Consider the following 461373-nt stretch of genomic DNA (forward strand, 5'->3'; position numbering starts at 1 on the left):
TTTTTCAGTATCTTCACAATTCGCAGGTGCTGTGGCGACCGTGGAATTTCTGCTGTATTTCGATCACTTTGCAAGAAAAGATTTTGGTGAAAATTATATTCAAACACATGCCGAAATGATTGAAAATGAGCTTCAACACGTTGTATACGCTATCAATCAGCCGGCTGCAGCCCGCGGTTACCAGTCCGTTTTCTGGAATATTTCCTTGTACGACAGACCTTACTTCGATTCAATGTTCGGAACATTCTTTTTTCCTGATGGAAGCAAGCCTGATTATTTCTTTTTGGACAGACTTCAGCAATTTTTCATGCAATGGTTCAATAAAGAACGTTGCAAAGCAGTACTCACATTCCCTGTAATTACGGCAGCAATGCTCACTAGGGACAAAAAAGTCTATGATGAGGCCTTTGCAGATTTCTGTTCAAAAGAGTTGAGCGAAGGAAATTCATTCTTCATTTATCAGTCCGAAAACGCTGATTCTCTGGCAAGTTGTTGCAGACTGAGAAACGAAATATCAGACAATACATTCAGCTATTCTTTGGGGGCAGGAGGAGTATCTACAGGAAGCATCAATGTAATCACCATCAATATGAATCGTCTTTATCAGAAAGAAATTCCGTTAGAGACAATGATTGATAATATTCATAAATATCAAGTGGCTTTCAGAAGTCTTATTCAGGATTATAAGAATGCGGGAATGCTTCCGGTATACGATGCGGGTTTCATTTCTCTTGACAAACAGTTCCTTACCATTGGGATCAACGGAATGGTGGAAGCTGCAGAATTTCTGGGCATTGAAATTTCAGATAATGAGCGCTACAAAAACTTCATCAATGAAAATCTTAAACTGATTTTTACGAAAAATAAAGAAGCCAAAGAAAAATATGGATATATGTTCAATACAGAATTTGTTCCTGCCGAAAACCTGGGTGTAAAAAATGCCAAATGGGATAAAGAAGACTGGCTGTACGTTCCGAGAGACTGCTACAATTCTTACTTCTATATTGTTGAAGATGAAAGCCAAAACCTAATCGATAAATTCTTCCTTCACGGAAACGAGTATATACAGTATCTTGACGGAGGCTCTGCTTATCATTGCAATCTTGAAGAATATCCTACCCAGGAAGGTTTTAAAAAACTATTGAATGTGGCTGCGTATACAGGATGTAATTATTTCTGCTTCAATATAAAAGTGACGGTTTGCAATAGTTGCGGTTATATCAACAAAAAAACGATGGATCACTGTACAGAATGTCAGTCTGATGATATTGATTACGCTACACGTGTGATCGGTTATCTGAAAAAAGTCACCAACTTCTCTAAAGATCGCCAGAAAGAAGAAAAAAGAAGATATTACGGGAATGCTGAAGTATGATAGCTATGATATTGTTCTGCAGGAAATTCCTGATGAGGTTTCACTATGTCTTACCATTACAGGCTGTCAATTAGCGTGTGAAGGTTGCCATTCAGAACATCTGTGGAATCCTGAAAACGGAACAGAGCTTACTCATGATATTTTTCGGAATTTAATCACGAAATATAAAAAAACGATTACCTGTGTTCTTTTTATGGGAGGGGAATGGGTAGATTCTGAACTCATTGCTCTGATTTCCATGACAAAAAGAGAAAAGCTAAAAGTCGGTCTTTATACCGGATTGAACGAAAAACAAATGAAAAGGAAACATCCGATTTTACTGGAAAATCTGGATTACTTAAAAACAGGGAAGTGGATCGCAGACTTGGGAGGACTTAACAGCATAAGCACCAATCAGGTATTGAAAGATCTCACCACGGGAAGGATTTTGAATGGCTATTTCCTTAACAATAAATAAATCGAAAAAGTACTGTTTTACAGTACTTTTTTATGGATCTAGATTGGATTTTAGATCTATGATGTAAATCATGTTTGTATTAAATATTTGATTTTCAGTTGAATATGGTGTGTATTCTTCAAAAATTATTTTGAATGAATTAAAATAAGATATTTTTGTCTTATTTTAATATCTGATTACTGTATCTTTGTTACAGAGATTAATTCTGCATGCAACTAAGTGAATGACCATTAAAAACTTATACAGATGTTCAGCATTTTCACAAAGATCAATAAAAAAGCATTTATTAATGCCATCATTGCCACATTAGTGGTCATTGCCGTTACGGTAATAGGATCGGTAAATCTACAGAATTTTGATGCCGCTTTGATCATTTATTTCTTCGGAACGATCAGCATGACTTTCGGAGTTGTCTATCATCATTCGGTATGGAAACAGCGTCCGGCAACACAGAAATACTGGAAGCGTACCTGGGAATTTATTTTCAGTAAAGATTACCCGGTTTATGTAAAAGAAGTGATCCGTTTATCTGTTCGTAACATCATTTTTCAGAAATTCATCGTTCCAAGAGGTAAAACGCGTTGGTTAGGACATTTCCTTTTAGCTACAGGATGTCTCATCTCATTTATGGTCACATTCGGACTTACATTTGGATGGCTGCACTTCACCTTAAAACCAGGAACCATAGATCAGTATGAAACCCATATGATGGGCTTTACTGTGATGACATTTCCTCTCGATACTGCCATAGCCGTTTTCTTTTTCCATATTCTGGTTTGGACCTCGATCATGGTTATCGTGGGTTGTCTCATTATGATGCACAGAAGATTCGTGGATGAAGGTCTTATCGCTACCCAATGGTTTGAAAGAGACTGGCTTCCTTTGATCTTATTGGTAGCTGTTTCTGTGACAGGATTGGGAATTTGGTTTGATTATACCTATCTCGAAGGAAAAATGAGTCAGTTTATGGCTATTACCCATGCCATTACGGTAGCTATGTTCCTTATGTGGATCCCTTTTGGAAAGTTCTTTCACATCTTTCAGCGACCAGCACAAGTGGGAGCAAATATCTATAAAATTGAAGGAAAACGAAGGGGAATGCAGGTTTGTCCGCATACAGGCGACGAATACACCACAAAAATGCATATTGATGACCTGAAGGAAATCACAAAAAAAATGGGCTTTGATTTAGTACGCGAAGATGGCAAAAGCTATTTGGATTACAGCCCCGAAGGAAAAAGAGCAATGCTAGCCAAAGCGCACCTTAAAGCAAGACAAGAATCAGGAAAATATTTTGGTTAAAATAGAATAAAATGGCAAAATTACCCGTATCAGCTGACGAGATCATCAATATATTTGGCCCACATCAACACTATCCTAACAAAGGAACTGTACGATCAAATCCACAAAATCCCGATGCATTGATAAAAACGCATTGTTGTTTTTGCGGTTTGCAGTGTGGAATTCAACTAAAAGTAAAAGACAAAAAAGTTGTTGGCTTTGAACCCTGGAATGATTTTCCGTTCAATGAAGGAAGACTTTGTCCGAAAGGAGTTCAGCGATATATGCAGGACAATCACCCCGATCGTTTGCTTTCACCTTACAAAAGAGTGGATGGAAAAGGTTTTGTTCCGATCGAATGGGATGAAGCGTATGACGTAGTGGTGAAAGAGATTAGAAGAATCCAGGAACAATACGGAAAAAATTCTTTTGCTATGCTTTCCGGGGTATCCCTTACCAACGAGAAAAGCTATATGATAGGGAAATTTGCCCGTGTCGCTCTGAAAACTGCCAACCTTGACTATAATGGCCGCCTTTGTATGGTGAGTGCCGGAGCAGGAAATAAAAAAGCTTTTGGGATGGATAGATCTTCCAACAGTTGGGCTGATCTGGCTCATGCAGAAGTAATCATCATTACTGGAGCCAATGTAAGCGAATGTTTTCCTGTTTTAACACATAAAATCTGGGAAGCCCGCGATAACGGAGCAAAATTAATAGTGATAGATCCGCGTCAGATCCCGATTGCAAGAACTGCAGATATCCATTTGCCAATTAAACCGGGAACAGATTCAGCACTTACCAATACTATGCTGAAAGTTTTAATTGATAACAATTGGCTCGACCATGATTTTATCAATAATCACACTTCAGGATTTGAAGAAGCTGCCGAAGCCGTGAAAGACTGTACTCTGGAATGGGGAGAAGAAGTAACCGGTGTTCCTGCAGAACTGATCTACAAAGCTGCAGAAATGTGGGGAAAAGCTAAAACCAGTTTTTTGATGCATGCCCGTGGGATAGAACATCACTCTAAAGGTGTTCAGAATGTTTCCAGCTGTATCAATCTGGTGTTGGCAACCGGAAGGATCGGGAAACCGTATTGCGGTTACGGAACGATTACAGGACAGGGAAATGGGCAGGGCGGAAGAGAGCATGGTCATAAATGTGATCAGCTTCCCGGAAACAGAGACATTGAAAATCCAGAACACAGAAGATTTGTTGCTGATATTTGGGGCATCAAAGAAGAAGATATGCCGGGAAAAGGCCTGAGTGCTTATGAGATCATTGAAGCCATCAATCGTGGAGAGATCAAAGGTTTATTATCGATATGTTTCAATCCATTGGTTTCCTTACCGAATAACAATAACGTTCGTGCAGCACTGGAAAAACTGGAATTCTATGCAGGAATCGATTTCTTTTTATCAGAAACCTTACGTCACGCCAATATAATTCTTGCAGGCTCCTTGCAGGAAGAAGAAGAAGGAACCACTACATCGGCAGAAGGAAGAGTGATTAGAATTAGAGCTGTGGTAGCTCCTCCGGGAAAAGCTAAGCGTGACAGCGAAATCATTATGGAACTGGCACGAAGATTAGGTGAAGCCGATAAATTCAGCTATAAAAACAGCGAAGAAACCTTCAATGAACTTAGAAGAGCTTCCAAAGGCAGTGCGGCAGACTATTACGGAATCACGTATGGAAGAATAGAAAGAAATCTGGGGATTTTCTGGCCTTGCCCTAGTGAAGAACATCCCGGAACTCCAAGACTTTGGGAAGATAGACAATTCAATACAAATGATAAAAAAGCACATTTTAATCCGACTCCATACAAAAAACCAATGGAGGAGCCGGATGAAGAATATCCGATTGTATTGACAACAGGAAGAGTAGTAAGTCAGTATTTAAGTGGTTCACAGACAAGAAGAATTGGAAAGCTGGTAGATATTTATCCAGAACCATTACTTGAGATCCATCCTAAATTGGCTGCACAATATGGCATTCAGGAAAATGACCTGATCAAAGTGTCTACCCGAAGAGGAAGTGCCTTGTTCCCTGCAAATGTGGTGGAAACAATCAGGGAAGATACTGTTTTCATCCCCTATCACTGGGGCGGTGTGAATTCTGTCAATCAGTTGACCATTGATGCTTTAGATCCTGTTTCAAAGATACCGGAATTTAAAGTTTGTGCCTGCAAATTGGAGAAAACAGGGCGTAAAAAAGGAGAAAATTCAAAAGAATTGGCTAACCAAAGTAGAGATATTCAATATTAAATTTTAAAAAGATTATGGCGGAACAGTTTGAAAAATTTAATGATATGGAATTCTTCGTTGATATGCAGCGCTGCATCGGCTGTCACTCGTGTGAGATGGCTTGTGCAGAATGTGAGACTAACGGAGAAACCTCGATGATTCATATTCATTATGTAGACAGGGCAGAAACTGTTCAGACCACCGTGCAGGTGTGTATGCATTGTGAAGATCCCATTTGTGCGAATGTATGTCCCGCAGATGCTATTACAAAAGATGAATATGGTATTGTGCATACCGCAGATACATCAAAATGTATCGGATGTGCGAATTGTGTTATTGGTTGTCCGTTCGGAGTTCCGCAGATTCCGGATCAAAGTGCGATGCTAATGATGAAGTGCAATATGTGCTACGACAGGACCAGTACGGGTCTTAAACCTATGTGTGCAACAGTTTGTCCCAGTGGGGCCTTAACCTTTGATACCAGAGAGAATGTAGCGAAGAAAAGACCGAACAGCACACCTGTGAACCGCTTTATTTTCGGGAAAGAAGTCGTAAATACAAAAGTAAATATAATGATGCCGAAAGGCAGCGAAGAATTAAAAGTTTTTTAATCATACTAACATGTCAGAAAATCATAAAAAAATCCCCGCCTGGAAAGCCGATTTTCCTATTAAAAAACGTGAGGCAGCATATGTTTCCAGAAAAGAATTCATCAAACTGATCACTTTTTTCTCAGGCACTTTGGCATTTGCCAATGTAGCCGTTCCATTGTTTAATTTTTTCAGAAAAGAGAAAGAAATAAAACCCTATTTTATAGGATTAACGACCGATCTACAGGTGGGAGGAATGAGAACGTTCTATATCAATGAAGATCATCGTAATCCCTATATGCTTATCCGTCTCGCAGAAGATACATGGAAAGTTTTTGAACAAAAATGTACCCATTTGTCATGTTCTGTGCTATACAATCATAATGAACAGCTGATCGAATGCCCTTGTCACCACGGGTTTTTCAATCCGGATGACGGATCTGTTATTCAGGGACCGCCACCGAGACCGCTTCCGCAGTTAAAGGTCGTGATCAAAGAGGATAAAATATATGTGACGGATTTTGAAAAAGAAACCGAAGAAAGCCACGGATAAGTTCAACACAAAAAATTACCGAGATGTCAGTACGAAAGAAACCTATTAAAAAAGTAACATTCAGAATCAATGAAATGCTTGTTGCCATTATCAGCGTCTATATTCTGCTGGTAAGTCTGCAAATGTGGCTTTTGTTTGGAACGATCAACAAGGCTTTGGATAAAGAAAACCTGGACTTTGCAGCCTATTCGGCAATTGGATCAGTGGTTATATTTCTGTGTACACTTTTCTTTTTGAGATATGTACCGGATATTCCTACAGGACAGATTAAAAAATCAGAAGAGGAGAATGACAATGCCTATTGATTTGCTTGATTCTTTTGGCAGAAAACACGATTACTTGAGGCTTTCCATTACGGACAACTGTAATTTCAGATGTCTATACTGTATGCCCGATGAACCGTTCAAAAGTACATCATCCGTAGAACTGATGAGCAGCCGCGAAATTTTCGAAATTGCAAGGGTTTTTGTTCATCATTATGGGATTAACAAGATCAGAATCACAGGGGGAGAACCTTTGGTAAGACATGATTTTGAAAATATCATCCGACAGATTTCCAAGTTAAATGTCAATACAGGAGTTACAACCAATGGGGTTTTGCTTCATAAGTATTTTGATGCGCTGGAAGAATGTAACGTTAAAAATCTCAATATCAGTATTGATTCTCTGGATCGCGAAAAGTTTAAATACATTACCAAAAGAGACCTGTTTCAACCCGTTTGGGACAATATCAAACAAAGCATCAGAAGAGGGTTTAATGTAAAACTGAATATGGTGGTAATGCGGGGTTTCAATGATGATGAGATCCCGGAATTCATTGCCTTATCCCATCATTATCCGATAGAGTTGAGGTTTATAGAATTTATGCCATTCACCGGAAATTCTTGGGAAAAAGCAAAAGTGATTCCGGTCGCGGAAATGCTTGATTTGGTTTCACAGCACTTTACGTTTGAAAAAATAACGGATCAGAAAAATGATACATCCAGAAAATATCGGATTAGTGAAGAAAGCAAAGGAGTTTTCGGACTGATCTCTACCATGAGCAATGCTTTCTGTGCTGGCTGTAACCGAATCAGGATCACTTCAGATGGGAAAATGAAAAACTGTCTTTTCGGAGCGGATGAATTTGATTTGCTGAAGGCTTTCAGAAACGAAGAAGACCTTCTGGAACTGATTCAATTAGGCATCACCAGAAAGCATAAAGAGAAAGGTGGACAGTTTTCTGAAATGGGAAGTGTAAAAAATCAATCAATTGTTAATCGGAGTATGATAAAAATCGGCGGGTAGTTTTATATTTGGAAAAAAATAAAAACAAAAATTAATAATAACTAAAAAACTGTAATCATTTTAAACACTAATAAATCAAACCGTGAGAAAATTTTTAAAATTCATTTGGGTGGTAGCGATGACCTACCCAATGTTGCAATGCAGTAAACCTGAAGCAGCAAAACCTGAAGTGCAAAGTATGGCTCATATTTCAGAAAACATTTCGGAAAAAGAAAATCATAAGCACGATGATGATGACTGGATCTATGTAAACAAAGAGATAACCGTAATGGGAGATGTCGTTAAGCCCTTGACACTCACTGTAGATTCTTTGAAAAAAATGAATGTAAAGGAAATTAAAGATTTTGATATTGTCTGTCAGTCAGGGATATCCAAAAGTCATATAGAATCTACTAAAGGTGTTCTGCTTACAGAAATTGTGGAAAAGGCAAAAATTGCACAGAAGGATCACACAGACAGGAATTTCTACATTGTTGCAAGAGCTTCAGATGATTACAAAGCTACCTTTTCATGGGCAGAATTGTTCAATAACCCTACTGGAGATAAAGTGTATGTAGTATTTGAACAGAACGGAAACCCCCTGAAAGAAAAAGGCGAAATGATCCTCGTGAGTCTGTCTGATACCAAAACGGGTCCTCGTCACGTAAAATGGCTGAAAAGCATAGAAGTAACAAGAGTGCAATAGCAAGGCATGATCAGAATGAATCAATACATAAGTGTTTCTGAAGCCAGAGAAATCATAGAGAACCATATTTTCCCGACAGAGAATATGATATTGCCTCTGTTGGAAGCTTTGGGTTTTTATACGGCAGAACCTATCATGGCGACCTTAGATGTGCCGTCTTTCGATAATTCTGCGATGGATGGGTATGGATTTCGTTTTGATGATCTGAAAGATTCTACCAAATTAAAAGTTACCAATACAATTCCTGCAGGAATTTCAACAAATGACCCTATTTTAGGTAAAGGAGAAGCTGTACGGATCTTTACCGGGGCAAAGGTTCCGGAAAGTATAGATACTGTGGTGATGCAGGAAAAAGTAGTCCGCAACGGAGATTATATCCAATGTAATACAGATGAAATTAAAAAAGGGGACCATATCCGTCTCAAAGCTTCACAAACCGAGAAAGGAACTGTGATTGTGGAAAAGAACACATTTATCAATCATTCAGTGATCGGATTTCTGGCAGGATTTGGAATAGAAAAAGTTAAGGTTTATAAACGGTTAAAGATCGGTCTTGTTTTTACCGGCAATGAACTGGTGGAAGTTGGGAAAACTTTATCCGATGGAGAAATTTACAATTCCAATACATACACTTTACAGGCTGCTTTAGCGGAGATCAATCATCAATTTTCCTTCATAAAACATGCCGAAGACAGACAAGAAACAACTTTTTCTGCGATTAAAGAAGCCTTTGAAAATGCAGATATTGTACTGATTACAGGCGGAATTTCCGTGGGAGATTATGATTATGTAAAACCTGCTCTGGAAAAACTGGGTGTTACGGAATTGTTTTATAAAGTAAGACAAAAGCCAGGAAAACCTTTATTCTTCGGGAAATTTAACGAAAAATTTGTTTTTGCGTTACCGGGAAATCCAGCATCTGTATTTTCCTGTTACCATCAGTATGTAAAACCGTTTGTATTGGGATGTTTCGGAAGAAAGAACCTTAATGAAAGTCAGGATGTGGCGGTTTCAGAATCTTTCGTAATGAAAAGAAGCAGTGAGCAGACACAGTTTTTAAAAGCTTGGTATTCCCAGGGAAAAGTGCACATCCTCAATGGTCAGGAATCATACAAAATGAATTCTGTGGCACAGGCAAACTGTCTGGTTGAATTTCCTGAAAATATAACCGAAATAAATCCTGGTGAAAAAATAAAGATCTGGAGGATTTGAAAATGATCAGAAATGAAAGCAGTTGTTTTAGCGGGTGGTAAAAGTTCCCGAATGGGACAGGATAAAGCCCTCATGAAGATGAGTGGAAAAACGATGATACAACATGTTGTGGATAATTTGGCGAAAGTATTCGATGAGGTTTTTATTTCCGGAAACCGTTCAGGTGATCCTGTTCCAATGAATGTGATTAAAGATCGATATGAGCAAAAAGGTCCTATGGAAGGAATTCGGTCTGCTTTAGAGCACTGTCAGGAAGATATTTTCGTATGTAGCTGCGATATGCCTTTTGTTTCTACGGAATTGATGAAAGATATTCTTCAAAGAAGAGCAGAAAATAAGATCAGTATCGCGGAATGTGAAGGTAAAGTATATCCGGTTTTAGGCATTTATCCTTATGTGGTTCTTGATGTTTTAGCAAATTCAATTAAGAATGACCGCCTGAGAATGACCCGATTTCTGGAACAGCAAGATGCTCATTATATTCAGTATGATGAATCCTTTAGACCACAGTTTTTGAATATCAATACACCGGAAAGCTTTTGGGAGGCAGAACGTATGATAAATAAATTAGAATTACTTAAAATCAGGACAGATGAAACTTAAAATATTTGGCAAACTCACAGACATCTTTAAAGTAGAAGAATACGATCTTCCATTGCACAATACAGCCAGTGTTGCTGAACTCAGATCGCAATTGTTCGAAAAATTTCCTGAATTGGGGAAAACCACTTTTTTAGTCGTTGTGAATGGAGTGAAAGCAGAAAACCAGCACTTGATTTCAGGTGAAGCAGAAATTGCATTATTACCTCCCTACTCAGGAGGTTAAAAAAATACATTACCATGAATATAAACAGATATAGCAGACAGATTATACTTCCGAATTTTGGCGTTGAAGCACAGGAAAAGCTTGCCCGTTCATCAGTTTTAGTGGTTGGAGCAGGCGGATTGGGATGCCCTGTTCTCCAGATTTTGGTCTCTTCAGGAGTCGGAGTGATAGGAATAGCAGATTCTGATAAAGTAGATCTGCACAATCTTCACCGTCAGTTTTTATATGACGAGCAAGATGTGGGAACTCCAAAAGTCGTTGCAGCCCTCGAACATTTGAATACCATGAATTCTGAAACCGAAATAGTCGCTTTTCAGGAGCTGGTCACCACACAAAATGTTCTTTCATTGATCCATAATTTTGATGTGATCGTAGATTGTACCGATAATTTTATGACAAGATACTTATTGAATGATGCCTGTTTTCTTTTGAAAAAACCTTTGGTGTATGCTTCTATCTTCAGATATGAAGGTCAAGTGGCGGTTTTCAATGTTGAAAAAGTAAATTCGGTGACACAATACCGGGATCTTTTTCCGATACCGCCAAATCCTAATGAAGTTCCGAACTGTAATGAAGCAGGAGTTTTGCCGTCCCATTCATCCGTTATTGGTACTTTTCAGGCTAATGAAGTCATCAAATTGCTGATCGGCTCAGATGAGGTTTTGGTACATGAGTTACTGATCTTTAATACCAAAAATTACCAGTCGCTGAAAATGACTTTTACTGAAAATAAAGAAAGATCAGGACCGAAAACCATAGAGGAATTCAAAAATTTCAATTATGATGTATTCTGTAATATCCATAAAGGTGATGACATCAGCTCGCATTCAGCTTTAGAAGAATTTCTGAATCAGAAAAACAGTGTTCTTATTGATGTAAGAGAAACTGAAGAACAACCGAGATTGAAAGCTTTAAACGCTCTGGAAATTCCATTGGCATCACTTGAACAACATTTACAATCATTAAAATCCTATCAAAACATCTGTTTCATTTGCGCCTCAGGAATCCGAAGCAAAAAAGCGGTGGAGATCACAAAAACTTATTTTCCGGAAAAAGAGATCAGGCATTTCCCGACCGGAGCAAAATCAGTTTATCATGAAAAAAATTAAGAATATATTTATAGAAGGTCCTATTGATCCTGCATTCGTTGCCGAAAGTATTGCTAAACACACGGTAAAAACAAGTATTGGTGGTCATAGCATATTCCTGGGTCAGGTTCGGGAAGACAAAATCAACGATAAGAAAGTTGAATCTATAGAATTCACAGCTTATCAGGAGATGGCATTGGAAAAAGCCCATGAAATCCGTGAAGAGATCATAACCAAATACGGACTTACCTGCGCTCACATCTATCATTCATTGGGAAACATCAAAGTGGGGGAGATCTGTCTTTTTGTGTTTACTTCAGCTCCACATCGTAAGGAAGCCATCAATGCATGTGACGAAATGGTGGACAGGATCAAAAAGGAAGTTCCGTTGTGGGGGAAAGAAATTTTGGAGGATAAATCTCACTCCTGGAAAGAAAATAAACAATAAAGTATGGTTAATATCACACATAAAACAAATACACTCAGGAAAGCTATTGCAGAAGCCGTTGTCAGCGTCAGTTCACAGGAGACGATCGATGCTATTGTGAATCAAAAAGTTCCGAAAGGAAATGTTTTTGAAATGTCCAAAACAGCAGGCTTATTCGCAGCCAAAAAAACGAGTGATGTTATTCCGGACTGTCATCCGCTTCCTATAGAATATACCTCTATTCAGTTTGAGATCATGGATTTGGATATTCATATCACTTCAGAAATTCATACGATCTATAAAACCGGGGTAGAAGTGGAGGCGATGCATTCCGCTTCAATCGTTGCCCTTACCATGTATGATATGCTGAAACCGATCGATAAAAACATTGAGATCAAAAACATCAGGCTGCTTGAGAAAAAAGGCGGAAAATCCGATATCAAAGATTCCGGTGAAGGGATCACAGCATCTGTAATTGTGTGTTCGGACAGTATTTTTGAAGGTAAAAAAGAAGATAAAGCAGGAAAAGCCATTATTTCATCCCTTGAGAAAAATAAGGTAAACATTAATGATTATGTGGTTATTCCTGATGAAATTGCTGAGATCCAGAGCAAGATCAGGCTGTATGCAGAAGACGGAATCTCGTTGGTAATGATTACAGGCGGAACCGGGCTTTCGAAACGAGATGTCACTCCCGAAGCTGTTCGTCCGTTGTTGGACAGAGAAATTCCCGGAGTTGCCGAAGCGATCAGAAATTATGGTCAGCAAAGAACTCCTTATTCGATGTTATCGAGAAGTCTTGCCGGGATGATCGGTGATACTCTGGTGATCGCACTTCCAGGCTCAACAAAAGGAGCCGAAGAGTCGATGGATTCTATATTCCCGGGGATTCTGCACATCTATAAAATACTGAACGGCGGAAAGCATTAAAGATTGCTGATAAAAATCAGTATATTAAAAGATAAAAAACTCTTTTAATTGAAGTTGAAATCTTACCTTTGTTCTATAAAAGACAAAAAGGTATTAATATTCTATTAAAACTAAAATGGATAAAAATCAATTAAAAGCAGGACATCCCGTTCACACTTATCTGGTGGAAGAGGAGCTGATCGATACATTACTGGAAGAATTGCTTCAAACAGATCCGAAGGAAGAATTTCAGAAATTTTATAACCTTTTCAACCACTTGTCAACCGTTGAGAGGAGATTTGAGCGAAAAGAAAATCAACTGTTTCCTTTTCTGGAGCAAAAAAGGTGGACCGGACCTTCCAGAAATATGTGGTCTTTCCATGATACGATCCGGGATATTTTCAGGATCATCAGAAAAAATATTGAAGAAAAAGATCTGGATTCCGCAAAACAAAACATAGAATATGCGGGTCAGAACTTAAGAAATCTGATGCAGGTGGAAAAAATGGTTCTCTTCCCGAATGCAATGGAGATCCTTACCGATGAAGAATGGATAAAAATGAGAGAAGGCGAAGATGAAATCGGCTGGATGCTGAGTCAGCCACCCGCAAAATATCCGGAAGAAGAGCAGTATGTACATCCTTCCGAAGATAAAACCATAAGAACCGATGTAAGTTTTGATGAAAATGCATCACACTTTGATGAAGGATATATGACAGTGGAACAGGTGAATCTTTTATTCAGAACATTGCCGCTGGATCTTACCTATGTGGATGAAAACGACAGAGTGATTTTCTATAACCGTGGAGACATTCGTGTTTTCCCGAGAAGTGCAGGAATTATCGGAAGAGAAGTGCGTTTTTGCCATCCTCCGAAAAGTGTGGATACCGTTCTGAAAATATTGGAAGCTTTCAGAAAAGGAGAGCAAAATGAAGCATCGTTCTGGTTCAATTATCGTGACAAGTTAATCTATGTACGATATTTTGCCGTAAGAGACGCACAGAAGAACTATCGAGGGGTTATCGAAATGTCTCAGGATATTTCGGAGATCAAAAAGATCGAGGGAGAAAGAAGACTTTTGGAATGGGAGTGATGATTATCATGAAAAATAAAATACCAAAAACTCTTTTATATAAATTCGAATATATATCTTTGTAATATAAAAATAACAAATGTTTTCTAAAACCTGTGAATACGCCATTCGTGCACTGATCTTCATCGCGCAGAAGTCCAAGGACGGAAGCAGAGTAGGGATCAAAGATATTTCATCAGGAATAGATTCCCCGGAGTATTTCATTGCCAAAATACTACAGGAACTCAGCAGAAAAGGTTTTGTACAATCTGCAAAAGGACCCAACGGTGGTTTTTATATGGATGAAAATAACCTCGAGCAATCTATAGCAGATATTGTAAGAGAGATAGACGGAGACAAACTTTTTTCAGGTTGTGGTTTAGGACTCAGAGAATGCTCGGAAGATCATCCTTGTCCTATCCATAATGATTTCAAACATATCCGTAAAGAAATAAGAGATATGCTGGAAAACTCCAAGATCAGAATGTTTGTCAAGAACTTAGATTTGAAACTGACTTTTTTAAAAAAATAAAATATTTATCAGAATCAATTAAAATCGAGTTTTAAGCAGTGACAAATAAAACACTAAAAGGTATTTATATCTTGTTAAATTGAATAAAATTATTTTAAGCCAAAAACGTAAACCAATCAAAATGAAAAAATCCATCTTCATCACTGCCGTTTTGTCTGCGTTCATCAGTATGAATTCATGCAAACAAAATCCATCCGCTGCCACAGATAAAACAGCGGATGCCGAAAAAATAGCTACAGACGGTTCATCAGAAGAACAAAAACTGGTTGCTCCGCCTTATGTACCTGCTCCTGTAGGAGAGAGAGCTGCCAAAAAAGTCATTGTAAGACTGGAAATTATTGAAAAAGTCGGTGAATTGGCAGATGGAACGCAATATAACTTCTGGACATTCAACGGAACAGTTCCCGGTAGTTTTATCCGCGCAAGAGTAGGAGATGAGATCGAGCTTCACCTTAAAAACAATGAAAACAGCAATTTTCCTCATAACATAGACCTTCATGCCGTGAACGGTCCCGGAGGAGGAGCAGAAGCCACATTTGTAGCACCAGGAACAGAGAAAGTATTCAATTTTAAAGCCTTGAATCCCGGACTGTATGTCTATCATTGTGCAACAGCACCTGTAGGAATGCATATCGCCAACGGAATGTACGGTTTGATCCTTATCGAACCGGAAGGAGGTTTACCGAAAGTAGACAAGGAGTTTTACATCATGCAAGGAGATTTCTACACCAAAGGAAAATTCGGGGATAAAGGATTACAGGAATTTGATATGGACAAAGCCATTGCAGAACATCCTGAATATGTAGTGTTCAACGGACATACAGGTGCTTTGCTAGGTAAAGGGGAACTTCAGGCTAAAGTTGGAGAAACAGTTCGTTTTTATGTAGGAAACGGAGGACCCAACCTTACCTCTTCTTTCCACGTTATCGGTGAGATCTTTGACAAAGTATACATAGAAGGAGGAAGCAAGATCAATGAAGATGTACAAACTACTTTGATTCCACCGGGAGGAGCTACAATCGTAGAATTTAAAGCAACCGTTCCGGGAGAATATGTGATCGTAGACCATGCCATTTTCAGAGCATTCAATAAAGGAGCTTTGGGAAAAATAAAAGTGACGGGTCCTGAAAATCCGGCCATTTATAAGAAAAATTAAATTAAAGTAAATATATAGTTGAAAGGGTGTTATTACTTAGGTCTCATTGGGGATTATAAAAAGGGAAATCATGAAAGGTGTATTAGTAATATTTTTTATAATTGTTATCAGTCAGGTTTCCTGTTCCGGTCACCGCGATGTTTCTGATACGAAGCCCCACGTTCAACACCATCCGAACAAAGTCTCCAGCTCAAAAAAAATGGTAAAAATAGATGGGGGAACGTATAAAGCCTTTATTGGTAAAGATTCAGGGAGAATCGTAAAAGTTAAAACATTTTATCTTGACGAAAGTCCTGTTACCAATGGAGAATATCTCGAATTCCTGAAGAAAAATCCCCAATGGGCCAAAAGTAAGATCCTAAGACTATATGCAGATACAACCTATCTGAAAAACTGGAAGAGCGATTTTGAAATTCCTGAAAACTTAGGTCCGGAAACGCCTGTCACCAATGTTTCCTGGTATGCCGCAAAAGCGTATGCCGAAAGTGTAGGGAAAAGACTTCCGACAATAGATGAATGGGAATATGTAGCACTTGCGGACAGAGATTCCAAAGATGCTTCCCAAAAGCCGGAGTTTACAGAATTTATATTGAAATCCTATCAGAAAAAAGATAAAAGCAAACAGCCTGTAAAGCATTCACAACCTAATTATTACGGTGTTTATGATATGTACGGAATGGTGTGGGAATGGACCTATGATTTCAATTCGGTGATGATGAGCGGGGAATCCAGAAAAGATAATACCACCAATGAATCTCTATTCTGTGCAGGCGCGGCAGTTACATCAGCGGATCTCAGAAATTATGCGGCATTTGTCCGGTATGCACTCAGAGGAAGCTTGAAAGCCGATTACTGTCTCAACAACCTTGGATTTAGATGTGCGAAAGATTAATTAAAGTTTAAATAAAATGAAAAGTCTATTATATTTTTTGTTGGCACTGGTTTTATTCTCCTGCAGCAAAAAAAACGAACCTTTGAAACCTGATTCCATATACAATCTGGCTTCTGAATGGGAAAAACAGGACGGAAGTAAAATAACCTTCTCCGACTTCCAGGGAAAAGTAATTGTTACCACCATGATCTTTACCTCATGCAAAACGGCTTGCCCCAGACTGGCTGATGAAATGAGAAACATTTCTAAAATGGTAGGAAAAGTAGACAGTGATGACATCCAATATGTTTTGATCTCTATCGATCCTGAAACAGACACGCCGGAAGTTATGAAAGCCTATATGGAAATCAATAAATTTAAGGATGATGAATGGACTTTCATCCGAAGTACAGAAGCAGAAACAAGGGAATTGGCTAATATCATGGCTGTGAAGTATAAAGAAATTTCACCGATAGAATTTTCTCACTCCAATATCATCAGTGTCTATTCTAAAGAAGGAATACTCGCTTTCCAGAAAGAGGGCTTAGGAAATGATAATGAAGCCCTTGTAAAAGAAATCAAAAAACAATTAGAATTATAATCCGAAAAGTATTTAACAATGAAAAAATTATTATTAGCAGCATTACTGTTATCACTTAGCATCACCGCTTGTTCAGACAAAAAAGAAACAGTAGCAACAGATACAACAAACGCTACAGAATCCAATATAATGCTTGATGAACCTAAACCGGCAGACTCTTCAGAGATTACATCCACAGCTGCAGCAAGCGGTCCTGAAGCTGAAATTGCAGAAGGAAAATCATTGGTGGAAGGTACAGACTGCCTTGGTTGTCATAAGCTAGACTCAAAGTTAGTAGGTCCTGCTTATCAGGAAGTGGCTGCTAAATATACAGAAGCAGATATTGATCAGCTTGCACAGAAAATCATTGACGGAGGTAAAGGCGTTTGGGGAGATATTCCTATGACACCACATGCCGGAATGAGTAAAGAAAATGCACAGAAAATGGTAAAATATATTCTTTCATTAAAAAAATCATAAGAATATAAATCCTTAAAAAAAACAAAAAATTTTAAAACAATAAAAGATAAAAAAGTATTAAATTATGAATATAAAGACAGATTTTATAGGCGAAATAGTGGCGGAAGATTTTAGAACTGCTGCAATATTCAAAAAGTACGGAATCGATTTCTGCTGCAAAGGAGGCAGAACCATCGAAGAAGCCTGCGAAAACAGAAAGATCGATACAGAACCCATCTACGAAGAAATAGAAAACCTTTCAAAAAGAGATGACAATTCTATTGATTTCAACAGTTGGCCATTAGATTTACTCGCAGATTATGTAGAGAAGACACATCACCGCTACGTGGAAGAGAAAACACCTGTTCTTCAGGCATTTTTAGACAAGCTTTGTAAGGTACATGGTGGAAGTCATCCCGAACTGTTTGAGATCAGAGAGCTGTTTGATGCTTCTGCACAGGATCTGGGAGCACACATGAAGAAAGAAGAACTTATGCTTTTCCCATTCATTAAAAACATGGTTAAAGCACAGATTGACGGAAGTGCAATTCCACAGCCGCCATTCGGAACAGTGGAAAATCCGGTGAACATGATGAAGCATGAACACACCGTAGAAGGGGAAAGACTGAGAAAGATTGCAGAACTTACTGATGAATACACTCCTCCGGCTGATGCCTGCAACACATATAGAGTAACTTTCTCAATGCTTCAGGATTTTGAAAATGATCTTCACAAGCACATTCATCTGGAAAATAACATCCTTTTCCCGAAAGCAATTAAACTGGAAAAAGAATTTCAGTAAAGTACAACATTAAAAATTGAGTATATGACACCTAAAAAATTATGGATCTGGCTCACGGCGGTCATTCTGGGTTCCTTTGCGGTACTTATTTTCTATGGCGTGGAGATCTACAGAAAGATTCCGCCGGTTCCCGACAAAATTGTAACTACAGATGGTACCATTATAGCAACCGGACAGGACATCAAAGACGGACAAAATGTTTGGCAATCTATCGGGGGACAGACCGTTGGAAGTATATGGGGACACGGAGCATACATCGCGCCTGACTGGAGTGCCGACTATCTTCACCGCGAATCACTTCTTCTTCTGGAAGAACTGGCTAAAAAAGATGGAAAAGTTTATAAAGATTTATCCGACGATGAACAGGCGAAATACAAGGTTCTTCTGAAAAAAGAAATCCGCAAAAATACGTTGGACGAAGCCACAAACACCATTGTGATCAGTCCGGAACGTGCTAAAGTACAGGCAGAACTGGCTAAGTATTATGCAAAAATATTCATGGATGATCCGGAAATGGCAAAGCTGAGAGATCAATACGCTATTCCGAAAAATACAGTTAAGACTCCCGAAAGAATGGCAAAAATGAATGCCTTCTTCTCATGGGCAGCGTGGGTTTGTATCACAGATCGTCCCGGCGATGAGGTTTCATATACCAATAACTGGCCTCATGATGAGATGATCGGTAATATTCCGCCGCCTTCATTGCACTTATGGTCAGGTTTCAGTGTCCTGATGCTGTTGGGTTGTGTAGGTTTACTCGTATTTTATCATGCCCGTCATAAAGAAGAAGAACTCAGCGAGAAACTTCCGTTGGAAGATCCTTTAAGAAATATGAAGCCAACTCCTTCCATGAGGGCTACGTTAAAATATATCTGGGTTGTTGCTCTTCTGATCCTGGTTCAGATGCTTGCAGGGGTAGTTACCGCACATTACGGGGTAGAAGGAAGTGCTTTCTATGGATTTCCGCTGGATGAGATCCTGCCACAATCCATTTCCCGAAGCTGGCATGTTCAGCTGGCTATTTTCTGGATTGCAACCTCATGGTTGGCAACAGGATTATATATTGCACCTGCCGTTTCAGGATACGAACCAAAATATCAGGTACTTGGGGTGAATGTTTTATTCGGGGCATTGCTGATCGTGGTTTTAGGTTCATTGGCAGGACAATGGTTCGGAGTAATGCAGAAATTAGGGTATGTTGATAATTTCCTTTGGGGACATTCCGGATACGAATATGTAGAATTGGGTAGAGTATGGCAGATTTTACTATTGGTTGGGCTTATTTTGTGGTTGGTATTGATGATCAGAGCCTTATTACCTGCCTTGAAGAAAAAAGATGCCAACAGACATTTACTACTTTTATTCACGCTTTCTGCAGTAGCGATCGCATTGTTCTATGGAGCAGGATTAATGTACGGAAGACAAACACACATGGCAATTGCCGAATATTGGAGATGGTGGGTCGTACACCTTTGGGTAGAAGGTTTCTTTGAAGTATTTGCAACCGTTGTAGCAGCATTCTTATTTACAAGATTGGGATTATTAGGATTAAAATCCGCTACCAATGCCGTATTGTTCTCTACCATTATTTTCCTTGCAGGGGGTATCTTAGGAACATTCCACCACTTGTATTTCAGTGCTACACCTACCGCAGTATTGGCTTTAGGAGCTACATTCAGTGCATTGGAAATTGTTCCGTTGGTATTGATTGGGTTTGAAGCATGGCAGAATTATAAGATCAGTAAATCCACAAAATGGATCAGAGCTTACAAATGGCCGATCTACTGCTTCATTGCTATGTGTTTCTGGAATTTCTTAGGAGCAGGGATCTTTGGATTTGCGATTAATCCGCCGATTGCGCTATACTATATTCAGGGCTTGAATACAACAGCTGTACATGGTCATGCTGCATTATTCGGAGTGTACGGAATTTTAGGAATCGGATTGATGATGTTTGTATTGCGTGGATTGTATCCGGACAGGCACTGGAATGATAAACTCATTGGATGGGCATTCTGGCTTACCAACATCGGCTTATTGGTCATGGTTACCATCAGTTTACTTCCTATTGGCATCATGCAGTCTGTTGCATCTATTAAAGAAGGATATTGGTATGCCCGTTCCGCAGAATTCATGCAAACCGATATGATGCATACCTTACGCTGGCTGCGCGTTCCCGGGGATGTGTTGCTTGCTGTGGGAGAACTGTTGATCGTCATTTTCATTATCGGACTTAAAACAGGATGGTCATTAAAAGAAAAGAGATAATATAATCAACTTGAGCTGCTGCTGAAAGGCGGCAGTTCTTTTTAAAATTTGAAGATATGAAAAGGAATGAAAATTTAGTACCACTATCAAGAGATCATCATTTCGGATTGTTGTGCAGCTGGAAGATCCGTGAAGGGGTAAGAAAGAATATTATTTACGACAGGATCAAAAAATATATCAACTATTTTTGGCAGGAAAGCCTGAGCAAACATTTTGAAATAGAGGATACCGTATTGCCGGAACCGGAAAATGAAAGCCTTCAGTTTCAGATGCAGAAAGAACATTCTGAAATAAGAAAGCTGATTAATACTGTGAATCAATCTCAGAATCCCAGACTTTTAGAAGATTTTGCAGATGCTTTGAGCGGGCATATACGTTTTGAAGAACGAATGTATTTTCCACATCTGGAAAACCATTTATCAGATGATGAAATGACGGAAATAGGAAACAAACTGAGCCTTATCCATCAGAAAGAGCAGGACAACTATCCGGATCAGTTCTGGAAATGATTTTTATCATTAATTTTAAACAGTATGACAACTTATAAACAGGCAGGAATAGGCGAGTACCTCTATTTGGCAATGGGGATCTGCAACGGCCATAAAGTGGTGATGGGAGTAGGGTATACCTACGAATATGCTGATAAAAAGGCAAAAGAGTTTGAATTGGCAAGCAAACGATTGGTAAAATATGTTGACATTTCTCTGATAAAAACAGGAGAAAAAGAAAAATGCAGGACCCTGAAAAAACTGGATTAATCTTCATTTTTCACGAAATGTTATTTGAATAATTCAACTTATACCCTTATCTTTGAAAAGAGATAAGAAAGTCTTATTATAAATATTTCTTTTCGTGCTACTTATGGACAGATTGATTCGATTCGGACATTTATTTTTTACCATTTTCACTTTGTTACTTTTTTTTGGCTGTAAAAAAGAATCTGGCCATCAGAAAAATAGCGCACAAAATTCATTTGTTTTTGTTGCAGCAGCGGCTAACCTCAGAGATGTTCTGGAAGAATTAAAAAAACTTTATATAACGGAAAATCCCGGTAAAAAAATAGAACTTACCTTCGGATCTTCAGGATTATTGACTCAGCAGATCGTCAATGGAGCACCCTTTAATCTCTTTCTCTCCGCAGATTCCTCTTTCATAGAGAAAATTAAAAACGAAAACAGGAATTTCGGTAAAGCCGAAATATATGCATTAGGAAAAGTAGCGATGTGGAGCTCGGCATTTGATCTTTCAGAAGGTTTGCAAACATCATTGAACCCCGAAATAAAAAAAATCGCAATTGCTGATCCTGAATTGGCTCCATATGGGAAAAATACCGTTCAGGCTTTGAAAAATACAGGAATCTATCCAAAGATCGAACACAAAATAGTCTGGGCGGAAAACATTGGTCAGGCTGCACAATTTGCCGCTACAGGGAATGCTGATCTCGCTTTTATAGCCCTTTCTACAGCTATGAGCAAAGAAATGAAAGCTAAAGGGAATTATTATCTCTTGTCGGAGAACGAAGCAGCTTCAATCCCACAAAGCGGCATCCTGCTGAAAGGAAAAAAACAGACAGAAGCCAAGCAGTTCTTTGATTTTATAAGAAGCCGAAAAACAGCACAGATCTGGCAAAAATACGGATACCAAACTGAAATACGACACTAAATGCTAGATCAGGAATTTATCTACACATTATTCCTAACAGGAAAATTAGCATTGGTGACCACTTTGATACTGATCATCATAGGCATTCCTGTGGCATATTGGCTCACCTATTCCCGTTTCAAGCTGAAATTTGTTCTGGAAACTCTTATTTGTATGCCAATGGTACTGCCTCCTACCGTAATGGGATATTATCTTTTGGTGGCTTTCAGTCCGGAAAATGCGTTCGGGAAATATCTTCAGGAATGTTTCGATGTCCGGTTGGCTTTTTCGTTCAATGGAATTGTTGTGTCGAGTATTATTGCTAACCTTCCGTTTATGATCCAGCCTTTACAGAATGGATTTTCAGCGTTGCCTGATGAACTTAGACAAGCTTCCTACACGATGGGAAAATCAAAATTGGTTACCCTTTTCCGCGTGCTTATCCCCAATATAAAGACTTCCGTTATTACAGCTATTGCGCTCACTTTTGCGCATTGTATAGGGGAATTCGGGATTGTGATCATGGTGGGAGGAAGTATTCCGAAGGAAACAAGAATTGCCTCAGTGGCTATTTACGATCAGGTTCAGGCACTTAATTTTGAAGCAGCCAATAAGTATGCATTTGTCCTTTTCATACTGTCTTTTTTAATCTTGCTTCTGATTTACAGTATTAACCGCAAAATTAACTTTACAACTTTCCGATGATTGAGATCCACCTAAAACATCAGATTTTTACCTCTTCGGGAAGTAAAATGTTAGAGGTTAATGAACAGCTGGAAACAGGTGGGATTATACACGTTTCCGGAGATTCGGGGATTGGAAAGACTGTGTTTTTTAAGATCATGGCAGGATTGCTTACTCCGAATTTTGGGGTGATTAACATCAACAACGAAACGGTATTGGATACTGAAAACCGGATTTTTCTTCCTCCGCAAAAACGTAATACAGCATTGATGTTTCAGAATTATGCTTTGTTTCCGAATATGACGGTAAGACAGAATATTACTTTTGCACAGAAGGAAAAAAACACTGAAAAAATCGATCGTTTACTGGAAAAATTTAACCTTAAAAACTTTGAAAATGTTTTCCCATCAAAACTTTCAGGAGGGCAACAGCAGAGGATTGCATTGGCAAGAGCTTTGGTTCAGGATGCTGAGATCATTCTCCTTGATGAACCGCTTTCCGCAGTGGATCCTTTAATGAGAAAAATAATGATGACGGAGATCGTTGAACATCAAAATAATGGAGCGACGGTTTTTATGACCAATCATAGCGAAGAGGAACTCAGTGCTTTTCCGTGTAGAAAATTGATGATTAAATGAAAATAATGTAGTAATGAAAAACTTTAATTTCTGGCTGAAGCTTTGCCTGTTCAATTTCTTCATAGTATCGGTGGTCGGTGTTATGATGAGGTATAATCTCGCATTTTCACTTCCGGGATTTTCTCATAAATTCATGCAGGAATCGCATTCTCATTTTGCATTTTACGGATGGGTTTCGGCAGCGATTTATCTTTTTGTTACGAAATACCTGACTGAAAGTGATGCTGGAATTGCCGTTTCAAAGTATCAGTTTTTGCAGATTTTTAATCAGATCGGTTCATACGGAATGCTGATTACTTTTCTTTATGGAGGGTATTTCTGGCTTTCCATCGTGTTTTCTTCAGTAGCTTTATTTACCGGTTTTGCTTATTATCTATTTTTACTGATTGATCTTAGGAAAAATAAGAATCCTGAAACCATTTGGCTGAAGTCAGGAGCATTCTTTGCTACATTGTCGGCGATCGGAATTTTCGGGTTGGGATATTTTTCGGCAAGGAAAGACGAGTTCGATGTGCTGTTCAGAGCTTCTACCTATTTTTATCTTCATTTTCAGTATAACGGATTTTTCCTGTTTTCCTCCATAGGTTTGTTTTTGATCTCCCTGAAAAAATACGGCGTTCAAATTCAGGAAAAACTGAATAAAACCATTTTCCGCTTATTGGCTGTTGGATGTTTTTTCGGATATGGACTTTCCATTTTATGGATAGATATGCCGGAGCTCCTTCACATCTTTTTCGGTGTGATTTCTATCCTTCAGATTATAGGAGCAATTAAACTTTGGAGATGGTTCGAGCAAACCAAACTATTCAAAAAACAGCATGTCATACAAAAATGGCTTCTTGTGGTTGTAGGCTTTGCATTTTTAGGAAAATTCATTCTTCAGATCTTATCGGCAATTCCTGAACTGGGAATTTACGCTTTCAGCAATATCAATATCGTGATCGGGTATTTGCACTTAGTTTTACTGATGGGAGTGAGTCTTTTCCTGATCTGGAAAATGCTGCATCTGGAAAATATCAAGATCAACAAATTCCTTCAGACCAGTATTGTGATCATGATCTTCGGGATCATATGTAATGAGGTTATTTTGGGACTTTCGGGATTCTTTTCCATCGTTTACATTCCATTTTTAAGTGCAAAATACTGGCTGCTTTTTGCTTCGGTGGTCATTATGATCTCGATCGGGATGTTTATCAGAGCTTTAAGAATAAAGAATTACATCAATAAAGAATTTAAAAATATCAATCTAAACCAATTTAATAAATAATGAACAAAAAACCAGTACACAATTTTCATATTCCTGTAATGGGACTGGCTTATACCATAGACAGTCCGATCCGTGTTGCCCCAGTTTGGAATTTCTTCCGTAGTGTCTATTATCGATGATGAGATCGTGGAAAGAATGAGAGATTTTTACAGTAAGAAATTCAATTTTGATATTCTGCCATTTCCATAAAATCGGAAGATCACAGAGCGAGAAGAATCACGGCATATCTGGATATGATGGATGATATTGTTACGAAAAAATGTAAAGATTTTAAAGAAGAAATTACCAAAAACACAGAAAGCTTAAAACAGTTTATCGGAATGTTGCCGAGTACTTCCGATTTCAAAAAAGGATTACAGAACATTCTCGATAAGAAAAACGATCTCGCAGCAGACATTAAAAAATTCATTGATGAAAACCTTTTTCCGGGCGAAATTGATGTCAACATCATGACCAAAGTAGATAAGGACAACTTCGTGAAGGATGTACAGCTTCCTACGATTTATAATGATGCCCATGCTTCTCTGCGTGGTTTTGCGAAGAGTAAACTGTCCTCATCTGTAGTGTTTTCAGCAGGGATGAATCCCAGATTATACAGCTATCTGGAGGAATTTGAACACTTTTTTCCTAATGAAAACGGAGAACTGAAAAAGAAGATCATCATCAAGGTAAGTGATTTCCGTTCAGCGATGATCCAGGGAAATTTTCTTGCAAAAAAAGGACTTTGGGTTTCGGAATACAGAATAGAATCCGGTTTGAATTGTGGTGGTCATGCTTTTGCTACGGACGGACTTTTGATGGGTCCAATCATGGAGGAATTCAAACAAAAAAAGAGTGAACTCCAGTCTTCGGCATATTCTTTATGGAGCGAAGCATTGAAACAAAAGGGTAAAACGGCTCCTTCCGAGCCTTTAGACATTAAAATTTCTGTACAAGGCGGTGTAGGAACTTCTGAAGAACACGAATTTCTTCTCTCAAATTATAATGCAGACAGTGTAGGATGGGGTTCTCCGTTTTTGTTGGTTCCGGAAGCTACTTCTCTCGATCAGGAAACAAGAGATCTTCTGGTGAAAGGAAAAGAAGAAGACTTCTATCTGAGCAACATATCACCATTGGGAGTTCCGTTCAATACAATCAAAGGAACAAGCAATGAGATCATCAAGGGAAAAAATATAGCAAAAAGTAAGTTCGGGAGTTCATGTCCTAAAAAACTTTTGGCTTTAAGCAAAGAATTTGATCCGAAAGGAACCTGTACCGCTTCAAAAAAATATCAGGATATCAAAATGGATGAGCTGGAAAATAACAGAGCAAATCTTACAGATAAACAATACGAAAAAAGCAGAAAAAATATCACCGATAAATCCTGCCTTTGTGTAGGTCTTGTCAATTCCGCTTATCTGGAACACGGATTGCCGATAAAAGGTGAGAAACAAGGAGTTGTTATTTGCCCAGGACCTAATCTTAGCTTTTTCGACAGAGAACTTTCACTTTCGGAAATGGTTCGCCATATTTACGGATACGGAAATGTTTTGCCGGATGAACGCCGTCCAAATGTCTTTATCAACGAATTGAAACTGTATGTGGATCATCTTAAAAACGAAATAGCCGATTTTTCTGAAGAGATCACCAAATCTCAGGTGAAAAAATGGGAGAGCTTCAAAGCTAATTTACTGAAAGGAATTGCTTATTATGAAGATCTTTTTGCCCATACAAACTATTTCAGATCAAAAGTAGACCGTATTTTTTCTGAACTGAAATCATACAGATCAAAAATTGATCAGATCCAGATTCCGCAGTTATAAGCTGTAGAATTTAAAATACTCCTGGCTCATTCATCAGCTTCATTACACTTCCAAGATCTTTCAGATCTTTGATCTTATATTGGAACATGATCATCACTTTTTCCTTTACAGCAACAGCAAGGTGATGAATGGGACAGGGATTTTCCCCATTACATAAGGATAACCCTAAAAGACATGAGGTAAGAACTTCCTTACCTTCAAAATTTTCATAGATGTCTTTGATTGTCAGATTCTCAAATTGTTCATCATCGAGATAAAAACCACCACCTTTTCCTTTTCCTGAAGAAATCAGTTTTTTTCTGGTCATATGCTGTAAAATTTTGGAAGTGAAAGGGGTAGGGGTGCCTATTTTTTCCGAAATATCTGCGATCCCAATCTTCCGCCTTTCAATGGCAAGTATAATACATGCTTTTATTGCATACTGACATGTATTCGAAAATATCAACATTTATTCTTATTAATGATTAAACTACTAACTTGGTTGTAAAAATACAAAAACCTCGCCGAAACCATAGATTTTAGGAGATTCATATTTGGTATAAAGTTGAAGTGAAGCTTAAAAAAATGAAAGCCACTAAAATTCTAATGACTTTCATCGATCAAGACAAATTATTTCAGTTTGAAATTAGGCGCAATTTTCAGAGCAAGCCACGTCCACGTTTGCAGATCTTTTGGTTCTGAAACATTTTTAAGGACTTTCATACTGTCACTTGCAAACATAAAGGAATGACCTAGGTTTACCGTGATCACTTTCCAGAATTTTTGGATGAGAACCAGATCCAGTTCGCTTCCTAAATAAGATGAATATTTTTTTTCCAGATTATTCTCACCCAGTTTTCCGTTTGTAGTGAAAATGTGCAGGTTACCCGTAATTATGGAGTTAGAATTAAACTTAAAAGTAGATTTAAGATAATAATCATTCAACCCGAAACCGTTAAAATGGCTTGTTCCAAAATAAAAATAATCCATAAACCCATTATGCAGGTGATTGGTTCCATACAAAGGGCTGAACGATCTGTTTTCTCCGGAATAAGTATCATAACTCCTACCGGAAAGCCATTCCGTCCCGGCAACAATATTAATCTTTGGATGAATCAGAAAATCTGAATTGATTGAAAACTGATAAGCAGACTTGGTCTGAGCGCTTGTGTTTTTACCCGTTTGATAATATGCTGAACCGAAAAAACCGATGTTTTCGAAATATTTTTTCGCATTGATTCCCATTGTCAACATATCATAATGGGTACCTGATGGATTTTGCAAAATATTATTCAGAGCGATGGCTGAGAATAGGAATTTGTTGTTTCCGGTAAATTGATAATGCAAAACCTGAAGTGATTTTGTGATTTCTCCACCCTCCGAAATGCTGTAAATCTCTTTTTCGGACAAATCATTGGTATCATTATCATCATTGTTGTAGGTGATTGCAGCTTCGATTTTAGAATTCGGACTTAGGGTATAAATACCTTTCAAAGTTTCAAAACTTCGTCCCTGCATCATCCAATCCAATGTCCCAAGTAAACGTTCGTTGTCGTAGGAAAGAATCTGTTTCCCTAGTTTCAAAGAAAATTGGCCTGAAAACTGATATTTTGCCCAGGCTTCATGAATGGTGAAGTTCTGATTTTTTCCTGTATTGGAAGCTGTTTCTCCCCATGTTCTTACATCCTGTGCACTGAGGTAAACTTCCAGGTTTTTATAATAATAATCTATTCCGACTCGAGCACGGGAAAGAACAGTTGTCTCTGCAGATTTCCCTTTTGGAATGAGGGTTCTTGCTCCATTATCCAGTTCTGCTCGTGTTCGCAGATCAATGTTCATTTTCAGACTATCCATTTGTGCATTGGCCAATCCGAAAGCGAGGCTTAAAATGCCTAAAGTAATTTTGTTCTTAAACATTTCATTAAGGTTCAGCGGTTATTTTATAAGTTTGATGACAAGCAACACAGTTGTTGAGAAGTTCATTCATTTTCACCTGAATTTCCTGTCTGTCGTATTTTTGCTTGGCCATTTTTGACATTACATCAAAAAGTTCATGGGTATGAAAGCCCATTTGTTTGAACTCATAGGGTAAAGATCTTACCAATCCCTGAGGAATGGTATTTATCTTACAGGCTCCGGATTGCTGACCAACACCGGCGACCATATTGGGATCGTTTTTAGCAATTCCGTCATTGATCTTTTGTACACTTTCCAAGAAACCCCGCATTTCTGCCATCACATATTCACGGTTTTCTTTGGTCATTTTTATCTCGGATCTGCTGTCTTTTTTAATGATCACTTTTTCGCCCTGATAAAAGAATTTATAGACCAGAACAACATTCAGAATGATGGATATCATCATCATCATCATCATCAGTAACATGAGGTTTTTTTTCATTTTTTTTAAGTTTTTATTATTAACAAGGTCTTTCACATCCAGATTTGGTATAAAAATGCCAGTTGACAGCTGTAGCCATTACGCAACCCACTACCAAAAACCAGAAAAAGAGCCTTGAATCACCTGTCATCATTCTGGATTGTGTGATCAAAACATTGAACACAAAAGGTCCGAAAGCGGCCACTGCTGCAGTCCAGCCTATAACTCCGGCTGCTTTTCTCGGAGAATCTGAGAAAATGACTGGGAATTGCTTGAACGTTGCTGCATTTCCAATTCCTGTGAAGAAAAAGATGGCTAAAACGATAAATAGGAAATCCTCGAACTGATCGGGAGAAGTAGGTGTTAAATATCCTCCGAGAATCAATCTGCAAATCAGGATGATCAATGCTATTCCGGTAACCTGTGTAAGTAATGCACCTCCGATCTTATCAGCAACTTTTCCAAAGATCACTCTGGATGCTGAACCAATAAGCGGTCCGTAAAATGCAAACTGTAGCGGATCAAGGTTTTTGTCTAAAGGAACATACAGGTTTTTGATCATCATAGGGAAGGATGCCGAAAATCCTGCAAAAATCCCGAAGGTCATGATATAGGTCATTGTACAGTACAGGGTATGTTTATCCTTGAAGATGTCCAATTGCTCTTTGAAAGATGCCTTTACCGGAATACTTTTTAATGAGAACCATGCCCAGATTCCAATGATAAATAGTGGAATAACATAGATGAACGCAATATTTTCCAAGTAGATGGTTTTACCTGTTTCCACAATGATCTCGCCACCTCCCATGAATGAAAAGATACTTAAACTGATCACAAGTGGTGAAAGCAACTGTACCAGGCTTACTCCAAAATTACCGATTCCAGCCTGAATACCGAGTGCGGTTCCGGCTTCTTTTTTCGGGAAAAATAAGGATGTTGAAGGCATAAAAGATGAAAAGTCTCCACCACCGATTCCCAACAAGAATCCAATCACCATAAAATAAGTAAAGGATGTCTCAGGATTCATAACGGCAAATCCAAGCATGACCACAGGAATGATCTTGATGAGTGAACTGACAGAAACTACCTTTCTGGTACCATAGATAGGAATTAGAAATGTATTGACAATTCTTAGAAGCCCTCCCGCTAATCCGGGCATTGCTCCCATCCAGAATAGCTGGTCATCTGTGAACTGAAAGCCAATGTGAGGAAGTTTGATAACGATGACGCTGTATAAAAACCAGGTCGCGAAAGATAAGGTGAGAGCCGCAGTTGTAATGGTCAATGTTTTCCATGCTGTTTTTTTGCCGCTGCGTTTCCAGAATTCTTCGTTGGAAGAGTCATAGTTGGTGAGCCAATGTGAATCATTCATCTTTTTAGTTGTTTATTTTTGGGTTTAATGTTAATCTTTGTTGCAATTGACATGTTCAATTCTATCCTTAATGTGTGGTGCTTCTTTATGTGTCATTTTTTTGATTATTGTATTCATCCAGAAAAGAGATATGGCTGAAACCAGGAACACGAAAATCCATGAGCTGGTCCATAATCCTGAAAAATCTAGGAGATAACCAAATAAGATAGGTCCAATGAAGCCTCCTAAACCACCGATAAGCCCTACCATTCCACCAACAACACCCACTTCATTCGGAAAGTATTCAGGGATATGTTTGTAGACGGCCGCTTTACCGATTCCCCACATAATGCCAATAAGAATGACAAGAATGGAGAAAACCCATATATGTGCTTCAAATTTGATGAGGGTAACGCCCTGTGCTAAAAGTTGTTTTTTCTGTACTTTTTCATTGTGTTTTACCAAAACTTCCTGCCATGAAAATGATTTGGGTAATACAGAGGTTTGCTGAGGTATTTCAGGTTTTGAACTGATGCTGAATTCTCCGTTATCAAGAATAATCTTATCTTTTTCAATGGATTGAACTGTTCCTGTTTTTTTTGCAGTGATTCCTTTTCCCGGTGTCAAAATCTCCATTTTAGGAAGCATCAATAATCCGCTTAAGACCAGAGAAGAATAGAGTACCCAGTACATGACTTTTCTGGCCCCGAATTTATCTGAGAGATAGCCTCCAAATGCACGGATCACACCGCTCGGTAAACTGAATGCGGAAGTAAGAAGTCCTGCTAAAACCAATGAAGTTTGGTAAACACTTACATAATAAGGCAATAACCATTGTGAGAAAGCAACAAACAGGCCGAATACCAGAAAATAATACAGACCGAATCGCCAAACCCTGATTTTGCTTAAAGGATTAAGAAGCTGTTTTACTGATTTGTTCTGAACTGCTGCTTTTTTATTTTCAACAAAAAACAGGAATATAAATCCGATGATCGTTAACGTAATTCCGTAGATGATGGGAAGCATTCTCCATCCGTTTTCCGGATCATCAGCAGATAGATAATTGAGCAGAGTAGGAGCAAAAAATGTAGTAAGAGCAGCTCCTGCATTTCCCATTCCGAATATTCCCAATGCACGTCCCTGCCATTCTTTCGGGTACCAAGCAGAAGTGAAGGCAATACCTACGGCAAATGCTGTGCCCACCATTCCGAATAGGACACTTAATAACAAATAGATCCAATAAGAATCTGCAAAATATAATAAAAATAAAGGTATGCTGCAAAGTAAAAGTAAAGTTGAGAATACAGGTTTTCCTCCATATTTATCTGTTAAAATCCCTAAGGGAAGTCTCATGATAGAGCCTGAAAGAATAGGGATTCCCAAAAGCCAGCCTGTTTCTACCACAGACCAGTTGAAAATATTGTTGTCAACAAGATAAGTAACTAAAACACCGTTTAAAGTCCAACAGGCAAAACAGATCGTAAATGCCAAAGTATTCAGAAACAGAATTCTGTGGGCGGAAGATAAATTTGCGTTCATTGTTTCGGTTTTTTTTAATAATCTAGTTTACTTGCACAAAGATATTATAAATAAGACATTTTTGTCTTATTATAGATTTTTTTTCTATTTTTGTGTCATAAATCATGTTATTCTATACATAAAGCGATCAATGGAGTATATGATTCGAGGTTGTATTATCATCATTTCAAGTAATTAAAATATTCATTATGAGGAGTATTACGCGGATGGAAATTATCCTATATGTTCAGAAGCAGAAAAAAAGTACACATTTTTACTCAGCCTTATTCCGGCAGATCCCGGCACCTAACGTCCCCAATAGGAAGAATGTTTTATTTGGAGATCACTACAGACTTAGATTCATACAAAATAATATCAATGAAGATGAATAAATACTACGCGGGCATCTTTCTTTTCATGGTTTTCATCTACGCATTCTACAATAGAGAAATTTATACTGAAAAGGCAGATTACGGTGATTTTAAGCTTTCAGAAAAAGCCTTGAACGGTGAGAGACTGTGGCTGGAAAATAATTGTAATGCTTGTCATCAACTGTATGGTCTGGGGGGATATTTAGGCCCGGATCTTACTAATGTTACGTCCAGGCCTGATAAAAGTGATGAATATCTAAAGGTAATGATGATCAGCGGGATCAAATCCATGCCCAAATTCGATTTTTCGCCTGATCAGCAGGACCAGATCCTACAATTTTTAAAAGAAGTTGATAGAACGGGGTATTATCCAACACAGAATGCTGTGATCAATTATGGCGGATGGGTAGACTATCCACAAAAAGTAAAAAATGAAAAATAACGCTTATCCTTTCTATTATATACTGATCGGGCTGCTGAGCCTGGTACTGTGTCTTTTTGTTGGTTTTTTATCTGGTGTACAGTATGCGGTTCCGGATTTTGCTAAAACCATATTTCCATTTACTGTTCTTCGGCCGTTACATACTCTTTTTGCCCTTTCATGGATCTTTATGACAGCTATTGGCGGGATCATGTGGTATATCCAGAATGATAAGACAAGCTCAGGGATTATGAAGTGGCAATTTTGGGTCTTTACATTTACGGGTATATTGATAGCGGCTTGTTATATATTCAAGAAATTTGAAGGAAAAGAATACCTTGAATTTCCTCATGGTTTCTATGTACCTATTCTTTTAGGATGGATCTTGTTCGGAATTTATTATTTTCGTGTGATGTGGCGTACTTTTTCCCGTTGGCCTGTATATTACTGGATGTGGGGAACGGGAATCGTATTGATGATTTTTCATTTTACAGAAGCTCACCTCTGGATCTTGCCTTACTTCAGAGAACACTATACTCAAAACCTTACGATGCAGTGGAAAGCAGGCGGTGCCTATGTAGGGGCATGGAATATGTTGGTATACGGTACCTCTATGTATGTAATGGAAAGAAACAGTGGAAAGTCAGGTTACAGCCATTCAAAAACGGGATTCTTTTTTTTCTTCCTCGGTCTTATTAATGTGATGTTCAATTGGGCACATCACATTTATCCCGTTCCGAATGCAGAATGGATCCGTTATTTAGCATATATCATCAGTATGACGGAATGGATCATCCTGCTAAGAATCATCTATCTTTGGAAAAAAGATATTCCGGCACAAAGTAAGAAACAGTTTTCAGTATCTTACCGTATGCTGATGTTATCAGAGTTATGGATCTTTCTGAACCTGTTTTTAGCATTGTTGATTTCCATTCCTGCCATTAATCTTTTTACACATGGAACACACATTACGGTGGCTCATTCTATGGGAACTATCATCGGGATTAATACCACTATTCTGTTGTCTTCTGTAAGTTTTATCCTGGAAATTGTAAAAGGAATGAGACCAAAAGTTAAAAAGACTATTTTTCTGGGAAGCCGGATCTTTAATGCTTCATTCTTAGGATTTTGGCTTATATTGCTGGTGATGGGAGTTAAACGTTCAAAATGGATTTACTTTTCAGAGCAGATCTCTTTTGGTATGTTTCAGGATTCTATGCAAGTTTTACATATTATATTTGGCTTATTTGGAACTGGCTTAATCATAGGGATTTGTATTATAATCTATCCAATGATCGGCCACATCATTGTCATACTAGCTAGAAAACTGTATGGCAAACAATTTGAAAATAAATACATTAAATAGACATTTATTAAAATTAGTCAGGTGTGTATTTAGATTAAGTTTAGTTTTATTTTGTTCAGATTTCTTTTGAATGGAAAAAATTATATATTGGATCATTATAACAGCTGTTATTGGGGAAACAGTTCTAGTAATCGCGTGTGGAATAATTTCGCAAAATATTACTGATTGAGATTGTCCTCCTCATTTGAAAATAGCTGTTTCAATCCTCTTTCTTGCTTTAGATTTTGTTTTAGAAAACTTTAGAAATCATACTAATTTTTTCTTATATTATTAGAGGTAGGTTTAAATCGTGAAGAAAGGAGTTTCCTACGGATATAATGCTATTTTATACAGGCCTCTAAAAAAATACTGTAAAAGCTGCTATGAGCGATTTTGTCCAAAATTTTGAATCAACATAATCATATATTAAATACAGGCGGATAATTGAGACGAGATGATTACGTGGCGGAAAAAACAACAAAGAATTGATCTTCAAATGTCGGTTCTTTGACCCTAAAGAGTTCATCTTCAAACACTTTTATCGATGATTTGGTTCTTTTGAGCCAAATTAAACAAGGGATTGACTTAAAGCATATAGTAGACAAGCATTATCAATAAAAATATAATTGATTAACATCCAATATATCCTTAAAATAAAAAGCTATAAACGTTAAAAGAATTTTTGGAACCATATTGACAGTTCTTGGCATCGTTGGTTTAATATACTCGAGGTATGAGCTCATCAATAAAAGCCAGGCTACACTACTTTGGGTGTCGTTGGTTTTCTTGGCTTAATTTTCTTTTCTGGGAGCATTGGTCTAGTGAAAAATACCAAAGATGAAGCGTAAGGATAATAAGGGAATGAGTAGACTACGATGATGAAAGCCTGTTGGAAATCGCTGCCGGAATACTATCTTCTATATCGATGTTTCCGCAACTGATAAAAGTTATCGAGGATAAGAATGCCGAAAGCTGTCTCGGGTGATGATTCTTGTTCTGATATATAGACTTTCATTATGGTATGATACGGATTGCTAAACGATTAGACGGATCATTTTCACAAAGGCATTGGCCATACCGGTGAAATTTAGCCTTTTTATTTGCTGTTTCCTGTATAATGATAATTCCAAATAAATTGGAAGCCGAAATGAAAGGCTGTCGAAAGCATAGTTTTACTCAAATTTTTGTAATTTCGCCAGGAAATCGAACCATAGGAAAAGATTTTCATCCATTCATTCGATTATTGTTATTAGTTGATCGACAAGATAGGCATCTTGTCGATTTTGAGTTTGCAATATACCCAAATGAGTGGTTGAACCTTGCAGTCTTATTTATCCACTAATGTAATCCTTCTCCGGGTTAGGTTTTGGGAATAGATATTTCGTTCCCTCGTCATTTGGTTGATCAATTCGTTCTTTTCCTATACGCCTAACGATAAAACATCGTCGAAAGCCGTAAAATAAATGCAATTGCTTCCGCCCTCTTTGTTTAATTGTTCCGGGGAAATCTCCAGTATTTTCTTTTCAATTCTTCCTAATCTTTCATTGTACAAAAGTAAGTATAAATTTAGATTTGTACAATAAATTTGAACTGGTTGGAAAAAAGGTCAATCAGTTGAAAGCAAGTGTTGCCGTGTATAGAGGCACTTGGTGGCGGTTGGGATAAGAGTCTACCGGCTTTATTAGATGTTACTTCTCACTAATACTTTATAGTTATTTTAAATTAAGGAGCTTATCGAAAGATAACTCCTTTTTTTATTAAGAGAAGTCTAGATAAATACTGAAAATAATTAAAGATATCTTTTTTTAGTAATTTCGGATGCTACATCTTTTGCCTTGGCAATCCAATCTCATGTTCCTGTGGATATGGCTTGCGCCACGTCATACTGACATCCTCATGCAAATTACGTTGGGCTTCCAATGACTTCTCTTTATCCATTGAATATCTTGAATCCGGAATAAAAGGCATTTTGGCCATTTTATGAATGGTAACAGTAGGAAAATGAAAATCGACCTCTACGGTTCCCAATAGAAGATAACAGCCACCGCCCTGAAAAGGGTATTCTTCAAGGCAATTTGGAAAATGAGCGGTATCAAAATATTGTCCTTCAGCATCAATCCAGGTTCCGAAGTACATTGTACCTTTCTTGGTAGGAACATGCTTCCTTGAAATCAGATAGGCCAGCATTTTAACCTGATGTTTATGAAACTTCAATAAATCTTTTACCAAAACAGAACCTCTGTATCGGGTTTGTAATAAATCAAAAGGGCTGAAAGAAACAGGAAATCCTAATATTTCTATTTCATCAAAAGCATCTTCAAATGGATTTCTTTCTATGGTGGGAAGTTGATAATCTTTCTGAGGTTCGTCCAGTAAAGTCAAATGCCTGAAAGCAACTTTATTATTTCCAAGAAGAAATCTTGATTCAATGAGCAGCTCATGCTTCTGTTTTCCGGTAAAGCGGAATGCTCCGATAAAGATTAGAATCTGCAATGTTTCGATGCCGATAGGAATCCTTTTAACAAAGTTTTCAAGAGAGGTATACTCTCCATTCTGGGTTCTTTCTTCAGGGACCAGTTGTGCTAACCTTGTTTCCAGTCTTTCAATATGCATCAATCCCAAATAAACGTCCGAACCATAGACTGTTGTCTGATAATTACTTAAATTGACGCAGGGATTATGAATTGCAGCTCCCGACATCCTGGCCTCATGAATGTAGACTTCGGTTCTGTAGAAACCTCCACCGTTATTGATAGCGGAAACCATAAATTCGATGGGATAGTAGACTTTGAGGTATAAGCTCTGATAGCTTTCAACGGCATAGGAAGCAGAATGGGCTTTACAGAATGAATAGCCTGCAAAGGATTCTATCTGGCGGTATACTTCCATAGACAATTGTTCAGGATGTCCCAGCTTTTTACAGGACTCAAAGAAATTATCTTTTACTTTCTGTAATGCAGATAAAGAACGGCCTTTGCCGCTCATGGCTCTTCTGAGTACATCACCATCAGGGGCGGATAATCCTCCGAAGTGCAGGGCAATCTTAATAACATCCTCCTGATATACCATAATACCGTAAGTTTCTCCCAGTTCTTTTTCAAAAACCTCATGGAAGTATTCAAACTTTGTGGGATTGTTATGCCTGAAAATATATTCCCGCATCATTCCGCTTTGAGCCACGCCGGGTCTAATAATGGAAGAGGCAGCTACCAGTACTTTATAGTTGTCGCATTTCAGTCTTCGGAGTAATCCTCTCATGGCTGGAGATTCAATATAAAAACAGCCGATGGTTTTTCCGGAACTTAAGAATTCATTGCATCGGGCTTCGTCTTTTGAGATAGATGTATCCCGGATATCGATATCAATGCCTCTTTTTTTCTTCACCAGCTTTACCGTGTCGTTAATGGTACCTAAGCCTCTCTGTGAGAGAATATCAAATTTTTCAAGGCCAATCTCTTCAGCAGTGTACATATCGAACTGTACAATCGGAAAACCTTTGGGAGGCATTTCGAGTGCTGAATAATTGGTGATAGGTTCTTCTGATATCAGAATCCCACAGGAATGCATGCTTCTCTGATTAGGAAACTTTTCTAAAAGCTTTCCGTAGTAATGAACCTGTCTGGATACTGAATTATTATCATGTTCCTGGATGGGTTTTGTTGCCAGCGTATCGAGTTCTTCCTTCGGAAGCCCAAATACTTTTCCTACTTCCCGAAAAATAGAACGGTATTTAAATTCAACATTGGTTCCACAGAAGGCAACATGGTCTTTTCCGTATTTATCAAAAATATATTCAAGGATAATATCCCTGGTCTGCCAGCTCCAGTCAATGTCAAAATCAGGAGGCGTTTTACGGTTGAGGTTTAAAAACCTCTCAAAATACAGATCCAGTTCCAGGGGACATATGTCAGTAATTCCGATGCAGAAACTGACTATTGAATTGGCACCGCTGCCTCTTCCTACGTGCATAAACCCCATTCGGTTACTGTATTGGATAATATCCCAGGTGATCAGAAAATAGGCACAGAAATTAAGCTGGTCAATGACTCCTAACTCTTTATCCACCCTTTCTTTTGCCTGTAGATTATCATCGGAATATCTCTTAGAAAGTCCCTGATATGCTAATTTTTTTAAAAGCTTAGAATCATTTTCTTTGCTGTCTGTGAAATGCTTTTTGTTTTTAGGTGTTGAAAAATCAAAATCAAAATGACAGTTATTGACAATATACTTTGTGTTCTCAATAATCTGTGGCTCATGGTAAAATTGAGCGAGAAGCTCTTTTTTATCAGTAAACATTTCGTTGTCTTTACAGTAATCAGCTTCTGTAAGCTTGCTGATCAATGTATTGTGATCAATAGCTCTTATTATTTTATGAAGCTCATATTCTTCAGGGGTGGTAAAGGTAACCGGATGAAGAATAACCATTTTATGAATGAACTGTTTTAATTCCGGTTTAATCAAAAGATTTAACTGGTTCTGTCTGATGCCTATAAATTCATGATCTGCTAATTTTTCAGGAATATTCTCTATTGGGTAAATAACAAAAGTATCTGTAAAATTAGGATTTGCTCTAGGAATTTCAGTGCCTTCACAGTTATAAGCTGTTAAAAGCCTGTTGATCTCTCCGATACTTCTCTGATTTTTTGCCAGGCAAATATAATACAGTTCATTCTGAACCCGGATTTCAACTCCGACGATCGGTTTGATATGGTGATCCTGACAAAGTTTGTAGAAATCATAGATCCCCGTAATGGTATTGATATCCGTAAGAGCCAGGGTTTTAATATTAAAACGTACAGCCTGCTCAACCAATTCTTTAATAGAAATGGTTCCATACCTTAGGCTGTGATAAGAATGACAATTCAGAAACATCTTTTAATTATTTTAATAAACCTGAGGCTCTTCCTACACTTGAAGTTCCAAACCTGTTCTTGATTTTATCCATTGTCTGATACAGTGATATCAACTCTTCCGTATCTTCAAAGAGATCCATTTGATGGCATCCGTGAACCAGTCCGGTAAACTTTACTCCAACTAACCTGATTCTCATACGTCTGGTATATACTTTTTTAAAAAGTTCTAAAACATACCTGAGCAGGGTATGGTCAGCTGAGGTGTAAGGAATTCTGCATTGTTTGGTTTCCGTATCAAAATTCGCATAGCGGAGTTTTACCACCACTACTGATACCAGCCATTTCTCTGCGCGGAGCTGATAACAGAGCTTTTCAACCATTCCTGAGAGTATACTTTGAATACCTTGAATATCGATGCTATCCTGGGCAAAAGTATCTTCTGTAGAAATAGATTTTCTTTCCGAATAAGGAACCACAGGATTTTCGTCAATTCCGTGTGCTTTTTTCCAGAGTTCATTTCCGTTTTTACCAATCAGCTGCTGAAGAACGTCAACAGGCATTTCTGAAAGGGTCTGTATGGTTCTGATGCCCAGCCTTGACAGTAGCTGAAAGGTAACATCGCCGACCATAGGGATCTTCTTTACCGAAAGTGGGTTCAAGAATGATTGAATGTCAGGCTGTTTCACTTCAAACCTTCCGGTTGGCTTTGATTCTCCGGTTCCGATTTTGGATACGGTCTTATTAGTGGATAGAGCAAAACTTATCGGTAATCCTGTATTTTTCTGTACGCTTTCAGCAATTTCATGGGTCCATTTATAGCATCCGAAAAACTGATCCATTCCAGAAAGATCAAGATAAAACTCATCGATACTTGCCTTTTCCACAACAGGAACTTTTTCCTGAATAATTTCAGTCACCATATGGGACATATTGGAATACATTTCCATATCCCCCTTAATTACTTTTGCTTCGGGACATAGCCGTAAAGCCATTTTAATCGGCATGGCACTTCTGACTCCGAAAAAACGGGTTTCATAAGAGCAGGACACCACTACACCACGGTCTCCACCTCCTATGATCACGGGTTTTTTCTCCAACTCAGAGTTTTTCAGCCTTTCACAGGAAACAAAGAATGTATCCAGATCCATATGTACAATTGCTCTTTCCATGTGATAAAATTAGTCACGTTTTGAAACAAATTTTGTATTTTTGTTGTCTAAAATTGTAACAATGTCGAAATTCTCTGATAACATCGTGTTTTTGAGAGGAAAGAAAAATATGACTCAGCAAGAACTGGCAGATCTATTAATTCTTACCCGATCCAGATATGTCGCCTATGAATATGGCAGAACAGAACCTCCTATTGAAATATTGCTTAGAATTTCAAAATTCTATAACATCAGCATCGATCTATTGTTGACTGTAGATGTCAGAAAATTTTCCATCGATGAACTCATGGAGCTTCCTGAGAACAGGATCATTCTGCCTATAAAGGTTGATCCAGATGGAAACAATCAGATTGAGATTATCCCCCAAAAAGCTTCTATGGGCTACCTGAATGGCTATGGAGATCCGGAATACATAGAAGGTCTGGAGACCATATCATTACCTTTTTTAAAAGGGGGTAAGTTCAGGGCATTTCCAGCTGACGGAGATTCAATGCCCCCCTATAAAAACGGAACCTATATTGTAGGAAAATATGTTGAAAATCTTTCGGACTTGAAAACGGACAGAACGTATGTTTTTATTACCACCAATGATGGTATCAGTTACAAAAGATTTCAGTTTCATGAAGCAGATGGTATATGGGTAAAGGCTGACAATCAATTTTATGAGCCTTATAAAATTCCATTAGCTGAAATTAAAGAAATCTGGGAATTTGCCTGTAGTATTAACACCAAAGAATATGAGCCTGATGAATTTGCAGAACACCATATTCAAAACTTTATCACGGAAATTAAAACCGATATCAAACAGATCAAAGAAAAAATGGGAGATAAGAATTGAATTTATTTTGAGTACACGGCATAATCAAAAAACTTCCCCGAAGGGAAGCTCAAAAAACACAAATGATGAAAAAAATCCCATAATGTGGGATACTGCTAATATAAATATTTTTAATTTAAAGTTAAATAATCCCGTTAAGTTTACCTTATGCTCAGGAAAGAAGCTGATGTGCTTAAAAATAAAATTTAATAGTCTACTACACTTAAACATGATGTTTAGAAATCATTTTTTTCCATTTTGTAACTGTATTTCGGCTTAATCCAAAATGGTATGCCAATTGGCTGTTACTATATTTGTATTTCTTCTGATAATCAAGAATCTTTTGAATTGAAACGAGATCATAAGAACGAAGTCTCTGATTAAATTTTTCTATTTCTTTATCCTTCTTCTCAAAAATTATATTGTTGAGTTCTATAATATCTATTTGGGATAAATCAGCTTTATTAAGCAGGGAAATACATTTTTCCTTTTTTTCTGGAAACTTAGTCTTGATTATATCAGTATAAATCTGTTTATAATTTGGAGTAGTTTTTTTTGAAATCATAATTTGGATTTTATTTTTCATTACTGGATTTATATTTATTAATCCATTTAAATAAAGTTGTTTTGGGAATTCTATACCTTTCAATTACGTGATTTCTTGTTATTTCTCCAGCCTCTATCTGCTCAATAATAAAATCTATTATTTCTTTGGTATAAATATTTTTCCGGAATTTTGGAAGGGAAGATTTTGTTGTTAATGTTTTTACTTTCCCTTTAGATGAGGGAGAATACAGAATCAAATGCTGGGAGTATATTCTAAAAAAATCATATTCCAAAAGCTTGCTCCACTGCAAAAGGATTTCGCAGTCCAAACTTTGGGCTTCGTACATTTTTTCAATTTCTCCTACCGAAAATTTGAAAAAGTTACAGATACGAGATATATCTATCTCATTTTCTATAACTTTTTCTTTAATCATTTTCCCTATGTATATCTTTTTAAAATTCATTATTTACAGTTATTTATTAACTAATAAAACATGCCTGACATCAACATTTCAATTAATTTTAATTGTGAGCATATCTAAATTTTCCCGTTTCTATCAAATAAATCTATCCTATGCTCTCATTTTACCTTTCATTCTAATTAAAATATGTTTGATTGAAACGATTTCATTAATCCACACTCTATTTCCAGGGCTAATGCAAATAATGAATGAATTTTAGGTCTGTTTACATATTATTTATGATTAATTTGTGTTTTTAAGATTCCAAAGGAAAATTGTAATGATTAAGATTATTTTAAAAATGTTTTCTTACAGTTATACTGGAAACAGTGGCTGTAGACAATGTACTTGAGTTATCTGCTCTCATTCTGTATTGGACCTGAATTTGGTCCCCGGCGGTTAAGTTACCCATCCAATACAATGGCATATCTCCTTGTGCACCTCCTGCCCCTGTTCCATAATATGAAATAGCCAATACTGTAGAGGTTGTACTGTTAAAAATCCGGGCCCCAAATGCCTTAGAGTTACCATTAGTACTTGATAATCGTAAAGAGACATCTCCAAAAAATGAGTACAGGCCCGTTGCTGGCACTGTAAATGTTCCACCACTATGAATATTTCCTATGTCCACACTTTCTGTTGTAAAATTCATTGTAGTCCAGGCTGAATAGTTAGGCATTGTATAGGTTGCAGCGACCACTGCCGGTTTTCCGGCAAATAAAACCTTGGTCAGATTATTATTGTTTATTTCTGTATGAACATCGGCGGTCTCTCCAATGCTTTCCCATTGGGTACCTGTCCAAATATAAAATGTATCCTGGAATACATTATTGGGAGAGGTACCACTGTTCAAAAGATTATATACCAAAGTGCCTTGTTCCGGCGAGTTTGTTGAGGATGTTACAGAAATTGTAGTGATATCATCAGTTCCCAGTAATTGGACTCTTGGAATTAGTAATCCTTTATTGGTACTATATACATCCAGTATTGTACTGGTATCAGGATTGTTTAATCCTATGCCTACCTGAGACTTTATCGATATGCTGCAAGAAATAAACAGCAGGTATAATATATAGATAATTTGTTTTTTCATAATTACTGATATTTATAAATGTTGATTGTTCCGGATTCAATTCTATAGTTATTGGCGGTATAGATATATTTAAAAGTCATAAGATCATTTAAAATTAAGTTCTGGGTGCTGATTATGGTAGTGTACATCCTGTTGTTGATTAAGTTATCCCTTCCAAATGCACTGACAAGTGAAGTAGTCCCTTTTAATATATCATGAGTAGTAGTTCCTCCATTATTTCCTATATTTGACATTTCGGTAATAAACTCAAGCATATATATTCCTGTAGAAGAGATTTTATACTGGCTTGTGCTACTGTTCCATCCGGCATACTTATCGACAAGAATTTCCGAAGGAGTAAGGGTAAGAGTGGTGAAAGCACCTCCTCCAGCTGATCCTATAGGGACAGTGGCTTTTTGACCAACAGCAGCACTGAATATTAACAAAGGAATATTTGCAGCCGCAATAATATCATCAGTTGATGCTGTATTTGCCTGATGGTGATATTTATTATCACTTCCCCAATAGGTTATTCCTTTGATGATATCGCTGGCAGTGTTTGAATTTGTATTATAAAACATTACCCCTGTTGCCGGAGAGGCAATAGGGCTTGCTGCATCAGCATTATCTGTCACGGATAAGCTTGGAACCCTTAGGGCTTTATTATTTGAATCGAGTTTTAAAATGGCTGATTGTGAAACATTGGCTGATCCTATCACCATCTGGGCATTATTCATAATGGCCATTAATCCCAGAAATAAGATGAGAAGTTTTGATTTCATAAGATTGATTTAATTATTTGATATTTTGGAAATGGAAACATTAGGGTTGGTAATCTGATATGCGGCATTAGAAGACTGTACGCTGAATGTTATGAGGTCATTGGCTACCAGTTTTACACTGCAGGTACTTGATACACCTCCGAATTGATATCGTTTATCTGTTCCGTAGCTGCATATATTGCCTCCGTTTTTTTGTACATAAACCATTGCCCCTCCATTCGTGTCTCCGGAGACATTTCTTAGATCCACATTAAAGGAAATTACATAGCCACCAGCACTTTGAATTCTGTATCCAGTATAAGCAGGGCCTCCTTGTGCCCCTGCTGGAGAATCCTTGTATAAAGTATTAAAGGTGAGATTTGTGATTGTGCCGGCAGCAATACTACCTGAAGCAGCTATATTACTTGCCGCAAAAACAGGGGTTATAAATGGAATTTTTGCAACTTCAGTTTTTACCTCCTGTTTCGACCACATTTTTTCCCATACCGTTCCATTATAGGCATAAAGACCTTTGGTAACAGAAGTATTCCCTGTTCCGGCTGCAGCTGTGTTGTAAACAATAAATCCTGTTTTAGGATTGGCAACTGTTGTTATGTCTAGAGTAGAAGTGAGTGCAACGAGTGGAAGTTGAATCCCTTTATTGGCAGCAGTTATATCCAGAGCAGCGGATGGGTCCGGGTTTGTAGTCCCAATGCCAACTCCTCCTTGCTGTGCGCTAATACTGAGGCTATTAATAGCCAAGATTAAAATAAGTTTTTTTTTCATAATCCTATTTTTATAAAAGATTGATTTTGTTACATAATGTGCCATTCACATATAAAAATTAAGCCCCTTTCTTTCTCATCACCTGTGTAGTGTAATAGTGGCATATTTGAGGGAAACCAGAAGGGGCTTAAATATTATAATTAAATCACTTTTTTTGGGAAATTTTATAAATTGTATGTTATTAATATGTTTTCATTATTTCTAAAAAATTGGCGGGCAAAAGCTGTAGAGCAACGCGCCCGCCACAGTAAAAACTTATAAATAATATTTATTAAGTGAATGAAGCGTGTTGGTAAGTGTGTATGTATTTAGCTAATACTGTCCCAAATAAGCTTATAGTTTTTTTTCATCCAAATAAGATTTGGAATGGAGACATTCATTTCAGTTTGAGAAGACTCTATCGGCCAGAGTCGGGGATTTAATAATAAAAATTTTTCCATTTTTTTAGGTTGTTGTGTTAATTTCATGTGTGTTTACATAAAGTAGTCCTGTTTAGACTTTTTTTTATGATATATATCTGCATATTAGTTTATTAATAAATGAACAATTGTTGTAATTGAATTATGTTGGTTGTTTGTGATAATGTATAATTTTTAACAAAAAACATTCTTAATCCAGTTAAAATATTAATACGCAAAAAGTTAATTTTGTTTGCCTAGTAAAATATTTATTATATATTTGTAAGTGAAAGGTAGTCTAAACAGGACTACCTTTTGATTTATATTAGCTGGAAATTAACCTAATATTTCTAGCAATGACTTTTAAATTTTTCATTTCTGATCGTGGATTGGCAAAAGAATCTATTCATTTAAAAATTGAAAATCAATCGGGTCAGCCGCTCTTCAATTTCAAAACTCCGCTGAGAATCTGCCAGGAAGATTGGGACAGTAAAAAACAACGTCCCAATAATATTTACCTGAAGTGCTATAAAAAAATTAATACTAAGCTGGATGCTCTGAAAATACGGTTAGCAGAGTGTATTGAAGAAGATCAGTCTAAGGGAAAACTTTCTTCACAAAGATATCTGTTCAAAGAAATAAAAAATCTCTGCAGTAAAGAGAAAGAGGATTATCCAAAAGATTCACTGCTTTGTTTTATCAATATGTATATTTCCTCAAAACAAGAATACATTTGCCAGTCAACTTATAAAAGATATAAAGTATTTTTTAACTTTATTGAGAGGTTTGAAGGTTTTACAGCTAAGAGACTGTACGTAAATAGTATGGATGGAGATTTTATCAGAAGATTTATTTCTTTTGGAAAGGAAGAGGCTTACAGTGAGAACACTATATACAGAACTATTCATTTTATTAAAACAATTCTAAACTTCGCTGAAAGAAAGGGTATAAGAACTGCTGTCAGGGAATTGGATATAAGACGGGAGAGGCAAAACAGAATCGTCATAAATCTTACTGAAAAGGAAGTGATGAAAATAGACAAGGTTAAAGTCCCAAGGGAGCTGCAGGCTGCCAAAGACTGGCTTCTTATAAGTTGCTATACCGGTCAGAGAGTCTCAGATTTTATGAAATTTAATTCAGATCAAATGAAGAAAGTGAATGACCGGGTGTGTATTTCTTTCATCCAGCAAAAAACAAAAAAAGAGATCCTGCTGCCCATACATCCAGTTGTTTTAGAAATTATTAAACGGTATAAAAATAATTTCCCCCCAAAACTTTCCGCTACGAAATACAATAACCATATTAAACAAATTGGCCGGATTGCTCAGCTCAATGAGTCTGTAAATGCGGTAAAACGTGTAGGGCACAGGGTAAAAAAATTAATAGTTGAAAAATGGGAAGCACTCACCAGTCATATTGGGCGGAGAAGTTTTGCAACCAACTTTTATGGGAAAATTCCCACTCCTTTACTAATGCAGGCAACCGGACATACTACAGAGCAGATGTTTATGAAATATATTAATCCTGTTGATGAAAGCCATACTATCAGTTTGGGTAACTATTTTGACAAAACATATAAGGAAAGTTATTTTGGAGGCATGGCCGCCAGTTAACTCAATAATTGGAGGAAGCAATCTTCTTTAATTTAATATTTACAGCAATCTAATCAACGTTTTACTTGCAGACGGTTTAACATGTCTTATTGATTACTGATTTTTCAATATTATCATTTCTGGTTCACAGGTGTATATAAATTGAGAAGAATAAAACTATAACCCCACATGAAGTTTCATGCTGGGGACTGACAGGCTATCTTATTTTTTTAACCACTCTTAAGCCTTTTTCAAAACCTTCTTTTTCTTATCTATTCACGAGGCTTTCATTGTCATATAATTAGATTCTGGTAATAAATTTTAACATTAAAAAAACAAAATCTTTTCGTTACTACGAAAAACTAGTGATTTTATATGATTTCTGTTGTTCAATTTTATATCACCAACAATCATAAAAATCACAGTTATGAATATCGAAAGAACAGAATTTATAGCCTGGATGGAGAGAATCATGGAAAGATTTGACCTACTGAAAGAGCAAATGATTAAGAACCAGTCCAGATTTATAGAAATAGACGGGGAACAGCTTCTGGATAACCAGGATGTTTTACAGCTTTTAAAAATAAGTTCCCGATCATTACAGCGGTACCGGACTGATAAAAAGCTGCCTTATTATACCATCAGCGGAAAGCTGTACTATAAGCTTTCGGATGTCCATCAATTGATCAGAGAATGTTTGAACTCTTGATAGTAACAAGACATCCACAGCCAAATTATTCATCACCATTCCAATCTTCAGGATTTTCTTAATTGAGCCCATACCTTGGTTCCATTAAATGAAATACAATGGAAAATGAATTGATAACCCCTCAGGAATCCAATGAACTCAAACCGGCAACAGATACACTCCTTGTTCTGAACATTCATACCAATCAGATTGAGATGGTTAAAGGAATTGATAAAGAAGGTAATCTTCAAAAAGTTCCTCCACAAGAAAAAAAGGATAATGAGCCGCTGATCAGAGTAGATAAGCACGGTGATCTATTCTCTAACTTCTTTTCCAATTTTTATCGGCAGCTTAAAAATCCCACGCATTTCAACTTTTTTAAAGTTTCAGAATATGATGCTGTTAATACCGCTAAGGATCTTCAAAAATATGTTGATCAGGCATCACCTGAAGAAAAAGAAAAGCTGAAAGACTATGAAGTTTTACCTCAACACAACAACAATCCAAAAAATAAAAATACAATGGACAACAACACCGACAATCAGGAGTACCGTTTTCAGCCGGAACAGATCGACTGGAAAACGATGGAAAAATTCGGACTTAATCAGGAGAAGCTTGAAAAAATGAATGCCATGGATGCATTACTCAGAGGTTTTAAAACCAATACACTAATTCCCATCACTATTAATCTGGGAACGGCGGTCAGTAAGATGGATGTCCGATTATCTCTTCAAACAGGAGATACAGGACAGGTTGCCGTTCATCTGCATGGAATCCGAAAAGAGCCCAGTCTCAATAATAAATTTCTGGGTCATCAGTTCAGTGATGAAGACAAAAAGAACCTTAGAGAAACCGGGAATATGGGCAGGGTAGTAGATTTGGTCAATCCTAAAACAGATGAAATTATTCCATCTGTCATCAGCCGTGACCGTTTAACCAATGAACTGGTTGCCCATCGGGCAGAGTATATGAAAATTCCTGATGAAATCAAAGGAATACAGCTTGATGAACATCAGAAACAAACCCTACTGGAAGGAAGACCATTGTATCTTGAAGGCATGACCTCTAAAAAAGGTGAACTTTTCGATGCCACCGTACAATTCAATGCGGATAAGCGGTATGTGGAATTTCTGTTCAATAATAATCAGACACCGCAACAAAGACAACAACACAATCAACAGCAAACTCAATCTACGGATCAAGAAGCACCCAAAGTATTCAGGGGAAAAGAACTGGATGATTCACAGTATGAAAAATTCAAAGCTGGGCAAACCGTGTACGTTGACGGTCTTACCGATGCTAAAGGTAAAGCCTATCAAGGTTATATTACCTTCAACAAAGAGACTTCCAAAACCGACTTTTCATTCACTCATCCTAATAAACTTAAAGAAGAGGCAAAGCCTACAGAAGATCATAAGACCCAAACTGCGGTTAACACCCAAGGTAAAACCAATGAAGCTACTAAAAATGTGAAGGAGCCTTTAGAATCAAAACAGCAGCACCCTGCCAATAAACAGCAGGAAGACCAGCAAAAAAAGGTTAGAAAGCCAAGAGGATCCAAACTATAATAACTATCTAAATCCATCATATGAAAGCAATCATCGCAGAAAAACCGAGTGTCGCAAGAGAAATCGCACAATTATTAGGAGCCCATGAAAAAAAAGATAATTATCTATCCGGTAACGGATACTGTGTCACTTGGGCATTGGGACATCTGATCGCATTAGGAATGCCGGAAGATTATGGTATAAGAGGCTTTAACAAAGCCTCTTTGCCTATCTTTCCCAACCCTTTTATTCTAACTCCCAAAAAACTAAAGAAACCCAACGGCTATGAGCCTGATCCTTCCGCTTTAAAACAACTCAACACCATACAACAAGTCATCAAGCAATGTAGCAGTATTATTGTCGCCACAGATGCAGGAAGGGAAGGAGAGCTGATCTTCCGTTATATCTATCATTACCTACAATGCAACAAACCTTTTGAAAGACTCTGGATCAGTTCCCTGACAGAAAAAGCAATACAGGATGGTTTTAAAAATCTTCAGCCAGGCGATGCCTTTGACGGTTTGTATCAAGCAGCTAAAGCCAGAAGTGAAGCGGACTGGCTGGTAGGAATCAATGCGACTCAGGCATTAACCATCGCAGGAAACCAAGATGTTTATTCATTAGGCAGAGTACAAACACCAACCCTTGCTATAATCTGTCAAAGATTCCTACAAAATCAAAACTTCACCAAGCAAAAGTACTTTCAAATCCAGCTGAGCCACAGAAAAGAATATACAGATTTTACCAGCCTTTCGTTATTACATTGGGAAGAAAAAAAGCAGGCAGAACAAATCCAAAAATCCATAGAGCGGGAGGGTAGAGCTATTGTAGAAGATGTATCTGTTAAAACAGTACAGGAGCAATCTCCATTACTTTTCGACCTCACGGAATTACAGAAAGAAGCCAACAGGAAACTGGGGCTTTCTGCTGATGAGGTTTTACAAACAGCCCAAAGCCTCTATGAGAAACAGTTCATCACTTACCCCAGAACCGGCAGCAAGTATATTCCTGAAGATGTATGGAGTGATATTCCTGAGCTGGTCAGAATACTGAATCAGACCGAACCCTTCAAAGCAGCCATAACCCATCTAAAATTTGGAAACTTCAACAAGAGAATAGTCAATGATCTAAAAGTTACCGATCATCACGGATTACTCATAACCACTAAAACACCTTCTGCACTTTGCACTACGGAAAAAGCCATTTACGAGATGATTGCTTACCGATTATTGGAATCCCTATCCCACACCTGTACAAAGCAAGTCACCCAAATCCAGATAAAAGTCCATCATTATGAATTCCAGATCAAAGGCTCTACAATCCTAGAGAAAGGCTGGAGAGCCATCAAAGGAATTCTATCTGACAATGAAAACTCCGATAATAAAAATGAAGTCCTTACTGAACTTCCGGAATTCAAAACCGGAGATGAGCTCAAAATCTCAAAAACAGAACTACTAGAAAAAACTACGCAACCTCCCAAACTTTTCACAGAAGCTGACCTTTTATCAGCGATGGAAAATGCGGGTAGATCTATTGAAAATAAAGAAGAACAAAAAGCCCTCTCCAATATCGGCATCGGAACCCCGGCTACCAGAGCTTCTATTATTGAAACGCTGCTCAGCAGAAACTATATTTTCAGGAAAAGCAAAACTCTACATCCCACCGATAAAGGCTTACAGGTTTTCAACCTTGTCAAAGACAAAAAAATAGCCAATGTCCAAATGACCGCAGAGTGGGAAATAGCATTGGATAGAATTGAAAAAGGTGAACTCAATAAAACTCAATTCATCAATGACATCCAACACTATACAACTGAAATCACCAACGAACTCTTATCACTCCATATTCCCCAAGAAAACACCCCACAATTGAAATGCCCTAAATGTCAACAGCATCATCTTATTATCAAAGATAAAATCGTAAAATGTCCCGATGAGAAGTGCAACTGGATTTTCTTCAGAACTATATGCGGAATACAACTCAGTAGTAAAGATCTTACTTTACTATTAACTCAAAACAAAACATCATTAATCAAAAATATGAAGAGTAAAAACGGTAAAAATTTTGATGCATTTATAATTTTAAAAGGAGATTTTGGAACTTCATTTCTGTTTCTTAAGTAAAAAGAATCATTTCAGAATTCAAAAAGACAACTCCACCAAATAAAGACCTCCTATTCCATAGGAGGTATAAAAACTTATTAAAATATACTTTTTTAGCAAAAATATAATACGACATATTTTGTCGTTTTGCCGATATATCTTTGTCTTATTCAAGAATGTTAATAAATTTCCTTTGAGCGAAACTTTTAAAATCTTTAATTTTGCAGGCATTAAAAACATAACCATGAACAATAATTATACTATACAGTTTGTGTATTTCTAATATACACGATTATAAATCACTATTCATTAACGTTAATTACAATTTAAGCATGAAAAAACTCTACATGGGTGCATTATTCTTATGTACTATGGGGATATTTGCTCAGGAGGTACTCTGGCAGAAAGACATAAAGTCCAATTCACAGGATTTTTTAAGCCAGGTTACTACTACCATTGATGGGCAATACCTTATTACAGGAAGCAGTATCCAAACGGATAAACTCCAACAAAACAGCAAGCAAAACAATGGTTATGACTTTCGCCTGATAAAATTGAATCAGCAGGGAGAACAGGTTTTCGAGAAATATTTATCAGGAAATAATCACGACTATTTATCTTCAACTGTCACTACCCAGGACGGTGGTTTTGTGATTTCTGGGACGTCATATTCACAAAAAGGACTTGATAAAAAAGAAAATTCTAAGGGAGGCTCAGACATTTGGCTCATTCGGATCAATGAATTTGGTGATGAATTGTGGCAGAAAACATTAGGTACCTCTTCGAATGAAGAAGCTAAAGCAGTTATCCAGACTATAGATCAGGGATTCTTTGTTGCGGGGAATGTACAAAATTCCTCTAAAGGTTATGGTTTTAAGGACGTCTGGATTGTAAGACTCGACAAAGATGGGAAAATATTATCTGAACAAACATTGGGAGGACGCGGACTTGATGAAGTTGAAAAGATGATCCCAACGAAAGACGGCGGGGCATTGATGGGAATTTACTCCAGAAGTGGAGTTGTAAGTGGAGATAAGACGGGTAAACAGACGGAAAACTTTGGTGAGGGCGACTACTGGATTGTGAAACTAGACAAGAACGGAAAAGTAGAATGGGAGAAAAACTTTGGAGGAAAAGATGATGATCATATCAGAACGTTAGCCTTGACATCAAATGGCTTTATCATTGGTGGTGAATCCAGATCAGAAAGGTCAGGAAACAAAACTGTCGGATTAGAAGAGGGTACAGACTTATGGTTGATTTCTTTAAATGAAAAAGGTGATGAGCAGTGGCAGAAATCTTACAATTTCAAAAATAGAGACATTCTGATGAGTATGAGTGTTCTTCATTCAACAGATGATAAATCTTCTAAGGGAATCTTACTAGGTGGCTATACTCAGGCTGAGGGAAGAATAGAAACTGATGATGAAACCTTCTGGATGCTGTATCTTGATCAGAATGGAAATGAGCAGTGGAGAAAACACGTGGGTGGAGAATCCAGAAAGAAGGAAGAAAGACTTTCAGATTTAAAGCTCAACAGAGATGGTTCTATTATTCTGGCAGGAACCAGTGCAGAAGAGCTGGGTAAAGAAAACTGGAAGATTGTAAAATTAGGAGACAAGCAAGTAACTGAGCTTCTTCCTCAATATGATATCAAGATTTATCCAAACCCTGTATCTGATTATGCTTATGTAGAAATCGGTTTCGATTTTAAGAATGCAGATATTTGGTTGTATGATATGAGTGGAAGACAGCTTCAAAATATAAAAACTAAGAACAGAGTGACAAAAATCAATACCCAGGCTTTGGTTCAGGGAGCATATTTGGTGACTATAAAAACTGATACGAATAAAACGGCGAATGCAAAGTTAATTAAGAAATAAGAATGAAAAAGATATTTTTACTAATGGCATTGCCATTGATATCCAATGTTTCGATATGGGCACAAACATTACAACTACCCAAAAATATACAATCTCCTAATGCTGCTTCTCTAGGAAAGTATGGTGATATCCCAATGGATCTCTCCTCTGGGAGAGCTAATGTGAACATACCTTTATATTCCCTAAATGAAAATGGTATTCCATTAGATATAAGTGTAAGCTATGATACAGGTGGGGTGAGAGTAGGGGATACTCCGGGATGGGTTGGACAAAACTGGACATTCAATGCAGGCGGTGTGATTGCGAGAGTGGTTAAAGGAACTTCATTTGACGAAAAATACACCAATGATGTTCCCATGGGTTCCAGCCAGTGGGGAATAGCAAGCGGTTATTATTACTATACTCCAGCACTTAACGGGAGCCAGTGGAATAGTGTTAGTAATATGACAACGGTCATAAAAAATGGAGGGGCAACCAATGCTGATTTTCCAGCAGCAGATCTGGAACCTGATATTTTTATTTTCAATTTCATGGGACATGTTGGGAAGTTCTTTTTAGGCTCTGATGGAGTATGGAAAGTATCATCCAAAGATAATATGAAGGTGGAGATCAATATGAATGATAAGATTACCCCAATGAACTTTCCTGCTACCAATAATTTCAATCAAAGGCCATTTTTAAAGGTTCTTGGTAAAATTACAATGATTGATGATCAGGGCAATAAATATATATTTGGAGGTATACAGGATAATATAGAATATACCATTCCCGATTTTTATAATCAACTGGTTAATCCGGTTATTGCAAATGCCTGGTATCTGTCAGAAGTGTATGATAAAGAAGGAACAAAGATTTATTCCTTTGAATATGAAAGAGGTGACTATATGGCATCTTTTTATAATACGAATTCGTTTAGCGGATATAGTAAACAGTTTGATGGTAATATATTCGTCCCGGGGGTGGGGTGTAGTGGTGGAAGCAGCATAAGCAATCAGGTCGTTGCTGCTGGACAACTTATCATTCCTACCTATTTGAAATCCATTACGACAAAATCTTCAACAACGATCAATTTTGCATCATCAGTTACCAATTCATTGAAATACAGATATAATAATGGAGATCCTACTCTGGATAATGCTTTCTCTAATGTCTTAAGCTATCTGGCTGGTTTTGCTTTACCGGGAGATCATGAAAATGCGATGTTCTATTATATCAAAAGATTACAGAATGGAGTTACCCCAAATCCCAACGTAACATCAGGACACTTTGACTCGTATATCAATGCATTGAAATGGAGGAAATTAGATGGTTTTGTAGCAAGAGACAGCCAAAATAATGTCTTAAAACAGGTTTCTTTCAGTTATAATAATATTCCCACTGAGAGATTGAAGCTGGAAAAACTGACTGTTGACAATCAATTTAATCATAGCTTTGAATACAATAACTTTAATCAGCTTCCAGGTCTGCTTTCGACTAATGTAGACCATTTCGGATATTACAAGTCTACTCCTTTTTCTCTGGATTATAATTCGCCAACAATTCATGAACCTTCAAGGGAAACAGATCCTGCAAAAGTATATTTTGGAACATTATCAAAAATTACGTATCCTTTGAAAGGCTATACCATGTTTGAATATGAGCCTCATACGTATTCCAAGTATCTTGATTCAAACAGCAGTCTGGTTTCTGGAAGTGGAATTATCGGAGGGGTAAGGATAAAGAAAATGTCTGATTTTAGTGATTCACAAAATAAGATTGTAAAAGAGTACAGTTACACCGTTGATGCGAATTCCTCAATATCTTCTGGAATACTTCTTCAAAAAAATGTATATTACGTAAAGAATTTTCTTATCCCTACTGAAAATGGTATTCCTTACTATCAAACCCAGTTCAGTATAGGATCTGTAGTACAGCTTTCCAACTTGATGGGACCCCAGATTGAGTATTCAACAGTGGTTGAAAAAACAGAGAATAATGGATATACAGTTAATAATTTTACTAATTATTCAGACTTTCCAAATTTACCCAATAGTGGAAAACTAGGCCAGAATAATTCCATTTTTGATCCCCATACGGAGTTTGGCTATAAAAGAGGTCTTCCGAAAGAGAAGAAGTATTATAACTCAGCTAATAGTCTTTTAAAAGAAGAAATTTTCACTTATAGTGAAACCTCTCCTCAAGCAGCAAGAGGCCTAAGTGGTAAATTTTTTCTTGCTTGTCCAGGATCTAATGGGCAGACTCTGGAATATGTTATTGCCGGAACCGCTTATGAATTATATTATTCTGACTTTAACCTGACTTCAAAAAAGACCAGGACTTATGGAAGTGGAGGGCAGTTTTTTGAGAAATCCGAAAGCAATAATTTTATAGATTATGGAAACTTTGGAGATAATTTCCTGAAGAGTAAATCATATGTAGATACTAATGGAAAATCAATATCGGATAATTATCTATATTCTTTTGATAAAAATGGTACTGATCCATATACTGCCATGGTCAGTCGACGAGAATACCCTGTTGTGGAAGCCAGTAAACTTGCCAACCAGGAGCTGTTAAACAAAACGAAGACAGACTACGCACTTGTATCTACTGTAGCTGCCAATGGAACTGCTGTGGCTTCCCGAATATTTCCTCAAAAAGTATCGGAAGCTAAGGGCAATAATGCACTTGACGAAAAGTTGATCGTTGATAAATATGATACTGACGGACATATTTTAAAGGCACACCTACCAACTGGAAACTATACCTACTATTATTATGGTTACGATAATAAATATCCGATATTGAAGATAGAAGGTGTTGAAATTACAGATGAAAGTACTGTTTTAGGATATTTGGCAACACTTAAGCCTCTGCTTAATGTAATTTCACCTGATTATACCCAAATACTTCAGCAACAAGCAAATATCATCAACGCTCTGCCTAATCATCTTTGTACGCTGTACACTTATAAGAATGAGTTTGGGGTTAGCAGTATTATGAATTCATCAGGTGTGATTGAATATTATAACTATGATAATATTGGACGATTGATGAATGTAAAGGATCAGAATGGAAAACTTGTAAAGAGTTATACTTATGAAATTAAAAACTGATAATCTGATGAAATCAACATATAAAATTGTATTATTGATACTTGTCTTTAGTACCTCAATAATCAAAGCTCAATTTTCGAATTATTCTAAATCTTACAATTGGAATCTGCTTACCACCTACTCCAATGGTGGTGGTGGTGGGGTAACATTGAGTATCACCAATAATGTGCTTAGTCTTAGTTTCAGTGCTGGCTTTACGGAAACCACTTTAAAACAAGGTAAAATAGCACCAACTGATTATGCGGGAACGCTTCCCAATACAGAAATTCCTATTCCGGCAGGAAATTTTTTTGCTGGTAAAGGGTACCGGTTTTTCATTGTGGATAATCAACTGGCCATTTATCATACCAGTCCTGTTTCTTTAACAGGGTTTTCGGGAACTATATCTGTGAATTTAACGACTCCGGTTTCCATCCCTACAGATATTTCAACATATCTTTCTAACTGGACTTCACAGAATAAGGTAATGTCGGTAAGTTATCTTACAGACCTGGGAGATTCCGGGAAGAAAAAGACTTCCATTGTGTACTATGATGGTTTGGGAAGGGAGTTGCAGAGCGTTGCCAAGGAAGCAACACCTTTAGGGAAGGATTTGGTGACTCTTTTTGAATATGATAACTTTGGTAGGAAATCGAAAGATTTTTTACCTGTTCCGACTGCACAAAATAATGGTCTTTTGGTTGATGCTGCGGTGTTGTCAGGTTTAGCATCATCTTTTTATAATGGTGAGCCTGCATTCTCAGAAAAAGTCTTTGAAGCCTCTCCGTTAAACAGAGTTTTGATGCAGTCAGCACCTGGAACAGTTTGGCAGAAAAACAGTGGACATGAAATAAAATTTACTGATGATGTAAATTTGACATCTGACGAAGTAAAAAAATATAATGTTGAACTGACATTTACTCAGGATATTTATAATCCTAAATTATTATTCAGTTCCAATTATAACGCAGGAAACTTAATAAAAAAAGTGACCAAGGATGAAAATTGGACCCCTACAAGTGGAAACAACAATACATCAGAAGAATTCATTAATAATGAGGGAAAAACTATCTTACAAAGAAAATATGTAGATGGAAAGAAAGCTGACACCTATTATGTTTACGATATTTATGGAAACCTTACTTATGTGATACCTCCTCTAGCTTCAGATGAAGTTAAAAGCTTGGCCACCGGTTTATTTCCTGATGTAACTCTTGATAATTTGTGTTATCAATACAAATATGATAAGAAGAACAGATTGGTAGAAAAAAGGGTTCCAGGGAAAGGATGGGAATATATGATCTATAATAAGGCCGATCAATTGGTGATGAGCCAGGATGCGAATCTTAAAGCTCAGGGTAAATGGCTTGTAACCAAATATGATCAGTTTGGAAGAGTTGCATTTACAGCTATAACCAATAATACGGGTACAAGACAATCTCTACAGACCACTATCACAGGATCTGCTTATACCTTTGAGATAAGAAGTGCCAACTCCTTTACCGTAAGTGCAATGCCAATTTATTATACAAATAGGGCGCTTCCGGGAAGTCTGGCACAGGTATTAAGCATTAATTATTATGATTCCTATCCTGCAGGATATACTTTTAATCCTGCTTTTCCAACGGATATTTTAGGAGAGCCTACACTAAATGCTATTCCTAGCGCAGAAGGGTTAAGTACAAAAAGTCTACCTGTCCTTAGCTTAGTAAAGAATATTGATGACGATAGCTGGTCGAAAGATTATACCTATTATGATAAAAAAGGAAGAGTAATTGGAAATCATTCTATCAATCATCTGGGGGGGTATACCCATATTGAATCCAAACTTGATTTTGCAGGGGTTACGAAGCAGACTGTAACAAAGCATAAACGATTAGATACTGATACTGAAAGAGTCATCACAGAAATGTTTGAATATGATAACCAAAACAGGTTATTGGTACAAAAACATCAGGTAGATAGCAACCCAACAGAGATTTTAGCCCAAAATACCTATAACGAAATTTCTCAGATTACCAATAAAAAAGTAGGTGGGACGGATCTTGCGAATCCATTACAATCTGTAGATTTCCAATACAATGTTAGAGGGTGGCTGACCAAGATCAATGATCCATCGGCTTTGAATGGGAAACTATTTGGGTATGAGGTCAGATATAACAATCCTGTGTATACCAACTTGTCTTCGGGAAGATATAATGGAAATATTACAGAAGTAGATTGGAGAAACGCTTCAGAGGGTGCTCTGAAAAGGTACTCTTATACTTATGATCCTCTTAACAGGCTGAAAGATGCCATCTATTCAGAACCAGGAGCTACTAACCCTTATAATAATAATTTCAATGAAAATCTGACTTATGATTTAAATGGAAATATTATGACCTTGAAAAGGAATGCTTATCCTGTATCAGGAACTACAGCAACACAGGTAGATGATCTTGAGTATAAATACACAGGAAATCGTCTGAATCAGGTGGTAGAAAACTCACCCAATCCATCAGGATATGAAGGCGGAAACAATATTATTGGCTATGACCTCAATGGAAATATGACCGATATGAAGGATAAGGGAATCCAATCCATTGTTTATAATCATATGAATCTGGCTGCTTCAATTAGTATGCAGTTTACTAATCCTGTTGGAAATATAAGCACAACCAATATAAGTCATTTGTATCGTGCTGATGGAGTGAAACTTCGTAAAACATATAGTCAGCAAGCTCATATGGGGCTACCAACAATTCGCATGACGGATTATTTGGATGGGTTTCAATATTCATATGAAGATGATGGTGGGATCTGCATCACATGTAAAACAGAAACAGCCTATGAAGAGCAGGCTTATTCAACATTTAAACCTGTATTTCCTCCTAGTGCAGCTTGGAAGTTAGATTTTGTAGATACTTCGGAAGGGTTTTACAGTTTTGCAGAAAACCGTTATATTTACAGTTATAAGGATCATTTAGGGAATGTAAGAGTAAGTTTTGGAAAGAATAATGCCGGGGTAGTTCAGACAATGGATGTTAATAATTATTATCCATTTGGGTTAAACCATATTGGAGGATCAAATTATTCAAACTTTGGAAGCTATTATAACTATAAGTTTGGAGGAAAGGAAATGCAGGAAACAGGCTGGCATGATTTCGGGGCGAGAATGTATCTGTCTGACCTTGGTAGATGGGGTGTAGTTGATCCACTTGCTGAAGTTTCGAGAAAATGGACACCATATCATTACGCCTATAATAATCCTATACACTTTATTGATCCAGATGGAATGTTATCTGTTAGTTCTTTACAAGAAATGTGGGATAATACTTCAGGTTCCAGTACTTGGACAAACAATGGAAATGGTACTTTTGAAGGTGGTGAGGACGACCCTAAAAAGAAAAATGCAAGAAAGGCAGGATCTATACCCGCGGGTATGACTGAAGAGGACGCACTTAAGGAAATTATCACTATTGATGGAAAGAAGTATCATAAAAATACTACTAATGTTGGAAGTGTAGCTTTAAATTGGTTGAATGGGTTAGCAGGAGGTGATGATGATTATTTTGTAGAACATAAAGAATATAATCCAGTACTAGATAATGAACTTAAAACCGGAGCAGAAGTAGGATCATACTTTATTGGCGGAGTAGGTGGAAAAGCAGGAACAAGAATTTTGACTGAAAAATTATTCGTACATAATTTAAAAAAAATAGGCTTTAAAGAATTACAAGTTGTAGTAAAAGGTTATTCTACTGAAATGAACGTTTTTTTCAAATCTGGAGGGAAAGAAATGGTTAGTAAAAAAGCTTTACAAGCCTACAAAGAATTGGCCACGAGGATAATTAATGGGACTGGAGGAGCTCCCGCTGGTAAAGCTACTGAAACAGCTCTTAAAGTTCAAGTTCAAAGACTAGAAATGATTAATAAAGCCTTAAAATAATATGGAAGATAAAGAAGAAAAGCGATTGATTTTATTTAGAGATCATTTTGAACATGAAGGGGTAGATAATTTTACAACCGCCAATAATTTTCAAATACAAGAATTTGAAAATAACAATAAGGTATTAATACCTTCAGATCTCAAGCAATATTTTATGTTAATAAATGGTAGTAATGGTAGTCCATTAGATAATTTATATGAATTTTATAGTATTGAAAGGATCAATACTGTATTTAATGAATTTAAAGATTGGGACGGAATACCAGAATATCATAGATTGGATTTTCAAAAACTTAAGAATGTCTTTATTTTTGGAAATTATGAATTCAATCTTTACTCTTTTGGAATAGAACTATTTGATACTTTACCTTCGACAAATCGCATTTTTACTTTTTGTGGAGAAGAATATAAAGTAGTTGCTAATAGTTTTGAAGATTTTACAGATATTTATCTTAACAATCAAGAAGAGATTTTCATATAAATATTATTCTGCATTTTGTTGTGCAAATTAGTAAAAATAAACCCCTCGCTTCAGAGGGGTTTATTTTTTTATAACTATTTATTTGTTTAAAAGTTTGAAATATTATCAACATTAAGTTGCTACCTTTTTTAGGACACGATTCTTATACCCTTTGCCTTTAATAATATGAAAAAGATCTGAAAAATTACAGTTTAGAGTTTAAGGTGTTACATCTTAAAAAAGGTGGTAGGTATGACGGATAAGATATGAATTTACCAAAGAAAGGTTTTCAATAGTCTCTTACATCTTACGATTGCAGCTTTCTTAAAGCTTTGATCAGCTTCTCTTTCTCCCCACTTCCCGTCGTAGAAAATCTTACTAAAGGAATCTTATACTTATCTAAAATCTCATTCTTCATACGATCTCTTTCGGCTTGTCGACTTTCCAGTTTATGGTATTCATATCCATCCACTTCTATGGCTAATACAGGATTTTTTCCCAACTTGTTATAAATCAGAAAATCAAGATGTGTGGCATGATGTCTAGCATATTTTTCTTCTTCAGGATTTAATCTGGAAAAATCCAATAGTAAATTTCTTAATGGATAATGGATAATAACACCAAATTTTGAAAATTGATCGTTGGACAATACTTCCCTGATTAACGCATACATTAGATTCTCACTGTCGAAAACAGATTTCTTTTTTTGTTCCGATAAAAGCGCTCTTCTTTTTTCTTCATATCCTTTGTACAGATAATCAAAAATTGAATGTATCTCACTGTTAATGGTCTTGAAATTGTTGTAATCAATATAACGGATCAGATCTGAGATGTTATTGTCATTTTCATTTTCATTCACCAATAAAATCAGCTGATCTTTAGCTCTGGAAATGGCTACATTCAGGCGGTTCGGGTTGTCGGTGAATTGTGAGATTTCATTATCTACTGTAGAGAGAATGATTACATCATTTTCTCTTCCCTGAAATTTATCTACCGTATCGGCTTTGATATCTGTTCCCTGAAAGGTTCTTTGCAGTGCTAAGGTTTGACTACGGTATGGTGTAACAATTCCCAAATTCACACACTCCAGCTTTTGCTGTGGAATGATTTCCTGGATAATTACATCAATCTGTCGCTGATTCTCTCTTTGCCGGGCATGATTGCCTTCAGTTGTTTTGTAGACTAATAAAGGCTCTCTTTCTGTCTGTCCTTCCGAAAGAATGATCAACTGATCGTTATAAAACTTACGGTTACAAAAATCAATGATTTTAGGGTGACAGCGATAATGTTCCTTTAACAGTGTTTTAGGTACCTTCGGAAATATTTCTGTCACGGAAGAAAGCAGGCTATGACTGGAATAACGATAAGGTTCCGGTATATCATAGTTCTTAAAGATCTGATCGGTATTTTCTGCTGTTTCAGAATCCACGACATTGGGAAGCTGTTTTAAATCTCCCACAATGACGGCCTGTTTTGCGCAGGATAATGCGAGTACACCCGTTGCAAGATCCACCTGCGAAGATTCATCAACAATCACATAATCGTAGACCACATTTTCAGCAAGGCTTCTTCTTAATGAGTAGGTCGTACTCATAATGATAGGGTAATCTTTAATAAATCCCTCTGATTTAAAACGAAGATCCCATTCGGTATATTCTGAGCGTTTTTCTCCTTTATATTTTTGGTAGAGTTTGTTTTTAAACAGCTGCATCGATCCTTCCGTATATTCTTTCATTTTATCATGGAAGGAAAAATGCTGTAACGTATTTTGCAGCTCCTGCTTTCTGAGACTAAGCTCTGAAATTTTTACCTCATAGTATTTTGACTGGACAATTCTGATCATTTCTTCATACGATAAGGTATAAAAAATCTTATCTCTCACCCCGTACAGAAAAGGGAATATCAGTTTGCGCCACCAGTAAAATCTCTTACCTGCTTTCTCATAGTCTTCCAATGTTATCCATAAAGAAAGCAACTGATCGGAGCTGACATTCTTTTTAAAACAGATTTCAGTTGCCAAAGCGATATCATCCGTAAAATGCTGATGCTCTGTTTGTATTTTATCTATTTCCAGGGCAAGCAAAGCTAATTCATTCTTTACTTCCAACTTTTCTGCAAGTTCAATAAAAAGAAAGGAAGTAGACTGTATAAGAGATTGTTCCTGTTCTTCCTTTAATCTAAAATCTGATAGATCAGGTATTTCAGTCTGAGCATCGATAAATTCTTTTTTATTCTGACTGCTTCCTAACAATGCCGCTATAAAAGAAACCCCATTGCTCTCCAATTTCTCAAAAACATTTTTCGTCGCCGAATTATTGCTTGAAACAACAGCCACACTCTGATTATTCATTACTGCATTGGCAATGATATTAAGAATAGTCTGGGTCTTACCTGTGCCGGGAGGACCTTCTATAACACTTAGTGGATTTGAAAACGCATTGTTAACTCCAGCTTTCTGACTCAGATTAAAACCAAAAGGAAAGATTTCAATAGGACAGGTGTGGTAATTCTTTTCGGGTTCTTTTCCATTAAGAAAATTGTACAGAATAGAAGTCTCAGGAATAAAACGAATACTCCCATAGCTATTGGCAAGAATATTATTACCTTCTTCTGTCTTCAAACCAACACTTTCTGCAATCGCCTTTAGATAAGAAAAAATATTTCCTGCGCTCTCACTTTGAATAGCAGATTTCACTATTTTAATTCTTTGTTGAGGATAAGAATAGGCTTTACCACTGCTTTTATACACCACGACACACTTATTGCCCTCAAAAGAATAAGAGTCTATTTCATCAGTTTTGTCTTTACCATCAATGTAGATTGCTTCTCTTCTAAAGGTATGTGGTGTGCTATTTTGCATTGTTATTAATTGCTTACAAATATAGCAACTTGCCTCTAAAATTTATATAAGAGAGTGAGTTATGAGTATGTCAATCCTTAAAGTGACGCTAGCCATACTTTATATAGGTTTTATACCACGTTTATATAGTTTCCAAAATTCGGAATTTAAAAATGTGATATTTAAATGTAATGATAGGTATCGCTTGACAGCCTTGGAAATACTTCTATTTGTTAGCATTTTCTTTATTACTTTCCAAATATTGATTGGCAGTCTCGCTTGTATTTTGCTTCAATTTCCTCTATTATTTCAATTGCGATGCCTTTAATGTCTGGATACATGGTTATATGGCTAATATTATACTGCTCTTTTAATTCTTTTTTTATTTGATATCGACAGGAACGTGGGATGAAAATTTTAACAATATCATTATGTAAAATTTCATATTCATCTATAGCCTTATAATCTCTACCAAAAAGCATAAATACACCTTCCTGACTGATTATTCGTGCGTCTTGATTGTCAGTTTTGACACAAATAGGGAAGGTAAGATTGTGTAAAGTGTCTAAATCAATCGAATAAATTTTTAATATGTCATCTTTTAGATTTTTGAATAGGTTTGTATTATCATTGATTAGCTTAGGATTAACAATATGAATTGAAGACCCTTCTTCTGAGTAACCACTAGATTCATAAAAACTTTCAATTTCATCCTCAGAATTCCAGTCTTCAAATTCGCTTGCATTTGAGACACTGAAATATAACGCAATTTTCGGATTTTTCGTGAAATCTAAAAGTCTTGTGGGTATATCATAATGTTGCATAATGTAAAGAAAATCAATAAGATTGTAATCTTTGCTTTTGTCTGGGAATTTGTTTTGATAATGGTTCATAAACTTGTCAATTGCTGCCAAATCTGATTTCATTACGGCTTCCGATTTCCGATATTGTCTACCATTAATTTCTCTGCCACTATAGTGAATCCCAATTTCCCGTTTTTCTCTAAAAAGTGAAGGTTCTAAAGAATACGATGATTTACTCATTCCTCTGTACCAGTTATTGACTTGGTGTGAATTATATTTGGAAACCATTTCCGTATATTCAGTAATGTTTTTTGCTACTTCTAAGATCATATTTATTTTGTTATTTTTATATTAGTTAAAAAATGAAAGAAAGTTGTTCTGATTTTATTTTGTAACTGCTATATTTTAATTGTGTTTATTTTACGCAAATATATAAAAAGAAAACTTGTCATGTAATTTTTGTGTTTAATTTACGCAAAATAACACGATGCTGTATTTTGTATAGAATTAGCAATCAATATCTGTAGTTGAAATTGTATTAGATTTAGGCATTAAATTATCTGCTAAAAGTGCTCAAATAAATTAATAATCATCTATATTTAGCAGATTAAAAGTTAACAAAATAAGAAAATCAACATTTTAAAAACTAATAATCATTGAAAAGTCTTAAAAATCGTGAGATAGCAATTGATCGAATTAATCATGCTCGCGAAAATAAAAGTAAATATTTAGATTTAAGCTTTCTTAATCTAAGTGAATTACCGGTGGCAATTTCAGATCTACATTGGCTGATAGAGCTAAATTTAAGTTATAATTTCTTTTCTGAAATGCCTAGAGATGTTGCAAAGTTAAAAAATTTGCAAATTTTGAATTTGTCAAATAATTATATATATAATATTGAGTTTGATCCGGATATAATTTATCAGCTTGAAGTTTTAAATATCTCAAAAAATTTCCTTTATGATTTACCAGACAGTCTAAATTATTTATCCTGTAATCAAATCTTTTTCAATGATAATCCTTTTTTAAACAACCTTCCAATTTCTCTCGAAGGTTATAATTTACAATATATTCAAGAATATTTAAACCAAGTAAAATATAGAGAAAAGCAGAGATTTTATGAAACTAAATTAATATTTGTTGGAAGAGGAGAGGTTGGTAAAACAACTTTAATGAAAGTAATAAAAGATCCCACACTAGCAATAGAATTGGGTAGCGAAGCTGTTACACATGGTATTACTATTGATAAAATGGAATTAGACGTTTTTTTTCCTGCACATCCTCCTCATTACAACAGTTATCACCAAATTGAAGATGTTTTTGAAGTTTTTTCAAAAGATGAAATTGAAGATTATGAAATTGATTTTGATGAAAGGATTGGTTCCAAATTTTACAGGTCTTTTTCTGAATCATTCAGCTTTTTAGAGGATGAGGCAAAAATGGAAATTATGATGCAAAACTCACTTGATAGCTCTTTCGAAATAAAAAAAGAGATTAGAGTCAATTTGTGGGATTTTGGTGGTCAAGAAATATATCATAGTACTCATCAGTTTTTTTTAACTAAAAGATCAATATACATATTTGTCTGGGAACCACGTAAAGATACATTTGAAGAGGATTTTGATTATTGGCTTAATATTGTAAACTTATTAGGTAACGGTAGTCCTATACTAATTGTAATGAATAAATCTGATGTGAGGTTTATCAGTATTGATGAAAAGAGATATAAAGAAACGTTCCCAAATATTGTTGGATTTTACCAAGTATCTTGTCTTACAAAGGAAGGTTTAAATACTTTCTTAATCAATTTAAATGATACTGTAAGAAGATTAGATCATATAGGTGAAGAATTACCTACGAGCTGGATTCAAATTAGGAAAAAATTAGGAGAAATCGATAAAGATTATATTTCAATCTCTGATTTTAAAAATTTATGTAAGGAAATCATTTATGATATTACAAGAACTCATTTGGAATTAATAAGTGATTATCTACATGATATTGGTGAAATAATCCATTTTAAAAATCTACCGCTTTTACGTAATATAATAATAATAAATCCACAATGGGCAACAAAAGCAGTATATTCATTGATTGACACAATAACCATTCAGAAAAATTATGGTGTATTTTCCTATTCTGATCTTGAGATTTATTTAGATTTGGAAAATTATCCTGTAGAGACTCATATACAACTGCTTGAGTTAATGGACAGATTTGAAATTTGTTTTAAGACGGTTGGGTCTTCAGATAAATATGTAATACCTGAACTTCTTAAAGATGAAGTACCAAATAATAATGCCACAGAGGAGCTGCTATCGCAAGAAAATATATTTAAGTTCCGTTATAAGTTTAATTTTTTACCCAACGGTATTCTTGGTCGGCTTATTTGTAAGCTTTTTTATTTACTTAATTCCGATAATTATTGGAAAAGTGGTGCTATTTTTAATTATAATTCATCTAGTGCGTTAGTTATTTCGGACAAATTTTCTAAAACAATAAACATCACTATAGCTGGCTCAGATAATAGAGATTTATATGGTTTAATAAAAAATGAACTCTTGCAAATTTTTCAGCTTTTTAAAATGCAGGATAGTAAGGACTATGATGAAGAATTTGCATGTAATTGTTCGTTATGTATTAATGAACAGAATCCTAATTACTTTCCCAATCCAGTATTAAAGAAGTTTATTGATACTGGGCGTTCTACAATTGATTGCTTTAAATCTGCATTAACAGTTGATATTAATGATCTACTTTTCAAATATCGTTCAACAAATGCAAGAAAAGATTTAATTTATGACATTATAGCAGCGATATCAAAGTTACAGGGTTTAAGTAAAATTATTGATAGACATGAGGATTCAAGAAACAGTTTTATTAGTAGTGAGTTATCAAGTATGGGGATTGTAAGTAAAGATCAATCGAGATATGGATTGTCTGCGACTGGTAAAACCACAGGTGAAATTGATATCAAAATAGAGTCAAATAATGGAAATGTTTTAACATTTTATGAAGGTATGAATTTAGAATATTTGAATAAAACCACAATAAAAAGTCATATTGCGAAACTTATTAATAACTATGATGTATTAGGAATTCCAGATAAGTTTTTAGGCTGTTATTGCACGGTTACAGATTTTACCAAATTAATAAATGACTATTTTGAATTAATAAAAAACTTACAAGTGGAAGAGATTGAATTAATAGACACAATAGATGTTACTAAAAATTTCACAGAACAATCTGAAATCAAAGTTTATAAGTCATATTACTTTAAGTCACAAAGAAAACTCTCATTAACACATTTTCTAATTCACATTCAATAAAATTTAAATTTTGAGTTGAAATTTTATTAATATAAATATTAGATTCTGGCAACAATTATATGGATGTTTTATCTCGAAAAATTAGATGAATAGTGTCCAAAATTCGTTAGCGAATGCAATTACTTGTTTCATAAAATCTACAGCAATTAAGTTAAATGAATTTTTTTTATTATTTTATCTAATTTATAAATTAAGTACACGAATCAGGTCTGTAAATATAGATAATCGGTATATTTGCAGACTGTCAAAATTTCTTTGTTAGACGAAATTTTGACATTTTAATCTGATTTTTTTATGCTACAAAATAACCCAATACTAAAAGCTTTAATTGACCGCCTTTGGAATAACTTCTGGAGTGGCGGTATCAGTAACCCTTTGACTGCCATTGAACAAATTACATATTTGATTTTTATGAAACAAATGGATGATTTGGAGGCTAAACGTGAACATGATGCAAAGTCTAAAGGAGAGGCTTATACCTCAAAGTTTGATGGTGTGTTTAAAGTGCCAGGAAGTGACGAAGAAATCAGCAAGCAGGACTTGCGTTGGACAACATTTTCAAAAAGAATGTCAGGCGAAGCACTTTTAAATCATGTACAAACCAAAGTATTTCCTTTTCTTAAGGAATTTGAAGGAGGATCTAAGTTTACCAAAGCTATGGCAACTGCTGTTTTTATTATGCCGAAGCCGTCTTTATTAGAAGAAGCCATTAAAATAATTGAAAAGATCTTTATTGAAATTGAAAAAGATGCCAATGAAGGTGGTCACGCCTTTCAAGATATACAAGGTGATGTGTATGAGATGTTATTGGGTGAAATTGCCAGTGCAGGTAAAAATGGACAATTTAGGACTCCACGTCATATTATTAAATTGATGATTGACTTAGTGCAACCTCAATTGGAGCAGCGAATTGTTGATCCTGCTTGTGGAACTGCTGGTTTCTTATTGGGAGCATATCAGTATATTTTGACTGATTTAGTTAAAAAAGATAATCCTGAAGCCTTGCAACCAGATGAAGATGGTTTTATGCGTGCCACGGTTTCAGCTACTTTAAATGAAAATTTAAAGCATATTGTTGAAGAATCGTTGTATGGCTATGATATTGATACTACTATGGTACGATTAGGATTGATGAACCTCATGATGCACGGTATTAACCAACCTAATATTGATTACAAAGATACATTAAGTAAATCCTATAATGAAGATTCGCTATATGATTTAGTACTTGCTAATCCACCTTTTACTGGTAATATTGACAAAGGTGATATTAATGAAAGTTTAAAACTAGGAACTACCAAAACCGAATTACTTTTTATCGAACGTATCTATACCATGCTAAAAATGGGAGGTAGTGCGGCAATTGTCATTCCTCAAGGTGTATTATTTGGTAGCGGAAAAGCTTTTGTGGAATGTCGTAAAATAATGGTGGAAAAAAGCGAATTGAAAGCTGTAATAAGTATGCCAAGTGGGGTGTTTAAACCTTATGCAGGAGTCAGTACTGCTATTTTAATTTTTACCAAGGGAGGCGAAACTAATAATGTATGGTTTTACAACATGAAAAATGATGGGTATACTCTTGATGATAAGCGTAATAAAATTGAAAAGAGTGATTTACTTGACATTGTTCAGAAATATCATAAACGTAATTCTTTACCAAGTACACATAATCAAAGAACAGTAAATTGTTTCAACATTTCAAAACAAGAACTTGTTGATAATAACTATGATTTAAGTTTTAATAAATATCAAGTACAAGTTTATGAAGAAGTTAAATTTGAAGAACCAAAAGTAATATTTAAAAAATTAGAAAATATTGAAGCAGATATTATTGAAGGAATTAATGAATTAAAAGAGCTATTTTAATGGAATTTGTAAAATTAGGTTCTGTTTGTAAATTGAGAAATGGTTATGCCTTTAAAAGTAAAAATTTTACTGAAAGTGGTGTCCCGATTATTCGTATTTCAAATATTAATGATAATGTAGTAACACCACAAAATTCAGTAAGAACTATTTATGAAAAACAATTTGATAATTTTAAAATAAGTAATGGAGATATTCTGATTGCAATGTCAGGAGCAACAACTGGTAAATATGGAATTTATAAATCTGACGAAATTGCATATCAAAATCAGCGAGTAGGATGTTTTAAGATATTAGATAAAAATAGATTAGATCAAGATTATCTATTTCATGTTTTAAATACCATTAATCCAATTATTAAAGCAATAGCAAATGGTGGTGCACAAATTAATATTTCTTCTATTTCAATTGAAGGAATAGAAATCTTTTTACCTTCGTTGAGTGACCAAATCCAAATTGCAAAAATTTTAACACAGGCAGACAAGCTAATCCAAAAGCGGAAAGAAAGTATAAAGCTTTTAGATGAGTTTTTGAAGAGTACTTTTTTGGAGATGTTTGGAGATCCTCTAAAGAATGAAAAGAAGTGGAAATATTTATCTGGTGAAAAATATTTAAGTAAACTTACTGTAGGGGTTGTTATTAAACCCGCATCTCATTATGTAGAAGAAGGAATTATAGCATTACGGTCATTAAATATTAAACCAAATAGAATTGATTTATCCAACCTTGTTTATTTTTCTAAAATAGCAAATGAAACTTTATTATCAAAATCAATCTTAAATGAAGGTGATGTAGTTTTTGTGAGAACTGGTATGACAGGAACAGCAGCGATTATTCCTAAAGAATTGGATGGTTGCAATTGCATTGATTTAATTATAACAAGACCCAAAGAAGATTTAATTAATTCTAAATATTTAGTTTTCTTTTTCAATTCTGATATTGGTAAACGAATAGTTCTATCCAATGAAGTGGGTGGAATTCAAAAACACTTTAATGTTAATGCATTAAAAAAAATAAACATACCTATTCCTCCTATTGAACTCCAAAATCTATTTGCTACAATAGTTGAAAAAGTTGAGAGTTTAAAAAAGAGTTATGAGTCTAGTTTACTAGAATTAGAGAATATGTATGGGGTTTTGAGTCAAAAAGCTTTTAAAGGCGAAATAAATTTAAATAAAATAAATTTAGAATTATCTAAGACCGAATTAAAAACATCTATTGCAGGTTCTTTAGAACCACATATTGAAACAGAAAACCTTCCGGTTTTTCCTGAAAAAGAGAAACACATAAAAGATATGTCACTCGATGAATATTATGGAATTCCCAAAGAAATAGTAGCAAAATATGGAAGTATAGAAGACCACGATCAGGACCAGGAATTTTTACTTAAAAAGATTTTTTATAACAGACCAGTAGATTTATCAAGACTTGAAGAAATTTATAATAAAATCTATTCTCATCATGGTCAATATTTTGAATTTGAAGATTGGAAAAAATTTATTTTTGAAGAAATTTCAAAACCTAAATCATTTTTAAAACAAAAATATAATTCAGAAACAAATCAATTAGAAATAGTAATTAATGAAATTAAAAAGGCTTAAATTAAATTCCCAATTTAGAAGCCTACAGGCAGGCTTTGAAATAGACTTTCTAAATGATTACAATTTAGATAAGTTATGGGATTTTTTACCTTACTGTTTGGTAGGTAGAAATGGTTCAGGAAAATCAAATATACTTGAAGTCTTAGCAGAAATTTTTTATCATATTGAATGTATCTATTTGGATTTTAAACCCGAGGGTTTTAGTGGAGAAGGAAAATTTAAAAATGTACATACTGAAGGTTTTTTTGCTGAAAGTTGTAATCCTGATGCTTTTGAGTTGGAATATTATTATTACATCAAAGGAGATTTTTCTAGAAAGCATTTTAGCTCTTCTTTTAATATTGGCTATGATGCACATATTAAAATTGACAAAAAAAGTAATGAATCTCCAAAAGTATATTGGTTAAATAGAGCAGAATGTGTTAAAAGCGGAAATATATTATTAGAAAGAAAAGAAGTCAAAGATTTTTTACCCGACTTTATTGTTGCTTATTCGTCAGGTGAAAATCAATTAATAAATCTTCCCTTTTTTAAAATGCGATTTATACAATATGATGAATATTTGTACAGGTTGATCAAAGATTTAGACTACATTAAACCTGAGAGTAGATTTGTATATTTGGATGACTACTACAATCAAGCTGTCCTGTTATCTATTTATTTATTACGTGAAAAAGAATCACTGCTTCCCTTTAAGAATGAATTAGGACTTGACGATATTAAATCTTTTAGATTGATAATAAAAAAGGATGAATTTGAAAAAGTTCATAAAGATGTTTTCCAAACAATTCCGGTAGAAGAAAGGAAAAATAAAAACAACATTACCCGTGAACTGACATCTTTGATAAGTAAATCGATTGAACGATTAAAAGCTTGCAGTACAACCTCATATTACAACTATGATACAAAAGAGTTGATTTTAGATTATTTTGTGGATAAACAATGTAGACAAGCCTTCAAATTTCATTTTGCAGATGATGCTTTCGAGTTGTTTAGAACTTTCCAAGTTTTACTTAACTTGAATAACTATAAAACTACAAAAAAAATAAAACAAAAAGTTTATCATTCTAAAAATATTTACATCAATCAAGATGTAATTCCTTTACCGTATGATGAGGAAAGAATTTTTAGATTTAAGGATGTTATTCTAAAGAAAGATAATGTTGATGAGGTAATTTATACAAAATCTTTATCAGATGGTGAATATCAATTTATCCATTGCATAGGTTTATGTTTGTTGTTTAGGGATACTAACTCTTTGTTTTTGTTAGATGAACCAGAAACCCATTTTAATCCTGATTGGCGCTCCAATTTTGTTTCAACGTTAAGAGATTGTCTCAAACAAGATCAAACAAGCTCATTAGATAATAGGAGAGATCTACTTATCACATCTCACTCACCGTTTATCATATCAGATTGCCAACCAGAAAATGTTATTATTTTTAGAAAAAAAAATAGCAAGGTAGAACATCAAACGGCGAAAGACAAAGGGATAAGAACTTTTGGAACTTCAGCTAATATTATAACGGAAGAGATTTTTGGTAAAAAAGAGTCTATCTCTAAACTTTCATTAGAAATTATTGAAAAGATTAAAAACATGCCTTTAAATAGTCCTGAAAATATATTAGCTGCTAAAGAAGAAGCAAGAATATTGGGAGAATCTGTAGAAAAAGTATTGTTATTTAGAGAGCTGATTATCAGAGAAAATGAACTTAATAAGCAAAATGATAAATAGTTATAAATACTTGATTAGTTGTCATGTTATGTTACATGACTTTGTTATTCAGTTTTTTGACAGAATTGAACATGAAACAGGTCCATTTGATAATGTTTTTTTTGATCCCGATTTTTATGATATTGTAAGAAGGCACCCAAAAATAGTGAAGCAACCACTAATTGATATTTATAGTATTTTAAGAAGACTCAATCAAGTCACAAGAACTACTATTTGTCATCAAATAAAAGACAGTAATAACATAGAGTTAATATGCTCTGGTGGCTATTCACCAGTTTTATTAGACAGCAATGTTAAAGGTTTAAAGAAATTATTAAGAGATTTTTTCTTGAATTTATATGATCAAGTATTAGACGGAAATGCTTTTCGTGAAAAATTTAATACAACACTTTTAGAACATTTCAATAAATTTAGAAAGATTAATAAAAATACAACTCTTTGCCCAACCTGTGGAATTGGAGAATTAAAAATGGAAGAAAGTAAAACGCGTGACCAATATGACCATTTTTTACCAAAATCGTTATATCCATTTTCCTCAGTTAATTTTGAAAATTTAATTCTCTGTTGTAAAGAATGTAACTCATTTGATGTTAAGGGTGATAAAGATACTATAGCAATATCAACAGGCCATTTATTTTATCCTTTTGATTTAAATCATCAAAAAATATCTGTATCATTCGACATAATTACTGATAACACAAAACCTGAACAGATAGTTTGGGACATAAATTATTTCAGTCCTGATGGTAAGGTTGACGAAATACAATCTTGGCGAAATATTTATGATATTGATATTAGATATTCTGATTTTGCAAAGGGGAGAGTAGAAAAATGGTATCGCTTTTATTGGGAATATATCAATGATTCTGATATGGCTCATATGCCCGAAGAAGATAGAAAAATTGCATGTCTAAAAGCTTTAGAACTAGATGAAAAATTAAATCTTTCATTTATTAGAAAGCCAGTTTTAGATGGTTTTTTAAGAGATTCTGTTTTAGCAAGAGCACAAATTGAAGCTAATGTATATGTTTGAAAAATGAAGGTGATGCCAACATCACTAATACCTATTAAGCAATCTGTGAAAAATAACTGAATTTTAAGATAAAGTCTCAAAAAATACTCATCAGAAAACATAAGAACTTCTTCCACAAATTTCAAATCAACATTAAAAAGAAACATGATTCACAATAAAATCACTTATGTACATAGTTAGGATTTTATTTTTTATTATAAATTATTTTCTATGCGAAAATATTTTATTAGCTCTAAAGGTGAAACATTTAAACCTCTCGCTAAATCTAAAAAAGTTGTGAAGGCAAAATTTCTTTTACCATTTTCTACATCACTCACCGTTGATTTTGTAAGATTATTACTATTAGTGACGACATCATCTTGACTTAGGCCTTTACTTTTTCTAAGGTCTTTTATGTGAATTCCAAATCTAACCAATTCTTCATCTTTTGCTCCCATAAAGATATTTTTACAAAAAGCGGGATTTTTTAAAAAATAAATGTTATAAGATCTTATAATAAATAAGAGTTTTTTATTATATTTGTAAAATAGGTTACAGAAAATGTAACTTTGCGATACTTCAAAGAATAATAGAAGCTATTGCTTAGAGTCTCAAATTCGAAAACTGGTAATTTTTAACATACGAGATGATAAGCAGGAAGCTCACGACCTAGGCGTGGGCTCTCTTATCTGTATGTAAGGTATACCAGTACCCCGAATTGGATAATGTAGAGTCCCATGCCGTTTTTTTTCAATGCAGTCGCTTTATCTCTACACAAAAAATCTAAGCCCGCTTCCTAAACATAGTATCAGACTACACGATACAATAGGAGGGTACAACCTATTGCGGCTTTAAAAAGCTTACACGGGAACACAGATTTCATTCATATTAAATTCTTTCCGGTGCCTTGCGGTCACCGCTTACAGAACCTCACCAGTCCTTTTTCATACCAAAGGGCATCAGGGAAGTCTTTAACTACAAAATGAATTAAAAAACTACTCAACTTAAAATCAGAAGAAAGAAAAAGCCCCTTCCCATAGAGTTTGCAGACCAACGGGAAAGAGCGGAGTTCAGTAATTAATCTTTAAAAATTAAAAACCTTTACAAATCTATGAAAAATTCCTATTACAATATAGGAGGCATTTTCTTTGGGCTCATGTTTACTGCTGTAAGCATCCATACAAAAGCCCAAACACGCACCATTTCCGGTACCGTAACCTCATCAGGTAAACCTCTTTCAGGAGTTATAATCTCACAAGAGGGTAGTGATCAGGTAACGATGACCGGCAACAACGGAACCTATACCTTACAGGTTTCAGCAGAAAATACCATCCTATTGTTCAGACACCCTGATTATGCAGAAGAAAAATTAACACTCACTAATCAGACTGTCGTTAATATCAGCTTAGAACAAAAAGTAAAGGGAATCGAAGAAGTTATTCTCAACGCTGGCTACTATAAGGTTAAAGACAAAGAAAGAACCGGTAGTATCGCCAAAGTTTCAGCAAAAGATATCGAAAATCAACCTGTTTTGAATGTGCTCTCTGCGGCTCAGGGAAGGGTAGCGGGAGTGAATATTGTACAGAACTCGGGAATGCCGGGAGGAGGCTATGATATTCAGATAAGAGGAAAGAACAGTCTGAGGGCTTTGGGGAATAATCCGCTGTATGTAGTGGATGGGGTTCCGGTAGGAGGAGAAATGGCTTCCCAGTTTTCAGGAGCGGTACTGCCCGCCAGCAGTATCAATCCGCTGAATAGTATTAATCCTGCGGATATTGAGAGTATTGAGATTCTGAAAGATGCGGATGCGACCTCGATCTATGGATCTAGGGGAGCGAATGGAGTCGTGCTGGTCACTACCAAGAAAGGGAAGAATGGGAAAGCTGGCGCAGGTGCAGTTGCAGGAGGAGCAGGGAATCTGGGATTAAATGTAGGAACTTCCTATGCGGTGAGTTCTGTGATCAGTAACCTCAACATGATGAAGACCGGGGACTATCTCAGGATGAGAAGGCAGGCCTATCAGAATGACGGGATTTCTGTATATCCGGCTAATGCGTATGATGTTAACGGAGTATGGGATCAGGCAAAGTATACCGATTGGAGGAAAGAGCTCATCGGAAATACCGCAGATGCTTTTACCGCGAATGTTTCCTTAAACGGAGGCAATGACAGAACAAGTTTTCTGGTAGGCTATGGGCACAATGAGCAGTCTACCGTGTTTTCAAAAGGGTTTAAGTATAAGGCGGATAATCTGGCTGCCAATATCAGCCACACCTCTGAAGACAAGCGTTTTCAGCTCAGTGTCTCCAGCAGGTTTTCTCTTCAGAAAAATAATGTATTGAGTGAGGATATCACCAGACAGGCTTTCCTGATGGTACCCAATGCTCCGGCTTTGTATCTGCCCGACGGAAGCCTCAACTGGGAGAACAATACCTTCAACAATCCGGCAGGGCTGTATAACAGTTCCTATTCCTATGAGAACAAGCAGTTTTTAACCAATATAAATGTACAGTATGAACTGCTGGAACATTGGTTTTTGAAGTTCAGTGGAGGGCTTAATTACCAGTCTTTTGATGAAAGGTCATTAAAGCCCAATACCATGTATAATCCTTCATCCTATCAGGGGCAGTCCAGTGCGAGCTCGCAGTCGTATAAGAGTAATCAGGACCGTTTTTCCTTTATTTTGGAACCTCAGCTCAGCTGGCAGATGAAGAAGGGCAGACATGCTTTGGATGTGCTGGTAGGGACGACCTTTCAGCGGGATACAGGCAATCAGGGTTCTATGATCGGGATTGGATTTGAAAGTAATGCCTTCATAGAGAACATAGGAGCGGCAAGGACCAGGATTATTACCGATCAGATTAAAACGGAGTACCGCTATGCTGCTTTCTTTGGAAGGGTGAATTACCAATATGCCGGAAGGTATATCCTGAATATGACGGGAAGAAGGGATGGAAGCAGCCGCTTTGGTCCCAGCAATAAGTTTGCGAATTTCGGGGCCGTGGGAGCGGCATGGATATTCTCTCAGGAAGGATTTTTGAAAAATAAGAAATGGCTGAGCTTTGGGAAACTTCGTAGCAGCTACGGAACTACCGGAAGTGATAATATTGGAGACTATGGGTATCTGGATACCTATGATCTCTCGGAATACCTCTATAACAATACAGCAGGGCTCAATCCTTCAAGACTGTATAACCCGGATTACAGCTGGGAGAAGACCACCAAACTGGAAGCGGCTTTGGAACTGGGATTTCTGAAAAACAGGATTAACCTGACTACAGCGTGGTACAGGAACCGTTCTTCGAGTCAGCTGGTGGGATATCAGCTTCCTTCCATAACAGGCTTTCCAAGTGTACTGGCCAATCTGGATGCCGTCGTGGAGAACTCAGGATGGGAGCTGGAACTCTCCGGGAGACCTGTTTCAGGTGGAGCTTTTCAGTGGGAATCCAACGTTAATATAAGTTTTCCAAAGAACAAGCTGGTTTCTTTTCCGGGTCTTGCAGGGTCTACCTATGCCAATACCTATGTTATAGGACAGCCCATCACATCGGTAAAGGTATATCAGTATGAAGGAATTGATCCGGCTACGGGATTATACCGGTTCAAAGACTTTAATGGCGATGGCAGGATCACAGCGCCTGACGACAGGCAGGCTGTGGAGAATATCGGAGTTAGGTATTTTGGAGGCTGGAACAATACCCTTCGCTTTAAGAACTGGAACCTGTCGTTTCTCTTTCAGTTTGTGAAACAGAGAAACTGGAATTATAATAATATCATGCCTATACCGGGAACCATGAATAACCAGCCTCAGGAGGTATTGGATGTATGGTCTGCTGAGAATCCCGGGGGAAGCTATATGCCGTATTCTTCAGGCAGTAATGGGATCAAGAATCAGCTCCATGTGTTTTTTATGAACAGTACGGCAGCGGTGTCCGATGCTTCTTTTATCCGGCTTAAGAACCTGGAGCTGGGCTATCAGGCTCCGGTAAAGGGCACATTCAAAAGTGTGAAAGTTTATTTTCAGGGACAGAACCTGCTGACCTTTACCAGATACTTCGGGCCTGATCCTGAGTTCAGGAACATTGGCTTCCTGCCGCCTTTAAAAACTTATTCCATGGGAGTGCTGATCACCCTGTAAATCTAAATGCTAAAAAAAATAATAATGAAAAATTCAAAAATTAATATAAATCAATATCGTAAGGCGATGGTGTTCTGGAGGAATACGGGAATGATTCTGCTGTTTTGTATCCTTGCTTTCTCCTGTGAAAAGATGCTGGAAGTGGAAACGCCTTCCAATCAGATCGGAAAAGATAAGGTCTTTGCAGACGTTCAGACCGCTAATGCATCGCTGGCAGGACTATATGCGGGTTTAAGGGATAATTCTCCGCTGTCAGGGGAGTCACTGGGACCTTTTCTGGGTGTCTATACCGATGATCTGGACTCTTATGCCTTAACCGATACCGATGGCGTACTGGCGCTGTATCACAATCAGCAGACCGATACCAATTCTACCGTGTATTCGGTATGGTCAACCGCGTACCAGCACATCTATGCCGCCAATGCCATTATAGAAGGAGTCAGAGCATCAGCTCTGCCGGGTAATGAAAAGAACAGAATAGAAGGGGAAGCCCTTCTGGTCCGAAGCATACTTCTGTTTTATCTTCAGCAGGTCTTTGGACCCGTTCCTTATCCGGTAACAACGGATTATAAGGTTAACCAGTCTTTGTCAAGGATAGAATCCGGGGAGGTGCTGTCAAGGCTGGAAACGGATCTTTCTTACTGTGCGGGGTTGCTCCCGGATCAGTACCGGGACGCGGAAAGGGTATATCCCAACCGGAAAACAGCAGAGCTGATGCTGGCCAAAGTGTATATGGTAAGGCAGAAGTGGGCAGAGGCAGAGCATGTGCTTAAGACCATTTTGGGGAGTCCGCTGTACAGTTTTCAGAATGACTTGTCAAAGGTGTTTCAGAAGGATTCAAAGCATATTATATGGCAGTTAAAGCCCGCGAATCCCGGTGATCCTGTGAAAGAAGCGATGGTATACTACTTTTCAGGAGCGGCGCCTACAGGATACGCGTTATCTGAAAGCCTTGTGAATTCATTTGAAGCAGGAGACCTTAGAAAACAGCTGTGGATGGCTGCGGTAACCGTGGGAGGGAATACGTGGTACAGAGCGGATAAGTATAAAAATATCACCATCAATGATACTGAAGATTCTATCGTCTTCCGTCTGGAAGAAGTATATTTACTGCTGGCAGAAGCGCTTGCTCAGCAGAATAAGATTGGGGAAGCATTGCAGTATATCAATCCGGTGAGACAGCGGGCAGGAATGAGTGCTTTAACATTAGTTCCAAAAGAGGTTTTGCTGAGTGAAATCCTCTTGGAAAATAGAAGGGAGTTCTTTACCGAAATGGGGCACCGCTTTCTGGACTTAAAACGCAATAACAGGCTCGCTGATCTGCAGGCGGTAAAGCCCAATTGGAAACCTTTTCATAGTGTATGGCCCATTCCGCAGAAAGATATCCTCCTTAATCCTAACCTTAATCCGCAGAATAATGGCTATTAACATCAATAAACTGATTATTCTATTGCTTATTCTGCTGGGAATGGTTTGTTATGGACAGGCCTTTAGGGACTCATTGAAAGATGAAAGTTCTCAATATTACAACATTGCCGTTAATAAAGTGTCGGATGACAGCAAATGGATCGTAGCCACAAAAGTGTACAGGAATAATTATGATACCGCAGTGGTACTGGCTGCAGGAAGATCAGGAGTAAAATCACTGGTTGGAACACTGACCAACAAATACCAGTACTCTTTTGTAAAAGGCAATCAGCTGCTGGCATTGGGGCAGGGGAAAGCTTTGTTATGGAATCTTGCTACAGGAATGCAGAAAGAAGTGAAAACAGGCCGGGAGGGCAGTGATTCAGGAAGTATTATACAGAGCGGGATCATAGAGAAAGGACAGAAGTATTTTGTGCAGACCAGCGATAGTATTCTTCATATTTATAATAGAAAATCTGAACTGTTGGAAAGAGTAGAGCGGGTGCAGTATTTCAGGGTAGGCAGTTCAGGAACTGCATTGTATATTGTGAAAAAAGAAGGCCGGGAAAACCAGCTCGTCAGGTATTCCGGTGATAAAGTGCAAAAAGTATATTCTACATCCGGTATGATACGGAGCATTGAGGAAACACCTTCAGGAAAATTGATGATTCTTAAGGAAGAAGTGTCAAGTGGCGGTAATGCTGGTACAGAAAGTAAGTCTCAGAAAATTGTTTTTGTGGATACAGCGAACTTAGAGCTGCTGTATCCGGATATCGGAGAAATAAAGCAGGAGGAATACCTGCGGTTTACGGAAATACAGAAAGGAAAAGCGGTTATGATTACGGGAATGACGCATATTGCGGCAGAAAAAGGAACGGTGGATATCTGGTATGGAAATGACGGGAATCTGGAGGCTAAGCAGGAAGGTTCTTTTGTAAAAAGATATTGGATATGGAAAAAAGAAGAAAGGGAGGTGATCAGGGTTCCCTCTGACCGTTTTTCAACGGTAGCAAGCCTGAATAACCCGGATTACTTTCTGATGTTTAACAGGGATGAACTTCAGAATTATTCCACCCTGTTTCCTCTGATTCATGGCTGGCTTTATAATATGAAAAGGAATACGTATGAAGATCTGGGCATCATGCAGGCGGAGGTTTCAGTATCAGATCAAGGAAATCATTTTGTGTATAAAAATAAGCAAGGAATATGGATCTTGTTGGATACAGATACCTTAAATAGGATGGTTCTTGAAAAAGAGGACCTGACAAAAGCGTATTTCAGCAAAGATGGCAAAACGATCTACTTTGAAAGCAGCAGTGATCTTTGGAGATATGAAATCAATAAAGGGAAGTTTACGGCACTTACTATCGATAAGGAAAATGAAGTAAGGGTGGTCACTAAAGATGAAACGGATTTATATCCTGAAACAGGTTATAATTTCAGAAGAAGCATACTGGATGTAAATGCTCCGGTGCTCTTGTCAGTAACCCGGAAAGGAACCATAGAGAAGACTTTTTTGAAATGGTATAAGGGTCGTGTAGAAACACTCATGGCTTCTTCTGATTCTAATATTACATGGTATAAGGCGGATGGAATGTTAAATAAAGCCATATATGTGGAAGAAAGCCTTCATAAGCCGCCGGGAATTGTTTATAAAGAGATCGGACACCCAAAAGGGGATGTTATCTTTCAGAGTAATCCACAGGATAAAACATCTGCTTTGATTAGTATGGAGATTATTAGTTTTAAAAATAAAGAGGAGATATCTTTAAAAGGGCTTCTGTATTATCCGATTGGATACACAGAAGGGAAAAAATATCCGATGGTGGTACATATCTATGAGGTGCAAAGCAGAAATCCTAACCAGTATTTGTCACCACTCAATAATTTTCCGGTAGGGTTTTCTATTAAGAAGCTTCTGGAAGATGGATATTTTGTGTATCTGCCGGATATTGTAAACGGAGCATCCGGGGTAGGACTCTCAGCACTCGACTGTGTGGAAAGTTCTCTGGATGCTTTAGAGGGGCATCAGGGGGTTGATCTTATGAATGTGGGGCTGATAGGCCATTCTTTCGGCGGCTACAGGACGAACTTTATAGCAGGTCATTCCCACCGTTTTAAGACCTATATTTCAGGAGCTGGAGCCAGTGATCTGACCAGAATGTATTTTTCCTATAATGAAACATCATCGACTCCTTTTTACTGGCAGTTTGAAGAGGGACAGTATGATATGGATGCTTCTTTTGCAGAAAATAAGAAGCTGTATATGGATAATAATCCGATTAATAATGTACATCTAGTGAGTGCCCCGATGCTTTTATGGACCGGGATGGAGGATAAAAGGATTGTATGGGATCAGACGATGGAATTGTATATAGGATTGAAAAGAAATAAAAAGGATGTCGTGGCATTGCTGTATCCGGGAGAAGGACATGTTTTTACAACTGGTTCCAAAGCAGAGAAAGATTTGGAAATTAGGATACGGGATTGGTGGGATTATTTTCTGAAAGGGAAGAAGGAGATTCCATGGATAGAGAAACAAATGAAAAAAGATATACAGTTTTAAGAATTACTAAGTGGTAAATAAAACTAAAAGCTTCAGAATATTCTGAAGCTTTTAACATGATAAGTTCTGTTACGTGATTATATTAATTCTAATGCAGATACTGTAAAACATCTTTTTTTTCTAAAGTGAATGTTTGATGAGATTCATTCTCTATGGTAATAGACTGATTTTGGTCAAGGAGTTCCTTTATTTTACAAAAGGTGTCGCCTGAGGCCTTTGTAACATCAGTGTTGTTGATTTTAATAATTTTATCCGTTAGTTTTATCTCTGATAATTGAGGAACTTCCAGTTTGTTAACAATAACAATGCTGTTGTCAACAGGAGCTAATGCGATTCCGAAACTTTGATATCGCGGCTTTTTTCCTTCATTGGCAAGAAGAATTTTTTTGCTGATAAAATCAAGGTCTACCAAGTAGTTTTCAATAAATTTTGTACCAATGAGATTAGGAGAATCTGAACTGCTGTCAATAATTTGAGGACCAAGTTGGGTATTATTAAGCTCGACTTCCATTAGATCAACCTGTCTTTGCCCTTTTACAATACTATTTAAGGATTGTGATAAGAGTCCTTCAAAAGTTAGAAAGTCTTTATCTTTTATTTTATCATACACCTTTTGATTCACTGTAAAGCCCATTCCTGAGCCGGTATCAAAAATGAATTCTATATTTTGATTTCTTATTTTAGCATTAAGTTTGGGAACACCCGTGAAGCTTTCTTCAGAAAAAGAGATTGCTGCAACAGTACCAGATTGTTCCTGAGGTTTATCAAAGACTGTAATAGTCTTTGCCTTAAAGTCTATTCGCCAAACCTTATCCTTCATCATATTGGCACCAAAAATTCCACTGATCTTTTTGCATGCCCTGCCGCTCATCCAGCTGATGTCAGCAAATGAAAAATTGATGTTTTTCATTTTCAGATCTGCTATTTGGATATAATCTGTTGAGAAAACCTCCATCTTAGACTTTGCGTTATTTGCATCTACGCCTTCGAAAACAGTTGTACTTTTTTTTTCATTCAGCTGGTTTTTTAGCTCTGCTGAAATGATGGTAAAAGCTCCCGAATCAAAAATAAAGCTATGTCTATTATTTTTAATACTTACATCAACAACAATTTTTCCATCGATAAGCTCAAAAGGTATGGTCGTAGCGTTAAAAAAGAAAGGGGTTAGTGTTAATAGTAATATAAATAAATGTGATTTAATATTTTTCATTTTCTTATTTATCGGGGTGTCAGGCAAATATAATTAAAAAAATAAATAAAGGCTGCCATATGGGGCAGCCTTATTGTTCATAAGCCTTGGTAAATTACCAGGTCCACTTGATACCTACTGAACCTGTAACAGTCGTAGCACCAGTTTGTGGATTGGTTGTAGTACTTACATTGGTTGAAAGTTCTTTCTTTTTCTTTCCTCTTGCAGCAAAAGCTGAAGGAGGCGTTGTATCCTGCATCTCAACAGGTATTTGTCCTAAGAATCCGATTGCCAGGCTGAATCCTGTTACTCTGATATCGACTAATTCTACTTCTTTTAAATACAACAGTTGTTCATCAGACATTTCAAAGCTTTCTGAAATGAATTCAACCGGATTGCTTGCTACATATTCAGCAATTTTTAAGAGTTAATGTACTCAATTCTTTTTGTTTTGCTTGTACTCCTTCAGGAGTAAATGGGAATTTGTTCATAATGATTGGTTAGGTTAATTGGTTAAACTTAGTAAAGACTGGAAGAGCTCTTATCGTGTTTTCTTACTGAAACAAAGATAGTTTCGTATAGCGACAGAACTCGTCGTGTTAAAAATTAAAAGAAAAAAAATTAGCTTTTTTAAATAAAGGCTGCCATGCAGACAGCCTATTGTATCAACTGTAAGATTACCAAGACCATTTGATGCCTACTGAACCTGTTACAGTCGTAGCACCGGTTTGTGGATTGGTTGTAGTACTTACATTGGTTGAAAGTTCTTTCTTTTTCTTTCCTCTTGCAGCGAAAGCTGATGGAGGTGTTGTATCCTGCATTTCAACAGGAATCTGTCCTAAGAATCCAATAGCAAGGCTGAATCCTGTTACTCTGATATCGACCAGTTCAAGTTCTTTTAAATATACCTGCTGCTCGTCAGACATCTCAAAGTTTTCAGAAATGAATTCAACAGGATTGCTTGCTGCATATTCAGCAATTTTTAATCTCTCTTCAAGAGTTAATGTACTCAGTTCTTTTTGTTTTGCTTGTACTCCTTCAGGAGTAAATGGGAATTTGTTCATAATGATTTGGTTAGGTTAATTGGTTAATAATTTAAGTAAAGTTTGGAAGAGCTCTTATCCTTTTTCTTACTGATACAAAGATAGTTTCGTGTAGCGACAGAACTCGTCGTGTTAAAAATTAAATGAAGAAAATTTCATCTTTTTTAAAAAAACTACCAACACGGCAGTACCGTAAAGTGGAAAGTGGAGAAAGGACATAGCGTAGATCATCGGTTGGGATTAGCAGCTATTCATTAAAAAAATTACCATACAATTCAGAAATAAAACCGCTGTTAAATGAAATGTGGCTGAATTATATTGTGATTCAGGCTTCTCAAAGTAATCGTAAATGATAAAAAGGATGCCTGTGGCATCCTCTTTTGTTAATTGATAGGGTTTACGGTAAAATTTCAAACAAATCTCCGAAGCACTGTGAGCCGCTCATTCTTTTTAAGTTGTGAGGGCCTGTGGCATCTGTGTACGTGCAGAGTACTCCTGTGTTAACTGTTTCACAGTTTTTAACGGCTACACAGGTAGGTTCTCCGAAATTGCCTACTTTGTATCCAATAGTAATCACTTTGGATGAACTTTCGATGGTTGATGCTAATGCACCTCCTGTGCCCATAATCACCAGGGCGGCAGGAATAAGAAACTTTTTCATAATAATTGAAGTTTTTGGTTAATGATTGCTTACTCTTTGTTCAGGTTTTCAGCTTCCCCTGCTGTAAAATATTTTACATTAGATGTTCGGTATCGGTAGCGGATCAGTTTTCTGCCGGCTATAGCATAGAGGTACTGATCGGTGACCATAATCTGAGAAACGGGTTTGTTATCAATACGATCTAAATAAAAGCTTCCGGTATATTCCTGTTTGTCCGTCCTATAGATGTCAACGATCGTAGAGCTTTTCCACCGGTCTTTGCTTTCGTGTTTTCCCATGAGATGGGATTGATTAAAAAGGAAAGGACCATTAGCCGCTAAGGCAGCGTTAACCTTTTGAGGGCGGGATTTTAATTTTGTACTGCCATCCGCCAGAGTAACGGGCTCAACCTGCGCCCTTGAAATGGTATCAATGGTTTTGAATTTCTTGAGCCGAAGCTGGTCATTCATTACCAGGAATTGATTTCTGTAGGCATACATGTAGGTGATACGTTGGCTTTTTAAGTCAGTAACCAATTGGCCGTCCGCATCAAATATTCCGTCAATCTGCTTTTCCAGCAACTGGTCATGTAAGGTAAATTTCGGATGACTATTTAGAGAAAGCAATCCTAATTCATATTCTCCAGTCTTACTGCTGCGTATTCTTACTGCGAAGGTTGAAGAATCAATAACGGCAAGCTGATTAAAGTACACTTCGTTATAGCTGATGGTCCGGGCTGCCGGTTCTGTTAGTTTTCCTTTATAAATAACAGGAACACTTCCGTCATAGAGATAATAATCTGAATCTTTTACCCTTAATTGCAGGTTAGTGTAGGTGTGATCTGTCTGATCGGGATAGATATGCATGGTTTGTAATGCGTTAAAAAGATTATCCGTGGATGTCAGAGCCAAAGGGGTTGATTTGTTTCCCAGAAATACATTGAGTGTGTTATTTCCGGCAAAGTAATAATGTTCATTGTCAAGCTTTAATACTTTATCTTCAATCAGCGGATGGATAAGAAAACGACGGGTAAAATTATTTTCCTTTTTTATGGTGTATTCTGAACTGATATAAAGCAGAATGACTACAAAAGAGCTTGTCAGGATAGTCGCGCATAGTATTATATAAGCTTTATATCTGTTTTTTTGCTGGTTATGATAGATACAGATCAACGCAATAACTGCCAGGAGTACACATACAAGATTGAAAAAAAGATGCTCATCCCAGTCCATTTTTTCCAGAATACCCCCGCATGAACACGGAACAGACTCACTATAATGCAGGATCATATAGATATAAGCGGTGAAACTGGTCATTATCCCCAAAGAAAAGAATAAACCTGCAGGTCTTAAACGTGGAATCAGCAGCAGAATAACGATCAGTAATTCAATACTTATTACAGCGTAAGATAGCACTCCGGCATAAGCTGTCAGAATAGGAGACTGGGCAATCTGAACCTGATAATTTTCAAAATCAAGAATCTTGCTTACCGATGCGTACATAAACAGCAGTACAAAAAAGTAAGCAGTTAATGTCGGTAGTTGTTCAACGAGCTTTCTCATGGTATTTTATTAGCATTGGTATAAAAGAATCCATACAACTTTTTGTCCGCAATATTCCGGCATTGTTGATTTCTCAGCAATAATGATTGTTGTGGTGAAAGTCCCCTTGTTTTTCCATAGCCCGCTGACCGGACACTTTTGTCCTGATCTTATTGTCAGGATTGGAATTGATGTATCATTCATTTCAATGGTTATTGGTTTGTAGGTTTCCAATGGTCGCGATCTTTAGGAGGATCGCTTTCCATATATTGTGTGCTGTCTGATTTTGCAGAAAGACTATTAATATTGAGATTATTCTCCTGAGGACCTTCGGCTGATACAGATTGATCCGGATGACAGGCATGCAGGATTATAGTGATGATAATTCCTGATGAAATGTAAATTAAGGTTTTCATAATCTGGGATTTAAAAATTAGTGATCCCGGCCGGTTTTTATTAGAATTCTGAGAACGAATTTAGAACATCGACGGACTGAAAAAAATGATGTTTGGACTTGATTTATAAATTATTGAGGTATGTTTTGTAAATTAAATCAAAATATAATATTGATTTAATGTTTTGGAAATCAATTTGTTGTGTTTTATTTTGATGATTGTTAAATTCCCTTTCTGTTGAAATAATTTTATTCCTGTTTCAATTTGTGTACTTTTGAATAATAATCATTGTATTTCAAAAATTTGTGATGAAAACTTTTTCTGTTTTGAAAAAAGCAATATTTTTTTTTGTATTTATTAGCATTTTAACGGATGGTCAGAAGTTTTCAGACTACAGGGCACGTTATGATAACTTTGATGAAAATGATGCCCGTGCACTGGAATTTGTTAATCCCTATATTAAAGAAGCTGGAAAAACAAATAACTACAAAGAATTATCACAGGCTTACAGGGATGCAGTCTACTTTAGCAAAGACAGAAAACTTGTTTACGCCGATAGTACGATATGGGCTGCATTATTGTCAAAGGATTCTCAAACAATCGGAAATGCCTATCTCACTAAGGGCAGTATATATTATTTCACGTTACGTAAATATCAGAAAGCCTTAGATGAATATCTAAAGGCCTGGAAATATCTAAAAAATTCTGATAATTCTTATCTCTACTACAAAAATCTCTATCATATAGGAGTGGTTAAAAGCTATCTGGGATATTACGAGGAAGCCCTTAATATCTTCTTACAATGCAGCAGATATTATAATAAACCCCATACTTCGGAAACACTTTCCAATCTTCGATATAACAGAAAGAAGGGCTACCTGAACAGCCTTAATCAGATGGGCATTTGTCTTGTCCTGCTTGGCAGGTATCAGGAAGCAGCAGTGCTTACAGAACAGGGTCTGGAGCAATCATCAAATGATAAAGATTTTGATCTGGAAAGGAGTTATTTTTATAAACTTAAAGCAGTGCTGGGTTATCTTAATAATAAGGATAAAGAGGCGTTGTCGGATTTTGATACTGCTATAGGAGCTATTGAAAAGATAAATGACTTTACGAATGCCTCAGTTATTTACTTTTTGAAAGGTAAAATTCTGTTAAGAAATAAAAAAGACGATGAAGGAATAGGTTTCCTTAAAAAAGTGGATTCTGTATTTCAGCAAAATAATTTTGTTTTACCAGCGACCAGAGAAACATATGAGCTGCTTATTGATTATTACAGAAATAAGAAAGATCATAAACAAGAACTTTACTATACTAGACAATTATTAAAATTTGATAAAATATTATCTGCAGATTTTAAGTATCTCTCAACCAGGATTCATAAAGAATATGATACACAAGATCTGATGGAGTCAAAGAAAAAATTGGAAAATACCTCGTACTACGTTTATACCATAGCACTGCTTTCGTTCATCAGTGTTTTAGTGTTTTCTGTAGCAGGTTATTACAGAACAAGGAAAAAAAATAAAAAGGAAAAGGAGTATGTTCAACCAGATGAGGATGATCCTAAGCAGAGCAGTAGTGTCAAGACTTCCAGACTGCCTGAACATTTGGTGGAAGACATTCTAAGTAAGCTGCAGCAAATGGAAGAGAAAAATTTTTATCTTGAAAAGGGACTGACACAAAACCAGCTGGCCAAGAAACTGAAGACCAATACAGCATATTTATCTGCCATTATCAATGAGCATAAAGGCTGCAATTTTAATGCTTATATTAACCGCTTAAGAATTATATATGCAAAAGAAAGGCTTATTAACGATTCTCTATGGCGAAAATATGCGGTCGATGACCTGTCTAAAGAATGTGGTTTTTCCAACAGATCAAAATTTTCTAAATTGTTTCATGAAATGACTTCAATGAGCCCTGTTGAGTTTATCCAGAATATCGAGAATAGCAAAAATAATGATGGTACTGTTTAGGATTGATGAAAAGATGATTTGATTAATTTTTGTACTTTTTAAATAAAAATATGGAAATACAGCTGTTTTTTAAAAAGTGCAAAGAATTACAAAGAGAACTGGACAAAAAATTAGAGATGATTGATTCTACTCATAGTGAAGATAGGATAGGAGCCTGCGAAAAATCTTTGATGGAAATTGATACAGCCATAAGACTCATCAAATCAATGGTAGCCAGACTTGAATTTTCATCCGTAGCAGATGAAATTTATTTTTTTAAAGAACTCAAGCCGCTTTTTATTTCGCGTTTTATTTATTATTCAAATTTATTAGCTATTGAGGCGGCGAAACCGAATGCAGGACAATTAAGTTTAAAAGAATATTATAATTGTGAATTGCAATTGCTTAAAGATTTTTATCAGCAGCATATTGACTTTTATGAATATTACAGACGGAAAGCCGCATTTCTGGACCAGAAGTATTTTGTCAGGAATCAATTTGATCTCAAAACAAAACTTCAATCTGGGCTGTATAATTATGATGAAAAGTTTGCCACATCTCACGATCACCTAGTTGCCCAGATTCTTGCCAACGATCTTTTAGAGAAATATCTTTTACAATCGATCAGCCAAACAGAAGGATACATTTTTGAAAAAGTCACTGACAGGTCTCCCCTGAACTGGTCGGCTTCAAAGTCAGGATTGGTTGAACTTCTCTACGCACTTCATCAAACCTGCTGTTTCAACGGCGGAAATATTGAATTCAGTGAGGTAATACGTTTTACCGAAAAATCACTGAATGTTAATTTAGGGAACTTTTATAAGACCCTCCATGAAATTAAAAGCAGAAAAATTAACAGGACTAAGTTTCTTCAGCTTTTAAACGACAATCTTAATCAGTTTTTTGCAGATTGTGATCAATGAAGTGAACTTATGTCTTTTTTGCGGATAATCTTTCGGTAGTTATGACAGTCTACCGAAAGAATTTCCCAGTAAAGTGTAAACTTTGCTTTACTCTTAAAATAAATATCATGAACATTGACAGAACAGAATTTATGGCATGGATGGAGCGTATTATGACCCGATTTGATATTCTTGGCGAAAAATTAAGTCGAAAGCAAAATGATTTAAACAGTATTGACGGAGAACAGTTACTGGACAATCAGGATGTTTTGCAATTACTTAAGATCAGTGCCAGATCGTTGCAACGTTACCGCTCAGACAAAAGGCTGCCATATTATACAATAAGCGGAAAGTTGTATTATAAACTTTCTGATGTTCATCAGCTGATAAGAGATAGTTTTCGCCGGATTGAATGAAGAATATCGCAGATAAGCATCTTACAGTTATGAAATAAATAAGCCAATTAACTTTATTGGTTTAGATGGAGAGGTGTTAAGTCCGGGTTTGAAAGATAATTGGGATGGTGAATATACCCTTGTGACTGCCAAAAAATGATGTTGATATAGAGTTATGTTGTCGGGGAAAAAAGAAACGAGGATATGAACACAAAATTATTCATGCTATAATTTAAATTGATGTCTTATACATTTACATCCTGAGCAATGAAATAAAACCGGTAAGGCAATGGTATTCAATCCAATAAAGCAATCTCTATATGAAAACATTGATTCTGATTCTCAACTACGATTCTTGTAGATCAAGAAGTATAATCAAAAGTTATCCTGGATTATTCGAAGCTGTTAAGGAAAGTAAAAATTAGATCTAGCCCCTTGGCCCGAAATCTAGGGTGCTGTTAGCAAGTATAGACTTTCAATCACGACCAACCAGTATTTTTTAGTTACTTCACGTTGACTTTCATTTTTTAAATTATCAACATGAATCGAAATTGTGGTCTTATCCTTATCTTTAGTTGGAATAAACCTGACCTGCAAATGGGCACTTTCTTCAAAATCTTTATGCTTCCATGTAGTTCGGATGTGTGAATATTCTTTAAAAGTCGAAAAGTTCTGATCAACCCCCTCAGCCCAGTAGCCTAAGCCCCTGTCTGAAAAAAAGGTTTCCCAAAGTGTTTCCACGTTCGTTGGCATAGTTTTTCTGATTCCAAACTGCCAGCCGGCATCTTTCGTTAGTCCAATGTTTTTTGCCATGTTTAATTTTCTTAGTGTAATAAAGTTCGTATTCGAACTTAATGATTTTTTTCAATTGAAGCAAAAGTTCTTACCGGAAATATCCCGACACCTTTAAATTTTGGTGGAGCGGCGGTGAAGGAAAAAACTCTTAGCCGGCAATTTATGTAAATTACAAAGATGTTAGACAATCAAAATCCCTGTACCCAGTAGCTCTGTGTGAACTGGTCTTGTTCTGTTAGCCTTGTCATCTATATCCCAGCCAGTCTGTATTAGCACAGTCTTATTTCTGACTTCTCTATTTTTAAGATGATCTTCCATGATTTTCCAAATACCTGTAATGGTATATGGATATAACATTTCCTTATCCTCGAAGTTTTTCTTACTTGGATTTGATGATAAAGAGATAATTCAGGATGCACACAGTAGCAGGATTGCCGGAATTGATGGTGTGGATTACGTTTCGCCGGGGACTATACAGAGAGATCCGCCAATTAAGAGACCCTTTAAGATCAAACATCTAAATCACTCTTAGTTAAATTGTAAGTTTTGGCTACAACAAAGCTATTTTTGGCTACATTTTGCGATATAAGAACCTCGAACTTTGCTTCATAAAATAATATTAGAAATGAAAGTATTTGTTACAGGCGCTACAGGTTTCGTAGGAACAGCTGTAGTACAAGAATTATTAGGAGCTGGTCACAAGGTTCTTGGGCTTGCAAGGTCGGAAGAATCTGCAAAGAAGTTAATTAAAGCAGGAGCAGAGGTCCACCACGGTGACCTTACTGATTTTGAACGTCTGAAATCTGGGGCTAATGCAGCTGATGCAGTTATACACTTAGGATTTGTACATGATTTTGGGCGGTTTGAGGAAATGTGTGAATTGGATAGGGATGTAATCGGCGCCATAGGAGATGCTCTGGTTGGTACGGACAAGCCCTTTCTCATCACTTCCGGCACTGCACTTTTTTCAAAAGATGGCATCACAACTGAGAAAGACCGCAACGTCCATCACCCACATCCGAGGATTGCAACTGAAAATGCCGCGGACGATCAGGTTGCAAAAGGTGTGCGTGTCGCCGTGATTAGATTATCGCCATCTGTGCATGGTGAAGGAGATCAGATCGGCTTTGTTCCGCTATTTATCAAAATAGCAAAGGAAAAAGGTGTCTCTTCGGTTATTGGTGATGGAAATAACCGCTGGCCAGCTGTGCATCGACTGGATGCGGCAGGGCTCTACCGATTGGCGCTGGAAAAACCATTTGAAAATGGAACCAGATATCATGCAGTATCCGAAGAAGGAATTGAGCTCAAGACAGTAGCCGCTGAAATTGCGGATCGTTTAAATATTCCTTTTACCTCGCTGAATTCTCAGGAAGCTGGGCAGCATTTTTCCTGGTTTACGCATTTTGCAGAGCTGGATAACCCCACTTCAAGTGAATGGACAAGGAATGCGCTGGGATGGAATCCTGTACATCCAACTTTATTGGAAGATTTAAAAGGTTCGTATTATTTTTCGGAACTCCGATAATCTGTATTTTTGTTTTATCTATTTTAATATAAAAGCACATAATTCCATGTCCGATAAGCCTGTTCGAATTAAGACCATTTCAGACTTCCACAAACTACGTGGTCTGCCGGGACCGAAGCACCCGCTTATTAGTGTGATCAATTTTGAAGATATGACCGAGCCTACAAAAGTCGGAAAACAGAGCCTTCTGTTTGATTTTTATATGATCTCGCTAAAACGTGATATGGAGCACAAGTACAGGTATGGGCAGAATGATTATGATTTTGATGAAGGAGTGATGTTTTTCATGGCCCCACATCAGATTTTAAGTGTGATACGTGAAGAACAAGGAAGAAATCCTTCCGGATGGATGCTAATGATCCATCCGGACTTTCTCTGGAATACGGCACTTTCCACTTCCATCAAAAGATATGAATTTTTTGATTATTCTGTTAATGAAGCGCTGTTCCTATCAGAAGATGAGGAACTGAAAATGAAGCAGATCATTGAAAATATCAAACAGGAATATCAGAGCAATATAGACCAGTTCAGCCAACACATTATTATTTCTCAATTGGAAACTCTATTTAATTATTCCCAACGTTTTTATCAGCGCCAGTTTATAACACGTAAGAAAGTCATTCATCAGTTTTTGGAGAGGTTGGAAAATTTTCTTTCGGATTATTTTGAAGGAAAAAATATAATAGAGCATGGCTTGCCTACGGTGCAGCTGCTTTCCGAAAAGCTAAATATATCACCCCAATACATGCGTGCAATGCTCAAATCGTTGACCGGACAAACCACGCAGCAAATCATCCATGAAAAGTTAATCGAAAAAGCCAAAGAGAGACTTTCCACAACTGAACTTACCATAAGCGAGATCGCCTATGAACTGGGCTTTGAACACCCACAGTCATTCAATAAACTGTTTAAAGCGAAAACTAATATTTCACCGTTAGAGTTCAGGAATTCATTCAATTAAGGAAGTGGTAGCGACTTCATCAAATAGTGTGCTGAATAAATTACGGCTGATATAATGGACAATATCATTGGCCCATTACATCATTAAATAGCGTAAAAATATAAAAGGGGCCCAAGCCGGAATTGAACAGGTTTTTATGTTGATGGCGATGGGTGTTGTGCGGTTTACTTAGACAGTGAAGAAGCCAGACCAAGCGTGGAGACATAACAACTTCAAACTTTTCAGAGTAAGATGAAAGGTTTGAAGATATGGAGATGCTAATGAACTTAGAATTACTTAAATTACACTACCTGTAGCTGTTAAATCGTATATGTATCCTTAATTAAGTATGATGTTTACAAATTATTGCGCTAGGAAAGCATTGATTTTGTGTTTGAAATTTGTTATAAAGTAGAAGATGTTTATTAAAATTAAAGTACTTAGATTTCTGCATATGTATTATTTATTTAGTGACAGCCTGTTCTTTATAAGTATATACGTTATAGGGAAAGAGATTTTTCGCTAGTACTTTTGAAACTAAACTGCTAATTAGTAATGGTAGCAGCAAAACATATCCACTGGGAACAAGACTTGAAATAATAAATATTGCTGTAAAAGGTGCATGGATTGCAGCAGAAAGCATTGCCGCCGCACCAAAAAGTGCAAAATTAATAGTCACAAGTTGAGTTCCGAGATAATGGTTACAAAGCTGAGCAAACAAAACACCTAATATTGCACCTGTTACGATACTAGGCGCAAAGACACCACCGTCACCACCAGCTCCTAATGTAAGTGAGGCTGCAAGGGGTTTTAACAGAACGAGCAGGATCAGCGGAAAGAAGTATAATAGATCAATAGATTTATCTAAACTATTTCTTAAAATTTCTTCAAGACCATGATAACTGTCACCATAGAGTGCTGGCAAGAAAAATATAAAAACTCCTACCGTTATTGCTCCAATATTAACTCGGATAAAGTTGTTTTTTATCTCTGCAAAATAAGATTTTGCATAGATAACAATCTTAGTGAAATAAAGTGCCAAAACTCCTCCTATCAATCCTAAAATAATCACAAAAGGAATTGCCTGCCACCGCCATTCTTTTACTGCAAAAGTAAAGAGGGGAGTGGAATCAAAATAATAAACAATAATTGATGCAATGAACATCGAAGTTAATGCACTAAGTAGTAAAGTCCTGCTGTATCTTCGTGCAATGACCTCAAATGCGAAAAACAAACCGCCCAACGAACTTCCAAATAGCAGTGTTACGCCAGCAATAGCCCCTGCACATATCAATTCGGTTTTGTAAGCTCCTGCAGGTTGTAATCTCTTATAAGCTTGGTTGCCTACTGTAGCGGTTGCAACAACGGTTGAGACTTCAACTCCCGTTGATCCACCAAAAGCAACAGTTAAGAAGCCATTAATGTAGTGTGAAGGAATTTTAAAAAAGGGCAGGTGATCTTTCCTTGTTTCCAATGTAGTATAGATTTCCTTTATTCCCTTATTCTTTCTGCTTTGAAAAGCATATTTTCTCAGGAAATATATCAACGTAATACCAATACTTGGTGCGATAATATAAAATCCCGGATCAAAGCCGGAAATTTTTTCAGATAATTTTTCCTGTACATAAGCAGTACTATGCTTTAAGCTATAAGCCAGTACACAACAAATTATACTGACCAAAATTGAACAAGCAATCAATTTTAGATAACTATATCGAACTACTTTTTTTCTGTATATCGAAGTGCTTTCCATAATAATAAACATTAAACAACTGCAAAGGTAAGTGATATTCTTTTGAGTTTTTCTTACCTCTATATAATTTGAGGTAGAAATAGCTCTCTTAAATACGCAGTATCAGGTTTTAGTAAAATATTTTACTGTTAATCAATTTTAATACATGATCACTTTCCATTTTCTTAATAGTTCTAATCACGGTTTCAATTCGTAAACCTGTAATGGATGCCATTTGTTTTCTGGTTAAATAAACCTCAAATGAATATTTTTCTTTGTTATTGCTGTAGCTTTTAAAGTAGTCAAGAATTCCCAAAAGCCTCACCTCTGGTCTTAATGATAAATTATGCTGCATCATGACAAATTTTTGGTACAATCGTTTGGATATAAACTTGTTGATGTCTAAAGATACATTCGGATGATCAGCAAGTAATTTAAAGAAGTTGTCTTTTGGAATGGTAATGATTTCACAAGGATTTAAGGTTATCGCGTTGACAGGATATTTCTCGGTGATAAAAAGAAGTAACTCACAAACGCTCTGTCCTGAAAACAAAATACTTTGAATAATCTCTTTCCCGTCTTCATCGTAATGATTTAATTTCACTCTTCCCTCTGTTATTTGATAGTAGCGTTTTGGAGTATCACCTTCTTGAAATATTGTTTCATGGGCTTTAAACTGGGATGTTTCTGCACCGTATAACGGCAAAAGATTTTGATCGATAATCATAATAATATTGAGTTAGAATTAAAGTTAATAGAATATCAAAAATTAAATGTTCCTGATTATACCAGATCTTTTAATAATTAGTATCTAAAGATAATATAAAAACCAGCAACCAAAAATTTCTTGATTGTATTGGTTACCTAAATTTTTAAATACATATAGGTAAAATTGTTCCTTTGACAGATTGACATTTTGTACTCATAATTCGTATGTATGATTTAGGTCATACACTTGAAGTGTCCTTTACCATTACCTTTGGATGCTAGTTAATTGCGCACTCATTAGTGATATATGCCGCTTTTTAAATTCTGCAATTTAATTAGTACAAGTTTAATACCCCTAATAATTTTTTCAATATGCTGGTTGATGAAGATTTACTTTTTCATTATGGAGGACAATTAGTGAAATTCACCAAAAATGATTTGATATTTAGAGAATCGGAAATACCCAAATTTTATTATCAGATAAAATATGGCAATGTGAAAATCAACAATTATCATCAGGAAGGAAAAGAATTTATCCATAGTTTACCTTCGACCGGGCACTGTCTTGGAGAAACTTTTATATTTTCCGAAAGACCTTATCCCGTCAATGCAGTAGCAATGAATGATGTAGCAGTTATTAAAGTTGGAATAGCCAGATTTTTTGATCTGATTCACAGTGATAGAAGCATATTATTTAAACTTTATCAATATACCTCTGAAAGAATGCACTACCGTTATGTGATGTTAAATAATTTATCATCCACAAACACCTTCAGTAAAATAATCTGTGTGATGGACTGTTTGAAGCAATATCATAATGTGACAGAACAATACGCTTATCAAATTCCCTACACCCGTCTTGAAATTGCGTCGCTAACAGGGCTAAGAATAGAAACTGTGATAAGAGTATTAAAAAAGATGGAACGTGAAAATATTGTAAAAAATATTGGTGGAAAAATATTTTATTAATACTTTCAATCATACCTATTTATCCTATTGTTGGTTAGCCTGTTATTTTACCATTCGATGTGCTCCTGTGACAATTGCTCCGCCTTGTTTAGTATATTCTTTAAGTAACTTATTGATATATCTGACCGGGTGAAATTGTGCCTGACTTTAATTTCAATGGTCTTTTAATAGCTTAGTTGGTCTTGCTGTGCTAGGCACACCGCTGGCAGACCTGCGGCACTAAACGTTAACTTAAAAAAAGTGGAAATTATTCATGGTTTTTACTTTAAGTTTTCGAAACTAAATTGTCGAATCTTTCACCGTTTTATCAGGTGTTTTTTCAGTAGTTACTATGTTTTTCGAATCTTCTGTGGATACTATTTGCGGGCTCCATTTTGCATGTTTTGAAGGTTTAAGTTGATGCCCCATTTTTTTAGCGTAAACCTTAGTAAATTCTGCACCAAAGAAAATAATCTGACAGGTATAATTAATCCACAACAACAGTAAAATAACAGTCCCGGCGGTACCAAATGCAGAGCTGGGATTGAACGTTTCAAAATAAAAAGTGAGGATATACTTTCCAAGTGTAAACAGTGCTGCAGTTACTGCAGCTCCAACCCACACTGATTTCCATTGTAACTCAACATCCGGCAGAATTTTGAACATGGCCGCGAAAAGAAATAATGTAACAAGAAAGCCTACAACAATATTAATAATATTAACCATAACCAGGGTTTCCAACCCGAAACGATGGATAACCCAATCGTTAGCAAGACCGATGAAAGAACTTAGTAGCAAGGTAATGAGCATAAGAAATGCAATGACAATAATCATCCCCAAAGAATTCGCACGGTCGAGAAGATATTTTTCCCAGGCCTTTTTAGGAGTTGCCACGATATCCCACAGTTTATTGAGGGATTTTTGAAATTGGAAGAAAAGTGAAGTTGCCCCAAAAACAAGCGTAACGATTCCAATGATTTTCATAACAATGTTCTTTTTATCCACCATGCCGGCTACGACCATCTCTTCAAGGCTCTTACCAACATCTTTCCCCATCATGCTCCCGATAAGTTTAGTGATTTCTCCTCGTACCGCTTCTTCACCAAAGAATATACCCGTGAACCATATAACTATAATTAAAAGCCCAGGAATCGAAAAAATTGCGGTATAGGCTAAGCTGGCTGCCTCGGTCCCCAGATCCCGTGCACTCCAATCCTTGTATGTGCCTTTAAGTATTTCCCAAAAATTTTTAATTGTTTTCATGATGTATAGTATTAACGGTAAAAATCAGGTCTATAACTTTTACTTAATATTGTGAAACTCACTGGGTCAAAACTTTATTACTTGGATATCACTTCTCATTCTTAAATTGGTCTGTGAAAATTAGCATAGAGTTTCTTAGATTTGAAACAGATTATTAATCTTTCTTTTTATAACGTTCATGTTATCGAACTGATAGTAAGAAATGCGCAGCTGTCTCAACTTTTCCGCAATTATCTTTCAACTTTCGCTACAAAGATCACCGCTTTTCAATGGATTATCGTATGCTTCAATGGCATGCTTTTCACCAAAAACTATATTCTCCAAGGTTCCTTAATCACTATTACTTGTCGGTATGGAATTTTTAATATCGATCTAAGTTCGGTGCAGACTACCAGCCAATGATAATGATTCCTCATCAGGATTTCTACCTCTTTTAGTAATGAGATTAATAATTTTCATTCTTCATTATTTTTGACTGAGAGATAATTTTATCATATTCTCCCTTCAGATCAGCATAGCTTTTACCAAACTTTTCCTTCGGTGCTTTCAAAACCTTTAATTCTGTCATTGGTAGTATGAAGTAATTTATTAAGTGCTGAAATTGCTTTATTTATTTTCCATACTGATTATTTTTTGAATGATTAAACAATAAATATGCCTATAACATTTGTTTTGTGGTATGTTAAGGCTTTATTTTTTATAAAATTCGCAAACAAATAATATATTAATCCATTATATTTGGGATTTAATTATTTGAACAGCAGCTTATTAATTATTGTCATTAACGTCAGTTATCGAAATGGTGAACTAATGTACATACTGATGGGGAATTATGCCTGTGTATCTTTTTTGACAACAGTAATTTCCCCAGTATATTCAATATAAACACTTCTGATAACATTTAGATCATCAGTTAAAGCAGATTTCCTGATCCCCTGCATTATATCTTCTTTGCAGATCTGAGCTCTGGACATACCAGCATGTAAAAATTTACCATCATTAAAAACCATTATTTTCTCTCCATCTACAAGTTTGTTAAAAGAAGAATTTTTACTTTTCAGCCAACTTACAAACCTATGAAGAAGTACGATTGCCAGACAAGTAACAATGACAGGGATGAAAGGGGAGGCTCCCACCACAGCCCGGCTTAAAATAGCACCTAACAGGATTACAATGATATTATCCAAAGGAGAGCCTATACCAAAAGATCTGCGACCGGAAATACGGATCAGTATCAATGCCGATATGAATACCGTTACACCACGGATTCCCATTTGAAAACTATCCAGCGAAGTATCTATATCCCAAATTTGTTTCAGAATATCCATGACTAAGTTTTTAATGTTGATAACAAAAATGATACCGGGCAAAAGCTGTTGAATGCATAAAATTTAAATGATTAAAGAGATTATAAAACCAAAATAAGCTTTCCAGTTAAGAAAAAGCTTCTACGAATTTCAAGTAAGATGTAATTTTAACAGACCAAAATTACCCTTATTATTGATAAAGGAAATCAAAAAAGCTTTCTGATTAATGGAGGTGAAACTCCACAGACAACATTTGCCTCCAATATTCTTTCATAAAAATCATCTACATTCTGTTTCTTTTGAATATGGATACATCCTGCGTTATGATAATCTTGCTTTTCCAAGAATGTAGAATAGTTCTCTTTTCTGCGGGCTATTAAACTTGATACCATAATGACTTCAATACGGACATCTCTTTGTAAAGACAGTTACCCAAAAGCTTTGGCTAGCAGTTGGTATGATGTTAACTTACATTTTGCTTCATCAGTAGTAATTTTATCATTACCACTAATAATAATTAATCTGCCTTTTGAAATCATACTTAATTATTCATTAATTGTTTTGATATGATTATCTTTTTTGAGCTTTACTGTATCCGATATTTCTTTTATTGTTTGGATTGTATCGGACGCTTTGTCATTCACCGTTTCTTTTTTTATTATCCTGGTTAATATATTGTGTTTCAGATTTTGTACATGCTAATACTGTTGTACATAGTAGGAAAAGGTATTGTGTTACATATTTCATAATAATTATTTTGATGATCAAACTTAGCGGTCAAAAAACGAAAGTTTTATGATGAGAATCACAACTGTTATAGATTATTGTAATGTTTGTTTTTCGATAATTATTGATGACCCTTAAAACGATCTACTAATATATCACACAAAATAAATATTAAACTACTTTGCTATATCCCAACGTGAAGGCACAATTTTGATAGTCAATGATGTTTCTCTTTAATATTATCTGAAATTTAAAATGCTTTTCATTTTTAAGATTTGGCCAGATAGATTGATTCACCAAGAATATTCGAAAGTATTTCCGTAAAGAATCTTTACATTAATTGGGAGTGGTGGTAGTAAGACTGATGTCCAATTATTTCTTTAGACAACAGATAATAGACTGGCTATTTGTATACCATAGCGTCAATCGTCTTTACTATTGTGTGCAATCAACGATGTGATTTAGAAAGTGCAGTCTTACTATATTTGACTTTATACTCAAAAATAATGTTTACATAAGATTTACATTTACCTACAAAGATGTAGCTAATTATAGAAAATGTTAATTCATGTAGTAGATTCTAAAAAGGCTTCATTGTATATTAAGCTGTCTTTTGATACAGCTTTCAATCAATATAAATTAGTACTTTGTCAATTTCCTCTTGTTTATACTGCATTTATACTGCATTTGATTTTAAAATGCTGAAAATCAAAATAAAACAAAATGCGGTATAAATGCAGTGCGTATATTTTCTTGTAAGATAAGTATGTTTGTGATACAATTTTCTTTAAAATCAATTGGACTTGAAACGTTTTAAATCAAATTGAAAAATGAAAATTAGCTTCACATAACCGCATAAAATTTGTCTTACAATGAGAAAAATAATTACGCTGTCGGGTAAAACTTATCTCTATGTATTAAGTATAAAAGAGGTAAGAAGGAATACAGAATATGCAACAGGATAGATGACTGGAAACATACTCAAATTGTACCCGAACTTACTGCATGAGCCCCTCAATTTATTTCAATAATAGCAGTTCCCGAAGGTTCTATTACACGCTTGGTGAATAAAGGTATAATTCATAACAATTATGGATTATACCGTTTTTTAACCGACAAATTAACACTATTAAACACATTTTATATTTATTAATTAAAACATTTATTATGAAGAATTTTTTATTGCCCACAGCTTTATTCTTTTCGTCCATGGCTTTTTCCCAAGTAGGAATAAATACTACAACACCAAAATCTACATTGGATGTGAGCGCAAAAAGAAATGCCTCGGGAATTGCAGACAATACGCAGGTATATGGACTAATACCGCCTCGCATTACAAGAGCAGAGCTAACGGATAATACAGCCGTTTATAATGCAGATCAGAGGGGAGCTTTAATTTATGTCGGTGATGTAACAGGGGGAGATACCAACCCGCCTAGAAGTAATGTGAATACTGTCGGTTACTATTATTTTGACGGTACACTTTGGCAAAAAATATCAGCGCTGTATACAGCAACCAATGGTGTAACGATGTCTGGTAATAATTTGAAGTTGGGAGGAAGTCTTACGGAGCCAACCAATATATCGGGGGTTACCGGTGTGAATAAACTTACTATCACGGGAGCTGGTGTTGATGCTATTAATTTTGACAGCAATACTTTAAGCATTGATGCATCTAATGATAGAGTTGGGATCGGAACAAATAGCCCTTCTGAAAAATTGGATGTTGCAGGTAACATTTCACTTAATACCAATCAGACAGGGACGGCTTCATCATTAAAGTTTTATGAAGATACGGCAAACGGAGCTAATTCCATATCAATACAGTCGCCTTCCAGTCTTCCTGCAAATAGAACACTGACACTTCCATCAAATGCACCTGCCAACGGATATGTCCTTACAACCAATGCTTCTGGAGTAACACAATGGGGAGCTATGAACCCAGCCTCAGCAACCTTAGCTTCGATATCACTATCTAACGAAGCATTAGGAGCTACCAACATTACGAACGGTGGGGTTGACGGCGGAAATGTAAACCAAAGATTTTTCCAAAAATTTGATACTACAGTTACCGACCCAAATGGGCGCTTTAATCTGAGCAACGGGACGTATACAGTTGCACAATCCGGTATTTATTTAATTTCTGCTTACATCATGCCCAATTCTACTCCGGGCAGAAATCTCTCAGGTTTTTTCTATCCCGTAAACCTTGAAATAAGAAAAAATGCAGGTGGAAATGCCTCTGGGGGCACTATTATTATGGATAATGCCACCATAAGATGGGCAACACCTCTACAGACAGCATTACGTTATTCTGTGCTTGTTACCGGAATGGTTTCCTTAAATGCAGGAGATACCCTTAACGCTGTGGTTTATCTTTCCGGAACAAATGCCGCCGCCAGTGCAAGTGGTGGGATTTCATATCCTACTAGCTTTGGTTATGCAAACGTTGCTGAATTTAAAGCATTGTTTAGTGTTACGGCATTATAAGAAAAATCTTATATAGTACTTCACTAGGATTCATAATAGGGCTGCTTATGTTACTCATTATTAAACTTCAATCTTGTCATCAGTTATTTTAAAATGCAATATAGTATACCATATAAGGAGTGAAAATTTGACAACAAATGCAGAAAAAAATACAGAGCGACAGCGGGTTCTTTTTATATTTTTTGCAGAGGGTCAGATGGTGTGTAGCGAACTGATTAGCCAATAAAATAAAAATGAAAATGGTCTGTTCGTCATACTAAGCTTTTGAGTTTTAAATTATAAAATTAAATTGTAAGAAGTTTCATTTTATAGAGAATTACTTGATGAAAATGAGCTTTGTAATTCCTGTTTAATTTGACTTAAATGAATAATCATAGGCAAAGGTTTTGTCTAGCTCTGGTCAAGGTTGCAAATTTGCCAAATGGCGTCAACTAAATACAGTTGATGCCATTATTTTGGGATGGTAAAATAGATTTTCGATTCCTATCATTTGAGGCTTATTTAACCAGAAAATAAGTGACATCCATTACAGTTTACGAATTGAACCCGGAATCAGAACTAGTAAGAAAAATGGTGGCAATTCAATCACAATCTAATAATCTTCACATCGGATAAAGACACCTTAACTTATTTGAACCAAAGAGCTTGAAATATGTTTGAGTTTTGATATTGATGTATTTTATATTTTGTAATAAATTGAGTTTATGATTGAAAAAAAAGAAAGTATAGTAGAGTATGATTTAGGCCATATTGTTTAAATAGTGCCTCATATTATATTTGCTTCATATGAGTACTGATAAATCAATAGGTAACTATAACAATTTTCGGAGGGAATATCGTCTGATAAATATTTATTAGTTAGGCGCAATCCACTTTATGATTTTCTCCCAATCCTAATTTAGAGAGACAGATGACTGAACTTCCCATTAATATTCAAAAATATTTTAGTAACCCAAAAACTTAAACAAATGAAACACCAAATCAATCAAGAAAATCTTTCTACTGATTTTCTCATTCAGAACAATGATTTTAAAAATGTAATTTCAATTTTTAAAGCTGTAAGTAAATCCCTTCCTAACAAAACAGCTATAATATCTGAAACCGAAAGTATCTCTTATGGTGCGTTGGACAGACGTTCTGACCTTTTAGCTTCCTACTTGCAAACTTTGGAACTGAAGGCAGGAACCTCTGTGGCGGTATGCATGCCACAATCTGTAGACCGGATTATATCCTTTTTGGCTGTACTTAAAATTGGCGCCGCCTATATTCCTTTGGATGGACAGCTGCCCGAAAGCCGAATGAAAATGATGCTTGATAATGCTCAAACAGAACTGATTATTACGGGTAGTACTTATATCGATAAGTTTGCTGGAATGGATCTTAAACTCCTCACAATGGATAACCGTGTGTATGAAGCCTTGGAGTACAATAAACAGTTGATACAACCTGATCAGATAGATCCTATGCAGACGGCATATATTATCTATACTTCAGGTAGTACCGGAGTGCCAAAAGGCGTTGAAATCCATCATGAAGCATTTTACACTTTTGTACATTCGTTTACCAATCTTTGGGGATTTTCCGCGAAAGATAGAACGCTTCAGTTTAGTTCAACCGGCTTTGATGTTTCGATCATCGATATGTGGATTCCTTTATTTAGCGGAGCCACTATATTTTTATATCCTGATAATAAAATAATAGGAAAACCATTATTGGATTTTATTGTCGATCATAATATAGATGTTGTTCCTTACCTTCCTCCGGCTGTATTGAGCACTCTTCCGACAGATGTTCCTATTGGCAGCCTTCATACATTATCAATAGCCGGAGAAGTTCCTTCTGAGCAGACCATTAAGAACTGGTGTAAACGTGTACGTCTTATTAATGTATATGGACCAACAGAAACAACCGTAAGTGTTGTGAGCCATCAGTTTAAAGATGATGATACAAATCCCCATATAATTGGTAAGCCACTGGATAGTGCAGATATACATATCCTTAATAAGGATCTTGAGTATGTAAATAGTGGGATCACAGGTGAAATTTATATTGGCGGTAAGCAAGTGGCTAAAGGGTATATAAATAAACCTAATGAGACAGCAGAAGTCTTTATTGAAGCTCCGGTATGGATGAAATCAAAATATGGATCTGATTATCGACTTTATAAATCAGGGGACCGCGGATTTTGGCGGCAAGACGGTAATATAGAGTTTGTCGGAAGGCTTGACGATCAGGTGAAATTAAGGGGATTCAGAATTGAATTGAAAGAAATTGAACATCATATAGCACAGCTGACACAAGTTGCTAATGTAGCAGTAAAAGTTCATCGTCCACAGACGGGATTACCAATACTTATTGCATTTTTAGAATTGTACGATAATGACAAAGAACGGATTTCACTGGAAGACATCCGCGCGAGGTTAAAACAGAGTTTACCTACCTATATGCTTCCTGAAAAAGTTATTTTATACGATAAACTTCCTTTGACATTGACAGGAAAAATAGACAAAAGCAAGTTGCATATCCCATTACAGAAGACTGAGAGAAAAGCAAAAGCAAAAGTTGAGGCAGAGGATCTTAAACAAGAATTGACTGAAATATGGATGGACTTGCTGAATCTTGAGCACATAGATGAAAACGACAACTTTTTTGATCTTGGGGGACATTCTTTAATGTTAGCTCAACTGCATGAGCGCTTGCCTTTAAATGTGCAGAAAAAAGTTTCGCTTCCAGAATTATATCGTTATCCTACAATCAATCTTTTTGTAACCGAAGCAGAAAACAGATTGTATCAAAATGAAGCCAGTCAACAGCAGAAAGCCCGATTTGTAGAGGAGCAGCTATTAAAAGATGCGGAACTACCTTTTGATTTTGAAATAACAGTACAACCTGACCCACAGATTTTAGCTAATCCCCGTCATATTTTTCTTACAGGAGTTACAGGTTTTGTTGGTTCACACTTATTGGAAGAGCTTATTCCAAAAAATCCTGAAGCCCTGATCTATTGTCTTGTGCGTGCCGAAAATGAAGAGTTAGCTTTAGAACGCATTAAAAGTACATTTTTAAAATTCAAATTGGTTTGGCATATTGAATATGAAAATAGAATAAAGATTATTTTAGGAGATCTGACCGAGCCTAAGTTAGGGACTGACGAAAATACATATGAAAAACTACTAAAAGATATTGAGGTTATTTATCATATGGCAAGCGATGTAAGTTATGTAAAACCATATGAATATATTAAAAAGCCTAATGTTGATGGAATGGCAAATATACTTCATCTTGCTGTTAATGATAAAACTAAATTTTTGATCATTTCTTCTTCAATGGGTGTGTATAGCTGGGGAAGAAGCTTTACAGGGAAAACCTGGATGACAGAAGATGAGCCTATTGAACAGAATCTGCCTGCGGTTTGTCGTGATATGGGGTATATCCGAAGTAAATGGGTAATGGAAAGTATGGCCTCAAAAGCGCGTGAAAAAGGGCTGCCATTGATCAATTTCCGTTTAGGTTTTGTTGTATGTCATGGAAAAACTGGCGCAACACCTTTAAATCAATGGTGGAGTTCTCTGATGCGCTCATGTATTGAGCTGAAAGCATTTCCATTGGTCATGGGTCTAAAAGATGAAGTAGTAACAGTTGATTACGTTTGTAAAGCGATGGCACATATCAGCCGAAAACCGGAAGCTCTAGGGCTAAATTTCAATCTGAATCCACTACCGGAGCATGATTTATCTCTTACCGATTTTTGCGTTCGAATTAGTGATTATTGTGGATTGGAAATGCGAGGTTTGGATTTCCGAAATTGGTTTGAGCAATGGAGGAGAAATCAGGAACTGCCAATTTACTCTTTGCTTTATTTGTTTACCGATGATGTGCATGAAGGTAAATCCCTTGTTGAGGCCTATGAAAATACTTATTATTTTAAAAGCAGCAATACAGAACACTTTCTAAAAGACACAGATATCAGGCCTGCGGTTTTTAATAAAAATGTAATTGAAGCCTATCTAAGGTTTATGAAAATGATTTAATGTTTTCAATAAAAGATGGCTATTACTGATTTTCTGTAATAGCCACTTTATAAGTGGTAAAAAATATGAAAATAAATTCAAAGCTAGTAGTAATATTGCTTTTATAAAGTCTTGATACAGTTAATAGTATTTAGTAATAGGTACTAAAAAGCGAAACTATGAACATCAAATATTTTTTGGGAAAAGCAGCTTTTTGTCTGCTTCTTTTCTTAGGAGTGTTGAGCAGTGGCAGATCTGCAACATGGGAAGTCGATAGTCTGCGGAAGGAAATACATAATAAATGGCTTAACAAAGGTGATTTTAACAGCATCATTTTAGCAGAAAAAAAACTGATTATTAAATGTAAAAAACTAGGCTATATACCAGGTGAAATAAAAGGGTATATCAATATTGCCCATGCACTCAGCGGTATAAATAGGAACAAAGAAAGTTTACAATTTCTGGATATCGCCCGAAAAAAGCTCACGAACTATAATGACGCGGGACTTGAGGCTCAGATGAATCATGTGTATGGAGTAAACTATTTTTCCCTCGGGCTACATAAAAGAGCATTGCAAAGGTTTAATAAAGCTTTGGAAGCAGCCAAAAGAATTTCGCATGAAAAAGAAAAGCAGAGAATACAATACTCTGTTTATGATTGGAAACGTTCTTGTTTTGGTTTTTTAGGGTTGGTAGACTCAGTTTACAGTAATGAACGAAAATGTATGAAGTCACCAATGCCGATGCTTTATATAACTATTGCAAATAGACATTTCAAAAACAATAATATCGATTCTGCAGAGTATTATATCAATAAGGCTAACCATTTGTTATTGATAAAAAAAATTCCTGTGGAGGGAAAAGCTAATGTGCTAAGAGCTTATGGAAGGCTTAATATAGAAAAAAAAGAATACAATAAATCGTTGCAGTATTTATTGGAATCATTAGCTATTACGCATGGGGCAGGACTCCGAAAAAGGACTTTAGAAACGTATAAGCTTTTGGCAATAGTGTACAAACGTCTCAACAATCTGCAAAAAGAAAATGAATATCTGGCAAAATATTCTCGGTTAAATGACAGCTTGCGGGAAGGTGAAAAGGTAGCTTTAAATACATCTGTAGAAGATATATTGGCAAGTCAGGAAGAAGATTTTACAGCCAGCAGTAAGAATTTCTATTATGGTTTCGCAAGTATTATTTTAGTGAGCACAGTCATTATTTTGATCATTGATAATGTTCATAAAGTAAGATATAAAAAGCAAGATAAAATGCTAAATGACAAAAAACATGAAACTGACATTCTCAGAAGAAAACTTGAAAACCTTTATGAGGAAGTCGTTCAGCTTGCTATAAAATCAGACCCGTCTTTTATCCATAAATTTAGGGAAGCTTATTCAGACTTTTATGATAATTTGACAAAAGAAAATCCTGCTCTTACCGCGAATGATATTCTGTTTTGTGCTTATATAAAATTAAATTTTTCCAATAAAGAGATCGCGGAGTATGCGCATCTGTCTATAAGAACTGTAGAATCAAAAAAATACCGTTTAAAGAAAAAACTGGGTATTTCTTCTGAATCGGATTTTAATAAATGGATCACAAAATATTGATATTCCTATTTAATAAAATTTACAATCTATTACTGTAATCAATTGTATAATTGTCAAGAGTGGTACAAAGGCATGTGTTACCTTCCGTATCAACAAATTACATTTTCTGACAATGTTGTACCTCATTGTATCATTACTAATTGTCTTATCTTATTTCAAGGAATACAATCAGATATTGCGGATCAATAAAATCACAAAATATTTTTAATTCTCTCAACAACTAAATAAAAATCTTTCTCAAATGAAAAAAATATAATAATTCTTTATTTATTAACGGCATCTCCTGCGTTTGTGCAAGTTGGCTTAATGAAGTAAATCCCTCTGCCATGCTGGAGGTTAGATCAAAGGGCAATACAAATACAACTAAGTAATTCTAACGGAACAGAACTCCTGATAATTCTTGATAATGGAATGTTGGTGTTAATGTGGTGGCTCCTACAACAAAACTATATACTAATGGCAGTGTACGTTACGAGAATCTCCCTGTTATTTCAGCAAATTTATCTCCTCTTGTAGTAAAACCAGACGGAACTTTAGGGATGTATTTGCCGGAGACTACCATTTACGGTTTCCCGTAGAGTTATTACTACAGCCTCACCGTATATTTACAAAGTTTTATTAAGAGACAAGTACAGAATGTTTTTTATCCCTAGCTATGCTGGGGATTTTTTATATTTGTATTACTTGAATTATGCAAGTTTCTACTGATTTAACAGAAGGACCTCCTGCGGGAGGTTTTTTCAATAATGATCCAAAGAAAAAGAAAACCTCTCAATAGGAGAGGTTGCATGATTAAGTAGTCGGCTTTCATAACAGACTTTAATCAAATATAATAAAATTTCTTGCAAAACATAAAAAAATGAAGGTTTTTGGTGAAAAAAATGAGCCCATCCGCAAAAAAGGGTTTATTAAACCAGTATTTTACAAAAGCACTTCTTAACCTCCTTTTGCTCTGGGAGTTTCTTTATGAGCTGAGTCATAAATCAATTGAAAGAGAGTTATTAAATTTGTACTGTTAATAAATAAATTTTAACATAAGTTTTTATACCTCCTGCTGTCCGGGAGGTTTTTATTTATTTAATAAATCCATACCGTAAATTTGATCGTATATTAAAATACAACTCATTAGTTGAGTTTTCATGGTTATTAGTTTTATCCTCGGAGAGATCCGGGGATTTTTTGTTGAGATGAAACTTCTTGCAATTTAGGATATTTGTAAGCTAATTTTTTATTTCATACCACAAAAGCGTTATTTTCATTAAATAGTGAAGATTTTGGTATGTGCCTTGTTAGTGTTAATGCAGATTTTGAAACAAAAGACATAAGACACCACATCATTTATCTATACTTAATCACACACTTTAAACTTCATTTTTTAATGGAGTTTTTTTATTTTTGTGAGTATTGTGGATTATTTATGAACTAATAAATCTGTAGTTGACTCTCATTTTTAAAGGTATATATTTAAGTGTTCAATTACTTCAATATCGGATGAAGATATATTCAACCTCCTAATGTCCCAAAAGGTTTTTTTATTTTATTACTTTTGGTGGATTACTTTTTAATACGTCAAGTTCCGTAGTATAAAGGGTTTTGCTTTGTTGAACTAAAATTGATGTGGATATGTTCTAAATAATCAAGATATCCACGTCAGTGAAAGGAATGAAATTAGGAGGAATTGTCTGGTAAGAAATCCATCCTCCTAAGCATAAATGATTGGTGAGTTTGAAGGCAAAAAGCAGCATTTTGAGATATGTACTTTTTGACCTACCATATTAAAAATAGCATTAATCCAGGTTAATATAACAAGTATGTGCCTAACTCATGTCGAATCTTGATTTGGAACTCCATGATTTTTGCCTTTATGCTGACGTAATTAATAAACACAATCCTACATAGATTAATAAAAAAAGACTAACTAGTTCTTTTTATGATCACCGTCATAATAGAGATTAATTTATTTCACGACATTTGGAATAATAAAACTATCCATGAAATAAGGAAACCATAAAAATTGTTAAACTAAAAATTACAAAATATTATGATAGACTTATTTTCACTAAAAGGCAAGAGGAAGGACATTGTTATCATGTACTTTAAAAAAAAGATGTACAGGCTCATTGATAAAGGCAGGTGGATTACTGTTATGATCTATAAATGGTATAAAACAATGACCATATCCTGTCTGATATCCGATAACCTGGTTTCTTTAATTATTGTCAGAACAAGAATTACTCCTTTTTACGAAAAATATACAGTACTGTAGATTTTTTTATTACTGAATCATTTTTACTCTGAGACCACCGGAAAACGCTGATTAGTGTTTTTCTGACTTACTGCTTACCCGAGACATAAAATTACCTTATCAAACCACCTAAATCTTTTAATATGAAAACAAAAAAAAATTCTTTTACAGGAAAGCTTTTTATGTTGTTGATGGCTTTTCTTATTTCATTTTCAATGAGAGCACAGGTAGGGATAAATACAACTACTCCTCATCCCAGCTCTATTTTAGATCTCAATTCCACAACCCGAGGGCTGCTAGCTCCACGTCTGACAACAGCCCAGCGGATCGCTATTGCTTCACCTGCTGATGGACTCATCGTGTACGATACTAATTTCAAACAGCTTTACTATTATACTTCCAATACGGCAGCATGGTTCCCCGTAGGAAGTAATGTTTCTGAAAGACTTAATTTTAAGCGAATAAAGTCTACAGATGTTTTAGCTACAGTGCTGGCAACAGAACTAAATGCAGGAGGTGGAACAAGGTACCTTTTAAATGCAGATACATTGTATGAAATCAATGGACAGGTAGTGTTTGACAGACCCATAGAAATTAATAATGCTTATATACATGGGCTTGATACCAATAATGATATTATTGTCAGAGCCAACGGAAATATTTTTGAAGGATCAACAGGTGGGAGTATAAAGAGTGTTACTCTAAGTGCACCATCAGGAAATGTTTTTAATATTTCAGGTACAACTGCCCAGAACCTTATCTTCAGGGATAGTGTAGTCGCAAACTCAAGCAGTGTGGGAACCATTTCTGGGCTTGGACTGGTGTTTCTCAGTATTATCCAATTTACCGGAAACACCAATGGTATTACCTACAATAATATTGGGCAGCTCCTGCTCAGTAATATGGGATGGGCAGCTAATAATTCCGGCACCTACGAAAAGCTTACGGGAACCTTTACATCGGTTGAAAAACAGGGCGGGTTCAGCCAGGTCAATGGCTCAGCCATCGGTTTTGATGTTTCAACAAGCGGGCTTACCATTACAGGAGATGCGGTGATGGAATCCGTTGTATTTACAGGAACCAATACAGCTGGATATGTCAAGCCTTATACTACTGGGACGTATTCAGGATACAATTTTAATAACAGTTGGACCGTCAGGGCAGCAGGTCTTCCAACTGAAGCAGACACCAATGCTGTTGGTGACTTTTCAGTTGATTATCCAGTAGGAACCGGTATTGGGGTAAGTTTTAACAGCTCCAATCCAAGTAATATTGTAAAAATTGGCACTTCAACATCTGTTTCCACCTCATCAAACCTGTTCAGATTTACTACGGATGGGGTTCCTAACAGGTTGAAGTATGTGGGTAAAAAGAAAAGAATTTTTCAGGTCACGGGTTCTGTATCGTTCCAGGTACCTGCAGCCGGTACTTATATCATTTATATTGCAAAAAACGGAACAGCCATCAGTCAGTATAAAGTATATGGACGTGGAGCTGCTTTAAATGATATTGTGGTATTGCCCATTAATGGCACAACTGAACTATCCACGAATGATTACGTTGAAATATTTGCACAACGTTATACAGGTTTAACAGGCGATATTGTAGTTCCTAATATGGCTGTAACCATTAAATAACAGTTATGTTTTGTTGAAAAGCCTGATATTTAAAGATCAATCTGAAAAAATTAATTATAGTTTATGAAGCGCTTGTAGAAACTACAGTGGGTTTAAAAAATCGCCTCAAAATGCTATCAGATGATTGGGACAATTTAAAAGGCTTAGAATCAAATTTAGGAGAAGATTTCTTTACGAAACAGGATGATGAAAAGATTCAATTGCTGGAAAATTGTTTCGTTACTTTATTAACACATTTCAACTATCAAAGTAAAGATAAAAGCGCTATTCGCATATCCCGTGATAAGTAAATGCCAATAATAGAAGTAGCCCTTCCAAATGGAAGACTGAAATATTATGACTTACGGTTTGATTCTTCCGGAAGTGATCATATTCGCGCCATGTGGGCTTATTATATCGCACTTTTAGAGACTTCCTATGCTAAAGATGGGAGTCACCCGCTTTTGTTAAAAAGATTTTCATGAGTTCTTAAGAGAGCTGTCTTTGCAGCAAGAAGCACAAAGTATTGTCTTTGCCTCGTTTCAAAACTCTCAAGCAGATTTTAAAGCTGTAACAAGGGGATTGAACTTTCATGAGATAGAAGGCAATGGAAGGTTCATAGCTAAAATTGATAGTTCCAAAGTGGTAGATTAAAATAATCAAATATGAATTTTGAAATTTAACGACTCAAGCTCAGCTATTTTGTTCAAATCTTCTATAAAAGTGTTCGGAAAATGCACCTCGGCGGTCACTCGGACGGACAAGACATTTTTTTTATGTTTTGTCCGTCTTTTTTTTGTTTGCAAACTATTGTTAAAGATATAGGGTAGTGCAAAATTTAATTTGGTGTCCGAAACGCATTTTCTTCAAACTCAAGTTTTTCCGCTAAAATAGACTGTTTTGTTTCTGTATTTCCTTCTGAGTATAGCTTTGATGGATTCGGTATCACTTCTAAAACTTTTTCAACCCAATGTTTTATTTCCAGGTCTTTTCTTGGCATCTTCTGATTTTGCAATTCCATTTCTAAGCTATCAGGCTCCATCGATCTTTGGGTGAACTCATTCTCAATATGAGAAAGCCACGATATTCCAATTTTTTCAAAAGTGTAGAAAATTCTTTTTGAGCTTTTATTGATTTCTAATAAACAGCTACTGCTAGAATAAGGGAAATTAGAAAGTATCTATCCATTTGTAAAGATCTGTATCAGAAGAGATTCCAAATGATTTCCTCAGCCTGCTTTTCCTTGACTGAACTGTACGTATTGAAATATGATTGTATTCCGCAATATCTTTTGTAGTGAAATTCAGCTTGAGAAGAGCACATAGTTTAAACTCTTCTGATGTAATTTCCGGATTTACATGCATGAGGTTTTCATATAATCCGGGAAATGATTGTTTTATTTTTGGTATGAACGCGATGTCATCATTCATAGCCATTTTTACAAGGTTTTCTAAATCTATATCGTCTTTCTTATCCAGCCTCGTACGTATATTAGCAATTATATTCTGGCTACGAAGGACTTTTCTGTACAGCTCCAAAACAGTAAAATGTTTTAGCAGAATAAAATATCCGAAAATTGCAAACCATATAAATACTTGTAAAAAAGTAAAAAGTCTCTGATTTCTTGAAAATTCTAAATTTCCGGCATTTTTAATCCTGAATATTCTAAAATCATAATAATGGCTTATGAGAAATAAAACAAACGCCGTAGCAAAAACAGCTATAATATACTTTAATTTTTTCTTTGTGTTAAAAATAAATAAGGAAGTCATGAGCAGCAAAAAATAATATAATGACAAGCCATTTTCAAAACCTGAAGTGGATGAAAAGAAGAAAACCAATAGCATAGCAAGCTCTATAACAATAAAGCATATCATGATATTTTGCCGGGCCTTAGTAAAAAAGAACAGAATAAGAAAAATACTGCCTAGCACAAACAATAACAAAAAATAGCCCTCAAAACCAAACAGCAAATCTCTGAATCCGCTTACAAGTAAAACTATTCCTATAGAAAATGCGAATAAATTTAATATTTGGGCATCCAGACGTTCAAATCTGTCAGCAGTGGGATCAATATGCAGATTCTGTATATAATTCCAAATTTTACGTAACATTGGTCATAAATATTTGTTAAAAGATACTACTTATTTGTAGTTGAAAATTATTTCTGTAAAATTAATTTTCCATAAAAATGTAAGCTAAAATATACCAAGTGATTAAGTAATGTTAAATCTTTATAGCGGCCTGTACATAATACTGAAATTAGTTGGTCAGAAATTGTAGTTTTAAATGCTCTGAATGTTTTTTACTACAAAAAGGTAAACTATATCATCTGCCATTTTTAATACCATAATAAAAGTCATAGTCATATTTTTGTAGACACTTCACACAATTTCATTTATACTTTATCCTCAACGGATTTTTTAGACTATTGGTTTTCTGTTTTTTTATCTGCATCAGGTTTTGAAAATGGTTTGTCATTGTGTTGTTTTTTTGGTTCTCAGAACTTCATACAAGGTTAATGGTAATTGTAATATTATCAGATTTCCATTTGCGTAGCACAGGAATTTCTGGTTTTTAATGCTGTTAATTAAATGATCTATTATTGTTTATTGTAATGTATTGAAAATTAGAAAATTAAGTGTGTTTTGTTCTTTTGGTGGTATCTATGCCGTATATTTTACCGTGTTGATAAGGTATCTGTAGCGTATGGTATTTCTTTATTTAAGCTTAAAATAAGATCAATTTTACAGCTCAATTCCAATGAGGTGAAAATGTATTTTAAGAATAAGAGTTACAATATGACAAAGGCATCAGGTATGCTTCTTTTGCTTTGCTCTTTTTGTAAGATATATGCTCAATTATATATTGGAAAAAGTTGTGATCTCTATATTAAAGACAGTATTATTATTTCTTTGTTAGAGAGAAAAGATAGTCTGGTTTCATTATATATTAAAGCCAACACTAAAGTGCATAACCTGCAGCAAATGTCCAATATCAAGATTGTTGTACTTTCTTCTTCTTACTTACCAAAAACACAGCAGAGTTCTTTTAGTAATACTATAAAAAAAGCTAAAGATAAAAAAGAACAAAAAAGAGTTTTAAAATTGATTTCTGAACAGAAAATCTCCAGAGCTGAAAATGGTAAGTCTACTATCATTTTTTATGGAAAATCAGAAGATATTGCTATTATTATAACCAACATGTTGAAAGAAAAACAAGGAATATTACATAGAAAGCATAAGATATTTATCCTGTACGAAAAACAGTTTTGTCCAGAGCAATCTCTTAAAACCGATGTGTACGAAAGGGCTTTTCTGGCAGGACTACAAATTCGGTCTCCTCCCTCTTTCAAAATCATTTTATAGCAAAATAACAGGAACACAAATTCAAAATATAGTACTATGGAAAAGAGTACTCATAAGACTCTTTTCCGTTTTCCAAATTATCAAACAAAATGAAAAATAAATTTTATACAATTCTTGCCTTAGCGTTTGGCACATTAGCTTTCGCTCAAGTAGGCATCAATACGCAAAATCCACAAGGGATATTCAATATCGATGGTGGTAAAAACAATGCTGTAACAGGAACTCCAACGGCCGCACAATTAGCCAATGATTTTATTGTAACCAATTCAGGATCTACAGGTATTGGTGCAATTCCCGACGCATCTGCTATTCTGGAGCTTAATGTAAGTCAGCTTGCATCGGGCAGCCAAAAAGGGTTTTTAGGTCCACGAGTAGCTTTAACAGTATATAATGATGCGTCTACAATACCTAATCCTGCAGTTGGCTTATTGGTTTACAATCTGGGAACTCAGTCTACTTTTACCTTTAAGGGATATGTTTATTGGGACGGAACCCAATGGAGACCTTTGGATGGGCGCTCGTTACAGTCGGGAACGATAAGCGGTTTGAGATGTACTGACGTAACACTAAGCCCGCTTACCTATACCGCCGGAACTCCTTATCAGGGTACCATGTCGATTCCTTATTCAGGAGGCAATGCAGGAATATATGGTCCACAAACAATAGGACCTGTAAATGGTCTTACGGCAACACTTCCTCAGGGTAATTTTGCGCAAGGATCAGGTACTTTAAATTATACTGTTTCCGGAATACCAACAGTATCCAGCCCCAATACAACAACATTTCCCATTTCGATAGGAGGGCAGAGCTGTAGTGCAACAGTAGGTGTTGGGAAAGTGCTTGCACCTGGAGAGTATCAGTTCTTTACTTATACATTACCGGCGACGTATATAGGATTGCTGAGCACACAGGTTGGCGGTACTTATGATGCTATTTTAGGAGGAAAGTTAAAATTGGACCTTGATTTTAATGCAAGTTCCAATCAGGGTTCAGGAGCCGTTACCTACAATCCACGTTTGGTAAATGCCTCCAGTTCTAATATTAAAGTATGGTATTCGGCATTATCGAGCGTAGACCGCTTCCGCCGCTCGAACGTTTTATTAGCGCCTGGAGGTTATATGGAAACGGATAATGGAATTTATCTTAACTGGGGAGACAATATGAATAGCAGTTCTACTCCTGTAACAGCTACAAACTCCAGTGATAATTCTCAGGAGATAGAAACGGTAGATGTAATTGTTGACGGAATCTGGTATAGAGTAATCGTTTTTGTTTCTGTAGATAATTTAAATGATACTGATCCCAGCAATAATATCCGACGTGTCTTTATGACAGCACAAAGAATGTCATCCTATTGATATGAAATGATAAAATAGAACGGATGAGCTCACCTTAAATTCATTGTATCCGGCAGATGAATTCCGTCTGTCGGTTTATAAATACCCTTCAATTACAAGATTCTAAAAACACGGACTAATGAATTTTAAAGAGATTCCAATAGGGACATTGATTGAAAAAGAAGTTGCAGAAAGCGGGATAGAACTATCCCGTATCTGTAGCTTTATGAAATGTACTGAACAGGAAATAAAAGGAATGTACAAATCTTCAAGTATAGAAACAGAAAACCTGTTGAAATGGAGTAAATTATTAGAATATGATTTTTTCAGGCTGTATTCTCAGCATTTGATATTGTATGCCCCATCCATAGCAGGTAAAAGCATAGAAAATAGACAGAATAAAAAGCCAGGCCTACCTCAGTTTCGTAAAAATATTTACACAAGGGAAATCATTGATTTTATTCTGAGACAGATAGAATCAGGAGAAATGTCAAAGGTTGCGGTAATAGAGTATTATAAAATTCCTAAAACAACTTTGTATAAATGGATATATAAGTATAAAAGCGAAATAAATTTAAATAAAACATTTTATGGAAAAAATAGTTCCCGATTATAAAAGAATTTATAATGACATCATCGTAAAAGAGTTTCCGGAAAAAAGAGATTCCTGTCAACGATTATTAGAGAAAGAAAGTTTATCCGTTATGGATATTATGGAACTTAATGAAAAAATTTTTGGGATTCCGGATAAGGAAACTTTTGCTGCCAGTCAGAAGCATCGTTCATTTATGAAAAAGGATATACTTAAAATGCTTGATTATCAGAAAAAAAATAAACTTAATAACACTCAACTCGCCATTCACTTTAAATTAAGCCCAAACACAGTAACCAAATGGAAAAAGAGTTTTTTAATATAAAATGTTTTATAACAAACAGATTGGTTAACAAATAGGTACTAAAGATTAAATAAGGAGTCCTTTTATGGTAATGATGGTCGGAAGAAAAATCTTCCGACTTTTCTATTTTTTGACGTGTTTAATCGAATTTAAAATCACTGATTGTTAATTAAATTAATTGATGTTTGTCTTGTATACTTGCAGTTTATAATCAATTATTTATACCGCTTTAAGATGGCAAATTCTTTATATAATACACTCAATAATGAAAAAAGTCTTGGTAATGTCATATAATGTTATTAGCTTTATAATGAATTCCGAATGACAATATTATTACACCTCACTAAATTTATTAATCATGAAAAAGCAAATCTTTATCGTTGCGTTGTCTCTGGGAGCAACCGCCTTAGGAACCCACCGGGTTATGGCACAACATTCAGAGCAGGTGAGTACATCAGTCAATATTATTTTATCAGATGTTATTGCAATGGATATTGGCTCTGCTGCTTCAGAAGGCGCTGTAGATTTTAATTATGGGAACACAAAAGATTATAATTCATCAAAAAATGTGACCGTTCCCAATAGTTTAGTCATTATTTCCTCTAAAAATTTTGATGTAAAAGTAAAATCTGAAGGTGCACACTTTGTAAGTGGCGCAAATGTCATTCCTGTAGATATATTACAGGTAAAAGCAATACCAGGGGGAAGTATGGTGGGAACCCTGAATGAGGTCACTTTATCTCCAAATGATCAGGTGCTGGTAAGTAATGCAAGTTTAGGTACCAGGCAGTCTTTAAATATTGCTTACTCTATTTCTGCTGAAAATGCCTCCAAGGTACTTTTAGGAAAACCACAGGGAACTTATACACAAAAAATAACTTATACTGCCACTGCATTGTAAATCAATACCAATTTTAAATAGAAAAGCCCTCGATACTACAAAAGTATCGAGGGCTTTCTCATTTATCATATGAATAAACCTTGTAGTGATTTTACTACATGAACTTCCTTTTTCCACTACAAAGAAACTTTTAGTACCACTATAAATTTGCAGTATACAAAAGATAACAATTAAGTAAAAAATAACAATAAAATATTACCATCATGAAAAAGCAAATCGTAATCACAGCCTTAACTTTTGGAGCAATGATACTGGGAACTAATAATGTTCAAGCTCAGAATACAACCGCAACTACAACCGTAAACATCACCCTGAATGATGTGATCTCTATCGACGCAGGAAGTACAGCCATTGGTAATACGGTAGATTTTAACTATGTTACTGCAGCAGACTATAACTCTGATCAGACAATTACTAAAGCCAACTCTTTAAAAGTTACTTCCACAAAGAATTTTAATGTTAAAGTAAAAGCAGGAGGGGCTAATTTTATGAATGGAACGAATTTAATCCCTGTCAATGTTCTGACAATCAAAGCCGCTACAGCTGCCGGAACCATGGGCGGAACAAAAAATACTGTAGTTTTATCTGCAACGGATCAGAATTTAGTTACCAACGCTCCTCTTGGAAGTGCCTTAACATTGAATCTGGATTACACTATTCCAGCGGCAAAATCATCATCTTCTGATATTTTAGGTAAGCCGGCCGGAACTTATACTCAAACAGTAACTTATACCGCGACGGCTTTATAATAAAAAAACACATCAATATATATGCCCTCAGCACTTTCCAGGTACTGAGGGTTTTCTATTTATCATGTGAATAAACTTTGTAGTGATTTTACTACACGAACTTCCTTTTTCCACTACAAAGAAAATTTTAGCACCACTATAAATTTGCAGTATACAAAAGATAATAATTAAATAAAAATAACAATAAAATATTACTGCCATGACAAAACTAATTACAATCACAGCCTTAACTTTTGGAGCAATCATATTTGGAACTAATAATGTTCAAGCTCAAAATACAACCGCAACTACAACCGTAAACATCACCCTGAACGATGTGATCTCTATCGATGCAGGAAGTACAGCCATTGGTAATACGGTAGATTTTAACTATGTTACTGCAGCAGACTATAACTCTGATCAGACAATTACTAAAGCGAACTCTTTAAAAGTTACTTCCACAAAGAACTTTAACGTTAAAGTAAAAGCAGGAGGCGCTAATTTTATGAATGGAACCAACTTAATTCCTGTCAATGTTCTGACGATCAAAGCCGCTACAGCAGCCGGAACAATGGGTGGAACAAAAAATACTGTAGTTTTATCTGCAACGGATCAGAATTTAGTTACCAACGCTCCTCTTGGAAGTGCCTTAACATTGAACCTGGACTATACTATTCCAGCGGCAAAATCATCATCTTCTGATATTTTAGGTAAGCCGGCCGGAACTTATACGCAGACAGTAACGTATACTGCAACAGCTTTATAAATTAATTTTTCATATTAATATTTTGTGATTTGGTGTTTCGAAGGCTTCCTCAGGGGGCCTTTGATTTTGTATGTATTGAACCGAGATAGCTAAAATTCAAAATCCGGTAATTTATATTACGACAGCTTTATAATAGAAATAGCAGTAATTTATATATGCCCTCAACATTTTCTAAGTTTTGAGGGCTTTTTCATTTATCATATGAATAAACCTTGTAGTGATTTTACTACACGAACTTCCTTTTTCCACTACAAAGAAAATTTTAGCACCACTATAAATTTGCAGTATACAAAAGATAACAATTAAATAAAAATAACAATAAAATATTACTGCCATGACAAAACTAATTACAATCACAGCCTTAACTTTTGGAGCAATCCTATTTGGAACTAATAATGTTCAAGCTCAAAATACAACCGCAACTACAACCGTAAACATCACCCTGAACGATGTGATCTCTATCGATGCAGGAAGTACAGCCATTGGTAATACGGTAGATTTTAACTATGTTACTGCAGCAGACTACAACTCTGATCAGACAATTACTAAAGCGAACTCTTTAAAAGTTACTTCCACAAAGAACTTTAACGTTAAAGTAAAAGCAGGAGGCGCTAATTTTATGAATGGAACCAACTTAATTCCTGTCAATGTTCTGACGATCAAAGCCGCTACAGCAGCCGGAACAATGGGTGGAACAAAAAATACTGTAGTTTTATCTGCAACGGATCAGAATTTAGTTACCAACGCTCCTCTTGGAAGTGCCTTAACATTGAACCTGGACTATACTATTCCAGCGGCAAAATCATCATCTTCTGATATTTTAGGTAAGCCGGCCGGAACTTATACGCAAACAGTAACTTATACCGCGACGGCTTTATAATAAAAAAGAAACTTTTATCATCGCTGTAGATTTTTCGTGTTCATAAAGAACAATTAAATTAAAATAACAATAAAGTATTACTGCCATGACAAGACTAATCACAATCACAGCCATAACTTTGGGAGCAATCCTATTTGGAACTAACAATGTGCAAGCTCAAAATACAACCGCAACCACAGCTGTAAACATTACCCTGAATGATGTCATCTCTATCGATGCAGGAAGTACAGCAATTGGTGGTATAGTTTCCTTTAACTATGTTACTGCAGCAGACTATAACTCTGATCAGACAATTACCAAAGCGAACTCTTTAAAAGTTACTTCCACAAAGAACTTTAATGTAAAGGTAAAAGCAGGGGGACCGAATTTCGTCAATGGTTCAAACTCAATCCCAGTGGATGTTTTGACAATCAAAGCTGCAGAAGCTTCCGGAAGTATGGGCGGAACAAAAAACGACGTGGTTTTATCCCCAGGAGAAAGAACTTTAGTATCCAATGCTCCTCTCGGAAGTGCCTTAACACTGAATCTGGACTACACCATCCCGGCAGCAAAATCATCATCTTCAGATATTTTAGGTAAACCGGCCGGAACTTATATACAAACAGTAACGTATACCGCGACTGCTTTATAATAAAAATTTTAGTTTAAAAGGTTCCTTTTGCTATGTTTTCAGTAGTTTTGGGAATCTTTTATTATTAAACTATTTACGCCATGCACAAATTCATTCCCCTTTTCATTTTCTTTATCCTTACAGGATCTTCTTCACTTCTGGCACAAAGTATTTCTATGTCGCCTACACGTTTGTTTTTTACCGGCAATCCGGGAGAAAAAGTAACAAAGACAGTCACGCTTCAGAACAGCTCGGATAAGGATTATGTCTTTAATCTCAACTCTAAAGACTGGTTCAGAGAAGAAGACGGAAATAAGGTTTATCTTGAAGCAGGCAGTTCAAAAACGTCTAATGCTTCCTGGGTATCTACCTTAGAAAACACTGTAACAGTTCCTGCGAAAAGTACAAAGGAGATTGCAGTAACCATGCAGATTCCTGCAAACGCATCACAATCTGCCGTTACGAACAGTATGTTGTTTTTTACTCAGCTTCCTCAGCAGGCAGATAAGGCACGTGTTCAGAACGGTATTGGTATTATCACCTTATTTGAGGTGGGACTTCACATCTTTTATACTCCACCGGGAAACCATGTAAAAAGTCTGGATATTACCAATATTGCAGAAGTGAGCAATGAGAATGCAGCGAACAGAAAAGTCGCAGTAAGCATTCACAATGATGGAAACACCATTAATGATGCTACCGTTGAGTTTGAACTCACCAACACAGACAGTGGCAAAGAAATAAAATTACCCGCAATTTCAATCTCCATGCTTCCGGATACCAATCAGGTCGTTCAGTTTTCTTTACCGGAGAACATTTCAGGGAACTTTCTTGGCGTGGTTATCGTCAAAATGGCAGAATCCAATGATTTACGTGTAGGAGAAAAAAACTTTAAATTTTAATAGTAAGTCTTGAAACCACAGAATGGAATATCAACCTCAGTACTAAGAAGAACAATCTTATTTTTTATATTTGTTCTTCTGCACTTTTCGTGGGCCTTTGCGCAGGAAAAAAAGGATATTCAAATCCATTTTGAAAACGACAGTTTAGCTGTTGAAAAAGGTTCTACCTTTACTAATTTCCTGGTCATTGAGAATAAAAGTTCTGAAGAGATTATTATTCAGAATATTATTCCTCAGGAAAACTATCCGGGGTTGCTTTTCTATCCCAAAAATGACTTTACCTTAGGCGCTGGTCAGTCTAAAAATCTTCCTGTGAAACTGATTGCCAACGTGGATTTTATGAAACTTAGATCCAATAAGATCCAATTCCAGGTTTCGTACGCCACTCCAACGGTCACCAGAACTGAAAGCGCCTCGTTCTTCGTTGCTAAGGGCGAGAACAAAAACATCGCAGTTTATACCACCAGCTACGAAAATTTCATTAACCCTGCTTTACCTCAATCCTCAATTCTGCTGACTGTAGAAAATCAGGGGTATAGTAAACGCACCGTTAAAATTGATCTGCAATCCATTCCTGATGGTTTGGAAATTTTGCCAAAACAACAGACTGTATCCCTGGAAGGTTTGGAAAAACAAACGGTTGAGATTAAAATTGCAGTCAGAAAACAGAATACACTTTATCCGGAATTTAATATTAATGCAATTGTCACAGACCTTCTTGATAATAAAATCGTGGGAAGCAACACGCTCTATTTAGTCATTTTATCACATAACAGACAGATTGCCCGTGGAAATGAAGCGGTGAGCGGAAGTAACTTTGCGGAAATGAGCTATAATGAAAACAGTTCAGGTTTCAATTATCTCCAGTTGAGGGGAAACACAGCATTTCGTGTTACTGATAATGTAAAATCGCGCTTCAATATCGGTGCAGATTACTATGTTGAAGACGGCCGTTATAATCTGTATGATACCTGGCTGGAACTGGAGAGAAAAAATACGGTATTACGCTTGGGAAATGTTAACAGCAGCGATTACGACTACCCGGTTTTCGGAAGAGGCGGGAAGGTTTCTACCAGATTTGGTAAAAATAATCAGATTGAAGTTCTTGCGCTGGAAAATAATTATAATCTGTATGGCACTTTTTTCCAGCAAACAGAAGGATCTACCATGGTAGGTACAAAATATGCTTTTGGGAATGCTAAATCTTTTAATGGGAAAGTGTCTTATATATTCGACCATGATCCGCGCTTTAACGTAGATACGCAGGTAGCGAATGCGGTCACATCATTGTTAGTCAGCGATAAACACACCATCCGAACGGAGGTGGGAGTCAGCCAGGAAAAAGGTCTTTTGAACAACGATGAAAATGCAGGAGCTTTACTGGGAGCCAATTACGAAGGGAAAATAGGGAAGTGGGATATACAATCTGTCAATTCCTTTGCGACCAAAAGTTATGCAGGGATCAAAAGGGGATCCTTTTTCTCAAATCAGAGGATCGGCCGCCAATTTTCTGCTGCTCATCGCGCTTTTATACAATATCAGAACTCGCAGATAGAGCCTGAGTTCCTGAGTTTCCAGAGCGAGCCAATCCAACCTGGGAACACCGCTAATTTGCGTTATTATTTCAACAGTACAGAAGCTTTGGGACTAGGATATCAGTTTTCTTTAAAGAAATGGAATTTTCTACTGTCTCCAAAGGTTGAAAAGCAAAAAACAGCTAATTTTTACACATCACAGGAACTTTTTTCCTATAGGTTGGAAGCCAACATCAGTACTACTTTAGGTGCTCACGGATTGAACCTTACGGCGGAATATTCTTATTCAAAAGAGAATGATAAACCAGACTGGTTCAACAGTTTGAAAACAACCTTGTCTTACAGATATAAGTCATTCTCCCTCAACGGAACGGCCCAATGGAACGCAACAAGTGTCTTTGATTTAAATTCTTATTATAATGTAAACCGTAATTTCGCCAACTACAATGTATACGCCTCTTATAATTTCCAGATGTTTAATCATAATCTGACCGGATCTTTTTCAGCGGGAACCTTTTATTCGCAACTGTATCAAAATTTAAACAGTAATATCACCGGTAATCTGGAATATAAGATTTCGCCTTCCTGGTCCACCACAGGTTATTTTAATCTTTCCGGGTATAAATCTACGGCTGAATATGCAAGCAGCGGCAGTTATTACCAGTTCAGAGCGGGGATTAAAAAATATTTTACCACCGCTACGGCTCTTGGAAATCATAAAGTGGCTTTCCAGTTCTTTGAAGATAAAAATTTCAATGGACTTCTGGAATCCGGCGAATCGGTACTTGCTAATGAAATTGTAAAACTGGACAATTATGTAGCGATGACGGATAAGAATGGAAAAGTAGTCTTTCAGAATGTGCCAGAAGGTACTTACACACTGAAAGTGAACGAAAATGCAGGTGCCCGGTTGATGATGGATCCTTCCATTATGGTCCATAACAATATTAACCGCAAAGTGGGCCTGGTAAAAAACATCAGGGTAAGCGGGAAATTAACAGAGATCAGGCAGGCCTACGATGTTTTGGAAACGGATGTAACCGGAATAGTGGTGTATGCAAAAGGTGAAGATGGTGCAATCTATACTGCTGTGGTTAACCAAAGAAATGAGTTTGAATTTTTCCTGAAAGATGGAAAATACAACCTCTATATTGAAAATGACAAATACAGCTATACACAACCTACCCAAACGATTCTGGTGACAAAAGAAGGGTACTCAAAAACCGTGGTTTTTGAATATAAGAAGAAAGACACCACCATTAAGGTGAAAAAGTTTTAAATTTAAAAGTATGAAAAAGATGAGGGCTTTTCTAATAGGAATTTTTATTGTTTTCTGCGGGTCTGCAGCCTCGAAAGCTCAGGATGTGTACCTGTCGGTTCCTGAAAGTAATATTTTTAACAGGACCGAATTTACCTCAGTACCTACAAGGGTAATGACGAACGCCAACAGAACCAACTGGGATTATGCCTTTTTGGGATTACTCCCAACCGCACCTACATTTACCTCTGTTTCAGGACCAGCTTTTACTCACTCTTCTTCTTCACTTACTTTACCTTCTTCCACGCTTCTGTGGCAGTTGGAAAGTATGGGAGGCCAGCTGCCCTATACCGGAATTTCAGGCTATTTGCCAGGTTTTCAGTCGTTCAGTACAAGCGCTGTAAAATGGTTTGAACCGCCATCGATCAGTCTCGCGGGAGGATTCAACCGGGGAAACATCAATTTTACATTTAAAATTCCTGCCTCACAATTTACAGCCAATGCTTTCCGTGCCGGGAATTACTCCATGGATATCACTCAGAATTATAATGACTTCACACCCCGTAATTTTAAAACAATTTTAATTATTCCTTCATCTATACGATGGGTTGCAAACTCTTTAACAAAATACATAGAAATTTCTTCTTTGAATGACTATCGGAATACAAGCACTCGGGTGTGGGATTTGGGAAATACGGAAATCGCGAATACGGTTGATTTTAATTTTGGGGCGAAAGCTGCTTCCGCAAACATTCAGTTTACTTCTTCTAAAGGGGTTCCGGGAACCAGAAATATTGCCAGCATTAAATTGGGGAGTAACGGATCTGCACTTACCACCAAAGCTTTATCTGCCGATTTTCAGAATTTTTCCGCGGCTAATTTCAGTGTTGCAGCGGGAAACCGAAACAGCTTCATTCCCCAGCTTTATGTGTCTGCGGAAGATTTTAAAAACTTCTTTTTTGAAGCCGGAACCTACACGTTTGAATTGAACTTCAATGCCAGCAGTACAGATAACTCCATTAACAGCCTGCAAAATACGGCTGTTCAGTTGAAGGTGCTTCCCCTGTCGGAGATCACCATTCCCAGTTCCGGGCGCAATGTCAACTTCAATTTTAATACTGCTGCCCATTACACGGATGGTCAGTCACAAATGATTCCCAACCAGATTATGTTGTCTAATAATGAAAATTTTGAGCTCTATGTAAAATCGGACGAAAATTATTTCAAGAAAGGCGGTTTACAGACCAACATTAATTCCAATATATTACAAATTGGTGTGGATGGAAGTTCTGTAAGTGTACCTTTATCCAAAACTCCTCAAAAAATACTCTTTAACGGAGCTCCGGTTCTGGACCGCGGACTAAATGTAAGATACACCATTTCGCCTGCGGGTGCCCAAAGTTTGGTAGGAAAGGAAAATACCACTTACTCTGTCAATGTGTATTATAGTTTTACGGCAATTTAACCCTACTTTCTGAAATAGTTTTCTTATAGATCCGTTTAATTGCGATAATTCATTCTGAACGTATTTTGTCCGGGCATTTTACAGCTGTACTTCCGTGATAGCAATTGACCGAAACCACAAAACTTTCCAAAAGATTTCCTGAAGTATCTCCATAGATGCGTCTTCTTTTTTGATGAGTTTCCTTCATCAGCCCTATATTTTTAGTACCTGTGGATGTATTTTGGTAGTCTGGCTATCAATGATTGCCACTTCAGTCTGCCATTTTTATCCTGTATCATTCAGCTTTTTGTGATCAGTAATCTGTTGATACTGTTCTATATTTCACCTTTTCTCTATTTTCGATACTACCGGTAAACAGTCTGCCAGAGTCAAAATTCTCATGGAATCTGACACAGTCTTTTTTGTGAGATAAAACAGGACCTGTATTATTTCAGGTAAATCCCATTTGATTTTTTTTTCACTAATATGATATTTTTTATAACTTGCCAGCTCCTGGAAGAAAGGTCTGAACTATATGTTTTTATTCGTATTTAAACAATATAACTCTTTCTGCCTTCTTTCAAAAAACAATTCAAACAGCTTCTAACCGTGATACTGAATTTATGAATGATTTTATCAACGAACTACAATTAAAAATCGAAAGACTTGAAAACGAAATTAATTTCAAGAACGGACTGATTTCGATATTGTCTCATGACTCAAAAGAACTGTTTGGAACCTTTCTTTGGCTTATCGAAGAGCTGGAGCAAAAGACTATAAGTGAGGAAGATTTTTTTAAGTTATTGCCGCAGATAAAACGTGATGCCCGGAAGAATCTGCAAACGATTCAGGACAGCATTACCTGGCTAAAAACACAATACGGGGAATTTAAGATTAAACCCGTTACAATCATGGTGATGGACCTCTTTCACTATTTAGAAGAAAAATACACTGTTAAATTAAAAGAAAAAAACGTTAAATTTTATTTTAAAGGAGATCACAATGCATTTCTTACAAGCGATCGCCTGTTGCTCGAATATGTTTTGGATAAAATTTTTAACAACGCGGTAAAATACTCCTTGCCGGGTCAGGATATTTATTTTCAGGCCGTTACAGAAGGTGATCAGGTTGTACTTTCTGTAATTGATTCCGGAACCGGAATAAATGAAAAGTATTTATCGGGGATCTACAATTATGATAATCCCATATTTCTGGGAACTGCAGGCGAGAAAGGAGTTGGATTAAGTTTGAAAATTGTAAAAAAATTTATATCCTTGCTGCATGGAAACATCCAGATCATTTCCGCTGAAAATAAAGGTACTACGGTTTCTCTTTTTTTACGTAAATTTATAGAATGATGGGTTCAAAAGTAAACATTCGCATTGTTGTAGCAGACGATCATGGTATCGTCCGGATGGGTTTGATACAAACAATCAAACGATTCAGACCCGATGCCATAATTTCAGAAGTAGAGGATTATAAATCACTGTACAAATTGATTCTGAAAGAAGAATTCGATCTGGCCATCATGGACGTTAATATGCCCAATGGCACTGTTCAGGAAGCAATAGATTACATAAAATTACATCAACCTGAATTAAAAATTCTAATATTTTCTTCACAGGATGAAGAGCTGTATGGAATGCGTTATCTGAAAATGGGAGCTGGCGGCTATCTAAGTAAGCTAAGCTCCACTGAAGTCATTGAAACTGCTTTGGCGGCTATGCTCAGTAAAGGACGGTATGTCAGTGATAATATAAAGGAAGCTATTTTTTTAGAATCCTTAAATGGCACGACGAAAAAATCTCCCTTTGAAGCGCTCTCAGACCGCGAATTGCAAATTGCCAATAAGCTTGCGGAAGGTCTTCCCCTCAAAGAAATTTCTAATCAGCTGAATCTCCATTCATCGACGATCAGCACTTACAAAAACAGGTTATTTGAAAAACTGAAAATACGATCCCTACCCGAATTGGTGGACATTCTCAGGCTGTATAATCAGTAAAAATGCTATCACAGAAACTTTAGACTAAATAGTTGCAGACGGGCCACTTTTTGCTCCGGTTCGTAAGTTTTGGAACCTTAGAAGACATCTCTAAGGTCTGTGCTTTGAGTCATATATCGGTATATCATATCATTCTGTCTTTCAGGTTGATTTTTAATATGCTGTTTCATTTTCTTCCCTTGTCCCTGTTAACACAATTAAATAATAATACAACAATGTTGCTGTTGCATTAAGAATAGTATATTTTATCTTATTTTCTGATATCCTGAATGATTTTAAAGAAGATCTTTTTCATTTACAATTTTTTCCGGCCAGGCAAAGCCTGCTCCTCCGTGCAGATATCTTTCCGTTTCGAGGTAAAAAGTATTCACTCCCTGTAGTCCCACTCCTGCATAATAAACGAATTGGTCTACGTGTTCCTGATATTCTCCAAACTCACGGTATTCGCTGTGTAAAGTCATGAAACCTGCCATTTCTTCGTTGTGAATACGAAAAGTTTCTGAACAGGCTTCTGCCAATGAAAGATTGTATTGTTGCTGTAAAACAAAAACTAGATTAAAAACCTCAGTTCCTTTCGCCATTTCTTTAGGCAGAGAATGAATATCGTTCTGCCATGCCACAGTTAAGGTCATATGAGATATCATTTTCTGAAAAACAATGTGTTCAAATATATGTTCAGGTAAAACGAGACCTGACTCTATCTCACCAAAAATCAGATACGGCCGCATAAGAACTGAATATTCGCGGATGGTTTTGAAAAGATGGAGTGATGGTGGCCGTTCAGCCTTCTTGTAAGGATATTCGAGCTCAATTCCATACCGGAACGATTGATAAAAATAATGTATGAAACGTTCTACCCATATCGCAGGCATTAATGCACGGAATTCGTCCCTTATTAATGCTATGTGTTGATAAAGTGCATTTTCTTCGGGTTTTGGCTGCTCTCCTCTGAGAATTGCTGTACATCGATTTCTCATTTGTTCCATTTCCTTGGGAGATGAGTGTTCTACCTGATCGTCGAGCGCAACATATTGCAGCATGAATCTATTGCAAGGGATACTTTGCTCATAAGTGAGGTCTGGCCACATACGTGCAGTACACATATGTAACCTCATTTTCTTGTATTTTTCACGTTGTTTTTCTGTCAGGAAAGTATAGTCGTTATCAATCCATCCTTCCATATCTTTTCCCATTTGTTCAGCATGCGGGCTGATAAGGTCCGGCCATGGATAATAGCCGCGTGGTAGGTAATCTTTTGAATGATATTCTTCGGTTTTCATTTTATTAAAGTTTAAGGTTGTTCTGGATTTACTTTTTTACAGCTTGTTTATATCTGATTTAATTTGTTTTTCATCTCTTCTGCATCCGGAAATTCCATGGCATTATAACGGGCTAATTTGGTAGAAATATTTTTCCAGCCGCTTAATACCATACTCATATAATGCACCCAGTTGACTACGGCATCCTGCCATTCTCCAAAATCCGGAAGAGAAGCCTGTAAGGTGATAAACTCTTTCAGGTCTTCATTATGGAGACGCAGATCCTCCAGACAGGCTTCTTTCAAAGACATTTGGCGTTCGTGCTGTATCACTTTCACAATATTGTAATAAATACTCTCTGTGGCTTCATCTTTCATTACAGACTGTACTTCATTGAAAAACGTTACCAGATGGCACGCTAATGCCTGTAGACGACGAATAACCGGATGGGCATGAATTTCAGGAGGCAGAATGACTCCGGTTTCAACTTCTGTAAGCTGCAGAAAAGGATACAGGCATATAGAATCTTCTCTCAGGGCAATACACTCGGTGATTGTTGGGAATGTTTTATTTTTTTTATACTGCACCTCTGTTTTTAATCCATTAAAGTACCTGCTGATCATTTGTGTGAACCGGGAAATTGATTCCTGTGGAATGAACTGCTGCAGTTCCTGCCTTAATGAGCCCAGCATTGAACCTAAGGGAATTGGAGACTGTGCCGCACTGAGTTCACCATTCAGAATTGCAATTGATTGCAAATGCACATAATCGATGTCATCAGGTTCACTTTCCTCATATAGATCATCATTGTACAAAGTCCAGAGCATAAGCCTGCAAATAGGTTTAAATCGTTCGGCTGATGCGGTAGGAAACCACTGCGCTGCAATGTGGGCCGTTTTTGTTTTTTTGTATTTCCTGCGGACATCAGGATTTTTTTCATAGAGCCAGAGATATTCTCCGTCGATCCATTGATGCTCTGTTATTTCCTGCAATTGATCTGCATAAGGATTTTTTAAAGTGGGAAACGGGTATCTGAACTTTCTGTGAAGCAGTTCAAGCGTGTTAAAATTTTCATTACTCATGATTATATGTTTTTAATGGTTTATTTTTTAGTTTATCATTTTTTAACTCAATAGAGGATATCATAAAAAATGATAAGCTTTGCCCAAAAAATGATATACAGTAAAACTAGCTGTATATCAAAAAGATACAATCATAAATAATGAAATGAAGTTACAAATTAATTATAATTAAACTGTAATTTTATTTAAAAAATTACTGAGAGATCATTTAATTAGTGTGGGAATCAATTCCATTAGAGGTAAATAAACTGGTAACAGATCCTCTTGTTGGAAAGTAGCCAATTTCAGATGATAGTGGATTTTAACCCGGAAGTTTATATTTTTGTAATGCTATGCACAATCAGCTGAACCAACTTATTTCAAAAAATGTAAAACTCTCAGATTCAGAAAGAGAGCTTTGTTATCGGTATTTCGAACCTGTATTGTATCCAAAAAACAGAATAATTGAGGAAGAAGAAAAAATACCAAAGTACCTGTATTTTGTGGTTTCAGGTTTTGTGCGGCTGTTCCATTACAATGATAAAGGAGATGAGATAACCACACATATCAACTGTCCTCCTGGCTTCATTACATCATATACCAACTTTGTCAATCAGAATAAATCTGAAGAAAATCTCGAGTGTATTACCGAATGTGAGCTTTTACGCATCACAAAAGCTGATCTCGACCTGCTTATCCGGCAGAGTCCTGCATTTAAAGATTTCAGTTTTTTGGTATTTCAGCAATCGTTGTCCTATAATGAAAAACGGGCAAAGGATCTTGCAACATTGACCGCTGAAAAGCGTTATTTAAAGCTGATAACGGAAAATCCTGAAATTCTCCACAATGTCCCGATGCAGTATATCGCTTCTTTTTTAGGGATGAATCCTAAAAGTTTGAGCCGTATCCGCAAGCAGATTATTAGGTAACATTTGTGAAGTGATTTTGAATGAGCATGAGTGAATTTTGCATTATCATTTAAAATCAAAAGATATGACAGGCAAAAACTTAGTATTGGTATCAGGTGCGAATGGTCATCTGGGTAATAATCTGGTAAGATTACTAATAAAAGAAGGGTTTCATGTAAGGGCATCCGTTCGCAGTATCCAAAATAAAGAATGTTTCAAGGATCTGAACTGCGAAGTAGTTCAGGCTGACATTACGGACAAAGGTTCCTTTGTTAAGGCTCTTCAAGGGGTTCATACATTTTATGCTGTAGGTGCATCATTTAAATTGTGGGCTAAAAATCCAAAAAAGGAAATCTACGATGTCAATATGAACGGAACCCGAAATACGATTGAAGCTGCTGCTGAAGCGGGCGTGAAAAGAATCGTTTATGTAAGTTCCATTGCAGCTTTGGATTACACCCATCTTCCTGCTAAAGAAAGTAATGGGTATAATCCTGACCGCCGGGATATGTATTATAATTCGAAAAACGATGGTGAGAAACTGGCTTTTCAACTCGCTGAAGAATTAGGAATAGAACTGGTGTCCGTAATGCCGGGAGCAATGATAGGTGGCGAAGCATTTCTTCCTTTGAATGTGTCCTATGGTGTACTGAAGTTAATTTTAAATAAACAAATACCAATGGATACCCAAATAACCCTTAATTGGGTAGATGTAAAAGATGTTGCCGAAGGATGTTACCTTGCTGCTCAAAAAGGTCGCTCAGGAGAACGATATATCTTAGCTAATGAAAAATGTATGACTATTACCAACACTATCAGATTGGCTCAAAAGCTTTATCCTGAACTGAAAATCAAAGTGCCGGGTTCTGTTCCTAAATTTGTCCTCTATACCATTGCCGGATTAATGGAACTGTCAGCTAAAATTAGTGGAAAACCTCCTGTATTAACTACAAAGGATATTGCCATGTTTTCAGGGCTACAACAGAATTTTGATATTTCCAAAGCCAGAAATGAATTGGGTTTTAATCCGAAAAATCCCGAACAGGCCGTAAGAGAAGCTTTGTCCTATCTGATGAAGCATAAAAATTTGCTGTAATCACCAGTTCCGATGACAGAAATTCAATCTATTTAAAAAAATGTTGGGAAAAGAGTAACTTGTATTGTTAACTTAGATGGAGGAGGTATTTTTTGAATACTTTTCCATCTTTTTTATTTTTAATGTATTTTTAATGTGAATGTATTTTCTTCAAATTCAAGTTTTTTGGCCAAAATCGACCGTTTTGTAATGGTGAAAGTTCAATGCAATCCGGCTGCATGAAAAATGGTTAATCCTTAGTTTATTTTATATGATCAGCATCATAAGATAAATACTATTATTCTTCTACATTTGTAATAATAAGATAAAAGAAAATAAGAAATAAGAACAGCAAACCTAAACTAAAATTATCATCAGTTGTTAGGAACTTATTTTCATCAAATGGCAGAAAGGAGCATATTATTACCTTTTGAAAGATGTATTCAACGACCGAAATAATAGATTATTGTTACCATTAAAAAACGATTATCACGGTTCTATGGCTAATAATATTGTGGTATTGCCAGTTAATGCATAACTGCATTATTCCCCTATGATTATGTCGAATATTCCCCACAGCGTTACAAAGGGAGATACTGTATTCCCAATATAACTATACTGTAACGCTTACATGCGAATACCAATATTTTCTATACCTCAAACTTTACCTTATTGCTACCAGCCTTAATTCATACGGGTCGGGGAAAATAAATTAGATAGCTATTCGGAGTTGAAAATTACGAAATAATGTTCAGCAACTATGATTTTTATTCCTTCAGAGATAAAAAATCAATCTGAGTTGTTTAAAACTTGCACTTAAAAGACTGCCGGTTTTATTGAGATATTCATTCGTAACTATAACCAAAAAATTGAATAATATGATTATCGATGAAAATCTTTTGCTCGAAAACGGAGCAGTTTACGAAAATTATCCCGCAAAGGAAACTATTTATGAAATGGGAGGTATTCCCCATTATTATTTCCAGATTGTTACGGGAACAGTAGAATTAAATAATTATCATGAAGATGGTAAGGAATTTACCCTGAACATTATTTTTGAAGGTCAAAGCTTCGGAGAGTCTCTGCTTTTTGGAGATAAGAATTACCCGATGAATGCCGTTGCCCGAACCGATTGCAAAATTATCAGATTACCAAAATCCAACTTTTTGAATATATTGAGTGAAAATATGGAGTTGGTTTTTACCATGTTTCGTTATCTTTCCGACCGGCTTTTTTATAAATATGTAATACTGTTTAGTAATTCAGCCACAGACCCGGTACCAAAAATAAAATCTTTACTGGATTATTACAAGGAAAATTCATTAAAGCAAAAATCTTATCCTTATCAGGTCCCGCTTACCAGACAGCAGATTGCCAATTTAACGGGTTTACGTGTTGAAACCGTAATACGGACCATTAAAAAGATGGCTGCGGATAAACTTCTTAAACTTGATGGACGACGGATTTTGTACTGATCATTTAGAACAGTATTCTCAGCAGTTATACTACAGATGTCCTATATAACAACTACTGGTTGTTAAATACAACTATAAATAGCGGTAAAACAACTCAAAGTATTCATTAATATAAGATATCCGGGTGGTGCACTGATTATCTTTGTATCGTTAAATGAAATAAAAAACTTATCAATTATGGATACGAAGATATTAGGCAATAAAATAGCGATGGCCCGAAAAGAAAAAAATATGTCTCAGGCCCAGCTTGCCCAGCTCATCTATATTAGTCCGCAAGCCGTTGGAAAATGGGAAAGGGGAGAATCTGTTCCGGATATCCTAACCATCAACCAGCTTGCTGATATTTTAGATGTTGATCTCAACTATTTTTCAGAAAATTACCCATCTCAAAATGAAAGAGCAGGTCTTAAGAGTATTGGCCCAATAGAAAACTCAGCACCGTTTGATCAGGCTGATATACCAGAGCAGCTTAACACATTCAAAGGCAGCAATCTTTCACAAACAGACTTTGCAGGCGTTACTGCACATCATACCAAATTTGTAGCCAATTCACTGTCTGGATCGGATTTTTCCGGGGCTGATCTTACCGGAAGCCTATTCAAAACCAGCGATGTGCGTGATTCCAATTTTGAAGAAACGAACCTGACAGACTGCAGCTTCTCCACACTTGATCTATCAGGATCAGATTTTAATAAGGCTATTCTTATCCGGACTGAATTCAATAGAATTGGTCTGGGGAAAGTTAAATTTACTGATTTAACAATGAAAGATGTAAAACTGAGAATGATTGATCTTAAAGACACAGTGTTCCAGAAATGTACTTTTGATGGTGTACATTTTAAATATTGTGATATACGGGAAATGTCTCTGGAGGATCTTACTTTCATTGGGGTAAGATTTGACAGGGTTTCATTGGAAGGCGTTACTTTTAAGGATTCAATATTAAATAATGTATCTTTCATTCCTTCTTTTTCTCTCACCAATAAGTATTATCGTGCTATTAAAACGATCCACTTTGACAATGTAAAGATGGATAAACTAACATTTGCTTCCCTCAAAGGCCTGGGAGCTGATTTGTCTGAAGTCACCATTATTTAAATAATCCATTGCCATATTCAACAGAAAACAGGACATCTCATATTGATGATGTCCTGTTTTCTGTTTTATTTTTGAAAGTTTCTGTGAGAAAACTATAATTTTATTTAAAAATTTTTTCACAGAGCATTGGTAGAAATATTCATTTAAATTCTGGAAATGTAATTTTTAAACTACAGAAACAAGATATAATATTACAAGACCGGCAATTTGTTTTTACACGGAGCAAATAAATTTTTCAGCTCTCGTGTCTTAAATTTGTACCATCATTAAAATAAAGTAGTTCAATCCTTAAAAAATAAAAGAATTATTTAAGTCAGTAATGATGAAATACAAATGAAAGAACAATAAAAATATATTTAAACTCTCTAAAGTACTCCCCAAAAGCTATATGTAGAACAATACATTTATCTCAGGTTGTAAAGCCTCTATAAAATTTTTATTCTTTTTGTTTATCCTTAAGCAAAAAGCCGTTTTTTTCTATTCCAATTTTAAGTAAAGTGATATTTTTTTATTTGTGCTATGAATGCACAAGTTGATATAAGATCATATTTACTTGCTGGCCTCATATCTATTCACTTCAAAAAAAGTTTAAACACTAATATAAAAGCAATGAGAAAAAATTTAACAACTTTATTAACGGTAGCCTTGTTAACAGCTTCTTCTGATATTTTTGCACAGACCACAGGTGTAGGGGTGAATACTACAACACCTAATTCCACATTGGATGTTAATGGAAAACTAGGGGTTGCTGATATTGACGGACTTCAGGCGCCGAGGCTTACCCGAGCACAGCTTTCTGCCAAAGGGGATTCTCTTTATGGAGCTGATCAAAAAGGAGCATTGATATATATAACAGATATCTCAACAGGTAATAATACCGGACCTAGAACGAATATCGACAGTATCGGGTATTATTATTTTGATGGTACAGTATGGCAAAAACTGATCTATAATAATATTTATAATGCAGATGGTACACTTACCAATACCAGAACGGTTTACCAGAATGGAAAAGATCTGAAATTTGAGAATCAACAGACTACAACCATTAATAACAGTTCCGGTCTTGGGATTATACAGGATTCAGGAACAGGAACAAGATCTTCAATGGGTTTTTCCAATGGTGGCAATTACTCATTATTTATTTATTGTGATACTGACTCGGCAGCACAGATTTCTGCTACAGGCAACAGTACGGTACTTTCTATTGGGACCGGTTATACAAATACTCCCTCAGGTATTGATTTTGTGACAGCTCCGGTGGCGGGAGATCGAGGAACAGTACAGTCAACCATAGAACCGGATGGGAATTTTTTTATTCATCAGAAATTGGGCATAGGATATAATAGCGGTATCACATTCGGATCGGAAAGATTAAAAGTAAATGGAAGCATTGCTACAACAACAGCTACTTATCCGGATTATGTATTTGATCAGTATTTTAACGGGATTTCAAATATGAATTCAAATTATAAATTTTCAACTATTTATGATACAGAAAAGTTTATTCAGGATAATAAGCATTTGCCCGGGGTAACTTCTATTAAAGAGTTAGAGAAAACGAAAGATGGATATTCTTTTGATATTACCCGATTATCAACCCAAACTCTGGAAAAAGTAGAAGAACTGTATTTACATGTCATAGAACAGCAAAAACAAATTGACTCTCAAAGAGAACAAATTAATGAGCTACTTACCTTGACTCAAAAATTACAGAAGAAAATTAAATCAAAAAAGCATTACTAAAATTGTAATAATAACTTTACGATTCTGATAGATTATAGAGTATAAAAAAGCGGAATATTTATTCCGTTTTTTTATACTCTCAATACGTACTTCAGCCCATCTTTTTGATAATGGGGACGTTTATTTATGTTTGTGGATCTGGTTTCTATCGCCCAGCCTTACAAGATCCACAGCATTTTTAATATTGAGCTTTTTATAAATTCTTGCTTTATAAGTACTCACAGTGGAAAGGTGAAGGTTGAGTTCATTCGATATTTCAATATTCCCATAACCTTTCACCAGGAGATCAAATATTTCCTTTTCTCTTTCAGATAATGTTTCAAGTGGATTGATGGGAGTATCTTTTTTAGCAGATGAAACAAGCTTTTTTACAATATCCGGTGAGTAATAAGTTCCGGTTTCAAAGATTTGGTGAACTGCTTCCAGGATGTTATTTTCATCTGATAATTTATTAATGTATCCATCAGCTCCTTCAATGATGTATCGTACGGCAACATCATTGTCATACACCGAAAAAACAAGGATTTTAAGATTGGGCTGTATTGTTTTTATTTCACCAATCATACTCAAATATTTGCTTTCCGGCATATTGATATCTAAAATCAGCAGGTCAAACGACTCAGCATATAATTTTTCTGTGAGCTCGATATAGGATTTTGCACAGGAAATTTTTACATCTTTGTAGTGGGATTCCAAAATCAGGGTAGTACCTAATCTTACTACTAAGTGATCATCTGCAATAATAATTTTTCTATTCATCTTTTTGTTTTTTATTTTAATTGATATTGTCGTTTATATATAACGATCATATTCATCAGCCTCGTGAAGCTTTTGAGCTGTAATGGATACTATATTTTCAGTGTAAGCAATAAAATTATAAATGGAATCTTTTTCAATATTTCCAAAAAATACAGAAGCACTATTGTCTTTAAGATTAAGATAATTATACGTTATAGAATTGTATCCATCACAGCGTACTAAACCGTTTTCTGTACTCAGCCATATAAATCCATATTTACCTTTAATAATATCTTTTACCCTATTCTGTGGAAGTCCATTATCTGTGTCATACCATACAGAAACTGTTTGCTGGCTATAGCAAAGCAGTATCCAGAATAATAGCAGCAATATAACTGCTTTATGATATATTAAGGATAGTTGATACATTTGTGTTTATTCGATTCAGTTATTATAAATGTAGTGAAAATAAATCATTGTTAAAAGAATTAAATGTCGTTTATAAACTACATAAGATTAGATTAAAAATTACAATATTAGTAATCTATTTTTACAGTAATTATTTTATGCTTCGTATAGATTATCAGACATTTGTGTCAATAATTTTAATGCTTACTAATAATTAAAAGTTAAATCAATTCTCAAATTTTTTAAATGAAATTTCTATTAATATTTCACATTTATGAGATGTTTTAACGCTTATTTTTAAATAAATAGCATGTTTTACTTGATTAAATTATGAATGATGTCGCTTTACCTTAAAGAATAAAAATAGGCAATAAGTGAATGAATGTAAATAGAAAGCTAAGTCTGATTAAAATTATAAAAATTACATTTTTGATAGCAATGCTTTTTTGGGAGTTCAACCGGTACTTTTTTACAAGCTGGCAGAATGAATGGAATAGCAATATTCTGCATCTGAAATCAGAAATATATACAGAGAAAATAAATAAGAATAGACAATTTTAATCATTGAAGGGTAATGAAAATAGATAATAAGAAAAGAGTAGACCGTTATATGCTTGTTCAGTTAATTATATTGTCGCTGCTTTTTTTGAACATTGGTATTCTCATGTATTTGAAATACATTTTTGCTATAGAATTTTTTTCCTTAACAGCTTTATTGGTGCTTGTATATGGACTGTTAAAAAACCGGTTTATATTCGAATATGAGCATTCCGGAAAGATAATTTCCATCAAAAGCTATCAATGGCCTTCAAACAGAGGAAAAAGTTTGGTTTTAGAAACGGCGCAAAAGAAAATTGTAAGAATAGAAATAAAGGAACAGACTTTTAGAAAATATTTAATCCTTCTTTTTTTGAATTCTTCAGGAAGAATATTAAGAAAAAATATTGATATTACGTTTTGTAGTGAGAATGAAATCAATCAGCTTTTAAAAGATATATCCAACAATTTAATGAAGAATAGATCAGGAACTTACTTTTTATAAAATGTTGGTTTTTGAGTACAGATTCAGCAGAAAATGAGATTACGGAAATGTATTCTGAGAAATCATTAGATGTGAGTTTACTCCTAGAATGTTCAAAATGATTGAAATATGATTTTTTCGTTTCTATTCCTATCATTTAATATGATATGCTCCGCATTACCAGTTAAAATAAAAATGGAGTACAATTTAAACTGACCCGGTTCAGGAAAGTTTATATACCAAAGAAACCATAGACTATATACTGGAACTTTTAGAAGATAAACAGAAAACTTCGTAGAAATCACGAATCACTACGGAATTCCCAAGTCAACATTGAATAAATGGATAAGCAAATACAGACAATAAATACAGGCCCTGATTATAAAAAGATTTACCATGATTTCATAAAGTCCAAATGCCCTGATAAATGGGAAAATGTAAAGCGATATCTGTCAAAAGAATCCATGTCTTTATCAGATGTTTTGAAAGTTAATAACATTATTTTTGTTGACAGGATATCCGAAAACCAAAAATTCAAATCCTATAATAAAGAGACTATTTTTGAAATGCTTACTTATCAAAAAAAACATAAACTAAATAATAGTCAGCTAGCCAGGCATTTTAGATTAAGCCGAAATACTGTCACAAGATGGAAACGTATGTTCATAATATAATCTGCCAGATTGATCACCTAAAGTAATTAGAGCATATAGCTTCGTTTTTTTTCTGAGTTTTTTTAAGAGTATATCTGCGGAGATACTCTTTTTTATTAATTTTCCACAGCATGAAAAAGTTAATAGCTTTTTGATATTAATGATAGAATATTGTAGGGTAATTACTGCATTCTTAAAAACCGGAAACAGAAAAACTTAGAGTGAAAATTTCACTCTAAGTTTTTGCATTTGAATATAAACTTAAAAAACTGTTTTAGTTTTCTTAAAACAGAAGGTATAACCTTGTATTGATGTGTAAGCTTTACGCCAATTTATTTCTTCGCCTGCAGGGACAGGTTATCCAGATAAACAGCCTGATGCACTCCATTCAGCAGAACTTTCAATCCTAAATGTGAATCTTTCTTCAAAGAAACCGTAAATGCTTTTTTCTCTCCTGTTATTTTGGAAGGTTTGGTAATTGCCGTATAGGTTTTTACATCAGAAGGATTATCTACTGAGAAAAGTTCTAATGTTGTTTCTCCTCCGTTATCGGAAAGGTCAAGAGACAGCGTATAGGTTCCGGCTTTAATTTCGGGAGTTATCAGATACATATTTTCTCCCGGATTGCTCATGGAGTAGAATATAATTCTTTTGTCACTTGCATAAAGCATTGCTTTCCCGGATTGAGCAGTCCAGCATTTATGAATATCTTTCCAGGTATCAAAACTTTCTGCAAGAGAGGCCACCGGCTTACACTGTGCTTTAGCTGTTAGAAAGCCTCCTGTCATAACTATTCCCGTAAGTACAAATTTTTTCATGTATTATTTTTATTTATAATGAGTAAAAATAACAAAAAAATGGCTGTACTGGATGCCATTGTTTTATGATTTAAATTAGTTTTAAGATTATTTAGAAAATTGAAAAGAGAATCTTAACTTATACTGAGGTAAAATATTAAAAAGAAATGAAAAAAAATACTATTTTTAATGGTCTCAGTAACAGGCATGATACTGACAAAAGCACAAACCATCGAATCCGGCAGCCGAAGCACCTTAGGATATATTAAAAGTGATGGAACGATTGAGAACAGCAGTCATTCCACCGTAGGTTATATCAGGAATGACGGTACTATTGAAGACCGAAGCCGTTCTACAATTGGCTATATCAGAAACGACGGAACCATTGAAAATAAAAACCGTTCCACAGTAGGTTATGTAAAGGAAGACGGAACAGTAGAAAATAGCAGCCGCTCTACTTTGGGATATATTAAAGAGGATGGAACCGTTGAAAATGCCAGCCGCAGTACAATAGGCTACGCTTATGGTATAAAAAAAGAATGGGTTGCAGTGGTTTATTTCTTTTTTAAACTGTAGAAAAAACGTGAGCTAAGGGCATGCTTTTACTATTTTATCATAAAAATTGTTTCTTTATCTATGATCAGCCCTTATTGGCTTGCAAATTGATACAACAAACTTTATTGAATTTTTGATGACTAATGGCTAGAACGACTGTAACTCTGATTTTCCTTTTAAGTGGTTTTTTCTTTTTAAATGCACAGGAAAAGAAAGATTCGCTGTATTACAAAATAGAAGAATTTTCAGATAAGAGAAAAGTTACCAAATTCATTCACCGCTTTATATTTCGTAGAGAGCCGGATTCCACTTCCGTGAAGTCCAATACTGAAAAGCTTTTACAAAATACTTATAACAAAAAAATTATCAGAAATGTGAGGATAGAAACCATTGACCCTTTTGGATATGGCTCTAATGACAGTAAGGAAATAGGTAAATGGTATGATTGGATAAAGGATCACCTTCATTCCAGTACCAGAAGATCAACAATCAATAATTTTTTGCTTTTTGAAGAAGGAGAAGAATATAACGCCCAAAAGCTCTATGAATCAGAGCGTTTGCTTAGAACAATGCCTTTTATCAACAGAGTTAATATCAGTGTTTCCGACAGCACTTCGAGTAAAGATTCTATAGATGTTGTCGTAAAGGTATTGGATTCCTGGAGTCTGAAGCCGAGAATCAGTTATTCCGGAAGCAAAATTGGTTTGGGGGTTACGGAAGAAAATGTATTGGGACTGGGACATACACTGGACTTTCTTTACAGAAATGATTCCAAAGAAAAGCAGGACTATCTTTTAGGCAGCTATACTACCCATAATCTTTTTGGTACCTATATCAATGCCCAGATTCTTGGAGAACGGGACTTTTCGAAAAATGAAAGAATTAATTTCAGCCTCAGAAGAGACTTTTTCTCCCCTTTGACGAAATGGGCGGGAGGTTTTACATTTGAATATTTTATGCGGAAAGTTTTACTTCCGATAAATACGGATACCACTTTTCCGGAAGTTCAGATCAAAGTGTACAGTCAGGATTTATGGGGAGGTTATCAGATTCCGGTTTCATCGGATCCCAAAGAGAAGGTTTCCAGTAATATTGCCATCATAGGAAGATTTCAGAACTATAAGTACAAAGACAGCCCGGGAATCGATCAGTATCAATATTTCAGTTCTTACAACAGTTTCCTGATGTCTGTAGGGTTTATTCAGAGAAACTTTTCGGTTCAGAAAAATATTTTCCAGTATGATTTGCCGGAGGATATTGCATATGGTAATTCTGTCAATGTCATTGCCGGAGGCTTATCAAGAAATAAAGAAGTGAATCCGTATGTGGGAATTTCTGCATCTTATGGCCGTTTTACCAGATTGGGGTATTTCACCGTGAAAGCACAGTTTGGAAGATTTTTTAATGAAGACAGCCAGAACAGGGAATCTTTCCGTTTTGACGGAACTTATTTCACCAACCTTATGGACTGGAAATTTGCCAAAGCAAGACATTTCTTCTCTCCAACACTGGCATTGGGAAATCCACAGCATAATTATTCTTATAAGGATAGAATCAACCTTTCTTCTACAGACGAGTTCCCCGTTTATAATTCTGATTATATCGGGACAAAAAAAATAGTGCTGAGGTATCAGCTTCAATTGTTTATTAATAAAACCTGGAAGAATTTTCACTTCAGTCCATATTTAACGACTGCAGTGGGCTGGCTCGGAATGCCTGATGATAAGCTGTTTAAAACTAAGGCCAACACAAAAATCGGGATCGGTGTTTTAATTAATAATCCTTATCTGGTTTTCAACAGGATTCAGATTTCTTTCATGTATTATCCGCGTGTTCCTTTTGATAATAATTCTGTTTTTGACTTTAACAGTAACAGGAATAATCTTTTACCATTGAACAGCTTTGCCACGGATGTTCCTCATTTTGTCAATTTTGGAAATTAATATAACAGACCTTTAGATCCGGATTATCTTTTCAGACAGATTTCAGCAAAAGAAACCTTCCTTGCTTTTGGCAGGGAAGGTTTTAATCAAAATGAGATAAACATCCTGAAAACTACACCACTACATCGATCTTTACATTAATATTTCCGCGGGTTGCTTTTGAATAAGGACATGTTGCATGAGCGGTTTCCACAACTTTTCTGGCTTCATCTATTGCAAGGCCTGGCAAAAGGATTTGTAGGTGAGCCTGCAGGAAAAATCCGTCATCACTGGTGGCAAGGTCTACAGAGGTATTTAGGGACAGGTCTGAAGGAAGATCAATTCGCATTTTTGCAGAAGCCAAATGCATAGCCCCGATAAAACATGCCGACCATCCTGCTGCCAATAGCTGTTCCGGATTGGTTCCGTTTCCTTTTGAACCGGGAGAGGTTAATTCAATATCTAACTTTCCGTCACTGCTTTTTGCTTCTCCGTTACGGCCTCCGGTTACAATGACATTTCCGGAATACAACACTTTACTGATATTGATTACTGTTGTATTTTCTACTTCCTGAATGGTATTTAATTCCATATTTTTATTATTTAGATTAAACGATATTGTTGATTGATATTGTTAAAGTTTTTTTCTTAACTCTTTGAAAGCGGCTCTAAGCTCTTCCGTAAAGACCTGCGGCTGTTCCCAGGCTGCAAAATGTCCGCCTTTTGAAGCTTTATGATAATAATATAAAGTAGGATATGCCTGCTTCGACCAGCTTTCCGGAGCCTGGTAAATCTCATGAGGGAATACCGAAATAGCTACAGGAACTTTAATGTCTTTCGTCTTCTGCGCCTCGGCACTGAAATTATTCTTGTTATTTTCCCAATAAAAACGTGAAGAAGACGCTCCCGTATTGGTAAGCCAGTAAAGGGTAATATCATCGAGGATAGCATCACGGCCAATGACATTCTCGGGATGAAGATCACTTTCACTCCATTCTGCAATTTTTTCGTAAAGGAATGCTGCTAAGGCTGTTGGAGAATCAGAAAGCAGATATCCTGTTGTCTGTGGACGTGTTACCATCATTCCTCCGTAAGCTGCATTTCTTCCAAAGAATGTACTCATTGCATTGTATGCTTTTGCTTCCGAGACAGAAAGTCCTGACGGGGCGGGATCACCGGCATTGATCGGTTTTACAAGTTCGGCAGGAATAGTAGCCGGCATGGTAAGGTGGATTCCTAAAAGGCCAGAAGGAGCCTGTTTTGCTAATGCATCAGAAATAACGGAACCATGGTCGCCACCTTCAGAAACATACTTTTTGTAACCGAGTCTTTTCATCAGTACATCCCATGCGCGGGCAACACGGTCCGGGTTCCAGCCAGGCTCAGTAGGAATCTCTGAAAAACCATATCCCGGAATAGCTGGTATAATCACATCAAAGGCATCACCTGCTTTTCCTCCGTATTTTACAGGATCAGTCAAAGGATCTATTGCATTGATAAACTCCAGCGGAGAACCCGGCCAGCCATGGGTAAGGATCACAGGCATTGCATTAGACTCCTTTGAACGTACATGGATAAACTGGATATCAAGTCCGTCAATTTTTGTTACAAATTGGGGAAGTGAATTCAGCTTATCTTCCACCTTTCTCCAGTCGTACCCATTGCCCCAATAGGTGATCAGCTCTTTTAACTGTTCAAGCTGAATGCCCTGGGAAGCATCTTTCACTGTTTCCTTATCCGGGAAGCGGGTTTCGGAAATCCGTTTTTTAAGATCATCCAGCTGAGATTGCGGGATACTGATGTGAAAAGGCCGGATGCTGGTATCATTTTTTGATGATAGAGTGGCAGTCTCAATTTTTTGCGCTTTAGAAATAGCAGGCGTACCTAAGATAAAAGTTGCTGCTAACAGGATTGTTGAAATTGTTGTTTTCATTGTTTTGCTGTATTAGATTTTAAATCTGTTTTTTCTTTTTTGATGAGACAAAATTATACCCTGAGATACGCCTGGGAAACGGGTAATGTGTTCAAATAGCCATATTTCACAGCGAAACAGACATTTCAGATGGTGAACAGGAAAAAGTTATCAATAGGGAGACAGAGGAGAAGTGTTGCTACGGAAAAAGGGAGAGTTGCCGGCCTAAAAAAAGATAAAAAATAAGCTCCGTTTTACTATAACGGAGCTTATTTTGTTGATGCATTTTTGGAAATTATCCGTGGGCTTCTACAGATACATCATTCCATTCTTCCCAAACCTTTAGGCGCTGTTCGTAATTCTGTTTTACAAATGGAAGCGCTACTTTTCCGAGTAATAAACGCAGTGGAGGATTTTCAGTTTCTGCTAACTTTATCAAGGCCGGTGCTGTCGCTTCAACGCTTCCGAAAGATGTTTCGGATTCCGAGAACGCTTTTTTAACGTTGTCGTAAACCGGATTACTTTGTGTATTAATTCCTGTATGCCAGATATTGGAAGCGTAGCCATTAGGTTCTACCAACGTTACATTGATTCCAAACCCTTTTACTTCTGTGGCCAGAGTTTCACTTAACCCTTCAACAGCAAATTTGGAAGCATTGTAAAGCCCCATGGTTGGTAGCGTAGCTAACCCCAAAATAGAAGACACCTGAATGATATGGCCGCTTTTCTGATCTCTCATGATAGGAAGTACTGCCTGTGTAAGCCATAAAGTTCCAAAGAAATTCGTTTCAAACTGTGCTCTTGCTTCTTGTTCGTTGGTTTCTTCCACTGCACCAGTTAATGCATATCCTGCATTATTGATCAGGATATCAATGCTGCCGAAGTGTTGGTGTACTTTCTGAACAACTGCTAATGATTCCTCTCTTTTATCTACATCTAAGGGTAAAGCCAATACGGAATCTCCATATTTTTCTTTTAAATCATGAAGTGTTTCCACATTTCTGGCTGTTGCTGCCACGTTGTATCCTTTTGCTAAAAAAGCTTCTGCCCATGCTTTTCCGAAACCTTTTGATGCACCTGTAATTAAAACTGTTTTTGACATTGTTTTTGTTTTTTTATTGATTGTTGTGATTATAATTTTTTATACAATATTGTTTCTTAATTTAAATGACCGATCGGTCATATTTTGAATAAAAAAAATTATACAGTATTTTCCTCTATAATTTTTTTCAGGCTGTTTCCAATAGTGATCATTTTATCGTTATTGCCAGCCATTCTTGACATTAAGTGTCCCCCCTCAAGCATTGCAAACAAAACTGTTGCAAAATCTTCTGCATTCCATTCTGATCTGAATTCTTTATTGGCAATTCCTTTTTCTATAATACCGGAAATCAGTTTTTCTCCCTGTTGTATGCCACGGTTTACTTTTCCTTTAACCACGGGATTGGTATCGTCAGCTTCTGTTCCAAAGTTTAACAGGGGACACCCACCAACTACCGGCGGGTGATTGGGATCACTGAAAAAATCAATATAAGCAAATAACTGCTCTTTGGAAGTTTTGTATTGGCTTAAGTTTCTTTGAAGTCTTTCCGTCAGCATTTGCATATTGTGCTCAACAGCGGCACAGGCAAGTACTTCTTTATTGTCAAAATGAACGTACATACTGCCTTTAGACAACTTGGTGGCCTCCATAATATCACTCATAGAAGTAGCCGCAATCCCTTTTGTATTAAAAATAGGTGCTGCTTTTTCTATAATGAACTGTCTGGTTTCTTCCCCTTTTGCCATGATCGTACTGAATAATGATGCAAATATATGACCGATTGGTCATAAAAACAAATTTTTTATGCTTTTTTTATATTGCATTGTTTTAATATCAACTAAATCAGTTGTTTCTTATCCTTCTTCAGGAAGACATTGGGGAATTTCTCCTATTTCATTCATTGTAAATCCTTCTTCAAAAAGTTTTCTTTTATGATTAATTCCCCAGTCTTTAAGAGCAAAGATGATAGGATTTAAAGTTGAAGAATAAGGTTGAGGCTGATAAATAATTTTAACCGGATAATCATCAATAACTGTTCTTTTGATAAGCTGATGCTGTTCAAGTTCTTTGAGTTCCTTAGCCAGAACCTTTGGAGTAATACCTGGTATACTGTCCTGTATATCAGTAAAGCGATCATTGCCTACAGATACAGATACAATGATTGCCAGCTTCCATTTGCCACTTAAAACGTCCAAAGCGTCCCGTACAGGCTTGATCGTTTCCAGGCAGTTTGATTTAATTTTTTTTACAGACATACGCTTATAAATTATTTCGCTTTCCTTTGGGAAAGTACTATACAAAGGAAAGTAAATATGTGCTAAATTGCAACATCATTTTTAAAGTATTTTCTTCTGAAACAGAATAAACCGTCTGAAGGAAATATTGTACTAATGAAAAGAATTCCGGCCGGTATTCTTCTGAGTTAAAAAGAGTCAATAATTAAAATGGGACGAACAAAAAGAATGAAAAAAGTAATCTTAATTACAGGTTCAAGTACAGGTTTTGGTGCATTAATGGTAAAAACATTTAACAAAGAAGGGCATATCGTCATAGCTACGATGCGAAATACTACTGGAAGCAATGCTGAACACGCAAAAAATCTGAATAAGCTGGAGAATACAGAAGTAGTAGATATGGATATCACAGATGATCAGTCTGTAAAAAAAGCTGTTGCTTTAGTACATGAAAAGTATGGTAGAATTGATGTTTTGATTAATAATGCAGGAATATATGGAGCAGGAGTTCTTGAATCTTATTCAATACCACAAATCCAGAAGCTCTTTGATGTGAATGTTTGGGGAACATTGAGAGTGAATAATGAAGTTCTACCTATTATGAGAGCTGCAAAAGATGGTCTTGTCATCACCATTTCCAGTCAGGTAGGGCGAATTTCACTTCCATTACAGTCTGCTTATAATTCTACAAAATTTGCATTGGAAGGCCTTATAGAGGGTTCGTATGAAGAGCTGGTAGGGCAGGGAATAGAGTCAGTACTGCTTGAGCCGGGAGGGTTCATGACGGAAATTATAGGTAAGGCGCATGTTAATGGAGATCGCGAGAGCATTCAGGAATCTTATGGTACTGCTGTGGCAGATATCAGTCAGAAAATTCAGACCGTATTTGGTAAACTCTTTATGGAATCAGCTCCGGATCCAAAAATCATTGCAGATGGAGCCCTTAAGCTGGTCAATACAGAAAAAGGGAAAAGACCACTTCGTACACCACTAGATCCTCTTTCCAATGGAGTAGATAAAGAATACAATCTGATTACAGAACAGGTAAAACAAAAGTGGATAGAAGCTTATGGGTTATAAAATATATATTAAATTATTGTAGTCCATACATCCCATATAAAAGGAAAAGTACTGTTTATTAGTACTTTTCCTTTTATATTTTGAAGATACAGAGACTAAATAATATTTATTGAAACTTAAATGAAGAGGTTGTTGCAGGATAGTCTTGGTCATCTGATCATATCATGATACAATAAAAAAGAGAACTCCTGGGTTCTCTTTTTGTCGTTATTAAATCATTTAACCATAATCTTAATACTTTCTTTATGATCATTTTCGCAAAGAATATGGATCATATAAGCTCCTGTACTGTAAGGTGAAAAATCTAATTTTATATCACGAGTGTGAAGATTTTTCCTCTCAAAAAGCTTCCTTTGAGCCATATCATAAACGATAATATCCTTTATTTCCTCTTTACTTTTGAGGTAACAGATATCTTTCACAGGATTAGGGTAAAATATAAGCTCAGGCTGTACATTCATATCCGCAGTTCCCAAAGAACCAATAGTAATTGTTTTGCTGAAAGTTTCTGCACAGGAGTTTTTGCTGACCGTAAGTGAGACTGTATAAGTTCCCGGGGCAGTATATTGATGAACAGGATTCAATGAAGAATCGGTGATGCCATCGCCAAAGTTCCATAATACAGATGTGTAATTGGCGGAATGATTGGTGAAATTTACAGTTGTTCCGTTAATTCCTGCTATAAAATCCGAATGAAGGTGAAACGTATTACTATTCCATTGTGGCGGATTATTAAAAAAAACAAGATCTGCAATATTCTGAAAGTTTTCGGCTGTGTTTTGAGGCATTCCGTTATAAAAAGTGGATGGAAATACATGATCCTGAAAAATTGCAGAATACATAGTGGCTGCCACAAGATAACTTCCTTTAGGTCCAGGATGAATATCGTTATAAGATCCGTGAAGAGCCAGATCCTGGGAAGAATTGTAGTAATGTCTTGCAGATTCTCCGGCAGGAACCATTTCCACCTGCATCAGGTTAGACATCTTTGTAATGGAATCCTTAATTTTCTGCTGAAATGCAAAATAGGTATTGTATTCATTGGCAGATGGGACTCCATAGGGAATTTCATACAGAAAAATCTTAGAACAAGGACTGTATTTACGAATAGAATCCCTGATTTTACGGCCGCGTTCAGCGGTTACAGAAACAGGGTAAGAATGACCTGCAGATTCCGCAGTTCCGGGCTGCATGATCACGTATTTATAGTTTTTAGATCTTATCTTTTGATACAATGAAGCATCATTTACATGATTCACAAATCCGGTTCCTCCGGGAGTATGTGTTGTTACAGATAGATTTTTCCCTTTTGAAGCCGCTATATTTTTAAAAATTTCAGGCATGTCATTAAAATAGGTGACGCTGTTTCCTATAAACAGAACCTCATCAGACTGGCAGAATGATAACACTGAAAAACCAGTACATAAAAGAAAGAGTAGTTTTTTTATCATAGAGTATTTTTTTGAGAGTTATTTAAAAAAGGTACCTGCAGAAAACCACTTATCATGCAGGTACACAACACAAACGATGATTAAAAATGTTTTTTTATCAATATAGAGCTATATACTTTTCTTTATCCGTTAATGACTGGGTTTATTTTTTTAATTGACTTAGAAAAGTACCTGCAGGCATCACGTATAACCTACAGGTACACGGTACACTAATTATTACAACTATTTCTTGATTAGTTTTGTATGATAAGTCGCCTTATCATCTTTTATCGTGATCACATACACTCCTTTGATCAATGAGGCAACACTGATTCTTTTTCCGTCCGGTTTTCCTTCCTGAACAAGTCTTCCGTCTGCACTGTAAATTTTGTAATCAGCTTTACCTTTCAGATTTTTTACCTCTACAAATGTATCCGCAGGATTAGGGTAGATTTCAAGATCAGAAGATGACTGAACGGACTCCTTAACTCCTAGTGCTGCATTGATCTTTACAGAAAAATCCCATACCGAACCATGAGAGATAATATCACCATTGGCATCTACGAAAGGACTTGCACATGCATCAGCTGAAGCATTGAAAAATCCGCTGGCTACTCTCATTCTTAATGTTTTGTCACCATTGTAAGCATTGGCCGGAACTGCAAATGCAAAACTTCCCTGATGTCTTTTATTGGCATCAGGAGCTGCGCCGTTAATCCCAATTCTTTCTGAAGCTTCAAATACTCCGTTTCTGTTGTAATCAATCCATGCCTGTACCCAATCCTGATAGTTTCCTCCAGCACGGTTAGCATACACAATATAGTTCATATTATATTGCGCACCCTGAGTAAGCTGAATCAGTTTGGCAGGGTCTTCCGAATAATCTTTATAAGCGTGCTGAACGGTTGTCCCATTTCCAGCTAAATCCACATTGGCTAAAGTCACTCTTAATATTCCACTGAAATATGGACTGATTGTAGTGTTTCCTCCTGTAGTCATCAGGCAGTAATCATATCCGGTGCGCAATCCTTTTGTTTTAAAATTATACACAGGAGAAAATGCTCCGGGAACATTATTAATCACAGTGGCTACACGAACTTCATAAGAGGTCTCATCTTCAAGATTATTTAATAGCACAGAACTAACCGGGCTGGCAGCATTGGACCAGTTTGCTGTTCCTGCTTTCCTGTAATTCACGGAATAGGTTGCTCCCGGTACATGGTTCCATGAAACAGTTGCTGAGTTTTTTAATATATCATTATCGAACGCAGTAAGTCCCGTTGGTGGATTATTTAAAGAAGCGGGAGCATTTCCTACGGTCAGTGTAGGAGAAACGGCATAAAATATATTTCCTACTGCTGAAATTCGCAGTTTAATATTTCCCTGAAGCGCAGCAGGCATCTGTATTTCAAAACTTCCGTCATTAGGCGTTGAAGCCACCAGTTCTGTCCATGCTGATCCGTTAACCAGATCGGTTGTATATTCAATCTTTACATTGGCAGCATTATAGGGAGCAAGGTTGGTATTGGCAACATCCCAGGAAATGGTATTGGAAGCATTATTATACAACGTAGTAGAAGGAGTTAATCCTTTGAATTTGAAAGGTCCGTCATTTCCAACGGTTACTGTATTTTCTGCAGAAATCGTTAAAGGTCTGTTCGGGTTATTATCACGTACTGTTACCGCGTAATGTAATACTCTGGGAATGTATGAAACTGTTTCCCATGTGTCTTTATTCGTCAGTTTACCACTCATTACAACAGGCAGGCTAGGGAAATATCTTCTTCCCGAAGCCACTGCAGGAAAAGAACGGGTAAGTGAACCTTCAGGATTGAATCCCCAGCCGCTGTCTCCTGAGATTGAGCTTGTAGAGCCTACGCTGTCATACTGTTCCCAGTTATAGGTAAACTGATCCCCGTTGGCATCTACTGCATTGGCATCCAGGTAGTAGGCTGTACCTTTGGGAATAGTATAGGAAATCAGCGGGGTAATAGCTGGTGCATTATTGGCAATATTTTCAGCTACGCCGCACCCAACTTTACCTTCAAGGTTGTTAAGGATTTGATTGATGGACGAATAGTGGAAATAGGCATCACTGTTCATCTGAACATTATTGGCTGTGATCCCTGCATAGGCCATAATGGTTGTTCCTCCTCCCGGTTCTATATTGACATCTGAGCTTTCAGTAACTGTAGAAAAAGTGTGGTTACCTCCAAGCTGATGTCCAATTTCATGAGCTACATAATCAATATCAAAGGTGTCTCCCACAGGATTCTGATTTTGTGTAAACGCAGAACCTTTACCTAACGGTTCTGCTGCGGTAGGGTTGGTACATATACATCCTATGCATCCTGCATTTCCATTTCCTCCGGCGGCATTAAAGACATGTCCTATATCATAATTGGCATTGCCTACCTGAGCAGTTAAGGTTTGTTGAAGCTGCCCGTTCAAATCATTGGTGTATGGATCATTGGCCGGATTGGCATAGATGATATTGGGGAAATTTTGTATGGTAAGATGGATTGCAAATTCTTTTTCAAAAACACCATTGACACGAGTCATAGTAGCATTCATCTGGGCAACAGCTCCTGCCATCCCTCCGAAATGAGTAGTATATTCACCCGTTGCAGACAAGGCAAGTCTATAGGTTCTGTATCTTGAGGCTGCAGGTCTTCCGGTAATATTGATTCCGGCAAGTTTATTTTTTCCGGAATTCTTTAAAGATTTGATGTCCAGTTCCTTTTTGCCTTCCATACTGCAGCTAAAGCCATGCTCAGACTCTGTTCTTTCGGTTTTATAGAATACTCCATAGGTATTTTTATCCGTTGTGACAGGTTCTATAAACTGGAAGATACCCTCTTTAATAATCATTGACTGTATTTCTGTAGGGGATGTACTGAATCTTACATATTTGGAGGGGTCGTCAATTCCCACTCCTACATAAGATCCTAATCCATATTTTTCAGCCAAGGATTTTTCCATCACAGGATTGCTGTACACCGCAAACTTTTCTATGGTTCCTTCTGCCGTTGGTAATTGAATCGTTACTGCTCTTGCATTGGCGCCGGTCTCCTCAGCGTTTTTTAATAACTGTATTAATGCATTAATATCAGTTTTGTAAGCATACTTGATTTTTACCTCTCTTCTGATCTCAGACACTTTTTGTGAAGAGGTTTCCCACCTTTGAGCATTGGAAAGACAGAAGCCTGATATCAAAAATAATGATAATAGAGTTTTTCTCATTTTAAAAATTAGGTATTTAATAGTGGTATTCGAAAAATGAATATAATATTCGGGTATTCAAAAGTAATTGCTAATTTTGTATTACAAACAATTATATTTTGCGATTTTCATAAATTGTGTATGTAATACGTATGTATTTTTTGTTATATAGTAATAGTGTAGTATAATATTGTATTTTAATTCTGATCATATTATGATGAAAAAACTGACTGTTTTATTCTTTTTTATTTCTTCCTTTTTCTATTCACAACATACAGAAGAAGAATTAAAGAATGTGCTGTTTGATATCGAATTTTCTACTGCCGGATCAAAGGAAATTGAGAAGATTGACAGTCTTATTAAGGTGTGTAAGAAAAATTCTTATAATGATTGTGTAGCATTAGGGTATCTGAAGATCGCCAATATCTACAACCGAAACAGTGATATGAAAAGGTCTTTTTATTATACTGATAAAGTGGAAAAAGAAAACCTCATCAATTCAGATACAGATTTTGAGGTTATATTTTATCTCCATCTTCAAAGGTCACTGCTATACCAGAAATTAGGAGAAAGAATGACTTCTCTGAAACAATTGGACGAAATATATGATAAGGTGAACGAAACCAATAATGCTTATTTTATTTATCTGATTAACTGGCAGTACGCCGGAATATACAATGAAATTAATAAAAAAAAATTAGCATTAAAACATTATAAAACAGCATATAAGTATTCTAAAATTTACAGAGAAAACAAAAATAATCTCTATAGGATAGACAAGAACAGATTGAGCAACAGTTATAAGACCTCACCGTATCTTGGCGGAATGTATCTTGAACTCAACAAACCTGATTCTGCAAGAATATATATTGAGGAAGCCATCCAGAATGGGAAAAAGATCAATGAAATAGGGATGCAATACATTACCTCGTATTATGCTTCCAGGTACTTTAAATCTCTTAATAAAATTCCTGAAGCCCAGCATCATTTATGGATCTGTAAAAATATTGCTGATAATTATTATAAAAGCGAGAATTATCAAAAGTCGGTCGCAATGGAGTTGAAGAACCTGTATGAAAGCACAGGACAGAAAGACAGTATCGCTTATTATGCTAATTGGCTGTTGGATATAGAGTCTTCAAACAGCAGACAAAAACAAACATTGAATGATGCTGTAGATAAACAGAATGAATTGGAAAATAGCAATAGAAAAAAGGAAACAAAAAAACTTTTCTTCATCCTGTCGTTGAGTATTGCCGCATGTCTTCTTTTTATATTTCTTTTCCTGTATTATTATAGAAAGCACAAAAGTAAAAATCTGGATAAAATTGATATCCCTCATCAGCCATCTGTAGATGAAAGTGCTTTTAAAGAACTTATACAGCTTGCCAAAGAAAATAATCCTGAATTTTTAACCCGTTTCAATGAGTATTATCCGCACTTTTCAGAAGAACTGCTGAAAGTTTTTCCTTTAAAAATATCAGAAATAAGATTCTGTGCCTACATCTATCTGAATTTTTCTACCAAAGAAATTGCTGAATATACTTTTACTTCAGTGAGAACCGTACAGACCAAAAAATATAATCTAAGGAAAAAACTGAATATTCCAGGTGATATGGATATCTATGTATGGTTTTCCAAATTACTGAAATAAACCTTTAAATAGTCATAAAAAACAGAAGCTATCTCATTAATGAAGTAGCCTCTGTGCAAGTAAAATATGTTTTGAACGTTTCGTTTAAAAATACCTGCAGAAAATAACACAAACCTGCAGGCAGAAGATATCCTAAATATTAAAAACTATTTTTCTGATTCTGAAAAAAGTGCTATTTCTTAATTGTTTTAATCGTTTTTGTAATTCCGTTTATCATTTTTAAAGTAACAAGATATAATCCCGTTTTAAGTCTTCAGATACAACTGAGATGAAGGCTGTTCAATCGTTTTAACTGTTTTTCCGGAAGCATCAATAACCTAAACCGACAATAAATTTTTCATAATATGTATGGGTTTTTAGGGGTTATCTGATAAGATTTTATAATGGGCTATCTTTTAAACTTTGATCAATTTTCTACTTCATTATAAAAGCATAGAATAATTTTCGGACAAAAGTAATTGGTAATTTTGTAATTTAAATGGTTTTTGTTTGCACTTTTGCTATGTTGTGTATGTGATACGTACGTGGTTTCAGTGGTGTGGTAGAAGGATAGTATTCATATTGTAATTAAGATATTGCTGAATATACCCACACCTCAGTAAGAACTGTGCAGACCAAGAAATACAATCTAAGGAAAAAACTGAATGTCCCCGGTGATATGGACATTTATATATGGTTTTCAAAACTATTGAAATAAAGATTAAGAATATTGTGAAAAGCAACAGAGACTATTTCATTTCGAAATAGTCTCTGCTTTTAAATTAACTTCCGATTGATATCAGTAATTAATTTCTTATAGTTGAAATATGGATGTTTTTCTGTCCGTTGGAATCTATAAGTTCAATGTTGTCAATCATTTCATTATAAACTAAGGTAGTGGTATCATTAAACTGATATCCTTCAATCAATACAGGTCTGTCTTTGGGCAGATTATTCTGCTCATTCAGCATTTCCAGAGATAAACTATCTGGATAGCCGGCATTTTTTTTAAATTTTATTTCTATTAGGCCGTTATCAGCCAGATAGTCAAACTTCTTTAAATGAGGAGGTAAACTGGCTTTGGTTTTAAAAACGTGTACCTTTTCAATACTGTCCTTATAAAGATCAAACATACTGGCAGTTCCGATGGTGTTATTGTAAACAGCAAACTTTACATAGGTGTTTTTCTGTGCGATGAGCATACCTGAAAAGAACACGAGAAATATATATAATAGCTTTTTCATAATTAAAATTGATATTTAAATGTTTAATTAATTTCTGTTTTTTACCATAATCCATCCTGTGTATTTTATCGGAGTCTGTTTTCTGTTGGTCTCATTCCAGCCCATATCAAACCAGTAGTTTCCGGTAGATACTTTCTTGTCGCCAATGCTGCCATCCCATTGATATCCGTTTAATTTGCTTCCTTCGTGGATCTTGCTTCCATATCGGTCATAAATACTGAATGTGAAATTAGGTTTCCCGGCCAAAGCAGAATAATCCAGTACATCATTTATTCCATCACCATTAGGCGTAATGATATTAATAAGATTAGGAACTGTAATTTCTACCTCTACAGGAGTACAGTTATAAGCATCTTTTACATAAAAAGTATTGCTGCCACGCGGAACATTGGTAAATACATTTTCATTCTGCCAGTTGATATTATCCATCGAATACTGATAAGGTGTTGTTCCTCCAATGGCAGTCAGGGTAACCGTATTATTGCTGATGTTAATATCTGAAATTACAGGATTTTCTGATGGATAAACCTTTACGGTTTGTCTTGTCGTACATTCTCTCGTTTTCAGATCTACCCAATAAGTTCCCACTCCCACATTGCTGATGGATGGTGTTGTTGCTCCCGTACTCCATAGATAAGAAGTATATCCGGGGCCGGCATCCAGTGTGGTGGTATTTTCCATACAGATAATTTTATCCTTTAGTACCTCTGAGTAGGTAGGAGGGATAACGGTAAGCGTTACTTCTGCAATTCTGTAACATCCGTTGGCATTGCTTACCTTAATATAAACCACTCCGTCTGGTGCTGTATAATTAGCTGGAGTCAGAATTTCATTGGTTCCGTTATGGGCATCAGCAGGAGAAGGATAATATTGTTTAATAGTTCCAGGTTGTACGTTTACTCCTGCTGAGGTTAAGTTGAATACACCCAGTACAGGATTAGATGGTTCAAAACAAGATCTTAGAGCAGCATCTTTAACGATAGGGCTTTCAGAAACCGTTAATGTTAAGGTTACCTGTTCACAATCTGTAAAATCAGGGTTGTTTCCACAAAATTTATAAACAATAGTGTCTGTACCCATATAGCCGAAATTAGGAACATAAGTAATTACTCCCGCCGGATCAATGGTTGCGGTACCGTTTGCCGGGGGTGTAATAATAGTTACTGTACTCGGAACATAATTTTGAGTTGAATTGGTAAACTGAGGGACTATAGCCTGATAGCCTTCGCAGACAGTCATTGCTTTAGTAGACTCTTCAAGACATGTAAACACTTTGTAAACCGGGGTGATGGCCGGAGTACAAGATCCTACTGCTATTTTTACGGTATAATTTCCGGAAACCAGAGGGGTGTAAGTATTTGCATTGGCTCCTGTAATAGGATTGCCATTCAAATACCACTGATAGCTATCATAGCTGTCATCCACTTCCAAAACAATACCAGGAATACATTCTCCTGTCTGTTTTGCAATTAATGGAATAGAAGAGAACCCTGCAAAATATCCTCCATATCCGGACGTGCTGTATCCTCCATTAATCCCTGCAGTTACAGCTTTATCCGAAATAACCGTTACATTTCCGGTGATAGAAGGGATGGCATACGTTACCCAGCTGTTATTACCTGTTAAGGGAAAAGGACCTTCTGAAGCGAGTGGCAGAACTCCGTTTACGGTTACATTGGCTCCCGCTTCAGTTAAAATATTCAGTTTTACTACAGTTCCGTTCGGAACAGTACTTGTAGTACCTGTGCCGGTTGGCATTTCATTGATCTTTCCGATTTCGTCGATTTTTCTGGGTAAAAAACAGTTTAATGGTGGGATGTAGTTGTAACCACAGGTAGCACTGCTGTTATTTACCGAAACCAGTTGATACAGATAAACATTTTTTGAAGTCGTTATAAACATATTAAAATGTCCGGAATTTCCCTGCTGAACATAATTGTTTCCTGTGATCCTGTAAAAATCTCCACTGTTGATCGTTGCGATAGGTGTAGTAGAACCATTAATGAATATCTGAGTATGGTCTTCCGTTCCAATAATGATACCTCCTTCCAGATCATCAGAGGAAGATCTGGTTCTTACCATGGCAAAAGTACTTCCAAGCCTTTCTGTTGGTACAGATTGATCAAGGATGGCATCAGATCCGGAACTTGTATTATTTCCAAAATTTCCATTGACATTTCCATTGGTAAGCGTAATGGGTTTGTCGGAAACAATTTTGGCTCCAATAAAAGCAGACTGGTTTTGACCTCCCGTTCCAGGACCTCCTGCAAAAATAAAAGACTGTCCTTTATTAAGAGTAATAGTCTGTGTATTGGTAGCTGGTGCTGCTCCAAAGAACGTCACGTTTCCACTCCATGTAGCAGTTACTACAGTATTGTTTTCTGTAGCCAGTATTCCTGCTGTGAAATTATATCCGGTAAGTGATGAGGTTGTAGGAGTTCCGGCCACGTAAAACTCTTTACCAATCCCGGCTTTCCCTTTACTGGTTATAATTTCGGCGTGTGTAGTATTGCTTACTATTCTTAATGAACAGTAGAACGGCTTTGTCCCTTGTACATGTAACCCTTTAGTGATAACACTATAAGCGTCTGATGTAACATTGGCGGCGATAGCAGATATGGGTACAACAAAGGTTTGCGGAGCATTTTTGCTGATTGTGACAGTGCCAATCGGAGTATTGTTATTATTAATTGTAACAACAAAAGGGGTGGCAGAGTCGGTAGACAGATATAATGCCTGCGTATAACTTGTGGAGGCGTAATAAGGTGCAAACCAATGGTCTGTATCCCTTTGAGCCGAAATAGGAATGCTCATTAGGATAAATAATAAACTAAATATAATGTTTTTCATGAATTACAGAATTTTGATTCTAAAATTGAAATTTCATTGACAAAAGAGATTAGGATTCTTTAATAAACTTCTTCTGAACGGTTATTCCTCCATCTTCTATCTCGATCATATACATCCCGTGGATAAGATTGCTCACATTAATAGCATTGTTCAGAATGATTCCACTTGATATCAATCTTCCGGCAGCACTGTAAATTTTATATTGAGCTTTGAAGCTTATGTTTTTTACATACAATACTGAACTTACCGGGTTGGGATAAATGTGGATATCTGCCTGATTTAGAGAGTTTGGTACAGGTTGTTTAGATATTCTGACCGTATAATCTTCCACCTCACCTTCTTTGAAATTCGTACAGTTCACAGGAATACCATCCTTCTGTAAAGCGACTCTCATCACAACATATTTATAATCTGTCATACTTATGAAGGCATTGTCAGGAACAGAGAAAGTTGTACTTGCTGTTGGGGTTCCATTAGGTCCGTCTGCCAGAATTCTTTCATTGATGTCAAATTCTCCGTTTCTGTTGAAATCGATCCAGACTGCAACACCAGCGTTAGTTCCTGAACTTAACGTTTTATCAATGGTAATCTGATTACCTTTTGATCCTTGAATTAAATCAATAAACTTTAAAGGATTTCCTGTGAAATTTGAATACGTAGAGGCAAGAGATTCATTAATCATTTCCTTATTGCCATTAGGTTTTACAGTAACCTTTGAAATAAATTCTGTTGTAGAATTGGCTGCTGACATCGGGCAGTAGATGACGGTTGGAGTTGTAAAATAATACAGTTTTGTAAAATTTCCCGGTACTCCGTTACAGATATTGGCTATCTGCATTTCGTATTTAGTGAGCTCCAGCAAGCCAGTAATGGTGTAAGTATTTGTAGGAACTACAACCTCTGTCCAGCTCGGAATACCTACTTTTCTGTACTTCAGTATATAAGTGGCTCCCGGAAAAGGATCCCATACAACCTCTGCCGTTGTTGGCATAATCTGAGTGATCATAAGCCCCGGAGGGGGAATTTCACATATTCTTTCTGTGGTAAATACTTTTGGATTAGACCACGGGTTGGCTGTTGTTTCTCCATTACAGATATTGGCAACCTGTACTTCATACGTTTTAAATGAATCAAGATTTTGAATCGTGTATGAATTTGCAGGTGGTTGAGGGATCGTTGGTGTATTCCATGGGCCGGTACCTACTTCACGCCATCTTAAAATATAAGAGGCACTTGGAACAACCGGATTCCAGGTGATCAAAGCTGAGTTTGACGTTACATTACTTATCGTTACAAATGGTGGAGTAGGATCACATCTCGTTGTAAATGTTTTAATAGGCGTGTAAACTCCGATTCCTGTACCACCACAAACCGCTGCAATTCTTACCTCATAAGTCGTAGCAGGAGTTAAAGCGTTGATTGTTACAGGTGGATTCCCTCCTAAAACAGAAAGGTTTAAAGGAACCCATGCAGAAACAGGGTTTGTAACAGGTCTGTATTCTAAAATAAAAGCATTATTATTAGCAGCAGTTGTCCAGTTGATATTTACAGAGTTATGGGTAATATTGGTGAATACTGGATTTCCGGGTGTTGCATTACTGCATGGTCTTAATCTTACCGCATAATCTTCTACTTCACCATTGGCTGCATCTGCACACATTACAGGAGCACTGGTTCGTTTCATTACCACTCTCATCGTTGTTGTTAAAGATCCTGTATAAACTCCTGTTGAAGGAACATCAAAAGTTGCTGTTATTGGAGTGGTGGTGCTGGCAGCGGACGTCATTATTTTTTCAGCATCTGTGAAAACTCCATCTCTGTTCCAATCGATCCATGCATTGACAGCATCGGCATATTGAGTTCCTGCCCATTCTTTAGAAACTGACAGTTGATTTCCCTGAGAACCGATTTCAAGATTAATAAGGGTAGCAGCAGATGTGTAACTGATATAATTCGTTTGAACTGATGGGTTATCCATTACCGGGAAGTTGACAGAGGTAACTTTCACATTTGAAATGTAATCGTTAATTCCTGTTCCGGTCATACTACAATACATTAACGGTGGAGTTGTAAAACTTACGCTTGGAGAAAAAACTCCCTGGTTTCCATTACAGATGGTTGCAATTTGCACCTGGTATCCGGTTTGCTCGGTGAGTCCTGTTATGGTATAAAAGCTTTGTCCTGCCGGAAGTGTCTGTCCTGTTGCAGATGGAAGCCATGCTCCTGTATTTCCTTGTCTCCATCTGATAATATAAGTAGCATTAGCAGTAGGAATCCATGATACATAGGCAGAATTATGAGTAAGGTTATTCACCGCAATAGTAGTAGGAGCAGCTGTAGTACAAGGCTGTAAATCTATAAATTTTACATAATAATCTTCCACTTCTCCATTGCTGGTGAAAGGTCCGCAGGCATTGGCTGGAGTGAGAGAATATACAATAACACGCATTTTTACTTTACTTGTTCCCAGATAGGCATTGGCAGGAACATCAAATGTAGCAGTAACGGGAGTGGTGCTTGAATAGCCAAGATTCATGATTCTTTCTCCTCCGGGACTCGTTGCCGGATTATTATCAAAAATACCATCCCCGTTAAAATCTATCCATGCATTGGTAGAATAAGTTCCTGATATAATTGACCTTCCTACAGACAGAGTATTGTTAACTGAATTTCTCAGGAGTGTAATGGTCTTTGTAGGATCTGTAGAATAATCCGTATACGTTGTCGGCCCTGAGTTATTACTGGTTAAAGGTACATTCGTACCAATCATGGTGATATTGTTGATATAACCGTTCGTAACTGTTGCCGTTGCTCCATTACAGTAAGTGAGTGCAGGTGTTGTAAAACCTACGGGAGCAGAAAATGTCTCTTGCGTTCCACAAATGGTTGCAATCTCTACCTCGTATTGGGTCTGTTCAGTTAAAGAGGTAAGCGTTACACTATTAGTAAAAGGAGTTGTTACATTGATTGTTTGCCACGTAAGGGAAGGAGGTATTCTGTATCTTACAACATATGTGGCATTGGCTGTGGCAGTCCAGGTAATATTGGCTGAAGTTGCTGTAATATTATTTACTGCAATATTGGCTGGAGGAGTGTTGGTACAACTTGGTAACGTTGTTCCTGTCAATTGTAACCTCGGTAATACAGCATATCTGCTTGTTGCAGTTGGAAGATTTGCCGGATCCGGATTGGTCGTTGAATTGTAATAAATCATTCCACGGTTATTTCCTGCAGAATAACTTCCCCAGTTGGCGGTACATGATGTTCCTGTTGAATTTTCATCAACACCTATCACTACATTGCTTACACCATCCCATAAGAATGGTGTGCTTAGAGGAATTTCAACCCATGTCCCAGCTACCATTGCCGGTAAAGTGCCAGAATATACCTGTGTTAAAGATGGGGTAGAGATCCAGCTTGAAGTGGTTGCAAAATCTGTTTGTGAAGTATTCCCCATATACACTACCCATTGATTGTAATTAGCCTGGGTTGCTGCAGTTGTGGATGCAAAAAACCTGATGGCTGTTATATAATTATTGGTTCCTACTGCGGCTCCAATCTCTGAAGCCAAATAAATCTGTTGGGAATAATTAAATCCTGAACAGGAATATACAGGTAAAAAAGCATGAGTAGCCGTACCTCCTCCAATCTGCCCTGGAGTAAAAGGAGCGCCTGCAACCCATGGTGATTTATCCGTTGCAGAACAGACAGATCTTATCCACCAGTAATAGGTAGCACCCGAAGTCAGAGAGCTGATGTTAGCACTTGTTCCGGGATTGGGTGTGCCTGGTGTTGCAGCTGCAGGAGGAGTACTGTTTGTACTGTAATAATATTCATAGCCATTGGCCGGAGCTGGTGCCGGAGCAAGGGGAGCAGTCCAGTTCAGTGTTGCAGAATTAGGTGCAATATTAGATACAGGCAGAGTAACAGGTTCAAAACATGTAGGAGCTTGTATTACCTGAACTTCATCTAATAATACATCATCATAAAAATCACCATTTCCTGCTACATCCTTATCAACGGTAAATTTTAATTGAATGGTTGCACCCACATAGCTTGCTGCCAGAGGAACACCAACTGTTCTCCATTCAGGAGAATTGGTATCACCAGACCAGACCTGTATCCATCCGGAGCCGTTATTTACAGCAAGTTTTAGCTGATTGTTGTCGGCAGCAGGTACTGTACCGTTGAGTCCGGTTAAATGATCTTTAAACCATTCAAATTTGATATAAGGATTGGTTAACCCCACTAAGTTGATCTGAGGGCTTATCAGTTCAACTGTGTGTTCACCTGCATAAGGTGAAGATGCATCAACCCATGCAAAAGTTCCGGCAGGTTTCCCTCCGTTTCCGGTGGCTCCATATCCGGCTGATCCGGAAAATTTCCACTTAACATTAGCGTTTGTAGAAGTGGAAGAAGGGTTTTGGCTGATCCAGCATGTGGGAAGTGCTCCACTACTGAATGACTGTAAGAACGGCACTGGAACTGGTGCACAGGTTTGCCCCCGGGCATGTGCAAAAGTCATTAAAAATAAGATAATGGATAGAATTTTTCTCATATAGTTTCATTTTAAGTTAGAGTCTGTTATTCAATTTACTTAAGTTCTTCTTTGAAAGAAATAGGAATCCTTCTATAGATTTGGTTCAGAAATCAATAGAAAAATCCTCTGTTTTTCAATCACAGAGACAATAATTGGTTTAAAGTGTATTATCATGTTTCCTTATCACCTCTTTTTATAAAAAGTGATCAACGGATAAACAGAAAAGTAGTAGGGTCTAAGTAGGTGGGAATAATGGCAGCTGCAGAGTTGGTGGCCTTTTTATATTTTTTTATAAAAATCACTCACTTTACTGCACGGGTTGTTGTATTTTTTAATGTGTTTTGATTTCTTTCATTTTTATATAGTTTTCTTAGTTTAGTTTTTATGATTGTGACTTGGGTAAAAATAATTTAATAAAAACTTAATATGACTATACTTTTGTATAGTTTTAAATCAAAGATTGATGAATTAATAAGAAACTGATCTTCCCAAAATGCTTTCAACACAGAAAAATACAAGTTTCATTTAAAAACAATGATTTATATAAATATCTTTCTTTCATTCTTTCTCTTTTTTATCTCCATACATGTGCGAAAATGTAATAAAATGAAGTTGTATAGATTTTTTTATTATCAAAATAAATAATTTATAGTTTTTAGTTTAATTATAATTAAGTTTTGATAGATTTTTTATTTAGCTTAATTATGAATATGTTTGCAAAAGTCGCCTAATAAAAAAGTTTTATATCTTATTATCATGTCAAAAATATGAGTGATAAAAATAATTCATTATATGCCGGAAAGGCATCAGAGAAGTATCTTAATGTACTAAAAGCGGTATCGGAAACCAGTCTGGGCTGTGTTTATATTGCAGATCTTAAAACAAGAAAATTAGAGTTCATTTCTGAGAATCCTCTTCTTTTTTCTGGTTTAAGTGCTGCTGAAGTTGAAAAAATGGGTTATAATTTTTTTCGTAAATACACCAAGAAGGCAGATCTTGACATATTAAAGAAAGTAAGTACCAACGGATTAAAGTTTTTTGAATGCCTTTCACCTGAAGAAAAAAAAGTACATACCATTACCTATGATTTTCATCTTAAATATGCCAACAGTGTAGATGTGCTTGTCAATCATAAGATTACACCTATAGAACTCTTTGATGATGGAGAAATCTCCAAAATAGTCTGTGTAGTGTCCTATTCTCTTAACCGGTCTGCGGGAAATATCAGGATCGTTTCTAATACCTCAGAAACCTATTGGAAGTATAATCTCTTCACTGGAAAATGGACAGAAGAATCTAAAGTTGCCCTAAAATTAAGGGAAATAGAAATAATACGGCTTTATCTTCAGGGATTAAAAATAGAAGAAATTGCAGAACAATTGTTTGTGTCACCAAGTACCATAAAGTTTCACAGAAGCAAATTGTTTGAGAGAATTGGAGTGAAGAATATCATCGAAGCAATATCCTACGTAATAACGAATAATTTGATTTAAACTATACTTTTTTAAATATTTCCAGCTCGAAATGGCTGAGAATCAAAATAGAACGCTCAGTATAACTTACCGTTTTTAATTAAAAACCGGTTGCTTTCTGTGTATTGTTTTCTGAACATTCTCCCTCTGCAAAATGATAGAAGGAGAATGCCCGGAACAGCTTAATTAAGCTGATAATTTGTAATTACTAAACTCAGGATGAAATGAACATAATTCTGTTCTACCTCTTTTCTGTTAATCAGTTTGTTTTTGTATTCATAAGAATTCAGATCGCGGGATAATTTCTGATACGTTTCAAAATCATCACCCTTTATCTTTACTCTTATATTACCATCTTTTCTGTTAATAAGTACATCATCCAGAGTTCTTACTTTAAATAAAACTTCGCATAACGTAGGGCGAGCCTTCATGGAACCGATATATCTTTCAACTATATTAATCTTGAACGAATCAAATATGATGTTATTAAAAACGATTTTAGAATTAGGCTCCTGAGTGTTGAGTTCAAGTTTATAGTTCATTACTTTATAAATTTTGGCAAATATAAGTTTAATTATGCCAAAAAACCGACTGTTTTAATAGATCATTCCCATATTAATGATTGAATTTTATTCTATAAACACAAAATCATATGAAAATGTGAATATTAGAGGCTTATAAATGAGGACGTAACAAAAGTGTAACAAACATTTTCTTTCCTTTTATTTTTTTCATTATAGGCATTTCCGTAATTTTATTCTCTGTATAACAAAAATTCATATTAATACCAATATAATGGAAAGATATAGTTATGGGATGGTTGGCCTTGGAGTAATGGGGCGGAATCTGCTTTATAATATCGCTGACAACGGGTTTTCAATCGCAGGATTCGACCTTGATCAGGAGAAAGTTAAAGAATTAGAAGGCGGAGCTGCTTCAGAAATGAAGGTGAAGGGTACAGGATCTTTAGAAGACTTTGTATCCGCATTGGAAGTTCCAAGAAAAATTATTCTTATGGTTCCTGCAGGAAAACCTGTAGATGCTGTGCTGGAAAATATCACCCCGCTTTTAAGCGAAGGCGATATCGTGATTGATGCAGGAAATTCTTATTTCGAAGATACCAACAGGCGTGTTGCTGACCTGGCATCTAAGAAACTGCATTTTATGGGAATGGGAGTGTCAGGAGGTGAAAAAGGAGCCAGAACAGGTCCAAGTATAATGCCTGGAGGGGATCTGGAAGCATTCAGACTTCTAAAACCGATGCTGGAAGCCATTGCAGCCAAAGTAGACAACGAAGCGTGTACAGCATATATGGGAAAAGGATCTGCCGGAAACTATGTGAAAATGGTACACAACGGTATTGAATATGCCATAATGCAGCTGATCAGTGAAGCTTATGATCTCCTTAAAAGAGGAGCAGGTTTAAATAATGAACAGCTTTATCAGGTTTTCAAAGAATGGAATAACGGCGAAATGAACTCGTTCCTTATTGAAATTACCAGAGATATTTTCACACAAAAAGATTCATTAACAGATGGCTATCTTGTAGATCAGATTTTAGATAAAGCAGGAGCAAAAGGAACCGGAAAATGGACTTCAGAACAGGCCATGGAAATCGGAGTTTCTATTCCTACCATTGATATTGCGGTAACTTCAAGAATTTTATCTGCTTATAAAAACGAGAGAGTTCAGGCTTCAAAAATATATGCCGATAACGAAATTGTAAAACCTGAAAATACAGAATTATTCATTCAGGAGGTTGGCGATGCTCTTTTCCTTTCTACTTTAATCAGCTATGCACAAGGTTTATCTTTACTGGTAAAAGCATCTGAAGAATACGGCTTTGAAATTCCATTGAAAGATGTTGTGAAAATCTGGAGAGGAGGATGTATTATCCGTTCAGTTTTGCTGGAAAAATTCTATTCCGCTTATACCCAAAACCCTAACCTTTCTAATATTCTTCTTGATAAAGAAATTTCAGAACTGGTAAAATCAAAAATCAGAGGTTTAAGAAAAACAGCTGGATATGCCGCTACCAACGGAATCTCAAGCCTGGGACTTCAGACAGCTTTAGGATATTTTGATGCATATACTACAGAATCTCTTCCCGTGAATCTTATCCAGGCTCAGCGTGATTATTTCGGAGCTCATACTTATCAGCGTATTGACAGAGAAGGAGTTTTCCATACTTCCTGGCAGAGTGCAAACAACTAAAATTCGGAAAAATGAATCAAAATAAAGTCTTGCAGCCAACAACTATTGTTATTTTTGGTGCTACAGGCGATCTGGCAAAAAGAAAACTTTTTCCGGCATTTTACAACTTATATATCGATGGCAGAATGCCCAAAGGCTTCAATATTGTAGCACTGGGAAGAGCAGAAAATACCAACGAAAATTTCAGAAATTATATCAAAGAAAACCTTGAAAGTTTCTCAAGAAAAAAAGTGACTTCCGAAGACTGGGCAGGTTTTCAGGCTCATATTACTTACTTTCAGCATCAGCTGGATGAAGAAAGTTCTTACGAAAATCTGCAGCAGAAACTGCAGGATTTCGATACCGTTTACGGGATGAGAGCAAACAGGCTGTTTTATTTATCCATCGGGCCTAGCTTTATTTCTACAATATCCAATCATATCAAAACGACTTTACTAGCTTCTGATCCGAAAAAAGACCGTATCATTATCGAGAAACCTTTTGGTCACAATAAACAATCTGCTGTTGAATTGAACAGCCTTTTGGCAAAAACATTTGAAGAAGAGCAGATTTACCGTATCGACCACTATCTGGGAAAAGAAACGGTGCAGAATATACTGGCTTTCAGATTTGGAAATTCTATTTTTGAGCCTTTATGGGATCATAAATATATAGAATCGGTACAGATTACGGTAGCGGAAGAAGTTGGAGTAGAGACAAGAGGAGCATTCTACGAACAGACAGGTGCGTTAAGAGATATGATTCAGAATCACCTGTTGCAGATTCTGTGTATGGTGGCTATGGAACCACCGGCTTCATTGCAGTCAGGTGAAATCAGAGACCGGAAAGTTGACGTTCTGAAATCAATTCGGAGAATATCTTCCGATCAGGTTGATCATTATGCGGTAAGAGGCCAGTATGGAAAAGGAACCATCAACGGTATTGAGGTGAAAGGCTACCGCCAGGAAGACGGAATTGCTCCTGATTCCAATACAGAGACTTTTGCAGCAATTAAATTTTATCTGGATAACGAAAGATGGCAGGATGTCCCTTTCTATGTCCGTACCGGAAAGAAAATGAAAGAAAAGCATTCTTACATTACCATTCAGTTTAAGCCGCTTCCTCACTCAACGTTCTCAGACAGCCCGCATCTTTTATCAGCCAACAGGTTGATCATTAATATTCAGCCCATGATGGATATCAGATTACAGTTCATGACCAAAAAGCCCGGGCTGACACTGGATCTGAAGCCTGCAGAAATGATTTTCGATAATTTTGCCTGTCAGGAAGATACTCCGGAAGCATATGAAACCTTATTACAGGATGCTCTTTTAGGAGATCTTACCTTATTTATGCGTTCCGATCAGGTGGAAGAGGCATGGGATGTAGTGACTACCATACAGGAAGCATGGGAAAATAACAAAGATTTATCTTTCCCGAATTATAAAGCAGGAAGCTGGGGACCGGAAGATGTTAATGCTTTGGTGGAAAGACAAGGGCACAGCTGGGTATAAATCAAAATAAAATTTAAACAGACAAAATGAATATCACAGTATTTGACGATCTGGAAAAACTGTACACAAAGGCAGCAGATGCATTTGTTGATCTTTCAAAAAAATCTATTCAGAAAAATGGCCATTTTGTGGTGGCGTTAAGTGGAGGCTCTTCCCCTAAAGCTATTTTCAAATTATTGGCAACACCGGAATATAAAGAAAAGATAGAATGGAATAAAGTCTACTTTTTTTGGGTAGATGAAAGATGGGTTCCTTTAAACGATGATAAGAGCAACTTCCGGATGACAGATGAGGCGCTTCTCAGTAAGGTTCCTGTTGACAAAAGCCATATCTTTCCTATGTATGCCGAAGGAATAACTCCTGAAGATTATGCAAAAGCTTATGAACAGCAGATAAGAACTGTTCTTGGTGATGAAGGTGTTTTTGATTTTATCCTGTTAGGAATGGGAGATGACGGCCATACAGCCTCATTATTTCCAGGCGAAGATGTTTTAAATGAAAAAGAAAAATGGGTATCTGCTTATTATCTTAAGCCTCAGGAAATGTTCAGAATTACATTGACTGCACCCATCATTAATCATGCTGAAAATATCCTGGTTATTGCATTCGGGGAATCTAAAAAGCATGCACTGAATGAAGTATTGAATGGTGAATATAATCCTTCGTTATATCCAATGCAGCTTATTGAGAAGAAGAATGGATTTCAGTTTTTTACAGATGAGAAAGCAAAAGGCTAATACAACTTCAATTTAAAAATAAGAGACTGTCCAAGGACAGTCTCTCTTCATATCAACTATTCTAATACCGGATTCCCGGTATATACAATTTTCTGTAGGTCAAACTAAAATAAGTTTTTAAATAAAAACAGCACCATTAGAGAACTCATGATGCTGCTGCATTTAATGTTTTTACCTTAGTTGCTTTTTGTTCGAAACTTTAATTTTTCAACTCAATGAGTGTTTCTATATAAAAATGGTTATTAGTTTGAAGCAAATATACAAAATAAGACACTTGTAAGTGTCTAACATGAGAAAAAAAATAAAAAAAATGATCAACAGTCTGGTAATGTGAAGAAAACCCTTTGTTAAAGGGACTTTTATGAGGCCATGAAATTTAAAAAAATTAAGCCTTAGCTGATCAAAAACTAAAAAAATACCCTTATTAATCAAAAACAGCATCATTTATAATGATGCTGTGGTAATGTTTTACCCCAGTAATGGAATAGTAAAATATTTATACTGAGGGAACTAACGGTGCAATCTAATCACTCTCAATCTCACAACTCTGATTGTCTGTTTATATAAAATGGTTATTAGTTAATGCAAATATATATATTTAGACACTAAAAAGTGTCTAAAATGAAAAAAAATTCATAAACTTGTACGATTGAAAAGTGTACCATGGAAAGAAAGTCAGCAGCAGGAAATATCCGGAACAAGGAACGCAGTAAAAAAAAATTTTTGGATGCCGTTGGAAAAATACTGAGAACAAAAGGATATACTGCCTTGAAAGTGAATAGTATTGCTGCTGCAGCCGGGGTTGATAAGAAAATGATCTATTCTTATTTTGGAGGAATAGATGGTCTGATAGATGAGTATATAGAGTCACAGGATTACTGGAGTAAAATAATGATTGAGGAAATAAAACCCCAGGTAAATGATAGAGGAAAATCCTTTATGGAAAACGCATTTTTCTCTCAATTTGATTATATTCACACCAACAAAGAGGCACAAAAACTACTTCTTTGGCGGTTATCAGAATCCCGTAAATCTTTAAAAAAGTTCACCGAAACTCAGGGAAAAAACGGGGAATACATTTTTAAGCTTTTAACGGATTTCCACTTTAAAAATAATGCTGAAAATGTTCGTGCCATCATGGCGATCATGACTTCAGGATTATACTACCTGAATATGTATGCCGAAATCAATGGGAGTATTTTCTGCGGAATTGATATAAGCACAACCAAAGGACGGGATGAAATAAAAAAAGCTGTTTCTTTTCTGCTGCATCATACCTGCAAAAACCTGTAGAACCTTTTGGAATCTGAAACTTATAAAAAAACAAACCATTAGAAATCTAATGGTCTGTATGTAAGTTGTGTTTCTACCTTAGTTGTTTCGTATCCGAAATTCTCATAAAGTGAGGGAACTAAAATAATACAATTTGAATTGTCTTATTTTTCAACCTAAAAAGTGTTTTAAAATATGTAGATGGTTTTAGTTTGTACAAATATATAAAATAAGACACTGCTAAGTGTGTAAAATTGTAATATTTTTCGTTATTTTATTTAATTTATTGAAAATCAGTATATTATTTTTTCAGTATTGATGTGAAAATTTCTCTTTATCGATGCTTTTTGATTAAGCTAAGTCTATGAAATAGTTTAAAATAGCGTCTTTAATAACAAAGAAGGATTGATCAGGGATATCTGTAGAAAATATTTATTTAATATCAAGCCATTATTTGCTATGTAAACAACAGCATCACTGTAAAAAATGATGCTGCTGTTGTTTGTACCTCAGTCATTTTTGTTCTAAATTTTTTAAAATGAGGGAACTAACGATACAATCTGAATAGTTTTTAATTCTCAATTTCAATAGTGTTTTGTATATTGAATGGTTATAGTTTGTACAAATATATACAAATAGATTGTTTTAGACACTAACTAGTGTCTAAAATAAAAAAAAATTTCTTAAACTTGTATCTTGTATATTGAATGTTTAGTCATGGAAAGAAAGTCAGCATCAGGTAGTATTAGGAATAAGGAACGCAGCAAAAAAAAGTTTTTGGATGCCGTTGGAAAAATACTGAAAACGAAGGGACATGCAGGGTTGAAGATTAATGATATCGCTGCGACTGCCGGGGTCGATAAGAAAATGATCTATACCTATTTTGGCGGAATGGATGGCCTCATGGACGAATATGTTCGTACACAGGATTTCTGGGTAAAAGTAACCAGCGAGGAAGTGGAAAAGATGAAACCGAATCTTGAAGATGGAGGCAGAGAATTTATCGAGCATATGCTGCTTTCCCAGTTTGATTACGTATACGCCAATAAAGAAGCTCAAAAATTATTGTTGTGGACTATTTCTGAACCCCGGAAATCATTAAAAAAACTGATTGACACTCAGGAGGAAAACGGAGAATATATCTTCAAATTATTGATGGAATCACATTTCAAAGATAAAATGGATACCTACCGTTCTATCATGGCCATTATGGTGTCAGGATTGTATTATCTCAATATGTTTTCGTCTCTGAACGGAAGTATTTTCTGTGGGATAGATACCAATACGCCTGAAGGACGGGAAAAAATCAAAAAGGCGATATCTTTCATGGTACAACAAACCCACGATAATCTTTAATCTGTTATAAAGAACATAAAAAAGGGACAATAGTTTGCCCCTTTTTTATATGATACTTATGGTATAGCCTATCCTTTATGATAAGGACAGCCAGAAGCTGTACCGGTATTTACTCCGGTATTATAGAACTGCTCTTCAATTACCTTTCTCTGATCCTCAGGAATATCCTGTATCTTTCGCAGGGTATTTACCTGGATATGAGGCCAGCTTGTGGTACCTCCGTCATTCCCGAAATCAAATTCAAAAAATACAATCTGCTCATACTGCAGCTGAAGAATCTCTTTTCCATCTTCAATTACTGTTTCGATCCACATATCCATATCCACCTCAACAGTCGGAACGAAACGGTTGACAAACGGAACATTCAAAACGCCTCCCTGTGCTCCTGTTTTCATTTTTGAAGACATTCTCACATGAACATGATTGCTGACTTTCTGGCCTCTTAACGTATCCCTGAGCCTCAGGTCAGGCCGTACAGAGTAAGGATATAAATTGTCTGCAAGAATTCTCTGGGTATAGATCTTATTGGAGCCGGGATCATTATCATCATTAAGTTTTTCATGAACCCACGCCGGTGCTGGCTGGTCAAGATCAATGATTTCTTCCGGTGTTACTCCGGCATTTCCCATGGTACGTGAAATGGAAAGATGATTGGTTTCCCATGCCTCTTTACCGTAAGGGAACTTAGGTGAACCTTCAATTAAATAGTACGTTGTCTTATCTTTATTCTGAGGAATAATATCTCCAAGCAAAGTAATGGTGCTTCCATGTGGAATAACACCGCTTCGGGAGATAGAGTAGTCCGGGATAAAATAAGGCCCATCAAGCCCTGCTCCCGGCTTTATTTCCTGTGCCGGAATGATTTCATAATAAGGCTGTCCCGATTGCAGCTGGCTTTGAAGAATGTATTGAGGGTTGGGTTCTTCGTCCGGTGTAATCCTTAGCAAAGGCTCGTCTCTGTATTCTCCGGTATATCCGTACTTTGCATCTTCTGTTAAAATGGCATGAATACCGCGGTCTCTTTCAATAGATTCTTTTGTTGCTGCATGGTTATAGACATCACTCAGCCATAGGTACATTCCGTTTTCTTCGTGGATAGGAGTATATTTCAGCGCATCCTGTCCCGGTATTGTATTAACACTTTTAATGCTTTGCTCGTATTTGACTGCTCCGCAAAAAAGCTCACTGGCACCGCCACGATTACGTACTCCGCCGGGAACAATGGAAAAGGTAAGTTTCTCAATATATTCTTCACTGGTAAAAGCGAACTTTCCGGGTATCGTCCCCGGATTGGTTCCGGGAGAAGGCATGATGGTTGTATGTACTCCGCTTGCTAACGAAGGGTTGCTAATATCTTTATTATAATTGACATTATAGCTTACCCATGTGCCATCCAGGGCAGCCAGAACTCCATAATCCACATTATTCTCAATAGCCTGCAGGTTATCTTCCCTGAATGGTCTTACCGGATCATCAATAAGAAGTTTAGAATATCCGTCCATTAATTCAGCCAGATTAACTTCACTTTGTCCCGGCATTCTGCGGAACAGCTGTTCTCCTCCTGCTTCCGGGCTCTCTTTTTTTCTTTTAAGCATGATATATCATTTTTATGGTTATAGGTCGATGTATTCGAATGTTGGCCCCGCATTGGTCTGAGCATCCAACGGTTGTTTCATCAGATTTACAGCCTGTTCTTTCAGAGCATACATATACATAATGGATTTTTCCAGTTCTCTCTGATTTCCTTCCACAGCGCTTTGTATGGTATCTAACAAACGTTTGTAGGTTTTATTGAACTCCACACCCTGAGCATGTAATTCTTTGTTTTTGACGTAATCTTCCAGCTTAGGGTTAGGTTTCATAGGATAGGCCTCGTTCCAGTCTACCGGAAGATCTTTTCCTGTAGGCGGTGTGGTTACAGGCATCATTCCATTTTCATCCATGAAAGGCTCATAGTTTCCTCCCAGATAAAAATGCTCATGGAAAACTTCTTTAAACCTGAAATAATGAGCCAGTTCAACCCCTTCTTCAAACTGGGACGGATCTACATCGAAAATAGAATCATCTGCACCTTCACCTTGCCCTTTGATTTCCTGGAAAACAGCAATTACTCCCGTTAAGGCTTCTACAGAATGAAGTTTCCCGCCGCTTCCGTAATATTGCTCAGGGCGGATCTGTTTTGCCGGATTTCCTGTGAAAATTCCTCCGGTATTTAATTCCTCAAAGTTTGTCGGAAGTGTCCCATGTGCTTTATAGTAAGCAATGATTTGGAAAACAACGATATAAAAGAATAATACGTCATAATATTCACCAATGGTGTGTACATTTTCCATGATGAAACCTTTCATGTTTTCAAGAGTCCAGAGGTGTTTTTCCTGTACGGCAGCTCTCTGAGAGTATAGTTCAGAAGTCTCCGCTTCATCATCATATTTCGGAGCTTTTACCACAGATGCACTCGGACTTTCAATGGCAATAAACGTGGCAATACTGTTGCTTGAGAATGTTTCCAACCCTACATAGAAATCAACGTTCATCGGTAATTTCATGGGATAAACAGGGTAGTTCTCCTTTTTGTTGACAGATGGCTGAATATCGATGGCATTCAGTACATTACAAACCATAATCAGGTGAAGCATTTCCTCTACAGCAACACTTCTGATAATTTGTGAAGCCAGAGCATTGGTTCCGTCTTTGATCGAGTACAAAGCTGTAAGATAGGGTGGAATTGTAGAATGTTCAATAAGAATGGCAGTTTGCAGAAGGTCCTTCAAAACCGGTTTGTAATCAATTTCTGTTACCTCTCTTTTCATTTCTGAAATTCCTGAACTGAACTGAGATTCCAGATAGGTATTAAAGTCACTTATCTGATCATTCAGTAAAAGATTAGTAACTGTTTTGCTGTGATGCTTTAATCCCCGTATCCAGTCTTCTTTGCTCAATGTTGAATCAAATAATAAAGAAGGTAATGAAATAGCTTCTGTAACCGCGGCACTTCTGGAAGCCATTCTGCCTGCTGTTAATAAAGTTTCCTGTGGTTGAACTGTTTTATTGATAAGTCTTTGTCTCATGTTGTTATTTTTTAAGTTGAATTTCAAGGTCAGCAAGGATGGATTCTACCGAACGGATTGTGAATGCTGATAATGTTAAAGTAGGATTTGATGTTCCCAGTGTGGTCATATTTCCCGCGCCTACGACGTATAAATTCGGATGATCCCAGGTTTTGCAGTAGCTGTCGGTTACGGATTCTTCAGCTTTAGAACCCATTCTGTGAGTTCCCACGATGTGCCCTGCACCATTGTAAGAATATCTTTTCTTATTGTATATCACAGAGTTTTTGTCTTTCTCAGTATATTTTGTGAAATCCGTGATGTTTAATCTTTTAAACATTTGATCCGAAGCATCTTTTGCCTGTTCCATAGCTTTCATTTCGTACTCTGTCAGTTCATAATGAATAACAGGGCGTGGAATTCCGAGAACATCCATATACTCATCATTAATGGTTACTCTGTTATTGGGATTCGGGAGCTGTTCAATTTCAAAATGAAATAATACCTGCTTTGAAAGTCTGTCGGTGAGCTTTTCTCTTAATTCTGCCCCAAACTTTTTATCATTGATAAATTCTGCCACATCAGAACCCGGAGAAAATGCCGGCCAGCCCCAGCCCCAATTGTCAAGGGGAGAAATCCATGCTGAAAAGTCCTTTCTGAACTCTCCGTCACGGAAAGAAGAAATATTTGTAGTAGAACCTGGACCTCTGTACGGATATACCGGTTCAGGGAAAAGTCCCCAGGTAAGCATTACCATATGATCCATCAGGTTTCTTCCCACCTGATCACTGCTGTTGGCTGCTGTTTTTACGCCTTCCGGGGTTGTATATTTGGAATTCAATAAAATTTTAGGGTTTTCAAAAGCATTGGCTGCAAGAATGACAATGGCATCAGACGTATCAATAGATTCTTCAACAAAATCAGTCTTTTCTTTTGAGAAATATCTTCTCAGATGGACTTTTGAAATTTTATGACTATCATTTTGATCAATGCTTAGCCTGTAAACAACACTCTGCGCCTGAATCTGCATGAATAGATTACGGCTCAGGTTATCATTATCATTCATTTTATATAAAGCCTTTTTCAATGTTTTTAACGCATTGTATTTTGCCTGAACAGGACAGATCGGAACACACGAAGCATTCCCTTCACAGCGTTCTCCCATATAAGGATTCCAAACAGAACCAAGAGCTTTGTATTCTTCTTTTTCAGAACTGTCTAAAACCAGTTTATAGCCGGAATCCTTTGGTTCTGCTTTAATGATCTTCGTTTTTCCGTATTTTGGATTTGGAATGGAATTCCTTCCCTGTGGAGAAGGCACCATCATTAAAGGAATCTCTCCTGAACTCAGCTTTACACTTGTCCCTTTAAGTCCCTCAATAATCTTATGATCCATGTAACTCTGAGGAATTTCTTCCATCGGAAATACATAGTTTCCATAATATTCTTCCGTCTTCTCTGTAATTGGATATTCCTGTCTTGAAACATCCCCGGAAACCCCGATTTCAAACTCAGCCATCTCATAATAAGGCCTTAATTCTTCATAACTTATCGGCCAGTCGACAGCAGTTTTCTCATCAGAATCCGGCTTTGGAATCTTGATGCCGTATTTTTCGGTAAGTTTAAAATCGTTGGGAAGCATTCTTGGTGTAGTTCCCAGCCAGTGAAGGGTAGTTCCGCCGCCTACCCGTATCGCATCACTTGCGAATGGCATCGGCCCGAACTGAACGAGATACCCTTTTTTATCCGGATATGGCTGGACAATATGTTCCATATCCAGAACGTTGGGAGAAGGAGCCTGCTTTAAGTTCGGATAAGGAGAGTTGGGAACTTTGGCTTCCTCTCTGTAAAAAGTACGGATATATTCATTATAAGTGGTCATTGAGGATACGGAATCCAGCTCAATACCTGCTTCCAGACCTGCTTCATACATAAGGATTGATATTTCCCTGATGTTATCGGATTTTCCGGCATCTGCACGATGGACCATTTTTCCTTTGGTTGCGTCAAATACGTGGTCGGATAATAGCTTTGCGATTAATGACCCAGCGATCCCTGTTCCTACAATGATCACATCTTTTTTGTTATGGGTTGGATTCATGATTGGGTGTTTACAGGTTTAATATTCCAAGATTTGTAGCCCGGTTGTTTGGCTCCCGGCGGGTGTGAATGCATCAGATTCCAGACAAGGCCTTCCTTGTAAGAAAGATCATTGATGTATGCTCCTTCCCAGGTTCCCAGATACCACATGGTGATTACTTTTCCTGAAATGTCATTCATTCCCGGATGGGCAATAATTTCAGATTGAATAGCCTTTTTTAATTCCTCTTCACCCGAAGAACTTTCAAGGATATTTTTAGAAACCGTAAGGAATTCTACGAAAGTGGCTGCTTCCAGGCATTTTAAAACATAAGTGTAATAGGTTTCTGCAAGCCCTGTTGACTGCAGTTCGTTTACCGTAAACCCGGTAAGCGCTTCCGAGATAGACATGAACACGTCGAAATAATAATCGTCGACGTTGAGAATTTTGTTAATAATATTCATTTCGTAAAAAATTTGGATTCAATATCTTCAACTCCTTTTAACAGGAGGCTATCAAGCTGATTGATCTACAGCTGCCGGATATTTCAGATAACACCTCTTTTTCAGAAATGATTGACTGTATTTCAAGCGATCCATAGTATCAGTTTTTGTTTATTCGAAATTAATCACATCCCGGCAGATAAGATTCAGTATTTCTACGTAATTTGAATTAACAGTGTCTTAATTTTTTGTAACAAATCCTTTATTTGAAGTGTTTATAAGAGATTTTATTTTCACATAGTTTAGAATTATTTTAAATAATGTGGTATCTGTTATCAAAATATATCGGATAAAACAGTGACGATTGCCGGTAATAGATAAAAAAAATGCCTGAATTGAATATTCAGGCAGGATTTTAATTAAGGTTGAAGGTAAGAATTATAATACCATTATCAGATATTTCTAGTTGGCCAGTTGTTTTACAGCAATGGCGTCGATCTCAAACAACATTCCGGGTAAAGCCAGTTGGCTTACGGGAATAAGTGTACTCGTAGGCAGGACCGAAGATTTCCAGACATTCCTGGCTTCCTCAGCCCATATTTCAAGTTTTTCCTGGTTGTGATTTACAATAAGCAAGGTGATTTTAACTATATTTTCAAATGTCATTGAATGGCTCTGTAAAACAATCTGTAAATTTTTCAAAGCATCCTGAACCTGAGTCTTAAAGTCATCTGCCAGCACATGATTTTCCCCCACACCGCCGCTCTGTCCGGATATAAAACACATCGTTGATGGAGATTCCACAGCAATACTGTGAGAGAAACCATAAGGGCTGGGATCAAATAACTCAGCAGGATTGATCAGTTTAGGCTGTTTATTTTTTTCCATAATCTTTTATTTAATAAAGTAAAAATGAGCAAAAAAAATTGAAAAAAACTTTACATATGTTGATGAAAATATTTTTAATCCTTTACATATTTTCATCAATAATAAAATTCTGATGCAAAAAAAATACTGTTCAAAGGAACAGCATTTTTAGTTTTTACTCTACAACAATACTTTCAATCCCCTTTTGCAGGGCTGTATCCTGTATCACCGGAACAGAAAGTCCCTCTGCACGGACAACAGAAATATCTGTCATCCCCATAAAGCCTAGAGTTTGTTTTAAGTAAGGAACTACAAAATCATAAGATTGTCTTTCTCCTTCAGAATACACACCACCACTTGAAAAGGCAAGATATACTTTTTTATTTTTCACCAGGCCTTCAGGACCGTTTTCGCTATAGCTGAATGTTTTTCCTGCTCTGGCAATATGATCAAGCCATGATTTTAATGTAGAAGTGATACTGAAGTTGTAAAGGGGAGCTTCAATAATGATAATGTCAGCCTCATGTAATTCATCAATTACCGTGTCTGAAAGTTTTACGATTTCCTGCTGTTCAGAAGTGCGGTTTTCAGCTGGAGTAAAAAATGCATTGATATGAGCTTCTTCCAGATGGGGAAAAAGCGGATTGGTCAAATCACGCTTTTTAAAAACGCTGTCAGGATACTTTGCTGCAATTTTTTCTACAACAGCATGACCCAGTTTTTTACTGATTGATGATTCGCTTCTCGGGCTTGAAATGATATGAAGTACACGTTTCATTTTTTTATTTTTTTAAAATTGATGTTTCAAAATTATCTATATTTACTAATAAAAAGATAGTAGTTACCAAAAGGTTAGTAATAACATTTAGGTTAGTAATAAGTAAAAACAGAAGAATGGAAGAAGAAAAAATAGTGTACTCAAGGCCGCAGTGCAGTACCCATCTGGCTGCTACTGAGGATGCTTTATATGTTTTGGGTGGGCGGTGGACCATCAGGGTAATGATCGCTATTTTGGGCGGACATACCCGCTTTAATGAGTTACAGCGGACCATCAATGGAATTTCGGCAAGAGTCTTATCCAGCGAATTGAAAAAACTGGAGGTAAATCACCTGGTGGAAAGAACTGTGATTACGGATCAGAAGCCGGTGCTGGTAGAATATGTTCCCACAGAATATAGTGAATCCCTGAAAGATGTGATTGCTGCTTTGGCAGATTGGGGTTCCAAACACAAAAAGAAAATTACAGCTTAATAGATATAAGAAGAGTAGTGTAGAAAAAGAGTATTACTGTTTTTGTGGTATTTAATAAGTTGTAACATTGCTTATTCTTTAAGTATTTTTACTCAAATTAATAATGGTAAGATGATCATAGATGAAGAATTATTATTTTCCCTCGGAGCCAGTCTGGAAAAGTATGAAGCAGGTGAAACTATTTTTCAGGAAGGATCTGCTGTAAAATTCTATTTTCAGATCAAATATGGTACCGTTAAACTGAATAATTTATTGGAAGACGGAAAAGAATTTGTTCATGGGCTTCCTTTTGATGGCCATTGTATTGGTGAAAGCTATTTATTTACCAATCACCATTATGCTGTGAATGCTATTGCGGTCACCAGCTGTGAAATTATCAGGCTTTCCAAAACCAGGTTCCTTGAATTCCTGGTGGGAAATCCTTTATTAATGCTTGAAATAAATAAATATACCGCAGACAGACTTCATTTCAGATATATGATTTCAAGCTTTCTGGCAATTTCAGATCCTATTGTAAAGCTCACGAAGCTTTTTGATCACCTTAAAAGATATTTCGGTTATGAAGAACCCTATTCATTTCTGATTCCTTACACCAGACAGCAAATAGCAACCTTAACCGGCCTTCGGGTAGAGACGGTGATCCGCTATGTTAAGAAAATGGAAGAGCTGGCAATGGTTAAAATTGAAAATGCTAAAATTTATTATTAGCTTTCAATTTTCTTGTTATTTTAAAATTAAAACAGGCTGAGAGGTGTTCTGATAAATTCCTTCGGAAATACTTCTGCTTGCCAGATAATACAAGAAGCTGTGCTTACCGGGTAGTGCTATAATAAGGTCTGCCTTATCTGATACAGCAAAGTCCAGTATACCTTTAATAATATTTTCATCATGAGAATAATGAATACTGCTCGGAATTTCCGTTAAATGCTCACGAATGTAATCCTCCAGTTCTCTTTTTTGCGTTTCGTCCTCTTTTTCACTGGTGTTGATATTGAGAAATGAAAGACGGACATCTTGCTTATGAATAACAGATTTGTGGTGAAACAGTCTTTCTAACCTTTTAATACCTCTTATATCACAAGGAATAAATATATTCTTAATAGGTGAATAATGGTAGCTGTTGGGAACAATTAATGTTTTCACAGGACTTGTTCTGGCAATACTTATAATATTCTCAGAAACAAAACTTTCAGTAGAAGAGGTCTGGTCATCACTTCCCAGGATAATCAGTTCCACAGAAGGCTGGTTTTTTAAAAGCTCATTAATACTTCTGGTGAGTGCCCAATCGCTCAATACCCTGGAAACTTTTACTTCAGGCGACTTTTCAGCGATGATATCCGTTAACTGATCGAATAGCAATTCTGTCCTTTGCAGCAGGTTGTTGATACTTTCTTCATTGACAAATGAATGCCCTTCTGCGATATGCAGGTAGTCAAATTCAGATTCTCCTGCATTTTTTAACAGGATAATATTTTGATATTCGTAGGTTTTTGCCCAGTCTGCGGCAACTCTTACTGCATTTTCCGTAGTTGATGTAAAATCAACAGGTACAAGAATTGTTCTCATATTGTATCATGTTTTAGTGCTTATTCTTCCAGGTTAGCTGTCATTTTTTTTACCAAAAGCAGCGCTTTGCTGATCTCTTTTTCTTCTATATCACCAGCTGCCTTTTTATAAAGATCCAGGGCCCATGGATAAACGGTTTCTACAATCTGTTTGCCTTTCGGAGTTAAAAAGATCTGTTTGTTTCTCCTGTCTTTTTTATCAGCTATCCGTTCAACAAGATCCTTTTTCACGAGGCTGTTGATGAGATAGGTGATACTTGACTTGTCTTTGCTTACTTTATTTCCAATTTCCTGCTGGTTGATGCCGTTATGTCTTGAAAGCAAACCAAGAATTTCAATCAGTTCAAAAGAAAGATCCGGATCATAAATAGTAATGATAGTCTGGATCTTCTGGCGGAGACGGCTTTTCATTTCACTCATTGCCAGGCCAAGCTCCAGAGCCAGCTCTGATAGATTATTCTGTTTTACAGGCATACTTTTATATTAATGATGAAACAGGATAAGAAGCATTTTTCCGATGGATTTTATAGCATGACTTATCATAACAAATATACAAAAAATTAGTTTTAATTAAAACTAATTTTGATGAAATAACAGACGGCGAAAATTATCCTGAAATTATAAAATAAAAGCAGAGACTAATTCTCTGCTTTTTCTTTTTTAACGGCTTGGTGCATGATAAGAATGATCCCCAAAAGGAAACATGCAATGATCAGATAGCGCCAGGAAAGACCTTTTTGATCTGTTACCGTTCCGCTTACAGAGATGATAAAACTTGTTACAGAAGTGATTACATACACCAGTCCACCCATCAGTCCGCCGGCTGTACCTGCATTTTTCGGAAAGTAAAGCATACTTGTCGTAAAAAAGGAGGTGAATAAAATTCCGGAACAGATATGAATGAAAAAGGCAAAAGGAATCATAATGAACAGGCTTTCTGCAAAATAACTGGTGGTGATCAGGCCTGCGATAAGGATCAGCTGAAGTAAGATGGGCTGTAAAATTCTGGGCTTAAAATCCAGAGTCAGTCTGCGTTTGCCTATAAAACCTCCAATCATCCATGAAAATCCTAAGATCAGTGTACAATATCCAATCACTACCGGCGTAAAATGAAAAGTATTTTCTATAATAAATGGCCCGGTAATATTAAATAACATCACGATAGAGTAGCTCAAACCTAAAATGAAAATCCCCAACATGAAAATCCTGTTTTTAAGCATCATCTTATAAAGGCTGATGTTCTCTGAAAGATCCAGTTTCTTTTTCTGCGGAAGGCTCTCCCCGCTAAAAAACCACTCAAAAAGGAACAGAAATCCGGCATATGCTGCCAGAAAATAGAAATTAGCATGCCAGTTGAAGATTTTCTCAAGATATCCTCCAAGGAAAGGGGCCAGAATAGGACCGCAGGACCATACAATAGTAAAGTAGCTCAGATAATGTTTTACCTTTTCCGCATCATAAATATCTACAAAAATAGCACGCGTAGCTACAACGAGTACTGAAACTGCAGCTCCCTGAAGAATACGAAGCAGACAGATCAGTAGAATACTGTTGGTCATCGTAATTAAAATACTGGTCAGTATCAATAGGAACAAGGCTATCAATTTGGGACGATAACGGCCGATGCTGTCCAGAATTCCTCCTACAAATAATTGGGAAATCCCGTAGCTCAACAGATATGATGTCAGGGTAATCTGAATATCTTTTTCCGAAACCATCATTTCTTTGGCCATAGAAGGGAATGATGGTAAATAAATGTCCGTGACAAACCCGGAAAGCGGGATAGACACGAAAGCCATAATGGTAATTAATCTGATTCGTTGTTCAGATGCTTCTCTCAACATATTCATTCATTTTTTACATTGCAAAAATAAGTCAAGAAATACAAAACCGGATTTTAAAAGACAAAGTAAAAATTACAAAAATCAAATATTATGACAGATTCTTAAATTTTAGGGGTGAAGTCTGCGCATGCTTTTTAAAGAAATTATTAAAATGAGCAGGCTGATCAAATCCTAAAGTATAACCGATCTGTGCAATATCCCAATTCGTATACTTCAGCAGGTTTTTAGACTCTTCAAACATCTTTTCTTTAATGATCTGTGTGGTCGTAAGGTTGGTTACAGATTTAACGGAAGAATTCAGATGATTGACATGTACGTTCAGGTGTGCAGCAAAATCGGAAGGCGTTTTTAAGGCCAGCGGATAAGCAGGAGAGTCCAGCGGAAACTGTTTGTTGAGGAGTTCATCAAATAACTTATACAGACGTACATTTGCGGGAAGTTCATTAGGATTGATATCTTCCACACGGTTTTCCAGCGCCAGGTGCATTACAGAAGCAAGATTGCTTTTGATACTGCTGCAGCGGAAAGGATAGGAAGAATTATTCATTCTGTAAATCTGATCAAAATATAGCATTGTCAGCTGAGCCTGTTCTTCTGTCAGAAAAACAACCGGCTTACTCCATTCCTTGAACATTGACGTTTTTTTAAACAGATTGAATTCAGAATTCCCATTAAAAAATTCCTGATTAAATAAACAAAAATATCCTTCCTGTACATCGCTTTCACACTCCCATGAATACGGAATGCTTGGAGAAGGAAAAAATAGGGCAGGACCATCTATATACAGCTGATGAGTACCATAATGAATGGTGCCCTTTCCAATAATAAAGCTTATTTTATAATAATCACGACGATTGTAAGGGCTTTTAAAACTACAGTATTTCCGCATGGAAATATTGAAGTGAGATTTTCCCATTTCAAAATCCTCAGAATCAAACATTTTGATCTGGTTTTTACGGATGCGTCTGTAATAATCCTCTATTGTTTCCAGCTGATCACTCATAGGTAAAAATTATAAAAATCAAAGATAAGTAAACTGTTATCTACTTAAGATCATTTTAAATGAGATAATAGAAATTAAAATGATAGTCTTCCTCAATAGTTGTGGAATTAAAAAAATGATTGTTTACTATTACATAGGCAAATATCTATGGAATCTATGGTTAAAGCAGCTGGATTAACCTTTATTAATCTCCAGTTCCAAAATATGAGAAGGCAGTTGAAAAGGTCCGGCTTTTGAACTGCTCACAGCGATAAAACCGGATTCTTTTAAAAAGTCTGCAAGCGGATCATGATCCAGGATATTGATCCATATAATATCCGTAAAGCTTACTGCTGACCTGCATTTTTTCCAGAGAGACTGTCTTGTTTCAGGAAGATCAAACTCTGAAAGAATTACAAAACTGATTTCTGTAGCTCTTTTTCCGCCAGGAATTCCCGGATGTACCGAACCGCTTTTTATAATGCTGAATCCGATGGGTTTCTGATCTGCATACATCATGATCAGTTGGTTAGAAAGATCGTTCAGGTCATTGATCATCTTTCTCGGGTCTATTTCGTTGTGAATATATTTTTTGATTTCTTCTTCAGTTACAAATTCTTTGTGCAATGCATAAACGGAAGAATCAATGATGGCTATAAGATCAGAAATTCCCTCTTCAGAACCTACTGTAAATTTTGAAATGATATCCATGGGATTTTTTTTTATTCAAAATTATAAGATTAATCCATTCAAAAAGGATACAGTTCGTTAAAATATCATCGGTACAGACATTATTTGTTTAAAATTGTCCTATATCATTAAAATTTTAGTATAAAATACTGGTAGAAATACAAAATAACTGGATTTTTAAAACAACGTAATCAAATACGTATAAATTGAGGAAAATAAATGATTTACAGATAAAATTTTTAAGAAGATTTCTCTATATGTTTCTTTGGTTCTTGTTGATTTTGAATAGTTTATTTAAATATTCACTGATGTGCTATGTGACACCGAATAACATGGCTTATTTTCTACAATAATTTGATTTTATTTTAAAATTTAAATTGAATTTCAGAAAGACTCAGAAAAAATGAGTAAATCCACTATTTTTTTTCTACACAATTAGGCTGGAATCGCCATAAAACCTATATTTGCAGCCTAAATTTTTAAATAAATGAAAGAACTAATTGAAAAAATCAACGCAGAATTTGAAGCGTTCACAACTGAGGCAAACCAACAAGCGGAAAAAGGAAACAAAGCAGCTGGTACAAGAGCTCGTAAAGCAGCTTTAGAACTAAGCAAATTGTTCAAAGAATTCAGAAAAGTTTCTGTAGAAGAAGCTAAGAAATAATTCGCCTTTAGCCGGCTTTTGAAGCCGGTTTTTTTATGTGCTGATGTCAATGGTGTTGTCTTTGAAATAACTTATTCCCGCCGAAAGTGAATGTCCTCTTCTAAAAATCCCAAAGACTGTTGTATTGATGGTTTTTTGTAGATTACAGTTATTGGTGAATTTTTGTTATTGTTTTTGAATAAAATATTGATAAAAATAATTGAAAAGCCTCTTTTTTAGGCTTGATTTTTTCACCATCTCCCTGATTTCTTTTATCTTTAAACCAATCAATATATATTATGAGGATAAATAGATTTTTTGCAGTGCCTGCAGTAGTGCTGGCTGCCCAGTTTTCATGGGCTCAGATAAAGGTTGATCCAAAAGAAAAGCTTAACCCTATCGTAAAAAGTTTTGTAGATGAAGTCAATAATAATTCTCAACTGGAAAACCTGGCGTCTGAACTGTTGGATGGCATCGGGCCCCGTCTTGTGGGAACTCCCGAAATGCTGGCAGCAAATGAATGGAGTGTCAATAAACTTCGCTCCTGGGGAGTAGATGCCAATCTTCAGCAATTCGGAACATGGAAAGGATGGCAGAGAGGAACGACTCATGTTGATATGACCTATCCACGCATAAAATCTCTTTCAGCAACTCAGCTGGCGTGGAGTCCGGCTACAAAAAAAGCCATTGAAGCGGAAGTGATCATTCTTCCGAAAGTGTCTTCTAAAGCTGAATTTGATCAATGGCTTCCTTCAGTGAAAGGAAAAATTGTGCTGATGGCACAATACCAGAAAATAGGACGCTCTGATGAACAGATCAAAGAATTTGCAACCCCCGAATTGTATGAAAAACTTAAAGCGGAAAAAGATCAGGCTGCTAAAGATTTTGCAGCTTATATAAAGAATATCGGCTATGATAATAACAGCCTTCCGGAAGCATTGGAAAAAGCAGGAGCGGCAGGTATTGCCATTTCAAACTGGACAGGTATTATGGGGGCTAACAGAATATTCGGCGCAAAAACTACCAAAATTCCTATGGTCGATATCGATTTGGAAGACTATGGAATGCTTTACAGAATGGCAGAAAAAGGAACTCGGCCTAAAATTAAAATTGATGCCCAGTCAAAAATACTTCCAGAAGCCAAAAGCTTTAATACGATCGGAATGATCAAAGGCAAAGAAAAACCTGATGAATACGTGATTCTTTCTGCTCACCTTGACTCATGGGACGGAGCACAGGGAGCTACAGATAATGGTACCGGTACGATTACCATGCTGGAAGCCATGAGAATTCTGAAAAAATATTATCCTGATAACAAGAGAACTATTATCATCGGACTTTGGGGTAGTGAAGAGCAGGGATTAAACGGTTCAAGAGGTTTTGTTGCTGATAATCCTCAGATAATTAAAGGGGTACAGGCAGCCTTTAATCAGGATAACGGAACGGGGCGAGTGGTTAACATCAGTGGACAAGGATTTGTAAAAGCTTATGATTATGTAGGAAGATGGCTTGATGGCGTTCCAAAAGCCGTAAGAAGCCACATTAAGACAGATTTCCCAGGAATGCCTGGTGGTGGAGGTTCCGATCATGCTTCTTTCGTGGCAGCAGGAGTTCCCGGAATTTCTTTAGGTTCTCTGAACTGGGGATATTTTGGATATACATGGCATACCACGAAAGATACCTATGACAAGATCGTTTTTGATGAGGTGAAGAATAATGTGATTTTAACAGCGGCATTAGCTTATATGGCGTCTGAGGATCCTGAATTCAGTAACAGAGAAAAAAGAGTAATGCCTCAGGATGAAAAGGGAGAGGTGGTAAAATGGCCGGAAGTAAAAGAGCCCCGAAGAAGTTCTAAAGATTATAAGTAGTTCTTTATTTGAAAAACAATAAAGAAGACTAATTTTAAATCTCTGAATATTATACCATATTCTGGTATATTCTTTTTGCCGTTATTGCTTAAAACATGTATTGATAGTTATATATGTTTTAGTCAATAACGGCATTTGTTATTAAGAATTTTTCTAAAAACAGGAATATCTCTTACTATATAACCGGGACGTGGTAAGATTCTGTTATTTTTATCCGGATTACATCCTTTAAACAAGGCAGTAAAAGCACAGTAGGAGGGTATATAAATTTATTGAGGTTGTGAATTGATTAAATATTGAATAAATTTTTCCATTTTGCAACGGTATTACGACTCAATTTAAAATGCAGGGCCAGCTGCGTATTATTAAGATAATTCTTTTTCTGATATTCAAGGATTTTGTGTATCGTTTCTTCATTGTAGGAACGATGAGACTGATTTGCCTTGATGTCCTGGTTATAATTAAATATTATTCTGTTAATTTCTATTACATCAAACGCTGACAGATTTTTCTTCGATAAAATTTTTGCACACTCGTCCTTTTTCTCAGGATATTTCAGGTCGACAAGATCAAGGTAAATCTTTTTATAATCAGGCGTCATTGAGTGAGATTGTTTGTGATGATCCATTGGTAACATAATAATATAAATTTTCAATTTTATAGCTCTTTTTTGAGCGAACTGTATTTAATAAAAAAGAATACTAGAGTTCATAAATTAATTAAAGAGAGTGTCTCAACCAATTAAAAGAATGCTTTTAATATTTAAAATAATAAAGTAAAATTGTTTTTGAACTTTACAATAGTTTATTTCTTTAATGTCAGTTACAACTCTAGTACCTGGTCTTTATATCAACTAAAGGATTTGTGAGTTAATAGAAAGTATATAGTTTGTGTTTTTGTGCAAAAATATAGGTCTTGTTCTATACGCTGCAATATTTTGTATACATCATCTATACAGCTTTTTCTGAATGTCAAAAAATCCGAAAATTGCTTACAGATAACGGTTGGTTGTCTCTTACTATAAATCGGGAGTATTTGCTTGAAATAACGCACGTTTCGTCGTGCTGTATCTGTGATGTATGTGCCATTTAATGCATCCTAACGCTTATTTTATACTTTTACGGTGAAACAAAAAACCTTATGAAGAAAAAAAATGTATTAACCTTGCTCGTATTATTGTTGCTGGATATGTATTCCCAGAGCGGAATTGATACTCCGAATTCTAAAATTACTCTGGATGTACCAGGAAATTCAACGAAGCCAGCTATACGGGATGGTATCATTGCATCAGGAATTACCGCAGATCAGCTAAAAAATTATCCTTCCTTACAAGTTATAAAATAATACAATTGTAGAAACAGGACGTGTTCTTACCAGATCATCTTAATATCCTTTAAAGTTAATTAAGGTAATTCCCGAGCCCGGCTCTGTTTACTATATATGTTAAGTAATTACAATAGCTTTTAACACACAATAAATTGAAAAAAATGAAAAATTTCATCATGACTTTAGTAAGTACTCTCATAGTTTTTTCGTGTACTGTAAATGTTTCTCAAAAAGATATTCCCTATACATCAGCAAAGAAATACTTTGTTAAAAATACCTCCCATCAAAAAGATTTAACTGAAAAAATAATTACTTCACAGGAAGAATTTGATCAGATTTTTGGGGCTGCAACAACAATGGGCATGAGCGGGAAGCCAACACCTATTGATTTTTCAAAAGAAAATGTACTCGCTCTTATTTACCCTAAAACCAATCTGGAAGTGGAGATTATCCCTGTCAGCCTTCAGGAAAAAGATCAGGATATAGTATATTCTTATAAAGTGATCAAAGGAGGTCAGCGAAGTTTCATGACAATCCCCAATACAATTATTATCATTCAAAAACCTGATTCAAAAAAAATAATTTTTCAGAAAGTACAGAAATAAGCAGAATTATTTGTTAGTATCAAAGGAACAGCAATTGAATATACAATATGATCAGCGTGAGCATAAAAAGAATATTTCAATTTTTAATGATGGTGTTTGCCCATTTGTCTATTTTTACTGTCTTATATTCTCAAAATTATACTCCGGACCAAATAGACAACGCATTAATAATTAAATCCGAGAAATTAAGAATAAGAGGTGAAAAAAAAGAATTAATTTCTTTCAACGAAAAATATATTATTATTTCCCAAAATCAGAATTATCTGAAAGGAGAAATTTTAGGTTATATCAATATTGCTAATATCTATGCAACCATAGGTGACTATAAAGAGTCTTTTTATTATCTGCGGAAAGCTGAAAGAAAAATCAAAAAAATCAATGATGCTTATTTGTCTGCCAGGCTATATCACGAATATGGACAGACTAATTATGGTATTGGGTTGTACACAAATGCATTGAAATATAATTCACAGTCTATTTACTATGGTAAGCTGATTTCCAATCGTAATGAAAGGGAAATATTATCAGGTATTTATGCAAGCAGGGCAGATTTCTTACATGATATCCACCAGCCTGATTCTTCGCTGGTTTATTTGCACAAAGCATTAAATATAAAATCTACTCCGGTAATTAATTCTTTGATAGCAAATCATTATATGGTTTATAGAGAGAATCCGGATTCATCTTCGTATTATTTGAATAATGCATTGAAACTACTGCAGAAAACGGATTACTGGAATGTCCAGAGAGGGCAGACTTACTACTTTTATGGTAATTTTCTTAATAAAAAAAAAGAGTACGAAAAAGCGTTGATGTACTATACAAAATCTGTTGCCATTTTAGAAAGAACCAAAAGAGTTTATAATATTCCTCTGCTATACAAAACAATAGCCGGTACTTATCGGATTTTAAATGACCAGAAGGGAGAAAAAGAATACCTTGAAAAGTATACAAGGATAAATGACAGTTTAAGCAAGGTTTGTAACGAAAGCATCAATATTTCTATCGATGAAATGATAAAGGAAAAAGAATCTGCAGATATTTCAAAGAAGAATGTATTTTTTGTTTATAAAAGTGTAGTTTTCTGTCTTATTGTTATTTTACTTTTAGCCTTTATCCACTGTCAACAGAATAGAGATATTATAAAACAAAAGGAATTTGAAACAGATGTCTTAAAGGAAAAACTTAATAATTCCTACGATTATATTATCGAGCTGGCCAAAAAAAACGACCCTAATTTTCTCAACAAATTTCAGGAAGCATATCCGGACTTTATTAAAAATTTACTTGAAATAAATTCTAATTTGTCAAAATCTGATTTAGCTTTTTGCGCGATGATATGGGCAGGATTTACATCAAAAGAAATCGCACAGTATACTTTTGTGGAACATCGGTCTGTCCAGAATAAAAAGCACAGACTCAGGAAAAAATTGAATATTTCTTCAGATGTTGATCTTTACTTTTTCTTTAAAAATCTTTCTGATGACAGCTGAGAATAGTAAATCGGGATAGATATATTGTTTTTTTTTAAGATATAGAAGTGTTGATTTTTAGAGTTTTATATATGTTGTTGTTGGATGTTGTATCTATGATGTATGTGGTCGTATGCTGTAAAAGTGGTATTGTGTTATAGTTTTGCATACAATTTAAAATACAATATTCATTATGAAAAAGAAAGCCATACTTATTACCAGTATCTTTGTTTCCTTATTTTATTATTCCCAAGTTGGAATTAATACCTCTACTCCTATGAAGTCCCTGCATGTTAACGGATCTTTACAGGTTGTCAATGAACTGAATGTGGGAGGGACTGCTTCTACCGCAGGTTCGGCAGGAACTGCAGGGCAGGTTCTTAAGTCTAATGGACCGGGTAATGCTCCTACCTGGGAGTCTATTGCAGGTGTTCCAAGTTCTACAGGAACTGTGATCGTGGTAAATGGACAATTTCTGGTGGCCCAGGAAATTATTGTACAAATGACTAATGATTTCACGGTTACAGCTGGTTCCAACGGTGGTGTTCCGGTTGCTATAGGAAGTTTAAATAATGAAATTGTAGATAATGAAAATCTGTATACGGGTTCACCATCCACTAATTCATTTAAAGTATCAGCTGATGGTGTATATCAGGTAACAATGAACGGACAGTTATCTACAACTAATGATAGTAATAATCAACCTACGGTTCCAGTATTAGGCATATGGGATGATACAATTAGTGGCTGGGTGGCGCGTGTTAATGATGTTTATTGGGCAGGATCATCAACTTCACCCGGAGGTGAGCCAAAGCAAACCTATACTCTCATTACTTCAATTCCTATGTTAGCTTCTCATACCTATTCTTTCAGACTGTATAATACAGAGGATGTAACTATCAGGTATTTAAGCTCAGGTGCTACAGGATCTGGCCCTGTTACTCAAATGTCCGTAAAACGATTAAAGTAGAGTACACTTTTATCTTAATTTCTACATTTTACTAAAAAACAGACTAAAATTAGCCTGTTTTTTTATTTTTCATTCGTTGCTTTTTTTGACAATTCATTACACGAGCATAAAATGATAGATTTAATTTATCTTTGATAAATTGACATTAAAGTGATATTATAACTATGCAAAAATAAAGTGGAAGTGTCTACTTATTTTTATCCGTATACTTTGCTATCCACTTATATAGTGTAGTTTTTGGGATTTTATAATCATTTATTATTTCCAGCTTTGTTTTTTTTCCTGTTTCAATCTGCTCAAGAATAAATTCTATTATTTCCTTGGTGTAGATGTTTTTCCTGAACGCAGGCAGAGAAGATGTTTTTTTATCGGAAGTTTTATGGGAAGCTACCTTTTTGGGAGGAGAAAAGAGTATAAGATGCTGTGAGTATGCCCGGAAAAAATCATACTCCAGCAGCTTGCTCCATCTCAATAATTTATCAGTTGTCAGGTCTTGTTCAAGGAACATTTGTTCAATTTCAGATTCAGTACATTTCATGAAACTGCATGCTCTCTGCATGTCCAGTGCTTCTTCCTGAAACTTAGCTTTAATAGTACTGCCAATATGTATTTTTTTAAAATTCAAAATAAACGGTATTATATAATTAAAATTTTTTTTCGCAAAAAATAATTAAGTCTTAGGACTTATTTTCGTTGGGCTGATGACAAAAATGGGTCTGAATTAAAATGAATATCTTCATTAATATTCTATACAGGTGATATTAATTCCTACCTGAGAAGAAAAAATAATAGGTAAACCTATTTTTATCATTTGTTCAAATTTAGCATTCATTATTTTTTTTTAATCAAATAGCTGTACATCAGAGATACATCAATTTTTATGGTGTAGGATCAAAAAACTCCCGTAAAACGGGAGTAGCAACTTTGATCAGTATTATAGAATTCTATAAAAATGAAAACTGATTTTGTTATTAAATATTGAGAACTGAAAGTTTTACAACAGATGTTTTTGTTTGTGTAAAAACTTTAGTTAAATCCTCAATTCAATATTTCTTTTGTGCTTTATATCAGATTATATTAATAAATTTTACTGTTACAAAGTTAAATCTGGCATATGATTAAAGCAAAATTTTATATACATCAAAAGTACATCAATTTACAGTTTGCTGCTATAATAGCATCCGGGGCATGAAAATCTAATGCAAAAATGGAATTTTATCAATTGATTATACTACCTCAATAAATTATTGATATAAATTAATTTCCTGATGATTTCAAATTTATTAAAATTGATTGTTTATGCGTTTCAATTAATCAATATATAGTGAATATAATAATGATATGTTTTTAAATTTAACTAAAATTAGCAAAAAATTTGTAACTATATATTTTTTTTATTTAATTTTATGGAAACTAAATTATGCGTTATAATTTGGTTGAAAAAGTTATTATTAATATCTTGTTAAGTAGTTTTTGTGGTAGAGTCTGATCTTGCTCTTTCACTTTAGAAACTAATTATTATTAAATTTACTATGCAAACATTAAAGCTGAGCCAATTTTCGAAAGTATTGCTAAGCGCGCTGATATATTTTTTGTTTTCTAACTTATTCTATTCTCAGACATACACCCCTCAATATATAGATAGTATGTTGATAAAAGTAAATGAGAATTTAAGAGTAAGTGGCAGAAAGAAAGAATTAATTGATCTTAATACGAAATTTTACAATATCAGTAAAAAACAGGATTATAAAAAAGGAGTGGTCATTTCATACATTAATTTGGGGAATATGTATGCTACCGTCGGGATGTATGAAAAAGCCTTCAAATACCTTCAGTTGGCTGAAGAAGACCTTGAAGGGATGGAAGATTACTACCTGTATACAAGACTATATCAGGAGTATGGCCAGGCTAATTTTGTAATAGGTCTTTATAAAAAAGCCATTAAGTATAATTCCAGGTCAGTTTATTATGGTAAACAAATAAAGGATAAGCATGATCGGGAGATTTTATCTGTTGTTTATGCAAACAGAGCCGACTTTTTAAGGGAAACAAATTCGGTTGATTCTTCGTTAATCTATCTACACAAAGCTTTAGATGTAAAACCAACACCGGTTATCAATTCCACGATTGCTAATCACTATCTGCTTTTTGGTAAAAATGAGGATTCTGCACAGGTATATTTTAACAGGGCTTTTTCTCTTTTAGAAAAAAAAGATTACTGGGATTCCCAGAGAGCGCTTACTTATTTTTATTACGGGAATTTTTTATTTGAAAAACAGGATTATAGTCAGGCATTAGATTATTATATTAAATCGGTAGAAATACTCAAAAAAACCCAAAGAATCTATCAGGTTCCCGTATTGTATCAAGCTATTGCCAAGACCTATAAAAAACTAAACAATAACTCAAAAGAGAAAGATTATCTGGAAAAATATGCTAAATTAAACGATAGTCTGGAAAAGGTATGGGATGAATCAATCAATACTTCTGTTGATAAAATGATTCAGGAAAAGGAGAAAAATGATATTGAAAAAAAGTATTCAACCATCGTATATAATGTAATCGTTTTTGTATTATTGGGTGTTATTGTATTTGTATATTGGGTTTATCAGAAAAGAATTACTAAAAAGCGTAAAATAATAGAGGAGAAAGAATTAGAGACGGAATCTCTGATGAAAAAAATGTCTGCTAATGATGAAAGGCTGGTGTTTTTAGCAAAGAAAAATGATCCTTTGTTTTTTAATGAATATCAAAGTGCTTATCCTGAGCTGGTTGAAAAGCTTTTTGAGATTAATCCAAAGCTGTCAGCAAATGAGCTTTCTTTCTGTGCAATGATACAGCTGGGCTTTTCCTCTAAGGAAATTGCACAATATGGCTTTATGCAGCACAGATCGGTACAAACAAAGAAAAATAGATTAAGGAAAAAATTAAATATTCCATCCGATGTGGATCTTTATTTTTTCTTGCAAAATTTAAATTCCAAATAATATTCAATCGCATTGTGCGCGCACTTGTAAGTGTATTTTTTGTAAAAAATAAAGACTGTCTTGAGAGACCGCCTTTATTTGGTTATATCGGTAACGCGGAGTCCTACTTGTGAAAAGGAAAGAATCGCCGGCTCGTACAAAGGGTTGGTTAACTTTCCAAATCCATATTTACAAAAGATAAATGGTAATCCATTGGATGTTGCAGAATCATAATCAGTTTGGGTATCTCCAATATATAAGGTGTCTTCAGCAGATAAATAATTTCTTTCCATAAGAAGCTGTATGTTTTCAGATTTATTTTTTTTGGTCCGCCCGTGAGACTCAAAATCTACAAACAGATCACTGAATTGATAATAATCTAAAAAAGATTCAATATAGCCATCCTGACAGTTGCTTACAATGAAAAGGGAATAGGTATTAGCCAGATTCTTTAAAGTCTCTTCCACACCATCATATAAAATTCCACCTTCTAAGTGAAGTATTTTATTCTCTTCGCCTACAATTTCAGAAAGAAGTTTCTGAGCCTGCAGGTCTGAAATGCCGGGAATAATATCTTTTACAATATCATGAGCTAATAATCCCATATACTGATCCATGTCTTCAGGCTTCAGTTCTTTTTGGATCAACTGATGTTTACCCAATACTTTATTCCATATTTTGATAATCGTAGCTCTGGAATCCCATAATGTTCCATCCAGATCGAAGATTAGATTCTTTGTTTTCAAAATGATAATTGTTGGTTTAATTTAAATACATAACGGTTAAAAATTACAAAATCATGCTCAGCTGCACTCTTTTTCTTGCTTCATCTACTTCCGTTACCTTTACACGAACATGCTGATGAAGTTTTACCACTTCATTGACATCTGATACAAAGCCATCTTTAAGCTGGGAAATATGAACCAGCCCGCTTTCTTTGATTCCTAGATCTACGAAACATCCAAAAGCGGTAATGTTATTGACAATTCCCGGAAGAATCATTCCTGCTTTTAAATCTTTGATGCTTTTAACATTCGGATCGAATTCAAATACTTTTGCTGCTTTTCTTGGATCCAGTCCCGGCTTCTCAAGTTCTTTTAAAATATCTTTAATTCCTAAAATTCCGATTTCTCCTGTTGTATAGTTTTCCGGTTTTACCAGAGCTATTTTTTCTTTATTGGCAATCAGCTCAGTGGTTTTAATACCCAAATCTTTTGCCATTTTCTCTACAATTCCATACGCTTCCGGATGTACTGCAGAGTTATCCAATGGATTTTTGGCATTGGTGATTCTCACGAAAGCGGCGGCTTGCTGGAACGCTTTTTCTCCAAGTCTTGGAACTTTTTTAAGCTGTTTCCTGTCTTCAAATGCTCCGTTCTCAGTACGGTAATTCACAATGTTTTCTGCCATTTTTTCTCCGATTCCGGAAACATAGCTTAATAGAGACTTACTGGCGGTATTTAAATTAATTCCCACAGAATTTACACATTTCATGACAGTAGAATCCAGCTCATTTTTAAGTTGAGTCTGATCCACATCGTGCTGATATTGCCCAACGCCTATAGATTTGGCATCAATTTTCACCAATTCAGCCAGTGGATCAGAAAGTCTTCTTCCGATAGAAACAGCTCCACGTACTGTTACATCATACGAAGGAAACTCATCTCTTGCAATTTTACTTGCAGAATACACGGATGCTCCGGCTTCAGAAACCACAAAAACCTGCAAAGGCTTATCAAAAGCGATCTTTTTAATGAAAAATTCTGTTTCGCGGCTTGCTGTTCCGTTACCAATAGAAATAGCTTCAATATTATAGGCATTTACCATAGAACGGATTTTTTTCATAGCCATTCCGCTTTCATTCTGCGGAGCGTGAGGGTAGAGGGTTTCGTTATGCAGTAAATCTCCCTTCTCATCCAGGCACACAACTTTGCATCCGCTTCGGTATCCGGGATCTATTGCCAGAATTCTCTTTTCTCCCAAAGGTGGAGCAAGAAGCAGCTGGCTTAAATTCTCAGAGAAAATTTCAATTGCTTTTTTGTCTGCTTTTTCTTTGGCTTCCTGTAATGTTTCGTTTGAAATAGCGGGTTCCAGAAGTCTTTTATAACTGTCTTTTATGGCCAGTGCAATCTGGTCCGAACTTTCATTGTTGGATTTAATGACCGCTTTTTCAATAAAACCGATTGCTTCTTCTTTATCTACAGCTACATTTGTTTTTACAAAACCTTCCGCTTCTGCTCTCAACATTGCCAGAAGTCTGTGGGAAGGAGTTCTGCCAAGACTTTCTTCCCATTCAAAATATTGGGAGAATTTCTGTGCATCTTCTTCATCTTTTTTGGCTTTTACAACTTTAGAAGTGATAACAGCCTTACGCTGAAATAATCTGCGGAGATTTTTACGGACATACATATTTTCATTGATCCATTCTGCTATGATGTCTCTTGCTCCCTGCAATGCTTCTTCTTCAGAATTTACTTCATCATTAAGATATTTTGAAGCCAGAAAATGAATATCATTACTTTTCTGACTCATAATAATTCTGGCTAAAGGTTCGAGTCCTTTTTCCTTGGCTGTGTCAGCTTTGGTTTTCTTACGCTTTTTGAAAGGCAGGTAAAGGTCTTCCAGCTCCTGGATATCAAAGCTTTCTTCTATTCTCTGCTGAAGTTCAGGCGTTAATGAATTCTGTTCTTCTATTGATTTTACAATAGTTTCTTTTCTTTTAACAATGTCCTCAAACTGCCTGCTGATTTTTGAAATCTGTTCAATCTGTGTTTCATCAAGGTTTCCGGTCTTATCTTTTCGGTAACGCGAAATAAAAGGAATGGTGCAGTCTTCTGCTAATAATTGTAAAGTATTGTTGATGTTCTTTTCAGAAATGCTGAGCTGTCTCTGGATAAATTCTACGGTCGTCATTGTTCTGTTTTCGGATAGCTAAAATAGGGTTTTGGAATGAGAAAATATAGATACTGAATGTATTAATCTCTTTATTTTATATTATACCAATTATTTCGGTAGGCATTTAATTCAATAGAAATATTCCGCAAATGGTTTTATCATTACAAATACTATAAAAATACCACATTTCTTGATGTATGTTAAGGCTTCTCCAAATAGGTTTTTCTATTTTTGTACCCGAAAACAACAAAATTCAAACTTTTTTAAACAGTTCAATATGAAAAAAATTAGCGTAATTGCATTAGTTGGAGTAGGATTGCTTTTGGCATCATGTGATAAAGGAAAAACAGCAGAGTCTGCAGCAACAGCTCAGGAACAAACAGTAGCAGAGAGCAAAGGAGAAACACTGGCAGTAGACACAGCAGCTTCAGTAGTAAACTGGAAAGCATTCCACAAGGGAGGTATGGCACCTCGTTGGGGAACACTTACTGTAAAATCAGGAGATATCAGTGTTGATGCAGGCCAGGTTGCTGCAGGAAACTTTGTGATTGACATGAATTCTATCAAAGTAGATCCGGCTTCAGTAACAGAGAAAGATAAAAAACCGGCAGACCTTGAAGCTCACCTTAAAAACCCTGATTTCTTTGATGTAGCTAAAAACCCTACTTCAGATTTCAAAATTACCAGTGTTACAGATTTGAAAGAAGCACCAAAAGATGCAGTAGCAGGAGCTAATAAAACAGTAAGCGGAAACCTTACATTATCAGGAAAAACAATGAATGTTACTTTCCCTGCTAAAGTAGATGTGACTGAAAGCTCAGCGGCTATTCAGGCGAAGTTTACTGTAAACAGAGCAGATTGGGGAATCAAATTCGGTACTTCAGAAGCAGACCCTGCAGAATGGATGATCAGCAAAGATATCGAGATTGCTATCGATGTAAAAGCTAAAAAATAAGTTATTTAAATTGTAATAACAACCGGGCTGTCTTTTTAAAAGACAGCTCTTTTTATTTACTGTAAAAATCAGTTCAAAATCGTTGAATTCTGAATTCTCACACAATATTCACTTCCAAGATATAAAGGATTACCGTGCTTTTCAGACCAGAATCCATCAAGTATATCCTTATTCAGACAGCGATATACAGCAACACCTTTATATATTTTAAGATCTTCACCTTCATAATTGAAGTTGATTACCAGGATATGATTTTTATAAAATCCGGTACCATTTTGTATATGATCACCGATAATCCATTGCGCAATGATACGGTTGTTCTCGTCAATGGATAAGGTTAATATACCATGATATGTGGGTAGGGAAGACTCTTCCTGATTACTCCCTTCAATAGAGTAGCTTCCTGCAAGATCCTGTACTGTCATTGATTTTATTTTTAGGAAGTGCAAATTTATAAAATCTTATTCTGATAAAATTATAAATATATTCATGGTTGTAAAGTTGTTTCCATATACAAATTAAGCTTTACTTTTGCCACAAATTAATTTTTGAATGATTCCTTTTCTTTTTATAACAAACCTGATTACATTTGGGATCTTTGGATTTGATAAATGGCAGGCCCAAAAACATCAATGGAGAATCTCCGAAAATGCTCTTTTAGGAATCTCCCTTCTAGGTGGAATTTTAGGAGCGGCTTCAGGAATGGTGATTTTCAATCATAAAACTTCAAAAAAATCTTTTTTAGTAAAATTTGTGCTTGTGGTTTTGATTGATCTGGTTGTGTTTTACAGATTAATAAGACGTTGATATTAAAAATGTTAAATATTTTTAATAAATAGTTGTCATGATTTATTTTTTTTATCTTTATCAGGCTAATAACAAATAAAAAAACAACATGAAAAATCTCAAAAAAATTTCCAGAACAGAAATGAAATCAGTTCAGGGAGGAATCGTCAAAGGAATGGTAAGATGCAAAGATGCTGATACATGCGTTGTAAGATGGGGATGGGGAACCGGATTCTCCAGCAATTGTGCAGAGTTTGACATTATATGTGGAGAACCGCCTGCAGTAGATCCATGCGAAGTGCAGGCTTGTGTATAAATAATCTAAAGAGTGTTTTTTTGAACACTCTTTTTTATTGTCTTGTAAATAAGTATTTTAAACAAAATATTAAATATTTGTATAACTAAATATTTTTTCATTAAAAATCACTACTTTTGCACCCGTAAAAATCTTTTATGCAAAACATTAGAAATATTGCGATTATCGCACACGTTGACCACGGAAAGACGACTTTGGTTGACAAGATCATTCACGCTACCAACATTTTCAGAGAAAATCAGGAGAGTGGGGAGTTAATTATGGATAATAACGATCTTGAAAGAGAAAGAGGGATCACGATCTTATCTAAGAATATTTCTGTTACTTATAAAGACACAAAAATTAACGTAATCGATACTCCTGGTCACGCCGATTTTGGTGGAGAAGTAGAAAGAGTATTGAAAATGGCTGATGGGGTTATTTTGTTGGTGGATGCGTTCGAAGGACCAATGCCGCAAACAAGATTCGTACTTCAGAAAGCTTTGGAATTAGGATTGAGACCATTAGTGGTTATCAATAAAGTAGATAAACCAAACTGCCGTCCTGACGAAGTTCATGATAAAGTATTTGACCTTTTCTTCAACCTTGATGCTACAGAAGAGCAATTGGATTTCCCTACATTCTATGGATCTTCAAAACAAGGCTGGTTCAACACTTCATTAGAGCAAACTGAAGATATCTTACCATTATTGGATGGTATTTTACAATATGTTCCTGAACCGAAAGTAACAGAAGGTAATCTTCAGATGCAGATCACTTCTCTTGACTTCTCTTCATTCTTAGGAAGAATTGCAATCGGGAAAGTGACAAGAGGTGAGATCAAAGAATCTCAATGGATTGGTCTTGCTCAGGCAGATGGTAAAATTGTAAAAGGAAAAGTAAAAGAACTTTACGTTTTTGAAGGATTAGGAAAGAAAAAAGTAACTGAAGTACAGGCAGGTGATATCTGTGCTGTAGTAGGTTTTGATGCTTTCCAGATTGGAGATTCTTTCGTAGATCTTGAAAATCCTGAGCCATTGGAAAGAACGGCAATTGATGAGCCTACGCTGAATATGACGTTCTCTATCAACAACTCACCTTTCTTTGGTAAAGACGGTAAATATGTTACTTCTAATCACCTGAAAGAAAGATTAACAAAAGAATTAGAGAAAAACCTTGCCTTAAGAGTTCAGCAGACTGACGATGCCAATACATTCCTTGTATTCGGTAGAGGTATTCTTCACTTATCAGTTTTGATCGAAACAATGAGAAGAGAAGGGTATGAAATGACTATCGGTCAGCCGCAGGTTATCTTCAGAGAAATTGATGGTGAGAAATGTGAGCCTTATGAATCTTTGGTTGTTGATGTTCCTGAAGAATTTGCTTCAAGAGTTATTGACCTGGCGACTCAGAGAAAAGGTGACCTTCACATTATGGAAACTAAAGGTGAAATGCAGCACATGGAATTCGAAATTCCTTCAAGAGGTTTGATCGGATTACGTTCTCAGATGTTGACAGCGACGGCTGGTGAAGCTATTATGGCACACCGTTTCACAGAATATAAGCCTTTCAAAGGTGCTATTCCTGGAAGAAACAATGGTGTTTTGATCAGCAAAACAACTGGTCCGGCTACAGAATATTCTATTGCTAAACTACAGGATAGAGGTAAGTTCTTCGTTGATCCGGGTGAGGAAATCTACACAGGAATGATCATCGGTGAGCAAAACAAACCTGGTGACTTAGTAGTAAATATCGTAGAAGCAAAACAGTTGAACAACATGAGAGCTTCCGGAAAAGATAAAGATACTGGTGTTGCTCCGAAAATTTTATTCTCACTTGAAGAATGTATGGAATACATCCAGGGTGATGAAGCAATTGAGGTAACTCCGAACTTCATCAGAATGAGAAAGAAAATCCTTTCTGAAGAAGAAAGAAAAAGAGTGGAAAGATCTGCAAAAGCATAATAAAATCTTATACATAAAATCAAAGCCTCGATTTTCGAGGCTTTTTTTCTATACCTACCCATTAAATGCTTATTTTGGCATAATAATCTCTGAAAAAAAAAAATAAATTTTAAAGTAGTTTTGTGACTATGAGAATGAATAAATTAAAACTTATCGTTTTATTGGGCGTTTTTGCATCTTACGCTACCTCCTGTTCCGTTCAGAACAATGTTGTAAAAACACCTTCCGCGAAGAATCCGACAAAACCAATCAACAATACAAATCCTCCGAAAGTAAATCCGACAGCTGTAAAACCTGCTACAGGTACAGGATCTTCCGGTGAAGAAAATTTCAGAACCAATCTTCCCGAAATCAAAAGAGAATTCCGTGGAGCATGGATCGCAAGTGTTGCCAATATCAACTGGCCATCAAGAAATGATCTTACGGTAGAGCAGCAGAAAGCAGAAGCAATCAGTATGCTTGATATGCTGAAAGACAATAATTTCAACGCTGCTATTTTCCAGATCAGACCTTCCGCAGATGCACTTTATACAAGTAATATCGAGCCATGGTCTTACTTTTTGACCGGAGAAACAGGAACTGCACCATATCCCAATTATGATCCACTTCAGTTCTGGATTGAAGAAGCTCATAAAAGAGGGCTGGAACTGCATGTCTGGTTGAATCCTTACCGTGCACATCATACCAACGGAGGCGCAGTAAATAAGCTTTCAATGGCCAATAAACTGTCTGATATTGTGGTTAGACTAAAGAACGGAATGTATTGGTTTGATCCTGCTAATCCGAAAACACAAGGCCACGTATCCAATGTGGTGAAAGATATTGTAAAAAGATACGATATTGATGCTGTACATTTTGACGATTATTTCTATCCTTATGCCACTTACAACAAAGGTGCGGATTTTCCTGATAATGCAAGCTGGAATGCCTATGTAAGCAGTGGCGGAACCTTATCCAGAGCAGATTGGAGAAGAGATAACGTGAATAAATTTGTAGAACGGATCTATAAAGAGATTCACGCAGAAAAAAATAATGTAAGATTCGGGATCAGTCCGTTCGGGATATGGAAACCAGGATATCCGGCAGGAGTTGTAGGATCATCACAATATGATGAACTGTATGCAGACGCTAAATTATGGTTAAATAAAGGCTGGGTAGATTATTTCTCACCACAGCTTTACTGGCCTATAGATTCCAAAGGACAAAGCTTCGAAGGCCTGTTAAGCTGGTGGCAGTCTGAAAATACAATGAAACGTCACCTGTGGCCGGGATTGAATACTGTTGAAATAAAAGTATCAGACCGTCCGGCTGAAATCAAAAACCAGATTGCAATTTCCAGAAATATCCTTAAAAATGATGCCGGAGAAATTCATTGGAGTATTGCCGGGCTTACCAAAAATCCAAATATGCTTCCTGCTTTGAAAAGCGGACCATACAATGAAAAAGCATTAGTTCCGAAATCTCCATGGATAAAAGCGGTTCCATTGCAGACTCCAACCTTGTTTATTGCTGATAACGGAAGTTTTGCTCAGACAAGCTGGAGTACAAAAAATGCCGCTGATGTTTTCCTGTGGGTACTTTTTACACAGTACAACGGAGTATGGCAAACAGAAATTCTGACATTGGATACGCTTTCAAAAGATATTCCCAAATCTAAAGACGGGAAAAAATTGAATGCCGTTGCCATCAAAGCTATCGACAGATTAGGAAATGAGAGTGATTATACAGCAAGAAGGATTAAATAGTAGGAATACAATCCATTATAAATTGGTCATTGCGAACCTTTATGTGAAGCAATTTCAGTAATAAATTTAAAAAACCGGTTCTCAGACAGAACCGGTTTTATTTTAGAATAACTATAAATTATTAATTTAAGTTACTGAATTTCAGTTGTGTTTTAAAGGTGTTTTGGAATTTTTATACGGAATAATAACCCTATCGGAACTGTTTTTGCATGATTCATTCCATAATCACCAAAATATAACATTATGAATACTAAAAGACTTTCCGACAACATGGAAAAGGCATTAAGTGACCAGATGAACAAAGAAATTCATGCATCACACGTTTTTTTATCCTATGGGATCTGGGCTGATGATAAAGGTTATCAGGGTATTGCCAATTTTCTTTACCGCCATGCTCAGGAAGAAAGAAACCACTCCATCAAATTCATGGAATATATCTTAAACCGTGGTGGAAAACCAAAAGTAGACGCTATTCCCGCTCCTCCGGCAGATCCGGACAGCCTTACTGCCTGTTTTGATGGCGTCTTTAAGCATGAAGTTGACAATACAACCGCAATTTACAGAATTGTAGATCTTTCTCTTGAAGAAAAAGACTGGGCTACGTGGAATTTTATGCAATGGTTTGTACAGGAACAGATTGAAGAAGAAACATTAGCGCAGAACTTAATTGATAAATTAAAAATTGCAGGCGGCGACAGAGCAACAGATGAATCTTTATTTACTTTAGATAAAACTTTGCAGGAAGCACCGAATGATGTGCCGCTGGCTCAGAATGCTACAGGGGACAATCCTTAAAACAATTGGTGAAACCAGACCTTTTAAAAATCTGTCAGAATATTGGCAGATTTTTTTATTATGAAACTCCCTCAAAAATCACTATCTTTGCACACTCGTAATTCAAGGTTCTGAGTTCAATGTTTAAAGTTGGAGAAACCTTGAGTTACCCTAAACCTTAAACTTTGAATTTTACAATATGAAATGTGGAATCGTAGGCTTACCGAATGTAGGTAAATCAACTCTTTTTAACTGTCTGAGCAACGCAAAAGCTCAATCAGCAAACTATCCTTTCTGTACGATTGAACCGAACCTTGGAACGGTTTCTGTACCGGATCAGAGATTGTTTGAACTGGAGAAAATCGTAAAACCTGAAAGAGTTTTACCAGCTGTAGTTGAAATTGTTGATATTGCAGGTCTTGTAAAAGGAGCCAGTAAAGGAGAAGGATTGGGAAATCAATTTCTGGCTAATATCCGCGAGTGTGAAGCGATTATTCATGTTTTAAGATGTTTTGACAACGGAAATATCGTTCACGTAGAAGGTTCAGTAGATCCGTTAAGAGATAAAGAAATTATTGATATAGAACTTCAGCTGAAAGACCTTGAAACGGTAGGAAAAGCAGTTGAAAAAGCTAAAAAATTCATCAAATCAGGGAAGAAAGAAGATATCCTTACTTACGAAACTCTTCAGAACTTACAGAAATTCCTTGAGGATGGTAAAAATGCAAGAGAATTCGCTGCTGATGACTTTACAAAGTCAATTATCGGAGAAGTTCAGTTGTTGACAAATAAGCCGGTTCTTTACGTTTGTAATGTAGACGAAAATTCTATCAAAAACGGAAATGAATGGATTGCCAAGATTGAAGAAATGGCTGCAGGCGAAGGTGCTGAAGTCGTAGTATTGGCAGCACAGATTGAAGCTGATATCAACGAACTTGAAACTTTCGAAGAAAGAGAGATTTTCCTTGATGAGCTGGGACTTACAGAACCAGGGGTTAACCGTTTGATCAGAAAAGCTTATGATCTTTTAAAACTTCAAACGTACTTTACAGCCGGAGTAAAAGAAGTAAGAGCCTGGACTATCGGACAGGGATGGACGGCTCCGCAAGCTGCAGGAGTAATCCACACAGATTTTGAAAAAGGATTTATCCGTGCAGAAGTAATCAAGTATAATGATTATGTAAATTACGGTTCTGAAGTAAAGGTAAAAGAAGCCGGAAAACTTTCTGTAGAAGGTAAAGAATATATTGTACAGGATGGTGACATCATGCACTTCAGATTCAACGTATAAGAAAAGTATTAAAGTTAGTTATATTAAAAAAGCGCTTCCATGTATTTGGGAGCGTTTTTTGCGTAAAATTAATAATGTAGGCTGTCTGTTTATATTTTGATATTTGGAACAGGTACTAAAAATTACTGCTCCCTGAAGTAGAGAGCAGTATTTTTATTTTTAAAGTGGAATACCTATATCAAACCGGCATTTTGGCTCGATACAGGATGGAGAGAAAACTACACAGTTATTGATTATATCTGTGCATTTTAACTGCGCCTGTCCAGTTCGGCACTCCGGTTCATAGCATGAAGGATGAATCTGTGCGCAAATACTTTGATGGCTGCATATCATCACACCTCCTTTAATGGTTTTCAACTCTTTTTTATTGAGTTTTTTACCATTATTTACATGCTGATTTCTCATTCGTTAAAGTCTTATGGTTTAGTTTTTTATTGGCTACAATTCAATACCAGGCTGGCACTGAATTTCTGCACAGGTAAAAGAATATTTCTTACAAGTAAGGTCTGGAAGCAAGCACATTTCTTTTCCACCTGTAATTACTCGTAATTGTTTTTTGTTCAATTTTTTTCCGTGATTTAAATCTTGATTTTTCATAATGTTTAATTTTTGGTTTAGTGAAGAATTCTATCTTTATGGTTGTGGTCTGCATATTTTTTGTGCACAGCCAATAGAGATCTTGGTGCAGTTTCGGACATCATCCGGAGGATAGGTTTCACAAGGAAATTCCGTACATGGGATAGGCTCCATGCAATCTAACATACCTCCGTGAATCATTTTTAATTGTTTTTTTTCAAGCTTTTTACCTTTACTTAATTCAATCTTTTTCATAGTTTTTTGTTTAAAATGATACTTTAGTTATAACTCTGGTCTGCACTCTTTTTGTGCACATTTAGGAGAAATGATTGTACATCCGTATGGATCAGAAGATGGTTCACAGGGTGTTGGACATAAAACAGGTTCCATACAGTTAATAAGACCTCCTTTGATTGTTCTTAATTCTTTTTTGTTTAATTTTTTTCCAATTTGACTGATTTGATTTCTCATTGATTTGATTTTTAATGGGTTAGTTTTAACGAAAGTAATAAAAATAAATGAAGTATATCACTGTCGTTAGAAAAAAATGGAGGATTTTTTAAATATTTTATTATGGTATTGATGGTGAATATTAACTGCAATCGGCAAATACACTGAGTTTTTCAATAAGTTAATAAGGTTTTATTTTTGAGATTTAAAAAGACTTTTTTGCTTCGCCAAACAATCTGGACTCATTTCAAAAAATATTGGTTGATAAGTTTGTATATTTGAATTTTACAAATTATTTGTGATGGAAAAATTAGCATTTACTTCACTGGAAGATTTTTATAATGAGATGGCTGCCAAACTGGGCAAAGATCTTGAAAGTATTTTTCCAAAGGGACTTCACAAAGACATTGGTCATTTTAATGTCTTCGATATTGCCCAGACCATCGAAAGAGCAAAGACCACTTCTGAAATGCCCTATAACAGAAGGAAGTATTATAAGATCAGCTTTATAAAAGGACGGAACAGGGCAGAATATGCGGACAAGGTCATTTCAATTAAACAGAACGCACTGTTATTTGCAACGCCTAAGGTCCCTTATCACTGGGTTCCTGAAGATCCCGATCAGTCAGGAAGTTTCTGTGTTTTTACCGAAGACTTTTTCATCAAGGATAAATCGTACTACAACCTTGAAGACCTTCCTATATTTCAGCCAGGTGGAATGCCGATCTTTGAAATTGATGGTGAACTGGCAGAAGAGATTGAAAACCTTTTTAAAAAGATAAAAAAAGAAATTGATTCAGATTATGTATTTAAATATGATCTGATCAGAAACTATGTTCTGGAGCTGATCCATTACGGACAGAAATTACAGCCTGCTTCCAAAATATCATCGTCAAATGATGCATCTATGAGAGTGGTTTCTTTGTTTATAGAGCTGCTGGAAAGACAGTTTCCCATAGAATCCTGGGAACAGAGACTTCAATTGAAAACTGCAAAAGATTATGCAGACAGGCTTGCCGTTCACGTTAATTACCTGAATAAAAGATTAAAAGAAAGTACCGGAAAGACAACTACAGAATTAATTTCAGACCGTATTATCCAGGAAGCAAAAATTCTTTTGAAACAGACCAGATGGAATGTGTCAGAAATATCGTATGCGCTGGGATTTGAGGAAATTGCCCACTTTTCTAATTTCTTTAAAAGGAAAACTTCTTTTACTCCATTAGAATTTCGTTCCTGATTTGAATTTTGCAAATTTCAGATTGATTCAAGCAAACCCTTCAGTCTGAAAATTTCCCAACTTTGTACCATCAAAATAATCAAAATACAATGAACACAAAAACAAATATTGCACTGGTAACCGGAGGAAGCCGTGGATTAGGGAAAAACTCAGCAATTAAAATTGCTCAAAAAGGACTGGATGTAATTATCACCTACAGAAGCAACAGGGAAGAAGCAGAAACTGTTGTCAATGAGATCAAATCAATGGGAAGGAATGCTGTTGCATTTCAGCTTGACACAAAAGATATTAAGAGCTTTGATACTTTTGTGAAAAACGTAACAGATCACTTGCAGCAAAATACAGGAAGCACTCATATTGACTACCTGATCAATAATGCAGGAACAGCCCTATATTCACCGATTACAGAAGTGACGGAAGAACAGTTGGACGATGTGGTAGACATTCATTTTAAAGGTGTATTTTTTCTGACTCAGAAATTATTGCCATTTATCAATGACGGAGGAGGAATTATCAACGTGTCTTCAGGCTTGGCAAGATTCGCAACACCGGGATCTTCTGTTTACGGATCCATCAAAGCAGGCGTTGAAATGCTCACAAAATATATGGCAAAAGAATTAGGTTCAAGAAAAATCAAAGCCAATGTTGTAGCGCCGGGAGCTATTGAAACAGATTTTGGCGGCGGAAGGGTGAGAGATAATGGAGAAATCAATGCCATGGTAGCTGGTGCTACAGCTTTGGGAAGAGTAGGTCTTCCGGATGATATTGGTGGAGTAGTAGCGTTCCTGTGTACGGAAGATGCAAGATGGATCAACGGGCAAAGAATTGAAGTTTCAGGAGGGATGTTTTTATAAAGTATAATAACCTTAAGTGAATTATTATCTTTAAATAAATCGGCCGGCTCAGAATGAGCCGGCCGATTCCGGATATGGAGTAATGTATTTTATTCAACAGCTTCAAGAGGTTCCGGCAACTGACATTTCTGTTCTGAACAGCCGGGTCCGATGTAGATACAGTAGCCTGAAGAATTGGTACATCTTATGTTGCCCAATCCTCCGTGGAATTTATGCAGCTCTTTTCTGGTTAATTTTTTTCCTTTGTTTAAATTCTTGTTTTTCATGGTAGTTTTATTTTTGGTAATTATTGATTTATTATTTTTTTGATTTAGATAAAATAGGAAAAATAAACTAAATAAGTCACTAAATAATGATTATATATGATAACATTACTATCGATAAAACTGTAAAAACATTTAAATATCAATATTTACGTATCATTAACAGTCCACTCCTCCGGAGCTTTATTTTTTGCAGGGACTTCATTTTTTTTCTACTAACAGCAGATACCGATGGGATCCTACTGACTGCTAATAGAACGTATTTGTTTTAAATTATAGGTCCAGGGGAGCGACCTGATACTCATGCTTTAATTTAATCGGACAGGAATAATATTATAAATAAATACTCCGCAGATTAAACAGACAAGGCTGACAGTTTTGATCTGCCAATCTGAAAAGTCAAGTGGGTGAAAAATAGATGACTGTTAAACCTTTGATAAATTTTCAAGGGCTTTTTCCAGTGTTTCCTGCTTCTTCGCAAAGCATAATCTGATCACATTCTCGTTCAGCCTGTTTTTATAAAATGAAGAGAAAGGAACGCTGGCAACCTTATGATTGATGGTAAGTTCTGAAGCAAAATCAAAATCATTTTTATCTGAAATTTTATCATATTTTACTGCCTGGAAATAAGTTCCTTCACAATCCAGAAGTTCAAATGGTGTGCTTGCAAGGCCTTTTCTCAGGAAATCTCTTTTTTCCTGGAAAAACTGATTAAGATGGGTGTAATGTTCATCCTTTTTCATGTATTCTGCCAGTGCGAGCTGAATGGGAGTGTTTACGCAAAAAACATTAAATTGATGAACCTTTCGGAATTCATCTGTTAGGCTTTTTGGTGCTGCACAATAGCCTACTTTCCATCCGGTAACATGGAAAAGTTTCCCAAAAGAGGCTACAAGAAGGCTTCTTTCTTTCAGCTCAGGGTATTTACAGATGCTTAAATGCTGTTTTCCGTCAAAAACAATATTTTCATATACTTCATCACTCAGAATAAGAATAGAAGTTCCTTTTACAATCTCAATAAGTTTATGTATATCATTTTCTTTCAGAATTTTTCCTGAAGGGTTGTTGGGATTGTTAAGAATAATCATCTTGGTCTTTTCACTGACAAGATTTTTTACGGCAGTCCAGTCGATTTCATAATCCGGGGCTTTCATTTCAAAGCGCTTTATAATTCCCCCGAAAAGTTCCACAGTAGGTTCATAGCAGTCATAGGCCGGTTCAAAAATAATCACTTCGTCATCCTTTTTAATGAAAGAGGCGATAGCGGTAAAAATGGCCTGAGTACCGCCTGCAGTAACTGTTATTTCAGATTCCGGATGGTATATTGCCTGATGACTGTTTTCAATTTTTCGTGCAATTTCTTCCTTTAAGCCAATCATTCCACCAAGAGGAGCGTACTGATTGAACCCTTTTTTGATAAAATAATCTACATGATTTAATAATTCTGAATCAGGCAGAAAATCAGGAAATCCCTGAGAAAGATTAATTGCCTCATTTTCATTGGCAAGTTGAGTCATCTGGCTGAAAATAGTAGTTCCTACATTGGAAAGTTTTGATAAAGGAAGTTGTATCATAAAAGCAGTTTTGTTGACCGAATTTAATGAAATATTTAGAACAGTTTGAACTTATGGTAATAAAAATCAGAAAATAGCAGGTTTAAAGAGAATGATGGCAAATTGTAAGACTCAATAGTCAGTTTCAGAGTATTAAATAAATCTAAACATTTGTTTAAATTTTCCTTTTAAATGAATGGAAAGATACTTACATTTGTTAGACAACAACCATAAAAACAATGACAATGAAGATTACGAAGACAAAGTTTCCTGAAAAATCTGTTTTATCTCCGGGAAAAAAAGATTTCGATTATATTGATAGTTTTCAGGGAGAACTTACAGAATGTGGCAGAAATATCGATATCTCAGAAATAGGAAAAGCTTTCTTTACAAGCGGGCCAAAATGGGGAAAGAAAATGTTTGCTTTCAGAAATAGAGTAATGGGATTATTCGGTTTAAAGACAGGTTCTGAAAATGAGAAGCAACAAGCAGAGAAGGTTTTCCAATGCGAAATTGGCGAACGAGCGGGACTTTTTAAGATTTTTGATAAGACCAGTAACGAAATTGTTCTGGGAGAAGATGATAAACATCTGGATTTCCGGGTTTCTCTTTTAATTGACAAAAATAGTAAAGATGTCAATCAAAACTCACTTACCATCTCTACTATGGTAAAATTTCATAACTGGTGGGGCGTTTTGTACTTTTTACCCGTTCGTCCTTTCCATAAGCTGATTGTTCCGGCTATGCTGAAAAATATAATCGGGCAGCTGGAAAAGAATAAATTGTATACAGTGTAAATATTGAAATAAAAAGACCATCCACATAACAGGATGGTCTTTTTTTAAGGAATAAACTTAATAAAGTTTAATAATAAATCAATATCTCGGTTGGTTATTCACCACCCTTAGAGTCTGTAATAAAAACATGTTGAAAAGAATAAAACTGTAGAGAATGTGAGGAAAGTAAATAAAATTTTCACATGATGTTGATAATTTCGTAAAATATATAATTTGATTACTAATTATACAATGATTGCAGTGAAATATTGAAAAAAACAAGTTGAAAAAATTCGGATAATTTTGGACAATTTTGTACTTTTGTATGTTTGCTGAAATCATATATGTCACAAGAAATAAATCCAACCTACTCCGAAGATAATATCAGAACCCTTGATTGGCAGGAACACATCCGTCTGCGCCCCGGTATGTACATCGGGAAGCTCGGTGACGGTTCTTCCGCTGATGATGGTATTTATATCCTGCTAAAAGAAATTCTTGATAACTCTATTGATGAGTTCAGAATGAGAGCAGGAAAAAGAATTGAAATAAAGCTGGATGACGGTAAAGTTACCATCCGTGACTTTGGCCGTGGAATTCCGCTTGGGAAAGTGGTAGACGCGGTTTCAAAAATGAATACCGGAGGTAAATACGACAGTAAAGCGTTTAAAAAATCTGTAGGATTGAACGGGGTCGGTACCAAGGCGGTAAATGCCCTTTCAGATTATTTCAGAGTCCGTTCTTTCCGTGACGGAAAAATGAAAGCTGCCGAATTCTCCCGTGGGATGATCAAAGAGAACTTTGACGAGAAAGAAACTTCGGACAGAAACGGTACCGAAATTTCCTTTATTCCTGATGGAGAGATCTTCCTGCATTTCAAATACAGAAAAGAGTATATCGAAAGAATGCTCCGTAACTATGCTTACCTGAATCCGGGACTTAAAATTCTTTTCAACGGAGAAACCTACTATTCTGAAAACGGTCTTAAAGACTTGTTGGAAGAAGAGCTGGAAAGCGATATCCTTTATCCGATCGTTCATTTAAAGGATGATGATATTGAGGTTGCCATTACCCATTCCGACAAATCACAGACAGAAACCTATTTTTCATTCGTTAACGGACAGAATACAACGCAGGGAGGAACACACCTTAATGCTTTCCGTGAAGCATATGTGAAAACAGTTCGTGAATTTTTCAATAAAAGTTTTGATGCTTCTGATATCAGAAAGTCGATCATTGCTGCGATTTCCATCAACGTAGAAGAACCTGTTTTTGAATCCCAGACCAAAACAAAATTAGGATCCAATGACATGGGACCCAACGGACCTACCGTAAGAACATTCATCATTGATTTCCTGAAGAGTAAACTGGACAATTTCTTACACAAAAACCCGGAAATAGCAGAAGCAATTCAAAGAAAAATCTTAATTTCCGAAAGAGAAAGAAAAGAATTATCCGGAATTCAGAAACTGGCCAGAGAAAGAGCAAAAAAAGTATCTCTTCACAATAAAAAACTTCGTGACTGCAGGCAGCATTATAACGACCAGAAAGCCGAAAGAAAAGGAGATACCCAGATCTTTATTACCGAGGGAGATTCTGCATCGGGATCAATCACAAAATCCAGAGATGTAGAAACTCAGGCTGTATTTTCACTGAAGGGTAAACCGCTGAACTGTTATGGTCTTACCAAAAAAGTGGTGTATGAAAATGAAGAATTTAACCTTCTTCAGGCAGCTTTAAATATTGAAGAAAGTCTGGAAGACCTGAGATACAATCAGGTAATTATTGCTACCGATGCCGATGTTGACGGGATGCACATCCGTTTGCTGATGATTACTTTCTTCCTGCAGTTCTTCCCGGATCTGATTAAAAATGGACACCTTTATATCCTTCAGACTCCGTTATTCAGAGTTAGAAATAAAAAAGAAACAAGATATTGCTATACAGAAATAGAAAGGGTAAAAGCATTAAATGAACTGGGGAAAAATCCTGAAATCACGCGATTTAAAGGATTAGGAGAAATTTCTCCTGATGAATTTAAGCACTTTATTGGCAAAGATATCCGCCTGGAGCCAGTAGTAGTAGGAAAAGACCAGACGATTGATCAGCTTCTGGAATTTTATATGGGGAAAAATACTCCGGACAGACAGACTTTTATTCTTGAAAACCTTGTGGTAGAGGATGATACAGATATTGATAAAAAAGAACTCCTGGATGAAGTAGAAAATTAAAAAAACTATAACTTTAAAAAACTGGTTGTAAAGCCATTGCAGACTGAAAAAAGCACAACTTTGGATGAAGTAGGAATTATAGAACTTACACAGCCAAAAAAAATAAAATGAGACTAAGTAACCGTAATAAAGCATCAATTTATAATTTTTTATGCACGTTGCTTTTGATGATAACCGTGGTTGGCATCATCGCATTTGCTGCTAATGAATATAGGTTTAATGCAGTGGGGAAAGAAAGTTATTTATTGATTATTGTTCCTGCTCTGCTGCTGATTATCTTTTACATCAGCGGAAGACAGATTTTTGAATATGACAGCGATGGAGAAGCTTTGAATTTTAAAAACAGGAATATCATTCCATTTCTGGATAAGCCTCTTCACGACGAATTTCCAAAATACAAACTGATCAAATATGATGTAGTCAGTATTCTCTTTTTCAAAAGATTATACATCACCGTTTCAAGTAAGAATAATGGTTCTACTATCCTGAAGTACCAGATCTCTTATTTGAACAGAAAACAAGTAAACGATTTAAAACTCTCTCTGAACAAAGTAGTGAAAACTAATAAAGAGAAAAAAGATAAACTAGATGACGACAGAAGAATATTCGCATGAGGGTGAAAGCTTAAAAAAAGTCTCCGGTCTCTACAAAGACTGGTTTCTTGATTATGCTTCCTATGTAATTCTGGATAGAGCTATCCCTTCAATATATGATGGTTTAAAACCCGTTCAACGAAGAATTATGCACTCCATGCGGGAGCTGGAAGACGGCCGTTACAACAAAGTGGCCAATATCGTGGGAAATACCATGAAATATCACCCGCACGGTGATGCTTCCATTACAGATGCCATGGTGCAGATTGGGCAGAAAGAGTTGTTAATAGATACACAGGGAAACTGGGGTAATATCTATACAGGAGATTCTGCAGCCGCTGCGAGATATATTGAAGCAAGACTCACCCCTTTTGCTCTGGAAGTAGTATTTAATCCTAAAACTACAGAATGGACAAAGTCTTATGACGGAAGAAACAATGAACCTATCGATTTACCGGTAAAATTCCCGCTGCTTCTTGCACAGGGAGTAGAAGGTATTGGAGTAGGGCTTTCCACCAAAATACTTCCTCATAACTTTAATGAACTTATCAATGCCTCTGTAGCCTACCTGAAAGGTAAGAAATTTGAACTGTATCCGGATTTTTTAACAGCCGGTTATCTCGACGTTTCTGAATATAATGATGGTCAAAGAGGAGGAAAAGTAAGAGCAAGAGCCAAAATTACCCAGACGGATAAGCATACATTGGTGATTTCTGAACTTCCATATTCTAAAACAACCACTGATCTTATTGACTCTATTTTAAAAGCCAATGAGAAAGGAAAGATCAAAATCAAAAAAATTGAGGACAATACTTCAGACAAAGTAGAAATCCTTATTCATATCCATAACGATGTTTCACCGGATAAAACTATTGATGCTCTTTATGCATTTACGGACTGTCAGGTGACCATCTCTCCCAATGCCTGTGTAATTGTAGGGGATAAGCCTATGTTCCTTACGGTATCCGATATTCTGAAAACGAATACGGATCATACAGTTTCATTGCTGAAGAAAGAATTGGAAATTGAACTTCATGAGCTTCAGGAAAGCTGGCATTTCTCTTCACTGGAAAGAATTTTTATCGAAAACAGGATCTACCACGATATTGAAGAGGTAAAAACCTGGGAAGATGTACTGAAGACCATTGATGCAGGATTAAAGCCCCATACCAAGCATCTTTTAAGAGCCGTTACGGAAGAAGATATCTTAAAACTGACAGAGATCAGAATCAAGAGAATTTCAAGATTCGATTTGGATAAGTTTAAGGAAAATATCGCTTCGCTGGAAGGTAAAATAGAACAGGTGAAATACAACCTGGCTAACCTGATCGCTTATGCCATTGAGTATTACTTAAATATTCAGAAGAAATACGGTAAAGACAAACAAAGGAAGACTGAACTCAGAATCTTTGATACCATTGATGCTACAAAAGTAGCCGTAGCCAATGAAAAGTTTTATGCAAATTTCGAAGAAGGCTTTATCGGGACATCTTTGAAGAAAGATCAGTATTTGTTCGACTGTTCTGATATTGATGATATCATCACATTCAGAAAAGACGGAAGTATGAAGGTTGTAAAAGTGGAAGCGAAAACTTTCATCGGAAAAGATATCCTTCATGTTGCCGTATGGAAGAAAAACGATAAAAGGACAGTGTATAATATGATCTACCGTGAAGGCAGGGAAGGACCTTATTATATGAAACGATTCTCTGTAACCGGAGTAACCCGAAATACAGATTATCCGCTAGCTTCAGATAAAAAGGGTTCTGAAACACTCTATTTCTCAGCCAACCCTAATGGAGAAGCAGAAACTGTAACCGTGCTTTTAAAACCAAACCCTAGAATCAGAAAGAACAAAATGGAGATTAACTTCTCCGATCTGGCCATCAAAGGCCGGGATTCCAAAGGAAATCTGGTAACTAAATACGCTGTCAAGAAAGTAGATATGAAGGAAGAAGGGGTTTCTACTCTGGCCCCTAGAAAAATCTGGTTTGATGATACGGTAAGAAGACTGAATGCCGATGCAAGAGGAACACTGCTGGGAAGCTTCAAAGGAGATGATAAAATTCTGACCATCAATACAAACGGTGAAGTAAAACTGGTATCTTTTGACCTTGGCAACCGTTTTGATGATGAATACCTGGTACTGGAAAAGTGGAGACCTGCACAGCCGATTACCTGTATTTATTACGATGGAGAAAAAGATATTTATTTCATTAAGAGATTCTTACTGGAAAATACAGTTAATGTACAGACTTTTATGCCATCTGAACATCCGAAATCATTCATTGAAAATGTAATTGTTGCCAATGATGCCACTGCAGAAATCATTTTTGCAAAAGATAAAGGAAAAGAACGCGATCCGGAAACGATAAATATTGATGAATTTATAGCGGTAAAAGGAATAAAAGCCATCGGAAACCAGTTTACAAAGTTCAAAGTAAAAGCCATCAATATTGCCATTCCTGAACCGGCAGAAGAAGAGCCTGAAGTATACGAAGATCCCGAACCTGCCGGCGAAACCGATGAAGACGGAGGAATGATCGGAGATCTTTTCCAGGATAACGGGAATAATGAAAATGAATAGATCGCATGTTTATTCAGTTATAACATAAAAGAACATAATGGATATAGTTGTTATCATTATCATTGCAGCCACATGTATTTTTAGCTATATGGGTTTCAATAACACAGCATTATTTGAAAAATATAAATTCAACGTCGGAGCGATTGCGAATCGTAAAGAATATGTAAGGCTGATCAGCTCTGCATTTTTGCATGCAGACTTTATGCACTTATTTTTTAATATGCTTTCTCTGTATTTTTTCCAGGGAGTCGTTATTAGTTTCTTTGGAGAAGTAGGATTTTTGATTCTATATTTCGGATCAATGATTCTGGGGAATTTATTCAGCCTGCAGATTTATAAAAAGCAGCCGTGGTATTCTGCAATTGGAGCATCAGGAGCGGTTTCCGGAATTATTTTTGCTTCCATCGCTATGGCTCCGAATGAGATCAGTGTCAACTTTTTGCCGGGATGGTTATTCGGAACACTGTATTTCGGATACTCTGTATACATGATGCTGAATCCCAAGCAGTGGGACAACCTGGGCCATGCTGCTCACCTTGGTGGAGCATTTTTCGGATTGGTTTACTCTATTGTAATGCATCCGCAGCTGGCCATGAGCAATATTCTTTTCTTGGGAATCATGTCACTTCCGCTCATCTATCTAGGATATGAAATTTTTGTAAGAAAGCGAATAGGATAAAAGACTATTTATAATCAAATATCAAAACCAATGAACACATCAGAGTTAAACAGTTTCATCGTGATACTTATCTATGGTTCATTGGTTTTGCTTTCTCTGCTGAAGCTGGCCAACCCCTTAAAAGTAAACCATAAGGCCAATTTCTGGTTCGGGATATTTCTCTTTCTGTGGTCTACTTTTTGGCTGGATGAAGTACTGTTTCTCATCACTGGTTCAATCATCGAGTTTCATTCCTTGTTTTGGGTTAGACTTATCCAGTTTTTTACCCCTATCGTTTTTTACTTTAGTGTACTGTTTTATACCAATCCTTCCTTTACTTTTAAACTTACAGCGGTTAAGTTTTTAATCCTTCCGGCTGCTTTTCTGGTTTGTCTTATATTGATCAAACTGGGATATAAAAAACCATTTGAATATCTCAGTATTATTCTGATCCTGATCCAGGCTCTCTTTTACACGGGGCTTTCCTATATTACCATCAGAAAACATCAAAAGAAAATTCAGCAGTTCTCATCCAATACCGAAGGAATCAATCTGAACTGGTTGGAATATATCATTCTGGTACTACTTATCGTGAATATTATCTATGTGATTTATAATCTGTTCTATGATCCGAAATCACTGAATTTCTTTATCAATGCGGTCTTTTTGTCGGTTATTTACTGTGTAGGATATTATTCTCTGAAACAGAAGGAAATTTATCCTTTAGAAGAAAAACAAAGACAGGAACTGATCTCTATGGACGAAAATTCGGATCCGGAAGAAGTTAAAAGAAAACTTATTTCTGATGAAGAATTAGTAAGGATTAAAACTTCACTGGAAGGGATTATGGGCTTACAAAAGCCGTATCTTGACAGCGAACTTAACCTGATCAAACTGGCTGAAATGCTTTCCGTTTCTACCCATCATCTTTCTTATGTCATCAACACAGGCTTTGGAAAAAACTTCTTCCAATATGTGAATGAATATAGAGTGGATTATGCCAAAAAACTGTTGAAAGAAACCAATAGCAAATTATCCATTTTGGGAATTGCCTACGAATCCGGATTCAATTCTAAGACTTCTTTTAATACAACTTTTAAAAAAGTGACCGGACAAACACCTTCTGAATTCAGAAAATAAGTTCAGGTTTATAAACTCTTACTTTTTATTTGTTTTAAATTTTTGATTTTCAGTGATTTATTTATTTCAGCTTCCCGTTCTTAAAATCAGTTCGTTCAGATAATCCTGAACATTCAGACATCCTCTTTACGATAGCTTTGTACTATACAATTTAAACTTATGGATACCAAAGAATCGTATGCAGTCGTCACGGGCGCAAGCCAGGGACTTGGAAAATCATTTGCTGAACATCTTGCAAAACAAAAAATCAACGTCATTCTTATAAGTCTTCCGGATCAGAATCTCAGAGAATTATCCGGAGAGTTGGAGAAACAGTATGATATAAAGGCTCATTACTATGAAACAGACCTTTCTGTTAATGAAAATGTAATGAAGCTTACAGAATGGCTCAACCGTTCTTTTGATGTTCATATTCTGATTAATAATGCAGGGCTTGGGGGAACAAAAAAATTTACGGAAGCCTCTTCGGATTATATCAACACTATTCTACAGGTGAATGTGGCAGCCACTTCATTGATCACGCATCAGCTGCTTCCTAACCTTTTAAAACAACCCAAAGCCTATATCCTGAATGTTTCAAGTATGGCTGCTTTTTCTCCGATTGGTTTTAAAACCGTATATCCAGCTTCTAAAAGTTTTATCCATTCATTTTCAAGAGGACTGCATGAAGAACTGAAAGATACCAATGTTTTTGTAAGCGTTGTGAATCCCGGGGCAATGAAAACCAATAAGGATGTTTGTGAAAGAATAGAAAAACAAGGTTTTATGGGAAGATTAACACTTTTGAATCCTGATAAAGTAGCTTCATACTGCCTCCGGCAATTATTTAAAAAAGATTCCGTAATTATGGTGAACCCAATCAGCTGGCTGGTGATGAAAATTTTACCCATATGGATCAAACTGCCATTGATGACCCAGGCTATAAAAAGAGAGATCGAAGCATGAAAAAAGTATGTGTAACCGGAGCAACAGGGCTTCTGGGAACTAATGTTATCCTTAAATTATTACAAAATGGTTATTCTGTTATTGCTCTGGTGCGTAAGAAAAGCAGCTGGCTGGGCGAAGAAAACGAAAATCTGAAGCTTGTGGAAGCGGATCTTCTGTGCGATATTTCTGGGCACCTGACCGATATTGACTGTATTGTTCATGTGGCAGCAGAAACACGTCAGAATCTTCGTTATGATGAATACAGAAAAGTGAATTACGAGGCCGTTGTAAATCTTTTTACCCATGCAGAATTGATGAGCGTTAAAAAGTTTTTGTTTGTGAGTACTGCCAATACCTTAGGATTTGGAAACACCGCATTCCGGGGAAACGAAAAAGCACCCCCAATCTATCCTTTTACCCATTCACTGTATGCTCAAAGCAAGCAGGCTGCGGAAGATTATCTTTTAAAAAATAGTAAGAACACAGAGGTTATCATTGTTAATCCAACGTTGATGATCGGAGCATATGACAGCAAGCCAAGTTCTGGGAAAATAATCTTCTGGGCATGGAAAAAGAAACTGGTATTTTATCCGAAAGGAGGTAAGAACTTTGTACATGTGGAAGATGCAGCCAATGGAATAGTAAATGCTGTTGAATACGGAAGAACCGGAGAAAAATATCTCCTGGCCAATGAAAACCTGACCTACAGAGAGTTTTTTAAAAAAGTAAACCGGATTACCAGCCAGAACCCGGTTATGATTGCTATTCCCAACACACTTTTGAGTCTCCTTGGATTAATTGGTGATGGTTTAAGAACATTAAAAATAAAAACAAACCTCAGTACCCCCAATATGAAAGCACTGCAGATTTGTAATTATTATTCTAATCAGAAGTCAGCAGACGAGTTGGGGATTCAATATCAATCTATTGATAGGGCAATTGAGGATGCTGTCCGGTATTTTATCGAAAACCCCGTAAATAATAAAAAAACCAGCTCTTAAAAGCTGGTTTTAGAAGGTTATCTTATTATTTTCTGAGTTACATTTTTATTAGAAATAACGCAGGCTTTGCTGCAGTTATTGGCAGTTGAAATATTAACCTGTACCAATGCCGGCAATGATCTGTATTCTTCACTATTGTAAGGTGCTTCAGTACCATTGCTTCCACCTCCCTTAATATCATACTGTATCTGGGCTACTCCTGTGAATCCTGCCGCAGGTTTGAAAGAAAGTGCTCCGGTAGTTGGGAAATAAGTCCATGTTCCCTGACTATTGGTGTAGACACCGCCTGTTATATTGGGAATTACAGCTCCGTTATTATCTAAAAAACGAAATGAATTAAAATCAAGGTTGTTATAGGAAAGGGTTGGAGGATTCTGGCCATTAGCTGAAGAATAAGCCGCATCATTAAGCAAAGGATAATACGTTGACTTTATCCCCGGGCAGCCTGCAAACAAATCATCTGTTACTTCAGCAGCATAAGGTCTTGTAACCCCTAGATTTTTCAGTAAATGTATATTTTTAGCAGCTCCGGTAGATGCTGCAAATCCAATTCTGAAAGTAGAAGGAGGCGAAGTATCCAGAGTCCTTACCGTAGTGTTGGAAATGGTAGTCTCGGTATATTTCAGCGAAGTAGGGTAGTAATAATTGTCAATCACCTTTTCTTTCACCGTTCCGTGCTGGATTTCCAGGGTTATATTGTAACCGCCGGCCGGATTGGGAACAAGGGTAACATATGCTTTACGGAATCTTGCATCATTTTCATTCTGAGGAATTGTAGTTCCGCCACTTTCAATGCTGAACTGTTGAAGTGCTGTATTTTTAATCCCGATATATTTCCCTGTTGCCGTATCCAGATAAGCAGATCGGTTGCTGCTGGTTGGTAAAGCATTGGTTGCGATACTGTAAAGCAGCGGATAACCGTTATATCCTGCAGGCTCAGCTGAAGACAGATACTGGTTTCCACGCTTTCCTCTTAATGAAACGTTGCTGCGACCATCTGCCAGTCCCACCCCAAATATTCCGTTTCTGATCCTTTCAGTTTGTTTAAAACTTGTTTTAAAATTTCCGTATTCATCCAGACCTATTCCCAGATAACCACCTCTCAGTCCTTCCGTAGATTCTCCTCCACGTACAAAACTATATCCTAATCCTCCACCAAAATATCCGAGGTTAAGCTGATCTTTAGGAATAGAACCATCTACCAGGAATATGGAAATTCCATCTCCTCCGTTGGTATTTCCTCCATAAATGGCAAATTCAAATTCAAACTTGATTCCCTGATCACTTTTGAATATTTTATCCGCCAATATCACTCCTCCTGAAATATTATTCACACTTCGGGTGAGCCTTAGCCCGTCTGTGGTAAAGGTTGCGTCATTCTGAACACCGCTGGTAGCTACCTTATAGGCTTCCTGTGGCTGTAATCCCTGAGTAAAGTTTACAAAATAAGGATAACCGGTTCCCTGTTCGTTCTGAGCCTGAATGTTTTGAGAACAGGCAAATAAGGAAAAGGTAAACAAAAACCTTTTGTACCGTAAAATTGAGCTGCTGTTTATCATAACTCAATTATTTAACAACAAAAACAATATTGATAAAAGAACAGTCAGTAGCTGCAGCTTTTACATCATAAGTCATAACTCCGTCATCAGAAATAGAAATATTACTGAATACATTAGGGTCGGCATCGGTTACATAATAGTAAAGATCTTTACTGGACGGGAAAAAAGGAATAGAAGCTGGAGCACTGGTACTCTTTGCTTTTGGAGATCCAAACTGTGTTTTATACAATGTATACAAATCTTTAGTCCGGCCAGTAGCTGTGATGGAAGTGTCAAAAGAAACACTAGGCATATAAAACATTTTTACGGCATTGCTGCTGATACAAAGCCAATCCGGTTTGAGAGGAGTACCGATATTCTGACTTAAACATTTCTTATCTGTATCGTAGATAAGAAGCGAGTTGGCAGGATTGGCAATAGCATCTCTTTGTACTGTAGTCAGTCTGGGTATCAGCATTCCTTTATTTTGACTATAAACATCCAGAATCGCACTCTGGTCAGGGGTAGATGTGTTAATCCCTACTTGAGCGAAAGAAAGCGAGCTTGCAAAAACGATTGGTAGAAATAATTTTTTAATCATGATGTCTTAATAATTTTTATTTGTGTGTTTTTTGTTTTTTACAGGAAGAAATCTTTATAAGGCTTAATTTCATAAAGGCAATAGATATAACCAACAAGTCCATTAATACAATGAATTGTTTTGCTCAAATAATAGCCAGACGAGACTTTTGTTCAAAAGCTCATCAACAGATATAGCAAGTATGCTTCATAAAGAAATATCCTATACCTACCTGGGTGGTTGAAAAATTAAATGATTATGTAGCCGTATAAGCTCTTAAATAAGTAAGATTCATATTCCCTCGTGTTTTTTGCAAATGTACAAAGAAATGTTCAGATGTTTATGGTTATAGAATTAATTCTAGTCTTCTCTTAATGATTAGTGTAATTTGTATTGAATTTTTACACAAGCTTACCAATTGGTAAGATTATTTTTATTATGTACATCTTTGTATTGTGGTAAGAAATTAAAAAAACAGATGATGTTGGGGTAGTGACAGCTTAAATTGAAGAAAAATTTTTCCGTTTTTGTATCTAAAGAATTGAAAAATAGACTATTTTGAAAAATTAGCTAAAGCATCTTCCAATGCTTGTACAAAATTAATGTGATTTGTTTTATTACTTTCAAAAATAAAATCCCTCATACTTTTGCTTTCATATTTACTGAAATCGCCAACAATAGCCAGTCCTATGCGGTAGTTTGAAAATTTCTGTAGAATTTCCCCAGCAATTTTTGTTTTTAAATCAAAGAATTCTGGAGTAATATTTTTTTCGTGAAGAATAACTTTGTCAAACCCCTGATAATAGATATTTCCCATAAGATCCAACCCGTCTTGTGCAGACCGGATAATGATGTCATCAGAAATAATTTCTGCAATTTTAATAGAATTGATTTCGTGTTGCTGAATAATCATGTTTACTGTATTGTTTTTTTTATGTCATGTAGAAAGTGGTGTGGCGGAAATGCATCTCCCTGATTGGTAAGTGCAATAATACAGCTGTTATGCTCCAAATCTCTCCAGAATAAAGCTTTAAAACCGTTCAGGCCACCTGTATGCATTGCTGATTTTTCTCCGCTTTTATTCTCTATGTACCACGCAAAGCCGTAATTTGATATTTGTCCGTCAGATAACTGGAAAGGAGAATACATCATACTTATATTTTCTTTATTAATAAAAGAATTGTTTCGTAAAGCCTGATCAAATTTATAGAGATCTTCAGGAGTAGAGTAGATTCCACCGTCACCGGTTGTTAAAATTGAATAATCATCAGGCTGCTTTTGTTCATTATATCCGAGTGCTCTATTGTGAATAACTGTCCCAGGTTCATACACATAAGTGTTATTCATTTTTAATGGAGTAATAATCTGTTCATTGATGAATGTACTGTATGATCTACCTGAAACCTTTTCAATAATCAGAGAAAGAACAATATATCCGGTATTGCTGTACTTAAACTTGCTGTCCGGAACAAAATCAAGATTTTTAAGATCAAACAGCCAGTTTATTACCTCCTGATTCGTTAATCCTCTTTTAGAAAACAGGTTTTCATAATCCCTGATTCCTGAAGTATGATGCAAAAGCTGTCTGATCGTAATGTTTCTGGCATATTCAGGAAGCGTTATAAACCGGGATGCTTTATCATCAAACTTCAATAAACCTTTTTGCTCCAGCATGATAATAGCTGCTGCAGTGAAGGGTTTACTGAGGGATGCAATGTAAAATGAGGTATTTTTATCTGTTTTCAGCCCTTTTTCAAAGTTGCGGAAACCCAAAGCCGTATCGCAAACAATCCTGCCGTTGTTCACAATCAAAACGGAACCGTTGAACTCTCCTTTACTATAATATTTACTCACCACATCCCGAGGATGCTTTTGGCAGGATACCAGTTGCATAATCAGTGAAAGACAAATGAGAATTTTCCATAGTAAAGTTTTCATAGGTTCAGTATTTAAACAGGTAAAATTACTTATTTCCCTGCATAAATAAATCGGTCATTTTCAGATAAATCCTTCAATAGTTGTGCATTAGGAAAATCCTGATAAAGACTGAGTGTTTCCAGCCCCAGCTTCTGATTGATTTCAAGGAATACAAGTCCGTTCTCATTCAAATACTTTTCAGCATCTTCCGCAATTTTTCTGTAAAAGATCAAAGCATCTGAAGTAGGAGAGAAAAGGGCCATTTTAGGTTCAAATCCTTTCACAGAATCAGCAATTTCGATCTCTTCTTCAATCCCGATGTAGGGAGGATTTGAAATGATGATATCATAATTTTCAGCCAGATCAAAATTAAGGTAGTCAGCATGAATGAACCGGATTTTCAATTGGTGATACTCTGCATTTCTTTGGGCTGTCTTCAAAGCTTTCTCAGAAAAATCAATAGATGAAACCTCTGCTTCTGGGAAATGTTTCTTTAAAACCAATGGAATAACTCCGCTTCCGGTTCCTATATCCAAAATCTTTAGACCTGGAACCTTTAACTTTGAACCTTTAATCTCCCTGATAGCAATTTCCAATAGTTCTTCTGTTTCAGGGCGGGGAATCAGAACATTTTCATCCACAAAGAATTTCATTCCGTAAAATTCTGTTTCTCCTAATATCTGCTGATAAGGTCTTCCGGTTTTAAGTTCTGAAACAAGAAAACACAGTTTTTCCTTATCATCAGTCAGAAGCTCCTGTTCAGCAAATCTTCTTTGCTGAAATGAATCGAAACCTACGATTTGATGAATGAATAAAGACGATAAAAACACACTTTCCGAGTCTGTATAAAGATCGGAAAGTTCTGTTTTGAAATATTTTTTAAATCCTGAGATTGTCATTTATCTTGTAAAAACCAGTTTTGTATCTGTAGACTTCTCTTCATCAATTCTGTATCCTTCATAGTTGAATGCTTTTACATCCTCCAGTGTTTTGGCATTGGTCTCTGCGCAGAATCTAACCACAAGACCTCTGGCATGCTTTGTATACACAACAATGGTCTTCAGTTTTCCATCTTTTAATTCATAAAAATCAAAATCAATGACTTTGTGATTCAGTTTTTTTCTGTCGATTACTTTTCCATACTCGTTGCTGGCAAGGTGAAGGAGGATTTCTCCTTTTTTCATCTCAGAATTCAACTGCTCTGTAATCTTTTCTCTCCAGAATTCGTATAGGTTTTTATATTGCTCAAATTCAAAAGGACGGCCCATTTCAAGTCTGTAAAGCATTACTTTATCAGATGGTTTCAGTAAGCCGTAAAGCCCGGAAAGGATTCTGTAGTTTTTTTGAAGGTAATCTACAGCATTTTTATCCAGTGTTTTGGCATCAAGACCTCTGTAAACCTCTCCTGTAAAGGCAAACATTGCAGGAGCAGATTCTTTTGCTGTAGGTTTGGACTTCCATTTTTGATTTCTTTCCCAGTTTTCATCAGCAAGCTTTGGGGATATTTCCATAAGCTCGGAAAGGTATTTTGGGGATTTTTCTTTTAAATAAGATTGTATCAATGCTGCATCTTCAATGAATTTGGGAGTAGTGGTTTTCAACAGATCCGTTGAATTTTCCGTGTTCATTAATTTGGCAGGAGATGTTATAATTTTCATAATGTTAAAATACAGATAAGTGTTTTATATCAATACAATTCATGACCATCATTGCGATAAAATCAATCATAAAATGACAGATGATCAGAATTTTAATATTTGAATAGCGTTTATAAAATACAGCAAACACGATTCCGATAAAGAAAGGTCCGAGAACCTGGCTTATGGTACCGTAAGTACTATGTAAAATTCCAAATAAGACCGATGAAATAACAATTACAACGGTGGGGTTGTTGTAGATTTTTTCAAGCCTGGACTGTACATAGCCCCGCATCAGCAATTCCTCTACAATAGCAGCGGTAAGGCATGTAAAAATAACTAAAAAATAGTTATTTCTAAAAATGGGAACAAGGTTGAGAAGCTTATTGCTTATTTTTTCCTCTATAAAAAACAGGATGATTGCATTCAGAATTCCTCCGCCAATCAAACAGATAAAATATAAGCTCAGTACAGCTTTGACATAAAATGCAGCTGAATATTTTGTCTCTTCCTTAAGTAAAAAAGCACTTTTCTCAATAAAGACATTGTATAGAAATACAATGATAAGAACGATCCATAGTATAATTCTGCTGAGAAAGAAATTGGTTTCTGTAATTCCTCTTATTCCCGTTATTGTGGTAACAGCAGGAAAAGAATAGAGCATCGCTGCCGCTAAAATAACAAAAGTGAGTAAAATTCCTACAGCATATTTCCCGGTAAGACTCATAATTCAGTACCCTAAACCTTGAACTTTAACTTTGAACCTTGAATTAAATGATCCCTTTTCCCTGACGGATAATCTCCGGTTCTCCTGAAGTAAGGTCTACAATAGTAGAAGCTACATTATCACCATATCCTGAATCAATGACGATATCTACCAGATGATCATATTTTTCAGCAATAAGTTCAGGATCGGTAGAGTATTCGATAATTTCATCATCATCTTTAATGGAAGTGGATGCTATGGGATGGCCAAGTTTTTCAACAATAAGCTGCGGAATCGGATGATCCGGAACACGGATACCAATTGTTTTGTGGCCTTTATAGGCTAAAGGTAAACTTTTGTTGGCTTCAAGAATGAAGGTAAACGGCCCGGGAAGATGACTTTTCAGAAATCTGAAAACTGATGTATCAATAGGTCTTGTAAAGTCAGAAAGATGGCTGAGATCATTACAGATAATTGAGAATTTAGACTTGTCAAGCTTCATTTTTTTGAGCTGAGCCAGCTTTTCCATGGCTTTTATATCAAAAATATTACAGCCTAAAGCATAAATCGTATCAGAAGGATAGATAATCAGCCCGCCATTGTTTAAAGTTTTAATAACCTCATTCACAAGATTTTCCTGTGGGTTGTCTGGATAAATTTTTAATATTTTTGCCATAAAACAAAGATACAAATAATAAAATAGTTTTTATAAAAGTCCTTTATTTAAAAGAAAAATTAGGATTTGTAAAAATTATTCGTACCTTTGCAATCCAATATCGCGGGATGGAGCAGTAGGTAGCTCGTCGGGCTCATAACCCGAAGGTCATCGGTTCGAGTCCGGTTCCCGCTACTAAGTAAGTGCTTTCGGTAAGCACTCTAAAAATACACCGCGGGATGGAGCAGTAGGTAGCTCGTCGGGCTCATAACCCGAAGGTCATCGGTTCGAGTCCGGTTCCCGCTACTAAGCAAGTGCTTTCGGTAAGCACTCTAAAAATACACCGCGGGATGGAGCAGTAGGTAGCTCGTCGGGCTCATAACCCGAAGGTCATCGGTTCGAGTCCGGTTCCCGCTACTAAGCAAGTGTTTTCGGTAAACACTCTAAAAATATACCGCGGGATGGAGCAGTAGGTAGCTCGTCGGGCTCATAACCCGAAGGTCATCGGTTCGAGTCCGGTTCCCGCTACTAAGCAAGTGTTTTCGGTAAACACTCTAAAAATATACCGCGGGATGGAGCAGTAGGTAGCTCGTCGGGCTCATAACCCGAAGGTCATCGGTTCGAGTCCGGTTCCCGCTACTAAACGAAAGAGAAGCAATATCATATTGCTTCTCTTTTTATTTCCTGGCCATTGCAGGCAAAATGAAACCCCACGGAAATTTGATTTAATCAGTATTCATTTCCTTCCATTTTTTATAAGCTTCTTTTTTCATACAATGCCCGCACGGACGGTAATTGTTTTGTAATGCTTCTTTTTCATCTGCAAAGAAAACCCTGTTCTCTTTCTTCATTCTTTTTCCTGAACGGCAACTGAGTAATCCGTAGATTTTTAATTTTTTATTTCCTCCAAAACGAATTTCCCTGCTATGGATTTTACTTCTAAGGTTTTCAGATGATAGTTGAGAATGCTGAATCATGATTCATCTATTGATAACGTTTAATAATTAACTGGCTGCATCATGGAAAATAATACCTAAAGCATAACGGTTTCCGTCTTTAACTTCACTTACGCCATGTTTCATATTGACCCTGTAATAGCCTTTGGTTCCTTTCTCTGGTTTAAACTGAGTCGTAAAAATAAGAACATCTCCTTTTTGGGGTTGCAGAACAATAGCCTTTGACTGAGCTCTGGGAATCTGCTGGGTAAGCACAAACTCGCCTCCCGTAAAATCCTTGCCGGGTTCGCTGAGCATTAAAACAATCTGAATGGGAAAATAAATATCTCCATATAAATCCTGATGCAGTGTATTGAATCCATCTTTTCCGTATTTTAAAATTAATGCCGTTGCTTTTTGCTGCCCGTTAAGATGACACTGGTCTAAGAATTCTTGATGATCTGAAGGAAAATGGGTGTCTATTTGTAAAGCTTTAAACCATACATTGGCAACAGGTGCCAGATAAGGATAAATAGTTGTTCGTATGGTTTGAATAATTTCAGGTAATGGATAGTTGAAATACTTATATTCACCCAATCCGAAACGATGTCTGGCCATGACAACTGTTTTCCGGTAAAAAGCTGGATGATCATAATCCAATTTCAGTTTTTCACATTCGTTTTCTGACAGCAGATTATCAATGATGGCATAGCCGTTTTGATGCATTGTTTCCGTAAGGCTTTCCCAGTCAATATTCTTGATTGTATGAATGATATCTTTCATTGTTTTGATTTTATTCTGCAAAAATCTATAGTTCTTCAGAACAATACAATCCGAAACATGTGGTTTTTTATAGATGAATAAAGAGTTATAAAGTATCTGGCCTATTGATTTAATATATTTCTGGATGATACCACTGGTCCTGTTTAAGGCTACCTTTGCCTTGTTAATAAAAATAGATATAACGATGAATTACATTATTAAAAAAGCAAGTCTTGAGGATCTTGATGAAACAGCTGAATTGTTCAATCTTTATCGTGTTTTTTACAGACAGGAATCAGACGTTGAAAAGGGGAAGGCTTTTCTCAAAGAAAGGTTTTTAAATAGTGAATCTGATATTTTTCTTGTAATGGCAGAGGGCAAAGCAGTAGGTTTTGTACAGCTTTATAAACTATTTCACTATACCAAATTACAAAAACAATGGCTGTTAAGTGATCTCTTTGTTCATCCGGATTATAGAGGAAAAGGGTTTTCTGTAGCACTAATTGACCGAAGTAAACAATGGTGTGAAGAGACAGGAGCGTGTGGACTTATGCTTGAAACCGAAAAAACGAATGATATAGGAAACACACTGTACCCACGCTGCGGGTTTGAATATGACGGACTACATAATTACTACCATTGGTGGAAGTAGAATAAAGCTATTCAGTACTGATCATAGTGCAGCTTTTTCAGCTACTTTTACTTCTATAAGGACAAGTAGTATTACTTCTACAGTTCTGAACGTTTAATTCTACAGGTATTTTCAGCCAGTAGAAGGGTATAATCCTATTTTTGTAAAGCTCTTACAGATCATGGGTAGGACAGTTGATCTGTAGAGCGTATGCAAAAAAATCTCTGCCTATTTTCTACTTTTTCCCCAAGGTTTTATGATTAGTACCACAAAACTGCTTTTTCCGGCGGAGATTTTTTGCTTTTGAATACAAAAAGAGAATGACGATCGTCATTCTCTTTTTGTATTCTTAAAATATATTTAAATATTATTGAGCCAGTTGAGCATAAGGAGTAAGCTTGTTGTCATCAGACATGGTCTGTCCCAGAAAGTCTCTTTTCTGATCCGCTTTCATTCTGCCTGCAGCATCATTGGCATTGAAATAAGCTTCACTTAGTTTTGTAGCGATATCAGCAGGTTTGAAATCGAATTTTGTATCTCCTTCAACTCCAAGATAACCATTCTTTCTTGTAAGGTTAGTAATATAATTGTTGTAATTGATCATGGTTCCTCTCATCATATTGTTATGGTATTCCATACATTTCTTAGCTTTTTTAGATGAATTGTTCAGGATACAGTTTTTCATGTTGTTTCTGTATAAAAACCATTCAGATTCTACAATACCATATTCTTTACCCAAAGCAATCTTTCCGTTATTCACAATATTATTATCGCCTTCTTTTGTAGCGATCGTCTGAAGATGTTGAATAACCAATGGAACGGTAGCTTCGATTTTTGATTTTGTATCTTTCAGTATGCTAAGATCGGCAGCAGGAGAACCCTTCTTTTGTGCTGTAGTAACATTAAAAATAAGCAGTAATAGTACAATCAGTAAATTATATCTTTTCATGAGAAATTTTTAAAGCACTAAAATAAATATAATTTCCCGGTTAAAACAAATTCATTTTAATTTTATTTAATAAAATTTAACAAGTTTTAAGGATTTACCTCTGAATTGTTTCTTTTTCTATCGATTAAGCAGGCTATATTTTCACTCTCTTAAAAATTTAATATATTTTAACTATTTTTATTCAATTGATTATCAGGTGTTTAATGTTTTGCTGGTGTTTATCACTAAAAAAATAGTTGTTTGGTTAAATTTTATTTCTACATTTGTATAACTAATTTCTTAGTGATATAGAAGTTGAAAGGTTTATATCACGATAAATGATAAATGAACAGGATATGAAAATTCAGACTTTAACAAAAGCAGAAGAACAGGTAATGCAGTATTTATGGAAGATAGAAAAAGGATTTCTTAAGGATGTTCTTGATCTTTTTCCGGAACCCAAGCCCCATACCAATACGGTATCTACCATTTTAAAAGTGTTGAAAGACAAAGAATTTGTAGACTATCGTGTACATGGAAGACAGCATGAGTATTTTCCGCTGGTTTCAAAAGAACAGTATTCCGGGAAAACCATGAAAAGTCTTGTAAAGAACTATTTCAAAGGCTCTTACAAAAGTGCCGTTTCATTTCTGGTAGAAAAAAATGAAATGACGGTAGAAGATCTTGAGATGCTATTGGATGAACTCAAAAATAAAGACTAGGACCTATGGAAGCAATACTTTTATACTTTGGAAAAATTATTTTATGTTCAGGTGTAACATTTTTGTATTATCAATTGTCTTTAAAGGACAAGACATTCCATCATTATAACAGATTTTATCTGCTGGCAGCAATTGTGATATCCCTGTTATTGCCGCTCATCCGAGTAGATGATTTTACGATAGAGGTGAATAATGATATGTATATGCTTCTTGACAAGATTCAGAATTTTAATTCAGAAAAAAATATAAACAATGGTAACCTTTATTTTAACATTATTTTTTCAGCTCTGGGACTGGTTTCTTTCTATTTTCTAGGAAGGCTGCTGTATGGGATTTTTAAAATCCAGCAGTTTAAAAATCAATTTCAGAAAGAAAGCTTTGACGGGATCAACTTTTACCGTACAGACCTTAATGAAGCTCCGTTTTCCTATTTTAAAAACCTGTTCTGGAAGAATACAATTACCCTGCATTCTGATATCGGAAAACAGATTTTAAAGCATGAAATGGTACATATTGAGCAGAAACATTCCTTTGATAAGATCTTTATCGAGATTATTACTTCTGTTTTCTGGTTCAATCCGTTTTTTCATATCATCAAAAAAGAAATTAATCTCATCCACGAATACCTGGCGGATAAAAAAGCCGTACAGCAGTCGGACACCAAAGCATTTGCGCAGATGCTTTTAGCAAGCCACTTTTCCGGAACACAGTTGCCTGCTGCCAGTCCGTTTCTAAGTTCAAACCTTAAAAAAAGACTTAAGATGTTACAAAAACCAAAAACCAAGTTCGGATATGCGCGAAGAATTCTTGCATTACCGGTTTTATTTACCGTAGCGTTTGCTTATCTGGTAAATGCGAAGAACAGAGAAATCGAAGAAACCAATCTTTCTATTAAAAAAGCAGTTTCAGAAATCAAAAAAGATACCATCAGACCTGAAAAATCGGTTCAGGGAAATATCCCGGAATTAAAAACCTTATCACCCGGTGAACACAAAAAATTAACTGATCTTGAAAAGAAGATAAAAGAAAAAGAGAAGGAGCTGGATGGATTGGATCCGGAAAGTGATGCCTTCAGTGATAAAATTGAAGAAATAAGTAATCTGGCATCAGAGATTGGAGAGGTCGCTGCCAAAGTTGAAGTTGATAAATATTTCAATTCTGCTGAATGGAAAAATCAGATGAAGGAGCTTGAAAATATGGATCCTCTTGATAAGAAAGAACTTCGCAAAATAAAAAGAGCAGCTAAAAAAGCGGGAAGAGAGGCTGCAAGAGCGGTAAAAGACATCGTTCCGCCCACACCGCCTAATGCACCAGATGCACCTCTGGCGCCAATAGCTCCAGAAGCTCCACTTGCCCCAAAGGCTCCTAAAGCTCCCAAAGTAGTTTATTTTAAAAATAATAACACCGTTTACTATAAGGATCTGAGCGCTAAAGAAAAAGAAGAAGTACGCAAAGCAATGGCAGAAGCCAGAGATGCGATGAAAGAAGCTTTAAAAGCCAGAGTAGAAGGTGAAACAGCAAGAGCCGAAGGAGACAGAATCAGAGTGAAGGCTGAAAGAATCAGAATTGATGGGGAAAAAATCCGAAAACAATTTGAAAAAGCCCGTGCGGAAGCAGAGAAAAGATCTGTCAGCTTCAGAGACGGAGCATTTATTAAATTTGACGGTAAACCTGATGTTATTGTAATGAATGCTGATTTTATCAAAAAAGATGGCAACGGAAATATTGCCATGAATGGGGTGAAAAATTTCAGAATAAGCGGTAATGATGATGTACAATACAAGTATTATATTGACGGAAGGGAAGTTTCTAAGGACGATGTTAACTCATTGGATACAAGTAATATATCGAAAGTTAATGTCAATACTCAGAAAAAAGGAGATGTTAAGCAAGGGGAAATAAGAATTGAAACAAAGAAATAAAGTTCCATCAGGCTTTGTCAGTTTCAGATTGGCAAAGCCTTTTTTTAAACATACATTATGAAAAGTAAAATTCTATTTTTTTTATTTCTGGGTGGGCTTGTCAGTGCACAGGTCAACAGGTTTTTTTATGAATATAAGTTTATTCCGGATTCCAATAATAAGGAAGATGTAAAGACGGAAATGATGATGCTCGATATCGATAAAAACGGATCAAGCTATTACAGCCGTGATAAATTTGTAGCAGATTCCACCGGAAAAGCAGAACTTGAAAAACAGTTGAAAGCAGGCAGCGGAAATATCAGTATCAACAAAAGAGAAAGACCGGGGCAGGTTTCTTATAAAGTTACCAAACAATACCCGGATTTTAAAACTTATCTCTTCAGAAGCATTTCTACAGATAAGTATAAAATAAAAGAAGATCAGAAACCGGAATGGAAGATATTGCCCGAGAAACAAAAAATAGGAGCGTATCAGGCTCAGAAAGCCACTGCCAGCTTTGGAGGAAGGGAATGGACAGCCTGGTTTACGACAGATATTCCTTTTCAGGATGGGCCTTATATTTTTTACGGCCTTCCCGGCCTTATCGTAAAAATTGAGGATACTACCGGATCTCATATCATGACGATGATAGGTAATAAAACGATTAATACTCCGGCCGGTGAATCGGAAATGCAGATGCCTGATCATGTAAGAGCGCTGGGAGTTGGCGGAAAAGAGCTGGAAGTCACAAAAGATCAGTTCAAAAAAGTATGGAAGGCTTATGTAAATGATCCTGCAAAGAATATGAGAGAAATGTTGATGAAAAATGGTGATGGCAATACCAAATTTAGTTTCAAGCTAAGAACAGGAGACGGCAAAGAAATCTCAGATCCCAATCAGGTACTTAGGGAAATAGAAAAAAATACTAAAGAAGCCCTAAAAAAAGATAACAATCCGATTGAACCGGATCTGGTAAATTAAAAATTATATTTTCTAATATCTGCAGGATGGCATTTTTTGTCATCCTGTTTTTTTTGATAAAAGAAGTCAAAGAAAATGTGATCGTATCAATTTATAATGTTATAATATATTTTTTTATCTTTCAATAAGCAATAAGCAATAAGCAATAAGCAATAAGCAATAAGCAATAAGCAGTAAGCAATAAGCAATAAGCAATAAACTTTATATCTTATGACAGAAAAGGAAAAATGTGCAGCCGGACTTTTATACAACGCCAACTACGATAAAGAATTAATAGAAGAACGCATTGCATGCAAAGATTTGTGTCAGGAATATAATGCTCTCAAAAACTCTGATTCCGAAAACAGATACCAGCTTCTTAAAAGGATTATCGGCAGTATAAAAGAAAATATCTGTATAGAGCCCAGTTTCTGGTGTGATTACGGATATAATATAACCGTAGGAGAGAATTTCTACGCCAATCACAATCTGGTCATTTTGGATTGTGCCAAAGTAGAGTTTGGTGATAATGTGTTTATAGGCCCCAACTGCAGTTTTTATACGGCAGGTCATCCGCTTGATGCGAAACAGCGAAATGAAGGACTGGAATATGCACATCCCATCAAAGTAGGCGATAATGTCTGGCTGGGAGGCAATGTGGTTGTACTTCCGGGTGTTTCTATCGGAAATAATTCTGTGATTGGAGCTGGAAGTGTGGTAACGAAAGATATTCCTGAGAATGTAGTGGCCGTGGGAAATCCGTGTAAGATTGTGAAAAATATCCCGGAAGAATAATATACAGGATCACTATAAAGTAAAATCCCGAAACAATGTTCCGGGATTTTTATGTTTGAACAAGGATCAGTAATTACGCTAATTTCTGAGAATCTGCAACAAACTGAGCCAATCCGCTGTCTGTTAATGGGTGCTTCAATAAGCTTAAGATTGGAGGAAGTGGAGATGTGATAACATCAGCTCCGATTTTAGCACAGTCGATGATATGCATTGAGTGACGGATAGAAGCTGCCAGGATTTCAGTTTCGTACATATAGTTATCGAAAATCAATCTGATTTCCTGAATGAGGTTCAAACCGTCTGTAGAGATATCATCTAATCTTCCTAAGAAAGGAGAAACATACGTTGCTCCCGCTTTAGCTGCCAGAAGAGCCTGTCCCGGAGAGAAGATCAATGTACAGTTAGTTTTGATACCTTTATCTGAAAAATATTTTAAAGCTTTGATTCCGTCTTTGATCATCGGAATTTTTACAACGATATTTGGATGAATAGCAGCCAATTCGTCTCCTTCTTTAATCATTTCTTCATACGTTGTAGAAAGAACTTCCGCAGAAATATCTCCGTCTACAAGCTCGCAGATCGTTTTATAATGGTTTTTGATGGCTTCAGCTCCCTGAATACCTTCTTTTGCCATTAGGGAAGGGTTGGTTGTTACACCATCTAAAATTCCAAGGTCTCTTGCTTCCTTGATTTGCTCTAAATTAGCTGTGTCAATAAAAAATTTCATTTTGATAAATAGATTTATTGATACAAATATAGGGAATTAATTGGGTTATGAGGTATGAATTTTGAGTTACGGGATTTTGGGTTTGCGGTGGTAGAGTGAGAGGGTTTGAGGGTAAACGGGTTTGGCTGTGGGAGTGTATGAAAGTAATGGTTTTGAAATAATAAAAAAAGAAATTCCCTACATATTCGTCAAACTGTTATTTTTGCTTCTAGCTTCTAGCTTCTAGCTTCTAGCTTCTAGCTTCTAGCTTCCAGCTTCCAGCCAGACCAACTTAAATTACCATCCATGAAAAACAATAGTTTCAGCGCCACATTGGAAATCATAGGAATTAATCCTTTTGTATTTGTTCCGGAAGAAATACTGGACACGATTTTTGAAAAATCCGGGAGAAATAAGAGCCCGATCGCTGTCAAAGGAACGGTGAACGGGAAAGAATTCAAACAGAATCTTATGAAATATTTAGGTGAGTGGAGGCTTTACGTGAATCTGGCTATGCTGAAAAATTCTCCCAAAAGAATCGGGGAAATCATTGAAGTCGTACTGGAGTATGATGATTCTGACAGAAGTATTTCCATCCATCCCCAACTGGAAAAGGCAATTAAAGAAAGTGCTTTAGCTAAGGAAAATTTTGAAAAGCTGATTCCTTCAAGAAAAAATGAGCTGGTAAGGTATATTAATAATTTAAAAACTAAAGCCAGTATTCAGAAAAATATTGAGAAAATCATCAGGCATCTGCATGGTGAAACAGATTTTTTCGGAAAGATGATTGAGTAGGATCATAGCAAGACAAAATTTCAAATAATACAGGAAATCTGGAATTATAAAAGAGTAACTCTGCACAAAAAAATATATTTTAAATTTAATGGAAAGATTAGCTTAAATTCTCTTATTCCTAAGGGTGCTAAGAAAGCTACAATATTGCTGATGAAGCTTTATGATTACATGCGCTTAGAAAGGATCAATGAAATTGATTCCATCCTTTGCTTCCTCAAAAATTTAACAGCATTTACTTGATCTTTGCGTTAAATTTAAATCATGATTTTTGATATTAAAACATATATAAATAAACAAAAATGCCGGAAAAATTTCCGGCATTTTCTTTTTTACTAAGAATTTAATGCTTTGCTAAGCTTCACAGCATCCTGGTTGGTAGGATCGTACTGTATCGATTTCGCAATATGTTCTTTTGCTTTATTAGGATCTGTTTTCTGCTCTGTAAAGGCAAGATAGAAATAAGCATATGCCAGATTCTTCTTGTTTTGCTCTACTTCTTCAGGTTTTACCGTTGCAATATACTTTTCATAAGCAATTTTTGCGTTGGCATCATCTTTTGCAGACTGATAGGCATAAGCCTGGCTGTAATAAGCCGGAGCCCAGTCCGGTAATAAAACTGATATTTTTTTCCAGGTATCAATTGCATTTGGCCAGTCTGAAGCTTCCTGATAAGCATTAGCCAGTTTTGCTAATGATTCTGCATCCTTTGGATTGGCCGCGATCTGTTTTTTAAGATCTTCGATAGTTGGATTAGTTGTTTGACTCGTTGCTGCTGAAGTTTCAGGCTGAGTCGTTTGTGCATTTACAAGACTTACACTTCCTGCTAGTATTAAGCCTAAAAACAGGCTATTAATTTTACTCATTTTCATAATCTTATATTTTAAAGTCAAAATCTAAAATTCAATAATAATTCCACAAAACCGTAAATTTTAGAGGCTTTAAGTTTTTTTAGAAAATATTAACGGGATTGATGTTTTTTTTAATTTAATTTTTGATTCGTTGATCTTTGAGGCTATCTTTGTGATTCGTTTTTTAATAATACTTATAAATTTCGTGGTATGAATATCATATTAGCTTCAACATCTACACTTTTTGGTGGAGAATATCTGGAATACTTAAGAGAAGAATTAATCCAACTTTATAACGGAATTGATGAAATTGTATTTATTCCTTTCGCAAGACCAGGCGGAATTTCCCATGATGATTATACCGCAAAAGCACGTTCTTTCTTTGAAACCATCGATATAAAAGTGAAAGGTCTTCACGAATTTGAAGATAAAAAGGAAGCCATTCATCAGGCAAAAGGTTTCTTTACAGGAGGCGGAAATACCTTTTTATTGGTTAAAACATTACATGAAGAAGGCCTGATGTCTGTCCTGAAAGAAAATGTATCAAAAGGAAAAGCCTATCTCGGATGCAGCGCAGGAAGCAATATCGGAGGCCAGAATATGAAGACAACGAACGATATGCCGATTGTATATCCGCCAAGTTTCGACTGTATGGGATTGGTGCCTTTCAATATTAATCCGCATTATCTTGATCCTAATCCCGACTTAAAACATAATGGAGAAACCAGAGAAACCCGTATTCAGGAGTTTCTTACCCAGAATGATATCAAAGTGGTTGGTCTCAGAGAAGGGAACTGGATCAGAAGAACCAATGATTCCATTACTGTAGAAGGAAGTGAACTGACAAGGATTTTTGAAAAAGGAAAAGAGCCTTACGAAATAGAAGCAGGAAGCAGACTTTAATGAGCGAAAATGAAATTCATCTTTTCATAGAACGCAATCTCACTAACTTTTCAGTGAACAGTACCGGATGGAATGAACTGATCCGGAAATTGCTGTATGAATTTGCTTTGGCAGGCTGGAATATGGAATACCGTGTCTTTGGAAAGGAGAAGTTTGGTGAATTGAGATGCTATACCTATTCTGAGGATGAAATACTCAATAACAAGCTTAAAAACATCAAAGATAAGTATTCGAAATTATCGGTAAAGACTTGTGAAATCTGTGGCAGCGAAGGGAAAATGAGAGCAATAGGCTCATGGCAGACAACATTGTGCCTGGACCATTTTCTGGAGCAGCAGCCCGTTATTGAGATTGATGATAAACAGAATATCAAAAGAAATAATGAGAGCGTTCTGAATAGTAAAGATATTGCCAAAGCCGAGATTGAATATGATCTTCAGAGTTTATGGCTTTATACCCATCATGAAGAGAGTTTTTATTTTTCATGGCAGGAACCCAATTATTATCTGCTTTTGAGAAGCGTTCCCCTGTCTGTTTTTCCAGAAGAAAACCAGAATGAAATCTCAGCAATATTTCAGGACCTTCGGAATTGTGAAATATGCGGTTATAAAGCTGTGCACCAAAGAAATTGTCTGCGATGTCATCATGAACCCTGGAATGATTCAGGATATTTTATTCAGGATTACGGGGAAAAATCAAACTATATAAAGGAATGCCAGATGGACATTTTTATAGATGAAGATGATTATGAGAAATATTTCAAACATGATCGTTCATTTGAAAAATCTCCTGGCCATCAGATACTTTTCACCTCCGAAGAGCTCAGTGAGTATGAAAAGCTTTTATTTTAACTATATTTGATCAGAATTTAAATCAATAGAAAAAGGTCCGTATACTCTTTGTAAACTGTATTGGAAACCTTTGCATGCAGACCCAAATAACAATGTAATGAAAAAAACATTTGCAGTTCTCATACTCTCTGTACAGATGGTTGCTGCACAGAATATAGCCCAAAAATTAGATAAAGTAACAAAGGATCTTATGGATTCTTCAGGAGCAGTATCTTCCAGCTTATCTTTTTATGTTTCCGATGAAAACGGAAACTTTTTATATGAATATCAGGGAAATAAAGGTCTTTCTACTGCCTCTACACAAAAGATTTTCACGGCAGGAGCTGCACTGGAAACTTTAGGAAAAAACTATACTTTTACCACCACTTCAAGCTATTCCGGAAATATCTCCGGAGGAACGCTGAATGGAAACCTTTTCATCAGCTCCAATGGCGACCCTACTTTGGGAAGCTGGAGATATGATGGCTATAAACCCGAAAATTTTAAAAGGAAACTGATTGATGCTATCAAAAATTCAGGGATAACAAAAATATCCGGTGATCTGATTATTGATGATTCTTATTTTGATCATCAAACGATTCCGGGAGGCTGGCCGTGGGATGACCTGGGGAATTACTATGGTGCGGGTGTATGGGGAATCAACTGGAAAGAGAACCAGTTTGATATCAATATTAATGGAACCGATTTTAAAAGCTTTTCTTATCCGCTGGAGGGTGTAAAGTGGCTGAATGATCTGAAAACAGGAGGAAACTCGGATCAAAGCTTGATCTTTACCGCTCCTCATTCTGATGTCGCTTTGATTAATGGAATGCTTCCGGCTGGAAAAACAGTAACGGTTTCCGGTTCTGCTCCCAATCCGCCGCTACAGCTGGCAGCAGAAGTAAAACAATGGCTTAAGGAATCAGGAATTGAACTTTCTGGAAAAGCTGTAACGAATTCTCAGCTTGAAATAGATGGAAAAAATCCTTTATCAGCTCCAAAAAATAATATTCTCCTGACTTATCAATCTCCGACTCTTGATAAAATAGTGTACTGGTTTCTGAGAAAAAGTATCAATCTGTATGGAGAAACATTAATTAAAACATTAGGAAAAGAGAAAAAAGGAAATTCAAGCTTTAAAAGCGGAGTTGCCTATCTGAAAGAATTCTGGAAATCAAGAGGAATTAATCCTAATATGATCAACTTTGCAGATGGAAGCGGACTTTCCCCCCAGAATTATGTGTCCGCAAAAGCAGAAGTGCAGGCTCTTTTATATGCTAAAAAACAATCATGGTTTGAAGCGTACTATGATGGATTTCCGGTTCAGGATAATGGTATGAAAATGAAAAGCGGAACCATGAGAGATACCAAATCTTTTGCCGGATACCACACCGCAAAAGATGGGAAAAAATATGTATTTTCGATTATCATCAACAACTATCAGGGAAGCGGAAATACTGAGCTGCAGAAAATCCTGAATGTTTTAAAATAAAATACCTTTGAGAAAATCCATCCTCACCAGACTGAATAACTGGATCATTTTTGTTGTGATGACTACTTTGGTGATCGCCATTGTAGTGGCTTCAACATCGCTTATTAATTTTCTCAGAAAAGAGGAGATCAAAAGGATCAGTCTTCTTTCCAAAGCGATAAGAATACAACAGGAGGTTAAAACTCCGGATACTGATGTTCTGGATCTGCTGCCGGATATCCTGAATATCAACAATACCATTCCGTTTATTGTAACAGACAAATATAAGAACCCGATTCTTGACCTCGGATACTATAGAAATATTCCTGAAAGTACGATTAAGAATCCTGAAAAACTACAGGATCTGATCCGGAATATGGAGAAAAATTATGATCCTATCGAGATTAAAGTGCCGGATGGAAATAATCAGTTTGTCTATTATGACAACTCGCGTCTGCTTAATAATCTTCGCTATTCTCCCTATATTTTAGGGTTGTTTATTTTGCTGTATTTTGGTTTTTCTTTCTGGTTTTTCAAAACTATTAAAAAGACGGATGAAGGATATCTTTGGGCGGGTCTGGCTAAAGAAACTGCACATCAGATCGGAACTCCTTTATCATCCATGATCGGGTGGATGGAAATTATGAAGCTTGATAATCCGGATTCGGAAGGAGTACATGAAATAGAAAAAGATATTGAAAGACTCAGAACGATCTCAGAGCGATTCTCAAAAATAGGTTCTGTTCCAGAACTGAATGACAGAAATTTTAATGAAACCATTCAGGAGAATTATGATTATTTAAAAACAAGGATCTCCAGAAAGATCAATTTTACGCTTAATCTTCCTACGTATACCGTTCTGGTTCCTCACAATAAAATTCTGATGAGCTGGGTCATTGAAAATCTGGTAAAAAATGCGGTGGATGCGATGAAAGGTGAAGGCTCTATTACCATGTCTGTCTTTGAAAGAAATAAGAATATTTTAATTGAAGTAAAAGATAATGGAAGCGGAATGACTAAACAGCAGGCACGAAATGCTTTTAATCCCGGATATTCTACCAAGAAAAGAGGCTGGGGACTAGGATTGTCACTGGCAAGAAGAGTTATTCATGAATACCACAATGGAGATATTAAGATTTCCCAGACTGAAGTAGGAAAGGGGAGTACTTTCAGGATTACGATCAGAAAAGAGGATTGATTCTCGTTGAAATTAGGGCCAATAAGAAACCTAACAGGTTTTCAAAACCTGTTAGGTTTGTATCAAGATAAAGCTGATAAAAATAAAAAGCAGGGAAATTTTCCCCGCTTTTCACTTTATTTTTTACCTGTAAGCCACTGAGTCTGCAGTTTCAGTTCTTCCGGTGTTGGATTCGCTTTGAAAGAAAGTGTTTCCATGGTCATTTTATCCAGAATAGCCTTTCCTTTCAATGTCATTTTCTCTTTTTTGCCGGCATTGTCTCTTAGAATGGTTACCGTAACTTCCTGTCCTTCTTTAATGGTTCTTGTATAACCAATAAAATCCTGTACCTTTTTGATATCTACCGTTCTTCCGTCTAAAGCAAGTACCTGGTCTGTGATTTTAAATCCGATACTTTTCGCAAACGGAGAAAGCGCAGAATGTTCATCAAAAGCAAAAGCATTGGTCTTTTCATCAAAACCTGTCTGGTTCGGGTCTTTGATAAACCAGAACAAAGGCTGGCTTTCCTGCTTTTTAATATCCACCCCTACCATGCTCAGATATTGTGCATAAGGTGTTGGCTGGTTTCCTGCGATATATTTGTTGTAGAATTCTTTTACCTGAGGATATCCGGTAACTGTTACCAATTCGTCAATCAGTTTATCATCTTTGAAAGGTTTGTTTTCACCAAATCTCTGAGACAATTTTCTGATCATATCCCTATATCCCATTTCTCCGTTGGACAATTTTCTAAGCTCGATGTCTAAGCACATGGCTAAAAGAGCTCCTTTCTCATAGACGTTTCTGTACTGATCTTTATAAGGCTCTACCAATACATTTTTACTCATTACTGTAAATGGCATTGTATCGTCATAGCTCTTGGAATTGGCAATTTTTTCACCAATTCTTTCAAGGAACTGATCTTTATTGATCAAACCTTCCTGGATCTGGAATAAGTTGGCAAAATATTCTGTTCCGCCTTCATACATCCATAAGTGCTGAGACATTTTCGGATCTGCATAATCAAAATAATGAATCTCTTCGGAATGGGTTTTCAGAGGGTTTACCGTATGGAAAAACTCGTGGGAAACGACATCTGTAATGGTATTGTCAATGGCATCCTTCGGCATTGCTTCAGGCAGTACCACACTTGTCGATTCGTGGTGTTCCAATGCTCCGAAACCTTTGATTCTTGGTCCGTCACCACCGGAAAGGTAAAGCATGATAGCATACTTTTTATTCGTGTTCATATCGCCCAGGAATTTCTTTTGGGCAACCACCATTTTTTCAAGATTTTCTTTGAAATCGGCAGCTTTATACTTTCCTGTCGGAGAATAAACGCCTAGCACTAGATCCATTCCTCCGGCATTGAAGGTAATATAATCCGGCTTTGTATACATTAATGGTGAATCGGTCACCTTAGCATAGTTGGCAAGAGTATAGGTATCTGTTGATTCAGATTTATCCTGATCTACCAGCGCTGTCGTTCCGTAGAAATCAGTGGGTTTCTGAATGACAAGCTGATAAGGAACATCCTGCATGTTCTCGATATATCCGATAAATCCGTGGGTATTGATCATGTATATCTTTCCTTCTTCAATATCAGTTCCTGAAGGAGAAAATACGGCTTTATGCTTAGAGGTATCCAATTCATCATCAAAACTGTCATTTACAAGATAAGAGATTTTGGAAAGACCCTGAGCATTTTTCAATGAATAGGTATTGTCATTTACTTTAGTATAAGTAAGCTCTTTTCCTTTATTATCGTAAAATTTGATTCCTTCGATGAATCTTCCGTAGTCGTCTACAGAATAAGTACCCGGAACTGTTTTAGGGAAATGAAATTTAATGTCACCGGATTTCATTTTTGGGAACTCCATGGTAACGGCTACTTTATCATCTTTTACGTTGACAAGGTCAATAGTGGTTTTTATAGACTGTGCATTTGCTAAAAAAGCAGCAAAAATACCAAGGCTAAGTACTGTTTTTCTCATTAGGTTTAAATTAATAGTTAAATAGTTGCTTTTTTTCTGAATTTGTTACGAAGAAAGTATTAAACTTTTCTTAAAATTTCAAGGTTAAAAAAGCGAAAAGGCAAATCTGCTGATGTGCGGATTTGCCTTTTTCTTTATTTCGTTTCCTTATAATTGATATAATAGTTCGGGTTTAGTTCAACCGGAGTACTCTTTTTAAGCTTTACAGTCTGCCATTCTTCCGTTGGAGTTATGGTCTGATCACCATTGATGATGATTGGTAATTTCAGGTTTTTTACCACATCGGTATACCGGAACTTTAAAGTATCACCATCCTGGGCATACTCAAGGGTTGGAATTTTTATTGTTCTCAGGTACTGATCAAATACCGTTGAAAAATCGATTCCCGATTTTGAGGAGATATAATTTTCTACCTGTTGTGTGGTAACCGTCTGATGATAAAAATCTTTATTCAAACCTCTTAAAATCTGTCTGAATTTTTCATCATTATGGATAACCTGTCTTATCGTGTGAAGCATATTGGCTCCTTTCGGGTACATATCTCCGCTGCCTTCATTTCTTACACCATAACGGCCGATAATAGGAATGTCATTGTCTATCAATTTCCTGATCCCCTGAACATAGGTGTCAGCAGATTTTTTGTCCATATATTTTTCCGTGAAAAGAGTCTCGGAATAATTGGTGAAACTTTCATGGATCCACATATCAGCCTGATCTTTTGCTGTGATATTATTGGCGAACCATTCGTGGCCGCTTTCATGAATAATAATGAAATCCCATTTCAGCCCCACACCTGTCCCGGAAAGATCTCTGCCCAAATAGCCGTTCTGATATTTGTTTCCATAGGCTACATTACTCTGATGTTCCATACCAAGGTGAGGAGATTCTACAAGTTTGTATGAATCCTCATAAAACGGATACGGGCCAAACCAGTATTCAAATGCGGAAAGCATAGGCTTCACCTGCTGAAACTGTTTTTTTGCCTTATCCAGATTATAGTCAATTACCCAGTAATCCAGATCCAGTTTTCCTTTTTCGCCTTCAAATACATCTTTAAAATTGACGTACTTTCCTATACTGGGGATAATGGAGTAGGCATTGATAGGATTTTTAACTTCCCAGGTATAAGTAGTTTTATTTCCGGCTGTTTTTTTATCAGTGAGTCTGCCGTTACCCACACCTACCAGATCATTAGGAGTTATAATTTTCATGATGATTCCGTTGTCAGGTTCATCACTCCAGATATCTTTGGTAGGAAGCCATATGGAAGCTCCTATGCCTTCGTCAGCAGCAGTCATCCATGGATTTCCTTTCTCATCTTTAGTGAAAACCCATCCGCCATCCCAGGGCGCGTTTTTAGCAATGGTTGGGTTTCCGGAATAGATGACGTTAATCGTATATTTTTCACCTTTTTTGAATTTTTTATTCCCTGTAATGAAAATAAAGTCTCCATCCTGTCTGTAATTGGCGATAGGAAAGTTTCCTTCCACTTTGTCAGCTTTCATAGGCTGCTGAAGGTCAATCTGAAATACAGGATTGGCAATATCTTTTATAATCTCAAAACTGATTTTATTATTTCCTTTGATACTTTTCTGCTCAAAGTCCGGTTCTACGGAAAGGTCATATTTTTTGACATCCCAAAAATTTCTGAACTCGGTATTGGAACCCTTTAAAGTATCCTGTTTGGTGAAAGTCTTATCTTTTTCAAAGAACTGTCCGAAAACCAGTCCTGATGCAAATAAGAGTGTGTATGACAATTTTTTCATGTAAACTGTTATTAAATCTTTTCAAAAGTATAAAATTAAATTAATAGCCCGATGCCGGAAATCAAATTAAATACAGATTTTAGAAAGGCATAAAAAAAGCCCGGTCATTGCCGGGCTCTAAAAACGGGTTAGGTTTTATTTTTTGATGAATTTCAGATTTGAAGTCGTTCCTTTGTCTTCAATTGAAATAATATAAGTTCCTGTTGTTAATTTTGAAACAGAGATCTTATGATCATTAATTGGTCCGTTCATTACTTTCTGACCGGCCATATTCGTAATGACAAACTGAGCTTTAGATGAGATTTCAGTTACATTCAATATATCACTTGCCGGGTTAGGGTAGATCTGGATTGAACTCTTATCTTTCACTGTCTCACTCGTGGAAAGCTGCTGCTGAATCAACACCGGATAATCCTCAACCTCACCATATTGCTGGTTGCTGCATCCGCTGCTTGGCTGGCTTTCATATCCTAATACAACTCTCATAATAACGTTTCCTCCCGTATACGCGTCTGCCGGTACAGAGAATGTTCCGGAAACAGGTGATAAGATACTAGGTGCACTGGTATAGATGACTTCAGAAGAAGAGAATACTCCGTCTTTGTTAAAATCTATCCAGGCGGTTACTCCGTCGTTATACTGAGAACCTGTCCATCCTTTGGTGATACTTACATTATTTCCTGTAGATCCGGACATCAGCGTAATCAGTTTTGAAGGATCTGTAGTATAGTCTGTATAAGGTGTATTGCTGCTGCTATTTGAAACAGGGCTCATACCCGCACCGGTTACTGTAACATTGGAAATATACTCGTCAGCAGCATTTGTTCCTGTGATTGAACATTTGGTAAATGATAATGTGGTAAAATTTGTTGATGCTGAATAAGAACCAACCGAACCTCCGCAGACATTGGCTATCTGTACTTCATATTGAGTAGCTTCTGTAAGCCCTGAAATAGTATAAGAATTTGTTGAAACAGGAATGGTAGTCCATGTGGCTGTCCCCACTTTTCTGTACTGTACAGAATACGTTGCTCCAACTAACGCTGTCCAGTTTACAGATGCAGATGTTCTGGTAATACCACTTACCGTAACTCCTGTAGGAGCAGATGTTGTACAGGCGCCCGCTGATGCGGAAACAGTAGCATTCCCAATGGCATAGAATACATTATCAATGGCACTTACTCTTATTTTTACACCGGTACCTGTAGCCAGAGAAGAGAATGAAAACGGCTCAGATCCGTCATTGGCAGTAGATGGACTGATAACTGTCCATGTCGTTCCATTATCTGTAGTATAATCTATTTTAACATTCTGAACATTGTATGGAGCATTATTCGTGTTGACAACATCCCAGGTAACCGCTCCAGGCGTATTATTATAAACGGTGGTTGAAGTTACTTTGAAAGGACCTTCATTTCCTATGTCTACTTTCATCAGACTGCTTTGTGTCTGTTGCTGTGCAGCATCCGGATTGTTATCTCTCACTGTTACCTTGAAATTCATGGTTCTTGGGATATTGGATACAGTTTCCCAGTCTGTAGGGCTGGTAAGAGTACCATTAAGAACGTTGGTGAATTTAGGGAAATAACGGGTAGGGGAAGTGGTAGGCATCAGAGATCTGAAATTCGCACCATTATTTCTGGTTGCACTTACCGGACCAAAAGCAGACGTAGCCAGATCATACTGTTCCCAGGTATAGGTCATCGGATCATTTTGTGTATCTGTTGCAGAAGCTGTTAACACAAAAGCTGTTCCTTTAGGGATCATTTTATTAGCCATTGGCTGAATAGAAGGTGGTGTATTTGCCACATTTGTAATAATTCCACAGTCCTGAGCATTAACGTAGGCTCCTACTTCTTCAATATTTTTGGTATGGAAATAAGCATCAGAATGCATCTGAACATTATAGTTGGTAATACCGGCATATCCCATAATCGAAGATCCTGATCCCGGCTCCATGTGGGCTCCGTGCAAAGCAATAGACATGGTGTGTGCAGCACCAAACTGGTGACCAATTTCATGAGCTACAAAATCGATATCATAATTATCTCCAAAAGGCTGATCCGGAGTAGAAGGAGAAGTGATTCCCGCTCCTTTGGAAGTCGCATCATTGTTGTTTTCAGGATTTCTGCAGACATTTCCCACATCTCCGGCACTGCCTCCACCACCTCTGTGGCCAAAGAAATGTCCTATATCATAGGCAGCGTTACCTACACCAGCGGTATTGGTAAGGGTTTGCTGAAGCTGAAGGTTCCATGCTGCGGGAGCGCTATAGGTACCATTTGAATTGGTAATTACATTCGAATAAGGATCTGTAGCGGGATCTGCAAATATAAGTTGTGGAAGATCCTGTACGATCATGTGGATCCCAAAATCTTTTTCAAAAACACCATTTACACGGTTCATCGTAGCATTAATACGTGCTGCTGCCAAAGGAACACTTCCGGCAAGCTGTGTATATTCACCGTTTACCGAGATGGCAATTCTATAGGTTCTGTATTTTTGTTCGTTACTTTTATTAGCATTACCTAATCCTTTCAAAACATTTTTTGTTTTAAGAAGCTTATTCATTTCTTTCTTTGCCTTTTCAGGCTCAGCAGTTCTGCATTCGAAAGGGTCTTCATGGGATTTGTTGGATTTGAAAAAGACCCCGTATACATCCTTTTCTTTATTGATCGGTTCTATAAATTCGTATTTTCCTGAATCAGTATCGAATGTCATAGATTGGAAATCATTAGGTGCTGTACTGAACCGGATTTGTTTATGTGGATTATCTAACCCGATACCGGCATATGCTCCCAATTCGTATCGGTCTGCCATTGATTTTTCAACTACGGGCGAACTGTAAACCGAAAACCTTTCAATTCTTCCATCTGCTGTAGGGATAGAAACGATTACAGCGTTTCCTCCTTTTCCTGCTTCAGGAACATCCTTTAGTTGATTTCTTAGTGCAGAAAGATCAAATTTGTAAGCATATTCTACCTTTACTTCCTTTCTTATCGGGGTAATTTTTTCCGAGACAGGTTCCCAGCGTTGTGCCTGCAAACCGCCCAGACTTAAAGCCAGTGCACAGACGAAAATAATTTTCTTTTTCATATTTTTATTGATTGTTGTTAAAGTTTTTAAAGATAGCGTATTTTTTTAAAAGAAATGTTGATATAACTGTGTTAATTATTCTAAACTTTATATTTTTGGTTAAATTTTGTTGTTGTTTTAATTAAATTAAGAATAAATCTAATTAAGATTAATATTTTTATATAAAATAAGCGCTACTATTCAACTGAATAGTAGCGCATATGCTTTTATGAGTAAAAAATACTGTTTATTTCTGTACTGCAGGAAGATTTGCGTTGTTTTTCTGTACTTTTTTATAAGTGAATGTACACATCATGATGCTGAATTCATATAAAATCAACAGCGGGAATGCGGCCATCAGCATACTTAAAACGTCTGCCGGAGTAATGATTGCAGCTACTACCATAATTAATACAATGGCATGGCGACGGTAAGTTTTCATGAACGCAGGCGTAAGAATTCCAATGCTGGTAAGGAAATAGATCAGAATCGGGAAAAGGAAAATAACACCCATACCCAACACCACCTGTAAAAATAATGTGGTATAATCACTTAAATCATAAAGGGGAACAATAATATCTGAGATTTTAAAAATAACTCCGAAATTGACTGCAAACGGAAGGATAAGAAAATAACCGCATAAAACTCCGGTCATAAAAAGCATCCATACCGCATTAATAATATAAATAGAATTTTTTTTCTCTCTCGGATGTAAAGCCGGACTGATAAAACGCCACAGTTCCCATACAATATAGGGAAATGCCGCTACCATTCCGCCAAAAATTGAAACAGCCATCATGACATTGAACTGCTGATACAATCTTTGTACACGAACAGGAAAGTCCTTTGGAAGATGAATACTGTCTTCACCTAAAATCATTCTTGAAAAATGATTTACAAGTCTGAAGGTAGGGAAATCATTTCTGGTAGGGCCAAAAAAGATATGGTCCATAATCCAGTTGATGTTAAAGCCTACCACAAAAGCGGCAACTATGATAGCAATAATCGATCGGATCAGGTGCCCTCTTAATTCTCCTATATGCCCAAGAAAGGACATGTCTTTACCTTCACTCACAGAATAAAATTTTAAAGCGCAAATTTATAAAAAAAATGACAGAAGCAAGAGTCTGTGAATGATTAGTTAGATTTTACCTGTAATCCGCAAAATCATTCCTCAGTTTAACATCTCCTCTGATTTATAAGTTCTAATTAATTCCTTCGTCTAACAGTTTATGCAGATCGATAATCCCAAAATACTTCCCGTTTTCCGTTACTACAAGCTGGCCGATATTATTTTCTTTCAGAATTTTCATGGCTTCTTTAGCCAAAGCACCCTTTTCAATTGTTCTCGGACGGGCAGACATGATATCTTTTGCTGACACCTTACTGATATCTTCTCCTTTCATCAGCATTCTTCTTAAATCTCCGTCTGTAATAACGCCAATAATCTGGTCTCCATTCGTTACCACCGTGATTCCGTGGCTCGAGGCACTGATGGAAATAATGACATCTCTTATTGAAGAATCTTCCGTAACCTGAGGCTTTTGAGAAGAAAGGAACTGTTCTACTTTTGATGTCAGGTTTTTTCCTAAACTTCCTCCCGGGTGGAATTTGGCAAAATCATTCGCTTTGAAATCATTCAGTTCCATTAAAGCAACAGCTAGCGCATCGCCCAATGCCATTTGTATTGTAGTAGAACTGGTGGGAGCCAGTTTATTCGGGCAGGCTTCGATATCAACATGAGTATCCAAAATAACTTCCGAAAATTCTGCCAGTTTACTGGATCTGTTTCCGGTCATGCCAATTAAAGAAGAAGAGTAATCTTTTAAATAAGGAACCAGATTGGCAATTTCCGGAGAATTTCCTGAATTTGAGATACACAAAACCACGTCCTGTTTCTGAATAACTCCAAGATCACCATGAATCGCTTCCGAAGCATGCAAAAACTGTGAAGGCGTACCGGTTGAGTTTAATGTAGCAACAATTTTGTTACCCACATGCGCAGATTTTCCAATTCCTACCACAATGAGCTTCCCTTTTGCCGAATGAATGATCTCTACTGCACTGGCAAATTCGTCATCAATTCTGTTTTTTAATTTTTCAAGTTCAGAAATTTCTATTTCTAAAGTGCTTTTTGCAATTGATATAATGTTGGTTCTATCCATTTTACGATGATAAGGTATACAAAAAAGTTCCTAAAAAATGTTATATTTTAAAAAGAATATTTAATATAAATTTTATTTTTTATAAATTCGTTCGCTTTTATTTTAAGCAGAATTTTTATAACTTTGGGTGAGATGCAAATTTAGCAATAGAAAATTAGATGAGCGCAAAAAAAGCCAATTTATCAGGCGAATTGAAAAAGTATTTTGGGTTTTCTACATTTAAGGGCCAGCAGGAACAGATTATAGATAACCTATTGAATGGGAAGGATATATTTGTTTTAATGCCTACAGGTGGCGGGAAATCATTATGTTACCAGCTTCCGGCTCTTATTTCGGAAGGAACGGCAATAGTAGTTTCGCCCCTGATAGCGTTGATGAAAAATCAGGTAGATGCCGTGAACGGCCTTTCATCTGATGATGGGGTAGCACACGTACTGAATTCATCATTAAACAAAACGCAGACCAAACAGGTTTTTGACGATATCAAAAGCGGCAAAACCAAGCTTCTGTATGTAGCTCCTGAATCATTAATTAAAGATGATTACCTGGATTTTTTGAAAGAAGTGAAAATTTCTTTCTTTGCTATCGACGAGGCTCACTGTATTTCAGAGTGGGGACATGATTTCAGACCGGAATACAGAAATCTGAAACAGATTATAGACAAAATCGCCAATGTACCGGTGATTGCTTTAACGGCTACTGCTACTCCTAAGGTTCAGGATGATATTCAGAAAACTTTAGGAATGACCAATGCATTGGTGTTTAAAGAAAGCTTTAACCGTCCTAATCTCTATTACGAAGTATGTCCTAAAATCAATGTAGATAAGGAAATTGTAAAATTTATCAATCAGCATAAAGGAAAATCAGGAATTGTATACTGCCTGAGCCGTAGAAAAGTGGAAGAATTTGCCCAGCTTCTGCAGGTGAACGGAATCAACGCCCTGCCTTATCACGCCGGTCTTGACCAAAAAGTAAGAGTAGCAAATCAGGATAAATTCCTGATGGAAGAGGTAGATGTTATTGTAGCCACTATTGCCTTCGGGATGGGAATTGATAAACCGGATGTACGTTTTGTGATCCATTACGACTTCCCGAAATCACTGGAAAGTTATTACCAGGAAACAGGAAGAGCTGGAAGAGACGGAGGAGAAGGCCACTGCCTGGCATTCTATGATCCGAAGGATATCGAAAAACTGGAAAAATTCCTGGCACAGAAGCCTGTTTCTGAAAGAGAAATCGGATTGCAGCTTCTGAATGAAGTGGTGGGCTATGCTGAAACTTCCATGAGCAGAAGACAATATATCCTGTACTATTTTGGAGAAAGTTTCGATCCTGTGAACGGAGACGGAGCAAAGATGTGTGACAACTCATCCAATCCACCAAAATTGAAAGATGCTACTGCCGATTTAAAAAAGGCCCTGGAGCTGATTAGAGATACAGGCGAGAAGTTCAAATCAAAAGATCTGATATCCGTCATTGTAGGAAAAGAAAATGCAGTGACGAAATCCTATAAACTTGAACAAAGTTCTCACTTTGGCTTTGGAAAGGATGAAAAAGATAATTATTGGAAAACAATTTTAAGGCAAGCGACTGTTCAGAATTTTTTACAGAAAGATATTGAAACCTATGGGGTTTTAAAAATTACAGAGAAAGGGAAAAGTGTTCTGAATGGCAAATCTAAAGATACCTTTTTAATTGCTGAAGACAGAGAATTTGATCTTACCCAGGCGAAAGCTGAGAGTGATCAGGTACAGCAGCAGGCTGGAGGAGGTCTGGATCAGAATCTTTTTAACCTGTTGAAAGAACTGAGGAAAAAAGTCGCTAAAAAACATGGAATTCCACCATATACGGTGTTTATGGATCCAAGTTTGGAAGATATGACGGTTCAGTATCCGATTACGGTAGATGAAATTACCAAAATCTACGGAGTAGGGGAAGGAAAGGCCAAAAAATACGGTAAAGAATTCGCAGACTACATCAAAACATACGTAGAAGATAACAATATCGAACGTACCCAGGATATGGTATTAAAACAGGTGGCCAATAAATCAAGCCATAAAGTTTTCATTATCCAAAGTACTGATAAAAAGATTGATCTTGAAGATATAGCAAGAGCTAAAAACCTTTCTATGGATGAACTCCTGAAAGAGATGGAAAGGATTGTTTACCAGGGCACCAAACTCAATATCGATTATTACATTGAAGATAATTTCGACGAGGACATTGTAGACGGATTCATGGAATTCATGAACGAATCTGAAAGCGACAGCATGAAGGTATTGCTGGATGAATTCGGGGATGAATTATCTGATGAAGAAGTGAGAATGTTGAGAATTAAATTCATCAGTGACGTAGCGAACTAAAATGACTCTAAACAATAACGAAATAATTTTAAAAGAAATTCTTCCTAAGAAGAGTTTCTTTTTTAATATGACAGAAAAGTTGAGGATAGCTTTTTCTGTATTCTACCTTGCAATAGGTATGTTTTTCATTACAAGTAGTTTAAATTCCAGCTTTTGGCTCTTTTCAATAATAGGATTTGGTGTTTTTTGTAATGCTTTATATGTTGCTTTTTTAAGATGGATTGTAAAGTATTGGAGACTGAAAAACAATTATTATGTAATTACAAATCAAAGAATAGCTATTGTTGAAAAGGAAAATGGGAAGATTGTAAAGTATAAGGAATAGAATGAAATAAAGGAAGTAAATGCCGAAATGAATACTAAACATTTTGGTAATATCATTTTTGGTGAACCTGAGACTTTTTTCGGTAAAAATGATGAAAGTTTTTCTTTTTTTAAGAGAAGAGGAGTCAATTTTACTGAAGATAAGTATGCCTTTCTAAGTGTTGGAAATATTAACGAAATTATTCCTTTATTTAACGAGTTAGGCTTGAAGGTTAACAAAACTTTTTACTAACTTTACACTGATGAAAAAAATATCTGTCATATTTATTCTGCCGGACTTAGAAACCGGGGGTGCAGAAAGGATTGTTACAACTATTGCGAATCATCTCTCCCGAGATCGGTTTGAGCCTAAGATTTTGCTGCTACGTAAGCAGGGCGGATATTTGAATTTTCTGAAAAAAGATGTCGAAATTATCGATATCAATACTGAAAGAATAAGACATTCATTAAGACCTATTTTAGGAGAAATCTACAGAAGAAAACCGGATATTGTCTTTTCGGGTTTTGGTGAGGTAAATGCTTATTTATCCCTGTTTATAAAACTGTTTCCAAGAACGAAATTTATTGCGAGGGAAACTAATGTTGTTACACAGCATGTAACCCGCAAAGAGATTAAGTTTTTCTATAATTTTTACAACAACTATCAGAAAATCATTGCTCAAAGCGATGATATGATGAAAGATCTTGTCGATAATTTTAATATTAAAAAGAAAAAAATTGTCAAGATCAATAATCCTGTAGACTTTGATTTTATTGAAGATAAAATGGCTATTTCTTTAAAACCTGAATGTTTCAAATACAATTATAAAAATGTAGTGGCCATTGGAAATCTGTCTTCCAGAAAAGGGTTTGATAACTTGCTGAAAGTTTTTTCAAGGCTGAAGAATGAAAACATTATGCTTCATATTTTAGGAGATGGAAAAGATAAAGATCTGCTGCTTCAGACCAAGGAGCTCTTAGGATTAAAAAAAGTAATTTTTCACGGCAGACAGGAAAATCCATACCAGTATCTGAAATATGCGGATTTATTTGTGCTTTCTTCAAGATACGAAGGCTTTCCCAACGTTCTTCTGGAAGCTGGTGCCTGCGGAACTTATTCTTTGGCCAACAACTGTCCCGGAGGAATTAATGAGATTATTCAGCATAATATAAATGGAGAGATTGCAGATATTGAGAACCATGACAGGTTTGCCCAGGAAATTGTAAGAATACTTCAGGGCAATTATAATCGGGATGCTGTAAAAAATTCTATTAAATCAAGGTTCTCGAAGAATATTATTCTGGATAAATATGAAAAGGTCTTATTGGATCTGATCAAACCATAATGACTCCATTTGCTTTATAGACTGTTAATTTCTTACTTTTGAGGCTACAAATTTTATCTGAAAAACAATTTTATTCATGAATAAAATCCAAAAATTAGGATGCGCCTGCGAGAAACCGAACTCCAGCTATACAGAATATAGAAGCTCAGCATTAGGAATTGATCATACCAACGGAAGATATGGAGAAGTAACGATTCAACAGTGCAAGTTGTGCCAAAGAATATGGATTCATTATTTTGTGGAATATGAGCATTATCCTAAATCAGGGAGATGGTATAAAGGAATTGTTTCGAAAAAAGACCGTCCCAACATCACTCCGGAAAATGCAGTAGAATATCTGGAAAGCCTTGAATGGTATGTCTATGGAGGCTCATTTTTTGAAAGTACGGGAACCATTGGACAAGGAAAGTTGAATATATAATCTTGCTATACTGATTTCTTACAATTAATACCGATCTATGAAGCCACTTATTTTCGCTGTTTTAATGCTGAACTCTGTTGTTATGATTGCTCAGCAGAAGACCATCTCCAGAAAAGAATTATTAAAAACTGCTCTTGATCAGAAAGTAAAATCCACAGAGATTCAGGAAATAACTATGGCTGCAGGACAAGGAGCTCCCGAGCATCTGCATCCCTGTCCCGTTTTAGGAATCATTAATTCCGGAGAAGCCGTTTTTCAAATAGAAGGACATGAGAAAGTGGTACTTCATACAGGAGATGCTTTTTACGAACCTAAAAATGTAAAAATCCTTCATTTTGATAATGCATCAGCTGAAAAACCGCTTGTATTTACCGCAATTTATCTGAAGGAAGGCAATGAAGAAAATATAAAATTCATAAAATAATACTTTTCATAAAACTAGAGCATATAATTATCATTTTTAAAATTGATAAAACTCACTTTGGTGCTTGGTAATTTATATGTAAATTTGTGAGAATTAAGATAGATAATAATAAACAAATTCATACAATAACATGAGTCAATTCGATGTTACCGTAATAGGTTCTGGTCCCGGTGGTTATGTTGCTGCTATCCGTGCAGCACAGTTAGGTTTCAAAACAGCAATTATTGAAAAATATTCAACTTTAGGCGGAACTTGTCTTAACGTTGGATGTATTCCGTCAAAAGCGCTTCTTGACAGCTCTGAGCATTTCGAAAATGCAAAACACAATTTTGCAGGTCACGGAATCATCATCAACGAGCCGCAAGCGGATATTGCCAGAATGATCGAACGTAAAAACGAAGTGATCAAGCAGAATACTGACGGAATCAGCTACCTGATGAACAAAAATCAGATTACTGTTTTTGAAGGAGTAGGAAGCTTCGAATCTGCTACTCAGATTAAAGTGACTAAAAATGACGGTTCTTCAGAAACGATCGAGTCTAAATATACCATCATTGCAACAGGTTCTAAACCATCTACACTGCCTTTCATCTCTTTAGACAAAGAAAGAGTGATTACTTCTACGGAAGCTTTAAACCTTAAAGAAATTCCTAAGCATTTAGTAGTAATCGGAGGTGGAGTTATCGGTCTTGAACTAGGTTCGGTATACTTAAGATTAGGAGCACAGGTAACTGTTGTTGAATTTATGGATAAAATCATCCCTGGAATGGATGGAGCTTTAAGCAAAGAATTGACTAAAGTTCTTAAAAAACAAGGAATGAAGTTTATGCTTTCCACTGCGGTTTCTGCAGTTGAAAGAAACGGAGATACTGTAAAGATCACGGCTAAAGATAAAAAAGGTGAAGAAGTAGTTGTAGAAGGAGATTACTGTTTGGTTTCTGTAGGTAGAAAACCTTATACAGACGGTCTTGGTCTTGAAAAAGCAGGTGTAGAGCTTGACGAAAGAGGAAGAGTAAAAGTAAACGATCACCTGCAGACTAATGTTGCTAATATCTATGCGATCGGTGACGTTATCAAAGGAGCTATGCTTGCTCACAAAGCTGAAGAAGAAGGAGTTTTCGTTGCTGAAACATTGGCAGGACAAAAACCTCACATCAACTATAACCTGATTCCTGGTGTTGTGTACACATGGCCGGAAGTTGCTGGAGTTGGTAAAACTGAAGAGCAGCTGAAAGAAGAAGGTGTTGCTTACAAAGTAGGATCTTTCCCGATGAGAGCTTTGGGTAGAAGCCGTGCAAGTGGTGATATCGACGGTCTTGTGAAGATTATTGCAGACGAAAAAACTGATGAGGTTTTAGGGATGCACATCGTAGGAGCAAGAGCTGCTGACCTTATTGCAGAAGGGGTAATTGCTATGGAATTCCGTGCAAGCGCTGAAGACATCGCAAGAAGTTCTCACGCTCACCCAACCTATGCAGAAGCTATCAAAGAAGCTGCATTGGATGCTACAGCAAAAAGACCTATTCATATGTAATATCTGATTAAAAGATTTAATCATTTAAATATTTAAAATTAAAGGCTGTTTCTTTTGGAGACAGCCCTTTTTATACGTTTTTGCTATAAAGAACGGAACTTGGTTTTGAAAAAAAATTCATCTATAAACCAATAACTGTTTATATCATTTTCAGATGGTCATAAAACTTAGAATGTTTTGGTGCAATGTTGAACTGGATCCCAAAAGTTATCCCTTTAAAATATTTTTCTTTATGAATGGGAAAAGCATATCCTGTATTGAGAAATATTGCATTAAATAACGAAAAACCTATTCTCGGTTCCAATGAATATGGATTAGCTGATACTCCAAACATTTGCCCGAAACGTAAAAAATTAATATGGATCTCCGGGATGAATTTATCAGTTTGGTCAGCTCTGGTATAAAGCAGGGAAGGGCCAACGATAATGGAACCATCATAGGTTTCACCCAATCTGTATTCTAATCCTGCCTGAAGAACATTTCTTCCGGTATAACGGTAAGAAATACCCAGTGCTGTTTTTTTCAGCAGCTGAGCATTTGAAAAAACGTTAAAAAAATAAGAGGTAGGATTATCAATTTTCTCATGATTATTTTTGTTCAAATATAAAGGTTTCAGAGGCTTTACAAAAGATGAAGATGGACCTTTAAAGAATTATAATAGCATTGACTAGGATAGCATCTTCAAATTTCCGTACCTTTGTCAGCTAATTTTATCATCAATGCAACTCGGAAGAACTCAAACTTTAACAATTTCAGAAAAAATTAATTCAGGATGGATCCTCGTAGATGAATCCGGTGAGAAGGCTTTTCTGCCTAAAATCTTTATTCAGGAAGAAAAAGAAACAGGTGAAGAAGTTGAAGTTTTTGTATATCAGGATGACGATAAATTAAAAGCAACCACTGAAATTCCTTTGGCTGAAGTAGGTGAATTTGCAGTAATGAGCTGTGTACAAAGCCTTCCTAGCGGAGCTTTTATGGATTGGGGAATCATTAAAGATTTATTTATTCCTTACAAGCAGCAGAAAACCAAAATCATCGAAGGAAAAAGATATCTGGTCTATATCTATGTAGACGAAGATATGGAACTGATTACCGGTACCACGAAGTTCAAAAGAAATCCTCAGTATGATGATCTTCCGTTCAAAAAAGGTGACAAAGTAGATCTGATTATGATGAACGAAAGTGAACTGGGTTGGAACGTGATCATCAACAAAAAATACATTGGTTTGATTTATGCTTCCGATGTTTTCAAAAAACTGTATCCATTGTCAGAAGAAACAGGATACATCAAAGCTATCCGTGAGGACGGTAAAATAGATGTTTCTTTGCAGCCGGAAGGTTTTGAAAATATTGATGAGTTCAAACAGAAGATTCTGAATAAACTGGAAGAAAATTACGGACTTTTGTATGTGTCCGATAAATCTTCTCCTGAAGAGATTAAAGATGAGCTTCAGATGAGTAAGAAAAACTTTAAGAAAGCAATCGGAGGACTTTATAAAGATAAGATCATCGATATCTCAGACGATAAAATCAAATTATTATAAAAATAAAAAACGGGCAGAAATTTCTGCCCGTTTTTTGTTACTCCCTGTTTTTGATCAAAAGCCATCCGTTGTAGATTCTTCCGTCAGAAACTTTTATGGTATACCAGTAATTTCCTGTAGAAATAGGATGGGACTCATATCTCCCGTCCCACTGGAAAGGTTTATTTCTGATAATCTCTTTGTAGATTACAGCACCTCTTCTGTCATATAAACTTACTTCTGTTCCCGGATAGTTTTCCAATCCTGCTATTCTCCACGCATCATTGATTCCATCTCCGTTAGGACTGATGGCATTGGGAATATTGAATATCGAGAAGTTTTTCTGTCCGATAATACATCCGGATTTTGTTCTCACATAAACGGTGTATTCTCCCATACTTAAATTGGTGAAAATGTTGGAATCCTGCCATGTGAAATTATTTAAAGAAAATTCAAAGTTTCCGCTCTGAGAAAGAATAACGGTCGCTGTATTGTTCGTGATATTGACAGAAACAATATGTGCTAAAACAGAATAGCTTACCTGAGTTGAACTTGTATTTTCACATCCGAAAATATTGGCCACTTTTACAGTATACGTTCCCGGAGTCGTTACAGTAATTGTTTGTGTGGTTGCTCCGGTATTCCATTCATAAGAATTAAATCCTGGCCCTGCATCCAGAACAACAGACTTTCCTTCACAAAAATCAAGCTTATCAGGAAGTAGAACAAAAGGTTTTGGATTTAGGGTAAGACTTAACCGGACTCCTTTGAAACATCCGTCAGGCGTTGCTACTCTTACGTGAATAAGTGTTGTTCCGGTATTCAATACGTAAGCTGAAGGATTGGCAATAGGGTTGCCTGCAGTATCAGTGTAGGTAAAAATATAACCGGCCGGATTATTAATAATACTGGCTTCATAAGAATGAAGATCGACAGTCATTGAATTTGCGGTAGTTGAATTACATAAAACCTGTGTTACATCTTTTGCAGGAACATTATCCGTAGACAGAGTTACTGTTATTGCCAGTTTTTCAGATTCACAGTTGTTTAAAGTTTGCGTTACAAAATAGATTTGTCCGCTTACCAGAGGAGTTGACATTGGAATTACATTTCCTGCTGCATTATAAAATTTAAGAGCAGTTCCCGTTACAACCAGTTTTTCTAAAGTAGGGTTGGCAGAAGCACAAAAATCCTGATTTACATTGGCTGTTGGTTTAGGAGTTGTATTTACGGTTACCTGAATGGCTGTTTTATTACTTTCACAGCCATTAATAGTCTGAGAAGCATAATAGGTCTGTCCATTGATAAGAACAGTTGTTGCAGGTACAATATTTCCTGCCGCATCATACCATTTTATATTCTGACCTGTGATCTGGATGTCAGAGATTTTAGGATTATTGGTGGCACAGAAAGTTTGCTGGGTATTAGCTGTTGTCGGAAGAGCTGTGGATGTCACAATTACATTCTGGTTCTGAGTAGCGGTATTTCCATTTCCGTCGTTATAAGTCCAGTGGATAATATAGTTTCCGGGGCTTGAATAAGATAAAGGATCTGTTGTTGTTGCGCTAATTGCTCCCGCGCAGTTATCGGTAGCGGTAGGAATAGTAGCAACCATTGTATGACAGTCTCCTGTAATGTCTGCCAGCAGAGTAACATCAGGAACCGGAGCCGCATTGTCACCTACAATCACGTTTACTGTAAAAGTCCCGTCACAAGCGCCAGATCCTGAAACCTGGCATACATAAGATCCTGCCTGAGTAACTGTCGCATTTGGAATAGTAGGGTTTTGCTCGTTGGATGTGAAACCATTTGGCCCGGTCCAGCTATATACTGTTCCTCCGGTAGCGCTGAGTTGAATTATCCCATTAGGACATACCGGAGAATTAGAAGTAACAACCGCTGCAGAGGTACAATCCTGAAATTTAGCAATGAAAATATCATTTCCACCACCTGGCGACTGTTGAAAGGTTCCCGGTGTTGCAATACCAGCTGAATTCCCACTTGACATGCCTGTCAGATAAATGGCACCTTCATCATCTTTTGTCGCCTCTCCCTGTTGCGTTGCACCGTTTCCTGTATAATAGGTTCCCCATTCTTTTACATCATTCTGATTGTATTTAATTAAAAATGTAGAAATATACATTGCGGGCATTCCCATGTAGGCACCCGGAGTAGAGATGTCAGGCTGCCCGCTGGAATGCAGTCCTGTAAAAAAAACGTTTCCGTTATTATCAGGATAAGCCAACAGCTGGAATGAGCCTGTAAAGTTAAAATAGCTTTTGCTAATCGCATTCGTAGTTAAATTTACCCTCCATATTCCAGGCTGCCCCATTGGAAAAGCGGTAGTTGAATATCTTCCCGGAAGAATTAAAGTATTATTTACAATTCTGGCTTTCCATATCTGTTCCGAACCACTGTTTCCATAATAGCTTGATCTCAGAATTGAAGTTCCTGATTTTGAAATCTTAAGGTATAGTCCGTCTGATTCCCCGCCTTTTAACGGTTGAAAAGCATTGTTCATAGGGATTGCAGAAGATTGTGTTGCTCCAATTATTTCAAGGTTATCGCTTGAGGAGAGAATTTGGAAAATGGAAGTAGAACCGTCACTTCTTCCAAAGTAAGTAGCCCAATCGACATTCCCTGTTGTTGAATTCAGAGATGCCAGAATACCGTCTGTATACCCGATCGGTGTTGATTTTGCAGGCTGCATGGCGTTAACAGTCGGAAAGTCAGCACTGAAAGAATCACCACCAATGTATACATGATTTTGACTGTAGGAAACAGTATAGAGTTTATTCTGCCTGCTTGAAGAAAACTCTTTTTCAAAAGCAAAACTTCCGTTATTATTAAACTTTACCAAAACAATATTTTCATTATATTGTGCTCTTTGAACGGTTCCGCCTGCATAAATATTAAAACTTTCATCAAAATCTACATCTGCAAATCCGTCATTCATTCCGAAACCATAGTAGGTTCCCCAAAGCCTCTGCCCGGTTTTGGTCAGTTTCATCAGGAATGCGTCAAGAGCGCCGGCAACATTTTGCTGATAGGTTCCGGAAGTAGCGAAGTTTGTGGTACTGGTAGTGGTTCCGAAAACATAGCCCTTACTCTGAAGATCTGTTTTTATCCTGCCGTAATCTTCTCCGTATCCTCCTGCATAGCTTCCCCATATTCTTGTGGGTACCGGATCTATTACAATGGTCTTGTCAGAAGTATTTACAGGAGCGGCAAATCCAAAAGTATGGTCTCCAAGATCCTTAAAAGAAACTTCAATATTTTTTTTGGTATTTCCGGCAATCCAGCTGTTAGGAATATCTTCATAGATTTCCCCAAACCGCACATTCATGGTGAGCCTACCATTGTTTATTAAAGTAGGAGCTCCATTAAATTTCATTTGTATGTCTGAAATTTTTCCACCAGGATTGATGATGAAATTATATTCGATGGGTTTTAAAGTATCGTTAGGTTTAAAGAATACCAAATCTATATGAGGGTATATATTCTTATAGCGGATTTTTTGATATCGGTGAACATTACTAATGCCTTTTGGATTATCTGGAAGGTTATAATAGTTATCATAATCCGGAGATCGGCCTTCTGCAGTAATTGTTGATTGGGTATTGGAATTCACGAGATCAATATCTACCCTGTGAATCAGCTTTTCATAAATATATTCACGGATATGATACTGATCTGGTACTGAAAGCGCATTTTTTTCCTTTTTTGAAAAATCAGGATTACTGGTTTTCTTTATTTCGTAAATATCGTAAGAAAATCCTCCGGTTCGAAGCTGTACATTAAGACCGTTTGAATGGAAAAGGTATCGTACATCTTGATTTACCTTCCCGTTCTGATCCGTAATCTGACCTTTGTTTTCATAAAAATAATAGGAGTTGTTTTCAGAAATTTTTTTCTGTGAAAATAGAAGTATCGTGCTCAAAAAAGAGAACAACGAAAGAATTTTCTTCATCAGTTATTAATTTTTGCGGCAAAGATATAAAAATAGCTTTCTTATTGAATAATAAGTAATCGTAAACTTTCATTCACAAACATGATGGATGTCATGACATTTTTGTTTAATATTTTTGTTTAACAATTTTGTCAAAAATAATTTTTACTATAAATTTGCACAAATTTGTTTAACAAAAATGTCAAATCAAGCAAAAAAAGACCAAACACAGGAATTGATCAAGGAGACAGCGAAGAATTTATTCTTTGTGAAAGGAAAGTTTGATGCTACTACGCAGGAGATTGCAGATGAAGCAGGAGTGAACAGAACCCTTATTAATTATTATTTCCGTTCAAGAGATAAGCTTATCCAGATCATCTTTGATGAAGCCCAAAGAGTAGAACAGGAAAAATCGAAGATCATTCAGAATTCAGCTCTTCCTTTTAAAGAGAAGATCAGCAAATTTATAGAAAGCAGTCTTTCCACAAGCCTTCAGTATCCATATCTGGAAACGTATATCGTGTCACAGATCAATAAAGGAACCTGCCATCACAGAGAAATTGAGGAAGATATCCTGAACGATATGTACAAGGATATTGAAAAAGAAATGGAATTGGGAAATATTGAGAAAATGGCACCAGTTCAGTTTATTCTGAATATGGTTTCGCTACTGGTATTTCCTAGTGCTATAAGACCATTATTCATGGAGAATCTATTAATTAATGATGAAGAATATGATAAGATTATTTCTGAACGAAAAGAAATTATTATCAATATGTTGTTCAAAAACTAAAAAAACTAAAGTATTTCTGAAAATGATTCGTCAAATAGAAATAAATAATGAATGAAAATTAAATAAAAAATAAACGAAGTATAAAATTATGAATAGAAAACGTATAACTGCTACAAAGCTAAAAATTGGGATAGCTTCAGCATTTATGATTTTCGGCTCTACCCTGATGTCTGCCCAGCAGCAGGTTTCCCTGCAGGAAGCAATTAAACAGGCACTTCAAAATAAAGCAGAAGCTAAAAAAGCTGCTTTACAGGTGAAAAAAGCCGAATACAAGATTGATGAAGCCAGAGCCGGTGCCCTTCCTCAGGTCAGTGCTACGGCAGGTTTAACCTATAATCCGATTATTCAGGAATCTTTGCTGGAATTTGGAGGAGAGAAAATCAGAGCTCAGTTTGGGCAGCCTTGGGGTTCAACAGCATCTGTACAACTTCAGCAGGCGATTTTTGATCAGAGAGTATTTACAGGATTGAAAGCTGCAAAATCAACTAGAGAGTTTTATGTACTGAATGCTCAGTTAACCAATGAACAGATTATTGAAAATGTTGCAACAGCTTATTATCAGGTGTTCGTACAGGAGGAAAACCTTAAAACGGTAACAGCCAGCTATGCCAACACTGAAAAAGTAAGAAATGTTATTAAAAGTTTGGTTGATAACGGTTTGGCAAAAGCAATCGATTTGGACAGAACCAATGTTCAGCTTACCAATATCGGTTCCAACAAGCAGGCTTTAATCAACTCTGTGGAGCTTTCAAAAAATGCCCTGAAGTTTTATATGGGAATCCCGATTTCTACAGACATCGAGCTTGAAGAAAAACAAATCGAACCAAAACCTGAGCTGATTGCGAGCAACGTAAATCTTAATGATCGTACAGAGCTTAAAGTTTTAAATAAAAACAGGGAACTTTTGGTTTTCAATAAAAAAGCGACTGAAGCTTATCTTTATCCATCAGTAAATCTTACGGCGAACTACGGATGGGGAGCTAACGGAGCAAAATTCCCATTGACCAATGGCCTTAGTAAAGGCGTTCTCTGGAGCGATTTTTCAGCAATTGGTTTGAATGTCAATATTCCTATTTTCACGGGTGGAGCTACCAAAGCGAAAATCAACCAGGCAGAAATTGATATTCAGGATCTTGATGTTGATATTGAAAACACTCAGCTGAGCTTAAGTTTAGATTATAAAAATGCCGTTACCAATATGGAAAATGCATTGATCAATCTCGAAAGCATGAAAGATAATGTAGGATTGGCAGAAAGAGTTCAGAAAAATACCCAGTCAAACTACCAGTATGGGCTGGCAACACTTACAGAAGTGCTGGATTCTGAAAATGCTCTTACGCAGGCAAAACAGAACTATTCTAATGCATTGCTGGATTATAAACAGGCAGAGATCAAGCTGATAAAAGCTAAGGGTGAACTAAACACACTACAAAACTTATAATAAACTAAAATGAAAAAAACTTTAATATATATCATCGTAGCAGCTGTACTGGTAGGTTTAGCCGCTTACAAGATTGCGGGTAACAAAGAAAAACAGACGCAGGAAGTAAAAGAAGTTGCCAAGCAGGTAGATAAAATCAATGTTAATATTGTAACCGTTACAAGGGAAAATATTGATACAGACTACTCAGCCAACGGAACTTTTATTCCTAAGCAGGAAATGAACCAGTCTTCTGAAATATCAGGACGTATCGTAAGCGTTCTGGTAAAAGAGGGTTCAAGGGTAGGAGCAGGACAGGTTTTGGCAACGATCAAAAAAGATGCTATCGAAGTGGATGTTACCCAGGCTCAGAACAATCTACAGAATGCTATTATTGATAACCAACGCTATGAGAACGCATATAAAACAGGCGGAGTTACAAAACAACAGCTTGACAACTCAAGACTACAGCTGAAAAATGCTCAGGCTGCAGTAAGAGCACAAGGTGTAAAAGTAAATGATACAAGCATCCGTGCAGGAATCAGCGGTACCATCAACAAGAAAATGGTTGAGCCCGGAACGGTGGTTTCTCCTGGAACATCGATGTTTGAAATCGTTAATATCAACAGTCTGAAACTATCTGTTTTGGTAGATGAAAGCCAGATCGGAAAAATCCAGTTAGGTCAGGAAGTTCCGATTAAAGTAAATGTTCTTCCGGAAGATTCTTTCGTAGGTAGAATTACTTTCATCGCTCCTAAAAGTGATGCTTCTCTGAATTTCCCTGTTGAAATCGAAGTACAAAACAGAGGAAACCTTAAGGCTGGTATGTATGCAACGGCTAAATTCAGTACAAACAATGGCGCAGAAACTCAGAATATGCTGACCGTTCCTGCAGAAGCGTTTGTTAACGGAGTAAGCTCAGGACAATTATTCGTTGTCCAGAATGGTGTTGCTAAATTGATCAAAGTAACCATCGGAAAAGTTTACGGAGATAAAGTTCAGATTTTAAGCGGATTGAATGGAGGAGAGCAGGTGGTTACCAGCGGACAGATCAACCTGGACAACGGATCTAAAGTGAACATTATAAAGTAGCAGATCTATGAAGTTAGCAGAAATATCGATCAAAAGACCCTCGCTGGTAATTGTATTGTTTACAATTCTCACGTTGGGAGGTATCCTGAGTTATACACTCATGGGATACGAATTGATTCCAAAGTTTGAAACCAACATGGTAACCATTTCTACGGTCTATCCTGGAGCTTCGCCTGCAGAGGTGGAAACCTCCGTGACCCGAAAGATTGAAGATGCCGTAGGTTCTTTGGAAAACGTTAAAAAAGTAGAATCTTCTTCATACGAAAGCTTATCCGTAATCATGGTTCAGCTGAACGATGGAGCCGATGTAGACTACGCTTTGAATGATGCACAGAGAAAGGTAAATGCGATTCTGGCAGACCTTCCGGAAGATGTAAAAGCACCGTCTCTGAATAAATTCTCCTTAGATGATTTACCGATTATCACGATGAGTATTTCATCGGATAAACTGAACAGTAAGGACCTTTATGACTTATTGGATAAAAAGATTGAACCTATTTTCTCCCGTGTAAATGGGGTAGCTCAGGTGGACCTTGTAGGTGGACAGGAAAGAGAAATTCAGGTAAATCTTGATGAGAAAAAATTACAGGGGTACGGACTTTCAATCGGAGACGTGCAACAGGCCATTCTTTCATCAAACTTAGATTTCCCTACAGGAAGTTTGAAAACGAGAACTACAAAATCTACGATCAGACTTTCAGGAAAGTATAAATCTACGGAGGAAATGAACAACCTTGTTGTTTCCAATAAAAACGGAGCTCAGGTACGTTTATCTGATATTGCAACCGTTTTCGACTCTCAGAAGGATGTTGAAAAAGTAGCGAGATTCAATCAGTTCCCTACGATTTTGATGCAGGTTAAAAAACAATCTGACGCGAATGCCGTTGCCGTATCTGAAAGTGTTCAGAAGACCATCAAAACAGTAGAAGAAGCCTATAAAGTTCAGGGAGTAAAAGTAAAAATCGTAAACGATACGACAGAATTTACCCTTGAATCAGCCAACCACGTTATTTTCGACTTATTCTTAGCGATTATCCTCGTGGCAATTGTAATGTTACTATTCCTTCACAGTATCAGAAACGCATTCATCGTAATGGTTTCTATCCCGGCTTCATTGGTGGCAGCGTTCATCGGAATGAACCTGATGGGATATACTTTGAACTTAATGAGTTTACTTGGACTTTCACTTGTGGTAGGGATCCTGGTGGATGACGCGATTGTAGTACTGGAAAACATTTACCGTCACATGGAGATGGGTAAAAGTAAGATCAGAGCAGCGTATGATGGAGCTTCAGAAATCGGATTTACTGTTGCGGCAATTACCCTGGTAATTGTAGTGGTATTCTTACCGATCGCGATGAGTTCAGGTCTTGTAGCCAACATCCTTGCCCAGTTCTGCGTCACGGTAGTTATTGCCACCTTGTTATCATTATTGGCTTCATTTACCATTATTCCTTGGTTATCATCAAGATTCGGTAAACTGGAACATTTAACAGGGAAAAACTGGTTCGAGAAATTCATTCTTTGGTTTGAAGGATTAATAGACAAGTTTACACACTGGATCACAGGAATTCTTGAATGGTGTCTGAAAACGACGTTAAGAAGAATTTCAACAGTGGTAATCACATTCATTGTTTTAATCAGTTCATTCATGCTGGTAGCATTCGGGTTTATCGGAGGAGAGTTCTTCCCACCAATTGACCGTGGTCAGTTCCTGGTACAAATGGAATTGTCAAAAGATGCAACCGTTGAGAAGACAAACCAGTTAACGTTAGAAGTTGAGAAATTCTTAAGAAATGATAAAGATGTTGTAGATCTTATTACAACAGTAGGACAGCAGTCTACAGGTTTTGGTGGTGCTCAGGCAACTACTTACCAATCTGAGGTTCAGGTGAACTTAACTGATAAGTCTGAGCGTTCTGAAAGTACCAATATCAAAGCTGCAAAAATAAAAAGACAGCTGGAAGAGAAATTCACAGGAGTTGAGTTTAAAACGGCTCCAATCGGTATCATGGGAGCGGAAAATGCTCCTATTGAAATGGTAGTAACAGGACCGGATAACGCTACAGCAGTGAAAGAAGCAACAAGAATCCTTGAGCTATTGAAAAAAGTTCCGGGAGCAGTAGACGCCGAATTATCAACCGATACAGGTAGCCCTGAAGTTCAGGTAAGTATCGACAGAGATAAAATGGCAGCTTTAGGCCTGAATCTTTCAAGTGTAGGGCAGACGATGCAGACCGCATTCAACGGAAATACAGACGGAAAATTCAGAGCGGGAGAATATGAATATGATATTAATATCCGTTTCGGTGATGTGAACAGACAATCTATTGATGACGTTAAAAACCTTATGTTTACAAACCCTCAGGGGCAGCAGGTTCGTTTAAGTCAGTTTGCTAATGTGGAAATGGGTTCAGGACCGAGTTTGCTTGAACGTAGAGATAAATCTCCTTCTGTAAAAGTAAGAGCGAAAGCTGTTGGTAGACCGGTAGGGGACGTAGCGAATGAATGGGCAAACCAGTTCATGAACAGCGATAAAAAGCCTGTAGGTGTAGATTACATCTGGAGTGGAGATATGGAGAACCAGCAGGAAGGTTTCGGTACATTGGGAATTGCATTATTGGCAGCTATCGTATTGGTATACCTGGTGATGGTTTCACTATATGACAGTTTTGTATATCCTTTCGTGGTATTGTTCTCAATCCCGTTGGCGATGATCGGGGTAATGGTTATCCTTGCCTTAACAGCCAACTCGCTGAACATTTTCACCATGTTGGGTATGATTATGTTGATTGGTCTGGTAGCGAAGAATGCGATCCTTATCGTTGACTTTACGAATGCAAGAAAAGCAGCTGGTGCCAATACTCACGATGCCTTGGTACAGGCGAACCACGCACGTCTTCGTCCGATCCTGATGACCACCATTGCGATGATCTTCGGTATGTTACCGATCGCATTGGCAACAGGTGCCGGAGCAGAGATGAACAAAGGTCTTGCATGGGTAGTAATCGGTGGTCTGACATCATCACTATTCCTTACCCTGATCATTGTACCGGTAGTATATTCATTATTTGACTCTCTTTTAAGAAGAATGGGACAACATAAGAAAGTAGACTACGAAGCTGAAATGAAAGCTGATTACGTACATAGAGAATTGAATGAAGACGGATTTACTCCGAAGCATTTGGATAAATAAATTAAACCTTTAATTAACCGAAAGCCGTGTCATCTTGATACGGCTTTTTTTGTTGGTAAATGTCATTCTGACGAAGGAAGAATCTCGTTTTGTAGTCTTTCCTATGAGATTCTTCACTTCATTTCATTTCGTTCAGAATGACAAACGTAGACTGTTAACTTTTGGCTCATTCAATAGGAGCGGCCTTACTCCTGAGCTCAGATGAAGGAAGCATGCTTAATTCTATAACGTTCATTATTCGGCTTTAGCCAAAACATAAAGCCATGTTTTGGCAACAAAAAAAACTCCCAGCAAAACTGGAAGCTTTGTATATTATAATAGGAAAAGATTAATCTGCCATAGCCTCTCCAGACTTTCTGTAAACGAAGTTTCCGTAGATGTGTCTTCTTGCAAAACGGCTTGGTGAATCAGCATTGATCATTTTGATATACGTATTTTTTGGAACGCCCATATATTCATACATATTCCCGTTCAGATGCTGAACCGTTAAAATTGATTTCTCCAAATAAAAATCCTGAATATTGGATTTTGTAATGGTTTCAGTATATTCTTCCTTATATTTTTCCTGCGTTTCCGGATTGATACTTACCAAAAAGTGGTAGGCTTCAATCACAGATTTGCTTTTTTCTTCAGCTTCCTGCTTTCCTGCTTCATCATTAATGAATTTATCGGGATGGGTATCTTTCATCACATTTCTGTAAATCGTCTTTAATTCTTTTAAAGTAACGTTTTTATCAACTCCAAGAAGTGTTCTGTGCTCACCAATTTTTTTCATATCTCTAATCCTTATTTTCGGGGTGCAAAATTACGGATTTAAATCTGATAAACCATAACTTATTCATTATTAATTTATTTAGCTGTTTTTAAAGCATTAAATTAGGATGATTAAGTGCTGTAGAATGTATATAGTTAACTTTCACAGCCGATTAAACTCTGATCATAATTTTTATTCAATCTGGGAATACATAAAAAAACAGCACCCAATCTGAGTGCTGCTATATTTAATCTTTCAGGTTTTACATCAATCCTAAGGTTCATCACAAGTTCTTTTCAGCTTGGTGAAAATCTTATCAAAATCTTTGTAAGAACTCTCTTCATTATCACGCTTTTGTCTGAAACTGCTGTTGGCACAGTTATGAAAACCTAAACCAATCATATCGATTAAAGCATAATCTTCTTTTTGAGGATCATTCATTTTGGCCTCAAATCTTGCCATTACACCTTTTGGGTCAGCATTATTTTTGCTTTTAAGTTCAGTATACGCTCGCCATGCGGCAAACATCTTTTCTCTGTCGGGAGAGGAGATGGCGTCAATCTGTTCTCTGCAGGTATTGTAATATTTACTGTTTCTCAGTGTGGTAGGATCAGAATAGGCAAGAATTTCTTCTTTATTAAGCTGGTATTCATTTTCAAAAGAATCGATGGTTTCTTCCATTAATTTTTTCCATTTTGGAAGATCAATTACTTTAAGGCTGTACAATTCTTTTTTCTTTTCTTCATACTGCTTTTCCAGTTCCTGTAAATAGGTTTCTCTGTTTTTACGGATTTCTTCAAGCTGGGCAATTTTAAAAACAGGCTGGGTATCAAATACAACCCCATTGAACTGATACAAAAGTTTATTGACACCGTCTATTTCTTCCTTTTTATATTTAGCCGGGTCAAAATACCCTTTATTGTCACAGTTAAAGGTCTGATAGCTGTAAGGGGTCAGACTGTTTGCTTTTGCAGGAGTTTTTTGCCCCCAAATAGTAATGGATAAGGCCAAAGCAAGCCCGATCATCATTTTTTTCATGTACATAACCTGTTGAAAGAATCCGAATTTTCTGAATTTCAGTGCAAAATTAAAGCTTTAAATTCAAAATATAAAGGATTAAATAGATTTTCTCAATTGATTTTGCAAATTTTATATGGATTTTATACTTGCGTTTTTGTATTTTCAAAATTCAGGTGTTTTAAATTCTGAAAAATAGACGGTTATAAACTGATACAGAGGTTTTTTTGTTAATGATAATTGCTTACTCCAATAAGACTGTAATCCGGGTTATGGAAACAAAAGGATTTGATTTTTCTTTACACATCCGGTTATATTTAACCTTGCCGGAATTGTGGATTTTGCCTCAAATAAAGTTAGTAGAGATCAGTTCCTCAGTTTGGTTGTTTTTCTAAATTTAAAATAATAGATTTACATCAATTAACACAAAACCATGATCTATTATTTTTTTCTTCTTTTTATTATCGCAGTTTTTGGAGGCATTTCTTACCTCACCATGCGTTTTTTCGGTAAATGGACCAGGCAAAGCAAATATGAACTGATTTTTAACACCTTCATATTTATTGCGTCATTTTTTCTGATGTCGTTCCTCAGTCTGTATATTTTCTTTTCTACCCTTGATTTCTCCCGTTAACCAGGAGTGTTTTCTAAGAATTAAATAAGCAAGGAAAAGGTTGATAAAAAGGGCAGCCCAGACATTCAAACCATAAAAGAGACTGTAGTCATGATAAGCTTCGTTATAAAACAGATTTTTAACAATTCTGAAAGTAATCGCTGTAGTGGTGACGGCATAGCTGAAGACCATATACATTCTGTGTCTGTTCACATTTCCTTTTTTGATAGAAAATACGGCAGCAAAAGTGAAATAAGCCCAAAGTACGTCCTGTACCAGAAAACCTCTAATTCCGATAAGCCCTCCATTTGAAAAAAGTCCCAGTACAAAACACGCGGGAACATTGATGATCAGAATATTGTACACATATATTTTTCCGATAAGCTTGTGAAGGTTTCTGTTTTCTGCTAAAAACCAGTTCGAAAACTGTGTCAAGCCAGCGAGCAGACAAAGTGTTATTGAAAAAATATGAATGTAGAAAAAAGTCATCCAGTACGGATTATCAACTACCTGTTGTTTGAAAGCCAGAAATCCGGTGTTTTTATCCAAAGAAGTATATTGGGAAATCACTTTCAGCATCAGGATACTGAAAAGGAGGACTAAAAATAAAGCACTAACTTTAATTATCTGTATTCCCAAAGACTTCATATCATATAAACTACCGGAGTTAATTTATTGCTTTTATTCAAATAGACGTTTTTTTGTATCAATCATCATTAATCAATCATCACTCATATTCTATTTTACAAGATTCCTTTGATCCTCAGATGCTGCAAAAGCATAATGGTTTTTGCATCTTTGATTTCTCCTGTTTCGATCATTTTCAGGCTTTCTTCAAAAGATAATTCAAGAACTTCTATATTTTCACCTTCTTCTTCCAGTCCGCCTCCATCATTGATTTTCATTTCATGAGAATATTCTGCAATGAAGAAATAAATAATCTCCGTCACAGATCCGGGTGACATATAGGCTTCAAAAACCTTTTCAACCCTGGAAATTTTATATCCGGTTTCTTCTTCGGTTTCCCTTTTTATACAGTCTTCAGGATTATCATTATCCAGAAGTCCGGCACAGGCTTCTATGAGCATTCCTGTAGCATTTCCGTTGATATAGGTCGGTAATCTGAATTGTCTGGTGAGAATAACGGTGTTGGAGACTTTATTGTAAAGAAGGATTACGGCTCCGTTTCCGCGGTCATAAGCTTCTCTGCTCTGGGTTTCTGTAGTTCCGTCCTTTTTTAAAACAGAGTAGGTGACTTTGTTTAAAGTATACCAGTTATCTGAAAGGATTTCTGTCTGAAGGATAGTTATATCAGGATTTTGCATAAGGAATATCTTCTAGGTTATAATAAATGGTAAGACCTCTTTCTTTAGCTATTCTTACATCTTCATCAGCTCCCTTTGATGCTCCTTCTATACGCAGCACGGCATCACATTTTTCAAGTAGGGCATGGGCTACTGGATACTGTATTTCCTGCCATGCTTCATCACCTATTTGAGCAGAACCGGCAAGGTTGATCAAGGGTAATGCAACCCATTCTCCGATAATTGGGATATGTCCCTTTCTGAAAATAGGAAGAGCGACAGATTCAAGATTGTGAAGATTCTGCTGAATAAGCAGCGGATCATCATTTGTTCCACTGCGATAAGGGCCTGCAATAAGTATAAACATAATTTTTTGAGTAAAATAACAGAACTTTCAGAATAAAAAAAATAATATAGCTTAAGAGAAACTGTTTTTTTGTTTGGATTTTATAAGGCTTAAAAATTCAGGAGTAATACCTAAATAAGAAGCAATTTGTTTTTGCCTGATCCGTTTTACCGCTTCAGGATATTTCTGTAGAAAATTATAATAGCGTACCTCTGCCGGTAGAGAAAGATTTTCAATCGTTCTGAGCTGTTCTCTGATGTAAGCATTCTGCATCATGATCCGGAAAAAGCGTTCAAATTTTGGGACTTTGTGATAAAGCGCATCCAGATGATCTTTTTGAAGCTGCAAAATACAACTTTCTTCTAATGCTTCAATATTCAGCATGGCGGGTTTCTGATTGATGAAACAATACATATCAGTGATCCACCAGTCGGAAACAGCAAACATGATGGTGGATTCTTTTCCTGTGGTATCCATATGAAAAGCTCTCAAAATTCCTGTCTGAACAAAATTGATCTCTTTACACACTTGTTGCTGCTGTAAAATCAATTCTTTTTTGGCAACCTTTTTTTCTTTTAATAGAGAGATAAAATAAGATTTCTCCTGATTGGTAAGTGAAATATGCCTGGAAATGTTTTTTAGGATTAAAAGTTCTTCCTCCATTCTGTTATTGTTTTTGTAAGAGATTTTCCAAAGCCTTATTCAAGTCCGGAAATTTAAAATGGAAACCTGCATCCTGAAGTTTCTTTGAAGAAGCTCTGGAACCTTCCAGAATAGCATTTGCCAGTTCTCCGAATAGCAGTTTCAGAACAAATCCGGGAATATTGGGCATCAATAAAGGTCTTCCAAGTACTTTGGCAATTTTTTTTGTCAGATCTTTATTGGTGGCATGTTGTGGAGAAACAGCATTATATGCACCATCCATTGTTGGATTTTTTAATGCAAATTCATAAATAGAACAGATATCCTCAATATGAATCCATGGCATATATTGTTGGCCGCTTCCCAGTGGAGAACCGATATAGTACTGAATAGGAGGGGTCATTTTCTTTAAAGCTCCATCTTTTTCAGAAAGAACTACGGCAGTTCTTATTTTGACAACCCTTTCTGCCAGATCCTGTTCCTTGAAATCGTCAGCAGCTCTTTCCCATAAAACTACCACTTCACTTAGAAAATCATTACCCGGAGGATTGTTTTCTGTGTAAATCTTTTCTGAGGTTTTTGTACCGTAAAAATTAATTCCTGAAGCTGAAATAAAAGACTTTAGCTTAATCCTGTTTTTTCTTAAAGTGGTTCGAAGTAATTCTGCGGAATCTACACGGCTGGAAATCAATTCTCTTTTCCTTTCCGGGGTCCACCGCTTTTCTGAAATATTAGCACCTGCCAGGTGAATGATGTGTGAAACATTGTCAAAGGCTGTTTCATCTATACTTCCTTTTTTGATGTCCCATTCATACTCATCATCATGTTTTTTTTTCCGGGTCAGAAATCTGATCTCGTATTCGCTCCCTATTTTTTTTGCCAGTTCTTTAGCGATCATGCCGCTGGCGCCGGTGATCAGGACAACTTCTTTCATAATTCTATATTGGTGGTGGGTGGGTTTATGCCTGATTTTTTACAATCAGTACAAAATCATCTTCCAGAAGTTTATAACCGTAATCATAAATGAACTTGTATTCAGAACCATTTTTATAAACTTTCAGATTGGTAAAATAATCGAAATCAAAACCCAAGCCATCCAGTCTGGATCTGGGGACTTTTGTTTTACCATCGGTATTGATTTCCATCAGAATACGGTAGTTTTTACGGAGTTTGTTATTAACATTCCGCATCAGATTGTTAGAATCCTTATTCTGCTTATTATTATAGGCATTCCGGCAGGCATCGTTGCAGAATTTTTTATCAGATCTTCCGATGATTTTCTCGCCGCATTCCAGACAATTCATAATTTTTATTTTAAGTGATGGTGGTGTCTTTTTTTCAACAGCTTTTTGAACATGCTGTGAGCTGGATAACTTCTGTTGGGTGTAATATTATTAAAAAACAGAGCAACAATCAAAAGAATAATGCATCCGGAAAGAACAGGGGAGAGAACATACCAATATCCCAATTCAGGAATTTTTCCTGTAGAACTTACCGCGATCAGCGCTGTAGCGCCACCTGGTGGATGTAATGTTTTCGTATACTGCATCAATACAATGGAAAATGCTACTGCCAAAGGTGCCGAAAGCCAGATGATATCCGGAACAAGCTGGTATACCGTAACCCCTACCAATGCCGACAGTACATGTCCGCCTATAAGATTCCGGGGTTGGGCCAAAGGACTCTGGATAGCACCATAAATAAGGACACTGGATGCTCCAAAAGAACCGATCAGGAATATATTCTCAGTTTCTGCCAGTGAATGGGACTGAATAAATGCAATAATGCCGATTCCAAAAAATGCACCTAAAAATGACCAGAAATGCTCTTTATAATCAACAAGCGTTTCCTTATAGATTACGTACTTTGAAACTCTGAATGTTCTTTTTATGCTCTTCTTCATTTACTCTTCGGTATTTTTTTATCTTCCTTTTAGTATGCCTCAATTGAGAGGAAACTCAAAAATATTGATATTCCTTTTCATAAAAGAATTTTCACAAAGATACAGAAATATCCGTTTGTAAATGGATAACTGTCAGATTGCTAATTATTATAGTGAAACGCACTTCTCTGTAGAACGGAGTGAATTTTAATAACTGAAAAACAATGGTTTATATATGATATGTCATTACGTTTGAGAAAAATCTAAATTTATTTAGACTAATTATTTTTTTTGAATATAGGCATGTGTTTTGTGTAATTCACTGTATTTTGAAAAATTTAGTATTTATCGATATTTAGAATGGATTTTTAATTAATAAATATTTATTGTTATGTATAACAGTCTAGTTTTCAATAAAAAAAATGAATTTTTATTTCACTGTATTGTGTTTTTTTGTAATTTTAATGCATCAAAAAAACAAACCATGAAAAAATCCAATTTATTACTCAGTATTCTGTGTTCTTCACTTATTTTTGGACAGGTAGGGATTAATACTACATCTCCACAAGGAGTTCTGGATGTTACTTCTGCAAATTCTGCAGTCATACTTTCCAGAAATGCCAATCCTCCGGCCAATGTGACAACACCCACAGCAGGAATGATTATCTACGATACCACCAATAAAACCTTGAGGTATTATAATGGAACCCAGTGGAGTACTGTAATTTCTTCAGTAACATTAACAACAGCCAATGAAGGAGTTGTTAAGTTAAATAGCGGGGCAGGAGTGAAACCTTCATTTGCATTCAGAGCTTCCGGAGGAGTTCCCTTAATGACGTATCAAAACATTGTTTATCAAACTCCTATGAATATTGTGACAGATTTTGCATCATCTCCAACAACCACATGGCCGGAAAATATTATCAACCCGGTACCCGGAGATATATATGATCCGGCAACAGGACGGTTTTTGGAAAATCCTATTGCCGGACAGGTTCATATGTGGAGGGTTATTGTAAGTTATGCCAACAAGAATAATGGTTCTGTAGCCTTCGTGACAGTAAACCTTTCCAATCCTGTTCCGCCTTCAACATTCTCCATAGATCAGACCGCTGTTGCTCCCAATGGGGTAACCTCCGGAGATCTCGTTTTTTATCTGGTGAGTGTTGCCGATCCTTTGTCTATAGGCAGCGGATATCTTATTAAAATAAAATCTGATACCGCATTGGATGCTACTATCAGTAGTATAACAAGGATTTCTCAGGCAAAAGACTAATCTCATTATTTAAAGTTTAATTTCAAATTTGACACATGTCAGACAAGAACAAACTAATCAGTTTGTTCTTGTTTTCAGGCTCAATATTTAACGATATTAAATTAATCAATATTTGCTATGGGAAAACAACTCATTAAGCCAGAGTTTACTTTTAAAATGTTTGAAATGCTGGGTGGTTTATGGCTGGCCGGATGTGTAAAAACAGCTGCTGAGCTCAATATTGCAGATTTACTGACCTCTGGTCCTCAAACTATTTCTTTCCTTGCAGAAGAAACACAATCGCATGAAGCCCAACTGTACCGGGTAATGAGAGCGTTGTGTGGTGCAGGAATCTTTGAAGAATTAGAAAACAAAACGTTTGCTTTGAATGATTTCGGAGCTGCCCTGCAAACCGATGTTCCCGGAACAGCAAAAAATTTTGTTCTGACCATTATGAATGAACATTTCCCGTGCTATGGAGAACTAACATATGCCGTTCAGACAGGAAAAGTTCCTTTTGAACACATTCATGGGAAAGATCTTTGGGGATTTTATAAAGAATTTCCTGAAACAGGTGAAAACTTTGGAAAGGGAATGACGGGAATGTCCGGTATGGAGCTGAAAGGAATTATAGAGAACTATGATTTTAAACCTTATAAAAAAATTGTTGATATAGGAGGAGGCAATGGGGTTATGATCCATACTATTCTGAAAAATGCTCCGCAAAGCTCCGGAATTATCTTTGATGAAGCCAATGTAATTGAAAAAACTATCAAAATGATTCCTGAAAATCTTAGTGAAAGGTGTTCTGTAGCTATAGGAAGCTTTTTTAATGAAGTTCCGCAGGGTGCGGATTTATATACCATGAAATGGATTCTGCATGACTGGAATGATGATAAATGTATACAGATTCTTAAAAACTGCTATGGTGCAATGCCTAAAGGAGCCAAACTGTTGATTATAGACGCAGTTATCCCGGACGATTCTTTAAATAAGCCCCATATCGCCAAACTGCTGGACATTGTTATGCTGGCCTGCCTTACGGGAAAAGAAAGAACTTTAAACGAATTTAAATTGATCATTGAAAAAGCAGGATTACAATTTACTCAGATTATTCACATCGGAACAGATGCAAAAAGCATTATTGAATGTGAAAAAATATAAGTTTCAATTTTATTTTTAGTTGCATGATTAAGTAGGAGGCGCTCAACAATTTTGTTGAGCGCTTTTTTAATTTGTTTACTTGTAAAAAAGAAAAATTAAAAATTTGTGGTTGATATTGTTAAAAAAAACTATCGCTGAAAAAATATAAATTTATTTTTTTAGCGATAGCCCCTATTCGTAATTAATATTTGTATTGTTACTTTTTCAATCTGTTGATTTCTTCTTTCAGCAGACCAATATATTCCTGCATCGTCTTGATGATTTCTATGCTTAATTCATTGCTAATATTTGCTGTAGCATTATTATTACCTACATTGACTCCATTATTATCATTAAAAACAGGATTTTCAATAACAATTTTAGCTTCCTCTTCTTCGTAAATCTCTTCGATAGGAACCTCTAAAAACTGGGCAAGTTTGTTCCATTCTGTCTGTGTTATAGATACAGTACCGCTTTCTTTTCTGCTATAGTTGGAGACGTCGGTAGGGATCACTTCAGCCATTTGCTGTTGAGTGAAACCTTTCATCTTTCTTACTGTACGGAGTTTTTCTTTTTGCATATCAGACATTTTTACAAATTTGCAAAAAAAAATTAAATTAAAAAGAAAAAAAATCCTTGTCATACATCTATTTTTCAATGTTTTTTAAAGAAGAATTTTATTTTAGGATAAGGCTTTCATTGTTTAATTTTTACTTTAAAAGTGAAGATTATTGTTTTTAAGCTTGATAAATATTGTTTTATAAAGAATTCTATTTATTTTCCTATCCGTTTACAAGCGACTACAAACGGATTTAAATAGTTTATAACCGACTGTCTTACCGGAACATCGCAATCTTTGCAACAGAGATTTGAGAAAAACAGTGAACGTCTCTTATCTGAATTTATTAATCTTTAAAATCTAAAAGTTATGTCACTAAGAAACAAAGTAACATTAATTGGTTACACAGGTAAAGAAGTTGAAATGGTAAACTTCGACAATGGAAACGTAAAAGCAAGTGTATCTTTAGCTACCAGCGATCATTACACGAATGCGAAAGGAGAAAAAGTAGAAGAAACACAATGGCACAATCTGATTGCCTTTGGGAAAACAGCAGAAATCTTTGAAAAGTATGTTACCAAAGGAAAAGAAATAGCTGTTGAAGGAAAACTTACCTACAGATCTTATGATGATAAGGATGGGGTGAAGCGATATATCACGGAAATTCGTGTAGATGAAATCCTGTTACTAGGAGGTAAATAATTCTAAAAACACAAATGATGAAAGTAAAAGTTTTTAAAATCAGGCTTCCGGAAGAATTTCTCTACAAAGATCAGAAAATGCTGGATGATTTCCTGGACGCCAATGAGATTATGAAAGTAGAAACAGCTTTTGTGAACGAAGAACGTTATTGGTCTGTCATATTGTATTTTGAGGAATTAAAGCCCATAAAAAGTACAGTAAAAGAACCAAAGGCAGTAAAATATTCTGCAGATACTGATCTTTTGAATATCGATGAAGAAAAAATTCTGGATGCTCTGAAATTCTGGAGATCGGAAAAAGCCAGAGAACAGAACCTGCCCACTTACTTCATCGCGAGCAATAAAGAACTGATATCTGTAGCCAAGTATAAGCCTGCTAAGAAAGAAGAATTGCTCGAGATCAAAGGGTTTGGAAAGCATAAGATTGAAAACTATGGTGAAGAGATCCTTGAGATTCTTGAAAGCGTATGATTTTTTGAATAATTGATGCTGCAATAAGAAAAGCTGAAGAGAGACTTTCTTCAGCTTTTTATACTATGTAAAATTCCTTTCAATTCCTTACTTTTGCATTTATCAAAATGACATACAACAAATGAAGCCAAGTTTAGCAAAAGGGACGAGAGATTTTACGGCACAGGAAGTTTCCAGAAGAAAATATATCATCAATATTTTACAGAATAATTTTGAATTATTCGGGTTTCAGCCTTTGGAAACACCTAGTTTTGAAAATCTTTCTACTTTGACAGGAAAATACGGAGAAGAAGGTGACCGCTTGATTTTTAAAATTTTAAATTCAAGCATCAACGAAGCGAAAGAAGAGAAAAAAACTCAGATGCTTCATGACTTTCAAAAAGCATTGGAAAAACCATTCAGTGCAGAGAGCCTTACAGATAAAGCTCTTCGTTATGACCTTACCGTACCTTTTGCAAGATTCGTAGCGATGAATCATGGTAAACTGACGTTTCCGTTCAAACGTTATCAGATCCAGCCGGTTTGGAGAGCAGACAGACCTCAGAAAGGAAGATTCAGAGAATTTTATCAGTGTGATGCCGATGTGGTAGGAAGCGAAAGTCTGCTGCAGGAAGTGGAGCTGATTCAGTTGTATCTGAAATCTTTTGCAGATCTTAAAGTTCCTGTAACCATTCATATGAACAACAGGAAGATTTTATCAGGATTGGCAGAATATGCTGGAATTACAGATAAACTGATTGATTTCACTGTTGCTCTTGATAAACTGGATAAAATTGGGAAAGATGGAGTTGTAAAAGAACTGTTGGAAAGAGAAATTTCTCAGGAATCTATTGATAAGCTGGATTTCCTGTTCAGCCAGTCGGATGATGCATTGGAAAATCTTCTTCAGTTAAAAGAAAAATTTGCAGGGAACGAAATCGGACTAAAAGGAGTGGAAGAGCTGGAATTTGTTCTTACCCAATCTCTGAACCTTGGTGTGGATATTCAAAACCTGGTCTTCAATATTACCTTGGCAAGAGGATTGGACTATTATACGGGTGCTATTTTCGAAGTGAAAGCGGATGAAGTTGCTATGGGATCCATCGGAGGTGGCGGTAGATACGACAATCTTACTGAAGTTTTTGGTGTTAAAAATATTCCAGGAATAGGAATCTCATTCGGGTTAGACAGAATTTATCTTGTCATGGAAGAACTCAACCTTTTCCCTGAAGAAGCATCAGCCAAAATAGAATATCTGTTTGCTAACTTTGGAGGTGAAGGAATCACGGATGCATTAAAGCTGATCATGAAGCTAAGAGCTAAAGGGATTTCTGCAGAACTATACCCTGAAAATGCAAAGATCAACAAGCAGTTTACCTATGCAGAAAAGAAAGGCATAAAGAATCTGGTTTTCCTGGGTGAAGAAGAAATTAAAAATAATACCGTTACTTTTAAAGATCTTGAAGCCGGAATACAGAAAACGGTTTCTTTAGAAGAGTTTTTAGGAGAATAATTTCTTAATTATATTAAAAACAGAACAACTGCAAAATTACTTTTGTGGTTGTTTTTTTTTGATGGATGTTGAGAATTTAAATACTTTTGAATAAAAAAGGAATGACTAATAATTGTGCGTTGTGTAATACAGAATTAACATCTATGGATACGCTTCTGGGAGCGAATTCGCTTTCGGATGGTAATGTTTTATGCAACAAATGTTTGAATAAAGTGAGCGATATCAATGATGAGTTGCTTTATAATCTTAATGCATTCAGCATTGACGATATCAATAATATGCTGAATACAGAAGACACTGAAGCAGCTCAGACAGTCATGACGGTAGGAAAGACTCTTCCTGCAGCCATAGATTCCGGTTCTCATCAAATCTCAAAAGAGGTTTATAAGCGAAGACACCAAAAAATAAAGAATGAACTGGAAAGGCTTCATGCTAATCTCTCCGTCTTTACCAAAGGAGAAATCAAGGAACTTCCTTATCTTATCTCTGAAGAAGAACAGATCATTGCGATTACAGATGCTCAGTTTGTCAATACACTGGATGCCGGAGTATTGGTAGCAACGCCCAAAAGGATGATTTCTGTATCAAAAGGAATGTTTGGTGCCGCAAAGATTACTATTTACCCTAATGAAAACATACAGTTGGTAAGCTTTGTAACCCATCCGAGATCTCCGATTATTAAACTGCATCTGGAAGAAAGAATAGTTGAGTTTGAATGCTATATGGATAAGGAAGATGCAGAGAAGTTCTATGATACAATAAAAACCATTTATAATAATTCTAAGGATCAATCTCCAAAACAAATGGGTACAGCAGGAAAAAGTATTGCAGTCTCATCAGACGATATTTTGAATCAGCTTGAAAAACTGGGTAAACTGAGGGAAAACGGAATTTTAACCGATGCCGAATTTGCAGAGCAAAAAAAGAAGCTGCTGGAGCAATTACCATAAAAATTTTATACCCAATCATGAAAGATAAAGTATCTGCAAAAATAGTGGAAAGCTGGTTGAAAGGATGGTGCCTTTCAAGAGAAACATCTTTTCCTGTGTCCTATAAATCCGGATTTCATGTTGTTGTAGGAGATGAAAAACAAAAAGAACGTTTTGTGTTTCCTGAGCTTAATGATGATTTTTTTCAGCTTGCCAATTCAATTACCGAGCCCTGGATTTATCTGAAAGCATCTGTTCCCCCTGATCAAATTACAGATCAAATTCCTGAAAGATGGAAACTGCAGCCGCAGGGATATATGATGACCTGTTTTCATCCAATGGAATTTCCGGACACAAGTCTTGCAGAAGGATACCATCTGGAATTTTCTGAGTACAATACAACCTTTGTTATTACGATTGTGGCGGAGAATGGTGAGCAGGCTTCTATAGGACGTATCTCTCTTATAGATGATGTTGCTGTGTATGACAGGATTATTACCGAAAAAAGTCATCAAAGGAAAGGACTTGCCCGTTTTTTATTGAAAGAACTGGAGAAGATCGCTTTATCCAAAGGTTTTTACAAGAATATTTTAGTGGCAACGGAAGAAGGAAAGCTGTTGTATGAAACCTTAGGCTGGAAGCTATACTGTTTGCATACTTCCATTGTGATACCATCAGAAGACTAATATTTTTATTGAATTAAATTTTTATTACTTATAAAGAGTAATTTAGACCCAAAAACTAACGCTATGAGTGAAAAATCAAGACTTGACGAAATAAGAGAAGAGCTTAAAAAACTGGATATCAGCCCTACCATATTTGCCCGGAAAGAAATTCGTGAATTACCGGATATCCTTTCACTGGACGAACGAATTGTCTATCTCGTAGAAGGCAGAAATAAACTGAACAACCATCATATCATCCTGGTAGCCACAGACAGAAGACTGATTTTTGTGGATAAGGAGTTCATGTACGGATTGAAAGTAGAAGACTTTTCTTACAGCAAAATAAGCTCCATACAATATGAAACAGAATTTTTATTAGCTTCCATAGATATTCAGGTAACTGATGACGTGGTAGAAATTGATGGAGTAGGAAAGTACCATGCTGAACTGTTTTGTGAAAAAGTAAGAGATTTCATGTCCCATCCGGAACAACATTTTCAGAGTAAATCCGAACCTAGTATTTTAGATCAGCTGGAACAATTGGGAAGATTAAAGGAATCCGGAGTTCTAAGTGAGGAGGAATTTCTGGATCAAAAGAAAAAATTAATGGAGAAATTGTAATCATTGTGTTGAATAATGAAATTACTTGATGGGTGGAACTCCCATTTTTAGACTAAAGCAATGGAAAATTATTTAGAAATTAATAAAAAATCATGGAATGCAAAAGTAGAACCTCATCTGAAATCGGATTTTTACTTTGTAGATGAGTTCTTAAAAGGCAGAACTTCGCTGAACTCCATAGAGCTGGAGCTTCTTGGAGATATAAAAGGAAAAAGTATTCTGCATTTGCAGTGCCATTTCGGACAGGATTCTATTTCCCTGTCAAGAATGGGAGCAAAGGTGACCGGCATTGACCTTTCTGACAAAGCGATTGATACCGCCAGAGAACTTGCACAAAAATGCGGTACAGACACAGAATTTATCTGTTCAGATGTATATGAGCTGCCCAATGTTCTGGATCATAAGTTTGACATCGTTTATACAAGTTACGGTACCATTGGCTGGCTTCCTGATCTTGAGAAATGGGCGGAAATTATCAATCATTTTCTGAAGCCGGGAGGGCAGTTTATTATGGCAGAGTTTCATCCTGTTGTCTGGATGTTTGATGACGACTTTACAAAAGTTGCTTATAATTACTTCAATGAAAAACCGATTGTTGAAACCTATGAAGGCACTTATGCAGATCAGTCTGCACCTATTGTACAGGAGTATGTCATGTGGAACCACTCCTTAGCAGAAGTGCTTGACAATTTAATGAAAAAAGGGTTGAAGCTGGAGACTTTTCAGGAATTTGACTGGTCACCTTATCCGTGCTTCAGACATGTAGATGAATTTGAAAAAGGAAAATGGAGAATTCCACAGTTCGGAAATAAAATACCGTTGGTGTTCGCTTTGATTGCAGAGAAAATATAAGATTTATTTTAATCCTAATAAAAAGTCATCACAATTACTATTACGATGACTTTTTCCTATATATGAATGTTAAAAAAAACTGCTCTGTGTTGGTTAGCTCAGGGAGTCCTCAGCCTTTGTTTTTGCTTCGTCCACTTTATTCTGAACCTGGGAAGCAACATCATTGGCTTTGCTCTTAAGGTCATTTCCCCATTTGTTAAGATTATCTTTAGCTGTATTGATCTTATCTTTTACCGCTTGTTGATCTTCAGGGCTTGAATTCTTATATTTCCAGTAAGCTAATGCACCTAATCCTAGTAAAGCTAATAAGCCTTTTGTCTTGTTTCCCATGATTTCTATTTTTTTAAGTATTAATATTAAAATTTGTTGTTATCAATAATGTAAAATACGTGCCAAAAAAATAAATGGACTTATAAATAAATGTTAAATTTAGGAAAAGACTTCAAGTTTTTTACCATCAAAACTGGCGAAAACCATAGTAGGATACGAATCCTGATGATATATATTTCCCTCTTTATCAATGGCGATGGCGCCTGCAAACCCATCAATGGTTTTAAGCTCCTCAAATGTTTTATCGAAAGCCTGCTGAAGGCTCATTCCATCCGTAACTCTTGTTACAATTTTTGCAGCCGTAGCATTGCTGACAATATCTTCACCAACCCCGGTACAACTTACCGCACAGAAAGCATTGGCATAATTTCCGGCCACTGTGGCAGAATCTGAAATTCTTCCGGGAATCTCGAAACCTTTACCTCCGGTAGATGTGGCAACAGCCAGTTTTCCTTCATGATCAATTGCAACACAGCCTACAGTTCCTTTTCCTCCATTGGCTAGTTTAGCTTCATATTCTTTTCTTCTCTGGGGAATTTCTGTAGAAAAATTTTCAAAACCATTTTCCGTAGCATAAATTTTGGCACCATTTCCTCCTAATACTCTGTCATCTTCACCTATAAGATCTTTAGCAACAAAAATCGGGTTTTGTACATTCTCAATGTTAATTACGCCGCTTAGCTTCTGGGTATTTCCGTTCATAATGGCAGCACTCATACGAATAACACCATCACTCTGGATTTGAGAACCTGTTCCTGCATTGTATAACGGATCATCTTCCAGCAAGGAAACAGCATAAGCAACCGTATCAAAAGCCGAATGGGTCTTAAGATAATCGAATGCCTTTTGAGCAATTTGTTTTAATGACTCCTGTTTTGCTGTTTTTACTTCATGGCTTTGATCGCTTTCAGAGAAAAAACCGCCGTGGATAATTACTTTCATAAAATTATAGATGATGGTTGATAAATGATTTCTTTTACGAAGTTAATTAATAAAAGATAAAAGATAAAAGATAAAAGATAAAAGATAAAAGATAAAAGATAAAAGATAAAAGATAAAAGATAAAAGATAAAAGATAAAAGATAAAAGATAAAAGATGTTGTTGTTAAGCAACTATTATACATCTGGATATCAACATCAATAGAGGTGGGCTATAATTCTGAGCGGAGACGAAGAAAGCCCGCCTTATAATAAATATTTTAAATCCAATGGCTTTAGCCAACTTAAAATATGTATGCTAAATAAAAAAACGGAACCGAGGTTCCGTTTGTATAGCTGTATTTGTTGTTCTATTTATCCTGTGGAATAGGATTAAACTGCGAATTCTCAATCGTCAGCGTTTTTGTCGTAAGATCATAATGATCATTCATAGACATTACATGTACTGTTAAATTATCAATAGAAATCGGCTCTCCAAGGTTGATATTGGTAAGGTTGGTATCTTTGATAAACCTTCCGTCTACCAGAATAACAAGACCTGAACCTACAGCAGTCATTACATCATTATGAATGAAAAGTCCTGTATCTTCACCCAATCCGATTCCCAGCGTTCTAGGATTGTTCACTACCGCCTGGAAAAGGCGCCCGATTCTTCCCCGCTGTACAAAATGAGTGTCGATAATGACATTATCGATTAGCCCCAATCCCTGAGTGGTTTTGATTTCTCCTTTCAATAAAGCTTCAGAACTGCTTCCCTGATAGATCATATTTTCAGAAGCTGCTGCAGCACCTGCAGAAGTTCCGGAATAAATAAAATCCTGTTCCTGGTATTTTAATAAAACCGTATCATGAAATCTTGTTCCTCCAAGAATAGAGGTCAGTCTCAGCTGATCTCCTCCGGTGAACATCATTACATCGGCAGCGTTGGCTCTTGCGACCATTGCATCAGAATTGGCTTCCTCACGGTTGTGGATGTCCAGCACATTTACATTTTTAGCTCCAAGAAATTCGAATGCTTTTTTGTACTCGGAACCTACGATCTGAGGGATTTGAGAGGCAGTGGTAACAATTTCAATGACAGAATTTTCCTTTAGTTTTGATTCGTTGATGATCTTTCGCAGGATCCCACGCTCAAAAAAATTAAGATTCTTTTCTATATTCTGATCATAATCGGTTTCAGCAAAACTTCCTTTGTTTACAGCGCCTCCGATAACTATTAATTTTCCAACAGGTTTCATCATTGTGCAAAATTAAAAAATAATTCACATTCTCTGGCCAATTTCATGCCATCTTTAGTTGATTTTTAATGTTTTAGGAATGTTAATTAAAATTAATTTTTTTTTAATGAATCTTTAAATGTGGTATAGTTTCGTTTAGGGTTTTACATTATCTTTGGCTATGAAAGGAGTTATTGTTAACTGTTAAAATGCCAATAGACTATGAAAATCGAAAAGATTCAGGCACTAAGAGGTCCTAACATCTGGAGCATCAGAAGAAAGAAGCTGATACAGATGAGGTTGGATTTAGAAGAAATGGAGAATTATCCTACCAACAAAATTGAAGGATTCCGGGAAAGGATTGAAAAATTAATCCCATCATTGATGACGCACCGATGCTCGGAAGGAGTGGAGGGAGGTTTTTTCCATAGAGTGGAAACAGGAACCTGGATGGGACATGTCATTGAGCATATCGCTTTGGAAATACAAACCCTGGCAGGAATGGATGTGGGGTTTGGAAGAACCCGTGAAACAAAAACTCCGGGAGTATATAATGTAGTATTCAATTATATCGAAGAAAATGCAGGGATCTTTGCTGCAGAAGAATCTGTAAAAATTGCAGAAGCACTGATTGAAGGCAAAGATTATGATTTGAATGCTTGTATCCATAGATTAAAAGAAATCAGGGAACGCGTTCGTTTAGGACCTTCCACAGGAAGTATTGTAGAAGAAGCGGCATCCAGAAGAATCCCATGGATCAGACTGGGGACAAACTCATTGGTACAGCTTGGTTATGGCGTGAACCAGCAAAGATTTCAGGCTACCATTACCGGGAACACAAGTTCTATTGCTGTTGATATCGCGTGTAATAAAGAATTAACAAAGAGAATGCTTCATGATGCGGCTATTCCCGTACCGATTGGAGATTTGGTAACAGATGAAGAAGGTTTACATGCGGTAATCAGGAAAATTGGATATCCCATTGTTTTAAAACCTCTGGATGGAAACCATGGAAAAGGTTCTTCCATTAATGTGAACGATTGGGAAGCCGCCAGAACAGGCCTTGAACATGCTCAGAAATATTCAAGAAAAGTAATTGTTGAGAAATATATCACAGGCTACGACTTCCGTATACTGGTGATCAATAATAAAATGGTGGCTGCAGCCAGAAGAGTTCCAGCCCATGTTGTAGGCGATGGAGAACTGAACCTTCAGCAGCTTATTGAAAAAGAAAACAAAGACCCTAGAAGAGGCTATGGCCATGAAAATGTCCTTACCGAAATTGAAGTTGATAAAGACACTTTAGAATTACTTGATAAACTTCAATATACTTTGGAAACAATTCCTCAAAGAGGAGAAGTGGTTTATCTTAAATCAACGGCCAATCTTTCAACCGGAGGAACTTCCATTGATGTAACAGATATGGTGCATCCGGAAAATATCACAATGGCTGAAAGAATTTCTAAAATTATCGGATTGGATGTCTGCGGTATTGATGTGATGGCAGAGAACCTTACCCAGCCTTTAAAGGAAAGTGGCGGCGCCATTATTGAAGTCAATGCAGCACCTGGATTCAGAATGCATCTTGCTCCAAGTGAAGGACTGCCAAGAAACGTTGCTGCGCCAGTGGTTGACATGCTCTATCCTCAGGGAAAACCTTTTACCATTCCCATCATTGCAGTAACAGGAACCAATGGAAAAACAACAACGACAAGACTTATTTCCCATATTGTAAAAAGCAATGGGTACAGAGTAGGATTTACGACTTCGGACGGAATTTATATTCAAAATACCATGCTGTCAAAAGGAGATACTACAGGACCGCTTTCTGCAGAATTTATTCTGAAAGACCCTACCGTAGAATTTGCAGTGCTGGAAACCGCAAGAGGTGGCATTTTACGTTCGGGGCTTGGTTTTTCACAATGTGATATCGGGGTTCTGACCAATATTGAGGAAGATCACCTGGGAATGAACGATATTCACAGTTTAAAAGATCTTACCAAGGTAAAGCGTGTTGTATTGGATAGTGTCAAAAAAAGCGGCTGGAGTGTGTTGAATGCAGATAATGAATACTCCATGAAGATTGTGAGTGATCTCGATTCTAATGTGGCTATTTTCAGTATGGATGAAAACAATCCTCATATTGTAAAATTTGCTAAAGAAGGAAAGATAACCTGTGTATATGAAGAAGGTTTTGTAACCATCAAAAAAGGTGACTGGAAAATCAGAATAGGAAAAGCCAAAGACTTCCCGATTACGATGGAAGGAAAGGCCAGGTTTATGATTGAAAACGTATTGGCAGCCAGTTTGGCAAGTTATCTTTACGGATTCGGGATTGAGGATATTTCCAATTCTTTGAGAACCTTTATTCCAAGTGCCCAGCTGACACCGGGAAGACTGAATGTTTTTAAATTCAAAAACTTTAAAGTTCTGATCGACTTTGCCCATAATCCTTCAGGATACGAAGCCATTGAAGATTATCTGAAAAACGTAGAATCTACAAAGAAAATCGGTATTATATCCGGTGTCGGAGACCGAAGAGACAATGATATCAGAGAATGTGGAAAAATTGCCGGAAGAATGTTTGATTATATTATCATCCGAAATGAGAAACATCTTCGTGGAAGAACCGAAGATGAAATCAACGGATTGATTATCGATGGTATTAATTCTGCAGGAAGAGATGTCAGTTATGAGATCATTCCTAAAGAAATTGAAGCCTTAAAACATGCGATAGGAATGGCAGAAGAAGGAACATTTATCACAGCTTTAAGTGATGTGATTTCCAATGCTATTGATCTGGTTCAGGAATATCAGGCCAAGGAGCTTTTGGAAGACGATAAAAACATATAAATACACCCTTATAAAACTTATTACAATTGCAATACGAAATGGAAAACGTATTGCAATTTTTTTATCTATTGTTATTTTTTTGCTTACAGGAATCAATAACGATTATTTTTTTATGTTAAATCTCTTATTGGAGAATAATTTTTATATTTGATTTCTAAACTTAAATCAAAACCATGAAAAATTTAAAGAAAATCTCTAAAGAGAAATTAAGAAGTATCAACGGAAAAGGAGGATGCCCTCCAGGCTTTCATGATTGTCCGGTGCCATGGAATGAAAAGGTATGTATTCCCCATGACAATCAGATGGCATGTCCGGATTTATAAAAATTATCCCTCACTATGAGGGATTTTTTGTTACTGTATTTCAGGCTTTTTGAGTTTTCTTTTCACAATTATACTTTTTAATATAAAAGATCAATTCATAGAATATAACACAAGAATAAAAAAACAAACCTCCGAAGAAATGTCGGAGGTTTTTTTATTTTATAAACGTTTAAAAAGGTATTGATCACAACAATGTAAATAGGGTGTTTTTCCTTCACTATTTTGGGAGTTACAAGTTTAATTTTGTTCAAAATAATAAAATGAAATCCATGAGAACAATCAATTACATCGTTATACATTGTACAGCAACACAGCCAGATGTTACAATAGAGAGCATTAAAAGGTATTGGAAGGAAAACCTGAAATGGAAAAATCCTGGTTATCACTATATGATAAAAGCTGATGGAAAAATAGTTAACACGTTGCCCATTGATCAGGTATCCAATGGCGTTGCAGGGTGGAATTCTCAAATTATCAATATATCATACATTGGAGGCATTGATAAAAGCAACCATCCAAAAGACACAAGAACGGAAGACCAAAAAAAATCTATGGTAAAGCTGTTAAGAGAATTAAAATCAAAATTTCCTAAAGCTACAATTCAGGGACATAGAGATTTTCCAAATGTTCATAAAGCCTGCCCTAGTTTTGATGCTAAGAAAGAGTATTCTGGGTTATTAATAAGTTGAAGAATTAAAAGTCAATCATTACGGTTTCCTGTAGACTATGCCAACAACATATCCGTATATTTACAATGTTTGTAAAAAACACAGCGTACATGTCAATTTTTTTATCCTCCTTTGCTGGGGGATTTTTTATGATGGGAGAGGTCTTCGGGAATAAAAAATAAAACCTCCGAAATTTCGGAGGTTTGTTTCTATAAGTTTTCCCAGGTTGTTTTTATACTCTGCATTTTTTTAAGGTAAAAATACAAAGGAATAAGTTCTAATCTGAGGGTAAAGCTGATTGATGGATACATAAACGGGATAATGGCCATCATAATAAGGCAAACAGCAATCCCGATAATGGCATCAGCTATGGCAGCCTGCGGCGCCCATTTTTGTTCAAACCAAAGTCCACAGGCAACAATACCTTTGAACAGAAACAATAAGCAGATCAAAAGTCCTGTCATTGAATACGGATGATTGGCATTCATTCCGTATAATGATAAAGAGACATGAGTCATCAGAGAGCCTGCCAATAAAAAGATAGCAGCCAGTGCTCCTCCGATTAAAAAGATCCATAAGAAAATTTTAATCCAGACAGGTAATAGATCTCTTCTCCGTGTTAAAGTGTGGTTTTCAAATTCTGCAAAAGCGGTTGGCTTTTCTTCCATGTTGTATTAGTTTTATCAGTTTTTTATCCGAAAAAAGCATTCGAACTACCAATCCAGATGGCGTCTTTTTTATTGAAGTCTACATTCACCATGGCGGCTTTAGTCATTCTTCCCAGATTTTCCAATAGGATAGGGCGTTCGTCATTTTCCCGCCAAATATACAACAAACGCATCTCTGCTTTTGAAAAATCTCCGTTGATATCTTCAAAAATGGGTTCATAATAGACTTTTCTCTGCAAAATATAGTTTTCCTTATCCTGAATAGAGTCTGTAACTTCTTTTGTCGGATTCAGATTAACTCCGCTTCCGGCGAATGAAAATAAAGGTTTCAGTACAAAATCATCCAGATTTTCATTTTCCGGAAATTCATGCAGAAAATAACTTTTCGGAACAAACTGATGTTGTAATAAAGGCAAAAGGAATTTTGAAATTTTAAAGAACCAATTCGGATGAGTGATCCATTGGACATCCACTTCCTCCCGAAAATCAAATTCTGTAGTAAGATCAGGAATATTATCCAGTTCATCAAATATCACACGGTTGTAGATTCTTTTGATTTCGGTTAGCTTACCATTATTTTCATAATACAGTTTTCTACCCTGTTTTTTTACTTTCGTCAGACATACTGTTTTGATGCCTAGCAGTTTCTCGGTCAAAGCAAAATCAATAGCCGTTTTTTGTCTTTCCGGAAAGATTTCAAGCAGGATTACATTTTCAGGATGTTCATCACCTACAATCAGTTCCTTCAAATAGTTTTTAAAAGTTTCATGCGGCATAGGATTTCTGATCTCCGAAAGGAAAGGGTAGACTTCACAATACGTTTCCTCATATACTTTCTGAAAAGCATACAAAGAAGGAAATGCCTGAAGTTCTATCAGCTGAGGTTCTATTGCTCCGTCTTCACTTTTGCAGACTCCAAAATCTATGGTGAAAAAATGAGGTTGATGGGTATCATTGGGAACCCTGCAGTTTTCAGGAATGGCTTTTTGAAGGAGTTCTGCCGGCATTGCTTTAATCTGGCTGATGATACTTTCACTGGCGTCTATCAGTTTTTTCTCAAACTCTTTAGTCAGAAAAATAGGACTTTCTGAAACTCTGAAACCAGGTGCTGTTCCACCTTTTTCAGTCAGTATATTTTTGAGTTGATGGTATTTTTCATCTGAAAACTCCTGATTGAACTGTTTTCTGTATTCTGGGATCATATTTTTTTTCTTTTGTGATGGTAAAGAAACCGGACGTTTCTGCCCGATTTGATTTTACCACAAAAGGCACAAAAGTTTTTAGAATATAAAAGTTTACAATAGACTTTTATAAAATACCTATTTAATTGGGAAATCTTTGATTTTCAAGAAAGCTTATGTGTTCTTTTCAACAGCTTTTATGATTGTAATACCCAAATCCCTTTTGTGACTTTTGTGGTTTGTATTGATTAAGCCAAAGTTTCAGCTTTTTTCAAAATGTTTTTTTTTGCAAACTGAAGGAATCTCGGAAGAATCTGATGTCTGGTCAGAATGATTTTATCTTCATCGTCTATTCTGTCTATCGTTTCAAGATACTTTTCCATCCCGAAATTTTCGATCATGGCTTCCTTGTTCTTTTCATCCTTCAGGTTTTCGATCAGAGATTCAGGATTGGCTTCCGGGTGAAACTGTGTTCCGAATATCTCCTCCGAAAAACGAACGGCCATTACCGCTCTTTCCAGGTTGATATGAGGACGGAATTTTTCAATCGCCATGATGGTCATTCCCAATTCTTGGAAACGGTCGTGATCCGGTTCTATAAACTGGTAGGCCCTCGAATCTACCGCATAAAAAGGATCCTGAAGATTTTTGAATAAGAATTCTTCTTTACCTTCCTCTGTTTTATGAACAGGCATTACCCCGAAGGAATAAGACTTTCTTTTGCAGATATTCCCCAGATTCCAGTGGATACTTGCCAGCTGGAATGAATGGCAGATCAGGAAAAGGTACTTTTTATCTTCATGGTATTGATTATGCTCGAAAACAGCATCTAAAAAATTTGCAAAACGGTTTTCCCATGCAAAGCCTTCACGGTGTGGGTTTCCGGGGCCACCGGAAGAAATGAAAATATCAAAGTCTTCTATTTCAGGTATTTCATCTTTATATCTTACATCAAACGTTTTGATCACCACATTTTCTTCAGAGTTCTGCTGAAAAGTTTCGGAAATTTCTTTAATATTTCTAAAACCTTGATTCACATGATTGTTGTTCATGTCCAGCAGAGCAATTCGAATATCTTTCATTACATCATATTTTTTGCAAAGTTACCAAAATATTATGAAGCAGGTTCACCATGGGTGATGCCATACTCCGTTTCAGAGATCATATAATCAACTACTTTCGTCAGATCACCCGTTTCCTTGAAGATCTGAAGCTGCCGGTCTGCACCGGTTCCGTTTTCAAGGATTTTCCAGGCATATTCCACTTCCTGGCGGCATCCCAGATCATCTACCACATCATCAATAAACTCTAAAAGTTCTTTCAACAAATGAGGATAAGGAACAGATTCTTCTTTTCCAAAATCTATGAGATGGGCTTCAATACCACTTTTCGAGGCACGCCATTTATTTTCGTTCAGCAGTAATCTTCTATAGCTTCTGAAGCTGAGATTTTGCTGGTGCAGTTTATATATTTTGGCAACAAGACTTTGCATTATGGCAGCAAGACAAACGGTTTCGTCAATTCTTAACGGCATGTCACAGATTCTGAATTCGATAGTTGGATAAAACGGATGTACCCGTAAATCCCACCAGATTTTCTTGGCATTGTCGATGGTTCCTGTTTTTACAAGAAGATCCACATAACTGTCGAATTCTGCCAGAGAGTTGAAATAACTTGGAATCCCGGTTCTTGGGAATTTCACGAAAATTTCCTGTCTGTACGATTTAAAACCTGTATATCTTCCAATCCAGAAAGGTGAATTGGTAGAAAGGGCGTATACGTGAGGAAGGAAATATCTCATCACATTCTGAATTCTTACGCCTTCTTCACGATTAGGAATTCCAATATGAACATGCAGTCCGAAAATAAGATTTTCACGGGCTACATCTCCCATATCATCAACAATTTTAATGTATCTTTCTCCCTGAGTGATATTGTTTTCAGACCAGTGAGAGAATGGGTGAGTGCCACCTCCGGAAACACGAAGTCCCTGTTCATGGGCGATATTGATAAGATGACGCCTTAAATTCGTTAATTCAGCTCTGGCTTCCTGAATATTCTGGCAGATTCCCGTTTCCATTTCAATCATGGATTCGTGCATTTCGTGCTTTAAGTTTTCACTTAAAACCGCTTTGCCGCCTTCAATGATTTTTGAAACGTGAGAAACCAGATCTCTGCTTTCCACATCGATGATCTGATATTCTTCTTCAATCCCAATAGTAAACTGATGATGCATTTATTTTGTGTTTTTTAATTTCTTTTTCAATGTTATTTAATGGAATCCTTCACGAATGTTCCCCAGGCAATGTTAGGTTTCCCCGGAACATATTCTTTAGCTTTTTCAATAGCCAGTTTGGTAGCATGTTCTATGATCCATGCAAAGTTTTCTTCTCCTACAGAATTGCGGTCTGCATCAGGAGCCGGGTTGCAGAAATCAATCGCATAAGGAATACCGTCTCTTACAGCAAATTCCACGGTGTTGAAATCATATCCCAACGCTTGATTCATTTTAATCGTGTAATCATGAATGGTTTTCAATAGCTTTTCAAGCTCTTCACCTTGGGTCTGATGAGTGGTGGCATATCTTAAATGAGGCGCATTTCTCGGCTCATAAGGCATAATGTGGACATATTTTTGGCCCAGACAGTACACTCTGTAATAATCGTCAAAGATAATTTCTTCCTGTACCATCATCACCAGCTGCTCGGTTTTTCCCAGTTTGTTCCAAAGATCATCCGGGTTTTCCACTCTGTATACATTTTTCCAGCCGCCGCCATCATGAGGCTTCATATAGGCAGGAAACCCTACATAATTGAAGATATATTCCCAGTCATGAGGAAATTTCAGGTTTCTGAATGAAGTTTCTGAAGTATTGTCCGGTCTTTCGTGTGATGGAAGCAAAACCGTTTTAGGAAGTGGAATTCCCAGTTTTGACATCAGGGCATTGTTGAAAAACTTCTCATCAGCACTCCACCAGAATGGATTGTTGATGACATAAGTGCCGTTAAGGGCAGCATTTTTTAAATAAGCTCTGTAAAAGGGAACGTCCTGTGAAATTCTGTCGATGATCACTGCATAACCATAATCTGCACCCTGTTCCAGTTTATCAATAGTAACGGGTTCAGCGATGATATCGCCACCTCCCATTTCATTTACTTTTTCTATAAATGCCCAGGGAAACGTGTCTTCCATACCGAAAAGAATTCCTACTTTTTTTGTCATAATTTTTGTTTTTAAGGTGGGTATATTTTTTCTATTTGTCTTTTTTATTGTTTTTAAGAGAAAAATGCTCCTATGAAGGTAGGGAAGACCATTCTCCATAGCGGCCAGTCGTGGCCTATCCATTTTCTTTCATCGTACCAGAAATCTATGCCTTTTATCCTGAGGATTTCAGCCATTTCAACATTTTTATCCCTGCAGATATCCTGATCGGAAGTGCTCAGTACAATATGCATGTGTTTATATTTCCAGGCTTCATCATTTCTTACAAACTCTCTCGGACAGTTGAAGTATACCAGATCATCAGAGTAGCCATCCATAAAATTCCTTATACTGAAGGCGCCGGAAAGACAAAACAGATGAGAAACCAAATCCGGAAATCTGAAAGCAAAATTAGCGGCATGATAGCCCCCGAAACTTGCTCCTGCAACGGCAACGCGGTGGGTTTTATGAAGTTTTTGGATATAAGGCACGAATTCCTGGACCAGAAACTGTACATACCGTTCATAATTCCTTATTCTTTGCTGAGGCGAGATTTTTTCATCATAAAAACTCCAGCTGTCGATGGTCTGTACATTGTAAAGCTTTACTTTTCCCTGTTCTATAAACCAGTTGATACTTCCGTTAAGATGAAAATCATGATTCTGGGTATATTGTCCCTGGGAAGTTGGAAACATGATGATAGGATGGCCGTAATGCCCGGTCACTTCTACCTTGAGACTTGTTCCCAATATATTTGAATAATACTCTGTATGTTCTATGTGAGGCATTTTTCTTATTTGGTTTTATCTTTTCTAAATTACATTTTAGGAGGGAATCTTTGATCAGATTGTATATTATGAATTCGATAACATTTTGAATATCAATGTCAAGTTTCATTGTTAAGAACTCAATTTATTACCTTTCGGAGGCAGAATATTCAGCATATCCGCATGAATCATTTCAGCAGCAGAATCCAGCCTGTCCTGTACAACAGAGGCGTCTCCGGATTTATAGACAATTCCGACATGATAGTCTATCGGAAGAAATTTGACAACTTCTTCGCATTCAAAACTGCTGTAATTCGGTTCTTTATCTTTAATCAGGGCAACGATCAGACCTGAATAATATCCTGTAGGGGGAGAAACGCTGTAATCATGACCTCTCAGAAGAGCATCTTCAATTTTCGCCCATTCTCTCCAGATATTGATACCACTCGATGCTTCAACCAGATCCGGAATATGAGCCCCGCCAACCCTGGATGAGGTTTCAAGGAAATACCATTTTCCATCTTCTTTTCCACGGATGAATTCTGTATGGGTGGCTCCGTTGACAAGTCCGAAATTGGAAAGGACTCTGGCATTTATATCTTCCAGTGCTTTAAACTCTTCGGAATATCTTCCTAATGTTTTGGATCTGAAAACCCCGCCTTCGTGAGAAACCTGCATAGGAGGAGCAAGATATTTTGAGGCAGAAGTGAATATTGTTTTTTTGTTAAAAGTAAGACTGTCCACATGGTAAACATCTCCGGGTTTAAAACTTTCCAGTAAGAAAAGATGGCGTTCTTCTCCCAGTATTTCCAGGGCTTCAAGAAGCTGTTCTTTGGAAGTTATTTTTTTAATGCCCGATGCTGATGCTTCAGACCTTGGTTTCAGTACCCATGGAGCAGGAACGCGGTCTGTAAATTCATCCACTTCGTTATCATTGAACACAGCGGTGAATTCAGGAACGCTGATCCCGGCATCCTTTGCTTTTTGCCTCATGGCAAGTTTATCTCTGAAATACCGGTGGGTTGTCTGTCCCATACCGGGAATACGGAATGTTTCTCTGATTAACGCTGCTTTTTCAACATCATAATCATCCAAAGCCACCACAGCATCTACTTTTCTGGTCTTCATCAGGTGGGAAAATCCCTGAATCAGGTGCTCCAGATTCCATACGGAAGGCTTTAGCTCGGGCATATAGAATGTTTCATCAATCGCATGCCAGGGCCAGTTTTTTTCTTTGAGGTTTTCGGAGGTTACAAGGATGATTTTATTGCCGAGCTTCTTCATTTCGTCCATAAAATCGTAGCCTTTGTAATAGCACGAAATACACACAATAGTTTTCTTCTCCATATAATGTTTTTTAAGATTTAGTGAATTTTCAAAAATAAAAGCATTTATATATTATTTTATTAATACCAAAAAATAAAATATTGTGCGTTTTTGAAAATCCACTAATCAATTATACAGAGTTTTTTTGTAAAAAACTAATTTTTAGTGATAATTTTCAATTAAATTCACCAGGAGCTGAACACCGAAACCTGTTGCTGCTTTTTCTTTTGCATAACCCACACTTCCAAAGGCTACTCCTGCAATGTCCAGATGAGCCCATTTAGGGTGGTTTTCAATGAATTGCTCTAAGAATTTTGCGGCAATAATACAGTCTCCTACAGGTTTCAGAGAGATGTTTTTCATATCGGCCACATCAGACTGGATATCATCTTTCCAAACATCCCATAAAGGAAGATTCCAGACCCTCTGATTGGTCTGGTCACCGGTTTTGATTAAGTTGTTTTTCAGTTCCTCGTTATTGGAGAACATAGCAGCACAGGTATCTCCGAACATTCTCACTGAGCTTCCCGTTAAGGTAGCCAGGTCAATAAGGAAATCAGTTTTGTAGTTTTTAGAAAGATAAGACAAACCATCTGCAAGAATTAATCTGCCTTCTGCATCAGTATCAAGTACTTCAATTGTTTTTCCGTTGTAGGCTGTAATCACATCACTTGGAAGCAGGGCCTTTTCAGAGACCGCATTATCAGTAATAGGGAGAACAGCGACGATGTTTACAGGAAGCTGCATTTCTGCGGCATAGATTAACGTTCCCAAAACAGCCGTTGCTCCGCCCATATCGGACTTCATATAATGCAGATTGGCAGAGCTTTTTATTGATATTCCTCCTGTGTCAAAGAGAATACATTTTCCTACCAGACCGAAAGTCTTGGCGTTTTTTGCTGTCGTTTTATATTCTAAAATAGTGAAAGCGGCATCGTAAGCACTTCCTTGATTCACAGAAAGATAAGCGCCTAATCCAAGTTCTTCACATTTCTTTCTGTTAAAAGCAGTGTATTTTAAGTCATATTTTTTAGCCAGATTTTTAAGGTATGCGCTTAAGATATCCGGTTTTTTAAGATTGGCTGGTTTGTTAAGCCAGTCCTGGCAGGCAGTTTGCCCGTTAACCAATGCTTCTGCTTTCTGGCTGATATGATCTAATTTTTTCTGGCTTAAATTTTCAAAGTGCAATTCAAATTTCGTATTCCAGAAAGCGTGTTTTTTATCAAAAGGGTAGTTGTAAGTTCCTGTTAAAAGTCCTTTTACAAACTCCTCGAACTGCTTTTCATTCAGGAAGTCAGCAAGGGCTAATGTAGGTACGGCCAGCAGTTTTTCTTTCTGTGTCTGTGAAAATTTAGCCGCCACCTGCTGGATCTCGAAATTTTGTAAGGCGGATTTTCCTAATCCAATGAAATACGTAATTCCTTCTTCATGAGCATTGACAAAAACTTCATATTTCTTTCCGGTGAAAAAATTGGAAATGTTTTTGTTGAAATTTTTACTGGTTTTCGTCCATTCTTCCTCCGTAAACAGTTGGAAAACCTGAGTGTAATTTTTGTTTTTTTTATTGATTAGTTTCATAAATAGATGTTATAATTTCTAAATTCATAAAGAGTGCCGCCTTCATTTTGTCCCTGTCCGGCTTACATTTTCTGCAGCAGTTTTTATGCATTTAGTTTCTGATGCTTTTTTGTTGTGGTTTTACTTCTACAGGATTTTCTGTGTTGTCATAGAACAGCCATTCTATAGCCCTTGGGAACTCCTGAGACCAGTAAAACTCATTGTGGGTGCCTTCAGGATTGATATTGGTTTTGAATTCAAAATCAAAAAGCTTTTTCTCTTCCCATCTTTTCAGATATTCTTCAAAAATATGAATTCTTTTGACCATTTTAGAACCTTCCTGGCCGCCGCCGTAGAGATAGATCTTCGTTTTAAACGGAACCCGGAAATTCATCATCGGAAAGTTGTTATTGGGTTCTACCCATAGAGAAGGTGAGAATATCAGTAGTTTGGAGTACACTTCAGGATAAAGAAATCCGCTGTATATACTGATCAATGCTCCCAATGAACTGCCTCCGATTCCGGTATTGTCACGGTCTTTTTTGGTTCTGTAATTTTCGTCCACAAAAGGCTTTAAAGTATCTGCAATAAAACGGATGTACTTTTTTCCTTCAGAACCGTTGGCTACATGATCATTATCAAAAATATATTCTTTAATTCTTTCCTCGCTGCCATGTTCTATCGCAATGATGATAAGATCGCCGCGCCCGTATTCAGCAAGGATGGATAGTTTTTTGTCGATTTCCCAATTCCCGAAACCGCTTCCTTCATTGAAAAGATTTTGTGCGTCCTGAAGGTATAAAACTGGATATTGTTTATCCGTTGTATGATAATCATAAGGAAGGAGTGCCCAAACCTTGCGGTAACGGTCAAGCTGCGGGATATAAAAATTTTCAGAAATAACTTCTGCTATAGGATAATATTCTTCTTTAAACGGTCCCCAGTTCAATCTCCATTTTTCTACAGAGTCGGACGTTTTACCGGCAGATTTTTTCGCTTTCCGGTTGGGAGTGATATTTCCATATTGATCCAGCTCTACGTTTTCCCAGCCTCCTTTTGTGAACTTGTATTCAATATCATCAGGAAGAAGCTGATCTTCGATTTCTATAAAATAACCGGAAGGATCAATTTGTTTAAGCTGGAAATTATAATCTTTGGGATTCCAGCTATTGAAATTTCCGGTAATAAATACCGGCCTGTCATCTATTTCTGCTGTATAAAGTTCAAACCTCATCATAGGTGTTTAATAATATTGATGTTAAATTTATAAAAAAAGATTGTTTTGAAATCATAAAAAATGTGAGTTAAAAAATGATATATTTGATAAATAGACAAAACATGAAATGATGTTGATAATTATTTGATGAATAATTCATCGCTATTGTCAGTATTTTTCGTAGTTTCAGGGAAAATATAAATATAAACTGATCTTGATGAATTCTGTTAAGACCTACACGCTTTTCACCGATCATGATGTGTATCTTTTTAAAGAAGGTAGGCACTATAAGCTGTATGGTAAATTTGGAGCACATTCTGCAGAAAAAGAGGGCGTAAAAGGCGTATATTTTTCCGTTTGGGCTCCTAACGCAAAGAAAGTTTCCGTGATCGGAAATTTTAACAACTGGAATCATAAAGATCATATTTTGTTTCCACGATGGGATGAATCCGGGATTTGGGAAGGATTTATAGAAGGATTAATCTGGGGAACATTATATAAATATGCTATTGAAACGCAAGGAGGCGAAATTCTTGAAAAAAGTGATCCTTATGCATTGAGCTGGGAACAGAATATTCAGGCAGCTTCTCTGGTTTCTACAACCTGGTACGAATGGAATGATCAGGAGTGGATGAATAACCGCTGGAAAAAAAACAGACTGGAAGCTCCGCTATCGGTATATGAATTACATCTGGGTTCCTGGGTAAGGGAAGAAGATCAGCCTCAACGTTTTTTAAACTATAGGGATATTGCGAAAAAGCTGGTTCCTTATATCAAAGAAATGGGGTTTACCCATGTGGAATTCATGCCCGTGATGGAATATCCTTACGAGCCGAGCTGGGGATACCAGATTACCGGTTTTTATGCAGCAACTTCACGCTTTGGTTCACCACAGGATCTGATGTTTCTTATTGATGAACTTCATAATAATGACATAGGCGTTATTCTGGATTGGGTTCCGTCCCATTTTCCGGGAGATGCCAATGGGCTTCACCGATTCGACGGTTCTTATCTGTATGAACATGAAGATCCGAGAAAAGGGTTTCATCCGGATTGGAAATCACATATTTTCAATTACGGAAGAAATGAAGTGAAATCCTTCCTGATTTCAAATGCCATGTTCTGGCTGGATCGTTATCATGCAGACGGATTGCGTGTGGATGCCGTGACTTCAATGCTTCATCTGGATTATTCAAGAAATGAAGGCGAATGGGAACCTAATATATATGGAACCAATGTGAACCTGGAAGCGAAAGCCTTTCTCCAGGAATTTAATACAGCTGTCTACAAAGAATTTGGGAATAATATCATCACCATCGCAGAAGAAAGTTCAGATTTTCCCATGCTTACGAAACCTGTTCATGACGGCGGTGTAGGATTCGGAATGAAATGGATGATGGGATGGATGCATGATACGCTGGATTATTTCAAGGAAGATTTTATTAACCGTAAATTTCATCATCATAAACTGACCTTCGCTTCCATGTATATGTATAATGAAAATTATATGATGCCTTTGTCACACGATGAAGTCGTACACGGAAAAGCAAGTCTTATTTATAAAATGAAAGGGGATGAATGGCAGAAATTTGCCAATCTCCGTACCTTATATGTTTATATGTATACCCATCCCGGAGCCAAGCTGCTTTTTATGGGAGATGAATTCGGGCAGACCAGTGAATGGAATTTTACAAGAAGCCTCGACTGGCATTTGCTGAAATATCCTGTTCACAAAGGAATGCAGGATATCGTGAAAGAACTGAATCGTTTGTACCGATCAGAAACTGCCTTTTACGAAAATCAGTTTGATAGAAATGGTTTTGAATGGGTGGAAGCAGATGATCTGGAAAACTCAGTATATGTATATCTCAGAAAAGGAAAAAGAAAAGATGATGTCCTGATGGTGGCTTTAAACCTGGCACCCAACGTATTGGATTATAAGATAGGAATTCCTGCTGGCACCCACTGGGAGGTTGTTTTGAATTCGGATGATGAAAAGTACAGTGGAAGCGGAGTGGAGCCTGAAATCCTGGAAGAGAAGTATGAAGAGTGGAGAGGATACACCAAAACAATGACCGTGAAGCTGCCGCCATTGGCTGGAATTGTTTTACGTCAGAAGAAAGATAAAAAATATAAATTACACAGAATTAAACATAAGAGATAAAGAATGGTTATTTATCATTTAAGTACAGAATGTTATCCCGTAGCAAAAGTAGGCGGTCTGGCAGATGTGGTGGGAGCGTTACCAAAATATCAGAATAAAATAGCAGGAGTAGAAGCCAGGGTGGTAATGCCGTGGTACAACAAATCCTTTGTATATGATCATGAATTTGATCTGGTTTTTGACGGATTTATTCATCAGGCAGCCAATATGCTGCAGGTTCAGGTATTGAAAGAGAAGACCAATGTTTTGGGATTTGAGCTGTATATGGTAAGAATTCCGGGATTATTGGACAGGGACAACCCTTATGGATACCAGGATGAAAACTTCCAGTTTCTGGCTTTCCAGCATGGCGTTTTGCATTGGCTTTCTGCGATGAAAATCCGCCCTGATGTACTGCATTGCCATGATTATCATACCGGTCTGGTTCCTTTTATGGTAGAAAACTGTTATGAATTTGAATTCTTAAAAGGAGTAAAAACAATAGGAACGATTCATAATGGCGAATATCAGGGCATGATGAGCTGGACTATGGCACAATATATGCCTTCTTTCGATGCATACAAATGGGGACTGATGGATTGGAACGGATTGATGAATCCTCTGGCCAGCATGATTAAATGTGCTGATGCTTTTACCACTGTTTCGGAAGGATATCTTGAAGAACTCTTTATCAGCTTCCGCGGGCTTGAAAGCCTCGTTCGTCAGGAATTCGGAAAGGCCTATGGAATCATCAATGGTATTGACACAGAAGTCTGGAATCCTGAAACCGATCCGATGCTTGATTTTAATTTTAACAGTACCAATGCAGTCGCTCAAAAGAAAAAAAATAAAGAAAATCTCTGTAAAGAATATGGATTAAAACCTGAACTTCCTTTATTCGCATTTATCGGAAGATTCGCAACAGAGAAAGGAGCAGATCTGCTGCCGGATGTTGTATGGAGAAGCATTAAGCAGAGTTATGGCGCTTTAAATATTATGATTCTCGGATCAGGGAACACCTATATAGAAAATAAACTGAAAGAATACGATTATACGTACACCAATTTTGCATTGGATCTCGGATATAAAGAGCATCTTTCCCATAAGATATATGCCTCGGCAGATTTTCTTCTGATGCCTTCAAGAGTAGAGCCATGCGGACTGAACCAGATGTATTCCATGAGATATGGCACCGTTCCTGTGGTAAGATATACAGGAGGGCTCAGAGATACGGTGGAAGATATTTCAACCGGTGGAGCAGGACTGAACTTTACTTATCCGGGTGTAGATGATGTTGTACATGCTATGAACAGGGCATTGGCGATTTATAATCAAAAAGGAGTTATGGAAGATCTTATCCATGCCAATATGAATTTTGATTTTGCATGGGAGAAATCTGCAGAAAAATACATAGCTTTATATAATAGCTGATAGAGTGAAGATTTTCGGATTTCTTTCTGTGATAATGTTTATGCTGTTTTCATGTAAAGAAGACAGAGGAAGCTATCATGGAGGTTATTATTGGATCTATGGCTACGGTCTTCCGGCAACGGAAAGGTATGAAGCAATGGCTGGTATTGCCGAAAAATGGAAAATAAAGCATTACTCTGTAGGTGAATGTCTGGTAGAACCTGAAGAGATGAAGAGAATAGATGCTCTTAATAAAAGGACTTATAATGCCATAGAAAGAAAATATGGGAAAGGCTGGAGAGAAAAGTATCGTAAAGATGTCGACGGCTTTGTAATGAAGAGTGCTGATGTGATGGATGTACTTATTACAAATCCGTTCTTCAGCAATGAACTTAAAAAATATAATATTGAGATCTATAACCTGGATAAAGAGGTTTTAGTATTGAATGATAAAGATGAGTTTCGGGTGACTGTTTATAAAAACGAACTCCAATATGAAAACAAAGAATGCTTTAAAGTAGCAGTAAACACTAAGAACAGAACAGTAAACTTAATAAAATAAAACGCAAGATATTTATGAATCGAAATGTAATCTCTATTGTTTTAGGAGGAGGCAGAGGAACAAGATTATTCCCGTTAACGTATACGAGATCTAAACCGGCTGTTCCTATTGCAGGAAAATACAGACTGGTAGATATTCCTATCTCAAACTGTCTGAACTCAGGATTGAATAAAATTCTGGTGTTAACGCAGTTTAATTCTGCTTCTCTCAATTCACATATTAAAAATTCTTATCACTTTGACATCTTCAGCAAAGGCTTTGTCGATATTCTGGCAGCCGAGCAGAATGTGGAAAATGATAGCTGGTACCAGGGAACTGCAGATGCTGTCCGCCAGTCGATGAAGCATCTTGAAAAATATGATTACGACTATATCCTGATTCTTTCAGGAGACCAGTTGTATCAGATGGATTTCAGGGAAATGCTGGACTTCCATATTGAAAACGGAGGAGATCTTACCATCGCTACCATTCCGGTCAATGCAAAAGATGCCACCGGTTTTGGAATTTTAAAATCCGATGACGAAGGAAATATTACTTCTTTCCATGAAAAACCGGATTTTGATATGCTGGCAGGCATGAAATCTGAAGTTTCAGAAGAAAATAAACGCACCGGAAAAGAGTTTCTGGCTTCCATGGGAATCTATATTTTTACAAAAAATATTCTTAAAAAGATGTTTGATGAAGGGGCAGGTGATGATTTCGGAAAAGATATTATTCCAAGTTCCATCGGAAAATATAAGACATTAAGCTATCAGTATGAAGGCTACTGGACGGATATCGGAACGATTGAATCTTTCTACGAAGCCAATCTTGACCTCTGCCTTGATCTGCCGCAATTTAACCTTTTTTCTTCATCTCCGATCTACACCAGAGCAAGGATGCTTCCGCCGTCAAAAATCAATGGTTCCTATGTAAGCAAAGCTGTTTTTGGAGATGGATGTATCATCATGGCAGATAAAATTGAAAATTCGGTGATTGGAAACAGAACCAGAATTGACAAAGGAAGTACCATCGTAAACTCCTACGTTATGGGAGCTGATTTCTACCAGAATACGACAGAAATCGTCATCAATGACAGAGGAGGACGTCCGAATATGGGAATCGGAAAATACTGCTATATAGAAAAAGCAATCCTGGATAAAAACTGTTATATCGGTGACAATGTGAAGATTATCGGTGGAAAACATATTCCGGACGGAGATTATGGAACTTATTCTGTTCAGGATGGGATTGTGGTAGTAAAGAAAGGGGCTGTTATTGCACCGGGAACACATATTGGATAGGAGAATGGAAGTAAGAAGATGGAAGCTGGAAGTTATGAATGTCGGAATAGAAATGTTAGTTTTTCATAAGAAATCCTGACCTATTTTATTTGTTTGAAGAATTTTTCAATCAAAAATCGGGTAGCAATATCTGTCAAATAATAACTTCCCGCTTCCCGCTTATAACAAGGTTAATTATTGTTAAACATATAATCAGAGTGATCAGCATATTGGTCACTCTTTATATTTGTATTATTTTTGTGCGATGCGTATTTTTAAAATCTTAGCGGTAATTATTATTCTTTTGGGAGGAGCTTATGCTGCTTCCATGTACTATTTTGTAGACGAAAGTAAAAACTTTACGATTGAAAAAGAGATCGATTATCCTGTAGATAAGGTTTTTGCTCAGTTTAATAATCTTCAGAATTTTACAAGATGGAATAACTTTTTTACCAGCTCACCATCCATAGATATTGATTATTATACGCCTTACGAAGGACAGGGAAGTGCCATCAGCTATGCGGATCCTAAAAATGATACTGATGGAGAAATGTTCATCAGATATGAGAACCTCAATAAAACGTTGAAATACCAGCTTTTTGAAGATAAAAACGAAAATCCGACATTGGTTGATGTTAAATTCAAACCAGTTTCTGCAGAAAAAACAAAAATTATCTGGTATGTTCACACCCCCAAATTAGCGGTCTGGAGAAGAGTGCAAAACTTCTGGACTGAAGACCGTTTTGCTGAAAATATCAACAAAAGTATGGTGAATCTTAAAAATTCTTTAGGAAATAAAGTAGAAAAAGATAACCAGATGGCGGCTATCAAATATGATAGTCTTATGGTGGAAAATGAAGAAGACAAACTTTTGTTGGGAATTAATGTAAGTACTTCAAACAAGAAAGATGCTCTTTACAAAAATATTGTCATGAATTATAATAAAGTCTATAATTTTGTGACGATGGATCTCGGGAAAAGAGACGATGAATTCGGGTACCCGATCCTGATTACTGACGCCGATAATTACAAAGACAAAGAGGTTTCTTATTTCCTCGGAATTCCACTTTCCAAGAAAATCGGAGTGTCTGATAATAATTTCAATTTCAGGTCCGTAAATCCGTCTCAAAATTATGTAATTTACTACAAAGGGAGCTACGAGGGGCGAATTCGGGCCATTCAGCAGCTCATTCAGAAAGCCAAAAAAGACGAGATGCGCTTCGGAGATATCCGTCAGACCTTTATTGAACGTCCTATGGAAGGTCAGGAGGTGAATGTTAAGCTCTCATTATCAGTGTATAAGTGATTTTTTTTTAATTTATTTTTTCTTAAGTTTTTTTAACGGTTTCAGACTGTTCTAACTCGGTTTTTTTTATTAAATTTGAAGATTAATTCTACAAATAAATTTTAATAAATAGATAAACTGTAATAATGGACAGATTTTCATTCCTAAACGCAGCTCATTCTCAATTAATTGAGGATTTATACCAACAGTACTTAAAATTCCCGGACTCTCTTGAACCATCATGGAAAGCTTTCTTTCAAGGCTTCGATTTTGCTTTGGAGAACTACGGAGATGACGATAACACTCAATTTATTCAGGCTTCAGCCAATGCTGCCCCGGCAGTTCAACAACAGATTTCTCAGGCAGTATCCAACGGAGAAGTTCCTGAGCATATCAAGAAAGAATTTAAAGTAGTAAACCTTATTGAGGCTTACAGAACGAGAGGACACCTTTTTACAAAGACTAACCCGGTTAGAGAAAGAAGACACTATACCCCTACTTTAGACATCGAAAACTTTGGACTTTCTAAAGAAGATTTAAATACAAAATTCAACTGTGCGGTTGAAACAGGAATGAAAGAGCCTGCTACGCTGGCAGACCTTATCAAGCACCTTGAAAACATCTACTGTGATTCTATCGGGGTAGAATACATGCACATCAACAACGTTGAAGAAAAAGATTTCATCAAACGATGGCTTCAGGTAAATGAAAACCATCCAAGTCTTTCTGCCAACGAAAAAACAGAAATTTTATTAAAATTAAATCAGGCGGTAGCTTTTGAAAACTACCTTCACACAAAATTTGTAGGACAAAAAAGATTCTCGTTAGAAGGAGGTGAAACATTAATCCCTGCTTTAGATCAGCTGATCTCAAGATCTTCTCAGTTAGGAGTAGATGAAGTAGTATTAGGAATGGCTCACAGAGGTAGACTAAATGTTCTTACCAACATTTTCGGAAAATCTTACAAGCAGATCTTCTCAGAATTTGAAGGAAAAGAATTTGAAGAAGATGTATTCTCCGGTGACGTTAAATATCACTTAGGTTCTTCTAAAAAAATCAAAACTGCTTCAGGAGAAGAAGTTTGTATCAACCTTACGCCAAACCCGTCTCACCTTGAAACAGTAGCTGCTTTGGTAGAAGGTATCTGCCGTGCAAAAGTAGATGACAAATACAAAGACTATTCTAAAGTATTGCCAATCATCATCCACGGTGATGGAGCTATTGCCGGACAGGGTATTGCTTACGAAGTGGCTCAGATGATGACTTTGGAAGGATACAGAACTGGAGGAACAGTTCATATCGTTGTGAATAACCAGGTTTCATTTACAACGAACTATATGGATGCAAGATCTTCAACATATTGTACAGACATCGCAAAAGTTACAGAATCTCCTGTAATGCACGTAAATGCTGACGATGCTGAAGCGGTTGTTCATGCCATCCACTTTGCTGCTGACTTCAGAGCAAAATTTGGAAAAGATGTTTATATCGACCTTTTAGGATATAGAAAATATGGTCACAACGAAGGGGATGAGCCAAGATTTACTCAGCCTAACCTTTATAAAACCATTTCAAAACATCCGAATCCAAGAGAAATTTATAAAGATAAATTATTAAAAGACAGTGTTACTTCAAATGATGTAATTGCTAAAATGGAAACGGAATTCAAAGCTCTTCTGGATAAAGATTTTGACGCTTCTAAAGAGATTGAGAAAAACGTAATGGATGTGTTCATGGCTGAAGATTGGGTAAACTATCCAATTGGTAAAAGAGGAGCAGTTCAGTTACCGGTAGATACAAAATATGATTTAGCGAAGCTGAAAGAATTGGCGCTTAAAATGTCTACACTTCCGGCAGATAAAAAGTTCATCAATAAAATTACAAGACTTTTTGAAAACCGTATCAAAGCTATTGAGGCTAACTCATTAGACTGGGCGTTAGGAGAGTGGTTAGCTTATGCAACACTTCTTGTAGAAGGTCACAATGTAAGAATCTCCGGAGAAGATGTGGAAAGAGGTACATTCTCTCACAGACATGCTGTAGTAAAAACAGAAGATACAGAAGAAGAATACATCCCGTTAAGACACGTTTCTGAAAACAGATTTGATGTATTCAACTCTCACCTTTCAGAATATGGTGTACTTGGTTTCGACTACGGATATGCAATGGCTTCTCCAAATACATTAACCATCTGGGAAGCTCAGTTCGGAGATTTCGTGAACGGTGCTCAGATTATTGTTGACCAGTATTTGGCAGCTGCAGAAGAAAAATGGAAAATTCAGGACGGATTGGTAATGTTATTGCCTCATGGTTCAGAAGGACAAGGAGCAGAGCACTCTTCAGCAAGATTGGAGAGATTCCTTACCCTTTGTGCTAATGAAAATATGGTAGTAGCCAATATTACTTCACCTGCCAACTATTTCCACTTATTGAGAAGACAGTTGAAATGGGCGTTCAGAAAACCATTGATCGTAATGAGCCCTAAATCTCTGTTGAGACATCCTAAAGTGGTTTCTCCGCTTGAAGATTTTGCAAACGGAGCATTCCAACCGGTATTAGACGATCCTGCTGCAGATCCTAAAAAAGTAGAGAAATTAGTTCTTTGTTCAGGTAAACTGTACTTCGAATTATTAGCGAAGAAAGAAGAACTGAACTGTGAAAACATTGCATTAGTAAGATTCGAGCAGTTATATCCGCTTCAGACAGATGCTATTGAAGCGATCTTCAACAAATATGAAAACAGAAAACAACTGGTGTGGGCTCAGGAAGAACCTGAAAACATGGGGGCATGGTCTTATATCCTGAGAAACTTCAGAGATACAGGAATTCAGGTAGTTGCTCCGGTACCAAGCGGTGCTCCGGCTCCGGGTAGCCACAAAATGTTTGAGAAAAACCAAAATGCAGTGATCAACAGAGTTTTCGACAGAGATGATGCTCCTGCAAAAAGACCAGTAACAGCTTAATTTAAATAATAATCAATTAAAAAATAAAAAATACTCGATATGTCAGTTTTAGAAATGAAAGTTCCTTCACCGGGCGAATCAATTACAGAAGTTGAAATTGCAACTTGGCTTGTAAAAGATGGTGATTATGTAGAAAAAGATCAACCTATCGCCGAAGTGGATTCAGATAAAGCAACTCTTGAATTGCCTGCAGAACAAAGTGGTGTTATCACTTTAAAAGCAGAAGAAGGTGATGTGGTACAAGTAGGTCAGGTAGTTTGTTTAATTGATATGGATGCTAAAAAGCCGGAAGGTGCTGCACCTGCTGCTGAGGCTCCAAAACAGGAAGAGGCTCCGAAAGCTGCTGAACCTGCTAAACAGGAAGCTCCAAAACCTGCTACTCCGGTAGCTGCGCCACAAACTTATGCAACAGGAGCTCCATCTCCGGCTGCTAAGAAAATCCTTGACGAAAAAGGAATGGATGCTGCACAGGTTTCAGGAACAGGAAGAGACGGAAGAATTACTAAAACTGATGCTGAATTAGCAGCAGTACCTGCATTAGGAGGAAGCCCTCTTACTGCAACAGGTTCAAGATCTACTACAACGACTAAACTTTCAGTTTTAAGAAGAAAAATCGCTCAGAGATTAGTTTCTGTGAAGAATGAAACAGCGATGTTAACTACCTTCAACGAAGTTGACATGTCTGAAATCTTCAGATTGAGAAAACTGTATAAAGAAGAATTTGCTCAGAAACACGGAGTTGGACTTGGTTTCATGTCTTTCTTCACAAAGGCTGTTACAAGAGCATTACAAATGTATCCTGATGTAAACGCATCTATCGATGGAGATTTCAAAGTAAACTATGATTTCTGCGATATCTCAATTGCGGTTTCAGGTCCTAAAGGATTAATGGTTCCTGTATTGAGAAATGCAGAAAACATGTCTTTCAGTGCTGTTGAAGCCAACATCAAAGATCTTGCTACTAAAGTAAGAGACGGTAAAATTACAGTTGACGAAATGACTGGCGGTACTTTCACCATTACAAACGGTGGTACTTTCGGATCTATGATGTCTACACCAATCATCAACCCCCCTCAATCTGCAATTTTAGGAATGCACAACATCATCCAGAGACCGGTTGCTGTTGACGGACAGGTAGTAATCAGACCAATGATGTATGTAGCCATGTCTTATGACCACAGAATTATCGATGGTAAAGAATCTGTAGGATTCCTTGTAGCGGTAAAAGAAGGTATCGACAACCCTGTTGAAATTCTAATGGGAGGTGACGAAAGAAAAGGCCTTGGATTATAGTTTTTAATAAAATTATAACATAATATATGATCTCGCCTTAAAAAAGGCGAGATTTTTGTATTTATTAAGAAAATACTACAATGATGTTTTCAAAAATGACTTCCAATATCAAAGTTTCAGTAATACCTGAATATGATAGTAAAAACAGTTATCCATCCGAAAACCGTTACGTTTTTAAATATAATATCACGATAGAAAATGACGGAAGCTTTCCTATCAAAGTATTGAAAAGAAAATGGTTGATTTTTGATGTCGGATTCGGGTACACAGAAATTATAGGCGACGGAGTGATCGGATTGACTCCCGAGATAGGAACCAATGAAAATTTTGCTTATTTTTCCAATGTGATGCTTCGTTCCGGAGTAGGGAATATGAGCGGAAAATACCTGGTTAAAAACATGGAGACACAGGAAACTTTTGAAATTGATATTCCAAAATTCAATCTGCTGTCTGAAGTGTTGAGTAATTAATGATAGATGTTCTGTACCAAGTACAGGTTTTTACAAAGGAACCCGGGTTTCGTTTGTTTTTAAATGACTAAAGCTTTTTAATTTTTGCTTTCATATACTCATTTACTTCATCATTACTGGTGAGGAAGAGTTTTTCAAATGCCAGTAGAGATATTTTGGCACATACCTCCGCATCAGCTCCTGCTCTGTGATGGGTAAAATCAATTTGATGATATTCTGCTAATGGCTTCAGTCCATATTTAGGAAGATAATTCCATGATTTTTTGGCAAGCTGAATACTGCAAAGATAGTTCAAGTTAGGAGTAAACATTCCGTAATGCTGCAGGCATCCCCTTAAAACAGAGGCGTCAAACCCTGCATTATGAGCAATCATAAGACTTCCGTACATCATATCCTGAGCTTCATACCATATTTCATCAAAGGTAGGGGCATCTTTTACATCCTCCGGCTGAATTCCATGCACCGCAACGTTGAATTTACTGAAATAGGGAAAACTCGGAGGTTTGATCAGCCAGGTCTTTGTTTCTACAATTTTAGAATCCTGTACGATACAAATCCCCATCTCACACGCTGAACTTTTCTCGTGTGTTGCCGTTTCAAAATCTATTGCACAAAAATCCATTGTCTTAAAATTATAATTTATTGCGGGGTTGTCTTTTGTTGCTGTTCTCTGGTTTAAGGTTCAAGGTTTAAGGTTCAAAGTTTAAGGTTCAAAGTTTAAGGTTCAAAGTTTAAGGTTCAAAGTTTAAGGTTCAAAGTTTAAAGTTTAAGGTTAATTAAAGTTATAAATTTTTACTTAATAAATCCTTAGTTCATGATATGTAAGAAAGTCGTAATTCCCAACCAATCCCTAATCCCTAATCCCTATTTGCAACCTATAACCTCTCATCTGCCACCTAAAAAATGCTTAAAAATCAGCCATTTTGATTGATAAAAAACCTTCTTCTGATGGCTTTGACGAAGTTTCCAAGTTCCCGGAATGTGACCATAAAACGCAAAGTGAGCTCTCAATACACCCCACAGGTGGGAAATGCCATACTTAATTCCAAAATACACTCCGGCAATGCCATCTAAACATAATCTGAAAAAAATCACCCAGATTACCTGTGAAAAGGGAAGATTTTTAAGCAGCATAGAAAGATTGTTTCTCATATTTAAATAAGTCTTCTGTGCACTCTGCTTGTTGAGTGTTCCACCACCTACATGATAAACTTTGGATTTTCCTGTATAATAAATCTTTTTCCCCGAATTGATAAGCCTCCAGCAAAGGTCAATTTCTTCCTGATGAGCAAAAAATCTGGCATCAAAACCATTCTGCTCCCAAAAATCTTTTGAACGGATAAAAAAGCAGCATCCTGATGCCCAGAAGATCTCCGTTTCGTCATTATACTGACCTTTATCTTCTTCCAGGTCATCGAAAACCCTTCCCCTGCAATATGGATATCCAAGGTTGTCAATCAATCCGCCGGCAGCTCCGGCAAATTCGAAATAACTTCTGTTATGAAAAGATAAAATTTTGGGCTGTACTGCGGATATAGCTGGATTGTTTTCTAACAATTCCAACACAGGTTCTGTCCAGTTCTCAGTAACTTCTACGTCGGAATTGAGAAGACAGTAATATTCATGTTTGATGGATTTCAGTCCTTCATTATAGCCGCCTGCAAACCCATAGTTCTTATCATTTTTAATAATATGTACTGTGGGAAAATTCTTTTGTAGAAACTCAACAGAATCATCCGTAGAAAGATTGTCTATCACATAGATGTCCGCATTCTGAGAAAATTGAACTACACCCGGAAGAAATTTCTCAAGCCAGTTTCTGCCATTCCAGTTTAAGATGGCAATTGCCAGTTTTTTCTGCATGTCAACCTATTTTTTTTCGGAATCAAAATTTTTGATAGAGTCCTGATATTTCCATTTTCTATGTGACCAAAGGTAGTTGTCAGGATGTTTATGTAAAGTGTTTTCCAGTAATTTATGAAATTTTCTCACGACCTCATTTTCTGTAAACTTTTCACCATCCGGATATATTCTGTGATAATTAACCTGATAATAACCCCGTTTTACCTTTTTCATTTCACAATAGATGAACACAAGGTCCATTCTTGTGGCAAGCCTGTCATAGCCTATAAAAGCAGGAGTACGTTGATTTAGAAATTCTAATCCGTAAGTGACATGAGCGTGGTGAGGCGTTTGGTCAGCGACAAACATATACGCTGAGTCACCGTTGTTTTTAGATCTGAAAATATTCAGAATAACCTCATTGGCTTCCAATGCTTCGTTTCCAAATTTGTTTCGGACCTTTTTCATCTGATTCTCCCAAAAATCACTGTTTACTTTTCTGTAAACGGGATGGCAGTGTGCCTGAGGAATAATTCTTGCCAGTGCATTGATCCATTCCCAATTGAAAACATGACCTGCCAAAAGAATAATATTTTTACCTTCTTCTTTAGCTTCGTGAAATAAATGTTGATTGATGTGCTGCATTCTCACTCTGGATTCTGTTTCAGAAATGCTGAAAGATTTAATCGTTTCTACCAGATAGTCCGAAAAATTAAGGTAGAATTTCTTGCGGATCTTTTTAATTTCTTCTTCAGATTTATCTGGAAAAGAGTTTCTAAGGTTTTGAGTAATAACCTCTTTTCTGTATCCCACAATATAATAATTCAGGAAGAAGATAACATCCGAAAAAACATAGAGTATTTTCAGAGGAAGCTTTGAGATCAGGAATAATATTTTGATTAGAAAATTCATAAAACACGCAAATTTAGTGATAATAAAATTATGGTTCTATTTTTGCTGAGGGATATATGTTATTTTTTTTACTTTTATATTATGAAAAAATTGATAATATTCGCTTCTCTGGGATTAAGTGCTTTTGCTTTTTCACAAGAAGTAAAGAATTCGCCTGATAACGGAAAACAAAAAACAGCTCTTATAGTGCCTGCAGAACAGGCAAAATTAGAGGCTCAGAAAAAGGCAGCTGAAGAAAAGGCTAAGCTTCCTAAACCTTATGACCCAAAAGCAGATGCTCAGGCTGATATTAATAAACTGATTGCTCAAGCTAAGAAAGAAGGAAAGAATGTGATGATCCAGGCTGGTGGAAACTGGTGTATCTGGTGTCTTCGTTTTAATAATTACGTACAGACTACTCCTGAACTGAAGGAATTAGTAGATAAGAATTATGTATACTACCATCTGAACTTTTCTCCGGACAATAAGAATGAAAAGGTTTTTGCCCAGTATGGAAATCCGGGTGAAAAATTTGGTTATCCGGTTTTTATCGTTTTGGATAAGGATGGGAAAATGATTAAGGTTCAGCAAAGTGATGTTCTGGAAGAAGGAAAAGGGTACAGTAAAGAAAAAGTAAAAGAATTCTTTACTACCTGGGCCCCAAAGAAAGGATAAAAATATAAAACTGCTTCAGAAATGAGGCAGTTTTTATTTTTGTGCATTGATTTATAGATATGTTATAATACAAATAGTTAAATCTGTACAAATATAACCTTCAGCATTACATTAATTTCTTTATCCAGCTTAATTTTTTCTCTGAATAAGGCGGATATTTGATATTCGGTTCTCCCCAGGTTGCTTTTTCAAGAACTGCTTTTGGGTGTGAAAAGGTTTCGAAACCATATTTTCCATGATAATTCCCAATTCCTGAATTGCCTACGCCTCCAAAAGGAAGATGATCATTACTTAAATGCATCACTGTATCATTGATACAGCCTCCTCCAAACGACAATTTACGGGTGAAGTTTTCTTTTTCTTCCGAATCATTAGTAAAAAGATAAGCGGCCAGCGGTTTTTCAAGTTCTAGAACAGAATTAAGAGCTGCATTGTAATTTTGAAAACTGATGACTGGCAGGATAGGTCCAAAAATTTCTTCCTGCATAATGTCATCATTCCAGTCTATATGATTCAGAATAGTGGGTTCTATATAGAGTTTTTCTTCATCAAAATTTCCTCCTGAATAGATTTTTTCTTTATCAATAAGACGTACCAGGCGTTGAAAATTCCTTAGGTTAATAATTCTTGTATATTGTTCAGAGCCATGATCATATTTGAATTCTTTGATGTATTTTCTCAACATTTCCAGAAACTGTTCCTGAATAGTTTCTTCCACTAACAGATAATCTGGAGCTACACACGTTTGTCCGGCATTGAGGAATTTTCCCCACACAATTCTTTTGGCAGCCATTTCGAGATTGGCATTTTTTGTAACAATAGCCGGAGATTTTCCACCCAGTTCCAGGGTTACAGGGGTTAGATGCTCTGCAGCTGCCTTGTAAACAATCTTTCCGACTTTCGTGCTTCCGGTAAAGAATATTTTATCAAACCTTAGTTTTAAAAGAGCTGTGGTTTCATCAATACCACCTTCATACACATACAGGTATTCAGGCGGAAAGTTTTCATTAATGATTGCTGCCATTGCTTTCATTGTATTCTCTGCTATTTCACTAGGCTTCAGAATACAGCAGTTTCCGGCAGCCATTGCTGCAATAATGGGAGAAAGTGATAGCTGATAAGGATAATTCCAGGCTCCGATGACGAGTACACAGCCAATCGGGTCAGCGTAAATTTTACTGCTTCCCAGTTGGTTGACAAGATTGGTTCTGACTTTTTTAGGCTTTGAAAGGGATTTTAAATTTTTGATATAATAATTAATATCATTCAGAATAAAAGACAATTCTGTGGTGAAGGTGTCAAATTTTGATTTTCCAAAATCCTTGTTAATAGCCTCATACAGCATATTTTCATGAAAAATAATAAGGTTTTTAAGCTTTTCAAGATACATTTTCCGGAAAGCAAGGCTTTTGGTTTGTTGTGTTTTGAAAAAATCTCTTTGCTTCAGTAGAATACTCTCAATTTCCATCGGTGACTTTTATAATATTGAACGTTCTTATTTTCAGGATCGTATAGGTTGGAAATTTATTAATAATAATTAAATATCGATCTAAATAAAATCATTTTATATTATTTTTTAATTAATTTAATGATAAATATTATAAAAATCATTATTTGGTGATAAAAATTTTGTAGTTTTATTTATATTAAATTTAAGGATGAGAAAGTTACTCTATTTATTCCCTTTATTTTTTTATTATTTCAGTTACGCACAATGTACAGGCTGCGGTGTTCAAAACCCTACCGATCCCAATTATCATTTTCCTGATAATACAACAGTCTGCTTTACTTCCGATATGACATTCAATAATCCGACGTTCGGGACAAATGCTAAGATTTGTATTGCTTCCGGTGTTACCTTGCAGTTTCAGAATAGTATAAGCGGAGCGGCAAATGCTCCTGTAAGCCTTGAAGTGCATGGAACACTCAATTTTAATCAGACCATAACGAGTGTTGCTAATCTCAACGTTCATGTTTATAATACCGGGAATATAGCAGTAGGTGGAGGGAATGGAAATCTCACCATAGACGGACAGATCAATGAAATTGTCAATGAAGGACTTATAGAAATGGGAGTTTTGCAATTAGGGGATAATTCCACCAATAAGATTGATAATTTTGGAAATCTGAATATTAACGGCAACCTGAATATGAGCAGCTCTGCTACCACTTTATTCCGGAACGAAGGAGGCGGATTGATATTTATTGGTGGTAATTACGGGAATAACGAACAGAGTGTGTATGTCAATTGTGGAACCATTATCTCTCAGAACGGATTTAATATTAATGGCGGTAAAATTATCAATACTGGAATTTTTACAGTTGGGGGAGATATTAATTTGTCCGGAAGCAGCAGCGAAATTTTTAATTTTGGACTTTTTACCTCTACGGGAAATATGAATAATGCCCCTGCTGATGCGGTTATTTATAATGAAGGAGAACTGGCGCTGAACCAGTATCAGGGAGGGAATGCTGCCATTCAGGGACCTTCTTCACCTACAAAAAAAGGATATATAGTGTTGCAAAATCCTATTCAGGTGGGAAATGTTGCTGTAGGGCCCAATCTTGATTTCAGAAGAACAACAGGTGTTTCTGACCCAGGCACGGTTTTCATGAACAGTAATCCAACCTTTCTGACGAATGTTACCTATGATTGCGCTTCTACCAACAGCTGTAGTGCGCCTTTGATCATTAATCCCGGATTTTGTCCTGCCATTAATGGAGATTTTCCCCCGATGGCGGTAGATGATACCTATACTATTGCTGCAGGAGGATCTTCTGTGGGAATTGTACTGGATAACGACTTTGAAACGTATGGCGGAGCACAGGCAACCCTTTCCAATGTTATTTTATCTCAGGTATCCACCTCAAATCCCAATATTTCATTGAATACTACGGATGGACATATTCTGGTAGCTCCGGGAACTCCTCCAGGCAATTATACTTTAGTCTATCAGATCTGTCAGACAGCTTCTCCGTCAAATTGTGACACGGCAACGGTAACTGTTACGATTCAGGGGACTGTACCTTGTTATAAACCTGCAGCTACAGCGGGAACTGTTCTTACTCCGGATTTTGGAATCACTTCATTAAGCAGGGCAGATAAAGGAGGAAACAACTGGCCAGGTGTACGAAAAGGTGCGTGGGCTGTACTGGAATCAAAAAATAAAGGCTTTGTTCTTAACAGGCTTACCGATGCTCAGGTAGCAGCCATTCCACAGGCAGATCTTAAAGAAGGAATGATGGTTTACAATACCACACAAAATTGTCTGCAGGTTAATATTGACGGAACAGCTGCGGGCTGGAAATGTTTCAATACCCAAACCTGCCCGGATTAACCAAAAACTGAATCGTTATGAAAAAAATAGTCTTAATCATTATAATAACAGCCTCCGGAATTTTGAATGCACAGGTTGCTTTAGGGAAAACTGTTTTAGAATCAGCTTCATCATCTATTGAATTCGGGAGTGAGAACCGCGGGATTGTTCTTCCCTGGGTAACTAATACCTCGGGCATTCAGAATCCTGAGAATGGTACTCTGGTTTTTGATATTTCGGATATGAAGGTGAAAGTGTATCAGAATAACCTTTGGAAAGATCTTTCGGTAGATACAACAGGTACTGCGGATACAAGTCTGCAGGATAGTCTGGCAGATCAGCCTGATGCAAAAGTTTCCGTAGGAACACCATCTTCCGTTTCAGGAATTCTGGTGCTCGAGGATAATAATAAAGCCATGATTTTACCGAAAGTAGCTTCTCCTCACCTTAATATTATCTCACCTGCTGCCGGTATGATGGTTTATGATACTCAGAAAAAGCAACTGGCTGTTTTCAACGGAACAGTATGGTCTTTTTGGGGAGAGTAATTCTACATAATATTTCGTACTGCTATTTTTACAGGATGATACAATAGTAGCCCAATTGCAGTAATAAGAGCCAGCCAGAACAGGCCCGTGAAAATTTCCATATTGGAAAGTAGAATAGACTGAGCTGTTATTTTAGCTTTAAAAGCGCCTGTTGTCATGGATAAAGAATCATTCACTGGCAGTTTTGAAATATTAGCACCGAAAATCTGGCTCCATTGATTGTAAAAAACAGGATTGGTGTCTGTAAGGTTAGCGCTGAGTGCATCGGAATGTTTTAGTGTTAAAAATAGCATCAGGTTTTGCATCAGAGCATATCCGATAGCTGTTGTCCAGAATCGGGTTGTTGTACCCAACGCAGTAGCATTGGATACATATTCTTCCGGAGTTCCTGAAATCAGAAAGAAAACAAGCGGTGTAAATAAGAATCCCTGAGCAACACCCTGCAGAAATAAGGGAGGACAGATGGTAGAAAGGGTAGTGTCAGGATAAAAAGTATAGGTAAACCATGCACAATCTATGGCCAGTAAAAGAAATCCGGTGAAGAAAACAATCCTTGAGGAAATTCCCCTAACCAGACAGATTCCTGACAACAAAATACCCAGAAGAGTTCCTGCTACATTCCAGTACTGGATGTTCACAATATAATCCCAGGGCCATTTCCATACGGTAGCCATGATGCTGTAGACATTATTCAACCCGGAACGGATCAGATAAAAAATGAAAAACAGGATCATTCCCACAATGACATTTTTGGAACTGAAAACTTCGAAATGGAACAACGGTCTCTTGGAATTTCTTTGTTTCAACATAAATAAGCCTCCGGAAAGAAGAAATATAAACAGACACATGATAATGGTATCAGACTCGAACCACATCAGTCTTTTACCATAAATAATGGCATAGCCGCCAGCCTGCAGGCATACCCAAAGAAGAAACCAGCTTGTAATATCCAATTGATACAAAGGTTTTTTAGGAAAAAACCGGTTTCTGTTGAACAGAGCAATACCGATGATCAATACAAACACATGGAAGTAGACCATCATCAGAACCATATGTTGGAAATCATAATCTTCAATACTTGATTTTAACAGGGAAGTCGTAATAGTTCCTCCGGTCAGCATAATCGTATACATAAAAAGATATGCTAAGACTTTGGCGTGCTTTGTTTTTAATTCTGCGATAATTAAAGGCAGGAAAATGGCACCTTCCAACAAACCGAAAATTCCTTCCAAAAACCGGATCACCAATATAACATGATAATCATTGGTGACTGATAAAATATAAAGAATAATCACGGAAATGGAAGCCATCAGCAAAACATAGTATTTCACGCTGAAATAGGCCATAAACCTCTGTAATACTAAAAGGGTAACCACAAATGTCCCGTACATCAAAATCATTAAATACTGGATGTCATCTGAATCTACATCCATAAAAGAAGATGTGAAGGCGCTGTTAGAATGTAAAAGCGACAACAACATCAGGTGGGGAAACAATGCCAGTATAAGAAGTGGCAGTTTCAGCCATTGTGGTACCCATTTATGATAAACTGAATTGTGCTGCATAATTTTTAGAAGCATTAAGCTAAAAAACAAAATAGCAAATTGCTATTGAGTTGTGTTTGAAAAACGCGAAAAGACAAGGGCAAAAGGGTGTAAAAGTAAAAGGTAAAACGGCCAATATGCTTGAAGAAATAATTGGCAGATTTGCTATTTTGCGGTTTGCCTTTTCGCTAAAAAAATAATTTAATTTGAAAATTTGAAATTGGGAGAATTTGAAAATTAAATTAAACCGAATATTTTATACACTAATACTCTAATACTCTCAAACACTCCCACTCTCAAACTTAAATCTTCTTCGCGCTCACCAGAACATTCATTCCGGAAAGCAGCTTTTCATTGTTTTTGTTATTATCCAGAATAATTTTTACAGGAAATCTTTGTTCTATTTTCACAAAATTTCCGGTGGCATTATCCGGTTTTACCAAAGAAAACTGAGAACCTGATGCAGGAGAAACGGAAAGAATTTTCCCTTTAAACTCAACATCGGGATAAGCATCCGCAGTAATAATTACTTCCTTGCTCTGATCAATCTGCCCAAGCTGTGTTTCTTTGTAATTGGCAATGATCCATTTCTCTTTGCTGACAATCTGTACCAAGGCCTGGCCTTCTTTAATCAATTGCCCTTCCTGAATGGTCTTCTTTCCGACCCATCCGTCATAAGGAGCCATAATTACGGTATAAGAAAGATAAAGCTTCGCATTGTTAAGACTGGCAGAACTCTGCTGGATCTGGCTTTTTACAGGGGCAACTTTCGTTTGTTGTTCGTTCGCTCCTGCTTTTACGGCATTTTTTTGCTGTTCCAATGCTAAAAGATTGGCTTTTGATTGTTCATAAGAAGCTTTTACATTCTCAAATTCCTGTTCGGTAGCAGCATCTTCTGCCAAAAGGTTTTTATATCTTTTAAAATCCTGTTCCGTTCTCCAGATATCAATTTTTGCAGAGGCAATTTTAGCATCAATAATCTTTGTATCACTTTCTTTGGTGCTGACACCGCTTTCAATAGTGCTGATGGTTGCTGTATTGGCATGAAGATTCGCTTCAGCTATGTGTACCTGATTCACAAACTCTCTGTTGTCGATGACAATTAAAGTGTCGCCTTTATGTACAAACTGATTTTCGTTAAACCGTATCGTTTTGATGAAACCTGATACCTTGCTGGATACAGGCGTAATATATTGCTCGATCTGTGCATCATTGGTTGTCACATTCTTTCTCGAAAAAAGATAAAAACTGATCATTCCCGTGATTCCGCTGATGATTAGAATCCAGGCCAGTAAAGTAATGGACTTGTTGATTCTTTTTTCCTTTTGTGTCAGTTGTTTCTGTGCCATAGTTTTTATAAGTTTCCAATCGTATATTGGAGTTGGTAGTATTTAAGTTGTCTGTTGATTTTAACGGAAATAAGATTAGATTCAGCTTCCAGATAAGCATTGTCTGCGTCTATCAGTTCTGTGATAAGACTTAGCTTATTGGCATATTTTGTTCTTACAATGCGGTAGTTTTCCTTAGCCTGTTTAATCGCTTCTTCAGCAATTTTTACCTTCTGGTCTGTCTCTTCAAACTTTTTATAAGCCTCATAAACATTGTGTCTTACATTTTCCTCGTTTTCTTCAATCTGAAGTTTGGCAAGATCAATATTTTCCCGTGCTTCCTGCATTCTGTATTTATTTTTGTACAGATTTTCGATAGGATAGGTAAGGTTTACGCCTATCATTCCCAAACGATACGCATAAGGTTCCGGAGGGAAAAACATCATGTTCGGATACTTTAAAAAATATTCTCCGCCAGCGGTAATTTTGGGTAAATAATTCGCTTTGGTAATCTTTTGATCCAGTTCCTTAAGAGAAAGATTCTTATGGGTGATTTCAACAGATTCATTCTTGTTTAAAGCTGTTTCTGTAAACTCATCAATATACGGAATGGCAGCATTGTCCGAAATAAGATCTTCTGTATTGACGTGCATTTCCTGATTTTCCGGAAGCGAAAGAATTGTTTTCAGTTTGTGCTCTGCAATCTGAATATCGTTATCCAGTTCCGTCCAGCTCATTTTATGATTGGAAAGTTGTAAAGAAGTTCTTAAGACTTCATTGACCGTTACAACACCATTAGCTTTCAATGCTTTTACCTGCTTGATATTGACGGAATCTTCCTTCATTTTATCATTAATAAGACTCTGCTGCTCTTTTAAATGATGGATCTGTAGAAAAGCCGTAATGATGGTCATTTTATGCTGTCTCTCATCGAGATGGGTTTTTAAAGCAGAAATTTCAGTGTCAATAGCCGCTTTCCTTTCTGTATTTTTGATTTTCCCTCCCATATAAACCGGGATCGATGCTGATAATGTAAAATCATACATTCCATTGATTACATCATACTTGGTGGCTTTATTAAATACACCATTCTGATGCTGGAAAAGGTTGGTTACCTGATTATAGCTTGTATGAAATTCAATGTCCGGGAGTTTCTCCATCTTGAGATCTTTCTCTTTGGTCACGGACATTTCCTGTTTCAGATGACTGATCTGTATGTTTTTGTTGTTTTTCAAACCAATCTCTACAGCTTGCTGTAGGCCGAGATGCTGGTAATCGATCATCTGTGAATGTAAAAAACTGCTCAATAATAAGCACAACGCAATGCACATATACCGGCATGCGTTCAATATGATATTCATAAATTAATTAAAGGATTTTTGCTAAAATGATTTTGATGCAGCAAAGTTACGATGAGATGCTACAGACCCTATTTGTGAAAACAGAAAAATATTTGCTCATTTACGCCAATTTAAAAATTCTTCTTACCTTTAGAGTATGAACGACAGCCATTTTAAAGCGGTAGAAGAAGATGATGCCGAATTTTACATCTATCATGTGCTCACAGGAAATGTTACCACAGAGATTCATTATCACAGTTCAGCACAATTAGTCTATGCAGAAGGCGGTATTGTGCATGTTTTCACGGATCAGAAACACTGGTATCTTCCTGCCAGATGCTTTATGTGGATTCCTGCCGGTACACCGCATTATATTTTTTCAACCAGCCCCAAGGTTGATTTGTATAACTTTTATTTTAAGAAAGAAGAAAATGAAAGTGGCTTTTTTGATGAAATCAATATTTATTCTGTCAATAATCTCCTTCGTGAGATGATTTTCTTTACTAAAGACTGGGATGGGAAAATCACAAAAAATGATACCTCAAAATATTATTTTCTCAAAGCTCTTAAAGGAGTTTTACAGGAAAAGAAACATAAACATCTGGCATTTCCGATACAGCATCCTTTTCCAAAAGATGAAACATTGCTGAAGATTGCAAGATATATTCATGCTAACCTTGAGAAACCCCTCACGATTGAATCTACGGCAAAAGAATTCGGAATGAGTACAAGAACCCTTTCCAGGAAATTTAAAGAGATTCTGGGCATGAATTACGTTCGCTTTCTGAGAGCGTTGCGAATTACCCGTTCCCTTGAACTGATGCTGGAAGGAAAGTACAATATGTATGAGATTGCCATGATGGTAGGGTACAACAGCCTCTCGTCTTTCAGTAATATCTTCAAAAAGGTAATCGGAATGGCTCCTACGGAGTATCAGCATAAATTGAGAGGGGATAAGTAGTGAGTTGGAGGGTTTGAGGGTTTGAGGGTTTGAGAGTTTGAGATTCGGGTTACGGGGTGCGAGGTAAGGGTTTATAGTGTGGAAAAAGATTTTCCTACCTGTTCTTACTACAGGGTTGTTAAAAAGATAATTTAGCGAATAATAACAGTTAAGATTTCCTATATTCCCCTTCCTTGAAGGGGTGGATTTTTGCAAAGCAAAAAGACGGGGTAGTTCAATAAAAAAACCACCTCAATAAATTGAAGTGGTCTTGTATTGTGAGAAATTCTCAGTTGCTTATTAAGCTTCTTCAGTTTTAGCTTCTTCTTTTTTAGGAGCTGCTTCCACTGGAGCATCAGATACGATATCAAACTCGTAGTTGTACTCAACATTTCTGTGAAGTCTGATAAGAGCTGCGAATTTACCAGTTCTCTTGATCGTGTTACCAGGAATCTTGATGTATTTTTTCTCTACAGAAACACCAGCTTTTTCTAAAGCAGCAGATAAATCAGCATTGTTGATAGATCCGAATAATTTGTCACCAGCACCTACTTTTGCAGGGATCGTGATAGAAGTTTTCTTCAATTGCTCAACTACAGCGTTAGCAGCAGCGATTAATTTAGCTTCTTCTTCTTTTCTAGCTTCTAATGTAGCTTCTAAAGCAGCTTTGTTTTTAGGTGTAGCTAAAAGAGCAATTCCTTGAGGAATTAAGAAGTTTCTAGCATAACCTGGCTTTACGTTTACTGTATCAAACTCAAGTCCTAAGTTTTCTACGTCTTTTTTTAGGATAATTTCCATTGTTGTTGTCCTTTTTTAGATTTTAGGTTGTATCTAAAATCAAGTTAGAATTAATGATGTATTCAGCAACAAAAGAAGAGGAAAAACCTCTTCTCTTATTTATTTTTGTCTTATTTCAATAAGTCAGCTACGTATGGTAGTAATGCAAGGTGTCTTGCTCTTTTGATAGCAGCAGAAACTTTTCTTTGGTATTTTAAAGAAGTTCCGGTGTATCTTCTTGGTAAAATTTTACCTTGCTCGTTTACAAACTGTAATAAGAAATCAGCATCTTTGTAATCAACATGCTTAATTCCGTATTTTTTGAATCTACAATATTTCTTTTCAGATTTTGTATTGATATCAAGCGGAGTAAGGAATTTTACTTCTGATTCTCCTCCTGCTGAGGCTTGTTTAGCCATTTCATCTATTGCCATGTCTTGTCTTTTTTAAAAAATAGGGTTAATAATTAAGCTTTAGCTGCTTTTACTTTAGCTCTTCTTGTTACAGCGTACTCTACAGCGTGCTTGTCAAGTTTTGTAGTAAGGTAACGGATTACTCTTTCGTCACGCTTAAATGCTAATTCTAAATCAGCAACTACAGTACCTTCTCCTTTAAATTCGATTAAAGTATAGAACCCATTCTTTTTCAATTGAATCGGGTAAGCTAATTTTTTTAATCCCCAGTTTTCTTTAGCAACGATTTCGCAGTTCTTTTCTTTGATTAGATCTACATACTTGTTCACTGCTTCCTCTACCTGTGCCTCAGATAGAACGGGAGTTAAAATGAAAACAGTTTCGTAATTGTTCATAATGTTAAATGAATTTGTTAATTATTTCGAGGTGCAAAAGTAGAAAATATATTTCTTATATGCAAGAGGAGCGGTGAAATAGTTAATGTTTCGTGAGAATATTTATTCACCTTTGCTATAGGTTCCCGGATTCTGTTCATCCCGGTCTCTTATTTCTGTCAGGAAATTCACCTTCAAAACATCATATAAAGAATGTCTGCTTACCAGGATGGAAGCAATAGAAGAAACCATTCCTGCAAGCATAAGGTGGAATATCAATGAATGTCTGTCTGTCATTTCCAGCACGATAATCGCTGAAGTAAACGGGGCTCTTGTAATTCCGGTAAGGAAAGCAACCATTCCGCCCAGAATCACCACATTGGTTTCGTTGGGTGTTAAATGAATAATTCCTGAAATAACAGAACCTATACTTGCTCCCGCAGTAAGAGCCGGAGCAAAAATTCCGCCGGCACCTCCGGAAGTAAAGGAAAGGGCAGGCCCCAGCATTCTCAGAATGGGAACATACCAGTCTTCATGTTTATCTTTAGTAAAAAGGACACGCTCCATAATTTCTTTTCCTGATCCCAGAACTTCTCTGTTGATGAAATAAGCGATGGAAGCGATAATTAAGGCACAAATGATCAGAAAAACTATATTGGCTTTATCTGTTTTCAGTTTTTTCTTCTTCCAGCTATTGATTTTAAGCATGGTAACAGCTAGCTGGCTAGCCATAATGCCGGCAGCAACAGCAACCAGTATAATAGGAAACATCACCATTAAGGAAACGTCATTGGTTTTTGGATATCCTAAATATAAATAAGATCCTGCCAATGTTTGCGCAGTAAGCCCTGCAATAATTACCGCAGTAAATAAGGCCGTTTTAAAATAATTAATATGAGTTTTTGACAGCTCTTCCACAGCGAAAACAATTCCTCCCAACGGAGTATTGAACGCTGCTGCAAGTCCTGCTGCCGCTCCTGTCATAATCATATTTTTTTTGGAAATCTTTGGCCACCATTCGGGAAGGTATTCATTCACTTTTCTGAAAACAGAGCCGGCAATCTGAATGGTAGGTCCTTCACGTCCTACAGCACCTCCTCCGATGACCAGAATAACGGAGGAAAGGATTTTGAAAAATATAATCTTAATACTTAAAAGATTCCGGATTTTCCTATGTTCTTTCGGATTGGCCAGTTCTACAGCCGCCATCACCTGAGGAATCCCGCTTCCTTTGGCATTCGGCGCAAATTCTTTCACCAGCCACCAGGAAAGTACAAATCCAACAGGTGCAATAATAAAGATCATCCATGCGTGCCAGTCGAAAATGAAATTCATCAGATGTTCGCCCCATGCAAATACCTGTGCGTACATCACAGCAAAAAAGCCTGTAATTACAGATCCTATCCAAAAGGGAATGGCCTGAAGCAGATTATGCTTCAGCTGTTCGTTCCGGATATTATCGAAGGAATTTTTGAGGGATCTTTTTATGAGGACGAAAATTTTCAGCATTTGTCAGTTTAGAGATGTAAAAATACGTGATCTTCTATAATGAGTATCTATTTCAAATAATATTTGTTTTAAAATTAATACTAATACCTTAAACTTCCAAAAAATATTTAAGTGTTAAATTATCAAATTAATAAATAAAAATTGTTTTTATTGAATTTTTATTGTTTGTTTTGTTTGGTTTTTAATCTTATGAGTTTTTATGAGTCTAATTAATAAAAACAAAAAAAACCTCCGATTACATCGAAGGTTTAGTATTTAAAATCAGCAAAAATTACTTATTACTGATTCTCATTACTTATATTTCTGTGTTCAGATCCCAGTTTTCCAGGTAGTCGTGAACGTGCTTCAGCATCATTCCTCCCAGAGAACCGTCTACCACTCTGTGGTCATAAGAGTGAGACATGAACATTAAGTTTCTGATTGCGATTACGTCTCCGTCAGCTGTTTCAAGAACTGCAGGCTTCTTAACGATCGCTCCGATGGCTAAAATAGCTACCTGAGGCTGAGGAATAATCGGTGTTCCCATAAGGTTTCCGAAACTTCCTACGTTAGAAATTGTATACGTAGCCCCTTGAGTATCTTCTGGTCTCAATTTCTTGTTTCTTGCTCTGTAAGCTAAATCGTTGATTGCTTTTGCAAGACCTGAAAGAGATAACTGATCAGCATTTTTGATAACAGGAACGATAAGGTTTCCGTCCGGAAGGGCAGTCGCCATACCGATGTTGATGTTTTTCTTTTTGATGATGTTTTCACCATTTACTGAAACATTGATCATCGGGAAATCCTGGATTGCCTTCACTACCGCTTTTACGAAAATAGGCATGAAAGTCAGTTTTTCACCTTCACGTTTTTCGAATACAGCTTTGTTTTTATTTCTCCATTTTACCACGTTGGTAACGTCAGTTTCAATGAAAGAAGTAACGTGTGGGGCAATTTGTTTTGCTTTCACCATGTTTTCAGCGATGATTTTTCTCATTCTGTCCATTGGAATGATCTCATCACCTGCACTTACCGGAATAGTAGCTGCCGGAGCTGATACTGCCGGTTGTGGAGCAGAAGCTGTCTGTACCGGAGCGGCCTGCTGAGCTGGCTGGCTTCCTCTGTTGGCAACATAAGCTAATATATCTTCTTTGGTAATTCTTCCTTCCAAACCGCTTCCTTTGATAGATTTCAGTTCAGTTTCAGAAATTTTTTCCTGTTGTGCGATAGATTTTACAAGTGGAGACAGATAAAGATCTCCTGAGAATTCTACGTTTGAAACAGCTACTGTTTGCAATGGCTCTTCAATCGCTTTTAAAGTTTCAGCATCCGGAGCAGCCGTTGGAGTTTCAGTTTTTACTTCTTCTGAAGCTGTACCTTCTCCTTCAATTTCTAAAATAGCAATGGCTTCACCTACTTTTGCAACTTCATCTTTTTGCTTTAAAATTTTTACAATTTTCCCCGAAACTGGTGTCGGTACGTCTGAATCTACTTTATCTGTTGCAATTTCTACTACGGAGTCATCCTCCTTTACGTTATCACCTTCATTGAATAACCAAGTGATAATTGTCGCTTCCATAACACCTTCTCCCATGGAAGGAAGCAATAATTTGTATTCTGCCATTTTTGATTTTTAGATTTTGACAAATATATAAAAAAAATCGGTTTTTTTAAGAAATATATAATCTTAGCTGAATTCGATATAAATATTTTCTCCCACATTCAGTCCAAACAGGCTTTTAGCACCGTTTTTCTTGCTTCCTTTGTAGATGGTAAGCTCCAATAGCTGACTATCATTGAAGATCGCTGCAGACTGTCCGTGGAATTCGGTCTCCCTTTTCCAGTCTGAAACAACTTCTGTATGGCTGGAAAATATTCTTGAAAGGCTTAAATTTCTGAATTTTATGGTAAAACTGTTGTAACCTTTACTGATGTTCTCAAAAAAATCTTTATTGATATTTGATATTATATTTCCGAAATTATCAATATAGGTCACTTCACCAATAATCATCCCTTCCGATTCATTATAAACCGCCCGCGGGAACATCAGCTGTTTTGCTGTGCTGATTTTTCTTCCTATCACTTCAGGAAGTCCGCCATTGGCAAGATGCACTGCTGCAGGAACAAAAATGTCCGTAGAAGTAAAGTTGATAACGTCGTCAAAACGATTGTTCAGCGTAAGTTCGTAGATGGCTTCCGGTTTTATATCAAAAAATATAAGGCTCAAAAGGCCGTTGTCTGCCGCCAGGAAGTAAGATCCGTCTGCTTTATAGAGGATATTCTTTCTTGATTTGCTGTAAAAACTGTCTACAGAAAGAATGTGAATGCTTCCTTTGGGAAAATATTTATAAGCATTTCTTACAATATATGAAGTCTGTATAAGATTGAATGCCTGGATTTCGTGGGTGATATCAATAATATTAACCTCAGGGTTTAGAGACAGAATTTTGCCTTTCACAGCAGCAACTCTGTAATCTAAATTTCCGAAATCCGAAGTAAGGGTAATAATTGACATGAGCAATTTATAGAATAGTGTAGTATTGCAAAGTTATTTAAAATAAAAAGAAAGCCCGAAAGATTGTTGAAAAGAATTTGATATAAATTTGAAAAAAAGCTTTAATTTTAAAATCTAAAAATAAAAATACTGCATGTTTGAATTAACATATGATTTGGAAGATATCGATGCGAAAATCTTCTATGGAGTTAATAACCAATATTTCAACTTAATAAAATCAAGCTTTCCAACCATTAAAATTACAGGAAGAGATCATTTTATCTTTGCCATGGGAAATCAGGAAGCTTTAGACATACTGAAACAAAAACTGGATGATATTGTCAGTTTTATCTCCAAAAACAATTCAATAGGACTGAAAGATGTTGAAAATATATTGAATATTAAAGACGAAAACGAGAAACAACTGGTATTCGACCAGGATATTATCGTAAAAGGAGTCAACGGCAAAGTAATTAAGGCAAAGACGACCAATCTTAAAAAGCTGGTAAAAGAAACAGAGAAAAAGGACATGGTTTTCGCCATTGGACCTGCAGGGACAGGAAAAACATATACCAGTGTTGCGTTGGCAGCAAGAGCTTTGAGAGATAAAGAAGTAAAAAGAATTATCCTGACCAGACCGGCTGTAGAAGCAGGAGAGAGTCTGGGATTTCTTCCTGGTGACCTTAAAGAAAAGCTGGATCCGTATTTACAACCTTTGTATGATGCGCTTCGTGATATGATTCCCCATGAGAAACTGGAAGGTTTCATGGAGAAGAAAGTGATTGAAGTAGCACCATTGGCCTTCATGAGAGGGCGTACACTGGATGATGCTTTTGTGATTTTGGATGAAGCACAGAACACCACTCATGCTCAGATGAAAATGTTTCTTACCAGAATGGGAATGAATGCCAAGTTCATTATCACGGGAGATCCAAGTCAGATTGACCTTCCGAAAAACCAGCAGTCCGGACTGAAAGAGGCCATGAGAATTTTAAATGGAGTAAAAGAAATAGGATTTGTGCACCTTACAGAAGAAGATGTGGTAAGACACCCGGTGGTAAGAAAGATTATCCTTGCTTATAACGAAGAAGAGAAAAGACTAAGAAACGACTAGTAAAATGAGTAAAAGTTTCTGTTAACCTTTTATTAACCTTAAATTAGTTGGTTAAAATTTGTTAATTTGAAAAAAATAGTTAGTTTTGCACACCTTAAATGTAAAACTAACTAAACATGAAAAAACTTTTACTTGTTGCAGCAGTCGCTGCTATAGGAATTTGTGCCAACGCACAGGAATTTCGATTTGGTCCAAAAGCCGGTTTCGCAATGTCTACTATTAAACTAGACGATAAGCAAGATGATCTTGACGGAAGAAAAATGTCTCCTAAATATACTTTCTATATTGGTGGAATGGCTGAGTACAAATTCAATGATAACTTTGCAGTTCAGGGAGAAGTTTTGTATTCACCACTTGGAGCCAAGGAGAAAATTGATGGAGTAAATGCTGGAGGAATGTATTTTGGTGAATCAACTAAAGTAACTTTTGGAACTCTTTTGGTTCCTGTTTCTGCAAAATACTTTATTACAGAAGGGTTCTCTGTAGCTGCAGGTCTTAACGTAGGAATTATCCTTACTGCTAAACAAAAGACTGTAATAGGTTCAGATTTCCTTGACGTAGAAATGGAAGGAGATACCGGTGATGTAGATATTAAAAAAGATATCAAGTCTTTAAATCTTGCCCCTTTCTTAGGGGTTGAATATATGCTGGAAAACGGACTTTTCTTTGATGCAAGATACAGCTTAGGAGTATCCAACCTATCCAATGACAACAGCGGAGGTACTGTAAAGAATAGTTTTGCTCAGGTAGGTGTAGGTTTCAAATTCGGAGGAAATTAATTCTGAAAAATTTACTTTTAAATGATAATAAAAGCAGGACAAATTTTGTCCTGCTTTTCTGTTATAAGACAATTTTATTCTAATGATGAAAATAATTAGTATTTTTGCAGGGTAAAATTTAAACTTAAAAAAATGAAAAAACTACTATTACTAGGTGCTTTTGCACTTTTAGGAGGTGTTGCTCAGGCACAGGAAGGTTTTAAATTGGGTGGACATATTGGTGTTCCTGTATCTGATGCAAGTGATGTATCTTCATTTACATTAGGAGTGGATGCAGCTTATATGTGGAATATTGCCAAAGGTTTCGACCTTGGGGTAACAACAGGATATTCTCATTTCTTTGGAAAAGATAACTTTGATGATTTCGGATTCGTTCCTGTAGCTGTTTCCGGGAAATATAAATTTAAAGGAGCTCCTGTTTTTGTAGGATTAGACCTTGGATATGGTATTTCTACAAAGGATGGGGTAGATGGAGGTTTCTATGCACAGCCTAAATTTGGATACCAGATGTCCAAAGGAGAGTTGTATATCGGATATCAGTCTATCAGTAACACACGTGATTATGGTTGGTACAAACATAATTGGAACGTAGGAGCTGTAAACTTAGGATTTAATTTCTTTTTGAAATAAGAAAAAGCAATTGCATATGAGAACTCCGGCCGAAGGCCGGAGTTTTTTGATTATATTATATATAGACTGTGCAGATTTTTTATCAGAACTTTTGTTATAAAGGGGCTGTGACAACCAGAAAAAAGAAAAAAAATCTCAAATAATAAACATTTGTTTAAATTTTAAGAGTTAATGGCTTTACAATAAGCAGATTAAGTTAATAGGTTTTAGCATTTTACCAGAATTTATGGGCTTTTGCTAAAAAATACAAAATTTAAAAAACTAAATATATTCAGCTCTTGTTGAAAAAAAGTAATTTTTTTATTCATAAAATTGTGAAAAACTTAATAACATCTCTTAACTAGGATTTATTTTTATAAAACCCTATATTTTAGTAATGATATTAATCACATTAACAAATTTTAATATTACTGGGGACCACTGTAAATTTGCCCTCAGAAAGTATTAAAATTTTTTACAATGAAAAAAATATTATTAGCGGGTGCTGTTGCACTTTTTGGTTTATCAAACGCTCAGATTGCTAAAGGAACTACATATTTATCAGGATCTGTTGGTTATTCTCAAGAAGAAACTAACAACGGTAACATTAAAAAAGAAAACTTCAACGTATTACCTACAGTTGGATATTTCGTAAACACTAACCTAGCAATCGGTCTAGGAGTTGGTTACCAAACTGAAAAGAACACTGTAACTACTACAGCAACTTTACCAAACACTACAATCGTAAATGACAAAGTAACTAAAACTCCAGCTTTTGTTGTTGCTCCATTCGTAAGAAAATACTGGACTTTATCTGACAAGTTATATTTCTTCGGACAATTAGCAGTGCCTATGCAGTTTGGAAAAACTGAAACTGAAGACAACACTGTAACTACTACTGGAAATACAGTTGTTACAAACTCTACTTCTACTGAAGCTAAATACACTAAAATCGGTGTTACTGTGAAGCCAGGTTTAGATTATTTCTTAAACAAAAACTGGTCTATCGAAGCTACTATCGGTGAGTTCGGTTATAGCAACTACAAGCCAAAAGATGGTGATGCTACAAACAACTACAACTTCGGATTGAATTTATCTTCTGTAACTTTCGGAGTTAAATATGTATTTGCAAAATAATAAACAAAGCATATAGCAATAGGGCCCTGAGATTTTCTCGGGGTTTTTTTGTATTTTTGGAAACATTTTTTTTATATAATAACCATGAAAAAACTATTATTAGCAGGTGCAGTGGCACTTTTCGGGCTTTCTAATGCTCAAATGACTAAAGGGGACTGGGTGATCAGTGGGAACACCGGGATGGGTTTTAACAACACTACAACTACGGTAAAAGTAGGAGGAAACTCTGTTGACGGACCTAAAGTAAACTCATTTTCAATTACACCTTCTGTAGGGTATTTTGTTATTGATAAATTAGCAGTTGGTATCGACTTAGGGTACTTTAATACTACTACTAAATATCAAGGTGTTAAATCTACAAATTCTACGTTCTCTGTAATGCCTACAGCTACTTATTATTTTACCAATTCCAGCAAGCTTGTGCCGTTTTTAGGGGCAGGTATTGGATATGCATCCAATAAGACGAAATATTCTTTTTATAATAGTAATATCAATAATGAAGGGGTTGATCCTTTATTAATGCAGGATACAGAGAATACTACGGACGGTTTGGCGTGGGGAGTAAAAGGAGGGGTAACTTATATGGCGACTCAGTCTTTAGGAATCAATTTGGGTATTTCCTATGATCAGTTTTCAAATAAAGAAACTATTATGAATACTGATGTTAAAACGAATATTAAAACTTTCGGGGTTAACGTTGGTTTCTCTTATTTTATCAAAGGAAAGGCTCAGAAATCTGATAAATAATCAGCTTATTTAAAGATAAGAAAAACAAAAATCCGACTCTAATTTTGAGTCGGATTTTATATTTTGAATATGTTCTTTTGTTATTTTCCAAACATTCCACCCATTCCAGGCATATTCGGCATTTTACTCATCATCTGCATCATTTGCTTTCCCTGAGGGCCCTGCATCATCTTCATCATTTTACCCATCTGATCAAACTGCTTCATCAATTGATTCACATCTTCAATTTTTCTTCCTGCTCCTTTAGCAATTCTGGCTTTTCTCTGAGTATTGATGATAGAAGGTCTTCTTCTTTCTTCAGGTGTCATAGAATAGATGATGGCTTCAATGTGTTTGAATGCATCATCACTGATTTCTACGTCTTTGATCGCTTTTCCAACTCCAGGAATCATTCCCATCAAATCCTTCATATTACCCATCTTCTTGATCTGGTTGATTTGCTTAAGGAAATCATCAAAACCAAACTCGTTTTTAGCAATTTTTTTGTGAAGTTTTTTAGCTTCTTCCTCATCAAACTGCTCCTGAGCCCTTTCTACTAAGGAAACTACGTCTCCCATTCCCAGGATTCTGTCCGCCATTCTTTCCGGATAGAAAAGATCTAATGCTTCCATCTTTTCTCCTGTAGAGATGAACTTGATTGGTTTTTCAACAACAGAACGGATCGTTAAAGCAGCTCCACCACGAGTATCACCATCTAATTTCGTTAATACAACACCGTCAAAGTTTAAGGCATCGTTGAATGCTTTTGCTGTATTTACAGCATCCTGACCAGTCATTGAGTCAACTACGAAAAGAGTCTCCTGCGGTTTGATGAAATAATGTACGGATTTGATCTCGTTCATCATCTGCTCATCAATAGCTAGACGACCTGCTGTATCCACGATCACAACATCATGACCGTTTGATTTTGCGAAATTGATCGCGTTTTCAGCAATGGTAGATGGATTGGTAGCGCCTTCTTCAGTATAAACAGGAACTTTGATCTGTCCTCCCAATACTTTCAGCTGGTCAATCGCAGCAGGACGGTAAACGTCACATGCTACCAATAATGGTTTTTTATTTCTTTTTGTCTGTAAATAATTAGCAAGCTTTCCAGAGAAAGTGGTTTTACCAGATCCCTGAAGACCGGCAATAAGGATTACAGTAGGTTTTCCTGAAAGATTGATTCCTTCCTGAGAACCTCCCATCAGGTCTACCAGTTCATCATGAACAATTTTCGTCATCAGCTGTCCCGGAGTAAGGGAAGTAAGAACGTTTTCTCCTAATGCTTTATCCTGAACTCTCTTTGTAAGATCTTTCGCAACTTTATAGTTAACGTCGGCATCTACCAATGCTCTACGGATCTCTTTTACGGTTTCCGCCACATTGATTTCAGTAATTTTTCCTCTACCAGAAATATTGTGTAATGCCTTGTCTAATTTATCCTGTAAACTATTAAACATATTTATTGTAAATTATAGGTTTGCAAAAATAAGGAATTTTTAGGATATCCAAAGTGTTTGAACACGTAATATTATATATACACGTAATATTATTACAAAGAAGAAAAATGATAAATATCAAATCATAGTATAATACGATAGAAAAAGTCTATTTTTGCGATCAATTAAAATATAGAATGAAAATTAATCCCAATATTCTTGTTGTCGTTTTATTCTTTCTGACCTTCCTGGTGCATTTTTCCCTATGGAAATTTGTTTTTCACCTGGATGAGATAGTGATCATTAAATTTTACCTTTTTCTAAGTGTCATGTTTATGATGATGATCACTCTTATTATCTTAATCAATAGAGTAGCACCGGAATTTTTAGGATTGTCTGTTATTGGTTTGATCCTTTTAAAATTCGGTTTAATGTACTTAATCAGAAAAAAACTGAACTTTGAAGTGATTCCAGGCTACAAATTCCATTTTATCATGCCTTATTTTGTCCTGACAGCACTGCTTACGTACTATGCAATCAAGCTTATTAATCATGATAAAAAACAGTAAAATTATTTATTGAAACTAGAAAAAATATCATATTTTTGCACAACGAAAAAAACCTATCAATGTTTAAGAAATTCGCAGTTTTATTCTACAGTATTTTTGTATTAAACTTAGTGTCTGCACAGCACGGAGAGGCTGCTGCTGGGGCAGCTCCTGCTCAAGAGCTTTCAGAGAAAGACAAAGTAAGCAAAGAAAACAAAGAGTTCATCGATCATCACTTATTGGATGCACATGATTTCACATTGATGGTTGATAAAGAAGGTCACCACATCGGTTTTCCTCTTCCTGTTATTATTTATGATAACGGTTTCCACTCTTTTATGAGTAACAAAGAAGGGTTCATGCATGGGGAGCCTACTGAAGTAGATGGTTCTTTTTATGTATTGCACCACGAGAAAATCTATAAGACTGATGCTGCTGGAACTTTAACACTTGGTGAAGACGGTCATCCTACCAATGTAAAGCCTTTAGATCTTTCTATTACAAAAAGTGTATTGATTATTTTATTAGTGTCAATCTTTATGTTTGTATTGTTTGTTGGAATGGCTAAATCTTATAAGAAGTCAGTAGTTCCTACAGGAGCAGCAAGATTCTTAGAGCCATTAATTATCTTTGTAAGAGACGAAGTTGCTATTCCTAATATCGGGCACAAGTATAAGAGATTCATGGGTTATTTATTAACAGTGTTCTTCTTTATTCTTTTCCTTAACGTTCTTGGATTAATGCCTTTTGGAATCAATGTTACAGGTAATATTACAATGACATTCTTCTTAGCTATCCTTACATATCTGATTACGACATTCTCAGCGAACAAAGATTACTGGAAACATATCTTCTGGATGCCAGGGGTGCCAGTTCCAATGAAACTGATCATGCTTCCAATCGAATTATTAGGAACAATCACTAAACCATTCGCTTTGATGATCCGACTTTTCGCCAACATGACTGCAGGACACATCGTAGTAATGAGTTTGATCGGGCTGATCTATGTATTTAAGAATTTTATCGCAGGTGTTGCATTCCCTTTCCTTACATTGGTGATTTATTTACTTGAAGTATTGGTAGCATTCCTACAGGCTTATATCTTTACAATGTTATCAGCACTGTTTATCGGAATGGCAGTAGAAGAGCACGAACACGAACATCATGCAGCTCACTAATTGAAATTATAAATTAAAGTAAAACAAATTTTTTAAAATTATATATTATGGAAATCCCTAAAATTGTAGGTGCTGGTATCGTAGTACTAGGTGTAGGTATCGGTCTTGGTAAAATCGGAGCTGCTGCTCTTGAAGCTATCGCTAGACAACCTGAGCAATCTGGAAAAATCCAAACAGCTATGCTTATCGCAGCTGCACTTGTAGAAGGTGTTGCGTTTGCTGCTCTATTCGCAGTAAACTAATTAAATTCAAACCATTATCTGTGACGGTTGGTTACAGATAGTGGTTCTTTAAAAAAAGTAATAATTATTTATACATTTATATAATGGAATTAATTCATCAGTTTTCATCAGGACTATTTATTATCCAGTCTGTTATTTTTCTAGCACTATTATTTTTGTTAGGTAAATTCGCTTGGAAGCCTATTTTAAATTCTATCAATGACAGAGAAACATCTATTGTTGACGCTCTTAATCAAGCTAAATTAGCTAGAAAAGAAATGGAAACTTTAAAAGAGGATAACGAAAGAATCATTCGTGAAGCTAAAATCGAAAGAGATGCGATCCTTAAAGAAGCCAGAGAAATTAAAGACAGAATCGTAGGGGAAGCTAAAGATGCTGCTAAAGCTGAAGGAGACAAAATGATCGAAGCTGCTAAACAGACTATCAACGCTGAGAAAAATGCTGCAATGGCAGACATCAAAACTCAAATTGGTACTTTATCTGTAAACATTGCCGAGTCTATCTTGAAGCAAAAGCTAGATAACAGCGAAGCTCAAAACGAATTAGTTCAAAATTATTTAAACAAATCAAACCTTAACTAAGAATGCTTACATCTAAAGTAGCTAAAAGATACGCACAAGGTTTACTTGACTTCACCAACGAAGCTGGGCAAACGGCTACTGTATTTTCAGAAATGAAAGATGTAGTAAAGGTAATGGCTGAATCTAAAGATTTAAACAAGTTTTTCCTTACTCCTTACATCGATTCTAAAAAGAAAATAGAAGTAGCAAACGAAATATTCAAAGGTTTATCTGTTTCTTCTCAAAACCTGATCAGATTGGTTATTAAGCACGGACGTGAAAACCAATTGAAAAATATTGCTCAGGAATTTATCAACAAAGTAGAAGACCTTAGTGGTGTACAAAGAGTAACGCTTACTACGGCAACTCCGCTTTCAAAAGAGAACCTTGACCAGATTTTAAGATCTACAAATCTTGTAAATGCTGATTCAAACTTTGATCTGAAAGTAAATGTTAAGCCTGAAATTCTTGGAGGATATATTCTGAGAGTAGGTGACCAGCAGGTAGATGCGTCTGTGAAGACAAAACTGAACCAAGTTAAAAAAGATTTCCAATTAAATTAAGAAAAACAACCATACAATGGCAGAAATAAATCCGGCAGAAGTATCTGCGATCTTAAAACAGCAATTGGCCAACTTCGATACTCAATCCAACGTTGAGGAAGTAGGTACAGTTTTAACCATCGGTGATGGTATTGCTCGTGTATACGGGTTAGAAAACGTACAATACGGAGAGTTGGTGAAATTTTCTAGTGATGTAGAAGGTATTGTACTTAACCTTGAAGAAGACAACGTGGGTGTTGCTCTACTTGGTGAAAGTAAATTAGTAAAAGAAGGTGATACAGTAAGAAGAACAAACAGAATCTCTTCTATCAAAGTAGGAGAAGGTATGTTAGGAAGAGTAGTAGATACTCTTGGTAACCCAATCGATGGTAAAGGTCCTATTACTGGGGATTTATACGAAATGCCATTGGAAAGAAAGGCTCCTGGAGTTATCTTCAGACAGCCGGTAACTGAGCCTTTACAGTCTGGTATCGTTGCAATTGATGCGATGATTCCTGTAGGAAGAGGGCAAAGAGAGCTTATCATTGGTGACAGACAAACAGGTAAAACTACTGTTGCTATCGATACGATCATCAACCAAAAAGAATTCTTTGATGCTGGTCAGCCAGTATATTGTATATATGTTGCTATCGGTCAGAAAGCTTCTACTGTAGCACAAATCGTTAAAACGCTTTCTGATAAAGGAGCTTTAGCTTATACGGTAATCGTTGCAGCTAACGCATCAGATCCAGTTCCAATGCAGGTGTATTCTGCAATGGCAGGAGCTTCTATCGGTGAGTTCTTCAGAGACACTGGTAGACCGGCGCTTATCGTTTATGATGATTTATCTAAACAAGCTGTTGCTTACCGTGAGCTTTCTCTACTATTGAGAAGACCACCGGGCCGTGAAGCTTACCCTGGAGACGTTTTCTACCTTCACTCAAGACTATTGGAAAGAGCTGCAAAAGTAATCGCTGATGATAACATTGCTAAGCAAATGAATGATTTGCCGGAGTCTCTTAAGCCAATTGTAAAAGGTGGTGGTTCATTAACAGCCCTTCCGATTATCGAAACTCAGGCTGGTGACGTTTCTGCGTATATCCCTACAAACGTAATCTCTATTACAGACGGACAGATCTTCTTGGAGTCTGATCTATTCAACTCAGGGGTTCGTCCTGCAATCAACGTAGGTATCTCTGTATCAAGGGTAGGAGGTAACGCTCAGATCAAATCAATGAAAAAGGTATCTGGTACATTGAAACTTGACCAGGCTCAGTATAAAGAATTGGAAGCGTTTGCTAAGTTCGGTTCTGACCTTGACGCTTCTACTTTAGCAGTAATTTCTAAAGGAGAAAGAAACGTAGAAATCCTTAAGCAGCCGGTAAATGCACCACTTCCTGTAGAAAGTCAGGTAGCTATCGTATATGCCGGAACAGAAAACTTAATGAGAAACGTTCCATTGAACAAGATTAAAGAATTCCAACACGAATACATCGAGTTCCTTAGATCTAAGCACCCGGATACAATGGCTGCTATCAAAGCTGGAAAAATCGATAACGATATTACAGGTGTTCTTAAGCAGGCAGCTAACGATTTAGCTTCTAAATACAACTAAAAAATTCAATGTTTAAGGTTTGAAATATAGCGTTTTAAACCTTAAACTTTAGACCTTAAACTTTGAACCCAAATTAATGGCAAACTTAAAAGAAATACGAGGCAGAATTACGTCAATTTCATCTACGATGCAGATTACACGTGCTATGAAGATGGTTTCCGCAGCGAAACTTAAAAAAGCACAGGATGCAATCGTGATGTTAAGACCTTATTCTGAAAAATTACAGGAGCTTATCCAGAATGTAAATTCTAGCTCTGATCCTGATCAGATTTCTGTATATGCTCAGAAAAGAGAGGTTAAAAGAGTACTATTCATCGCTGTTACTTCAAACAGAGGTCTTGCGGGAGCTTTTAACTCTTCTATCGTAAAAGAGCTTAACCTTCAGTTTCAGAACAACGCTCAGTACGAGATTGAAGTTCTTCCTGTAGGTAAAAAAGTATATGATGCTGTGAGAAAAAGCCGTAAGGTATATACTAATGGAAGTACTGTATATGATAATCTGAACTTTGATGCAGTTGCTCATATCACTGAAGGGGTAATGACAAGCTTCAGAGAAGGTAAATTTGACGAAGTTTATGTTATCTATAACAAATTCGTTAATGCTGCTACTCAGGAAGTTACTACAGAACAGCTTCTTCCTATCTCAATGCCGGAAAATACTGAGCCGCAGGTTGAAACGGATTATATCTTTGAACCTAACAGAGCTGAAATCCTAGATAACCTGATTCCAAAGTCTATCAAAACTCAGGTTTTCAAAGCGATCTTAGATTCAGTAGCATCTGAGCACGGAGCGAGAATGACTGCAATGCATAAAGCAACAGACAATGCTCAGGCTTTAAAGAATGATCTTGTGATCTTCTACAACAAAGCAAGACAGGCTGCAATTACCAACGAAATCCTGGAAATTGTTTCCGGAGCAGAAGCTTTGAAAAATTCATAAAGAATTATTTTACTATACCATAAAAGCACCGAATTTATCGGTGCTTTTATGTTTGTGGAAGGCTGAAACGGATATTTACCGCTTAAAAATATCGTTTCTGTTGAAAAACGAGTCGTTGTTCCAATTATTTTTTTTATTTGAAAATAGCGGTATTTTATTGTGTCACTTTCTGTTCCGAAAATTCCTCCATCGAAATAATCTATCCCGGATTCAGGTTATTTTTATTTTACATATCTTTGTACCTAATAAAATTTATACAATCTCTAAATGGACTCGGACATAGTCAGGCTTTTGCTGGCCTTATTTCTTGTTTTACTCAATGGCTTCTTCGTAGCCGCAGAATTTTCAATTGTTAAAGTTCGTTACTCTCAAATTCAGCTAAAAGCTGCAGAAGGAAACTCTATGGCTAAGCAGGCAGAACATATTATCAAGCATCTTGATGAATATCTTTCCGCTACACAATTAGGAATTACATTAGCATCCCTTGCCCTTGGTTGGGTGGGAGAAAGCGCCTTGCACCACGTGGTTGAAAGCCTCTTTCATTCGTTTAATATAGACTTGACACAAACAACGATTACCACCATTTCAGTGGTGACCAGTTTTGTATTGATTACCATCATGCACATCGTTTTCGGTGAGCTTATTCCAAAATCAATCGCGATCAGAAAATCTGAAGCCACTACAATGGCAACAGCAGTTCCGTTGAGAGTTTTTTACACGATTTTTAAACCGTTTATCTGGTTGATGAATTCCATGTCAAATGGTTTCTTAAGACTTGTGAAAATTCACCCGGCTTCGGAACAGGAAATTCACTCTACAGAAGAACTTCAGCTTTTGGTAAAGCAAAGTGCAGACAGTGGAGAGATAGAAGAAGAGAACTATGAGATCATCAAAAATGCATTTGATTTTACAGATCATTCTGCAAAACAGATCATGGTTCCAAGGCAGAATATTACCTCTATTGATTTTGAAGAAGATATCAATGATATTATCAACAAAATAATGGATAGCGGTTACTCTCGTATTCCAGTTTATATTGATTCTATTGATAATGTGATCGGAATTTTCTACACAAAAGAAATTATAAGAGAATTTGTGAAGAGAAAAGGAGATCTTGATCATGAAGATCTTAAAGACTTAATGCGTGACGCCTTCTTCGTGGTGGAAAGTAAAAAAGTTTCAGACTTACTGAAGACTTTCCAGCTTAAAAAACAGCACATCGCCATTGTTATTGACGAATTTGGTGGAACTGAAGGAATTATTACACTGGAAGATATTCTGGAAGAATTGGTAGGAGAAATTCAGGATGAAGAAGACGATGAAGAAAAAATCGTTGATAAAATAGCGGATAATACCTATTGGGTACAGGCTACACAGCCTTTGGAGGAAATCAATGAATTCCTTCCCAGAAAACTTCCTCTTTCCGAAGAAAGCGAGTACAACTCACTGGCCGGATTTATTCTTTATGAGCTCGAAGAAATCCCTGAAGAAAACCAGGAGTTTGATCTTGCAGACTATCACTTTAAAATTCTGAAAATGAATAACAAGAGTGTTGAACTGGTGGAACTTGTTTATCAGGAACCTAATGCGATTGATAATCTGGCAGACAAAATAGGAGAAGTTTAAAAGAATAAAAATGAATTTTTATAACAGCATAAAAGATTACGAAAATCCAAAACGTCAGTACGAAGAAGAAGTACTTGTTCTGGATGATACGGATGAAGTTTATAAACTGGTACTGCATAACGATGATATCCATACATTTGATTATGTGATAGACTGTCTGATCGAAATATGCAAGCATACGCTGGAACAGGCTGAGCAATGCACAATCCTTGTTCATTACAAAGGCAAATGTACCGTAAAAACAGGCTCAATGGATGTTCTGAAGCCTATGCATGAAAAATTAATTTCGCGCGAATTAACAAGCGAAATCGTATAAAATAAAAAACCGGCAAATGAATTGTCGGTTTTTTTTATTAAATCCCAAAAAGAAAGTTGAGTAATACCAATTAATCATAAAGACCTGCCGGTTTCCGGAATGTATTTTAATCTTTAAATCCTTTAATCTTTTAATTTCTCAATACTCTTACATTGTCATATTTTATCTAAAATAGTATATTTGTACCAACTATAAAGAAACAAAAAAACAATGCTTGTAATAGGAATTGCCGGTGGTACAGGATCCGGCAAAACTACAGTTGTTGATAAGATACTTCAGCAGCTTGATATTGAGGGAATGAATATCCTCTCTCAGGATAATTATTATCACGACAACCAGGGTCTTACATTGACGGAAAGAGAAGCTCTGAACTACGACCATCCGAAATCAATAGACTTTGACTTACTGATAAAACATGTAAAAGCTTTAAAAAACAATGAGCCGATTGAACAGCCGATTTACAGCTTTGTTACACATTCCAGAACAGGAGATCATGTCACTGTAGAACCTAAAAACGTATTGGTAGTAGAAGGAATTCTTGTTTTGACCAACAAAGAATTGCTGAAAGAATTTGATCTGAAGGTATTTGTTCATGCAGATTCTGACGAAAGACTGATCAGGAGGATCAGGAGAGATACCCAGGAAAGGGGAAGAGATCTGAGCGAAGTATTGCACCGTTATCAGACCACATTGAAACCAATGCACCAGGAATTCATCGAGCCGTCTAAAAATGAAGCCGATCTTATTATCCCCAATATGAAACAGAATTCCGTAGCCATTGATTTTTTAACTACTGTTATTAAAAACTCGTTGAAAAAACATTAAAAAATGGAAGAAAACAACCTTATCAAAGACATTCAGCCGAAATCTGAAACATTCAAACTTATCCAGAAATATGTTTTGAACAAGTATACCATTACGATCTGTCTGTTTTTGGTATGGATGATTTTTTTCGATAAAACTTCATTTCTTGTTATTAATGAACTGAATGGTGAGATTCATAAATATGAAGAGCAGCTGGATTATTATAAGAAAGAGTACGAAAAAAATGATGCTTTTTATAAGAAACTGATGAACAACAAGTCAGAAAAAGAAAAATACGCAAGAGAAAATTATTTTATGAAAAAACCGAATGAAGAAATTTTCATTTTGGTGGTAGACAGCACAAAAGTGGCTAAAAAGTAATAAAAGTTGAATAGAATTACGTTAATGATGAAATTAACTTTTAGTTTTTAAAAATTCACTTGCAAAGCAAAATTCACCATTAACAATTCACAAATAAAAAACTAATGTCAAATACAGATATACTTTCAAACTGGGAAAACCTGGTCAAAAAACAACTTAAAACAGAGGATATTTATCCCATTTTAGAAAAACAGAATCTGGAAGGAATAGAAGTGAAGCCTTTTTATACTGAAGTTCAGAAGCCTTTGGTAAACCTGCCAAGAGTTGAAGAAAGTACCCATCTGGTTGCAAGATACCACGAAAGTCTGGAAGAAGAAGTATTTGCATTTATGCTGGATCAGAATGTAGAAAATCTGGATCAGAAAACCATTTTTGTGAATAATAAAGATCTTGCAGGGCACATCAGTCCTAAAGAAGAAGACCAGTATTTTTCACTGATTGATGTTTTTAATGAAAAAGAAGGAAGTATTGATGATCAGCTGGTAAAAGAATTACTTTCAAAAGATTTTAAAAGAAATATCTGCGTAGATATCTCACTGCATCAGAATGCCGGAGCTGCCATCTATCAACAGCTTGGAATTGCCCTTGCGAAAGCTAAGGAGTTAGCAGAAGTGTATGGAGCTGAAATTTTAAATAAATTGATTTTCAGAATAGCTGTAGGAGGAAGTTATTTCTTTGAAATGGCTAAGCTGAGAGCTTTTAAGATTATTTTCAACCAGCTTTCAAAAGAATACGGACTGGATGTAGTTCCTTACATCTTTGCTGAAACTTCGTTACGAAATAAAGCTGTTTCAGATAATGAAAACAACCTGATCCGTTCTACCCTGGAGCTTGCTTCTGCCATGATTGGCGGAGCAGACGCTGTTTTCTCCAACAATTATCTTGTAGACAGAAGTACGGATAACTCGGAAGAGATCTCTTTCAAGCAACAGATTGTTCTGGCATATGAAAGTATCATCAACGTATTTGAAGATGCTTCCAACGGAAGTTATTATGTTGAAGATATTACCCGGCAGTTTGCAGAAAAAGCATGGGCTTTATTTGTTGAAATTGAAGAAGCAGGAGGATATCTTGAGCTGTTGAAACAGGGAGCTATTCAGAAAAAAATCTATGATCATGCGATTGAAGAGCAGCAATGGATTGAAGAAGGTAAAATAAAGCTGATCGGAGTGAATCTGTACCCTAAATTAGACGTTAAAAAGTCTATTACGGATCTTTACAGCGAAAAAGAAATAAAAGCCGTACGCTGGGCTGAAATGTTTGAGTAATGAAAGAAAAACTGATAGATTTATTTGAATATACCCATCATTTCAACGCTGAGATGATTAAAGTTATTTCTGAAAACAGAGAGCTTATTAACGATAAAACGGTCAGTTTGATAAATCATACCTTTAATGCACAACAGATCTGGAATGCCCGGATATTGGGAGAGGAAACCTTTGAAGTATGGCAGATCAATCCCTTTGAATCCCTGGAGGAGATTAATCATAAGAATTTTCTTAAAAGTATTGACATTATCAGTAATCTTGATTTGGATAAAAGAATAGAATATCAGAATTCAAGAGGAACAAAGTTTGAAAATACCATTTTTGAAATGCTTTTTCATGCAATAAATCATTCTACCTATCATAGAGGGCAAATCAATTCTTTGCTTAAACAGAAAGGTATAACACCGGTATTGACTGACTATATTTTTTATAAAAGATAATTTTAAGATAGTGATACTTTGACTCCGCTTAGTATGACACGGTTAATTATACTGTCTTAATCTCTCAATAGTAAATTAGGCATTTAGCATTAGCATTGTCATGCTGAGCGGAGTCGAAGCATTTTAAACACATGAATATAAGTAGTGGCAGAATCTGTGGGAAATAAACTGTTAAACAAAGACGTTCAAAACTATATCAATGCAAATCTAAAAACAGATCTGCACTCATTATTACTAAAAAAATCCCCTTTTCCTGAGGTTTCCATGCATGAAATTGTACAACAGATCAAAGGAAAACAGGTGGCAGAGAGAAAATTTCCGTTTCTCTTAAAAGAGGGTATTCTCTTCCCACCACAGCTTAATCTTGAACAGTCTTCATCAGAAAAAACAGCGCTTTATAAATCAGGATTTCTAAAAGGAAATAAATTCATTGACCTTACAAGCGGTTTTGGGATTGATGCCTTTTATCTGTCTCAAAATTTTGAGAATGTCACTTTAATAGAGCAGAATACAGAGCTTTTAGAGATTGTTGAAAATAACTGGAACATCCTGGGCTGTAAGGCAAAATTTGTCAACAGAAAACTCGAAGATTTTCTGGATGAAAATCAGGAATATTTCGATGTTGTTTATCTTGATCCGGCAAGGAGAGACCAGCAAAAGAACAAAGTTTTTCTTTTAGAAGACCTGTCACCTGATATTCTTGAAATTCAGGGAAAATTACGGGCTATTTCCGGTCAGGTAGTTGTTAAACTGTCACCTCTTATTGATCTTAAATATCTTGTCTCTGTGCTGCCCGGTATTACAAGAATTGATGTTATTGCCCTCAAAAATGATGTGAAAGAAGTTGTCGTATTTCTCTCCAACGAAAATACGGATAAGATCATCTGTAATTGTGTGAACCTTGAAAGCGGAGAAGAGACTTTTACATTCAGATTTGGGGAAGAAGAAACTGCAGAATCGGAATATTCTGAACCAGAAAAATACATTTATATTCCCAACCATTCTATTTTGAAGGCGGGAGTCTTTAATTTGATTTCCCTGAAATTCGGATTGAAAAAACTTCATCCCAACAGCCATCTTTACACTTCCACTGAAAAGATTGAAAATTTTCCGGGAAGGATTTTGGAAATGGAATCTGTTGATTCTAAAAGTATTAAAAAGAAAGGGCAGTTTAATATCATTGCAAAAAATTACCCTTTAAAACCTGAAGAAATCAAAAAGAAATACGGTTTAAAAGACGGAGGAGATCAGTATCTTATTTTTACCCAATCCAAAAAAGGGAAAATAATATTAAAATCAGTATAAAAATGTTGCCGAAAAAAGCAGGATTTCTTACTTTTGGGCAATCAAAAATTGAAGCATGTAATCGCTTGCTGTTTGGAGGGTCAGAATAGATTAAAAATAGCGCGGTTCCATATTACTTTTTAAAAAAAATAATTTTACATATGAAAAAATTAGTTATCTGTTTAGCGATTGCAACGGTAGCGGTAAGCTGTAAAAAAGTTCCACAAGGAGGAAACAAAGCTACTTTGAAACTTGAAGAAGGAGTAGAAAGATATTCTGACGCTCCTCAGGGAGAAGCTCACGGACATGAAGCTGCTGCAGCAGAGCATAAAGAAGAAGCTCCTGCAAAACCTGAAGAAGCTGCTGCTCCAAAAACAGACAGTACTGCTGCTGCAAAATCTGCTGAAGCTGATAAAGCTCCAAAAGCTGAACATTAATTAGAAGTACAAAATATATAAGTGCCCTGTTTCTGCAGGGCATTTTTTTATTAAAAAGAGGGCTATGGGGTTCATTAGCATTAGATTGGGAAAATCCTTTCTTTTTGTTTGTCCCTGCCAGGCATTTTTTTTAATTTTAACAAAATAAATTTTTACAATGCAAGAGACATTAAATTACATCAATGAAAACAGACAGCGTTTCGTGGATGAATTATTTGAGTTATTGAGAATTCCTTCTATTTCTGCGGATCCGGCGTATAAAGATGACGTTTTGAAATGTGCAGATGTAGTAGCGGCACACCTTAAGAATGCTGGGGCTGACAATGTTGAAGTTTGCCAGACAAAAGGATATCCAATTGTTTTCGGGGAGAAAATTTTAGATAAAAGCTTACCTACAGTATTGGTATACGGACACTACGATGTTCAGCCGGCAGATCCGTTGGAATTATGGACAAAGCCACCTTTTGAGCCTTATATTGAAAAAACTGAATTACACCCTGAAGGAGCTATCTTCGCAAGAGGTTCTGCTGATGATAAAGGACAGTTCTTCATGCATCTGAAGGCTTTTGAAGCCATGATGAAAACCAATGCTCTTCCTTGCAATGTTAAATTTATCTTAGAAGGAGAAGAAGAAGTGGGTTCTGTAAGCTTGGGAGACTGGGTAAATGAGAACAAGGAGAAGTTAGCTTGTGATTGTATCTTAATTTCCGATACCCATATCTACAGCAATGAACAACCTACTGTAACAACTGGTTTAAGAGGTTTAAGCTATGTAGAAGTAGAAGTGGAAGGTCCAAACAGAGACTTGCATTCAGGTCTTTATGGTGGAGCGGTTCCAAATCCTATCCATGTTCTTTCAAGAATGATCGCTAATCTGATTGATGAAAACGGTCATATCACTATTGATGGGTTCTACGACAATGTTGAAACAGTTTCAGATGCTGAAAGAGCTGAAATGAACAAATTGAAAGACAATCCGGAAGAATTCAAGAAATCAATCGGGTTAAGCAATATCGAAGGTGAAAAAGGATATACTACTCTAGAAAGAACTTCTATCCGTCCTACTTTAGACTGTAACGGAATCTGGGGTGGTTACACAGGAGAAGGTGCTAAAACTGTAATTCCTTCAAAAGCTTTTGCTAAAATTTCAATGCGTTTGGTTCCTTACCAGACTCCTCAGGAAATCACGGAAAAGTTCACGAAATATTTTGAAAAAATCGCTCCGGATACAGTAAAAGTAAAAGTGACTCCTCACCATGGAGGAATGCCGTATGTTTTACCAACCAATACAAAAGAATTTGCTGCTGCGAAACAGGCAATGGAATCTGCGTTTGGAAAAGAGGTGCTTCCATACAGAGGAGGAGGAAGTATTCCGATTACCGCCATGTTTGAACAGGTGTTAGGGGCTAAGTCTGTATTAATGGGCTTCGGGTTGGATTCTGATGCGATCCACTCTCCAAACGAACATTATGGATTGTTCAATTTCTATAAAGGGATTGAAAGTATTCCATTGTTCTTTGAGAATTATTCAAAGTAATTGATCAATAATACGATATCATAAGGTATTTCTGGAAAGAGATACCTTATTTTTTGCTTTATATTATCCTGTTATCAACTGCTGGCAGAGTCTTTTTAAGAATTTTAAAAATTAAATTCACTGAAAATAAAAGGGTTAATTTTTATTTGCAATAAGTTATTTCACTATTCATTGAAAGTTTATATTTTTAATACAAAACTTGATTTACTATGAAAAAATACTACTCAGTTGCAATTTTGCTATCTTCAATATGCATTTTAGCTCAGCAGACCATTTCCTTTGAGTCTAATGAAGGGTTTAACACCGGAGATATCAATGGGCAGACAGGCTGGATCAGTACTCCCACAGGAGGTATACCGCAAAATGTTACCCATCAGACCATCAGCATGGATAAAGCCAGTGATGGTAGCCGTTCCCTTAGAATCGTAAAAGAAAATACATATGGAACTCAGAATGATCCGATCATAGGAGGGTTTTATAATCTTCCGGCACCGTTGGCTTCCAACAATTTTTCTGTATCATTCGATATCAACATGTCGCAGTTCAACGGCTCTGATTTTGGTTTTCAGGGTGTAAACAGTATTGATGACCAGTCTGTGGTGAGATTGGATTTTGAAAAAACAGGATCGGTAAAGATTTTAAACACGGTTTCAGGTATACAGAATCTGATTTCCCTGCCTTCAATCTGGATACCTAACACCTGGTTTCGGTTAAAAATAGTAGGAAGTGCCACAGATGTGCGGTATTACCTTAATAATGTGCTGATCTACACAGGAACAGCCGCCAATTCTTTAAATATAGACCAGCTTCGTTTCGTCCATAATAATTCATTGGGATTAGCTTATATTGATCATATCAAAATTAATAGTGAACTGGGGGTAATGGCGGTACATGATTCTAAAGAAAACACTAAGGAAATTGCGGTTTATCCTAACCCCGCCCATGATTTTATCAATATTAATACAGTTGCCAAAGTAAAAAGTATTGACCTCTATGACGAGACAGGAAAACTCATAAAGACGGAAATAAACAACAATAAAATAGAGGTAAAAGGCTTAAGCGCAGGAATATATAGTGTCAATGTTAAAACCGAAGGAGGAAATTTTACAGAAAAAGTGATCATCCGCTAAATTATTTCTTACCTCTGGAAACATGGGATCTTTTTAGCGTTTTAATGTATTCATGGATGATTTTTCGGCATTGATATTCTTTCTTGGATTTAATATCTTTACGATTTTTGATTAAAAATATTATGTTAATTCGTTAATATGTGTAAAAAATTAACGTGTTTTGTTTTTTAGATTTAAAACGTATATATTTGCTTGAAACTAAAAAAATATCATGAAGAAACTTTACATTTTCGCAATTTCGTTGATTTCAATATCATCTTTTGCCCAGCAGACCATTTCTTTTGAAGCCAGTGAAGGATATACAGCAGGGAACATTAATGGACAGCAGGGTTGGGTTACTACCAATGATGGAGGAGTACCGCCGGTATATATAACAACCCAATTGGTGTCATCTGAAATAGCAAGCCAGGGATCAAATAGTTTTAAAATCACTCCGGATCCAGCGTATGGGCCGCAACAGAGCCCGGTAATGGGTGGCTTTTATACCTTTACGACACCCCTGACATATAACAGCTTTACACAGTCATTTGATGTAAGACTTACCCAAAAAAGTACATCCAGTTCAGATTTTGTTTTTAGAACAGTAAGTACAACAGGAGCTGGAGGAATTGTTACCTATATCGATTTTTCTTATGACGGAAGTATTTTACTCGCTACAGCAGGATCCGGTAATCTGGTTAATACCAACCAGACCTGGAATGCCAATACCTGGTACAGGGTAAAAATAGTTTCTACGGCTACAGGAATCCAATATTTCCTGAACGATGCTCTAATCTATACAGGACAGCCATTCAGTAATAATAATATTAACAGAATGGATTTTGTACATGACAACTATGGAGGTTCGGCCTATATCGATAATATTAAAATCAATAATGAAGCAGCGTTATCTACGAAAGATGCCGTTAAAAATGATGTGAAACTGTCCATCTATCCAAACCCTGCTACTGAGGTTATAAAAATCACAACTCCTAACAAAATTAAACATGTTGAAGTATATGATATGTCCGGAAAAAGAGTGGATGCAACACTCAATGGCGATCAGGTAAACGTTAGAAATCTATCTGCCGGAGCTTATTTATTGAATGTGGAAACAGAAGGAAGAAACTTTACAGAGAAGTTCATCAAAAAATAATTACTGATAAATCTTAGTATCAGCAAAACGCTCCAATTGGAGCGTTTTTGTTATTTTAGAGAATTAAAAATTTTAATCATATGTCAGATCATAAAACAGCTTATATAACAGGCGGAACCAAAGGAATAGGTTTCGGGATTGCGAAAATTTTACTTGAAAATGGTATTTCTGTAGCATTTTCAGGAAGAAAAAGAGAAGATGTGATGAAGGCGGAAGAAGAACTTAAGCAATATTCAGAAAATGTTTTGGGAATTGTTTCTGATGTAAGAAGCTTGGAAAGCGAACAGGAAGCTGTAAAATATACCGTTGAAAAGTTCGGAAGGCTGGATTATGTTATTGCTAATGCAGGATTAGGGATTTTTAAGCCCGTAGATGAACTTACCGCAGCAGAATGGAATGATATGATAGAAACCAATCTTACAGGGGTTTTCTATACTTTAAAAGCCTCTGTAGAAGAGTTGAAAAAGACAGAAGGCTACTATATTACCATTTCCAGTCTTGCAGGTGCCAATTTCTTTGAAAACGGAACTGGATACAATGCTTCCAAATTCGGAGTGGTAGGTTTCACTCAGGCTGCCATGATCGATTTAAGAAAATACAATATTAAATCTACTGTAATTATGCCTGGATCAGTAGCCACTCATTTTAATGGAAATATTCCGTCTGAAAAGGACAGTTGGAAGATCCAGCCTGAAGATATGGGGAATCTTGTACTGGATATTTTAAAGATGAACCCAAGGGTTTTGCCGAGTAAAATAGAGTTTAGGGCAACAAAACCAGCGAAGTAACTACATCTAATGTATTGAATAATAATTTAATAAGTATTATGCATGCATAATATATTTTTTATTTATATTAGCAAAAATTAATTCAAACAAAATCTCTGCATAAACTGTCATGATTTTATGCGCCAAAAGGGAAAAAATAAAATAGCACACATGAAACCTTAAGGTTACATATGACCAATAAAAAAATTAAGAACAACATATGAAAATATTAGTTTGTATTAGTAGTGTTCCGGATACTACTTCCAAAATTAACTTTACAGCAGACAAATCTGCTTTCGACAAAAACGGAATTCAGTGGGTAATTAATCCTCTAGACGAATTTGCGTTGACAAAAGCGGTTAAACTTCAGGAATCTCAGGGAGCAACAGTAACGGTAATCAACGTAGGTGATGCTGCTACAGAACCTGTAATCAGAAAAGCTTTGGCAATTGGAGCTAACGATGCTGTAAGAGTAAATCTTGACCCGAAAGACAGCTATTCTACAGCAAAAGAAATTGCAGCTGTAGCTCAAAACGGAGGATATGATCTTATCCTGTGCGGAAAAGAATCGATCGATTATAACGGAGGTTCTGTTCCGGGAATGGTAGCTCAGTTATTAAACCAACCTTTCGTAAACGCTTCTGTAGGATTAGACGTTAACGGAAGTGAAGCTACAGCAGTAAGAGAAATTGAAGGAGGAAAAGAAACTATTTCAGTAAAATTACCGGCAGTTATTGCAGGTCAGAAAGGATTGGTAGATGAAAAAGATCTTATCATCCCAAATATGAGAGGAATTATGTCTGCAAGAACAAAACCTTTGCAGGTAGTAGAGCCTTCTTCCTCAGAAGTAAAAGTTCAGGGTGTATCTTATGACAGCGTTCCGCCAAGAGCTGCTGTGAAAATGGTTTCTCCTGATAATCTGGATGAATTGGTAAGATTACTTCACGAAGAAGCTAAAGTAATCTAATCTTTAAATTTTTCAATCTTTAAATTTTAAATGTAAAACAATGGCAGTATTCGTATACGCAGAAAATATAAACGGAGTTTACAAAAAAGCAGCTTTCGAAGCAGTTTCTTATGCTAAAGCTATTGCTGATAAAGCGGGAGATACCGTTACGGCAATCTCTGTAAACCCAACTGATTCTTCAGATTTATTATACAAATATGGAGCATCAAACGTTATCAATATCAAAGACGAAGGTCTTAAAAATTTCTCAGCAAAAGCATTTGCACAGGCTGTAAGTGAAGTAGCAGACGGAAATATTATCGTTTTCCCTCACACTACTGACGCTTCTTCCGTGGCTCCTATGCTTGCTGTAATGAAGAACTATTCTTTAATTACCAATGCATTGGAAGCTCCAGAAAGCCTTTCTCCTTTCCAGGTAAAAAGAAGAGCATTCTCAGGAAAAGGTTTCATGCATGCAAAAGCAGAAGGAAACGGAGTAATCGTTACTGTTTCTCAAAACGCTTTCGGTGTTAAAGAAAATGCAGTATCAGGTTCAGAAGAAGTGAAAAACTTATCTGTTGCCAATGAAGATACTAAAGTGATTTCTCACGAGCAGAGTTCTGGTAAATTAGACCTTAAAGAAGCTGAAATTGTTGTTTCTGCAGGTAGAGGGATGAAAGGACCTGAAAACTGGGGAATGATTGAAGAGTTAGCAAACGTTTTAGGAGCAGCTACAGCATGTTCCAAGCCGGTTTCTGATATCGGATGGAGACCTCACACAGAACACGTAGGCCAAACAGGTAAAGCAATTTCTCCGAATCTTTACGTTGCAGTAGGAATTTCAGGAGCGATTCAGCACCTTGCGGGAGTTAACTCTTCAAAAACTATCGTGGTAATCAACAGTGATCCTGAAGCACCATTCTTCAAGTCTGCTGACTACGGAGTAGTAGGAGATGCTTTCCAGATTATTCCTGCATTAACAGAGAAAATTAAAGCAATAAAAGGATAAGAAAGTAAATTGTGAATAGTCAATTCGCTTTGCTCGTCAATTTTTTAATGAAATAATTCACTTGCGAAGCAAAATTCACTATTGACGTTTGACAATCATCAACAATACAGATAAAAGCTCGGCTTTCCGGGCTTTTATTTTTGCGTAAAAAAGTGAAAACACAACAAAAAATTAATCTATATTTGTAGCTATGGATTATAAGCAGCTAATTATTCGCGGAATATCGTACAGCCAGACCCAGTCGGGGGCGTACGCATTGTTACTGGAGCATGAAGAAACACACATAAAATTACCTGTTGTTATAGGAAATTTCGAAGCTCAGTCTATCTCTCTCGGATTGGAGAAAGATATTCATCCACCGCGTCCTCTTACTCATGATTTATTTACAAAATTTATAGTTTCTGCCAATTATGAGCTGATTTCTGTCATTATCTACCAGATTGTAGACGGAGTTTTCTTCTCCAATATCAACTTTAAAAATAAAGTAACCGACGAAGAACTGATCCTAGATGCCAGAACTTCTGATGCCGTTGCAATGGCTGTAAGATTTGATGCACCTATATTTACAACGCAGCAGGTTTTAAACGAAGCAGGAATTCTACTGGAACTGGAAGACGTTTCAAAAGAAGATCAATCTTTCTCAGAAACTGTACAGACAGAAGATAACTTAAAATCTCTTTCAATGGAAGAACTTCAGAAATTATTGGATGAAGCCGTTAAAGAAGAAGACTATGATACCGCCCTTGAAATCCAGGAAGAAATCAAGAGGAGGAAAAAGAAAATTGACTAAAGAGATACTTTTTTTATAAACTATGAATTTAAAATTACGACTGACCATCCTCAGTTTTCTCCAGTTTTTTGTTTGGGGAGCCTGGCTGATTACGATGGCAAACTTCTGGTTTGGTACAAAACATTGGGACGGAACTCAGTTTGGAGCTGTGTTCGGAACAATGGGAATTGCTTCCATCTTTATGCCAACCATTACTGGAATTATCGCTGACCGCTGGGTAAATGCAGAGCGTATATTTTCAGTATTACACATTCTTTATGGGGTTATTCTTTTTATACTGCCTCATTCTGCAGATCCGAATTCCTTCTTTTCGGTAATGCTTGTAGCCATGTGTTTCTACATGCCTACCATCGCATTGGCCAATTCAATTTCTTATACAATCCTGAAAAATAACAATCTGGATGTAGTGAAAGACTTTCCACCGATTCGTGTATGGGGAACTATTGGTTTTATTGTTGCCATGTGGATCACCAACCTTAGTGGAAATAAAGCAACAGAAGGTCAGTTTTATATCGGAGGTGTTGTAGCAATTTTCTTAGGAATTTATGCCCTTACACTTCCAAAATGCCCACCACAAAAGCTGATTGATAAAAACTCTCCATTATCTGAACAGTTAGGCTTAAATGCTTTCAAGCTTTTCGGAAACTATAAAATGGCATTATTCTTTATGTTTTCAATGCTTTTGGGTGCTGCGCTTCAGCTTACCAATGCCTATGGTGATGTATTCTTAAGTGAATTTGCTAATTTCCCTAAATATGCAGACTCATTCGTGGTACAGAGATCTACCATCATTATGTCAATTTCCCAAGTTTCAGAAACCCTGTTTATTTTGGCAATTCCTTTCTTCCTGAAGAAATTCGGAATTAAAAAAGTAATGCTGATGTCTATGCTGGCCTGGGTGTTAAGATTCGGTTTCTTTGCTTATGGGGTACCGGACGGATTTGGACTTTCATTGATCATTCTTTCATGTATTGTGTACGGAATGGCCTTTGATTTCTTCAATATCTCAGGATCACTCTTTGTGGAAACAACTACCGATAAAAAGATACGTTCTTCAGCTCAGGGATTATTTATGATGATGACGAACGGTTTTGGAGCTGTTTTTGGAAGTTATGCTGCAGGATGGGCTATTGATAAGTTCTTTACCCATAAGTTTTCTACGGCTTCAGATCTTTCTGCTTATCTGCAAACGACACCTGATAATCCTACATTCCTGGATATTTTAAAGAAGAGTTTCAACGCAGCTGTGAATTCAGATGGAACTCTTTCCTCTGTGGTGATGGTAAAAGACTGGCAGCAGATATGGCTTTCTTTCGCAATCTATGCATTAATACTGGCTGTTTTCTTTGCGGTATTGTTCAAGCATAAACATAACCCGGAAGATGTTTCATCAGTTAAACATTAATTAGACCTTATATATATTAAGATATTAAATTGCATTTTTGAAAAAAGATGCAATTTTTTTTTATTCAAATATCCTTTTATCAAATAATGCTTTGCCGGAGAAAAATATGGACTTCAGATTGATATAGAAACAGTAAATGTTAATTTTTAATTTGATAATAAATCTCATTTTTCTTTATATAATAATTAGAAATATCGATTTTTTTTTATGGCTAACAAGTGTTCGGGTGCGGAATTTCTATTTTTAAAACACCCTATTTAAAAGTGTGTTTTTTTTTGTATTTTGGCACTTTAGTAAATATGAAAAATATTCAGTTATTAGGATTACTGTTAGTAATTGTAGGTAGTTTTCTACCCTTGGTACATGTACCTGTAATAGGGAACTGGAACTATTGGAAGCTTGATCATTATCTGGCTATCGCATGCTGGATTTTCTCCGCATGTGCAGTTTTTGGGATTGTAAACAATAGTGCAAAAATTGTAAGGTTCTTTGGTATTCTCCTTATTCTTCTATTCGGATTTACCTTAGTTGCTGTGAAAATGCAGTCGCTGCAATACTTTAGCTTTTTACCATTCAAATCCTGGCAGGAAACTTTTGCAGGAATCGTTACATTGAAATGGGGTTGGGCTGTAGAGTTTTCAGGTGCTTTTCTGATGGTTTTTGCACGAGGAAATAAAAAAGTAAATAACAGAACACAAATATAATATGAACTTTTTAAAAAATTTTTCAGCAGGAATTTTGTTGATGACAGCTGCACAGGTGTATGCTCAGGCAACAGAACAGAAAAAACCGGATAATCCGCCTAAATGTACTAACATAAAAGAAGGAAAATTTCTAAGACCCAATTATCCGGAAGCAATATGGCATATGACCATTAAAGATAATGTTCAAACCGAATATTTCAATAATGGAAAAGATTATATCAAATCGACATTGGTTTTTGTGGATGACTGCAATTATAAAGCAATCGTGATAGAGAAATCTGATAAAAATGATCCTGCACAGATAGGAGATGTCTTCAATAATAAAATAGTCGCCACTCAGGATAATCTTCTGAAAGTGAATACCAAAATTGAAGGGACTCAATTTGACCTGGTATACATAAAAGTGAAATAAATTCTAACTATAAAAACGGGATTTTTATTCCGTTTCAGCTAAATAAAAATTATATACATGAAAGAAGTATTCATTGTTTCCGCAGTAAGAACGCCTATGGGGAGTTTTATGGGAAGCTTATCAACAGTTCCGGCTACAAAACTGGGAGCAACTGCTGTAAAAGGAGCATTAGATAAAATCGGTTTAGATCCTAATCAAGTTCAGGAAATCTATATGGGAAATGTTCTTCAGGCAGGGGAAGGCCAGGCGCCGGCTCGTCAGGTTGCTTTAGGAGCAGGTCTTTCAATCAATACACCTTCTACTACAGTCAATAAAGTTTGTGCTTCAGGAATGAAGGCTGTAACAATGGCAGCTCAGGCTATTAAAGCTGGTGATGCAGAAGTAATTGTTGCAGGAGGTATGGAAAACATGTCTTTAGTTCCTCATTATTACAATGCAAGAGTTGCTATAAAATTAGGCGATATCAAAATGCTTGACGGAATGGTACTTGACGGACTTACAGACGTGTACAACAAAGTACATATGGGAGTATGTGCAGAAAAATGTGCTACAGACTATAATATCACAAGAGAAGATCAGGATAACTTCGCTGTAGAATCTTATAAAAGATCTGCAAAAGCCTGGAGCGAAGGTAAATTCAGCGAAGAAATTGTACCGGTTTCTATTCCTCAGAGAAAAGGCGAACCAGTTATCTTTGCTGAAGATGAAGAATACAAAGCAGTAAACTTTGACAGAATTTCAACACTTCCTACCGTATTCAAAAAAGAAGAAGGAACAGTAACAGCAGCAAACGCATCTACTCTGAACGATGGAGCTTCTGCGTTGATCCTTGTTTCTAAAGAAAAAATGGAAGAACTTGGATTGAAGCCTCTGGCAAAAATCGTTTCTTATGCTGATGCAGCACAGGAGCCTGAAAACTTTACAACAGCTCCGGCAAAAGCGTTACCTATCGCGCTTAAAAAAGCAGGATTAGAAGTTTCCGATATCGATTTCTTCGAATTCAACGAAGCTTTCTCAGTTGTAGGACTGGCAAACAACAAAATCTTAGGGCTGGATGCTGCTAAAGTAAACGTAAACGGAGGGGCTGTAGCATTAGGACATCCACTGGGAAGTTCAGGTTCAAGAATCATCGTTACATTAATCAACGTATTGAAGCAAAATAATGCGAAATACGGAGCTGCTGCTATCTGTAATGGTGGTGGCGGTGCTTCTGCAATTGTGATTGAAAACGTATAATTGATAAGTATATAACCGCATTTTGTGGTTTAAAATATAAAAATCGGGGTCTTTAAACCCCGATTTTTTAGTTACAGGGCTGAACTTTATAATTCCAGCCAGATAATTTATCTACATAAATATAGGAGGTTGTATACCTTCAACAGATGCGGTCTAACCTTTGATGGTATCAAATGTGATTAAAACTTTGCTGAGTTATTTCAATACTTTACAATTATTATTTTCAAAATAATATTAAAAACCGTAGAATATTCCGTAGTTTTTCTATTTTTGTGCTACTAATATATATTTGAAATGTCTGAAACTGAGAATCGACAGCCTAAAAACATAAAGAATAATCCGAAAATTATGAAAGCCTGGGCTGTATATGACTGGGCAAATTCTGTTTATTCCCTGGTGATTACCTCTACCATTTTTCCCATTTATTACTCTATCCTTACTACTGCTTACGAGAAAAAAGAATACGTGGCAGAAACAAAAACATGGATTGATGTTCCGGTAAGACATATGATCAAAATTTTTGGAGAAGAATATCAGCCAGATGCGGTGTATGGATATTCCCTTACCATATCATTCTTTATCGTAGTATTGCTGTCTCCATTTTTATCTTCATTAGCGGATACGATTGGAAATAAAAAGTCTTTCCTGCAGTTTTTCTGCTATCTTGGTGCAACATCTTGTATGGGATTGGCCATGTTTACGGGAATGCATAATGTATTTCTGGGACTTTTATTCAGCATTACAGCCAGTGTCGGTTTCTGGGGAAGTTTAGTTTTTTATAACTCTTTCCTCCCGGATATTGCAACACCGGACAGACAGGACGCGCTTTCTGCAAGAGGGTATGTTTACGGATACATCGGTTCCGTAGTTTTGGTGGTGATCTGTTTGGTACTGATTCAGGTTTTTGCTAAAGGAGCCGCGCAGCAGCTGCTGTTTACAAGAATCAGTTTCCTTCTGACAGGAGCATGGTGGTTCGGTTTTTCTCAATATACATTCAAGCACCTTCCTCAGTTTGGGGATGTGAAAGATAAACTGCCTAAAGATTTAGTACTGCTGAACTATAAGAATATCTTCAAAAAACATGAAGAACAGGGAGGCTTCTTTGAAGTATTTAAAGATAACCTGAGCTTCTATAAAGATATTGCAAAAGAAAGTTTCCACGAGCTGTTTAAGGTAGGAGGAGAGCTTTTCAAAGATAGAAACCTGAAATTCTTCCTGTCGAGCTTCTTCTTTTACAGTGTAGGAATGCAGACGATTTTCCTTATGGCTACATTATTTGGAAAAAGTGAAATTAACCTTGCTCAGGATAAGCTGATCGGAACTCTTTTGGTGATTCAGATTGAAGCAATCATTGGAGCGGTTATTTTCTCACGGTTATCAAAGAGAATTGGTAACAAAAATGTTATTTCAATTGCGATCATCCTATGGATTGTAGCTTGTCTTTGGGCTTATTTCCTGAACAAAGAAAACCCAACAGTAGAATACCAGTTTTATGGAGTTGCTGCAGTAGTAGGGTTAGTAATGGGAGGGCTTCAGGCAATGTCCAGATCCACCTATTCAAAACTTCTGCCTGAGAACTCAATGGAGAATACAACCTATTTCAGCTTCTATGATGTGTTGGAAAAAATTGCTATTATCATCGGAACATTTATCTTTGCAACATTGATCGAACATTTCAATAATATGCGTATTGCAGCATTGTCCATGACTATATTCTTCGCCGCAGGATTGGTTTTAATCAGATTCCTGAAGGTTAAAATGAGAAAAGACAGAGAAACATTATAAAATTGAAAGACGTTATTTTTAACGTCTTTTTTTGTCAAGGTAATTCATTGAATTTTATCTATGAAATTATAGTTATTTATCATATTTTTTTCGTATTTTTAATAGAAGAACTAAAGAAAGTAAAATAGAAGACAATTCGGCCTGAGTTTTGCTTATATTCAGCGGAATAATTTTTAACTTTGCAAAAAGATTTATTGTCAATATGACCAATCCTTTATTTTATGCAAAAATAATCCTGTTTGGAGAATACGGAATGATTGAAGATTCCCAGGGGCTTGTTGTACCTTACAGCTTCTATAAAGGGACTTTGAAATTCTCAGATTTGAGTTCTGATTTCGAACTTAATTCCAACAGACATTTGCAGAAATATTCTGAATTTCTTACAGCACTTGATCTTTCCGACGACTTTAAGCTGGATATCGAGAGCTTCAAAAATGATATTTCAAACGGACTTTTCTTTGATTCCAATATTCCTCAGGGGTATGGAGTGGGAAGTTCCGGCGCTTTGGTAGCTGCTATTTTTGAAAAATATTCAATCAGCAAGCTGAATCCTGAAAACATTTCGAAAGATAATCTTAAAAAATTAAAAGCTGTTTTTGGTGAAATGGAAAGCTATTTCCATGGAAAAAGTTCAGGAATGGATCCACTGATCTGTTATATGAATCTGCCAATCCTTATCGAAAATAAAGAGAATTTAGACAGGGTAAATATTCCTGAAGGGGAAGAAGGAAAAGGAGCTATTTTCCTGATAGATTCCGGAATGACTGGTGAAACAGGTCCTATGATTCAGATTTTCTTCGAAAAAATGAAAACAGAAGGTTTCCGTAAAACCCTGAAAGAAGAGTTCATCCGTTATAACAACGCATGTATCGAATCTTTCCTTAAAAAAGACATGAATCCATTCTTCAGAAACCTTAAAAAGCTTTCTCACTGGGCTTATGAACATTTCCGTCCTATGATCCCTGAAAGTATTTTTAACATCTGGAAAAAAGGTCTGGATTCTAACGCTTATTATCTGAAACTGTGCGGTAGTGGTGGAGGCGGCTATATCTTAGGATTTACCAAAGACTATGCAAAAGCAGAAAAAATGCTTGACGGCTTCCAAAAAGAAGTGATTTACAGATTTTAAACAGATTGGAATGAATTCTGAAAAAGAACCTTTCCAATCTAAAAACTATTTATCAAAATCTCTATTTTACAGATTTTCACAATTCGTGGGCTTTCTTCTCGGAGCACGGTTTTTTGTAGCGGCTCTGCTGACGTTCGCTCTCTATGTTTCTACTTTTTTCCTGTTCAATCAGGATGAATCTTTCAGAAAATTTGTCTTCGATTTCAAAGTACACGGGATTATTTTTTGTACTGTCCTTACGATTCTGGCAGGTGGTATCATCAACCAATTTTACGATCTGGAGAAAGATCATGTAGTAAAACCCTTCAGAACAAGGGTTCAGAGTTTCATCAAACAAAAATATTTTCTCTATGCCTACCTGGCACTCAGTGCAATTTCTCTAGGGGTAGCCTGGATAATTTCTCATAATGTATTTGTTTTTTTTCTGGTCTATCAGTTCTTTATGTGGTTTTACAGCCATAAACTGAGCAGAATACTGATCCTGAACAACCTTACTTTTGTCAGTCTGACGCTGTATCCGTTCTTTGGAATGATGGTGTATTACGAAACTTTTTCCAAAAAGGTTTTTCTGATGGCTGTTTTTCTATTCCTTATCCTGCTATGTATTGATATTGTGAAAGATACGATTACCAGAAGTGTGGATAAAGCTTTCGGATATACTACCATTCCCAATTATTTTAAAAGCAGAAATACAAAAATTATTCTGACTTCTTTACTGATCGTTACCATGGCAGTTTCAATGAATATTATTACGAAAACCAGCACTACCGGATTCATGGCTTATTATTTTGCCGGCGGGCTTTTTGTCATGATTGTATGCATATATCTTCTTTTAAATGCTTCCAGAAGAAGTAACTTTCTTACATTGAATGTATTACGATTCTGGGTTTTTGTAGGAATCATCGCCATGCTTTTAAACGGAATAGAGCATAAATTGTAAAAAAATTCTTTAAATAAACTGAGGTTATTATTACCTTTGCATAACTAAATTTAATAAATAGGAATGCCCATTTTTAATGATACTAAAATTGCATTTGCAGACAAGTCTGATGCACAATTGAGAAAGGCTTACTGGATGTTTAAAATGATTGAACAGCCCACCCTTACAAGCCTTGGAACATCTGTTCTGAATTTCACAGTACACAACAATTTCCCTTTCGTTACCGGAATTGTAAAAAATACCTTATTTGAGCAGTTCTGCGGTGGTGAAACCCGTGAAGAAAGCATGAAAGTTGTAAAACAGCTGTTTAAAAGGGGAGTTGGGAGTATTTTTGATTATTCCATTGAAGGGAAAGAAGATGAAGAAACTTTTGATGCGGTTTGCAAAGAAATCAAGGACATTGTAAGATTCTCAGTAGGAAATCCGGCGATTCCTTTTATTGTATTTAAACCTACCGCATTCGGAAGAATTGATCTTTATGAAGCTGTTGGAAAAGGAGCTGAGCTTACTACCAGCCAGAAAGAAGAATGGGAAAGAGTGGTAAAAAGATTTGATGAAGTATGCAGTCTTTGCCATGAACATGATAAAAAAGTAATGGTAGATGCTGAAGAAACCTGGATGCAGGACGCAGCAGACCATCTTTGTGAAGAAATGATGGAGAAATATAACCAGCAGAAACCTATAGTTTGGAATACCATCCAGATGTACAGAACCGGAAGACTGGAGTATATGGAGGCACATCTTCAGAGAGCAAGAGAGAAAAATTACTTCATCGGTTATAAAATCGTTCGTGGTGCTTACATGGAAAAAGAAAGAGCCAGAGCAGCAGAAAAAGGATACGCAGATCCTATTCAGCCGACAAAAGAGGCTTCAGATAAAAATTATAATGCAGGAATTGACTTTGTAATGGATCATCTGGATAAAGTGTCAGCATTCTTTGGAACCCATAATGAAATCTCTTCTGAGCTGATTATGGATAAAATGAAAGCAAAATCTCTGGAAAACAGCAATCCGCACATTTATTTCGGACAGCTTTACGGGATGAGCGATAATATCACTTTCTATCTGTCAGATAAAGGCTATAATGTGGCTAAATATCTTCCATACGGACCTGTAAAGGATGTTGTCCCTTATTTAACTAGAAGAGCCCAGGAAAACACCTCTGTGGCCGGACAAACCGGAAGAGAGCTTGGACTGATCAAAAAAGAATTGGAAAGAAGAAAGAAATAATAGTATTGTCCACAATATATATAAAGAAATAATAGTATTGTCCACAATATATATAGGGCCTGCAGTTTTGCAGGTCTTTTTTATTGGAATTAAAAGACGGAATGGAACAGTGAATTAATGATAATGAATATAATAGTAAGATGCGTTGGTTATAGTGTAAAATAATTCGATTTTTATTGTTGATTTGATTTTAAATAGTTATATTTGATAAAACTATAAAAAAACATAAAACACTATCTTCATTTACTAGTACACTTCTGTCCTCTGAGAATAACTCTCCAATACACTAATCACTCTTATTAAAACTAAATTATAAAAATATAATAGGGGATCAGATGATCATAAAAGATAAAAATTCTATCAGCTTGTATCCGTGAAAATTTTTTTAAAATAAAATAAAGCAATAGCTTTAGTTTTCTTCTTCAAATATTTTTTTAACCTGATCATTTTCCTTGATCAGGTTTTTTAAGGCTCAAAACTTTCAAATTTTCCGTTTTCGTAGAACAGAACAATTCGTTTTATCTTACTTTGTTGATTACCAAATAGTTGTCCTAAAATATGATCACCCGAATTTTCTAATCGCTGAGAATCCGATATTTTTTCCGGAGCTTTATCATGGGCTGGTATAAACGATTCTCCAGGACTTGATATTGAAGGTTCCGCTTCCGTTTCATCACTTCCGAATTCATCATCGTCATTCATCATGGTAAAAAGATCGGGTAGTGGAGTTGTTTTTATTTTCTCCTCTTCCGTATATTCTTCTTTAATTTCTGATTCGGGCAGCTGGGATTTTAGCATTTCACCTTCACCCGTAACCAGCCAGTCCCATAGAAGTTCCGGGAAACGGGATTTTATTTTTATGATAAACTCAAGAGAAGGTTTGTTTCTTCCTGACGTGATATGTGAAATGGACGAACGCTGCACATCAATTTCATCAGCAAACTCGGAAGGAGTAAGACGAGAATACTCTATAATTTTGGAAATTCTTTCATTTAAACTCATAAAAATAAGCCTTTAATTATTTTACAAATGTAACATATATAATTTACAAATGCAAAATACAAATGTAAATAATTTGAAATTACTTTTGTATACATTTGTAACAAAGTTTTAATTGTTTTAAAATCAAATCATTATATGTAAATTACAATTGTATTTACTTATCAGATGAATCTACCATTACAGCTGTAGACAGATAGTTTCGATCTGGTAAAAGACTACTGTTCTTTAAAAAAACTGGTTTAAAAATGTAAATTAAACCGATCGATGGAGCTATTTTATCCATTAAATATCTTTAAAAACAGAATATACATTATTAAACTACTTAAATCGTTTCCGGAAATAAGATTATCGATAAATACCTTATAAAACACATATAAAAGCAATTTTAATAGAGTTACAGTAGTAAATTACTGATGTAAATATACTATTTTAGGCTCATATTTGGCCAAATTGAGGGGAAAATACTGTTCCTGTTAAGCAACTCATTTTATCAAAGATTAAAACTCCTGATAAAAGTATTATTTGAATAATTTTCAGACATCCATTTGATTTTTCTGTTGTTTTACATATGTATACACTACTAAGCAACTTGGTTTTCCACAATTTTTATGTTTAGCAAAATAACCCTCAAATAGCAAAAACACTCTATTTTTACACTTAAAGTACGGTTATAAATACAGTTGAATTAAACTTTATAAAGTACTGACTTTTAATATTTTAAATATGTCATATTAAATTATTCGCAATCCACAATTTTATCCACAGACAAATTGTCCTCCAGTGCTGTTTAATAATATTACAATTGTCAATTTATTTTTATAACTCTCAATTTGAATAATTTAAATCTTGTAAACAATTTTCAGAACAGATGTCAAATGTAAATTCGTGAATTTTGCTAATATTTACAAATGTTAATTTAAGTTTTTGGCTAAAAATGGCTAAATTTGATTCTTGTAAACTATTCCTACAATGAATTTTGAACAGATCTATTCTCAAAACCCCGATTTCTCAAATCGCTATATTTCCCCTGAAAAATTATTTTCTTATCTACAGGCCAATCTCAGCGATTATATTCACGAGATCGGAACATCCTATTTAGATAAACCGATTTATCAGTTAAGTATCGGAACCGGAAACATTCAGGTATTGGCCTGGTCACAAATGCACGGAAATGAATCTAATGCCACTCATGCTATGCTTGACCTTTTGGTAAGCCTTGATAAAGCTCCGGAAATGAAGGAGGACTTATTCAGTAAAATAACACTTGATTTTATATTCATGCTGAATCCGGACGGATCCGAAAGATGGACCAGACTGAATGCTGCCGATATTGACCTGAACAGAGATTTTCATAACGAAGCAAGTAAGGAGATTAAATTCCTGAAAAAAGCAGCAGCTTCCAAAAAATATGATTATGCTTTAAATCTTCATGAGCAGAGAACCATTTTTACCACTGATGGTATTCATCCTGCTACGCTTTCCTTTTTGGCTCCTTCGGAAAACGTAGAACGGACGGTTACCGAAAACAGAAAGAAATGTATGGCAGTCATTGGAAGTATATACAACCACTTAAAAGAAATGATCCCTAACCAGATCGGGAGATATTCTGATGAATTTTATCCGACTTCTACCGGAGATAACTTTATCAAAGCAGGGATGCCAACCATCTTATTTGAAGGCGGGCACTTTGTAGAAGATTATACCCGGACAGGAACAAGAAAATACTATACAATTGCTCTTTATTATGCTTTGAAAGCAATCAGTGAACTTAACTCTGATACTACAGGCTGGGAAACTTACCTTGAAATCCCTGAGAACCAGGAAACTCATTATGACTTGATTTACAGAAATGTAAAGCTGAATACAGAGCATGAATGTATTCTTGATATTGCAGTTCAGTACAGGGAAATCAAAGAAGATGGGAAAAGTGACATCTCATTTATTCCTTTCGTAATGGAAGCCGGAGATGTGAAACAAAAAAAGGGCTGGCTGGAAATAGACTGTACCGGAAAGAAATTTATTTCTGCAACTAAATATCCCAAACTGGACGCAGTTGTGGATTTTAAAATAGAAGATTAAAAGACTTTAAATATCTCCCATATAAAAAGTTTCGGCAGCCTGAAGGGCTGCCGAAACTTTTTATATAACTAATTTCCAAAATTCAAATGGGCTATCCACTCAATTATAATGTTATTCAATAGGAATGGGCTTTAGCCCATTTACTTTAATGAATATTCATCCGGCTTTAGCCAAAACTTAATTTTAGAATGTCGATTCCTCTAAAGATTAGTTAACCACTTTAATTCCATTCGCTACAAATCTGATTTCTTCTTTGGGCTGAGTGATAGCATCAATTTCAGACTGAGGCTTTTTAGCATCTTCCGCGTAATGTTTCTGTTCATTTACAGAAGTTACTTTTCTTTCTGCGTTCCCCTCCAATACAACATTTTTCCCTTTTAATGCGGTAGGTACAAAGAAAGCGTAATCTTTCATTTTTACAAAAAACTTAGAATTATCTTCTGTCTGGATCGTTAGCCAGCAGCCTTTTTTGTCACATACGTCTGTTACTTTTCCCTTAACGGAAACATTCTCAACTTTTTTGTTATCTTTTTTAAGCTGTTTATTCAATTTATCTGCGGTGATCGCTTTGGATTCAGCGGATGAAGTTACCTGATCTCCGTAAGTATCACCTACCAACGCTTTTCCTTCCGGTGGTCCGGATTGAGCAAAAGCTAATGAAGAAGCTGTTAAAGCTGCACCCAATAATATTGCTTTAAATTTCATGTTTAATATTTTTCTCAAAAATACTAATTAAAATTGAATCATAAAGGAATAAAAAATAACAAAAAACAGGTATTTCAATGAATTTTCAACAAATTTGAAAATCAAAGACAGATTTGATTATATTTGACCTCTATACTTGACTATGGAAAAAAAACTGAAACTATGGGATGCCATCATGCTTGTGATGGGATCGATGATCGGAAGCGGGATCTTTATTGTAAGTGCTGACATGATGCGAAACCTGGGATCCGGGTTTTGGTTGATTATCGTATGGGTAATTACAGGAGTGATGACAGTAGCTGCAGCCATAAGCTATGGAGAACTGTCTGCACTGTTTCCGAAGGCCGGAGGGCAATATACTTACCTGAAAGAGATTTTCGGAAAAAAAATGGGATTTCTTTACGGATGGGGATTGTTTACGGTGATACAAACCGGAACTATTGCTGCGGTGGCAATGGCTTTTGGGAAATTTACCGCTTATCTGATTCCGTCATTAAACGATGCTGCTCCTATTTTCCAGAGTGGTGAATTTAAAATTACCTGGATACAGATTCTTGCCATTGCTGTCATTATTTTGCTCACCTATATCAATACCAGAGGTGTAGAAAGCGGAAAAATCCTTCAGAATATCTTTACCGGTTCCAAAATTATTGCATTACTTGGGCTGATTGCGGCTGGTTTTATTTTAGTAGACATTTCTCATTTAGCAGAAAACTTTAGCTGGGGAACAGATTCTTTCAATAACCTTAAAAAAGATTTGAGCGGGAATTTCCTTAAAGAAGGCTGGGAACCGATTGGAGGAATGACTCTTCTAGGCGGAATTGCTGCTGCCATGGTAGGCTCTGTTTTCAGTTCCGTTGCGTGGGAAAGTGTAACATTTGTTTCCGGGGAGATTGAAAATCCTAAAAAGAATGTAGTCAAATCAATGATTTATGGGACTTCTGCTGTAATGATCCTTTACATCGCTGTAAACTATGTCTACTTAAATGCTCTGGACAGAGATGGAATTGCATTTGCTGCTAATGACAGAGTAGCGGTAGCGGCATCCCAGAATATATTTGGAAGTGCAGGAACTATCATCATTGCCTTATTAGTAATGATTTCTACATTTGGATGTAATAACGGATTGATTCTGGCGGGAGCAAGAGTTTTTCAGACGATGGCCAAAGACGGCATGTTCTTTAAGTCAGCAGTAAAAAATAATAAAAATGAAGTTCCTGAAAATGCATTGTGGATGCAGGGAGTCTGGGCTTCCATTTTGTGTCTGAGCGGGCAGTATGGAAATTTGCTGGATATGATCTCTTTCGTGATCGTTCTTTTCTATATGATTACGGTTTTTGGAGTTATTTATTTAAGAATCAAACAGCCGGAACTGGAGAGACCTTATAAAACATGGCTTTATCCTGTAACGCCGGTTATTTATCTTGTCATAGGAACATGTTTCTGTATCCTGTTGCTTATTTACAAGCAGCAATATACATGGCCTGGTTTTGTTTTGGTATTGCTGGGACTTCCTGTGTACTATTTTATCAATCGAAAAAAGGTGGATAATTAATATAAAAAATAATATAACAGATTCATGGGCCTTTCAATTCAGTTTGAAGGCCCTTGTTTTTGAATAATATTTTAAAGTATATCATTATTATTTGTCGAAAATGTGTAATTTGGTATTTCGTTTTTAGAACAGGACCATGAAGTAAAAACAATAAGTTATGGATACACCAAATTACAGAATGCCTTTCGTACCGTCTACTTTAATGACCGAAGGCGGAAGTATCGATACCTGCGATATGGGCGAAAGTATTGCCCACAATATTATGCTGCTGATCACCACTAAAAAAGGGGAGAACAGATATGATGAAAACTATGGAAACGATGTCTGGAATCTTGAATTCGATAATGGAGTTACAAGTGCCATCTGGGAAAGCGTTTTTATCAAAAGCTTAAGAAGACAGATTCAGGAATATGAACCAAGAATCGTGAACCCGCAGATTGATGCTCACATACAATTTGTAGAGCACAGCTACGATACTAAAGAACACACCGAAATTAAAAAGAAAGTAAGAATTGCCATCAATGCAAAAATGGAAGAAACAGGAGAACGGTTCAGCTTCTCAACAGAACTGTTTCTAAGCCCGATGTCTATTGATTAATATTTTTAACAGCGAAAGAAAATTATGAATTTAGATCAGAATATTTATTCCAAAGAATCTGTAAAAGCAAGAATGCTGCAGAATGCAACTAAAGTATGGGGACTAAGAAGCCCGCAGTCTTTAGATCCTTTTGTAAAACTGCTGATAGACGCATTCAGTACAGAGGTCTTCAAAGCGAATAATGAAATACAGACGGTGAATGCCCGTATATTGGAAAAACTGGCAAAATTGCTTACACCGTCCATTTATACCCATCCTATTCCGGCTCATTCAGTAGCTTTTACACAGCCTTATGAGTCTTCTGAAATTTTATTGGAACACACGGAATTCTTTTTCCGTAAACAGATGACTTCCACGGTGAAATCGGAATCGGACAAACAGCTGAACATTCCTTTTACTCCGGTGGGAAATGTAAGAATCAATAAAGTTCACACTTCAATCATGTTTGTAGGAAATACCTGCTACAGCATCGATGACAGATTCAACAAAATTCCTATTGCAAGATTTCAGGGAAGACCTGAAGATTACAGAAAAATCACAATAGGGGTAGATGTAAGCAAATATGTAAGTGAAAACTTTCCCAAATACCTGAGCATATTCTGCTCCAATCCTGCTTTCGAGCACCTTGATTTCGTATATAAATTATTACCGTATATTACGGTTTCAAGCAATGGTAACCCTCTGTTTGTAAGAGAAGGATTAAGTTATCTTACAGAAAGTCAGAATGACGGTTATGAACAGATGTTCAAAGAGCAATCCATCAGAAATAAGGTGATTGAAGATATTAAAAGTATCTATCGTCATAAATTTATTGAAGTAACAGGAATCTCTCAAAGTCTGTTCTCAGAACCGGGACAGCTTCCACAGAACCTGGATTTTCTTGCCGGAAAAGAAGAAATTACTAAATTCCTGGATACTAAAAGTTATCTGTGGCTTACGTTTGAGTTTCCACCACAGTTTTCAGCAGAAATCCTGGATAATTTCTCATTTGTGCTGAATGCTTTTCCAATCTATAACAGAGGCTGGAAAAAAACAGAATACAGCCTTGATATCATGGGAAATAATATCCCTTTGGTGACAGACGAAGGCGAGCATTTCCTTTATGTGGATGAGGTACAGGATGGTGACGGCAGAAGATATACTGAAATTCCTTTTACTCCGGCCGATGATCTTAAAAAAGGATTATATACTGTAAGAAAGGGAGGAATGGAACGTTTTACCAGTCGAAATGCAGTAGATATGATTGCCAATGTTCTGGAACTGACAAGAGATGAAATTGCTGCATTTTCCCTTTTGAACAGAGATAATGTAAAAGGAGTCTTAAGTGAAATGTCTGACAAAATGAAATCCATGGTGCAGAAAGTAAACAATGCCAAAAGGAATATCAGACAGGAGCTGAATTACGTGATCATGGAACCGGTAGAAAAAACCGATCATACCTACGCTTCTTTTTGGATTACACACTGTACGCTGGCCAATCATATGCGTCCGGGAACTGAACTTTCCAACCAGCTGAAATCTCAGACTGTGGTACTGCTTACCGAAACATTGGGAGGAGCCGAAGAACAAAAAGGAACGGATAGTATTCAGGCGTATAAATATGCCCTGACAACCAGAGATAAGATCATTTCTTTGGAAGACGTTAAAAACTACTGCCGCATGATTCTGAAAGATGAAGTAAGAGAAGTAAGGGTAAGAAGAGGAACGATGATCAGCAACAAACCAAAAGAAGGTTTTGTAAGAACTGTTGAGGTAGAAATCATTCCGCAGAACTATTCTTTCTACGGAAGAGCCTATTGGGAAAATATGGCCAATATTATCAGGAATCAGATTATTGCCAAAGCCATTGATGGAATCGAATATATCGTAAGGATTACCAATGAAGATGTTGATTTCCAGGATATGTAGTTCTTATAAAAATAAGTTAAAAAAATAAATGCCGTACCCGCTACGGCATTTTTAATGTAATGTTCAGAATAAGATCAGAATTCAATGAAAAAAATATCACTTTTAATACTTCTCCTCCTCTTTGGTGCTCATTTAAAAAGCCAGACTATTAAAGATCTGAAAAATAAAATTAATCAGATAATCTCTACAAAAAATGCAACTGTTGGAATATCTTTAAAAGGAATAGAAGATAAAGATACACTGAGCATCAACGGAAATAAAGAAACTCCAATGTTGAGTGTTTTCAAATTTCACATTGCCTTAGCTGTTTTAAACCGGGTTGACGAAGGTATATTAAAACTGGATCAAAAGTTTTTCATCAAAAAAGAAGATCTGCTACCAGAAACCTGGAGTCCGATCCGGGAAGAATATCCTCAGGGGAATATGTATCTTACCTTAGATCAGTTATTAAGATATACCGTTTCCCACAGTGATAACAATGGTTGTGACATTTTATTGAACATCATTGGCGGAACGGAGACAGTACAGAAATTTATTAATCAGCAGGGGATTAAAGATTTTACCATAAAAGTAAATGAGAAGGAAATGTCCTCGTTTGAAAAATGTTATCTGAATACAACAACGCCTTTGGCAACCACAGAACTTATAGAAAAATTCTATAAAGGAAAAGTGTTGAAAAAAGAAACTACAAAATACCTGTATCAGGTGATGGTAGAAACTTCAAGAGGGCTTAACTGGATGAAAGCGGGATTGCCTGTAGGTACAGAATTGGCCCACCGAACAGGAATTTCCGGAAGAAATGAAAATAATCTACGCGCTGCAATGAATGATGTAGGAATTATAAAACTTCCAAATGGAAAACATGTGATTTTATCCATTTATCTTAAAAATATTAAAGAAGAAATGGCAGATACGGAAAAAATCATCTCAGATATCAGTCACGCTGTCTGGGAATACTATACGTGCAAATGAAAATTTGTAATTATGATTATACCCTTTTTAATCTCAATATATTTTATCATATCAATAGAAACGGGCTTTAGCCTGTTTTTTAATAAATGAGCTTCCATTGGCTTCAGCCCAAAGATAATGATGTGAAAAATATAAAATCATTCCGGAAAAATTCAATAACATCGGATTCAGTGTCTTAACAAAACCTAAGAATTTTTTATGAAACTTTTATCCCATTTATATTCAAAAAAAGTCTATAAAATTTCGTATTTTTGCACGTTGTGATTTTCAGGCAAAGTCACTCCAAATTATGAGCAAATCAACAGAATATATAGAAGTTTACGGAGCACGTGAACACAACCTGAAAAATATTAATGTAAAAATTCCACGTAATGAATTGGTCGTGATTACCGGCCTTTCCGGAAGTGGAAAATCGTCGTTGGCTTTTGATACTATTTTTGCAGAAGGCCAGCGTCGTTATATCGAAACTTTTTCTGCCTATGCACGCCAGTTTCTGGGCGGACTGGAGCGTCCCGATGTAGATAAAATCGAAGGTCTTTCTCCGGTTATTGCCATTGAGCAGAAAACAACCAATAAAAACCCTCGTTCTACCGTAGGAACAGTTACCGAGCTGTACGACTTTCTGCGTCTATTGTATGCCAGAGTTTCAGATGCGTACTCTTTGTCTACAGGGCAGAAGTTGGTAAGCTATACTGAAGATCAGATCCTTGAAACCATCAAAGAAAATTATAAAAAAGAGAAAATCATGCTTTTGGCGCCCGTGGTACGTTCCAGAAAAGGACATTATCATGAACTTTTTGTTCAGATGGCCAAAAAAGGTTATGGGCAGGCAAGAATTGATGGTGAGCTGCAGGATATTGAATATGATTTAAAACTTGATCGTTATAAAACCCACGACATCGACATTGTGATCGACCGTTGGATTATCGGGGAGAATGCTTCGGAAAGCAGAATGGAAAAATCATTGCGTACCGCAATGGAAATGGGAGAAGGAATCATAGGAATTCAGAAACTGGGAAGTACAGATATCGAATATTTTTCCAAAAACCTGATGGATGCTGAAACCGGACACTCTCTGGCGCTGCCGGAACCCAATACCTTCTCATTCAACTCTCCAAAAGGAAGCTGCCCGAATTGTAAAGGCTTGGGAACCATTAAAAAGATCAATACCGATTACTTTATAGACAATCCGAAACTATCTATCAATCAGGGAGGATTACTGCCGTTGGAAGATATCAAGTCCAACAAATGGATCCTGTCACAGATCAAAAATATTCTTGAAATCTTTGGGCTGGGGTTAACCACTCCATTGCAGGATATTCCGGAAGAAGCACTGGATTATATCTACAACGGATGTCATAAAGAATTTAATAAAGACCTGAAATACGCAGGAATTACCAAGAAAATAAAAATAGGTTTCGATGGTTTGATCGCTTTCATGGAAGAAATTATTGATGATAGAGATTCCTATGAAGCTGTTTTATTGGAAAGACATTTTACTACAGAAGAAATATGCCCTGAATGTCATGGCACCCGCCTTCAGCCTTCAAGTTTAAGTTTTAAAATTGATGGAAAAAACATTGCAGAGGTCAATGCTTTAAGCTTAGCAGATTTAAAAGACTGGTTAGCCGATGTTAAAGATAAATTCTCAGAAAAGAATAAAATCATTGCTCACGAGATCTTAAAAGAAATTGAAACCAGACTTCAGTTTTTGCTGGATGTAGGATTGGATTATTTAAGTTTGAGCAGAAGTTCAAAAACACTTTCCGGAGGAGAATCGCAGAGAATCCGTCTGGCAACACAGATCGGATCTCAGCTGGTGAATGTATTGTATATTCTTGATGAACCAAGTATCGGGCTTCACCAGAGAGATAATGAAAGACTGATCCATTCTCTGAAAAACCTGAGGGATATCGGAAACTCTGTATTGGTGGTAGAACATGATAAAGACATGATCCTGGAAGCCGATGAGGTGCTGGATATTGGTCCGAGAGCAGGAAAATTCGGAGGAGAGATTCTTTGGCAGGGAAAACCAAAAGATCTTTTGAAAGCTGATACCATCACGGCTCAGTATATTAATGGAAAAAGAAAAATAGAAATTCCGGCAGAAAGAAGAGCAGGAAGCGGTAAAAATATTGTTTTAAAAGGCGCTACAGGGAACAATCTTAAAAACGTAACCCTGGATATTCCTCTTGGAAAACTGGTGGTAGTAACCGGAATTTCAGGAAGCGGAAAATCTTCTCTGATTAACGGAACATTATATCCGATCCTTAACAAACATTTCTACAGAGCGGTTCAGGAACCTTTACCTTACAAGAAAATTGAAGGATTAGAGAATATTGATAAAATTGTAGACGTAGACCAGACACCAATCGGAAGAACGCCACGTTCGAATCCTGCAACGTATACCGGAATGTTTACCGATATCAGAAACCTTTTTGCAGAGCTGCCGGAAAGTAAAATCCGTGGATATAAACCGGGAAGATTCTCTTTCAATGTAAAAGGCGGAAGATGCGAAACCTGTCAGGGCGGAGGATTGAAAGTGATTGAAATGAACTTCCTTCCGGATGTATACGTGCACTGTGAAACCTGCAACGGAAAACGTTTCAACAGAGAAACGCTGGAAGTCCGTTACAAAGGAAAATCAATTTCTGACGTATTGGATATGACGATTGATGAAGCGGTAGATTTCTTCCAGCCGATTCCTAAAATCTTCGCGAAAGTGAAAACATTACAGGATGTAGGTTTAGGGTATATTACCCTTGGACAGCAGTCGACAACCCTTTCGGGAGGTGAAGCGCAACGTATCAAGCTAGCAACTGAATTAGCAAAAAGACAAACCGGAAATACCCTTTATATCCTTGATGAACCAACAACAGGACTTCATTTTGAAGACGTAAAAATCCTGATGGATGCCATCAATCAGTTGGTAGAACTCGGAAACTCATTCATCATCATTGAACATAATATGGATGTCATCAAATTAGCAGACCATATTATCGACGTAGGACCGGAAGGAGGAAAACATGGCGGACAGATCGTTGCACAGGGAACTCCTGAGGAAATTGTGAAGTCTAAGAAGAGCTTGACAGGGAAGTTCTTGAAGAGGGAATTAGAATAGAATTATAAATTTATATTACGGAAAACCACAATGAAAATTGTGGTTTTTTTATTTACTTTTGGGAAAAACGATAATACATGAGCTTTAAATTACTTGCAATACGTCCATTAGATAAATGTAATCCTAAATTTTTAAAAAATCTTGAAGAAAACAGGATTTATAAATTTTATAATGATTATATCTTCCAAGATTCTAAAGGAAACGAAATAATTGATTTTTCTCAGCTAATTGAAGTGTCAAATATAAAATACGAATCAACAGCTCCTATAAATTTATATGGTGATAAAATTAATATTTCTGCGATAGTTGGTAAAAATGGAACTGGAAAAAGTGCTTTAGTTGAACTATTTGTAGCCAGTATAAATCAGCTTTCTTATTCTTTATTAAATTATGATGAAAAAAGACAATTAAAAACATCAGCAGATATAAAAGAAATTGATATTGATGAAAATGGCAAAACAATACAATGTCAAATTTTTTACGAGTATAAAAATGAATATTATTATTTACAAATTAATCATTTAACATTTAGTTTATACCAGATACCAAATAGTGTAGAGTTTAAGTTAGATAATTTCTTCTACTCAATGATTATCAATTACTCATTATATGCATTTAATTCTTCTACTATTGGCGATTGGATTGATGAGCTATTTCATAAAAATGACTCTTATCAAATTCCTGTTGTTATTAATCCTAAAAGAGAACATAAAGAAAATGGTTTGTCAGGCATAATTGACATTAATAATGAACAATATTTACTTCAGCAAAGACTTTTAGTAAATATTCTAAAACCAGTAATTAATGAAAACTTTTCACTTCGAAAAATGGGAAATAATGGGTTAGCGGTAAAATTAGAAATAAAAAGGATAAAAGAGAAAGAGTTTAAAGCAGTTGATACTTCACCTAGTCAAATATATACACCTCCAGATACAGATTATAATGTAAAAATTAAATTGCTCGAAAAAGATAATTATGGAATATTATTCAATCAAAATGTAATTCATAATCCATTAGAAATTTTAGAGAAGACAAAAGAAAAGTTTAATATTCAAGGGGTAGTAATTCCTAATCAAAAACATTTTGATATTTATATAATATACAAGATAATAAGTATTTGCTTTAAGTATGAGTCTTATAGAAAATTTGTTGTTAATAAAAATATTGATAATCACTCCGTTAAATTTGTTAATATTTTAGATTTTTTAGATTATATAGAAGAATATCCAAGTCATATTGCTTATAAACTAAAACAAACTGTTAATTTTATAAAGTATTATTCAATTCTATGGAATGATTATGGGATTAATTCTCAAATTGATATTGATGCTTTATCTGAAAAATTGAATAGTTTTTCAGATAAGAATAATATCCCTCTAATTGAAATTCTTCCTCCTCCGCTTTTTGAAACTAATATCTTAATTGAAAACTCCAATAAGCATGATTTAATTGAATTTAATAGTTTAAGTTCCGGAGAACAACAATTGATACATTCTATAAGTTCTGTAATTTATCATTTGAATAATATAAATTCAGTTAAAAAAGATGAAATAGTCAAATATCAATGTGTAAATATAATTTTTGAAGAGATTGAGCTTTATTTTCATCCTGAATTTCAAAAAAAATTTGTAAATAATATTTTACAACAAATTTATAATACTAATCTCAAAGATATCTTTGCGATTAATATACTTTTCATAACTCACTCTCCTTTTATTCTTTCAGATATTCCTAAACAAAACGTTTTATTTCTAGATGTTAATAAGGATACGAAAAAGTCTGAAGGAAAGAACTTTTCTAGAATGAATACTTTTGGAGCAAATATTACTGACTTATTGGGTGATAGTTTCTTTATTGAGAATGGATTAATTGGTGATTATGCAAAAGAAAAAATTGAAGAAGTAATCGTTTGGTTAAATTCTATTCTTGATATCAAAGATAAAATAGCTCAACTAAATTTAGAAAATGATTCATATAAAATAAGTAAATATAAAAATAGAATTTTATTGAAGCTTAAAAAGGAAGTTAATGAGAGAAGTAAAGACTTCAAAAAATATTATAAAGTCATTCAAATTATCGACGAGCCTTTTTTAAAACAAAAGTTAGAGGAAATGTATTTTGAAGCAACTTTAGAATTTCCTCGAAAAGAAATTTTAGAAAAAGAAATTGAAAGAATGCAGAAAGAGTTATATGAATTAAATAAAAATAATTAATCAATGCTCAGTTTAGAATTCTCAGATAAAATTGCTTTAAAATATTATAAAGCAATAAAAGCAAGTATTAAAGACTTCGATTTAATTGGTTTAACGGAACAAAATGTTAAAAACTTAATACTCTCAAGGCCTGAACATTTAAAAGAAATGAATAATGATTTTATTGTAAAAATTATTCCAAATTTTAATTTTGATGAATTTATTGCTTATCTAAAAAAAAATAAAGCTGATAGAGCTAAAGATCTTAAGTATTACACCAAAATATCACAAATAAAAAATGTTTTTAGGTATTCTCAAATTGTAGGAAATAAATATTTTTTGGCGGAATTGCTGGATCAGCATACATGCATTTATTGTAATAGAAATTATGTAAAAACTATAGGGAACACAAAAAATAAAATTATAAGAGCAGAATATGATCATTTTTTTAGCCAAAGTAAGTATCCACTTTTAGCGCTAAGCTTTTATAATTTAATACCAATTTGTTCAAATTGTAATAAGAAAAAGCTTGACGACGATTTTGATATATCTACTCACTTGCATCCATACTTAATGAATATTGAAGAAAAAAAATTTAGTTTTAGTTTTAGGAAAAAAACTTTTTCTGAAAATAATATAAAAGTTAATATTACTACAAATAATATAGATGCCCAAAATAAAATTAAAAATACATTTAGAGATTTATGCTTAAGTGAAATTTATAATGCTCATTCTAATAAAGAACTTCGAGATTTATTAGATTTAAGATATAAGTATTCTGAAAATTACTTAGATATTTTATTAAATAAGACTTTTAAAGGGTTAGCAATATCAAAAGAAGAAGTTTATAGAATGATTTTTGGAATTGAAATTAATGAGAATGATTATCATGGAAGACCTTTTTCAAAATTTAAACATGATATCATAGAAGAACTTAAAAAAAATAATTGAATTATCCATCCATTAATATTAAATTTTCAATTATTTTAAAAATTTATTACACTGATAATCAATTGATTAAGCTTTAATGTTAACTGAATGTTAACTCAATGTGAAATTAATATGAATTATTTTTAATAACTTTGGTTAAGAGATATAAAAATAGGTTAGTATAACATTTAAAACCAGTTAGTTATGAAAAATAGAATTCAAATATTGATGGCTTCACTTTTCGTTTGCGGATTTGCTGCTGTTTTGAACACTGCCAAAGCTCAAACTACAGATCATAATACCATTCAGGAAATTCAACTGAGCAAAAGTGAAACGTTTAACGATATCAGAAATAAATTAGAAGCTAATTTTGATCTTACCAATCCTGATTACAAACAGGGAACGGTAAATTCTGTGGTGAAGTTTGATATTGCTAAAAACGGAAAAATCGTTAATGTTCATTCCAGTGGTGACTGTAAAACCGTAAGCAAGGAAATTGAAGCAGTGTTAAGCGATCTTGACTATAGAGTAGACCGCAAAAAACTAACTGATAACATGGTTGCTTACACCTATGTAATGCCTGTGACAGTAGAGATCCACAGCAGATAATATTTATTGCATATTATTCATGAATGTGTGAATAATGAAACCTTATCAGATTAAATTGTAATAAAGAATAAACAGATATGTTTTAGTTTTGGGCTACCATAAAATTAAAACGATATGAAAAATTTAAAGAAGCTGACAAAGTCAGAGTTGAAGTCAGTGAACGGAGGAGAACCTGTAAAATACTGTACGTTTTGCGAGTGGGCAAATAAAGTAATCTGCAGCGATATTCCAATCGTTCAATGTCCGTAAAAAATAAAGCCGCTTACAAAAGCGGCTTTTCTATTGTTGTGTACTCTGAATAAACTCTGTTAATCTTGCTTTAAGATCTTTAGAATTTCCTATTGTATCAAAAGTAACATTATCTATTCTCCATCCTTTCTCTGTATTGATAAGATGCACGGTGTCCATCCAGGTTTCTTTGGGGGAAACTGCATTATATTCAAAGGCTAACAATGCTTCAGCAGTCTTATCCTGTATCTTAACAGACTTGATTTTATAATCTGTAAAGCCTTCATACAGGCTGGAAAAAATAGCCCCTTCGAATATTAAAGGTTTCTCATCAGGATGATCACTCTTTTTTACCTTTTCAATATCAGCCTTTGATGCATTGATGGCCTCGTCTAAAACTTTTTTTAAATCCTGAGAAAATAAAGCATCCGGAATCGGCTGGTTATAAACAGCTTCGTTGGATTTTCCATATTGAGTATACAGTTCATTTACTTTTTCAATAATGGCAGTTTCTGAAAACCGGGTAGGTTGAGGTTCATTCTTTTTGCAGGATACAAAAAACAGAAATATTCCTAAACAGAGAAAAAAAATTTTCATTGGTGTTATTTTGTGGTATTATTTGAATTTCAAGCTCAAAATGTATACCAAAATCTGTCCGTAAAATATTTCCCACGAATCACAAAAATCAATACATTTGAGTAGATAAAAAAAATTGTGGATCCTATTCTTAACGTTGCTGTCCGTTCCCTCTGCGTTTACCTTTTCATGGTAATTGCCATCCGGTTATTTGGTAAAAACCAGCTTTCTCAGCTGAATGCAGGGGATGTTGTATTGCTGTTGTTAATTTCAAATGCTGTTCAGAATGCAATGGTAGGTCCTGATACCTCTCTTCAGGGAGGAATCGTGGCGGCATTGGTTTTGTTTGTTGCTAATTTCATTGTGAAGAGATTCATGTTTTCCAGCCGCTCCTTTCAGACTTTTATGGAAGATGAGCCGGTTATTCTGATCAAGGATGGAATTGCCGATCAGGCAGCCCTGAATCGGGTAAAGATTACAGAAAGCGAATTGGAAGAAGCGATAAGAGAACACGGAATTGAAAACATTAACAATGTAAAGCTTTCCGTTCTGGAAGTGGATGGAAATATCAGTGTGGTTTCTCAGGACGAAAAAAGCAAGCAGACACACTACTCAAGAATTAAAAGAAAAATCAAAAGAAAATACCATTAAATACGATGAATTACGAATTAAGAGAAATGCTTCCCACTGATGAAGCCAGGGTTCTTGAAATTTTCCGCCAGGGAATAGACGGTGGAATTTCCACTTTTGAAACAGAAGTCCCAACTGCTGAGGCATGGAGCATGGGCTATTTTAACGACTGCCGCTGGGTACTGGAAAATGAAAAAAATGAAGTTGTGGGATGGTGTGCCTTAAAACCGGTGAGCAAAAGAGAATGCTATAAAGGAGTTGCAGAGGTAAGCATTTATTTTGATAACGAATATCAAGGAAAGGGATTGGGTTCCGTATTGCTTAAAAAATTGATTTTGGATAGCGAGGATCACGGATTCTGGACATTACAGACCAATATCTTCTCCGAAAATGAAACTTCTATCAAATTTCATCAGAAAAACGGTTTCAGAATCGTAGGCGTCCGTAAAAAAATCGGAAAACTCAACGGAGAGTGGAAAGATATTATCCTGATGGAAAAAAGAAGTGAAATCGTCTAGAGAACTATAATCGATAATAGATGATTGATAATTGATGATTTTGTTGGTAATATAATTCTCCATAACAAAATTCCCCATTGACCTGCGAAGCAAAATTGACCATCTACAATAAAAGCCCATCTATTCCAGCCTTAAACCTTAAACTTTGAGCTTTGAACTTTAATTTTTTTAACCTTTGGCACTACCATTGTTATATTAAATAAAGTTGAAAAATAGAAATAATGAAAAATTTGATTAAAATTACAGGAGTTCTTATTGTAACATTCATGTTATCATCTTGTGTGGTGCATGACAATGGACGCCGGGTTAAAACAGTTCCGCCAGGACAGGCTAAAAAAGTGTTTGGAGGAAGTGCAAAAGACTATGCTCCTGGGCAGGTGAAAAAAAGAAGCGGCTATTAACTGGTACAAAAAATAAAAAATTAGCAGTCAGTTTTAACATACATTAGCTTAATTTCAATTTATTTTGGCATTAACATTGATATATTTCGCTATCGAAATTGAAAAAGTGAAAATAATGAAAAGTTTGTTTAAAATGGCTGGGGTAGCTGTGGTAGTTTTAATGCTGTCATCTTGTGTGGTACACGATCATCATGGAAGAAGAATGCCACCGGGTCATGCAAAAAGGTATTATGGCGGAAGTGCAAGGTACTACGCACCAGGACAGGTAAAGAAAGTGTATATTTATGACGATCGCGGGCATCATCACAAAGGTAAAGGCCGTGGTCATGGACATCACAGATAAAAAAGAAAAGCACTGAATTTTTTCAGTGCTTTTTTATGATCTGTTATAATCTCGATTTTTTGGGATTAAGGAAAGTGTTGAAAACCATTACTTCCTGTCCGAACTTTTTCTCAATTCTTTCGGAAATATTTAAAAGTTCACTTTTAATAAAATCTTCCCTTAGTTCATCATTATCAAAAATTAACAGGAGATTATAATTTTTACCTTCGTCGATAAAGTCACTGTGCACCTCAGAAAGAATATATTTGTTAACATCCATAAGGTTTTCAGTCATTAAAACCAGTGTTTCATCAATATAATTTTCCCATTCTTCCAGGTTATCTTTTGTGCAGTGGAAAGTTATACTTAATACGCTCATATTTTTATGAATTTTTAAGATTTTTTGGATAAATTCTACCACAAAAATCGGCTTTTTTTTCGTAAATTAGCCCGTTAATAAAAATTGGAAATAAATAATTTTCAAACTGACAGCTAAGAGTTTGAATATCATTACAATAAAATTTGTTTATGCAAAAAGAAGGAGAAAGACTGATTCCTATCAACATTGTTGATGAAATGAAGTCGTCTTATATCGATTATTCGATGTCCGTTATCGTTTCAAGAGCGTTACCGGATGTAAGAGACGGCTTGAAACCCGTTCATAGAAGAGTACTGTATGGTATGTATGGACTAGGGGTGTTTTCTAATAGAAAATATTTAAAATCTGCGAGAATTGTTGGGGACGTTTTGGGTAAATACCACCCGCACGGAGATTCCTCTGTATACGATGCTATGGTAAGAATGGCTCAGGACTGGAGCTTGCGTTATCCTCAGGTAGACGGACAGGGTAACTTTGGTTCCATGGATGGTGACCCGCCTGCAGCAATGCGTTACACCGAGGCTAGATTGAAAAAAATCTCTGATGAGGTTCTTTCAGACCTGGACAAAGAAACAGTTGATTTTCAGAATAACTTCGACGACAGTTTACAGGAACCGACGGTAATGCCGACTAAAGTTCCGAATCTTTTGGTAAATGGTACTTCAGGTATCGCGGTAGGTATGGCAACGAATATGGCGCCTCATAACCTTTCAGAATCTGTAGATGCAATCTGTGCGTATATCGATAATAAAGAAATTACGATTGACGAACTGATGCAGCACATCATTGCACCGGATTTCCCTACAGGTGGTATCATCTATGGATATGACGGAGTAAGAGATGCATTCCATACAGGAAGAGGTAGAGTTGTTTTAAGAGCTAAAGTTAACTTTGATGAAATCGGAAACAGAAACGCGATTATTGTTACCGAAATCCCTTATCAGGTAAACAAAGCGGAAATGATCGCCAGAACAGCAGAGCTTGTTAAAGACGAAAAAATCCCGGGAATCCACGAAATCAGAGATGAGTCGGATAGAAAAGGACTTCGTATTGTATATGAATTGAAAAACGATGCAATACCGAATGTCGTTCTTAACCTATTATATAAATATACAGCACTTCAGACCTCTTTCAGTGTAAACAATATTGCATTGGTACACGGAAGACCGGAGCAGCTGAACCTTAAAGATATCATTCATCACTTTGTAGAGCACAGACACGAGGTCATCGTAAGAAGAACTCAGTATGAGCTTAAGAAAGCAAAAGAGAGAGCACATATTCTTGAAGGATTTATGAAGGTGATCGGAACTCAGGATGCTTTAGACAGAGCAATCTCTATTATCCGTCACAGTGCCAACCCTCAGGCTGCAAAAGAAGGCTTGATCGAAGCTTTTGAACTTTCTGATATTCAGGCTCAGGCAATTCTTGATCTAAGATTAGCCCGTCTTACAGGAATGGAGCTTGATAAGATCCGTGATGAGTATGATGCGATTATGAAAGAAATCGCAAATTTGGAAGACATCCTAGCTAACGAGCCGAGAAGATTCCAGATCATTAAAGAAGAATTAATCGAAATCAAAGAAAAATACGGAGACGAAAGAAGAACTGAAATAGATTACTCAGGAGGAGAAATGTCTATCGAAGATATCATTCCTAATGAATCTGTCGTTCTTACTATTTCTCATGCAGGATACATCAAGAGAACTTCTCTTTCAGAATATAAAATCCAAAGTAGAGGTGGTGTAGGTAATAAAGCGGCAACGACAAGGGATTCCGATTTCCTTGAATATATTGTTTCTGCAACCAACCACCAGTATATGCTGTTCTTCACTGAAAAAGGAAGATGTTACTGGTTAAGAGTATTTGAAATTCCTGAAGGCTCCAAAACGGCAAAAGGAAGAGCAGTACAAAACCTTATCAACATTGAACCGGATGATAAGATCAAAGCATATATCAGAACCAACAACCTTAAGGATTCCGAATATGTAAATCAGATGAGCGTCGTGATGGTAACTAAAAACGGAACCATCAAGAAAACATCGTTGGAAGCCTATTCAAGACCAAGAGTAAACGGGGTGAATGCTATCGAAATCAGAGATAATGACCAGCTATTAGGAGCTTACCTTACCAATGGAACTTCTCAGATCATGATTGCCACTAAAAATGGTAAGTGTATCCGTTTCCCTGAGGAGAAAGTAAGAGAAGTAGGTAGAGGATCTATCGGGGTAAGAGGAATCCTGCTTGAAGATGGTGACGAAGCTATTGGTATGATTGTTGTGAACGATGTAGAGAACGAAACAGTACTTGTAGTATCTGAAAAAGGATATGGTAAGAGAACTGCGGTAGAAGACTACAGAATTACCAACAGAGGAGGAAAAGGAGTTATTACGCTTAATATTACTGAAAAAACAGGAAATCTTATTGCTATTCAGAACGTAACAGACGAAGACGGATTGATGATTATCAACAAATCCGGTGTTGCCATCAGAATGGGAATGGATGAAATGAGAGTAATGGGTAGAAATACTCAGGGTGTAAAACTGATCAACCTTAAGAAAAATGACGAAATTGCAGCCATTGCAAAAGTAGAAATGGATAAAGATGTAGAGGAAGATTCTGAAGAACTTGAAGAAACAGAAGAAGGTGTTGTAGGATCGCTATTTGATAACCAGGAAAACGAAGAGGCTCCTCAGGCTGAAAATGAAAATTCTGCAGAGGAAAATGAGAATTCTGATTCCGAATAAATTGTACAATATAAATATAAAATAGTTATTATGAAGAAACTAATTTTAGGAATGGCTATCGTAGCATCTGCTTTTGCTTTTGGGCAGAAAAAAGATGCGGCAGCTTTAAATGCTCAGCTTCAGGAAGCTAATAAAGTGGCTATGGATGCATATAATGCAAAAAACTATGCTGCTGCAGCGCCTAAGTTTATAGAAGTCTACGACTTGTTAAAGGCTAACGGGCAGGATAATAAAATATATATGTATTATGCCGGATTGAGCCACGCGTTAGCTAATAACACTGATCAGTCTATCAAAATATATACAGACCTTATCAATTCCGGATTTACAGGAGTAGAAACTACATACACTGCAAAAGAGAAGAAGACAGGTCAGGTTGTAAATCTTGATAAAGCTACCTGGGAACTAATGAAAAAGAACCCTGATTACAGTGATTTCAAGACAGAACAGACTAAAAGTATAGAGTCTGATTTGTATGAAACTTTGTCTTCATTGCTTTTGAATGCTAAAAAACCAACTGAGGCTCTTACGATTATCGAAAAAGGTTTGGTTAAATTCCCAAACAATGCTAAGCTTAAAGAAGCTCAGACTACAGCATACCTTCAGTCTGGAAATACAGACAAATTTGTTTCAGGATTGAAAGAACAATTGGCTAAAAACCCTAACGATGCTACAAACTGGTATAACCTTGGGGTAATGCAGGCTAAAAACCCGGCTACTGTTAACGATGCTTTGGAAGCGTTCAAAAAAGCTGTTGAGCTGAAGCCTGATTTCTCTGATGCATATCAGAATTTAGTATATACGACTATTGGTGATGATGCTAAAGTAGTAGGAGAGATCAATGCCTTAAGAAAAGACAAGCCGGATGAAGCTTCTAAGCTGATTGATGCAAGAAGAGAAAGATTTGGAAAAGCACTACCATATGCTGAAGGATGGTATAAAGCCAACCCAAAGAGTCTTGATGCGGTTACTGCGTTAAAAGAAATTTACATTGTAACTAAAAACATGGATAAAGTTAAAGAAATGAAAGCTAAAGAAGCTGAACTTACAGCTGCTGGTGCAAAATAATCATTTTTTGACACAACAGATAAAGCCGGAATAGAAATGTTCCGGTTTTTTTTATTGTAAACACAAAGTAATGAAGTTCATATCAGGATTTTATGTTTCATATAGAAGTTTGCAGGCCTTTTATGATTTTGAATTAAATTTATAAACCTAACAGGTTTTAAAAACCTGTTAGGTTTGATTTATTACCGGCCCTGTTATGCAGTTTCTCTTCATGCCGGATTCATGCATTCAAAATTTCTTTTTTTATAGAGATGAACCTTCAATTTCAACCTGAAAATTTCTCTGTAATTCCGTATCTTTGAGAAAAATTTTTATAAGATGATCGAGTGGAAAACCGCCAAGGAATACGAAGATATTACCTATAAAAAATCTAACGGAGTAGCAAGAATTGCTTTCAACAGACCTGAAGTACGTAATGCTTTCAGACCTAAAACAACTTCAGAATTATATGATGCTTTTTATGATGCCTATGAAGATCCTTCAATAGGGGTTGTATTGCTGTCAGGAGAAGGACCAAGTCCAAAAGACGGAGGATGGGCATTTTGCAGTGGAGGAGATCAGAAAGCCAGAGGACACCAGGGATATGTAGGAGAAGACGGAAGACATCGTCTGAACATTCTTGAAGTTCAGCGTCTGATCCGTTTTATGCCGAAAGTGGTGATCGCTGTTGTTCCCGGATGGGCAGTTGGTGGAGGACACTCACTTCACGTAGTATGCGACCTTACTTTAGCGAGTGAAGAACATGCTATTTTCAAGCAAACCGATGCCGATGTTACCAGTTTCGATGGTGGTTATGGTTCTGCTTATCTTGCTAAAATGGTAGGACAGAAAAAAGCACGTGAGATTTTCTTTTTAGGAAGAAACTATTCTGCACAGGAAGCTTTCGAAATGGGAATGGTGAATAAAGTGGTGCCTCACGCAGAACTAGAGGATACAGCTTACGAATGGGCACAGGAAATATTAGCTAAATCACCAACTTCTATCAGAATGCTGAAATTTGCCATGAACCTTACAGATGATGGTATGGTAGGGCAGCAGGTTTTTGCCGGAGAAGCTACCCGTCTTGCTTATATGACAGAAGAAGCTCAGGAGGGAAGAAATGCCTTTCTTGAAAAAAGAAAACCTAACTTCGGAGAAGATCAATGGATATCCTAAAAATATAATTGATAATTGATGAATGATGATTGATATTATCATTTATCAATTATCGCTTATCAATGATAAAAATATGACGGATTGGATAAAAGCCGCAAGGCTAAGAACTTTACCGCTTTCCTTAAGCGGAATTATTATGGGAGCTTTCATTGCAAAATGGAGACTTTACGGAGAAGGCGGTACCTGGGACTGGAAAATCCTTGCACTCGCTCTGTTGGTTACGCTTTTATACCAGATTTTATCAAATTATGCCAATGATTATGGTGACGGAGTAAAAGGTACAGACGCCAAAAGAATCAATGAAGCTGAAGCAAGAGCTGTAGCATCAGGGAAAATTACCGCAAAACAGATGAAAAATGCAGTAATCCTTTTCGCAGCATTATCCTTCATTGCTACCATCGCTTTGCTATACGTAGCCTTCATTCCAAACTATATGAATGAATTCTATATCTTCATAGGATTGGGAGTAGCAAGTATTCTTGCCGCAATTGGATATACGGTAGGTAAAAAACCTTACGGATACATGGGATTGGGAGATATTTTCGTGTTTATCTTCTTTGGACTGGTTTCTGTGTGCGGAAGCTATTTTTTATTCACAAAAACTTTCAGCTGGGATATATTATTACCCGGAACAGCGGTTGGAATGATGAGCATGGCGGTTCTTAACCTGAACAATATGAGAGATATCGAAAGTGATAGACTGTCTGGGAAAAACAGCTTTGCATTGAGAATCGGATTCAAAAATGCAATGATCTATGAAATGGTTCTGTTGCAGTTACCATTGGTGCTTATCCTTATCTTTTTAGGAGTAAACGGGTTTATACAGCAGCAAAACTACTATGTGTTTATTGTAATGATCCTGTTATTCCCATTAGCCAAGCTGAGGAGAAGCATCATGTCGGTGAAAGAACCAAAAGAATTAGACCAGTACTTAAAACAGGTAGGAATCATGACTTTTGTAATGGCAATTCTTACCGCAGCCGGACTTAACTTATTTCACTAAATCTAAAATAGTATACCATGAGTTCTAATGCATACGTTGAAGCTCAAATGCTTATCAGGAAGCCGGTTGAGGATGTTTTCGAAGCATTCATCAATCCGGAAGTAACTACCAATTTCTGGTTTACCAAATCGACCGGAAAATTGGAAGAAGGTAAGACGGTTACCTGGGAATGGGAAATGTACGGCGTAAAAAACGTAGTGAAAGTTCACCAGATTATTCCGAACCAACTGATCAGAACAGAATGGGGAGAGCCTTCAGTACACGTAGATTATGAATTCAAAACGATGGAAAAAGGAACTCTTGTTATCATTAAAAGCTACGGATTCAGTCAGACAGGTGAAGACCTGCTGAAAGTAATTAATGATAATACAGGCGGTTTTACAACGGTTTTAGACGGTTGCAAAGCGTATCTGGAGCATGGGATTCATTTAAGATTGATTGAGGATAAATTCCCGGCGAAATAATAAATTAAAGAAAACACGGATGGCACGAATGCTTTCACAAACTCCACTAATCTCATTGTGCTGTTTGTGAAATTATTTGAGTCATTTGTGTTTAATCTATTTAATAATAATTGAAATTAAATTTAAAATGAAAATACAATTCTTAGGGCAAAATTGTTTCCTGTTCACGTACAAGGACAAAACAATTTTGAGTGACCCTTTTTACAACTACAAAAAAGCAGAGTCAGGTTTTGATATTGCTGCTCAAAAAATCGACTATATTCTGCTGACCCATGCGCACGGTGACCATATTGCTGATGTAGCAGAGGTATTGCAGCACTATCCGGAAGCTACCATCATTGGAGTTCCTGAAGTATGCAGTTATTTCCAGCAGGCAAAAAATAAAGACGATGTGAACTTAGGAGGATCGGCAAAAATCGACGACCTTAAAATTTCCATGGTTCCGGCTCACCATACAAGTTCTTTCCCGGATGGAAGCTATGGAGGCGTTCCTGTAGGGTATATCTTCAGACTTCCTGAAGGTAAGAATATCTATCTGGCAGGTGATACAGGAGTAATGGCTGATATGGAGCTGTTCCCGAGACTATACGGAAACATCGACCTTTCTATTCTTCCCATCGGAAGCCACTACACAATGTGCCCCAGAAAAGCTTCTTTTGCAGCAGCAGAACTGTTAAAAACACCAAAAGTGATCGGATGTCACTTTGATACTTTTCCTGCCATTGAAATCAACCATGAAAGTGCACTAAAGCATTTCGCTGATAAAAATGTAGAACTTGTTTTACCAAAATTAGGAGAAACGTTCGAATTTTAATCGATAACAAAACCGGAGGTAATCTGAAAATTAGAAAAATGAAAATGATGCGTAAGGTATTAAAAACAAAAAAAGATAATTATCAAATTACCTCTCTTCTTACTTTAAACCAAAAAAAAATGGCAAGCTACCTAAATCACACCGCTACGACCGATTACCTTTGCTGCGTTCCCACCCTGGAGGATTCTCAGGAGCTGGTTGTTTAGGACTTGCCGTTGCAAAGGTAGGAATATTTTATAAACTTCAAAACTTTATTAAAGAAAATTAGTCGAAAAAATGCAGTGGTAAAGCTAAACGCCTGACATTTAGAGGGAAAATTTTTCAACTTTTTTCTAAAAATTTAAATATGACGAAAAGTCCATCAACACTAGGAATTATACTTTTTATTGCTACAATGATCGTTTTCTTTGTAGTATATACTTTTTTCTCAGGAATCAATTATTTTGATATCTCTTTGAAAGCCAATGCTTTTGTTTTGCCTCTTTTATATGCCGGAGCTGCTTTCTGGTCTGTAAAATCTTACTGGAACAACCATAGAGTGGTGAAATTTAAAGATGCTTTCAAAAGAGCATTTGTTCCGATGTTTATCGGAGGAATTCTTTCCATCTTCAGTATTTATGCGTTTTTAACCTTCGTTGATCCTGCAGCAAAAAGCCTTTTGAACTATCAATATGTTCAGAGACAAAAATCAGAACTGGATACAGAATATACTTCTGCAAGAAAAATTCTGAAGCATCAGAAAGATATTGATGAACTGGATCAGAAATACAAAGAAAGACTGCAAAGCTTCACTCCTGAGGCGGTTAAAGGAAAAGATATGCTTACCGCAAGTCATTTTTCAGGATATTTTGCAGCAATTCTTATATTTTACGTAGTTTTGTCGGTGTTTTTCGGAGCATTTTTCAGAACAAGAACAATACATCAACCCGAAGAAACCAATCAAGCCTAATTTTTATTAAAATTAAATGAATTTATCTATAGTTATTCCGTTACTGAACGAAGAAGACTCTTTGGAAGAACTTTTTTCAAGAATTGATAAAGTATGTACAACCAGTAATTTATCTTATGAGATCTGGTTTGTAGACGACGGAAGTACGGATTTGTCGTGGAGTATTATTGAGAATATGAAAGTTCAGTATCCTCAGATCCACGCTATTAAATTTTCCAGAAATTATGGAAAATCACAGGCGCTTCATGCCGCTTTTGAAAGAACAAACGGTGATGTAGTGATTACAATGGATGCCGATTTACAGGATTTCCCAGAAGAAATTCCGGAACTGTACAATATGGTGATTCATGATAATTATGATATCGTTTCCGGTTGGAAAAAGAAGCGTTTTGATAATGTAATGACGAAAAATATTCCGTCAAAACTATTCAATGCGGCAGCGAGAAAAGTTTCAGGAGTTTACCTTCACGACTTCAACTGTGGTTTGAAAGCTTATAAAAGACAGGTGGTAAAATCTGTTGATGTGTATGGAGATATGCACCGTTATATTCCGGTATTGGCTGCCAATGCAGGTTTCAGAAGAATTACCGAGAAAGAAGTACAGCACCAGGCAAGACCTTACGGAACTTCAAAATTCGGAACGGAAAGATTTATCAGAGGATTTCTGGATCTGATAACCCTTTGGTTTGTAAGTCGTTTCGGGGGAAGACCAATGCATTTCTTCGGAGCGGTAGGGACTTTAATGTTTATTGTTGGATTTCTTTCAGCACTCTGGCTGGGAATTTCTAAACTGATTGATGTGGCAAGAGGAATCTACGGACATTTGATTACCAATAATCCATGGTTCTTTATTGCATTAACCATGATGATTATGGGAACACTTCTCTTTATCGCAGGATTCTTAGGAGAAATGATTATCAGAACCAACCGTGAGCATAAGAATTATAATATTGATGAAGTGATATAATGGAAGAAAAGCTGCCGAAAATTTATTCTAAGAAAGCCATTTTAGGATTTTCTATTTTTCTTTCCGCACTTTTCGGAGGTGTTTTGTTATACCAGAATTTAATAGAGGTCAACAAAAAGAAAGAAGCATACACCGTACTGGCAATTTCGGTTCTTTTAACAATTATCACAGGAGTTATTGTCAATATTCCGGAAGAGCCTAAAAGTTCACTTGCTTATATTTGCGGCCTTGGAGGGGGAAGTTTGCTCTCCTATTATTTTATGCCGAAATATTTTCCAGATGAAGAAAAGTATCCGAAAAAAGCAATATGGAAACCCTTAATTATTGGGGCCGCGATTGTTGCAATTCTTTTGACTTTAATCATTTATGGTGCTTCTGTTGAAAATAGTTAAACATAGAAGAGCTATAATAAATCATCAATTCTTACAGATTTAAGAATAAATATAACGAAAAGCACTCTGTCAGCAGGGTGCTTTTTGTATTTTTATAAAAACTTTAAATCCGGATGTTTAAACTCAAATCTATTCTTTTTTACTTTCTGTTACTTTTTGTAGTCTCATGTTCATCAAATAAACTTTACGGTTCATGGGAGTTTATTGATATTTATGATGGAGAAATTTCTAATACGGATACGTTGAAAAATAAAACAAACAATTCCAGATATGGAACAGGAGTTCTGACCTTTTATCAGGATAAAACTTTCAGTTCAATGGGAAACAAAGGTACTTATCAGATAGAAAATAATCTGTTGAAAATGAGGTATAATGATGATGAAAATGTAACTCCTATGAAAATTTCCAGTGTAGATGAAAATTATCTGCTTTTATTTTCAATGGCAGGAAGTCCTAAAACGTGGTTTTATAAAAAAATAAAGACAAAATATAAATAGCAAACAGTCTTTTTCCTGAAAAGCAGAAAATTAAAAATTATCAGGTATTTTATTGTCAAAAGACAAAGATTTTTAGAAATTTTAATCCTATTTTTGTTCAAAGTAATATTGAAAGTCTAATGAGAGATATGAAAAAACTTTCAGGGATTTTCAGTACGAATTGTTACGATAATAATGTAATATTTAAAATTAAATATGAAAAAAGTTGTATACACATTGATGCTGATGGCAGTTTTTTCCTGTGGAAAAGTTTCTCCAAAAGGAAATATTGAAAAGAAAGATGTGGATGTACCGGAATTTGTAAACCTTGACCTGGAAGGGAAATTCCGTGTATTTTATGCCAGAGGTCCGAAAAATTTTGTAGAAATAGAGACCTATCCGAATGTAGCCAATAATCTGGATGTGGATGTAGAAGACAAAACACTTTTCATCAAAGAAAAAAGAGGTACAAAAGGAGTCGATTTTTATAATGTAACGATTTATTCAAAATATAATCTTGAAAAAGTTGCCGTTTCCGATTCTGTTGAAGTCAATATTTCAAGTGAAATCAAGACAGACAATTTCAGACTCAGTATGAAAAATAATGCAAGCTTCATGGGCTCTGTCAACACCAGAAGAGCAGAAGTGGAAATGCATAACAGAAGCCGTGCTAATTTTCTTGGATTATCCAAAGAAGCTGTTATAAAAATCTCAGATACAGCAAGTTTGATTGCGCCTTACTGGAAAATTACCAACCTGAATATTGATTCCAAAAACGGAAATTACGCAGAAGTAAACGTAAAAGATTCTTTAAAAGGACATATTCAGAACACAGCAAAATTTGTCTATTATAACGATCCGATCAGAGCGTTTAAAATTGATAAAACGACGAAAGTCGAAAACAAAAAGTTGGATTAAAAAACAGCATTATTTAAACTAGAAACTAGGAACTTTACAAATTATAAAAGAACAACATTACAAATATGAATACACTAGAAAAAGCGAAACTTTGGTTAAGTGATACCTTCGATAAAGAAACAAGAGATGCTGTACAGACGTTGATCGACAGCAATTCCCCTGATCTGGAAGATTCTTTCTACAGAGAACTGGAATTCGGGACAGGAGGTATGCGTGGAATAATGGGAGTAGGAACCAACCGCTTGAATAAATATACATTAGGACAGGCTACTCAGGGATTGGCTAATTATATGCTTCAGCAGTTCAAAGGAGAAGAGATTAAAGTGGCTATCGCTTATGATGTTCGTAATAACTCAAAAGAATTCGGAAAACTGGTAGCAGATGTTTTAACAGCCAACGGAATTAAAGTTTTACTTTTCAAAGATCACAGACCGACTCCTGAATTGTCTTTCACGGTACGTGATAAAAAATGTAACGGAGGAATCGTATTAACGGCTTCTCACAACCCACCAGAATACAACGGTTACAAAGTATACTGGAATGACGGCGCACAGATTGTTCCGCCTAATGATGAAGCCATTATCAATGAAGTGTATTCTGTGAAATTTGAAGAAATTAAATTCAACGGAAATGATGATCTGATCGAATGGATCGGAGAGGAGCAGGACGATGTGTATATCGATGCATGTATTGAAAACTCTACGTATCAGAACGTTGGAAAAGAAAATTTAAATATTGTTTTCACCTCTATCCATGGAACAACCTATACAACTGTTCCCAAAGCCCTTGAAAAAGCAGGTTTCAAAAAAGTAGATCTTGTAAGAGAACAGATGATCCCAAGCGGAAATTTCCCAACAGTAGAGTCTCCCAACCCGGAAGAGCCTGCAGCATTGGAAATGGCAATGGATCTGGCAAGAATTACCAATGCAGATATCGTGATCGGAACAGACCCGGATGGGGACAGATTAGGAATCGCCGTAAGAAATCTTGATGGTGAAATGCAGCTGTTGAACGGAAACCAGACCAATACCATCCTTACGTATTACATTCTGAATGAGTGGAGAAAACAAGGGAAAATTACCGGAAAAGAGTTCATTGGTTCTACCATCGTAACTTCCGATATCTTCTTTGATATTGCACAGAAATTCGGAGTAGAATGCAAAGTAGGTCTTACCGGATTCAAATGGATCGGAAAAATGATCCGTGAAGCAGAAGGAAAACAGAAATTTGTATGCGGAGGTGAAGAAAGTTTCGGATTTATGACCGGAGACTTCGTTCGTGATAAAGACTCTTGCGGAAGTATTCTTTTAGCCTGCGAAATTGCAGCTTGGTGCAAAGCCAACGGAAAAACAATGTATCAGTACATGATTGAGATCTATGAGGATCTTGGAATGTATTATGAAGGATTAATCAATATCGTTAGAAAAGGGAAAGAAGGAGCTGAAGAAATTCAGAATATGATGAAAGATTTCCGTGAAAATCCTCCAAAGGAACTGGCTGGTTCATTAGTGGAAGAAGTGAAAGACTTTAAAGAGCAGACAAGTCTTACCATTTCTACGAATGAGAAAAAAGTGATGAATGATATTCCGAAGTCTAACGTTTTGATCTATTACACACAGGATGGAACAAAAGTATGTGTAAGACCTTCAGGAACAGAACCAAAAATCAAGTTCTATGTTTCTGTAAAGGATTACATTACTTCAGAAGCAGATTTCAGAGACAAATTAAAATCATTGGAAGCCAAAATAGGAGCCGTTAAAACAGATTTGAAACTGGATTAATACTCTTAAAAACACCATCAATCAAAAATATGAGAAGATTCATGGAGAACGATAATATAAATTTAAAATAAGAAAAAGTGAAAGTTTCAAAATTAGCAGCGAACCTGATCGGTTCTGAAATTGTAAAAATTGGTAACGAAGTAAATGATCTAAAAGCAAAAGGAGCGGAAATTGCCAATCTTACTATTGGTGATCTGAATTCTAATATCTATCCTATTCCGGCATTGCTGAAGGAAGAGATTCAGAAAGCATATCAGAATAATTTGACGAACTATCCGCCTGCCAACGGACTTTTATCTTTAAGAAAAGAAGTTTCCAAAGACCTTAAAAAAAGATGGAACCTGGATTATTCTCCTAACGATATTCTGATTACGGCAGGATCAAGACCTTTGATCTATGCGGTGTACAAAACCATTGTAGACGAAGGAGATAAAGTAGTGTATCCTACACCATCATGGAACAACAATCACTATGCTTATCTTACTTCTGCCAATGCTGTAGAAGTGAAAACAAAACCTGAAACCAATTTCCTTCCGACTGCTGATGATTTAAGACCTCACTTAGATGGAGCCGTTTTATTAGCTTTGTGTTCTCCATTGAACCCTACAGGAACCATGTTTACAAAAGAACAGCTTTCAGAAATCTGTGAACTGGTTATTGCTGAAAACAAAAAAAGAGGTGAAGATCAGAAACCGTTATACTTAATGTATGACCAGATCTACTCTTGCCTTACATTCGGTGCTGAGCACGTAGATCCGGTTTCTCTTTTCCCTGAAATGAAAGACTACACCATCTATATTGACGGTATTTCAAAATGCCTTGCTGCAACCGGAGTACGTGTAGGATGGGGATTCGGCCCTGCTCATATTCTTGATAAAATGAAGGCACTTCTTACTCACGTTGGAGCTTGGGCACCTAAACCTGAGCAGGAAGCAACCGCTAAATTCTATGAAAACTCAGAGAACGTTGATGTTTTTGTTAACGACTTTAAAGCTAAACTTGAAAACAGCTTAAAAGTACTTCACAACGGAGTTCAGGATTTAAAGGCAAAAGGACTTGCTGTTGACAGCATCGAACCAATGGGTGCTCTTTACCTTACCATCAAACTTGATTATATCGGAAAAACAAAACCTGACGGAGCTGTCATTGAAAACTCTTCAGATCTTGTTTTCTACTTAATCAATGAAGCAGGAGTGGCTTTGGTACCGTTCTCAGCCTTCGGAGAAGAAAAATCAGAACCTTGGTTCCGTGCTTCTGTAGGAGGATTGGCTGTAGATGAGATCAAGGTAATGCTTCCAAAACTGGAAAGTGCTTTGAACAATTTAAAGTAATCTTTACATAAAATATAGGCTTCGACTCTGTCCGGCATGACATCGTTAAAATATATCTTTTAGTTTTAGCAATGTCACGCTGAGCGGAGTCGAAGCGTTTTTTTACACACCTTTAAAACCATGAACCTTCCACAGAAATCCTTTCTTGAGACAAAATATTTGTTTTTTTCAACACTGTCAATTATTGTAATAGTAATTTTAAGCGTTTGGCTTTCAGGGAAAGCTGATCATCGCTCACTGTTTTTGAATTCAATTCTATCAACTTCTGTTCTGGCGGGAGCATTTTTCCTGTTTATCACTGGAGGGCTGTATTCTGGGTTAAAATTAAAAGATAATATCGGAAATATTTTAAACAAAGAAAGAATACAAAGGTATGCTGATAAAACACCGAAGTTTGATGGTTTTGAGGTAGACATTCCTGATGCCGGAGATGGAATAGGAGGCGCTATTCTTTCCTTTCTTGCCTGGATTGTAATTTCCATTCTACTTGTTTTTCTTTCTTATTTTTTCGGACTTTTCTTTTGGTCGGCCGTATTCTTGTTGGGTGCCATTTTGTACTGGATATTTTTCAGAGCACTCAGATTGGTTTTTAAAAATTCAGGAAAATGTAAAGGAAAAATAGTAAAAAGCCTTGGACTCGGACTTTTCTATTCTTTTATCTATATTTCATGGATATATGGAATTATTTTTCTGATCCAATATTTGAATTGAAGTTGCGTTTATTTCTCAAAAAATTAAATAAATATTAAAAGTTAGATAACCGCTTTGCACTACATTCAACAAGGAATTATATTTGTGGCTTTACACACCTGAATATATAAATCGAAAATTACACGATGAAAAAACTGAGATTTCTACTTTTACCGGTTTCAATACTGGTATACTCACAGGAGGTTGACAGTCTGAAGGTAAGTGAGTTACCAAAAGAAGTTGAACTGCCAAAAGTACAAACCTACACCTTAAAAGACGGTTCCGTCCGGACATATCCGAAACCTAAACTCCTTGACTTTGTCACCAAATTACCAAGAAACTTCATCAATACCAATAAAGATTTCGTAGCTAAAGATCATGCTTATTATCTGGGGGGGGCTGTTGGTGCTACGTTAATACTCCTGCCGTTTGATCAGAAACTCATTGATAATTCAAGAGAGCTGGCCGAAAGATGGGGAATGGATAAGGATAACAATTATCACAAAGTGGGAGGTGTTTTTAAAATTCCTAAAGATGTCGGATCTGCGCTGTACCTGATCGGAAACGGGTCTACATTAGTCTTATTAGGAATAGGCTTCGGAACCTATGGATTGATAAAAAATGACTACAGAGCCCAGGCTACGGCCAGTGGTTTAATGGAAAGTTTAATTCTTTCAGGAGTTTTTACGCAGACCCTTAAAAGAATTACCGGAAGAGAAAGCCCTTTTATTGCCGAAGAATACGGACATAAAGGAGGCGCATGGAACCCTTTTCCAAGCTTTTCAGCATTCAGCAAAAACACCTCGAATTATGACGCAATGCCATCAGGACATTTAACGACATTTATGGCTGGGATTACTGTAATTGCAGATAATTATCCGGATGCGAAATGGATCAAACCTGTAGGATATACATTAGCCGGAGCATTGTGCTTTCAGATGATGCAGAGTAAAGTTCACTGGGCGTCAGACTATCCTCTGGCTTTATTCATGGGATATTTAATAGGAAAAACCATATCAAAAAGCAGATACACTTCTTCAGAAGGAACAATCGGAAAGACAAAATATAATCTCAACTTCACTGCATCCCGCCAATGGGAATACAATATGGTAGGCGTAAAACTCTCTTTTTAAACTCTGAAATCTCTGTTTTGTTTAGGAAATAAGATACTTTTCACTACATTTGGTCTCAGGATAAAAGGTGTATCCGGACTTTTATAAATACCGGAATGAAACCTCCTGATTTAAAAAGAATTACTTAATATTGTATTGAATGAAAATAATCGCTGTCATCCCTGCACGTTATGAAGCAAGCCGTTTTCCGGGGAAATTAATGCAGATTTTAGGAGAAAAAACCGTTATTACCACAACCTATCAGAATGTAGTGGAAACGGGGCTGTTTGATGAAGTATTTGTCGCCACCGACTCTGAAATTATTCTTGATGAAATCGTAAAAAACGGAGGAAAAGCCGTCATGACAGGACAGCATGAGACCGGAAGTGACCGTATTGCGGAAGCTGTACAGAATATTGACTGCGACATTGTGATCAACGTCCAGGGAGATGAGCCTTTCCTTAAGTTAGAACCTTTACGTCAACTGATAGAAGTTTTTAAACATGACCGGCAACAGGAAATATCTTTAGCTTCTTTGAAAATACAGCTGCATGAAAAAGAAGAAATTGAAAACCCGAATAATGTAAAAGTGATTACCGATAATAATGGGTTTGCCCTGTATTTTAGCCGTTCCGTCATTCCTTTTCACAGGGAGGTTTCTTATGATGTAAGTTATTTTAAACATATTGGAGTATATGCTTTCAGAAAAGATGCCCTGCTGCAGTTTTCAAAGCTGGCTATGAAGCCATTGGAAATATCCGAAAAGATTGAATGCATCCGCTATCTTGAATATGGAATGAAAATCAAAATGATAGAAACCAATTTCGTAGGAGTAGGCATTGATACTCCGGAAGATCTGGAAAAAGCCCGAAAACTTATCTGAAATTAACAAATTGGTCTTCCTGAGCTTTTGCCTTTTTTGCAATTTTCCATAAATCCCCCTATATTTGAATTTATAAATAAAATTAATGAAGAAGTTATTATTAGTATTTGGACTGATATTTTCGCACGTGATATTCGGACAGACCGCAAAGGAAATTATTGACAAAAACATTGAATTATCCGGAGGGTTAACCAATTGGAAACTGTTAAACTCAGTATTGCTTCAGGGAAAAGTAATCCTGGGTGTCAAAGATGAATATCCGATAAGAATTTTTCAGCAGCGTCCGAATCTTACTAAAACATTGATTACCACCGGAGGGAAAGAAACGGCAATTGAAGGTTTTGATGGTACCAAAGGATATGCAATGAACTATGCGGCCAACAAACTTCAGGAATATCCTGAATATGTGCCGGAAAGTTTTGATAATGATTTCATTGATTGGGAAAATAAAGGATTTGACGCCAAATATCTTGGAAAAGAAAAAGTAGGAGAGATCTACTGCCATAAGGTACAGCTTACCAAGAATGTAAATAAGAACATGTACTATTTTGATACAAAAACGTATATGCTGATTAAAGAAGTGAAAAAAGATGAGACACTGATCTATTCTGATTTCAAAAAAGTTGGGAACATTATCATGCCCTTCAGAATCGAATCTTCAAGTCCCAAAAAAGACGGAGATTATGTGATGTTATTAAACAGAATCGATATCAATAAAGTTTTTCCGGCTAATATTTTTAAGTTTTAAATCAACTGCAGCCTGCTGCATAAAATTATAAGAAATGAAAAAGATTTTTTTACTGCTGCTTTCTTTCATGGCATTCCTGCAAAGCTGCACCAACCAGAAAAGTGAAATTTCTAAAGCTAAAACCACAGAACTTATGGGAAAAACAATATATGACTTTAAAGTAGAAAGTCTTGACGGTAAAGAAATCAATTTTGCTGATTTCAAAGGGAAAAAAATACTGATTGTCAATACCGCTTCAGAATGTGGGTTTACACCCCAATACGCAGATCTTGAAAAGGTGTACGAACAATATAAAGATAAACTGGTTGTAGTAGGTTTCCCTGCAAACAATTTCGGGGGCCAGGAGCCTGGGACCAACACGGAAATCGGTGCTTTCTGCCAGAAAAACTACGGAGTAACGTTCCCTTTGGCAGCTAAAGTTTCCGTGAAAGGAGATGATACCGCTCCCATCTTCAAGTACTTAACGGAAAAGGAATTGAACGGAGTAAAGAACACAACCATCCTTTGGAACTTCACCAAATTCCTGGTAGATGAAAACGGAAAACTGATCGATTCTTTTGTAAGTACTACAAAGCCTACTGATGAGGCAATTACAAAGTATCTGAAATAAAAAATATTTTTATAAGTGGGTGTTTACATCCACTTTTTTATTTTAAAATTGGTAATTATACAATTTTACATTAATACTGCTATCTTATTTATTATGACTCTGTCATTCTGAATGTAACGCAGTGAAATGAAGAATCCGGACTTTCCATAAGATTCTTCCTTCGTCAGAATGGCAATGGCATCAAATTGCATATAGTCCTTTTAAATTGTAATATATCTTATGAAAAAAATAATTTATACCCTTTGTATCCTGGCTTCGTTTATGTTAGGATTTGCTTTTAAGGCTGTTACAGAAAACAAGTCTGACGATATGAAAAGAGTTACCGGTATTGGCGGTATCTTTTTTAAATGTAAAGATCCTGAGAAAATGAGAGAGTGGTACAAAAATCATCTGGGACTCAGTACCAATCAGTATGGAGCTGTATTTGAATGGTTTCAGGGTAGTGATAATTCTAAAAAAGGATTCAGCCAGTGGAGCCCTTTCAGTGAAAAGACTAAATATTTTCAGCCTTCGGAGAAAGATTTTATGATCAATTACAGGGTGGATAATCTTGAAAAACTTGTTGAACAGTTGAAGAAAGAAAATGTAACCGTTGTAGATAAAATTGAAACTTATGAATATGGAAAATTTGTCCATATCATGGATATTGAGGGCAATAAAATAGAGCTTTGGGAGCCTAATGATATTGAATATGAAAAATTAGGACAGAAAATGGGCAGCAAGACTACAAAATAGGTAATACATTACAGGTAGCAGTATTGGGAGCTTAAATTTAAGGGAATCAATAAGGAGTTTTTTCCCCTTTAACACGAAACATATTACCCCGCATCCCGAAATCCCGAATCACGCATCCCGAATCTTTTAACTATTCATTGCTCTTTTCCGCAAAACAGAAAATATTTCCCAGCTTGATACTGGAGTAACCGTTACTTTTTATTTTCGAAGAATTAATCATAGCTTTTGCCAGAATATCGGTTGGCAGGGGCTTCTGACTTTCTAATAGCCCTAATTTATTAGCAAATTTGATGATGCGGCTTCCCAATACTTCTCCGGTTCTTTCAGAATCTTTTCGTTCCAGCATTCCCGGCTTAAAAATAGTGATCTTGTTGAAATGCAGCTGTTTTACAGCTTCTTCCAGTTCGCCCTTCATTTTAGAATAGAAAATTTTAGACTGTGGATTTGCTCCGTAGGCTGATACCAGAATATAATCTTCCACTTCATTCTCTTTCGCTGCTTTCGCAAATTCATACTGATAATCAAAGTCTACTTTTTTCTGGGCTTCTTTGCTTCCGGCATCCTTTAAAGTTGTTCCCAGGCAGGAAAAGGCAACATCTCCTTTTACCATATTTTTCCATTCCTCCGGCTTCTCAAAATTCACCACATGAACTTTAAGCTTGTCATTTTGAATATCAACAGGCTTTCTGACAAAGATATCCACTTCATCAAACTCTTTGTCATTCAGTAACTGATTGACAAGATCTTTTCCTGTGGCACCTGTAGCACCTATTACCAGAGCTTTCATAATAATTGCGGTTTTGTGAGATTATTTCTTTCTTAAATTTACTAAATTTGAATCAAAGATTAAAGAATTAATTTGATCATTACTTATCACTTAAATTGAACATGGATGCCAACGAAATTTTAGATTATTGTCTTGCCAAAAAAGGAGTTACAGAAAGTTTTCCGTTTGATAACGAAACTCTCGTGATGAAAGTAGACACCAAAATGTTTTTACTGATGGGACTTGAGAGACAGCCGTTGGCCATTAATGTAAAAACAGATCCTGAATGGAGTGCAGAGCTTCGTGAACAATATCCTCAGATCACAGGTGCTTATCATATGAACAAAACCCACTGGAATTCTGTAACGGTAGATGGATTGAAAAGAGATCTGATCTTTAAACTCATTGATCAATCCTACGAGCTGGTTTTCAAATCCCTGACTAAAAAAGCGCAGAATGAAGTCAATTCATTATAGTAAATAAAATAAATTGAGGTACGGGATTTGTTATCTATTACTGGTGAAATAATATATTTGACATTAATAAAATAAATAACAAATGAGAAATCACCTTTTATTATTCGCAGCAGCCGGAACATTGATGCTGTCAGGCTGCACCAAGCCGGTAAATAAGAACACTACCGAAAAAAATACTTCTGCTGTATCAGCCTCTGAAAAATCTCCCGAAACTCTTAAATTAGAATTTTCAGGAACAGACGCATTTACCATTAAAAATGCCCGGCTGAAAGTGAGCTTATATGGAATGGACGAAAAACTGGCTGATGCTCCTGCTACTTTAATTACAGAACAGGAATATGAACAGAAATCAATACCTTTCACCATCAATCTGCCAATACCTGAAAATGCCGAAAGCAAGATCAATCCAAAACCTGCCGGTCCTGCAAAATATTATGTAACCATAAGCTGGGACTCTGATGGAAACGGAAAAGCAGATCAAAAAGGAGATATCTTTATTAATTATGACAAGAAGTTCCCGAATGTGAAACTGAATAATGAAACCCAGAAAATCTACTTAAAAGTACTAAAATAAACCAAAAGGCTATTCTCACCGAATAGCCTTTCTCTATATTTAAAAATCAAATTTTTCTGTTATTCTTTTATCCTCATCCAGTCTTTCAATCAATTTGTCCAGACCTTCAAATTTGATCTCATCATGAAGAAAATCCCTAAAACTTACCGTAATCTTTTCTTCATAAATATCATCCTCAAAATCAAGGATATAAACTTCCACAGTTAGTTTTTCTCCGTTTACCGTCGGATTGGTTCCGATGCTCAGCATTCCCTTATATTGGTTGCCTTTTACAAATACTTCCACAATATAAGCTCCTTTTTTAGGCAACAGCTTGATCGATTCGGTATCAATATTAGCTGTGGGATATCCGATGGTTCTTCCGATCTTTTTCCCATGAACTACAGTTCCGGAAACAGAGTAGGAGTAGCCCAACATTTCATTTGCTTCTTTAACATTTCCTGCTAAAAGCGCATTACGCACTTTTGTGGAGCTGATATTGTTTTCATGAATGTTGATGGCTTCCATCTGTTCTACTTCAAAATCAAGTTCTTTTGATAATTTCTGAAGAAGCTCAAAATTTCCGCTTTTGTTTTTTCCAAAAGAATGATCGTAGCCTATAATAAGGTACTTTACATTAAGTTTATCAACTAAAATCTGACGTACAAATTCTTCTCCGGTCAAATTTCTGAATTCTTCATCAAATTCTTTAAGGAACAAATTATCAATGCCATATTTCTCTACAAGTTGTTTCTTTTCCTCCAGCGTATTCAGAAGCTTTAAATCTTCATTCGGATTAAAAACAAATCTTGGATGCGGCCAGAAGGTAAGGATTGCAGTTTCCAGATTATTTTCTGTACCTATTTTAGTCAGTTCATCGATAATACTCTTGTGCCCGAGATGTACCCCGTCAAACATTCCTAAAGACAACGCTAGAGGCTTCTGTGAGGAGTAATCTGTAAAATTCTTGAAAACTTTCAAAACGGAAAAATTTTGATTGCAAATATAAAACCTTTATTTTTAATGTAACGGAGAGAACCTGAAAATTTAAAAATGAAAAATTCTGAAAATATCCTGTATTATATTGTATGATAATAATGACAAATTAATGAATTGTGTATTTGCTGTTAAATATAATGATAAATAATGAATTTTACATAGTAAATGGCAAACTCCTTCCTCTCTTCAAAAGCATGATAAAAATCTTTTTTTTACCAATTGCGGGTTTATGAAGAATCACTATATTTGCACCAAGAAAAAATTTAGCAATGGCAAACCAAATTAAAGGTAAAATTTCTCAAATTATTGGTCCGGTAATCGACGTTGTCTTCACAGATGTGGAAGCTGTTCCAGCAATCTATGACGCGTTAGAAATTACAAAAGAAAACGGTGAAAAAGTAGTTTTAGAGGTAGAACAACATATTGGCGAAGATACAGTAAGATGTATCGCAATGGACGCTACTGACGGTCTTAAAAGAGGGCAGGACGTAATTGGATACGGAAATCCTATTATGATGCCTATCGGAGAGGCTGTAAACGGAAGACTATTCAACGTTGTTGGTGATGCTATCGACGGACTTCAAGATATTTCTAAGGATGGTGGTCTTCCAATTCACAGACCAGCTCCAAAATTTGATCAATTATCAACTTCAGCAGAAGTTTTATTTACAGGTATTAAAGTAATCGACCTAGTTGAGCCTTATGCAAAAGGAGGTAAAATTGGATTGTTCGGTGGTGCCGGTGTAGGTAAAACAGTATTGATCCAGGAGTTGATTAACAATATTGCAAAAGGACACGGAGGTCTTTCTGTATTCGCCGGAGTAGGTGAAAGAACGAGAGAAGGAAATGACCTTTTGAGAGAGATGTTGGAATCAGGTATTATCAAGTATGGTGATGATTTCATGCACTCTATGGAAAACGGAGGCTGGGATCTTTCTAAAGTAGACTTAGAAGCTATGAAAGATTCAAAAGCTGCGTTCGTTTTCGGACAGATGAACGAGCCGCCAGGTGCAAGAGCGAGAGTAGCACTTTCTGGTCTTACATTGGCTGAGTACTACAGAGACGGTGGAGAAAGCGGACAAGGTAGAGACGTACTTTTCTTCGTAGACAACATCTTCCGTTTTACACAGGCTGGTTCTGAGGTATCTGCACTTCTTGGTCGTATGCCATCAGCGGTAGGTTACCAACCAACGCTAGCTTCTGAAATGGGTGCGATGCAGGAAAGAATTACTTCAACTAAAAATGGTTCAATTACTTCAGTACAGGCGGTATACGTACCTGCGGATGACTTAACTGACCCGGCTCCTGCAACTACGTTTGCTCACTTGGATGCAACTACGGTACTTGACAGAAAGATTGCTTCATTAGGTATCTATCCAGCGGTAGATCCACTAGCTTCTACTTCTAGAATCCTTGCTCCTGAAGTTATCGGTCACGATCACTACAACTGTGCTCAAAGAGTAAAAGAAATCCTTCAAAGATATAAAGCACTTCAGGATATCATCGCAATCCTTGGTATGGAAGAACTTTCTGAAGAAGATAAAGCTGTTGTATACCGTGCAAGAAAAGTTCAGAGATTCTTATCTCAGCCTTTCCACGTAGCAGAGCAGTTTACAGGTATCCCAGGATCATTGGTAGACATCAAAGATACAATCAAAGGATTCAACATGATTATGGATGGTGAATTAGATCACTTACCAGAAGCAGCTTTCAACCTGAAAGGAACTATCGAAGAAGCTATCGAAGCAGGACAAAAAATGTTAGCTGAAAACGCTTAATAATTAGACATAAAGATTACAGATACAAGACATGAGACTTTAAGGTTGTCTGAAATCTGAAATCTGAAATCTTCAAATCTAAATTAAAATGAATATAAAAATTTTAACACCAGAATACGTAGTTTTTGAAGGAGAAGTAGACTCAGTATTATTGCCTGGAAAAAATGGTGAATTTCACATCATGAAAAACCACGCAGGAATTGTTTCTTCTTTAATCGGAGGTGATGTAAAGCTTTTTGCTAACTCTATTGATGAGGCTTATGCTAAAAATTTCACTAAAGAAGCCGGAAAAGACTCTGTTTTTGCTTATGCTATCAAAAGCGGTGTTGTAGAATTTAATCATAATAAAGGAATTATCCTTTGTGAATAATTAAATGAAAAGCTAAATATATTTTCAAGAAAGTGTAACTTTGCGTTACACTTTTTTTATTTGTAAAAGTCTGATTGTATGAAGAGAGGCATAATCATATTATTTACAGTTCTGGGTGTTTTCCTCCATGCCCAGAATATCAAAACCAAAAGAGGAATTATTAATCTTGACGGTATTCCGGTAGCTAAGCTCTCCAACAAATCCAGCGAATATACGTTTATGGATCTTAAAGAGACCCCGATGTATACGATTAAATTCATTGATAAAAGCATCGTGGATTCTGTTCGCGACAGTTATATCATTGTCAACAGAGTGTACAACAGGGACAAAACCATCGAAATTGATTACTCGTCACCTTCTGCATTTTCCGGAGAAGAAAAATCTGCAGTCTTTACTTCAGTTAAAGATCTTAAAATTATTGATAACAAAGGGATCAATGTTAAAAATCTGGATGAGCTTTTTTCAAATGTTCCGAAAAGGAAGCTGGACGCTAAAACAAAAGATGCTTATGCGATCAGAAAGAAAATAGACAAAATGAATATTGAGGTCAATAAAGTGGGAGAGATCCTTAGTAATGGCGTTCCGGTGGGATATTTTACCAATCTGCCGGTAAGTTTTGGTTCGGAAGATACCATTATGGACAAAACACCTATTGATATTGAAATTTATGATGCTAAAAGTAAACTTATCGGAAGGTATATTACCACAACAAAACAGCTGAAAACAGCGGGAGGAAAGTCTTTTACCATCTATAGAGAAATGTCCGGAAGAGCTTCAATCCTGAAATTCCCGACCTACAAAGCATTGGCTGAGCGCATGGCGATTATGGATCCTAATTTTATCAAAATACAGGAAAAAGTAAACGTAGGTACTGTTTCAAAAGAGACCCCTAATTAATGTAATACAGATTTTATCAATAGGAACGGGCTTTAACCCGTTTTTTTATTATGTATCAAATTCATCCGGCTTTAACCAAAACTTTAAAACCACCCGTCAAAAATTCTTTGAATTTTTGCCACCCCTCCGGAGGAGGGGAATATTTTGCCGGTTTATATATGGTAGTTAAAAATTTGGACTTGATGATCCTTCTTTATGAAAAATTTTATTCTCTTAAATAAAAATTTAGATCTGTGTCATCCGTGAAATCTGTGAGAGATTATATTTTAATCAAAACAAGTCTTATTCATTCAGAAAAATAAGAATTCACGGAAAATTAACCATTTTTAAAAATCCCTGAGAAAAAAACGGAATTTTTTATAAACTTAAAATTACGCCGTTTTCCTTCAATTGCTGCATTGGTTTTGAGAACCAGAACAGCTCAAAATCATCGAAATTTTCTTCAAAATGATTCTTAAGTTGTTGAATAGTAGGTTTTTTAGAATTTTCAACAGCATTTTCTTCCAGTACATTCATCAGCCATTCTGCTTTTTCCTGTTCCAGTTCCACCTTCACAATATTGGTTTTTAAGTGGAATGTAAGAAGCGTATACGTACCAGAATATTTCTTTTTATTTTTTACGCGATTCTCAGCGATTACATTTTTGGTTAAAAAGACAACTTTGGAATTGGTCTTCAACTGAAACTGCCCATCTTCCAAAAGACAGTCGTGAATATAATCCGGATGAATGGTTGTTCTTGGAATTTTAAAATCAAACCATTCCTGAAGCGGCAGTTCGAAATTGACTCCATGCATATAATTGAATAAAGATTTCTTTAATCCGAAGCTGAACCTGTTATGATCGATTCCGGTTTTATCTTTAAAATCAATATCATTATTGGCAAACAAAATTTCCTGTTTTACCGGAATGACTCCAAAATCTTCCGGGCTTATTCCCACTGGTGAATGAGCTGTCATCGCAAACTGATGCCAGAAACCACTCTGAAGGATTCCCATTTCAAACATTTGTCTCACCATTTCAAGGGAGTCTACAGTTTCCTGAATGGTTTGGGTAGGATAGCCATACATCAGATACGCATGAACCATAATTCCTGCTTCTGTAAAATTTCTTGTTACATTGGCAACCTGTTCCACAGAAACTCCTTTATCAATTAATTTCAGCAGTCTGTCACTTGCTACTTCAAGTCCACCGGAAACAGCCACGCATCCTGAAAGCTTCAGAAGATAACAGAGATCACGGGTAAAGCTTTTTTCAAAACGGATATTGGTCCACCAGGTAACCACCAGATTTCTTCGGAGAATTTCCAGAGCAACCTCTCTCATAAGGGCAGGTGGAGCAGCTTCATCTACAAAATGGAATCCTGTCTCACCGGTTGTACGGATCAGTTCTTCAATCCGGTCTACCAGAATTTTCGCAGAAATAGGTTCGTAGATTTTAATATAGTCTAAAGAAATATCACAGAATGTACATTTTCCCCAGTAGCATCCGTGTGCCATCGTCAGTTTGTTCCATCGTCCGTCGCTCCATAAACTGTGCATCGGATTGGCGATTTCGATAACGGAAATATATTGATCCAGTTTTAAATCTGTATAATCAGGAGTACCTATTTCAGACTGTTTGAAGTCGTGTCTTCTAGAATTATTCTTGTAAACAACTTCATTATTTTCTAGAAGAAAAGTTCTTTTAAATTCACCTTCCCCGGCGGTAATTTCTAAATTTTGGTGAAGAAGTTCCAATGGAAGCTCACCGTCATCTAAAGTAATAAAATCAAAAAATTCAAATACTCTCTGGTCTTTAACTTCTCTTAATTCTGTATTGGGAAATCCTCCTCCCATCGCAATTTTAATGTGAGGATAATGCTTTTTGATCCATTGGGCGCATTTGAAACCGGAATAAAGATTACCGGGAAACGGTATTGAAAAGCAAACCAGTTTTGGCTGCACAGTTTCTATTTTTTCCTGAAGAATTTTTAAAGTAAATTCATCTATAAAGGTAGGCTCACCAGATAGTTTAGAATATAATTCATCGAAAGAATTGGCACTTTTCCCAAGGCGTTCCGCATATCTGCTGAAACCAAAATCAGCATCAATATTTTCTACAATATAATCGGAAATATCTTCTAAATAAAGTGTTGCCAGATGTTTGGCCTTATCCTGAAGACCCATATTTCCAAAAGCAAATTCCATATCATCCAGCTGGTTGAAACGGGAAGCTTCGGGAAGAAAGTTCATGCTGCAGATCTGTCTTGCCAGTGTAGGTGTTTTTCCCTGTAGAAAAGGAATCACCTGATCTATCGTTTTTAAATACTCTTCTCTTAAGGCATAAATTCTCCGGGAATTTTCAGAGGTGTTCTGAAGATCAATTTCTTTATTGAAAACCTTGAGTATTCCGTCCTTTGAAAATAATTCCAAAATAACATCGATCCCCAAATCTACCTGGTAGCTGGAAATATTTTTGGTATTTAAAAATCCTTTAATATAAGCCGTTGCAGGATAAGGAGTATTAAGTTGGGTAAAAGGCGGAGTAATAAGAAGCAGGTCTTTCAACAGAAATTTTTTGCAAAGTTATTCTAAAGTTTTTTTAGAAAAAAATTTTTTCTCCTGATTATAAACAGTCCGAAAAAGTCTTCAGAAATAGTTTGCTTTATTACATCCTTTTTATCACAATTGTTTTATTTCCAATCTTGAAAATGGTATCTTAGAATAAATCAGCGGGTTTGTTAAACAAAGCATCAGTAGCATTGTTATCGATAAAGTTTAGAAAAGCATCTTCATCAAAATATCCGTCCTCATCAAGAATTGCCGGATTTAATAATTCGATTTCACTAGGTTTTTCCAGGCTGATATTTTCAATAAACTTTCCGGTTTTGCCTGTGATCTCATTGTGAAAACTGATTAAGTATCTGGAATAAATATTACTCTCAGCAACAGTGTAATGTCCGTTTTCTGCAATAAGTGAAGTCATAATGCTTCCTCCTATGTAGGTTTCATTATCATTCCCCGAAGCACCAAACAATACTTTTGAGGTAACATTTCCAGCGCAATACAGCGAACCGTTGATGATGATATTTTCTGCCTGTATATTACCGGTAACTATAAGGACAATAAAATCTTCCACAAAAAGTTTCTCTGATAAATGAAGATCACCATCAATAAGAATAATTTTATATCCTTCCTCATCAGAAGTAATCAGTTCCAGAGAAGTATTGGTATCATTTTGTATAAGAACAATTTCAGGAGCATCATTTTCATTATTGATGTACAGGGAAGCGTCCTTTAACTTTTCTGCTGTTTCATCGTCCAGCATTTCGAGAAATTCACTAAGACTTTCTTCATCGATGCCGCTTTCATTGAAAAAATTGTTTTCCAGGGCTTCGTGAGCAATGCTGTATAGATTTTCTGATTTTTCTTTGAGGTGTTTGTATAATTGGTCTTTGGTTAGTTTTTGCAATTCTTTCATCGGTTTTTAAAAGTATATACATTATCTATTCGGTGGGGGAAACACCTGTTAATAGACTGATGCAATATAGTCAGATAAATTGTGTTACGCCAGAAAGAGATGTATTTTTTCAATTTTTTTTCTTTTTGATAATTTCCTGAGCTGAAAAATTAGATCATTTCATACAAAAACCGGACTCATAAAGAGGTCCGGTATTTGTATTGTTTTGTATATCAGTCAATAAAAATTTTAGATATGGTTTATTTTCTTTTGGTCTCCAATCACATTCAGGGTAACTCCCAAAAGAATTAAAGTAATCCCGATGAGTAAATTCAGAGTGAATTTTTCATGAAACATCAGGACACTGATCAATACAGCAACAACAGGTTCCAAAGCTCCCAAAATAGCCACAGGAGTAGATCCGATATATTTAATAGCATATACCAGACAAAGACTGGAGATCACTGTAGTCAGAAAGGCAAAAATAAGGAAGTTAATGAAGATCTCTGTTGAAGGAATAGCAAACGATGCATGTGCTGTGACCGCTTTGGACATAAAGAACAGTGAGGTGAAAAGCATTGAATAAAATGTAAGCTTGAATCCGGAAACCTTGATATTCGACTTGTTGACGATAACCATATATAAAGCATAGAACAGTGAACTGAGCATGACAATTCCCAACCCTGCAAAGTTGATTTCCAGTCCTTTTCCTTTTAAACATAAAACAATAACTCCCGCGAAAGCAAGAAGTAAAGAAGCTCCGGATAATCTGGTAAGTCTCTCCTTATAAAAGAAAAGCATGATCAATGCGACAATAATAGGATAAATAAATAAAACGGTAGAGGCAATCCCCGGTGTCAGGAAATCATACCCCAAAAAGAGAAACTCTGAAGAAAGGGCATAACAGATACCAAGGATGGCCAGGATTAAGACCTCTTTTTTATTGATTCTAAAACTCTCCCCTGAATACAGCAGATATCCTCCCACCATTAATGCTGAAAAGAAAAATCTGTAAAACAGCGTAATATCCATTGAAAAATGCGCCTGCTTTACGGGCAGAATAAAAATCGGAATCAGACCATAGGAAACGGCCGACAAAATTCCCAGTGTGTAACCTCTAAGTTTCATGTGCTTTATAGTTATTAAACAAAAAAGCCACTGAATCAATCAGTGGCTTTTTTTATTTTTTTAAGATTAAATCGGTTTAAAACTTAATCCTTGTTCCTGCAGTAATTTTTGTTCCTGCTCTTTGTAGTAGCCACCTACTAATTTATCATGAATTGCTTCAAACGCTGCCAGAGTTTCATTGATCTCTGCATCGGTATGAGAAGCGGTAGGAATAAGCCTTAAAAGAATCATTCCCTTCGGAATGACCGGATATACCACCACAGAGGTGAAAATACCGTAATTCTCTCTTAAATCTTTTACCAATAGAGTAGCCTCTACAGGAGTTCCCTGCATCATTACCGGAGTTACACAAGTATTAGTGTCTCCAATATTGAATCCTCTATCTGTAAGTCCGTTCTGTAGTTTGTAAACATTCTCCCAAAGTTTAGCTTTGATTTCAGGTCTTGATCTCAATAGCTCCAGTCTTTTTAATCCTCCGATTACCATTGGCATCGTAAGAGATTTTGCAAAGATTTGTGATCTTAAGTTGAATTTCAGATATCTGATGATTTCTTTGTCACCCGCAAGGAATGCTCCGAAACCAGCCATTGATTTTGCAAATGTAGAGAAATAGACATCGATCTGATCGTTACAGTCCTGCTCTTCACCTACACCGGCTCCTGTTTTACCAAGAGTTCCGAAACCGTGGGCATCATCTACTAAAAGTCTGAACTGGTATTTGGATTTAAGATCGCAGATCTCTTTGATTTTTCCCTGTTGTCCTCTCATCCCGAAAACTCCTTCTGTGATCACAAGGATACCTCCACCTGTTTCTTCAGCTACCTTAGTGGCTCTCTGAAGGTTTTTCTCAAGACTTGCCATATCATTATGCTTGTAGGTAAATCTTTTACCGGAATGAAGTCTTACTCCATCCACGATGCAGGCATGAGAATCCATATCATAAACAATCACATCATTTCTGCTTACCAAAGCATCAATGGTAGAAACCATTCCCTGGTAACCGAAATTCAATAAGTATGCTGATTCTTTTTTTACGAAGTCTGCCAGTTCTCTTTCCAGCTGAAGGTGCTGGTCTGTTTCTCCGGACATTGCTCTTGCTCCCATTGGATAGAACATTCCATATTCTGCAGCCGCTTTCGCATCCGCTTCTATTACTTCAGGGTGATTACACAGCCCTAAATAGTCATTGGCACTCCAGAAAATTACTTCTCTCCCCTGAAATTGCATTCTCGGGCCGATAGGTCCCTCTAATCTTGGGAAAATAAAATAGCCTTCACCATAATCTGCAAATTGTCCAAGTGGTCCTGGATTTTCTTTTATTCTTTCAAAAATATCCAACATTGTATCGTAATTTTTAAGTAATAAAGCCTTTTTTGTCTGAATACGCAAAAGGCTTTATTTATTTGTATCGTGATTTTATTCGTTCTTATTTGATAAACTCGGTTTTGAAAACTTCGTCATAGTTGTGAACACAGTTGTTAACAAATCCTTGTTCTGCCATCCATTTGTCACTGTATACTTTAGTGATGTATCTGGAACCGTGGTCAGGATAAATCAAAACAACTACGTCATTTTCTGTAAGTTCATGAGACTGGGCATACTGCATCAATCCCTGGGTTACAGCTCCGGTAGTATAACCTCCCATGATGGCTTCTTTCAAAGCAATTTCGCGGGTTCTGTACGCGGACATTTCATCATTTACCCTTACAAACTCATCTACCTTGTCAAAAAGCAGGGCAGAAGGGATCAGGTTTTTACCCATTCCTTCAATCTGATAAGGATGTACATCTTCTTTATGTATTTCTCCTGTTTCGTGATAGCTTTTAAGGATCGAACCGTCTGCATCTACACCAATAATCTTGATATCAGGATTTTTTTCCTTCAAAAATTTGGCAGAACCAGACAGCGTACCCCCCGTTCCGGTGCAGGCAAAAAGGTGAGTGATCTTACCTTGTGTCTGTTCCCAGATCTCGGGACCTGTTGTCTGATAGTGTGCATCAATATTCAATTCGTTAAAATATTGATTGATGTAAATAGAATTAGGAGTTTCCTGAGCGATTCTTTTAGCTACTTCATAATATGACCTTGGATCATCTGCCGGTACATTGGCCGGGCATATATATACCGTAGCTCCCAATGCTTTCAGATAAGCAATTTTTTCAGGTTTTGTTTTATCACTTACTGCAAGAATACATTTATATCCCTTAATGATACATACCATCGCAATAGAAAACCCGGTATTACCGGAAGTAGTTTCTACAACTACAGAATCTTCTTTTAAAAGGCCTTTTTTCTCTGCGTTTTCTATAATATGAAGTGCGATTCGGTCTTTAGTGGAATGTCCAGGATTATATGATTCTAACTTGGCATAAATGGTTGCTGGAATATCTTTTGTCACAGTATTTAGCTTCACCATCGGAGTGTGTCCTATCAGGCCAAGAATATTATCGTAAACATTACTCATTATTTGTTATTTTCAATAAAAATCTGACTGCAAAAATACAAAAAAATAAATAATTACTAAACTTTTGTTTGATTTCTAGGGCATAGTTTGTAAAAAAATATTTTAGTATTTTCAGTTTTGACACGAGTATAATCGCAAATACTGCGCCAAAATTTTTAAATTTTGTTAAAACCCGCATAAAATAAGATAAAAGCCTTATTTTCGCATAATTGATTTAATACTATGAAAAATTGGACTTTTAGGCAATGGAACACCGTTTCAGGATGGGTGATTTTCGTTATTGCTTTCTTTACGTACTTGTCCACCATAGAACCCAATTTCAGTTTCTGGGATTGTGGCGAGTACATTTCTTCTGCAGTAAAACTTGAAGTAACGCACGCTCCCGGAGCTGCTTTATTCCAGATAGTGGGTGCCGTGGCAGCCATTTTTGCATTAGGGAAAGGCGAAAACTATTCTATCGTGATCAACGCGATGTCTGCATTGTTCAGTGCGCTGACTATTTTATTTTTGTTTTGGACGATCACTCATTTTGTGAGAAGACTTTTAAACAAAGATTTTGAAGAAATTACAAAACATCAGGAAATCTCTATTTTATTTGCGGGAGCAGTGGGAGCACTTTGCTTTACATTCTCAGATACGTTCTGGTTCTCTGCGGTAGAGGGAGAGGTTTACTCTATGGCTTCTATGTTCATTGCGCTTTTGGTCTGGTTAATCACCAAATGGGAGAATGAGTATCAGGCGGGAGACAGTGAAAGATGGATTATTCTTATTTTCTTCGTTTTAGGACTTTCTGTAGGAGTACATATGATGTGTATGCTGGCAATTCCTGCAGTATGTCTGGTATACTATGCAAGAAATTACAAGTTTACCTGGAAAAACTTTATCTGGGCAAACCTTATTACATTAGGGATTTTGATTATTGTTTTCAAAATTATCTTCCCTTTAATTATGACAATGTTCGGAAGACTTGAGATTTTCTTTGTGAATGGTCTTGGACTTCCTTTCCACTCCGGAACCATTGCAGCGTTTATTTTAATGGTAGCGATCTGCTACTTCTTAATTAAATATGCAAGAAAGGCAAAAAGAAACATTTATCAGACGGCTGCATTATCTGTAGTTTTCATGATGATAGGGTTCTCCTGCTGGATGGTTATTCCTATCAGAGCGAATGCCAACCCGCCAATGAACCTTAATGATCCGGATACGGCAATCGGTATGCTCGATTATTATAACAGAGAGCAGTATGGTGACTGGCCTACTATTTACGGACAAAACTACACGGCATTCCTTGATGCTAACGGAATTGAGAAAAACGAAGACGGAAGTTTCAAAACAAAGAAAACCGGGGAAATCTATGAAAAAGATGAAAAAACCGGAACCTACAGAAAAACGGGAGACCGTTTCAATTATGTATTCAACAAGTCTCAGGTAAGCTTAATGCCGAGAATGTTTAATGAAGATAAGGATGTAATGGCCAACTATATTTCTATGTATGGCGCTCCTGATTTTACATTTAATTATTCTAATGAAGATGTGGCAGACAATCCGCAGGCAAAGCAGATCTTTGACGAACTGAGAGCAAAATATGAAGATAAATCAATTACCGCTTCAGATTATCTGAAAGTAAAGCCTTATAACCTGATCAATGTTCAGAAGCCTTCATTCCTTCAGAATATGGATTATTTTATTACGTTTCAGAATGGATATTATTTTGTAAGATACCTCATGTGGAACTTCGTAGGAAGACAAAATGATCTTGAAGGAAACATGGAAAGCACAAAAGGAAACTGGATTTCCGGAATTCCTTTCGTTGATAATGCTGTGGTAGGAAATCAGGATAAAATGCCTGCTAAATTTAAGAATGAAAGTACAGTTAAATTCTTCTTCCTTCCGTTAATTTTAGGATTGATTGGGTTCTTCTTCCAGTTGAACAGAGATTTCGGAAGATTCTATGCATTGTTATCTTTATTTATTTTAACAAGTGTAGGGATTGTTTTCTATACTGGGGTAAAACCTTTTGAACCGAGAGAAAGAGATTATGCAATGGTAGGTTCTTTCTATGCATTTGCGATCTGGATCGGTTTGGGTGCCGGAGCTATTCTTTGGTTCTTACAATCTAAAATAAAATCAAACGGGGCTAATATTGCTCTGGGAGTGGTTTTATTAGGAGTACCATTCATGATGGGCTTCCAGAACTATAATGTTCATGACAGAAGCAACAGATATACTGCATACGACTATGCGTATTCAGTGTTAAAATCATTGCCGAAAAACGATATCCTTTTCGTTTACGGAGATAACGATACTTACCCGGTTTGGGCTATTCAGGAGACAGAACAGTTCAGGGATGATGTGAAGGTGGTTAACTTTACTCTTGCTTCAACTCCATGGAATCTGGATCAGATCAAAAGAAGAACGTACAATGCAATGGGAATCCCTAGCCAGCTGACACACGACGACTATAGAGATGGGGTAAACGACCAGATCTATATGATGAAGAAGGAAGATTGGGAAGGTGTTTTCTCTATGTTGAAAGAACAGGGAGCTCCGGAAACAGAATTCCAGTCTTTCAGAAAATATCTTACTCAGGATTCTTTAACTTTGAAACAGGCGATTGAATTCATTAAATTCAAATCTCCTGAAAAAGACGAATTGTTGAAAATGTATTTTGGAGAAGAGAAATTTGAAAAATACAATATCCTTCCGGTAAACAAATTCATCCTTCCTGTGAATAAAGAAAATGCTTTAAAAGCAGGAATTATCAACAAAGAAGATCTTCCAAACGTAGCCAATCAGATTATGATTACTTACAAAGGAAATACGCTTTATAAGAACAACCTGATTTTGATGGATCTTTTAGCGAACTTCGACTGGAAGCGTCCGATCAACTTCTCATCAGGAGGTATTTATGACAGCGAAAATATTTTCTATCTGAACGATTACCTTCAGTTTGACGGATTCAGTTACAGATTGATTCCTATCCAGACACCTCCGAGCGCTGATGGAGATATGGGACGAGTAGATGCCAATTCTCTTTATAATGTAGTGAAAAACTTCAGATGGGGGAACTTCAAAAACTTAAATGCTCACTTTGATGAAACGGCTACTTCCAATATCATCAGCTATAGAATGTCAGCGAGCAGAGCGGCAGCAGCCCTTGCATTAAGCGGACAGAAAGCTAAAGCATTGGAAATTCTGGATCTTGCAGCCAAAGAAATTCCGGCAGAGAAATATAATGATCCCCGTTCATTAAGTTCAATTGTTTCAGGATACATTATTGCAGGGCAGGAGCAGAAAGGTCTTCAGATTGCTGAAGTGCTTAAAAAAGGAATCTTTGAAGAGTATGATTATTATTTAAGTCTTTCCAAAGCAGATCAAAGCTATCTGAGAAGACAGATGAGAACAAAACCAATGGAATATTCTCTTGTGGTTTCTGCAGTAACAGATGCTTATACAAAGATCGGACAGAAAGAAAAAGCATATGCTTATCTGGTAAAATCCATAGAGCCGATTGACAAGAAGTTCAATGTATTTATCAAAGATCTTCAGGAAATGGGCAGAGATAAGGCGATGAAAGAGTCTGAAAATGTACAGGAAATTACGCCTTTCTATCAGTACTTATTTGATGTGATGGAGCCTTATGATTCTACCTATTCCAAAGAAAAGGAAAATCAGATTACGACTGCAATTATCAAAGCAACAAAATAAAATACTTTAAAACGGAACTTCGGTTCCGTTTTTTTATTATTGGGAATCCTGAATTTTAAGATTATATTTGTGAAAGTAAAAATACATAATGTCCGAAACACAAAATAACAAATTCCCAATGTATGCCGTCATTGCTACGGTTCTTTTTAAACTTCTTTTTTTATTAACGCACTATATCCAGGAAGATGCGTTTATCACCTGGAGAGTTGCCCAGAATCTATTGGATTATGGAGTAATCGGCTTCAATGGAGATACTAAAATTTCTGCATCTACAACACATCTGTATGTTTTTGTATCCTATATTTTCAATCTTGTTTTTGGAAAAGAAAATTTTATTGAGCCTCTTTTGATTTTTAATTCCATACTGTTTACCATAGGAACTTTATGGCTGTCTAATCTGGTTTTAAAAAATCCATGGCATAAGGCAATCTTTATATTTCTGATCGGTATTTTACCGCCAGCCATTAAAATTTCAATCCTTGGTATGGAATATGGAATTCTGTTTTTTCTGGAGATGGCATTGTTGTACTACGGATTTAACAAAGGGAAAAAATGGGTTGTGACACTTCTTCCCGTTTTAATCATGTTTACCAGAATTGATACCGTCATATTCCTGGGAATTGTATTTCTTGTGGATCTGTTCTGGAACAGAAAAATAAGATGGAATTATATCTTCGGAGGAGCTTTTGGAGTTTTATCAACAGTTGCTTTCAACTGGTTTTACTTTGGTGAACTGGTGAACAATACCATTACCGCAAAAAAATTGCTTTACAGTGAAAATTTTACGATCCAGCAGCATATCGGGTATTTCTTTAAAAGCTTTGGAAATTTCTGGGGAATGCTGAAAGTTCCGGGAGATTTCAATCCGCTGACTATCGTAGTTTTGATTTTTGAATTGCTTTGTTTTATTTATCTGATCAGACAAAGAGAAAAAAGAAACTATTTTTTGTGGATGATTTTCCTTTTCGGATGGGCAAAACAAATCATATTTATTTCTCAAAAGAGCTTATTTGACTGGTATTACTGGGTGCCACAACTTTTGCTTTTCGTTCCCGTTCTTATTTTTGTACTGGAACAGAAAGAGAAGAAAAATCTATGGCTGTCATTACTTTTTGTATTCTATATCTTCCCAATGCTTGTCTTCCAGACGGTTCACTGTATTGCAACAGGAAACGGAGAATGGAACTACCGCAGAACGATTGGTACCTTTTTAAACCAATATGAAAAAGATAAAAACCAATGGATTTTATTGGAGCCGGCAGGTTATGTGCCTTATTTTTCAGGATTAAAAACGATTGATGAGGTTGGATTGGTAGATAAACAGATTCAGGAGGAAATTAAAAAAGATAAAACAAATTACTGCATCAACACGGTAAAAACAAGAAAACCGAAATATCTTCTTTCTTATCAGAATTTATATGAAGAGAAGAACGCCAATTCAGAATACTATAAAACCCATTATAAGCTTTTGAAGGAATTCCGTGTGAAAGATCATCTGAATAGTGATCATAAGATTCTGGAAAAAATTTACCATCTGAAACCTTCCGGAACAGACTATAATTTGTACATTAGAATTGATTAAAAGATTTAAAAATTGAAAGAATTCAGAAAAAAAGTTTTATAATAACTCTTTCACTCTAATACTCTCAAACCGTCCGACCCAACAATCACTGCAACCTAATATCTAAAACCTAATACCTGAAAAAATGAAATACTGTGCTTTTCTCCGTGGCGTCAACGTAAAAGGAACCAATATGAAAATGGCGGAAGTCTGCGAGGTTTTTAAAGATACGGGGATGAAAGACGTAAGTTCAATATTGGCGTCCGGAAATATTGTGTTTTCTTCAGATAAAAATGTTGAGGAGTTAAAGACCATTCTTGAAAAAGCGATGTCAGACCATTTTTCTTACGAAGCTTTTTTGTTTGTGAAAACCCAGGAAGAGATAGAAGTGTTCTGGAACAGTATTCCTTTTGAAAAGAACGATACATTTCACATCTATGGCTTTGTAGGGATTCCCGGAGTGGAAAAGGTTTTGATGGAGGAGTTTCAGAAAGCCACTCAGGTAGAAAATGAAAAGGCTGCAATCGTTAATGATATATTTTACTGGCAGGTTCCGAAAGGAAATACCTTAGATTCTACCTTCGGGAAAGTATTAGGTAAAAAGAGCCTTAAAGATCAGTTTACCAGCAGGAATGTGAATACATTTGAAAAAATTTTGAAAAAGATGAATTAAAATACACGAATCATCCTTCGATATAGCTTATCCAGTTATTATAACATTTATTGGAAATTCAATAGGAACGGGCTTTAGCCCGTTTATCAAAAAAGTAACAGTCATTGGCTTCAGCCAAAACCTATTTTATTTTTATAAATTATAGTAGTGTTTCCCACAGATTTTGCTGATCTACATAGATTCTACCTTTGGAAAGTATTGGGCAAAAAAAGCCTTAAAGATCAGTTTACCAGCAGGAAGGTGAACGGGCATGAGAAAATTTAAAAAAATTTTAAATAATTATCGCAATGCTTCGACAGGCTCAGCATGACACCGCTAAAAAATAACGTTAATATAATGTGGCTTCGACGTAGGTGTTTGTACATTGATGGTTTATACTTTGTATTATAATTTTCAAATAAATAAAATAGCTAGTATCAGAGCTGTCATGCTGAGCCTGTCGAAGCATCCATCAATTATCAAGTCCTCATTAACTGTTAGTATTAGGGTTGTCCTGCTGAGCCTGTCGAAGCATCTATCAATTATCAAGCCCTCATTAACAGTTAGTATTAGAGCTGTCCTGCTGAGCCTGTCGAAGCATCTATCAATTATCAAGCCCTCATTAACAGTTAGTATTAGAGCTGTCCTGCTGAGCCTGTCGAAGCATCTATCAATTATCAAGCCCTCATTAACAGTTAGTATTAGAGCTGTCCTGCTGAGCTTGTCGAAGCATCCATCACTTATTAATTATCCAGTGCCGATTAACAGTTAGTATGAGAGCTGTCATGCTGAGCCTGTCGAAGCATCGATCAATAAATAATCAGAAATCCAAAAGCCAAAAACGATTGCTGCCATAGCCTGTTAAAGCAATCAAATAATTTCCATTTGTGAAACTTTCTCAGTATTTTTACTGAACTTTTTAATTACAACAAAATGATTCAGTATTTAGATAATATTTCGCACAAAGATTCAAAAAACTTTTTCCTTATTGCCGGACCTTGTATTATTGAAGGGGAAGATATGGCATTAAGAATTGCTGAAAAAGTAATCAGTATTACAGACAAATACAATATTCCCTATATTTTCAAAGGAAGCTTCAAAAAGGCTAACAGAAGCCGTGTAGATTCTTTCACGACGATTGGTGAAGAGAAATCTCTGGAAATTCTTAAAAAAGTGGGAGAGACATTCAATATTCCTACCACAACAGATATTCATGAGAATGAACATGCAGTATTAGCAGCACAGTATGTGGATGTTTTACAGATTCCTGCATTCCTGGTGCGCCAGACAGATTTATTGGTGGCTGCTGCTAAAACAGGAAAATGTGTTACCCTTAAAAAAGGTCAGTTCCTTTCTCCGGAAGCGATGAAGTTTGCCGTTCAGAAAATTACAGATTCCAACAATCAGAAAGTAGCCATCATTGAAAGAGGAAATTCTTTCGGATATACGGATCTTATCGTGGATTACAGAGGAATTCCTACCATGAGAGAATACGCGCCTGTGATTCTGGACGTTACGCACTCTCTGCAGCAACCTAATCAAAGCTCAGGCGTTACAGGCGGAAGACCGGACCTTATTGAAACCGTTGCCAAAGCAGGAATTGCAGTGGGAGCAGACGGAATTTTCATCGAAACACATCCTACACCGGAAACCGCGTTATCTGATGGTGCCAACATGTTAAGATTAGATTTATTAGAAGATTTGTTACAAAAATTGACAAGAATTAGAGAATCGATTTTGTAATTGTTAAAAAAACATTAATTTTAGAAATTCTAAAACATTTCTTTTGAAAAAACTAGTTTTACCGCTAAGCCTTATGGTCCCTGTATTGTTTTTCTCCCAACAAAGGAAAAAAGATACAGCGACCACTAAAGTAACCGATATAGAGGAAGTTGTCTTCCAGAAAAAAGCAACAGGAAAAACAAACGACCTTACCAACGTAAGAATTTCAGCAAAAGAAGCGAAATCAGTAGCTTCTATAAATGGTGGGATTGAAGGATTGCTTAAAACACTACCTTCCGTAAACTCCAATACCGAGCTGTCCTCACAATATATGGTTCGTGGTGGAAACTATGATGAAAACCTGATCTACATTAATGATATTGAGATCTACAGACCTTTCCTGATCAGAAACTCTCAACAGGAAGGGATGAGTATTATCAACCCGGATATGGTTTCTGCAGTGAATTTCTCTGCGGGAGGATTTGAAGCTAAGTATGGCGATAAAATGTCTTCTGCCTTAAATATCTATTACCGTGAGCCTGAAAAATTTGAAGTTTCAGGAGAGGCAAGCTTAATTGGAGGAAGGCTTACAACAGGTCTGGCTTCAAAAAATAAAAAATTTACTGCTTTATTTTCCGGCAGATACAGAAATACCAACCTTGTTCTTAATACCTTAAAAGAAGATACAGACTTTAATCCAACCTATTGGGATTTCCAGTCTTATCTCAATTATCATGTCAGTGACAAATTCTCCATGTCATTCATCGGATATTATTCCAAGAATGATTATGAGATGATCCCAAGGGCAAAAAGTGTTACTTTCGGAAGTCTTCAGCAGCCTATTACCGTAAATATTGGCTATGGAGGCCAGGAAAATGACCAATATAAAAATATGATGGGAACATTCTCTATGAACTATAAGCCGGCAGATAAGTGGAAGCTTACCCTGGATGCCTTTGCTTATCAGAACAGAGAAAGAGAATATTACACGATACAGTCAGCTTACGAGCTTCAGACTTTTGATCCTGTGACACAGCAGCCTGTAACGTCTTTTGATGTGGGAGGACAAATAGAACATGCAAGAAACGACTTGTTTGTAAGAACCTACGGAACACAATTCAGAGCTAAATTTTCACCCAATGTCAATACAGATTTTGAAGTAGGTTTCAAATATGAAAAAGAAAACCTGAAAGATCTTACCAATGAGTGGAAATTGGTAGACTCTGCCGGATACAGCCTTCCAAGACCGGAAGTTATTGATCCAAGAACCGGAACCACAGGAGATCTTAAGCTTGCTTATTATATTGCCGGGCAAAATAATATTGTGCCTACAAGACTTTCAGCATATGCACAGTATTCACAGAAGTTCTACTGGGGTGCCAGTAAAGTATTTGTGAATGCCGGAGTACGTGTTGCCAACTGGAGTTTCAATAAAGAAACCATATTCTCACCAAGAGCTCAGTTTGCGATCAAACCGGATTGGGACAGCGATATGTTGTTCAAAATTTCAGGAGGAATCTACTATCAGGCTCCTTTCTATAAAGAAATTAAAGATTTAGATGGTAATTTTAACTCTAATATAAAATCGCAGCGTTCTATCCAGGTCATTCTTGCCAATGATTATGAGTTCCAGATGTATGACAGACCATTCAAACTGACAACGGAACTTTATTACAAAAAAATGGATAACCTGATTCCTTATTATATGGATAATGTAAGAATCCGTTACTCCGGGCAGAATAATTCAAAAGGATATGCGTATGGTATCGATACCAGACTATTCGGAGAATTTGTTCCGGGTGTGGATTCATGGTTGTCTGCAAGTTATGCCAGAGTGTATGAAAATATTGATGGAAGAGGAGATATTCCAAGACCTACAGATCAAAGGTTGAGATTTGCTATGTTCTATCAGGATTATATGCCAAGTTTTCCGTCTATGCGTGTGAACCTTACCCTCGTGTACGCTATGGGATTACCTACAGGAGCTCCTGTACTATTCAACAGTAACGGACAGCCGGATTTTGGCTCAGCTTATAATTATCAGCAGACCCTTCCTTCCTATAAAAGGGTAGACTTAGGGTTGACAAAGGTATTTATTGATCCAAAAGAAAAAAATAAGAGATCCGGTTTCTGGGGTAATTTTGAAGAGCTGACATTAGGCGTTCAGGTTTTCAACGCATTTAACATTAACAATACGGTTGCGAACCAATGGATCACAGATTATAACAGCAATTATATGTATCCTGTTCCGGTACGTCTTACAGGGCGTTTCTTTAATGTAAAACTGGAATTTAAACTGTAAAAACAAAAAGGTTGAGGTTGATTTTATCTTAATCTGTCAGAAAATATGTAAAATAAAAGCTTTCAAATTTTTTTGGAAGCTTTTTTATTTACCCGAATTTTATAACAACATTACCAAATTTTATAACAACGGTATCACAGATATTTTTAACTTTGTCTTACCAATGAAAAAGATTCTTGCCATATTGTTTTCTATTTTCTACTTCGGCTTTTCTTCCGGAGCGGCATTTAGCATTCATTATTGCATGAAAGAATTTGTTTCCGTAAGCCAGAAAGTAGATGACATCTGTGGAAAATGCGGCGTTAAAGATAAAAAGGGATGCTGCAAAACAGAGATTAAAATCGTAAAAGTAGACGATTCACAGAAATCAGATTATCTGAATGTGGATTTCTTAAGTGCAGTTTCAGAAATTCCGGTGAAACATCAGTTTCCAGTTGTTGACAAGTCTTTTTCAGCTACGAAATTTACCCAGATCCAGATTAATGCGCCGCCTGAATTCCGGCCGGTCCCTATCTACATCAATCATTGTAATTTTAGAATTTAGAATCCGTCAGTCGTCTCCGGTATAATGAGTTATATACCGTTACAGACGACATGTTCTGACGCAGTACTGATGCGTTACCCTTTATTCTTTATTAAAAAATTAATTCTAAAATTTAAAACAATGAAAAAATATATCATCACAGCAGCCTTATCTTTATTTTCAATCATTTCATTATCAGCACAATCTAAAAAGGATGCTCAGGTTACTAAGCTGTATCAGAACTATATCGCCATTAAATCAGCTTTAGCTTCAGATGATGCTGATACAACTTCAAAAGCAGCAACAGAATTCATTAAAACAGCTTCAGCCATCGACTATAAAGTTGTTTCTGAAGGAAACCTTAATATTCTCAGAAAAGATGCCTCTGCCATTTCTGAAGCAAGAACAGTTGCCGCACAAAGAGAAACTTTTTTCAATCTTTCCGACAATATGATTGCTTTGACCAAAGAGTTCAAACTTTCTGAAAAACCAGTCTACGTTCAATATTGCCCAATGGCAGACGGAAGCTGGCTAAGCGATGAAAAACAGATCGTTAACCCATACTATGGGAAATCTATGCTTTCTTGTGGTAGCGTAAAGTCAGAAATTAACTAATTGTTGTATTATTGTTAAAAACAATAAGTTGCATGGCTTAAATTAGAATTAACTTTAATCCATGCAGCTTCTAAAAAGTTCGAAATATTATGAAAAAACTGATAATGTTTCTGATGCTTTTATTCTCTGTGTTTACTTTCGCACAAACTACAAAAACGTATTATACCTGTCCCATGCACCCGGAAGTGGTGTCATCAAAACCCGGAGACTGCCCGAAATGCGGAATGACTCTCGTGAAAAAAACAGTGGTTATAAAACCCAAAGTAGCAGCAAAACCGGAAGTAAAGCCTACCCCTAAAACAGAGGCTAAAGCAAAACCTGCAGAAACAAAAATAAATAAGAGAAAGGTTGAGAAAAAAGCAGAAGCTAAAAAGGTTAATGATGCTAAATCTCAGACAAAGATTGTATTGCCGGCTAAAACTCAGGATTTAAATCAATCGGAATCTAAAGCTCAGAAACAGGCTCAAACTACGTATACCTGCCCGATGCATCCTGAAATAGTTTCAGACAAACCGGGAAAATGTCCGAAATGCGGGATGGAACTGGTAGAAAAAGAAGCTCATTCCCATACACAGACTGAAAATCCTAAAGAAGAAAAAACTGTTTTAAAACGTAATTCAGAAAATGGAAAGATTACTTTTGGAGGAAAAACAGTTCGTTACGATCTCTATGTAAAAGATACGATTGTCAATTTTACAGGAAAAAACAGAAGAGCAATTGCAATCAATGGTAAACTTCAGGCTCCGACTTTATATTTTACAGAAGGAGATACTGCAGAGATCTACCTGCACAATATGCTTAAGGAAAATACAGGGCTGCATTGGCACGGCGTGATTCTTCCCAATGAACATGATGGTGTTCCATACCTTACCACAAAACCTGTAAAACCTGGGGAAACTCATTTATACAAATTCAGAATTTCTCAGAACGGAACGTACTGGTATCATTCGCATGAAGCCCTTCAGGAACAGATTGGGATGAACGGTATTCTGGTATTTAAAAAAAGAGAAGGTGAGCCAAAAACAACATACAATGCTGAAATTCCGGTATTACTTGGAGATTGGAGTGATGATGATCCGATGCAGATTGCAAGAAGGCTTCATATGGCCAATACAGACTGGTATGCGGTAAAGAAAAATGCCGTACAGAGTTACTGGGAAGCCATCAAATCCGGAAATTTTGGGACAAAAGTACTGAATGAATGGAAAAGAATGGAAGCCATGGATGTAAGTGATGTTTATTACGATAAATTCTTAATCAATGGCGCACCAAGTTCAGATTATTCTAATGTAAAAGCGGGTGATAAAGTAAGACTGAGAGTTGCCAATGGAGGTTCCTCTACCTATTTCTGGTTAAATTATGGCGGAGGAAAGATAAAAGTAGTGGGAAATGACGGGAATGACGTGGTACCGATAGAAGTTGACCGTCTGATTGTAGGAGTGTCGGAAACCTATGATATTGAAGTGACCATTCCTGAAAACAAAAGCTTTGAATTCAGAGCGACTTCTGAAGACAGAATAGGACACGCTTCTCTCTGGCTGGGTTCAGGAGAAAAGGTTGAAGCTCCCAACCTTCCAAGGCTGATGCTTTTTGAAGGGATGAAAATGATGAACGGCATGATGGAGATGAGCGGAAATATGAAACCGATGAATATGACGATGGGAAATCAGATGATGGATATGAACGAAGTGATGTACCCTGAATTATCCGAAAGCCAGAGAAAGACTACAGCGAAGCACATCAATGAAATGATGGGTGTGAAGACGAAGGAAGATCAGAAAGAGGATCATTCTCAACATGCCGGAATGGATATGAAGGAAGAGAAAACAATCAAAAGACTGTCTTACAATATTTTGAAATCTCCTGAGAAAACCATTCTTCCCTCAGACAGCATTCGTGAAATGAAATTTACGCTGGAAGGGAATATGAATCATTATCTGTGGACACTGGATAATAAAACCGTAACAGAGACAGATAAAATTCTGATCAAAAAAGGAGAGGTTCTTAGAATCAAGATGTATAATAATTCTATGATGCGTCACCCGATGCACCTTCACGGTCATGATTTCAGATTGATCAATTCAAAAGGAGAATATTCTCCACTGAAAAATGTTGTGGATATCATGCCAATGGAAACCGTAACGATAGAATTTGCTGCGAATCAGGATGGAGACTGGTTTTTCCACTGTCACATTTTATACCATATGATGGCAGGAATGGGAAGAATCTTCAGTTATGAAAACTCAAAGCCGAATCCGCAGCTTCCCAACAGAAAATTAGCCTGGAAAAATTTTATACAGGATAATAAAATGACAAGCTCTATGGCGATGCTGGATGTAGCTAGCAATAGAATCCATGCAGAAACGATGACGATGTTCGGGCCTAGATGGGCTAACCTGAATGAGTTTCATTCCAACTGGAACTTTGATCATTTCGAAGGAAGTGCGAAAGTGGGACGTTTTTTAGGTAAATTCCAGTGGGCGCTTCCTTATGCCGGAATCAGAGTTCAAAAGAATCATGAGATCATGGAAAGACAGATGGCAGAAGATATGGGAACGGATTTTCACGGTAAAAAGACCTGGTTCGGGCAGCAGAAAGCCTCCAAGAATAAGTTTACATTCATGGTGGGTATGCAGTATGTGCTGCCAATGCTCATCACTGCTGACGCAAGTGTTGATCAAAACGGAAAAGTGTTATTGGAACTTAGCCGAGAAGATATACCACTTTCCAGAAGACTGAGAGGAAATTTCTCTGTCAATTCAGACGGCGAGTTTTCAACCGGAGTTAGATATATCGTTCAAAAATGGCTGTCTCTTTCGGGAAATTATGATAACGAACTGGGCTGGGGCGCAGGTGTCACTTTAACATATTAATTTTTTAACCCTATTATTTAAGAAACAATGAAAAATATAATAACCGTATTGTTTGTGGGAGCTACATTATATTCTTGTAATAAACCCGATCATAAAATAGCTGAAAACAAGGCCGCAGAACCGGAAATCAAAACAATAGAAACAACTGAGGCTGGCGAAACTTCAAGTCAGGAGCTAAAAGAAAATCCGGAAAATAAAAAAGAAGCAGAGGAGCTTTCACCTTTTCCGATTCAGCAAGTTATCAAAGGTTACCTTCCTCTAAAAAATGCCCTGGCTCAGGATGATTCTAAAAAAGCTTCCGATGCGGCTAAAAACCTGTTTTCCATCTTAAAGAAAATAGACATCAGTACAACTGATGCAAAAAACAATTCTGAGTTGCGTGATATTATAGAAAGTGCAGCAGAGAACGCAGAACATATAGGTGAAAAATCTGATGATATAGCTCATCAGAGAGAACATCTGCTTTCCCTGAGTAATGATATCACCGATTTAATAAAAGAACAGGGAACAGGCGGTTTAAAATTATACCAGGATTTCTGTCCGATGTACAATAACGGAAAAGGTGGAACCTGGATCAGCGAATCAGAGGAGATTGTCAATCCATATGAGGGACAGAAAATGATTAACTGTGGCTCTGTAAAAAAAGTATTTTAAATGTAAAAAGAAATGAACCGACACATTAAAAGCATATTTTTAGGGTTTGTTCTCATTTTTTTACTTATTCAGATTATTCAGCCTGCCCGTAATATTGATTACGGGCAGGTTCCTTCAACAGATATTTCAAAGGTTTATAAAGTTCCCGAGAATGTACAATCTGTTTTAAGGCAATCTTGTTATGACTGTCACAGCAATTCTACGCATTATCCGTTCTATTCCTATATACAGCCTTTAAGTTATTATCTTGAAAAGCATATTAAAAAAGGAAAAGAGGAATTGAATTTTAATGAATGGGGTAGCTACAGTCAACGTAAGCAGGCCAATAAATTAGAATCTGTTGCTAATCAGATCCAACAGAAAAAAATGCCGCTTACGTCTTATACTTATCTACATCCGAAAGCTGTGCTTTCTGAAAGTCAGGTAAAAGAAATGGTCCGCTGGATAGAGTTGGTGCAGACTGAAAATAATAAAGCCAATAAGAATTAAAAAGATAAAAGCCATTCTGAAACGAATGGCTTTGTTTGTGGATACAAAAACTTTATTCAGAAGCTCCTGCAGTTCAAATAGATGTTAGTTATTGGCAAACTGTATGTAAACGCAAAGAATAGATAATTGCAATGCTTAATTTTAGAGGGCAAAGAGTTGCGACTTTGTCGCTGATGAGGCTTTAAATAATACATTCGCTTAAAAAGAATCAATGAAATTGATTCCGGCTTTGCTCCCTTAAAATTTTACTATTCAAAAGTGAAGCCTTTGCGTTTTAAATACTACCCTGCAAAGTGTCTTTACATCTGCATAGTACTTTTACACTTATCTATAAGTAATGATCAATAATCATTTTACAGGCTTTGGAAACTTCCTTGTCAAAATAAACTTTGCCATCTTTCAAATCACAATTTTGATATGTACATTTAGATGCAAACTCATTTACTAAAGTTACTTTCCTTAGCAAACTTACTGGATTCACCAATCTATTATTTTTTTTAGTAAGTCTTTTAAGAGTAATAAAATAAATTGAGTTAATTGCTTTTTAACTAGCTTTTCAATTTTTTCTTTTTCTTTTACATTCATAATAGTATTTTTTATTATTAATTACTCAAATGTAATGTGTTGGTTTTATGGAATTGATGGGTATAATTTTTATAAGAAAAATGTTAATAATTTAGCTAAAAGCAAAAGCCACCTCATTTTCACGAGATGGCTTTATGTAATATATAAGATGCTTTTATTTAGAAGCTCCCACGGCTTTTTCAGTCTTTGCTGGTGTATAAGTAACTTTTGAAATATCAACCGTCATTTCCTTCAGACGTTTTGCCACATTTTCAGGCATTTCTTTCTGATATCTTCCTCCGATAACTTCAGCAAGGAATTTTTCGGTTTCAGCATACATCGCCATGCTGTTTACAGGTTTACGGAATCCATGACCTTCATCATCAGCAAGAATGTAGTTTACCTTTTTACCTTTATCACGAAGAGCAATGACAATCTGATCTGCTTCAGCCTGCTTTACTCTTGGATCATTAGCTCCCTGAACAATCAATAATGGTTTATTGATTTTATCTACACTGAATAGTGGGCTTGCATCATGCATACGTTTTTTACCTTCCTCCGTTTTTGGATCACCTACCATCCCATAAAGGAATGCACGGGCAGATTCCCAATAAGCAGGAACAGAATCCAGTAATGTAAATAAGTTACTTGGTCCTACGATATCTACTCCCGCAGCATATACATCCGGAGTGAAAGCCAGCCCGGCCAGCGTTGCATAGCCTCCATAGCTTCCTCCCATGATCACCACTTTGTTTTTATCTGCAATTCCCTGATCGATCAGATATTTTACGCCCCAGGTAATGTCATCCTGCATCAGTTTTCCCCACTGAAGATCTCCGCCATTCTGGAACTTTTTACCATATCCGCCACTTGCTCTGAAGTTAGGCTGAAGCACAGCATATCCTCTGTTGGCTAAAAACTGTACGGTTGAGTTATATCCCCAATAATCTCTTGGACCTTTCGGGCCTCCGTGTACTAAAACCACAACAGGAACATTCTTTCCAGAAGAACCTACAGGTAAAGTCAGGTAAGCCGGAATTTCAAGTCCGTCACTGCTTTTATAGCTGATAGGAGTCATGGCCGCCAGGTATTTTTCAACTTTTTTCAGTTCTGTTCTTGGGGTATACTGGAATATCAGCTGTTTTGTTTTTGCATCGAAGAAATAGGCTTCTGAAGCATATTTATCTCCTCCTACAGAAACCAGGAACTTAGAATAATCATTGGTAGAGCTTGCAAAACCAACCTCTCTTCCAGGGAATTTACTTTGCAGGAATTTGTAGTTAGCTTCCCAGGCTTTATCTTTCCAGTAATATTCTGTTTTATCTCCGGTGTAAGAAGTGTAGATCATTTTTCTTGTATTTCTGTCCAGGAAAAGTCCTCCAAAATCTACTTTATCTTTAGGATCACTTTCTATTTTTGTAATCTGTTTTGTTTTCGGATCCATCAGGAATAGTGCAGATTTATCAAGATCTCCTTTATTGGTTACCAGATAAAACTTAGAATTGTCTTCGTTCCAGTTGGAGATATAAGCACTTTCTGTAACCAGTGTCTCGTAAATAGGAGTCAGTTTATCACCTTCTTTATAAAAAAACTGTGTCGTTCCTTTATCATCCGTTTTGGAAAGAACCCTTAATTTTTCATCCCAGTCAAATTCATAGCTGGTGATACGGTCTCTATTTTCGTAAATCTTTTTCAGTTCTCCTGTAGAAATTTTCACCGAATACAGATCATGCCATGCTTTATCGCGGTTATTCAATCCAATCATCAGCAAATCGGGATCTTTTCTGCTTGCCATGTAGATACTTGCAGTAACGTCTTTAAGCGGTGTAATATTTCTTGATTCCGGAACTCCTTTTGTTACTTTTGCCATAGGATCTACTGCAAAAATATTCATGTTTTCATCCCCGTTATTATCTTTTACATACAGAATATATTTTCCGTCTTCTGTCCAGAAATATCCATTCAACGGGCGTTTGCTGTTTGTTAAAGGACGTGCTTTTTCAAAAGGCTCATCAATTTTTTTTACCCAGATATTCATAATCCCTTCATATTCTTTTGTAAAGGAAATCCATTTCCCATCGGGACTCAGTTGTCCTCCGGAAATTTCCGGGTTACCAAAGAATAAAGCTCTGTCCAGTACCGGGACTTCCTGAGCTTGTGCCGTATGAACTCCTATGAGCAGGAGCAATACATAAAAAATTTTTTTCATGTTGTTAATTTTTAGTTGTTATTAATAAATTGTTGATGATTTTTTAATTTTTTCCTTTAAACCTAATTTATCGAATATCTGCATTGCATTGACGGCCATCATAATTCCTGCTCCTACCGGTTTTATTTCAGGCGCAGATTCATAGATCGTGAAATCATACTGATGCTGTTTCAGTACATTTCCGAGGATAAGTCCTCCGATTCCGGCTCCGATAATAGAAATGGTGCTCATAAGTTAGGACCTGAATTTTAATTTATAAACTTAAAATATAACTCTCCGACACTTTTTTGAAACCGTACTTACTGAAAAAGTTGTGAGCGCCATGATTGTTGACTCCACTTTCTAATAAGATAAAACTGATGTTCCAGCTTTTAGATTCATGAATAGCTTTCTCCAGCAGTTTACTTCCAAGAGACTGGCCTCTCACTGACTGATCCAGAAGCATATCTTCCAGAATAGCATACTTTTTAAAAGGACTGTTGATGACGTTGAAAACCATCATGCCGACTATTTCTCCATTTTCATTTTCTGCAACCAGAATATTCAGTTTGGAACTGCCATCGGAATTAAAATCGGTGATCAGCTGTTCTGTCAGGATCAGTTCAAGATCAGGATTCCAGTGGTGTGAGTCTATGGCTCTGCCGGACATCATTTCGCCATGAGAAATATAAGCATCTGTTTTATGCGTAATAAAAAAGTCTACAAGTTCTTTTACGCGGCTTTTATCGGTAAGCCATTGGGTCGTATATTTCATAAGGTGTTATAATTTTATTTCAGATTTTTCAGCTCTTCCAGCAGTTTATTCTGCTTATTGATAAATTGATTGAGACTGTCTGTTTTCAGAGGATGGGCCTTTTGATATTTTTCAATTTCAGGAAGTGTTTTTCTGATTTTGAATACAAGGTATTGATCATGAAGTGTGGTCCTGTTTGCTTTTATTTTGGCGATGAGGTCTCTGATCGTCTGTGTTTTTACATCATATTTTTCAGCGCTTGCTTTTATCTCTTTTTCAATTTGTTTCTTGGTAATGGAATCTGTAATGGAACCGGATAATACAGTCGCATCATTATAGTATGTTTCCGATTTTTGAATAACATCATCATATTCCGAAATGGAGGTTTCCGTTTCCTTTTGAATATTTTCTATTCTTAAGTCAAGATCCTGTAAAGTTTTATCATTTTTTATAAGCTCCAGATAGATTTCCTGAACAAGATTTCCTTCACGTGAGGAGTATCTGGTATTTTTTTTAATAGCACCGGAAACTGAAGATTCAGCATTGTCAACTGCATTTTCTACCACAGGAGCGTGCTGCGATTTGTTTTCACTGCAGGAAAATAGAGACAAGGCAAGGATAGAAGCGAAAAGTATTTTTTTCATAGTATGTTTTGTTTTAGTTGAAAATCAGCATCATATCCAAAGCTATTAAAGTTAATCATTTCAATGCTAACGCAAGTGGATTAAAGGATATGATTTTAATTAGTTGAATAAACTTTGAAAAATGTTACATCCATAAAAAAACGGAGCCTGAAAAACAGACTCCGCCTATAAAATTTTTACGCTAAAATTATTTACCCAGGTAAGATTTAAGGATCTTGCTTCTGGTATTGTGTTTTAGTCTCTTAATTGCTTTTTCTTTGATCTGACGAACTCTCTCTCTTGTAAGATCGAAAGTTTCACCAATTTCCTCTAAAGTCATTGGGTGTTTTCCGTTCAGTCCGAAGTATAATCTTACTAAATCAGCCTCTCTTGGCGTCAAAGTATTCAATGCTCTTTCAATCTCAATTTGTAAAGATTCAAGCATCAGATCTTTATCAGGACTTGGAGATTCTCCTGAACGTAATACATCATAAAGATTAGAATCTTCACCTTCTACCAAAGGTGCATCCATAGACAGGTGTCTTCCGGAGTTTTTCATAGATTCTTTGATATCTTCCTCGCTCATGTCAAGAACTTCAGCCAATTCTTCCGGAGAAGGTGGTCTTTCATTTTCCTGTTCAAGGTGAGCGTATGCTTTATTGATTTTGTTGATAGATCCAATCTTGTTCAATGGTAATCTTACAATTCTTGACTGTTCAGCCAATGCCTGTAAAATTGATTGACGGATCCACCATACTGCATAAGAGATAAATTTGAAACCTCTAGTTTCATCGTACCTTTTTGCCGCTTTCATTAATCCTAAGTTACCTTCATTGATCAAATCGGGTAAAGAAAGACCCTGATTTTGGTATTGCTTAGATACAGATACTACGAAACGAAGGTTGGCTTTGATTAATTTCTCAAGTGCGGCTCTGTCGCCGGCACGTATTCTTTGTGCCAATTCTACTTCCTCGTCCGCAGTAATCAGTTCCACTTTACCAATTTCCTGCAAATACTTGTCTAATGAAGCAGTTTCCCTGTTGGTAACCTGCTTAGTGATTTTTAATTGTCTCATTTATTTTTTCCTCAAAAAAGAGTTACTATAATATATACGTATGAAAAGGTAAAAAGGTTACACAGGATTTAATATTTTTGTGCAAAGTATACTATAAAATGTATTAATGATTTTTTAATAATAGATTAAATAACTGATAACTAAATTGTTGTGTGTTTTGGTTTATCATTTAAAAAAATAAATATAAATTCTAAAAGAGGTAAATTCATTTACAAACTTTATAATTTCCCTAAATCCTAAATCCTAAATCCTAAATCCTAAATCCTAAACCTTAAACTTTAAACAAAAAAAAACGAAACCGAAGTCCCGTCTTTATATCTAAGATTACTATTGCAGGCTATTATGGTTAATGAACCCGCAACTCGCAACTCGTAACTAGAAAAGTTCGTTTAATACTTTTGCCAGTCTCAATCCTCCGTATAGAAGCTGTCTTTCCATCGTTTCATTAAACTTGTACTGGTAATCGTAAGCTAATTTAGAATCATTTGGAGTCTGTGCATAGATCTTATTGGCGATTTTGTGAGAATCATACAGCCAGTCTTCCAGTGTTCCGGACTGAATCTGTGCTACTTCTTCTTTAGATTTGATATCTAAAAGCTTAGAATATTCGGTGTAGCTGTATTTTTGAGAATCTACTAATTTTCCATCCCAAACAGAGTGTAAATTTGTTTTTTCCCCGAAATAGGTAACATTGATTTTGTTTCCACCTAAATCTTCAGCTCTTCCTACGTGTAGAGGCTGAGCAAGATCTCCCATAATGTGAATAAGGAAGATCAAAGCAATTTTTCTGTCTTTTTCAGAAGTGTTTTTATCTTTGATCTGGCTGGAAAGGGTATTTACCTGAGTATAAAGGCTTGGTCCCGCCTGTGCTTTTAAGTTTTGTTCGAAAGCTTTAAAATCAGTCATCGGATCAATGTTTACATAATGCCATGATGAAGCCTGCTTCCATGCGCCTGTTGTATCAGATTTGATAAAATCCGGCCAGTTTGCCCAGTAAGCCAGACGCTCTTTTCCCATGATCTTTTTAATCTCTCTTCTTGCTTTGCGGGAAAGGTGGTTTTGTGCAATGTCTGCAATCACTCTGTGTCCCGTTAATCCCCACGCATAAGAATAAAGTGAAGAGGCCATGAATGCTAAAATCAGAATTTTAGAATAAATACTTTTCATTTTAAATAACAATTTTCAGTCTGCAAAGATACGGCCCGCTTTCGGAATGAGCATGCTTTATCCTGAATTTATTCCATATGATGATGTTAATAAAATTTAATTTAAATAAAAGAAGCAATTACAGTAGGTTTGACGCTTGGGTTTTTCCGGTAATAAAGGTAACAGAAGAGAACAATACGGATTATAGTTTAGAATCTGAATCACAACCTTACACTTTAAATTTTAAACCTTGAACTTAAATGATAAATGAAAACCCTTTAATCGATTGATTCTGAATAGTTAATTTTAAATTTAAAAAAGCAAATAAATAGGCTGTTTACCGTATTTTCACGGAATTTGTAGAAAATTATTCCTATTAATGTCAATAAATTATTATTTTTAGGATAAAATTGTTGTAAAAATATTTTTTCAAACTTATGAGATATATTATCTTTACAAGTCATAATCAGAGGAAACACTATGTATGAGAATAATATTGTAGATATGCATTACAATAAGCTGCAGACAGACTTTAAGGCTGAAGCTGTGGCTGTAAACCTCTTGAAATACCATCGTGCGGTAAGCAATATCTTCATTGAGCGTGTGGGCGTAAACGACCGTGCTTACCTGAAAGATATTAAAAGTATTTCAAGCAGTTATTTAGGATTTGATGAGGAAGTTTTTACTATAGAGACTTACAGGGAAGGCATTTATGACTATCTTCCGGAAGGTTTATTCCATCCGCCGTCTCTCGGAGCTTCCAGAAAAAATGTAGATACTGTAGTAAGAGAAATCCGGAAGCAGAAAAGGGTAGAAGATGATGCCCGTAAGTTTTTCCGGCCTTTTGAGCTGGAAGTATTTTTTACAGAAATAAGTGCTTTGCTTAAAGAATCAGAATTTGATATTACAAGCAATACAGATTCTTTGCTGGAAACAGTGAGTGAGCTTTGGCCTCTTATAAAAATGCTGGACAAGCAGAACGCTTATATTTTTATGCATATTTTACCGTTTTTCCATCAGATCAGAGGAGACAAAAGATGGTTTGAAAGATGTATGACTGCTTTTCTGCAGGTACCGGTAAAAGTAAGTTTTTCACCTAATATTATTGACGGAATTGAGAAAAATGATAATTCCATGTTACTGGGAAATTCAAGATTGGGCGTCACCTATATTCCAAGCGGACCTCATATGGACGGGCAGCGAAACTGGGTGGTAAACATTGGTCCTATTCCTTACGGGGATATGAAGAAATATATTCCGGGAAGTCCGTTCAGAAATGTGCTTCAGGCTCTGTATGATTATTTTCTTCCTGTAACAGTGGACGTAGAGGAGAATTTTGTTACCGAAAAGAAGGAATATTCATTCAGCCTTGAGGACGATGAAAGAAATGCCAGCCGCCTTGGATACTCTACATTCCTCTAAATTATTTTATTATATTTACAACTACCAACAAAGTATAAATTCGAAAAGAAACAAATGGAAATTTCTTCAGTAAAAGGTATTTTTCTAAGGTATATCTTAATGCCTTTAATCGCTATTATTATGATGGTTATACTCGGTGTAATCAGGAGAAATAAACCTGCGATAAAAATTAAAGTAATTATTATATACGTACTGCTCTGCAGCTTATGTCTGGCTATTCCGGGTGTTTTTGGGTTTGCGGGAAACCTTTTTAATCCGTACTGGTATCTTATTGCACAGGTGATCTATCTTATTTTTGGGATTATTCATGTGAATCTGCTGCATAAATATTTCAAAAAGCACATCGATTCTCTGGCAATGAGCATTCTGTTTGAATCTATCCTTTCTCTGACGTGTATCGCTTTGGGCGGATATCTTTTTACACTGCTCTTCAACCTGATGAGTAAAGGTACAGGATATGCTGTAATGGCAGCGACAAGTATGGTGATCTTTGTGGTTCCGATGGTTTTTTATTACTGCTATATTCAGTTTATCAGCATTCCTTTTGATATTTATAAAACGTGGAGATATTCTCCGGAGCAGAAACTGCCTGATTTTGAAGGTGCCGATTTTGACAGATTAATGGTCCTGAATGTTGAACTGAGCAAAAAATTAGAAGATACCAACCGTTTCAGAATTAAAGCCAAAACACTTCCTACCGGAGTTACTTTCGGAGACTGGTTCTACAGGGTAGTAGATGATTACAATCATAAAAATCCGGGTTCCATTATTCATCTTTCAGACGAGGGAAATGAGCCTTATTACTGGATTTTCTACACCAAAAAATCGTTTTTCAGTTTTAGAAAATATATAGATTTCGACCACGACATTACGACAAACAACATTTCTGAAAATGAAGTGGTGATTTGTAAGAGAGTTATTCAGCATGAAGAGGAGGGAGTCACAAGAAAATCATAACACAAAAAATTAAAAAGTATTAAACATGATACAGCCTATTAAACATTTTGCCATCAATTGGGTGGATGGGATGAAAGTTTCCCAGAGACACCTTAATGATCAGGATAATTTCTTAATCGATACCATCAGAGATTCCAATTCCCTTGGAATTACTACATATAACTACGGGCTTTTACCTATTTCGAACGAATTTACAGACCGTACCATTTTTGACGTTCACAACACGGCAACCAATGATGTACAGCTTGTAATTAAACGTTGCAGCGCCGTTACAATGGCTGGATACCGTATTGAACTTACGGACAGAAGAATCAGTGTGAAGTCTTTGGCGAAATCAATGAATGAAGAGCAGGCAGACGGGGAATATTATATCCTGATCTCTGTAAATCCTTTTGATAAAGTACCTTTTGGAGATATTGATCCTGAAGAAATTCCGCCACGCCATCCAAGTGCACAGCCGAATCATCATATAGAACTGCTTCCTGTAACATCCTTGAACAGCAGCTATTCAGGAGGAAATTATCTTATTATCGGTAAGGTAGATTTAAAAGGAAATATTGCCCAGGTGGATTCCAACTTTATTCCACCTTGTACTTCTGTGCAGAGTCATCCGGCTTTGGTAGATTATTACAGCAGCTATGCAAAATCTATCGGAAATCTTCAGCAGTATGCTTTTAAAATTATCCAGAAAGCTTCTCACAAGAATCAGAATACAGCTTTAGCACAAAACGTTAAGTTTTTGTGTACTACCATGATCAATACTTTTGGTGATATGTATTTCCAGTTCAGAAATATAACACCATGGCAGCCACCTGTATTTTTAATTGAATCTTTTGCAAGACTGGCGCTTCATTTATACAATTCAACCCAGCTTCTTGTTCCGGCAGAACTGGAGGAAATGCTGAACTACAGCTTAGAGTGGAGTGAAATTGCCCCACATACCTTATTGAACCAGCTTTCTATTGTCGCAGAAACGAATTATGACCACCATAATTGTGGTGAACCATTGCTTTATATTCAACAGATGTTGAGAAGCCTTGAAATTATTTTCTCTAAACTGAGCGAGCTTGATTATATCGGTCAGAGAAAAGAAAATATTATCGTTAATGAGCAGGAAGTATCCACGAACATGAATCCAAAAAGAGGTTGGAGTGTTTTAGATTAAAATCATTAATTAAAAATAGAGTCCCGGATGAAAATTCGGGATTTTTTATGGTCGTATTTAGGAAAAATTAAAAGTAAATTTGTTGTAAGGATTGATAAAATGAATTTAGAGGTTATAAGACAGGAGACTCCGGGATGTTCGGATAAGATTTTTTTAAACAGTGCAGGCGCATCATTGATGCCTAAATCTGTTGTGGACACTACCATTAAGTTTTTATATGAAGAGCAGGAGTTTGGAGGCTATACAGCCGCAACTAAAAACACAGGTCTCATCAACCGGTTTTATGATGAAACCGCAAAGCTGATTAATACAAAACCTTCCAATATAGCATTTGTAAGCAGTTCTACAGATGGCTATGCAAAAGCTTTATCCAGTATTGATTTTAAAGAAGGTGACTGTATCATTACCACCAATGATGATTATATCTCCAATCAGATTGCTTTTATTTCTCTGCAGAAAAGATATCATATTGAAATTGTAAGGGTTGCCAACCTTCCTGACCATGAATTGGATCTGGAAGACTTTGAAAGATTAATTAAAAAACATAACCCCAAATTAATTGCTGTCACTCATATTCCGACCAATTCCGGTTTAATTCAAAATGTGGAAGGAGTGGGGAAGTTATGCAAACAATATGATGTTCTATATCTTGTGGATGCCTGTCAGTCAGTAGGCCAGATTGTAGTGGATGTAGAAAAAATCCATTGTGATTTTCTGACGGCAACCGGAAGAAAGTTCATGCGAGGACCTAGAGGGACAGGATTTTTATATGTTTCAGATAAAGTATTAAACCAGAAAATGTATCCTCTGTTTTTAGATAGTTTTGGGGCTCAATGGACATCATTTGATGATTTTCAGCTCAATGATACTGCTAAAAGATTTGAACTTTTTGAAAGACCTTATGCTGCTTTGGCTGGATTTGCAGAGGCTTTACGCTATGCCAATGCGATTGGAATGGATCAGATTGAAAGCTATAACCGCAAGTTGGCAGATACTTTAAGAATCAATCTGCAGAACTACGGTTTCAGAGTGTTGGATCAGGGAAACAGATTAAGCAGTATTGTAACTTTCTGCCAGGCAGATGGAAAGGTTGAAAAAATTCATAAAGCTTTGAGTGATCATAACGTGTTTTTTAAGGAAAACCGCAGACAGGATGCATTAATAGATTTTACCTCTAAAAATGTAGATCATGCGATCCGTTTATCCCCTCATTATTTCAATACAATGGAAGAAATTGAAAAAGTATCACAACTTTTAGAAAATAGTAATTATTAATATGATGGTTTAAAAATCGAAGCGCCCTGGCAATTCGCCAGGGCGCTTCTAATTTATTTTTTATTCAGAAGATCAAGTGTATGTTCTACGTGTCCGCCTCCTTTCCATTCATCGTGTCCGGGGATAATCAAAGTTGCCTGTGAATATTTGTCTTTAAGTTTTGTCATGGTTTTCGGCCATTCTGCAACATTAGCTTCTCCCGTGTACCCAAGATCAACGGCTGCTTTGCTTTTTACAAGACAACCTCCGTCCAGGATTTTATATTTCGGGAACCATACCACTACATTATCCGCAGTATGTCCTTCCCCAAGAAAATCTACTATAAACTCTTCTCCACCAATGCGGTAAGGTTTTCCTGTTTTAATCAGTTCAGTAGAAGTTGCTTTTCCATCTTTCTTCAAAAACTCATTGGTTTTCGCTGTAGCGTAGGTTTTGATACCTTTCTTATTATAAAAGCTTAAATCTCCGGCTCTGTCTTCATGCGAATGAGTGGCAAATACCGCAATAACAGGAAGATTATGTCTTTTCTGAATAGTATCTAAAAGACTTTGATACTGTGTTTTCTGCCACGGAACATCGAATAAGACAACTCCTTTTTTGGTCACCAGATAAACCGCATTGGTAGAATATTCTTTCCCTCCGAATACTCCGAAAGTTTTATAAATATAAAAATTGGGCTGAATCTGTGGTTCAATGACAAAATCTCTTACCTGAGTGGTCTGAGCCGTTGCCAATGGACTTAGCAACATCGAAATAATAAAAAACGGAATGCTTTTTTTCATAATTTTTTTAAGTAATAGTTAAAGGTTGGGTATTTGCCGGAAAGACAAAGCCTGTAGAAAGTTTTGCAAACCTAGGTAAAAATAAATTTTCGGCTCTTTTAAAAATAGAGTTTAACCGTTTTTTAACGATTTCAGGTAAAATTACTTCCGCATATTATAATGTTATAGCAACATATTAATTGGAATTTCAAGTCCTGATTTTACTGTATTCATGGAGACTAATGTTCTGAAATGTTTGATATTATCATTCCCATAAAATATTCTGCGGGTAAGCTGTTCATAATCTTTCATAGAAGAAACAACAATGATCAGTACAAAATCCGATTCTCCCGTTACGTAGTAACATTGCTGAACTTCCGGAGCAGAAGTAAATAGTCTTTGCGCTTGATCTATCAGGTCAATTTTATCTCTTTCAAGAAAAACTTCTACAATAAGAGTAACAGAATGTTTTACTTTCTCCGTATCAATCACAGAAACATCTGCTTTGACGATTCCCGTTTCCCGCATTCTTTTGATTCGTCTCTGTACTGCAGCAGCAGATAGCCCTATATGTTCTCCAATATCTCTTTGTGGAGTAAGATTATTCTTTTGCAGAATTTCAAGGATTTGCAGGTCAAATTGATCAAGTTCATTCATTTTTTCAAAATTAAAGAGTTTTATGAAACAAAATTGCAAATTTATACTCAAATTTCGTGAAAAATCAAGTCATATTTGATGCAATTTTGCATTTCAAATAGAATTTATCATTATGAATGTACTAAAAGGTTTTTGTTTGGCAGTACTAGCTGCTTTATTTTGGGGTGTTTCCGGGACATTTGCACAATTTCTTTTTCAACAGCGGGGTATTAATATTGAATGGCTTATTACCATACGTTTACTCATTTCGGGGATATGCCTTTTGCTGTATGCAAAACTTGCAGATAAAACAGAGCTTTTTGAGATCTGGAAAAATAAAAAAGACGCTATACAACTTGTTGTTTTCAGCATTACAGGAATGCTGGCAGTTCAATATACTTACTTTGCAGCTATAAAATATTCTAATGCTGCTACTGCAACTGTTCTGCAGTATGCAGGACCTGTTATCATTGCTGTATATCTTGCTTTTAAAAATAAAAGAGTTCCTGTTCTGGTTGAAATAGCAGCGATTGTTTTAGCGGTTTTAGGAACTTTTCTACTGGTAACTCATGGAGATACATCCAGTCTTTCTGTCTCGGGAATAGCTTTGTTCTTTGGTCTGGCTTCAGCTGTTGCATTGGCTGTTTATACATTACAGCCGGTGAAACTTTTATCAAAATACAAATCTTCTCTCATCATTGGATGGGGAATGTTTTGTGCGGGCATCGTATTCAGTTTTGTAAAAGCTCCATGGGATATTCAGGGAGTATGGGACATGCAGACATTTGGGTATACGGCATTTATTGTACTATTCGGGACATTGATCGCTTTTTATTTTTATCTGTCGGCTGTTCAGATCATTGGAGGTCAGAAAACAAGTCTTCTTGCGTCTATGGAACCTCTTTCTGCCACAATCTTAGCGGTGCTTTGGCTTAATGTTTCTTACTCTTTAATCGATTGGATTGGAAGTATATTTATTATTTCAACTATTTTTCTGTTGAGCATAAAACCTAAGAAAGTCAAAATAATACAGGAAAGAGCAGACTGATTTAAATTATTTTAAATTGAAAAATATTAGCGTTGAGTTTTTATAGTGCTTTTGGTAAAATGACAAACCTAACAGGTTTTTAAAACCTGTTAGGTTTAGCATAAGTAAAGTTTCGCTGTAAGCTGAAAATCAGAATGATTCATCTTAACTATACTTTTCGCCTTAAATTTCTTAATGGTTGAAATTCTTGAAAAGTCTGAATTTTTTAATGAAAACCTGTTAGGTTTATTTTTTCAGTTGTAATGATTTATTTCTTTACGAGTATTTTCTCAGCGGCTTTTTTGCTTAAAATTTCTGTTTTTCCCTCAATTTCTATCGTCATTGATTTATCAAAACTTTCTATTTTTACAATTTTTACCTTGGTGTTGAGCAGCAATTTCCTGTCATTCAGATACGTAAGGAAAGCATCGTCGGAAAGGGTAACAGAGGCAAAGGTGACAGTTTCTCCCGGCTCACAACTACTTAATTTTTGCAGATCCTGGGCAATGATATTCCCATCTTTATCAGGAATAGGTTCTCCATGAGGATCGAATTTAGGATGATCCAGAATTTCATCCATTTTATCAAAAAAGATTTGAGAATGTACATGCTCAAGCTGTTCTGCAATCTCATGAACGTTTTCCCAACCGAAATTCATTTTCTTAACCAGGAACATTTCGGTAAGCCTGTGTTTACGAACCACCAGCGCAGCTTCACGTCTTCCGCTTTCGGTAACGATTAAAGGCTTATAGGTCTCATAGACCACCCATTTTTTCTCGGCAAATTTCTTCATCATGTTATTGACACTCGGCATTTTTACATTCAAAAATTTGCTGAGTTCATTAATCGTAACCTTTCCTTCATTGTCAACTAAATGAAACAAAGCTTTCAGGTAATTCTCTTCTGTTAGGGTTGTTCTCAAAATGTTAGATGATTTTCATTACAAATCTAACAAAATAAAATGAAAAGTTCGCTCTTGTTATTTTAACTTTTTTTACTTTTACTCTATGAAATTTTCATTCAAAAACGACTATTCTGAGGGTTGTCACCCTAATATCTTACAGGCACTTTTACAGCATAACCTTGTTCAGCAGGCCGGCTATGGAGAAGATGAATTTTCCTTGAAGGCCAAAGCTTTGATTAAGGAGAAAATCAATAATCAGAATTCGGATATTTATTTTGTTTCCGGAGGAACACAGGCTAACTTAATTGTTATTTCTGCAATTCTAAAACCTTATCAGTGTGTAATATCTGCTGCTCCCGGGCATATCCTGAATAATGAAACGGGAGCCATTGAAGCTACAGGTCATAAAGTACTGAGCATCGAAACGGCAGACGGAAAAATAAAACCATCAGATATTGTTCCAATTTTAGAGGGACACAGTAATGTACCGCATCAGGTGATGCCTAAACTGGTTTATATTTCCAATTCTACAGAGCTGGGAACAATCTATCAGGCAAAAGAACTGGAAGAACTTTCTGCATTTTGTAAGGAAAATAAATTATACCTGTTTATGGATGGGGCAAGGCTTGGTCATGGACTGACTGCAGAAATCAGTGATCTTACCCTGGAGAAAGTAGCCGCTCTTACCGATGTTTTTTATCTTGGAGGAACGAAAAACGGAGCATTAATAGGTGAGGCAATTGTAATCAATAATCCTTTGCTACAGGAAGATTTTGCTTTTAATATCAAACAGAAAGGAGCATTACTGGCAAAAGGAAGATTGTTGGGAATCCAGTTTTCAGAGCTGATGAAAGATAACCTGTATTTTGAGCTGGCACAACATGCCAATCAGCAGGCCATGAAGATTAAGAAAGCTTTGCAAAAAAAAGGAACTGCATTTCTTTCAGATACTTATACCAACCAGATTTTTCCTATTCTCAGTAACCAGCTCATAGAGGTATTATCTGAAAAATTTGAATTCTATGTCTGGAAAAAAGTAGATGAAAATTTTTCAGCCATTCGTCTTATTACTTCGTGGAGTACAGGGGATGAAGCTGTGAACCGTTTTATTGAAATGATTGAACAGAGTTAAGATAGAATGAAAAGGCTGTCTCAAAAGTCCACTAGTGGATTTTTGTCATTCTGACGAAGGAAGAATCTCTATGACAAACAACTCCATGAGATTCTTCACTAATTTATGAACTTCGTTCGCAGACTTTCAGTCTGTGTTCAGAATGACACTTTTGAGACAGCCTTTTTTTATTTTATAATGAATTATTTTTTCAAAGCTTCATTGACTACTTTACAGTCTGCAGGCGTTAGCTTCTGTCCGTCTTTATAACTGATTTTTTTCTCGTCAGCATATTTGGTTTGTCCGTCCTCTTCCTTATGTTCACCAATACCTTCCGTCAAAACATTATCCTTTTGAAGGAAGTAGATATCTCTTTTGCTCTTTTTCCCTTCAGAGCTGAATTCATAGGTTAGTTTCAGGGTGTCTCCCGATTTGAAACCTGTTACATCCCCTTTTGAGCTGTCTTTTTCACTGTTTTTATAGGATAATTTTCCGGTGATTGTTCCTAAATTGTCATCAATAGAAGCAAAAACACTGTCTTTTCCTGTAACCCCGATATAACAGAACGATTTTGGCCCAAGGGTATCAATTACCGGTTCTTCCACAGCAATGGTATCTGCTTCCACTTTGGGAGCCGGAGCTTCAGTTTTCTTATTACAGTTGATTAAAAAAGCTGATACAGCGCCCAATAAGATTAATTTTTTCATATCCTTCATTGTTAAAAATCAAATTTCTATTCTGCTAAAATAATAATAGTATTTGTATATTAAAAATTAGGATATGAAGAGATAATGATTTTTTGGTTAAAATTAATATTTCATAAAATGGATTTTAAGGAAAAATATTAATTAAAAAAATACATTGAAATTACCAATACTTATGGCATGAATTGTTTTTAGGCACGGAAAATGATTTACTTTTTTAAATTGATTGTAATGAAAAAGATTACTAAAGTGCTGAGCTTGGGATTATTTATTTTAGGTATATGTTTTGTCGGGGGACAGGCTCCTAAGAATTATATTTACACTTCCTCGGGAGATCTGCATGGAATTGAAAAACTGATTACCCGTAAAGATATCGGCGGTGTACAGATTGTCTACAACTGGAAGGCTTTGGAAAAATCAAAAGATGTCTATGATTTTTCGGTTATTGAGAAAGATCTGAATTATCTGACGAGCCTTAACAAAAAACTGTTTATTCAGCTTCAGGACAGATTTTTTGAGCCGCAGGCGCGATATGTTCCTGATTATATATTGAAAGATAAAGAATATAACGGGGGATTGGTACCTCAATATGATAATCCGGGAGAGAATAAACCTGTTGGAAACGGCTGGGTTGCCCAGCAATGGAATCCGGCTGTCCGGATGAGATTTCAGAAGCTGATAGGAGAACTCGCAAAGAAATTTGACGGAAAGATTCAGGGGATTAATCTTCCGGAAACATCGATCGATATTGATATGAAGAAAGATAAAACAGGCTTCAGCTGCGACCGTTATTTTCAGGCCGAATTGGACAATCTAAAGTTTGCAAGAAATGCTTTCCACTATTCTTACGTTCTGCAATATGTCAATTTCTTTCCGTGCGAATGGGAAAATGATCACCAGTATATGTCAAGACTTTTTGATTTTGCTTACCAAAATAATATAGGACTGGGCGGACCTGATATTGTTCCGGATAAGAAAGCCCAAATGAAAAATTCTTATCCCTTTTTTAATCAATACAAAGGAAAGCTTTCTCTGGTAGCAATGGCTGTTCAGGAGCCGACTTTGACGTATACAAATCCGAAAACTAAAAAGCCTTTCACCAAAGAAGAATTTACAGAATATGCCGAAAACTATCTGGGGGTAAAAATTATATTCTGGAGTGTGGAATCTCCCTGGCTGAGAGATCCCAGTTGATTATTCTCCTTTATACTTTTAATATTCCTCTGAAACCTCTTGCGGCATAATAAGAATCTGCACCATTGTGATACGTAAATACGGTATTGTATCGTCTGTCGCAGAAAACAGCACCTCCAAGTTCACGGATCTGCGGTGGTGTTTTGATCCAGCTTGAAGTCTTTTGGTCAAATTTTCCCAATTCCTGAAGATGACGGTATTGTTCTTCTGTCAAAAGTTCAATACCCATTTCTTTAGCGGTGTCGATGACGTTACTTTCCGGTTTGTTGGCTTTTCTGGCATCCCAGGCCTGATAATCATAACATAAGCTTCGGCGTTTGGGGCTTTCGGGAGAGCAGTCAACGAAAGAGTATTCATCTGTTTTTTTATTATAATCTACCACGTCGGGTTCGCCATCTGTGGCTTCCATTTCGTATAAAGACCGGATTTTTTCGGGATGGGCTTCCAGTTTTTGCTGGATTTTTTCCCATTTCAGGTCTTTATGACGGTTCATATTCTTTTCGAAACGGGTTTTTAGTGTTTTTAAAAGCTCGTTGGTTTGTTCCGGGGTTAGTTTCTTTTTCATGTCAAATTTTGTTTTGTTATGTGGATATGCTGATTGGTATTGTTGGAAATCGCGAAGACGCAAATTTTATTAATAATGGCTTGTTTAAAGGCGCAAAGATTTTATCTTCGATAAAATTTCTTTCTTTTTTAATCTTAAATGATTTTAATAAAAACTGTTTAAACCTATCAAAGAATGTTCAGTATATATTGAACCATTAAGAAGGATTTAATTGATAAATATTAAGATGGATTATTCTGACTTTAAGCTTAAAGCGAAGCTCATCTTAATATTCTAAATAGCTTAATACAATCTTAATGTTTCAAAAATAAAAGTTTAAACAATTTTAATATCATAATGATTAATCAACGATAGTAATTTTTCTTTCTGCAGGTCTGAAATACCAGGAAATAAGTACTAATACCAATAGTAATACTGCCGGAAAAGTTCTGCCGGCTGTATCGCCAACGATAAGGTGGGAAATAACAGCGCCTGACATCACAAAGAAAAATCCTGCGTAAGCCCATTCTTTTAAAAGCAAACGCTTAGGAATTAAAATAGCGATAACGCCAAGAATTTTCCATACTCCGATGATCGTCATCAGATAAGAAGGATAGCCGAGATTGGTAAAATTGGCCAGTTCATCTTTGTTTTTCATCAGTTGGACAATAGCTGTTGAAACCATGCCCAGAGCCATCCATAGGGTAAATATCCAATAGATGATTTTTGTTCTTTTTTGTGAAGGTTGTGGTGTGTTCATGATTGTTTTTTTTATAATTAGTCGTTTAATCCTATTCCGTCCATGATTTGTGGAATGCATTTTTCAATGCGGGCTTCGCGGGTTTTAGATTGTTTGGCAGAAGAAAAGTGGAGCAGGTAAGCTCTTTGTCTTCCCGGAGTTAATGCTTTGAAAGCTTCCTGTAAAGCAGGATTTTGATCCAGTTTCTCCTGAAACTCTTCAGCCATTTCAAACTCTTTTGTTTTCTTCATTTCCACTTTAGCACCCGATTCTTCAATTTCAACGGCTTCAAACATATAAGCACGAAGAACATCTTCCAGATCATTGATTTGCCCTACTTCTGTAAAGCGGATCTGTCTGGCCGCCTGTACATTTTTAGACTGCTGAATCAGGATATGGTCCGGGTCTTTCATTAAAGCTCCTTTAAAAAAGAGAAGCGCACAATATTCCTTAAAACCGTGGATCAGGAAAATATTTTTCCCTTCATAAGTATAACAGGGACAGCCCCATTTTAAATCTTCTGTAAGTTCTGTACTAAGAGCAATCGTTCTTAATTTCTCAAATTCTTCCTGCCATTGTCCGGCATTTTCGAAGAAAAAATTAACTTTTGGATTCATAGTTCTGGGTTTTTGGGTTAGAGGGTTTGAGAGTGGGAGAGTTTTGGGTTTCGGGATTATTTATGTCGGAGGGTTTGAGAGTATTAGAGTGGGAGAGTATAAGGGTTCAAGGTTTAATGTTTAAAGTTTGATGTTTAAAGTTGTTATCCTTCACTGATCATTGACGATTCACTTGCAAAGCAAAACTCACTATTGACATTGATGTTCACAATTTGAGCCCTGTTGCCCATTGTCTATTATCTCTTCGTCTATTATCTTTTATCTTTTATCTATAATCTGCTACCTGCTACCTTCCACCCAACAATTCCTGCAAACGGTTATGCGCCATATTAATGCCCTGTGCAAATGGCATTTTCAGGTGCTGGTCTCTGAAGTCTACAGATTTATAAATGGTTTGGATGGTAATTTTGCTGGTGGTATCGGTTAATTTTTCAAATGTTAAAAACTCGATCTGAACCGGAAAAGGCGTGTTCTCCATCTGAAAAGTTCTTATAATTTTCTCATTCTGAACAATATCATGAATGGTTCCGTTGGCACTGAAGACCACATCGCCCTGAGGATTTAAAGTTTCGAAGCGATAACTTCCGTGCGGTTTGTTTTCGAATTTAGTTACTTTCGTTCCCATCCATTCCTCGAAAAGTTCAGCTTCTGTATATGCCTTGAAAAGAAGTTCTACAGGAAGGTCAAATTCTCTGATGATGAAGATTTCCTGTTTGCCGTCTTCTGCGTGGATTTTTGTTTTAAGTTCCATATTTTGAGTTTGCTGTTTAAAGTTCAAGGTTGTCATTCTTTCACTGGTGATTGACGATTCACTTGCGAAGCAAAATTGACTATTGACATCCACCAGTTAAATTTTGATGCCCTTGTCTATTATCTATCCGTCTATCATCTTTTATGTCTTATTATTCACATTCTGATACGCTTTCATCACACTTTCCAGCTTGTTGAACTTCTCATCCCACATTTTGCGGAAAGGTTCTATAAAATCGGCTATTTCTTTCATTTTATTGGGATTTAGGTGATAGATAATTTCTCTGCCGTTTTGTTCAGATCTCAGCAGTTCGCATTCTGTAAGGATCTGGAGATGCTTTGAAACGGTAGGCCTTGCCGTATCAAAATTGGAGGCAATGGCTCCCGCCGTCATCGACTGTGCCGCCACCAACATCAATATAGACCGTCTCGTAGGATCTGCTATCGCCTGAAATACATCTCTTCTTAAATTCATCGTGTAGTTATTTGACTACAAATATATGTGTAGTTATTTAGCTACGCAAGTTTTTTTTGAAAAAAATGATTAAATAAGCAAAAACCTTATTATTAAAAGAAAAATGGAGAACTTAATGCTCTCCATTTTATTAGCTAAATAAAGCTTGTGTATATTTTTTATTGACTACTTTATCTCTCATTGAAGCTTTATCTGTAAAGTTTCTGGAAATATTCCTTATCATCTCACTGTAATTATCAGTTCCATCATTTTTTTTGCGATAATAAGGTTTTACGGAGCTGCAATTTTTATGTTCAAAAAGGGTGTTAAGTAAAGTTCTATCTGAAATCCCACAAGAGTGTCCAAATATAAAAACTTGATAATTATTTGAATTTATAAATTCCAATAGCCTTTTATAAGAATCATTTTCAAGATATTTCATAGACTTAATATTCTTTAAATATTCATTATCATTGAGATTTTCAATTTCCAAATAATCCTTATCTATTTCATCTCCAAAACCAAAAATAAGTTTATTATCTGTTTTGTTATTTAAAATTCCGTGGATATGTACAACATCTGTAGATATATCTCTACCAAATTCACTATCAATAGGAGGATTATCATAATAGACCTCAGTCGATGTATAATTAAAGTTTACAAATAAAATTTCTTTTGGTCTATGGCGGAAATAATTATTTGCAGCTTCCGATGTTAGTAATTCTTTGATTTTTTGCTTTTTATTTTGAATATTAATAAGTACCTGATATAATCTTAAATCTCTTTCTGATAATTCATTATCCGACAATGAAATGTGCCCTTCTTCAATACTTTTTATTTCACTATAAACTCTTTGGAACTCTATTTCAGTCAAATTATTAATAGAGGTTTCTGAAAAGTCTCTGAGATTAAAATCTGAATATATTATCTCACATATAGATCTCTTAAAACTTATTTCTTCATCATTCCTAGGAAATCCTTTAGAAAATTCTTTTTCTACTCTAGTAAGATATTCTTCAAGCAAAGATTCAATTACAGAGAATTCTTCATTTAATTGCTCTATATAGTATCCAGAGCGTTTTTTATAGCAATTTTTCAATAGAGAATAGTAATCATTTTCAATATCTACCCAATTTAAAGAAGATTTGTGTCTATTAAGAATATCAAAAAATTCATTTTTAAAATGGATTTTACTTTTAATATTATGTAAATTATGTTCTAAAGCTTCATAATCATTGCTACCCTCCCAAATTTTTGGAAGTAATTGTATATAGAATTCATCATTTTCAAAGCCATTTTCCCAATATGGTTTATTTCTGATTTCTTCTATTGCATTTCGCCAATAATCATCTATAAAATTACCATAGCTTGTTGCCATCCCATGAGCAAGGTCAAAACCATTCCCAATTAATATTATACGATTCACTGTTATTAGTTTCTGTGAAATAGTTTAGTTAATTTTTTTCAATCAACCTCTCCAACTTCTCAATCATCTCCTTTTGTTGCTGAAGCATACGCTCATAAAGCTCCACCATTTTATCAAGAGGATTGAAAGTACAATTAAAATAGCCAGAGTTGTTAGCAACTGAACCTTCATGAAAAGTATTGGCTATAATATTCACCGCCTGTTCCTCATCAAAATTCTCAATCGCTTCCGCGGGAACTTTCAAAATCTGGGCTACCTGTGCCAGAATATCGGATTCTACGGTTTCTTTTTGTTCCAGAAGGGAGATTTTCTTTTGGTTCCAGTCGTCGCCCAGCTCAAAAGCCAGAGCTTCCTGTTTGATGCCCAGCATTTCGCGGAAACGCTTTATATTTCTACCCTGATGTATTTTTTTATTTTGCATATCTGTGTCAATCATAATAACAAATATAAAGCTTTAGAACAAAAAAATAATGCTCTGTTTTAAAATAAATACTATTCTAAAATATCCGTCTTTAAGAATAAAATATCCTTTATCCGGATGGTTTATCCTTCCTATTATCCCTTCATTTGTTAAAAAATAACAAAGATGAAAAGAAAAAGAAGAATGAACAGCAGCAAATATAATGAACTGCATAATCGTAACCTTACGGTTTTCCTCAAATCGTTTTCAAGGGCGTATGGCAGAATCGTGTACTTTCCCGAAATAAGAATTACAGGAAAGTGGGTACAGCAATGTGGCTTTCAGGCAGGAGATAAAATATTGGTTACCGTAAGCAGGAACCAGATTATTTTGGAAAGGGAAGTGAGCTATGAGTGAAAGTATTAGTTTTAAACCATCAGGAGGCTTAAATTTTTAAAATTAAAGTTTTTTTATTTTGAACCATTAAGATTGTGTGAAGAGGTTAAGAGGATTAAGATAAGCTTCGCTTCAGCCTTCATTGAGAATGCTTTTGAATAGAGCGGTAAGGCTTCATGAATGTCTTGTGTTCTCTTCATATTCTTAGCAGCTTACCGCTTTCTTAATGGTTTTTAAATTAAGTATAGTTTTATCTCATCAATTGCGTTATTTAGCTCTGATCAGCGGAATATATTCTTTTACAAAAATGCCGATATATTTTCCATTATATTCTACAACACAAGTGCTGATATTCATTCGGTTGCAAAAATCCTGATACGCGGAATTGTCTCCGATATCATCACTGATAAACACTCCGCCAGGTCTCAGTTTTTTATAGATCTGATGATACGCCCACATTCTTCCGTGGTAACTTTTATCGGAATCATAGTGGAAAACATCAAATGAAGAAGCCTGTTTGAAAATTTTAGGCAGAGATTCTCTATCGGCAAAACGGAATAACTTCCAGTATTTTTTAAGATGATCAGGAACAACACATCCTGCATACTGATCTCCATTCTGAGCAAGAAAAGGCATATCTGAACTATAGAGTGTGCCGTTTCTTTTTTGAAGCGAAAGCAATATAGCCAGTGAAGACCATCCATAAGCCACTCCGGTTTCAAGAACGTTTTGTGCTTTGGTGAATTCACATGCATAATAAATAAGCTCCAACGCACCATGTTCACCCATTTTGACAGGGCATTCTTTTTCTTTTACACCGGCTTTTCGCAGGATATCGGCATAATCAGATCTGAAATGATCAGCATCGCGGGAGAAAAGTCTGGAGATCACCTCTTCCTGAGAAACGGCTATGGATGCAGCCCAGAAATTTGCTCTGGCTTTTCCTTTGGACGGACTTCTTCTGTTGAATGTGTTTTTGATAATTTTCCTGCCCAGTTCAGGATAAAGAGGGGGCCTTTTAAGATAAGCTACAAATGTTTTGAGGACTGTTGACATTTCACAGATGTTGTATTATAGTTTTCAGCAAATGTACTTTTTTTAAAGGCCATATTGCATTGAGACAACATTAATTTTAACATTAAATCTGTTAAGGTTTTGTAATAAATACAGTCCGGAAATTATCGGTGAGATCTCTTCTTGTTTTTAATTGAATAGATCAGTTTGGCTTTCAGTTTATTAAAGTAGAAATCGTTTTTTTATACGTGAGGAAGAATTTTTGTTTTTTCCTTTACAAAAATGCCTTTCCAAAAATATATGGAGTACGGTCATCAAAACGGTGATACTTTTCTGCTTTTTCACTGGGGTAGGTATTTTATTTAACACACTAAAAAGTGTGTTGTATGCAAATGTATAAAATAAATGGAAAAAATCAAAAGAAAAATAAGACGAAATCATCCTGATTATATAGAATGGTTTGCTGCTGTAAAAAGTTATACTCAGAAAATTGCTTTATCTTTGGGCTTTTAATGTTTGCAGGTATTAAATAATATTATTTGAAGATGAAGTTTTTATTAGACCTTTTGTTTCGTACAATCCAGCTTTTTACAGAGCCTTATTTCTTAGTATTTCTCGCAGTGGTTATCATTGCACTTTTAAGAAGAAAAAACAAACGTAAAAACCTACGGATAGGAATTGGCATTGTTGCCGTTTTAATGATCATTTTTATAGGGAACGGTTTTCTCGGAAAGTTCACCGCAGAATATCTGCAGAAAAGTTATGTGAATACTATTGCGACAAAAAACGGGGCTTCTCAGAATCCTGTTATCGTTGTATTGGGCGGAGGCGTTGTAGATTTTAACCATACAGAAAAGCTGCATACTTTGTCTTACTCCAGACTGGTGACGGCTTATCAGCTGTATCATGAATACAGGAAAAATAATCTGTCTTGTAAAATAGTCATTTCAGGAAAGGGGAGAGGACATACAAGTGAAGCAGAACTCTTCAGCGAAAATTTTAAAAACATGGGGGTTCCGGATGCTGATATCATCAAAGAAGACAAAAGCATGAATACCTATGAAAATGCAAAATATTCCAGCAAGATCCTTAAACAGATGGCTCCTTCTGATGTCTATCTGGTGACTTCCGGTTTTCATATGAAAAGGTCTGTGGCTTTGTTTCAGACATTTGGAGTAAAACCTGTTCCGCAAGCTTCAGATTTTATAGATACGGAAATTACCTGGTTTCCTAACAGCTATAACGCAGCATTTACTTTTGTGATGCTTAAAGAAGTACTGGGAATATGGCAGGTGCAGCTGTATAACAGTTTGGGATTGAACGGGTAATACATAAACTTATGATATAAACCGGACACTTAAAATTACTTGAGTGTCCGGTTTTGTTTTTATAGTAAACGTATGTAAGCTGTACAAAACCACAAAATTATAAAAGCTATCATTTTTAAACACTTGAGTTCAGAAGTTTAAAATAAAGCTTAAACCTTTAAATCATACAAAGTGTTAAATATTAGTCAATTATAAAAAAAGCAATAAAACCTCCCAAAAAAGCCGTATTTATCAAGTCAGTAACTATGCTATCTGACTGAAAACAGAGGAGATATACGGGCAAATTGTATTTCAGCCTGATTATTTGGTTTTTGTAAAGGGTTACATAAAAAATACATTAAACTTATGTCCATCCGGATCTGCAAATACAAAACCGTAGTAATTGCCTCCAAAAGTCTCAGGCTCTGACACAATGGTTCCGCCAGCTTTTTTAACTTCTTCAGCCCAATTGTCTACCTGGCTTTTATTTTCTGCAGAAAGGGTAAATATGATTTCGTTGGAGTGGTGGGGATCTCCAAAATTCATACTTTTCAGATTGTTTTCAATAACAGTTTGTAAGAAAAAGTGAATAATAAATTCATTTCCAGCCATAAAAAAACTTACCAGTTCATTGGATGTATGTGGATTATTGGGCCTGAAACCCAGTTCAGTATAGAATTTCTGTGTGCGTCCAAGGTCGGCTACGGCCAGATTGGCCCAGATCATTTTAGGTTTCATATCAGTACTATTTTGGTTAGGATAAAGGTATTTTGTTTTTACAGAATAAAAACTGTCATGGGACAAGATTTCGTATTTTTAAGGGGTAAATGAACATTATGGAAATTATACTTCAGGAATTAGATTCAAATATTAAGAGCGTAAGGGCTGACTTTTATGATGGTTTTTCTTCTAAATTTCCTGTTGGGCAATTTAACATAATATAAAGAGGGTTAAATTATATTTAAAGATTGAAGACCCCGTAAAGACCCTTGTCAAGGTTTTGAACCTTGACAAGGGTTGCTATCCACAACTAATTTTTTCAAATAATTGAACCAGGAAAATTTTCCCTTGTCAGAAATTAAAGATTTCTACGTCGTCAATGGCAAACGAAATTATTTGAATTTAAAAACAATATTTTTCTGACCATGAATTGCCACACAATTAATATTTTTTCAATAATCGAGTTTTACATCGCTTAGAGAAAATTCAGAATATTATGAAGAGCTGTACGGCTTACAGAGAAAAAAGATTTAGGGGAAGTTGTAAAAATTTCTGAAATAGAATTTTTCGTTTTGTTTTATCCTTACCAAAATTTCAAAGAATTGGATGACGATAAGCCGGAGATTTTCCGGATAGGTTTACGACAGAGAAGAGTTCCGAGAATTCGTTAAAAGCTATTGGGTAGGAAAAGTTTGGAAATAACGGATTCTCAGACAGTAAATGCTCTATTTCACTTCTATTATAAAAATCCTATAATTTATATTATGTTAAATTGTATATTATTCTGGTTTCAAAGATTCACAGAACATCTTAGGTTTCATTACTTTGCTCTCCTGATCTTAATATCGGGTTTTTCAGGTAATACTCAACTCTATTCAAGGTTGTAATAATTAGAAATGGCGGATTAAAGAATTTTAACACCCTTAATCCGCCATATTATAAACTGCTGTGATCAGAAGTTTTTTCTATTGATTTAATTCTTTTTATTTAATTTTTCTAATTCAGGTAAATCTTTTTTGTACTTTTCAACATCCCAAGCTAAATTCCAGTTTTTAACGTAGTCAGAGATTGGACCCAGGCCAACTTCTGTTCTTCTTTTATCTACATTATCCGGATCTAGTAAAGGTAAAACATAGTAAGTATTATTACTTTGATTGATTCCTATCTGGCTTCCGTATATTTGTTTTCTGCCTTCCCGGATTTCTATTCTGTCAATTAACAACGCTAAAGAACCTGCGCTGGCATTTCCTTTTGTGACAGCTTCTTTCATCATCGGTAGATATTTTTTCTGCGTTTCCAGATCTGAATGCTGAATCACAAGAAATAAGGCACTATTGGCCTGTGCGCCTACTTTGTCTTTACCCACCCAGCCTTTTTCATCTAATATTTTTTTTACTTTTAACAGGTTAAGCGAGTCTTTCTGCATTGTTTTTTTCCAAAGATCATTCATTTCCTTAGATTGCGGACCGAATTTTTTTTGCGTTTCATCCATTTGCATTCTATATTTTTGGTCTTCCTCAAGAATTGCCAGTAATTCAGCCTGTAATGGTTTGTCATAATTGGCTTCTATGACCGCTATATTCTTTTCTAGCTTTTCAATTGTTTTCCCCCATTCTTTTTTTGAATGTAGATTATCCAAATCAGAATCAGATTTTAAGTGCTTGAGATTGGTCCAGCCTTTATCTATGGATAGGTTCAGCCATTTGAATGCTTGTTTTGTATTTCCTGCCAAGGAAGATGAGCATGCGCCATTATATAAGTGACTTGGATTTTCGCTTTCGATTTTAAAAGCTTTACCATATACATCAGTAGACATTTTATAATCTTTTGCCCTGTATAATTGATCAGCTTCAATTATTAATTTTGAGTATTCCTGAGCATTAGCGCCTGTGAATAAAAATAATAATAACAAAGCATAAATAGTGTTTCTCATTTTTTCTGTATTTAATTCTTAGATTTTAGATGGTTACGTTTTGTTTTCAGGCTCAGTTTAATTGATATAATTTTACAAAGCCATTTATGCTACGAATATAAAGTTTATTTTGATGATGGGATTGTTAATAAATCACAAAAAAATCATCCTATGTTTTGGATGATTTGATAAATCTTTTTTTAAAATTTAAATGAGTTATTTTAGCTTGCTTCTCTCCTCTTCCCAGAATCTGTCCATAATTGCCTTAGATTCTCCCGGGCTTTTCAGCATTTTGATATCTCCATTGTCATCAATTCTATAATGCCCTTTAAAAGCATCAGGCATTGCATCGTATTGTCTGTTTACTTGTTCTAATGTTTCTGTAAAACAAGGATAACCATATTTTTCAACTAAGTACGGCAAAGCATTTCCTCCTTTTAAAAGTTCGTACTCCTGAAAGTTATAAGGTGTCGTTTGCTGTCTTTTAGCCAGTGATAGGTTAAATTTTTTTAAAAGCTGAGCAATTTCCTTCTCCTCAATACAATGAGAAAGCCCGCGTAACGCATATATTTTCATATCCAGGTAACGCTCTTTCTTATAGGCATTCAGGAAAAAATCCTTCAATAATGGATAATTAAAATCATATAGCAATTTCAATATTTTATTTCGAATATCTAATTGTTTTGCTGAGTTGTAAATAGTAATCAGATGTTCTACATTGTCATTGTTGATAATGCTTTTGTCTAAATTAAACAGTGCATTTCGAAATTCTGGCTTTTTTTCATTATCCTTTTTGTTCGTTAAAATATCCGGGAAGTTGCTGACCATACTATCAATACAAGTGTAATTCTTAGTTATTATTGTTAATAATCGGAGCAAGTTCTTTTTTCAATTCTTCAAACTTCTCCTTGCTCATCATATCAATTTCCACGAGTTCTTTTGCTTCTTTTAATTTTGCAATCGCTTCTTCTCTGGTCATTTTTCTATTTTTTAAAAGAATTTCACCAGATTCAATCCCTAGCTCCGTATCCATCACGCTTAAATATTTATTGATTCCAAAAGCTCTGTCATTTATTTCTCCCAAAACCATAACTACGTACAAAGGCTTATTTTTGCTGCCTCTATGATAAGTTTTTATTTCTCTGACAATCACTTTAGTATTTTTTAAGCTGATATCTGCCATATTTTGTGCTTCACCACCCATAGCAGACATAATACTTCCAAATCCAGCCGGTCTTCCCATTTGTACAAAGTCATAAGTCTTTTTGGAAGTACTTCTTGATTGTGAAATCCCTCCTCTTGCTTTATTTCCATAACTTCCTGAATAAGTCCTTGTATTCAGCTCTTCAGAAGTTGGAGATCCTAATATTAAAGTATCACCTACCTTCACACTATTTTTACTCGTTGTTATATATTCCTTAACCTGAGCACCGTTTTTAATAGTGTTGAAGAAATTAATATCCTGTGTGTTTTCGTAGGTCAATAAATCAATATTTTCCTGAGCTTGAATATTTACTATCGATAAGAGAATAGTAAAAAAAGTAATTGTTTTTTTCATAATTGTTATTTTGTATATTGGAAATTCAATTCTTAGTTTGCAGGTGATTATTCCAGTGTACACAAATATAACACAGTTATTTATATATAAAATGAGGAAAACCATAAAGCTCCAAAATCCGCAGATTTTGGAGCAGGGTTTAAATAGCTAACCTTTCGGCTGTTCTACTATTGCTTGGTGATTTTATGGAAAAAAGTATCACCTTTAAAGATATAGTCTCCTGAAGGATATTCAGTCAGATCGACGGTGTTTTTCCCTTTTCTGAACAATATATTTTTAATGAGGTTACCGTTATTATCATATAAATAAACATTTTCATCTACTGAGGATTCCACGTTGATCACTCCTGTCGTTGGATTAGGATAAGCGGAAGTTTTTGTTTTTGGGGAAGCTTCTCTTGTTGACAGAAAACAACCTGAAATATAGGAATCTCCTATAATATTAAACCCTTTGCTGATCAGCTGGGCTCTGGCCAGCATCGCTTGCGGTGTAGAATAAACCAATCCTGTTGCATCTATAGTTCCGGACGTTATTGTTGAGCTCGCCCAGGTAGGATTATTATTCAGAGCGATGAGAAAATTGCTGTAATTCGTACATGATAAGCCTGCATTTTTTAATCCGAAATAGATTGTATTCCAGCTGAAGTTTTGAAGCTTGATATTCCACGAAGAAATATCCTGGTCAAAATGTGAAGCACCAGCAAACATATTAAATCCGGCGAAATAATCAACCTTACTTACATCCCAGTTTCCGATGGGCTGATTGAACGATACTGCATTTTCAAACATATGCTCAAAATCTGTCACTTTACCTGTGTTCCAGTTATCAAGGGGCTGATTAAATGCTTCCGCATTATAGAATGTATAGCGGAAGTTAGTCGCATTTTCTGTATTCCATGAATTTAATGGCTGGTTGAAAGCGGTGGCATCTGCAAACATGGAGGAAAAATCAGTTCCGGATATCGTATTCCAGGCAGAAATATCCTGATTGAAAGAAGATGCAGAAGAAAACATGCTGCTGAAATTGGTTACTTTTGCCGTATCCCAGTTTCCGATATTCTGATTAAACAGCGTCGCTCCGCTGAACATACCGCTCATGTCCGTAATACGGAATGGATTCCAGTAAGAAAATGAAGTATGGCCTGTCAAAGATGAACAGTTAAGGAACATTTGTGATAAACTGGTTATCTGTGTCAAATCAGGAGTATCTGCAGCCGTTACGTTAAGATTGGGACAGTTGGCGAATGCTCTGTCGAATTGCTGAAGCCATGTCGTATTTCCCCACTGGCTAAGTTCTATAAGTTCCTGATTTCCACCCGGAGGTATGATTTCGGTATTGGCCCTGAATCCGTAAAATGATCCGTTACCGCTGGATACTTTTAATTCGTAAGTGGCCTGCAGAGGATCTGGATGGAATGATGGCCCAAAATATATAAGTAAAGGCTCACTGCTGCTGGAGTTTACATAATCAAACATCCCGTTATGCTCAGGATATCCTACTTCGTGCCAGTAAATGGTGTAATCGGTTCCTGTGCCGCCGAATCTTATTGAATGATCAATGACGCCGTTTGCATTGGGTTTCCAGATGGTAGTAAATTCATTCTGCGCATAGGAAATGCAAAATAAAAGGAGAAAAATGATTATTAGTTGTTTTTTACACATAATTTAAAAAAGTTGTTTTAAGGTTAAAATTGGTTTGGGTAAGACAATTAATTTCCCGGGATTCTTTATCTTATCTCTGATACAAAGGTACTGGCGCACAGCGACAAAACTCGTCGTATTAAAATTTTTCCCTTCTTTTTTTTCTTTTTTTTTGATTATTTTTTTGTATAAAAAAACAGGGTAAAAACTACCAGAAATAGTCTGCATCCTAAAAGGTGGTTTTACATGGATAACCTAAAAAAATCTGCAGCTATTAAGTAATAATAACTGCAGAACAGATTGATTTATATGGTGATTTTCACACCGACGGAAATATTAATTCCGGGAAGCGGACTGAGGAATTTTAACTGAGAGTTCTGAAGTCGGGCCTCAGCATTCAGCAGATTGTTTCCTATGATATAATATTCGAGATCACCTAAACCCAGACTGCTGTCCTTATAAGAAAAACGGGCATTCAGCAGTGAAAATGCAGGCATCGGAAGTTCAGGATTAATATTTTTACCTAAATATTTTTGCTGTAAGTAATGGTCTAAGCTGAGATTCACGCTGAAGTTCTGCAGTGTTCCTTCCAGATTGAATCCGAAACGGCTGGTAGGCATATTGGGCATATAATCGCCATCACTCCATTTTCTTATGGAGCTGTCGGCAACGCTTATATTTCGTACCAGATCATAATATCCGCCTATCTCCCACTTTCCTGCTTTTCCGAGATCTGCTTTATAAGCAGCTTCCGCTTCAATTCCATTGATTTCCGTATCATCGGAGCGCCATTCTTTTACCAGAAAAACTTCTCTGGAAATTCCGGTGTGGGCAAGATAAATATAGTTTTTATAAGAAGTATGATACCAGCTGGCAGATACCCGCAGGTTCTTCAGATTCAATCCGGTCCCGATTTCAACGGTATTGGCTGTTTCCTTATCCAGTGTATCATCACCATTTTCTTCTGTCAGGATCGCAAAATGATTGTTTCCTGAATAAAGCTCATTCACCTCCGGTGCCCTTTCCGAGTGATTGTATTGTACTTTCAGATACCCTTTTTTAAAGAGAGTCCATTGAGCGGAACTATGGAACTGATGAAGAGTGAAATCTCTGTCACTGAGTTTTCCTCCGGAAAGTCCGCGGCTTCTGACATACTTGTTATCTGCTTCTGCCCTGCGTTGTACATAATCGTTTCTGTACCCAAGATCCAGTTGAAGAAAATTAAAATCAAGGTGCTGCATGGTAAAGATTCCAATTTCACGGCTTATATTATTGGGTAAGTATCTCTGGCCTCCGGTGCCTTCCATATCTCTGTATTGTATTTCAAGCCCCGTAGTTCCGGTAAGAAATTGTAATTTCTGCTGGTTGATTT

At 36.3% G+C, this 461373-nt stretch carries 414 protein-coding genes, 5 tRNA genes, 1 other RNA gene and 2 pseudogenes (2 of these 422 cut by a window edge); 259 read left to right on the forward strand and 163 right to left on the reverse strand.

Annotated elements, in window-relative coordinates:
* From nrdD to AB1278_RS09835, 30 genes and pseudogenes are all read left to right on the forward strand, one after another.
* Positions 1–1375 carry the 3' portion of an anaerobic ribonucleoside-triphosphate reductase gene (gene nrdD, locus AB1278_RS09690; RefSeq protein WP_227942461.1) on the forward strand. The gene continues 419 nt to the left of window position 1, outside the view, so only the last 1375 of its 1794 coding nucleotides appear in the window; its start codon lies off the left edge, out of view; the stop codon is at positions 1373–1375.
* The gene (gene nrdG / locus AB1278_RS09695) at positions 1362–1832 is read left to right on the forward strand and encodes an anaerobic ribonucleoside-triphosphate reductase activating protein (protein WP_120231276.1); all 471 of its coding nucleotides are present in this window, start codon (positions 1362–1364) and stop codon (positions 1830–1832) included. Before nrdD ends, nrdG begins: the two co-directional genes overlap by 14 nt.
* Before the next feature lie 246 nt (positions 1833–2078).
* A complete protein-coding gene (locus AB1278_RS09700) occupies positions 2079–3134 on the forward strand; it encodes an MFS transporter (RefSeq protein WP_309871959.1) in 1056 nt (351 codons plus the stop codon).
* Between the two features lie 11 nt (positions 3135–3145).
* A complete protein-coding gene (locus AB1278_RS09705; RefSeq protein WP_411412964.1) occupies positions 3146–5377 on the forward strand; it encodes a molybdopterin oxidoreductase family protein in 2232 nt (743 codons plus the stop codon).
* A 14-nt stretch (positions 5378–5391) separates the two neighbouring features.
* The gene (locus tag AB1278_RS09710; protein ID WP_042721862.1) at positions 5392–5967 is read left to right on the forward strand and encodes a 4Fe-4S dicluster domain-containing protein; all 576 of its coding nucleotides are present in this window, start codon (positions 5392–5394) and stop codon (positions 5965–5967) included.
* 10 nt (positions 5968–5977) lie between these two features.
* Complete coding sequence (locus tag AB1278_RS09715; RefSeq protein ID WP_042721863.1) at positions 5978–6499, forward strand: ubiquinol-cytochrome c reductase iron-sulfur subunit; 522 nt, start codon at positions 5978–5980, stop codon at positions 6497–6499.
* Between the two features lie 23 nt (positions 6500–6522).
* Positions 6523–6804 (forward strand): DUF6755 family protein, encoded by a 282-nt coding sequence (locus AB1278_RS09720; RefSeq protein WP_120231273.1) that lies wholly within the window; start codon positions 6523–6525, stop codon positions 6802–6804.
* A complete protein-coding gene (moaA, locus tag AB1278_RS09725; protein ID WP_429814025.1) occupies positions 6788–7786 on the forward strand; it encodes a GTP 3',8-cyclase MoaA in 999 nt (332 codons plus the stop codon). The genes AB1278_RS09720 and moaA overlap by 17 nt, the downstream gene beginning before the upstream one ends.
* 82 nt (positions 7787–7868) lie before the next feature.
* Entirely contained in the window at positions 7869–8471 is a 603-nt protein-coding gene (locus AB1278_RS09730) for a molybdopterin-dependent oxidoreductase (protein ID WP_227942458.1), read from the forward strand.
* A gap of 15 nt (positions 8472–8486) precedes the next feature.
* On the forward strand, positions 8487–9683 hold the full coding sequence (locus AB1278_RS09735; RefSeq protein WP_227942457.1) for a molybdopterin molybdotransferase MoeA: 1197 nt from the start codon (positions 8487–8489) through the stop codon (positions 9681–9683).
* 12 nt (positions 9684–9695) lie between these two features.
* Positions 9696–10286, forward strand: a complete 591-nt coding sequence (gene mobA / locus AB1278_RS09740) for a molybdenum cofactor guanylyltransferase (RefSeq protein ID WP_120231272.1) — start codon at positions 9696–9698, stop codon at positions 10284–10286.
* Positions 10276–10509 carry a MoaD/ThiS family protein gene (locus AB1278_RS09745; protein WP_042721872.1) on the forward strand — a complete coding sequence of 78 codons (234 nt, stop codon included), beginning with the start codon at positions 10276–10278 and terminating at the stop codon, positions 10507–10509. The genes mobA and AB1278_RS09745 overlap by 11 nt, the downstream gene beginning before the upstream one ends.
* A 14-nt stretch (positions 10510–10523) precedes the next feature.
* Positions 10524–11618: a ThiF family adenylyltransferase gene (locus AB1278_RS09750; RefSeq protein WP_120231271.1), complete on the forward strand. Its 1095-nt coding sequence runs from the start codon at positions 10524–10526 to the stop codon at positions 11616–11618.
* Positions 11605–12045 (forward strand): molybdenum cofactor biosynthesis protein MoaE, encoded by a 441-nt coding sequence (locus AB1278_RS09755; protein ID WP_120231270.1) that lies wholly within the window; start codon positions 11605–11607, stop codon positions 12043–12045. Before AB1278_RS09750 ends, AB1278_RS09755 begins: the two co-directional genes overlap by 14 nt.
* A gap of 3 nt (positions 12046–12048) precedes the next feature.
* Positions 12049–12954, forward strand: a complete 906-nt coding sequence (gene moaCB / locus AB1278_RS09760; protein WP_123277909.1) for a bifunctional molybdenum cofactor biosynthesis protein MoaC/MoaB — start codon at positions 12049–12051, stop codon at positions 12952–12954.
* A gap of 115 nt (positions 12955–13069) precedes the next feature.
* Positions 13070–14026, forward strand: a complete 957-nt coding sequence (locus AB1278_RS09765; protein ID WP_120231268.1) for a DUF438 domain-containing protein — start codon at positions 13070–13072, stop codon at positions 14024–14026.
* Between the two features lie 79 nt (positions 14027–14105).
* Positions 14106–14537, forward strand: a complete 432-nt coding sequence (locus AB1278_RS09770; RefSeq protein ID WP_042721877.1) for an RrF2 family transcriptional regulator — start codon at positions 14106–14108, stop codon at positions 14535–14537.
* A 169-nt stretch (positions 14538–14706) separates the two neighbouring features.
* Positions 14707–15681, forward strand: a pseudogene (nirK, locus tag AB1278_RS09775) (copper-containing nitrite reductase); the annotation flags it as partial.
* 82 nt (positions 15682–15763) lie between these two features.
* Entirely contained in the window at positions 15764–16585 is an 822-nt protein-coding gene (locus AB1278_RS09780) for a formylglycine-generating enzyme family protein (protein ID WP_123277908.1), read from the forward strand.
* Positions 16586–16601: 16 nt separating this feature from the next.
* A complete protein-coding gene (locus AB1278_RS09785) occupies positions 16602–17165 on the forward strand; it encodes an SCO family protein (protein ID WP_042721880.1) in 564 nt (187 codons plus the stop codon).
* An 18-nt stretch (positions 17166–17183) separates the two neighbouring features.
* Positions 17184–17624: a c-type cytochrome gene (locus AB1278_RS09790; protein WP_120231266.1), complete on the forward strand. Its 441-nt coding sequence runs from the start codon at positions 17184–17186 to the stop codon at positions 17622–17624.
* A gap of 64 nt (positions 17625–17688) precedes the next feature.
* Complete coding sequence (gene ric / locus AB1278_RS09795; RefSeq protein ID WP_042721882.1) at positions 17689–18405, forward strand: iron-sulfur cluster repair di-iron protein; 717 nt, start codon at positions 17689–17691, stop codon at positions 18403–18405.
* A gap of 24 nt (positions 18406–18429) precedes the next feature.
* On the forward strand, positions 18430–20673 hold the full coding sequence (locus AB1278_RS09800; protein WP_042721883.1) for a nitric-oxide reductase large subunit: 2244 nt from the start codon (positions 18430–18432) through the stop codon (positions 20671–20673).
* Between the two features lie 56 nt (positions 20674–20729).
* The gene (locus AB1278_RS09805; RefSeq protein ID WP_120231265.1) at positions 20730–21182 is read left to right on the forward strand and encodes a hemerythrin domain-containing protein; all 453 of its coding nucleotides are present in this window, start codon (positions 20730–20732) and stop codon (positions 21180–21182) included.
* A 24-nt stretch (positions 21183–21206) separates the two neighbouring features.
* Entirely contained in the window at positions 21207–21431 is a 225-nt protein-coding gene (locus AB1278_RS09810) for a hypothetical protein (RefSeq protein ID WP_120231264.1), read from the forward strand.
* Between the two features lie 151 nt (positions 21432–21582).
* The gene (gene modA / locus AB1278_RS09815) at positions 21583–22335 is read left to right on the forward strand and encodes a molybdate ABC transporter substrate-binding protein (protein ID WP_411412966.1); all 753 of its coding nucleotides are present in this window, start codon (positions 21583–21585) and stop codon (positions 22333–22335) included.
* Positions 22336–23019: a molybdate ABC transporter permease subunit gene (modB, locus tag AB1278_RS09820; protein ID WP_411412967.1), complete on the forward strand. Its 684-nt coding sequence runs from the start codon at positions 22336–22338 to the stop codon at positions 23017–23019. It abuts the gene before it with no gap.
* Entirely contained in the window at positions 23016–23636 is a 621-nt protein-coding gene (locus tag AB1278_RS09825) for an ATP-binding cassette domain-containing protein (RefSeq protein WP_042721887.1), read from the forward strand. Before modB ends, AB1278_RS09825 begins: the two co-directional genes overlap by 4 nt.
* A 13-nt stretch (positions 23637–23649) precedes the next feature.
* A complete protein-coding gene (locus AB1278_RS09830) occupies positions 23650–24903 on the forward strand; it encodes a hypothetical protein (protein WP_042721888.1) in 1254 nt (417 codons plus the stop codon).
* A pseudogene (locus tag AB1278_RS09835) lies at positions 24903–26705 on the forward strand (hypothetical protein). Before AB1278_RS09830 ends, AB1278_RS09835 begins: the two are co-directional and overlap by 1 nt.
* Positions 26706–26715: 10 nt before the next feature.
* Here AB1278_RS09835 and AB1278_RS09840 read toward each other — a convergent pair.
* The 5 genes from AB1278_RS09840 to AB1278_RS09860 form a co-directional block, all read right to left on the reverse strand.
* Positions 26716–27153, reverse strand: coding sequence for an RrF2 family transcriptional regulator (locus tag AB1278_RS09840; RefSeq protein ID WP_050009576.1), 438 nt, complete (start codon positions 27151–27153; stop codon positions 26716–26718).
* 161 nt (positions 27154–27314) lie between these two features.
* Positions 27315–28601 (reverse strand): alginate export family protein, encoded by a 1287-nt coding sequence (locus AB1278_RS09845; protein WP_042721890.1) that lies wholly within the window; start codon positions 28599–28601, stop codon positions 27315–27317.
* A 4-nt stretch (positions 28602–28605) separates the two neighbouring features.
* Positions 28606–29082, reverse strand: coding sequence for a hypothetical protein (locus tag AB1278_RS09850; protein ID WP_148045356.1), 477 nt, complete (start codon positions 29080–29082; stop codon positions 28606–28608).
* A 19-nt stretch (positions 29083–29101) separates the two neighbouring features.
* A complete protein-coding gene (locus AB1278_RS09855) occupies positions 29102–30433 on the reverse strand; it encodes an MFS transporter (RefSeq protein WP_411412968.1) in 1332 nt (443 codons plus the stop codon).
* Positions 30434–30463: 30 nt separating this feature from the next.
* Positions 30464–31951, reverse strand: coding sequence for an MFS transporter (locus AB1278_RS09860; RefSeq protein ID WP_123263097.1), 1488 nt, complete (start codon positions 31949–31951; stop codon positions 30464–30466).
* 357 nt (positions 31952–32308) lie between these two features.
* Between AB1278_RS09860 and AB1278_RS09865 the strand changes: the two genes are divergently transcribed.
* Positions 32309–32743, forward strand: a complete 435-nt coding sequence (locus AB1278_RS09865) for a c-type cytochrome (RefSeq protein ID WP_395973952.1) — start codon at positions 32309–32311, stop codon at positions 32741–32743.
* Complete coding sequence (locus AB1278_RS09870; RefSeq protein WP_395973950.1) at positions 32733–34088, forward strand: cbb3-type cytochrome c oxidase subunit I; 1356 nt, start codon at positions 32733–32735, stop codon at positions 34086–34088. The genes AB1278_RS09865 and AB1278_RS09870 overlap by 11 nt, the downstream gene beginning before the upstream one ends.
* Before the next feature lie 1800 nt (positions 34089–35888).
* Here the strand turns inward: AB1278_RS09870 and AB1278_RS09875 are convergent.
* On the reverse strand, positions 35889–38939 hold the full coding sequence (locus tag AB1278_RS09875) for a DNA polymerase III subunit alpha (protein WP_411412969.1): 3051 nt from the start codon (positions 38937–38939) through the stop codon (positions 35889–35891).
* A 7-nt stretch (positions 38940–38946) separates the two neighbouring features.
* A complete protein-coding gene (gene dinB, locus AB1278_RS09880; protein ID WP_411412970.1) occupies positions 38947–40089 on the reverse strand; it encodes a DNA polymerase IV in 1143 nt (380 codons plus the stop codon).
* 61 nt (positions 40090–40150) lie between these two features.
* On the opposite strand from dinB, the gene AB1278_RS09885 reads away from it, so the two are divergent.
* Entirely contained in the window at positions 40151–40927 is a 777-nt protein-coding gene (locus tag AB1278_RS09885; RefSeq protein ID WP_142716683.1) for an XRE family transcriptional regulator, read from the forward strand.
* Between the two features lie 202 nt (positions 40928–41129).
* Here the strand turns inward: AB1278_RS09885 and AB1278_RS09890 are convergent, their stop codons facing one another.
* From AB1278_RS09890 to AB1278_RS09910, 5 genes are all read right to left on the reverse strand, one after another.
* Positions 41130–41492, reverse strand: coding sequence for a helix-turn-helix domain-containing protein (locus AB1278_RS09890; RefSeq protein ID WP_228451460.1), 363 nt, complete (start codon positions 41490–41492; stop codon positions 41130–41132).
* The gene (locus AB1278_RS09895) at positions 41482–41916 is read right to left on the reverse strand and encodes a transposase (protein ID WP_411412971.1); all 435 of its coding nucleotides are present in this window, start codon (positions 41914–41916) and stop codon (positions 41482–41484) included. Before AB1278_RS09895 ends, AB1278_RS09890 begins: the two co-directional genes overlap by 11 nt.
* Positions 41917–42208: 292 nt before the next feature.
* A complete protein-coding gene (locus AB1278_RS09900; protein WP_142716685.1) occupies positions 42209–43006 on the reverse strand; it encodes a hypothetical protein in 798 nt (265 codons plus the stop codon).
* Positions 43007–43008: 2 nt separating this feature from the next.
* Positions 43009–43767, reverse strand: coding sequence for a hypothetical protein (locus AB1278_RS09905; protein ID WP_142716686.1), 759 nt, complete (start codon positions 43765–43767; stop codon positions 43009–43011).
* A gap of 9 nt (positions 43768–43776) precedes the next feature.
* Complete coding sequence (locus tag AB1278_RS09910) at positions 43777–44532, reverse strand: hypothetical protein (protein ID WP_411412972.1); 756 nt, start codon at positions 44530–44532, stop codon at positions 43777–43779.
* Between the two features lie 754 nt (positions 44533–45286).
* On the opposite strand from AB1278_RS09910, the gene AB1278_RS09915 reads away from it, so the two are divergent.
* The 8 genes from AB1278_RS09915 (at position 45287) to AB1278_RS09950 (ending at position 60225) form a co-directional block, all read left to right on the forward strand.
* Complete coding sequence (locus AB1278_RS09915; protein WP_411412973.1) at positions 45287–46543, forward strand: tyrosine-type recombinase/integrase; 1257 nt, start codon at positions 45287–45289, stop codon at positions 46541–46543.
* 406 nt (positions 46544–46949) lie between these two features.
* Positions 46950–47231, forward strand: coding sequence for a helix-turn-helix domain-containing protein (locus tag AB1278_RS09920; RefSeq protein WP_209785568.1), 282 nt, complete (start codon positions 46950–46952; stop codon positions 47229–47231).
* A gap of 98 nt (positions 47232–47329) precedes the next feature.
* Positions 47330–48778, forward strand: coding sequence for a DUF3945 domain-containing protein (locus AB1278_RS09925; RefSeq protein WP_411412974.1), 1449 nt, complete (start codon positions 47330–47332; stop codon positions 48776–48778).
* 20 nt (positions 48779–48798) lie between these two features.
* Positions 48799–50880 carry a type IA DNA topoisomerase gene (locus AB1278_RS09930; RefSeq protein ID WP_411412975.1) on the forward strand — a complete coding sequence of 694 codons (2082 nt, stop codon included), beginning with the start codon at positions 48799–48801 and terminating at the stop codon, positions 50878–50880.
* A gap of 311 nt (positions 50881–51191) precedes the next feature.
* Positions 51192–52742 carry a T9SS type A sorting domain-containing protein gene (locus AB1278_RS09935; RefSeq protein WP_411412976.1) on the forward strand — a complete coding sequence of 517 codons (1551 nt, stop codon included), beginning with the start codon at positions 51192–51194 and terminating at the stop codon, positions 52740–52742.
* A 2-nt stretch (positions 52743–52744) separates the two neighbouring features.
* Positions 52745–55837 (forward strand): hypothetical protein, encoded by a 3093-nt coding sequence (locus tag AB1278_RS09940; RefSeq protein ID WP_429814055.1) that lies wholly within the window; start codon positions 52745–52747, stop codon positions 55835–55837.
* Positions 55821–59744: a DUF6443 domain-containing protein gene (locus AB1278_RS09945; protein ID WP_411412978.1), complete on the forward strand. Its 3924-nt coding sequence runs from the start codon at positions 55821–55823 to the stop codon at positions 59742–59744. The genes AB1278_RS09940 and AB1278_RS09945 overlap by 17 nt, the downstream gene beginning before the upstream one ends.
* Before the next feature lies 1 nt (position 59745).
* Positions 59746–60225, forward strand: a complete 480-nt coding sequence (locus AB1278_RS09950) for an SMI1/KNR4 family protein (RefSeq protein ID WP_411412979.1) — start codon at positions 59746–59748, stop codon at positions 60223–60225.
* Positions 60226–60511: 286 nt separating this feature from the next.
* Here AB1278_RS09950 and AB1278_RS09955 read toward each other — a convergent pair whose 3' ends face one another.
* Positions 60512–63064: an AAA domain-containing protein gene (locus AB1278_RS09955; protein WP_429814059.1), complete on the reverse strand. Its 2553-nt coding sequence runs from the start codon at positions 63062–63064 to the stop codon at positions 60512–60514.
* Positions 63065–63291: 227 nt separating this feature from the next.
* The gene (locus AB1278_RS09960) at positions 63292–64176 is read right to left on the reverse strand and encodes an FRG domain-containing protein (RefSeq protein WP_429814062.1); all 885 of its coding nucleotides are present in this window, start codon (positions 64174–64176) and stop codon (positions 63292–63294) included.
* Positions 64177–64502: 326 nt separating this feature from the next.
* Between AB1278_RS09960 and AB1278_RS09965 the strand changes: the two genes are divergently transcribed.
* The 5 genes from AB1278_RS09965 to AB1278_RS09985 all read left to right on the forward strand — a co-directional run bounded on the left by AB1278_RS09965 (position 64503) and on the right by AB1278_RS09985 (position 73407).
* Positions 64503–67175, forward strand: a complete 2673-nt coding sequence (locus tag AB1278_RS09965) for a COR domain-containing protein (RefSeq protein WP_429814065.1) — start codon at positions 64503–64505, stop codon at positions 67173–67175.
* A 294-nt stretch (positions 67176–67469) separates the two neighbouring features.
* The gene (locus tag AB1278_RS09970; RefSeq protein WP_429814068.1) at positions 67470–69041 is read left to right on the forward strand and encodes a type I restriction-modification system subunit M; all 1572 of its coding nucleotides are present in this window, start codon (positions 67470–67472) and stop codon (positions 69039–69041) included.
* The gene (locus AB1278_RS09975; RefSeq protein WP_429814071.1) at positions 69041–70639 is read left to right on the forward strand and encodes a restriction endonuclease subunit S; all 1599 of its coding nucleotides are present in this window, start codon (positions 69041–69043) and stop codon (positions 70637–70639) included. The genes AB1278_RS09970 and AB1278_RS09975 overlap by 1 nt, the downstream gene beginning before the upstream one ends.
* A complete protein-coding gene (locus AB1278_RS09980) occupies positions 70620–72374 on the forward strand; it encodes a restriction system-associated AAA family ATPase (protein ID WP_429814074.1) in 1755 nt (584 codons plus the stop codon). Before AB1278_RS09975 ends, AB1278_RS09980 begins: the two co-directional genes overlap by 20 nt.
* Positions 72375–72402: 28 nt before the next feature.
* Positions 72403–73407 (forward strand): hypothetical protein, encoded by a 1005-nt coding sequence (locus tag AB1278_RS09985; RefSeq protein ID WP_429814077.1) that lies wholly within the window; start codon positions 72403–72405, stop codon positions 73405–73407.
* 194 nt (positions 73408–73601) lie between these two features.
* Here AB1278_RS09985 and AB1278_RS09990 read toward each other — a convergent pair whose 3' ends face one another.
* Positions 73602–73844 (reverse strand): helix-turn-helix domain-containing protein, encoded by a 243-nt coding sequence (locus AB1278_RS09990; RefSeq protein WP_429814080.1) that lies wholly within the window; start codon positions 73842–73844, stop codon positions 73602–73604.
* Between the two features lie 653 nt (positions 73845–74497).
* On the opposite strand from AB1278_RS09990, the gene AB1278_RS09995 reads away from it, so the two are divergent.
* From AB1278_RS09995 to AB1278_RS10005, 3 genes are read left to right on the forward strand one after another with little or no spacing between them, the layout of a single operon-like run.
* Positions 74498–77524 carry a SusC/RagA family TonB-linked outer membrane protein gene (locus tag AB1278_RS09995; RefSeq protein ID WP_429814083.1) on the forward strand — a complete coding sequence of 1009 codons (3027 nt, stop codon included), beginning with the start codon at positions 74498–74500 and terminating at the stop codon, positions 77522–77524.
* A gap of 24 nt (positions 77525–77548) precedes the next feature.
* Entirely contained in the window at positions 77549–78952 is a 1404-nt protein-coding gene (locus AB1278_RS10000; protein WP_429814086.1) for a RagB/SusD family nutrient uptake outer membrane protein, read from the forward strand.
* A complete protein-coding gene (locus tag AB1278_RS10005; RefSeq protein WP_429814089.1) occupies positions 78942–81497 on the forward strand; it encodes a prolyl oligopeptidase family serine peptidase in 2556 nt (851 codons plus the stop codon). Before AB1278_RS10000 ends, AB1278_RS10005 begins: the two co-directional genes overlap by 11 nt.
* A gap of 88 nt (positions 81498–81585) precedes the next feature.
* On the opposite strand, the gene AB1278_RS10010 is transcribed toward AB1278_RS10005, so the two are convergent.
* The 7 genes from AB1278_RS10010 to AB1278_RS10040 form a co-directional block, all read right to left on the reverse strand.
* The gene (locus AB1278_RS10010; RefSeq protein ID WP_429814091.1) at positions 81586–82707 is read right to left on the reverse strand and encodes an aspartyl protease family protein; all 1122 of its coding nucleotides are present in this window, start codon (positions 82705–82707) and stop codon (positions 81586–81588) included.
* Positions 82708–82801: 94 nt separating this feature from the next.
* Entirely contained in the window at positions 82802–83050 is a 249-nt protein-coding gene (locus AB1278_RS10015) for a hypothetical protein (RefSeq protein WP_411412990.1), read from the reverse strand.
* 313 nt (positions 83051–83363) lie between these two features.
* Positions 83364–83750: a hypothetical protein gene (locus AB1278_RS10020; protein ID WP_429814094.1), complete on the reverse strand. Its 387-nt coding sequence runs from the start codon at positions 83748–83750 to the stop codon at positions 83364–83366.
* 376 nt (positions 83751–84126) lie between these two features.
* Complete coding sequence (locus AB1278_RS10025; protein ID WP_429814097.1) at positions 84127–84390, reverse strand: hypothetical protein; 264 nt, start codon at positions 84388–84390, stop codon at positions 84127–84129.
* Between the two features lie 29 nt (positions 84391–84419).
* A complete protein-coding gene (locus AB1278_RS10030; RefSeq protein WP_227942428.1) occupies positions 84420–85931 on the reverse strand; it encodes a MauE/DoxX family redox-associated membrane protein in 1512 nt (503 codons plus the stop codon).
* A 9-nt stretch (positions 85932–85940) separates the two neighbouring features.
* Positions 85941–86114, reverse strand: coding sequence for a hypothetical protein (locus tag AB1278_RS10035; RefSeq protein ID WP_183037380.1), 174 nt, complete (start codon positions 86112–86114; stop codon positions 85941–85943).
* Between the two features lie 8 nt (positions 86115–86122).
* Positions 86123–86326, reverse strand: coding sequence for a hypothetical protein (locus AB1278_RS10040; protein WP_047433482.1), 204 nt, complete (start codon positions 86324–86326; stop codon positions 86123–86125).
* A gap of 287 nt (positions 86327–86613) precedes the next feature.
* On the opposite strand from AB1278_RS10040, the gene AB1278_RS10045 reads away from it, so the two are divergent.
* The 3 genes from AB1278_RS10045 (at position 86614) to AB1278_RS10055 (ending at position 89581) form a co-directional block, all read left to right on the forward strand.
* The gene (locus tag AB1278_RS10045; protein WP_411412991.1) at positions 86614–88284 is read left to right on the forward strand and encodes a helix-turn-helix domain-containing protein; all 1671 of its coding nucleotides are present in this window, start codon (positions 86614–86616) and stop codon (positions 88282–88284) included.
* A 50-nt stretch (positions 88285–88334) separates the two neighbouring features.
* Positions 88335–89186 carry an RteC domain-containing protein gene (locus tag AB1278_RS10050; RefSeq protein ID WP_227942427.1) on the forward strand — a complete coding sequence of 284 codons (852 nt, stop codon included), beginning with the start codon at positions 88335–88337 and terminating at the stop codon, positions 89184–89186.
* A 107-nt stretch (positions 89187–89293) separates the two neighbouring features.
* On the forward strand, positions 89294–89581 hold the full coding sequence (locus AB1278_RS10055; protein WP_047433479.1) for a helix-turn-helix domain-containing protein: 288 nt from the start codon (positions 89294–89296) through the stop codon (positions 89579–89581).
* Between the two features lie 426 nt (positions 89582–90007).
* On the opposite strand, the gene AB1278_RS10060 is transcribed toward AB1278_RS10055, so the two are convergent.
* A complete protein-coding gene (locus tag AB1278_RS10060) occupies positions 90008–90373 on the reverse strand; it encodes a hypothetical protein (RefSeq protein ID WP_411412993.1) in 366 nt (121 codons plus the stop codon).
* A gap of 607 nt (positions 90374–90980) precedes the next feature.
* Here AB1278_RS10060 and AB1278_RS10065 point away from each other — a divergent pair.
* Entirely contained in the window at positions 90981–91883 is a 903-nt protein-coding gene (locus AB1278_RS10065; RefSeq protein WP_429814104.1) for an SDR family oxidoreductase, read from the forward strand.
* Positions 91884–91929: 46 nt separating this feature from the next.
* Entirely contained in the window at positions 91930–92844 is a 915-nt protein-coding gene (locus AB1278_RS10070; RefSeq protein ID WP_429814107.1) for a helix-turn-helix domain-containing protein, read from the forward strand.
* 442 nt (positions 92845–93286) lie between these two features.
* Here the strand turns inward: AB1278_RS10070 and AB1278_RS10075 are convergent, their stop codons facing one another.
* Both AB1278_RS10075 and AB1278_RS10080 read right to left on the reverse strand, forming a co-directional pair.
* Positions 93287–94576 (reverse strand): chloride channel protein, encoded by a 1290-nt coding sequence (locus AB1278_RS10075; protein WP_429814109.1) that lies wholly within the window; start codon positions 94574–94576, stop codon positions 93287–93289.
* A gap of 109 nt (positions 94577–94685) precedes the next feature.
* Entirely contained in the window at positions 94686–95282 is a 597-nt protein-coding gene (locus tag AB1278_RS10080) for a Crp/Fnr family transcriptional regulator (protein ID WP_429814112.1), read from the reverse strand.
* 353 nt (positions 95283–95635) lie between these two features.
* On the opposite strand from AB1278_RS10080, the gene AB1278_RS10085 reads away from it, so the two are divergent.
* Positions 95636–96232 (forward strand): Crp/Fnr family transcriptional regulator, encoded by a 597-nt coding sequence (locus AB1278_RS10085; RefSeq protein WP_411412997.1) that lies wholly within the window; start codon positions 95636–95638, stop codon positions 96230–96232.
* Positions 96233–96511: 279 nt separating this feature from the next.
* Here AB1278_RS10085 and AB1278_RS10090 read toward each other — a convergent pair whose 3' ends face one another.
* The 3 genes from AB1278_RS10090 to AB1278_RS10100 all read right to left on the reverse strand — a co-directional run bounded on the left by AB1278_RS10090 (position 96512) and on the right by AB1278_RS10100 (position 98802).
* Positions 96512–97474 carry a YihY/virulence factor BrkB family protein gene (locus AB1278_RS10090; RefSeq protein WP_411412998.1) on the reverse strand — a complete coding sequence of 321 codons (963 nt, stop codon included), beginning with the start codon at positions 97472–97474 and terminating at the stop codon, positions 96512–96514.
* A gap of 445 nt (positions 97475–97919) precedes the next feature.
* On the reverse strand, positions 97920–98042 hold the full coding sequence (locus tag AB1278_RS10095) for a hypothetical protein (protein ID WP_411412999.1): 123 nt from the start codon (positions 98040–98042) through the stop codon (positions 97920–97922).
* A gap of 262 nt (positions 98043–98304) precedes the next feature.
* A complete protein-coding gene (locus AB1278_RS10100) occupies positions 98305–98802 on the reverse strand; it encodes a DUF421 domain-containing protein (RefSeq protein ID WP_429814115.1) in 498 nt (165 codons plus the stop codon).
* A 1872-nt stretch (positions 98803–100674) separates the two neighbouring features.
* On the opposite strand from AB1278_RS10100, the gene AB1278_RS10105 reads away from it, so the two are divergent.
* From AB1278_RS10105 to AB1278_RS10130, 6 genes are all read left to right on the forward strand, one after another.
* The gene (locus AB1278_RS10105) at positions 100675–101997 is read left to right on the forward strand and encodes a hypothetical protein (protein WP_411413002.1); all 1323 of its coding nucleotides are present in this window, start codon (positions 100675–100677) and stop codon (positions 101995–101997) included.
* Between the two features lie 968 nt (positions 101998–102965).
* Positions 102966–106028: an amino acid adenylation domain-containing protein gene (locus AB1278_RS10110; RefSeq protein ID WP_429814118.1), complete on the forward strand. Its 3063-nt coding sequence runs from the start codon at positions 102966–102968 to the stop codon at positions 106026–106028.
* Between the two features lie 158 nt (positions 106029–106186).
* On the forward strand, positions 106187–107617 hold the full coding sequence (locus AB1278_RS10115; RefSeq protein ID WP_411413004.1) for a hypothetical protein: 1431 nt from the start codon (positions 106187–106189) through the stop codon (positions 107615–107617).
* Between the two features lie 2388 nt (positions 107618–110005).
* Positions 110006–111499, forward strand: coding sequence for a hypothetical protein (locus tag AB1278_RS10120; protein ID WP_411413005.1), 1494 nt, complete (start codon positions 110006–110008; stop codon positions 111497–111499).
* Between the two features lie 110 nt (positions 111500–111609).
* Positions 111610–111789, forward strand: a complete 180-nt coding sequence (locus AB1278_RS10125; protein ID WP_411413006.1) for a hypothetical protein — start codon at positions 111610–111612, stop codon at positions 111787–111789.
* On the forward strand, positions 111790–111963 hold the full coding sequence (locus tag AB1278_RS10130) for a hypothetical protein (protein ID WP_411413007.1): 174 nt from the start codon (positions 111790–111792) through the stop codon (positions 111961–111963).
* Positions 111964–112316: 353 nt separating this feature from the next.
* Here AB1278_RS10130 and AB1278_RS10135 read toward each other — a convergent pair whose 3' ends face one another.
* Positions 112317–112499: a hypothetical protein gene (locus AB1278_RS10135; RefSeq protein ID WP_429814123.1), complete on the reverse strand. Its 183-nt coding sequence runs from the start codon at positions 112497–112499 to the stop codon at positions 112317–112319.
* Between the two features lie 148 nt (positions 112500–112647).
* Positions 112648–113592 (reverse strand): helix-turn-helix transcriptional regulator, encoded by a 945-nt coding sequence (locus AB1278_RS10140; protein WP_227942423.1) that lies wholly within the window; start codon positions 113590–113592, stop codon positions 112648–112650.
* A 687-nt stretch (positions 113593–114279) separates the two neighbouring features.
* On the opposite strand from AB1278_RS10140, the gene AB1278_RS10145 reads away from it, so the two are divergent.
* From AB1278_RS10145 to AB1278_RS10200, 12 genes are all read left to right on the forward strand, one after another.
* Positions 114280–114846 (forward strand): hypothetical protein, encoded by a 567-nt coding sequence (locus AB1278_RS10145; RefSeq protein WP_429814126.1) that lies wholly within the window; start codon positions 114280–114282, stop codon positions 114844–114846.
* Positions 114847–114935: 89 nt separating this feature from the next.
* Positions 114936–116204: a hypothetical protein gene (locus AB1278_RS10150; protein WP_202838702.1), complete on the forward strand. Its 1269-nt coding sequence runs from the start codon at positions 114936–114938 to the stop codon at positions 116202–116204.
* 118 nt (positions 116205–116322) lie between these two features.
* Positions 116323–116799 (forward strand): transposase, encoded by a 477-nt coding sequence (locus AB1278_RS10155; protein ID WP_343638729.1) that lies wholly within the window; start codon positions 116323–116325, stop codon positions 116797–116799.
* Positions 116774–117100 carry a helix-turn-helix domain-containing protein gene (locus AB1278_RS10160; RefSeq protein WP_202838704.1) on the forward strand — a complete coding sequence of 109 codons (327 nt, stop codon included), beginning with the start codon at positions 116774–116776 and terminating at the stop codon, positions 117098–117100. Before AB1278_RS10155 ends, AB1278_RS10160 begins: the two co-directional genes overlap by 26 nt.
* A gap of 337 nt (positions 117101–117437) precedes the next feature.
* Positions 117438–117980, forward strand: a complete 543-nt coding sequence (locus AB1278_RS10165; protein WP_429814131.1) for a peptidoglycan-binding protein LysM — start codon at positions 117438–117440, stop codon at positions 117978–117980.
* A 203-nt stretch (positions 117981–118183) separates the two neighbouring features.
* Complete coding sequence (locus tag AB1278_RS10170) at positions 118184–118729, forward strand: peptidoglycan-binding protein LysM (protein ID WP_202838706.1); 546 nt, start codon at positions 118184–118186, stop codon at positions 118727–118729.
* A 199-nt stretch (positions 118730–118928) separates the two neighbouring features.
* A complete protein-coding gene (locus AB1278_RS10175) occupies positions 118929–119474 on the forward strand; it encodes a peptidoglycan-binding protein LysM (protein ID WP_110011201.1) in 546 nt (181 codons plus the stop codon).
* A gap of 334 nt (positions 119475–119808) precedes the next feature.
* The gene (locus tag AB1278_RS10180) at positions 119809–120354 is read left to right on the forward strand and encodes a peptidoglycan-binding protein LysM (protein ID WP_202838707.1); all 546 of its coding nucleotides are present in this window, start codon (positions 119809–119811) and stop codon (positions 120352–120354) included.
* A gap of 85 nt (positions 120355–120439) precedes the next feature.
* A complete protein-coding gene (locus AB1278_RS10185; protein ID WP_202838708.1) occupies positions 120440–120985 on the forward strand; it encodes a peptidoglycan-binding protein LysM in 546 nt (181 codons plus the stop codon).
* An 80-nt stretch (positions 120986–121065) separates the two neighbouring features.
* Positions 121066–121866, forward strand: coding sequence for a WxL protein peptidoglycan domain-containing protein (locus AB1278_RS10190; protein WP_227944132.1), 801 nt, complete (start codon positions 121066–121068; stop codon positions 121864–121866).
* A 9-nt stretch (positions 121867–121875) separates the two neighbouring features.
* A complete protein-coding gene (locus AB1278_RS10195; RefSeq protein WP_343638719.1) occupies positions 121876–124680 on the forward strand; it encodes a hypothetical protein in 2805 nt (934 codons plus the stop codon).
* Between the two features lie 10 nt (positions 124681–124690).
* Positions 124691–126124, forward strand: coding sequence for a hypothetical protein (locus AB1278_RS10200; RefSeq protein WP_343638717.1), 1434 nt, complete (start codon positions 124691–124693; stop codon positions 126122–126124).
* 49 nt (positions 126125–126173) lie between these two features.
* Here AB1278_RS10200 and AB1278_RS10205 read toward each other — a convergent pair whose 3' ends face one another.
* Positions 126174–126311, reverse strand: coding sequence for a hypothetical protein (locus tag AB1278_RS10205; RefSeq protein WP_181398003.1), 138 nt, complete (start codon positions 126309–126311; stop codon positions 126174–126176).
* Between the two features lie 415 nt (positions 126312–126726).
* Between AB1278_RS10205 and AB1278_RS10210 the strand changes: the two genes are divergently transcribed.
* Together AB1278_RS10210 and AB1278_RS10215 are read left to right on the forward strand one after the other, a co-directional pair.
* Entirely contained in the window at positions 126727–127461 is a 735-nt protein-coding gene (locus tag AB1278_RS10210; RefSeq protein WP_343638714.1) for a sensor histidine kinase, read from the forward strand.
* Complete coding sequence (locus AB1278_RS10215; RefSeq protein ID WP_228406558.1) at positions 127458–128105, forward strand: response regulator; 648 nt, start codon at positions 127458–127460, stop codon at positions 128103–128105. Before AB1278_RS10210 ends, AB1278_RS10215 begins: the two co-directional genes overlap by 4 nt.
* A 275-nt stretch (positions 128106–128380) precedes the next feature.
* Here the strand turns inward: AB1278_RS10215 and AB1278_RS10220 are convergent, their stop codons facing one another.
* On the reverse strand, positions 128381–129385 hold the full coding sequence (locus tag AB1278_RS10220; RefSeq protein ID WP_343638710.1) for a terpene synthase family protein: 1005 nt from the start codon (positions 129383–129385) through the stop codon (positions 128381–128383).
* A gap of 47 nt (positions 129386–129432) precedes the next feature.
* Positions 129433–130446 carry a terpene synthase family protein gene (locus AB1278_RS10225; protein WP_137906123.1) on the reverse strand — a complete coding sequence of 338 codons (1014 nt, stop codon included), beginning with the start codon at positions 130444–130446 and terminating at the stop codon, positions 129433–129435.
* A 332-nt stretch (positions 130447–130778) separates the two neighbouring features.
* Here AB1278_RS10225 and AB1278_RS10230 point away from each other — a divergent pair, with 332 nt between their 5' ends.
* The 5 genes from AB1278_RS10230 (at position 130779) to AB1278_RS10250 (ending at position 136727) form a co-directional block, all read left to right on the forward strand.
* Positions 130779–131354 (forward strand): Crp/Fnr family transcriptional regulator, encoded by a 576-nt coding sequence (locus tag AB1278_RS10230; protein WP_429814139.1) that lies wholly within the window; start codon positions 130779–130781, stop codon positions 131352–131354.
* A 64-nt stretch (positions 131355–131418) separates the two neighbouring features.
* The gene (locus AB1278_RS10235) at positions 131419–132429 is read left to right on the forward strand and encodes an NAD-dependent epimerase/dehydratase family protein (RefSeq protein WP_429814142.1); all 1011 of its coding nucleotides are present in this window, start codon (positions 131419–131421) and stop codon (positions 132427–132429) included.
* 857 nt (positions 132430–133286) lie between these two features.
* Positions 133287–133883 (forward strand): Crp/Fnr family transcriptional regulator, encoded by a 597-nt coding sequence (locus tag AB1278_RS10240; RefSeq protein WP_202838714.1) that lies wholly within the window; start codon positions 133287–133289, stop codon positions 133881–133883.
* Positions 133884–134060: 177 nt separating this feature from the next.
* On the forward strand, positions 134061–134981 hold the full coding sequence (locus AB1278_RS10245; protein WP_429814145.1) for a pentapeptide repeat-containing protein: 921 nt from the start codon (positions 134061–134063) through the stop codon (positions 134979–134981).
* 609 nt (positions 134982–135590) lie between these two features.
* Entirely contained in the window at positions 135591–136727 is a 1137-nt protein-coding gene (locus AB1278_RS10250) for a hypothetical protein (RefSeq protein ID WP_429814148.1), read from the forward strand.
* Positions 136728–136847: 120 nt separating this feature from the next.
* On the opposite strand, the gene AB1278_RS10255 is transcribed toward AB1278_RS10250, so the two are convergent.
* From AB1278_RS10255 to AB1278_RS10265, 3 genes are all read right to left on the reverse strand, one after another.
* Entirely contained in the window at positions 136848–137486 is a 639-nt protein-coding gene (locus tag AB1278_RS10255) for a response regulator (RefSeq protein ID WP_137906118.1), read from the reverse strand.
* A gap of 33 nt (positions 137487–137519) precedes the next feature.
* Positions 137520–137855: a hypothetical protein gene (locus AB1278_RS10260; RefSeq protein WP_429814150.1), complete on the reverse strand. Its 336-nt coding sequence runs from the start codon at positions 137853–137855 to the stop codon at positions 137520–137522.
* A 2024-nt stretch (positions 137856–139879) separates the two neighbouring features.
* Positions 139880–140365 carry a hypothetical protein gene (locus AB1278_RS10265; RefSeq protein WP_343638694.1) on the reverse strand — a complete coding sequence of 162 codons (486 nt, stop codon included), beginning with the start codon at positions 140363–140365 and terminating at the stop codon, positions 139880–139882.
* 168 nt (positions 140366–140533) lie between these two features.
* Here AB1278_RS10265 and AB1278_RS10270 point away from each other — a divergent pair, with 168 nt between their 5' ends.
* Together AB1278_RS10270 and AB1278_RS10275 are read left to right on the forward strand one after the other, a co-directional pair.
* Entirely contained in the window at positions 140534–140920 is a 387-nt protein-coding gene (locus tag AB1278_RS10270) for a 5-fold beta-flower protein (protein ID WP_429814153.1), read from the forward strand.
* A 122-nt stretch (positions 140921–141042) separates the two neighbouring features.
* Positions 141043–142842, forward strand: coding sequence for a hypothetical protein (locus tag AB1278_RS10275; RefSeq protein ID WP_411413013.1), 1800 nt, complete (start codon positions 141043–141045; stop codon positions 142840–142842).
* 112 nt (positions 142843–142954) lie between these two features.
* On the opposite strand, the gene AB1278_RS10280 is transcribed toward AB1278_RS10275, so the two are convergent.
* The 5 genes from AB1278_RS10280 to AB1278_RS10300 form a co-directional block, all read right to left on the reverse strand.
* Positions 142955–143413 (reverse strand): organic hydroperoxide resistance protein, encoded by a 459-nt coding sequence (locus AB1278_RS10280; protein WP_429814156.1) that lies wholly within the window; start codon positions 143411–143413, stop codon positions 142955–142957.
* Between the two features lie 42 nt (positions 143414–143455).
* Entirely contained in the window at positions 143456–144754 is a 1299-nt protein-coding gene (locus tag AB1278_RS10285) for an epoxide hydrolase family protein (protein ID WP_429814159.1), read from the reverse strand.
* Positions 144755–145028: 274 nt separating this feature from the next.
* Positions 145029–145835 (reverse strand): SDR family NAD(P)-dependent oxidoreductase, encoded by an 807-nt coding sequence (locus AB1278_RS10290; protein ID WP_411413015.1) that lies wholly within the window; start codon positions 145833–145835, stop codon positions 145029–145031.
* A 98-nt stretch (positions 145836–145933) separates the two neighbouring features.
* Complete coding sequence (locus AB1278_RS10295) at positions 145934–146521, reverse strand: TetR/AcrR family transcriptional regulator (protein WP_429814162.1); 588 nt, start codon at positions 146519–146521, stop codon at positions 145934–145936.
* 108 nt (positions 146522–146629) lie between these two features.
* Positions 146630–147031, reverse strand: a complete 402-nt coding sequence (locus AB1278_RS10300; protein ID WP_411413017.1) for a winged helix-turn-helix transcriptional regulator — start codon at positions 147029–147031, stop codon at positions 146630–146632.
* Positions 147032–147238: 207 nt separating this feature from the next.
* Between AB1278_RS10300 and AB1278_RS10305 the strand changes: the two genes are divergently transcribed.
* Positions 147239–148090 carry an SDR family oxidoreductase gene (locus AB1278_RS10305; protein ID WP_411413018.1) on the forward strand — a complete coding sequence of 284 codons (852 nt, stop codon included), beginning with the start codon at positions 147239–147241 and terminating at the stop codon, positions 148088–148090.
* A gap of 215 nt (positions 148091–148305) precedes the next feature.
* Here the strand turns inward: AB1278_RS10305 and AB1278_RS10310 are convergent, their stop codons facing one another.
* Both AB1278_RS10310 and AB1278_RS10315 read right to left on the reverse strand, forming a co-directional pair.
* Positions 148306–149541: a PKD domain-containing protein gene (locus tag AB1278_RS10310; RefSeq protein WP_429814167.1), complete on the reverse strand. Its 1236-nt coding sequence runs from the start codon at positions 149539–149541 to the stop codon at positions 148306–148308.
* Positions 149542–149763: 222 nt separating this feature from the next.
* Positions 149764–152763 carry a reprolysin-like metallopeptidase gene (locus AB1278_RS10315; RefSeq protein ID WP_429814170.1) on the reverse strand — a complete coding sequence of 1000 codons (3000 nt, stop codon included), beginning with the start codon at positions 152761–152763 and terminating at the stop codon, positions 149764–149766.
* A 193-nt stretch (positions 152764–152956) separates the two neighbouring features.
* Here AB1278_RS10315 and AB1278_RS10320 point away from each other — a divergent pair, with 193 nt between their 5' ends.
* A complete protein-coding gene (locus tag AB1278_RS10320) occupies positions 152957–154396 on the forward strand; it encodes a helix-turn-helix transcriptional regulator (RefSeq protein WP_202838730.1) in 1440 nt (479 codons plus the stop codon).
* A 785-nt stretch (positions 154397–155181) separates the two neighbouring features.
* Here the strand turns inward: AB1278_RS10320 and AB1278_RS10325 are convergent.
* Genes AB1278_RS10325 through AB1278_RS10335 form a run of 3 tightly spaced genes read right to left on the reverse strand, consistent with a single transcriptional unit; the run spans position 155182 to position 163027 of the window.
* A complete protein-coding gene (locus AB1278_RS10325; RefSeq protein ID WP_202838731.1) occupies positions 155182–155619 on the reverse strand; it encodes a hypothetical protein in 438 nt (145 codons plus the stop codon).
* Between the two features lie 27 nt (positions 155620–155646).
* Positions 155647–158469, reverse strand: a complete 2823-nt coding sequence (locus AB1278_RS10330) for a T9SS type B sorting domain-containing protein (RefSeq protein WP_202838732.1) — start codon at positions 158467–158469, stop codon at positions 155647–155649.
* Between the two features lie 49 nt (positions 158470–158518).
* Positions 158519–163027 carry a GEVED domain-containing protein gene (locus AB1278_RS10335; RefSeq protein ID WP_429814175.1) on the reverse strand — a complete coding sequence of 1503 codons (4509 nt, stop codon included), beginning with the start codon at positions 163025–163027 and terminating at the stop codon, positions 158519–158521.
* A 749-nt stretch (positions 163028–163776) separates the two neighbouring features.
* Between AB1278_RS10335 and AB1278_RS10340 the strand changes: the two genes are divergently transcribed.
* Positions 163777–164502 (forward strand): response regulator transcription factor, encoded by a 726-nt coding sequence (locus AB1278_RS10340; RefSeq protein WP_062675197.1) that lies wholly within the window; start codon positions 163777–163779, stop codon positions 164500–164502.
* A gap of 161 nt (positions 164503–164663) precedes the next feature.
* Here AB1278_RS10340 and AB1278_RS10345 read toward each other — a convergent pair whose 3' ends face one another.
* Complete coding sequence (locus tag AB1278_RS10345; protein ID WP_137906036.1) at positions 164664–165023, reverse strand: prevent-host-death protein; 360 nt, start codon at positions 165021–165023, stop codon at positions 164664–164666.
* A 253-nt stretch (positions 165024–165276) separates the two neighbouring features.
* Here AB1278_RS10345 and gndA point away from each other — a divergent pair, with 253 nt between their 5' ends.
* The 5 genes from gndA (at position 165277) to AB1278_RS10370 (ending at position 171553) form a co-directional block, all read left to right on the forward strand.
* Positions 165277–166695: an NADP-dependent phosphogluconate dehydrogenase gene (gene gndA / locus AB1278_RS10350; protein WP_429814179.1), complete on the forward strand. Its 1419-nt coding sequence runs from the start codon at positions 165277–165279 to the stop codon at positions 166693–166695.
* A gap of 11 nt (positions 166696–166706) precedes the next feature.
* On the forward strand, positions 166707–168188 hold the full coding sequence (gene zwf, locus AB1278_RS10355) for a glucose-6-phosphate dehydrogenase (protein ID WP_429814182.1): 1482 nt from the start codon (positions 166707–166709) through the stop codon (positions 168186–168188).
* A gap of 26 nt (positions 168189–168214) precedes the next feature.
* Positions 168215–168925, forward strand: a complete 711-nt coding sequence (pgl, locus tag AB1278_RS10360; RefSeq protein WP_429814185.1) for a 6-phosphogluconolactonase — start codon at positions 168215–168217, stop codon at positions 168923–168925.
* 663 nt (positions 168926–169588) lie between these two features.
* On the forward strand, positions 169589–170218 hold the full coding sequence (locus tag AB1278_RS10365; RefSeq protein WP_429814189.1) for a TetR/AcrR family transcriptional regulator: 630 nt from the start codon (positions 169589–169591) through the stop codon (positions 170216–170218).
* Positions 170219–170914: 696 nt separating this feature from the next.
* Positions 170915–171553: a TetR/AcrR family transcriptional regulator gene (locus AB1278_RS10370; protein ID WP_110011162.1), complete on the forward strand. Its 639-nt coding sequence runs from the start codon at positions 170915–170917 to the stop codon at positions 171551–171553.
* A gap of 68 nt (positions 171554–171621) precedes the next feature.
* Here AB1278_RS10370 and AB1278_RS10375 read toward each other — a convergent pair whose 3' ends face one another.
* The 6 genes from AB1278_RS10375 to AB1278_RS10400 form a co-directional block, all read right to left on the reverse strand.
* Positions 171622–173148: a peroxidase, FMP-type gene (locus tag AB1278_RS10375; RefSeq protein ID WP_429814192.1), complete on the reverse strand. Its 1527-nt coding sequence runs from the start codon at positions 173146–173148 to the stop codon at positions 171622–171624.
* Between the two features lie 18 nt (positions 173149–173166).
* Entirely contained in the window at positions 173167–174621 is a 1455-nt protein-coding gene (locus AB1278_RS10380; protein WP_429814195.1) for a ferritin-like domain-containing protein, read from the reverse strand.
* Positions 174622–174625: 4 nt separating this feature from the next.
* Entirely contained in the window at positions 174626–176701 is a 2076-nt protein-coding gene (locus AB1278_RS10385) for a GMC oxidoreductase (protein ID WP_429814198.1), read from the reverse strand.
* Positions 176698–177144 (reverse strand): hypothetical protein, encoded by a 447-nt coding sequence (locus tag AB1278_RS10390; RefSeq protein WP_202838742.1) that lies wholly within the window; start codon positions 177142–177144, stop codon positions 176698–176700. Before AB1278_RS10390 ends, AB1278_RS10385 begins: the two co-directional genes overlap by 4 nt.
* A gap of 441 nt (positions 177145–177585) precedes the next feature.
* On the reverse strand, positions 177586–178011 hold the full coding sequence (locus AB1278_RS10395) for a RidA family protein (protein ID WP_202838743.1): 426 nt from the start codon (positions 178009–178011) through the stop codon (positions 177586–177588).
* A gap of 154 nt (positions 178012–178165) precedes the next feature.
* Positions 178166–178768: an FMN-dependent NADH-azoreductase gene (locus AB1278_RS10400; RefSeq protein WP_202838744.1), complete on the reverse strand. Its 603-nt coding sequence runs from the start codon at positions 178766–178768 to the stop codon at positions 178166–178168.
* Between the two features lie 116 nt (positions 178769–178884).
* Here AB1278_RS10400 and AB1278_RS10405 point away from each other — a divergent pair, with 116 nt between their 5' ends.
* Both AB1278_RS10405 and AB1278_RS10410 read left to right on the forward strand, forming a co-directional pair.
* Entirely contained in the window at positions 178885–179241 is a 357-nt protein-coding gene (locus AB1278_RS10405) for a winged helix-turn-helix transcriptional regulator (RefSeq protein WP_202838745.1), read from the forward strand.
* A gap of 111 nt (positions 179242–179352) precedes the next feature.
* The gene (locus AB1278_RS10410; protein WP_202838746.1) at positions 179353–179949 is read left to right on the forward strand and encodes a Crp/Fnr family transcriptional regulator; all 597 of its coding nucleotides are present in this window, start codon (positions 179353–179355) and stop codon (positions 179947–179949) included.
* Positions 179950–179964: 15 nt separating this feature from the next.
* Here AB1278_RS10410 and AB1278_RS10415 read toward each other — a convergent pair whose 3' ends face one another.
* The 5 genes from AB1278_RS10415 to AB1278_RS10435 all read right to left on the reverse strand — a co-directional run bounded on the left by AB1278_RS10415 (position 179965) and on the right by AB1278_RS10435 (position 184343).
* Positions 179965–180807: a universal stress protein gene (locus AB1278_RS10415; protein WP_429814202.1), complete on the reverse strand. Its 843-nt coding sequence runs from the start codon at positions 180805–180807 to the stop codon at positions 179965–179967.
* A gap of 20 nt (positions 180808–180827) precedes the next feature.
* Positions 180828–181280: a MarR family winged helix-turn-helix transcriptional regulator gene (locus AB1278_RS10420; protein WP_202838748.1), complete on the reverse strand. Its 453-nt coding sequence runs from the start codon at positions 181278–181280 to the stop codon at positions 180828–180830.
* Positions 181281–181444: 164 nt separating this feature from the next.
* Positions 181445–182650 carry an MFS transporter gene (locus AB1278_RS10425; RefSeq protein WP_062675182.1) on the reverse strand — a complete coding sequence of 402 codons (1206 nt, stop codon included), beginning with the start codon at positions 182648–182650 and terminating at the stop codon, positions 181445–181447.
* An 88-nt stretch (positions 182651–182738) separates the two neighbouring features.
* Positions 182739–183653, reverse strand: coding sequence for a helix-turn-helix domain-containing protein (locus AB1278_RS10430; protein ID WP_110011150.1), 915 nt, complete (start codon positions 183651–183653; stop codon positions 182739–182741).
* A gap of 174 nt (positions 183654–183827) precedes the next feature.
* Positions 183828–184343: a hypothetical protein gene (locus AB1278_RS10435; protein ID WP_429814205.1), complete on the reverse strand. Its 516-nt coding sequence runs from the start codon at positions 184341–184343 to the stop codon at positions 183828–183830.
* 466 nt (positions 184344–184809) lie between these two features.
* On the opposite strand from AB1278_RS10435, the gene AB1278_RS10440 reads away from it, so the two are divergent.
* Both AB1278_RS10440 and AB1278_RS10445 read left to right on the forward strand, forming a co-directional pair.
* Positions 184810–184986, forward strand: a complete 177-nt coding sequence (locus AB1278_RS10440) for a histone H1 (RefSeq protein ID WP_002978882.1) — start codon at positions 184810–184812, stop codon at positions 184984–184986.
* Positions 184987–185264: 278 nt separating this feature from the next.
* Entirely contained in the window at positions 185265–186836 is a 1572-nt protein-coding gene (locus AB1278_RS10445) for a M20/M25/M40 family metallo-hydrolase (RefSeq protein ID WP_202838750.1), read from the forward strand.
* A 289-nt stretch (positions 186837–187125) separates the two neighbouring features.
* On the opposite strand, the gene AB1278_RS10450 is transcribed toward AB1278_RS10445, so the two are convergent.
* Complete coding sequence (locus AB1278_RS10450; RefSeq protein ID WP_228406557.1) at positions 187126–187473, reverse strand: helix-turn-helix domain-containing protein; 348 nt, start codon at positions 187471–187473, stop codon at positions 187126–187128.
* Positions 187474–187976: 503 nt separating this feature from the next.
* On the opposite strand from AB1278_RS10450, the gene AB1278_RS10455 reads away from it, so the two are divergent.
* From AB1278_RS10455 to AB1278_RS10470, 4 genes are all read left to right on the forward strand, one after another.
* Positions 187977–188180, forward strand: coding sequence for a hypothetical protein (locus tag AB1278_RS10455; protein ID WP_395973875.1), 204 nt, complete (start codon positions 187977–187979; stop codon positions 188178–188180).
* 143 nt (positions 188181–188323) lie between these two features.
* Positions 188324–188767: a hypothetical protein gene (locus AB1278_RS10460; protein WP_343641369.1), complete on the forward strand. Its 444-nt coding sequence runs from the start codon at positions 188324–188326 to the stop codon at positions 188765–188767.
* Between the two features lie 86 nt (positions 188768–188853).
* Entirely contained in the window at positions 188854–190260 is a 1407-nt protein-coding gene (locus AB1278_RS10465; protein WP_411413037.1) for a LuxR C-terminal-related transcriptional regulator, read from the forward strand.
* Between the two features lie 172 nt (positions 190261–190432).
* Entirely contained in the window at positions 190433–191209 is a 777-nt protein-coding gene (locus AB1278_RS10470; RefSeq protein ID WP_202838754.1) for a hypothetical protein, read from the forward strand.
* Positions 191210–191396: 187 nt separating this feature from the next.
* Here the strand turns inward: AB1278_RS10470 and AB1278_RS10475 are convergent, their stop codons facing one another.
* Positions 191397–191834, reverse strand: coding sequence for a transposase (locus AB1278_RS10475; RefSeq protein WP_202838755.1), 438 nt, complete (start codon positions 191832–191834; stop codon positions 191397–191399).
* Positions 191835–192855: 1021 nt separating this feature from the next.
* On the opposite strand from AB1278_RS10475, the gene AB1278_RS10480 reads away from it, so the two are divergent.
* Complete coding sequence (locus AB1278_RS10480) at positions 192856–194196, forward strand: LuxR C-terminal-related transcriptional regulator (RefSeq protein WP_202838756.1); 1341 nt, start codon at positions 192856–192858, stop codon at positions 194194–194196.
* A gap of 74 nt (positions 194197–194270) precedes the next feature.
* Here AB1278_RS10480 and AB1278_RS10485 read toward each other — a convergent pair whose 3' ends face one another.
* Positions 194271–194921 (reverse strand): HAD family hydrolase, encoded by a 651-nt coding sequence (locus tag AB1278_RS10485; protein ID WP_202838757.1) that lies wholly within the window; start codon positions 194919–194921, stop codon positions 194271–194273.
* A gap of 43 nt (positions 194922–194964) precedes the next feature.
* A complete protein-coding gene (locus tag AB1278_RS10490; RefSeq protein WP_429814211.1) occupies positions 194965–197088 on the reverse strand; it encodes a Tex family protein in 2124 nt (707 codons plus the stop codon).
* A 259-nt stretch (positions 197089–197347) separates the two neighbouring features.
* Between AB1278_RS10490 and AB1278_RS10495 the strand changes: the two genes are divergently transcribed.
* Positions 197348–198025 (forward strand): YceI family protein, encoded by a 678-nt coding sequence (locus AB1278_RS10495; RefSeq protein ID WP_343641358.1) that lies wholly within the window; start codon positions 197348–197350, stop codon positions 198023–198025.
* Between the two features lie 68 nt (positions 198026–198093).
* On the opposite strand, the gene AB1278_RS10500 is transcribed toward AB1278_RS10495, so the two are convergent.
* Positions 198094–198450 carry a hypothetical protein gene (locus AB1278_RS10500; protein WP_202838760.1) on the reverse strand — a complete coding sequence of 119 codons (357 nt, stop codon included), beginning with the start codon at positions 198448–198450 and terminating at the stop codon, positions 198094–198096.
* A 127-nt stretch (positions 198451–198577) separates the two neighbouring features.
* Between AB1278_RS10500 and AB1278_RS10505 the strand changes: the two genes are divergently transcribed.
* The 6 genes from AB1278_RS10505 (at position 198578) to ychF (ending at position 204880) form a co-directional block, all read left to right on the forward strand.
* On the forward strand, positions 198578–198832 hold the full coding sequence (locus AB1278_RS10505; RefSeq protein ID WP_411413043.1) for a DUF1294 domain-containing protein: 255 nt from the start codon (positions 198578–198580) through the stop codon (positions 198830–198832).
* An 88-nt stretch (positions 198833–198920) separates the two neighbouring features.
* Positions 198921–199127 carry a bacteriocin-like protein gene (locus AB1278_RS10510; protein ID WP_137905639.1) on the forward strand — a complete coding sequence of 69 codons (207 nt, stop codon included), beginning with the start codon at positions 198921–198923 and terminating at the stop codon, positions 199125–199127.
* A gap of 137 nt (positions 199128–199264) precedes the next feature.
* A complete protein-coding gene (typA, locus tag AB1278_RS10515; protein WP_062675162.1) occupies positions 199265–201070 on the forward strand; it encodes a translational GTPase TypA in 1806 nt (601 codons plus the stop codon).
* 128 nt (positions 201071–201198) lie between these two features.
* Positions 201199–202815: a glycoside hydrolase family 10 protein gene (locus AB1278_RS10520; protein WP_429814214.1), complete on the forward strand. Its 1617-nt coding sequence runs from the start codon at positions 201199–201201 to the stop codon at positions 202813–202815.
* Between the two features lie 243 nt (positions 202816–203058).
* The gene (locus AB1278_RS10525) at positions 203059–203610 is read left to right on the forward strand and encodes a ferritin (protein ID WP_330746661.1); all 552 of its coding nucleotides are present in this window, start codon (positions 203059–203061) and stop codon (positions 203608–203610) included.
* 178 nt (positions 203611–203788) lie between these two features.
* Complete coding sequence (gene ychF, locus AB1278_RS10530) at positions 203789–204880, forward strand: redox-regulated ATPase YchF (RefSeq protein ID WP_202838764.1); 1092 nt, start codon at positions 203789–203791, stop codon at positions 204878–204880.
* A gap of 438 nt (positions 204881–205318) precedes the next feature.
* Here the strand turns inward: ychF and AB1278_RS10535 are convergent, their stop codons facing one another.
* Genes AB1278_RS10535 through AB1278_RS10545 form a run of 3 tightly spaced genes read right to left on the reverse strand, consistent with a single transcriptional unit; the run spans position 205319 to position 205927 of the window.
* Positions 205319–205477: a hypothetical protein gene (locus AB1278_RS10535; RefSeq protein WP_165490835.1), complete on the reverse strand. Its 159-nt coding sequence runs from the start codon at positions 205475–205477 to the stop codon at positions 205319–205321.
* A 36-nt stretch (positions 205478–205513) separates the two neighbouring features.
* The gene (locus AB1278_RS10540) at positions 205514–205711 is read right to left on the reverse strand and encodes a hypothetical protein (protein ID WP_227943800.1); all 198 of its coding nucleotides are present in this window, start codon (positions 205709–205711) and stop codon (positions 205514–205516) included.
* 27 nt (positions 205712–205738) lie between these two features.
* Complete coding sequence (locus AB1278_RS10545) at positions 205739–205927, reverse strand: hypothetical protein (RefSeq protein WP_330746657.1); 189 nt, start codon at positions 205925–205927, stop codon at positions 205739–205741.
* A 280-nt stretch (positions 205928–206207) separates the two neighbouring features.
* Between AB1278_RS10545 and AB1278_RS10550 the strand changes: the two genes are divergently transcribed.
* A complete protein-coding gene (locus tag AB1278_RS10550) occupies positions 206208–207146 on the forward strand; it encodes a helix-turn-helix domain-containing protein (protein ID WP_202838766.1) in 939 nt (312 codons plus the stop codon).
* A gap of 89 nt (positions 207147–207235) precedes the next feature.
* Complete coding sequence (locus tag AB1278_RS10555) at positions 207236–208000, forward strand: SDR family NAD(P)-dependent oxidoreductase (RefSeq protein WP_202838767.1); 765 nt, start codon at positions 207236–207238, stop codon at positions 207998–208000.
* Positions 208001–208089: 89 nt separating this feature from the next.
* Here AB1278_RS10555 and AB1278_RS10560 read toward each other — a convergent pair whose 3' ends face one another.
* Both AB1278_RS10560 and AB1278_RS10565 read right to left on the reverse strand, forming a co-directional pair.
* Complete coding sequence (locus AB1278_RS10560; protein WP_171006339.1) at positions 208090–208266, reverse strand: hypothetical protein; 177 nt, start codon at positions 208264–208266, stop codon at positions 208090–208092.
* A 422-nt stretch (positions 208267–208688) separates the two neighbouring features.
* A complete protein-coding gene (locus AB1278_RS10565; protein ID WP_429814218.1) occupies positions 208689–209837 on the reverse strand; it encodes a methionine aminotransferase in 1149 nt (382 codons plus the stop codon).
* Between the two features lie 224 nt (positions 209838–210061).
* Between AB1278_RS10565 and AB1278_RS10570 the strand changes: the two genes are divergently transcribed.
* The 8 genes from AB1278_RS10570 (at position 210062) to AB1278_RS10605 (ending at position 219729) form a co-directional block, all read left to right on the forward strand.
* The gene (locus tag AB1278_RS10570; RefSeq protein WP_429814221.1) at positions 210062–210613 is read left to right on the forward strand and encodes a DUF2867 domain-containing protein; all 552 of its coding nucleotides are present in this window, start codon (positions 210062–210064) and stop codon (positions 210611–210613) included.
* Between the two features lie 323 nt (positions 210614–210936).
* Entirely contained in the window at positions 210937–212823 is a 1887-nt protein-coding gene (locus AB1278_RS10575; RefSeq protein ID WP_227943794.1) for a DNA topoisomerase IV subunit B, read from the forward strand.
* A gap of 107 nt (positions 212824–212930) precedes the next feature.
* Positions 212931–213437: a hypothetical protein gene (locus tag AB1278_RS10580; RefSeq protein WP_330746651.1), complete on the forward strand. Its 507-nt coding sequence runs from the start codon at positions 212931–212933 to the stop codon at positions 213435–213437.
* Positions 213412–216003, forward strand: a complete 2592-nt coding sequence (locus AB1278_RS10585) for a DNA gyrase/topoisomerase IV subunit A (RefSeq protein WP_202838771.1) — start codon at positions 213412–213414, stop codon at positions 216001–216003. The genes AB1278_RS10580 and AB1278_RS10585 overlap by 26 nt, the downstream gene beginning before the upstream one ends.
* Positions 216004–216040: 37 nt before the next feature.
* Positions 216041–216682 carry a rhomboid family intramembrane serine protease gene (locus AB1278_RS10590; RefSeq protein WP_429814224.1) on the forward strand — a complete coding sequence of 214 codons (642 nt, stop codon included), beginning with the start codon at positions 216041–216043 and terminating at the stop codon, positions 216680–216682.
* Between the two features lie 30 nt (positions 216683–216712).
* A complete protein-coding gene (locus AB1278_RS10595) occupies positions 216713–217801 on the forward strand; it encodes a helix-turn-helix domain-containing protein (RefSeq protein WP_202838772.1) in 1089 nt (362 codons plus the stop codon).
* Between the two features lie 159 nt (positions 217802–217960).
* Positions 217961–218746, forward strand: coding sequence for an SDR family NAD(P)-dependent oxidoreductase (locus AB1278_RS10600; protein WP_202838773.1), 786 nt, complete (start codon positions 217961–217963; stop codon positions 218744–218746).
* The gene (locus AB1278_RS10605; protein ID WP_395973848.1) at positions 218692–219729 is read left to right on the forward strand and encodes an NAD-dependent epimerase/dehydratase family protein; all 1038 of its coding nucleotides are present in this window, start codon (positions 218692–218694) and stop codon (positions 219727–219729) included. The genes AB1278_RS10600 and AB1278_RS10605 overlap by 55 nt, the downstream gene beginning before the upstream one ends.
* A gap of 17 nt (positions 219730–219746) precedes the next feature.
* Here the strand turns inward: AB1278_RS10605 and AB1278_RS10610 are convergent, their stop codons facing one another.
* The 8 genes from AB1278_RS10610 to AB1278_RS10645 all read right to left on the reverse strand — a co-directional run bounded on the left by AB1278_RS10610 (position 219747) and on the right by AB1278_RS10645 (position 226783).
* Entirely contained in the window at positions 219747–221288 is a 1542-nt protein-coding gene (locus AB1278_RS10610; RefSeq protein ID WP_238349586.1) for a lectin-like domain-containing protein, read from the reverse strand.
* Positions 221289–221295: 7 nt separating this feature from the next.
* On the reverse strand, positions 221296–221868 hold the full coding sequence (locus AB1278_RS10615; RefSeq protein ID WP_110010981.1) for a hypothetical protein: 573 nt from the start codon (positions 221866–221868) through the stop codon (positions 221296–221298).
* 532 nt (positions 221869–222400) lie between these two features.
* Complete coding sequence (locus AB1278_RS10620; RefSeq protein WP_202838774.1) at positions 222401–222760, reverse strand: DUF4180 domain-containing protein; 360 nt, start codon at positions 222758–222760, stop codon at positions 222401–222403.
* A gap of 2 nt (positions 222761–222762) precedes the next feature.
* Positions 222763–223785 (reverse strand): serine hydrolase domain-containing protein, encoded by a 1023-nt coding sequence (locus AB1278_RS10625; protein WP_202838775.1) that lies wholly within the window; start codon positions 223783–223785, stop codon positions 222763–222765.
* 29 nt (positions 223786–223814) lie between these two features.
* Positions 223815–224663: a peptide chain release factor N(5)-glutamine methyltransferase gene (prmC, locus tag AB1278_RS10630; protein ID WP_429814229.1), complete on the reverse strand. Its 849-nt coding sequence runs from the start codon at positions 224661–224663 to the stop codon at positions 223815–223817.
* Positions 224664–225422 (reverse strand): peroxide stress protein YaaA, encoded by a 759-nt coding sequence (gene yaaA / locus AB1278_RS10635; RefSeq protein WP_202838777.1) that lies wholly within the window; start codon positions 225420–225422, stop codon positions 224664–224666.
* A 4-nt stretch (positions 225423–225426) separates the two neighbouring features.
* A complete protein-coding gene (locus AB1278_RS10640) occupies positions 225427–226128 on the reverse strand; it encodes a CPBP family intramembrane glutamic endopeptidase (RefSeq protein ID WP_343641315.1) in 702 nt (233 codons plus the stop codon).
* Positions 226129–226171: 43 nt separating this feature from the next.
* Positions 226172–226783, reverse strand: a complete 612-nt coding sequence (locus AB1278_RS10645) for an L-threonylcarbamoyladenylate synthase (protein WP_202838779.1) — start codon at positions 226781–226783, stop codon at positions 226172–226174.
* Between the two features lie 101 nt (positions 226784–226884).
* Here AB1278_RS10645 and AB1278_RS10650 point away from each other — a divergent pair.
* The 5 genes from AB1278_RS10650 (at position 226885) to AB1278_RS10670 (ending at position 227401) form a co-directional block, all read left to right on the forward strand.
* A tRNA-Met gene (locus AB1278_RS10650) sits at positions 226885–226957 on the forward strand.
* A gap of 38 nt (positions 226958–226995) precedes the next feature.
* A tRNA-Met gene (locus tag AB1278_RS10655) sits at positions 226996–227068 on the forward strand.
* A 38-nt stretch (positions 227069–227106) separates the two neighbouring features.
* A tRNA-Met gene (locus AB1278_RS10660) sits at positions 227107–227179 on the forward strand.
* Positions 227180–227217: 38 nt separating this feature from the next.
* Positions 227218–227290 (forward strand) — tRNA-Met (locus AB1278_RS10665).
* A 38-nt stretch (positions 227291–227328) separates the two neighbouring features.
* A tRNA-Met gene (locus AB1278_RS10670) sits at positions 227329–227401 on the forward strand.
* A gap of 86 nt (positions 227402–227487) precedes the next feature.
* Here the strand turns inward: AB1278_RS10670 and AB1278_RS10675 are convergent.
* Positions 227488–227739, reverse strand: coding sequence for an Ada metal-binding domain-containing protein (locus tag AB1278_RS10675; RefSeq protein ID WP_202838780.1), 252 nt, complete (start codon positions 227737–227739; stop codon positions 227488–227490).
* A 27-nt stretch (positions 227740–227766) separates the two neighbouring features.
* Positions 227767–228480, reverse strand: coding sequence for a 2OG-Fe(II) oxygenase (locus tag AB1278_RS10680; protein ID WP_202838781.1), 714 nt, complete (start codon positions 228478–228480; stop codon positions 227767–227769).
* A gap of 184 nt (positions 228481–228664) precedes the next feature.
* On the opposite strand from AB1278_RS10680, the gene AB1278_RS10685 reads away from it, so the two are divergent.
* Positions 228665–229111 (forward strand): GNAT family N-acetyltransferase, encoded by a 447-nt coding sequence (locus AB1278_RS10685; protein WP_202838782.1) that lies wholly within the window; start codon positions 228665–228667, stop codon positions 229109–229111.
* Positions 229112–229457: 346 nt separating this feature from the next.
* On the opposite strand, the gene AB1278_RS10690 is transcribed toward AB1278_RS10685, so the two are convergent.
* Entirely contained in the window at positions 229458–230039 is a 582-nt protein-coding gene (locus AB1278_RS10690; RefSeq protein ID WP_202838783.1) for a hypothetical protein, read from the reverse strand.
* 335 nt (positions 230040–230374) lie between these two features.
* Here AB1278_RS10690 and AB1278_RS10695 point away from each other — a divergent pair, with 335 nt between their 5' ends.
* From AB1278_RS10695 to AB1278_RS10710, 4 genes are all read left to right on the forward strand, one after another.
* Positions 230375–230740, forward strand: coding sequence for a BlaI/MecI/CopY family transcriptional regulator (locus tag AB1278_RS10695; RefSeq protein ID WP_202838784.1), 366 nt, complete (start codon positions 230375–230377; stop codon positions 230738–230740).
* 5 nt (positions 230741–230745) lie between these two features.
* Positions 230746–232662 carry a M56 family metallopeptidase gene (locus AB1278_RS10700; protein WP_202838785.1) on the forward strand — a complete coding sequence of 639 codons (1917 nt, stop codon included), beginning with the start codon at positions 230746–230748 and terminating at the stop codon, positions 232660–232662.
* Between the two features lie 57 nt (positions 232663–232719).
* Positions 232720–233622, forward strand: coding sequence for a GLPGLI family protein (locus AB1278_RS10705; RefSeq protein WP_429814233.1), 903 nt, complete (start codon positions 232720–232722; stop codon positions 233620–233622).
* Positions 233623–233832: 210 nt separating this feature from the next.
* Positions 233833–234396 carry a sugar O-acetyltransferase gene (locus AB1278_RS10710; RefSeq protein ID WP_429814236.1) on the forward strand — a complete coding sequence of 188 codons (564 nt, stop codon included), beginning with the start codon at positions 233833–233835 and terminating at the stop codon, positions 234394–234396.
* Between the two features lie 73 nt (positions 234397–234469).
* Here AB1278_RS10710 and fsa read toward each other — a convergent pair whose 3' ends face one another.
* On the reverse strand, positions 234470–235123 hold the full coding sequence (gene fsa / locus AB1278_RS10715; protein WP_002978975.1) for a fructose-6-phosphate aldolase: 654 nt from the start codon (positions 235121–235123) through the stop codon (positions 234470–234472).
* 285 nt (positions 235124–235408) lie between these two features.
* Here fsa and AB1278_RS10720 point away from each other — a divergent pair, with 285 nt between their 5' ends.
* Positions 235409–235897, forward strand: a complete 489-nt coding sequence (locus AB1278_RS10720; protein WP_429814239.1) for a YdeI/OmpD-associated family protein — start codon at positions 235409–235411, stop codon at positions 235895–235897.
* A gap of 332 nt (positions 235898–236229) precedes the next feature.
* On the opposite strand, the gene AB1278_RS10725 is transcribed toward AB1278_RS10720, so the two are convergent.
* Entirely contained in the window at positions 236230–236760 is a 531-nt protein-coding gene (locus AB1278_RS10725) for a tetratricopeptide repeat protein (RefSeq protein ID WP_429814242.1), read from the reverse strand.
* A 195-nt stretch (positions 236761–236955) separates the two neighbouring features.
* Here AB1278_RS10725 and pepE point away from each other — a divergent pair, with 195 nt between their 5' ends.
* From pepE to AB1278_RS10745, 4 genes are all read left to right on the forward strand, one after another.
* Positions 236956–237648 (forward strand): dipeptidase PepE, encoded by a 693-nt coding sequence (gene pepE / locus AB1278_RS10730; protein WP_110010963.1) that lies wholly within the window; start codon positions 236956–236958, stop codon positions 237646–237648.
* Entirely contained in the window at positions 237648–238499 is an 852-nt protein-coding gene (locus AB1278_RS10735) for a hypothetical protein (protein WP_429814245.1), read from the forward strand. The genes pepE and AB1278_RS10735 overlap by 1 nt, the downstream gene beginning before the upstream one ends.
* Positions 238500–238596: 97 nt before the next feature.
* Positions 238597–239970 (forward strand): D-alanyl-D-alanine carboxypeptidase/D-alanyl-D-alanine endopeptidase, encoded by a 1374-nt coding sequence (dacB, locus tag AB1278_RS10740; RefSeq protein ID WP_343640604.1) that lies wholly within the window; start codon positions 238597–238599, stop codon positions 239968–239970.
* Between the two features lie 7 nt (positions 239971–239977).
* Positions 239978–241147 carry a sensor histidine kinase gene (locus AB1278_RS10745; protein ID WP_238349588.1) on the forward strand — a complete coding sequence of 390 codons (1170 nt, stop codon included), beginning with the start codon at positions 239978–239980 and terminating at the stop codon, positions 241145–241147.
* Positions 241148–241263: 116 nt separating this feature from the next.
* Here AB1278_RS10745 and AB1278_RS10750 read toward each other — a convergent pair whose 3' ends face one another.
* The 5 genes from AB1278_RS10750 to AB1278_RS10770 form a co-directional block, all read right to left on the reverse strand.
* Positions 241264–243120: a PDZ domain-containing protein gene (locus tag AB1278_RS10750; RefSeq protein WP_202838791.1), complete on the reverse strand. Its 1857-nt coding sequence runs from the start codon at positions 243118–243120 to the stop codon at positions 241264–241266.
* Between the two features lie 134 nt (positions 243121–243254).
* Positions 243255–244886 carry a M1 family metallopeptidase gene (locus AB1278_RS10755; RefSeq protein ID WP_343640596.1) on the reverse strand — a complete coding sequence of 544 codons (1632 nt, stop codon included), beginning with the start codon at positions 244884–244886 and terminating at the stop codon, positions 243255–243257.
* Positions 244887–245021: 135 nt separating this feature from the next.
* A complete protein-coding gene (locus tag AB1278_RS10760) occupies positions 245022–247982 on the reverse strand; it encodes a reprolysin-like metallopeptidase (RefSeq protein ID WP_411413056.1) in 2961 nt (986 codons plus the stop codon).
* Between the two features lie 226 nt (positions 247983–248208).
* Positions 248209–249036, reverse strand: coding sequence for a twin-arginine translocase subunit TatC (tatC, locus tag AB1278_RS10765; RefSeq protein ID WP_202838794.1), 828 nt, complete (start codon positions 249034–249036; stop codon positions 248209–248211).
* Positions 249037–249166: 130 nt separating this feature from the next.
* A complete protein-coding gene (locus AB1278_RS10770; RefSeq protein ID WP_202838795.1) occupies positions 249167–250126 on the reverse strand; it encodes a KpsF/GutQ family sugar-phosphate isomerase in 960 nt (319 codons plus the stop codon).
* Positions 250127–250284: 158 nt separating this feature from the next.
* On the opposite strand from AB1278_RS10770, the gene recQ reads away from it, so the two are divergent.
* The 7 genes from recQ (at position 250285) to lpdA (ending at position 256517) form a co-directional block, all read left to right on the forward strand.
* Positions 250285–252489 carry a DNA helicase RecQ gene (gene recQ, locus AB1278_RS10775; protein WP_202838796.1) on the forward strand — a complete coding sequence of 735 codons (2205 nt, stop codon included), beginning with the start codon at positions 250285–250287 and terminating at the stop codon, positions 252487–252489.
* A gap of 1 nt (position 252490) precedes the next feature.
* Entirely contained in the window at positions 252491–252814 is a 324-nt protein-coding gene (locus AB1278_RS10780; RefSeq protein ID WP_202838797.1) for a hypothetical protein, read from the forward strand.
* Between the two features lie 27 nt (positions 252815–252841).
* Positions 252842–253045: a hypothetical protein gene (locus AB1278_RS10785; RefSeq protein ID WP_202838798.1), complete on the forward strand. Its 204-nt coding sequence runs from the start codon at positions 252842–252844 to the stop codon at positions 253043–253045.
* Positions 253046–253055: 10 nt separating this feature from the next.
* Positions 253056–254138: a glycosyltransferase gene (locus AB1278_RS10790; RefSeq protein ID WP_202838799.1), complete on the forward strand. Its 1083-nt coding sequence runs from the start codon at positions 253056–253058 to the stop codon at positions 254136–254138.
* Between the two features lie 76 nt (positions 254139–254214).
* Positions 254215–254559: a hypothetical protein gene (locus AB1278_RS10795; protein WP_202838800.1), complete on the forward strand. Its 345-nt coding sequence runs from the start codon at positions 254215–254217 to the stop codon at positions 254557–254559.
* Between the two features lie 37 nt (positions 254560–254596).
* Entirely contained in the window at positions 254597–254983 is a 387-nt protein-coding gene (locus AB1278_RS10800; RefSeq protein ID WP_395973829.1) for a cupin domain-containing protein, read from the forward strand.
* 130 nt (positions 254984–255113) lie between these two features.
* A complete protein-coding gene (gene lpdA / locus AB1278_RS10805) occupies positions 255114–256517 on the forward strand; it encodes a dihydrolipoyl dehydrogenase (protein ID WP_047429636.1) in 1404 nt (467 codons plus the stop codon).
* Between the two features lie 139 nt (positions 256518–256656).
* On the opposite strand, the gene AB1278_RS10810 is transcribed toward lpdA, so the two are convergent.
* Positions 256657–257118: a hypothetical protein gene (locus AB1278_RS10810; protein ID WP_429814250.1), complete on the reverse strand. Its 462-nt coding sequence runs from the start codon at positions 257116–257118 to the stop codon at positions 256657–256659.
* Between the two features lie 118 nt (positions 257119–257236).
* Here AB1278_RS10810 and AB1278_RS10815 point away from each other — a divergent pair, with 118 nt between their 5' ends.
* Positions 257237–258061 carry a S1 RNA-binding domain-containing protein gene (locus AB1278_RS10815; RefSeq protein ID WP_395973825.1) on the forward strand — a complete coding sequence of 275 codons (825 nt, stop codon included), beginning with the start codon at positions 257237–257239 and terminating at the stop codon, positions 258059–258061.
* Between the two features lie 37 nt (positions 258062–258098).
* Here the strand turns inward: AB1278_RS10815 and AB1278_RS10820 are convergent, their stop codons facing one another.
* The gene (locus tag AB1278_RS10820; protein ID WP_429814253.1) at positions 258099–262010 is read right to left on the reverse strand and encodes a T9SS type B sorting domain-containing protein; all 3912 of its coding nucleotides are present in this window, start codon (positions 262008–262010) and stop codon (positions 258099–258101) included.
* Positions 262011–262188: 178 nt separating this feature from the next.
* Between AB1278_RS10820 and AB1278_RS10825 the strand changes: the two genes are divergently transcribed.
* From AB1278_RS10825 to AB1278_RS10840, 4 genes are all read left to right on the forward strand, one after another.
* A complete protein-coding gene (locus AB1278_RS10825; RefSeq protein WP_062675102.1) occupies positions 262189–262782 on the forward strand; it encodes a TetR/AcrR family transcriptional regulator in 594 nt (197 codons plus the stop codon).
* 88 nt (positions 262783–262870) lie between these two features.
* The gene (locus AB1278_RS10830) at positions 262871–264223 is read left to right on the forward strand and encodes a TolC family protein (RefSeq protein WP_062675101.1); all 1353 of its coding nucleotides are present in this window, start codon (positions 262871–262873) and stop codon (positions 264221–264223) included.
* 9 nt (positions 264224–264232) lie between these two features.
* A complete protein-coding gene (locus AB1278_RS10835) occupies positions 264233–265294 on the forward strand; it encodes an efflux RND transporter periplasmic adaptor subunit (protein ID WP_062675100.1) in 1062 nt (353 codons plus the stop codon).
* A gap of 7 nt (positions 265295–265301) precedes the next feature.
* The gene (locus AB1278_RS10840; protein ID WP_110010947.1) at positions 265302–268490 is read left to right on the forward strand and encodes an efflux RND transporter permease subunit; all 3189 of its coding nucleotides are present in this window, start codon (positions 265302–265304) and stop codon (positions 268488–268490) included.
* A gap of 328 nt (positions 268491–268818) precedes the next feature.
* Here the strand turns inward: AB1278_RS10840 and AB1278_RS10845 are convergent, their stop codons facing one another.
* From AB1278_RS10845 to AB1278_RS10885, 9 genes are all read right to left on the reverse strand, one after another.
* Positions 268819–269265, reverse strand: a complete 447-nt coding sequence (locus AB1278_RS10845) for a KTSC domain-containing protein (RefSeq protein ID WP_089692357.1) — start codon at positions 269263–269265, stop codon at positions 268819–268821.
* Between the two features lie 252 nt (positions 269266–269517).
* Complete coding sequence (locus AB1278_RS10850; protein WP_110010946.1) at positions 269518–270282, reverse strand: hypothetical protein; 765 nt, start codon at positions 270280–270282, stop codon at positions 269518–269520.
* Positions 270283–270829: 547 nt separating this feature from the next.
* A complete protein-coding gene (locus AB1278_RS10855) occupies positions 270830–271513 on the reverse strand; it encodes a DUF2306 domain-containing protein (protein ID WP_429814257.1) in 684 nt (227 codons plus the stop codon).
* Positions 271514–271617: 104 nt separating this feature from the next.
* Complete coding sequence (gene nudK / locus AB1278_RS10860) at positions 271618–272199, reverse strand: GDP-mannose pyrophosphatase NudK (protein WP_343640560.1); 582 nt, start codon at positions 272197–272199, stop codon at positions 271618–271620.
* Positions 272186–272545 (reverse strand): DUF4406 domain-containing protein, encoded by a 360-nt coding sequence (locus tag AB1278_RS10865; protein ID WP_202840771.1) that lies wholly within the window; start codon positions 272543–272545, stop codon positions 272186–272188. The genes nudK and AB1278_RS10865 overlap by 14 nt, the downstream gene beginning before the upstream one ends.
* A 51-nt stretch (positions 272546–272596) precedes the next feature.
* Positions 272597–273187, reverse strand: a complete 591-nt coding sequence (locus tag AB1278_RS10870) for a Crp/Fnr family transcriptional regulator (RefSeq protein ID WP_343640558.1) — start codon at positions 273185–273187, stop codon at positions 272597–272599.
* 4 nt (positions 273188–273191) lie between these two features.
* Complete coding sequence (locus tag AB1278_RS10875) at positions 273192–274100, reverse strand: TIGR01777 family oxidoreductase (RefSeq protein ID WP_343640556.1); 909 nt, start codon at positions 274098–274100, stop codon at positions 273192–273194.
* Between the two features lie 25 nt (positions 274101–274125).
* On the reverse strand, positions 274126–274470 hold the full coding sequence (locus tag AB1278_RS10880) for a hypothetical protein (protein WP_110010942.1): 345 nt from the start codon (positions 274468–274470) through the stop codon (positions 274126–274128).
* A 5-nt stretch (positions 274471–274475) separates the two neighbouring features.
* A complete protein-coding gene (locus AB1278_RS10885; protein ID WP_411413063.1) occupies positions 274476–275069 on the reverse strand; it encodes an HPP family protein in 594 nt (197 codons plus the stop codon).
* Between the two features lie 463 nt (positions 275070–275532).
* Between AB1278_RS10885 and AB1278_RS10890 the strand changes: the two genes are divergently transcribed.
* The gene (locus AB1278_RS10890; RefSeq protein ID WP_429814261.1) at positions 275533–276324 is read left to right on the forward strand and encodes a hypothetical protein; all 792 of its coding nucleotides are present in this window, start codon (positions 275533–275535) and stop codon (positions 276322–276324) included.
* 117 nt (positions 276325–276441) lie between these two features.
* Positions 276442–277467: a methyltransferase gene (locus tag AB1278_RS10895; RefSeq protein ID WP_429814264.1), complete on the forward strand. Its 1026-nt coding sequence runs from the start codon at positions 276442–276444 to the stop codon at positions 277465–277467.
* 196 nt (positions 277468–277663) lie between these two features.
* Here AB1278_RS10895 and AB1278_RS10900 read toward each other — a convergent pair whose 3' ends face one another.
* Positions 277664–278026: a helix-turn-helix domain-containing protein gene (locus AB1278_RS10900; RefSeq protein WP_227943749.1), complete on the reverse strand. Its 363-nt coding sequence runs from the start codon at positions 278024–278026 to the stop codon at positions 277664–277666.
* A 348-nt stretch (positions 278027–278374) separates the two neighbouring features.
* On the opposite strand from AB1278_RS10900, the gene AB1278_RS10905 reads away from it, so the two are divergent.
* The 7 genes from AB1278_RS10905 (at position 278375) to AB1278_RS10935 (ending at position 283736) form a co-directional block, all read left to right on the forward strand.
* Complete coding sequence (locus tag AB1278_RS10905) at positions 278375–278707, forward strand: single-stranded DNA-binding protein (protein ID WP_062675086.1); 333 nt, start codon at positions 278375–278377, stop codon at positions 278705–278707.
* Between the two features lie 14 nt (positions 278708–278721).
* Positions 278722–279177: an HRDC domain-containing protein gene (locus AB1278_RS10910; RefSeq protein ID WP_228436683.1), complete on the forward strand. Its 456-nt coding sequence runs from the start codon at positions 278722–278724 to the stop codon at positions 279175–279177.
* A gap of 121 nt (positions 279178–279298) precedes the next feature.
* Positions 279299–280669, forward strand: coding sequence for a histidine--tRNA ligase (gene hisS, locus AB1278_RS10915; protein WP_216444478.1), 1371 nt, complete (start codon positions 279299–279301; stop codon positions 280667–280669).
* A 101-nt stretch (positions 280670–280770) separates the two neighbouring features.
* Positions 280771–281619, forward strand: a complete 849-nt coding sequence (locus AB1278_RS10920) for a PH domain-containing protein (RefSeq protein WP_216444479.1) — start codon at positions 280771–280773, stop codon at positions 281617–281619.
* Positions 281620–281636: 17 nt separating this feature from the next.
* On the forward strand, positions 281637–282284 hold the full coding sequence (locus AB1278_RS10925; protein ID WP_202840751.1) for a GNAT family N-acetyltransferase: 648 nt from the start codon (positions 281637–281639) through the stop codon (positions 282282–282284).
* A gap of 63 nt (positions 282285–282347) precedes the next feature.
* A complete protein-coding gene (locus AB1278_RS10930; protein WP_429814269.1) occupies positions 282348–282884 on the forward strand; it encodes a PH domain-containing protein in 537 nt (178 codons plus the stop codon).
* Between the two features lie 60 nt (positions 282885–282944).
* On the forward strand, positions 282945–283736 hold the full coding sequence (locus AB1278_RS10935) for a class I SAM-dependent methyltransferase (RefSeq protein ID WP_202840747.1): 792 nt from the start codon (positions 282945–282947) through the stop codon (positions 283734–283736).
* Between the two features lie 93 nt (positions 283737–283829).
* On the opposite strand, the gene AB1278_RS10940 is transcribed toward AB1278_RS10935, so the two are convergent.
* The 3 genes from AB1278_RS10940 to AB1278_RS10950 all read right to left on the reverse strand — a co-directional run bounded on the left by AB1278_RS10940 (position 283830) and on the right by AB1278_RS10950 (position 286243).
* Positions 283830–284066: a YtxH domain-containing protein gene (locus tag AB1278_RS10940; RefSeq protein WP_110010931.1), complete on the reverse strand. Its 237-nt coding sequence runs from the start codon at positions 284064–284066 to the stop codon at positions 283830–283832.
* A 99-nt stretch (positions 284067–284165) separates the two neighbouring features.
* On the reverse strand, positions 284166–285008 hold the full coding sequence (locus AB1278_RS10945) for an isoaspartyl peptidase/L-asparaginase (protein ID WP_429814271.1): 843 nt from the start codon (positions 285006–285008) through the stop codon (positions 284166–284168).
* Positions 285009–285355: 347 nt separating this feature from the next.
* Positions 285356–286243: a cyanophycinase gene (locus tag AB1278_RS10950; protein WP_002979057.1), complete on the reverse strand. Its 888-nt coding sequence runs from the start codon at positions 286241–286243 to the stop codon at positions 285356–285358.
* Between the two features lie 201 nt (positions 286244–286444).
* Between AB1278_RS10950 and cphA the strand changes: the two genes are divergently transcribed.
* From cphA to AB1278_RS10965, 3 genes are all read left to right on the forward strand, one after another.
* Positions 286445–289075: a cyanophycin synthetase gene (gene cphA / locus AB1278_RS10955; protein ID WP_429814274.1), complete on the forward strand. Its 2631-nt coding sequence runs from the start codon at positions 286445–286447 to the stop codon at positions 289073–289075.
* Positions 289076–289248: 173 nt separating this feature from the next.
* Entirely contained in the window at positions 289249–289398 is a 150-nt protein-coding gene (locus tag AB1278_RS10960) for a bacteriocin-like protein (protein WP_181397966.1), read from the forward strand.
* Positions 289399–289667: 269 nt separating this feature from the next.
* Complete coding sequence (locus AB1278_RS10965) at positions 289668–290087, forward strand: N-acetylmuramoyl-L-alanine amidase (protein WP_429814277.1); 420 nt, start codon at positions 289668–289670, stop codon at positions 290085–290087.
* 188 nt (positions 290088–290275) lie between these two features.
* On the opposite strand, the gene AB1278_RS10970 is transcribed toward AB1278_RS10965, so the two are convergent.
* The 9 genes from AB1278_RS10970 to AB1278_RS11010 form a co-directional block, all read right to left on the reverse strand.
* Positions 290276–290734: a hypothetical protein gene (locus AB1278_RS10970; protein WP_110010307.1), complete on the reverse strand. Its 459-nt coding sequence runs from the start codon at positions 290732–290734 to the stop codon at positions 290276–290278.
* A 23-nt stretch (positions 290735–290757) separates the two neighbouring features.
* Positions 290758–291936, reverse strand: a complete 1179-nt coding sequence (locus tag AB1278_RS10975) for a hypothetical protein (RefSeq protein WP_343640520.1) — start codon at positions 291934–291936, stop codon at positions 290758–290760.
* A 227-nt stretch (positions 291937–292163) separates the two neighbouring features.
* Complete coding sequence (locus AB1278_RS10980) at positions 292164–292997, reverse strand: type 1 glutamine amidotransferase (protein WP_429814280.1); 834 nt, start codon at positions 292995–292997, stop codon at positions 292164–292166.
* Between the two features lie 32 nt (positions 292998–293029).
* Positions 293030–294151, reverse strand: a complete 1122-nt coding sequence (locus AB1278_RS10985) for a carboxylate-amine ligase (RefSeq protein WP_202840733.1) — start codon at positions 294149–294151, stop codon at positions 293030–293032.
* A 32-nt stretch (positions 294152–294183) separates the two neighbouring features.
* Positions 294184–295137, reverse strand: coding sequence for an ATP-grasp domain-containing protein (locus AB1278_RS10990; RefSeq protein ID WP_429814282.1), 954 nt, complete (start codon positions 295135–295137; stop codon positions 294184–294186).
* A 53-nt stretch (positions 295138–295190) separates the two neighbouring features.
* Entirely contained in the window at positions 295191–295904 is a 714-nt protein-coding gene (locus tag AB1278_RS10995; RefSeq protein WP_120231385.1) for an alpha/beta hydrolase-fold protein, read from the reverse strand.
* Between the two features lie 111 nt (positions 295905–296015).
* Complete coding sequence (locus AB1278_RS11000) at positions 296016–297230, reverse strand: ATP-grasp domain-containing protein (RefSeq protein ID WP_429814285.1); 1215 nt, start codon at positions 297228–297230, stop codon at positions 296016–296018.
* 141 nt (positions 297231–297371) lie between these two features.
* Positions 297372–298787 carry a M17 family metallopeptidase gene (locus AB1278_RS11005; protein ID WP_202840729.1) on the reverse strand — a complete coding sequence of 472 codons (1416 nt, stop codon included), beginning with the start codon at positions 298785–298787 and terminating at the stop codon, positions 297372–297374.
* 91 nt (positions 298788–298878) lie between these two features.
* Complete coding sequence (locus AB1278_RS11010) at positions 298879–300000, reverse strand: alpha/beta hydrolase (protein ID WP_429817354.1); 1122 nt, start codon at positions 299998–300000, stop codon at positions 298879–298881.
* A 199-nt stretch (positions 300001–300199) separates the two neighbouring features.
* Here AB1278_RS11010 and glgB point away from each other — a divergent pair, with 199 nt between their 5' ends.
* From glgB to apaG, 8 genes are all read left to right on the forward strand, one after another.
* Positions 300200–302146, forward strand: coding sequence for a 1,4-alpha-glucan branching protein GlgB (gene glgB, locus AB1278_RS11015; protein ID WP_429814289.1), 1947 nt, complete (start codon positions 300200–300202; stop codon positions 302144–302146).
* Positions 302147–302149: 3 nt separating this feature from the next.
* Positions 302150–303556 carry a glycogen synthase gene (locus tag AB1278_RS11020; RefSeq protein WP_227944333.1) on the forward strand — a complete coding sequence of 469 codons (1407 nt, stop codon included), beginning with the start codon at positions 302150–302152 and terminating at the stop codon, positions 303554–303556.
* A gap of 4 nt (positions 303557–303560) precedes the next feature.
* A complete protein-coding gene (locus tag AB1278_RS11025; RefSeq protein WP_343640500.1) occupies positions 303561–304097 on the forward strand; it encodes a hypothetical protein in 537 nt (178 codons plus the stop codon).
* Between the two features lie 14 nt (positions 304098–304111).
* Positions 304112–305380 (forward strand): glucose-1-phosphate adenylyltransferase, encoded by a 1269-nt coding sequence (locus tag AB1278_RS11030; protein ID WP_110010295.1) that lies wholly within the window; start codon positions 304112–304114, stop codon positions 305378–305380.
* 244 nt (positions 305381–305624) lie between these two features.
* Positions 305625–306665: an SRPBCC domain-containing protein gene (locus tag AB1278_RS11035; RefSeq protein WP_343640496.1), complete on the forward strand. Its 1041-nt coding sequence runs from the start codon at positions 305625–305627 to the stop codon at positions 306663–306665.
* Positions 306666–306790: 125 nt separating this feature from the next.
* Positions 306791–309607 (forward strand): 2-oxoglutarate dehydrogenase E1 component, encoded by a 2817-nt coding sequence (locus AB1278_RS11040; protein WP_062675058.1) that lies wholly within the window; start codon positions 306791–306793, stop codon positions 309605–309607.
* A 39-nt stretch (positions 309608–309646) separates the two neighbouring features.
* The gene (gene odhB, locus AB1278_RS11045; RefSeq protein ID WP_241279676.1) at positions 309647–310900 is read left to right on the forward strand and encodes a 2-oxoglutarate dehydrogenase complex dihydrolipoyllysine-residue succinyltransferase; all 1254 of its coding nucleotides are present in this window, start codon (positions 309647–309649) and stop codon (positions 310898–310900) included.
* An 80-nt stretch (positions 310901–310980) separates the two neighbouring features.
* Complete coding sequence (gene apaG, locus AB1278_RS11050; protein WP_062675055.1) at positions 310981–311370, forward strand: Co2+/Mg2+ efflux protein ApaG; 390 nt, start codon at positions 310981–310983, stop codon at positions 311368–311370.
* Positions 311371–311437: 67 nt separating this feature from the next.
* Here the strand turns inward: apaG and AB1278_RS11055 are convergent, their stop codons facing one another.
* The 3 genes from AB1278_RS11055 to AB1278_RS11065 form a co-directional block, all read right to left on the reverse strand.
* On the reverse strand, positions 311438–311992 hold the full coding sequence (locus tag AB1278_RS11055; RefSeq protein WP_202840719.1) for a 3'-5' exonuclease: 555 nt from the start codon (positions 311990–311992) through the stop codon (positions 311438–311440).
* A 263-nt stretch (positions 311993–312255) separates the two neighbouring features.
* Positions 312256–313233: a glycosyltransferase family 2 protein gene (locus AB1278_RS11060; RefSeq protein ID WP_429814294.1), complete on the reverse strand. Its 978-nt coding sequence runs from the start codon at positions 313231–313233 to the stop codon at positions 312256–312258.
* A gap of 6 nt (positions 313234–313239) precedes the next feature.
* Positions 313240–314124: a lysophospholipid acyltransferase family protein gene (locus AB1278_RS11065; RefSeq protein WP_202840717.1), complete on the reverse strand. Its 885-nt coding sequence runs from the start codon at positions 314122–314124 to the stop codon at positions 313240–313242.
* 81 nt (positions 314125–314205) lie between these two features.
* Between AB1278_RS11065 and AB1278_RS11070 the strand changes: the two genes are divergently transcribed.
* Positions 314206–314778: a thioredoxin family protein gene (locus AB1278_RS11070; protein WP_343643507.1), complete on the forward strand. Its 573-nt coding sequence runs from the start codon at positions 314206–314208 to the stop codon at positions 314776–314778.
* Positions 314779–314884: 106 nt separating this feature from the next.
* On the opposite strand, the gene AB1278_RS11075 is transcribed toward AB1278_RS11070, so the two are convergent.
* The gene (locus AB1278_RS11075) at positions 314885–316246 is read right to left on the reverse strand and encodes an aldehyde dehydrogenase (RefSeq protein WP_429814298.1); all 1362 of its coding nucleotides are present in this window, start codon (positions 316244–316246) and stop codon (positions 314885–314887) included.
* Positions 316247–316436: 190 nt separating this feature from the next.
* Here AB1278_RS11075 and AB1278_RS11080 point away from each other — a divergent pair, with 190 nt between their 5' ends.
* Both AB1278_RS11080 and AB1278_RS11085 read left to right on the forward strand, forming a co-directional pair.
* On the forward strand, positions 316437–318116 hold the full coding sequence (locus AB1278_RS11080; protein ID WP_429814301.1) for a hypothetical protein: 1680 nt from the start codon (positions 316437–316439) through the stop codon (positions 318114–318116).
* Between the two features lie 17 nt (positions 318117–318133).
* The gene (locus AB1278_RS11085; protein ID WP_411413081.1) at positions 318134–318643 is read left to right on the forward strand and encodes a hypothetical protein; all 510 of its coding nucleotides are present in this window, start codon (positions 318134–318136) and stop codon (positions 318641–318643) included.
* Positions 318644–318645: 2 nt separating this feature from the next.
* Here the strand turns inward: AB1278_RS11085 and AB1278_RS11090 are convergent, their stop codons facing one another.
* The 3 genes from AB1278_RS11090 to AB1278_RS11100 all read right to left on the reverse strand — a co-directional run bounded on the left by AB1278_RS11090 (position 318646) and on the right by AB1278_RS11100 (position 322876).
* On the reverse strand, positions 318646–320208 hold the full coding sequence (locus AB1278_RS11090) for an MFS transporter (protein WP_429814304.1): 1563 nt from the start codon (positions 320206–320208) through the stop codon (positions 318646–318648).
* A gap of 281 nt (positions 320209–320489) precedes the next feature.
* Positions 320490–321536: an HlyD family secretion protein gene (locus tag AB1278_RS11095; RefSeq protein WP_343643514.1), complete on the reverse strand. Its 1047-nt coding sequence runs from the start codon at positions 321534–321536 to the stop codon at positions 320490–320492.
* Positions 321537–321541: 5 nt separating this feature from the next.
* Positions 321542–322876 carry a TolC family protein gene (locus AB1278_RS11100; protein WP_429814307.1) on the reverse strand — a complete coding sequence of 445 codons (1335 nt, stop codon included), beginning with the start codon at positions 322874–322876 and terminating at the stop codon, positions 321542–321544.
* A 136-nt stretch (positions 322877–323012) separates the two neighbouring features.
* On the opposite strand from AB1278_RS11100, the gene AB1278_RS11105 reads away from it, so the two are divergent.
* Positions 323013–323816 (forward strand): helix-turn-helix domain-containing protein, encoded by an 804-nt coding sequence (locus AB1278_RS11105; RefSeq protein ID WP_202840707.1) that lies wholly within the window; start codon positions 323013–323015, stop codon positions 323814–323816.
* Between the two features lie 279 nt (positions 323817–324095).
* Here the strand turns inward: AB1278_RS11105 and rplI are convergent, their stop codons facing one another.
* From rplI to AB1278_RS11135, 6 genes are all read right to left on the reverse strand, one after another.
* A complete protein-coding gene (rplI, locus tag AB1278_RS11110) occupies positions 324096–324593 on the reverse strand; it encodes a 50S ribosomal protein L9 (protein ID WP_047429787.1) in 498 nt (165 codons plus the stop codon).
* A 110-nt stretch (positions 324594–324703) separates the two neighbouring features.
* A complete protein-coding gene (rpsR, locus tag AB1278_RS11115; RefSeq protein ID WP_002979091.1) occupies positions 324704–325006 on the reverse strand; it encodes a 30S ribosomal protein S18 in 303 nt (100 codons plus the stop codon).
* 32 nt (positions 325007–325038) lie between these two features.
* Positions 325039–325380, reverse strand: coding sequence for a 30S ribosomal protein S6 (gene rpsF / locus AB1278_RS11120; RefSeq protein WP_034695444.1), 342 nt, complete (start codon positions 325378–325380; stop codon positions 325039–325041).
* Positions 325381–325482: 102 nt separating this feature from the next.
* Positions 325483–326868 (reverse strand): chloride channel protein, encoded by a 1386-nt coding sequence (locus AB1278_RS11125; protein WP_411413086.1) that lies wholly within the window; start codon positions 326866–326868, stop codon positions 325483–325485.
* Positions 326869–327163: 295 nt separating this feature from the next.
* Positions 327164–328471 (reverse strand): dihydrolipoamide acetyltransferase family protein, encoded by a 1308-nt coding sequence (locus AB1278_RS11130; protein WP_343643519.1) that lies wholly within the window; start codon positions 328469–328471, stop codon positions 327164–327166.
* A gap of 63 nt (positions 328472–328534) precedes the next feature.
* Entirely contained in the window at positions 328535–329362 is an 828-nt protein-coding gene (locus AB1278_RS11135; RefSeq protein ID WP_062675025.1) for an SAM hydrolase/SAM-dependent halogenase family protein, read from the reverse strand.
* 133 nt (positions 329363–329495) lie between these two features.
* Here AB1278_RS11135 and AB1278_RS11140 point away from each other — a divergent pair, with 133 nt between their 5' ends.
* The 5 genes from AB1278_RS11140 to AB1278_RS11160 all read left to right on the forward strand — a co-directional run bounded on the left by AB1278_RS11140 (position 329496) and on the right by AB1278_RS11160 (position 333727).
* Entirely contained in the window at positions 329496–330455 is a 960-nt protein-coding gene (locus AB1278_RS11140) for a PhoH family protein (RefSeq protein ID WP_202840703.1), read from the forward strand.
* Between the two features lie 116 nt (positions 330456–330571).
* Positions 330572–331234, forward strand: coding sequence for a porin family protein (locus AB1278_RS11145; RefSeq protein ID WP_429814312.1), 663 nt, complete (start codon positions 330572–330574; stop codon positions 331232–331234).
* A 132-nt stretch (positions 331235–331366) separates the two neighbouring features.
* Positions 331367–331864, forward strand: coding sequence for a hypothetical protein (locus tag AB1278_RS11150; protein WP_110010275.1), 498 nt, complete (start codon positions 331367–331369; stop codon positions 331862–331864).
* A gap of 459 nt (positions 331865–332323) precedes the next feature.
* The gene (locus tag AB1278_RS11155; protein WP_110010274.1) at positions 332324–332980 is read left to right on the forward strand and encodes an outer membrane beta-barrel protein; all 657 of its coding nucleotides are present in this window, start codon (positions 332324–332326) and stop codon (positions 332978–332980) included.
* Between the two features lie 84 nt (positions 332981–333064).
* On the forward strand, positions 333065–333727 hold the full coding sequence (locus tag AB1278_RS11160; RefSeq protein WP_110010273.1) for an OmpW family outer membrane protein: 663 nt from the start codon (positions 333065–333067) through the stop codon (positions 333725–333727).
* An 80-nt stretch (positions 333728–333807) separates the two neighbouring features.
* Here AB1278_RS11160 and ffh read toward each other — a convergent pair whose 3' ends face one another.
* A complete protein-coding gene (gene ffh, locus AB1278_RS11165; RefSeq protein WP_110010272.1) occupies positions 333808–335169 on the reverse strand; it encodes a signal recognition particle protein in 1362 nt (453 codons plus the stop codon).
* A gap of 176 nt (positions 335170–335345) precedes the next feature.
* Between ffh and AB1278_RS11170 the strand changes: the two genes are divergently transcribed.
* From AB1278_RS11170 to AB1278_RS11315, 30 genes are all read left to right on the forward strand, one after another.
* A complete protein-coding gene (locus tag AB1278_RS11170) occupies positions 335346–335717 on the forward strand; it encodes a hypothetical protein (RefSeq protein WP_041461471.1) in 372 nt (123 codons plus the stop codon).
* A 59-nt stretch (positions 335718–335776) separates the two neighbouring features.
* Entirely contained in the window at positions 335777–336874 is a 1098-nt protein-coding gene (gene atpB, locus AB1278_RS11175) for a F0F1 ATP synthase subunit A (protein WP_110010270.1), read from the forward strand.
* Between the two features lie 47 nt (positions 336875–336921).
* Entirely contained in the window at positions 336922–337116 is a 195-nt protein-coding gene (atpE, locus tag AB1278_RS11180; RefSeq protein WP_002979108.1) for an ATP synthase F0 subunit C, read from the forward strand.
* A gap of 83 nt (positions 337117–337199) precedes the next feature.
* Entirely contained in the window at positions 337200–337697 is a 498-nt protein-coding gene (locus AB1278_RS11185; RefSeq protein WP_047429825.1) for a F0F1 ATP synthase subunit B, read from the forward strand.
* A 2-nt stretch (positions 337698–337699) separates the two neighbouring features.
* Positions 337700–338239, forward strand: a complete 540-nt coding sequence (gene atpH / locus AB1278_RS11190; RefSeq protein WP_002979112.1) for an ATP synthase F1 subunit delta — start codon at positions 337700–337702, stop codon at positions 338237–338239.
* Between the two features lie 16 nt (positions 338240–338255).
* Positions 338256–339833 (forward strand): F0F1 ATP synthase subunit alpha, encoded by a 1578-nt coding sequence (gene atpA / locus AB1278_RS11195; protein ID WP_110010268.1) that lies wholly within the window; start codon positions 338256–338258, stop codon positions 339831–339833.
* 76 nt (positions 339834–339909) lie between these two features.
* Entirely contained in the window at positions 339910–340773 is an 864-nt protein-coding gene (gene atpG / locus AB1278_RS11200) for an ATP synthase F1 subunit gamma (RefSeq protein WP_110010267.1), read from the forward strand.
* 267 nt (positions 340774–341040) lie between these two features.
* Positions 341041–342399, forward strand: a complete 1359-nt coding sequence (locus tag AB1278_RS11205) for a hemolysin family protein (RefSeq protein WP_110010266.1) — start codon at positions 341041–341043, stop codon at positions 342397–342399.
* A gap of 10 nt (positions 342400–342409) precedes the next feature.
* A complete protein-coding gene (locus AB1278_RS11210) occupies positions 342410–342715 on the forward strand; it encodes an ATP-dependent Clp protease adaptor ClpS (protein WP_099049883.1) in 306 nt (101 codons plus the stop codon).
* Between the two features lie 210 nt (positions 342716–342925).
* A complete protein-coding gene (gene udk, locus AB1278_RS11215; RefSeq protein WP_002979122.1) occupies positions 342926–343540 on the forward strand; it encodes a uridine kinase in 615 nt (204 codons plus the stop codon).
* A 3-nt stretch (positions 343541–343543) separates the two neighbouring features.
* A complete protein-coding gene (locus AB1278_RS11220) occupies positions 343544–343900 on the forward strand; it encodes an FtsB family cell division protein (RefSeq protein ID WP_002979124.1) in 357 nt (118 codons plus the stop codon).
* A 104-nt stretch (positions 343901–344004) separates the two neighbouring features.
* Positions 344005–345168 carry a methylmalonyl-CoA mutase family protein gene (locus AB1278_RS11225; RefSeq protein WP_202840697.1) on the forward strand — a complete coding sequence of 388 codons (1164 nt, stop codon included), beginning with the start codon at positions 344005–344007 and terminating at the stop codon, positions 345166–345168.
* Positions 345168–345608 (forward strand): DinB family protein, encoded by a 441-nt coding sequence (locus tag AB1278_RS11230; protein ID WP_429814320.1) that lies wholly within the window; start codon positions 345168–345170, stop codon positions 345606–345608. Before AB1278_RS11225 ends, AB1278_RS11230 begins: the two co-directional genes overlap by 1 nt.
* Before the next feature lie 144 nt (positions 345609–345752).
* Positions 345753–346913 (forward strand): class I SAM-dependent methyltransferase, encoded by a 1161-nt coding sequence (locus AB1278_RS11235; RefSeq protein WP_429814323.1) that lies wholly within the window; start codon positions 345753–345755, stop codon positions 346911–346913.
* A 140-nt stretch (positions 346914–347053) separates the two neighbouring features.
* Complete coding sequence (locus AB1278_RS11240) at positions 347054–347329, forward strand: hypothetical protein (RefSeq protein ID WP_429814326.1); 276 nt, start codon at positions 347054–347056, stop codon at positions 347327–347329.
* Between the two features lie 157 nt (positions 347330–347486).
* Positions 347487–348866 (forward strand): dipeptidase, encoded by a 1380-nt coding sequence (locus AB1278_RS11245; RefSeq protein WP_429814329.1) that lies wholly within the window; start codon positions 347487–347489, stop codon positions 348864–348866.
* Between the two features lie 209 nt (positions 348867–349075).
* Complete coding sequence (locus AB1278_RS11250) at positions 349076–349996, forward strand: T9SS type A sorting domain-containing protein (protein WP_429814332.1); 921 nt, start codon at positions 349076–349078, stop codon at positions 349994–349996.
* A gap of 211 nt (positions 349997–350207) precedes the next feature.
* Positions 350208–351131 (forward strand): T9SS type A sorting domain-containing protein, encoded by a 924-nt coding sequence (locus tag AB1278_RS11255; RefSeq protein WP_429814335.1) that lies wholly within the window; start codon positions 350208–350210, stop codon positions 351129–351131.
* Between the two features lie 80 nt (positions 351132–351211).
* Positions 351212–351919: an SDR family oxidoreductase gene (locus AB1278_RS11260; protein WP_202840690.1), complete on the forward strand. Its 708-nt coding sequence runs from the start codon at positions 351212–351214 to the stop codon at positions 351917–351919.
* A gap of 199 nt (positions 351920–352118) precedes the next feature.
* Entirely contained in the window at positions 352119–352865 is a 747-nt protein-coding gene (locus AB1278_RS11265; RefSeq protein ID WP_047429867.1) for an electron transfer flavoprotein subunit beta/FixA family protein, read from the forward strand.
* Between the two features lie 40 nt (positions 352866–352905).
* Positions 352906–353853 carry an electron transfer flavoprotein subunit alpha/FixB family protein gene (locus tag AB1278_RS11270; RefSeq protein ID WP_395973760.1) on the forward strand — a complete coding sequence of 316 codons (948 nt, stop codon included), beginning with the start codon at positions 352906–352908 and terminating at the stop codon, positions 353851–353853.
* Between the two features lie 190 nt (positions 353854–354043).
* Complete coding sequence (locus AB1278_RS11275) at positions 354044–354643, forward strand: bifunctional nuclease family protein (RefSeq protein WP_330746550.1); 600 nt, start codon at positions 354044–354046, stop codon at positions 354641–354643.
* 22 nt (positions 354644–354665) lie between these two features.
* Positions 354666–356048 (forward strand): nucleoside permease, encoded by a 1383-nt coding sequence (locus AB1278_RS11280; protein ID WP_202840686.1) that lies wholly within the window; start codon positions 354666–354668, stop codon positions 356046–356048.
* Positions 356049–356347: 299 nt separating this feature from the next.
* A complete protein-coding gene (locus AB1278_RS11285; RefSeq protein ID WP_202840682.1) occupies positions 356348–356752 on the forward strand; it encodes a hypothetical protein in 405 nt (134 codons plus the stop codon).
* Between the two features lies 1 nt (position 356753).
* Complete coding sequence (locus AB1278_RS11290) at positions 356754–357164, forward strand: hypothetical protein (RefSeq protein WP_202840680.1); 411 nt, start codon at positions 356754–356756, stop codon at positions 357162–357164.
* A gap of 57 nt (positions 357165–357221) precedes the next feature.
* Positions 357222–358400 (forward strand): acetyl-CoA C-acyltransferase, encoded by a 1179-nt coding sequence (locus AB1278_RS11295; RefSeq protein WP_202840678.1) that lies wholly within the window; start codon positions 357222–357224, stop codon positions 358398–358400.
* Positions 358401–358694: 294 nt separating this feature from the next.
* Positions 358695–360185: an MFS transporter gene (locus AB1278_RS11300; RefSeq protein WP_202840676.1), complete on the forward strand. Its 1491-nt coding sequence runs from the start codon at positions 358695–358697 to the stop codon at positions 360183–360185.
* A gap of 202 nt (positions 360186–360387) precedes the next feature.
* Positions 360388–361314 carry a mevalonate kinase family protein gene (locus AB1278_RS11305; RefSeq protein WP_110010249.1) on the forward strand — a complete coding sequence of 309 codons (927 nt, stop codon included), beginning with the start codon at positions 360388–360390 and terminating at the stop codon, positions 361312–361314.
* A gap of 10 nt (positions 361315–361324) precedes the next feature.
* Positions 361325–362254, forward strand: coding sequence for a UbiA family prenyltransferase (locus AB1278_RS11310; protein WP_202840673.1), 930 nt, complete (start codon positions 361325–361327; stop codon positions 362252–362254).
* Positions 362255–362317: 63 nt separating this feature from the next.
* A complete protein-coding gene (locus AB1278_RS11315) occupies positions 362318–363484 on the forward strand; it encodes a proline dehydrogenase family protein (RefSeq protein WP_411413094.1) in 1167 nt (388 codons plus the stop codon).
* A 465-nt stretch (positions 363485–363949) separates the two neighbouring features.
* On the opposite strand, the gene AB1278_RS11320 is transcribed toward AB1278_RS11315, so the two are convergent.
* On the reverse strand, positions 363950–364486 hold the full coding sequence (locus AB1278_RS11320) for a helix-turn-helix transcriptional regulator (protein ID WP_411413095.1): 537 nt from the start codon (positions 364484–364486) through the stop codon (positions 363950–363952).
* Positions 364487–365455: 969 nt separating this feature from the next.
* Here AB1278_RS11320 and AB1278_RS11325 point away from each other — a divergent pair.
* A complete protein-coding gene (locus tag AB1278_RS11325; RefSeq protein ID WP_343642692.1) occupies positions 365456–366565 on the forward strand; it encodes a M14 family zinc carboxypeptidase in 1110 nt (369 codons plus the stop codon).
* Between the two features lie 207 nt (positions 366566–366772).
* On the opposite strand, the gene AB1278_RS11330 is transcribed toward AB1278_RS11325, so the two are convergent.
* Positions 366773–367270 (reverse strand): DUF4920 domain-containing protein, encoded by a 498-nt coding sequence (locus tag AB1278_RS11330; RefSeq protein WP_202840669.1) that lies wholly within the window; start codon positions 367268–367270, stop codon positions 366773–366775.
* A 142-nt stretch (positions 367271–367412) separates the two neighbouring features.
* Between AB1278_RS11330 and AB1278_RS11335 the strand changes: the two genes are divergently transcribed.
* The 9 genes from AB1278_RS11335 (at position 367413) to AB1278_RS11375 (ending at position 379404) form a co-directional block, all read left to right on the forward strand.
* On the forward strand, positions 367413–368825 hold the full coding sequence (locus tag AB1278_RS11335) for an APC family permease (protein WP_429814341.1): 1413 nt from the start codon (positions 367413–367415) through the stop codon (positions 368823–368825).
* Between the two features lie 157 nt (positions 368826–368982).
* Positions 368983–369423, forward strand: coding sequence for a GPW/gp25 family protein (locus tag AB1278_RS11340; RefSeq protein WP_002979175.1), 441 nt, complete (start codon positions 368983–368985; stop codon positions 369421–369423).
* Positions 369424–369447: 24 nt separating this feature from the next.
* Positions 369448–371331, forward strand: a complete 1884-nt coding sequence (locus AB1278_RS11345; RefSeq protein ID WP_202840665.1) for a type VI secretion system baseplate subunit TssF — start codon at positions 369448–369450, stop codon at positions 371329–371331.
* An 84-nt stretch (positions 371332–371415) separates the two neighbouring features.
* A complete protein-coding gene (gene bla, locus AB1278_RS11350; RefSeq protein ID WP_429814345.1) occupies positions 371416–372303 on the forward strand; it encodes a class A beta-lactamase, subclass A2 in 888 nt (295 codons plus the stop codon).
* 289 nt (positions 372304–372592) lie between these two features.
* The gene (gene uvrA / locus AB1278_RS11355; protein ID WP_137904926.1) at positions 372593–375424 is read left to right on the forward strand and encodes an excinuclease ABC subunit UvrA; all 2832 of its coding nucleotides are present in this window, start codon (positions 372593–372595) and stop codon (positions 375422–375424) included.
* A gap of 77 nt (positions 375425–375501) precedes the next feature.
* Positions 375502–377637, forward strand: a complete 2136-nt coding sequence (locus AB1278_RS11360) for a hypothetical protein (protein ID WP_429814348.1) — start codon at positions 375502–375504, stop codon at positions 377635–377637.
* Between the two features lie 3 nt (positions 377638–377640).
* Positions 377641–378567 carry an HNH endonuclease gene (locus tag AB1278_RS11365; RefSeq protein WP_429814350.1) on the forward strand — a complete coding sequence of 309 codons (927 nt, stop codon included), beginning with the start codon at positions 377641–377643 and terminating at the stop codon, positions 378565–378567.
* A gap of 183 nt (positions 378568–378750) precedes the next feature.
* Complete coding sequence (locus AB1278_RS11370) at positions 378751–379155, forward strand: hypothetical protein (RefSeq protein ID WP_343642704.1); 405 nt, start codon at positions 378751–378753, stop codon at positions 379153–379155.
* 114 nt (positions 379156–379269) lie between these two features.
* Positions 379270–379404: a bacteriocin-like protein gene (locus AB1278_RS11375; protein ID WP_082798797.1), complete on the forward strand. Its 135-nt coding sequence runs from the start codon at positions 379270–379272 to the stop codon at positions 379402–379404.
* Positions 379405–379434: 30 nt separating this feature from the next.
* Here the strand turns inward: AB1278_RS11375 and AB1278_RS11380 are convergent, their stop codons facing one another.
* Positions 379435–379980: a hypothetical protein gene (locus AB1278_RS11380; protein ID WP_343642708.1), complete on the reverse strand. Its 546-nt coding sequence runs from the start codon at positions 379978–379980 to the stop codon at positions 379435–379437.
* Positions 379981–380097: 117 nt separating this feature from the next.
* Between AB1278_RS11380 and AB1278_RS11385 the strand changes: the two genes are divergently transcribed.
* From AB1278_RS11385 to AB1278_RS11400, 4 genes are all read left to right on the forward strand, one after another.
* Entirely contained in the window at positions 380098–380610 is a 513-nt protein-coding gene (locus AB1278_RS11385; RefSeq protein ID WP_202840657.1) for a DUF421 domain-containing protein, read from the forward strand.
* Between the two features lie 5 nt (positions 380611–380615).
* Positions 380616–381107, forward strand: a complete 492-nt coding sequence (locus tag AB1278_RS11390) for a GNAT family N-acetyltransferase (RefSeq protein ID WP_202840655.1) — start codon at positions 380616–380618, stop codon at positions 381105–381107.
* 221 nt (positions 381108–381328) lie between these two features.
* A complete protein-coding gene (locus AB1278_RS11395) occupies positions 381329–381508 on the forward strand; it encodes a quinol oxidase subunit 4 (protein WP_343642712.1) in 180 nt (59 codons plus the stop codon).
* A 115-nt stretch (positions 381509–381623) separates the two neighbouring features.
* Positions 381624–381851, forward strand: coding sequence for a hypothetical protein (locus AB1278_RS11400; protein WP_171006281.1), 228 nt, complete (start codon positions 381624–381626; stop codon positions 381849–381851).
* 43 nt (positions 381852–381894) lie between these two features.
* Here AB1278_RS11400 and AB1278_RS11405 read toward each other — a convergent pair whose 3' ends face one another.
* Positions 381895–382209 carry a DUF4286 family protein gene (locus tag AB1278_RS11405; protein ID WP_343642716.1) on the reverse strand — a complete coding sequence of 105 codons (315 nt, stop codon included), beginning with the start codon at positions 382207–382209 and terminating at the stop codon, positions 381895–381897.
* 149 nt (positions 382210–382358) lie between these two features.
* On the opposite strand from AB1278_RS11405, the gene gyrA reads away from it, so the two are divergent.
* The 6 genes from gyrA to AB1278_RS11435 all read left to right on the forward strand — a co-directional run bounded on the left by gyrA (position 382359) and on the right by AB1278_RS11435 (position 389457).
* Positions 382359–384953 (forward strand): DNA gyrase subunit A, encoded by a 2595-nt coding sequence (gene gyrA / locus AB1278_RS11410; RefSeq protein WP_343642718.1) that lies wholly within the window; start codon positions 382359–382361, stop codon positions 384951–384953.
* Between the two features lie 30 nt (positions 384954–384983).
* Complete coding sequence (locus tag AB1278_RS11415; RefSeq protein ID WP_110010234.1) at positions 384984–386021, forward strand: tetratricopeptide repeat protein; 1038 nt, start codon at positions 384984–384986, stop codon at positions 386019–386021.
* Between the two features lie 318 nt (positions 386022–386339).
* Positions 386340–387176, forward strand: coding sequence for a 1,4-dihydroxy-2-naphthoyl-CoA synthase (locus tag AB1278_RS11420; RefSeq protein WP_034697698.1), 837 nt, complete (start codon positions 386340–386342; stop codon positions 387174–387176).
* 73 nt (positions 387177–387249) lie between these two features.
* Positions 387250–388179 carry a 1,4-dihydroxy-2-naphthoate octaprenyltransferase gene (gene menA / locus AB1278_RS11425; RefSeq protein ID WP_429817357.1) on the forward strand — a complete coding sequence of 310 codons (930 nt, stop codon included), beginning with the start codon at positions 387250–387252 and terminating at the stop codon, positions 388177–388179.
* Between the two features lie 17 nt (positions 388180–388196).
* Positions 388197–388643, forward strand: coding sequence for an SRPBCC family protein (locus AB1278_RS11430; RefSeq protein WP_429814355.1), 447 nt, complete (start codon positions 388197–388199; stop codon positions 388641–388643).
* A 127-nt stretch (positions 388644–388770) separates the two neighbouring features.
* On the forward strand, positions 388771–389457 hold the full coding sequence (locus tag AB1278_RS11435) for a metal-dependent hydrolase (protein ID WP_429814358.1): 687 nt from the start codon (positions 388771–388773) through the stop codon (positions 389455–389457).
* Positions 389458–389574: 117 nt separating this feature from the next.
* On the opposite strand, the gene ffs is transcribed toward AB1278_RS11435, so the two are convergent.
* Positions 389575–389672, reverse strand: an RNA gene (gene ffs, locus AB1278_RS11440) — signal recognition particle sRNA small type.
* Between the two features lie 131 nt (positions 389673–389803).
* Between ffs and AB1278_RS11445 the strand changes: the two genes are divergently transcribed.
* The 12 genes from AB1278_RS11445 (at position 389804) to AB1278_RS11500 (ending at position 400314) form a co-directional block, all read left to right on the forward strand.
* Positions 389804–390406 (forward strand): DUF4199 domain-containing protein, encoded by a 603-nt coding sequence (locus AB1278_RS11445; protein WP_062674918.1) that lies wholly within the window; start codon positions 389804–389806, stop codon positions 390404–390406.
* Positions 390407–390422: 16 nt separating this feature from the next.
* Positions 390423–391373, forward strand: coding sequence for a glycosyltransferase family 2 protein (locus AB1278_RS11450; protein WP_110010230.1), 951 nt, complete (start codon positions 390423–390425; stop codon positions 391371–391373).
* Complete coding sequence (locus tag AB1278_RS11455; RefSeq protein WP_062674914.1) at positions 391373–391765, forward strand: hypothetical protein; 393 nt, start codon at positions 391373–391375, stop codon at positions 391763–391765. The genes AB1278_RS11450 and AB1278_RS11455 overlap by 1 nt, the downstream gene beginning before the upstream one ends.
* Positions 391766–391878: 113 nt before the next feature.
* On the forward strand, positions 391879–392262 hold the full coding sequence (locus AB1278_RS11460) for a hypothetical protein (RefSeq protein ID WP_429814363.1): 384 nt from the start codon (positions 391879–391881) through the stop codon (positions 392260–392262).
* A 195-nt stretch (positions 392263–392457) separates the two neighbouring features.
* Positions 392458–393159: a GIN domain-containing protein gene (locus AB1278_RS11465; protein WP_429814366.1), complete on the forward strand. Its 702-nt coding sequence runs from the start codon at positions 392458–392460 to the stop codon at positions 393157–393159.
* Between the two features lie 65 nt (positions 393160–393224).
* On the forward strand, positions 393225–394940 hold the full coding sequence (locus tag AB1278_RS11470; protein WP_429814369.1) for a phospho-sugar mutase: 1716 nt from the start codon (positions 393225–393227) through the stop codon (positions 394938–394940).
* Positions 394941–395017: 77 nt separating this feature from the next.
* Entirely contained in the window at positions 395018–396271 is a 1254-nt protein-coding gene (locus tag AB1278_RS11475; RefSeq protein ID WP_202840637.1) for a pyridoxal phosphate-dependent aminotransferase, read from the forward strand.
* A gap of 243 nt (positions 396272–396514) precedes the next feature.
* Complete coding sequence (locus AB1278_RS11480; protein WP_429814372.1) at positions 396515–396982, forward strand: hypothetical protein; 468 nt, start codon at positions 396515–396517, stop codon at positions 396980–396982.
* A 125-nt stretch (positions 396983–397107) separates the two neighbouring features.
* On the forward strand, positions 397108–398094 hold the full coding sequence (locus AB1278_RS11485) for a phosphatase PAP2 family protein (RefSeq protein ID WP_429814375.1): 987 nt from the start codon (positions 397108–397110) through the stop codon (positions 398092–398094).
* 139 nt (positions 398095–398233) lie between these two features.
* Positions 398234–398956, forward strand: coding sequence for a 3-deoxy-manno-octulosonate cytidylyltransferase (kdsB, locus tag AB1278_RS11490; RefSeq protein ID WP_330746528.1), 723 nt, complete (start codon positions 398234–398236; stop codon positions 398954–398956).
* 85 nt (positions 398957–399041) lie between these two features.
* Positions 399042–399704, forward strand: a complete 663-nt coding sequence (locus tag AB1278_RS11495) for a histidine kinase (protein ID WP_202840629.1) — start codon at positions 399042–399044, stop codon at positions 399702–399704.
* Positions 399705–399738: 34 nt separating this feature from the next.
* The gene (locus tag AB1278_RS11500) at positions 399739–400314 is read left to right on the forward strand and encodes a glutathione peroxidase (protein WP_110010221.1); all 576 of its coding nucleotides are present in this window, start codon (positions 399739–399741) and stop codon (positions 400312–400314) included.
* Positions 400315–400379: 65 nt separating this feature from the next.
* On the opposite strand, the gene AB1278_RS11505 is transcribed toward AB1278_RS11500, so the two are convergent.
* Complete coding sequence (locus AB1278_RS11505; RefSeq protein WP_429814379.1) at positions 400380–400505, reverse strand: hypothetical protein; 126 nt, start codon at positions 400503–400505, stop codon at positions 400380–400382.
* A 28-nt stretch (positions 400506–400533) separates the two neighbouring features.
* Between AB1278_RS11505 and AB1278_RS11510 the strand changes: the two genes are divergently transcribed.
* On the forward strand, positions 400534–401049 hold the full coding sequence (locus tag AB1278_RS11510; RefSeq protein ID WP_343642741.1) for a VOC family protein: 516 nt from the start codon (positions 400534–400536) through the stop codon (positions 401047–401049).
* 130 nt (positions 401050–401179) lie between these two features.
* Here the strand turns inward: AB1278_RS11510 and AB1278_RS11515 are convergent, their stop codons facing one another.
* The gene (locus AB1278_RS11515) at positions 401180–401836 is read right to left on the reverse strand and encodes an NAD(P)H-binding protein (protein WP_202840627.1); all 657 of its coding nucleotides are present in this window, start codon (positions 401834–401836) and stop codon (positions 401180–401182) included.
* 101 nt (positions 401837–401937) lie between these two features.
* Here AB1278_RS11515 and AB1278_RS11520 point away from each other — a divergent pair, with 101 nt between their 5' ends.
* Together AB1278_RS11520 and AB1278_RS11525 are read left to right on the forward strand one after the other, a co-directional pair.
* Positions 401938–402291: an MmcQ/YjbR family DNA-binding protein gene (locus AB1278_RS11520; RefSeq protein ID WP_202840625.1), complete on the forward strand. Its 354-nt coding sequence runs from the start codon at positions 401938–401940 to the stop codon at positions 402289–402291.
* Positions 402292–402373: 82 nt separating this feature from the next.
* Entirely contained in the window at positions 402374–402865 is a 492-nt protein-coding gene (locus tag AB1278_RS11525) for a hypothetical protein (protein ID WP_429814384.1), read from the forward strand.
* A gap of 39 nt (positions 402866–402904) precedes the next feature.
* On the opposite strand, the gene AB1278_RS11530 is transcribed toward AB1278_RS11525, so the two are convergent.
* Positions 402905–403825 carry a bifunctional riboflavin kinase/FAD synthetase gene (locus AB1278_RS11530; protein WP_429814387.1) on the reverse strand — a complete coding sequence of 307 codons (921 nt, stop codon included), beginning with the start codon at positions 403823–403825 and terminating at the stop codon, positions 402905–402907.
* A 287-nt stretch (positions 403826–404112) separates the two neighbouring features.
* Between AB1278_RS11530 and atpD the strand changes: the two genes are divergently transcribed.
* The 3 genes from atpD to AB1278_RS11545 all read left to right on the forward strand — a co-directional run bounded on the left by atpD (position 404113) and on the right by AB1278_RS11545 (position 406888).
* Positions 404113–405621, forward strand: a complete 1509-nt coding sequence (gene atpD / locus AB1278_RS11535) for a F0F1 ATP synthase subunit beta (RefSeq protein ID WP_062674887.1) — start codon at positions 404113–404115, stop codon at positions 405619–405621.
* Between the two features lie 88 nt (positions 405622–405709).
* On the forward strand, positions 405710–405991 hold the full coding sequence (locus AB1278_RS11540) for a FoF1 ATP synthase subunit delta/epsilon (protein WP_062674884.1): 282 nt from the start codon (positions 405710–405712) through the stop codon (positions 405989–405991).
* A 78-nt stretch (positions 405992–406069) separates the two neighbouring features.
* Positions 406070–406888, forward strand: a complete 819-nt coding sequence (locus tag AB1278_RS11545) for a hypothetical protein (protein WP_227942219.1) — start codon at positions 406070–406072, stop codon at positions 406886–406888.
* 357 nt (positions 406889–407245) lie between these two features.
* Here the strand turns inward: AB1278_RS11545 and AB1278_RS11550 are convergent, their stop codons facing one another.
* The 5 genes from AB1278_RS11550 to AB1278_RS11570 form a co-directional block, all read right to left on the reverse strand.
* Positions 407246–409435 (reverse strand): B12-binding domain-containing radical SAM protein, encoded by a 2190-nt coding sequence (locus AB1278_RS11550; protein ID WP_429814392.1) that lies wholly within the window; start codon positions 409433–409435, stop codon positions 407246–407248.
* A gap of 151 nt (positions 409436–409586) precedes the next feature.
* Positions 409587–410348, reverse strand: coding sequence for a hypothetical protein (locus tag AB1278_RS11555; RefSeq protein WP_429814395.1), 762 nt, complete (start codon positions 410346–410348; stop codon positions 409587–409589).
* A gap of 228 nt (positions 410349–410576) precedes the next feature.
* Positions 410577–411455, reverse strand: coding sequence for a DMT family transporter (locus AB1278_RS11560; protein WP_202840616.1), 879 nt, complete (start codon positions 411453–411455; stop codon positions 410577–410579).
* A 66-nt stretch (positions 411456–411521) separates the two neighbouring features.
* Positions 411522–412793 carry an aminotransferase class I/II-fold pyridoxal phosphate-dependent enzyme gene (locus AB1278_RS11565; RefSeq protein ID WP_411413315.1) on the reverse strand — a complete coding sequence of 424 codons (1272 nt, stop codon included), beginning with the start codon at positions 412791–412793 and terminating at the stop codon, positions 411522–411524.
* An 88-nt stretch (positions 412794–412881) separates the two neighbouring features.
* Positions 412882–413919, reverse strand: a complete 1038-nt coding sequence (locus AB1278_RS11570) for a PLP-dependent cysteine synthase family protein (protein ID WP_110010212.1) — start codon at positions 413917–413919, stop codon at positions 412882–412884.
* Between the two features lie 222 nt (positions 413920–414141).
* On the opposite strand from AB1278_RS11570, the gene AB1278_RS11575 reads away from it, so the two are divergent.
* From AB1278_RS11575 to AB1278_RS11620, 10 genes are all read left to right on the forward strand, one after another.
* Positions 414142–417627 carry a glycosyltransferase family 117 protein gene (locus AB1278_RS11575; RefSeq protein WP_202840615.1) on the forward strand — a complete coding sequence of 1162 codons (3486 nt, stop codon included), beginning with the start codon at positions 414142–414144 and terminating at the stop codon, positions 417625–417627.
* Positions 417628–417715: 88 nt separating this feature from the next.
* Entirely contained in the window at positions 417716–419209 is a 1494-nt protein-coding gene (locus tag AB1278_RS11580) for a hypothetical protein (RefSeq protein ID WP_429814400.1), read from the forward strand.
* 124 nt (positions 419210–419333) lie between these two features.
* Complete coding sequence (locus AB1278_RS11585) at positions 419334–419861, forward strand: DUF1697 domain-containing protein (protein WP_429814403.1); 528 nt, start codon at positions 419334–419336, stop codon at positions 419859–419861.
* A gap of 912 nt (positions 419862–420773) precedes the next feature.
* Entirely contained in the window at positions 420774–421583 is an 810-nt protein-coding gene (gene kdsA / locus AB1278_RS11590; RefSeq protein ID WP_429814406.1) for a 3-deoxy-8-phosphooctulonate synthase, read from the forward strand.
* A gap of 43 nt (positions 421584–421626) precedes the next feature.
* On the forward strand, positions 421627–423864 hold the full coding sequence (locus tag AB1278_RS11595) for a TonB-dependent receptor plug domain-containing protein (protein ID WP_429814409.1): 2238 nt from the start codon (positions 421627–421629) through the stop codon (positions 423862–423864).
* 163 nt (positions 423865–424027) lie between these two features.
* Positions 424028–424408 carry an HYC_CC_PP family protein gene (locus tag AB1278_RS11600; protein WP_238349628.1) on the forward strand — a complete coding sequence of 127 codons (381 nt, stop codon included), beginning with the start codon at positions 424028–424030 and terminating at the stop codon, positions 424406–424408.
* A 120-nt stretch (positions 424409–424528) separates the two neighbouring features.
* The gene (locus tag AB1278_RS11605; protein WP_202840609.1) at positions 424529–425002 is read left to right on the forward strand and encodes a DUF3347 domain-containing protein; all 474 of its coding nucleotides are present in this window, start codon (positions 424529–424531) and stop codon (positions 425000–425002) included.
* A 104-nt stretch (positions 425003–425106) separates the two neighbouring features.
* Positions 425107–427875: a multicopper oxidase domain-containing protein gene (locus tag AB1278_RS11610; protein ID WP_202844379.1), complete on the forward strand. Its 2769-nt coding sequence runs from the start codon at positions 425107–425109 to the stop codon at positions 427873–427875.
* A gap of 27 nt (positions 427876–427902) precedes the next feature.
* A complete protein-coding gene (locus tag AB1278_RS11615) occupies positions 427903–428529 on the forward strand; it encodes a DUF3347 domain-containing protein (protein ID WP_429814413.1) in 627 nt (208 codons plus the stop codon).
* 12 nt (positions 428530–428541) lie between these two features.
* On the forward strand, positions 428542–429018 hold the full coding sequence (locus AB1278_RS11620; protein ID WP_202840605.1) for a heme-binding domain-containing protein: 477 nt from the start codon (positions 428542–428544) through the stop codon (positions 429016–429018).
* A gap of 739 nt (positions 429019–429757) precedes the next feature.
* On the opposite strand, the gene AB1278_RS11625 is transcribed toward AB1278_RS11620, so the two are convergent.
* The 6 genes from AB1278_RS11625 to AB1278_RS11650 form a co-directional block, all read right to left on the reverse strand.
* A complete protein-coding gene (locus tag AB1278_RS11625; protein ID WP_411413121.1) occupies positions 429758–431791 on the reverse strand; it encodes a S9 family peptidase in 2034 nt (677 codons plus the stop codon).
* A 21-nt stretch (positions 431792–431812) separates the two neighbouring features.
* On the reverse strand, positions 431813–432022 hold the full coding sequence (locus AB1278_RS11630) for an FAD-dependent monooxygenase (protein WP_228436669.1): 210 nt from the start codon (positions 432020–432022) through the stop codon (positions 431813–431815).
* Between the two features lie 22 nt (positions 432023–432044).
* Entirely contained in the window at positions 432045–432545 is a 501-nt protein-coding gene (locus tag AB1278_RS11635) for a GNAT family N-acetyltransferase (protein ID WP_202840601.1), read from the reverse strand.
* A 14-nt stretch (positions 432546–432559) separates the two neighbouring features.
* Entirely contained in the window at positions 432560–433168 is a 609-nt protein-coding gene (locus tag AB1278_RS11640) for a hypothetical protein (RefSeq protein ID WP_120231317.1), read from the reverse strand.
* Positions 433169–433355: 187 nt separating this feature from the next.
* Complete coding sequence (locus AB1278_RS11645; protein ID WP_002979276.1) at positions 433356–434222, reverse strand: sigma-70 family RNA polymerase sigma factor; 867 nt, start codon at positions 434220–434222, stop codon at positions 433356–433358.
* Positions 434223–434597: 375 nt separating this feature from the next.
* Entirely contained in the window at positions 434598–435389 is a 792-nt protein-coding gene (locus tag AB1278_RS11650) for a S1/P1 nuclease (protein WP_110011560.1), read from the reverse strand.
* A gap of 459 nt (positions 435390–435848) precedes the next feature.
* On the opposite strand from AB1278_RS11650, the gene AB1278_RS11655 reads away from it, so the two are divergent.
* The 4 genes from AB1278_RS11655 (at position 435849) to AB1278_RS11670 (ending at position 440187) form a co-directional block, all read left to right on the forward strand.
* Positions 435849–436790: a type VI secretion system baseplate subunit TssG gene (locus AB1278_RS11655; protein ID WP_202840599.1), complete on the forward strand. Its 942-nt coding sequence runs from the start codon at positions 435849–435851 to the stop codon at positions 436788–436790.
* Between the two features lie 54 nt (positions 436791–436844).
* The gene (locus tag AB1278_RS11660) at positions 436845–437747 is read left to right on the forward strand and encodes a TssN family type VI secretion system protein (RefSeq protein WP_110011562.1); all 903 of its coding nucleotides are present in this window, start codon (positions 436845–436847) and stop codon (positions 437745–437747) included.
* A 25-nt stretch (positions 437748–437772) separates the two neighbouring features.
* Positions 437773–438912: a hypothetical protein gene (locus tag AB1278_RS11665; RefSeq protein WP_429814424.1), complete on the forward strand. Its 1140-nt coding sequence runs from the start codon at positions 437773–437775 to the stop codon at positions 438910–438912.
* Between the two features lie 99 nt (positions 438913–439011).
* A complete protein-coding gene (locus AB1278_RS11670) occupies positions 439012–440187 on the forward strand; it encodes an aminotransferase class V-fold PLP-dependent enzyme (protein ID WP_429814427.1) in 1176 nt (391 codons plus the stop codon).
* A gap of 53 nt (positions 440188–440240) precedes the next feature.
* On the opposite strand, the gene blaIND is transcribed toward AB1278_RS11670, so the two are convergent.
* Together blaIND and AB1278_RS11680 are read right to left on the reverse strand one after the other, a co-directional pair.
* On the reverse strand, positions 440241–440969 hold the full coding sequence (gene blaIND / locus AB1278_RS11675) for an IND family subclass B1 metallo-beta-lactamase (protein WP_429814430.1): 729 nt from the start codon (positions 440967–440969) through the stop codon (positions 440241–440243).
* A gap of 162 nt (positions 440970–441131) precedes the next feature.
* Positions 441132–441605 (reverse strand): Lrp/AsnC family transcriptional regulator, encoded by a 474-nt coding sequence (locus tag AB1278_RS11680; protein ID WP_202840594.1) that lies wholly within the window; start codon positions 441603–441605, stop codon positions 441132–441134.
* A 136-nt stretch (positions 441606–441741) separates the two neighbouring features.
* Between AB1278_RS11680 and AB1278_RS11685 the strand changes: the two genes are divergently transcribed.
* On the forward strand, positions 441742–442632 hold the full coding sequence (locus tag AB1278_RS11685; RefSeq protein ID WP_238349624.1) for a DMT family transporter: 891 nt from the start codon (positions 441742–441744) through the stop codon (positions 442630–442632).
* A 247-nt stretch (positions 442633–442879) separates the two neighbouring features.
* Here the strand turns inward: AB1278_RS11685 and AB1278_RS11690 are convergent, their stop codons facing one another.
* Positions 442880–443533, reverse strand: coding sequence for a metal-dependent transcriptional regulator (locus tag AB1278_RS11690; protein WP_202840590.1), 654 nt, complete (start codon positions 443531–443533; stop codon positions 442880–442882).
* 85 nt (positions 443534–443618) lie between these two features.
* On the opposite strand from AB1278_RS11690, the gene AB1278_RS11695 reads away from it, so the two are divergent.
* Entirely contained in the window at positions 443619–444647 is a 1029-nt protein-coding gene (locus tag AB1278_RS11695) for a threonine aldolase family protein (RefSeq protein ID WP_202840588.1), read from the forward strand.
* A 182-nt stretch (positions 444648–444829) separates the two neighbouring features.
* Here AB1278_RS11695 and AB1278_RS11700 read toward each other — a convergent pair whose 3' ends face one another.
* Positions 444830–445333: a hypothetical protein gene (locus AB1278_RS11700; RefSeq protein WP_202840586.1), complete on the reverse strand. Its 504-nt coding sequence runs from the start codon at positions 445331–445333 to the stop codon at positions 444830–444832.
* Between the two features lie 228 nt (positions 445334–445561).
* On the opposite strand from AB1278_RS11700, the gene AB1278_RS11705 reads away from it, so the two are divergent.
* The gene (locus AB1278_RS11705; RefSeq protein WP_429814435.1) at positions 445562–446524 is read left to right on the forward strand and encodes a hypothetical protein; all 963 of its coding nucleotides are present in this window, start codon (positions 445562–445564) and stop codon (positions 446522–446524) included.
* A gap of 10 nt (positions 446525–446534) precedes the next feature.
* Here AB1278_RS11705 and AB1278_RS11710 read toward each other — a convergent pair whose 3' ends face one another.
* From AB1278_RS11710 to AB1278_RS11740, 7 genes are all read right to left on the reverse strand, one after another.
* Positions 446535–447089: a DUF4256 domain-containing protein gene (locus AB1278_RS11710; protein ID WP_429814438.1), complete on the reverse strand. Its 555-nt coding sequence runs from the start codon at positions 447087–447089 to the stop codon at positions 446535–446537.
* Between the two features lie 340 nt (positions 447090–447429).
* Positions 447430–447828, reverse strand: a complete 399-nt coding sequence (locus tag AB1278_RS11715; protein WP_411413128.1) for a DoxX family protein — start codon at positions 447826–447828, stop codon at positions 447430–447432.
* A gap of 17 nt (positions 447829–447845) precedes the next feature.
* Entirely contained in the window at positions 447846–448424 is a 579-nt protein-coding gene (locus AB1278_RS11720) for a YdeI/OmpD-associated family protein (RefSeq protein ID WP_110011568.1), read from the reverse strand.
* Positions 448425–448710: 286 nt separating this feature from the next.
* Positions 448711–449175: an SRPBCC domain-containing protein gene (locus AB1278_RS11725; RefSeq protein WP_343641690.1), complete on the reverse strand. Its 465-nt coding sequence runs from the start codon at positions 449173–449175 to the stop codon at positions 448711–448713.
* A gap of 141 nt (positions 449176–449316) precedes the next feature.
* Positions 449317–449649, reverse strand: a complete 333-nt coding sequence (locus AB1278_RS11730; protein WP_002979291.1) for an ArsR/SmtB family transcription factor — start codon at positions 449647–449649, stop codon at positions 449317–449319.
* Positions 449650–449779: 130 nt separating this feature from the next.
* Positions 449780–451054, reverse strand: a complete 1275-nt coding sequence (locus AB1278_RS11735) for an AbiH family protein (protein WP_429814444.1) — start codon at positions 451052–451054, stop codon at positions 449780–449782.
* Positions 451055–451082: 28 nt separating this feature from the next.
* Positions 451083–451490: a helix-turn-helix transcriptional regulator gene (locus tag AB1278_RS11740; RefSeq protein WP_429814447.1), complete on the reverse strand. Its 408-nt coding sequence runs from the start codon at positions 451488–451490 to the stop codon at positions 451083–451085.
* Positions 451491–451640: 150 nt separating this feature from the next.
* Between AB1278_RS11740 and AB1278_RS11745 the strand changes: the two genes are divergently transcribed.
* The gene (locus tag AB1278_RS11745; protein WP_228406585.1) at positions 451641–451871 is read left to right on the forward strand and encodes a SymE family type I addiction module toxin; all 231 of its coding nucleotides are present in this window, start codon (positions 451641–451643) and stop codon (positions 451869–451871) included.
* Between the two features lie 53 nt (positions 451872–451924).
* Here the strand turns inward: AB1278_RS11745 and AB1278_RS11750 are convergent, their stop codons facing one another.
* Positions 451925–452050 (reverse strand): hypothetical protein, encoded by a 126-nt coding sequence (locus AB1278_RS11750; RefSeq protein WP_429814450.1) that lies wholly within the window; start codon positions 452048–452050, stop codon positions 451925–451927.
* Between the two features lie 67 nt (positions 452051–452117).
* Positions 452118–452906, reverse strand: a complete 789-nt coding sequence (locus AB1278_RS11755) for an O-methyltransferase (RefSeq protein WP_429814453.1) — start codon at positions 452904–452906, stop codon at positions 452118–452120.
* A gap of 503 nt (positions 452907–453409) precedes the next feature.
* On the opposite strand from AB1278_RS11755, the gene AB1278_RS11760 reads away from it, so the two are divergent.
* On the forward strand, positions 453410–454192 hold the full coding sequence (locus AB1278_RS11760) for a YdcF family protein (RefSeq protein WP_429814455.1): 783 nt from the start codon (positions 453410–453412) through the stop codon (positions 454190–454192).
* Between the two features lie 321 nt (positions 454193–454513).
* Here AB1278_RS11760 and AB1278_RS11765 read toward each other — a convergent pair whose 3' ends face one another.
* The 7 genes from AB1278_RS11765 to AB1278_RS11795 form a co-directional block, all read right to left on the reverse strand.
* The gene (locus AB1278_RS11765) at positions 454514–454909 is read right to left on the reverse strand and encodes a VOC family protein (RefSeq protein WP_429814458.1); all 396 of its coding nucleotides are present in this window, start codon (positions 454907–454909) and stop codon (positions 454514–454516) included.
* A gap of 955 nt (positions 454910–455864) precedes the next feature.
* Positions 455865–456824: a DUF6624 domain-containing protein gene (locus AB1278_RS11770; RefSeq protein ID WP_429814461.1), complete on the reverse strand. Its 960-nt coding sequence runs from the start codon at positions 456822–456824 to the stop codon at positions 455865–455867.
* A 195-nt stretch (positions 456825–457019) separates the two neighbouring features.
* Positions 457020–457631, reverse strand: coding sequence for a hypothetical protein (locus AB1278_RS11775; protein ID WP_429814464.1), 612 nt, complete (start codon positions 457629–457631; stop codon positions 457020–457022).
* A 22-nt stretch (positions 457632–457653) separates the two neighbouring features.
* Positions 457654–458361: a hypothetical protein gene (locus AB1278_RS11780; protein WP_202840567.1), complete on the reverse strand. Its 708-nt coding sequence runs from the start codon at positions 458359–458361 to the stop codon at positions 457654–457656.
* Positions 458362–458528: 167 nt separating this feature from the next.
* Positions 458529–460022, reverse strand: coding sequence for a BspA family leucine-rich repeat surface protein (locus tag AB1278_RS11785; RefSeq protein WP_429814468.1), 1494 nt, complete (start codon positions 460020–460022; stop codon positions 458529–458531).
* Positions 460023–460025: 3 nt separating this feature from the next.
* A complete protein-coding gene (locus tag AB1278_RS11790; RefSeq protein ID WP_343641665.1) occupies positions 460026–460229 on the reverse strand; it encodes a hypothetical protein in 204 nt (67 codons plus the stop codon).
* A gap of 77 nt (positions 460230–460306) precedes the next feature.
* Positions 460307–461373, reverse strand: the final stretch of a protein-coding gene (locus tag AB1278_RS11795; protein WP_429814472.1) for a TonB-dependent receptor. It continues 1318 nt past the right edge of the window; only the last 1067 of its 2385 coding nucleotides appear in the window; the start codon falls outside the window, past its right edge; the stop codon is at positions 460307–460309.

The sequence above is a fragment of the Chryseobacterium sp. NRRL B-14798 genome (assembly GCF_050470705.1).
Taxonomy (GTDB): domain Bacteria; phylum Bacteroidota; class Bacteroidia; order Flavobacteriales; family Weeksellaceae; genus Chryseobacterium; species Chryseobacterium cupriresistens.

Coding starts and splice junctions, on each gene's coding strand:
- AB1278_RS10495 (WP_343641358.1), top strand. CDS start 197,348: ATGAAAAAAATTAGCGTAATTGCATTAGTTGGAGTAGGATTGCTTTTG.
- AB1278_RS11255 (WP_429814335.1), top strand. CDS start 350,208: ATGAAGAAACTTTACATTTTCGCAATTTCGTTGATTTCAATATCATCT.
- AB1278_RS11055 (WP_202840719.1), bottom strand. CDS start 311,992: ATGGATTTTTGTGCAATAGATTTTGAAACGGCAACACACGAGAAAAGT.
- AB1278_RS11510 (WP_343642741.1), top strand. CDS start 400,534: ATGAAAAAAATAATTTATACCCTTTGTATCCTGGCTTCGTTTATGTTA.
- ychF (WP_202838764.1), top strand. CDS start 203,789: ATGAAATGTGGAATCGTAGGCTTACCGAATGTAGGTAAATCAACTCTT.
- AB1278_RS10140 (WP_227942423.1), bottom strand. CDS start 113,592: ATGTTACGTAAAATTTGGAATTATATACAGAATCTGCATATTGATCCC.
- AB1278_RS11470 (WP_429814369.1), top strand. CDS start 393,225: ATGAATACACTAGAAAAAGCGAAACTTTGGTTAAGTGATACCTTCGAT.
- AB1278_RS10240 (WP_202838714.1), top strand. CDS start 133,287: ATGATTATCGATGAAAATCTTTTGCTCGAAAACGGAGCAGTTTACGAA.
- AB1278_RS10455 (WP_395973875.1), top strand. CDS start 187,977: ATGAAGAAAAAAAATGTATTAACCTTGCTCGTATTATTGTTGCTGGAT.
- AB1278_RS10550 (WP_202838766.1), top strand. CDS start 206,208: ATGGAAAAATTAGCATTTACTTCACTGGAAGATTTTTATAATGAGATG.
- AB1278_RS09885 (WP_142716683.1), top strand. CDS start 40,151: ATGTCGAAATTCTCTGATAACATCGTGTTTTTGAGAGGAAAGAAAAAT.
- AB1278_RS10750 (WP_202838791.1), bottom strand. CDS start 243,120: ATGAGAAAAACAGTACTTAGCCTTGGTATTTTTGCTGCTTTTTTAGCA.
- AB1278_RS11225 (WP_202840697.1), top strand. CDS start 344,005: ATGTCAAATACAGATATACTTTCAAACTGGGAAAACCTGGTCAAAAAA.
- AB1278_RS11500 (WP_110010221.1), top strand. CDS start 399,739: ATGAAAAAGATTTTTTTACTGCTGCTTTCTTTCATGGCATTCCTGCAA.
- AB1278_RS10850 (WP_110010946.1), bottom strand. CDS start 270,282: ATGAAAAAAATGATGATCGGGCTTGCTTTGGCCTTATCCATTACTATT.
- AB1278_RS11625 (WP_411413121.1), bottom strand. CDS start 431,791: ATGAAAAAAATTTTTTATGTATTGCTCCTGCTCATAGGAGTTCATACG.
- AB1278_RS11715 (WP_411413128.1), bottom strand. CDS start 447,828: ATGAACACACCACAACCTTCACAAAAAAGAACAAAAATCATCTATTGG.
- AB1278_RS09920 (WP_209785568.1), top strand. CDS start 46,950: ATGAATATCGAAAGAACAGAATTTATAGCCTGGATGGAGAGAATCATG.
- AB1278_RS10580 (WP_330746651.1), top strand. CDS start 212,931: ATGAGACTAAGTAACCGTAATAAAGCATCAATTTATAATTTTTTATGC.
- AB1278_RS11150 (WP_110010275.1), top strand. CDS start 331,367: ATGAAAAAACTACTATTACTAGGTGCTTTTGCACTTTTAGGAGGTGTT.
- AB1278_RS09890 (WP_228451460.1), bottom strand. CDS start 41,492: ATGAAAAATAAAATCCAAATTATGATTTCAAAAAAAACTACTCCAAAT.
- uvrA (WP_137904926.1), top strand. CDS start 372,593: ATGAGCAAATCAACAGAATATATAGAAGTTTACGGAGCACGTGAACAC.
- AB1278_RS10110 (WP_429814118.1), top strand. CDS start 102,966: ATGAAACACCAAATCAATCAAGAAAATCTTTCTACTGATTTTCTCATT.
- AB1278_RS11445 (WP_062674918.1), top strand. CDS start 389,804: ATGACGAAAAGTCCATCAACACTAGGAATTATACTTTTTATTGCTACA.
- AB1278_RS11630 (WP_228436669.1), bottom strand. CDS start 432,022: ATGAGCACCATTTCTATTATCGGAGCCGGAATCGGAGGACTTATCCTC.
- moaCB (WP_123277909.1), top strand. CDS start 12,049: ATGGTTAATATCACACATAAAACAAATACACTCAGGAAAGCTATTGCA.
- dinB (WP_411412970.1), bottom strand. CDS start 40,089: ATGGAAAGAGCAATTGTACATATGGATCTGGATACATTCTTTGTTTCC.
- AB1278_RS10845 (WP_089692357.1), bottom strand. CDS start 269,265: ATGAAAAAAATTGGTGAGCACAGAACACTTCTTGGAGTTGATAAAAAC.
- atpB (WP_110010270.1), top strand. CDS start 335,777: ATGTTTAAGAAATTCGCAGTTTTATTCTACAGTATTTTTGTATTAAAC.
- AB1278_RS09705 (WP_411412964.1), top strand. CDS start 3,146: ATGGCAAAATTACCCGTATCAGCTGACGAGATCATCAATATATTTGGC.
- AB1278_RS10445 (WP_202838750.1), top strand. CDS start 185,265: ATGAGGATAAATAGATTTTTTGCAGTGCCTGCAGTAGTGCTGGCTGCC.
- AB1278_RS10560 (WP_171006339.1), bottom strand. CDS start 208,266: ATGAAAAACAAGAATTTAAACAAAGGAAAAAAATTAACCAGAAAAGAG.
- atpH (WP_002979112.1), top strand. CDS start 337,700: ATGCTTACATCTAAAGTAGCTAAAAGATACGCACAAGGTTTACTTGAC.
- AB1278_RS10300 (WP_411413017.1), bottom strand. CDS start 147,031: ATGTCTGTAAAAAAAATTAAATCAAACTGCCTGGAAACGATCAAGCCT.
- AB1278_RS09870 (WP_395973950.1), top strand. CDS start 32,733: ATGAAAAATAACGCTTATCCTTTCTATTATATACTGATCGGGCTGCTG.
- AB1278_RS10935 (WP_202840747.1), top strand. CDS start 282,945: ATGGAAAATTATTTAGAAATTAATAAAAAATCATGGAATGCAAAAGTA.
- AB1278_RS10290 (WP_411413015.1), bottom strand. CDS start 145,835: ATGTCAAAAACAGTTTTAATTACAGGTGCATCAAAAGGTTTCGGAAAA.
- AB1278_RS10090 (WP_411412998.1), bottom strand. CDS start 97,474: ATGAAAACAATTAAAAATTTTTGGGAAATACTTAAAGGCACATACAAG.
- AB1278_RS09780 (WP_123277908.1), top strand. CDS start 15,764: ATGAAAGGTGTATTAGTAATATTTTTTATAATTGTTATCAGTCAGGTT.
- AB1278_RS10755 (WP_343640596.1), bottom strand. CDS start 244,886: ATGAAAAAATTGTCATACACACTCTTATTTGCATCAGGACTGGTTTTC.
- AB1278_RS09715 (WP_042721863.1), top strand. CDS start 5,978: ATGTCAGAAAATCATAAAAAAATCCCCGCCTGGAAAGCCGATTTTCCT.
- AB1278_RS11515 (WP_202840627.1), bottom strand. CDS start 401,836: ATGAAAGCTCTGGTAATAGGTGCTACAGGTGCCACAGGAAAAGATCTT.
- AB1278_RS11285 (WP_202840682.1), top strand. CDS start 356,348: ATGAAAAATATTCAGTTATTAGGATTACTGTTAGTAATTGTAGGTAGT.
- AB1278_RS10770 (WP_202838795.1), bottom strand. CDS start 250,126: ATGGATAGAACCAACATTATATCAATTGCAAAAAGCACTTTAGAAATA.
- AB1278_RS10215 (WP_228406558.1), top strand. CDS start 127,458: ATGATGGGTTCAAAAGTAAACATTCGCATTGTTGTAGCAGACGATCAT.
- AB1278_RS11095 (WP_343643514.1), bottom strand. CDS start 321,536: ATGGCACAGAAACAACTGACACAAAAGGAAAAAAGAATCAACAAGTCC.
- AB1278_RS10405 (WP_202838745.1), top strand. CDS start 178,885: ATGGAAGAAGAAAAAATAGTGTACTCAAGGCCGCAGTGCAGTACCCAT.
- AB1278_RS09915 (WP_411412973.1), top strand. CDS start 45,287: ATGACTTTTAAATTTTTCATTTCTGATCGTGGATTGGCAAAAGAATCT.
- AB1278_RS10795 (WP_202838800.1), top strand. CDS start 254,215: ATGAATAAAATCCAAAAATTAGGATGCGCCTGCGAGAAACCGAACTCC.
- AB1278_RS09710 (WP_042721862.1), top strand. CDS start 5,392: ATGGCGGAACAGTTTGAAAAATTTAATGATATGGAATTCTTCGTTGAT.
- AB1278_RS10130 (WP_411413007.1), top strand. CDS start 111,790: ATGCCAATAATAGAAGTAGCCCTTCCAAATGGAAGACTGAAATATTAT.
- AB1278_RS11620 (WP_202840605.1), top strand. CDS start 428,542: ATGAACCGACACATTAAAAGCATATTTTTAGGGTTTGTTCTCATTTTT.
- AB1278_RS09975 (WP_429814071.1), top strand. CDS start 69,041: ATGGAATTTGTAAAATTAGGTTCTGTTTGTAAATTGAGAAATGGTTAT.
- AB1278_RS09960 (WP_429814062.1), bottom strand. CDS start 64,176: ATGATCTTAGAAGTAGCAAAAAACATTACTGAATATACGGAAATGGTT.
- AB1278_RS11580 (WP_429814400.1), top strand. CDS start 417,716: ATGTCCGAAACACAAAATAACAAATTCCCAATGTATGCCGTCATTGCT.
- AB1278_RS10890 (WP_429814261.1), top strand. CDS start 275,533: ATGAAAAAATCCAATTTATTACTCAGTATTCTGTGTTCTTCACTTATT.
- AB1278_RS11570 (WP_110010212.1), bottom strand. CDS start 413,919: ATGAGTAATGTTTACGATAATATTCTTGGCCTGATAGGACACACTCCG.
- AB1278_RS10155 (WP_343638729.1), top strand. CDS start 116,323: ATGAATTTTAAAGAGATTCCAATAGGGACATTGATTGAAAAAGAAGTT.
- AB1278_RS11075 (WP_429814298.1), bottom strand. CDS start 316,246: ATGGAAATTGAGAGTATTCTACTGAAGCAAAGAGATTTTTTCAAAACA.
- AB1278_RS10645 (WP_202838779.1), bottom strand. CDS start 226,783: ATGGCAAAAATATTAAAAATTTATCCAGACAACCCACAGGAAAATCTT.
- AB1278_RS11505 (WP_429814379.1), bottom strand. CDS start 400,505: ATGCAATTTGATGCCATTGCCATTCTGACGAAGGAAGAATCTTATGGA.
- AB1278_RS10065 (WP_429814104.1), top strand. CDS start 90,981: ATGAAAGTATTTGTTACAGGCGCTACAGGTTTCGTAGGAACAGCTGTA.
- AB1278_RS11345 (WP_202840665.1), top strand. CDS start 369,448: ATGAATTTAGATCAGAATATTTATTCCAAAGAATCTGTAAAAGCAAGA.
- prmC (WP_429814229.1), bottom strand. CDS start 224,663: ATGACAATCTCAGGATTTAAAAAATATTTCAAAACAGAACTTTCCGAT.
- AB1278_RS11635 (WP_202840601.1), bottom strand. CDS start 432,545: ATGAAATATACGACCCAATGGCTTACCGATAAAAGCCGCGTAAAAGAA.
- AB1278_RS10310 (WP_429814167.1), bottom strand. CDS start 149,541: ATGATAAAAAAACTACTCTTTCTTTTATGTACTGGTTTTTCAGTGTTA.
- AB1278_RS10190 (WP_227944132.1), top strand. CDS start 121,066: ATGCACAAATTCATTCCCCTTTTCATTTTCTTTATCCTTACAGGATCT.
- AB1278_RS11610 (WP_202844379.1), top strand. CDS start 425,107: ATGTTTCTGATGCTTTTATTCTCTGTGTTTACTTTCGCACAAACTACA.
- AB1278_RS11365 (WP_429814350.1), top strand. CDS start 377,641: ATGCTCAGTTTAGAATTCTCAGATAAAATTGCTTTAAAATATTATAAA.
- moaA (WP_429814025.1), top strand. CDS start 6,788: ATGACAATGCCTATTGATTTGCTTGATTCTTTTGGCAGAAAACACGAT.
- AB1278_RS11760 (WP_429814455.1), top strand. CDS start 453,410: ATGAAGTTTTTATTAGACCTTTTGTTTCGTACAATCCAGCTTTTTACA.
- AB1278_RS10875 (WP_343640556.1), bottom strand. CDS start 274,100: ATGAAAGAAGTTGTCCTGATCACCGGCGCCAGCGGCATGATCGCTAAA.
- AB1278_RS11370 (WP_343642704.1), top strand. CDS start 378,751: ATGAAAAATAGAATTCAAATATTGATGGCTTCACTTTTCGTTTGCGGA.
- AB1278_RS10095 (WP_411412999.1), bottom strand. CDS start 98,042: ATGACAGAATTAAAGGTTTTGAAAGCACCGAAGGAAAAGTTTGGTAAA.
- AB1278_RS09735 (WP_227942457.1), top strand. CDS start 8,487: ATGAATCAATACATAAGTGTTTCTGAAGCCAGAGAAATCATAGAGAAC.
- AB1278_RS11270 (WP_395973760.1), top strand. CDS start 352,906: ATGGCAGTATTCGTATACGCAGAAAATATAAACGGAGTTTACAAAAAA.
- AB1278_RS10610 (WP_238349586.1), bottom strand. CDS start 221,288: ATGATAAACAGCAGCTCAATTTTACGGTACAAAAGGTTTTTGTTTACC.
- atpD (WP_062674887.1), top strand. CDS start 404,113: ATGGCAAACCAAATTAAAGGTAAAATTTCTCAAATTATTGGTCCGGTA.
- AB1278_RS10045 (WP_411412991.1), top strand. CDS start 86,614: ATGAAAACTTTTTCTGTTTTGAAAAAAGCAATATTTTTTTTTGTATTT.
- AB1278_RS09940 (WP_429814055.1), top strand. CDS start 52,745: ATGAAAAAGATATTTTTACTAATGGCATTGCCATTGATATCCAATGTT.
- AB1278_RS09840 (WP_050009576.1), bottom strand. CDS start 27,153: ATGTTGATATTTTCGAATACATGTCAGTATGCAATAAAAGCATGTATT.
- kdsA (WP_429814406.1), top strand. CDS start 420,774: ATGATTCAGTATTTAGATAATATTTCGCACAAAGATTCAAAAAACTTT.
- zwf (WP_429814182.1), top strand. CDS start 166,707: ATGAATCAAAATAAAGTCTTGCAGCCAACAACTATTGTTATTTTTGGT.
- AB1278_RS10100 (WP_429814115.1), bottom strand. CDS start 98,802: ATGGATATTCTGAAACAAATTTGGGATATAGATACTTCGCTGGATAGT.
- AB1278_RS11005 (WP_202840729.1), bottom strand. CDS start 298,787: ATGAAACTAATCAATAAAAAAAACAAAAATTACACTCAGGTTTTCCAA.
- AB1278_RS09875 (WP_411412969.1), bottom strand. CDS start 38,939: ATGTTTCTGAATTGTCATTCTTATCACAGCCTAAGGTATGGAACCATT.
- AB1278_RS09850 (WP_148045356.1), bottom strand. CDS start 29,082: ATGAAAAAAAACCTCATGTTACTGATGATGATGATGATGATGATATCC.
- AB1278_RS09825 (WP_042721887.1), top strand. CDS start 23,016: ATGATTGAGATCCACCTAAAACATCAGATTTTTACCTCTTCGGGAAGT.
- AB1278_RS10145 (WP_429814126.1), top strand. CDS start 114,280: ATGACAAAGGCATCAGGTATGCTTCTTTTGCTTTGCTCTTTTTGTAAG.
- atpG (WP_110010267.1), top strand. CDS start 339,910: ATGGCAAACTTAAAAGAAATACGAGGCAGAATTACGTCAATTTCATCT.
- apaG (WP_062675055.1), top strand. CDS start 310,981: ATGATGTTTTCAAAAATGACTTCCAATATCAAAGTTTCAGTAATACCT.
- AB1278_RS10690 (WP_202838783.1), bottom strand. CDS start 230,039: ATGAAAAGATATAATTTACTGATTGTACTATTACTGCTTATTTTTAAT.
- AB1278_RS11020 (WP_227944333.1), top strand. CDS start 302,150: ATGGTTATTTATCATTTAAGTACAGAATGTTATCCCGTAGCAAAAGTA.
- AB1278_RS10330 (WP_202838732.1), bottom strand. CDS start 158,469: ATGAAAAACATTATATTTAGTTTATTATTTATCCTAATGAGCATTCCT.
- AB1278_RS10030 (WP_227942428.1), bottom strand. CDS start 85,931: ATGAGAAAGCTCGTTGAACAACTACCGACATTAACTGCTTACTTTTTT.
- nrdG (WP_120231276.1), top strand. CDS start 1,362: ATGCTGAAGTATGATAGCTATGATATTGTTCTGCAGGAAATTCCTGAT.
- AB1278_RS11250 (WP_429814332.1), top strand. CDS start 349,076: ATGAAAAAATACTACTCAGTTGCAATTTTGCTATCTTCAATATGCATT.
- AB1278_RS11320 (WP_411413095.1), bottom strand. CDS start 364,486: ATGAGTTTAAATGAAAGAATTTCCAAAATTATAGAGTATTCTCGTCTT.
- AB1278_RS10060 (WP_411412993.1), bottom strand. CDS start 90,373: ATGGCAAAAAACATTGGACTAACGAAAGATGCCGGCTGGCAGTTTGGA.
- AB1278_RS09900 (WP_142716685.1), bottom strand. CDS start 43,006: ATGAAAAAACAAATTATCTATATATTATACCTGCTGTTTATTTCTTGC.
- AB1278_RS10835 (WP_062675100.1), top strand. CDS start 264,233: ATGAAAAAAACTTTAATATATATCATCGTAGCAGCTGTACTGGTAGGT.
- AB1278_RS11135 (WP_062675025.1), bottom strand. CDS start 329,362: ATGTCAATTATTACCCTTACTTCGGATTTCGGAAATTTAGATTACAGA.
- blaIND (WP_429814430.1), bottom strand. CDS start 440,969: ATGAAAAAAAGCATTCCGTTTTTTATTATTTCGATGTTGCTAAGTCCA.
- AB1278_RS09930 (WP_411412975.1), top strand. CDS start 48,799: ATGAAAGCAATCATCGCAGAAAAACCGAGTGTCGCAAGAGAAATCGCA.
- ffh (WP_110010272.1), bottom strand. CDS start 335,169: ATGTTTAATAGTTTACAGGATAAATTAGACAAGGCATTACACAATATT.
- AB1278_RS09770 (WP_042721877.1), top strand. CDS start 14,106: ATGTTTTCTAAAACCTGTGAATACGCCATTCGTGCACTGATCTTCATC.
- AB1278_RS09790 (WP_120231266.1), top strand. CDS start 17,184: ATGAAAAAATTATTATTAGCAGCATTACTGTTATCACTTAGCATCACC.
- AB1278_RS11605 (WP_202840609.1), top strand. CDS start 424,529: ATGAAAAAATATATCATCACAGCAGCCTTATCTTTATTTTCAATCATT.
- AB1278_RS10710 (WP_429814236.1), top strand. CDS start 233,833: ATGACAGAAAAGGAAAAATGTGCAGCCGGACTTTTATACAACGCCAAC.
- AB1278_RS11010 (WP_429817354.1), bottom strand. CDS start 300,000: ATGAGGTTTGAACTTTATACAGCAGAAATAGATGACAGGCCGGTATTT.
- AB1278_RS10035 (WP_183037380.1), bottom strand. CDS start 86,114: ATGAATGATACATCAATTCCAATCCTGACAATAAGATCAGGACAAAAG.
- AB1278_RS10345 (WP_137906036.1), bottom strand. CDS start 165,023: ATGAACTATAAACTTGAACTCAACACTCAGGAGCCTAATTCTAAAATC.
- AB1278_RS11615 (WP_429814413.1), top strand. CDS start 427,903: ATGAAAAATATAATAACCGTATTGTTTGTGGGAGCTACATTATATTCT.
- ric (WP_042721882.1), top strand. CDS start 17,689: ATGAATATAAAGACAGATTTTATAGGCGAAATAGTGGCGGAAGATTTT.
- AB1278_RS11780 (WP_202840567.1), bottom strand. CDS start 458,361: ATGAAAAAAACAATTACTTTTTTTACTATTCTCTTATCGATAGTAAAT.
- AB1278_RS11330 (WP_202840669.1), bottom strand. CDS start 367,270: ATGAAATTTAAAGCAATATTATTGGGTGCAGCTTTAACAGCTTCTTCA.
- AB1278_RS11705 (WP_429814435.1), top strand. CDS start 445,562: ATGAAAAAGATTACTAAAGTGCTGAGCTTGGGATTATTTATTTTAGGT.
- AB1278_RS10675 (WP_202838780.1), bottom strand. CDS start 227,739: ATGATTCAGCATTCTCAACTATCATCTGAAAACCTTAGAAGTAAAATC.
- AB1278_RS10205 (WP_181398003.1), bottom strand. CDS start 126,311: ATGAAGGAAACTCATCAAAAAAGAAGACGCATCTATGGAGATACTTCA.
- AB1278_RS10705 (WP_429814233.1), top strand. CDS start 232,720: ATGAAAAGTAAAATTCTATTTTTTTTATTTCTGGGTGGGCTTGTCAGT.
- AB1278_RS10505 (WP_411413043.1), top strand. CDS start 198,578: ATGATTCCTTTTCTTTTTATAACAAACCTGATTACATTTGGGATCTTT.
- AB1278_RS11450 (WP_110010230.1), top strand. CDS start 390,423: ATGAATTTATCTATAGTTATTCCGTTACTGAACGAAGAAGACTCTTTG.
- AB1278_RS10105 (WP_411413002.1), top strand. CDS start 100,675: ATGAAGAATTTTTTATTGCCCACAGCTTTATTCTTTTCGTCCATGGCT.
- AB1278_RS10520 (WP_429814214.1), top strand. CDS start 201,199: ATGAGAATGAATAAATTAAAACTTATCGTTTTATTGGGCGTTTTTGCA.
- AB1278_RS11430 (WP_429814355.1), top strand. CDS start 388,197: ATGAGTTCTAATGCATACGTTGAAGCTCAAATGCTTATCAGGAAGCCG.
- AB1278_RS11710 (WP_429814438.1), bottom strand. CDS start 447,089: ATGAAAAAGAAACTAACCCCGGAACAAACCAACGAGCTTTTAAAAACA.
- AB1278_RS10125 (WP_411413006.1), top strand. CDS start 111,610: ATGCTATCAGATGATTGGGACAATTTAAAAGGCTTAGAATCAAATTTA.
- AB1278_RS11725 (WP_343641690.1), bottom strand. CDS start 449,175: ATGGAACTTAAAACAAAAATCCACGCAGAAGACGGCAAACAGGAAATC.
- AB1278_RS11670 (WP_429814427.1), top strand. CDS start 439,012: ATGAATTTAGAGGTTATAAGACAGGAGACTCCGGGATGTTCGGATAAG.
- AB1278_RS11645 (WP_002979276.1), bottom strand. CDS start 434,222: ATGAGACAATTAAAAATCACTAAGCAGGTTACCAACAGGGAAACTGCT.
- AB1278_RS10470 (WP_202838754.1), top strand. CDS start 190,433: ATGAAAAAGAAAGCCATACTTATTACCAGTATCTTTGTTTCCTTATTT.
- AB1278_RS10070 (WP_429814107.1), top strand. CDS start 91,930: ATGTCCGATAAGCCTGTTCGAATTAAGACCATTTCAGACTTCCACAAA.
- pepE (WP_110010963.1), top strand. CDS start 236,956: ATGAATATCATATTAGCTTCAACATCTACACTTTTTGGTGGAGAATAT.
- AB1278_RS11380 (WP_343642708.1), bottom strand. CDS start 379,980: ATGAAAATTTTTTTTCTCTGTTTAGGAATATTTCTGTTTTTTGTATCC.
- AB1278_RS09910 (WP_411412972.1), bottom strand. CDS start 44,532: ATGAAAAAAAAACTTATTTTAATCTTGGCTATTAATAGCCTCAGTATT.
- AB1278_RS10600 (WP_202838773.1), top strand. CDS start 217,961: ATGGATACCAAAGAATCGTATGCAGTCGTCACGGGCGCAAGCCAGGGA.
- typA (WP_062675162.1), top strand. CDS start 199,265: ATGCAAAACATTAGAAATATTGCGATTATCGCACACGTTGACCACGGA.
- AB1278_RS10285 (WP_429814159.1), bottom strand. CDS start 144,754: ATGAAAACAACAATTTCAACAATCCTGTTAGCAGCAACTTTTATCTTA.
- AB1278_RS10135 (WP_429814123.1), bottom strand. CDS start 112,499: ATGGAATTGCAAAATCAGAAGATGCCAAGAAAAGACCTGGAAATAAAA.
- AB1278_RS10510 (WP_137905639.1), top strand. CDS start 198,921: ATGAAAAATCTCAAAAAAATTTCCAGAACAGAAATGAAATCAGTTCAG.
- AB1278_RS10840 (WP_110010947.1), top strand. CDS start 265,302: ATGAAGTTAGCAGAAATATCGATCAAAAGACCCTCGCTGGTAATTGTA.
- AB1278_RS10435 (WP_429814205.1), bottom strand. CDS start 184,343: ATGGATATCATTTCAAAATTTACAGTAGGTTCTGAAGAGGGAATTTCT.
- AB1278_RS10760 (WP_411413056.1), bottom strand. CDS start 247,982: ATGAAAAAGAAAATTATTTTCGTCTGTGCACTGGCTTTAAGTCTGGGC.
- AB1278_RS09810 (WP_120231264.1), top strand. CDS start 21,207: ATGACAACTTATAAACAGGCAGGAATAGGCGAGTACCTCTATTTGGCA.
- AB1278_RS09865 (WP_395973952.1), top strand. CDS start 32,309: ATGAAGATGAATAAATACTACGCGGGCATCTTTCTTTTCATGGTTTTC.
- AB1278_RS09845 (WP_042721890.1), bottom strand. CDS start 28,601: ATGTTTAAGAACAAAATTACTTTAGGCATTTTAAGCCTCGCTTTCGGA.
- AB1278_RS11415 (WP_110010234.1), top strand. CDS start 384,984: ATGAAGAAACTAATTTTAGGAATGGCTATCGTAGCATCTGCTTTTGCT.
- AB1278_RS11000 (WP_429814285.1), bottom strand. CDS start 297,230: ATGGAGAAGAAAACTATTGTGTGTATTTCGTGCTATTACAAAGGCTAC.
- AB1278_RS11560 (WP_202840616.1), bottom strand. CDS start 411,455: ATGAAACTTAGAGGTTACACACTGGGAATTTTGTCGGCCGTTTCCTAT.
- AB1278_RS11390 (WP_202840655.1), top strand. CDS start 380,616: ATGAATTACGAATTAAGAGAAATGCTTCCCACTGATGAAGCCAGGGTT.
- AB1278_RS11360 (WP_429814348.1), top strand. CDS start 375,502: ATGAGCTTTAAATTACTTGCAATACGTCCATTAGATAAATGTAATCCT.
- AB1278_RS11720 (WP_110011568.1), bottom strand. CDS start 448,424: ATGAATCCAAAAGTTAATTTTTTCTTCGAAAATGCCGGACAATGGCAG.
- AB1278_RS09925 (WP_411412974.1), top strand. CDS start 47,330: ATGGAAAATGAATTGATAACCCCTCAGGAATCCAATGAACTCAAACCG.
- AB1278_RS10725 (WP_429814242.1), bottom strand. CDS start 236,760: ATGAGTAAAATTAATAGCCTGTTTTTAGGCTTAATACTAGCAGGAAGT.
- AB1278_RS11775 (WP_429814464.1), bottom strand. CDS start 457,631: ATGGTCAGCAACTTCCCGGATATTTTAACGAACAAAAAGGATAATGAA.
- AB1278_RS10920 (WP_216444479.1), top strand. CDS start 280,771: ATGACTAATAATTGTGCGTTGTGTAATACAGAATTAACATCTATGGAT.
- AB1278_RS10180 (WP_202838707.1), top strand. CDS start 119,809: ATGACAAAACTAATTACAATCACAGCCTTAACTTTTGGAGCAATCCTA.
- AB1278_RS11265 (WP_047429867.1), top strand. CDS start 352,119: ATGAAAATATTAGTTTGTATTAGTAGTGTTCCGGATACTACTTCCAAA.
- AB1278_RS11375 (WP_082798797.1), top strand. CDS start 379,270: ATGAAAAATTTAAAGAAGCTGACAAAGTCAGAGTTGAAGTCAGTGAAC.
- AB1278_RS10480 (WP_202838756.1), top strand. CDS start 192,856: ATGTTGATAAAAGTAAATGAGAATTTAAGAGTAAGTGGCAGAAAGAAA.
- AB1278_RS11600 (WP_238349628.1), top strand. CDS start 424,028: ATGAAAAAGATTCTTGCCATATTGTTTTCTATTTTCTACTTCGGCTTT.
- AB1278_RS10825 (WP_062675102.1), top strand. CDS start 262,189: ATGTCAAATCAAGCAAAAAAAGACCAAACACAGGAATTGATCAAGGAG.
- AB1278_RS10980 (WP_429814280.1), bottom strand. CDS start 292,997: ATGAAAGATATTCGAATTGCTCTGCTGGACATGAACAACAATCATGTG.
- AB1278_RS10940 (WP_110010931.1), bottom strand. CDS start 284,066: ATGGGAAACAAGACAAAAGGCTTATTAGCTTTACTAGGATTAGGTGCA.
- AB1278_RS10440 (WP_002978882.1), top strand. CDS start 184,810: ATGAAAGAACTAATTGAAAAAATCAACGCAGAATTTGAAGCGTTCACA.
- AB1278_RS10585 (WP_202838771.1), top strand. CDS start 213,412: ATGACGACAGAAGAATATTCGCATGAGGGTGAAAGCTTAAAAAAAGTC.
- AB1278_RS10780 (WP_202838797.1), top strand. CDS start 252,491: ATGACTCTAAACAATAACGAAATAATTTTAAAAGAAATTCTTCCTAAG.
- rpsF (WP_034695444.1), bottom strand. CDS start 325,380: ATGAACAATTACGAAACTGTTTTCATTTTAACTCCCGTTCTATCTGAG.
- AB1278_RS09935 (WP_411412976.1), top strand. CDS start 51,192: ATGAAAAAACTCTACATGGGTGCATTATTCTTATGTACTATGGGGATA.
- AB1278_RS10790 (WP_202838799.1), top strand. CDS start 253,056: ATGAAAAAAATATCTGTCATATTTATTCTGCCGGACTTAGAAACCGGG.
- AB1278_RS11575 (WP_202840615.1), top strand. CDS start 414,142: ATGAAAAATTGGACTTTTAGGCAATGGAACACCGTTTCAGGATGGGTG.
- AB1278_RS09745 (WP_042721872.1), top strand. CDS start 10,276: ATGAAACTTAAAATATTTGGCAAACTCACAGACATCTTTAAAGTAGAA.
- AB1278_RS09970 (WP_429814068.1), top strand. CDS start 67,470: ATGCTACAAAATAACCCAATACTAAAAGCTTTAATTGACCGCCTTTGG.
- AB1278_RS10945 (WP_429814271.1), bottom strand. CDS start 285,008: ATGAAAGTAATTATCCACGGCGGTTTTTTCTCTGAAAGCGATCAAAGC.
- AB1278_RS11340 (WP_002979175.1), top strand. CDS start 368,983: ATGGATACACCAAATTACAGAATGCCTTTCGTACCGTCTACTTTAATG.
- AB1278_RS10460 (WP_343641369.1), top strand. CDS start 188,324: ATGAAAAATTTCATCATGACTTTAGTAAGTACTCTCATAGTTTTTTCG.
- AB1278_RS11170 (WP_041461471.1), top strand. CDS start 335,346: ATGAAAATTAATCCCAATATTCTTGTTGTCGTTTTATTCTTTCTGACC.
- yaaA (WP_202838777.1), bottom strand. CDS start 225,422: ATGAAAATTATAACATCTCCTGCCAAATTAATGAACACGGAAAATTCA.
- AB1278_RS10565 (WP_429814218.1), bottom strand. CDS start 209,837: ATGATACAACTTCCTTTATCAAAACTTTCCAATGTAGGAACTACTATT.
- AB1278_RS10055 (WP_047433479.1), top strand. CDS start 89,294: ATGAACATTGACAGAACAGAATTTATGGCATGGATGGAGCGTATTATG.
- AB1278_RS11640 (WP_120231317.1), bottom strand. CDS start 433,168: ATGAAAAAAATACTTTTCGCTTCTATCCTTGCCTTGTCTCTATTTTCC.
- AB1278_RS10735 (WP_429814245.1), top strand. CDS start 237,648: ATGAGCGAAAATGAAATTCATCTTTTCATAGAACGCAATCTCACTAAC.
- AB1278_RS10540 (WP_227943800.1), bottom strand. CDS start 205,711: ATGAAAAAGATTGAATTAAGTAAAGGTAAAAAGCTTGAAAAAAAACAA.
- AB1278_RS11280 (WP_202840686.1), top strand. CDS start 354,666: ATGAATTTAAAATTACGACTGACCATCCTCAGTTTTCTCCAGTTTTTT.
- AB1278_RS10615 (WP_110010981.1), bottom strand. CDS start 221,868: ATGATTAAAAAATTATTTCTACCAATCGTTTTTGCAAGCTCGCTTTCT.
- AB1278_RS11185 (WP_047429825.1), top strand. CDS start 337,200: ATGGAATTAATTCATCAGTTTTCATCAGGACTATTTATTATCCAGTCT.
- bla (WP_429814345.1), top strand. CDS start 371,416: ATGAAAAAAATATCACTTTTAATACTTCTCCTCCTCTTTGGTGCTCAT.
- nudK (WP_343640560.1), bottom strand. CDS start 272,199: ATGCAAAATCCTGATATAACTATCCTTCAGACAGAAATCCTTTCAGAT.
- AB1278_RS11755 (WP_429814453.1), bottom strand. CDS start 452,906: ATGTCAACAGTCCTCAAAACATTTGTAGCTTATCTTAAAAGGCCCCCT.
- AB1278_RS11740 (WP_429814447.1), bottom strand. CDS start 451,490: ATGATTGACACAGATATGCAAAATAAAAAAATACATCAGGGTAGAAAT.
- AB1278_RS11325 (WP_343642692.1), top strand. CDS start 365,456: ATGAATTTTGAACAGATCTATTCTCAAAACCCCGATTTCTCAAATCGC.
- AB1278_RS10220 (WP_343638710.1), bottom strand. CDS start 129,385: ATGAAAACCGAAGAATATCATTCAAAAGATTACCTACCACGCGGCTAT.
- fsa (WP_002978975.1), bottom strand. CDS start 235,123: ATGAAATTTTTTATTGACACAGCTAATTTAGAGCAAATCAAGGAAGCA.
- AB1278_RS09980 (WP_429814074.1), top strand. CDS start 70,620: ATGAAATTAAAAAGGCTTAAATTAAATTCCCAATTTAGAAGCCTACAG.
- AB1278_RS10885 (WP_411413063.1), bottom strand. CDS start 275,069: ATGAAGAAGAGCATAAAAAGAACATTCAGAGTTTCAAAGTACGTAATC.
- AB1278_RS09805 (WP_120231265.1), top strand. CDS start 20,730: ATGAAAAGGAATGAAAATTTAGTACCACTATCAAGAGATCATCATTTC.
- AB1278_RS09785 (WP_042721880.1), top strand. CDS start 16,602: ATGAAAAGTCTATTATATTTTTTGTTGGCACTGGTTTTATTCTCCTGC.
- modB (WP_411412967.1), top strand. CDS start 22,336: ATGCTAGATCAGGAATTTATCTACACATTATTCCTAACAGGAAAATTA.
- AB1278_RS11405 (WP_343642716.1), bottom strand. CDS start 382,209: ATGAGCGTATTAAGTATAACTTTCCACTGCACAAAAGATAACCTGGAA.
- AB1278_RS11245 (WP_429814329.1), top strand. CDS start 347,487: ATGCAAGAGACATTAAATTACATCAATGAAAACAGACAGCGTTTCGTG.
- AB1278_RS11395 (WP_343642712.1), top strand. CDS start 381,329: ATGAAAAATTTGATTAAAATTACAGGAGTTCTTATTGTAACATTCATG.
- AB1278_RS11040 (WP_062675058.1), top strand. CDS start 306,791: ATGGACAGATTTTCATTCCTAAACGCAGCTCATTCTCAATTAATTGAG.
- AB1278_RS10325 (WP_202838731.1), bottom strand. CDS start 155,619: ATGAAAAAGCTATTATATATATTTCTCGTGTTCTTTTCAGGTATGCTC.
- AB1278_RS10390 (WP_202838742.1), bottom strand. CDS start 177,144: ATGAATATTATTAACAAAATTCTCAACGTCGACGATTATTATTTCGAC.
- AB1278_RS10010 (WP_429814091.1), bottom strand. CDS start 82,707: ATGAAAAATATTAAATCACATTTATTTATATTACTATTAACACTAACC.
- AB1278_RS10985 (WP_202840733.1), bottom strand. CDS start 294,151: ATGCATCATCAGTTTACTATTGGGATTGAAGAAGAATATCAGATCATC.
- AB1278_RS11765 (WP_429814458.1), bottom strand. CDS start 454,909: ATGAAACCTAAAATGATCTGGGCCAATCTGGCCGTAGCCGACCTTGGA.
- AB1278_RS11210 (WP_099049883.1), top strand. CDS start 342,410: ATGAATTTTTATAACAGCATAAAAGATTACGAAAATCCAAAACGTCAG.
- dacB (WP_343640604.1), top strand. CDS start 238,597: ATGAAAAAAACATTTGCAGTTCTCATACTCTCTGTACAGATGGTTGCT.
- AB1278_RS10570 (WP_429814221.1), top strand. CDS start 210,062: ATGAAGATTACGAAGACAAAGTTTCCTGAAAAATCTGTTTTATCTCCG.
- pgl (WP_429814185.1), top strand. CDS start 168,215: ATGAATATCACAGTATTTGACGATCTGGAAAAACTGTACACAAAGGCA.
- AB1278_RS10545 (WP_330746657.1), bottom strand. CDS start 205,927: ATGAGAAATCAAATCAGTCAAATTGGAAAAAAATTAAACAAAAAAGAA.
- AB1278_RS10000 (WP_429814086.1), top strand. CDS start 77,549: ATGAAAAATTCAAAAATTAATATAAATCAATATCGTAAGGCGATGGTG.
- AB1278_RS10230 (WP_429814139.1), top strand. CDS start 130,779: ATGCACAATCAGCTGAACCAACTTATTTCAAAAAATGTAAAACTCTCA.
- AB1278_RS11080 (WP_429814301.1), top strand. CDS start 316,437: ATGAGAAAGTTACTCTATTTATTCCCTTTATTTTTTTATTATTTCAGT.
- AB1278_RS11290 (WP_202840680.1), top strand. CDS start 356,754: ATGAACTTTTTAAAAAATTTTTCAGCAGGAATTTTGTTGATGACAGCT.
- AB1278_RS11145 (WP_429814312.1), top strand. CDS start 330,572: ATGAAAAAACTTTTACTTGTTGCAGCAGTCGCTGCTATAGGAATTTGT.
- AB1278_RS11070 (WP_343643507.1), top strand. CDS start 314,206: ATGAAAAAATTGATAATATTCGCTTCTCTGGGATTAAGTGCTTTTGCT.
- AB1278_RS11030 (WP_110010295.1), top strand. CDS start 304,112: ATGAATCGAAATGTAATCTCTATTGTTTTAGGAGGAGGCAGAGGAACA.
- AB1278_RS09755 (WP_120231270.1), top strand. CDS start 11,605: ATGAAAAAAATTAAGAATATATTTATAGAAGGTCCTATTGATCCTGCA.
- AB1278_RS10275 (WP_411413013.1), top strand. CDS start 141,043: ATGGCTAGAACGACTGTAACTCTGATTTTCCTTTTAAGTGGTTTTTTC.
- atpA (WP_110010268.1), top strand. CDS start 338,256: ATGGCAGAAATAAATCCGGCAGAAGTATCTGCGATCTTAAAACAGCAA.
- AB1278_RS10960 (WP_181397966.1), top strand. CDS start 289,249: ATGAAAAATTTAAAGAAAATCTCTAAAGAGAAATTAAGAAGTATCAAC.
- AB1278_RS10235 (WP_429814142.1), top strand. CDS start 131,419: ATGACAGGCAAAAACTTAGTATTGGTATCAGGTGCGAATGGTCATCTG.
- AB1278_RS09855 (WP_411412968.1), bottom strand. CDS start 30,433: ATGAATGATTCACATTGGCTCACCAACTATGACTCTTCCAACGAAGAA.
- AB1278_RS11665 (WP_429814424.1), top strand. CDS start 437,773: ATGATACAGCCTATTAAACATTTTGCCATCAATTGGGTGGATGGGATG.
- hisS (WP_216444478.1), top strand. CDS start 279,299: ATGAAGCCAAGTTTAGCAAAAGGGACGAGAGATTTTACGGCACAGGAA.
- AB1278_RS10640 (WP_343641315.1), bottom strand. CDS start 226,128: ATGAGTCTTACCGGGAAATATGCTGTAGGAATTTTACTCACTTTTGTT.
- udk (WP_002979122.1), top strand. CDS start 342,926: ATGCTTGTAATAGGAATTGCCGGTGGTACAGGATCCGGCAAAACTACA.
- AB1278_RS10685 (WP_202838782.1), top strand. CDS start 228,665: ATGAATTACATTATTAAAAAAGCAAGTCTTGAGGATCTTGATGAAACA.
- AB1278_RS10950 (WP_002979057.1), bottom strand. CDS start 286,243: ATGAAACCTGTTGGAAAATTAATAGTTATCGGAGGCGCTGTAAACAAA.
- AB1278_RS10080 (WP_429814112.1), bottom strand. CDS start 95,282: ATGATTATCGATCAAAATCTTTTGCCGTTATACGGTGCAGAAACATCC.
- odhB (WP_241279676.1), top strand. CDS start 309,647: ATGTCAGTTTTAGAAATGAAAGTTCCTTCACCGGGCGAATCAATTACA.
- AB1278_RS10335 (WP_429814175.1), bottom strand. CDS start 163,027: ATGAGAAAAATTCTATCCATTATCTTATTTTTAATGACTTTTGCACAT.
- menA (WP_429817357.1), top strand. CDS start 387,250: ATGACGGATTGGATAAAAGCCGCAAGGCTAAGAACTTTACCGCTTTCC.
- AB1278_RS10450 (WP_228406557.1), bottom strand. CDS start 187,473: ATGTTACCAATGGATCATCACAAACAATCTCACTCAATGACGCCTGAT.
- AB1278_RS11745 (WP_228406585.1), top strand. CDS start 451,641: ATGAAAAGAAAAAGAAGAATGAACAGCAGCAAATATAATGAACTGCAT.
- AB1278_RS11220 (WP_002979124.1), top strand. CDS start 343,544: ATGGAAGAAAACAACCTTATCAAAGACATTCAGCCGAAATCTGAAACA.
- AB1278_RS10385 (WP_429814198.1), bottom strand. CDS start 176,701: ATGAATCCAACCCATAACAAAAAAGATGTGATCATTGTAGGAACAGGG.
- AB1278_RS11465 (WP_429814366.1), top strand. CDS start 392,458: ATGAAAAAAGTTGTATACACATTGATGCTGATGGCAGTTTTTTCCTGT.
- AB1278_RS10785 (WP_202838798.1), top strand. CDS start 252,842: ATGAATACTAAACATTTTGGTAATATCATTTTTGGTGAACCTGAGACT.
- AB1278_RS10365 (WP_429814189.1), top strand. CDS start 169,589: ATGGAAAGAAAGTCAGCAGCAGGAAATATCCGGAACAAGGAACGCAGT.
- AB1278_RS10695 (WP_202838784.1), top strand. CDS start 230,375: ATGAAAATTCAGACTTTAACAAAAGCAGAAGAACAGGTAATGCAGTAT.
- AB1278_RS11295 (WP_202840678.1), top strand. CDS start 357,222: ATGAAAGAAGTATTCATTGTTTCCGCAGTAAGAACGCCTATGGGGAGT.
- AB1278_RS10500 (WP_202838760.1), bottom strand. CDS start 198,450: ATGACAGTACAGGATCTTGCAGGAAGCTACTCTATTGAAGGGAGTAAT.
- gyrA (WP_343642718.1), top strand. CDS start 382,359: ATGCAAAAAGAAGGAGAAAGACTGATTCCTATCAACATTGTTGATGAA.
- AB1278_RS10115 (WP_411413004.1), top strand. CDS start 106,187: ATGAACATCAAATATTTTTTGGGAAAAGCAGCTTTTTGTCTGCTTCTT.
- AB1278_RS10700 (WP_202838785.1), top strand. CDS start 230,746: ATGGAAGCAATACTTTTATACTTTGGAAAAATTATTTTATGTTCAGGT.
- AB1278_RS09765 (WP_120231268.1), top strand. CDS start 13,070: ATGGATAAAAATCAATTAAAAGCAGGACATCCCGTTCACACTTATCTG.
- AB1278_RS10925 (WP_202840751.1), top strand. CDS start 281,637: ATGAAAGATAAAGTATCTGCAAAAATAGTGGAAAGCTGGTTGAAAGGA.
- AB1278_RS11035 (WP_343640496.1), top strand. CDS start 305,625: ATGCGTATTTTTAAAATCTTAGCGGTAATTATTATTCTTTTGGGAGGA.
- AB1278_RS10605 (WP_395973848.1), top strand. CDS start 218,692: ATGGATCAAACTGCCATTGATGACCCAGGCTATAAAAAGAGAGATCGA.
- AB1278_RS10620 (WP_202838774.1), bottom strand. CDS start 222,760: ATGATTATTCAGCAACACGAAATCAATTCTATTAAAATTGCAGAAATT.
- AB1278_RS09990 (WP_429814080.1), bottom strand. CDS start 73,844: ATGGGAGCAAAAGATGAAGAATTGGTTAGATTTGGAATTCACATAAAA.
- AB1278_RS10270 (WP_429814153.1), top strand. CDS start 140,534: ATGGTCTCAGTAACAGGCATGATACTGACAAAAGCACAAACCATCGAA.
- AB1278_RS10425 (WP_062675182.1), bottom strand. CDS start 182,650: ATGTTGAGAGAAGCATCTGAACAACGAATCAGATTAATTACCATTATG.
- AB1278_RS11275 (WP_330746550.1), top strand. CDS start 354,044: ATGGATTATAAGCAGCTAATTATTCGCGGAATATCGTACAGCCAGACC.
- AB1278_RS10905 (WP_062675086.1), top strand. CDS start 278,375: ATGTCACTAAGAAACAAAGTAACATTAATTGGTTACACAGGTAAAGAA.
- AB1278_RS10800 (WP_395973829.1), top strand. CDS start 254,597: ATGAAGCCACTTATTTTCGCTGTTTTAATGCTGAACTCTGTTGTTATG.
- gndA (WP_429814179.1), top strand. CDS start 165,277: ATGGAAAGATATAGTTATGGGATGGTTGGCCTTGGAGTAATGGGGCGG.
- AB1278_RS10175 (WP_110011201.1), top strand. CDS start 118,929: ATGACAAAACTAATTACAATCACAGCCTTAACTTTTGGAGCAATCATA.
- AB1278_RS10970 (WP_110010307.1), bottom strand. CDS start 290,734: ATGGAAGAAAAGCCAACCGCTTTTGCAGAATTTGAAAACCACACTTTA.
- AB1278_RS10295 (WP_429814162.1), bottom strand. CDS start 146,521: ATGGCAAAAGGGGAAGAAACCAGACAGTTCATTATAGAAAAAGCAGCA.
- AB1278_RS10340 (WP_062675197.1), top strand. CDS start 163,777: ATGAGTGATAAAAATAATTCATTATATGCCGGAAAGGCATCAGAGAAG.
- AB1278_RS10075 (WP_429814109.1), bottom strand. CDS start 94,576: ATGGAAAGCACTTCGATATACAGAAAAAAAGTAGTTCGATATAGTTAT.
- AB1278_RS11090 (WP_429814304.1), bottom strand. CDS start 320,208: ATGCAGCACAATTCAGTTTATCATAAATGGGTACCACAATGGCTGAAA.
- AB1278_RS10995 (WP_120231385.1), bottom strand. CDS start 295,904: ATGCCTCACATAGAACATACAGAGTATTATTCAAATATATTGGGAACA.
- AB1278_RS10900 (WP_227943749.1), bottom strand. CDS start 278,026: ATGCAAAAAGAAAAACTCCGTACAGTAAGAAAGATGAAAGGTTTCACT.
- AB1278_RS11260 (WP_202840690.1), top strand. CDS start 351,212: ATGTCAGATCATAAAACAGCTTATATAACAGGCGGAACCAAAGGAATA.
- AB1278_RS10575 (WP_227943794.1), top strand. CDS start 210,937: ATGTCACAAGAAATAAATCCAACCTACTCCGAAGATAATATCAGAACC.
- AB1278_RS11060 (WP_429814294.1), bottom strand. CDS start 313,233: ATGCAGAAAAAACTGGCAATTGCCATCTTAAACTGGAATGGCAGAAAC.
- AB1278_RS11420 (WP_034697698.1), top strand. CDS start 386,340: ATGATCGAGTGGAAAACCGCCAAGGAATACGAAGATATTACCTATAAA.
- AB1278_RS10535 (WP_165490835.1), bottom strand. CDS start 205,477: ATGAAAAATCAAGATTTAAATCACGGAAAAAAATTGAACAAAAAACAA.
- AB1278_RS11770 (WP_429814461.1), bottom strand. CDS start 456,824: ATGAGAAACACTATTTATGCTTTGTTATTATTATTTTTATTCACAGGC.
- AB1278_RS10210 (WP_343638714.1), top strand. CDS start 126,727: ATGAATGATTTTATCAACGAACTACAATTAAAAATCGAAAGACTTGAA.
- AB1278_RS10165 (WP_429814131.1), top strand. CDS start 117,438: ATGAAAAAGCAAATCTTTATCGTTGCGTTGTCTCTGGGAGCAACCGCC.
- AB1278_RS09955 (WP_429814059.1), bottom strand. CDS start 63,064: ATGCAAAATAGCACACCACATACCTTTAGAAGAGAAGCAATCTACATT.
- AB1278_RS10720 (WP_429814239.1), top strand. CDS start 235,409: ATGAAAAACAATAGTTTCAGCGCCACATTGGAAATCATAGGAATTAAT.
- AB1278_RS10315 (WP_429814170.1), bottom strand. CDS start 152,763: ATGAGAAAAACTCTATTATCATTATTTTTGATATCAGGCTTCTGTCTT.
- AB1278_RS10370 (WP_110011162.1), top strand. CDS start 170,915: ATGGAAAGAAAGTCAGCATCAGGTAGTATTAGGAATAAGGAACGCAGC.
- AB1278_RS11125 (WP_411413086.1), bottom strand. CDS start 326,868: ATGCTGAAAATTTTCGTCCTCATAAAAAGATCCCTCAAAAATTCCTTC.
- AB1278_RS11065 (WP_202840717.1), bottom strand. CDS start 314,124: ATGAATTTTCTAATCAAAATATTATTCCTGATCTCAAAGCTTCCTCTG.
- AB1278_RS10895 (WP_429814264.1), top strand. CDS start 276,442: ATGGGAAAACAACTCATTAAGCCAGAGTTTACTTTTAAAATGTTTGAA.
- AB1278_RS11485 (WP_429814375.1), top strand. CDS start 397,108: ATGAAAAAACTGAGATTTCTACTTTTACCGGTTTCAATACTGGTATAC.
- AB1278_RS10555 (WP_202838767.1), top strand. CDS start 207,236: ATGAACACAAAAACAAATATTGCACTGGTAACCGGAGGAAGCCGTGGA.
- AB1278_RS11545 (WP_227942219.1), top strand. CDS start 406,070: ATGAAGAGAGGCATAATCATATTATTTACAGTTCTGGGTGTTTTCCTC.
- AB1278_RS10590 (WP_429814224.1), top strand. CDS start 216,041: ATGGATATAGTTGTTATCATTATCATTGCAGCCACATGTATTTTTAGC.
- AB1278_RS11085 (WP_411413081.1), top strand. CDS start 318,134: ATGAAAAAAATAGTCTTAATCATTATAATAACAGCCTCCGGAATTTTG.
- AB1278_RS11495 (WP_202840629.1), top strand. CDS start 399,042: ATGAAGAAGTTATTATTAGTATTTGGACTGATATTTTCGCACGTGATA.
- AB1278_RS10380 (WP_429814195.1), bottom strand. CDS start 174,621: ATGAGACAAAGACTTATCAATAAAACAGTTCAACCACAGGAAACTTTA.
- AB1278_RS09830 (WP_042721888.1), top strand. CDS start 23,650: ATGAAAAACTTTAATTTCTGGCTGAAGCTTTGCCTGTTCAATTTCTTC.
- AB1278_RS09905 (WP_142716686.1), bottom strand. CDS start 43,767: ATGAAATCAAAACTTCTCATCTTATTTCTGGGATTAATGGCCATTATG.
- AB1278_RS10225 (WP_137906123.1), bottom strand. CDS start 130,446: ATGAGTAATGAAAATTTTAACACGCTTGAACTGCTTCACAGAAAGTTC.
- AB1278_RS11680 (WP_202840594.1), bottom strand. CDS start 441,605: ATGAATGAACTTGATCAATTTGACCTGCAAATCCTTGAAATTCTGCAA.
- AB1278_RS10990 (WP_429814282.1), bottom strand. CDS start 295,137: ATGACAAAAAAAGTAGGAATTCTTTTCGGTATGGAAGACACGTTTCCC.
- kdsB (WP_330746528.1), top strand. CDS start 398,234: ATGAAAATAATCGCTGTCATCCCTGCACGTTATGAAGCAAGCCGTTTT.
- AB1278_RS10430 (WP_110011150.1), bottom strand. CDS start 183,653: ATGAGTGATCAGCTGGAAACAATAGAGGATTATTACAGACGCATCCGT.
- AB1278_RS10305 (WP_411413018.1), top strand. CDS start 147,239: ATGAAAAAAGTAATCTTAATTACAGGTTCAAGTACAGGTTTTGGTGCA.
- AB1278_RS09895 (WP_411412971.1), bottom strand. CDS start 41,916: ATGAATTTTAAAAAGATATACATAGGGAAAATGATTAAAGAAAAAGTT.
- rplI (WP_047429787.1), bottom strand. CDS start 324,593: ATGGAAATTATCCTAAAAAAAGACGTAGAAAACTTAGGACTTGAGTTT.
- AB1278_RS09995 (WP_429814083.1), top strand. CDS start 74,498: ATGAAAAATTCCTATTACAATATAGGAGGCATTTTCTTTGGGCTCATG.
- AB1278_RS11525 (WP_429814384.1), top strand. CDS start 402,374: ATGAGAAATCACCTTTTATTATTCGCAGCAGCCGGAACATTGATGCTG.
- AB1278_RS11300 (WP_202840676.1), top strand. CDS start 358,695: ATGTCTGAAACTGAGAATCGACAGCCTAAAAACATAAAGAATAATCCG.
- AB1278_RS11750 (WP_429814450.1), bottom strand. CDS start 452,050: ATGAAGAGAACACAAGACATTCATGAAGCCTTACCGCTCTATTCAAAA.
- AB1278_RS10595 (WP_202838772.1), top strand. CDS start 216,713: ATGAACACATCAGAGTTAAACAGTTTCATCGTGATACTTATCTATGGT.
- AB1278_RS10250 (WP_429814148.1), top strand. CDS start 135,591: ATGAGAAAAAATTTAACAACTTTATTAACGGTAGCCTTGTTAACAGCT.
- AB1278_RS10965 (WP_429814277.1), top strand. CDS start 289,668: ATGAGAACAATCAATTACATCGTTATACATTGTACAGCAACACAGCCA.
- AB1278_RS11335 (WP_429814341.1), top strand. CDS start 367,413: ATGGAAAAAAAACTGAAACTATGGGATGCCATCATGCTTGTGATGGGA.
- AB1278_RS10820 (WP_429814253.1), bottom strand. CDS start 262,010: ATGAAGAAAATTCTTTCGTTGTTCTCTTTTTTGAGCACGATACTTCTA.
- AB1278_RS11130 (WP_343643519.1), bottom strand. CDS start 328,471: ATGGCAGAATACAAATTATTGCTTCCTTCCATGGGAGAAGGTGTTATG.
- AB1278_RS10185 (WP_202838708.1), top strand. CDS start 120,440: ATGACAAGACTAATCACAATCACAGCCATAACTTTGGGAGCAATCCTA.
- AB1278_RS10120 (WP_411413005.1), top strand. CDS start 110,006: ATGAAAACAAAAAAAAATTCTTTTACAGGAAAGCTTTTTATGTTGTTG.
- AB1278_RS11400 (WP_171006281.1), top strand. CDS start 381,624: ATGAAAAGTTTGTTTAAAATGGCTGGGGTAGCTGTGGTAGTTTTAATG.
- AB1278_RS10280 (WP_429814156.1), bottom strand. CDS start 143,413: ATGGAATTAAATACCATTCAGGAAGTAGAAAATACAACAGTAATCAAT.
- AB1278_RS10255 (WP_137906118.1), bottom strand. CDS start 137,486: ATGAATAGAAAAATTATTATTGCAGATGATCACTTAGTAGTAAGATTA.
- AB1278_RS11520 (WP_202840625.1), top strand. CDS start 401,938: ATGGATGCCAACGAAATTTTAGATTATTGTCTTGCCAAAAAAGGAGTT.
- AB1278_RS09700 (WP_309871959.1), top strand. CDS start 2,079: ATGTTCAGCATTTTCACAAAGATCAATAAAAAAGCATTTATTAATGCC.
- AB1278_RS10395 (WP_202838743.1), bottom strand. CDS start 178,011: ATGGAAAAAAATAAACAGCCTAAACTGATCAATCCTGCTGAGTTATTT.
- AB1278_RS11655 (WP_202840599.1), top strand. CDS start 435,849: ATGTATGAGAATAATATTGTAGATATGCATTACAATAAGCTGCAGACA.
- AB1278_RS10375 (WP_429814192.1), bottom strand. CDS start 173,148: ATGCTTAAAAGAAAAAAAGAGAGCCCGGAAGCAGGAGGAGAACAGCTG.
- AB1278_RS11100 (WP_429814307.1), bottom strand. CDS start 322,876: ATGAATATCATATTGAACGCATGCCGGTATATGTGCATTGCGTTGTGC.
- AB1278_RS09950 (WP_411412979.1), top strand. CDS start 59,746: ATGGAAGATAAAGAAGAAAAGCGATTGATTTTATTTAGAGATCATTTT.
- AB1278_RS11240 (WP_429814326.1), top strand. CDS start 347,054: ATGAAAAAATTAGTTATCTGTTTAGCGATTGCAACGGTAGCGGTAAGC.
- AB1278_RS11160 (WP_110010273.1), top strand. CDS start 333,065: ATGAAAAAACTATTATTAGCAGGTGCAGTGGCACTTTTCGGGCTTTCT.
- AB1278_RS10830 (WP_062675101.1), top strand. CDS start 262,871: ATGAATAGAAAACGTATAACTGCTACAAAGCTAAAAATTGGGATAGCT.
- AB1278_RS10040 (WP_047433482.1), bottom strand. CDS start 86,326: ATGAAAACCTTAATTTACATTTCATCAGGAATTATCATCACTATAATC.
- AB1278_RS11460 (WP_429814363.1), top strand. CDS start 391,879: ATGTTTAAACTCAAATCTATTCTTTTTTACTTTCTGTTACTTTTTGTA.
- AB1278_RS10265 (WP_343638694.1), bottom strand. CDS start 140,365: ATGAAAAAATTTGTACTTACGGGAATAGTTATGACAGGAGGCTTTCTA.
- AB1278_RS11205 (WP_110010266.1), top strand. CDS start 341,041: ATGGACTCGGACATAGTCAGGCTTTTGCTGGCCTTATTTCTTGTTTTA.
- AB1278_RS11555 (WP_429814395.1), bottom strand. CDS start 410,348: ATGAAAGAATTGCAAAAACTAACCAAAGACCAATTATACAAACACCTC.
- AB1278_RS11785 (WP_429814468.1), bottom strand. CDS start 460,022: ATGTGTAAAAAACAACTAATAATCATTTTTCTCCTTTTATTTTGCATT.
- AB1278_RS10400 (WP_202838744.1), bottom strand. CDS start 178,768: ATGAAACGTGTACTTCATATCATTTCAAGCCCGAGAAGCGAATCATCA.
- AB1278_RS10020 (WP_429814094.1), bottom strand. CDS start 83,750: ATGAACAAATTCCCATTTACTCCTGAAGGAGTACAAGCAAAACAAAAA.
- AB1278_RS10160 (WP_202838704.1), top strand. CDS start 116,774: ATGGAAAAAATAGTTCCCGATTATAAAAGAATTTATAATGACATCATC.
- AB1278_RS10415 (WP_429814202.1), bottom strand. CDS start 180,807: ATGAGAACAATTCTTGTACCTGTTGATTTTACATCAACTACGGAAAAT.
- mobA (WP_120231272.1), top strand. CDS start 9,696: ATGAAAGCAGTTGTTTTAGCGGGTGGTAAAAGTTCCCGAATGGGACAG.
- AB1278_RS11230 (WP_429814320.1), top strand. CDS start 345,168: ATGAAAGAAAAACTGATAGATTTATTTGAATATACCCATCATTTCAAC.
- AB1278_RS10015 (WP_411412990.1), bottom strand. CDS start 83,050: ATGTCTGATGAACAACTGTTGTATTTAAAAGAAGTAGAATTAGTCGAT.
- AB1278_RS10880 (WP_110010942.1), bottom strand. CDS start 274,470: ATGAATTGTCTGGAATGCGGCGAGAAAATCATCGGAAGATCTGATAAA.
- AB1278_RS09720 (WP_120231273.1), top strand. CDS start 6,523: ATGTCAGTACGAAAGAAACCTATTAAAAAAGTAACATTCAGAATCAAT.
- recQ (WP_202838796.1), top strand. CDS start 250,285: ATGAGCGCAAAAAAAGCCAATTTATCAGGCGAATTGAAAAAGTATTTT.
- AB1278_RS10170 (WP_202838706.1), top strand. CDS start 118,184: ATGAAAAAGCAAATCGTAATCACAGCCTTAACTTTTGGAGCAATGATA.
- AB1278_RS11435 (WP_429814358.1), top strand. CDS start 388,771: ATGAAAATACAATTCTTAGGGCAAAATTGTTTCCTGTTCACGTACAAG.
- AB1278_RS11140 (WP_202840703.1), top strand. CDS start 329,496: ATGTTTGAATTAACATATGATTTGGAAGATATCGATGCGAAAATCTTC.
- AB1278_RS10050 (WP_227942427.1), top strand. CDS start 88,335: ATGGAAATACAGCTGTTTTTTAAAAAGTGCAAAGAATTACAAAGAGAA.
- AB1278_RS11695 (WP_202840588.1), top strand. CDS start 443,619: ATGAAATTTTCATTCAAAAACGACTATTCTGAGGGTTGTCACCCTAAT.
- AB1278_RS10465 (WP_411413037.1), top strand. CDS start 188,854: ATGATGGTGTTTGCCCATTTGTCTATTTTTACTGTCTTATATTCTCAA.
- AB1278_RS09945 (WP_411412978.1), top strand. CDS start 55,821: ATGAAATTAAAAACTGATAATCTGATGAAATCAACATATAAAATTGTA.
- AB1278_RS10025 (WP_429814097.1), bottom strand. CDS start 84,390: ATGAAAAAGTTTCTTATTCCTGCCGCCCTGGTGATTATGGGCACAGGA.
- AB1278_RS09860 (WP_123263097.1), bottom strand. CDS start 31,951: ATGAACGCAAATTTATCTTCCGCCCACAGAATTCTGTTTCTGAATACT.
- AB1278_RS10680 (WP_202838781.1), bottom strand. CDS start 228,480: ATGAAAGATATCATTCATACAATCAAGAATATTGACTGGGAAAGCCTT.
- atpE (WP_002979108.1), top strand. CDS start 336,922: ATGGAAATCCCTAAAATTGTAGGTGCTGGTATCGTAGTACTAGGTGTA.
- AB1278_RS11730 (WP_002979291.1), bottom strand. CDS start 449,649: ATGAATTTAAGAAGAGATGTATTTCAGGCGATAGCAGATCCTACGAGA.
- AB1278_RS10410 (WP_202838746.1), top strand. CDS start 179,353: ATGATCATAGATGAAGAATTATTATTTTCCCTCGGAGCCAGTCTGGAA.
- AB1278_RS11790 (WP_343641665.1), bottom strand. CDS start 460,229: ATGCAGACTATTTCTGGTAGTTTTTACCCTGTTTTTTTATACAAAAAA.
- AB1278_RS11700 (WP_202840586.1), bottom strand. CDS start 445,333: ATGAAAAAATTAATCTTATTGGGCGCTGTATCAGCTTTTTTAATCAAC.
- AB1278_RS10625 (WP_202838775.1), bottom strand. CDS start 223,785: ATGAAAACTTTACTATGGAAAATTCTCATTTGTCTTTCACTGATTATG.
- AB1278_RS11315 (WP_411413094.1), top strand. CDS start 362,318: ATGCCCATTTTTAATGATACTAAAATTGCATTTGCAGACAAGTCTGAT.
- AB1278_RS10975 (WP_343640520.1), bottom strand. CDS start 291,936: ATGATCCCAGAATACAGAAAACAGTTCAATCAGGAGTTTTCAGATGAA.
- AB1278_RS09985 (WP_429814077.1), top strand. CDS start 72,403: ATGTTACATGACTTTGTTATTCAGTTTTTTGACAGAATTGAACATGAA.
- lpdA (WP_047429636.1), top strand. CDS start 255,114: ATGAGTCAATTCGATGTTACCGTAATAGGTTCTGGTCCCGGTGGTTAT.
- AB1278_RS10865 (WP_202840771.1), bottom strand. CDS start 272,545: ATGTTTATACTTATTGCAGGCCCTTATCGCAGTGGAACAAATGATGAT.
- AB1278_RS10245 (WP_429814145.1), top strand. CDS start 134,061: ATGGATACGAAGATATTAGGCAATAAAATAGCGATGGCCCGAAAAGAA.
- AB1278_RS11105 (WP_202840707.1), top strand. CDS start 323,013: ATGAACGACAGCCATTTTAAAGCGGTAGAAGAAGATGATGCCGAATTT.
- cphA (WP_429814274.1), top strand. CDS start 286,445: ATGAAAATCGAAAAGATTCAGGCACTAAGAGGTCCTAACATCTGGAGC.
- AB1278_RS10870 (WP_343640558.1), bottom strand. CDS start 273,187: ATGGAGGAAGAACTTTTAATCCTAAAAAACATTTCCAGGCATATTTCA.
- AB1278_RS11660 (WP_110011562.1), top strand. CDS start 436,845: ATGGAAATTTCTTCAGTAAAAGGTATTTTTCTAAGGTATATCTTAATG.
- AB1278_RS10420 (WP_202838748.1), bottom strand. CDS start 181,280: ATGCCTGTAAAACAGAATAATCTATCAGAGCTGGCTCTGGAGCTTGGC.
- AB1278_RS11305 (WP_110010249.1), top strand. CDS start 360,388: ATGACCAATCCTTTATTTTATGCAAAAATAATCCTGTTTGGAGAATAC.
- AB1278_RS09800 (WP_042721883.1), top strand. CDS start 18,430: ATGACACCTAAAAAATTATGGATCTGGCTCACGGCGGTCATTCTGGGT.
- AB1278_RS10910 (WP_228436683.1), top strand. CDS start 278,722: ATGATGAAAGTAAAAGTTTTTAAAATCAGGCTTCCGGAAGAATTTCTC.
- AB1278_RS11585 (WP_429814403.1), top strand. CDS start 419,334: ATGAAATACTGTGCTTTTCTCCGTGGCGTCAACGTAAAAGGAACCAAT.
- AB1278_RS10085 (WP_411412997.1), top strand. CDS start 95,636: ATGCTGGTTGATGAAGATTTACTTTTTCATTATGGAGGACAATTAGTG.
- AB1278_RS11650 (WP_110011560.1), bottom strand. CDS start 435,389: ATGAAAAGTATTTATTCTAAAATTCTGATTTTAGCATTCATGGCCTCT.
- AB1278_RS10815 (WP_395973825.1), top strand. CDS start 257,237: ATGCAACTCGGAAGAACTCAAACTTTAACAATTTCAGAAAAAATTAAT.
- AB1278_RS10490 (WP_429814211.1), bottom strand. CDS start 197,088: ATGACGACCGTAGAATTTATCCAGAGACAGCTCAGCATTTCTGAAAAG.
- AB1278_RS10320 (WP_202838730.1), top strand. CDS start 152,957: ATGATGAAAAAACTGACTGTTTTATTCTTTTTTATTTCTTCCTTTTTC.
- AB1278_RS11455 (WP_062674914.1), top strand. CDS start 391,373: ATGGAAGAAAAGCTGCCGAAAATTTATTCTAAGAAAGCCATTTTAGGA.
- AB1278_RS11155 (WP_110010274.1), top strand. CDS start 332,324: ATGAAAAAAATATTATTAGCGGGTGCTGTTGCACTTTTTGGTTTATCA.
- AB1278_RS10150 (WP_202838702.1), top strand. CDS start 114,936: ATGAAAAATAAATTTTATACAATTCTTGCCTTAGCGTTTGGCACATTA.
- AB1278_RS10200 (WP_343638717.1), top strand. CDS start 124,691: ATGAAAAAGATGAGGGCTTTTCTAATAGGAATTTTTATTGTTTTCTGC.
- glgB (WP_429814289.1), top strand. CDS start 300,200: ATGAATTCTGTTAAGACCTACACGCTTTTCACCGATCATGATGTGTAT.
- AB1278_RS10930 (WP_429814269.1), top strand. CDS start 282,348: ATGAGTGAAAAATCAAGACTTGACGAAATAAGAGAAGAGCTTAAAAAA.
- AB1278_RS09750 (WP_120231271.1), top strand. CDS start 10,524: ATGAATATAAACAGATATAGCAGACAGATTATACTTCCGAATTTTGGC.
- rpsR (WP_002979091.1), bottom strand. CDS start 325,006: ATGGCAATAGATGAAATGGCTAAACAAGCCTCAGCAGGAGGAGAATCA.
- AB1278_RS10005 (WP_429814089.1), top strand. CDS start 78,942: ATGGCTATTAACATCAATAAACTGATTATTCTATTGCTTATTCTGCTG.
- AB1278_RS10525 (WP_330746661.1), top strand. CDS start 203,059: ATGAATACTAAAAGACTTTCCGACAACATGGAAAAGGCATTAAGTGAC.
- AB1278_RS11540 (WP_062674884.1), top strand. CDS start 405,710: ATGAATATAAAAATTTTAACACCAGAATACGTAGTTTTTGAAGGAGAA.
- AB1278_RS11310 (WP_202840673.1), top strand. CDS start 361,325: ATGAATTCTGAAAAAGAACCTTTCCAATCTAAAAACTATTTATCAAAA.